At 63.7% G+C, this 385789-nt stretch carries 344 protein-coding genes, 9 tRNA genes and 6 pseudogenes (1 of these 359 running past the window's edge); 143 read left to right on the plus strand and 216 right to left on the minus strand.

The window, feature by feature from the left end; genetic code table 11:
* From RY1_RS04580 to RY1_RS04590, 3 genes are all read right to left on the minus strand, one after another.
* A protein-coding gene (locus RY1_RS04580) for a roadblock/LC7 domain-containing protein (RefSeq protein ID WP_072802371.1) crosses the window boundary here: on the minus strand, positions 1-280 show its 5' portion. Its footprint begins 134 nt before the window's first position; only the first 280 of its 414 coding nucleotides appear in the window; it begins with the start codon at positions 278-280; its stop codon lies beyond the left edge, outside the window.
* On the minus strand, positions 277-2916 hold the full coding sequence (locus RY1_RS04585) for an ATP-binding protein (protein WP_072802372.1): 2640 nt from the start codon (positions 2914-2916) through the stop codon (positions 277-279). Before RY1_RS04585 ends, RY1_RS04580 begins: the two co-directional genes overlap by 4 nt.
* A 250-nt stretch (positions 2917-3166) precedes the next feature.
* Positions 3167-4045 carry a LysR family transcriptional regulator ArgP gene (locus RY1_RS04590; protein ID WP_072802373.1) on the minus strand — a complete coding sequence of 293 codons (879 nt, stop codon included), beginning with the start codon at positions 4043-4045 and terminating at the stop codon, positions 3167-3169.
* 68 nt (positions 4046-4113) lie between these two features.
* On the opposite strand from RY1_RS04590, the gene RY1_RS04595 reads away from it, so the two are divergent.
* Complete coding sequence (locus RY1_RS04595) at positions 4114-4737, plus strand: LysE/ArgO family amino acid transporter (RefSeq protein WP_072802374.1); 624 nt, start codon at positions 4114-4116, stop codon at positions 4735-4737.
* Positions 4738-4798: 61 nt separating this feature from the next.
* Here the strand turns inward: RY1_RS04595 and RY1_RS04600 are convergent, their stop codons facing one another.
* Positions 4799-5440 carry a TetR/AcrR family transcriptional regulator gene (locus RY1_RS04600; RefSeq protein WP_072802375.1) on the minus strand — a complete coding sequence of 214 codons (642 nt, stop codon included), beginning with the start codon at positions 5438-5440 and terminating at the stop codon, positions 4799-4801.
* A 65-nt stretch (positions 5441-5505) separates the two neighbouring features.
* Here RY1_RS04600 and RY1_RS04605 point away from each other — a divergent pair, with 65 nt between their 5' ends.
* A complete protein-coding gene (locus RY1_RS04605) occupies positions 5506-6117 on the plus strand; it encodes a TetR/AcrR family transcriptional regulator (protein ID WP_072802376.1) in 612 nt (203 codons plus the stop codon).
* Positions 6118-6165: 48 nt separating this feature from the next.
* Here RY1_RS04605 and RY1_RS04610 read toward each other — a convergent pair.
* The 3 genes from RY1_RS04610 to RY1_RS04620 form a co-directional block, all read right to left on the minus strand.
* Positions 6166-6240: transfer RNA gene (locus tag RY1_RS04610), tRNA-Val, on the minus strand.
* A 75-nt stretch (positions 6241-6315) separates the two neighbouring features.
* On the minus strand, positions 6316-6774 hold the full coding sequence (locus RY1_RS04615) for a peroxiredoxin (RefSeq protein WP_072802377.1): 459 nt from the start codon (positions 6772-6774) through the stop codon (positions 6316-6318).
* 28 nt (positions 6775-6802) lie between these two features.
* The gene (locus tag RY1_RS04620; protein ID WP_072802378.1) at positions 6803-7225 is read right to left on the minus strand and encodes a DUF3052 domain-containing protein; all 423 of its coding nucleotides are present in this window, start codon (positions 7223-7225) and stop codon (positions 6803-6805) included.
* Between the two features lie 266 nt (positions 7226-7491).
* Here RY1_RS04620 and aceE point away from each other — a divergent pair, with 266 nt between their 5' ends.
* The 6 genes from aceE (at position 7492) to RY1_RS04650 (ending at position 16062) form a co-directional block, all read left to right on the plus strand.
* Positions 7492-10314 carry a pyruvate dehydrogenase (acetyl-transferring), homodimeric type gene (aceE, locus tag RY1_RS04625; RefSeq protein ID WP_245819512.1) on the plus strand — a complete coding sequence of 941 codons (2823 nt, stop codon included), beginning with the start codon at positions 7492-7494 and terminating at the stop codon, positions 10312-10314.
* A 75-nt stretch (positions 10315-10389) separates the two neighbouring features.
* On the plus strand, positions 10390-11754 hold the full coding sequence (locus RY1_RS04630; RefSeq protein ID WP_371829448.1) for a PucR family transcriptional regulator: 1365 nt from the start codon (positions 10390-10392) through the stop codon (positions 11752-11754).
* Between the two features lie 128 nt (positions 11755-11882).
* Positions 11883-12791, plus strand: a complete 909-nt coding sequence (locus RY1_RS04635; RefSeq protein ID WP_072802380.1) for an ACP S-malonyltransferase — start codon at positions 11883-11885, stop codon at positions 12789-12791.
* A gap of 162 nt (positions 12792-12953) precedes the next feature.
* Positions 12954-13256, plus strand: coding sequence for a meromycolate extension acyl carrier protein AcpM (gene acpM / locus RY1_RS04640; RefSeq protein WP_072802666.1), 303 nt, complete (start codon positions 12954-12956; stop codon positions 13254-13256).
* Between the two features lie 8 nt (positions 13257-13264).
* A complete protein-coding gene (locus tag RY1_RS04645) occupies positions 13265-14515 on the plus strand; it encodes a KasA/KasB family beta-ketoacyl-ACP synthase (protein ID WP_072802667.1) in 1251 nt (416 codons plus the stop codon).
* A gap of 113 nt (positions 14516-14628) precedes the next feature.
* A complete protein-coding gene (locus tag RY1_RS04650) occupies positions 14629-16062 on the plus strand; it encodes an acyl-CoA carboxylase subunit beta (protein ID WP_072802381.1) in 1434 nt (477 codons plus the stop codon).
* Between the two features lie 106 nt (positions 16063-16168).
* Here RY1_RS04650 and RY1_RS04655 read toward each other — a convergent pair whose 3' ends face one another.
* The 4 genes from RY1_RS04655 to RY1_RS04670 all read right to left on the minus strand — a co-directional run bounded on the left by RY1_RS04655 (position 16169) and on the right by RY1_RS04670 (position 19420).
* Positions 16169-16594 (minus strand): cold shock domain-containing protein, encoded by a 426-nt coding sequence (locus RY1_RS04655; RefSeq protein WP_072802382.1) that lies wholly within the window; start codon positions 16592-16594, stop codon positions 16169-16171.
* Between the two features lie 88 nt (positions 16595-16682).
* Complete coding sequence (locus tag RY1_RS04660) at positions 16683-17195, minus strand: DUF3145 domain-containing protein (protein WP_072802383.1); 513 nt, start codon at positions 17193-17195, stop codon at positions 16683-16685.
* A gap of 145 nt (positions 17196-17340) precedes the next feature.
* Positions 17341-18153 (minus strand): serine hydrolase domain-containing protein, encoded by an 813-nt coding sequence (locus tag RY1_RS04665; RefSeq protein ID WP_072802384.1) that lies wholly within the window; start codon positions 18151-18153, stop codon positions 17341-17343.
* A 139-nt stretch (positions 18154-18292) separates the two neighbouring features.
* Positions 18293-19420 carry an NDMA-dependent alcohol dehydrogenase gene (locus tag RY1_RS04670; protein WP_072802385.1) on the minus strand — a complete coding sequence of 376 codons (1128 nt, stop codon included), beginning with the start codon at positions 19418-19420 and terminating at the stop codon, positions 18293-18295.
* Between the two features lie 187 nt (positions 19421-19607).
* Here RY1_RS04670 and RY1_RS04675 point away from each other — a divergent pair, with 187 nt between their 5' ends.
* Together RY1_RS04675 and RY1_RS04680 are read left to right on the plus strand one after the other, a co-directional pair.
* Positions 19608-21743 carry a molybdopterin-dependent oxidoreductase gene (locus RY1_RS04675; protein ID WP_072802386.1) on the plus strand — a complete coding sequence of 712 codons (2136 nt, stop codon included), beginning with the start codon at positions 19608-19610 and terminating at the stop codon, positions 21741-21743.
* Between the two features lie 66 nt (positions 21744-21809).
* Positions 21810-21883 (plus strand) — tRNA-Ile (locus tag RY1_RS04680).
* 13 nt (positions 21884-21896) lie between these two features.
* Here the strand turns inward: RY1_RS04680 and RY1_RS04685 are convergent.
* Complete coding sequence (locus tag RY1_RS04685; RefSeq protein ID WP_072802387.1) at positions 21897-22370, minus strand: universal stress protein; 474 nt, start codon at positions 22368-22370, stop codon at positions 21897-21899.
* 106 nt (positions 22371-22476) lie between these two features.
* Here RY1_RS04685 and RY1_RS04690 point away from each other — a divergent pair, with 106 nt between their 5' ends.
* Both RY1_RS04690 and RY1_RS04695 read left to right on the plus strand, forming a co-directional pair.
* On the plus strand, positions 22477-22929 hold the full coding sequence (locus tag RY1_RS04690) for a cupin domain-containing protein (RefSeq protein ID WP_072802388.1): 453 nt from the start codon (positions 22477-22479) through the stop codon (positions 22927-22929).
* A gap of 131 nt (positions 22930-23060) precedes the next feature.
* The gene (locus RY1_RS04695) at positions 23061-23783 is read left to right on the plus strand and encodes a GAF and ANTAR domain-containing protein (RefSeq protein WP_174565336.1); all 723 of its coding nucleotides are present in this window, start codon (positions 23061-23063) and stop codon (positions 23781-23783) included.
* Between the two features lie 4 nt (positions 23784-23787).
* On the opposite strand, the gene RY1_RS04700 is transcribed toward RY1_RS04695, so the two are convergent.
* Together RY1_RS04700 and RY1_RS04705 are read right to left on the minus strand one after the other, a co-directional pair.
* Entirely contained in the window at positions 23788-25272 is a 1485-nt protein-coding gene (locus RY1_RS04700; RefSeq protein WP_072802390.1) for an MFS transporter, read from the minus strand.
* On the minus strand, positions 25269-25868 hold the full coding sequence (locus RY1_RS04705) for a PadR family transcriptional regulator (RefSeq protein WP_245819491.1): 600 nt from the start codon (positions 25866-25868) through the stop codon (positions 25269-25271). Before RY1_RS04705 ends, RY1_RS04700 begins: the two co-directional genes overlap by 4 nt.
* A 404-nt stretch (positions 25869-26272) precedes the next feature.
* Between RY1_RS04705 and RY1_RS04710 the strand changes: the two genes are divergently transcribed.
* The 8 genes from RY1_RS04710 (at position 26273) to RY1_RS04745 (ending at position 34552) form a co-directional block, all read left to right on the plus strand.
* Positions 26273-30406 (plus strand): bifunctional nitrate reductase/sulfite reductase flavoprotein subunit alpha, encoded by a 4134-nt coding sequence (locus tag RY1_RS04710; protein WP_245819513.1) that lies wholly within the window; start codon positions 26273-26275, stop codon positions 30404-30406.
* 59 nt (positions 30407-30465) lie between these two features.
* Complete coding sequence (locus RY1_RS04715; RefSeq protein WP_072802392.1) at positions 30466-31302, plus strand: alpha/beta fold hydrolase; 837 nt, start codon at positions 30466-30468, stop codon at positions 31300-31302.
* A gap of 15 nt (positions 31303-31317) precedes the next feature.
* Entirely contained in the window at positions 31318-31890 is a 573-nt protein-coding gene (locus RY1_RS04720; protein ID WP_072802393.1) for a cysteine hydrolase family protein, read from the plus strand.
* A 79-nt stretch (positions 31891-31969) separates the two neighbouring features.
* Positions 31970-32926: a TIGR03619 family F420-dependent LLM class oxidoreductase gene (locus RY1_RS04725; protein WP_072802394.1), complete on the plus strand. Its 957-nt coding sequence runs from the start codon at positions 31970-31972 to the stop codon at positions 32924-32926.
* The gene (locus RY1_RS04730) at positions 32917-33309 is read left to right on the plus strand and encodes a VOC family protein (protein WP_072802395.1); all 393 of its coding nucleotides are present in this window, start codon (positions 32917-32919) and stop codon (positions 33307-33309) included. Before RY1_RS04725 ends, RY1_RS04730 begins: the two co-directional genes overlap by 10 nt.
* Positions 33310-33352: 43 nt before the next feature.
* Entirely contained in the window at positions 33353-33631 is a 279-nt protein-coding gene (locus RY1_RS04735; protein WP_072802396.1) for a hypothetical protein, read from the plus strand.
* 63 nt (positions 33632-33694) lie between these two features.
* Entirely contained in the window at positions 33695-34114 is a 420-nt protein-coding gene (locus RY1_RS04740) for a DoxX family protein (protein ID WP_072802397.1), read from the plus strand.
* A gap of 72 nt (positions 34115-34186) precedes the next feature.
* A complete protein-coding gene (locus RY1_RS04745) occupies positions 34187-34552 on the plus strand; it encodes a RidA family protein (RefSeq protein ID WP_072802398.1) in 366 nt (121 codons plus the stop codon).
* A 60-nt stretch (positions 34553-34612) separates the two neighbouring features.
* Here the strand turns inward: RY1_RS04745 and RY1_RS04750 are convergent, their stop codons facing one another.
* Complete coding sequence (locus tag RY1_RS04750; protein WP_072802399.1) at positions 34613-35227, minus strand: dihydrofolate reductase family protein; 615 nt, start codon at positions 35225-35227, stop codon at positions 34613-34615.
* Positions 35228-35418: 191 nt separating this feature from the next.
* Here RY1_RS04750 and RY1_RS04755 point away from each other — a divergent pair, with 191 nt between their 5' ends.
* The gene (locus RY1_RS04755) at positions 35419-36603 is read left to right on the plus strand and encodes a methyltransferase (protein WP_072802400.1); all 1185 of its coding nucleotides are present in this window, start codon (positions 35419-35421) and stop codon (positions 36601-36603) included.
* Positions 36604-36618: 15 nt separating this feature from the next.
* Here the strand turns inward: RY1_RS04755 and RY1_RS04760 are convergent, their stop codons facing one another.
* On the minus strand, positions 36619-37671 hold the full coding sequence (locus tag RY1_RS04760) for an NAD(P)-dependent alcohol dehydrogenase (RefSeq protein WP_072802401.1): 1053 nt from the start codon (positions 37669-37671) through the stop codon (positions 36619-36621).
* A gap of 139 nt (positions 37672-37810) precedes the next feature.
* Between RY1_RS04760 and RY1_RS04765 the strand changes: the two genes are divergently transcribed.
* The gene (locus tag RY1_RS04765; RefSeq protein ID WP_072802402.1) at positions 37811-38710 is read left to right on the plus strand and encodes a helix-turn-helix transcriptional regulator; all 900 of its coding nucleotides are present in this window, start codon (positions 37811-37813) and stop codon (positions 38708-38710) included.
* A 41-nt stretch (positions 38711-38751) separates the two neighbouring features.
* Here the strand turns inward: RY1_RS04765 and RY1_RS04770 are convergent, their stop codons facing one another.
* Positions 38752-39639 (minus strand): helix-turn-helix transcriptional regulator, encoded by an 888-nt coding sequence (locus RY1_RS04770; protein WP_072802403.1) that lies wholly within the window; start codon positions 39637-39639, stop codon positions 38752-38754.
* A gap of 146 nt (positions 39640-39785) precedes the next feature.
* Between RY1_RS04770 and RY1_RS04775 the strand changes: the two genes are divergently transcribed.
* Positions 39786-40481 carry an SDR family NAD(P)-dependent oxidoreductase gene (locus RY1_RS04775; RefSeq protein ID WP_072802404.1) on the plus strand — a complete coding sequence of 232 codons (696 nt, stop codon included), beginning with the start codon at positions 39786-39788 and terminating at the stop codon, positions 40479-40481.
* A 67-nt stretch (positions 40482-40548) separates the two neighbouring features.
* On the opposite strand, the gene RY1_RS04780 is transcribed toward RY1_RS04775, so the two are convergent.
* A complete protein-coding gene (locus tag RY1_RS04780) occupies positions 40549-41997 on the minus strand; it encodes a glyceraldehyde-3-phosphate dehydrogenase (protein ID WP_072802405.1) in 1449 nt (482 codons plus the stop codon).
* Between the two features lie 87 nt (positions 41998-42084).
* Between RY1_RS04780 and RY1_RS04785 the strand changes: the two genes are divergently transcribed.
* A complete protein-coding gene (locus RY1_RS04785) occupies positions 42085-42387 on the plus strand; it encodes an MmyB family transcriptional regulator (RefSeq protein WP_169914569.1) in 303 nt (100 codons plus the stop codon).
* Here RY1_RS04785 and RY1_RS04790 read toward each other — a convergent pair.
* Complete coding sequence (locus RY1_RS04790) at positions 42374-42964, minus strand: hypothetical protein (RefSeq protein WP_072802407.1); 591 nt, start codon at positions 42962-42964, stop codon at positions 42374-42376. The two genes, RY1_RS04785 and RY1_RS04790, sit on opposite strands and share 14 nt — an antisense overlap.
* Before the next feature lie 6 nt (positions 42965-42970).
* On the opposite strand from RY1_RS04790, the gene RY1_RS04795 reads away from it, so the two are divergent.
* From RY1_RS04795 to RY1_RS04805, 3 genes are all read left to right on the plus strand, one after another.
* Positions 42971-43219, plus strand: a complete 249-nt coding sequence (locus RY1_RS04795) for a hypothetical protein (protein WP_072802408.1) — start codon at positions 42971-42973, stop codon at positions 43217-43219.
* A gap of 135 nt (positions 43220-43354) precedes the next feature.
* Positions 43355-43906: a hypothetical protein gene (locus RY1_RS04800; RefSeq protein ID WP_072802409.1), complete on the plus strand. Its 552-nt coding sequence runs from the start codon at positions 43355-43357 to the stop codon at positions 43904-43906.
* Positions 43907-43975: 69 nt separating this feature from the next.
* Positions 43976-45670, plus strand: coding sequence for an alpha-keto acid decarboxylase family protein (locus RY1_RS04805; protein WP_072802410.1), 1695 nt, complete (start codon positions 43976-43978; stop codon positions 45668-45670).
* Positions 45671-46442: 772 nt separating this feature from the next.
* Here RY1_RS04805 and RY1_RS04810 read toward each other — a convergent pair.
* The gene (locus RY1_RS04810; protein WP_072802411.1) at positions 46443-47813 is read right to left on the minus strand and encodes a hypothetical protein; all 1371 of its coding nucleotides are present in this window, start codon (positions 47811-47813) and stop codon (positions 46443-46445) included.
* A gap of 83 nt (positions 47814-47896) precedes the next feature.
* Here RY1_RS04810 and RY1_RS30930 point away from each other — a divergent pair, with 83 nt between their 5' ends.
* Positions 47897-48379: a PIN domain-containing protein gene (locus tag RY1_RS30930; protein ID WP_072802412.1), complete on the plus strand. Its 483-nt coding sequence runs from the start codon at positions 47897-47899 to the stop codon at positions 48377-48379.
* 18 nt (positions 48380-48397) lie between these two features.
* Here RY1_RS30930 and RY1_RS04820 read toward each other — a convergent pair.
* The 5 genes and pseudogenes from RY1_RS04820 to RY1_RS04840 form a co-directional block, all read right to left on the minus strand.
* Positions 48398-48544, minus strand: a pseudogene (locus RY1_RS04820) (integrase core domain-containing protein); the annotation flags it as partial.
* Positions 48545-48609: 65 nt separating this feature from the next.
* Complete coding sequence (locus RY1_RS04825) at positions 48610-49560, minus strand: toll/interleukin-1 receptor domain-containing protein (protein ID WP_072802413.1); 951 nt, start codon at positions 49558-49560, stop codon at positions 48610-48612.
* 428 nt (positions 49561-49988) lie between these two features.
* On the minus strand, positions 49989-50969 hold the full coding sequence (locus RY1_RS04830; RefSeq protein WP_072802414.1) for a DUF6414 family protein: 981 nt from the start codon (positions 50967-50969) through the stop codon (positions 49989-49991).
* Positions 50970-51351: 382 nt separating this feature from the next.
* Complete coding sequence (locus RY1_RS04835; protein WP_072802415.1) at positions 51352-51867, minus strand: helix-turn-helix transcriptional regulator; 516 nt, start codon at positions 51865-51867, stop codon at positions 51352-51354.
* 285 nt (positions 51868-52152) lie between these two features.
* Positions 52153-52225, minus strand: a tRNA-Asn gene (locus RY1_RS04840).
* A gap of 170 nt (positions 52226-52395) precedes the next feature.
* Here RY1_RS04840 and RY1_RS04845 point away from each other — a divergent pair.
* Positions 52396-52644, plus strand: a complete 249-nt coding sequence (locus tag RY1_RS04845; protein ID WP_072802669.1) for a hypothetical protein — start codon at positions 52396-52398, stop codon at positions 52642-52644.
* Here RY1_RS04845 and dnaG read toward each other — a convergent pair.
* The 7 genes from dnaG to RY1_RS04880 form a co-directional block, all read right to left on the minus strand.
* The gene (gene dnaG / locus RY1_RS04850; protein ID WP_072802416.1) at positions 52641-54572 is read right to left on the minus strand and encodes a DNA primase; all 1932 of its coding nucleotides are present in this window, start codon (positions 54570-54572) and stop codon (positions 52641-52643) included. The genes RY1_RS04845 and dnaG overlap by 4 nt on opposite strands.
* A 41-nt stretch (positions 54573-54613) precedes the next feature.
* Positions 54614-55894, minus strand: a complete 1281-nt coding sequence (locus RY1_RS04855) for a deoxyguanosinetriphosphate triphosphohydrolase (RefSeq protein WP_072802417.1) — start codon at positions 55892-55894, stop codon at positions 54614-54616.
* Entirely contained in the window at positions 55891-56610 is a 720-nt protein-coding gene (locus RY1_RS04860; protein WP_072802418.1) for a YdcF family protein, read from the minus strand. Before RY1_RS04860 ends, RY1_RS04855 begins: the two co-directional genes overlap by 4 nt.
* 67 nt (positions 56611-56677) lie before the next feature.
* A complete protein-coding gene (locus RY1_RS04865) occupies positions 56678-57286 on the minus strand; it encodes a response regulator transcription factor (protein ID WP_072802419.1) in 609 nt (202 codons plus the stop codon).
* Positions 57283-58401 carry a sensor histidine kinase gene (locus RY1_RS04870; protein WP_072802670.1) on the minus strand — a complete coding sequence of 373 codons (1119 nt, stop codon included), beginning with the start codon at positions 58399-58401 and terminating at the stop codon, positions 57283-57285. The genes RY1_RS04865 and RY1_RS04870 overlap by 4 nt, the downstream gene beginning before the upstream one ends.
* A 23-nt stretch (positions 58402-58424) precedes the next feature.
* Positions 58425-59207 carry an ABC transporter permease gene (locus RY1_RS04875; protein ID WP_072802420.1) on the minus strand — a complete coding sequence of 261 codons (783 nt, stop codon included), beginning with the start codon at positions 59205-59207 and terminating at the stop codon, positions 58425-58427.
* Positions 59204-60115: an ABC transporter ATP-binding protein gene (locus RY1_RS04880; protein ID WP_072802421.1), complete on the minus strand. Its 912-nt coding sequence runs from the start codon at positions 60113-60115 to the stop codon at positions 59204-59206. The genes RY1_RS04875 and RY1_RS04880 overlap by 4 nt, the downstream gene beginning before the upstream one ends.
* A 113-nt stretch (positions 60116-60228) precedes the next feature.
* Between RY1_RS04880 and RY1_RS04885 the strand changes: the two genes are divergently transcribed.
* Positions 60229-62244: a TPM domain-containing protein gene (locus RY1_RS04885; protein WP_072802422.1), complete on the plus strand. Its 2016-nt coding sequence runs from the start codon at positions 60229-60231 to the stop codon at positions 62242-62244.
* A 259-nt stretch (positions 62245-62503) separates the two neighbouring features.
* Here the strand turns inward: RY1_RS04885 and RY1_RS04890 are convergent, their stop codons facing one another.
* The gene (locus RY1_RS04890) at positions 62504-63889 is read right to left on the minus strand and encodes a glycine--tRNA ligase (protein ID WP_072802423.1); all 1386 of its coding nucleotides are present in this window, start codon (positions 63887-63889) and stop codon (positions 62504-62506) included.
* Between the two features lie 249 nt (positions 63890-64138).
* Here RY1_RS04890 and RY1_RS04895 point away from each other — a divergent pair, with 249 nt between their 5' ends.
* Together RY1_RS04895 and RY1_RS04900 are read left to right on the plus strand one after the other, a co-directional pair.
* Positions 64139-64486 (plus strand): ArsR/SmtB family transcription factor, encoded by a 348-nt coding sequence (locus RY1_RS04895; RefSeq protein WP_084727209.1) that lies wholly within the window; start codon positions 64139-64141, stop codon positions 64484-64486.
* Positions 64487-64491: 5 nt separating this feature from the next.
* The gene (locus RY1_RS04900; RefSeq protein WP_072802424.1) at positions 64492-64929 is read left to right on the plus strand and encodes a Fur family transcriptional regulator; all 438 of its coding nucleotides are present in this window, start codon (positions 64492-64494) and stop codon (positions 64927-64929) included.
* A 3-nt stretch (positions 64930-64932) separates the two neighbouring features.
* Here RY1_RS04900 and RY1_RS04905 read toward each other — a convergent pair whose 3' ends face one another.
* From RY1_RS04905 to recO, 3 genes are read right to left on the minus strand one after another with little or no spacing between them, the layout of a single operon-like run.
* Positions 64933-65328 (minus strand): hypothetical protein, encoded by a 396-nt coding sequence (locus tag RY1_RS04905; protein WP_072802425.1) that lies wholly within the window; start codon positions 65326-65328, stop codon positions 64933-64935.
* Complete coding sequence (locus RY1_RS04910; protein ID WP_245819492.1) at positions 65321-66130, minus strand: isoprenyl transferase; 810 nt, start codon at positions 66128-66130, stop codon at positions 65321-65323. Before RY1_RS04910 ends, RY1_RS04905 begins: the two co-directional genes overlap by 8 nt.
* Positions 66096-66920 carry a DNA repair protein RecO gene (recO, locus tag RY1_RS04915; RefSeq protein WP_072802427.1) on the minus strand — a complete coding sequence of 275 codons (825 nt, stop codon included), beginning with the start codon at positions 66918-66920 and terminating at the stop codon, positions 66096-66098. Before recO ends, RY1_RS04910 begins: the two co-directional genes overlap by 35 nt.
* A gap of 276 nt (positions 66921-67196) precedes the next feature.
* On the opposite strand from recO, the gene RY1_RS30820 reads away from it, so the two are divergent.
* The 3 genes from RY1_RS30820 to RY1_RS04930 all read left to right on the plus strand — a co-directional run bounded on the left by RY1_RS30820 (position 67197) and on the right by RY1_RS04930 (position 72803).
* Complete coding sequence (locus RY1_RS30820; protein ID WP_169914571.1) at positions 67197-69788, plus strand: helix-turn-helix transcriptional regulator; 2592 nt, start codon at positions 67197-67199, stop codon at positions 69786-69788.
* A gap of 212 nt (positions 69789-70000) precedes the next feature.
* The gene (locus RY1_RS04925; protein WP_072802429.1) at positions 70001-72367 is read left to right on the plus strand and encodes an arylsulfatase; all 2367 of its coding nucleotides are present in this window, start codon (positions 70001-70003) and stop codon (positions 72365-72367) included.
* Between the two features lie 205 nt (positions 72368-72572).
* Positions 72573-72803: a DUF8691 family protein gene (locus tag RY1_RS04930; RefSeq protein ID WP_072802430.1), complete on the plus strand. Its 231-nt coding sequence runs from the start codon at positions 72573-72575 to the stop codon at positions 72801-72803.
* A 325-nt stretch (positions 72804-73128) separates the two neighbouring features.
* On the opposite strand, the gene RY1_RS04935 is transcribed toward RY1_RS04930, so the two are convergent.
* From RY1_RS04935 to hrcA, 24 genes are all read right to left on the minus strand, one after another.
* Complete coding sequence (locus RY1_RS04935; RefSeq protein WP_072802431.1) at positions 73129-73926, minus strand: urease accessory protein UreD; 798 nt, start codon at positions 73924-73926, stop codon at positions 73129-73131.
* Positions 73923-74537, minus strand: coding sequence for an urease accessory protein UreG (gene ureG, locus RY1_RS04940; RefSeq protein WP_072802432.1), 615 nt, complete (start codon positions 74535-74537; stop codon positions 73923-73925). The genes RY1_RS04935 and ureG overlap by 4 nt, the downstream gene beginning before the upstream one ends.
* A complete protein-coding gene (gene ureC, locus RY1_RS04945) occupies positions 74534-76237 on the minus strand; it encodes an urease subunit alpha (RefSeq protein WP_072802433.1) in 1704 nt (567 codons plus the stop codon). Before ureC ends, ureG begins: the two co-directional genes overlap by 4 nt.
* The gene (gene ureB, locus RY1_RS04950) at positions 76237-76875 is read right to left on the minus strand and encodes an urease subunit beta (RefSeq protein ID WP_072802434.1); all 639 of its coding nucleotides are present in this window, start codon (positions 76873-76875) and stop codon (positions 76237-76239) included. The genes ureC and ureB overlap by 1 nt, the downstream gene beginning before the upstream one ends.
* 25 nt (positions 76876-76900) lie before the next feature.
* On the minus strand, positions 76901-77551 hold the full coding sequence (locus tag RY1_RS04955; protein WP_072802435.1) for an urease accessory protein UreF: 651 nt from the start codon (positions 77549-77551) through the stop codon (positions 76901-76903).
* Complete coding sequence (locus tag RY1_RS04960) at positions 77548-78012, minus strand: urease accessory protein UreE (protein ID WP_072802436.1); 465 nt, start codon at positions 78010-78012, stop codon at positions 77548-77550. The genes RY1_RS04955 and RY1_RS04960 overlap by 4 nt, the downstream gene beginning before the upstream one ends.
* Positions 78009-79421 carry an Asp-tRNA(Asn)/Glu-tRNA(Gln) amidotransferase GatCAB subunit A gene (locus RY1_RS04965; RefSeq protein WP_072802437.1) on the minus strand — a complete coding sequence of 471 codons (1413 nt, stop codon included), beginning with the start codon at positions 79419-79421 and terminating at the stop codon, positions 78009-78011. Before RY1_RS04965 ends, RY1_RS04960 begins: the two co-directional genes overlap by 4 nt.
* 32 nt (positions 79422-79453) lie before the next feature.
* Positions 79454-79666: a hypothetical protein gene (locus RY1_RS04970; RefSeq protein WP_072802438.1), complete on the minus strand. Its 213-nt coding sequence runs from the start codon at positions 79664-79666 to the stop codon at positions 79454-79456.
* A complete protein-coding gene (locus tag RY1_RS04975) occupies positions 79663-81081 on the minus strand; it encodes an amidase (protein WP_072802439.1) in 1419 nt (472 codons plus the stop codon). Before RY1_RS04975 ends, RY1_RS04970 begins: the two co-directional genes overlap by 4 nt.
* The gene (locus tag RY1_RS04980; protein ID WP_072802440.1) at positions 81078-81257 is read right to left on the minus strand and encodes a hypothetical protein; all 180 of its coding nucleotides are present in this window, start codon (positions 81255-81257) and stop codon (positions 81078-81080) included. The genes RY1_RS04975 and RY1_RS04980 overlap by 4 nt, the downstream gene beginning before the upstream one ends.
* Positions 81254-82069, minus strand: a complete 816-nt coding sequence (locus RY1_RS04985; RefSeq protein ID WP_072802441.1) for an ATP-binding cassette domain-containing protein — start codon at positions 82067-82069, stop codon at positions 81254-81256. Before RY1_RS04985 ends, RY1_RS04980 begins: the two co-directional genes overlap by 4 nt.
* Before the next feature lie 3 nt (positions 82070-82072).
* Entirely contained in the window at positions 82073-82948 is an 876-nt protein-coding gene (locus tag RY1_RS04990; protein WP_072802442.1) for an ABC transporter ATP-binding protein, read from the minus strand.
* Complete coding sequence (locus RY1_RS04995; RefSeq protein ID WP_084727184.1) at positions 82945-83868, minus strand: ABC transporter permease; 924 nt, start codon at positions 83866-83868, stop codon at positions 82945-82947. Before RY1_RS04995 ends, RY1_RS04990 begins: the two co-directional genes overlap by 4 nt.
* Positions 83865-84824 carry an ABC transporter permease gene (locus RY1_RS05000; RefSeq protein ID WP_072802443.1) on the minus strand — a complete coding sequence of 320 codons (960 nt, stop codon included), beginning with the start codon at positions 84822-84824 and terminating at the stop codon, positions 83865-83867. The genes RY1_RS04995 and RY1_RS05000 overlap by 4 nt, the downstream gene beginning before the upstream one ends.
* A complete protein-coding gene (locus RY1_RS05005) occupies positions 84821-86425 on the minus strand; it encodes an ABC transporter substrate-binding protein (RefSeq protein WP_072802444.1) in 1605 nt (534 codons plus the stop codon). The genes RY1_RS05000 and RY1_RS05005 overlap by 4 nt, the downstream gene beginning before the upstream one ends.
* 270 nt (positions 86426-86695) lie before the next feature.
* The gene (locus tag RY1_RS05010; RefSeq protein WP_072802445.1) at positions 86696-87424 is read right to left on the minus strand and encodes a response regulator transcription factor; all 729 of its coding nucleotides are present in this window, start codon (positions 87422-87424) and stop codon (positions 86696-86698) included.
* A gap of 272 nt (positions 87425-87696) precedes the next feature.
* Positions 87697-88611, minus strand: a complete 915-nt coding sequence (gene era / locus RY1_RS05015; RefSeq protein WP_072802446.1) for a GTPase Era — start codon at positions 88609-88611, stop codon at positions 87697-87699.
* 65 nt (positions 88612-88676) lie between these two features.
* Entirely contained in the window at positions 88677-89999 is a 1323-nt protein-coding gene (locus RY1_RS05020; RefSeq protein WP_072802447.1) for a hemolysin family protein, read from the minus strand.
* Positions 89996-90538, minus strand: a complete 543-nt coding sequence (gene ybeY / locus RY1_RS05025; protein WP_072802448.1) for an rRNA maturation RNase YbeY — start codon at positions 90536-90538, stop codon at positions 89996-89998. Before ybeY ends, RY1_RS05020 begins: the two co-directional genes overlap by 4 nt.
* A gap of 57 nt (positions 90539-90595) precedes the next feature.
* Positions 90596-91597: a PhoH family protein gene (locus RY1_RS05030; RefSeq protein ID WP_245819514.1), complete on the minus strand. Its 1002-nt coding sequence runs from the start codon at positions 91595-91597 to the stop codon at positions 90596-90598.
* Positions 91598-91711: 114 nt separating this feature from the next.
* Positions 91712-92491 (minus strand): alpha/beta hydrolase, encoded by a 780-nt coding sequence (locus RY1_RS05035; RefSeq protein WP_072802450.1) that lies wholly within the window; start codon positions 92489-92491, stop codon positions 91712-91714.
* Positions 92488-93264: a 16S rRNA (uracil(1498)-N(3))-methyltransferase gene (locus RY1_RS05040; RefSeq protein WP_072802451.1), complete on the minus strand. Its 777-nt coding sequence runs from the start codon at positions 93262-93264 to the stop codon at positions 92488-92490. Before RY1_RS05040 ends, RY1_RS05035 begins: the two co-directional genes overlap by 4 nt.
* Before the next feature lie 2 nt (positions 93265-93266).
* Positions 93267-94421: a molecular chaperone DnaJ gene (gene dnaJ / locus RY1_RS05045; protein WP_072802452.1), complete on the minus strand. Its 1155-nt coding sequence runs from the start codon at positions 94419-94421 to the stop codon at positions 93267-93269.
* A gap of 86 nt (positions 94422-94507) precedes the next feature.
* Entirely contained in the window at positions 94508-95551 is a 1044-nt protein-coding gene (gene hrcA / locus RY1_RS05050; protein ID WP_072802673.1) for a heat-inducible transcriptional repressor HrcA, read from the minus strand.
* 136 nt (positions 95552-95687) lie between these two features.
* Here hrcA and RY1_RS05055 point away from each other — a divergent pair, with 136 nt between their 5' ends.
* The gene (locus RY1_RS05055) at positions 95688-95993 is read left to right on the plus strand and encodes a type II toxin-antitoxin system VapB family antitoxin (protein WP_068378754.1); all 306 of its coding nucleotides are present in this window, start codon (positions 95688-95690) and stop codon (positions 95991-95993) included.
* A gap of 8 nt (positions 95994-96001) precedes the next feature.
* Here RY1_RS05055 and hemW read toward each other — a convergent pair whose 3' ends face one another.
* Entirely contained in the window at positions 96002-97210 is a 1209-nt protein-coding gene (gene hemW, locus RY1_RS05060; RefSeq protein ID WP_245819493.1) for a radical SAM family heme chaperone HemW, read from the minus strand.
* Between the two features lie 378 nt (positions 97211-97588).
* On the opposite strand from hemW, the gene RY1_RS05065 reads away from it, so the two are divergent.
* Genes RY1_RS05065 through RY1_RS05085 form a run of 5 tightly spaced genes read left to right on the plus strand, consistent with a single transcriptional unit; the run spans position 97589 to position 103041 of the window.
* On the plus strand, positions 97589-99322 hold the full coding sequence (locus RY1_RS05065) for a nitrite/sulfite reductase (RefSeq protein WP_072802674.1): 1734 nt from the start codon (positions 97589-97591) through the stop codon (positions 99320-99322).
* Positions 99319-100029 carry a phosphoadenylyl-sulfate reductase gene (locus RY1_RS05070; protein WP_084727185.1) on the plus strand — a complete coding sequence of 237 codons (711 nt, stop codon included), beginning with the start codon at positions 99319-99321 and terminating at the stop codon, positions 100027-100029. The genes RY1_RS05065 and RY1_RS05070 overlap by 4 nt, the downstream gene beginning before the upstream one ends.
* On the plus strand, positions 100026-100973 hold the full coding sequence (cysD, locus tag RY1_RS05075) for a sulfate adenylyltransferase subunit CysD (RefSeq protein ID WP_072802455.1): 948 nt from the start codon (positions 100026-100028) through the stop codon (positions 100971-100973). The genes RY1_RS05070 and cysD overlap by 4 nt, the downstream gene beginning before the upstream one ends.
* Positions 100973-102295 (plus strand): sulfate adenylyltransferase subunit 1, encoded by a 1323-nt coding sequence (locus RY1_RS05080; RefSeq protein WP_072802456.1) that lies wholly within the window; start codon positions 100973-100975, stop codon positions 102293-102295. Before cysD ends, RY1_RS05080 begins: the two co-directional genes overlap by 1 nt.
* Positions 102292-103041 carry a sirohydrochlorin chelatase gene (locus RY1_RS05085; protein ID WP_072802457.1) on the plus strand — a complete coding sequence of 250 codons (750 nt, stop codon included), beginning with the start codon at positions 102292-102294 and terminating at the stop codon, positions 103039-103041. The genes RY1_RS05080 and RY1_RS05085 overlap by 4 nt, the downstream gene beginning before the upstream one ends.
* 4 nt (positions 103042-103045) lie before the next feature.
* On the opposite strand, the gene RY1_RS05090 is transcribed toward RY1_RS05085, so the two are convergent.
* The 7 genes from RY1_RS05090 to RY1_RS05115 form a co-directional block, all read right to left on the minus strand.
* Positions 103046-103726: a YoaK family protein gene (locus tag RY1_RS05090; RefSeq protein ID WP_072802675.1), complete on the minus strand. Its 681-nt coding sequence runs from the start codon at positions 103724-103726 to the stop codon at positions 103046-103048.
* Between the two features lie 74 nt (positions 103727-103800).
* Positions 103801-104871, minus strand: a complete 1071-nt coding sequence (locus RY1_RS05095; RefSeq protein WP_072802458.1) for a sulfate/molybdate ABC transporter ATP-binding protein — start codon at positions 104869-104871, stop codon at positions 103801-103803.
* Positions 104871-105671, minus strand: coding sequence for a sulfate ABC transporter permease subunit CysW (gene cysW / locus RY1_RS05100; RefSeq protein WP_072802459.1), 801 nt, complete (start codon positions 105669-105671; stop codon positions 104871-104873). Before cysW ends, RY1_RS05095 begins: the two co-directional genes overlap by 1 nt.
* A complete protein-coding gene (gene cysT / locus RY1_RS05105; RefSeq protein ID WP_072802460.1) occupies positions 105668-106531 on the minus strand; it encodes a sulfate ABC transporter permease subunit CysT in 864 nt (287 codons plus the stop codon). The genes cysW and cysT overlap by 4 nt, the downstream gene beginning before the upstream one ends.
* Before the next feature lie 5 nt (positions 106532-106536).
* A complete protein-coding gene (locus RY1_RS05110; RefSeq protein WP_072802461.1) occupies positions 106537-107559 on the minus strand; it encodes a sulfate ABC transporter substrate-binding protein in 1023 nt (340 codons plus the stop codon).
* A gap of 242 nt (positions 107560-107801) precedes the next feature.
* On the minus strand, positions 107802-107903 hold the full coding sequence (locus tag RY1_RS30935; protein WP_371829449.1) for an Ms4533A family Cys-rich leader peptide: 102 nt from the start codon (positions 107901-107903) through the stop codon (positions 107802-107804).
* Positions 107904-108047: 144 nt separating this feature from the next.
* Positions 108048-108278 carry a hypothetical protein gene (locus tag RY1_RS05115; RefSeq protein WP_072802676.1) on the minus strand — a complete coding sequence of 77 codons (231 nt, stop codon included), beginning with the start codon at positions 108276-108278 and terminating at the stop codon, positions 108048-108050.
* 180 nt (positions 108279-108458) lie between these two features.
* Here RY1_RS05115 and RY1_RS05120 point away from each other — a divergent pair, with 180 nt between their 5' ends.
* Positions 108459-110501 (plus strand): glycoside hydrolase family 15 protein, encoded by a 2043-nt coding sequence (locus RY1_RS05120; RefSeq protein ID WP_072802462.1) that lies wholly within the window; start codon positions 108459-108461, stop codon positions 110499-110501.
* Positions 110502-110574: 73 nt separating this feature from the next.
* Here RY1_RS05120 and RY1_RS05125 read toward each other — a convergent pair whose 3' ends face one another.
* Both RY1_RS05125 and lepA read right to left on the minus strand, forming a co-directional pair.
* Positions 110575-111582 (minus strand): nitronate monooxygenase, encoded by a 1008-nt coding sequence (locus RY1_RS05125; RefSeq protein ID WP_072802463.1) that lies wholly within the window; start codon positions 111580-111582, stop codon positions 110575-110577.
* A gap of 55 nt (positions 111583-111637) precedes the next feature.
* Complete coding sequence (gene lepA, locus RY1_RS05130; RefSeq protein ID WP_072802464.1) at positions 111638-113479, minus strand: translation elongation factor 4; 1842 nt, start codon at positions 113477-113479, stop codon at positions 111638-111640.
* A gap of 111 nt (positions 113480-113590) precedes the next feature.
* Between lepA and RY1_RS05135 the strand changes: the two genes are divergently transcribed.
* Entirely contained in the window at positions 113591-114175 is a 585-nt protein-coding gene (locus RY1_RS05135) for a type II toxin-antitoxin system PemK/MazF family toxin (protein WP_072802465.1), read from the plus strand.
* 16 nt (positions 114176-114191) lie between these two features.
* On the opposite strand, the gene RY1_RS05140 is transcribed toward RY1_RS05135, so the two are convergent.
* Genes RY1_RS05140 through RY1_RS05155 form a run of 4 tightly spaced genes read right to left on the minus strand, consistent with a single transcriptional unit; the run spans position 114192 to position 118366 of the window.
* Positions 114192-114962, minus strand: coding sequence for an aquaporin (locus RY1_RS05140; protein ID WP_072802466.1), 771 nt, complete (start codon positions 114960-114962; stop codon positions 114192-114194).
* A 54-nt stretch (positions 114963-115016) separates the two neighbouring features.
* Entirely contained in the window at positions 115017-115847 is an 831-nt protein-coding gene (locus tag RY1_RS05145) for a transglutaminase family protein (RefSeq protein ID WP_072802467.1), read from the minus strand.
* Between the two features lie 8 nt (positions 115848-115855).
* The gene (locus tag RY1_RS05150; RefSeq protein WP_072802468.1) at positions 115856-116830 is read right to left on the minus strand and encodes an alpha-E domain-containing protein; all 975 of its coding nucleotides are present in this window, start codon (positions 116828-116830) and stop codon (positions 115856-115858) included.
* Positions 116831-118366, minus strand: a complete 1536-nt coding sequence (locus RY1_RS05155; RefSeq protein ID WP_245819515.1) for a circularly permuted type 2 ATP-grasp protein — start codon at positions 118364-118366, stop codon at positions 116831-116833. It lies immediately after the preceding gene.
* A 400-nt stretch (positions 118367-118766) separates the two neighbouring features.
* On the opposite strand from RY1_RS05155, the gene rpsT reads away from it, so the two are divergent.
* Positions 118767-119027 carry a 30S ribosomal protein S20 gene (gene rpsT / locus RY1_RS05160; RefSeq protein ID WP_072802470.1) on the plus strand — a complete coding sequence of 87 codons (261 nt, stop codon included), beginning with the start codon at positions 118767-118769 and terminating at the stop codon, positions 119025-119027.
* 73 nt (positions 119028-119100) lie between these two features.
* Here the strand turns inward: rpsT and holA are convergent, their stop codons facing one another.
* From holA to RY1_RS05215, 11 genes are all read right to left on the minus strand, one after another.
* A complete protein-coding gene (holA, locus tag RY1_RS05165) occupies positions 119101-120072 on the minus strand; it encodes a DNA polymerase III subunit delta (protein ID WP_072802471.1) in 972 nt (323 codons plus the stop codon).
* 62 nt (positions 120073-120134) lie between these two features.
* Positions 120135-121679: a ComEC/Rec2 family competence protein gene (locus tag RY1_RS05170; protein WP_072802472.1), complete on the minus strand. Its 1545-nt coding sequence runs from the start codon at positions 121677-121679 to the stop codon at positions 120135-120137.
* Positions 121676-122485 carry a ComEA family DNA-binding protein gene (locus RY1_RS05175; protein ID WP_072802473.1) on the minus strand — a complete coding sequence of 270 codons (810 nt, stop codon included), beginning with the start codon at positions 122483-122485 and terminating at the stop codon, positions 121676-121678. Before RY1_RS05175 ends, RY1_RS05170 begins: the two co-directional genes overlap by 4 nt.
* A 113-nt stretch (positions 122486-122598) precedes the next feature.
* Positions 122599-123432: a DegV family protein gene (locus RY1_RS05180; RefSeq protein WP_072802474.1), complete on the minus strand. Its 834-nt coding sequence runs from the start codon at positions 123430-123432 to the stop codon at positions 122599-122601.
* The gene (gene octT / locus RY1_RS05185; RefSeq protein WP_072802475.1) at positions 123429-124193 is read right to left on the minus strand and encodes a diglucosylglycerate octanoyltransferase; all 765 of its coding nucleotides are present in this window, start codon (positions 124191-124193) and stop codon (positions 123429-123431) included. Before octT ends, RY1_RS05180 begins: the two co-directional genes overlap by 4 nt.
* A complete protein-coding gene (locus RY1_RS05190; protein ID WP_072802476.1) occupies positions 124180-124851 on the minus strand; it encodes a histidine phosphatase family protein in 672 nt (223 codons plus the stop codon). Before RY1_RS05190 ends, octT begins: the two co-directional genes overlap by 14 nt.
* Positions 124848-125237, minus strand: a complete 390-nt coding sequence (gene rsfS, locus RY1_RS05195; RefSeq protein ID WP_072802477.1) for a ribosome silencing factor — start codon at positions 125235-125237, stop codon at positions 124848-124850. Before rsfS ends, RY1_RS05190 begins: the two co-directional genes overlap by 4 nt.
* A complete protein-coding gene (gene nadD / locus RY1_RS05200) occupies positions 125234-126010 on the minus strand; it encodes a nicotinate-nucleotide adenylyltransferase (protein WP_281249950.1) in 777 nt (258 codons plus the stop codon). Before nadD ends, rsfS begins: the two co-directional genes overlap by 4 nt.
* A gap of 23 nt (positions 126011-126033) precedes the next feature.
* Positions 126034-127449 carry a vWA domain-containing protein gene (locus RY1_RS05205; protein ID WP_072802478.1) on the minus strand — a complete coding sequence of 472 codons (1416 nt, stop codon included), beginning with the start codon at positions 127447-127449 and terminating at the stop codon, positions 126034-126036.
* A 1-nt stretch (position 127450) separates the two neighbouring features.
* Positions 127451-128338 (minus strand): AAA family ATPase, encoded by an 888-nt coding sequence (locus RY1_RS05210; RefSeq protein ID WP_072802479.1) that lies wholly within the window; start codon positions 128336-128338, stop codon positions 127451-127453.
* A 23-nt stretch (positions 128339-128361) separates the two neighbouring features.
* Entirely contained in the window at positions 128362-129645 is a 1284-nt protein-coding gene (locus tag RY1_RS05215; RefSeq protein ID WP_072802480.1) for a glutamate-5-semialdehyde dehydrogenase, read from the minus strand.
* Between the two features lie 112 nt (positions 129646-129757).
* Between RY1_RS05215 and RY1_RS05220 the strand changes: the two genes are divergently transcribed.
* On the plus strand, positions 129758-130861 hold the full coding sequence (locus RY1_RS05220; protein WP_072802481.1) for an NADH:flavin oxidoreductase/NADH oxidase: 1104 nt from the start codon (positions 129758-129760) through the stop codon (positions 130859-130861).
* 229 nt (positions 130862-131090) lie between these two features.
* Here RY1_RS05220 and RY1_RS05225 read toward each other — a convergent pair whose 3' ends face one another.
* From RY1_RS05225 to RY1_RS05265, 9 genes are all read right to left on the minus strand, one after another.
* The gene (locus tag RY1_RS05225; RefSeq protein ID WP_072802482.1) at positions 131091-132056 is read right to left on the minus strand and encodes a D-2-hydroxyacid dehydrogenase; all 966 of its coding nucleotides are present in this window, start codon (positions 132054-132056) and stop codon (positions 131091-131093) included.
* Positions 132056-133516 (minus strand): MFS transporter, encoded by a 1461-nt coding sequence (locus tag RY1_RS30450; protein WP_245819494.1) that lies wholly within the window; start codon positions 133514-133516, stop codon positions 132056-132058. Before RY1_RS30450 ends, RY1_RS05225 begins: the two co-directional genes overlap by 1 nt.
* A 101-nt stretch (positions 133517-133617) precedes the next feature.
* A complete protein-coding gene (locus RY1_RS05235; protein ID WP_072802483.1) occupies positions 133618-134820 on the minus strand; it encodes a M20 family metallopeptidase in 1203 nt (400 codons plus the stop codon).
* Positions 134817-136142 carry an aminotransferase-like domain-containing protein gene (locus tag RY1_RS05240; RefSeq protein WP_084727189.1) on the minus strand — a complete coding sequence of 442 codons (1326 nt, stop codon included), beginning with the start codon at positions 136140-136142 and terminating at the stop codon, positions 134817-134819. The genes RY1_RS05235 and RY1_RS05240 overlap by 4 nt, the downstream gene beginning before the upstream one ends.
* Before the next feature lie 3 nt (positions 136143-136145).
* Positions 136146-137342, minus strand: coding sequence for a M24 family metallopeptidase (locus RY1_RS05245; protein WP_281249955.1), 1197 nt, complete (start codon positions 137340-137342; stop codon positions 136146-136148).
* A gap of 243 nt (positions 137343-137585) precedes the next feature.
* Complete coding sequence (locus RY1_RS05250) at positions 137586-138296, minus strand: GntR family transcriptional regulator (protein ID WP_245819495.1); 711 nt, start codon at positions 138294-138296, stop codon at positions 137586-137588.
* Positions 138297-138328: 32 nt separating this feature from the next.
* A complete protein-coding gene (locus tag RY1_RS05255) occupies positions 138329-139792 on the minus strand; it encodes an NAD-dependent succinate-semialdehyde dehydrogenase (RefSeq protein ID WP_072802484.1) in 1464 nt (487 codons plus the stop codon).
* Positions 139789-142692, minus strand: a complete 2904-nt coding sequence (locus tag RY1_RS05260) for an FAD-binding and (Fe-S)-binding domain-containing protein (RefSeq protein ID WP_072802485.1) — start codon at positions 142690-142692, stop codon at positions 139789-139791. Before RY1_RS05260 ends, RY1_RS05255 begins: the two co-directional genes overlap by 4 nt.
* Positions 142689-143954, minus strand: a complete 1266-nt coding sequence (locus tag RY1_RS05265; protein WP_072802682.1) for an aspartate aminotransferase family protein — start codon at positions 143952-143954, stop codon at positions 142689-142691. The genes RY1_RS05260 and RY1_RS05265 overlap by 4 nt, the downstream gene beginning before the upstream one ends.
* Positions 143955-144027: 73 nt before the next feature.
* Here RY1_RS05265 and RY1_RS05270 point away from each other — a divergent pair, with 73 nt between their 5' ends.
* Positions 144028-144888, plus strand: a complete 861-nt coding sequence (locus RY1_RS05270; RefSeq protein ID WP_072802486.1) for a ribokinase — start codon at positions 144028-144030, stop codon at positions 144886-144888.
* Positions 144885-145775, plus strand: coding sequence for a LysR family transcriptional regulator (locus RY1_RS05275; protein WP_072802487.1), 891 nt, complete (start codon positions 144885-144887; stop codon positions 145773-145775). Before RY1_RS05270 ends, RY1_RS05275 begins: the two co-directional genes overlap by 4 nt.
* Positions 145776-145802: 27 nt before the next feature.
* On the opposite strand, the gene crcB (RY1_RS05280) is transcribed toward RY1_RS05275, so the two are convergent.
* Together crcB (RY1_RS05280) and crcB (RY1_RS05285) are read right to left on the minus strand one after the other, a co-directional pair.
* A complete protein-coding gene (crcB, locus tag RY1_RS05280) occupies positions 145803-146174 on the minus strand; it encodes a fluoride efflux transporter CrcB (RefSeq protein ID WP_072802488.1) in 372 nt (123 codons plus the stop codon).
* The gene (gene crcB, locus RY1_RS05285; RefSeq protein WP_084727191.1) at positions 146171-146713 is read right to left on the minus strand and encodes a fluoride efflux transporter CrcB; all 543 of its coding nucleotides are present in this window, start codon (positions 146711-146713) and stop codon (positions 146171-146173) included. Before crcB (RY1_RS05285) ends, crcB (RY1_RS05280) begins: the two co-directional genes overlap by 4 nt.
* Positions 146714-146790: 77 nt before the next feature.
* Here crcB (RY1_RS05285) and RY1_RS05290 point away from each other — a divergent pair, with 77 nt between their 5' ends.
* The 4 genes from RY1_RS05290 to RY1_RS05305 all read left to right on the plus strand — a co-directional run bounded on the left by RY1_RS05290 (position 146791) and on the right by RY1_RS05305 (position 152541).
* Positions 146791-148899, plus strand: coding sequence for a RecQ family ATP-dependent DNA helicase (locus RY1_RS05290; protein ID WP_072802684.1), 2109 nt, complete (start codon positions 146791-146793; stop codon positions 148897-148899).
* A gap of 236 nt (positions 148900-149135) precedes the next feature.
* Complete coding sequence (ectB, locus tag RY1_RS05295) at positions 149136-150959, plus strand: diaminobutyrate--2-oxoglutarate transaminase (RefSeq protein WP_072802489.1); 1824 nt, start codon at positions 149136-149138, stop codon at positions 150957-150959.
* An 81-nt stretch (positions 150960-151040) separates the two neighbouring features.
* Positions 151041-151439: an ectoine synthase gene (locus tag RY1_RS05300; protein WP_072802490.1), complete on the plus strand. Its 399-nt coding sequence runs from the start codon at positions 151041-151043 to the stop codon at positions 151437-151439.
* A gap of 265 nt (positions 151440-151704) precedes the next feature.
* Positions 151705-152541: a Sir2 family NAD-dependent protein deacetylase gene (locus RY1_RS05305; protein WP_072802491.1), complete on the plus strand. Its 837-nt coding sequence runs from the start codon at positions 151705-151707 to the stop codon at positions 152539-152541.
* 60 nt (positions 152542-152601) lie between these two features.
* On the opposite strand, the gene RY1_RS05310 is transcribed toward RY1_RS05305, so the two are convergent.
* From RY1_RS05310 to RY1_RS29900, 14 genes are all read right to left on the minus strand, one after another.
* Entirely contained in the window at positions 152602-154338 is a 1737-nt protein-coding gene (locus tag RY1_RS05310) for an MFS transporter (protein ID WP_072802492.1), read from the minus strand.
* 111 nt (positions 154339-154449) lie between these two features.
* Entirely contained in the window at positions 154450-155592 is a 1143-nt protein-coding gene (gene proB / locus RY1_RS05315) for a glutamate 5-kinase (protein ID WP_072802493.1), read from the minus strand.
* The gene (obgE, locus tag RY1_RS05320; RefSeq protein WP_072802494.1) at positions 155589-157037 is read right to left on the minus strand and encodes a GTPase ObgE; all 1449 of its coding nucleotides are present in this window, start codon (positions 157035-157037) and stop codon (positions 155589-155591) included. The genes proB and obgE overlap by 4 nt, the downstream gene beginning before the upstream one ends.
* Before the next feature lie 165 nt (positions 157038-157202).
* The gene (rpmA, locus tag RY1_RS05325) at positions 157203-157466 is read right to left on the minus strand and encodes a 50S ribosomal protein L27 (protein WP_072802495.1); all 264 of its coding nucleotides are present in this window, start codon (positions 157464-157466) and stop codon (positions 157203-157205) included.
* Between the two features lie 67 nt (positions 157467-157533).
* Positions 157534-157845, minus strand: coding sequence for a 50S ribosomal protein L21 (gene rplU, locus RY1_RS05330; protein ID WP_032394581.1), 312 nt, complete (start codon positions 157843-157845; stop codon positions 157534-157536).
* 219 nt (positions 157846-158064) lie between these two features.
* Positions 158065-161631: a translation initiation factor IF-2 N-terminal domain-containing protein gene (locus RY1_RS05335; protein ID WP_072802496.1), complete on the minus strand. Its 3567-nt coding sequence runs from the start codon at positions 161629-161631 to the stop codon at positions 158065-158067.
* 525 nt (positions 161632-162156) lie between these two features.
* Entirely contained in the window at positions 162157-162570 is a 414-nt protein-coding gene (gene ndk / locus RY1_RS05345; RefSeq protein ID WP_072802685.1) for a nucleoside-diphosphate kinase, read from the minus strand.
* 39 nt (positions 162571-162609) lie between these two features.
* A complete protein-coding gene (locus tag RY1_RS05350) occupies positions 162610-163014 on the minus strand; it encodes a DUF4233 domain-containing protein (RefSeq protein WP_072802498.1) in 405 nt (134 codons plus the stop codon).
* The gene (folC, locus tag RY1_RS05355; RefSeq protein ID WP_139279740.1) at positions 163011-164390 is read right to left on the minus strand and encodes a bifunctional tetrahydrofolate synthase/dihydrofolate synthase; all 1380 of its coding nucleotides are present in this window, start codon (positions 164388-164390) and stop codon (positions 163011-163013) included. The genes RY1_RS05350 and folC overlap by 4 nt, the downstream gene beginning before the upstream one ends.
* Positions 164391-164440: 50 nt before the next feature.
* Entirely contained in the window at positions 164441-167146 is a 2706-nt protein-coding gene (locus RY1_RS05360; protein WP_371829450.1) for a valine--tRNA ligase, read from the minus strand.
* Between the two features lie 55 nt (positions 167147-167201).
* The gene (locus tag RY1_RS05365; protein WP_072802687.1) at positions 167202-169175 is read right to left on the minus strand and encodes a S9 family peptidase; all 1974 of its coding nucleotides are present in this window, start codon (positions 169173-169175) and stop codon (positions 167202-167204) included.
* 89 nt (positions 169176-169264) lie between these two features.
* Positions 169265-170050 (minus strand): SigB/SigF/SigG family RNA polymerase sigma factor, encoded by a 786-nt coding sequence (locus RY1_RS05370; protein ID WP_072802500.1) that lies wholly within the window; start codon positions 170048-170050, stop codon positions 169265-169267.
* On the minus strand, positions 170050-170472 hold the full coding sequence (locus RY1_RS05375) for an anti-sigma factor (RefSeq protein WP_072802501.1): 423 nt from the start codon (positions 170470-170472) through the stop codon (positions 170050-170052). The genes RY1_RS05370 and RY1_RS05375 overlap by 1 nt, the downstream gene beginning before the upstream one ends.
* A gap of 31 nt (positions 170473-170503) precedes the next feature.
* Positions 170504-170656: a hypothetical protein gene (locus RY1_RS29900; protein WP_156376378.1), complete on the minus strand. Its 153-nt coding sequence runs from the start codon at positions 170654-170656 to the stop codon at positions 170504-170506.
* 4 nt (positions 170657-170660) lie between these two features.
* Here RY1_RS29900 and malQ point away from each other — a divergent pair, with 4 nt between their 5' ends.
* Both malQ and fdhD read left to right on the plus strand, forming a co-directional pair.
* Entirely contained in the window at positions 170661-172805 is a 2145-nt protein-coding gene (malQ, locus tag RY1_RS05380; RefSeq protein WP_072802688.1) for a 4-alpha-glucanotransferase, read from the plus strand.
* Between the two features lie 15 nt (positions 172806-172820).
* The gene (fdhD, locus tag RY1_RS05385; RefSeq protein WP_072802502.1) at positions 172821-173645 is read left to right on the plus strand and encodes a formate dehydrogenase accessory sulfurtransferase FdhD; all 825 of its coding nucleotides are present in this window, start codon (positions 172821-172823) and stop codon (positions 173643-173645) included.
* Positions 173646-173675: 30 nt separating this feature from the next.
* Here fdhD and RY1_RS05390 read toward each other — a convergent pair whose 3' ends face one another.
* Positions 173676-174317 (minus strand): CoA transferase subunit B, encoded by a 642-nt coding sequence (locus RY1_RS05390; RefSeq protein ID WP_072802503.1) that lies wholly within the window; start codon positions 174315-174317, stop codon positions 173676-173678.
* The gene (locus RY1_RS05395) at positions 174314-175060 is read right to left on the minus strand and encodes a CoA transferase subunit A (protein WP_072802689.1); all 747 of its coding nucleotides are present in this window, start codon (positions 175058-175060) and stop codon (positions 174314-174316) included. The genes RY1_RS05390 and RY1_RS05395 overlap by 4 nt, the downstream gene beginning before the upstream one ends.
* A gap of 179 nt (positions 175061-175239) precedes the next feature.
* On the opposite strand from RY1_RS05395, the gene RY1_RS05400 reads away from it, so the two are divergent.
* Both RY1_RS05400 and RY1_RS05405 read left to right on the plus strand, forming a co-directional pair.
* Complete coding sequence (locus tag RY1_RS05400; RefSeq protein ID WP_072802504.1) at positions 175240-176055, plus strand: IclR family transcriptional regulator domain-containing protein; 816 nt, start codon at positions 175240-175242, stop codon at positions 176053-176055.
* Positions 176048-177259 carry an acetyl-CoA C-acetyltransferase gene (locus RY1_RS05405; RefSeq protein ID WP_072802505.1) on the plus strand — a complete coding sequence of 404 codons (1212 nt, stop codon included), beginning with the start codon at positions 176048-176050 and terminating at the stop codon, positions 177257-177259. Before RY1_RS05400 ends, RY1_RS05405 begins: the two co-directional genes overlap by 8 nt.
* Here RY1_RS05405 and RY1_RS05410 read toward each other — a convergent pair.
* From RY1_RS05410 to RY1_RS05435, 6 genes are all read right to left on the minus strand, one after another.
* A complete protein-coding gene (locus tag RY1_RS05410; RefSeq protein ID WP_072802506.1) occupies positions 177256-177543 on the minus strand; it encodes an Rdx family protein in 288 nt (95 codons plus the stop codon). The two genes, RY1_RS05405 and RY1_RS05410, sit on opposite strands and share 4 nt — an antisense overlap.
* Positions 177544-177695: 152 nt before the next feature.
* Positions 177696-178976, minus strand: coding sequence for an ATP-dependent Clp protease ATP-binding subunit ClpX (clpX, locus tag RY1_RS05415; RefSeq protein WP_072802507.1), 1281 nt, complete (start codon positions 178974-178976; stop codon positions 177696-177698).
* Positions 178977-179300: 324 nt separating this feature from the next.
* Positions 179301-179942 carry an ATP-dependent Clp protease proteolytic subunit gene (locus tag RY1_RS05420; protein ID WP_072802508.1) on the minus strand — a complete coding sequence of 214 codons (642 nt, stop codon included), beginning with the start codon at positions 179940-179942 and terminating at the stop codon, positions 179301-179303.
* Between the two features lie 48 nt (positions 179943-179990).
* Positions 179991-180641 (minus strand): ATP-dependent Clp protease proteolytic subunit, encoded by a 651-nt coding sequence (locus RY1_RS05425; protein ID WP_072802509.1) that lies wholly within the window; start codon positions 180639-180641, stop codon positions 179991-179993.
* An 81-nt stretch (positions 180642-180722) separates the two neighbouring features.
* Entirely contained in the window at positions 180723-182099 is a 1377-nt protein-coding gene (tig, locus tag RY1_RS05430) for a trigger factor (protein ID WP_072802510.1), read from the minus strand.
* Positions 182100-182213: 114 nt separating this feature from the next.
* A tRNA-Pro gene (locus tag RY1_RS05435) sits at positions 182214-182287 on the minus strand.
* A 212-nt stretch (positions 182288-182499) separates the two neighbouring features.
* On the opposite strand from RY1_RS05435, the gene RY1_RS05440 reads away from it, so the two are divergent.
* A tRNA-Gly gene (locus RY1_RS05440) sits at positions 182500-182570 on the plus strand.
* Positions 182571-182654: 84 nt separating this feature from the next.
* On the opposite strand, the gene RY1_RS05445 is transcribed toward RY1_RS05440, so the two are convergent.
* The gene (locus RY1_RS05445; protein WP_072802511.1) at positions 182655-183407 is read right to left on the minus strand and encodes a maleylpyruvate isomerase family mycothiol-dependent enzyme; all 753 of its coding nucleotides are present in this window, start codon (positions 183405-183407) and stop codon (positions 182655-182657) included.
* 148 nt (positions 183408-183555) lie between these two features.
* On the opposite strand from RY1_RS05445, the gene RY1_RS05450 reads away from it, so the two are divergent.
* Positions 183556-184362, plus strand: a complete 807-nt coding sequence (locus RY1_RS05450; protein WP_072802690.1) for a hypothetical protein — start codon at positions 183556-183558, stop codon at positions 184360-184362.
* A 17-nt stretch (positions 184363-184379) separates the two neighbouring features.
* Here RY1_RS05450 and RY1_RS05455 read toward each other — a convergent pair whose 3' ends face one another.
* Positions 184380-185177, minus strand: coding sequence for an Fpg/Nei family DNA glycosylase (locus RY1_RS05455; protein ID WP_072802512.1), 798 nt, complete (start codon positions 185175-185177; stop codon positions 184380-184382).
* 2 nt (positions 185178-185179) lie between these two features.
* Complete coding sequence (locus RY1_RS05460; RefSeq protein WP_032379225.1) at positions 185180-185659, minus strand: ribose-5-phosphate isomerase; 480 nt, start codon at positions 185657-185659, stop codon at positions 185180-185182.
* Positions 185660-185675: 16 nt separating this feature from the next.
* Between RY1_RS05460 and RY1_RS05465 the strand changes: the two genes are divergently transcribed.
* Complete coding sequence (locus tag RY1_RS05465) at positions 185676-186353, plus strand: DUF429 domain-containing protein (RefSeq protein WP_245819497.1); 678 nt, start codon at positions 185676-185678, stop codon at positions 186351-186353.
* Between the two features lie 30 nt (positions 186354-186383).
* On the opposite strand, the gene RY1_RS05470 is transcribed toward RY1_RS05465, so the two are convergent.
* Entirely contained in the window at positions 186384-187001 is a 618-nt protein-coding gene (locus tag RY1_RS05470) for a mycothiol-dependent nitroreductase Rv2466c family protein (protein ID WP_072802514.1), read from the minus strand.
* A gap of 154 nt (positions 187002-187155) precedes the next feature.
* Here RY1_RS05470 and pepN point away from each other — a divergent pair, with 154 nt between their 5' ends.
* Positions 187156-189729 (plus strand): aminopeptidase N, encoded by a 2574-nt coding sequence (gene pepN, locus RY1_RS05475; protein ID WP_139279730.1) that lies wholly within the window; start codon positions 187156-187158, stop codon positions 189727-189729.
* A gap of 61 nt (positions 189730-189790) precedes the next feature.
* Here the strand turns inward: pepN and RY1_RS05480 are convergent, their stop codons facing one another.
* The 3 genes from RY1_RS05480 to RY1_RS05490 are packed head-to-tail and all read right to left on the minus strand — an operon-like array spanning position 189791 to position 191217.
* Positions 189791-190267: a DUF5130 family protein gene (locus RY1_RS05480; RefSeq protein WP_072802516.1), complete on the minus strand. Its 477-nt coding sequence runs from the start codon at positions 190265-190267 to the stop codon at positions 189791-189793.
* Positions 190254-190502: an aa3-type cytochrome oxidase subunit CtaJ gene (ctaJ, locus tag RY1_RS05485; protein ID WP_072802517.1), complete on the minus strand. Its 249-nt coding sequence runs from the start codon at positions 190500-190502 to the stop codon at positions 190254-190256. Before ctaJ ends, RY1_RS05480 begins: the two co-directional genes overlap by 14 nt.
* Positions 190503-190554: 52 nt before the next feature.
* Positions 190555-191217 carry an HNH endonuclease gene (locus RY1_RS05490; protein ID WP_174565332.1) on the minus strand — a complete coding sequence of 221 codons (663 nt, stop codon included), beginning with the start codon at positions 191215-191217 and terminating at the stop codon, positions 190555-190557.
* A 235-nt stretch (positions 191218-191452) separates the two neighbouring features.
* On the opposite strand from RY1_RS05490, the gene RY1_RS05495 reads away from it, so the two are divergent.
* The 4 genes from RY1_RS05495 (at position 191453) to RY1_RS05510 (ending at position 195469) form a co-directional block, all read left to right on the plus strand.
* On the plus strand, positions 191453-192385 hold the full coding sequence (locus RY1_RS05495) for a mechanosensitive ion channel family protein (RefSeq protein WP_371829453.1): 933 nt from the start codon (positions 191453-191455) through the stop codon (positions 192383-192385).
* Between the two features lie 54 nt (positions 192386-192439).
* Positions 192440-192835: a globin gene (locus tag RY1_RS05500; RefSeq protein WP_072802520.1), complete on the plus strand. Its 396-nt coding sequence runs from the start codon at positions 192440-192442 to the stop codon at positions 192833-192835.
* Positions 192836-192980: 145 nt separating this feature from the next.
* Complete coding sequence (locus tag RY1_RS05505) at positions 192981-194555, plus strand: glycoside hydrolase family 13 protein (protein ID WP_072802691.1); 1575 nt, start codon at positions 192981-192983, stop codon at positions 194553-194555.
* Entirely contained in the window at positions 194543-195469 is a 927-nt protein-coding gene (locus RY1_RS05510; protein WP_072802521.1) for an EamA family transporter, read from the plus strand. The genes RY1_RS05505 and RY1_RS05510 overlap by 13 nt, the downstream gene beginning before the upstream one ends.
* Here the strand turns inward: RY1_RS05510 and RY1_RS05515 are convergent.
* The 6 genes from RY1_RS05515 to RY1_RS05540 form a co-directional block, all read right to left on the minus strand.
* Entirely contained in the window at positions 195442-196128 is a 687-nt protein-coding gene (locus RY1_RS05515) for a DUF8010 domain-containing protein (protein ID WP_072802522.1), read from the minus strand. The genes RY1_RS05510 and RY1_RS05515 overlap by 28 nt on opposite strands.
* Positions 196121-196585, minus strand: a complete 465-nt coding sequence (locus tag RY1_RS05520) for an acyl-CoA thioesterase (RefSeq protein WP_072802523.1) — start codon at positions 196583-196585, stop codon at positions 196121-196123. Before RY1_RS05520 ends, RY1_RS05515 begins: the two co-directional genes overlap by 8 nt.
* Before the next feature lie 49 nt (positions 196586-196634).
* The gene (locus tag RY1_RS05525; RefSeq protein ID WP_072802524.1) at positions 196635-201476 is read right to left on the minus strand and encodes an NAD-glutamate dehydrogenase; all 4842 of its coding nucleotides are present in this window, start codon (positions 201474-201476) and stop codon (positions 196635-196637) included.
* A 360-nt stretch (positions 201477-201836) separates the two neighbouring features.
* Positions 201837-203516, minus strand: coding sequence for an energy-dependent translational throttle protein EttA (ettA, locus tag RY1_RS05530; RefSeq protein WP_072802692.1), 1680 nt, complete (start codon positions 203514-203516; stop codon positions 201837-201839).
* Positions 203517-203693: 177 nt separating this feature from the next.
* Positions 203694-204209 carry a single-stranded DNA-binding protein gene (ssb, locus tag RY1_RS05535; protein WP_072802693.1) on the minus strand — a complete coding sequence of 172 codons (516 nt, stop codon included), beginning with the start codon at positions 204207-204209 and terminating at the stop codon, positions 203694-203696.
* Positions 204210-204401: 192 nt separating this feature from the next.
* The gene (locus tag RY1_RS05540) at positions 204402-206231 is read right to left on the minus strand and encodes an ABC transporter ATP-binding protein (protein ID WP_084727193.1); all 1830 of its coding nucleotides are present in this window, start codon (positions 206229-206231) and stop codon (positions 204402-204404) included.
* Positions 206232-206314: 83 nt separating this feature from the next.
* Between RY1_RS05540 and RY1_RS05545 the strand changes: the two genes are divergently transcribed.
* Positions 206315-206740, plus strand: a complete 426-nt coding sequence (locus RY1_RS05545) for a MarR family winged helix-turn-helix transcriptional regulator (RefSeq protein ID WP_072802695.1) — start codon at positions 206315-206317, stop codon at positions 206738-206740.
* A gap of 11 nt (positions 206741-206751) precedes the next feature.
* Here the strand turns inward: RY1_RS05545 and RY1_RS05550 are convergent, their stop codons facing one another.
* The 3 genes from RY1_RS05550 to RY1_RS05560 all read right to left on the minus strand — a co-directional run bounded on the left by RY1_RS05550 (position 206752) and on the right by RY1_RS05560 (position 210185).
* The gene (locus RY1_RS05550; protein WP_072802525.1) at positions 206752-208782 is read right to left on the minus strand and encodes a bifunctional copper resistance protein CopD/cytochrome c oxidase assembly protein; all 2031 of its coding nucleotides are present in this window, start codon (positions 208780-208782) and stop codon (positions 206752-206754) included.
* 71 nt (positions 208783-208853) lie between these two features.
* Positions 208854-209993, minus strand: coding sequence for an XdhC family protein (locus RY1_RS05555; protein WP_072802526.1), 1140 nt, complete (start codon positions 209991-209993; stop codon positions 208854-208856).
* A gap of 119 nt (positions 209994-210112) precedes the next feature.
* Positions 210113-210185, minus strand: a tRNA-Arg gene (locus RY1_RS05560).
* A 132-nt stretch (positions 210186-210317) separates the two neighbouring features.
* Between RY1_RS05560 and RY1_RS30940 the strand changes: the two are divergent.
* A pseudogene (locus RY1_RS30940) lies at positions 210318-210787 on the plus strand (hypothetical protein); the annotation flags it as partial.
* Positions 210788-210973: 186 nt separating this feature from the next.
* Positions 210974-211627 (plus strand): YdcF family protein, encoded by a 654-nt coding sequence (locus RY1_RS05565; RefSeq protein WP_072802527.1) that lies wholly within the window; start codon positions 210974-210976, stop codon positions 211625-211627.
* Positions 211628-211649: 22 nt separating this feature from the next.
* On the opposite strand, the gene RY1_RS05570 is transcribed toward RY1_RS05565, so the two are convergent.
* From RY1_RS05570 to RY1_RS05585, 4 genes are all read right to left on the minus strand, one after another.
* A complete protein-coding gene (locus tag RY1_RS05570) occupies positions 211650-212783 on the minus strand; it encodes a PucR family transcriptional regulator (protein ID WP_072802528.1) in 1134 nt (377 codons plus the stop codon).
* 177 nt (positions 212784-212960) lie between these two features.
* Complete coding sequence (locus RY1_RS05575; protein ID WP_072802696.1) at positions 212961-213188, minus strand: hypothetical protein; 228 nt, start codon at positions 213186-213188, stop codon at positions 212961-212963.
* Between the two features lie 47 nt (positions 213189-213235).
* The gene (locus tag RY1_RS05580) at positions 213236-214417 is read right to left on the minus strand and encodes a fatty acid desaturase family protein (RefSeq protein ID WP_072802697.1); all 1182 of its coding nucleotides are present in this window, start codon (positions 214415-214417) and stop codon (positions 213236-213238) included.
* 35 nt (positions 214418-214452) lie between these two features.
* On the minus strand, positions 214453-215565 hold the full coding sequence (locus RY1_RS05585; protein ID WP_072802529.1) for a ferredoxin reductase: 1113 nt from the start codon (positions 215563-215565) through the stop codon (positions 214453-214455).
* Between the two features lie 209 nt (positions 215566-215774).
* Between RY1_RS05585 and RY1_RS05590 the strand changes: the two genes are divergently transcribed.
* Entirely contained in the window at positions 215775-216401 is a 627-nt protein-coding gene (locus RY1_RS05590; protein ID WP_072802530.1) for a TetR family transcriptional regulator, read from the plus strand.
* A 10-nt stretch (positions 216402-216411) separates the two neighbouring features.
* Positions 216412-217242, plus strand: coding sequence for an alpha/beta fold hydrolase (locus tag RY1_RS05595; RefSeq protein WP_072802531.1), 831 nt, complete (start codon positions 216412-216414; stop codon positions 217240-217242).
* Here the strand turns inward: RY1_RS05595 and RY1_RS05600 are convergent.
* Entirely contained in the window at positions 217239-218558 is a 1320-nt protein-coding gene (locus RY1_RS05600) for an MFS transporter (protein WP_072802532.1), read from the minus strand. The genes RY1_RS05595 and RY1_RS05600 overlap by 4 nt on opposite strands.
* Positions 218559-218927: 369 nt before the next feature.
* Here RY1_RS05600 and RY1_RS05605 point away from each other — a divergent pair, with 369 nt between their 5' ends.
* Genes RY1_RS05605 through cmrA form a run of 3 tightly spaced genes read left to right on the plus strand, consistent with a single transcriptional unit; the run spans position 218928 to position 222316 of the window.
* Entirely contained in the window at positions 218928-219455 is a 528-nt protein-coding gene (locus RY1_RS05605) for a PadR family transcriptional regulator (protein WP_072802533.1), read from the plus strand.
* A complete protein-coding gene (locus RY1_RS05610; protein ID WP_072802534.1) occupies positions 219425-221488 on the plus strand; it encodes an FAD-dependent oxidoreductase in 2064 nt (687 codons plus the stop codon). Before RY1_RS05605 ends, RY1_RS05610 begins: the two co-directional genes overlap by 31 nt.
* A 24-nt stretch (positions 221489-221512) precedes the next feature.
* Entirely contained in the window at positions 221513-222316 is an 804-nt protein-coding gene (cmrA, locus tag RY1_RS05615; protein WP_072802535.1) for a mycolate reductase, read from the plus strand.
* On the opposite strand, the gene RY1_RS05620 is transcribed toward cmrA, so the two are convergent.
* On the minus strand, positions 222313-224052 hold the full coding sequence (locus RY1_RS05620; RefSeq protein WP_072802536.1) for a helicase HerA-like domain-containing protein: 1740 nt from the start codon (positions 224050-224052) through the stop codon (positions 222313-222315). The two genes, cmrA and RY1_RS05620, sit on opposite strands and share 4 nt — an antisense overlap.
* A 99-nt stretch (positions 224053-224151) precedes the next feature.
* On the opposite strand from RY1_RS05620, the gene orn reads away from it, so the two are divergent.
* From orn to RY1_RS05635, 3 genes are all read left to right on the plus strand, one after another.
* Entirely contained in the window at positions 224152-224754 is a 603-nt protein-coding gene (gene orn, locus RY1_RS05625; protein WP_072802537.1) for an oligoribonuclease, read from the plus strand.
* Positions 224755-224843: 89 nt separating this feature from the next.
* Positions 224844-224919, plus strand: a tRNA-His gene (locus RY1_RS05630).
* A gap of 332 nt (positions 224920-225251) precedes the next feature.
* Positions 225252-225983 (plus strand): M23 family metallopeptidase, encoded by a 732-nt coding sequence (locus RY1_RS05635; protein ID WP_245819498.1) that lies wholly within the window; start codon positions 225252-225254, stop codon positions 225981-225983.
* 6 nt (positions 225984-225989) lie between these two features.
* Here RY1_RS05635 and RY1_RS05640 read toward each other — a convergent pair whose 3' ends face one another.
* The 4 genes from RY1_RS05640 to RY1_RS05655 form a co-directional block, all read right to left on the minus strand.
* Positions 225990-227183, minus strand: coding sequence for a L,D-transpeptidase (locus RY1_RS05640; protein ID WP_072802698.1), 1194 nt, complete (start codon positions 227181-227183; stop codon positions 225990-225992).
* Positions 227184-227375: 192 nt separating this feature from the next.
* Positions 227376-228866 carry a flavin-containing monooxygenase gene (locus RY1_RS05645; RefSeq protein ID WP_072802539.1) on the minus strand — a complete coding sequence of 497 codons (1491 nt, stop codon included), beginning with the start codon at positions 228864-228866 and terminating at the stop codon, positions 227376-227378.
* Positions 228867-228894: 28 nt separating this feature from the next.
* Positions 228895-229764, minus strand: coding sequence for an SDR family oxidoreductase (locus RY1_RS05650; protein WP_072802540.1), 870 nt, complete (start codon positions 229762-229764; stop codon positions 228895-228897).
* A 152-nt stretch (positions 229765-229916) separates the two neighbouring features.
* Complete coding sequence (locus RY1_RS05655; RefSeq protein WP_072802541.1) at positions 229917-230357, minus strand: winged helix-turn-helix transcriptional regulator; 441 nt, start codon at positions 230355-230357, stop codon at positions 229917-229919.
* Positions 230358-230436: 79 nt separating this feature from the next.
* Between RY1_RS05655 and RY1_RS05660 the strand changes: the two genes are divergently transcribed.
* The gene (locus tag RY1_RS05660) at positions 230437-231666 is read left to right on the plus strand and encodes an MFS transporter (RefSeq protein ID WP_139279731.1); all 1230 of its coding nucleotides are present in this window, start codon (positions 230437-230439) and stop codon (positions 231664-231666) included.
* Positions 231667-231696: 30 nt separating this feature from the next.
* A complete protein-coding gene (locus tag RY1_RS05665; RefSeq protein ID WP_072802542.1) occupies positions 231697-232344 on the plus strand; it encodes a TetR/AcrR family transcriptional regulator in 648 nt (215 codons plus the stop codon).
* A gap of 59 nt (positions 232345-232403) precedes the next feature.
* On the opposite strand, the gene RY1_RS05670 is transcribed toward RY1_RS05665, so the two are convergent.
* On the minus strand, positions 232404-233042 hold the full coding sequence (locus RY1_RS05670) for an MSMEG_1061 family FMN-dependent PPOX-type flavoprotein (RefSeq protein WP_072802543.1): 639 nt from the start codon (positions 233040-233042) through the stop codon (positions 232404-232406).
* A 120-nt stretch (positions 233043-233162) separates the two neighbouring features.
* Positions 233163-233822 carry a TetR/AcrR family transcriptional regulator gene (locus tag RY1_RS05675; protein WP_072802544.1) on the minus strand — a complete coding sequence of 220 codons (660 nt, stop codon included), beginning with the start codon at positions 233820-233822 and terminating at the stop codon, positions 233163-233165.
* A 182-nt stretch (positions 233823-234004) separates the two neighbouring features.
* Between RY1_RS05675 and RY1_RS05680 the strand changes: the two genes are divergently transcribed.
* Positions 234005-235486 carry an MFS transporter gene (locus RY1_RS05680; RefSeq protein ID WP_072802545.1) on the plus strand — a complete coding sequence of 494 codons (1482 nt, stop codon included), beginning with the start codon at positions 234005-234007 and terminating at the stop codon, positions 235484-235486.
* A 57-nt stretch (positions 235487-235543) separates the two neighbouring features.
* Here RY1_RS05680 and RY1_RS05685 read toward each other — a convergent pair whose 3' ends face one another.
* Complete coding sequence (locus tag RY1_RS05685; protein ID WP_072802700.1) at positions 235544-236653, minus strand: endo-1,4-beta-xylanase; 1110 nt, start codon at positions 236651-236653, stop codon at positions 235544-235546.
* A gap of 123 nt (positions 236654-236776) precedes the next feature.
* Between RY1_RS05685 and RY1_RS05690 the strand changes: the two genes are divergently transcribed.
* The 10 genes from RY1_RS05690 to RY1_RS05735 all read left to right on the plus strand — a co-directional run bounded on the left by RY1_RS05690 (position 236777) and on the right by RY1_RS05735 (position 249220).
* Complete coding sequence (locus tag RY1_RS05690) at positions 236777-237487, plus strand: GAF domain-containing protein (protein ID WP_072802546.1); 711 nt, start codon at positions 236777-236779, stop codon at positions 237485-237487.
* 166 nt (positions 237488-237653) lie between these two features.
* Positions 237654-239135 carry a sugar transferase gene (locus tag RY1_RS05695; RefSeq protein WP_072802547.1) on the plus strand — a complete coding sequence of 494 codons (1482 nt, stop codon included), beginning with the start codon at positions 237654-237656 and terminating at the stop codon, positions 239133-239135.
* A 50-nt stretch (positions 239136-239185) separates the two neighbouring features.
* Positions 239186-240562 (plus strand): O-antigen ligase family protein, encoded by a 1377-nt coding sequence (locus tag RY1_RS05700; protein ID WP_072802548.1) that lies wholly within the window; start codon positions 239186-239188, stop codon positions 240560-240562.
* Positions 240472-241527: a glycosyltransferase family 4 protein gene (locus tag RY1_RS05705; protein ID WP_072802549.1), complete on the plus strand. Its 1056-nt coding sequence runs from the start codon at positions 240472-240474 to the stop codon at positions 241525-241527. The genes RY1_RS05700 and RY1_RS05705 overlap by 91 nt, the downstream gene beginning before the upstream one ends.
* Positions 241524-243032, plus strand: a complete 1509-nt coding sequence (locus RY1_RS05710) for a flippase (protein ID WP_072802550.1) — start codon at positions 241524-241526, stop codon at positions 243030-243032. Before RY1_RS05705 ends, RY1_RS05710 begins: the two co-directional genes overlap by 4 nt.
* A gap of 145 nt (positions 243033-243177) precedes the next feature.
* A complete protein-coding gene (locus RY1_RS05715; protein ID WP_139279732.1) occupies positions 243178-244443 on the plus strand; it encodes a GumC domain-containing protein in 1266 nt (421 codons plus the stop codon).
* Complete coding sequence (locus RY1_RS05720) at positions 244433-245542, plus strand: glycosyltransferase (RefSeq protein ID WP_072802552.1); 1110 nt, start codon at positions 244433-244435, stop codon at positions 245540-245542. Before RY1_RS05715 ends, RY1_RS05720 begins: the two co-directional genes overlap by 11 nt.
* Positions 245529-246863, plus strand: coding sequence for a hypothetical protein (locus RY1_RS05725; protein WP_245819500.1), 1335 nt, complete (start codon positions 245529-245531; stop codon positions 246861-246863). The genes RY1_RS05720 and RY1_RS05725 overlap by 14 nt, the downstream gene beginning before the upstream one ends.
* A 70-nt stretch (positions 246864-246933) precedes the next feature.
* Positions 246934-248085, plus strand: coding sequence for a lipase family protein (locus tag RY1_RS05730; protein ID WP_072802702.1), 1152 nt, complete (start codon positions 246934-246936; stop codon positions 248083-248085).
* Between the two features lie 49 nt (positions 248086-248134).
* Positions 248135-249220, plus strand: coding sequence for a glycosyltransferase family 4 protein (locus tag RY1_RS05735; protein WP_072802703.1), 1086 nt, complete (start codon positions 248135-248137; stop codon positions 249218-249220).
* Here the strand turns inward: RY1_RS05735 and RY1_RS05740 are convergent.
* Positions 249210-250400, minus strand: a complete 1191-nt coding sequence (locus RY1_RS05740) for a SpoIIE family protein phosphatase (RefSeq protein ID WP_072802553.1) — start codon at positions 250398-250400, stop codon at positions 249210-249212. The two genes, RY1_RS05735 and RY1_RS05740, sit on opposite strands and share 11 nt — an antisense overlap.
* On the minus strand, positions 250397-251197 hold the full coding sequence (locus RY1_RS05745; RefSeq protein ID WP_072802554.1) for an alpha/beta fold hydrolase: 801 nt from the start codon (positions 251195-251197) through the stop codon (positions 250397-250399). The genes RY1_RS05740 and RY1_RS05745 overlap by 4 nt, the downstream gene beginning before the upstream one ends.
* A gap of 135 nt (positions 251198-251332) precedes the next feature.
* Here RY1_RS05745 and RY1_RS05750 point away from each other — a divergent pair, with 135 nt between their 5' ends.
* Positions 251333-252352, plus strand: a complete 1020-nt coding sequence (locus tag RY1_RS05750; RefSeq protein ID WP_072802555.1) for an LLM class flavin-dependent oxidoreductase — start codon at positions 251333-251335, stop codon at positions 252350-252352.
* Between the two features lie 81 nt (positions 252353-252433).
* Here the strand turns inward: RY1_RS05750 and RY1_RS05755 are convergent, their stop codons facing one another.
* Positions 252434-253504, minus strand: a complete 1071-nt coding sequence (locus RY1_RS05755) for a Glu/Leu/Phe/Val dehydrogenase family protein (protein ID WP_072802704.1) — start codon at positions 253502-253504, stop codon at positions 252434-252436.
* 252 nt (positions 253505-253756) lie between these two features.
* A complete protein-coding gene (locus tag RY1_RS05760; protein WP_245819501.1) occupies positions 253757-254278 on the minus strand; it encodes a GbsR/MarR family transcriptional regulator in 522 nt (173 codons plus the stop codon).
* 92 nt (positions 254279-254370) lie between these two features.
* Here RY1_RS05760 and RY1_RS05765 point away from each other — a divergent pair, with 92 nt between their 5' ends.
* From RY1_RS05765 to RY1_RS05785, 5 genes are all read left to right on the plus strand, one after another.
* A complete protein-coding gene (locus tag RY1_RS05765) occupies positions 254371-255936 on the plus strand; it encodes a GMC family oxidoreductase (RefSeq protein ID WP_072802557.1) in 1566 nt (521 codons plus the stop codon).
* Between the two features lie 29 nt (positions 255937-255965).
* Positions 255966-257393: an aldehyde dehydrogenase family protein gene (locus tag RY1_RS05770; RefSeq protein ID WP_072802558.1), complete on the plus strand. Its 1428-nt coding sequence runs from the start codon at positions 255966-255968 to the stop codon at positions 257391-257393.
* Positions 257390-258547, plus strand: coding sequence for a M20 family metallopeptidase (locus tag RY1_RS05775; RefSeq protein ID WP_084727196.1), 1158 nt, complete (start codon positions 257390-257392; stop codon positions 258545-258547). Before RY1_RS05770 ends, RY1_RS05775 begins: the two co-directional genes overlap by 4 nt.
* Positions 258548-258618: 71 nt before the next feature.
* A complete protein-coding gene (locus tag RY1_RS05780) occupies positions 258619-259059 on the plus strand; it encodes a VOC family protein (protein ID WP_072802559.1) in 441 nt (146 codons plus the stop codon).
* Positions 259060-259125: 66 nt separating this feature from the next.
* Positions 259126-259413 (plus strand): DUF1905 domain-containing protein, encoded by a 288-nt coding sequence (locus tag RY1_RS05785; RefSeq protein ID WP_072802560.1) that lies wholly within the window; start codon positions 259126-259128, stop codon positions 259411-259413.
* A gap of 7 nt (positions 259414-259420) precedes the next feature.
* Here the strand turns inward: RY1_RS05785 and RY1_RS05790 are convergent, their stop codons facing one another.
* The 4 genes from RY1_RS05790 to RY1_RS05805 all read right to left on the minus strand — a co-directional run bounded on the left by RY1_RS05790 (position 259421) and on the right by RY1_RS05805 (position 264613).
* Positions 259421-261151: an L-aspartate oxidase gene (locus RY1_RS05790; protein ID WP_072802706.1), complete on the minus strand. Its 1731-nt coding sequence runs from the start codon at positions 261149-261151 to the stop codon at positions 259421-259423.
* A gap of 108 nt (positions 261152-261259) precedes the next feature.
* A complete protein-coding gene (locus RY1_RS05795) occupies positions 261260-262288 on the minus strand; it encodes a ferritin-like domain-containing protein (protein ID WP_218019775.1) in 1029 nt (342 codons plus the stop codon).
* 205 nt (positions 262289-262493) lie between these two features.
* On the minus strand, positions 262494-263258 hold the full coding sequence (locus RY1_RS05800) for an SDR family oxidoreductase (RefSeq protein WP_072802562.1): 765 nt from the start codon (positions 263256-263258) through the stop codon (positions 262494-262496).
* A 119-nt stretch (positions 263259-263377) separates the two neighbouring features.
* Positions 263378-264613 (minus strand): TetR/AcrR family transcriptional regulator, encoded by a 1236-nt coding sequence (locus tag RY1_RS05805; RefSeq protein WP_072802563.1) that lies wholly within the window; start codon positions 264611-264613, stop codon positions 263378-263380.
* A gap of 397 nt (positions 264614-265010) precedes the next feature.
* Here RY1_RS05805 and RY1_RS30945 point away from each other — a divergent pair, with 397 nt between their 5' ends.
* The gene (locus tag RY1_RS30945) at positions 265011-265361 is read left to right on the plus strand and encodes a LuxR C-terminal-related transcriptional regulator (protein ID WP_084727197.1); all 351 of its coding nucleotides are present in this window, start codon (positions 265011-265013) and stop codon (positions 265359-265361) included.
* Between the two features lie 21 nt (positions 265362-265382).
* On the opposite strand, the gene RY1_RS05815 is transcribed toward RY1_RS30945, so the two are convergent.
* Positions 265383-266315 (minus strand): AraC family transcriptional regulator, encoded by a 933-nt coding sequence (locus RY1_RS05815; protein WP_169914574.1) that lies wholly within the window; start codon positions 266313-266315, stop codon positions 265383-265385.
* A gap of 139 nt (positions 266316-266454) precedes the next feature.
* Here RY1_RS05815 and RY1_RS05820 point away from each other — a divergent pair, with 139 nt between their 5' ends.
* Positions 266455-267288 carry an alpha/beta fold hydrolase gene (locus tag RY1_RS05820; protein ID WP_139279734.1) on the plus strand — a complete coding sequence of 278 codons (834 nt, stop codon included), beginning with the start codon at positions 266455-266457 and terminating at the stop codon, positions 267286-267288.
* A 34-nt stretch (positions 267289-267322) separates the two neighbouring features.
* On the opposite strand, the gene RY1_RS05825 is transcribed toward RY1_RS05820, so the two are convergent.
* The 8 genes from RY1_RS05825 to RY1_RS05860 form a co-directional block, all read right to left on the minus strand.
* On the minus strand, positions 267323-267889 hold the full coding sequence (locus RY1_RS05825; RefSeq protein WP_072802710.1) for a dihydrofolate reductase family protein: 567 nt from the start codon (positions 267887-267889) through the stop codon (positions 267323-267325).
* A gap of 125 nt (positions 267890-268014) precedes the next feature.
* Positions 268015-268887 carry an amidohydrolase family protein gene (locus tag RY1_RS05830; protein WP_072802564.1) on the minus strand — a complete coding sequence of 291 codons (873 nt, stop codon included), beginning with the start codon at positions 268885-268887 and terminating at the stop codon, positions 268015-268017.
* Positions 268888-268918: 31 nt separating this feature from the next.
* Positions 268919-269899, minus strand: coding sequence for a substrate-binding domain-containing protein (locus RY1_RS05835; RefSeq protein WP_072802565.1), 981 nt, complete (start codon positions 269897-269899; stop codon positions 268919-268921).
* A 32-nt stretch (positions 269900-269931) separates the two neighbouring features.
* Entirely contained in the window at positions 269932-270813 is an 882-nt protein-coding gene (locus RY1_RS05840; RefSeq protein WP_072802566.1) for a substrate-binding domain-containing protein, read from the minus strand.
* 40 nt (positions 270814-270853) lie between these two features.
* A complete protein-coding gene (locus tag RY1_RS05845) occupies positions 270854-272506 on the minus strand; it encodes a thiamine pyrophosphate-binding protein (protein ID WP_072802567.1) in 1653 nt (550 codons plus the stop codon).
* The gene (locus RY1_RS05850; protein ID WP_072802568.1) at positions 272503-273561 is read right to left on the minus strand and encodes an amidohydrolase family protein; all 1059 of its coding nucleotides are present in this window, start codon (positions 273559-273561) and stop codon (positions 272503-272505) included. The genes RY1_RS05845 and RY1_RS05850 overlap by 4 nt, the downstream gene beginning before the upstream one ends.
* A gap of 25 nt (positions 273562-273586) precedes the next feature.
* Positions 273587-274441, minus strand: a complete 855-nt coding sequence (locus RY1_RS05855; RefSeq protein WP_072802569.1) for an HpcH/HpaI aldolase family protein — start codon at positions 274439-274441, stop codon at positions 273587-273589.
* A 3-nt stretch (positions 274442-274444) separates the two neighbouring features.
* Positions 274445-275068 (minus strand): SRPBCC family protein, encoded by a 624-nt coding sequence (locus tag RY1_RS05860; protein WP_072802711.1) that lies wholly within the window; start codon positions 275066-275068, stop codon positions 274445-274447.
* A gap of 559 nt (positions 275069-275627) precedes the next feature.
* On the opposite strand from RY1_RS05860, the gene RY1_RS05870 reads away from it, so the two are divergent.
* From RY1_RS05870 to RY1_RS30465, 6 genes are all read left to right on the plus strand, one after another.
* Positions 275628-276533 (plus strand): substrate-binding domain-containing protein, encoded by a 906-nt coding sequence (locus RY1_RS05870; RefSeq protein WP_072802571.1) that lies wholly within the window; start codon positions 275628-275630, stop codon positions 276531-276533.
* Between the two features lie 56 nt (positions 276534-276589).
* Positions 276590-277474 carry an amidohydrolase family protein gene (locus RY1_RS05875; protein WP_072802572.1) on the plus strand — a complete coding sequence of 295 codons (885 nt, stop codon included), beginning with the start codon at positions 276590-276592 and terminating at the stop codon, positions 277472-277474.
* 92 nt (positions 277475-277566) lie between these two features.
* Positions 277567-278544, plus strand: a complete 978-nt coding sequence (locus RY1_RS05880) for an ABC transporter substrate-binding protein (RefSeq protein ID WP_245819502.1) — start codon at positions 277567-277569, stop codon at positions 278542-278544.
* A 71-nt stretch (positions 278545-278615) separates the two neighbouring features.
* Positions 278616-280382, plus strand: a complete 1767-nt coding sequence (locus tag RY1_RS05885; protein ID WP_072802573.1) for an ABC transporter permease — start codon at positions 278616-278618, stop codon at positions 280380-280382.
* Between the two features lie 11 nt (positions 280383-280393).
* Complete coding sequence (locus RY1_RS30460; RefSeq protein ID WP_245819503.1) at positions 280394-281041, plus strand: ABC transporter ATP-binding protein; 648 nt, start codon at positions 280394-280396, stop codon at positions 281039-281041.
* A 12-nt stretch (positions 281042-281053) separates the two neighbouring features.
* Complete coding sequence (locus tag RY1_RS30465) at positions 281054-281536, plus strand: TOBE domain-containing protein (protein ID WP_245819504.1); 483 nt, start codon at positions 281054-281056, stop codon at positions 281534-281536.
* Positions 281537-281653: 117 nt separating this feature from the next.
* Here RY1_RS30465 and RY1_RS05895 read toward each other — a convergent pair whose 3' ends face one another.
* From RY1_RS05895 to RY1_RS05905, 3 genes are all read right to left on the minus strand, one after another.
* Complete coding sequence (locus RY1_RS05895) at positions 281654-282349, minus strand: GntR family transcriptional regulator (RefSeq protein ID WP_072802574.1); 696 nt, start codon at positions 282347-282349, stop codon at positions 281654-281656.
* Between the two features lie 345 nt (positions 282350-282694).
* Positions 282695-283456 (minus strand): maleylpyruvate isomerase family mycothiol-dependent enzyme, encoded by a 762-nt coding sequence (locus RY1_RS05900; RefSeq protein ID WP_072802575.1) that lies wholly within the window; start codon positions 283454-283456, stop codon positions 282695-282697.
* Positions 283457-283500: 44 nt separating this feature from the next.
* Positions 283501-284091: a TetR/AcrR family transcriptional regulator gene (locus RY1_RS05905; protein WP_072802576.1), complete on the minus strand. Its 591-nt coding sequence runs from the start codon at positions 284089-284091 to the stop codon at positions 283501-283503.
* 176 nt (positions 284092-284267) lie between these two features.
* On the opposite strand from RY1_RS05905, the gene RY1_RS05910 reads away from it, so the two are divergent.
* Positions 284268-284903, plus strand: a complete 636-nt coding sequence (locus RY1_RS05910) for a TetR/AcrR family transcriptional regulator (protein WP_072802577.1) — start codon at positions 284268-284270, stop codon at positions 284901-284903.
* A gap of 5 nt (positions 284904-284908) precedes the next feature.
* Positions 284909-285715 (plus strand): MBL fold metallo-hydrolase, encoded by an 807-nt coding sequence (locus RY1_RS05915; RefSeq protein ID WP_072802578.1) that lies wholly within the window; start codon positions 284909-284911, stop codon positions 285713-285715.
* Between the two features lie 439 nt (positions 285716-286154).
* Here RY1_RS05915 and RY1_RS05920 read toward each other — a convergent pair whose 3' ends face one another.
* The gene (locus RY1_RS05920) at positions 286155-287033 is read right to left on the minus strand and encodes a universal stress protein (RefSeq protein WP_072802579.1); all 879 of its coding nucleotides are present in this window, start codon (positions 287031-287033) and stop codon (positions 286155-286157) included.
* A 414-nt stretch (positions 287034-287447) separates the two neighbouring features.
* Here RY1_RS05920 and RY1_RS05925 point away from each other — a divergent pair, with 414 nt between their 5' ends.
* On the plus strand, positions 287448-287981 hold the full coding sequence (locus tag RY1_RS05925) for a flavodoxin family protein (RefSeq protein ID WP_072802580.1): 534 nt from the start codon (positions 287448-287450) through the stop codon (positions 287979-287981).
* 96 nt (positions 287982-288077) lie between these two features.
* Here the strand turns inward: RY1_RS05925 and RY1_RS05930 are convergent, their stop codons facing one another.
* The 3 genes from RY1_RS05930 to RY1_RS05940 all read right to left on the minus strand — a co-directional run bounded on the left by RY1_RS05930 (position 288078) and on the right by RY1_RS05940 (position 289752).
* Entirely contained in the window at positions 288078-288683 is a 606-nt protein-coding gene (locus tag RY1_RS05930) for an Rv1733c family protein (protein WP_139279736.1), read from the minus strand.
* Positions 288684-288835: 152 nt separating this feature from the next.
* Positions 288836-289345, minus strand: coding sequence for a pyridoxamine 5'-phosphate oxidase family protein (locus RY1_RS05935; protein ID WP_072802582.1), 510 nt, complete (start codon positions 289343-289345; stop codon positions 288836-288838).
* Positions 289346-289536: 191 nt separating this feature from the next.
* The gene (locus tag RY1_RS05940; protein ID WP_072802583.1) at positions 289537-289752 is read right to left on the minus strand and encodes a hypothetical protein; all 216 of its coding nucleotides are present in this window, start codon (positions 289750-289752) and stop codon (positions 289537-289539) included.
* Between the two features lie 230 nt (positions 289753-289982).
* Between RY1_RS05940 and RY1_RS05945 the strand changes: the two genes are divergently transcribed.
* Positions 289983-291128 carry a pyridoxal phosphate-dependent aminotransferase gene (locus RY1_RS05945; protein WP_072802584.1) on the plus strand — a complete coding sequence of 382 codons (1146 nt, stop codon included), beginning with the start codon at positions 289983-289985 and terminating at the stop codon, positions 291126-291128.
* 10 nt (positions 291129-291138) lie between these two features.
* Here RY1_RS05945 and RY1_RS05950 read toward each other — a convergent pair whose 3' ends face one another.
* Positions 291139-291861, minus strand: coding sequence for a GntR family transcriptional regulator (locus tag RY1_RS05950; RefSeq protein ID WP_072802585.1), 723 nt, complete (start codon positions 291859-291861; stop codon positions 291139-291141).
* Between the two features lie 230 nt (positions 291862-292091).
* Here RY1_RS05950 and RY1_RS05955 point away from each other — a divergent pair, with 230 nt between their 5' ends.
* The 4 genes from RY1_RS05955 to RY1_RS05970 are packed head-to-tail and all read left to right on the plus strand — an operon-like array spanning position 292092 to position 297919.
* Positions 292092-294194 (plus strand): hydantoinase/oxoprolinase family protein, encoded by a 2103-nt coding sequence (locus RY1_RS05955; protein ID WP_072802586.1) that lies wholly within the window; start codon positions 292092-292094, stop codon positions 294192-294194.
* The gene (locus RY1_RS05960; protein WP_072802587.1) at positions 294191-295927 is read left to right on the plus strand and encodes a hydantoinase B/oxoprolinase family protein; all 1737 of its coding nucleotides are present in this window, start codon (positions 294191-294193) and stop codon (positions 295925-295927) included. The genes RY1_RS05955 and RY1_RS05960 overlap by 4 nt, the downstream gene beginning before the upstream one ends.
* A 40-nt stretch (positions 295928-295967) precedes the next feature.
* The gene (locus RY1_RS05965; RefSeq protein ID WP_072802588.1) at positions 295968-297329 is read left to right on the plus strand and encodes an MFS transporter; all 1362 of its coding nucleotides are present in this window, start codon (positions 295968-295970) and stop codon (positions 297327-297329) included.
* On the plus strand, positions 297326-297919 hold the full coding sequence (locus RY1_RS05970; protein WP_072802589.1) for a cysteine hydrolase family protein: 594 nt from the start codon (positions 297326-297328) through the stop codon (positions 297917-297919). The genes RY1_RS05965 and RY1_RS05970 overlap by 4 nt, the downstream gene beginning before the upstream one ends.
* Before the next feature lie 71 nt (positions 297920-297990).
* Here RY1_RS05970 and RY1_RS05975 read toward each other — a convergent pair whose 3' ends face one another.
* Both RY1_RS05975 and RY1_RS05980 read right to left on the minus strand, forming a co-directional pair.
* Entirely contained in the window at positions 297991-299088 is a 1098-nt protein-coding gene (locus RY1_RS05975; protein WP_072802590.1) for a Glu/Leu/Phe/Val family dehydrogenase, read from the minus strand.
* A 138-nt stretch (positions 299089-299226) separates the two neighbouring features.
* The gene (locus RY1_RS05980) at positions 299227-302703 is read right to left on the minus strand and encodes an indolepyruvate ferredoxin oxidoreductase family protein (protein WP_072802591.1); all 3477 of its coding nucleotides are present in this window, start codon (positions 302701-302703) and stop codon (positions 299227-299229) included.
* Positions 302704-302854: 151 nt separating this feature from the next.
* Here RY1_RS05980 and RY1_RS05985 point away from each other — a divergent pair, with 151 nt between their 5' ends.
* The 5 genes from RY1_RS05985 to RY1_RS06005 all read left to right on the plus strand — a co-directional run bounded on the left by RY1_RS05985 (position 302855) and on the right by RY1_RS06005 (position 307787).
* On the plus strand, positions 302855-303358 hold the full coding sequence (locus RY1_RS05985; protein ID WP_072802713.1) for an Lrp/AsnC family transcriptional regulator: 504 nt from the start codon (positions 302855-302857) through the stop codon (positions 303356-303358).
* 172 nt (positions 303359-303530) lie between these two features.
* Entirely contained in the window at positions 303531-305021 is a 1491-nt protein-coding gene (locus RY1_RS05990; RefSeq protein ID WP_245819505.1) for a ferredoxin reductase family protein, read from the plus strand.
* A gap of 11 nt (positions 305022-305032) precedes the next feature.
* Entirely contained in the window at positions 305033-305533 is a 501-nt protein-coding gene (locus RY1_RS30825; RefSeq protein ID WP_072802592.1) for an FMN-binding protein, read from the plus strand.
* The gene (locus RY1_RS06000) at positions 305533-306351 is read left to right on the plus strand and encodes an FAD:protein FMN transferase (protein ID WP_072802593.1); all 819 of its coding nucleotides are present in this window, start codon (positions 305533-305535) and stop codon (positions 306349-306351) included. Before RY1_RS30825 ends, RY1_RS06000 begins: the two co-directional genes overlap by 1 nt.
* Positions 306352-306356: 5 nt before the next feature.
* The gene (locus tag RY1_RS06005) at positions 306357-307787 is read left to right on the plus strand and encodes a HAMP domain-containing sensor histidine kinase (RefSeq protein ID WP_072802715.1); all 1431 of its coding nucleotides are present in this window, start codon (positions 306357-306359) and stop codon (positions 307785-307787) included.
* A gap of 4 nt (positions 307788-307791) precedes the next feature.
* Here RY1_RS06005 and RY1_RS06010 read toward each other — a convergent pair whose 3' ends face one another.
* From RY1_RS06010 to RY1_RS06020, 3 genes are all read right to left on the minus strand, one after another.
* Positions 307792-308463, minus strand: coding sequence for a response regulator transcription factor (locus RY1_RS06010; RefSeq protein ID WP_084727216.1), 672 nt, complete (start codon positions 308461-308463; stop codon positions 307792-307794).
* 246 nt (positions 308464-308709) lie between these two features.
* A complete protein-coding gene (locus tag RY1_RS06015; protein WP_072802594.1) occupies positions 308710-310080 on the minus strand; it encodes a sensor histidine kinase in 1371 nt (456 codons plus the stop codon).
* 187 nt (positions 310081-310267) lie between these two features.
* The gene (locus RY1_RS06020) at positions 310268-310945 is read right to left on the minus strand and encodes a winged helix-turn-helix domain-containing protein (RefSeq protein ID WP_072802595.1); all 678 of its coding nucleotides are present in this window, start codon (positions 310943-310945) and stop codon (positions 310268-310270) included.
* Positions 310946-311051: 106 nt separating this feature from the next.
* Between RY1_RS06020 and RY1_RS06025 the strand changes: the two genes are divergently transcribed.
* On the plus strand, positions 311052-311852 hold the full coding sequence (locus RY1_RS06025) for a phosphatase PAP2 family protein (protein WP_072802596.1): 801 nt from the start codon (positions 311052-311054) through the stop codon (positions 311850-311852).
* Between the two features lie 80 nt (positions 311853-311932).
* Here RY1_RS06025 and RY1_RS06030 read toward each other — a convergent pair whose 3' ends face one another.
* Both RY1_RS06030 and RY1_RS31105 read right to left on the minus strand, forming a co-directional pair.
* Positions 311933-312139, minus strand: a complete 207-nt coding sequence (locus RY1_RS06030; RefSeq protein WP_072802597.1) for a hypothetical protein — start codon at positions 312137-312139, stop codon at positions 311933-311935.
* A gap of 202 nt (positions 312140-312341) precedes the next feature.
* Positions 312342-312485: pseudogene (locus tag RY1_RS31105) on the minus strand (class I SAM-dependent methyltransferase); the annotation flags it as partial.
* A 250-nt stretch (positions 312486-312735) separates the two neighbouring features.
* Between RY1_RS31105 and RY1_RS06040 the strand changes: the two are divergent.
* Positions 312736-314190, plus strand: a complete 1455-nt coding sequence (locus RY1_RS06040; RefSeq protein WP_072802598.1) for an MFS transporter — start codon at positions 312736-312738, stop codon at positions 314188-314190.
* Between the two features lie 7 nt (positions 314191-314197).
* Here the strand turns inward: RY1_RS06040 and RY1_RS06045 are convergent, their stop codons facing one another.
* Entirely contained in the window at positions 314198-314941 is a 744-nt protein-coding gene (locus RY1_RS06045; RefSeq protein WP_169914576.1) for a TetR/AcrR family transcriptional regulator, read from the minus strand.
* A gap of 100 nt (positions 314942-315041) precedes the next feature.
* On the opposite strand from RY1_RS06045, the gene RY1_RS06050 reads away from it, so the two are divergent.
* Together RY1_RS06050 and RY1_RS06055 are read left to right on the plus strand one after the other, a co-directional pair.
* Entirely contained in the window at positions 315042-316409 is a 1368-nt protein-coding gene (locus RY1_RS06050) for an MFS transporter (RefSeq protein ID WP_072802599.1), read from the plus strand.
* A 17-nt stretch (positions 316410-316426) separates the two neighbouring features.
* The gene (locus RY1_RS06055) at positions 316427-317068 is read left to right on the plus strand and encodes an NAD(P)-dependent oxidoreductase (protein ID WP_072802600.1); all 642 of its coding nucleotides are present in this window, start codon (positions 316427-316429) and stop codon (positions 317066-317068) included.
* 22 nt (positions 317069-317090) lie between these two features.
* Here RY1_RS06055 and RY1_RS06060 read toward each other — a convergent pair whose 3' ends face one another.
* The 3 genes from RY1_RS06060 to RY1_RS06070 all read right to left on the minus strand — a co-directional run bounded on the left by RY1_RS06060 (position 317091) and on the right by RY1_RS06070 (position 319210).
* Positions 317091-317468, minus strand: coding sequence for a hypothetical protein (locus RY1_RS06060; protein ID WP_245819506.1), 378 nt, complete (start codon positions 317466-317468; stop codon positions 317091-317093).
* Between the two features lie 68 nt (positions 317469-317536).
* Positions 317537-318343: a maleylpyruvate isomerase N-terminal domain-containing protein gene (locus RY1_RS06065; RefSeq protein WP_072802601.1), complete on the minus strand. Its 807-nt coding sequence runs from the start codon at positions 318341-318343 to the stop codon at positions 317537-317539.
* A gap of 108 nt (positions 318344-318451) precedes the next feature.
* Positions 318452-319210, minus strand: a complete 759-nt coding sequence (locus RY1_RS06070) for an enoyl-CoA hydratase/isomerase family protein (RefSeq protein ID WP_072802602.1) — start codon at positions 319208-319210, stop codon at positions 318452-318454.
* Between the two features lie 115 nt (positions 319211-319325).
* Here RY1_RS06070 and RY1_RS06075 point away from each other — a divergent pair, with 115 nt between their 5' ends.
* Positions 319326-319967 carry a TetR/AcrR family transcriptional regulator gene (locus tag RY1_RS06075; RefSeq protein ID WP_072802603.1) on the plus strand — a complete coding sequence of 214 codons (642 nt, stop codon included), beginning with the start codon at positions 319326-319328 and terminating at the stop codon, positions 319965-319967.
* Between the two features lie 159 nt (positions 319968-320126).
* On the opposite strand, the gene RY1_RS06080 is transcribed toward RY1_RS06075, so the two are convergent.
* Positions 320127-320633 carry a hypothetical protein gene (locus RY1_RS06080; protein WP_072802604.1) on the minus strand — a complete coding sequence of 169 codons (507 nt, stop codon included), beginning with the start codon at positions 320631-320633 and terminating at the stop codon, positions 320127-320129.
* Positions 320634-321027: 394 nt separating this feature from the next.
* On the opposite strand from RY1_RS06080, the gene RY1_RS06085 reads away from it, so the two are divergent.
* The gene (locus RY1_RS06085; protein WP_072802605.1) at positions 321028-323484 is read left to right on the plus strand and encodes a hypothetical protein; all 2457 of its coding nucleotides are present in this window, start codon (positions 321028-321030) and stop codon (positions 323482-323484) included.
* 413 nt (positions 323485-323897) lie between these two features.
* Here the strand turns inward: RY1_RS06085 and RY1_RS06090 are convergent, their stop codons facing one another.
* The 5 genes from RY1_RS06090 to RY1_RS06110 form a co-directional block, all read right to left on the minus strand.
* Complete coding sequence (locus RY1_RS06090; protein ID WP_072802606.1) at positions 323898-324113, minus strand: hypothetical protein; 216 nt, start codon at positions 324111-324113, stop codon at positions 323898-323900.
* A gap of 310 nt (positions 324114-324423) precedes the next feature.
* Positions 324424-324675: a hypothetical protein gene (locus tag RY1_RS06095; RefSeq protein WP_072802607.1), complete on the minus strand. Its 252-nt coding sequence runs from the start codon at positions 324673-324675 to the stop codon at positions 324424-324426.
* 253 nt (positions 324676-324928) lie between these two features.
* Positions 324929-325957 carry an LLM class flavin-dependent oxidoreductase gene (locus RY1_RS06100; protein WP_072802608.1) on the minus strand — a complete coding sequence of 343 codons (1029 nt, stop codon included), beginning with the start codon at positions 325955-325957 and terminating at the stop codon, positions 324929-324931.
* 69 nt (positions 325958-326026) lie between these two features.
* Positions 326027-327163 (minus strand): epoxide hydrolase family protein, encoded by a 1137-nt coding sequence (locus RY1_RS06105; RefSeq protein WP_072802609.1) that lies wholly within the window; start codon positions 327161-327163, stop codon positions 326027-326029.
* A 63-nt stretch (positions 327164-327226) separates the two neighbouring features.
* Complete coding sequence (locus RY1_RS06110; RefSeq protein WP_072802610.1) at positions 327227-328057, minus strand: MerR family transcriptional regulator; 831 nt, start codon at positions 328055-328057, stop codon at positions 327227-327229.
* A gap of 136 nt (positions 328058-328193) precedes the next feature.
* Here RY1_RS06110 and RY1_RS06115 point away from each other — a divergent pair, with 136 nt between their 5' ends.
* From RY1_RS06115 to RY1_RS30490, 5 genes and pseudogenes are all read left to right on the plus strand, one after another.
* On the plus strand, positions 328194-328532 hold the full coding sequence (locus tag RY1_RS06115; RefSeq protein WP_072802611.1) for a hypothetical protein: 339 nt from the start codon (positions 328194-328196) through the stop codon (positions 328530-328532).
* Positions 328529-328645 (plus strand): annotated as a pseudogene (locus tag RY1_RS30485) (short-chain dehydrogenase/reductase); the annotation flags it as partial. The gene RY1_RS06115 and the pseudogene RY1_RS30485, both read left to right, overlap by 4 nt.
* Before the next feature lie 107 nt (positions 328646-328752).
* Positions 328753-329157 carry a VOC family protein gene (locus RY1_RS06125; RefSeq protein WP_072802613.1) on the plus strand — a complete coding sequence of 135 codons (405 nt, stop codon included), beginning with the start codon at positions 328753-328755 and terminating at the stop codon, positions 329155-329157.
* Positions 329154-329432, plus strand: a complete 279-nt coding sequence (locus tag RY1_RS06130) for a winged helix-turn-helix transcriptional regulator (protein ID WP_072802614.1) — start codon at positions 329154-329156, stop codon at positions 329430-329432. Before RY1_RS06125 ends, RY1_RS06130 begins: the two co-directional genes overlap by 4 nt.
* A gap of 1014 nt (positions 329433-330446) precedes the next feature.
* Positions 330447-330788: a hypothetical protein gene (locus RY1_RS30490; RefSeq protein WP_245819507.1), complete on the plus strand. Its 342-nt coding sequence runs from the start codon at positions 330447-330449 to the stop codon at positions 330786-330788.
* 310 nt (positions 330789-331098) lie between these two features.
* Here RY1_RS30490 and RY1_RS30955 read toward each other — a convergent pair whose 3' ends face one another.
* On the minus strand, positions 331099-331452 hold the full coding sequence (locus tag RY1_RS30955) for an antitoxin VbhA family protein (RefSeq protein ID WP_371829452.1): 354 nt from the start codon (positions 331450-331452) through the stop codon (positions 331099-331101).
* Between the two features lie 119 nt (positions 331453-331571).
* Here RY1_RS30955 and RY1_RS30505 point away from each other — a divergent pair, with 119 nt between their 5' ends.
* Complete coding sequence (locus RY1_RS30505) at positions 331572-331805, plus strand: hypothetical protein (protein WP_503629800.1); 234 nt, start codon at positions 331572-331574, stop codon at positions 331803-331805.
* A gap of 1215 nt (positions 331806-333020) precedes the next feature.
* Here the strand turns inward: RY1_RS30505 and RY1_RS06150 are convergent.
* Complete coding sequence (locus RY1_RS06150) at positions 333021-333575, minus strand: hypothetical protein (RefSeq protein ID WP_072802616.1); 555 nt, start codon at positions 333573-333575, stop codon at positions 333021-333023.
* Between the two features lie 350 nt (positions 333576-333925).
* Here RY1_RS06150 and RY1_RS06155 point away from each other — a divergent pair, with 350 nt between their 5' ends.
* Both RY1_RS06155 and RY1_RS06160 read left to right on the plus strand, forming a co-directional pair.
* Positions 333926-334597, plus strand: coding sequence for a hypothetical protein (locus RY1_RS06155; protein WP_072802617.1), 672 nt, complete (start codon positions 333926-333928; stop codon positions 334595-334597).
* A 494-nt stretch (positions 334598-335091) separates the two neighbouring features.
* Entirely contained in the window at positions 335092-336276 is a 1185-nt protein-coding gene (locus tag RY1_RS06160) for a DUF726 domain-containing protein (protein ID WP_245819508.1), read from the plus strand.
* A 266-nt stretch (positions 336277-336542) separates the two neighbouring features.
* On the opposite strand, the pseudogene RY1_RS30510 reads toward RY1_RS06160, so the two are convergent.
* From RY1_RS30510 to RY1_RS06175, 3 genes and pseudogenes are all read right to left on the minus strand, one after another.
* Positions 336543-336734: pseudogene (locus RY1_RS30510) on the minus strand (ATP-binding protein); the annotation flags it as partial.
* On the minus strand, positions 336694-336891 hold the full coding sequence (locus RY1_RS30905; RefSeq protein WP_306305348.1) for a hypothetical protein: 198 nt from the start codon (positions 336889-336891) through the stop codon (positions 336694-336696). The pseudogene RY1_RS30510 and the gene RY1_RS30905, both read right to left, overlap by 41 nt.
* 840 nt (positions 336892-337731) lie before the next feature.
* Positions 337732-338544: an LLM class flavin-dependent oxidoreductase gene (locus RY1_RS06175; RefSeq protein WP_072802621.1), complete on the minus strand. Its 813-nt coding sequence runs from the start codon at positions 338542-338544 to the stop codon at positions 337732-337734.
* Positions 338545-339486: 942 nt separating this feature from the next.
* On the opposite strand from RY1_RS06175, the pseudogene RY1_RS06180 reads away from it, so the two are divergent.
* A pseudogene (locus RY1_RS06180) lies at positions 339487-340879 on the plus strand (IS1380 family transposase).
* 933 nt (positions 340880-341812) lie between these two features.
* Here the strand turns inward: RY1_RS06180 and RY1_RS06195 are convergent.
* Both RY1_RS06195 and RY1_RS06200 read right to left on the minus strand, forming a co-directional pair.
* A tRNA-Lys gene (locus tag RY1_RS06195) sits at positions 341813-341886 on the minus strand.
* A 92-nt stretch (positions 341887-341978) separates the two neighbouring features.
* Complete coding sequence (locus RY1_RS06200) at positions 341979-342200, minus strand: DUF3618 domain-containing protein (protein WP_072802624.1); 222 nt, start codon at positions 342198-342200, stop codon at positions 341979-341981.
* Between the two features lie 77 nt (positions 342201-342277).
* Here RY1_RS06200 and bcp point away from each other — a divergent pair, with 77 nt between their 5' ends.
* A complete protein-coding gene (gene bcp, locus RY1_RS06205; RefSeq protein ID WP_072802625.1) occupies positions 342278-342751 on the plus strand; it encodes a thioredoxin-dependent thiol peroxidase in 474 nt (157 codons plus the stop codon).
* Here the strand turns inward: bcp and RY1_RS06210 are convergent.
* The gene (locus tag RY1_RS06210) at positions 342740-344086 is read right to left on the minus strand and encodes a dipeptidase (RefSeq protein WP_072802626.1); all 1347 of its coding nucleotides are present in this window, start codon (positions 344084-344086) and stop codon (positions 342740-342742) included. The genes bcp and RY1_RS06210 overlap by 12 nt on opposite strands.
* A gap of 63 nt (positions 344087-344149) precedes the next feature.
* Positions 344150-345445: a DUF7159 family protein gene (locus RY1_RS06215; protein ID WP_245819509.1), complete on the minus strand. Its 1296-nt coding sequence runs from the start codon at positions 345443-345445 to the stop codon at positions 344150-344152.
* Positions 345446-345794: 349 nt separating this feature from the next.
* Between RY1_RS06215 and RY1_RS06220 the strand changes: the two genes are divergently transcribed.
* Positions 345795-346421 (plus strand): TetR/AcrR family transcriptional regulator, encoded by a 627-nt coding sequence (locus RY1_RS06220; RefSeq protein WP_084727219.1) that lies wholly within the window; start codon positions 345795-345797, stop codon positions 346419-346421.
* A 67-nt stretch (positions 346422-346488) separates the two neighbouring features.
* Here the strand turns inward: RY1_RS06220 and acpS are convergent, their stop codons facing one another.
* Both acpS and RY1_RS06230 read right to left on the minus strand, forming a co-directional pair.
* The gene (gene acpS / locus RY1_RS06225; protein WP_068421023.1) at positions 346489-346881 is read right to left on the minus strand and encodes a holo-ACP synthase AcpS; all 393 of its coding nucleotides are present in this window, start codon (positions 346879-346881) and stop codon (positions 346489-346491) included.
* A 2-nt stretch (positions 346882-346883) separates the two neighbouring features.
* Positions 346884-356168: a type I polyketide synthase gene (locus tag RY1_RS06230; protein ID WP_072802629.1), complete on the minus strand. Its 9285-nt coding sequence runs from the start codon at positions 356166-356168 to the stop codon at positions 346884-346886.
* A 411-nt stretch (positions 356169-356579) separates the two neighbouring features.
* Here RY1_RS06230 and RY1_RS06235 point away from each other — a divergent pair, with 411 nt between their 5' ends.
* A complete protein-coding gene (locus tag RY1_RS06235; RefSeq protein ID WP_072802630.1) occupies positions 356580-357278 on the plus strand; it encodes a DUF8548 family protein in 699 nt (232 codons plus the stop codon).
* A gap of 144 nt (positions 357279-357422) precedes the next feature.
* Here the strand turns inward: RY1_RS06235 and RY1_RS06240 are convergent, their stop codons facing one another.
* Entirely contained in the window at positions 357423-358184 is a 762-nt protein-coding gene (locus RY1_RS06240; RefSeq protein ID WP_072802631.1) for a TetR/AcrR family transcriptional regulator, read from the minus strand.
* Positions 358185-358397: 213 nt separating this feature from the next.
* Here RY1_RS06240 and RY1_RS06245 point away from each other — a divergent pair.
* From RY1_RS06245 to RY1_RS06255, 3 genes are all read left to right on the plus strand, one after another.
* Positions 358398-358479: transfer RNA gene (locus RY1_RS06245), tRNA-Leu, on the plus strand.
* A gap of 59 nt (positions 358480-358538) precedes the next feature.
* Complete coding sequence (locus RY1_RS06250) at positions 358539-358943, plus strand: transcriptional regulator (RefSeq protein WP_072802632.1); 405 nt, start codon at positions 358539-358541, stop codon at positions 358941-358943.
* Positions 358940-359290 carry a DUF3817 domain-containing protein gene (locus tag RY1_RS06255; protein WP_072802633.1) on the plus strand — a complete coding sequence of 117 codons (351 nt, stop codon included), beginning with the start codon at positions 358940-358942 and terminating at the stop codon, positions 359288-359290. Before RY1_RS06250 ends, RY1_RS06255 begins: the two co-directional genes overlap by 4 nt.
* 1 nt (position 359291) lies before the next feature.
* On the opposite strand, the gene RY1_RS06260 is transcribed toward RY1_RS06255, so the two are convergent.
* From RY1_RS06260 to clpS, 8 genes are all read right to left on the minus strand, one after another.
* Entirely contained in the window at positions 359292-360080 is a 789-nt protein-coding gene (locus RY1_RS06260) for an esterase/lipase family protein (RefSeq protein ID WP_245819510.1), read from the minus strand.
* A gap of 13 nt (positions 360081-360093) precedes the next feature.
* Entirely contained in the window at positions 360094-360705 is a 612-nt protein-coding gene (rdgB, locus tag RY1_RS06265) for an RdgB/HAM1 family non-canonical purine NTP pyrophosphatase (RefSeq protein WP_072802635.1), read from the minus strand.
* The gene (gene rph / locus RY1_RS06270; RefSeq protein WP_072802720.1) at positions 360698-361483 is read right to left on the minus strand and encodes a ribonuclease PH; all 786 of its coding nucleotides are present in this window, start codon (positions 361481-361483) and stop codon (positions 360698-360700) included. Before rph ends, rdgB begins: the two co-directional genes overlap by 8 nt.
* 21 nt (positions 361484-361504) lie before the next feature.
* On the minus strand, positions 361505-362263 hold the full coding sequence (locus RY1_RS06275; RefSeq protein ID WP_174565333.1) for a cyclic nucleotide-degrading phosphodiesterase: 759 nt from the start codon (positions 362261-362263) through the stop codon (positions 361505-361507).
* A gap of 126 nt (positions 362264-362389) precedes the next feature.
* Entirely contained in the window at positions 362390-363007 is a 618-nt protein-coding gene (locus RY1_RS06280) for a rhomboid family intramembrane serine protease (protein ID WP_072802636.1), read from the minus strand.
* A 57-nt stretch (positions 363008-363064) separates the two neighbouring features.
* Positions 363065-364126, minus strand: a complete 1062-nt coding sequence (locus RY1_RS06285) for a P1 family peptidase (protein WP_072802637.1) — start codon at positions 364124-364126, stop codon at positions 363065-363067.
* 9 nt (positions 364127-364135) lie between these two features.
* A complete protein-coding gene (gene aosR, locus RY1_RS06290; RefSeq protein ID WP_072802638.1) occupies positions 364136-364699 on the minus strand; it encodes an oxidative stress transcriptional regulator AosR in 564 nt (187 codons plus the stop codon).
* A gap of 52 nt (positions 364700-364751) precedes the next feature.
* Complete coding sequence (gene clpS / locus RY1_RS06295; protein WP_072802639.1) at positions 364752-365102, minus strand: ATP-dependent Clp protease adapter ClpS; 351 nt, start codon at positions 365100-365102, stop codon at positions 364752-364754.
* Between the two features lie 67 nt (positions 365103-365169).
* Between clpS and RY1_RS06300 the strand changes: the two genes are divergently transcribed.
* Together RY1_RS06300 and RY1_RS06305 are read left to right on the plus strand one after the other, a co-directional pair.
* Positions 365170-366510 carry a nicotinate phosphoribosyltransferase gene (locus RY1_RS06300; RefSeq protein WP_281249954.1) on the plus strand — a complete coding sequence of 447 codons (1341 nt, stop codon included), beginning with the start codon at positions 365170-365172 and terminating at the stop codon, positions 366508-366510.
* Positions 366511-366568: 58 nt separating this feature from the next.
* Complete coding sequence (locus RY1_RS06305; protein WP_072802641.1) at positions 366569-368626, plus strand: ATP-dependent DNA helicase; 2058 nt, start codon at positions 366569-366571, stop codon at positions 368624-368626.
* 1 nt (position 368627) lies between these two features.
* Here RY1_RS06305 and glgP read toward each other — a convergent pair whose 3' ends face one another.
* Positions 368628-371210, minus strand: a complete 2583-nt coding sequence (gene glgP, locus RY1_RS06310) for an alpha-glucan family phosphorylase (RefSeq protein ID WP_072802642.1) — start codon at positions 371208-371210, stop codon at positions 368628-368630.
* A 174-nt stretch (positions 371211-371384) separates the two neighbouring features.
* On the opposite strand from glgP, the gene RY1_RS06315 reads away from it, so the two are divergent.
* Genes RY1_RS06315 through RY1_RS06325 form a run of 3 tightly spaced genes read left to right on the plus strand, consistent with a single transcriptional unit; the run spans position 371385 to position 377070 of the window.
* Positions 371385-373394 (plus strand): maltotransferase domain-containing protein, encoded by a 2010-nt coding sequence (locus RY1_RS06315; protein WP_072802643.1) that lies wholly within the window; start codon positions 371385-371387, stop codon positions 373392-373394.
* Positions 373395-373407: 13 nt separating this feature from the next.
* Complete coding sequence (glgB, locus tag RY1_RS06320) at positions 373408-375612, plus strand: 1,4-alpha-glucan branching protein GlgB (RefSeq protein WP_072802644.1); 2205 nt, start codon at positions 373408-373410, stop codon at positions 375610-375612.
* Positions 375613-377070, plus strand: a complete 1458-nt coding sequence (locus RY1_RS06325) for a neutral zinc metallopeptidase (protein ID WP_072802645.1) — start codon at positions 375613-375615, stop codon at positions 377068-377070.
* A gap of 123 nt (positions 377071-377193) precedes the next feature.
* Here RY1_RS06325 and RY1_RS06330 read toward each other — a convergent pair whose 3' ends face one another.
* The 3 genes from RY1_RS06330 to RY1_RS06340 form a co-directional block, all read right to left on the minus strand.
* Positions 377194-378081: a tetratricopeptide repeat protein gene (locus RY1_RS06330; RefSeq protein ID WP_072802722.1), complete on the minus strand. Its 888-nt coding sequence runs from the start codon at positions 378079-378081 to the stop codon at positions 377194-377196.
* 106 nt (positions 378082-378187) lie between these two features.
* Positions 378188-378562, minus strand: coding sequence for a DUF3817 domain-containing protein (locus RY1_RS06335; RefSeq protein ID WP_174565345.1), 375 nt, complete (start codon positions 378560-378562; stop codon positions 378188-378190).
* A 76-nt stretch (positions 378563-378638) separates the two neighbouring features.
* On the minus strand, positions 378639-379829 hold the full coding sequence (locus RY1_RS06340; RefSeq protein ID WP_072802647.1) for an acetyl-CoA C-acetyltransferase: 1191 nt from the start codon (positions 379827-379829) through the stop codon (positions 378639-378641).
* A 95-nt stretch (positions 379830-379924) separates the two neighbouring features.
* Here RY1_RS06340 and mce point away from each other — a divergent pair, with 95 nt between their 5' ends.
* On the plus strand, positions 379925-380404 hold the full coding sequence (gene mce / locus RY1_RS06345) for a methylmalonyl-CoA epimerase (protein WP_072802648.1): 480 nt from the start codon (positions 379925-379927) through the stop codon (positions 380402-380404).
* A 45-nt stretch (positions 380405-380449) separates the two neighbouring features.
* Complete coding sequence (locus RY1_RS06350; protein ID WP_072802649.1) at positions 380450-381394, plus strand: coiled-coil domain-containing protein; 945 nt, start codon at positions 380450-380452, stop codon at positions 381392-381394.
* A gap of 95 nt (positions 381395-381489) precedes the next feature.
* On the opposite strand, the gene RY1_RS06355 is transcribed toward RY1_RS06350, so the two are convergent.
* Together RY1_RS06355 and nucS are read right to left on the minus strand one after the other, a co-directional pair.
* Positions 381490-381816, minus strand: coding sequence for an Rv1322 family protein (locus RY1_RS06355; protein WP_072802650.1), 327 nt, complete (start codon positions 381814-381816; stop codon positions 381490-381492).
* Positions 381817-381838: 22 nt separating this feature from the next.
* Positions 381839-382510 (minus strand): endonuclease NucS, encoded by a 672-nt coding sequence (nucS, locus tag RY1_RS06360; protein ID WP_072802651.1) that lies wholly within the window; start codon positions 382508-382510, stop codon positions 381839-381841.
* A gap of 42 nt (positions 382511-382552) precedes the next feature.
* On the opposite strand from nucS, the gene RY1_RS06365 reads away from it, so the two are divergent.
* Positions 382553-384106 (plus strand): adenylate/guanylate cyclase domain-containing protein, encoded by a 1554-nt coding sequence (locus tag RY1_RS06365; RefSeq protein ID WP_072802723.1) that lies wholly within the window; start codon positions 382553-382555, stop codon positions 384104-384106.
* A 13-nt stretch (positions 384107-384119) separates the two neighbouring features.
* Here the strand turns inward: RY1_RS06365 and RY1_RS30515 are convergent, their stop codons facing one another.
* The gene (locus tag RY1_RS30515) at positions 384120-384977 is read right to left on the minus strand and encodes a glycoside hydrolase family 19 protein (RefSeq protein WP_072802652.1); all 858 of its coding nucleotides are present in this window, start codon (positions 384975-384977) and stop codon (positions 384120-384122) included.
* Positions 384978-385789 lie beyond the last annotated feature (812 nt).

Consider the following 385789-nt stretch of genomic DNA (forward strand, 5'->3'; position numbering starts at 1 on the left):
CACTCATCAGCAAGAGGTAGCCGTTCTCCATCTCCACGATGGACTGCAGTACCGGCCCACCGTCGAACAGTCGCGCGGCTCCCGACGACAGACTCGCCAAACCCGATGTCACCGCTGCCAACTGCTCGGCGCGTTCACGAGGTAGTTGCTCACTGGTGGCCATCAGCAATCCGTCTGCCGAGACCAGTACCGCGTGTGCAACACCGACGATGTCCCGTGCGAAGTTGGTGACCAGCCAGTCGAGGGACCGGTCAGGGGTCGACGCGATGGGGTGGTTCATTCGTCCTCTTCCGTTCGGTGGCGGCCGGTGACGTCCTCGGCGCGACCGGTGCGTACACCGGTGAAATGACTGGTGAGCTTCTCTCGTACTGCCTCTGGATTCCGCGTGGACACCGCCGCAGGCCTGTCGTCACGACGATGAGCCGCGTCCCGCGAGATATCCGCTGCACCTGGAACGAGCCGTGCACCCGGCTTCCGCACCGGCAGACCGGATTCGGTCCTGGTGCGGACCGGAGCATCGGTAGCACTCTCGGCAGCAGCCCACCCTACATCCGCGGGCGAGGACCATGGCCGCGAGTGCCCCTGGCCTGTCGCGGGGTCGACCAGCCACTCCGACACCATTCGCTGGTAGATCGGCATTGCCTGAGGTGGCGGCGCGAGCGGATCGGGCGGCGGCGGTGGCACCTCGGGCGAGGATGCCGCCTTCGACGCCTGAACGGCGGGGCGCGCACCGAAGAACGAGGAGGTATCGGACGGAGATCCGTTGGTACGTCGGCCGGGCGGAGGACTGTCGGGCTTGGGCGTGTCGCCGTTGCGGCCCGTGGACGACGCGATGTGATCGTCGACGCCGCTTGCTCCTGGCCGACGACGGGGCAAGCGCGCCGAGGTCAGATCGTGGTGTTCCCCCCCGGCAAGGCCATTGAGCGCGATGAGCGACACCGGACCTGTCCGTTCTGTTGCCGTCTCCGCCGACGGCACCTCGATCGCCGCAATCGAGCCGTTGCGAGGCGGCTGGGGAGCCTTGGGCACCGGCGGGATGTCCCGGCGATTCGCCCTGACGCTCTCGGCCGTCGGGAAGGATGTGACGACGAGACCGACCGGGATGTGAACGCTGACGGTAACTCCCGACGCTCCACCGTGCACCTGGGTCGCACGAAGCCTGACCGTCACGCCGTGCCGCTGAGCAAGGCGACCGACGACGAAAAGACCCATTCGGCGCGCTGTTTCGGGAGTGACTTCGCCACCGACCGACAGTCGTTCGTTCGTTTCGTCGATGTCGGCGGCAGGCATTCCGAGACCACGGTCGGCGACCTCGAGCAGCACACCGCCTTCGACCGCTCGTGCTGCGGTGACGGCGACGGCACTGTCGGGAGGTGAGTATCGGAGCGCATTGTCGATCAGTTCTGCGACGAGGTGGACGATGTCCGCGGCCGAGGACGAGGACAGGGCTGCGTCGGGCACGTCGAGCATCAGCACGCGGCGGTAGTCTTCCACTTCCGATACCGCGGCACTCATGACCGCATCGAGCGCGACGGGTTGATCGCCCTGCACACGACGCGAGGGAGTGCCGGCGAGAACCATCAGGTTGGCGCCGTTTCTGCGCATTCTCGTGGCCAGGTGATCCAGCCGGAACAGGCTGTCGAGTCTCCGCGGATCGTCTTCGTCGCGTTCGAGCTCCTCGATCAGGGCGAGCTGTTGATCGACGAGCGAACGACTTCTCCGAGACAGGGTTTCGAACATGTTCCCGACCTGCACGCGCAGTCGCGCCTGTTCTCCGGCGAGCTGGAGAGCCTCTTCGTGAATGGCGTCGACGGCCCTGGCCAATTGCCCGATCTCTTCGTTCGTGTGGACAGAGATCGGCACGATTTCAGGCGTGTGTCCCCCGGACCTGATCCGCTCGATCTCCGCAGGGAGCGCATGCTGTGCGACGTCGAGCGCACCGAGCCTGAGCCTTCTGATCGGCTGGACCAGTGAACGAGCGACGATCAGCGCGAGCACGAGGGCTGCGAGTACGGAGCCGAGCACGAATGCCGTGTCTCGAAGCGCGACCGATCGGGCATCGAGTGCCTGGGAGTTCAAGGCGTCGGCCAGCTCGCCTGCGTACCGGTCAGCCAGGTCGTTGTACAGCTCTGCCGATTTTGCCGCGGACAGAAATACGTTGGTCGGACCGCCTCTGGCGGTCGAGGCATACATTCCCAGCCTGGTGTCGAGCTCGGCGAGCAGAGGGTCGAGTTCTGTCGAATCCGCCGAAATGTCCGTGCCGAGGACGGAGAGGATGGATCTCTCACTACCTGCGACACCATTGACCTGATCGGTCACCTCCGCACCCGGCAGTGCCCCGAGGAGTTGCTGACTCTGAGCGGCTCGGGCCCCGGCAAGCGCCCACACGACGATGTTGGTGAAGGAGCGCAGTTGCGAGTCCTCGACATCGACCTTCTCGGCGAAGACCGCCTCGAGCGACTGGGTCACCGCGCCCGCGATTCCCGCTCGCTCGAACGGTGCGACGGTGCCGGTCTCGAGGCGTTCGTGGAGGGTTTCGGCTCCCGATATGGCCTGGTCGAAGATCGCGACGGCCTCACTTGGCTGCCGCGAACCGTCAGTACCCAGCCCCTCGCGCAAGGTTTCGACGATCTCGTCGAAGTCGTCGTTTTCTGGGATCACACCGGTGACTGCGAGGTCGCCGACGGCACGGTCGAACGCGACGATCGGAGCGATGATCCGGGAGTTGTCGGCAGCAGCGGACAACTCGGCGGCAAGGGAGAGCTCGCTCTGTACGCGCAGCGCCCCGAAGGCGACAGCAAGGATCAGCGGCATGACGACGACCGCAGCCACCTTGGCGCGAACGGGCCACGCGGACAACGACCACGTTCGCGCGGTGCGCGACGTGCTGGGTGGATCGGTTCCAATTTCGACCACTAGCCGGACTCACTTCGACTCTGCCCGGTGAGGGCGGGGACAGGGGGGCGGGCCTGAAACTCCCGGCGGAGCGTAGGTGTACTAGGTCTGTGACGAACAACAAACCGCGAGGACTTATTCTGTCTTTTTGGAACATATACCAAGAACTTGTTTATGGAAAGGTTTAAGACTCTATGAATGTTTGATCTCTATATGAGGCACGTTTCACCCCTTTCTTCGGCGCGGAGTGACAGACTCTTTTCTTTTGCACTCAGTCCAGCTCCTTCGCGGCCGCCGCAACCACCGCAGCGGACAATTCGGTCAGCGCCGGGGTTCGGAGTGTCCATTGCTGCCAGAACAACGTGACGTCGATGCCTGTCCCCGGCGCGATGTCGACCAGATCGACACCGAAGTTCATCCGATCGCACTGCTGCCTCGGGAGCACAGCCCACCCGATTCCCAGACGCACGGCCTCGGCGAAGTCGGACGACGACGGCACGTAGTGCCTGCGCCCGGACGACGTAGCACCGCCCCACGCGCCGAGATACCGATCCTGCAGATCGTCCGAGCGGTCGAACACCAACATCGGGGCGTGCGCCAACGCGTACGGCGAGGAGCCGTCGGGAAGCCATCGGCGACTGAAGGCCGGCGAGCAGACGGGCACGTATCTCATGATTCCGAGCCTTGTGACCGAACAACCTTGCACGGGTTGATTCGACGTGGTGACCGCCGCCATCACGACACCCTGTCGCAGCATCTCGGCCGAGTGATCCTGGTCCTCGCGGCGAATGTCGAAGTTCATCCGATCCGACAGTGTGGCGAGTGCAGGCAACACCCACGTGTTGAGTGAGTCGCCGTTCACTGCGATCGGGACAGTGATGGGCTGACTACGGCCGTCATCCACGCCGGACACGTCCGCAACCAGTGATGCGATCTGCTGTGCAAGCCGAAGATACTTGGTGCCCGCCTCGGTGACGGCTACCGGTTTCGACCGGCGAACGAGCACGGTTCCCACTGCAGTCTCCAGGGACTTCACGCGCTGACTGATCGCCGACGGCGTGACATGCAGGCGACGGGCGGCGCCGTCGAACGATCCCTCTGCCACCACCGCCGCCAGCGCCTCGAGCTGAGGCAGATCCAGATCTGACATGAGAAATACTAACGCGGCATCAGAAACATTCGCTGTACTTCATCTATTGCCACTTTTATCGTCGACTGATGAACTTCTCACCGGCGACTGCCGTGGCCGGCTTTGCATTCGGACTGTCCCTGATCGTCGCGATCGGCGCGCAGAACGCATTCGTCCTTCGACAGGGCATCGCGCGACAGCACGTACTCGCAGTAGTGCTCGTCTGCGCAGTGTCGGACGTCCTCTTGATCGCCGCGGGAATCGGCGGCGCAGGATTGATCGTCGACCGAGCACCACACATGCTTCGATTCGCCTACTGGTTGGGCGCTGGCTTCTTGCTGATCTACGGGGTGCTCTCGATACGACGCGCCTACTCACCCGCTGCCGTGGAGGCCGAATCCGGCGCAGCATCGGTACGCATAGGCCCGGTCGTACTGACCGCACTGGCGTTGACGTGGCTCAATCCCCATGTGTACCTGGACACGGTCGTGTTGCTCGGTTCGGTGGCCGCCACCTACGACACCGCCCGGATCTGGTTCGGCGCCGGCGCCTCCGTGGCCAGCATCGTGTGGTTCTCCGCACTCGGATTCGGCGCACGATTCCTGCGACCTGCGTTCTCGAAACCGTCGGCATGGAGGTGGCTCGACGGCGCGATCGCGGCGTTCATGCTCACGCTGGGCACAACACTCGCGATTCAGGCAGCGAGCAGTTGATACAGCAGACAACTATCTACGGGACGGCGGGAGTTCTTGCGAAACAACGTGTTCGGTGCCGTCAGCCGACGATGATGCGTTCGCCGACCGCAACGACAGCTCGGCTCAAACTCTTGGACGCATGTTTGCTGAGGGGGCCTTCGCTCAATCGCAGCGCATGAATAGTCATCAGAAGTTCGATGAGCGTTCTCGTGGACAGGGTGTGCGATGCATGCTCGAGCGCGGCCGCACGCTTGGTGGACGGCACCGGGCCAGGGGGCAAATAGTCGAAAGCGCGCTGGACGTGCGTTTCCTCGAACTCTCGGCGCAACACCGAGGTTTCGGCTGTGGCGCCGGGCAGGTGGTAGTGCAGCAGGCGCGCCTCGTTCGGGTGCGCCTCCACCCACACCCACACCGCGATTATGACGTCCGCCAACGACGGATCCTCGCGGGAATCCTCCTGCGCGCGAACATCGGCCACGACCTTGTCGACCATGTCGAGCACTCGTCGCAACGCCAACTCGAACAGTTCGTCTTTTCCTGCGAAGTGGTAGTAAACGGCAGACGGGACGACGTCGGCTTCCAGCGCGACATCCTGAATACTGGCGTCCGAGAAACTCTTCGCCGCGAATACTCGGATCGCGGCATCGACGATCTCCTGCCGCCGAGACGGCCTGTGCGGTGACTTCTTCTCCATCCGATCGTCCGCCCCCTGATCGCTCACCGCGTAGCCTCACCTCTCGTGTGCCGAAGCACTAGTGTTGCATGACCCTAGACCTAGGAGAGTGAATGACGGCAACAGTCAAGCGCCCAGCGCACCGCCCGTCACGACGGGGTGTCATCGTCGAGACGGCGTTCGAGCTCTTCGCCTCCCGGCCGGTCGACTCCGTCACCGTCGCCGATATCGCGGCGGCCGCGGAGATGACATCGGCGGCAATCTATTACCACTACCCGTCTCGCGAGGAGATCCTTCTCGAAGGCCTCCGTGAGTTCGCCGTGGAATATGTCGGCGCGATCGAGCGGATCGCTGCCGAGGCCGTCGTTCCGTCGCGGCGAATGGGCGCGCTCGTCGAGCCGTTCGTCAAGTGGCTCTCGGAGAACCGAACCAGCTCGATCGTCTACTTCGTTCAGTCACGCGGAGCGAGCCAACAGGTCGAGGCGATCCGCCGTGAAAACGCGCTCGTGCTGATCCCGATTCTGAGCGCTGCAGCCAAGAAGGCACGGGGAAGACTGCCTGCGGCCGAAGCCGCTGTGATTGCGGTTGCCATGATCGCGGAAATCGAAATCTTCGCATCGGCATTCCTGTCCGAAGATCGTGCACTGACCACACTGGGCCGCAAGCGTTTCCTGGCAGCGGGCGTCCGACTCGCCGATCGGATCACCGGAACAGACGTCTCCTGAACCGAGCGCCGCGAGCAGATAGTTTCGGTCGTCGACGACGGTGAATCGTGGTGGGCGCAGAGGGGTTCGAACCCCCGACCGCTGGTGTGTAAAACCAGAGCTCTACCGCTGAGCTATGCGCCCGGGTTCCGGTGGCCTGAGCCACCGGAACGCGTGATGAAATTTATCGTGTCCGCGCCCGATCTACAATTCCGCAGGTCAGACGCGTGCGAGCGCGGTGTCCCACGCGGATTGATCGCGAGCTTCGCCGGGCTGATTCATCTCGGCGAACCGGACGATTCCAGCTTTGTCGATGACGAAGGTGCCACGGTTCGCGTATCCGGCCTTGTCGTTGAAGACGTCGTAGGCCTTGGCCACGGCACCGTGAGGCCAGAAGTCGGACAACAACGGAAACGTGTAGCCCTGCTCCGCCGCCCAGATCTTGTGGGTTGGCGGGGGTCCGACCGAGATGGCGAGGATTGCGGTGTCCTCGTTCTCGAACTTGGGCAACTCGTCCCGAACCTTGCACAGCTCGCCTTGACACGTTCCGGTGAACGCGAGCGGATAGAACACCAGTAGTACGTTCTTGGCGCCGTAGTACGACGACAAGCTCACTTCCTGGTTGTTCTGATCCTTCAGGGTGAAGTCAGGCGCCTTCACGCCTACCTCGAGTGGCATCAGTTGATTCTTCCTGTTCGAGGGATGACTACCGCTTGGCGGCCCGTGTCTTGGGCTGAACCAATCGGCTACCGATCCAGTCCCCCAGGTTGGCCGCAGATGTCTGCGTCAAACCTGCGGTGGGTGCGGATTCGGCGATCTCACTCGGTTCGACGTGTCCTGAAAGTCCTGTCTTGGGACTGAGAACCCAGACGAAACCGTCGTCCGAGAGAGGTCCGATCGCGTCCATGAGTGCGTCCACGAGGTCACCGTCACCATCGCGCCACCACAGCAGCACGACGTCGATCACCTCGTCCGAGTCCTCGTCGAGAGTTTCACCGCCGATGGTGTCCTCTACGTCCGCACGCAGATCGTCGTCTGTGTCCTCGTCCCAGCCCAGTTCCTGAACGACCAAGTCGCGAGTGATACCAAGTTTCTGAGCGTAGTTCTGAGCGTCCGCCGCGGCGACCACGGTGGTGACCTCCTTGCATAGTGGGTGAAGTAGTGCAAGCGAACAGTGTTTCGGCCGTATCCGCAAGCTGACCGCGCCGAAATTGCGTACATAAATTTCTACTGACGGGTATTGGGACTCCGTACTACCTCCCGGAAACTTATGTAGCAGGATTGGGGAGAATCACCGGAATGAGGAACGTATCTCGCCGCCACAGAGTGCGAGAGACATGGAACGGCCGCCGCACCGAGCGTCCGCCACATTGAGGAGTACACACGTTGTCCGAGTTGAACCAGGACGATCGGCAGACCACACACGCTGCCGGCAAGACCAGCGGGCCCACCGGCTCCGACGGCAGGGTCCGTGTCATCCGTGAGGGTGTCGCGTCGTATCTTCCCGACATCGACAATGACGAGACCAACGAATGGATCGAATCCTTCGACGGCTTGTTGGAACGCTCGGGCCCTGCGCGTGCCCGCTACCTGATGTTGCGACTGCTCGAGCGCGCAGGCGAAAGAAACGTTGCGCTTCCGTCGCTGACCTCGACGGACTACGTCAACACCATCCCCACCGAGAACGAGCCCTGGTTCCCCGGTGACGAAGCGATGGAGCGCCGCTACCGCGCCTGGATGCGTTGGAACGCCGCGATCATGGTCCACCGAGCGCAGCGCCCGGGCGTCGGCGTCGGCGGCCACATCTCCACCTATGCGTCCTCGGCCGCGCTCTACGAGGTCGGCTTCAACCACTTCTTCCGCGGCAAGGATCACCCGGGCGGCGGCGACCACATCTTCATCCAGGGCCACGCCTCCCCCGGCATCTACGCCCGCGCATTCCTCGAAGGCCGCATCCCGGCCGAGCGCATGGACGGCTTCCGGCAGGAGTACAGCCACAAGGACGAGGGCGGCGCTCTGCCGTCGTACCCCCACCCGCGGCTCATGCAGGACTTCTGGGAATTCCCGACCGTCTCCATGGGTCTGGGACCCATGAACGCCATCTACCAGGCGCGCTTCAACCACTACTTGAACGACCGCGGCATCAAGGACACCACCGATCAGCACGTGTGGGCGTTTCTCGGCGACGGCGAGATGGACGAACCTGAATCGCGCGGCTTGGCACACGTCGCCGCTACCGAAGGCCTCGACAACCTCACCTTCGTCGTCAACTGCAACCTCCAGCGTCTCGACGGACCGGTTCGCGGCAACGGCAAGATCATCCAGGAGCTGGAGTCCTTCTTCCGCGGCGCGGGCTGGAACGTCATCAAGGTCGTCTGGGGCCGCGAGTGGGACGCCCTGCTGCACGCCGACCGCGACGGCGCCCTGGTCAACCTCATGAACAGCACGCCGGACGGCGACTTCCAGACGTACAAGGCCAACGACGGTGGCTACGTTCGTGACCACTTCTTCGGCCGCGATCCGCGCACCAAGGAATTGGTCAAGGATCTCTCCGACGCCGACATCTGGAACCTCAAGCGCGGTGGCCACGACTACCGCAAGGTCCACGCTGCGTATGCCGCGGCAATGGCGCACAAGGGCCAGCCGACGGTCATCCTGGCGCACACCATCAAGGGCTACACTCTCGGCAAGCACTTCGAGGGCCGCAATGCCACGCATCAGATGAAGAAGCTGACTCTCGACGACCTCAAGACGTTCCGCGATCTGCAGCACATCCCGATCTCGGACGAGGAACTCGAGAAGGATCCGTACCTGCCCCCGTACTACCACCCAGGCGCGGACGCTCCAGAAATCCAGTACATGCTCGACCGACGCAACAAGCTCGGTGGATTCGTCCCCGAACGCCGCGTCTCCCCGAAACCGCTGCCGCAGCCGTCGGACGACACGTACAAGACGCTGCTCAAGGGTTCCGGCAAGCAGGAAGTCGCCACCACGATGGCACTCGTGCGAGTCATGAAGGAGCTGCTGCGCGACAAGGAGATCGGGCACCGCATCGTGCCGATCATCCCCGACGAGGCCCGCACGTTCGGTATGGACTCCTGGTTCCCGTCGCTGAAGATCTACAACCGCAACGGCCAGCTCTACACCTCGGTGGACTCGGAGTTGATGCTCGCCTACAAGGAGAGCCCCGTCGGGCAGATCCTGCACGAGGGCATCAACGAAGCCGGCTCGACGTCGTCGTTCACCGCTGTGGGCACGTCCTATGCCACACACGGCGAGGTCATGATCCCGCTGTACATCTTCTACTCGATGTTCGGCTTCCAGCGCACCGGTGACGGCCTGTGGGCCGCAGCAGACCAGATGGCACGCGGCTTCGTTCTCGGTGCCACCGCAGGACGCACCACGCTCACCGGTGAAGGTCTTCAGCACGCCGACGGCCACTCGCTGCTGCTCGCCTCGACCAACCCAGCCGCCGTCGCCTACGACCCCGCGTTCTCCTACGAGATCGCGCACATCGTCAAGGACGGTCTGCGTCGGATGTACGGCGGAACGGAGGGTGTGGACGGGTTCGGCGGCGAGAACATCTTCTACTACATCACCCTCTACAACGAGCCGTACCAGCAGCCGGCTCAGCCGGAGAACCTCGACATCGACGGACTGCTCAAGGGCATCTACCGGTTCGAAGCTCCTCAGGACGGCGACGGTCCGCAGGCACAGTTGCTTGCCTCCGGCGTCGGTCTGGTCTCGGCCCGCAAAGCCCGCGAACTGCTCCTGGACGAGTGGGGTGTGCGCTCGGCGGTGTGGTCGGTCACCTCGTGGGGCGAACTGCGCCGCGACGGCGTCGAAGCGGAGAAGGAAGCACTCCGCAACCCCGGTGCCGAGAAGCGGATCCCCTTCGTGACATCGGCTCTCGCCGACGCACAGGGCCCGGTCGTCGCCGCATCGGATTGGATGCGTGCGGTACCCGATCAGATTCGTCAGTGGGTACCCGGCGACTACGTCACCCTCGGCACGGACGGGTTCGGCTTCTCCGACACCCGCTCCGCCGCGCGACGGGTGTTCAACGTCGACGCCGAATCCATCGTCGTCGCCACGCTGTCGGCTCTTGCCGCGTCCGGTGAGATCGACCCGTCCAAGGCCGTCGAGGCCGCGAACAAGTACAAGATCGACGACGTCACCGCAGCGCCCACATCGTTCGCCGATACCGGTTCTGCGTAAGCGCCCATGATTACCTGCGCCCGTCCGCTGCGGTCCGTGTCACTGGACCCGAGTGGGCGGGCGTAGGTTTTTCCCATGGTCGACAGCGAGGAACCAGCAGGTGGGGTAGATCACACGGACGACAGCGGCCACATCAGCGATCGGGACGGGTTCATCACGGACAACGAGGTACACCTGTCGGTCAAGGCGTTGACGCCCTCGCGCCAGAAGCGTGATCCGCTTCCTGACGCTCTTCTTCGCAGAGTCAAGCAGTTCTCCGGACGCCTCTCCACCGAGGCCGTGACGACCATGCAGGATCAGCTCCCGTTCTTCGGCGGCCTCGACGCAGCCCAGCGCGCGAGCGTCCAACTGCTGATCCAGACAGCTGTCGACAACTTCTTGGAGTGGCTGAAGAACCCGCAGAGCGATATCAGGTTCAGCCTCGACGCGTTCCAGGTCATCCCGCAGGACCTGGCTCGGCGGCTCACGTTGCGCCAGACCGTCGACATGGTTCGCGTGGCGATGGAGTTCTTCGAGCAATGGTTGCCTGCACTCGCACGCAACGATCAGCAATTGGTGGCATTGACCGAGGCAGTTCTCCGATACGGCCGCGAACTCGGGTTCGCCGCCGCATCCGTCTATGCGAGCGCGGCAGAGTCGAGGGGAGCATGGGACACCCGTCTCGAGGCTCTCGTCGTCGATGCCGTCGTACGGGGTGACACCGGCTCGGACATGCTCTCGCGTGCGGCGACCCTGAACTGGGATGCCACCGCGCCCGCCACGGTTCTCGTCGGAACTCCGCCGGAGAACCAGGGCGTCTCGGTGGTGGGCACCGTCCACTCGGTCGCGCAGAAACACAACCGGGCCGCACTTGCCGTCGTCCAAGGCACTCGTCTGGTGATGGTCGTCAGTGGGCAGTTGATCGACTCGCCTGCCAACACGGCTTTTCTGACCGACATGCTCGACAATTTCTCCGACGGCCCCGTTGTCATCGGGCCGACCACTCGAACCCTCGGCGCCGCTCACACGAGTGCCGTCGAGGCGTTCGCCGGCATGCAGGCCGTCGCCGGGTGGCGCGGCGCACCCCGACCGGTCCACGCGGGCGAGCTTCTGCCCGAACGCGCTCTGTTGGGTGACGGCGCCGCTATAGCGGCTCTCAACGAGCATTTGGTGCTGCCGTTGTCCGCAGCCGGATCAGGTCTCGCGGACACTCTCGACGCGTATCTCGACTGTGGTGGAGCGGTCGAGACTTGTGCCCGTCAGCTGTTTGTTCATCCAAATACTGTCCGGTATCGGTTGAAGCGTATTGCGGAAGTCACAGGACGAGATCCGACACAATCGCGTGATGCGTACGTGTTGCGGGTTGCAGCAACGGTCGGTCGACTGGCACAAACGCATCACGAACCGCAGTATCCAGTACCACAGATCACACACGTAACATTCGGTGAAGTAGTCACGTAACGCAGACGCGAGTAGTGGCGATGGGAACTCCCCACATGGCGATTTGTTGGGACCCCACAAATTGCATGTCGAGAGTTCATCGAGAGCGACATCGGCCAAACACCCGGGCACAGTGTTCCCTTAACGATGTGATTGCGTTGCTTGCGCCCGGCCAGGGCTCCCAGACACCCGGCATGCTCCTGCCATGGCTCGAACTCCCAGGAGCTGCCGACCGCGTCGCGCTGTGGTCGAAGGCTTCCGGTCTCGATCTGGCTCGCCTCGGTACAACAGCGACCGCCGAGGAGATCACCGACACCTCCGTCACCCAGCCACTCGTGGTCGCTGCCGCACTCCTCGCCTTCGAGGAGATCGCGGGACGCGGCATACTCGGCGACGACGCCATCATCGCCGGGCATTCGGTCGGTGAGCTCGCCGCCGCTGCCGTTGCGGGTGTGATCTCCTCCGACGAGGCCGTGACCCTCGCTGCCGTTCGCGGCGCCGAGATGGCCAAGGCATGTGCACTGGAGCCGACAGGAATGTCGGCCGTGCTCGGGGGTGACGAGGCCGAGGTTCTGGCCCGTCTCGACGAGCTCGGCCTCGAACCTGCGAACGTCAACGCGGCCGGTCAGATCGTCGCTGCCGGATTGCTCACCGCTCTGGCCGAGTTGGCCGAGACCCCGCCGGCGAAGGCACGCGTGCGTGCACTGCCGGTGGCGGGCGCTTTCCACACCCGCTTCATGGCTCCCGCACAGGACGCAGTGGCAGCGGCCGCCGCGGCAATCACACCATCCGACCCGTCGCGAGTGCTGCTGTCGAACTCCGACGGACGAGCGGTGACGTCGGGAGCAGACGCACTCGCCAAGCTCGCGGCGCAGGTCACCAAGCCGGTTCGATGGGACCTGTGCACCGCGACGCTGCGCGAGAGCGCGGTGTCGGCCGTGGTCGAGCTTCCGCCTGCCGGAACCCTCATCGGTATCGCGAAAAGAGAACTGCGCGGCACTCCGACCCTGGGCTTGAAGAAACCCGAGGACATCGCCGCGCTGGCCGAGCTCACCTAGAGCTCCATACACCTCCCGCGGCGTTGTCGCCGCGGGCGTAGGGCACATCTCGTAGGAGATGTGCGCGTCGTCGAAACACAGGACGACGCAACACAGAGCACAACGAGTTCTTCGGTGCGGCGACTCACGACGCACCGATACGAGAAGAAGGGAGCCACTCAAGTGGCCAGCCAGGAAGACCTCATCGCCGGACTTGCAGAGATCATCGAGGAGGTCACGGGTATCGAGCCCTCCGAGGTGACCATCGACAAGTCCTTCGTGGACGACCTCGACATCGACTCGCTGTCCATGGTCGAGATCGCAGTGCAGACCGAGGACAAGTACGGCGTGAAGATCCCCGACGAAGACCTCGCAAGCCTGCGCACCGTCGGCGACGCAGTGTCGTACATCCAGAAGCTCGAAGCGGAGAACCCCGAAGCCGCTGAGGCAATCAAGGCCAAGCTCGACGACTCCGCGAGCGAGTGAGTCGAACCGTGACCAACCCATCCACAGCCAACGGACGCTTCCCGAGTGTCGTCGTCACCAGCCTTGCTGCGACCACGTCCATCGCCGGTGATGTGGACGCGACGTGGAAGGGTCTGCTGAACGGCGAGAGCGGCATCGGTGTACTCGAGGACGATTTCGTCGCCGAGTACGACCTCCCCGTTCGAATCGGCGGCCACCTCGCGGTCAATCCGGCGAGTCTTCTCACTCGAGTGGAGATTCGTCGTCTGAGTTACGTGGAGCAGTTGTCCACGGTGCTCGGCCGTGAGGTGTGGAAGAACGCCGGTAGTCCCGAGGTGGATCCGCTCCGTCTCGCTGTCTCCATCGGAACCGGCCTCGGCGGCGGCGATTCTTTGATCGACGCCGTCGACAAGCTCAAGACCGGTGGCTACCGCAAAGTGTCCCCCCTCGCGGTTCAGATGGTCATGCCGAACGGCCCCGCTGCGGTCGTCGGGCTCGAACTCAAAGCACAAGCCGGAGTCATCACTCCGGTGTCGGCATGTTCGTCGGGATCGGAAGCCATCGCTCACGCATGGCGCATGATCGTGATGGGTGACGCCGACATGGTCGTCACCGGTGGCGTCGAAGGCTTCATCGACGCGGTGCCGATCGCGAGCTTCTCGATGATGCGCGCGATGAGCACCAACAACGACGACCCCAAGGGTGCGTCGAAGCCGTTCGACTCAGCTCGTGACGGTTTCGTCTTCGGCGAGGCAGGCGCGCTCATGGTCATCGAGACCGAGGAGCACGCCAAAGCACGCGGAGCGACGATTCACGCACGGTTGCTCGGTGCAGGCATCACCTCGGACGGATTCCACCTCGTGGCGCCCGACCCCGAGGGCACCGGGGCGGCTCGGGCGATGACCCGCGCCATCGAGACCGCAGGACTGCAGAAATCCGACATCACCCATGTGAACGCGCACGCCACGGCAACACCGATCGGTGACACCGCCGAGGCACTCGCGATCAACAAGGCCGTCGGAAATCACGCAGCCGTGTACGCACCGAAGTCCGCACTCGGCCACTCGATCGGCGCTGTCGGCGCCCTCGAATCGGTGCTGACGGTTCTCGCAGTGCGAGAGGGAATCATCCCTCCCACACTGAATTTGGAGAACCAGGATCCGCAGATCGATCTGGATGTCGTCAAGGGCGAAGCCCGCACCGGACAGATCGACTACGCGATCAACAACTCGTTCGGATTCGGTGGGCACAACGTAGCGCTCGCCTTCGGTCGGGCCTGATACCCGAGCAACCCGCTCGGTCTACCAGGCTCAGCAGCACTCGAACTCGGGTGGGAGCCATCTCGCTCCCACCCGAGGATCGCCCCTAACGGGGCACGCAGAAGGAGAACTCGATGACCATTCTGTCCCCCGTCACGCGATCCGGTAGCTCGACCGATCCCCGAGATCCCGTCGCCCGCCTCGAGAAGTTGTTCGACGCCGGAACCATGGTTCCGCTCCACGACCGTGACAAGTCCGGTCTCCTTGCCGCATCCGGCGACATCGACGGTGTCCGCACCATCGCGTACTGCTCCGACGCCACCGTCATGGGCGGCGCGATGGGTGTCGACGGCTGTAAGCACATCGTCACCGCGATCGACACCGCGATCGACCGCGGTGCACCGATCGTCGGCATCTGGCACTCGGGCGGTGCCCGCCTCGCCGAGGGCGTAGAGGCGCTTCACGCCGTCGGCCTCGTCTTCGAGGCCATGGTTCGCGCATCCGGCCTCGTCCCACAGATTTCCGTCGTGCTCGGTTTCGCCGCAGGCGGCGCCGCGTATGGCCCGGCACTCACCGACGTCGTCATCATGGCCCCGGAAGGCCGCGTGTTCGTCACCGGTCCCGACGTGGTCAGAAGTGTCACCGGCGAACAGGTCGACATGGAGTCCCTCGGCGGCCCCGACACTCATCACAAGAAGTCGGGCGTTTGCCATATCGTCGCCGACGACGAACTCGACGCGTTGACCCGCGCTCGCCGCCTCGTGTCGATGTTCAGCGAGCAGGGCACCTTCGACATCGCTGCCGCCGAGCACGGCGACACCGATCTGCGTGCGCTGCTCCCCGAGTCCAACCGTCGCGCATACGACGTCCACCCGATCATCGACGAACTGCTCGACAACGTCGAAGGTGAGTCGACGTTCGAGGAATTCCAGGGTGGTTGGGCCCGCAGTATCGTGATCGGACTCGGGCGCCTGTCCGGTCGCACGGTCGGTGTCATCGCCAACAACCCGATTCGGCTCGGTGGGTGCCTCAATTCCGAAAGCGCCGAGAAGGCAGCACGATTCGTGCGTCTGTGCGACGCGTTCGGCATACCGCTCGTGGTCGTCGTCGACGTGCCAGGGTACCTGCCGGGCGTCAGCATGGAATGGGAAGGAGTCGTGCGGCGTGGAGCGAAGCTGCTGCACGCATTCGCCGAGGCCAAGGTGCCGCGCGTCACTCTCGTCACGCGCAAGATCTACGGCGGCGCCTACATCGCGATGAACGCACGCGCACTCGGAGCCACCGCGGTGTACGCATGGCCGGGATCCGAGGTTGCCGTCATGGGAGCCAAAGCTGCCGTGGGCATTCTGCACAAGAAGGCTCTCGCCGCCGCACCGGAGACAGAACGTGAAGCGCTGCACGACCGTCTGACCCTCGAACACGAGTCGATCGCAGGCGGTGTCGATCGCGCGGTGGCCATCGGCGTCGTCGACGAAGTGATCGAACCCGGCAAGACCAGGTCGATCATCGCCAAGGCACTTGCTGCGGCCCCCGCCTTGCGCGGCAACCACAAGAACATTCCGCTCTGATCGAGCGGCCGGAAGCTCCGCGAAAAAGACTGTGCCCCGGTGATCACACCGGGGCACAGTCGTTTCCGCGTCAGTCGATTTTCTGGCTCAGTCGATTGTTTCTGCGTCAGTCCTCGACCCACTTGTGATCTCGCGCGATCCGCGTGACGACTTCCCGGACGTCGAGAATCTGCTCGGCGGTGAGCCCCCGATTCGCTCGCAGCAGCCCCTCTGTCAGTTCAGCGGTGAAATGCTGAAGGGAGAGCACATCGCATACGACGTCGTCGACGTGCGTGTCTGCGTCGGGAATCACTGCGGGAACCGATGCCCGAGTGACCGGCTTCGGTGAGTCGATGATTTGAACCTGCCCCGCCTTGAGGCCGCGGTCGCCTTGCTCTGCGACGTACTCCACGCGAACCCCTGGAGCCAACAGACGCTTGTCGAACTCGAGGTCGTTGACGTGGATGAACACGTCCTCACCGCCCTCGTCCGGCGCCACGAAACCGTATCCCTTGAATTCGTCGAAACGAATAATTTTACCGGTCGACAACATACAACCACCCACTTCACAGATCCAGCCCGCATGCCTACCCTGGCACCGTGACGATCCTACCGATGAGTTGTGCGCGATCGACAGCGGCTCAGCCCGCGGTGCGACTGAGCCACGTCACCTCGGCACCTGCTCCCCCGGTTCGATAGGGCTCGAGCGCGTCGTCCCATGCACGCCCCAGCGCATGTTCGATCTCGGCGGCGAGATTGCCCGAGTTGCCGTCGATCATCGCCTTCAAGCGCATCTCGCCCAGAATGACGTCGCCGTTGGCGCTCGTCGATCCCCGCCAGAGACCCAGTCCCGGCACATGAGCGAACCGCTCACCGTCGACGCCGTCGCTTGCGTCCTCGGTCACTTCGAACCGCAGCATCTGCCACGCGCGCAGCACACCCGCCAGAGTCGCGCCTGTCCCGACGGGTCCGACCCAGTTGCTGGTGGCGCGCAGCTGGCCGTCCGATGTGGGCTGGGCCGACCACTTGAGGTTCGCACGGCACTTCAACGCGTCGGACAGAGCCCATTCCACGTGAGGGCACAGCGCGGCAGGCGACGCGTGGATGTACACCACACCTGACGTCGCTTCCGCGAATTGGTTCAATGCGCGCATTTCAACAACACCTCCAGCTTCGACGAGGGACGTCTTCCCCAACGACCTCGACACGAGCTTTTCGGTGATGTCTTCTGACACGTACGTGTACTAGTGTGCCCCGAGTTGCCCCTGTTGCGCCAGTGCACAGAGATAATCGGTCGGGCTACCTGGGATTGTTGGCAAGAATTTCGTCCGACAACTCGGGCCAGAGCGGCTTCGCCCACTCACCGAAGGCCATGTCCGTCAGCACGACGGCAGCGAGCTCGGCCTCCGGGTCCACCCACAGAAACGTCCCGGACTGACCGAAGTGACCGAAAGTGGTTCTCGAATTTCGGGCACCGGTCCAGTGCGGGGACTTGTCGTCGCGAAGCTCGAAACCGAGGCCCCAATCGTTGGGCTTCTGCGACCCGTATCCGGGTAGTACGCCGGCGAGCCCTTCGAACTGCACCGCCGTGGCGTCGGCCAACAAGGACGTCGACACCAACCGCGGAGTCAGCAACTCGGCAGCGAATGCCGACAGATCGGCAACCGAGGACCTAGCGCCGTGTCCTGCGGAACCGGCCAACTCCGAACTCGTCATACCGAGCGGCTGGAAGACTGCCTCGTCGAGATAGCGGTCGAACGGAATGCCGGATTCGGTCGCGATCGTGTCGGCGAGCACCTCGAAACCTGCACTCGAATAGATGCGACGCTTCCCCGGCTCGGCCTGCACCTTCATGTCGCCGAACGCCAAGCCCGACGTGTGCGCCAGAAGGTGCCGCACCGTCGATCCTTCCGGTCCTGCCGACTGATCGAGGGCAATCGCCTCCTCCTCGATCGCGATCAACGCGGCGTACGCAACCAGAAGCTTGGTGACCGACGCGAGTTCGTACACGCGATCGGCGTCGCCGTACTCGTCGGTCACGCCGCCAGTGGTCACCACTTTCGCGGAGGCGTTGTCGACGGGCCAACCGGCAATCAAATCCAGACTGTGCACGCGGACAACCCTAGTGTGCGGGCCCCCGACTGCTCTCTCCGCGCCTGCGCCGATTCGCCGGCTGACGCGGCCAGGGACCGCTTGAATGGCCCCTTCAGGTCATCTGATCGTATGAATGTCCCGTTCACGCGATCGAAGGCTATCGGTCCGAGTCCGAATACTTGATGACGCCGCGAATGTTCTTGCCGTCGAGCATGTCCTGATATCCGGAATTGATGTCGTCGAGCGTGTAGGTGTTGGTGATCATGTCGTCGAGGTTGAGCTGCCCGCTCTTGTACATCGTCAACAGCAGCGGAATGTCGTGGCGAGGGTTGCCGCCGCCGAAGATCGCGCCCTGCAGATCCTTCTGGAGCATCGTGAAGAGGAACAGGTTCAGTTTGACGTCCATGTCCTCCATGCGGCCCATCCCGGTCACGACGCATCGGCCGGCCTTGGCGGTCAGCAGCAGCGCTGCCTCGATGTCCTCGCCCTTGATCTCGCCGACGGTGATGATGGTCTTCTCTGCCATCCTTCCCTCGGTGAGCTCCATCAGCGGCATCAATGCCTCTGCAGCGCTGGCGAATACGTGGGTTGCACCGAACTTCAGCGCTTGATCTCGTTTGAAGGGAACAGGATCGATGGCAACGACCTTCGTCGCGCCGGATCGAACGGCCCCCTGCAGCGCACTCAGTCCGACGCCGCCGACACCGATGATCGCGACGGTATCACCAGGGGTCACCTTCGCAACGTTGACCGCAGATCCCCAGCCGGTCGGTACCCCACAGCCGACGAGCGAAGCGACGTCGAACGGGATGTCGTCGTCGATCTTGATCGCCGATGTCTCGTGCACCGTCATGTACGGAGAGAACGTCCCGAGCAGGCACATCGGGATGACGTTCTGCCCACGTGCCTGTATGCGAAATGTGCCGTCGCTGATGGCCATTCCGCTGAGAAGTCCCATTCCGAGGTCGCACAGGTTCTGATGGCCGTTCGAGCACGCCGGACAGTGCCCACACGAAGGAATGAACGACAACACCACATGATCACCCTCCTTCAGCGTCTTCACTTCGGGGCCGACCTTGGTGATGACACCCGATCCCTCGTGGCCACCCATCACGGGGTACGACGGCATCGGCGTCGCTCCCGTGACGATGTGATGGTCGGAGTGGCACATGCCGGCAGCTTCCATCCGGATCTGCACTTCTCCTGCGACGGGATCGCCCACCTCGATTTCCTCGACCGACCACGGCTCGTGGAGACCCCACAACACAGCGCCCTTGGTTTTCATTTCCTACTCGCCTTTCGCACGCCGATCGACCCGCCCACCGGGCCAGCTACCAGTTCCGACGATAGCCACAGAACCACAGAATTGGAACACGTTCTAGATTTTTGGGTGAGAGGTTCTCCCCCGAATCGACCGATCCCCGACAACGAGGGCAGGCAGCATTAGGCTCGAACCCGACGAAGGGGAACGGATGACCGTGAAGTACGGATCGTGCAACCTGTGCGAGGCGATGTGCGGCCTCGAGTTCACAGTCGAGAACAACGCCGTCACCTCGGTGCGCGGCGACAAGAAGGATCCTCTCTCGCGCGGACACATATGCCCGAAGGCACTGTCGCTGATCGATCTCCACGAGGACCCCGACCGCCTCGTCAAGCCTGTGCGGCGCAAGGGCACCGAATGGGAGCAGATCGAATGGAGCGAGGCGTACGACCTGGTGGTCGACGGACTGGTCTCGACGCGCAAGAAGTACGGATCGAATGCCGTCGGCATCTATCAGGGCAACCCGAACGTCCACAGCCTCGGCGCGATGACCCACGGCATCCCCTTCACCTCGATGCTGCGGACGCGCAACAGATATTCGGCGACGTCACTCGATCAACTCCCCCATCAACTCACCAATCACCTGCTCTACGGGCATCAACTGGCGCTGCCGATACCGGACATCGACCGAACCGACTTCTTCCTCGTTCTCGGCGGCAACCCGATGGCGTCGAACGGGTCGATGATGACGGTGCCTGACTTCGCGCATCGCGTCCGAGACCTGAAGGCACGCGGCGGAACCCTCGTCGTCGTCGATCCTCGCAAGACCGAGACGGCCGACGTCGCAGATCTTCACCACTTCATCCGTCCCGGCACCGATGCCCTGCTGCTGATGGCGTTGATCAACGTCGTCACCGACACCGGCAACACTCGCGTCGCCGCGTACGTCGACGGGGTCGAGGAAGTCGCCCGGCTGGCACGTGACTTCACTCCCGAGTCGGTGGCACCCGTCGTCGGCATCTCGGCCGACGACATCACCTCGCTTGCACTGCGTTTCTCGACGGCGGAGGCCGCGGTCGCCTACGGGCGGATGGGGGTCTCGACGCAGCAGTTCGGCAGCGTGTGCCAGTGGGCGATCCAGGTCCTCAACATTCTCACCGGGAATCTCGACCGTGTGGGTGGTGCGCTGTTGACCGACCCGGCGATCGATCTGGTCGAGAAGAAGATCGTCGGTCGCGGCCACTTCGACAAGTGGCGCAGCCGCGTCCGGAATCTTCCCGAGTTCGCGGGTGAGTTCCCCTCCTCGACCCTCGTCGACGAGATGACGACGCCGGGCGACGGCCAGATCCGTGCGATGGCCGTGCTCTCGGGCAATCCGGTGTTGTCCATGCCCGGCGGCGCGAAGCTGAATCGAGCATTCGCCGATCTGGATTTCATGGTGTCGTTCGACTTCTACATCAACGAGACTTCGCGGCATGCCGACGTCATCCTGCCTCCCACCATGGCGCTGGAACGCGATCACTACGACCTGATCTTCCAGACCTTCGCCGTGCGCAACACCGCCAAGTTCATGCCTGCCGTCGTGACCGAAAAGAAGGGGGCGAAAGCGGATTGGGAGATATTTCGCGATCTGGCGATCCGATATCAGGCAGCGCTCGCGGACTCCGCGATCGATCGACTTCGCACCCGGCTTTCGCCCCGATCGTTGATGACCGAAGCACGATTGCGGGTCTCACCCCGACGCACCGTCGACCTCCTCCTGCGAAGTCATCGCAAGGGACTGTCCGTCTCGACGTTGTCGAAGTCGCCGCACGGCACCGATCTCGGCCCGCTGCGTCCCGGGCTTCCCGGCAAACTGCGCACACGCAACAAGCGGATTCAGCTGATACAGGAAGTGATAGTCGCAGATCTCCCCGCACTGCACGACGTGATGCACGGCGCCGCGGTTGCCACGGGCGACGAACTGCTGATGATCGGCCGACGTCACCTGCGCAGTAACAACTCCTGGATGCACAACGCGCCACGCCTGACGAAGGGCAAGCCGCGACACCAGCTTCTGGCGCACCCGGACGACCTGTACGCGCGCGGCATCGAGGACGGTTCGGTGGTCTCTGTCTCGTCCGCCGCGGGAACCGTGCGAATCGAAGTCCAAGCCAGCGATCGCATGATGCCCGGCGTGGTCAGCATGCCGCACGGATTCGGCCACCAACGGCAAGGCGTCGAACTGTCCGTGGCGAGGACGGTGGCGGGTGCGAGCGCCAACGACGTGACCGATCCGCAGCGGGTGGACGCCGTGACCGCGAACGCGATTCTCAACGGTGTACCGGTCACCATCTCACCGGCGTGAGCCACCCTCCGCACAGCCGGGATCGAGCGATCGGTTAGCATTCTGACCGCTCGCTTTGCGCGAGATGGGGCGGTAGCTCAGTCGGTTAGAGCCGTGGACTCATAATCCATTGGTCGCGGGTTCGAGCCCCGCCCGCCCCACATCCAGCGGCCGTCAGGGAACGACGGTCACCGGCCAGCGACCGGCCTTGACGAGCCGCACCGCCACGGACCCGAACATTCGGTGGCCCGCATGCTCGGAGGCCCCGACCACGATGGCGTCGGCGCGCAGTTCCTCTGCCACGCCGACCAATCCGTTGAACGGATCCCCGTGCGAAGTGCGGAATTCCCAACGGAGCGACTCGGTTCGATGCGTCGACTTCTCGATGTAGGCGAGCAGTTCGTCGGCGATCTCCTTGCCCGTTTCCACGAGCGAGATGCCCGCTTGCCCGAATGCCGCCGTTGCGATCGGTTGCACGTAGACCAGAACCAGCAGTGATCCTTGGCGTCGGGCAAGTCCTGCTGCGTATGCGGCCGCACGCCACGCAGAATCGGATCCGTCGATTCCGGTGAGGATGACCTTCGGGCCGTCGACGCCGTATTCGAACACGTAGGAATCGAACCCTCTAGATTCTGTTGACTCATCCACGTCTGAAGGCTACTGCGCGGCAATCGGGTGTCGCCGTTACCCACCCCGATATGCACCGTTGGCCCTACTCTGAGTGAGCTGTTCCCCCTCGACGAGAGTTGATGCCATGCCGAAGTGCCTCCGTCCGATGGTTGTGGCTGTCTGCTCTGTCGCAGCGGTGTCGTTGTTCCCTGCCGTTGCGAGTGCGACGCCCTCATCAGGGGTCACGGCCGAGACTCTGGCCCACGTGTCGTTCCCGCTGCTACCGGGAAGTTCCGAGATCGCCGGAACCGACTTCACCGCCAGGAAGATCACGATCGCGCCGGGCGGGACAACCGGGTGGCACTTCCACGACGGACCCGTGTACGCCTACGTCGAGTCCGGTGTACTGACACGAACGTTGCAGGACTGCTCCACCGTGGCGACCCCTGCCGGCCAGGTCGTCGCCGAGGATGTCGGGGGTGACCACGTTCACGAGGGCACCAACGTAGGCAGTGTCCCCGTCGTGTTGTATGCCGCGTACATCGAGCCACCGGGTAAGCCGTTCGCCGAGGATGCACCTGCCCCGCCGTGCGCCTGAGTCGCCGGGTGAGTCGTCTCCGACGCCGCATCGGTATCCTGTTCGGATAGGGGATGTCGCTTCTCGAGTCAAGGGCGGCAAACAAGGCATCCCAGATGCAGGGAACTGCATCGATCTGGATCGGAGTGTTCATGGGTGACGAAGTGTTGAATGACTCGTCGTCGGCGGATCCCGCCACTGTTTTCGCCGCGCTCGCCGACATCGTCTACCGAGGCACGAGCCCCAGCGAGGTCTACTCGGCGATCTGCGTGGCGGCCACGCTCCTGATCCCCGGCTGTGATCACGCCAGCCTGATGCTCGTACAACGCGGCCATCCGGTGACCGTCGCCGCATCGGATCAGGTCGCTCGCACCGTCGACGACATCGAGCGAGCGACAGGTCAGGGGCCGTGCCTCGACGCCATCGTCAGCGAGGCTGCGCAGATCGAGCCCGATTTTCTCACCCCGTCTCAGTGGCCCGCTCTTGCCCAAGGCGTGGTCACTCGCACTCCCGTTCGCGGCGCGATGGGTTTCCGTTTGATGCTCGACGGGGCGAAGGTCGGCGCCATCAATCTCTTCAGTGACACCCCCGGTCGGTTCGACGCGACCACCGCGGACCACGCGATCGTCCTGACTGCCTTCGCCGCGGTGACCGTCTCGGCGATACTCAACGGTGAAGAGGCGGACACACTCCGCCGTGGGCTCGAGAGCAACCGGGAGATCGGCAAAGCCATCGGCTTGCTGATGGCCATGCACAAAGTGACCGACGGCCAGGCATTCGACATGCTACGCAAGACATCTCAGGATCTGAACGTGAAGATCGCGGCTCTCGCGCAGTCCGTCGTCGAGTCGCACACGCGCAGTTTGGACGCCTGAGCTCCTATCGGGATCGTGCAGGCGCTCCCGGGGTGTCTACGTGCTTGGGCAGCGCGAATACCAGGAGCAGTGCCACTACACCGAAACCTGCACTGACCGACATCGCGACCGACGCCGCGTGCATGAAACCGCTGGCGACGGTGTCCGGCCCGGTGATGTTCAGCGACCCGAACAGAACACTGCCGATCACTGCGATGCCGACTGCACTGCCGATGCGCTGCATCGTCGAGATGACGCCGCTGGCCGCGCCTGCGTCCTGACGATCGACTGTCGCGACGATGAACTGAGCATTGGGCGCGATGAACGCACCGTTGCCCAATCCGCCGATGAGCAAGGGCACCAACAGCTTCCAGTGGGTCAGGTCGGACGGATCGGTGGTGGACAACAGAATCCACATCCAGATCAGGCTGACGGCGACGAAGGTCGTTCCGAGGAGCAGTACGGTCCGTCCGAGTTTTTGGGTGAGTGTGTTGCTCTGCGAGGACGCGATGATGCTGCCGATCGCGAACGGCAACATGACTGCACCGGAGGAGAGCGCGGAGTTACCCAGGCCGCTCTGCCACAGCAGCGACAAGGTGAAGAAGATGCTCGTGAACGACGCGAAATAGACGAGCGCAAGGATGGTTCCACCGGTGAATGCGGGGTGGGTGAACAGCTTCGGCGGCACCAGAGGGTTGTTTCCGCGCTTGGTGTAGAACACTTCCCACGCACCGAATGCCGCGATGAGCAGCACTCCGGCGGCGAGCGTGAGGTAGGTCCACAGCGGCCATCCCTGTTCCTGGCCCTCGATGAGCGGCACGAGCAGAGCTACGAGACCGGCGGTGACGAGCAGTAGACCGATCCAGTCGATCCCCGTCTGCGCGGGCTCCTGGGATTCGGATCGCTTCGGCAGCAGGAACGCGGCCGCGACGAGTCCGACGACACCGATCGGCAGGTTGACCCAGAACACTCCGCGCCAGCCGTTCTCGTTGCCGAACGCTTCGATGATGAGTCCGCCGGCAATCGGACCCAGTGCGGTCGACACGCCGATGACGGCGCCCATGATCGCGAAAGCTTTGCCGCGCACCGGACCTGGGAAGAGCAACTGAATGAACGCAGTCACGGCAGGGACGAATATCCCTCCTGCGAGCCCCTGGACGATGCGCGCGGCGACCAGTTGAATGTCGTTCTGCGCCAACCCACAGGCGAAGCTCGCAACGGTGAACAGAGCGAGACCGGCGAAGAAGACCCACTTGTGTCCAACCCTGTCACCGACCTTGCCTGCCGGAATCAGTGCAAGACCGAACGCAAGCGCGTATCCCGAGATGATCCACGACAGAGTCGCTTCCGACGCGTCCAAGCTGGTCTCGATCGTCGGCAGGGCGACATTGACGATCGTCGTGTCCAGCAACGCCATGAACATTCCGAGCAGCAACACGACGAGTGCCTGCCACGCCCGGCGTGGAACTTCGGCCGCGGGAGCCGAGGCCCGTGAATTGGTTTCGGTCATGATGCGCGGCCGTCCTTGCTGTCGTGCGGTAATGGCTGGTGTGTTCTCGTGCGTTCGTCGGCGACGATGTCCGGCAGGACCGCAATCAGGCTCTCGTGCCATTCGATCTCTGCCCGTAGTCTCTTTTCGCGATGTTCGAGCGCGTAGGCCTCGGCGAGCGACAGATGCGGGCGGGCCCGAGTATTCGTCTCGATCGTGTTGCGCAGTATTCGCGCCAGCTTCTCGACCCGTGCAGTGATCGTACCGGGCAGAGCGTCGAGCCTTTCGGGATCGAGTCTGGTCAAGGCGAGGTCGAACGGATCGGGCCGCAGTACGAAGTCACTCAGCCCGTCGTCACGTAGCTTTCCGAGCGCATCCGTGCCGAGATCGGTGATGGCGTACACCTGACGGGCCGGGAAGTTTCCTTCCTGCTCGATCCGCACGCCCGAGATGAGCCCTTCGGCGTGCAATCGCTTGAGTGCGCCGTAGAGACTTCCGACCGAGATGTCGGTCCACAGCTGCACCCGCTCCTCTTCCGCCAGGAGTTTGAGCTGATGCCCGTGCATCTCGCCTCTCTGGGCAAGTGAGCCGAGTATGAACAGCCGAATCGAAGACACGTGACTACTCTCGCACGAGTAGTCACGTGCGTCAAAGTGGTCACCCCAACGCCCACGCCCACCCCCCACGCAAACGCACGTGCATTTGCGCGATCGGGGCGGATATCCCCAGCCCAACCCCACCACCCCACGCAAACGCACGTGCATTTGCGTGACCGGGGCGAACACCCCCAGCCCAACCCCACCACCCCACGCAAACGCACGTGCATTTGCGTGACCGGGGTGAACATCACGGCGCCCCGGTACCGACGGTGAGGACAACGTCACCTCCGGCTAACTGACGCGTCATCGATGCGAATCGTCGACTGAGCATCGTGGAGCATGTGTTGCCGACGACGCTGGACATCTCCCCGGTCACGGACACCGTCAAGACGGTGTGCGCGTACTGCGGCGTCGGCTGCGGCATGAAGCTGCAGATCGAACGCACCAGTGAAACCGCAGCCGCGACGGTGAAGAAGTCCGTCGGAGACACATCCCATCCGGCCAACTTCGGGCGCCTGTGCACAAAGGGGTCGACCACGGCCGACATGCTGGCCGCCCCGGGCAGGCTGGAGACAGCCCGTGTTCGAACCCGCCGGGGCGACGATCCGGTCGACGCCGACATGGCCGCGACGATCAAGCAGACAGCGCAGAAGTTGCGCGCACTGATCGACGAGCACGGACCGGACACGTTTGCTCTCTACGTCTCGGGACAGATGTCGATCGAGGCCCAGTACCTGTCCAACAAGCTCGCCAAGGGCTTCATCGGAACCAATCAGATCGAATCCAACTCACGCCTGTGTATGGCCAGCGCAGGCACCGGTTACAAACAATCGCTGGGATCCGACGGTCCTCCCGGGTCGTACGAGGACTTCGAGCACGCAGACGTCTTCCTCGTCACGGGTGCCAACATGGCCGACTGCCATCCCATCCTGTTCCTGCGCATGATGGATCGGGTCAAGCAGGGCGCCAAGCTGATCGTCGTCGATCCTCGCCGCAACGCCACCGCCGACAAGGCCGATCTTCACCTGCCGGTCGCGCCGGGCACCGACCTCGACCTGCTCAACGGTCTTCTGCACCTGCTCGTGATGAACGGCCATACCGACCCCGAGTTCATCGCCGAGTTCACCGACGGCTGGGACGTCATGGAGGATTTCCTGGCCGAGTACACACCGTCGGCAGTGAGCGCCAGAACCGGAATCGCCGAGGAAGATCTCCGAACAGCGGCTCGGTGGATCGGTGAGGCGGAGAACTGGATGAGCTGCTGGACGATGGGCCTCAACCAGTCCACGCACGGCACATGGAACACCAACTCGTTGATCAATCTGCATCTGGCGACCGGCGCGATCTGCCGTACCGGAAGCGGGCCCTTTTCCCTTACCGGACAACCGAATGCAATGGGCGGCCGGGAGATGGGATACATGGGCCCTGGGCTCCCGGGTCAGCGAGCGGTGACGTTCGACGACGATCGCGCGTTCGTCGAACGCGAGTGGGGAATCGCCGAAGGCACACTGCGCACCGATGTCGGCGGCGGAACCATCGACATGTTCTCTCGCATGGCCGACGGCGAGATCAAGGCATGCTGGATCATCTGCACCAATCCGGTCGCCTCGGTCGCCAACCGTAGGACCGTGATCGACGGGCTCGAAAAGGCCGAACTCGTCATCACGCAGGACACGTTTGCCGATACCGAAACGAACGGCTACGCCGACGTCGTTCTGCCCGCGACATTGTGGACCGAGTCCGACGGCGTCATGATCAACTCCGAACGCAACCTGACTCTGTTCCGCAAGGCGATGGACGCACCGGGTCAGGCGATGCCGGATTGGCAGATCATTGCGACGATGGCCTGTGAACTCGGGTACGCCGACGCCTTCACCTACGGCAGTGCCGAGGAAGTGTTCGAGGAGATCAAGCGTTTCTCCAACCCCAAGACCGGCTACGACCTGCGCGGGGCCACCTACGCTCGGCTTCGCGACACACCACTGCAGTGGCCGTGCCCACCCGACGACGACAACGATCGTCACCCCATCCGGTACCTCAACGACGGCATCAGCCAGACACTGCGCACGCTCGACGACGGCTCGATCCCCCGCCTGTCCTTCCCGACGCCGTCCGGGCGGGCCCAGTTCTTCGCTCGCCCATCGATGGCTCCCGCCGAAATGCCCGACGACGACTACCCGTTCCTCCTCAACACCGGTCGGCTGCAACACCAGTGGCACACCATGACCAAGACCGGCAAGGTCGCCAAACTGAACAAGCTCAACCCAGGTCCGTTCGTCGAAATCCACCCACGTGATGCCGAGCGCCTCGACTGCGCATCGGGAGACCGACTCGAGGTCGCCTCGCGCCGCGGGCGGGCAGTGCTTCCGGTCGTCGTGAGCGATCGTGTGCGTCCTGGGGACTGTTTCGCGCCGTTTCACTGGAACGATTCGTTCGGCGAATATCTTTCCATCAACGCTGTCACCAACGACGCTGTCGACCCGTATTCACAGCAACCGGAATTCAAGGTGTGCGCCGTGACGCTGACGACAATTGCAGTGGCGCAAGCGGAGTCGATTCCGACACAAGCGTCCGACCCCCAGTTCTCATCCCAGACGCCAGGGGCAGCCATGTCACCGATCGATGCCCTCGCACAACTTGTCGGCGACCATTCCGGGCCGACGTTGCCGCTACCTGCCGTCGAACAGCGTTATGTCGCAGGCCTGCTCGCCGGCTTGCGCACCGATGCCGGGCGCAATGCTCCCGGCATCCCGACGTTGCCGCCGACCTCTCCCCTCTCGCCCGAAACCCACGCGTGGCTCGACGGCATGCTCGCAGGGTTGTTCTCACGCACGGCCACCAGAGCTTTCGATGGCACTGGACCTTTCGATGACACCGCCTCCGCCGATGGACAGACCGCAGCCGAGACGTCCGAGACCGAATCGGTCCTGGTGTTGTGGGCGTCGCAGACAGGCAACGCAGAAGAGTTCGCCTTCGCCTGCGTCGAGAGACTGCGATCCTCAGGGATGGCAGTTCGTGAGCACGTCATGGACGATTTCTCGCCGACTGCGCTCACCGAATACGACGACGTACTACTGATCAGCAGTACCACCGGAGACGGCGACGCACCGGACAACGGAACGACATTCCTCGATGGACTCTCGGGAGATTCAGCGCCTGACCTGGCGGGCGTCCGATTCGCTGTGCTTGCGTTCGGTGATTCGAACTACGACGACTTCTGCGGCAACGGCCGAAGGCTCGAGAGCCGGTTCGTCGATCTCGGGGCCGAGCGTCTGGTCGGCCGCGTCGACTGCGAACCCGATTTCGAGGAAGCAGCTGCGGTGTGGCTCGACCGCGTCACGGCCAAGCTCGCCTCGACGAGTTCAGACGAGCCTGCCCCGACGTCGACCTCCCCCGTCCCCACCACGCCGTCCCCCGCCACCACCACCACAGTGGCTACATACGGGAAGAAGAGCCCGTTGCCGACCGCTCTGGTACGCAACACTCAACTCAGCGCGATCGGATCGAACAAGGACGTCCGTCAGTTCGGGTTCCACCTCCCTGCGGGCACGCTGAGCTACGAGGCCGGTGATGCACTCGGGGTGTGGCCGCGCAACAGCGAGGTACTCGTCGACGAATGGCTCGAATTGACCAAGCTGGACGGGAACTCGGTCGTCGACCTGGCCGGTCACGAATCGATGCCGCTCAGATCGGCTCTGCGGGAACGGCTGGAGATCGCCAAGGCGACGCCCGATCTGCTGAGGTTCGTGCATTCCAGGACCAACGACAGCGACCTCGAGCGAATGTTGCTGCCCGAGAACAAGAGTGCATTGTCCGATTGGATGTGGGGACGACAGTCGGTCGACGTACTGTCGCACATCCCGGTACACGCCGAACTCGACGAATGGCTCGGCGTGCTCAAACCCCTTCAGCCCCGGCTGTATTCGATTTCGTCGAGCCCCAAGGTGAGTCCGGACGAGGTGCAACTGACGGTGTCGACCGTGCGCTACAACGTGCACGGTGTGCCGCGAAGCGGTGTGTGCTCGACATACCTGGCCGACCATGCCGAGGGCCAGGACATCGGCATCTTCGTGCAGAAATCTGCGCACTTCAAACCACCGGAGGACCCGACGGCCCCGATGATCATGGTCGGACCGGGGACCGGCGTTGCACCGTTCCGCGCGTTCCTCCACGAACGCCGCGCGCTGGGGCATACCGGCCCGAACTGGTTGTTCTTCGGTGAGCAGCATGCAGCCACCGACTTCTACTACCGCGAAGAACTGACCGGCATGGTCGACGACGGTTCCCTCACGCGCCTGGATGTGGCGTTCTCGCGTGATCAGAGCACCAAGGTGTACGTCCAGGATCGGATGACCGAGCACGGAGCACTGCTGTGGCAATGGTTGCAACAGGGCGCGCATTTCTACGTGTGCGGTGACGCATCGCGGATGGCCAAGGATGTCGATTCGGCACTCGAGGGCGTCGTCGCGCAGCATGGGCGGTTGGCTCCTGCCAGCGCCAAGGCATACGTCAAAGCACTCGCGGCAGAAAAGCGGTACGTGCGCGACGTGTACTGAGCGGCCCGCGCGCTATTGTCGTGACAGGACGAAAGACCGTTCCCTTCACTGGAGGCGTGATGCCCGAAGTCGAGCTCGATGCAGGCGTGATCGAGTACCAGGACACGGGCGGCGCAGGCCCGGTGCTGGTGTTCGTACACGGGCTGACGATGGACGGCAGTGTCTTCGACCGGGTTGTCGACTCGTTGACGCCTCACTATCGATGTATCAGGCCGACGTGGCCGCTGGGTAGCCATCGGATACCGATGAACGACGACGCCGACCTCTCGCTGCTCGGTCTCGGACTGCTGATCGGAGAATTTCTGGAGCGCCTCGATCTTCACGATGTGACGCTCGTCCAGAACGACTGGGGCGGAGTTCAGGTCCTCATTGCCAACGGATCCGCCGAGCGGATCGGACGTCTGGTTCTGACCTCGTGCGAGGCGTACGAGAACTATCCACCCGGTGTTCCCGGCGCCGCCATCAAGGCCGCGGCACGAATTCCGGGTGGTCTGCGGACCCTGCTGTTCGGGCTTCGGTTCACCGTGGCCCGGCGAGCTCCTGGCTCGTGGGGGTGGATGAGCATGCGGCCGGTGCCCAAGAAGGTCATGGACGCGTGGTTCGCCCCGGCCACGCACGATCGACGCATTCGCCGCGACCTGAGAAAATATTGCCTGTCCATTCCCGACGACGCCACGCTGCTGCGGTGGACCGAGGCCTGTGGCACTTTCGAGCGGCCGGTTCTCGTCGTCTGGGGCCGAGAGGACAAGATCATGCCGATCGAGCACGGCCGCAGGCTCTCTCGGCTCTTCCCGAATGCGGCGCTCATCGAGTTGGACGACACTTACACTCTCGTACCCATCGATCGACCCGAGAGATTGGCCGCTGAGATCAGTGCCTTCGTCCCACTGGATTGACTACTCTTTTCGGGTATGACAACGCTGACCGATCGTCCGTACACCGCGCTCCTCGTCGTCGATGTCCAGAACGACGTAATGGCGGGCAGTGTCGATTCCGAGGCAGTCGTGGCGAGCGTCGCCTCCTTGGTGGAGAAGGCCCGGGCGTCGAATGTTCCTGTCGTGTGGGTGCAGCATTCGTCCGAGGAGTTGGCCTTCGGCAGTGCCGGGTGGGAATACGTCCCCCAGCTCGTTCGGCACGAGTCCGAGCCGCTGATTCACAAGAAGTACGGAGATTCCTTCGAGGACACCGAGCTGGAGGGAACGCTGGCCGATCTTGCCGTCGGGCATCTGGTTGTCGCGGGTGCGCAGACGGACTTCTGCATCAGAAGCACACTGCACGGCGCTCTCGCCCGCGGCTACGACGCCACCCTGGTGGGCGATGCGCATACGACCGAGGACCTGAGCGAGTGGGGAGCACCCTCGCCCGCTTCGGTGATCGCACACACCAATCTCTACTGGGACAACCAGAGGGCGCCGGGCCGAACAGCAGGAACCGTCAGCGCCGACGCTGTCGACTTCGGCGTGTCGAGTTCTGCGCCCGATTAAGCCGACTCCAACCGGGCGGTAAGCGGTACCGGGCACTGTCTTCGCGAGAGAGAACACATCACACGAAGAGAGGCCAACCATGGACGTCGGAATCTGCCTGCCCCAACTCGGCTCGCACTGCGAGGGCAGCGAAGTCGCCGAATTCGCCCGTACCGCGGAACAACTCGGTTACCGGTCACTGTGGGTGGGAGATCGGGTCCTCACTCCCGTGCACCCGTCCGATCTGTACCCGGTCGGTGGAACACCCGAGAATCCGTATCCGCCCGAGTTCACCGCCGCGCTCGATCCTCTGCTCACACTGACCGCGGCCGCTGTCGCCACGACCGATGTTCGGCTCGGCACGAGCACCGTGAACGCCACATGGCACAACCCACTTCTTCTCGCGCGGGCCGTCAGCAGCCTGGATTCGATCGCGAACGGTCGACTGACGCTCGGATTGGGGCTGGGATGGATGCGCGACGAGTATCAGGCTCTCGGGGTTCCGTGGAGCGGCAAATCCGAGCGACTCGACGAGACGCTCGATGTACTGCACACCGTCTGGACCACCAATCCCGTCGAACATCACGGGGCATTGTTCGACATCCCTCTGTCGGTGGTCGACCTGCGTCCCACCCAGGCCGGTGGACCGCCGATCATGCTCGCAGGCTTCGGCGACGCGTCGATGCGTCGTATCGGTCGGCGTGCGCACGGTTGGATCAACCTCTGGGACATGCCACCGGAGTACGTCGGCTATCTGTGGTCGATCGCTCGCTCGGCAGCGGCGGACGCGGGACGTGATCCGGACACGCTTCGCAGGGAGACGCGTATCAATGTGGTCCCGGGTCAGAGCGTGGACACTCTCGTGTCGATCATCGCGACGTTGACCGAGCATGGAGTCGACGGCGCATTCTTCGATCTGCACTACTCGACTCGCTCTGTCGACGAGGCGGTGCAGACCGCAGCGCGCATTGCCGATCGACTGGGGCTCGTAGGTGATTACAGTGAGACCGCACGATCGAACCGCATTCGTACTCAGGGAGAATCACGATGGACATGAAGCTCGAGCTCATCCCGCTCGCAGTGACCGACGTCGACCGTGCCAAAGCGTTCTACACCGACACCGTCGGGTTCGTCGCCGACGTCGATGTGCAACCGGCAGAGGGTGTGCGGGTGGTGCAGTTGACGCCGCCAGGCTCGGCGTGCTCCATCTGTATCGGCACCGGCCTCGGCGCGTTCGACATGCCTCCGGGATCCACCAAGGGGCTACATCTGGTGGTCGCCGACATCGCGAAGTCCAGAGCCGAACTGGTCGAGCGCGGCATCGAGATGGGGCCGATTCAGGACGTCGGCGGTGGGGTGAGTTACTCGGCGTTCGAGGACCCGGACGGCAACACTTGGACGTTGCAGGAAATGGCGTGGCGGACAGGCGAGAACTTCTGACGAAGGCGGTTTGCCGGGCCGCATCGGGTGGCATTCGTGATCCATGACGGCTGAGCACACCGACGACGGTCGATACATCGTGGTCAACGGACGCAAGTGGCGTGCAACCGATCCTGATATCCCCGAGGAGCGCAGTGCCGAGCTCAGATCGATTCTGATGGCATGGCGTCGTGATGTTCGTCGCACCGCGGGCGCCGACGAATCGCGCGCAGGGGTGCAGGCAGCGAAGGTGGCGCTCGGCGAGCGGGGGACGCCGTGGTGGGATCAATCCGACGACGAGCGTCGCCGACGCTGGGAAACCGATGTGCCTCGGCCGGGTTGAGCCAGTGACGTGGACGGACGTACGGGTGTTGGCTTTCGGATTCGCCGAGTATGTTGTCTCTCCATGACACGGATTCCTCAACCCCCAGAAACGACCTCGGCCCGCACGGCCGCACGCTATGCCCTTTCGGGCGCACTGATTTTCGCCGGTCTGAGCCATCTCTTCTGGGGCCGAGAGACCTTCCGGGCGCAGGTCCCCGAATCGATCCCGCTGGATGCAGACGGTGTGGTCATGGCATCCGGCGGCGTCGAGATCGTGCTCGGTGCCGGACTCGCTCTGCTTCAGCGTGATCGAGTGCTCGTCGGTCGCCTGATCGCCGCCTTCTTCGTCGCCGTGTTTCCCGGCAACATCGCGCAGTACCTCAACAAGCGAGACGGTTTCGGGCTCGACAGCGATGGCAAACGATTCGTGCGCCTGCTCTTCCAACCTGCCCTCGTACTGTTGACGCTCTGGTCGACGGGCCTCCCCCGTAAGTCTCGCTGACATCCGCCGGTCCAGTTCTGCGACAACACCTGCGAGCGGGACGGCCCGACCTTCGGGGCATAATTCGCATCCATGAGCAACAGAACGAACGTCTCCTCCGGGTCCGAGTGGGAACCGAAGATCGGATACAGCCGAGCAGTCCGCATCGGGAACCACATCGCGGTCTCCGGAACCACGGGGCAGGGCGTTACCGTCGCAGAGCAGGCTAGATCGGCCCTCGCCACCATCGAGCAGGCCGTCATCGAGGCCGGCGGATCGTTACAGGACGTCATTCGCACACGCATCTACCTCCGCGATGTGTCGCAGTGGCAAGAAGTAGCTGCCGTCCACGGAGAGATCTTCGGATCCGTCCGTCCCGCCGCCACGCTTCTCGGCGTCAACGCGCTCATCGACGACGCATTGCTGGTCGAGATCGAAGCCGACGCCATCGTTTCCTGACCCACCCAGCACGGCAAGAGCGGGTGCCACGCACGCGGCACCCGCTCTTGCCATTCCAGTTCAGCCGGCCGAGTCGGTCATGTCCCCGGTCTGTGGTGTTCCGTCGGCGAGCCCGTACTTCAGGTACACGGTGCCCTTTGGTCCGGCCGACGGTGGCTCGAGGAGTGTGAGGTTGGTGGGCACTGCGCCACCGGCGAATATCTTCTTGCCTTCGCCGAGCACGATGGGGTGAATCCACAGGTCGAGGCGGTCGAAGAGTCTCTCTCGCAACAGGGTCTGCACCAGATTCAGACTGCCGACGACTGTGATGTGCTCGTGCCGGTCGCGGATCTCGCGCACCGAGCCCGGAAGGTCGTCACCGAGCCGGCTCGACCCAGCCCACGACAGGTCAGGTGCGCTGCGCGATGCCACGTATTTCGGAATCGCGTTGAACAGGTCCGCGAACTCGCCGTCCTGGTGCGGCCAGTAGGCGGCGAAGATGTCGTAGGTCCGTCGACCGAGCAGGAGCGCGTCCGTCCCCTCGTACGCGGCAGCTACCTGTGCACCGGTGATCTCGTTCAGCAGCGGCGCCTGCCAGCCTCCGAACGTGAAGCCGTCGGGATCCTCGTCGGGACCGCCGGGCGATTGCCCGACGAGGTCGAGGGTGGAGAACAGTTCGATCTGAATGATGCCCATGGTCGACTCCAGTGCAGTTGATTGCTCGTCACGTTGTGTGTGTCAGCAGTGAGGCAGACCTGCGAACGACGCCACAATCATCGGCCGAATCGGAGGCGGATTCGTTGTGGTTGACTGGATGGGAACCGAAAGGGCCACGTGCACCAGTTACACCTCGACCGTATCGACGCCGGCGAACCGTTCGTGATCACATGATTGTCGAATGGATCGAGAACGGGCAGGAACGCTCGGCGACGTGGCGGTCGGAGAACAGCGCCCCTGCACCGAGGACCATCGAGGTCATCGGCGACGACATCACCGCCGACGCCGCCTACCGACGCGCATCGGACGGCGCATCTCTGCTGTGGCGAGGCGATTTCAACAACGCTCGCCAGTTGCTGAACGCGATCACCCGACGCGCGGAGCCGCGAGCGCGACGCCCGTCGTCCTCCCCCGCTCAGGATTTTCACCTGCACCGCCAGGACACGGCGCGGCGGGCGCGCACCCTCGGAAAGCTGCTCGTCGAGCTCGATCCGGACTACGTGTTGAATTACGGCCGAGCCCCTGACGTCGCGCGGGCCGCCGCCGAGGTCTACGGCGAGACGTCCGTTCCCTCGCTACTGTCGCTGCGGGAGCTACTCAGTCTCATCGGTGCCCACGAGTGGCGACGCAAAGGCGTCCACATTCCGGCGTTGGACGCCAGCATCGAACCGCATTTCGGCGTCTTCTCGCCGTTGCGCGGCGAGTACGTGCAACTCGTGGCCGACACTCCCCTACCGGCCGCGACGACCACCGCGTTCGACATCGGTACCGGCACCGGCGTTCTGGCTGCGGTACTGGCCAAGCGCGGTGTCGCGCGCGTCGTTGCGACGGACAAGGACCCTCGGGCGATCGCGTGCGCCACCACCAATCTCGACAGACTCGGATTCGCCGAACAGACCGAAGTGCTCCTCGCGGACGTCTTTCCGGCCGGACGCGCCCGGCTCGTGGTGTGCAATCCGCCGTGGATTCCCACCAAGCCGACGTCGGGAATCGAGCATGCCATCTACGATCCTGGCAGCCGCATGCTTCGGGCTTTCCTGGACCGACTCGGCAAGCATCTGGAGCCGGGAGGCGAAGGGTGGTTGGTGATCTCCGATCTGGCAGAGCTGCTGGGGCTGGCGACTCGCGAGGATCTGATCTCCGCGATCGAGCGCGCAGGGCTGGAGGTTCTTGGGAGAACGGACATATCGCCGACGCATCCTCGTACGCGCGATACCGCCGATCTCCTCCACGCGGCTCGATCACGTGAGACGACGTCGTTGTGGCGACTCGCTCCACGCGCACACAACGGGAGTGAATCAACCGGTGCGGGCTCCGACCGCGGCGCTCGAGCCGAAGATCACTCTTCGGCCTGAGCGCCCCGGTTCACGTCAGTTGTTCGCGAGAGTGGAAGTGTCGATGACGAACCGGTACCGAATGTCCGACGCCAGCACCCGTTCCCACGCTTCGTTGATCTGCTCGGCACCGATGACCTCGATCTCCGCACCGAGCCCGTGCTCGGCACAGAAATCGAGCATTTCCTGTGTTTCCGCGATCGACCCGATGGCCGAGCCGGCGAACGAGCGGCGGAACGGGATCAGGGAGAAGATCTGTACCGGCAACGGCTGCGGGGGCGCACCGACGTTGACCATCGTGCCGTCGATCGCGAGCAGCGACAGGTACGCGTTGAGATCGATTGCGGCACTGACGGTATTGACGATCAGGTCGAACGAGCTCGCGAGATCGGTGAAGGTCTCCGGATCACTCGTCGCGAAGTAGTGGTCGGCGCCCAACCGTACGCCGTCCTCCTGCTTCTTCAGCGACTGAGACAGCACCGTCACCTCGGCGCCCATCGCATGTGCCAGTTTCACTGCCATGTGCCCGAGACCGCCCATCCCGACGACGGCAACCTTCTTCCCCGGCCCTGCACCCCAGTGCCGCAACGGCGAGTACGTGGTGATTCCCGCGCACAACAACGGCGCTGCAGCATCGAGCTCGATGCCGTCCGGAATACGAACGACGAACGTCTCGGTGACGACGACCTGCTGCGAGTACCCTCCCTGGGTGGTGGAACCGTCACGGTCGACGCCCCCGTAGGTCTGAATGTTGCCTTCCAGGCAGTACTGCTCGAGGCCCTTCAGGCATTGCACGCACTTCCCGCACGAGTTGACCATGCACCCGACGCCTACCCTGTCGCCGACGGCGTACCGGGTGACCTCCGACCCGACCTCGGCGACGACACCCGCGATTTCGTGGCCGACGACCAGCGGGTACGCCACGTCGCCCCATTCACCTCGGGCGGTGTGGATGTCGGAATGACACACACCGGCGAACTTGATGTCGATCCGCACATCACGGGGTCCGACGTCGCGGCGTTCTATCGTGCTCGGCGCCAACGGCCGATCTGCGGCAGTGGCTGCGTATGCGTTCACAGTGGTGGGCATGATGCTCCTGAAAATCGAGGTGAAACATAAGTGGAACCGATGGCCAGTCAACGCGCTACCCGAGCATCGAAGAAGTCCCTGACGAGAGGTGTACCGACAGGGCACCCCACATCCGGTGGCAGCGCCTACCATTTCGGTCATGGACAACAGAGCGGATGTCCGCGAGTTTCTGATGACCCGGCGTGCGAAGATTTCGCCCGAACAAGCCGGTCTTGCTGCCGGTACCAACCGACGCGTGGACGGCCTGCGCAGGTCCGAGGTCGCCGGACTGGCAGGGGTGAGTGTCGAGTACTACGCCAAACTCGAACGCGGAGCCATCGGCGGTGCGTCTGCAGCGGTGCTCGACGCCGTGGCCAAGGCTCTCCAACTCGGCGATACCGAACGTGGTCACCTGTTCGACCTCGCACGCGCCGCCGACGGCATTCCTGCCTCCGGTCGTCCGCGTCGCCGCTCGTCGAAGGCCGCCGCGACGCGCCCCAGCTTGCACTGGGCGCTCTCGGCGATCACCGATGGCATTGCGTTCGTTCGAAATTCGCAGCAGGACATCGTGGCGGTCAACGAACTCGGACGCGCGTTCTACTCCCCCATCATCGGCGACGGCGGACGCACACCGAACCTGGCGCGGTTCCAGTTTCTCGACCCTGCCGCCCACGACTTCTATCCCGAATGGGAACTGTTCGCCGAGATGTGCGTCGGCATCATGCGCTCGGAAGCAGGCCGCGACCCACACGATCGCGGACTGCAGGATCTCGTCGGCGAACTGTCCACCCGAAGTGAACTCTTCCGAACACTGTGGGCTGCACACGATGTCCGCACCCACGGCACCGGCACCAAGCACTTCCACCACCCCGTCGTCGGTGATGTCTCCCTCGCCTACGAGGAACTGCTCGTCACCGCCGAACCCGGACACGTGATGATGGTCTACACCGCCGAACCCGGATCGCCCTCCGCCGAACGTCTACGGCTCCTGGCATCGTGGGCGCGCACCGAACACGAAGCGCCACAAAACATCAGAGCCGACATCTCGGAGCCCGGTTGACCGGCCGACGCTCCTCCCGGTCGGGCCCCACCGGGTTCCGGTCACTGCTGCGGATTCTCCGAGCGTGTGTGCGCCGCTGACGTCCGGTCGGCAGTAGCACTCTCTTCGCGCGCCGAGGTGGCAGCGAGGGTACCCAGCAAGCTCAATGTCCGAGCCGATTCCGTGCCGGGCGCAGCGTGGTGAATCACCAACTGCATCCCGCTGGCCGGGGCGATATCCAGTTTTTCGTGCAGCAGGTGCATCTCACCGACCTCGGGATGCACGAAGTGGCTGATCCCGTTGCGGCCGTGGCCGACCTCGGCCCGCGCCCACAGGTTCCGGAATCGTTCACTGTGAATCGACAGCTCGCCCACCAGTTCCGCCAATCTCGGATCGTCCGGGTCGGCAGTCGTCTTCGAGCGAAGCCCTCCGACGATCTCCGCGGTGATGTGGCTCCAATCCACGTACAACTCTCGATCCGAAGGATCCAGAAACAACTGCCGCAGAACATTGTTCCCCGGTGTGAAACTCGGCGAGAGCGCCCGGGCCATCCTGTTCGCAGCCAACACGTCGAAGTACGTCCCCACCACGTACGCAGGCATGGGCAGTTCGTCGACGAGCTGCCCGATCCCGGTGGGCACCTTCTCGTTACGGCGCCGCATTTTTCGATCCGACGAGGGTGCCGCGAGCCCGCGCACGTGGAGGGTGGTTACCTCGTCGAACTGCAACACCGCAGCGATGGCGTCGACTACTTGGTACGACGGATGCCGATCACGTCCCTGTTCGAGGCGAAGATAATAGTCCGGGCTGATGCCAGCCAGCATGGCCAACTCTTCGCGCCGCAGTCCGGGTACGCGTCTGCGCGAACCAGGGGCTATCCCGACGTCCTCCGGCGTCACCATCGCTCGGCGCGCACGCAAGAACTCTCCGAGTGCGTTGCTCTTGTCCATCCCTCGACGATAGGCCTCTCGCCCCGGCCGTGACTGTCCCTGCCACACCCAGGACAAGCACGGCGTACCCACCTCTCGCCCTGGACGCCCAGACTCGATTTCAGTCGACATCGACCGAGCGCACATCGAACCTTTTGGAGAATCGCATGACCATCACCCTCATCACCGGCGGAAACAAGGGCCTCGGCTTCGAGACCGCACGCCGCTTGCTGGCCCACGGCCACACCGTCTACATCGGCGCACGCAACGAAGCACTCGGCCGTGACGCTGCTGATCGACTCGGCGCGAAGCTGCTCGTCGTGGACGTCACCGACAACGAATCGGTCAGCGCAGCGGCGAAGGAACTCGCCACCAAGGAGGGCCGACTCGACGTCTTGATCAACAACGCCGGGGTCTCCGATTCCATGGTCACGGCCGAGGATGCGACATCCGACGACATGCAGCGTGTCTACGATGTCAACGTCTTCGGCGTCGTACGAGTCGTCAACGCTTTCCTACCATTGCTCCGCGCGTCCGATGATCCCGCAATCGTCAACGTCGGCAGCGGACTCGGCTCCTTCGGTATCGTCACCGACCCCGAACGCTTCGAATCCCAATGGGCAGTACCGGTGTACGCCTCGTCGAAGGCTGCTGTGCACATGCTGACGGTGCAGTACGCGAAAGCGCTTCCCGACATTCGCATCAATGTTGCCGACCCCGGCCCGACCGCCACCGACCTGACGAACAACCAAGCGGCCCAGACGGTTACCGAAGGAACGGACGCAATCGTTCACCTGGCGACGCTGGGTGCCGACGGACCGAGGGCGACATTCACCGACCGTCGTGGCAGCGCCCTGTGGTGACCCAACAGTCGTAGAAGTGCAGGTCCGGCGGTGGCCACGTACCCAGTGTCCACCGCCGTACGGCCGCTTACTGCGCGGGCGCGACTGCGGGATAGGTCGGATACTCGATGCCGGACAGGTATTGCACTGTCCGCACTACCTGGCACGAGTACCCGAATTCGTTGTCGTACCAGACGTAGACGATTGCCGTGTCACCGTCGACGATCGCCGCATTCGCATCGACGATGCACGCCGCCCTCGATCCGATGAAATCGCTCGAAACCGCGTCCGTCGCTGCCGTGTAATCCAGATTTCGACTCAGCGGCCCTGTCAGCGACGCCAGACGCAGGGAATCCAGCACCTCCTCTTTGGTGCTCTCTTGGCGCAGTTGCAGATTGAGGATGGCGACCGAGACATCCGGGGTGGGCACACGGATCGAGTTACCGGTGATCTTGGCCTTCAGATCCGGCAACGCCTTCGCGACAGCCGACGCCGCACCGGTCTCGGTCAGGACGAGGTTGAACGGTGCCGAACGACCCCGACGATCCGCGCTGTGGAAGTTGTCCAGCAAATTCTGATCGTTGGTGAACGAGTGCACGGTTTCCACGTGCCCGCGCACGATGCCGAACCGATCGTCCAACGCCTTGAGCGGCGGAACGATCGCGTTGGTGGTGCACGATGCGCACGAGAAGATGGTCTCCTGCGGATCGAGGGTGCGGTGATTGACACCGTGTACGACGTTCGGCACATCGCCCTTACCCGGCGCCGTGAGCAGAACCTTGGCGATACCCGGACGCAGATGCGCGCTCAGACCTTCGCGGTCACGCCATTTACCCGTGTTGTCGATCAAAATCGCGTCGGCGATGCCGTACTCGGTGTAATCCACACCGGACGGCTCGTCGCTGTAGATGAACTTGATGACGTTGCCGTTCGCGATCAGCGTGTTGCTCTCCGCGTCGACCTTGATCGTGCCGTTGAACTGGCCGTGCACCGAATCCCGACGCAGCAACGATGCACGCTTGGCCAGATCCCCTTCCCCGCCCTTGCGTACGACGACGGCACGCAGATTCAATCCGCCACCCGAGCCGGATTTCTCGATGAGCAACCGGGCCACGAGGCGCCCGATCCGACCGAAGCCGTACAACACGACATCGCGTGGCCCCTGAACTGCATCGCTCCCAGCGGAGCCTGTCACCTCGCTGAGCAGATCCGCAGTGAACTCAGCAACCGACAGACCGCGATCATCGGCACGATAGGTCATCACCAAAAGCCCGAGGTCGATCTTCGACGCTCCGAGATCCAGATCGGCCAACGCTTCGAGGAACGGGAAAGTCTCGTCGACGGACAGCTCGTTGCCGGTGATCTGCCGCGCGAAGCGGTGGGTGCGAAGAATGCTGATGACCGACTTGTTCACAAGCGACCTGCTGTGAAGGAGGATCGTCACGTTCTTGCTGCGATGCAGGCGGCCGATGATCGGAATCATCGACTCCGCGATTGCTTCCTGGACGTTCCAACGGGTGAGTTCTTCAGTGGTCACAACTGACATCTTATGATTCTGTGAATTCGCACCGACGCATGCCACGCCCCCTGACGTAGCGCAGCAGTACGAAGTAGCGTTCGGCTCGTGCGCACAGGGCGGCTTCAGCCGGGCCCGCTGGCGCACACGCACTACGACGGTGCGACCGGTCTTGCGGCAAGTACTCGACGCCATCGACGACGCCCCGGCCTGGATCCGCAACGGCCGACACGACAAGGCACTCGTCGGCGAGCTCTCCACGCAGGCGAACTCTTCCGCACACGCTGGGCGTCGCAGGATGTCCGCGTGCGCTGCAGTGGGCGAAAGCGGTTGCAGCATCCCATCGTCGGACGACTCGATGACGACTCCCTGACGACCAGGTCGCCCCGGAGAGCCGTCAGGCCACCGTGAAACGCACGGTATTTCCGGCTGGGTCGAGCAACGTGGTGTTGAGCGGAGAGTCCGTCGTCACGGTGAGCCCGGCATTCCCGGATCCGATGTCGATCGCGATCTGCTTGGTCCACTCGCCGCCCTCCGGCGCTGCTGCGTTGATCGCAGCGGAGTTCAGGTGGACCATCCAGGTGCCGCCCGTCGGCCGTGTGCCGCTGTACGGGTCGACCCACGGTGCATCGAAGTTGTTCATGTTCACGAACACCGTCAACGGGCAGTCGGTGGTGAAGAACGTGCGCCAGGTCAGCGTGACCACCGCGATGCCCGGCCGATCGTGCGGGGTGTATACGTCGCCGCCGACCTCGCCTGCGCACGGTAGCGACAACTCTCGTCCCAGGGAGATGTTGTACGGGAAGGGCGTGAACTCCTGATGATGAGCTGAAGCCACCCCCGGTGTGCCGAGGAGAACCGCAGCCGCAGCGACGCCCTTAACGACGTCGGCGAGCAAGGCCAATGCCGACAAAGCCGAGTTCTTCGTTGCACGCATGGCATCCCACGGCCTGACCACATCGCCGAATACTTCCGGGAACTCAAGCACTTCACGATGCTCGACTCGGCACAGAAGATCGTCTGCCCCACACTCGTTCTCGAATCGGAAGGGGACCCGGTCGGCGGCGGAGGCCGAATCCTGTTCGACGCCCTCGGATCCACCGTCACGGTCTACCTCGACCCACCGGCATCGAGCGGGCTCGCCGGTCACTGCGGCGGGCTCGGTCAGCAGGTCTGGGAGCGACTGGTGTTCGACTGGCTCGACACAGTCCTGACACCCACCCGAACGGCTGCCGACAGATAGCCGCGAACGCGGCAGGCTCGGGAGGCTCGGCAGAAAAGCCTACGTTCAATCGCCGATGTTTCTGCAGACTATTTCCACCAAGATCACCTACGAACAGCCCGCAATCTCACGCCCCACTCTACGAACGGAAACCTCATGTACAAGACCGATTCCCTGACCGGAAACAGAGAGAAAGCAACGACCATGAATATCGATCGTCGACGCCGCCGAGGTGCCATTTTGGCAGCAGTCACCGCCAGCCTGATCGCCGCCGGTGCCGCTCCCGCCGCAGCCGCACCCTCATTCGGCTCCTCCGACCACCCTCCCCTTCTCGGTTCGAGTGTCGGAATTCATCTGTCCAACAACACCGACACCACGTTCGTACTGACCTCGGTCAGCGGCGACAACGAAGGCGTCCCACCGATCGGAAGCCAACTGCCGGCCAATTCCCCCGCCACCTACCTCGATTTCGAAGTCACCTGGCGGGCAGCGAAGAAGACCACGGTGACCGCCGAATTCGATGTCTACGGCCTCGACGACACCATGCACACCGTGCAATACGGCACCGCGAGAGTGGAACTGTCGGTCGATGCAATCCGCGACGTCTCCGCCCACGCCACCTTCACCGACGCAGGAAACTGGCCACTGCAACTGTGTACCGCGTTGGCAGACGAAGACGACCCCTGGTTCTACAACACCTGCACCTGACGCAGGAAAGAACACAACCCGAGGTACCCCGACCCACTCCGATCACACATCGAATCGAACGAGGAACAGATGACACCCGACCGCGTCTACACCGTCGCCGACTACCTGCTCGACCGCCTCGTCGAGCTGAGCGTCGACATCGTCTTCGGAGTACCAGGCGACTTCACTCTCGGATTTCTCGATCATATCGACGCGCACCCAGCACTGACGTGGGTCGGCACCGCCAACGAACTGGGCGCCGGTTATGCCGCAGACGGCTATGCCCGGGTGCGGGGCCTCGGCGTGGTGTGCACGACGTTCGGCGTCGGCGAACTCAGCGCAATCAACGCAGTGGCGGGCGCCTACGCCGAACACGTCCCCCTGCTACACCTCGTCGGATCACCCACCGAAGCCGTCCAAACAGCCGGCCGCCCCACACATCACTCCCTCGGCGACGGAGACTTCCTCCACACGCTGCGCATGACCACCGAAATCACTGTCGCGCAGGCCATGCTGACCGCGGACACCGCTGCTGCAGAAATCGATCGCGTGCTTCTGCACATCATCGCCCGCAGTCAGCCCGGATACCTGTCCTTGCCCGCCGACGTCGCCGAGGCACCCACGACTCCACCCACATCGCACCTGACACCCGCACCGGCACCGAGCGATCCGGTCGCTGTCCGCGAATTCCGCGCAGCCGCGGCACATTTGCTCGCAGGCCACACGCCGGTCGTGCTGGCCGACATCTTCGTCCACCGCGCCGGCGCCCAGGCCGAACTCGACACCCTCATCGACCGCGGAGGATTGAAATACGCCTCCTTGATGTGGGGCAGACGCGTCGTCGACGAAAGTGGGCCCGGCTACCTCGGACTGTATCTGGGCGCTGCAAGCAATTCGGCCGTGCGCGATGCGGTCGAGAACGCACCCACTTTGATCACCGTCGGTGTGTACTTCACCGACCTCATCTCCGGATTCTTCAGCCAGCACCTCGACCCCGCCAGCCGCATCGACGTACAACCGCATACAGCAGTAGTGGCAGGACGTGTCTTCGTCGACATCGAAATGCGCGACGCGCTAGCCATTCTCACCGAGATGACACCAGTAACTTCCGGTGCTCCCCTCTCGCCCACCGAAAGCAAACCGCTGCCCACCCCGACGCCCAGTGCAGGGCACAAACTTACACAAACCGAACTGTGGTCTGCGGTGTCCTCAGCGCTCACGTCGAGGGACCTGGTTCTCGCAGATCAGGGCACCTCCTACTACGGCATGGCCGGACATGCGCTACCGCACGCAGCGCTGTTCATCGGACAACCGTTGTGGGCCTCGATCGGGTACACCCTTCCCGCGCTCCTCGGTGCATCGTTGGCAGCGCCGCATCGTCGACCTGTCCTGCTCATCGGTGACGGCGCCGCACAGTTGACCTTCGCCGAACTGGGCACCATCATCAGGCTCGGCCTGAGCGCGATCATCGTCGTGGTCAACAACAACGGTTACACCGTCGAACGTGCGATCCACGGCGCCGACAAGACCTACAACGACATCGCGTCCTGGCGGTGGACGCTGCTCCCCGAAGCGCTTGGTGCCGAGCATGGGCGGTTTCACGCCGTGTGCGTGGACACGACCGAGGACCTCGAGACCGAGCTGCGTGATGCGGCGGTCCACGGTGACCGCCTCACGCTCATCGAAGCACGCACCGCGGAAACAGATGTTCCGCCGGTGCTGCAGGCAGTGGCGGCCGCCGCTGCGTCCGCAAACGACCCGACTCCGAGGTCCAACAGAACCTGAAAACGCCGCTTCTGCTTGCAGTTTCGCCCCCGACGCTTAACCGCACAATGCGGTCGACCTTGGCAGCGGAGTCGAATTGCGCGGCACACACTCGATCAGGTCACCTTCTGGCCGCTCCACGGGCCGCTTGGGCACTCGACCTACCAACAACATCGAGCCGGGCTCCACCCGGCACCACTGATCGGGCAACCACAGGAGCCCCGCGCCCACGAGCTGGCGCTGGTACAGCGATAGTTAGGGGTGAGTTGTGACTACCCGTGACACGCCGGCAAGCACGGACCACAGTGCCCCAGGTCCAGCTGCTGACCGAACCCACGTGGACCTCTGACCGTCCGACTTCGCCAACACGTCTTTCGATACGAAAAAGGCCTCCTGTCCCGCACATTCGTGCAGGTCAGGAGGCCTATCGCGCTCCCCCGGCTGGACTCGAACCAGCAACCGTCCGATTAACAGCCACATGAGAGCCATTCCAATTGATCCAGGTGGACACTCCTTGCATGCCCTGACCAGCTGTTACGGTCCGATGCCGTCCACAGGCATCCGCGGGGTTAGGACGGCACTTGTGACAACCGCGTGACAAGCATTCGGGACCGTCGACCGGTACTCGGCCCGGTAAAGCGCCAATTCCGCACCGCAAAGAAACCCGGGCAAGTCCCTTTCGTGTTCCTCCGCTCGCTGTAAATCGCGATCGTCATTGGGGCCTCGCCCGGCGCCTTCGGCCCGTGACCTATTAATCGTCGTCGCGTGGACGACGGCTGAGCCGTCGCCTTACCTACTCCGGGTCGTCCTCCCAGCCCTGGAAGCTATCCGCGAAGGAAAGCACTCGGGGCGCAAGCGGGCTCAAAGGCGGGCACATGTTCCGGCGGGTGAAGCCCGGGCCGTTTTGCAAGGCGCGCTGTCCCTGCACACCCTCGGGATACCGCGCCAGGAACTCCCGTACCGTCGCAGCGTCTTCGCCCGCGTCGGGGTACAAGATTCGATCTAGCTTCTCCTGCAGCGACCCCATCAGCGGCTGAAGCGTCTTGATCATGTCCAAGACACTGGGGTCAGAGGACATGGATTCCAACTCGTTCCGCTTCAGCCAGGGCTTTCCTCGTTCCTCTTTGGTAAAACCAAACATGTAGGTGCGATCCATGTACACGTTTATGGCGTTCTCGCCGTGCAGGCGTAAGTCGAAGTCGTACTTGAAGGCGTTGATGTCGCCGTGCAGCAGGGCATCGCGCATTTTGAGCAGCCAGCGGTACTCGAACGACGTCGTCTTCAAGTCAGTGAACAGAGCCAGCACGGCCTGTTCCTGCGGCGTTTTGCGGGCGAAGGTCTCGCGTACGGCGCGGACGCTCTGATCCTCATGGCTCTGTAGTGCACTGGTGAAGCTAATCAGCGCCGAACGAACCTTGCGCCTGCGCTCGTCCCACGCGTCCTCATCGAAGATTCCGATCTTGTTGTCTCGCAGGTCCAGAAGAATCGACGCCAACGCATCCAGGAATCTGTCGCTTTCGTCCTGGATATGCCCCAACAGTTCGCTGTCCAGCATCTTTCGAAGCCGTTCGTACGCATCGCGGTAGCGCTTGTCTTCTGCTTCAGTCAACGAGCACACCTTTGTGAAAATCGGAGCATCCGACTTGCTTGGGTCCAGGTAGACCAGGATTGCACCGTACGGATCCGCTTCGGCCTCAGCGTCCTGGGCTTCCATCTCGGCGTTGCGCTTCCCAATCAGTTCCATCGCTTCTTGCATCTGCTTAGCTGCAGTCGAAATGCGCTGCTCGGTTTGATCCCTCGGTGGCAATCCTTCTGAAAGCGAACGCGTGCAGGCGGACAGCACATCATCCATTGCAGCCTTCAAATGCGCCTGCGCCGTCTCGCGTGTGTAACGATCCCGGACGTCAGGTGTGTCCGCCCAATCCATGATTACGTCTGTCGTCGCCACGGTCAGTGCAGCAACGGCTTCCAACGCCAACAGCATCGCGGGCGTCCGGGCCGGAACCATGTTCGGCATTACCACGGCCTGCAGCGCCTCAAGCACATTGTTGGCGAAATCGGTGGCACTGCCGCCCTCGATGTCATCAAAGGCTGCGGCAAAGGCTTCCAGCCGGCCGATCCACTCACGTACCTGCACTGCGTCGTTCTGTTCGCTGTCATCCATTTTCGTTCCTTTGTCGTACTGTCACAAAGTGTGTGGCTCCCTTCTGGTGGGCAGCCATATAGAAAAGCACAGCGGGCTGATGAATGCACGACCTTTCTCTCGGCGTGTCCGGTTACGAGATTGCGCTTCGGAACCGGATATCAGAGCTAGAGGCGGAGGTCGTTTCGTTGCCGGACACTATCGACCATACGGACATTGCCCGGAGGGCGTCCGAACGCCGGGCGCCGTACGGCGTTGCCGGTAACCGCGACGACGGACAGGCTAAAGATGGGTATAGGGACACCCTGATTTGGCTCACAGTCCTCGATGTCGCCAAACAGGAGCCCGGGTGTGATGTCTGGTTTGTCAGCAATAACTACTCGGATTTCGGAGCAAAACTCGAGAACTCCGATTCTCGCGATACTTTCGAGTACCCACTTGACTGGCATTCTGAACTGTCGCCTGAGCTGGACCAGCAGGGATTACTGAGTCGAGTGTTCTACGCGCGCAGTTTGAGCCGGCTTGAACAGCATCTTCTCTCGAAGTTCGCTTGGCAGGTCCCCGATAGTCGGACCACCGCGTTTTAGAGTCGCGGTTGTGTGAGTTCAGTCGATCTCGCACCTGTCCACCGGTTGGTGGGAGTGGGTGCATTGTGCAGCGTACTCGGCAGGCGTGAGGTAGCCCAGTGACGAGTGTCGGTGCCGATGGTTGTGGTCGTCCTTGAAGTCCTCGATCACCACGCGGGCCTCTGCAGAAGAGTTTGAGGCAAGGGGGTTTAATGATCAATAGGAATTGTGGGCAAAGTTATCCCCAGATTTTAACTTGCCTCACCGACTGCAAGTCCATCATTCTCTCGTGCTTGGACTCTCTCCAACTCCAGTCGAATGTTCTGTTCGAATCTTTCTCTTGTAAAGAAGATGCCTTCCGGCTGAGAAATTTCCGTATAATCGACGTGTCTGATGAGCGTTACCTTGGACTCTGCAATTATTCCGAGATCTCCCTCGATGATATCTAGGGATTCAGCAGTGAGTGTGTGAGCATTGTCCAAGACGAAAATATGACGTGAGGTGTCGCTTTTTTCCGATACTAGATAAATGCCGAGATAAGGTACGGCATGGTATGCGCAATACTTCATGACCGCCTGGCTAATGGTACGTGTACGCATCTTTGCTACCTGGTCGGATTCGCTACTTTTTAGTTCTCTGACGGAGTCCAGTATCTCGTCTATTTTCTGATCTGGTGTACGATGCGCGCTACTGCTAGCAGTTGTTTTAGCTTTTTCTAAGAGTGCGCTTTGAGTGTTCCACTGAGAATCAAAGCGCGCAACGATCCATTGTTCTTCCTTGCCTAGTACTGTGGCAATAGATTTTACGACACCAAGCATTCCTGGTCTATCGAGTTCTACAGACTGGTACTGGCTAAGGGTGTTCGGCATTTCTCTTGGTGAGCTAAAATCGACCATTATCGGCGCAACCCGATTGTAATTATCGTTGCCGCTGAAGGTCGCGCCAATCGCGCCCGCTTCGAAGTTCAGCCAGGGTGCTTCTTTGTTTTCGAGAGTCACGATGACAATTCCAAAAACCGAACTTTGAATATGTCCGTTGATCTCGTATAGCCACTTGTTTCCGGGATCAATGGCACCTGATGAAGTCCATGGCTTGATGTCGTCGAACAACAGAGGGAGCCACTCCTCTAAAACAGTCGCTACAGCCTTCGCGCGGTCTCCTGACCAGCTAATGAAGATTGTTTTCTTGCCGTCCGCAGTCATGGTAAGAGGCTATCAGCGCCGTTCAATAAAGATCATCGAAGGGGTCTAGATCCAGGGGACATCCCAGAGCCATCGGCGCCGTTGCGGGTGCCCTGGGTGACGAAATCACCGCGGAGTGAGTGTCCACGAGCGCGAGAGCGGTGGGGTCGGAACCGGCGCGACCACGAGCTCTTTTTCCTTCGCATACAGTCAGCCCGACCCAGCGTCTCCCAACTAGGCCGGTTCCGTAGCATTCCAGCGGCTACAGGAGGCGTCCGCCAGAAGTGGGTGACTGAGTGTCAATGGATTACTGGCTCGCTGACCTAGCGACAGTCGAAACTTGCCTGCATTCGTCGTGCGTTTTACTATCGGAGTGTGAGACCACCGGCAAAACGCCGAGCTTGTTATGCAATTTCTAGGACTCAGCGACGGATTAAACAGCGTCGGTATCAGATAAAGATCGATAAAGGGATTATTTGCATGCACGGTCCATGGACAATCGAATCTGGTCGCTCAACCTGTACGAACTCCGACATCGCCGTCGCCATTTCCTGGATACTGTCGACCATCGGACCCATACCCGCGACTGCTCCGCGACGTACGATGTCCGTTTTGGCATCGTATTCGAGGTTTACACCGGTGACCTTCCCGATAAGGTTGAAAGTCCCACCAATAAGCGTGGCTTTTGCTGCTTCTGAAAAAAATTCTCGGCTCGCTGTCATTACAGCAGTGCTTTCTTCCGACACAAAGAGCAGGTCAACCACGGGCGATTCTTGCAAGTCCTCCCTAAGGAGCTTCATGATCTCACGACCGCCCCTCATCTCGTCGGTCTGCTTGCGAGCTGCTTCGGCTTGAGCTTTGGCCGCCTCTTGCTGGGCCTTAGGCATCGACCTGAGTGCGGCCCTGTTCAGGGGCGGCGCGGTATCACCGACATCTGTGAATTGCTCAACGAACGGCCAAATTCGATCGACGGTGTCGAGAATGATTTCAATAGGGCTCTCCTCGACCACGCCCGAAATTTCGACCAAATCTCCAGCTTTGAGTCCAGCAAGGTCTGATACGAGATCCACACGCTTGAGGGCCTGGTGGTAGTCCAGCGCAGCGTACAGGCGGTTAAAAAGCGATGCCGCAGTATGCTCGCGGACAAACCTCTGTTCTGCTGAATTTTCATGGCTGGACGTCCGACCGTACTTCCCCGAGGCACCTAGGTTCAGACCGAGCATGCTAACAAGAGATGGCAGTCCGACTTCGCCTTCGCCGCCGAATTCGTTCGCCTGACCAGATCCCTGACTCTGAGAGATCTCGGTGGTGAAGCTCACGCCGTTCTCAAGCGTCGCGAGAAAACTTAGAAGCATTGGCGTATCAAGGTACACCGGATGCATCAGTCTGATTCCGACAGGCTCTTGCTTCCTAGATTCATTCTCAGCCATTGCCTCAGCCTAACAAATAGAACCTAGCGGTACGGTTACAGCCAGCGTAACACCTATTTCATCGCGGCCAGGTAGATGACCCAACTGCCCCTACCAGCCGCTACCCTCCGGCACCGCTCGCCACCGGACCCCGATCCTCTCCATGCGTCCACTCGCCAGATCCGCTCGGCAACTACAGCCCTGAACGCGTCGCGGGCCGTGCGAACAGACCCGCCCGCCGAACTCGTGAAGAAGTCGAGATCCTGCGTCGGACGCGCAGTCAGGCTCTACGCCACCAACGCCGCCCCACCCGCGAGAAGAAACCCCTCACTGGCAGACAACGAGAAGAACAACCTGGCCACTCGAACCTGGAATCCCTTGAGCACTCCGTCCCCGACGTCGTTCACGTTGCGCTCGACAACGCATCAACCACGGACTCCCACGCCGCCCGAACATCACGCGGCAGAACCAACTCCGGCCACACATCGACCAGAAGCACACCATCGATATACCTCAGCACCTCCTCCGACCGACCCTCGCGCAGCACGATCTCGTACAACCTCGCCCGCTCCACACGGTCCGCCAACCTGAACTCCTGGCCCGGCGAAGACCAATTCAGATCCAGCGGCAACACCACAGTCGCCAACGCATCGGTAACCGCCAACCGGGGCAACGACGTCGGCACCCGATACACCCGACCACGAGCACCCTGCACATCCACGAACTCCACACGAGGCACAGCCTCGACATCGAAGCCCGCCTCCCCCAGCACACGCTCCAGAGTCTCCAAAGACGGTGACTTGCGGCCGTTCTCGTACGCCGACAACGTCGGACGCGACGTATTCGCCCGACGCGCAAGCTCACCCTGCGTCAGACCAGCAGCACGACGCGCACGCTCGACGAGCCCGTGTCCAGCCATGACCGCTACCCCCTCGAGGCTATGTATCCAATCGGATACCTTACACCGCGAAGACGAGCACCGCCCAGCAGTCGACGCCACTGGAATCCGACTACTGCCTGGACCCCTCCACAGGACGAGTTACGAACGAGTTGTGACAACCCGTGACAAGCCGCCGAACACAGACCACAGACCCCCAGGTCCAACAGCTGACCGAACCCACGTGAACCTCTGACCGTCCGACTTCTCCGACACGAAAAAGACCCCCTGTCCTGCAAGTACATACAGAACAGAGGGCCTATCGCGCTCCCCCGGCTGGACTCGAACCAGCAACCGTCCGATTAACAGTCGGAAGCTCTGCCAATTGAGCTACAGGGGATTACTTCGTGGCTTCGCACTGTCGTGCGGGCCGAGAGAAACAATAGCGCACACCCCCATAGGAGTACCAAATCGCCCTGTCGGAGCCGCGTCAGGCAGGATGGTGGGACGCGCGGGAACGGCCGGAGTGGAGCCTGCGGAAAGACCGACCAACACTGCGGGAGGACAATGATGATCCGATTGGTTCTGGCTGCAGGGGCAGCGTACGTACTCGGAGCCAAGGCAGGTCGTGGTCGCTACGAGCAGATACGCAAGACCGCTGCGGCTGTGGCGGGCAGCCCTGCAACGAGGAAGGTCATCGAGGTCAGCAGGCAGAAGCTGTCCGATTCGCTGAACACTCAGCCGAAGCTCGAGCCGATGAAACCGATCGACGAAGACACCCAGCTCTACATCCCGCAGGACCAGCTCCGGAAACGCTAGACGACTTCTTGGACGTTGCCGACCGCCTGCTCGAGCAGGCTGCGTCGGTACTGTTCGAGTGCGATGACGTCCCCGAGCAGCGCGTAGTACTCGTCCTGATTGTCGGCCGGTGACATGCGCTGCATCTTGGATTTGAGTTCGGCGACCTGCTCCCCCACCCACACTTCCTGTAGCCGCGCCAGCACACCCCCGATGTAGCGGGTGAGAGCTGCGTCGGCGACGCGGATGTCCTCGACCGCGAGCTCCATGACCAGAGACTGCACAACGCGGTCCTTGGTCTGCTTGGCTACCGTGTCGACCCACTGCGCCCCGCCCAGACCGGCGGCAGTGCCTCCAGCCGCTGTGACGGCGGCGCTGACAGCCGCGTACGAGGGATGGGTGAACGATTCCGGGGGCAGCGAGTCGAAGACCGATCCCGCGATCGAGGGGTGTTGCAGGACCGATTTGAGGGCGTCTCGTTGAGGCCACAGTTTGGTATCTGCTGGATTCGGGCGCACGAATTTCGAGGCGACCGCCTCCTGCGCCGTCGATTGTGATTTTTTTCGCTGCTGAGTCTTCAGCTCGCGCCTGCCCGAACTTTCTTGTCGCTTGACTTCCTCGTTGACCATAGACCTGATGCGGGCAGAGTCGTCCAGCCCGGACAAACCAGCCCTCCTGGTGATCAGGTGGATGCCCTCTTCTCGCTGGGTCGGATCCTTGATCGACGCGACGACCGGTACCACCAGCTTCGCCGCCTCGAAACGCTCCGCGGGCGAGTCGAGGTCACTCTGATCCAGCAGCGAACGAACGACGAACGAGTAGAGCGGAACGCGTCTGGCAACGAGATCGCGCACGGCGCCGTCGCCGGACTTCTGCCGCAGCTCGCACGGGTCCATGCCGTCGGGCGCGATGGCGACGAACGTCTGGCCTGCGATCTTCTGGTCGCCTTCGAACGCCTTCATCGCCGCAGCCTGACCGGCAGCATCTCCGTCGAAGGTGTAGATGACCTCGCCGCGAAAGTAGCTGTCGTCCATCATGAGTCGGCGCAACATGGCGAGGTGATCCTCACCGAACGCGGTGCCGCACGCCGCCACCGCTGTTTTGACGCCCGCGAGGTGCATCGCCATGACGTCGGTGTATCCCTCGACGATGACGGCCTGGTGGGATTTCGCGATTTCCTTGCGGGCCATGTCGAGTCCGAAGAGCACCTGGGACTTCTTGTACAGCATGGTTTCCGGTGTGTTGATGTATTTGCCGGGCATGGTGTCGTCGTCGAACAGTTTGCGCGCACCGAAGCCGATGACGTCTCCGCTCTGGCTGCGGATCGGCCACACGAGTCGTCTACGGAATCGGTCGATCGGCGTCCCGCGCTTGCCTGGCGTCGCAAGTCCGGCGTCGATGATCTCCTTGGCTTCGAATCCTCGGCCCAGCAGATGCTTGGTCAGCGTGTCCCAGCCGTCGGGCGCGTACCCACAGCCGTAGGCGAGTGCGGCCTGGCCGTCGAAGTTGCGTTCGGTGAGGTAGTCGCGTGCGGTCTGCGCGTCGGGCTCGCTCAACCGTGCAGCGTAGAACTCCTGCGCTGCAGAGTTCGCCGCGATCAACCGAGCGCGCGTCCCGCGGTCTCGCTGAACCGAGGGTCCGCCGCCCTCGTAGGTGATCGAGTAGTTGAGCCGATCGGCGAGCTGCTCGACGGCCTCGACGAAGGAGATGTGCTCGATCTTCTGCAGGAACGAGTACGCGTCGCCGCCTTCACCGCAGCCGAAGCAGTGGTAGTGCCCATGGTTGGGCCGCACGTGGAACGACGGCGACTTCTCGTCGTGAAAGGGACACAGCCCCTTCATCGAATCGCCGCCCGCGCGCTTGAGCGAGACGTAGTCACCGACGACGTCTTCGATTCGTGTGCGTTCGCGAATGGCGGCAATGTCACGTTCAGGAATTCGGCCGGCCACACGGGCAGTGTAGTCCCGCCTCCCGACCGATCGGGAACGGATCAGCCCCAGCTGGCCTGAGCGCCGAGGCTGCGCTTGTCGATCAGTTCGAGCCTGCTCTCGGTGTACGACGCGATCTGGTCGACGACCACACGAGTGCGCTCGGCATCGGTCTCCGCGCGGTTCCAGGCGGGCACCAGAATGGGGTCCAACTCACCGGGCGCAGAGCGCAGCAACCACTCCGCCACGCGGTGGATGCGATCGCGCTGCCGCCCCTGACGGACCTTGTGACTCGCGTCGGACATCACGTACCGCAGGGCCATCGTCTTCAGCAGTGCCACCTCGGAGCCGACGATCGCCGGAATCACCAGATCGGCGTCGTAGCGCGTCAGTGGATCGGTGCCCCACTTCTCGTGGGTGCCGTTGATCGCGGCGGTCGCGAACCGGCCGACCAGCTCACTGGTGAGGTGCTTGAGCGCAACCGACGCCGCGAGCGTCCCGTCGTACTGCCCCACCGCGACGACCACGGGCATCCGCGAGAGCCGCTCTGCCGCCTCGATCAGCTCGTTGGCGTCGAGTCCGCGGAATTCCGCGACGCCCAACTCGGCGAGTTCGCGCTGCTCGGCGCGGTCGCCGAGAGACCGCAACGCGATGCGCCCGTCGATGACCCCGTCTTCGACGTCGTGCACGGAATAGGCGACGTCGTCGGCCCAGTCCATCGACTGCGCCTCCAAGCATTTACGACGGTTCGGCGCGCCGTCACGTACCCAGTCGAGGATCTTCTCGTCGTCGTCGTATGCCCCGAATTTGGCGCCGGGCTGCGGGCGCAACCACGGATACTTGATCGCCGCGTCGAGGGACGCGCGCGTCAGATTCAGACCGACGCTGCGGCCGTCGGCGTCGAGGATCTTGGGTTCGAGACCGGTCAGGATGCGGAGGTTCTGCGCGTTTCCTTCGAAGCCGCCGCAGTCGGCGGCGACCTCGTCGAGTGCTTTCTCACCGTTGTGGCCGTACGGCGGGTGGCCGATGTCGTGTGCGAGTCCGGCGAGATCGACGAGGTCGGGGTCGGCGCCGATGCCCTCGGCGATGCTGCGTCCGATCTGTGCGACCTCGAGTGAATGTGTCAACCGGGTGCGCGGGGTGTCACCGTCACGCGGGCCGGTGACCTGGGTCTTGTCGGCGAGGCGTCGGAGTGCCGCGCAGTGCAGAACTCGGGCGCGATCACGTGCGAATGCGCTTCGATGCGACGCGTTCTCCCGCGCACTGTCCAACCCGGCCGTCTTGGGTGCCTCGGCGACGAAGCGCGCATAGTCGTGTTCGCTGTATGTGCTGCTCACTGTCATTGACCTGCCGTGTAGGAGAAATCCGCGTTGAAATGCGTCAATTGGTACCAGAGCAACGCGCCTGTCTCTCGCGCAATTCCGTGGGCCTGCGACTCCCGTGTGTAGACGGCCGGTCCGGTGCGAGTCGGCGAGGTCCAGGCATCGAGTCCTGCATCGCGCGCCATCGTGCGGGTGCGTAAGGAATGCCACGGATCACTGACCAGGACGACAGAGGACTTGTCCTGCTCCCTCAGCGTCTCACTGACCGCCTCGATGCTCTCCAACGTGTCCGAACCCTGCTCGACGGCGATGATCTTGTCCGCGGGGACACCCTGGTCGATCAGATAGTTCCGGCCCGAGGCCGCCTCGGTGTAGAGGTCTCCCTCCTGCTTCCCGCCGACGGTGACGATCTCCGGCGCAATGCCCTGCTCGAACAGCTTGGCTGCCTGGGACAGGCGTGCCTCGAACACAGTGGATGGAGTACCCGAGTACTGCGCTGCACCGAGAACCACGATGGCGTCCGCCGGAGAATGATCGTCGATGCGCGCAACCTGCCACACCCGTATCGCCGTCCCGCCGACGACGAGAAGCCCCATCAGAACGACGCCGATCACAAGCCTCGTCGTCCAGCGCCCGAGCGTGCCGAAGAAGCCGAGCCGCGCAGGCTTGGCGTCGGGTGGACCGTAGGGATCCCCATAGGAATCGCCGTACGAATCACGGTCGAGAGTCGAGTTCACCCCACGAGTTTGCCAGCCGCGCGGACCGGCCGTCGGCGCGGCGCGCTGATACGTACCGGGCGATGCCTCACAACCAGCCGCGCGCCTCGGCCACACGGATGGCCTCGGCACGCGTCGTCGTACCCGTTTTCCCGATCGCGGCAGACAGATGATTGCGGACGGTCCCCTCCGACAGGTGCAGAGTCTCGGCCACGCGTGCGGCCGTTCCTCCGGCGGAGGCAACGCGAAGAACATCCTGCTCACGGGCGGTCAGGGGCGATATCCCCTCGGTCAACGTCTCACTCGCCAGGGCGGGGTCGACGACGCGTAGACCCATGTGGACTCGTCTGACGGCGTCGGCGAGCTGGCGGGCCGGGGTGTCCTTGACGACGAATCCGTCCGCACCTGCATCGAGCGCGCGTCGCAGATATCCGGGCCTGCCGAAGGTGGTGACGATGAGAACGCGGCACGAGGGCAACCGAGCTCGCAGTTGTGCGGTGGCCTCGATGCCGTCGAGTCCTGGCATCTCGACATCGAGCAGGGCGACGTCGGGTGCATGCAGGACGGCGGCGTCGAGAACCTCGTCGCCGCGTCCGACCTCGGCGACGACCTCCAAATCGGATTCCAGGTCGAGCAGAGCGGCCAGCGCTCCTCGGACGAGGGCTTGGTCGTCGGCGAGCAAGAGCTTGATGGTCATGGTGCTGTCACTTCCACTCTGAAGCCGCCGCCGTCACCGCGGCCGATGGCCAGCGTGCCGTGCGAGGACTTCACCCGTTCGGCCAAGCCTCGCAGACCGTGTCCGTCGCCGGAGGATTCCCCGGTGATTCCTGATCCGTCGTCGTGAATTTCGATACGTGAGGCGCTGAGTTCGACGGAGCACCGCCGGGCGCCGCTGTGCCGGATCACGTTGGTGACGGCCTCGCGCAGAGTCCATCCGAACAGTTCACGGTTGCGTAGCGGCACCATGTCACCGTCGGGCGGCAGTTGCGCCTCGATGCCGGCTGCGGTGAGCGCCGAACGCGCGCTGTGCAATTCGACTGCGACGTCGACTTTTCGGAGACCACCGACCGTTGCGCGTACGTCACCGAGTGCTTCGCGCGCAAGTGCTTCCACCTGTCCGATCTCGACCGCCGCCCGAGCGGAGTCGATGTCGATCAGTCGACCGGCGAGTTCGGCCTTCACGGTGATGACGGTCAGCGAGTGCCCGAGGATATCGTGTACGTCGCGGCTCACACGTTCCCTCTCGGCCACGATGGCGAGATCGGCGAGTTGTTGCCGGGCGACGGCAAGTTCGTGGTTTCGCTTGAACACCTGGGTGATTCCCCACGCGGCCACGGCACTGATCACGAGTTGAAAGGCGAAGAAGGTTCCCGGGTCCCAATCCGGGACGACTCGCGGCACGACTTCGACGACGACGACCAGTGCGATCACCACTGCCCATGCCTGACGGTTCGGCAGGGTCATCACCGCGAGCACCGCCATGTAGATCGTTGCCCCGAATGCTTGGCTCCCGACCATCACCGCGAGCACCGCTATGAGCACCGCCATGACTGCCAGACCCGCCCATGCCCAACGTAGATCGATTTTTCGTCCCGCTCTGTTGGCGTTCCGGAATCCCCAGAAGGTCGCCACGAAGGTTGCACCGAACACGACAACAGCCGCGGTCCCGGTGATTTTCTGCCACACCGCCGGAAGTGCGAACACTTCGCCGAGCGGATAGGCCAAATAGAACAACCAGATCAGGCCGAAGACCCAGCCGAACCGGAACATCCGAGTCTCGCTGCCCAGTGCATCCGGTTCGGCTGGAATCATGATGCTCACGCTAGTACGCCTCCTCAGACGCGCTTGGTATCGCGGCGGAACAGGATCGCCGCGCCGACGACGAACACACCTGCCCAGAGCACGAGGTTGAGTACGGCCACAGCCAGGGTGCCGAGCGAAGGGTCGGTGAACGGGGCCCGCGACACGGTCGCCAGGCCGTACAGCGGGGTGAACTTCGCGACCGCGGTGAACCATCCACCGTCTGCCAGCGGAACGAACAGTCCACCGGCGAACGCGAGGACTGCCAGTACCGGTCCCAGGACCTGCATCACGTTCTCCGACGGGAGTAGGTACCCCATGAACAGGCCCAATGCCGCGAACACCGAGCTACCGAGCCAGGCGATGACACCGGTGGCGACCCAGACCCAGATCGGCATGTCCGCCCCGAAGGCGGCCGCGACGATGAACACCACGATCACCGACGCCAGTCCCATCGTCATGGCAACGAGCATCTTGGTGACGATGTAGGCCACGGGATGCAACGGCGTCAGGCGCAGTTGCCGGCTCCATCCCTGCGCACGCTCCACCGACACCATCGCACCGCCACTCGTCGCGGCGAGCATGGCGCCGTACACCGCCATGCTGATCGCGATGAACGCGGTCACATTGCCATGCGCGAACGCATAGTTCACTCGGAAATCCGACTGCGTTCCGAAGATGACGAAGAACACCGGCGGCATGACCAACGTGAAGACGACGGTGCGACGGTTGCGAATCAGCCTCTTTATCTCGAGGCCGAGGAACGTCGGGCTGAATCCGCCCAGTGGCAGTACTTTTCGCGGCGCGAGTGTGGTCATTTCGAGCTCCCTACGAGGTCGGCGGAACGGTCGGTGGTCAGAGCGAGGAACGCGTCCTCGAGGTTCTTGGAGACGATTTCGAGATCGACGGCGCCTGCGGCGAACAGGTGACGAGCAACGGTGTCGGAATCGCGACCGTGCACGATGACTCGCTCTCCTCTGGTCTCGACGCGATCGACACCAGGAATGCGCAGCAGCGCCGACGTCTCGATCCCCGGTGCCGTCGCAGTGACTGTGCGGCCGGACGCGAGGTTCTTCACCTCTGCGGCGCTGCCGTCCGCGACGATCCGGCCCTGCCGCAGTAGCACGATCCGATCGGCGTACGCGTCGGCCTCGTCGAGGTAGTGCGTCGCGAACAGAACCGTTCGGCCACCGCGAGCATCGCGGCGGATCGCATTCCAGAAATCGCGCCGTCCTTCGACGTCCATCCCCGTCGTCGGCTCGTCGAGGACCAGAAGGTCCGGCTCCGGCAGCAGCGCAAGCGCGAACTTCAGCCGCTGCTGCTGGCCGCCCGAGCATTTCCCGACGCTACGATCGGCGATCGACGAGATGCCCGCTCGCGCCAGCACGTCGTCGATGGGTTGCGTGTGCGAGAACAGCGCCGCGGTGAGGCGGACGGTCTCGCGGACGGTCAGGTCTCGTATCAGTCCACCGGACTGCATCACCGCCGAGATCCGGCCTGCCTTGATCGCGGCTTCGGGCGCGGCACCGAACACTCTGGCCGTGCCGGAGTCGGGTTTCGCGAGCCCGAGCAGCATATCGATCGTCGTGGTCTTGCCCGCGCCGTTCGGGCCGAGAAGCGCCACGACCTCGCCCGGTTCGATCCGCAGGCTCACATCGGCCACGGCCTGCACCGACCCATAGGACTTGCTCAGGTGTTCCAGATGCACTGCTGGTGTCGTTGTCATGAGAAGAACTCTGCTCGCGACGACGCCCGAGGCCCTCGTCCGTGCGTCATGATCCCGCCATGACGACTGTCATGGTCACCTCCCGTCGACCCGTGCCGGTAGATTCGTTTTCCATGGCAGTCGATCAGGCGAAGCACGGAACGGTTCTCTCTGCATTCCGGCGCTTCTTCGCATTCAGCGCGCTCACCACACTCCTCGGACTCGTCGCTCTCGTCGGTGCGGCCGGGCCTGCTGCGGCAGAACCACCCGCACGGTTGGCAGGCCAGATCACCGACAACATCCAGGCGCTCGACGAGGGTCAACTGAGCGACGTACAGGCTGCGATCGACGATCTGTACGACTCCGACAAGCTGCGTCTGTGGATCGTCTACGTCGCCGACTTCGACGGCGTCGACCCGTCGACCTGGGCAGATCGGACCGCGACAGCGAGCAGCTTCGGCGACCGAGACGTACTGCTCGCCGTGGCGACGGTCGACCGTTCCTACGGGATGTGGGTGGCTACGGGCCTGACTCAGATCACCGACGACGAGATCACCGAGATGCAGACCGACAACATCGAACCGGCACTGCGCGAGGAAGATTGGGCGGGCGCGGCAATCGCCGCCGCAGGATCGCTGAGCGAGGCCTACACGTCCTCGGGCGCCGGCGGCTCGGGTACCCCGTGGCTGATAGGAGCGGGCGTCCTCGTCGTTGCAGGCGGAGGAGCCGTCGTCTACTCGTCGCGGCGAAAGAAGGCACAGCAGCGAGCCGGAATCGACGCTGCGCACAGCATCGACCCGACCGACACCGTTGCGTTGTCCGCTCTACCCCTCGACATTCTCGATGCACGTGCGCACTCGATGCTCGTCGAGACCGACAACGCTGTCCGGGCAAGCGAAGAGGAACTGGCCATCGCGCGATCGGAGTTCGGCGACACCGCATCCGCGCCGTTCATCACCGCATTCGATGAGGCGAGGAAAGCGTTGGGCGCAGCATTCGAGGTCCGCCAACGCCTCGACGACGCCATCCCGGAGACTCCTGACGAGCGCCGCGCCATGTTGATCCGCATCGTCTCGTCCTGCGGCCGCGCCGATCACGAACTCGACTCGCGTGTCGCCGAATTCGAGGCGATGCGCGACTTGCTGATCAACGCAGGATCGAAGCTCGATTCGCTGACGCAAGCCGTCGTCGAACTGACCGTTCGAGTACCCGAGTCCGAGAAGACCCTGGCTCGGCTGCAGACCGAATTCGCGGCCCCCGCGCTCGCGTCGATATCGCACAACATCGTGATGGCCCGCGAGGACATCGAACTGGCCCAGCGCAACATCGAGGTAGGACGCGACGCGGCCGCCAAGCCTGCGGGTAAGCAGGGCGAGGTGGTCTCGGCCGTTCGGACTGCAGAGAAGGCCGTCGACCAGGCGCGATCCCTCCTGGACGGAGTCGACCACGCGCAGAACGACATTCGCAACGCCATCGCAACACTGCCGGCGGCGATCGAGGACGTCCGACGCGACATCACCAACGCGGCCGCACTGACTCAGCACGGCGGACCGGAACTGCAGAGCGCCCGCGCCGCAGCCGAACAAGCATTGCGCACCGCCGAGCAGTCCCAGTCGACGGACCCACTCGGAAGCTTCAACCAGCTGGTCGAGGCGGATCGACACCTCGACGACATGATCGACGACGCCACCGAAGCCAAGACCCAGGACGATCTACTCCGCTCTCGGCTGCAACGCGATCTCGGCGGTGCACAGTCCCAGATCACCGCAGCGAAGGACTACATCTCGACCAGGCGCGGTGGCGTCAGCGCAGCCCCGCGGACCCACCTCGCCGAAGCCGAGCGGCACTTCGCTGCAGCCCGGCAGCTCGAAGCATCCGATCCGGCCAAGGCCCTGCAGCACGCCCAGGCCGCAGCACAATTGGCTGCACGGGCATCGCAGACCGCACAGGCCGACGTCAGAGACTGGGAAGACAGCCGACGACCGCGCGGAGGTTCGGGCGGCGGCACGGCAGGCGCCGTCCTCGGCGGAATCCTCATCGACAGCGTCCTGCGCGGCAGCCGAGGCGGGGGCTTCGGCGGTGGTGGCTTCGGGGGTGGTGGTGGCTTCGGCGGCGGTGGTGGTGGCCGGTCGAGTGGTGGCCGTTTCTAGTCACGCGCCGGCCGGGGGCCCTCAGGGCTGACCGAATGTCGCCCTCACTCACTCAGAGTGACCGAATGTCGCCCTCACTCACTCAGAGTGACCGAATGTCGCCCTCGCACACTCCAAGTGACCGAATGTCGCCCTCGCACACTCCAAGTGACCGAATGTCGCCCTCGCACACTCCAAGTGACCGAATGTCGCCCTCGCTCACCCCGTGGTGACCAAATGTGACATTCGCTCACCATCAGAGGTGACCGAACAACCCGAATCAGGCGCCGAGCAGACGCTGCGCGAGATACCCCTCGACCTGGTCGAGTGCGACGCGCTCCTGAGCCATGCTGTCGCGCTCGCGGATGGTGACGGCGTGGTCGTCGAGGGTGTCGAAGTCGACGGTGATGCAGAAGGGGGTTCCGATTTCGTCCTGGCGACGGTAGCGACGACCGATGGCGCCGGCGTCGTCGAATTCGACGTTCCAGTACTGACGCAGCTGCTGGGCGAGATCTTTTGCTTTGGGCGTCAGATCAGCGTTACGCGAGAGCGGCAGCACGGCAACCTTGACCGGCGCGAGACGGCGATCGAGCTTGAGTACGACGCGCTTGTCGACGCCGCCCTTGGCGTTGGGTGCCTCGTCCTCGGTGTACGCGTCGACCAGGAAGGCCATCAGCGAACGAGTGAGACCTGCCGCGGGCTCGATGACGTACGGCGTGTACCTGGTGTCGGTGGCCTGCTCGTAGTAGCTGAGGTCCTGGCCCGACGCCTTGGAGTGCACCGACAGGTCGTAGTCGGTGCGGTTGGCGACGCCTTCCAGCTCGCCCCATTCACTGCCCTGGAAGCGGAAACGGTACTCGATGTCGACCGTTCGCTTGGAGTAGTGGGACAGCTTTTCCTTGGCGTGCTCGTAGAGCCGCAGATTCTCCGGGTCGATACCGAGGTCGGTGTACCACTTCATGCGGTAGTCGATCCAGTACTGGTGCCACTCGTCGTCCTCGCCGGGCTTGACGAAGAATTCCATCTCCATCTGCTCGAACTCACGGGTGCGGAAGATGAAGTTGCCGGGCGTGATCTCGTTGCGGAAGCTCTTGCCGATCTGGCCGATACCGAACGGCGGCTTCTTGCGTGAGGTGGTGAGCACGTTGGCGAAGTTGACGAAGATGCCCTGGGCGGTCTCGGGACGCAGGTAGTGCAGGCCCTCTTCGTTGTCGACCGGTCCGAGGAAGGTCTTGAGCAAACCGGAGAATTCGCGCGGCTCGGTCCACTGGCCCGGGTCGCCGGTTTCGGGATCTCGAATGTCGGCGAGGCCGTTCTCCGGCGGGTGTCCGTGCTTCTCCTCGTACGCTTCGAGCAGGTGATCGGCGCGGTAGCGCTTGTGCGTCAGCAGCGATTCGACGAGGGGATCGCTGAAGGTCTCGACGTGGCCCGACGCTTCCCACACCTGGCGCGGCAGAATCACCGAGGAATCGAGGCCTACGGTGTCCTCGCGGCTGGTGACCATGTTGCGCCACCACTGCTTCTTGATGTTGTCCTTGAGCTCGACGCCAAGTGGGCCGTAATCCCAGGCCGACTTGGTACCGCCGTAGATCTCGCCGCAGGGGTAGACGAGCCCTCGACGCTTGGCGAGGTTGGCGACGGTTTCGACTTTGGACTTGGGTGCCACTGGCGGAGCTCTCCATCTTGGGTGTCTGATGAGGGGTACAACTATTGGCTCGAAGCCTATCTGCCGCGGCACCCGCTGCCGAATGCTCCCCACCGACGTTTGACATGCACACTCGTGCATATCAAAATGGAAGTGATTTGCATTAACGCTCGCTGCACTAGTCTGGAGCGGACCCCGAGTCGCGATCGAAGGAGATTTCCGTTGGCAACGTTGGAAACAGACCCTTCGTCCATCGACGACGACGGCCAGGTGAAAGGCCCTCTCGGCGAGCACGCACTCGACCCGTTCGCGTCTGCGCCACCCGCGCCCGTTCCGCCGAAGGAAACGCTCGTCGCGGCAGGTGACATCCTCCGCGCTCTCGCCGCACCGGTTCGGATCGCGATCGTACTTCAGCTCCGCGAGTCCGAGCGGTGTGTGCACGAGCTCGTCGGTGCACTCGGCGTCACGCAGCCCCTCATCAGCCAGCACCTCCGCGTGCTCAAGGCCGCCGGGGTTGTTCGGGGTGAGCGCAACGGGCGCGAAGTTCTGTACCGTCTCGTCGACGACCACCTCGCCCACATCGTCGTCGATGCCGTCGCCCACGCAGAGGAAGGCTGAATCACGTGACCGAGAATCCGTCCACCGATACCGCCACACCCCGCAAGCCCGTCGCGGTCGGAGTCCGCGCAACCAAGCAGCGCAGTGCAATCTCCGATCTCCTCGACAACATCGAGGAGTTTCGTTCAGCGCAGGATCTGCACGACGAGTTACGCAAGCGCGGCGAGGGAATCGGCCTCACCACCGTCTATCGCACACTCCAGACCCTTGCCGACGCCGGCACCGTCGACGTATTGCGCACCGACACAGGTGAATCCGTATACCGGCGCTGCTCGTCGGGTCATCATCACCATCTCGTGTGCAGGCACTGCGGATATACGGTCGAGGTCGAGGGCCCGACCGTGGAGAAGTGGTCGCAGAACGTCGCCGAAACGAACGGGTTCAGCAACGTCAGCCACACGATCGAGATCTTCGGCACCTGCAGTGAGTGCCGCTCGCGCTGAGCGTCAGGGAAGCAATCCCTCGCGTGCCTTCTCGACTCCGGCCAGCACCAGGACGAGCATCGTCATCAACGGCTCGTCACCGAGGCCCGACGCCGGAAATGTGTAACGCAACAACACATCTGCCATCTTGCCGTGCATAGTGACGGAAATGGCTCCGAACTGGGATTCGGCGTTCCGGTCTGCGACCTTCTTGTGCAACGACGCTTTGACCGGCCGATCCCATGCGAGCACCGCGGTCAGGGACAGCACCTCGAGACCGGGAGCGAGCTCCACCGACCGCAGCGAACACAACGCTCCTGCGTAGTCGAACCCGAGCGAGCCCTCCTCCCCCACGTTGACCGTCGCGAACTGCGCCAGTGCGATCTCGGCCCGCGATTGCAGGGACAGTTGCTCACTCATATTTGACTCCACCGAATCTGCGGTCTCTGGAAGCGAATTCGACACATGCTGCCCACAGGTCCCGGCGGTCGAAATCCGGGAACAGCTTCTTCTGGAACACGAACTCCGCATAGGCCGACTGCCAGATCAAGAAGTTCGACGTGCGCTGCTCACCCGAGGGACGCAGGAACAGGTCGACGTCGGGCATATCGGGCTCGTCGAGATACTTCGCGATGGTGGCCTCGGTGATCTTCTCCGGATCGAGCGTGCCCGCCGCGACCTGACGCGCGATTTCCTTTGTCGCATCGGCAATTTCCGCGCGCCCACCGTAATTGACGCACATCGTCAGCGTCATGACGGTGTTCTTCTTGGTCAGTTCCTCCGCGACCTCGAGCTCCTTGATGACGCTGCGCCACAGCCGCGGGCGACGACCGGCCCATCGAACCCGGACGCCCATCTCGTTCATCTCGTCGCGGCGACGGCGGATCACGTCTCGGTTGAAGCCCATCAGGAACTTCACCTCGTCCGGGCTTCGCTTCCAATTCTCGGTCGAGAACGCATATGCCGAGAGCCATTTCACGCCGATGTCGATGCATCCTGACACGGTGTCCATCAGCACGGCTTCACCGCGTTCGTGCCCCGCCGTCCGCGGCAACCCGCGCTCCTGCGCCCACCGACCGTTGCCGTCCATCACCAGGGCCACGTGCCTCGGTATCAACTCCGGCTGCAGAATCGGCGGCTTCGCTCCCGACGGATGTGGATCCGGGGGGCGTACGGCGATGTCTCCGTCAGGCTGAATGCGCGGTTCGCGTCGTCGAATCACGGTCCTCATCCTGCCCGATCACCGATGACCCGACCGAATCAGGCTCGTGCTCGTGCGGACGTGATCGTTCGATCAGCGGCAGCGTCCGAAGCTGACGCTCGAGGTGCCACTGCAGATGCGCCGCGACGAGGCCGCTCGCCTGGTTTCGAACGATCGATGACGTCGTCTCGGTGTACGCCCACTCGCCGCGCTCCAATGCCACCATCAGATCGAGAACGCCGGTCATCGGTGTCGCGGAACCTGGCGGCCTGCAGTGCACACATACCGACCCACCGGCCGCGACGTGGAATGCACGGTGCGGCCCCGGTGCCGCACACCTCGCACATTCGATCAACGACGGCGCCCAACCGGCGAAACCCATCGCGCGGAGCAGGAAGGCGTCGAGAATCAACTCGGGAGGCCGTGCACGCTCGCTCAGCGCTCGGAGCGCACCGACGGTGAGCTGATGCAGGCGGCGCGCCGGCGCGTGCTCTTCGCCTGCGAGGCGCTCTGCGGTCTCGAGCACCGCGCAGGCCGTGGTGTAGCAGCCGTAGTCGGTGACGATGTCGCCGCCGAAGGCGTCGACCGTGTGGACCTGGGTGATGATGTCGAGATTGCGACCCGGATAGAGCATCACGTCGACGTGCGCGAACGGTTCGAGCCGGGCGCCGAACTTCGACTTGGTGCGCCGAACCCCCTTGGCGACGGCCCGGACGATCCCGTTCTCGCGGGTCAAGAGCGTGACGATGCGATCGGCTTCACCCAGCTTGTGCTGGCGCAGCACGACTGCGTTGTCCCGGTAGACCCTCACCCGACCAGTGTCCCACGCTCGCCGCCCACGAAACGAACATGTCGACGCGTGTCCTGCCGCCGCCCACACGGCAGGGCCGCGTCCTGCTCATCCTTTTCGGATGAGTGCTGCGAAGATCCGCGAACACTCCGTGCCGCGTCGGACGAGGATCTAGGCTCGAAGCGACGGATCAGGTGCCGCCGTTTTCGGGTTCTCACAGCGAGAAGCGGGGTCTCGCTCATGATCGAATTGCCGACGTCGATACAAGTTCATCGAGCGCGTTCGAGACCGCCGTCCGTGCTGACACGATCGACCACGGAACGTCGCCGTCTCCTCGACGTTCTCGACCGGCTGTACCTCGAGGGGAGCGAGCAGCGCACGGTTGCAATCACTGCTCCCGCAGGTTCGGGAAAAACAGTTCTGGCCACCGACTGGGTATGTCGCCGCGCCCCCGGGAGCGCCCCGACCGCATGGCTGACGATCATCGACGCCGACAACGACATCCGTGTGCTGCGCGCGGCCATCGCTACAGCGGTGGCGCGGGCGTGTGGTGAAGCCGTCGCCACTGCCGTGCAGCGCATTCCCGCAGCGGGTAGCAGGGAGTACCACAATGCGGCCGTCCGCATGTCCGAACTCCTCGACGCAGCGCCGCGCGGATTCTGCCTGATAGTCGACGACGCCCACCTTCTGCGCGACGCCGCTGCGCTGGAGGAATTCGCCGAGCTGCTTCGGTGGGCACCCGAGACGATGCGGGTGGTCGTCATCGGTCGATTCGACCCGCCGCTACTGCTGACGCGAAGCCGGATGACCGGGACCGTCGCCGACATCACCGCCGACGAGTTGGCGTTCACCCCAGGCGAGGCGCAGGAGCTGATGAAGCGCCACCATCTCGACCTCGACGCCTCTGTTCTGGCCTCGGTGATGGCGACGACGGAAGGCTGGGCAGGTGGCCTGCAACTGGCAGCGTTGACAGCCACCAGGAGCCCCGATCCTGTTGCGGTGCTGACCGGCTACGGAGTCGACAACCGCGCATTGTCCGACTATCTCGTCGACGAGTTCATCACGTCGTTGCGTCCCGAAACGAAGCGAATATTGATCGCCACAGCAGTTCCCGAGGTCGTCTCCGCCACCTTGGCGAATCGGCTCGCGGGCACATCTAAAGCGGTCGTCGTGCTCGAAGCACTGGTTCGAAGCAACTTTCTGATATCGCGGGAAGTCACGACCGACGGCGCCGTCTACCGCTACCACCCGTTGATGCGCGCCTACCTGCAGGCAGAGGCGTGCAGCCTGGAGCCGTCGGCGATCGGAGTCCTCGAGCGTCGCGCAGCGGAGTGGTACCTCGAACACGACCACCCGCTCGATGCGCTCTCGCACGCCATGAACACGGCCGACACGGACGCCGTGACCGATATCGTCGAGCGTTCCGCCACTCGGCTGCTCATCGGCGAACTCCCACCCACCGATGTGCTGGCACTGCTCGATCGTGCCACCGACGACATGGTCGCCGATCCGAGTGTCCGCTTGGTGACCGCGATGCTTCGACTCGAGGTCGGGGACGTGGCGCCCGCGGCAGCTGCGTTGTCGAATGTCGAGAATTCGGCACGCAACACCACGACAGGCACGGCGGCAGTTCTGCGCGCGATCCTTCGTGCTCGGCTCTCACTTCTCGACTCCCGATCGGGAGCGGACGAGGCGACCGCGGCGCTGACACGATTCGCCGATTTGGGTGAACATGCAAGCAACAGAGCCGATTTGAATGCTGCAGCGATATACCATCGCGGTCTGATCGAGTTGATGCTCGGGCGCCTCGACGAGGCCGATGGTCACCTGACCGACGCGTACGCCCACGCGCGCGCCTCGCATTCGCCCGCGCTGGAGGTGCACTGTCTCGGCGCGCAGGCCGAGTCGGCGGCATTGCGCGGACGTTTCGGAGCGCTGGCCGAACTCACCGATCACGCCGAGACTCTGGCAGCCGCAGGCGACCTCGCCGACATCGAACCGGTTCATCTCTGCCGAATGTACGCCGCATACGCAGCGCACCTTCGAACCGACGTCGACGGCACCGATATCGGCCCGAGCTGGGCCGCCCTCGCGACCTCGACTGCACCTGCAACCGTCGAGATGGCCCGTCTTGCACGTGGATTGACCGATGCGCACACCACCGCCGAGGAGAGGGCGGCGATCGTGCGCCCGCACCTGCCGACCGACCTCGATCCGCTGACACCGTCGATGACGGCGTTGCTCGCCGGTGACGTTCAGCACGCACTGATCTCGGCCAGGCACAGCTCGGATGCGGCCACCTATCTTGCACATGTTCGAGCACGACTCGGAGACAGTGCCGAATGTGCGCTGCTCGATGCGATGCTCGAGCGATCTCGCGGTCGCCGGATGTCTGCTGCCTCGGCACTGTCACTCGTCCTCGAACGAGAATTGCCTGCACGGCATCCCATGACGATGATCTGGTCGAGACTGGAAATGGCCGCGCTCAGTCTGTCCCGAGACGACGATTCGTCCGCCTACCAGCATCTGGCCTGCGCACTGGAACTGTGCGACGACGATCGAATTCTGTTTCCTTTCACAAGGTATCGCGCACAGGTGCGGCAGATTCTGGACCGAAATCTCGGCCGCTTCGGCCGAACGGAACACTGCGCCGAGGCCGTGCGACGCGTCGTGGAAGCCGGTTCCGACTCCCCCGCCGTCCATCTGAGCCCACGAGAGTTCGGACTGCTACAGGAACTGCCCACCTTTCGCACCGCCGACGCAATGGCTGCGGACCTGTTCATTTCCGTCAACACCGTCAAGACGCATCTTCGCGCGATCTATCGAAAGTTGGGTGTGGGCAACAGAAGAGATGCCATTGCTGCGGCCAGGCGCATCGGATTGCTGTGAGCGAGTGAGCCCTGCGAGCGAAGTCGACATCATCACTTTCGGGTGATCACGGCGGCCTCGATCAACCGACGAGGACCCCGGCAACGACGACGTCGACTCGAATCTCACTCGTGCCGGATGACATCGGCCGAGTCGTTCGCATTCTATGCTGGCCTCGAACACGAGTGACGCGAGATCATTGTAAACAGTTGTCTCACAGTGGAGATGATTACATGACAGGTACCACGGGCACACGACGCGACATCCTCCCGATTCCGGATCGACAGCACCTCGGGCTGGTCACTTACGACGCCAAGGATCCGGACACGTCGTTCCCTCCCATCGAACCGCTGCTACCACCGCCGGGCGCACCCAATGTGGTGATCATCCTGCTCGACGACGTCGGCTACGGTGCAAGCAGCGCATTCGGCGGACCCGTCGACACTCCTGTTGCGGAACGACTACAGCGAACAGGTTTGACATACAACCGATTTCACACCACTGCGTTGTGCGCGCCGACACGGGCAGCGCTACTGAGCGGCCGCAATCACCATTCGGTAGGCATGGGGCTGATCACCGAGACCGCGACGTCGGCGCCGGGTTCATGCGGGATACGCCCGAATACCAAGGCAGCACTGCCGATGACGTTGAAACTCAACGGCTATTCCACGGCGCAATTCGGCAAATGTCACGAGGTACCGCCGTGGCAAACTTCCCCGGTGGGGCCGTTCGACGCCTGGCCCTCGGGAGGAGGCGGATTCGAGCACTTCTACGGCTTCATCGGCGGCGAGAACAATCAGTACTATCCGGCGCTCTACGATGGAATCACCCCGGTCGAACCGGACAGATCGCCGGAAGAGGGCTACCACCTCACCGAGGATCTCGCCGATCACGCGATCGAGTGGGTACGAACCCAGAAGGCGCTTGCGTCGGACAAGCCCTTTTTTCTCTACTTCGCACCCGGTGCGACCCATGCGCCTCATCACGTGCCGCACGAATGGTCGGACAAGTACGCGGGCAGGTTCGCCGAGGGATGGGATGTGCAGCGCGAGTCCATCATCGAGCGTCAGAAGGAACGCGGCGTCGTACCACGTGATGCAGTGTTGACGCCGCGGCCGAGTGTGATTCCGGCGTGGAACGAGATGGACGAGGTGATCAGGCCGGTACTCGAACGGCAGATGGAGGTGTACGCAGGATTCCTCGAACACACCGATCATCACGTCGGCCGTCTGATCGATGCGATCGAGGATATCGGGGCACTCGACAACACGCTCGTCTACTACATCATCGGGGACAACGGCGCGTCCGCCGAGGGAACGGTCAACGGGGCGTTCAACGAGATGGCCAACTTCAACGGATTGGCCGCGATCGAGACGCCGGAGTTCATGGCCGACGTCAAGGACAAACTCGGCACACCGGACGCCTACAACCACTATTCCGTCGGGTGGGCGTGGGCGATGTGCACGCCGTTCCAATGGACCAAACAGGTTGCCTCGCACTGGGGTGGCACTCGCAACGGCGCAATCGTGCACTGGCCCCGCGGAATCACCGCCGCAGGCGAGACCCGGTCGCAGTTCACCCACGTCATCGACGTTGCGGCAACGGTACTCGAAGTGGCCGGACTACCCGAGCCGACCTTCGTCAACGGTGTGCAGCAATCACCGATCGAGGGCACCAGCATGGTGTACAGCTTCGACGACGCGGACGCCGACGAGCGCCACGACCTGCAGTACTTCGAGATGGCAGGCAACCGCGGCATCTACTTCCGAGGGTGGAGCGCCGTCACCCGGCACAGCACCCCGTGGCTACCGAACGAAGCCCTGCCCGCGCTGGACGAGGACGTGTGGGAACTCTACGACGGCGCCAGCGACTGGACCCAAGCCCACGATGTGTCGGCAGAGCTACCCGAGAAGCTCGCGAAACTGCAGCGGCTGTGGTTGATCGAGGCCGTCAAGTACAACGTACTGCCGATCGACGACCGACGATTCGAGCGGCTCAACGCCACCATCGCCGGACGGCCGCAGCTGATCTCCGGCAACACTCAGGTGTTGTTTCCCGGGATGAAGCGGCTCAGCGAGAACAGCGTGATCGATGTCAAGAACAGGTCGTTCTCCGTCACATCGGCGATCGAGACCCCGAGCGATCGTAGTACCGACGGCGTGATCGTGGCACAGGGTGGCCGATTCGGCGGATGGGCGCTCCACGTCAAAGCGAACCGGGCCGCATTCGTCTACAACCTTCTCGGGATGAAGGAGTTCGTCATCGAGGCCACCGAGGACGTCCCTGCCGGTCGCCACCAGATTCGCGCCGAATTCGACTACGACGGAGGCGGTCTCGCGAAGGGAGGCGATGTGACGCTGTACTACGACGGGCGCACAGTGGGCACAGGACGCGTCGAGCAGACACAGCCGCTGATCTTCTCGGCCGACGAGACGACGGACATCGGCGACGATTACGGCCTGCCGGTCAGCGTCGGCTACAGCAAGAACACCAAGTTCAACGGGCGCATCGACGTAGTCAGAATTCACGTCGGAGACGACGACCACTCGCACCTGATCGACCCCGCCGAAGTGTCGAGAGTGGCCTTCTCCCGTCAATGACGGGTGAGCATGAGGAGGGATCACGATGTCACCGACCGTTCTGGAAGTTCACCACGCCGTGCAACGACTGCACGGTGCGCGGCGCAAGCACCACCGAACATGTCGTGCACGTCGACGCGCCCAGGTGCACTCCCTCCTGGAACACACGTCGAGCTGACCCATGCGCTGCCGATCCACGATTTCGTCGATCGCGAGGAGGTGACACATGGATTCCTCCCATCGGCCCGTGCGGTACGAGTTCCTGATCAGTGGTGAGCTGAGCATTCGAGCGCTGTCGGCATTCCCCGAGTTGACCGTCGCGCCGAGCCAACACGCGTTCACGGCGCTGCGCGGACCCATCGACAACGACACACAGCTGCGCGGCATGCTGGCCCGCTTCGACACGATGGGACTGACGGTCGTCGAGATGCGCCGGTCCACCGACTGGGTGGACTGACTGGGCCGACACCAGTTCCCACGCACCCACCAACCCCGCAAACGCACGTGCATTTGCGTAGGTGGACGCACGACACCCAAGAAAAACCACCCACCACGCAAACGCACGTGCATTTGCGTAGGTGGACGCACGACACCCAAGAAAAACCCACCCACCACGCAAACGCACGTGCATTTGCGTAGGTAGACGGACGACACCCACGAAAAACCCACCCACCACGCAAACGCACGTGCATTTGCGTAGCTGGACGCACGACACCCAAGCACACCCCACCCACCACGCAAACGCACGTGCGTTTGCGGGATAGGGCGGACGGGCGGGCGCATCAGGCCGCCCGCGCACCCCTAGCGAAGCACCGGACCTCCCCCACGACGGACGCGACGCAGTCCCGGAGGACGTCTCCCCCCGTTGCTGCCACGCGGACTGCATGACCCATTCCGTTCGGGAGGACCGACGATGCCGCGTACGCACCGGATCGACCGTCGAAACGATGCACGAGGGCATCGAGCGCACCTGCCTCGTCGACAACATCTGTGCACAACAGGTAGACCGTCGCGAACGCCCGCAGCCCCGACCCGGGACACGGCATCGACGACGCGTACTGCACGTCGAACACGCCGGGATGCCCACCCGAGGCGACCGTCACGCGAGAGCGGAAACTCCCGAAGGATTCGGTCGTCACGTCCGGATGTACGACGACTGCATCGGTGAGGACGACCGCCGCGTCACCCCGCAGCTCCACGTGCGTGTGCTGTTCGACGCGTGCGAATGCCCGCAGTATCCGCGGCTCGGGCCGATAGACGAGGGTGCTCGACGCGTCCGCCTCCAGCTCGGTGCGTTCCACGGCGGGCTCGGCACCGGGGACACCGTTGACCTGCATCGCCCCTTGCCCGACGACGTCGACGCGACCACCGTCCCGAACGACGACACGCTGCCGTACGTGGTCACGCGGATGCAACGACGCCCCCGCGTTCTGCACGATCACCCGCCCCCATCCGGGGTCCGACGTATCGAGGTGGAACAAACGGCCGACCGTCTGCGGCCAGCGGTATCGCCTGCGGTCGAACACGGTTCGTCCACCGAGGGTCGTGAACGAGAGATCGAGCGCCCTGGTGTCGGTCACACGAACAGAATCTCGCGGTCGAGGATGTCGATCACCGCATCGATCCCGGTTCCGGTCCGGGCGTTGGTGCAGACGATCGGCCGCCCACCGCGTACGTCGTCGGCCTCTTTCAGCATCGTCTCCAGATCGGCTCCGACATAGGGAGCGAGATCGATCTTGTTGACCACCAACAGATCGCACCGTACGACGCCGGGCCCTCGTTTTCGGGGAATGTCGTCGCCGCCTGCCACGTCGATCACGAACATCCAGTAGTCGACGAGATCGCGGGAGAACGTCGACGCCAGGTTGTCTCCGCCGCTTTCGAGCAGAAGCACTTCGGTATCGGGGAACTCTGCCTCGAGCAAATCCGCCATCGCGATGTTGAGCGAGGGATCTTCGCGTATCACCGTGTGCGGGCAGCCCCCGGCTTCCACGGCTCGTACTCGGGCGGGATCGATCAGCCCCGATCGTCGCACACGTTCGGCGTCCTCCTCGGTGACCAGGTCGTTGGTGATGACCGAGACCGAGCGGCCCCTGTCTGCGAACGCTGCTATCAGTTGCTCGACGAGAGCGGTCTTACCGGAGCCGACCGGGCCTCCGATGCCGATTCGTGCTGCGCGTAGAGATGTCATCGAAGCATGTACCTCCGGGAGAAGGGAACGGTGGCAGCGGGTTCGCCGGTCAGCAGTGTGCCGTCGACACGCACGTCGAACGTGCGCGGATCGACCTCGATGTGCGGCAACGTCGAGTTGCGGATCATGTCGCTCTTGCGGAGACCACGAACCGAATCGATCGTCAGGACATTCTTCTTCAGCCCGAGCGACTCTGGCAGGCCTGCGTCGGTGGCGAGTGCCGACATGAACACGAATCCGAGCTGCTCGGGCGCCGAGCCCAGTGATCCCCAATTGGCACGTTGCACAACCGGTTCCGACCTCGAGATGCTCCCGGCAGCGTCACCGAGCGCAGCCCACGCGACGAAACCGTTCTTCATGACGAAGTTCGGTTTCACTCCGAAGAACGCAGGCGACCACAGCACGAGATCGGCGATCTTACCCACTTCGACGGACCCGATGTGTCTGCCCGCGCCGATCGAGATCGCGGGATTGACCGTCAATTTCGCAATGTAGCGTTTGACTCGTTCGTTGTCGGCCGACGCGGTGGTCTCCTCCGGAAGCCGCCCGACGCGCTGCTTCATCACATCGGCCAGTTGCCAGCAGTTGGCAATATTTTCGGCCACCCTGCCCATGCCTTGTGTGTCGCTGCCGAAGATCGAGATCGCTCCCATGTCGTGCAGAAAGTCCTCGGCGATCATCGTCTGCGGACGAATACGCGCCTCGGCGAACGCGACGTCCTCCGGTGCATCCCAGTTCATGTTGTGCGCTTCCATCGTCATCGGCACACCTTCGTCCAGCGCATAGGCGGTGAACGGATTCGTCGGGTTGGTCGACGCCGGAATGACATTGTCGAACCCGACACACCGAATCAGGTCGGGTGCGTGCCCTCCCCCAGCCCCTTCGACGTGGTACATGTGAATCGTTCGATCGCCGATCGCGGCCATCGTGGTTTCGGCGAATCCGAATTCGTTGATCGAATCGGTGTGAAGATGGACCGCAAAATCTGCCGCGTCGGCCGCGCGTAGGGTCGCGTCGATCACCGCGGGTGATGCACCGAAGTCCTCGTGAATCTTCACCGCACCCGCACCTGCGGCCACCGACTCGCGCACTGCCGCAGCATCGGAGGAGCCGCGACCGAACGCCACGAAATTCATCGCCGAACCCTCACCACCACGGAGGAACAACCCCAGGTTGCGTGTGCTCCCGGATCCGACCTCGAATGCGGGTCCCGGAGATCCTCCGATGAGCGTCGTCGTACCGGTGGACAACGCGTGCTCACTCTGCTGCGGTGAGATCAAATGCGCGTGCGTCTCGATCGCACCCGCCGTCACGATCAGGCCCTCGGACGGAATCGGAGTCGTCATGTGTCCGACGATCATTCCCGGTGTCACGCCCGGCATGACGTCAGGATTTCCCGCCTTGCCGATTCCGACGATCAACCCGTCGCGGATTCCGATGTCGGCCTTGATGATTCCCGCCACTGCATCGATGATCGTGGCATTGGTGAAGACATAGTCGAGCGCTCCGGTCGACGACGTCGAATTCGGGCGATAGCCCTCACCATCGCGCACATTCTTTCCTGCTCCGGCAAGAAGTTCGTATCCCGGTGTCGTGAGGTCCTTTTCGATCTCGACGAACAGTGTCGAATCGGCCAATCGAATTCGGTCTCCCGTCGTCGGACCGAACATTCGAACGTACGCAGCGCGGTCTATGCGCATCAACTTCCCTCGCTGTCGTCGAGTGGTCCGTCGACCAGGCCGCGAAATCCATGTACGACGCGATCTCCGGCGATCGGTACCAGATCGACCGTCACCGGCATGCCCGGTTCGAATCGGACGCCTGCTCCTGCGGCGACCGCAAGCTTGCGGCCCCACGCGGCTCGACGATCGAAGTCGAGAGCATCGTTCGCTTCGAAGAAATGAGTCTGGCTGCGGACCTGTACGTCTCGATCACCGGTGTTGATAACGCGCAACTCGATGGATTCGAGGTCTTCGAACAGTTCGATCGGGGTATCGGCCGTGACTATCTCTCCGGGGACCAGGGCGTCACCCGACCACGGAATCGGATCGACCACCGTCAGGAGTTTCGTTCCTTCGGCGAACGGCGCGTCGACCAGCAGAATCGAGACCATCTGCGGTACGCCCGTCATCACCTGATCGGCGGTCAGCAGATGGCACGCATGATCGATCACCGCGTCGAACGACGAGTCTTTTCGCGCGGCCAGCATGATCTCGTCGGTCAGGTAGGCAACCGCCTCGGGGTGACTGAGAAGTACCCCTTCGGCCAGGTTGCGCCGGGCGATCTGTGCGGCAGTGAACACCGTCAGCCGCTCCATCTCGGTCGGGGTGAGAAACACCGATGTCTCCTGTTCTTCGTGGGCGTCAACTTGCGAACAACCTGATGCCGTCGCCGCGGCGCTGCGCAGCGATGTCGGCGAATGCGGTGAACGACGACGGTTCGATGTCGGGGACGAGTTCGAGCGTCGATGCCAGCACGGGTCCTGTACCGTCCATGACGCGCTGGGATCCCAGGTGGCCGATCACACCGAGACGCAACGCAGCGCTGGCGATTCCGGACAGGACCTGCCACCCAGACATCGCGTCGACCGAGTCGAGGTCGAGACCTTGCCCTCGATAGCAGACGGCCTGTGCAACGGGAAGGTGCCCGGGGTTGCGCCCGCTCAGCACGTCGGCTCGATAAGCGACCGCGTCCGCGCTACCGAGCGAGGCGAACGTCGACAACAGCGCTGCTCCCGATCTCCGAGAGGCCTCCCGGAGAGTCGACATGATGTTCGACGCCTCCGCGAGACGATCCGCGTGGACTGGATCGGTCCACGCTGCGCGAAGCAGCACGCGGTCCATCGTGTGCCAACGATTGACGACCGCCTCGGCCGCGAACGCGAGAACGTCGTGTTCGCGAGTGACGAATCCGTCCCGTACGGCGCCTTCCAACCCGGACGAGAACGCAAATCCGCCCGACGGAAAAGCGCTGTCGCCGAACCGCAGAACTGCGATCAACTCGGAGCGATTCACTCATCGATCTGTTCGATCGCCCCGGTGTCCACGAGCTCGGCGATGCGTGCGCGATAGTCCGACTCGGGCCCCTCGAGCACGACCGTCATGGTCGATCCCGTCATCGCCGCCTTCCAATGCAGATGTCCTGCGAGGAATCCGAGCTGCATCGCCGAGGATGCATCGCTCGCGCGCAGCGTCAGCGTTCTCGCAGCCCCCGCCCTGACCACCACCGCACGTGACTCGTCGAGCACGAGTACCGCGCCGTCGACGAGCCTCTTGTCTCTGTCGAGGGCCACGGCGTAGTCGTGACCGGCATCCGACCTGACCCGCAATCGACTCCGTTCGAGATCCGCGGCATCGAGATGGACGTACTCGACGCTGCGGAGGTGCCGAAGCGCGTGGAGTTGCTCGGCAACGACGGCTTCGAGCTCGTGCCCCACGATCTCGTCGACGACCGTGATCGATGGGGTGGCCGTCATGCCGAAACCGAGGCTGCAGTCAGTGGTGCGATGCGGCCCACGACGTCGGATGCTTGTTCCAGCGCGTAGCCGACCTGCAGGATCTCGGCCTCGCAGAACGGCTTTCCGATGATCTGGACTCCGATCGGCAGGCCGGTCGACGAGAAGGCTGCAGGAACTTGCAGCGCAGGTAGACCGGTGACGTTGGCGGGAGCCGACATTCGCGAGTATGCACCGGTGGCGCTCTCGACGACTCCGTCGTCCCAGCGGAAGTACGGATCCTCCCGCAGCGCTGCGACGCCGGGGACCGTCGGCGCCAGCAGCACGTCGATGCCGGTGTACATCTCGCGCCACGCTTCCTGAACCCTGGTGCGCAACCGAACCGCGTTGATGTAGTCCGTAGCGAGTACCGCCTCACCCGCTTCGACCAGGGTGCGGACCTCCTCGGTGAACTTCTCCGGCGAGGTGCGGAGCGCATCCATGTGATAGGCGCTCGCTTCTGCGGTCAGAATTCCCCACTCGACCGGCAGAATGTACTCCGCGAGAGGAATTTCCACCTCGACGAGTTCCGCGCCGAGGCTTTCGAGCAGCTCGGCTGTCCGTCGAGCGACATCCAGGGTCTCCGGCTCGACGTGGTAGGTGTAGAAGTTGGTGGGGATACCGATCCGCTTCCCTTTCACGCCGCCGGCGATGCCGGTCACGAAGTCGGGTACCTCGCGGTTCACCGACGCCGGATCTCGGCGGTCGTAACCGGACATCGCCGCCATGACGAGTCCCGCGTCGAGGACGTCACGGGTCAGAGGTCCGACGTGATCGAGCGACCACGACAGCGACGCGACGCCTGCGCGCGACGCCCGCCCGAACGTCGGCTTCAGTCCGACGGTTCCGCACAGACCGGCCGGGATGCGAATCGATCCGCCGGTGTCGCTGCCGAGCGCAACGTGGACCACCCCGGCGCCGACGGCTGCTCCCGAACCACCCGAGGAACCTCCAGGAGTACGCGTGACGTCCCATGGATTTCCGGATGTGGGTGTGGTTGCACCGTAGGCCAATTCGTGTGTATGGGTCTTGCCGACCATGACCATGCCCGCGTCGTACAGTTTCGCCACCGACGCACTGTTCGCGGTCGGCACGTTGTCGGCGCGCTGGGCGGAACTCGATGTCGTCAGGATGCCCTCGGTGTCGTACAGGTCTTTGACTCCCAGCGGAATACCGTGCAGCACTCCTCGATAGTTGCCTGCTGCGATCTCCGTTTCGGCATGGGCTGCCTGGGCGAGTGCATGCTCGGCCGTCACGGTCACGAATGCCGTGATGGCGGGTTCGACTTCGGCGAGCCGATCGAGCGACGCCTGGGCCACCTCGACCGGCGAAACTTCCCTGCTTTCGATCTTCTGGGCGACCTCGGACAGCGAGAGTTCGTGGATTTCCATGTGCAGACCTTTCGAGACGTGAGTGTGGGTGCCTATTCCCAGGACGCGTTGAATGCCGCAGCCGGTACGGTCTCACCGATCCCGGTGATACTCGCCTTACGGATGAGTGCGAGAGTGGAACTGTAGGTGTCGAATTCGGATTCGAGACGCTCTGCACTCACGGTCAGACCCGCGTACTCGAACACCGTCGCGAGCTGCTGCTTGCTCGGCAAGAAATTCTGCGTCGGCTCAGTACTGTCGGTCACAATAGTTCTCCTGTCAGGGTGTATGCGGTATCGGGAACCGCTGTTGCGAAGTCCGTACGGGACTGAAAAGCCTGGCCGACGGCGAATGCCAGTGCTTCCTGGAACGGTGGGGTCATGATCTGCAGGCCCACCGGCAGGCCCGCGTCGTCGAACCCGGCGGGAACCGTCAGGGCTGGCATTCCGGTGACGTTGGCCGGGACCGTCAGAGCATTGAGACTGTTGAGTACTCCGATCTCATTGTCTCCCAATACTGTACGTGTAGAGTCGAGAAGCGGCGCAGTGCCTGCGATCGTGGGCGACAGAAGTACGTCGACCGTACCGAACATCGCGTTCATTCCCGCGGTGACGACCGATCGAGCGCGTTGCGCATCGACGTACGCAACGCCGGAGTGCAGGTTTCCCGCGCGGAGAGCATCGACGACGTCGGGTCCGAACAGATCCGGCCGCTCGGTAGCGCGTGACCGGTGGAACGATGCCGCTTCGACACTGGCGACGACATCGACGATGTCCGGGCAGAGCTCGACACCGGTGAACGCCACCGGGACGATGATCGCGCCTGCCCGCTCGAGTTCTCGCACGGCGTTCTCGAACGCTGCAGCGACGCCCGGTTCGAGCCGATCACAGAAGTACGTGTCGCTGATTCCGAGCCGCAACCCGTCGACGCCTCTGTCCAGCATGGCCCCGAAATCGGGAACCGCGACCGCAGCGCTGTACGGATCACTCGAGTCGTGACCTGCGAGCACGCCCAGCGTCCGCGCGGCGTCGGCCACCGTCGTCGTCAACGGTCCTGCGTGGTCGAGCGTCCAGCTCAACACTGTGACGCCGCGTTTGCTCACTCGGCCGTACGTCGCCTTGATGCCGGTGACCCCGCACAGCGCCGCCGGAATTCGAATCGATCCGCCGGTGTCGGTCCCCATCGCAATGGGCGCCAACCGTGCTGCGACGGCTGCTCCCGACCCTCCGCTGGAGCCGCCCGGAACCCGGTCGAGTTGCCATGGGTTCTTCGTCGGTGGGGTCGTGACGCCGTAGGCATACTCGTGCGTCGTCGTTTTGCCGATCAGGATCGCGCCTGCATCTCGCAATGCCGAGACCGTCGGTGCATCCTCTGTCGCCGGAACTTCGCTCGATGCGAGCGATCCCGATCGAGTCGGATGCCCCGCAGCGTCGTACAGGTCCTTGATCGCGAACGGGACACCGCGCAGCGGACCGCCGGGAACTCCCGATCGCACCGCCTCACGGTGCACGACGGCTTCGGCACGCGCCTCGTCCGCCGTGACGATCACGAACGATTCCAACGACGGATCCACGGCCGTGATGCGGTCGAGGTAGGCGTCGACGATCTCGACGGGGTCGTATTCCCCTGTTTCGACGCCGCGGTTGATCTCCGCCGCGGTCATGGCCGTCGGGTCGATCATTCCGAACCTCCTCTCGTGCCGAGAATCAGCGGTAGCGGATCGCTCGGTGTCAGCGCCGCGGCCAGACGGCTCGCCGCCCGCAGGGAGGCGAGCGCTGCCGCGTCGACGTCTCCGATGATCATGTCCGGAACTCCGCGTGCATGCAGTGCTGCTGCCGCCCAATCGAATTGGCTCATCGACTCGCCGCCGTTGCAGGCTCGAGCACCGCGTCGACGAGCGAGCGGGTGATCGCGGTTCTCGGTGCTGTCAGCAGATCGTCCACCGAACCCGACTCGACGAGCGAGCCGTGGTCGAGCACACCGGCGTTGTCGCACATGTGCTCGACGAGAGCGAGGTTGTGCGAGATGAGCAGCATCGTCAGCTCGCGTTCGGATTGAAGGTCCTTGAGCAGGTTCAGGATCTGCGCCTGCACGGACACATCCAGCGCCGCCGTCGGTTCGTCGAGCACCAGGAAGTCCGGGTTCGTGATCAGCGCGCGGGCGATCCCGAGCCGTTGCCGCTGACCGCCGGAGAACTCGTGGATGTAGCGGTCGTAATGCGAAGCCTCCATGCCCACCCGGCCGAGCATGTCGAGAACCAGATCGCGAATGCCGTCCTTCGGAGCCATCCCGAAACGCTGCAGCGCGAATCCGATCTGCGCGCCGACACTGCGTCGTGGGTTGAACGCAGAGCCCGAGTCCTGGAACACGATCTGCATTCGCTTCCGATAGCGACGCATGTCGAGTTCGTTCATCGCCGTGATGTCGTTGCCCTCGAACAGAACCGAGCCCGACGACGCCTTCTCGAGCGCCAGCACCATCCGACCGGTCGTCGTCTTGCCTGAGCCGGACTCTCCGATCAGCCCGAACGTCTCGCCCTTGTCGATATCGAAGCTGATCGAATCGACCGCAACGAAGTCGGCTGTCTTTCGCTTCTCACCTCGGACCTGGTAGATCTTGCGCAGATCGCGCACCGCCAACAGCGGAACAGCGAAGTCGTCGATTGTCATCTTTCACTCCCCCTGAACGGACACGAGTTGTTTGAATTCGAACAGCCGGCGACTGCGCCGAGGCACAGCACGCTCGGCGTCGCCGAGATGCAACTTCGGGACCGCGCTCATCAACCCCTGTGTGTACGGGTGCTTCGGACGCTCGAGCACCTCCGCCGTCGCACCTGCCTCCATCACCTCACCGTGCCGCATGACGGTCACCTCGGAGCAGACGTGCGCGACGACACCGAAATCGTGCGTGACGATCAGAATCGCCGTTCCCAGTTCGCGATTGATCTCCAGCAGTAGATCGAGAATCTGCTTCTGCACCGTTGCATCCAGCGCCGTGGTCGGCTCGTCGGCGAGAAGCAGTTCCGGTCGGCACGCCAACGCGATCGCGATGACGACGCGTTGACGCTGGCCACCGGAGAGCTCGTGCGGATACGCCTTCATCCGCCGAGCCGGATCGGGCAGTGCCACGAGTTCGAGCGATTCCAGTGCCTTCTTACGTGCGGTCTCCTTGTCCACCTTCTGGTGGAGGCGGATGACCTCGATCAGTTGCGCGCCGATCGTGAACGAGGGGTCGAGTGCACTCAACGCGTTCTGCGACACCAGACCGATGTGGCTGCCGCGAATTCCGCGCATCTCCTTTTCGGTCTTGTCCAGCAAATTCTCACCCCGGAACATGATCTTCCCGCCCTCGATCCGGGCACGCGAAGTCCCGAGCAGACCGAGCACGCTCAGGGACGTCACGCTCTTGCCCGAACCGGATTCACCTACCAGACCGCGGATCTCGCCTCGCCCGAGAGTGATGGACACATTCTTGACCGCATGAACCACGCCGCCGTCGGTGTGGAAATCGACGCGCAGATTCTGCACGTCCAGGAGAGGAGTTGTCATCGTGTCTGCTTTCTGGGGTCGAGGGCGTCACGGATACCGTCGCCGACGAGATTGAAGGCGAGTGCGACGAACAGAATGACGAGACCGGGAATGGTGGCGATGTGATAGATACCCTCGAGGAGCACGCTCGATCCGTCGGACGTCATGATTCCCCAATCGGGCGTGGGCGGAACGACGCCGACACCGAGGAAGCTCAATCCAGCCGCGACGACGATCATCAAGCCGCACAACGTGGTTGCGTAGACGATGAGCTGCGCGATCACATTGGGTGCGAGTTCGCGGAACATCAGGTGGCCGGCGTGCGCTCCGTAGGCACGGGCGGCTTCGATGTACTCCTTGCCTGCCTCCTGGACCGTCGCGGTGTACGCCACGCGGGCCATGTACGGAATCAACGTGACACCGATGGACAACATCACGTTGCCCAGGCCTGCCCCGAGTACGGCGGACAGCGCGATCGCCAGCAGCACCAGCGGGAAGGCGAACAACACGTCCAGCACACGCATCAGCAGTTCGCCTGCGCGACTGCGCTTGTAACCGGCGAACAGCCCGATCAGCAGCGACAGCGGAAACACGACGAGCACCGGGACCACGGCGACGAGCAACGAGTTCCGGCCACCGTAGAGCAGGCGGGACAGAATGTCGCGGCCTTGCCCGTCCAACCCGAGAATGTGACCGTCGGTGCCGATTCCCGCCAGGCGATTCACCGGATCACCGGCAATCGGACTGTACGAGGTCAGCAGCGGCGCGAAGATCGCAGCCGCCGTGACGAGTACGAGGAAGATCGCCGAAACGAGTGCGACCTTGTCGCGGCAGAAGGTGCGCAGCCCGAGTTTCCACTGCGAGACGGAGGTTTTCGGGGCCGCACTCCCCTGTGTTGCCGCCGCGGGCATGCGGACGTCGATATCGACTGCTGCGTTCATGCGTTCACCGTCTTTCGGGTACGCGGATCGAGGAGACCGACAGCGATGTCGGCGATGAGGTTGACGACCACGAAGGCCAACGCGATGAACAGCACACCGGCCTGCACGACCGGAATATCACGCTGAGTGATCGAGGTGTAGAGCTGCTGCCCGAGGCCCGGCCATCCGAACACGACCTCGACGAACACCACACCGCCGAGCAGATATCCGACCTGCAAGCCGATGACTCCGACGATCGGTGGCAACGCGTTGCGAAGGCCGTGCCGCCACAGCACCGACTGCTCCGACAATCCCGACGCTCGCAGCGTCCGAATGTAGTCCTGCTGCAACACATCGACCATCACGCTGCGAGTCATGCGAGCGATCACCGCCAACGGCACCAGCGCCGCGGCGACGGCGGGGAGAACGAGGTGCGTCAGAACGTCGCCGAGCCCACCTGGATGGCGACTGTTGTACATTCCCGACGTCGGGAACACACCGAGTTTGATGGAGAAGAAACCGATCAGCACGAGACCGAACCAGTAGACCGGAACGCTCGCACCGGCAAGAGCTGCGAACATCGCAATCCGATCGAACAGGCCGTTCTGCTTGCGTGCGGCCGCGATTCCGAGCGGAACGCCGATGACGACACACAGCACCAGCGCGGCGACGGTCAGGATGATCGTGTTCCAGAACCTCGGCATCATGATCTCGGTGACCGGCTTGTTCACCGTCAGCGAGCGGCCGAGATCACCCTGCAACAACCCTCCCATGTAGTCGAGGTACTGAATGGGAAGCGATCGGTCGAGCCCGAGCTCACTGCGCACCGCTGCAACGGATTCCTGAGTGGCACCCGAACCCAGGATCGTCAGTGCCGGGTCACCCGGAACGAGCTGCAGCAGCAGAAAGACGATGAGACTGACACCGAGCAGAACCGCGACGGTGGAGAGCACACGTGAACGAACTGTGCCTGTCATTGTTCGAGCCTCACTTCTTTCAGGTCGTACCACTCCTCGCTCGCGGAGACGAAACCGGAGACGTAGGGGGCCAGTACGTACGGGGCTTTGTCGTTGACGACGGGAGCGAGCGCGGCGTCCGCGGTGACGATGTCGTTCGCCTGACGCCAGTAGTCGTTGGCGACGTCCTCGTCGGTCGACTGAATCGCTTTGTCCATCACCGAATCCAGCTCGGGACTCGAGTAGTAGCCGACATTGACGCCGTTCGGCGCCTGCAACTTCGACGACGTGACGATGTAGAGCCAGTACGGGGTAGTCATGCCCCAGGACATCTGAGCCATGCCGACACCGGGTTGCATACCCTGCGCCCACGTTCCGAGATACGAAATCCATTCCTGTGTCTGGATATTCATCGTGATGCCTATCTCCGCGAGATTCTGCTGCAGATACTCGGCCATCTGCGTCGGAATGATCTGGCCCGAACCGTCGACCGAGGTGATCAGTGTGGTCTCGAAACCGTCCTGCAGACCGACGGACGCCAGAAGCTCCTTCGCCTTCTCGACGTCACGGGTGTACGCATCCGTGCGCTCGACATAAGCGCCATTGGCTGGAGCCTGCACGCCGTACGCCGGGTTGACCGTTCCGCGAAGAAGATCGGTGGCCATTCCCTCACGATTGATCGCAAGATTGATTGCCTGGCGCACTTCCTTGATCGCCATGTTCGGATCCTGCATGTTGAACGAGAGGTACCACACGTGCGGCGGGGTTCCCTCGGACAACTGATAACCCTCGTCAACGAGGTTGTCCACGCTGTCCGGGCTCGGTACCGCGATCATGTCCACGTCGCCACTACGCAGGGCGGCGACGCGGGCCGACGCGTCGGGAAGGGGCCGGAAGACCACGCCCTGAATCGACGGTTCCGTACCCCAGTAATTGTCGTTGCGCGTCAAGCTGATTCGCTCGCCGCGAATGCGCTCGTCGAACACGAAAGGCCCGGTACCCACCGGATGGTCCCCGATACTCTCGCCGTACTGCTCGATGGCTGTCGGGCTCATGATCGCCGTCGAACCGTTGCCGCCCTGAGCGAGCATGCGCAGGAACGGCGAGAACGGGGTCTCCTGCTTCACGACGAGGGTGTACTGGTCGACGGTCTCGATCGATTCCGTGTTCTGCCAGATGAAGTTCGTCTGGCCCGCCGCTTTCGCCGAGTACTGCGGTGCGTCCTTGTCCCACATACGGCGGAAGTTGTACTCCACCGCGGCCGCATCGAGCGGAGTCCCGTCGTGGAACTTCACACCCTGCCGGATGTGGAAGGTGTAGGTCAGGCCGTCGGGTGAGATCTCCCAGGATTCGGCGAGTCCGGGTTCGAGAGCGGGAACAGGGGCTTCGCTCGATGGCGTCCGAAGATCCTCGGTCACCAACGGTTCGAAGATCTGCTGGTTGATTCGCCAGCTGACCCACCCGCCTGCGACCTGCGGGTCGAGCACGTCTGCCTCGGACTCGATCGCGATGACGAACGTGTTGTCGGTGACGACGGCGCCTGCGGTGCTGCACGCGGTCAGCGACGATATCGCCAACACTGCCGCTGCGGCGAAGCCGGCGAGCCTCCGACCGCGCGTCACGCGCGGCCCCTTCGAGAAGCGATGATCATGTCAGTGTGGTCCTTCGGTCTACTTCAGTGATGGAGACCTGAGGTCTCCGTTAGCCGCGGGTGCACCGTCGAACCGAGCGGGATACTGAAAACCGTAGAGAAGGGAATCACTCAGGAGAATACGTCGAAATACGTATCTGGAATGTCCTGGATCACACGGCATCTCGAATACGTGCCCAGGTGAGAGCGCATGTTTCAACCACGTGACAGCGGTGTTGAGAGTGAACGCGCAGAACGGAACTCAGGACGCGAGTGCAGACATCGCATCGACCGTGCGGCGATCCGAGCCGAGGCCGAGTTCTGCCGCATACACCGCAGCCATGACTCGATTGGGCACGCCCAACTTGCGGAGGATCTTCTCGACGTGAGTCGTGACGGTACGTGGCGAGAGCACGAGCTCCTCACCGATCTCCGCATTCGACATGCCTCGGCGGATCAGACCGAGTATCTCGACCTCCCGCACGGTCAGCTTGAACCGAGACTTCGCACGGAGATCACTCGCGTATCTGGTGAATGCGGGACGCATACGCTCGAGGATGGTCTTGGCGGGCGTCGGGAACTGCTCCTTCTCGACGTTACCGTGGCACATGCCGATGATCTTGCCGCCGTCGTCGTGCAGAAGCATCAGCACACCGTTGGAGAACCCGCCGGGGCGCAACACCGACATCGCCGTCGGCGAGGTTCCGAATCCGGGGACCTGGGTCCAGTCGAACACCTCGTCGAGATGACTGAACTGCTGTGCGAACTCCGGCAGACGGTCGATGTCGCCGGTGAGGAAGCTCGCCACGCCCTGGTCGTATCCCCGCTGCTCCACCGTGACATAGCGGTCCGTCGTCTCGTCGCGGTATGCAAGAAGGAACCCGTCGCATCGGCCCTCGTATCGGAGGTAGTCGATGGCTCCGTTCATCCGTTGCGTCACCGCGGGCGAGGACATTTCCGCAACGATGGACGCGATGTCGTGCTGAGCCATGGTGTGCGTCCTTCGGTTCGACGGGCAATCGAACCGAGTTAACAGCAGCCGCCTTTCGACCGTGTTAACTGAGCGTTTCAGTGCTGTACGGACGCACGGTCACTCGACACCCGTGTACGCAAACGCACGTGCGTTTGCGTCCGAGGGCGAGAGTGCCCAGGCGACACCCCACCGACCTCGCAAACGCACGTGCGTTTGCGTAGGTGGACGGACGACACCCCACCAAGGACGCAAACGCACGTGCGTTTGCGTCCGAGGTAGGGAGGGCTTACTCAGAAGCCGAGTTTGCCCATCTGTTTGGGGTCGGTCTGCCAGTCCTTGGCGATCTTGACGTGCAGGTCGAGGTAGATCCTCGTACCGAGCAACTTCTCGATCTGCAGGCGCGACGCGGTGCCGACTTCCTTGAGCCGCGAGCCGCCTTTGCCGATGATGATGGCCTTCTGGCTCGAGCGCTCGACGTAGAGGATCGCGTGCACGTCGAGCATGTTGTCGTGTCCTTCGCGCGGAGTGATCTCCTCGATGACGACGGCCAGTGAGTGTGGCAACTCGTCTCGCACACCTTCGAGCGCCGCTTCGCGAATCAGCTCGGCCATCAGAATTTCTTCCGGCTCGTCGGTGAGCTCGCCGTCCGGGTAGAACGCCGGTCCCGGTGGCAGTTCCGACGCCAACAGCTCCACCAGCTTCTCCACCTGTTCGCCGGATGCAGCCGAAACGGGGATGACGTGACTGTTCTCGCCGAGGAGTTTCGACAGCGCCATCAACTGCTGTACGACGCGTTCCTTCTTGACCTTGTCGATCTTGGTGACGATTCCGATCAGGGTGGTTTTCGGTGCGATGTGGCGAACCTGCTCGAGGATCCACCGGTCACCCGGCCCGATCTTCTCGTCTGCCGGAATGCAGAGTCCGATGACGTCGACCTCGGAGTAGGTGTCCTGCACCAGATCGTTCAGCCGTTGCCCCAGTAGGGTTCTCGGCCGGTGTAGTCCTGGTGTGTCGACGAGAATCAGTTGCGCGTTCTCGCGGTGCACGATGCCGCGAATGGTGTGCCTCGTCGTCTGCGGACGGGACGAGGTGATGGCGATCTTCGAACCGACCAGCGCGTTGGTCAGCGTCGACTTTCCGGTGTTGGGTCGCCCCACGAAACAGACGAATCCGGATCGAAAGTCTTCATTGCTCGCGTCGGACATCGAGCACCTCCCAGCTCTTCCCGCCGCGTCGCGCCGGGATGGTCGTGTTGTCGGCATCGACGCGTTCACGCATCGGTGTCTTCTGTCTTTTCGGTGTCGCCGTCTCGCGTTTCGTCCGGCGTCGGGACTTTCTCGACGAGGACGGTCGTGACGCGCACGCGGCCCTTCTGATCGGCGCCGCCCTCACCGACCAGGACCAAACCGTGCGATTCGACCCGTGAGCCGGGCAGCGGGACACGTCCCAGCTCGTACCCGAGCAACCCTCCGACAGTATCGACGTCCTCCGATTCGATCTCGATTCCGAAGAGTTCACCGACGTCCTCGAGCGGCACTCGCGACGAGACACGGAACCGTCCGTCACCGAGATCGTCGATCGGGGCCACCTCGTCGGAGTCGTATTCGTCGGCGATCTCGCCCACTATCTCCTCGAGCACGTCCTCGATGGTCACCAGTCCCGCTGTGCCGCCGTACTCGTCGACCAGCACGGCCATATGATTGCGATCACGCTGCATCTCGGCGAGCAGACTGTCCAGTGCCTTCGAATCGGGGACGAAGACGGCCGGACGCATGATTTGATCCACCCGCACGCCGCGGCCGCCGTCGGTGGAGTAATAAGTTTGCTGGACAAGGTCTTTCAGATAGACGACGCCGACGATGTCATCGACGTTCTCACCGATCACCGGGATCCGGGAATGCCCGCTTCGTACCGCGAGCGATGTCGCTTGCCCGGCGGATTTACCGGATTCGATCCACACCATCTCGGGACGCGGAACCATGACCTCTCTGGCCGAAGTGTCCCCCAGCTCGAAGACGGACTGGATCATCTTTCGCTCACCATCGGCCACGACGCCGCGTTCACGTGCCATGTCGACGAGTTCACGCAATTCGATCTCCGACGCGAACGGACCGTTTCGGAAGCCGCGGCCGGGCGTGATCGCGTTACCCGTCGAAATGAGTAGCCTGCTGATCGGCCCGAGTATCCAGCCGAGGCCTCGCAGTGGCAGCGCGGCGGACAGCGCGATCGAGTATGCGTGCTGACGCCCGAGCGTTCGGGGTCCGACACCGACCGCGATGTAACTGACGAGAACCATGACCACGCCTGTCACCACGAGCGCGAGGGTTTCGTCGAGAAGGTCGATCAACCCGCCCGCGAGTAGAACGGTCGCGCTGATCTCGCACAGAATACGAAGCAGGACGGTCAGATTCACGTACCGCGGCCTGTCGGCCACGACGGTCAGCAAGCCGACGGCGCCGGGGCGCTCGTCCTTGACCATGTCCTCCACACGCGCACGCGAGACGGTATTGAGTGCGGAATCGACTGCGGCGAACAGCCCCGCGACCGGCACCAGCACTACTGCAGCGACGATGAGTGCAGGAGCACTGCTCACAGGCCGTCGCCCCGGGCAAATCCGGTCTTGCCGAGCAGACGACGGTCACGCGCGGCCTGCAGCTCGGCCTCCTCGGCACGGCGCAGATCGTCGTACCATTCGCCGAGAATTCGGTTCTGTAGGGCGAACATCTCCTTCTCCTCGTCCGGCTCGGCGTGGTCGTAGCCCAACAGGTGCAGAACACCGTGGACGGTCAACAATGCGAGCTCGTGCTCGAGCGGATGGCCCGCGGCGGCGGCCTGGTCGGCAGCGAACGAAGGGCACAACACGATGTCACCCAGCATCGACGGTCCCGGCTCGGGCGCGTCCGGTCGACCACCCGGCTCCAGTTCGTCCATCGGAAACGACATCACATCCGTCGGGCCGGGCAGATCCATCCACCTCATGTGGAGGTCGGCCATGGTCGCCGAATCGACGAGCACCATCGACAGTTCCGCTGCCGGGTGCACGTCCATGGCGGCGATGGCGAACCTGGCGACGCTCACGAGTTCCGGTTCGGAGATGTCCATCCCCGATTCGTTGGAGACCTCGATACTCATTACTTCTCACAACTCTTTCGACGGAAAGCTTTCACGAACAACGGGACAGGCATGACTCTATCGGCGCGCCGAGCGGGGCCCGCCGGAGCGTCGCTGGGCACGATTCCCCATCCCGAGTTCGCTGTTTCCCGAGGACTCGAATCGCTCGTACGCGTCGACGATCTCGGAAACCAGACGGTGCCGAACCACATCGCTGCTGGTCAACTGCGCGAAGTGGATGTCGTCGACATCGCCGAGGATCTCCGAGGCCGCGCGCAGGCCGGATCGGGCACCTCCTGGCAGGTCGACCTGGGTGATGTCTCCGGTCACCACGATCTTCGATCCGAACCCGAGCCTGGTGAGGAACATCTTCATCTGCTCGGCCGTGGTGTTCTGGGCCTCGTCAAGAATGATGAACGCGTCGTTCAAGGTCCTGCCGCGCATGTACGCGAGTGGCGCGACCTCGATGACACCTGCCTGCATCAACTTCGGGATGGCTTCGACGTCCATCATGTCGTGCAGCGCGTCGTGCAGGGGACGCAGATACGGATCGATCTTGTCGTGCAACGTGCCGGGTAGGAATCCGAGACGCTCCCCGGCTTCGACGGCAGGCCTGGTCAAGATGATTCGGCTGACCTGCTTGGCCTGCAGAGCCTGTACGGCCTTGGCCATCGCGAGGTAGGTCTTTCCGGTACCTGCCGGACCCACTCCGAACACGATCGTGTTGGTGTCGATGGCGTCGACGTACCGCTTCTGGTTCAGAGTCTTCGGCCTGATCGTCTTGCCTCGCCGCGACAGAATGTCCAGGCTGAGCACCTCGGCAGGCGACTCGGAGACGCCCTCGGTGAGCATCCCGACGGTCCGGCGGACTGCGTCGGGGGTGAGCGGCTGCGCACGCTTGACCACTGCGGCGAGTTCGGAGACGACACGCTCTGCGAGAGCGACGTCGGCGACCTTTCCGCTCAGCGTGACGGAATTTCCGCGAACGTGGATGTCTGCGGTCAAAACCTGCTCGAGGGTCCTGAGGTTCTCGTCCGCCGCACCGAGAAGCGGGAGCACCGCGTCGGGGGCCAGTTCCATGCTCGACCGAACGAGGCGTTCGGCGGGAAGATCGCTGTGTTCACTCACGTGGTGTGTATGGCCTGCTTTCGTGTGTCGCTGACGGCTCGAGATGCTGATGCGAGTTTAACGCGCTCAGCGTCGCTCGCATTCCAATTGATGTGCGGCTCGGTCCGTCGCTGCAGTCACCGACCGGTTCCAACACGAGGACCCCGGCTGGAGAAATGCGAAGTGGTCCTCCCCGTCGATCACCGACAGCACCGCTTCGTCGCCGGCGTCCGTCGCCGCGGCCACGTAGCGCTCGCTCTGCGACACCGGCACCTGGACATCGAGCGATCCGTGGATGCAGTGCACCGGAACGCCCGTCGGGAGTAGGTGCGCAGGGGAAGCCGACCGATACAGATCCGGGTCGTCCTCGAAACTGGCCCCGAGAAACGCGTGCACCGCCGGGTTGACCGAACCGTGCGCCGGACCGAACGCGAGATCGAGAACCGCTGCCTGCAGCACCACCCGCGACGGTCGAATCGACGATTCACGCCGGCTTGCCAGCCACCCGGCCAGATGCCCGCCCGCCGAGTGCCCGAGAACTCGGACGTCGCCGAGGTCGAGGGGAATGGGCGAATGCCCCTGTACGACGCCGCCGACCGCATCCAGTGCCTGCGCCACATCGGCGCTGGTTTCCGGCCACAGACCACCGGCGCCGACGCGTCGGTACTCGATGTTCCAGGCCGCGAAACCCGCATCGGCGAACTCGGTGGCGTACTGCGTTCCGAGATTGAGAGCGTACTGTCCGCTCCAGAACCCGCCGTGGATGATCATGATGACCGGAAGAGGTTCGGCCACAGGGCTTTCCGGAAGATACAGGTGCCCGAACTGCTCGTCCTGCTCGCCGTATGCGATCTTGACGCGGTTCATCGGGCGTCCTGGAAATCCAGTGGCGCCTCGGCCCATCGCCGCGTCAGCACACCGATAGCACCGAGTGCGACGGCAGCGGCCGTGGACGTACGAAGAACGTTGGGCCCCAACATGACCGGCGTCGCCCCCACCACGGTGAGCTTTGCGACCTCGGAATCGTCGAGGCCGCCTTCGGGTCCGACGACCAACAGGATTTCCGGCACGTCCCGCAGAGGCAGCGACGCGAACTCGACCGACGCGGATTCATGAAGTACCGCAACGACTCCCCCGCGTTCCACGACACCGCGAACGAGATCGACGACGGCAGCAGTGGAGTGCAGGTCGGCGACCCGCGGGACGAACGGACGACGCGACTGCTTGGCTGCGGCAGTGGCGACGGCTTGCCATCGCGCGACGCCCTTGTTCGCTTTCGCGCCTTCCCAACGCGCCACACATCGCGCCGACTGCCAGGGCACGACGGTGTCGATTCCCGCCTCGGTTGCCAGTTCCACTGCCAGTTCGGAACGATCGGCCTTGGGCAGCGCCTGTACCAATCCCACCGACGGGCTCGCGGGCGGGACGTCCGATCGGGTGTTGACCGCCATCTCGAGCCGATTCTTCTCCGCCGACGTCACCACGGTGTCCGCGATACCGCCGCGCCCGTCGGACAGCAGAATCCGTTCGCCGACACGAATTCTGCGCACCGTCGCTGCGTGGTGTCCTTCCTTACCGTCGAGCACGGCCGTGCCACCGACGTCGGGTAGCGGATCGAGATAGAAGACCGTGGCCGCCATCGTCAGCGACCGCTGAATGCTTCCCGAAGCCGCGAGAACAATCCGCCGCTGTGCTGCGATCCGGTGGTGACCACCTCGGCGGCGTCGCGATCACGCAGCGACTTCAAATCCTGGAGCAACTGGGTCTGCTTTCCGTCCAGTCGCGACGGGACGACGACCTCGAGGTGCGCGTGGAGATCGCCGCGGATGCCCGAGCGAAGCTTCGGCATGCCGTGACCTCGCAGAACCGCAATCGAGCCCGGCTGGGTCCCTTGATCGACGACGATGTCGGTCGGTCCGTCGATGATGGCGTCGACGGACACTGTGGTGCCGAGTGCAGCGTCGACCATCGGGACACGGACAGTGCAGTGCAGGTCGTCTCCGTCACGCACGAAAACCTCGTGCTGTTGTTCGACGATCTCGACGTACAGATCACCCGCCGGGCCGCCGCCAGGGCCGACCTCGCCCTGTGACGCCAACCGGATGCGCATCCCGTTGCTGACCCCGACGGGGACCTTCACCGAGATGTCACGACGGGATCGCACGCGACCGTCGCCGCCGCACTTGTGGCACGGGTCGGGGATGGTCTCGCCTGCACCGCGGCAGGTGGGGCACGGCCGCGACGTCATGACCTGGCCCAGGAAGGATCGCTGCACCGACTGGACTTCGCCTGCGCCGCCGCAGGTTTCACAGCGAACGGGCTTGGAGTCGCCGTTGGTGCCCGACCCGGTGCACAGGTCGCACAGGATCGCGGTGTCGACGGTGATGTGCTTGGTCACGCCCGTCGCGCATTCGTCGAGCGTGAGCTTGGTGCGCAGCAGTGAGTCGGCACCGGGCTGGACGCGGCCACGCGGCCCACGGCTGCCGCCGCCTCCCCCACCGCCGAAGAATGCCTCGAACACGTCGCCGAGGCCGCCTCCGAAGCCAGCGCCGCCGAAGCCGCCTCCGCCGCCACCACCCTGCTGCAGGGGATCTCCGCCGAGATCGACCACGCGTCGCTTCTCCGGGTCTGAGAGCACCTCGTACGCAGTCGAGATGTCCTTGAACCGGGCCTGCGCAGCCTCGTCCGGGTTGACGTCGGGGTGAAGTTCACGCGCGAGCTTGCGATACGCACGCTTGATCTCTTGATCGGTCGCCTTCTGGCTGACCCCGAGCGTCCCGTAATAGTCCCGTGCCACGTAAGTCTCTTTCGTCCTCGTCGATTCCAGTGTTCGCTACCGGCGCGCCATCGCGCCGGCAACCTCGGTGTTCGTCAGGTGAGCTCTCAGCGTTCTGCGAGAACCTCACCGATGTATCTCGCAACGGCGGCGACCGATGCAATTGTTCCTGGATAGTCCATGCGCGTCGGCCCGAGCACACCCATGCCTCCCAGCACCATGCCAGCCGAACCGTATCCAGTGGAAATCACCGAGGTGCCTCGCATCTCCTCCACCTGCGTCTCCTCGCCGATCCGGACCGTCACCGTGCGCGTGTCCTGTGTCACAGCCAGCAGCTTCAGTACGATCACTTGCTCTTCGAGAGCTTCGAGGACCGCACGAAGAGATCCGGGAAAGCCTGCGTCGCCTGCGAAGTCCGCGGCATTGCGCGTGAGATTGGCCGTTCCGCCGAGGACCAGGCGCTCTTCGGGGTGCTCGACGAGGGATTCGACCAGGACTGTCGCGGATCGGATCATCGCATCACGGAGGCCGGACGGAGCATTCGCGGCGAGTTCGGCGACGGCGGCGGACGCTGCGGCCAGACGCTTCCCCTCGAGCGCACCGCCGAGCAGTCTGCGGAGCTGCGCCAGATCCTCGTCCTCGATGACATCGCCCAACTCGACGATGCGCTGGTCCACTCGACCCGAATCGGTGATCAGGACCAGCAACAGACGGGCAGGCGTCAACGCGACGACCTCGAGGTGACGAACCGACGACACCGACAGGGTCGGGTACTGAACCACGGCTACCTGGCGGGTGAGCTGCGCCAGCAATCGCACGCCGCGACGAAGGACGTCGTCGAGGTCGACGCCGTTTTCGAGAAACTCGAGAATTGCGCGACGCTCCGCGGGTGAGAGCGGTTTGACGTCGGCGATGCGGTCGACGAACTGCCGGTAGCCCTTGTCCGTCGGCACTCGACCCGAGCTGGTGTGCGGCTGGGCGATGTACCCCTCCGCCTCGAGGACGGCCATGTCGTTGCGGACGGTAGCGCTGGAGACTCCCAGATTGTGTCGCTCGACCAATGCGCGGGAACCGACGGGCTCCTGGGTGGATACATAGTCGGCGACGATTGCGCGGAGAACCTCGAACCGCCTGTCTTCGGTGCTCGACATCGGTGTCCACCTCCATTCCACTTCTCACGCCCCTGCGGCCACGTCGAGAGTTCGAGTCTAGTAGCCATGCGACCATCGGTGCCCCCAGGCCTTACTGTGGTCGGGTGGCCAACTCGACGACGACGACGGATACCGCATGATCTTCAAGGGCGTTCGCGACGGCAAGCCGTATCCCGAGCATGGACTCTCGCTCCGTGACTGGTCGAAGATTCCGCCCCGGCAACTGCGATTGGACGAGATCGTCACGACGACGAAAGTCCTCGAACTCGACCGCCTGCTGTCGGAGGACTCGACGTTCTACGGTGACCTCTTCCCACACGCCGTGCACTACCGGGGTGTGGTGTACCTGGAGGACGGTCTGCACCGAGCCGTCCGCGCTGCGCTGCGCAACAGAACGGTCCTGCACGCCAGAGTCTTCGACTACGACCTCCTGGGTGCCTGACCCGCTTGCTAGGCCGCAATCGTTCGAACGACGGCGTCCGCGAGCAGACGCCCACGCTCGGTGAGGACGTACCGATCTCCGTCGACCACCATGAGCCCGTCGGAGACCACCTGATCCGCCGAACGACGCTCCGCCGCAGTCAACGCCCGAGCGGGCAGTCCGGTGCGCAGTCGAACTTTGAGCATCAGCTCTTCCAAGTGACGGTCGTCGCTGCTGAGCAGTTCACTGCCCGCCACCGGTAGGGATCCCGACGCCAGCTGATCCGCGTAGCGGGCGGGGTGTTTGACGTTCCAGAATCGAGTTCCCCCGATGTGACTGTGCGCCCCGGGCCCGGCTCCCCACCAATCACCGCCGTCCCAGTAGCCGATGTTGTGCTTGCATTCGGCGGACGGCTCGGTGGCCCAGTTCGACACCTCGTACCAGTGCAGTCCTGCGCCGGAGAGTACGGAGTCGATGCGCTCGTACCGGGTGGCCAGCACGTCGTCGTCGGGCGCAGGGAGGTCCCCTCGTCTGACCTTGCGCGCCATGGCAGTTCCGTCCTCGACGATGAGCGCGTAGGCGGACACGTGGTCGACCCCCGCGTCGAGCACGGCCGCGAGTGAGGCGTCCAGATCCTCGGCTCGCTCACCGGGAGTGCCGTAGATCAGATCGAGATTGACGTGGTCGAAGCCGGCGGCGCGCGCCTCGAGCGCCGCGGCGACGGCCCGCCCAGGAGTATGCGTGCGATCCAACACCGCCAGCACGTGCGGGGCCGCGGACTGCATGCCGAGCGAGATCCGCGTGAAACCGGCGGCGGACAGTTCCTCGAAGAACTGGGGCGACGTCGACTCGGGATTCGACTCGGTGGTCACTTCGGCCCCGACACTGAGACCGAAACTGCCCCGCACGGCGTCGAGAACCTCGGTGAGACCGGCGCCGCCGAGAAGCGACGGCGTCCCACCACCGACGAACACCGTGTCGGCCGTCGGAATCAGACCTGCCCGACCGTCCAGCAATGACGCCGCGGCGTCCAGTTCACGACGCAGGCCCTCCATCCACGACTGCGGCGACGCCGATGTGCCCAGCTCGCCGGCCGTGTATGTGTTGAAGTCGCAGTAGCCGCAGCGGGTCGCGCAGAACGGAACGTGTACGTAGATGCCGAAGGGTCGATCTCCGACGCCGTCGAACGCCGCGTCGGGCAGCTCGAAGGGGGCAGGCGGAGCGGCAACGATGTTCACGCGGTCCAGTCTCCCAGACATCTCCGATGCCACTTCGCCACGCGCACCGCGAATTCATTGCAGCCGCTCTGCCAGCCTATTTACCCAGAATCTCGGGTAAATAGGTCTCCGGGGTCGGACCTGGTCCGATGACGTGGCACAATGGGGCGCGTGACTGACACCGGGGTTCGACTCGTGGCGCGACGCCATGTCGATCTCAAGCGTGTCTGCAGTTCCTCGTGTCGATGCTGTCGAGCTTGTAGCTGAGCCCTGCGCCGGCTCGCTCGACCGAACAACCCGATTCAGAACACACCCCGATCCGTCCGGACGCGTGTGCAAGCGGTGAGTTTCAGCCCCTCCCCTTGGCCGCCCGGTAGAGAAAAGATGCAGGAGCACCAGATGTCGTCGACGACCGACGCCCCCACCGAAGCGGACTCGTCCAGGACTGCGCGTGTGGCGCCGAGGGAGCGCACCGCCCGGCCGACGAAGCGACGCGCCGAGGGCCAGTGGGCACTCGGGTACCGCGAGCCGCTGAACCCGAACGAGCAGGCCAAGAAGGACGACAACCCCCTCAACGTGCGGGCCCGCATCGAGAACATCTACTCCAAGCAGGGTTTCGACAGCATCGACAAGGGCGACCTGCGCGGCCGCTTCCGGTGGTGGGGCCTCTACACCCAGCGTGAACAGGGTTTCGACGGCACCTTCACGCACGACGACAACATCGACATGCTCGAGGCCAAACACTTCATGATGCGGATCCGGTGCGACGCCGGAGCGCTCGATCTGCAGCAGGTTCGCACCCTGGCGGGCATCTCGCAGGAGTTCGCCCGTGACACCGCGGATCTGTCGGACCGCGAGAACATCCAGTACCACTGGATCGACGTCGAGAACGTCCCCGAGATCTGGCGTCGTATCGAGTCTGTCGGGCTGAAGACCACCGAGGCATGCGGCGACTGCCCTCGCGTCGTGCTCGGTTCACCGCTCGCAGGCGAGGCCGTCGACGAGATCCTCGATCCGACACCTGCCATCGACGAGATCGTCGAGCGCTACATCGGCAAGCCGGAGTACTCCAACCTGCCGCGCAAGTTCAAGACGGCGATCTCCGGACTTCAGGACGTCGTCCACGAGATCAACGACTGCGCATTCATCGGCGTGAACCACCCGGAGCACGGCCCAGGTCTCGACCTGTGGGTCGGCGGCGGGCTGTCGACCAATCCGATGCTCGCCCAGCGCGTCGGAGTCTGGGTCCCGCTGGAGGACGTGCCGGACGTCTGGGAAGGTGTCGTATCGATCTTCCGTGACTACGGTTACCGGCGCCTGCGCACGAAGGCACGCCTGAAGTTCCTCATCAAGGACTGGGGTATCGAGAAGTTCCGTCAGGTCCTCGAGGACGAGTACCTGCACCGCAAGCTCATCGACGGGCCTGCCCCCGAGAAGCCCACGCGCCCGCGCGACCACGTCGGCATCCAGAAGCTCAAGAACGGACTCAACGCCGTCGGCGTCGCGCCGATCGCGGGACGCATCTCCGGCACCATCCTGGCGAGGATCGCCGACGCCGCAGAGAAGGCAGGCTCGGATCGAGTTCGCTTCACGCCCTACCAGAAACTGATCGTTCTCGACGTTCCCGACGACAAGCTGGAGGCGCTCGTCTCCGACCTCGACGCACTCGGACTTCCGGCGCGGCCGTCGCACTGGCGCAAGAATCTGATGGCATGCAGTGGAATCGAATTCTGCAAGCTCTCGTTCGCCGAGACACGCAAGCGCTCACAGGTTCTGGTACCCGAGCTCGAGCAGCGCCTGGACGACATCAACGCCCAGCTCGACGTCCCGATCACCATCAACATCAACGGGTGCCCCAACTCCTGCGCGCGCTCGCAGATCGCCGATATCGGCTTCAAGGGACAGCTCGTCGACGACGGTGACGGGAATCAGGTGGAAGGATTCCAGGTTCACCTCGGTGGCAGCCTCGGTCTGGACAGCGCGTTCGGCCGAAAGCTGCGCCAACACAAGGTCAACAGCACCGATCTGGGTGACTACATCGAACGAGTTGTGCGCAATTTCATCAAGCACAAGAGCGAAGGCGAACGGTTCGCACAGTGGGCCGTGCGAGCAGACGAGGCGGATTTGCGATGAGCACCAGAATGGATCTTTCGATCGACCAGTTGAAGGCAATCGCCGATCGCGGTGCTCGCGAACTCGACGGAGCCGACGCGTCGGAACTGTTGCAGTGGACCGAACGCGAGTTCGGCACCGACTACATCGTCGCGTCCAACATGCAGGATGCGGTACTGGTTCACCTTGCCGCACAGGTACATCCCGGTGTGGACGTCCTGTTCCTCGACACCGGCTACCACTTCGCCGAGACCATCGGCACGCGTGATGCGGTCGAAGCCGTCTACGGCGTGAACATCATCAACGCCCGTGCAGAGCAGACCGTCGCTCAACAGGATTCGATCGAGGGCAAGGATCTGTTCGCGCGGGAACCGAACCGATGCTGCGCCATGCGCAAGGTTGCGCCGTTGAAGAAGGAATTGGCCAACTACAGCGCGTGGGTCACGGGTATCCGACGCGTCGAGGCTCCGACGCGCGCGAACGCACCCCTCATCTCCTTCGACGACGCTTTCGGACTCGTCAAGATCAACCCGATCGCAGCATGGTCGGACGACGACATGCAGCGTTACATCGACGAGCACTCCATCCTCGTCAATCCGCTCGTCGACGAGGGTTATCCATCGATCGGGTGCAGGCCGTGCACCGTCAAGCCCGCCCCCGGCGCCGATCCGCGTAGCGGCCGGTGGGCCGGCAAGGCCAAAACGGAATGTGGGTTGCACGCATCATGACAACGAACTCGACATCGATCACCGCCGAACGCCGACCGTCGGTGGACTCCGATCGCTTCGATACCCTCGACGCGCTCGAGTCCGAGGCGATTCACATCTTCCGCGAGGTCGCGGGCGAGTTCGAGCGCCCGGTCATCCTCTTCTCGGGCGGCAAGGACTCCACGGTTCTCCTGCATCTCGCGATCAAGGCGTTCTGGCCTGCGCCGCTGCCGTTCTCACTTCTGCACGTGGACACCGGGCACAATTTGCAGGAAGTTCTCGACTTCCGCGACCATGTCGTCGCGAAGTACAACCTCCGGCTGCATATCGCCAAGGTCGAGGATTACCTCGCCGACGGCAGGCTGACCGAGCGACCCGACGGAATCCGTAACCCGCTGCAGACGGTTCCGCTGCTCGACTCCATCTCCGAGAATCGGTTCGACGCGGTCTTCGGCGGTGCCCGACGTGACGAGGAACGTGCCCGCGCCAAGGAGCGCATCTTCTCGCTGCGCAACGCCTTCGGCCAATGGGATCCGAAGAAGCAGCGCCCCGAGCTGTGGAATCTGTACAACGGCAAGCACTCCCCCGGCGAACAGGTCCGTGTCTTTCCGCTCAGCAACTTCACCGAACTCGACATCTGGCGATACATCGCACGAGAGAACGTCGAATTGGCCAGCATCTACTACGCGCACCAGCGCCCCGTGTATCAGCGCGACGGCATGTGGATGACTCCAGGAGTGTGGGGCGGACCCACCGAAGCCGAGGAGCTGCAGACACTCTCGGTGCGGTACCGCACCGTCGGTGACGGATCCACCACCGGGGCCGTGCTGTCCGACGCGGCCGACAACGAGGCGATTCTCGACGAGGTCGCCGCATCCCGACTCACCGAACGCGGCGCCACCCGCGGAGACGACCGCGTCTCCGAGGCCGCCATGGAAGACCGCAAGCGCGAAGGATATTTCTGATGAGCAACTCGGCTTCCGGCCATTCGCCGAGCGCGCAGCTTCTGCGTCTTGCCACCGCGGGCAGCGTCGACGACGGTAAGTCCACGCTCGTCGGACGCCTGTTGTACGACACGAAATCCGTTCTGGCAGATCAGATCGACGCCGTCACCCGCGCCTCCGTCGACCGCGGGCTGAGCACCCCGGATCTGTCGCTTCTCGTCGACGGTCTGCGCGCCGAGCGCGAACAAGGCATCACTATCGATGTGGCCTACCGCTACTTCGCGACGCCCGCCCGCTCGTTCGTTCTCGCCGACACACCGGGGCACGTGCAGTACACCCGCAACACTGTCTCCGGAGCGTCGACGGCCCAGCTGGTGATTCTGCTCGTCGACGCCCGCAAAGGCGTCATCACGCAGACGCGTAGACATGCTGCGGTGCTCGCGCTGCTCGGTGTGCCCAAACTCGTTCTCGCCGTGAACAAGATCGACCTCGTCGAAAATCCCGCCCAGGTGTTCGCGGATATCTCCGCCGAATTCAACTCGTTGACCACCTCGCTCGGGTGGGCAGCCGAGGATGTCGTCGAGATTCCGGTGTCGGCATTGCACGGAGACAACGTCGCGGTCCGATCGACGACAACTCCGTACTACGACGGCCCAACCCTCATCGAACACCTCGAATCGGTTCCGGTGGACGCTGAACCGCACCGCGTCGGCCTGCGCTTTCCGGTGCAGTACGTGATTCGTCCGCGCACCGCGGAGTTCCCCGACTACCGCGGGTACGCCGGTCAGGTCGCTGCAGGCACGGTCTCCCCCGGCGACGAGGTTCTCGTACTGCCGTCGGGCACCCGCACCACTGTCGAGCGCATCGACACGGCCGACGGTGAACTCGCGGTGGCAGGCGCCGGGCGAAGCGTGACGCTCATTCTTGCCGACGACGTCGACGTCTCGCGGGGCGACACGATCGTCTCTCCGCAGGATGCGCCTGCGCCGATCGGCGAATTCGACGCGACTGTCTGCTGGCTGTCCGAGAAGCCCCTGCGCCCCGGTGCTCGTCTGCTGCTCAAGCACGGAACTCGCACCACGCAGGCCATCGTCGGCACTCTGGTCGAGCGATTCGACGAACAGAATCTGACGGCCCAACCGTCACCGGAATCGTTGGAACTCAACGATATCGGCCGCATCTCGGTACGCGTCGCCGAGCCGATCGTCGCCGACGACTACGCCGTGAACCGCCACACCGGTAGCTTTCTGCTCATCGATCCTGCCGGTGGCAACACGCTCGCCGCAGGTCTCGTCGGTGATGCGCTCTCGGCTGTCGAGCTCGGGACGTCAGTACCGGCGTGACCGCTCTCGTCGCTGTCGCACACGGCAGCCGCGATCCGCGATCTGCGGACACCGTGGCTGCTGTGGTCGAGCGAATTCGCCTCAGGCGTCCTGATCTGGATGTCCGGACGGCGTATCTCGATCTGACCGAACCGAATGTCAGCGACGTTCTCGACGAACTGGCCGCAGAGGGCGCCGCATCGGCAGCAGTGGTGCCGTTGTTGCTGGGCAGCGCATTTCACGCCCGCGTGGACCTCCCCGCGCTGCTCGACGCCTCCCGCCTTCGCCATCCCGATCTCGCGCTCACCCAGGCAGGCGTGCTCGGCGACGACCGCCGACTGGTCGATGCCGTGCGTTCGAGAATTTTCGAAGCGGGCGTGGACGTCGACGACCCGGAGGTGGGTGTCGTCGTCGCTGCGGTCGGATCCTCGCATGCCCCCGCCAATCAGCGCACACGAGCAATTGCCGAGCGGATACTCACCGGCACATCGTGGGCAGCAGCCGTCACCTGTTTCGCGACTGCGCACAGTCCCGATCCCGCGGAGGCGCTGGCGCGTGTCGCCGCGGCCGGTGCACGACGCGTTGTCGTCGCGCCGTGGTTCATCGCTCCGGGCTTGTTGACCGACAGAGTGTTCGCCTCGGTCCACGAACATCGACCCGGCGCAGTATTTGCCGAGGTCATCGGCGATCACAGGGCCGTTGCCGACGTCGTGTCGGCTCGGTTCGACGACGCCGTGGCGGCGACGACGAGCCAACGCTCCGCCTGAGCACTCACCCGAGAATTGTGGAGTCCTCCACCGTTCGGCGGTAGGTGTAGAGCGTTGTGATCGCGCACACGACCGTGGCCGCGACGAGCACCTGTGGTCCGGTGATGAACAGGCTCATCACGCCGCCGATCACTGCACCTGCGGTGAAAGCTGCGTACAGCAGGAAGTATTCGAGCCAGTCCTTCGCAGAGCCGCCGCTGATGTGACGCTCGATACCCTGACCCATCTTGACCAGTGTGCCGGTGACGTAGCTCAGTGGAATGGAGACTTCACCGTTCTTGACGAACGAGGTGTTCAGAGCGCCCATCGCGAACGAGATGAACAAGATCGGCACGAACTGCACCTGCGGGGCACTCCACCCGCTCATCAACACGTCGACTGCGGAGGCGATCGCCAACGCAGCAGTCGTCAATACGGTTGCTCCGTGCGGATGGTCGCTCCACAGATGGCGTCGGCACAGGGACGCGACGACCACTCCGACGACGAACGTCAGCACGAGCAGAATCGCGGCACCTGCCATCGCATTCTCACCGCGGAAGAAACCCACCGCCCCTCGCTCGGTATTACCCGTCATGAACGTGACGAAGTACCCCGCGGTCTTGGTGAAGGCGGCAGCGCCGACCAGACCAGCAAGTCCGGCGAGCACCCAGGACAGTCGGGCATGGGAGTTGAACACTTCACGCATGTACCCCAAGGGTAGGTAAAGGCAACGTGATCGTCCTCGTGTGATCGATCACGTTGCCTTCGCGCTCGACGGGACTAGGTCGAGGTGGCCTTGACGAGCGGGTCCGTCTCCACGACGGTGCCGGAGCCACCGGGAATTTTCGGAATCCGCGTCGCTCGGGCGTAGACGGTTTCGCCGGCCTGCAACTGCAGTGCCTCGCTGTCACCCCGAGTGATCTGTGCGGTGAAGAGTTCGCCGGTCGCGGAGTTCTTCAGTTCGACCTTGACCTCGAACCCGAGATGAACGACGCGTTCGACCTCGGCACGCGTGACACCTGCCGATTCGGCTGTGCCGTTGGCCTGAGCCAATGACAGGCTCGGATCGCGGCCCACGCGGATATCGTGCGGGCGGACGAGCAGGCCGTTGAGCTTGGCCACCTGACCGAGGAAGGACATGACGAAGTCGTTCGCCGGACGATCGTAGAGATCCTCCGGAGACCCGATCTGTTCGATTCGACCCTTGTTCAACACAGCGATCCGGTCGGCGACGTCGAGTGCTTCTTCCTGATCGTGGGTGACCAGAACCGTCGTCACGTGCACCTCGTCGTGCAACCGCCGGAGCCAGGTTCGCAGGTCTTCACGGACCTTGGCATCGAGCGCACCGAACGGCTCGTCGAGCAGCAACACCTGCGGATCGACGGCAAGCGCACGAGCGAGAGCCATACGCTGACGCTGTCCACCGGACAGCTGCGCCGGAAACCGCGTCTGGAATCCCGCGAGACCGACGATCTCGAGCAGCTCGTCGACCTTGCGCTTGATCTCGTCCTTCGGGCGCTTGCGGATCTTCAGCCCGAACGCGACATTGTCACGGACGCTGAGATGCTTGAACGCCGCGTAGTGCTGAAACACGAAACCGATCTCGCGTTGCTGCGGGCTCACCCACGTGACGTCCTGGCCTGCCAACACGACCTGTCCGGAATCGAGCTGTTCGAGGCCGGCAATCGACCTCAGCAGAGTCGACTTGCCCGATCCACTGGGTCCGAGCAGCGCCGTCAACGATCCCTTCGGAATATCGATGCTGACGTTGTCGAGCGCGGCGAAGTCACCGTAGTTCTTGTTGGCGCCGACGACCGAGATCTCTATGTCGTTGCTCTTCTGTACGGTCATTACTTCGTCCTCTTTTTGTCGAGGGCAGTCATCAGCAGCAATACGATGACAGCGATTGCCATGAGCAAGGTCGATGCGGCGTACGCACCGGGTTGATTGAAGTCCTCGTAGCGTGAATTGACCAGCAGAGTCAACGTCTGCGAAATGCCGGGCAGATTGGTCGACACCATGATCACGGCACCGAATTCACCCAGCGACCGAGCAACGGTCAACACGATTCCGTACGTCAGTCCCCACCTGATCGCCGGCAGGGTGATACGCCAGAACGTCTGCAGTGCGGAGGCACCCAGCGTGGAGGCTGCCTCCTCCTGCTCCTCGCCGATCTCGTACAGAACGGGTTCGACCTCCCGAACCACGAAGGGAAGCGTCACGAAGATCGTTGCGATCACCATGCCCGGCAACGCGAAGATGATCTTGAAGCCCAAGGATTCGATTCCACCGAACCAGCCGTTGGCGCCCCACAGCAGAATCAGTGCCACACCGGTGACGATGGGCGAGACCGCGAACGGCAGGTCGACGATGGCTTCGAGTACGCCCTTTCCTCGGAATCGACCGCGTACCAACGCCAGAGCGGTGATGACACCGAAGACCACGTTGATCGGTACGACGATCGCGACGATGAGCAGCGACAACTGCAGCGCGGACTGCGCGGCCGGCGTCGTGATCAGTCCCCAGAACTCCATGAAACCGTTCTCGAAGGTCCGATAGAGGATCGCGCCGAGAGGGAACAGCACGAGCGCTGCAAGATAGATGAGAGCCACCGCGCGAAGCGACAGCTTGATCGGAAGCCCGAGCTTCATCGACTCTGCTCCTCTCGTCGGGCCAATCGATTGCCGACGACGCGAAGCACGAACAGAACGACGAAGGCGAACGCGAGCAACACGACCGAGATCGCGGCCGCGTCGATCGGCTGGTCGTATTCGATCAACTCGCGGATGTACTGCGATGCGATCTGTGTGTCACCGGGAATGTTGCCACCGATCAGGACGACCGAACCGAACTCACCGATGGCTCGTGCGAAGGCCAGGCCACCGCCGCTGAGAACCGCAGGCATGAGAACCGGCAGAACGATGCGCCGGAAGATGGTCCAGTTGTTCGCGCCGAGTGACGCCGCTGCCTCTTCCACTTCCTTGTCGACCTCGATGAGCACGGGTTGCACCGCACGAACCACGAAAGGCAGCGTCACAAACAGCAGGGCGACGATGACTGCAGGCTTCGTCGCGTTGAAGACCAGACCGATCGGACTCGCCGGACCGTACAGCGACAGCAAAACCAAACTCGCCACGATGGTCGGCAATGCGAACGGCAGGTCGATCAGAGCGTTGACGAACCGCTTGCCCGGAAACTCGTCGCGAACCAACACCCACGCGATGAGCGTGCCGAACACCAGATTGATCGCTGCGGCCGCGACCGACACTTCCAACGTCACCCTGAACGTCGCGATCGCCCGCGGCTGGGTGACCGCGTCCCAGAAACCGGCCAACCCGTCGTCGAAGGATTTGACCAGCAGCGCGGCGAGAGGCAGCAGCACGATGATGCTCAACCACAGAACTGCGACGCCGAGGCCAAGCGGACCCACCGAGCCGGGGCCACGGAACTTACGCCCCTTTCGGGGTGCAGACCGCCGCGGCCGCGACTCGGATTCGATACTCGTCGACATGATTGCTACTTGGTGTTCTCTTTGTAGATCGTGGTGATCGCGCCGTTGTCACCGAACAGATCGGCGTCGACCTGGGTCCAGCCGCCGAGGTCGTCGATGGTGCGCAGCGTGGCAGGGGTGAAGAACTTGTCGGAGTACTCGGCTGCGATCTCCGGGTTGGTCGGGCGGAACCCGGCCTCGGCCCAGATCTTCTGCCCCTCGTCGGTGTACACGAAATCGTTCAAGGCGTTCGCCTTGTCGAGCTGGGTACTGGTGTTCACCACGGCAACCGGGTTGTCGATGCGGAACGTGTCGGCGACGTCGATGTGCTGGACCTTCTCACCCTGCGACTCGATCAGCAGAGCCTCGTTCTCGTAGCTGATCAGAACGTCACCCTGGCCCTGCAGAAATGCCTCGGTGGCCGCACGACCCGATTCGGGCTGAACCGGGAAATGGCCGGAGACGAGCTGCTGGACGTAATCGAGCCCGGCCTGCTTGTCCTGGCCGCCGTTGCTCTTGGCCGCGTACGGGGCAAGCAAGTTCCACTTGGCCGATCCCGAACTCAAGGGGCTGGGGCTGATGACCTGGACGTCGGGCTTCAGCAAGTCGTCCCACGTCTGAATGTTCTTCGGATTGCCGTCGCGTACAACCAGAGTCACGACCGACCCGAACGGAACTCCGCCATATGCGTTCTGGTTCCAGTCCTCGTCGACCTTGCCTGCCTTGACCAGACGCGCCACATCGGGCTCGACCGAGAAGTTGACGATGTCCGCCGGTGCACCGTCGGCAACCTTGCGCGACTGATTACCCGAAGCGCCGTAATCGGCGTTGATGGATGCACCGTCACCCTCGTCTGTCTCGGCGAATGCAGGCGCGATCGCGTCCCAGCCGTTCTTCGGCACCGCATAACCGACCAAAGTCAGCGCGGCGCCGCCTCCCGATCCGCCGGAGTCGCCGACGTTGTCGCTGGAGCCGCCGCCGCACGCAGCCAGAACGAGAGTTCCGACGGCCGCGAACGTGGTCAGCAGGTAACGAGAACTGTGCCTCATCGAGAAGTGCCTTTCATCGAGTGTGAATCACCGAAAACATGCGGGACGAGATTGACGCGATTCGGGTACCGCAGAGCGACGAGGCAAAGCCTCCAGTCGATCACGGGGTTCGGCCGGGCCGTACTGTTCGAACCTCGGGTGTTCACGCCTCGGGTGTTCGAACCTCGGAGTGTCCTGACCGCAACGACGCGCATCACAACATGCGCTCACGAGGGCTACGGCCGAACATCACCGACTACGGCTTACGACGCCTGTCGACAACAGTAGATATCGGCGACTGCAAGCATTCCGACCGCAATCAACGCCAGCTCATGGCGGACTCGGTACTCGGCGGCGGCAGACACGGACAGAAATCTAGCAGGGAACCCCAGCGGACTCCAATTGTGGATCCGCTGCTCGCAACCAGCCCGTCTACCTGGTCAGAAACCAGGCCAACACAACGAGAACGAGCAGCGCGATCAGTGCGAGCGTGATCCTCGACTTCGGCATCAATTACCTTCCGTGAATGCGGAGTCCGACGACACCGAACGGCCGTCACGCTCCGAGCGAGCATCGCGACCGAGCAGACGAAGAACCTCGGCGAGAACCCGATCGAACAGGCGCGCCACCCCGAACGCAGCAGGAACCAGAACAAGCAGCACGACGACCGACTGCGGAACGAACGGCAGCCCCGTGATCCACAGTTCTATCCCGTCCCACCACGTAGCAAGTGCATGCACACCCACACCCTATCCGGGCCGTTCCCGCAGGCTCCACTCCCGCCTGCCCGGGTCATTCCGCAGGCTCCACTCCCGCCTATCTGGGTCATTCCGCAGGCTCCACTCCTGCCCCTCGCTGGTGCGCCACGCCCACAACGCCCAGCAGTGGACGCTGGACGCCCTGACGTCGATGATTGCCCTATGACGGCATTCGATGAGCAGTCGACGGTAGTGCCCGTGCGGGACGACGAGATTCCGAAACCCGGTGCACCCAACACCGATGGTCACGACGTACAAGGAGTCCTCGGCAGCACCGATGCGCCCGTGACCACCCTGACCTCGTATCGCAGCTCGTTCCCACCCATCGACGACTACGCATTTCTCTCCGACTGCGAGACGACGTGCCTGATTGCGCGCAACGGTTCGGTCGAGTGGATGTGCGTACCGCGACCCGACTCCCCCAGCGTCTTCGGAGCTGTCCTCGACCGCAGCGCTGGACACTTCCGGGTCGGCCCGTACGGCCAGTCGGTGCCTGCGGCGCGTCGATACCTCCCCGGCGGTCTCATCGTCGAGACGACGTGGCAGACCGAGACCGGCTGGCTGATCGTCCGCGACGCACTCGTGATGGGGCCGTGGCACAACACAGACCAGCGGTCGCGAACTCACAAACGTGCACCCACCGACTGGGACGCCGAGCACATCCTGCTCAGAACGGTCAAATGTGTCAGCGGCACCGTCGAGCTGGAGATGAGCTGCGAGCCCGCATTCGACTACCACCGGGCGCCTGCACGGTGGGAATACACCGGCAAGGTCTACGAGGAAGCCACCGCTACTTGTGAGGCGAGCTCGATCGGCGACCAACCGACCCTCAAACTCACCAGCAATCTCCGGATCGGCATCGAGGGCAGGGAAGCACGTGCGCGTACTCGCTTGAAGGAGGGCGACAACGTCTTCGTCGCGTTGTCATGGTCGGATCTTCCTGCGCCGCAGACATTCGACGACGCCGCCGAGAAGATGTGGCGCACGTCCGAGTGTTGGCGGCAGTGGATCACCATCGGACGGTTCCCGGATCACCCGTGGCGCGGATACTTGCAACGCAGCGCATTGGCATTGAAGGGGCTCACGTACGCACCGACGGGCGCCCTGCTGGCCGCGTCGACGACATCGTTGCCGGAAACGCCTGGCGGAGGCCGCAACTGGGACTACCGATACGCCTGGGTGCGCGATTCCACGTTCGCACTGTGGGGGCTGTACACCCTGGGTCTCGACCGCGAGGCCAACGACTTCTTCTCGTTCATGTCCGACGTCTCGATGTCGGACGACGGGCAGGCCAACCCATTGCAGGTGATGTACGGGATCGGCGGCGAGAAAACACTGGAGGAGAGCGAGCTGTCGCACCTGTCCGGCTACGACGGCGCCAAACCGGTACGCATCGGCAACGGTGCGTACAACCAGGAGCAGCACGACATCTGGGGCACGATGCTCGACTCCGTCTACCTGCACGTCAAGTCACGTGAGCACGTACCGGAATCGCTGTGGCCCCTGCTCAAGCGCCAGGTGGAAGAGGCCATCGCGAACTGGAGGAAGCCGGATCGCGGCATCTGGGAGGTACGCGGCGAGCCGCAGCACTTCACGTCCTCGAAGGTGATGTGTTGGGTCGCACTCGACCGCGGCGCCAAGCTCGCCGCGATACACGGCGAGTACGAATACGCCGACCAGTGGAACGCCATCGCGGACGAGATCAAGGAGGACATTCTCGCGCACGGTGTCGACGACCGCGGCGTGCTCACGCAGCGCTACGGCCACGAATCGTTGGACGCCTCACTGCTTCTGGTTCCACTTCTTCGATTCCTTCCCGCCGATGATCCACGCGTCCGAGCTACGGTGCTGGCAATTGCCGACGAGCTGACCGTCGACGGTCTCGTGTTGCGATACAAAGTCGACACCACCGACGACGGCCTCGAAGGCGAGGAAGGTACGTTCACGATCTGTTCGTTCTGGCTCGTGTCCGCGCTCGTGGAGATCGACGAGCTTCCGCGTGCGAAGCACCTGTGCGAGCGGCTGCTCGGATACGCGAGTCCCCTCAAGCTGTACGCCGAAGAGATAGACGCGCGCACGGGACGACACCTCGGCAACTTCCCGCAGGCGTTCACCCATCTGGCGCTGATCAATGCCGTCGTGCATGTCATCCGCGCAGAGGAGGCTCAGGCGGCCGGGCACTTCCAGCCTGCACACACCAACTGAGCGTGAGTGCAGCCTGCGGAATGAACATAGAACGGCGTGAGTGCAGCCTGCGGAATGAACCCGACCTGAGGTTTCAGCGGCCGAGCTGCGTTGCCCATTCGGCGACCAGCTCGGCTGCCGGCCTGTTTTGTACACGGGCGAAGCCGGTTCCGGCCCACATAGACAACGCCGACGGGTCGTTCGCCGCTGCCGATTTCGCGCGCATCGGCGCGGTCAGGTAGTGCACATCCGGATATGCCAGCGGGGCAACCTCTGAGTTCTCTCGCATGAAATCGTTCTCCAGGCCGCGAGCAGGTCGCCCGGAGAATGCGCGTGTCACCGCTGTCCGCGTTGCGACGGCGAGCTGCGCGCGGTGCACTGCTCTGGTACCGGCTTCGGGGGTGTCGAGGAAGGCAGTGCCGAGTTGCGCAGCATGCGCTGCGCCCGAATTCAGCAGCGGTGCAATGTCGTATCCGTCCATCAGCCCGCCCGCCGCGATGCGGGGCAGACTCGACACGGCCGCCACCGCGGCAAGCACGTCGGCCAGCGGAGCCTCGGGGGCAGAACCGTCGAACGTTCCCCGGTGCCCTCCTGCCTCCGGGCCCTGGACGACGAGGGCGTCGACGCCGTGTGCCGTCGCCACCGACGCGTCGTCGGCAGTGGCAACCGTGGCCCACACCTCGGTTCCGACGCTGTGTAGCCGGGCGACTTCGTCTGCGGTGAAGGTGCCGAACGTACTCGACACCAGTGGCACCGGGTTCGAGATCAGCCAGTCGAACTTCTCGGTGTAGTAGTCGTCGCGCCTGGGCAGTGCGCCCGGTTCGACGTCGAACTTGTCGAACCACGGCCTCAGCTGCGCAGCGTATGCGTCGACGTCGGCTCCGGTGGATTCCTCGGGCAGAAAGAGGTTGACGCCGAACAGGTGGTCGCGCACCGAATCGACCTGCGCGGCAAGCGCATCCGGGGTCAGCAGAGCGCCTGCGATCATGCCCAGCCCGCCTGCCCGGGACACCGCCGCTGCCAGCTCCGGCGTGGAGGGCCCACCTGCCATCGGTGCACCGATGATCGGAATGTTCAGCTCACTCAGTATCCGTGTCGTCACATCGACCGAACTTACTCCGTTGCGCTCGCCTGCCCACGTGTGCGGCGATGCTGCACTACTTCTTGGGCTTGTCCGTCGACGACTCGGACGAGAGAGCAGCGACGAAAGCCTCCTGCGGTACATCGACGCGGCCGATGGTCTTCATGCGCTTCTTGCCTTCTTTCTGCTTCTCGAGCAGCTTGCGCTTACGACTGATGTCGCCGCCGTAGCACTTGGCGAGGACGTCCTTGCGGATGGCGCGGATGTTCTCGCGGGCGATGATGCGCGAACCGATCGCGGCCTGAATCGGCACCTCGAACTGTTGCCGCGGAATGAGCTCCTTGAGTTTGGTCGTCATCTTGTTGCCGTACGCGGCCGCGGCGTCCTTGTGGACGATTGCGGAGAACGCATCGACGGCCTCGCCCTGGAGCAGGATGTCCACCTTGACGAGAGCGGCACTCTGCTCACCGATCTCCTCGTAGTCGAGACTCGCGTATCCCCTGGTGCGGGATTTGAGAATGTCGAAGAAGTCGAAGATGATCTCGGCCATCGGGATGGTGTAGCGCAACTCGACGCGTGTCTCGGACAGGTAGTCCATGCCGCCGAGTTCGCCGCGGCGCCCCTGACAGAGTTCCATGATCGTTCCGATGAACTCGCTCGGAGAGATGATGGTGCACTTGACCATCGGTTCGAACACGTCGCGTACCTTGCCCTCGGGCCAGTACGACGGGTTGGTGACGATGTGCTCGGCACTGTCCTCCATCTCGACGCGGTAGACCACGTTGGGCGAGGTGGAGATCAGGTCGAGGTTGAACTCGCGCTCGAGCCGCTCGCGGGTGATCTCCATGTGCAGCAGACCGAGGAAGCCGCAACGGAAGCCGAATCCGAGGGCAACGGAGGTCTCCGGCTCGTACGTCAGCGCCGCGTCGTTGAGCTGGAGCTTCTCGAGCGCGTCGCGCAGGTCGGGGTAGTCCGAACCATCGAGCGGATAGAGGCCGGAGTAGACCATCGGCCGCGGCTCTCGGTAACCCGTCAGCGCCTCGGTGGCACCCTTGCGGAACGTGGTGACCGTATCGCCCACCTTGGACTGACGCACGTCCTTCACGCCGGTGATGAGGTACCCGACCTCGCCGACGCCCAGGCCCTTGGTTGCCTTCGGGTCGGGCGAGACGATGCCGACTTCGAGAAGCTCGTGTGTCGACCCCGTCGACATCATCGTCACTTTTTCGCGGGGGTTCAACGCTCCGTCGACCACGCGGACGTAGGTGACGACGCCGCGATAGGTGTCGTACACGGAGTCGAAAATCATTGCGCGAGCGGGACCGTCCGGGTTGCCGACCGGAGCCGGGACCAGCTTGACGACCTCGTTGAGCAGCTCCTCCACGCCGACACCGGTTTTGCCGGACACACGGAGAACATCATCCGGCTCGCATCCGATGATGTGCGCGATCTCGGCGGCGTAGCGATCCGGATCGGCAGCAGGCAGATCGATCTTGTTCAGTACCGGGATGATCGTCAGTTCTTTGTCCAACGCGAGATAGAGGTTCGCCAGCGTCTGCGCCTCGATACCCTGCGCGGCGTCGACCAGCAGCACGGCACCCTCGCACGCTTCGAGGGCACGCGACACCTCGTAGGTGAAGTCGACGTGTCCCGGCGTGTCGATGAGGTGAAGGACGAACTCCTGGTCGTCCACCACCCACGGCAGTCGCACGTTCTGCGCCTTGATGGTGATACCGCGTTCGCGTTCGATATCCATGCGATCGAGGTACTGCGCTCGCATCGACCGATCGTCGACGACGCCCGTGAGCTGCAGCATCCGGTCTGCCAGCGTCGACTTTCCGTGGTCGATGTGGGCGATGATGCAGAAGTTCCTGATCCGGGCGGGATCGGTGAACGTCGTGTCGGCGAAGCTGGGCACTTACGATCCTTTGAACGGCTGAGGAGCGAACGGACAGACCCAATAGTCCCACGTGTCCTACGCAGCAACGTCGTCGGCGTGCCGGATCCGGGATGACTACACTTTCGTCGCATGGCTGGGAACTGGAGCAGATTCAGCAAGGAACTGGGCAGGATCGCACTTCGAGAGGGACCGAAGCTCTTCCGGCAGCTTCAGAACTCCGGTGCCCTCCAGAAGGGCAAGGATGCGATCTCGGGTTCGACCACCCCCGGAACCGCCGCGAAACCCGGTCGGCCCGCCGCGAAACCCGGTCGCCCTGTCGCGTCCAGGACGGTCCCGACGGCACACCGCGCACGACGCGTCGAGTACTCCCCCGATCTCGACGGCAAGGCAGATCCCGGTGAAATCGTCTGGACGTGGGTCACCTACGAAGAGGACGCGACTCAGGGCAAGGACCGACCGGTACTGGTGGTCGGTCGCGACAGCGACACACTGCTGGGATTGATGTTGTCCAGCCAGAGCAAGCGCGACGGTGACCCCGATTGGGTGTCGATCGGGTCCGGCTCGTGGGACAGCGAGGGACGGCCGAGTTGGATACGCCTCGACCGTGTCCTCGACGTCCCCGAGTCCGGTATCCGCCGCGAGGGTGCCGTTCTCGCCAAGGGCAAGTTCGACGCCGTGGCTTCCCGGTTGCGTTCGGACTACAGCTGGTCGTGACGCAGCCGGGCCGCCCTCAGGACTTCAGTCGATCGAATCGACCGAACACACCTCGATAGACGAGGGCTCCGAGCGCCCCGCCGACGAGTGGGAACACGATGAACAACCACACCTGCCCCAGTGCGCCCGGCTGCCACGGTGCGACGGCGAGACTCCTCGCCGGATTGACCGAGGTGTTGTCGATCGGGATCGACACCAGATGGATCACGGCCAGCGTGAAACCGATGGACACGCCGGCCAGTGGCACGTCGGAGATCTGATCCGTCGACGCCAACACCACGAACACCAGAAGCGCGGTCAACAGGATCTCGATGACGATGGCCGCGGTGATTCCGTAGCCGTTCTCCAGTACCCCGCCCAGCGGACCCTTGATCGCGGACGGGCTGTGCGCGCCCCAACCGTTCGCGCCGAGACCGTCGACCTCACGGTCGTATGCCGGGAGACTGTTGGCGATCGCGAACAGTACGGCTCCGGCGATGAGTCCACCGATGACCTGGGCGACGATGAACAGGATTGCCTGCACCGCGGACATCTTGCCGAGCAGTGCTTGGCCGACAGTGACGGCCGGATTGACGTGACAGCCCGAGATCGGCCCGATCGCATACACGAGAAACAACAGTGTGAGGCCGAAAGCCAGTGCCACACCGAGATTTCCGACTTTGTCCCCGGCGAACACGGCCGTTCCGACCGCCGTGAACACGAGAACGAACGTGCCGATGGCCTCGGCGATGTACTTCTTGGTGTCCGAGATGACTTCCGGTTCCACATACTCCTGTGCCGTCGACATATGCCCACCTCTGCTCGATAGGTAATTCCCAGAAGAAACCTGCCGAGCAGTACGTTACGCCAGACGTGTGATCTCTACTACAACATCGAGAGCAGTCGAACCTCCGCCCGAGAAGATGCCCTTCAGCGGCGGCACATCGGCGTAGTCACGGCCGAGACCCACCGAAACATGCTGCTCGTTCACCGGAATCGCGTTGGTGGGGTCGTAACCCCACCACGAGCCTGTCCATGCCTCGATCCATGCGTGCGATTGTCCCTCGACCGACACTCCGATCACCGCTTCGTTTTTCGGGTGCAGGTAGCCCGAGCAGTACCGGCTCGGAATGCCGACGCTGCGCAACAACAGGAGCGTCAGGTGCGCGTAGTCCTGGCACACGCCCTTCTTCTCCGACCATGCCTCGACAGCGGAGGTGTGCACGCCCGTCGTGCCGGGCACGTAGGACATCTCCTGGTGCACCCAATTGGAGATCTCGACGACCGATTCCTGAGGTGGCAGACCCTTGGACAGCTTCTTCGCGATGGCAGCGAGTTGACGGTTCTTGGGCACGTACACCGTGTTGTCGAGCACCTCGTTGTACCGGTCGATCACCGACTCGCTCGCCAGTTCCTCCCAGGACGCCGTCTCCTCGGGCGGCGTGAACGGATCCGTCTCGACGACGGACGACCCGGTGACCTCCAGTTCGGTGTGTGGCGCATGCAGGTCGAAAGCTGTGACGGCGGTGCCCCAGTAGTCGGTGTAGCGGTACGACCTCGTGACCGGGTTGGTCTCGACGCGATTGAGGATGACGTTCTGCCGGTGGTCGCTGCGCGGTGTCAACCGAGCCTCGTTGTACGACGACGTCACCGGCGCGTTGTACTGATAGCCCGTGGTGTGTACAACTCGCATACGCCAGCTCACAGTTCACCTTCCAGTTGGTCTTCGTAGTTTCCGGCACCCGCGTCGGTCCACGCCACCCACGGAGCGGCATGGAAATACTGCTTGGAAATGGCCTCGCCGAGATCGCGGCACGTCTCCTGAAGTGACAGAAGTCGCTCCTGCAGATCGTCCAACAGCGCTCCGGGACGGAGGAACTCGAGTTCGCTTCGCGCACGGCCGAGCAGTCGCTGCGCCTCGGCGCGGGCCCCGACACGACTGTTGGGCTGATGGTCGAGCTGATCGAGCGACCGCTCCGCTTCACTGAGCGCATAGAACACCGATCGCGGAAACAGCCTGTCCAACAACATGAATTCGAGCACCCGCTGGGCGTCGAGCGCCCCGCGGTAGGTGCGCAGGTAGGTGTCGTGCGCGCCTGCGGATCGCAGCACGGTCACCCATGCAGGCGACGACGGCCGGTCACCCGCACGCGAGAGCAGAAGCCGCACCGTCATGTCGATTCGCTCGACGGACCGGCCGAGAATGAGGAATCGATACCCGTCGTCGTGACTGAGGGTCGAATCGGCCAACCCGGCGAACATCGCGGCCCGCTCTTCGATGTAGCTGAAGAACTCGTGCGGTCCGGTCCGCTTCGACGCGCGAATCCTGTCGTTCAATCCGTTGTAGGTGGTGTTCAAGCACTCCCACATCTCACTGGATGTGACTTCTCGTGCACCACGGGCATTTTCACGCGCACTCGACAACGAGTCCACGATCGAGCCGCTTCCACTGCGACTGAACGCGACGAGTTCGGTGAGTGACCACACGTCGAGTGAGACATCGGGTTCGTGCTTGAAACCGAGCACCCGAAGCAGAACTCGCGATATGTGGTCGGGATCGACCGTCGCGTCCTCGAGAAGTTGATGCACCGTGACGTCGAGGATGCGGGCAGTGTCGTCCGCCCGCTCGACGTACCGCCCGATCCAGTAGAGCGATTCCGCGTTCCGAGCGAGCATCTAGTGTCCCCCACCGTTCGAGCTTTGCTGCTGTTGCTGTTGCTGTTGCTGTTGCTGATCCATCGTCAGCTCGGGTCCCTGTTCGGTCATCGGAGCCTCCGGCGGCTCGCTGACGATCTCTTCACCCGCGAGTTCCTGCTCCTCCTGTGACGTTCGCGTCGCGAGTACCCAGGTGTCCTTGCTGCCGCCGCCCTGACTCGAGTTGACCACGAGCGAGCCTTCGGGCAGCGCGACACGCGTGAGCCCGCCCGGCAGCACCCACACGTCGTCGCCGTCGTTGACCGCGAACGGCCGAAGATCGACGTGGCGCGGTACCAGTCGGTCACCGATCTTGGTGGGAACCGTCGAGAGCTGTACGACGGGCTGCGCGATCCAGCCGCGCGGGTCCGCCCTGATCTTCTTGCTGATCGTCGCGAGTTCCTTGGGCGACGCGTCCGGACCGAAGACGATGCCGTAGCCGCCCGAACCTTCGACCGGCTTGATCACGAGCTCGTCGACACGATCGAGGACCTCCTCGCACTCGTCGTCCAACCAGCATCGGAACGTGTCGACGTTCGCCAGGAGCGGCTTCTCGCCCAGGTAGTAGTCGATGATCGTCGGCACGTACGTGTAGACGAGCTTGTCGTCGCCGACGCCGTTGCCCACGGCACTGGAAATGACCACATTGCCGGCGCGTGCAGCATTGACCAAACCCGCGACTCCGAGAACCGAATCGGGGCGGAACTGCATCGGGTCGAGATAGTCGTCGTCGATGCGTCGATAGATGACGTCGACCTGACGCTCACCCTCGGTGGTGCGCATGTAGACGATGTTGTCGCGGCAGAACAGGTCGCGTCCCTCGACGAGTTCGACGCCCATCAACCGAGCGAGCAACGAGTGCTCGAAGTAGGCGGAGTTCGCCACACCGGGGGTCAGGACGACAACGGTGGGGTCGGCTTCGTTGAGCGCCGCTGCAGCGCGGAGCGCGCGCAACAGATGCGAGGCATAGTCACCGACGGCACGTACTCGGTGAGTGGCGAAGAGGTCGGGGAACACCCGCGCCATCGTGCGACGGTTCTCCATCACGTAGGACACCCCGGACGGCGACCTGAGGTTGTCCTCGAGGACGCGGAAGGTTCCCTGTGCGTCGCGAATCAGGTCGATGCCCGCGACGTGGATACGGACGCCGTTGGGCGGCACGATGCCGATCGCCTCGCGGTGAAAATGCTCACACGAGGTGACGAGCCGCTTGGGCACCACTCCGTCGCGCAGAATCTCCTGGTCTCCGTAGATGTCCGCGAGGAACATCTCCAATGCCTTGACGCGCTGTTTGATCCCACGCTCGAGCCGCGACCACTCACCGGCGGCGATGACGCGCGGCACCTGGTCGAGTGGAAACGGACGCTCCTGGCCGGACAGCGAGAACGTGATTCCCTGGTCGATGAATGCTCGCCCGAGCGCATCCGACCGAGCACCGAGATCGGCTGAGCTCGACGGCTCGAGCGCGGTGTGAATCCCCTTGTACGGCGTGCGAGTCTTGCCTTCGGAGTCGAACATCTCGTCGAACGCGAGACCGTACTTGCCGTTGTTGGCATAGCCGTCGAAGACGCCGTCGACCTCGGGCTTCCCGCGAGCCACCGAGGATGATGTGGTGGTTTTACTCTTGGCCAATGGTGTGGCTCCGGATCGCGGACTCATTCTCGCCATGTTGCTACAGAGACAGGAGATAAGCGCGCCGGACGCGTTAATTTCTGGAAACGGTGCACGCCCCGTCCGGCGGCAGCCTCGTCGTGCCACACGTTTCGGCAGGTGATGAGACAGGCGGAATTGGGTTCTGCTTCGGGTGCTGGTATTCTCGATCTTCGGCGCTGGGCTTCACGGCTCGGCAGCAGACTTCGGGCATTCCAGCATGGATGGCCCTGACCGGAATACCGACGAAGACAGAAGGATTTTACGCGTGGCCAACATCAAGTCCCAGAAGAAGCGCATCCTCACCAACGAGCGCAGCCGTCTGCGCAACCAGTCGGTGAAGTCCTCGCTGCGGACGATCATTCGCTCCTTCCGCACCGCTGAGGCTGCAGGAGACAAGGAAGCGGCTTCGACCCTCGCGTCCACCGCAGGCCGCCAGCTGGACAAGGCAGTCAGCAAGGGTGTCATCCACAAGAACCAGGCAGCCAACAAGAAGTCGGCACTGGCTCTGGCTGTCAACAAGCTCTGATTCACGGTTTCACCACAAAGCCCGCTCGAACCGTCGAGCGGGCTTTGTGCTGTCCGGAGGAACGCTGTCCCAGTCAGCTACTCAGGCCGGCGACCACCGATACCGCATTCTCGACGGCGTAATCCGCGTCGGCGGCTTGGCCTTTGACGTCCGCGTTGAGCTGAGACACGATCTGCAAAGCCTGCGCGATCGACTGTCCGTTCCAGCCACGTGCCTGCGCCTGAGCTTTCTTGATCTTCCACGGCGGCATGCCGAGTTCACCGGCCATCCGAAACGGATCTCCGCGTCCGGCGGAACCGACGAGCGCTATGGTGCGCACGGCATCGGCGAGCGCGTCGGCCAGTAGAACGTGCGGGACGCCCCTGTGCATTGCCCATCGCAGCGCTTCCAGGGCTCCTGGACGGTCCCCGGCAACGGCTTTCTCGGCGACGTCGAAGCCCGACACCTCTGCCTTGCCGGAGTAATAGCGTCGAACCGCAGCGACGTCCACCTTGCCGCCGGTGTCCGCGACGAGTTGTGAGCAGGCGGCAGCGAGCTCGCGAAGTTCCGACCCCACGGACTCGACGACGGCTTCGACCACGTCGCCACTGACCCGTACCCCGGCCCGGGTGAACTCGCTCTTGACGAAATCTACGCGTTCGGACGCTTTGGTCAGTTTGGCGCACTCGTGAGTGACGGCACCGGACTTCTGCAGCGCGCCGACCATCGCCTTGGCCCGGCCACCGCCGGTGTGCATGATGACGAGCACGGCGCCCTCGGGAGGGTCGGCTGCCGCGTCGAGGACAAGGGCCACAGCGTCCTTACCCGCCTCCGCGGCGGACTCCAGCACGACGACGCGGTCCTCGGCGAACAACGAGGGGCTCAGTAGTTCGGCGAGTTCCGGCGCGCTGGCGTCGCCTGCCCGCAACTTGGTGACCGGTAGGTCCTCGCCGGGAGATCGACGTGCTCGTACCCGACCGACGATCGACGCGACAGCGCGGTCCATGAGCAGTTCCTCGTCGCCGAGAACGAGGTGGAGCGCCTCCACCGGGCTGTTCGCATTCACGACGTCGATCGTGCCATGCCGCCCCGACACCTTTCACACATGCCACCGGCCCCACCCCTCGGCTACTGCGTGAGCAACGAACCGACCCACAGTAGGAACGCAGCGGCAGCGGTTCCGCCCAGGATCCACCGCATGATTCGGCTACGCAGCGCCCACACGGCCATCGCCGTCGCCGCCAGCACGACGGCAACACCTGCGGCGCCGCTCGGGGTCGCCAGCGAGGCTCCTGGCACTGCGGCGGACCGATGCGCGACCCAGATCAGCCACCACAGTGGGGCCGACGCGAGCTCGAGCACGAGCGAGGCAAGGGAAGTCGCCCACGGGGCAAGGGCCGCAGCGATCGCACCGACGACCGTGATCGGCGCGACCACCGGTGCCACCGCGATATTGGCCAGCACTCCGAAGGCGGAGAAGGTGCCCGCCATGCCTGCAACGATCGGTGCCGTGACGGCGTGAGCAGCGGCCGCCACCGCGACGATCTCGGCCGGCGCGCGGCCCCACCCGTGACGGCGCAGCCAATCGACCCACACCGGTGACAACACCACGAGACCTGCGGTAGCGGCGACCGACAGCGCGAACCCACGATCGACTGCCAGTTCTGGCCACCACGCGATCAACCCCAACACCGCAGTGCACAGCGCGGGCACGGCCTGGCGGCGCCGACCGGTGATCAATGCAAGCAATCCGATCCCGCCCATCACGGCGGCGCGCAGGACGCTCGGCGACGGTCGGGCGACAACTACGAACGCGAGAAGCACGATCGCACACACCGACGCGGTGGTACGGGGACCGATTCCGACGGCGCGTGTCAGAAGCAGAAAAGCGCCCAACAGAATCGAGAAGTTCGCACCGGACACGGCAGTGAGATGCGTCAGACCTGCAGCGCGAAAGTCGGATTCGACGTCCTCCGGCAGAGCCGACACGTCGCCGACGACCAGACCGGGGAGCACTCCCGCCCGATCGGGAGGCAGTGCATCCGAGGCCGCTTCCGCCAGCGAGGTGCGCACAGTCGACGCCGCTCGCGCGATCGGACCCGGCGCATCGACACGGAGAGGTGGCCCGTCCACGCGAACGACCGCGACGGTCAGATCCGTCCGATCGGGCGGTGCGAGTCGGCCGCGCAGTGCCACCGCCTGGCCCGGCACGAGGCCATCCCACCCCTGCGCCGGTGCGAGAACGGTCACCGAGCCTCTCATCGAACGCGGAATGCCCGCGACGTCCATCTGCGTCAACTCGGCTTCGATCGAGACTGTCTCCGGCCCCGCGAAGCGAATGCGCCGCGGATCCTCGGTGACCACCACAGCCGCACTGACCCACGCCCGTTGATGTGCTGCTTCGACGGCAGGGCTGGTCTCGAACACCCACATGTGCACGGCTGCCGCGCCCGAGTAGCAGCAGCCGACCGCGGTCACCGCGACCAGGCCGAGTCCGCGGTCCCCCAGTCTTTTCCGTACACCGAGAAGTACGATCGTGCACCCCGCCAGAACGAGCACACACGCGATGACGACACCCGACCCGAACACGATTCCCACACATGTTGCAGCCCATCCCACGATCGCAGCCGGAACCAGTCGGATGTCGTGCGGCCGGATCGGCGCCTCGTTCACACCGTCACCTGATCGCGCATCTTCTCCAGTCGCACGGGGCCGATGCCGTCGACCTCGGCCAGTTGACCGACGTCGGTGAACGGTCCGTTCACCTCCCGCCACGAGATGATGTTCGCCGCGGTCACGGGTCCGACGCCGGACAACGCGTCCAACTCCGCGGCCGTCGCGGTGTTCAGGTCGACCGGTCCGCCGCCCGCGTCGGAAGATGCACTCGTCGAGCCGGATTCACCGCCGCTCATCGTTCCGCTCACGACCGTCTTGCCCTCCGGCGGCATCGCGCCCACCAGTATCTGATCGCCGTCGGCGACGAGCGCAGCGAGGTTGAGTCCCAGCACGTCGGCACCATCGCGTGTGCCACCCGCCGCGGCCAACGCGTCGGCGACGCGCGAACCCGGCGGAAGATGCACGAGCCCTGACGACACGACCAGGCCCACCACGCTGACAACGAGATCCACCGGCGGTGCGGCTGCGGCGGACGCGGACGTCGTCGTCGATTCGGCTGAAACGGGCTGCACCACGGGCAGGGACGGGACAGGGGCGACCGAGGGAGCGTCGCGAACCCATCCGTATACGGCGACGAGAACGACGACGAGACCGACACCTGTCATCGCCAGCATTCCCTTGCGCCCCGGATCCAGTCGAGCTCCTCGCCACCGCTCGGGCAGATACGGCGACAGCGCGGTCTCGCGTCGCTCGTCCGAAGTCAACCAATGCTGTTGTGAGTCAGCGTCTCCGACACTCTCCGACGTCGCTGCTTCCGGATCGGACCTGGTGCGCGAGATCGGTCGGTTCTCGAGAGTTGCCATGGATCGGACGCTAACGAACCACGCACCGGGAGGTGCGCCGTTACCGCAGTTCGCGAATCACCCTGTGGATCAACGCGAAGGCTGTGGATGAACAGGGTGATTCGGGCCGGAAGTCAGGACTGCGGACAGACTGCGACACCGACCGCGCCCGGACCGACATGGGCGCCGAGCACTGCCCCGAACGACGACAACTCGACGCCGGTGACCTGCGGAATTCGGTCGGTGAGCAGCGCCGCGAGTGTGGCCGCTCGCTCGGCGCTCTGCATATGGTGCACCGTCAGCGCAACCCCCGCATCGCCGGACACTGCGGCAACGGCGTCGACGAGCTTGCCCAACGCTTTCGTCGAGGTGCGCGCCTTCTGTTCGAGTACGAGTCTGCCGTCGCTGAGATGAAGTACCGGCTTCATCGCGAGCGCCGTGCCCAGCAGCGCTGCAGCCGCTCCGATACGACCCCCGCGGCGAAGGTGGTCGAGTCGGTCCACCACGATGAAACACTCGACCCTTCTCGATACCGATGCGGCGTCCTCGTAGACGGTGTCGAGGTCGGCGCCGGAGGCCGCGATGCGAGCGGCCGACAACGCGGCATAACCGATACCCATTCCGGCGGAGGCAGAGTCGACCACACGCACACGATCACCGACCTCGCTTGCGGCCTGTCGCGCCGCCTCCCATGTCGACGACAGTCCGCGCGAGATATGAACCGCGACGACGCCGGCCCCGTCACTGCGCTCGAGCGCATCTCGGTACAGCGCCTCGAGCTCCGCGGGCGACGCGCCTGCCGTCGTGACCGGGCCGTCGGCGGCGAAGTCTTCGGGAATCGGATCGACGCCCTCGCGCAGGTCGACGCCGTCGACGAACACGTGCAGTGGAGCGATCGCAATCTTCTCGCGCCGCGCTACATCGGCACCGAGGCATGCCGACGAATCGGTCACGACGGCAACCGTCATACGGCAGGCACCGTCGACGCAGCGCGAATCTCGACGAGCATCGCCTCGGCGACGGCGACGTGCGCATCCCAACCCCAGTGAATACCGTCGGGATTGGCGTTGTCCGAAAAGATGTTCGCCCGAACGGCATCGGCCAGATCGACGAGAGGCACGCCGGTTTCCGAGCTCCACCGACGCAGCGCCCTTTCGGCTGCAGGCCGACCGGAGTGAACTCGGCCGTATGCATCGCTGCGATGGACCGACGGGAGGGTGCCGATGATCGGCAGTTCGGGACGAACGTACGCCAGCGCCGCGCGCGACTGTTCGAGATAGTCGACGCTCAGCTTCGGTGGAAGCGCCACCGGCCAGCCCAGGTGCGCCAATCGTGGTTGCACCCACTGATATCCGGCTCGAACGACGCGCCGCAGTGCAGGCGGGCGAACATAACGGATCTGTTCCCGCAGCGCGGTGGGCAGCGGTGACGGAAGCGAATCCATTCCGCCGACGCCGAACACGACCGCCCCGGCTTTCGGGATGGCTGCCCACACTCTCGGATCCTGGGTGAGAGCCCACCACACGTCACGGCTGGTCCAACCGATACGGGCGACGATCTCGACCGTCCACCCCAGCTCGGCGGCGACGATGTTGGGCCAGATCCTGGGATCGTCGACAGGCAAACCGCCCTTGGGTCCGTAGTAGCAGAGCGAGTCGGCCAACACGAGCAACACCGGTGGTGTGCCTGGCACGGCGTTCGGTGGGGTGTAATCGTCAGAGGACGTCACTGGCCACTCTCGCCGACGCGTTCCACACATCGAGCCGCCACCCGAGCGCAGAGTCGTCACCGTGGCTGCTCAGTTGCACCCAGCTGGTGTTGGACAGGCCACCGAGCACCGGCCATCGATCCACCGGCAGATCGAGGAGCGCCGCCGTCAGTGCCGCGATCAACCCGCCGTGAGCCACGACGACAACGGGTTCGGCCGCTCCGTGTCGGCCCCACTCAGGCACGCCCGCAACGAGCTCGGAGACCACGGGAACACTGCGACGCGCCACGTCGAGACGGCTCTCACCGTCCGGCGGAGCCATCTCGGCGTCGGCTCGCCACGCGAGCCGCGCACCGGGCGAGAGGTCGTCGACGTCGAGATGCGTCAAACCTTGCCACTGCCCGAGGTGCGTCTCACGGAGCCGCTCGTCGAGCAGCACCGGCACACCGGTCGCATCGCTCAGGGCGGCAGCGGTGTCGGACGCACGCCGCAGATCGGAGGACACGATGCGCAACGGCGACCGCGTCGACAGTTCCGCGGCAGCGTTCTTGGCCTGCGTCCGGCCCAGTTCGGTCAGATCGGTGTCGAGCTGGCCCTGCATGCGATCGGTGGCGTTGTATTCGGTCTGACCGTGGCGCAGCAGAATCAACTGCCGCTTGGTCTCTGCAGTGGGGCTCACTGCTCCGGATCCGGGTCCGTACGCTCCCCCAGTCCGGGAACGTCGACAGTTGGGCAGTCCTTCCACAGACGCTCGAGAGCGTAGAAGTTTCGCTCGTCGTTGTGCTGGACATGAACGACGACATCGACGAAGTCGAGCAGAGCCCATCGGCCCTCGCGTGTGCCTTCCTTACGAACCGGTTTGAACCCGGCTTCGCGGAGCTTGTCCTCGATGTTCTCCACGATCGAGCTGACCTGACGCTCGTTGGGAGCGGACGCGATGACGAAGCAGTCCGTGATGACCAACTGCTCCGAGACATCGAGAACGACGACATCTGTCGCCAGTTTGTCGTCGGCTGCGAGCGCCGCGATTCGCGCGACGTTCACGGCCTCGTCTGTTGCAGTCACTTGGTGTTACTCCCACTGTTCGGGCTCGATTCCTCGGTCACTGCGCTGGTGACGGAATCAGCCTTTTTCTTCTGTGGCGCCGGTTCCGACATGGTGACGGAACCGTCGAGGCGCTGCGCGCCTCTGGGTCGATAGAGGTTTCTCTTCGAGATGTACTGCACGACGCCGTCGGGCACGAGATACCAGACGGGGCGATTCTCGCTGGCCCTGAGCCGGCATTCGGTCGACGAGATGGCCAGCGCCGGGATCTCGATCAGCGTCAATGCGTCCTGTGGCAGATCCTGCAGATGGTCTGCGAGATGTTCGACTCCCAGTTCGAAACCGGGGCGCGACACACCGACGAACTTCGCCAGATCGAACAGTTCCTCCCAGTTCTGCCAGGTCAGAATACTCTCCAGCGCGTCAGCCCCGGTAATGAAGTACAACTCCGCGGCAGGATGCTGCGCGGCGAGATCACGCAGTGTGTCCACCGTGTACGTCAACTTCTCACGATCGACGTCGACACGACTGACCGAGAACCGCGGATTGGACGCGGTGGCGATGACCGTCATCAGGTATCTGTCCTCGGCAGGACTGACCGGTCGCCCCTCCTTCTGCCACGGTGTGCCGGTGGGGACGAAGATCACCTCGTCCAGACCGAACGTGTTGGCAACCTCGCTGGCTGCGACAAGGTGGCCGTGGTGGATGGGATCGAAAGTACCGCCCATCACGCCGAGTCTGCGGACATGGGGACGCCGCGCAGACGTGTGATCGGCCTCGGGTGGTTGCTGCACGATTGACGAGCTTACTTCGGCGATCACACCGGCAGCAGACGCGCAACGATTTCGGAGAGCTGACTCGCAGATCGGCACTCGTACATGCTGATGACGTCGCGGTAGACGTTCGCCGCCGAGTCCCCCGAGCCCCACTGCCCTGTCGGCTCCGGATTGAGCCAGTACGCGTGCTTGGCCACCGAGACGGTACGCGCCAAGGCGGCCACCTTGGGATCGCGATAGTTGGTTCGTCCGTCCCCGAGTACCAGGACCGATGTTCGCGACGTCACCGACTGCGCGTATTTGTCGTCGAAGGTCTCGAACGCGTTGCCGTAGTCCGAGTGGCCGTCGTAGGTGATCAGATCCGACTCACGGATGATCCGGGACATCGCAGCACCCAGATCGGCTCCCGAGTCGAAGAATCGGGTCACCTCGTCGGTCGAGTCGATGAACGCGAAGATGCGTACCCGAGAGAACTGTTCGCGGAGTGCATGGACGAGCAGCAACGTGAAGTGGCTGAACCCGGCAACGGATCCTGACACGTCGCACATCACCACCAGTTCGGGACGTGCACGACGCGGCTTCCGCTGCACCAGATCGATCGGTACCCCGCCTGTGGACATCGACTTGCGCAGCGTGCGCCGCAGATCGATGGCGCCCGCTCTGCTTCGACTGCGGCGAGCGGCGAGTCTGCTGGCCAGCAAACGCGCGAGAGGGGTGACGCTGCGTCGCAACGCGACCATCTCGGTGTCGGACGCACGAAGGAAGTCGACGTCCTCGGCAAGCTTCGGCACCCCGTAACTTGCGACGCGTTCGCGTCCCAGCTGTTCGGCCGCGCGGCGCCGCGTCTCGTTCTCGACCATTTTCCTCAGGTCGGCGATGCGCTGCGCCGCGGTCCGTTTGGCCACCTCGTCCTCGTAGCTTCCGGACGACCGTGTCGATGCCGGGTCGGCGTTGCCGAGCAGCCCTTCGAGAATCCGGCTCAGCAACGTGTCCGGTGCGACGTCACGCAGCGCCTGGTACGCGGAGAAGGACGGACCGTTGGTGGACTTGTACTGGCCGAGCTCCTCGACCATCTGCGCCGCGAGCATCTCGGTCAGTTCGACGGCCTCGGGTCCGCCGTCCACCAGCAGCTCGGTGATGAGTTCACGCAGCGCCGTGAAGTCGATCGCCCCGTCCGCGGTGCGTGGCAGCGTGGTGTCGATCTTGCCGGAGTCGCGTTGCCCGGTCGCAGCGGGAAACCACAGGTCGAACAACGCGTCGAACGTCGCCCGATGGGTCGGCCGCCTGAGCAACGAGCAGGCGAGACCTTCACGGAGCGCCTCGCGGTCCATCAGGTCGAGCACCGAGACCACTCTGCCCGCGTCGACGGTTTCCGACGGACCGACCGCGATTCCACGTTTGCGCAACGCCTCGACGAATTCGACGAGGTGACCTTCGAGCCCGTGCCGGCTGTACATGTCAGTTCAGCCGAAGCTCGGCTGCCGCCTTGATCTGATCGGACTGATGCTTGAGAACGACGCCGAGCGTGGCACGGACCGCGTCGTCGTCGAGTGTGTCCATCCCCAACGCCAACAGCGTTCTTCCCCAGTCGATGGTCTCGGCGACCGACGGCACCTTCTTGAGCTGCATCGCACGCAGAACACGGACCGTACGCACCATCTGTTCGGAGATGGCCTCGGGCAGTTCCGGTACGCGGCTGGCGAGGATACGACGCTCGAGGTCGGCGTCGGGGAAGTCGAGATGCAGGAACAGGCACCGTCGTTTGAGGGCCTCGGACAACTCGCGGGTGGCGTTCGACGTCAACACCACGAACGGCTTGCGCGTGGCGGTGATGGTCCCGAGTTCCGGGATCGTGACCGCGAAATCGCTCAACACCTCGAGCAGCAGGCCTTCGATCTCGACGTCGGCCTTGTCGGTCTCGTCGATCAGCAGGACTGTCGGGTCCTCGCGACGAATAGCCTGCAGCAGCGGCCTGGCGAGGAGAAATTCCTCGGAGAACACATCGAGCTTGGTCGCATCCCAATCCGCGGGCGCGCCGGACGCCGACTGGATACGGAGAATTTGCTTGGCGTGATTCCACTCGTAGAGCGCTCGTGCTTCGTCGACACCTTCGTAGCACTGCAGACGGACCAGCTCCGCACCCGTCGTCTCGGCGACAGCGCGAGCCAGCTCGGTCTTTCCCACGCCGGCCGGACCCTCGATCAGAAGTGGCTTGCCGAGTCGATCGGCAAGAAACACCGACGTGGCAGTGGCCTTGTTCGCGAGATACCCGGTCTCGGCGAGCCGGTCGACGACGTCGTCGACGCTGCCGAACAACGGCGGGGATGTCGGAAGTGCTCGGTCCACGTCGGAACTCCTTTGATGGCGGGTCATGCCTGTCGGGTGTGTCCTTCGCCCCAGACGGTCCATTTGGTGGATGTCAGCTCGGGCAACCCCATCGGTCCGCGAGCGTGCAACTTCTGGGTGGAGATGCCGATCTCGGCACCGAAACCGAATTGTTCGCCATCGGTGAATGCAGTCGACGCATTGACCATGACGGCAGCCGCATCGACCCGCGTGGTGAACTCCCGCGCCGCGCGGAGGTCGGAAGTGACGATCGCCTCGGTGTGCCCTGTCCCGAACGCGTCGATGTGCGCAATTGCACCGTCGATTCCGTCGACGACCTTCAGCGCGACGTCGAGGGACAGGTACTCCTCGGACCAGTCCTTGTCGGTGGCAGGTACCAACCCGGGTAGGTCTCCGTGCACGACGACGCTGTGGCTCTGGAACGCCTGCAACAGCTGCGGGACGGCGGTCTCCGCGATCGCGGAATCGACGAGGATGGTCTCCGCTGCGTTGCACACGCTCACCCGTCGGGTCTTCGAGTTGATCACGATCCTCTCGGCCATCTCGAGGTCCGCCGCAGAGTGGATGTACACGTGGCAGTTTCCGACGCCCGTTTCGATGGTCGGCACCGTTGCGTCGCGGACCACCGCCGAGATGAGGCCTGCTCCCCCGCGCGGTATGACGACGTCGACTAGGCCTCTGGCTTGAATGAGATGCGTCACCGACGAACGGTCTGCGCTACCGAGCAGCTGCACCGCATCCACGGGGAGCCCGCTCGCTGCGAGCGAACCGCGGAGCGCGGTCACGAGCGCATCGTTGGACAGTGCGGCCGACGACGATCCACGCAGCAACGCAGCATTTCCGGACTTGAAGGCGAGACCGAACGCATCGACGGTGACGTTGGGCCGTGCCTCGTAAACCATTCCCACGACGCCGAGCGGCACACGCAGCTGACGAATCTCCAGGCCGTTCGGCAGCGTCGAACCGCGCACGACCTCACCGATCGGGTCCGGCAATCCGGCGACCTGACGCAACCCTGCGGCGATACCGTCGATGCGAGCGTCGGTCAGCCGCAACCGATCCAACAGTCCTTCGTCCGTACCCGCAGCGCGCGCGGCGTCGACGTCAGCGGTGTTGGCGGCAATGACCCGAGGTGCTGCGGCCAGAATGGCATCGGCCGCGGCGTGCAGTGCCGCGTCCTTCTCTGCCGTCGTCAGCAATGCAAGCGACCGGGAGGCAACGCGGGCACGCCGCGCCGCCGCGTGAACCTTCTCGCGCTCGTCGACGTCGCCGAGTGCCGCGGACTCCGATACGGATGCTGCAGTCATGGACTACACACTAGCCAGAACCGCCGACAGTCCGGCATTTCGACCGGTCGGGGAATGACCGCCTGCCACGATCGGTTACCGAGATGCGACATTCGACGACGAAGGAGCCCCCTTGAGTGCCTTGTTCACGCCTCTGACCCTCCGGGAAGTCACATTCCCGAACCGGGTCTGGATGGCTCCCATGTGCCAGTACTCCGCGGATTCCGAGGGAGATGGCGTCGGGGCGCCACACGATTGGCACCGGACGCATCTGGTCAGCCGTGCAATCGGCGGCGCAGGCCTGATCCTGACCGAAGCATCAGCGGTCAGTCCGGAAGGTCGAATCAGCCCGGCGGATCTCGGTATCTGGAACGACACCCAGACGGAGGCGTTCGCCGACATCGTCCGCGAGATCAAGTCGCACGGTTCCGTCGCGGGCATTCAGCTCGCGCACGCCGGACGTAAGGCCTCGACCACGGCGCCGTGGGTCGGCGGAACGTCCATACCGGCGGACGAGCCACTCGGGTGGGAGACCGTCGGGCCGAGCGCCATCGCATTCGGTGACCACGCGACACCGCGTGCTGCCACCGTCGAGGACATCGCCGCGATCGTCCGGGATTTCGCCGCCGCAGCCCAACGAGCCCTGCGCGCAGGTTTCGAGGTCGTGGAGATCCATGCCGCACACGGATACCTCGTCCATCAGTTCCTCTCCCCTGCCAGCAATCACCGCACCGACCAGTACGGAGGAGACTTCACCGGTCGTATCCGGATTCTCGTCGAGATCGTCGACGCCGTCCGGGCCGTGTGGCCTGAGGAACTGCCGCTGTTCGTCCGGGTATCGGGCACCGACTGGCTCGACGAGGACACCGCAGGCCTGGAAGCGGACAGTTGGACGTCGGATCAGACCGTCGCGCTGGTGCAGTTGCTCGCCGATCACGGAGTGGACCTGATCGACGTGTCCACCGGCGGCAATGTGCAGACGAGGATTCCCGTCGAACCCGGCTACCAGGTTCCGTTCGCCAAGCGCGTCCAGTCCGAGACCACCGTTCCCGCTGCGGCAGTCGGACTGATCACAGAGCCCAAACAGGCAGAGGACATCGTCTCCTCGGGTGAGGCGGAAGCCGTGCTGCTCGCACGCGAACTGCTGCGCGACCCGTACTGGCCTCGCCGCGCGGCCCGGGAATTGGGAGCCGAGATCACTCCGCCCGTCGCACCCCAGTACGCGCGCGCGTTCTGACCTGTTTCTGCCCCACCTGTCACCCACCCCTCACCTTCTGCGCAAATGCACGTGCGTTTGCGCAGCCGGGTGGGCAATCCCCACCGTCAACCCCCCGCCCCACGCAAATGCACGTGCATTTGCGTGGGGCGTGGGCGGCTCGGCCACGTTGGGCGCAAATGCACGTGCATTTGCGTGAGGTTCAGTGGCGCGGGAGTTCAGTGGCGCGGGAGTTCAGTGGCGCGGGGGTTCAGCTCGGGACGAATCCGAGCTTCTTGTCGACCACGTTGGTCAACTCCTCGTTCTCGGTGTACCGCTGAAGGTTGGTTACGAAGAGGTCGGAGAGCTCGCGGCGCCACCCGGCCGCGTCGCCGCTCATGTGTGGAGTGAGCACGAGGTTGGCCGCCGACCACACCGGGCTGTCCGATGGCACTGGTTCGGTGTCGAACACGTCCAGGGCCGCACCGGCCACATGACCCGACTCCAACCCCGCCAGCAGTGCGTCGGTATCGAGCAATTCGCCTCTGCCCACGTTGATGACTCGGACCCCCGGCTTGGCCGAGGAGAGCACTCGGCCGTCGACCAACCCGCGCGTGGCGTCGGTCAGCGGGGCGACGAGGATCAGATAGTCCGCCTCGTACACCACATCGGCGAGATCCGAACTGGCGTGGATCACTCCGAAATCCGGGTCTCCCGATCGGGCTGTACGGCCGACGCCGGACACCGTCGTTCCAACAGCCCGAAGCAGTCGCGCGATCTCACGACCGATGGCACCCGTCCCCACCACCATGGCATGAGCGCTGTCGATGCGCTCGGTCTCTCGGTGCTTCCACACTCGCTGCCGTTGCAACTCCGCCGATGTCGCGGAGTCCTTCGCGAACGCCAGGATCTGCGCGAGCACGAATTCCGCAATCGGCCGGTCGAAGATCCCGCGCGAGTTCGTCACGACGACATCGGATTCGACCAGGCCCTCGAACATCAGCGAATCGACTCCCGCAGCCGCGATGTGGATCCACTTCAACGAGTCGCACAGATCCCACACTCGCCGCACCGCAGGCGAGAAGAAGTCCCACAGCAGGAGCACGTCTGCGCCCGGTACCGCTTCCGCGAGGGTATCCGCAGTGGCATAACGAAATTCGGCCACGTCAGATAAGTCCTCCAACCCCTCGGGGAGGTGGTCGGCATGCAGAACGAGAACAACCGGGTTGCGTGCCACTAGCCCTTGTACCCCACCAGTTCGACGCCCTGAGCGGCGATTTCGGCATCGTTGTCGCCGGGACACTGCGTGCCTCGAAGCGATCGACCTGCGGTCTCGGGCATCAGCATGATCGGAACGAAAGCGATGGCTGCAGCAAGCATCATGTACCAACCGGGTATCAGGTTGGATCCGGTCTTGTCGATCAAGAAGGTCAGGATCAACGGAGCGGTGCCGCCGAACAACGACGTCGACACGTTGTACCCGATCGCGAACGCCCCGTACCGAACCTGCGTCGGGAACAGCGCCGGCAAAGTGGACGAGACGCACGAGCACATGATCACGAGCAGGATGCCGAGACCCAGCAGTCCGATGGTCTGACCCACGAGGCCGGTATTGATGATCAGGAGAAACAGCGGGACACTGAAGACGAAGTAGCCGACACATGCAGCCAGCAGCAACGGCTTTCGGCCGATTCGGTCCGACAGAGATCCGATGGGATTGATGATGGCCATCATGATGAGCATGATCACCACGAGGGTGAAGTTGGACTGAGTTGTGCTGTGGCCCAACGTATCACTGAGATAGGACGGCAGGAACGTGAGCACCGTGTAGTAGGCGATGTTGAGCAGTAGTACGAAGCCCATGAGAATCAGGATTCGCTGCCAGTAGGTCAACGTCGTCTTCAGCGATGCAACCGCCCCGCCCGATGCGCCTTCCTCGACCGTTTCGCCTTCTGCCTTCGCCTCGGCGAACACCGGCGAGTCCTCCAGCCTGGTCCGCAACCACAGCGCAACGATGCCCAAGGGAAGCGTCAGCAGGAACGGAATCCGCCAGCCCCATGCCTCCATCGTGTCGTCGCCCAGACCGAGATTCAACAGCGTACACAGGGTGGCACCGGCGACAGTTCCTGCCAACGTGCCGAATTCGAGGAACGATCCGAAGAAGCCTCGACGCTTGTCCGGGGCATACTCCGCCATGAAGACCGCTGCGCCGCCGTATTCACCGCCGGTGGAGAATCCCTGCACCAGCCGGCAGACCAGCAACAGAATCGGCGCCATGATGCCGATCGTGTCGAACGTCGGCAGGATTCCGATGGCGGCTGTCGCCAACGACATCATCGTGACGGTGAGTACCAGGACCTTCTGACGACCGATGCGGTCGCCGAGCGGGCCGAGAACGATCCCGCCGATCGGACGGATGATGAACGACGCTGCGAGAACGGCGAATGTCGACAGCAGGCTTGCGCCTCCGTCCTCGGACGGAAAGAAATTGGCAGCGATGTAGACCGCCAGGTAGCCGTACACGGCGTAGTCGAACCACTCGACTGCGTTTCCGAGTGCCGAACCGCCGATCGCGCGATGCAGGATCTTGGTTTCCTGCGCGCTGAGTTCCTTCGTTTCGGGCGCATAACCCGTGGTCGAACTGTCCGAACTACTTCTGGACCCACTTGTGGACCCCGTGCCTGATGACTCTGTCACGGTCCAATACCTCTCGCTTTGTCTACTTGCGTGGAGCGTCGGGTTGGTACTTCGCAGCGTTTCACACTACGGACGCGAGCATCGGAGTTTTCGCTCGACCCCTAACTTTTTGTCATAACTCCAGGTCGCGCAAGGATTCTGGAAGCAAGGAGTGCGTACGCCCTTGCGCTGTCGCACAATTGCTGGACCGACACGGACTCGTCGGGCTGGTGAGCCTCCGTTTCTATTTGTCCCGGTCCCAGCACGACAACGGGTATACCCATGTCTCTGGCGACGAAACCACCGTCGCACGAGGCAGTCCACACATCGGTGCCGCGAAAGCCCGTCGCATCGGTCACCGCCGTCACTGCAGCGTCGACTATCGGCGAATCCATACTGGTCGAGAAGCCGGGCATCTCCATCGCCACGGACACCGACACACCGATTCCCTCCGTGACGATTCCTGCCGAAACGATGTCCTCGTGTAGTCGTTTCGCGATATCACGCGCATTTTCGCCGGGTAGCAACCTCCGGTCCGCGGTGATCGTGCATCGATCCGCCACCATCGATGTTCCGGTGCCGCCGACGATGGTTCCCACGTTCCAGGTCGCAGGACCGAGAATCGGGTGCGCGCCGGACTGCAGGCTCGCGGCCATCGAATCGATGAGAACGACGATGCGTGCCGCAGCCGACACTGCGTTGCGGCCGTTGCGCGGTTGCCCAGCGTGTGCCGATCGACCGGTCACGGCGATCTCGAGATTGGCGGCGCCTCGGCATCCGGTGATGGTCACGAGATCGGTGGGCTCGGCCACTACGCACTGCACGTAGGAGCGCGTGGCGGGTGCCGAAACGAACGCTCTGATGCCGAGACCGGTGTCCTCTTCGTCGACCAGACACGCCAACGAGACCGGCGCGGATCCAACTGCGCCGCAACTCTTCAGCGCTGCCATGGCAACGACGACCGCCGCGAGCCCACCCTTCATGTCGCACGCACCGCGCCCGTAGAGTCTGCCGCCGCTCGTCGTCGCGACGAACGGATCCGTACTCCATCCGCCTCCCGCTGGGACGACGTCCGAGTGACCGATGAACAGAACTCCGGGATCTTCCGCTCCTCCCACGGACACAATGATATTCGGTCTACCGGCCGCGACTTCCTCGATGTCTACCTCGAATCCGAGGACACCGCAGTGCTCGGCGAGCACGGCCACCACGGATTCCTCGGTGCCTCCTGGGTTCTCGCCTCCGGCACCGATGAGACGTGCAGCCAGTTCGACGATCTCATCGGTGTCGATCGCGTCGAGCAACCGCTGTTCGAGATCGATCACCGGCTCGGATCGATCGCGAGCATCGCGGACGCTCGATCCACCGCGGAAGCAAGGCGTTTCACGCCTTCGTCGATCCGCTCGGGCGTCGAGGATGCGAAACACAACCGCAGGGAATCGTGGAACTTTCCGCCGACGGACAATGCGGGCCCCGGGATGTACGCGACGCCCTCGGCGAGCGCCACCTCGAAAAGATCCTGCGTCGACACCGCAGCGGCGGTACCCCGCAATGTCGCCCAGAGAAAGAAGCCGCCCTCGGGATCGGTTGTGGCGATTCGATCTCCGAAGTACTTGTCGAGACTTCGCTGCATCGCGATCTTCCGCGGGCGGTACACCGTGGCCAACGACTGCAGATGCGAGGCGAGGTGGCCACGCCTGATGAACTCGGCGATCATTCGTTGCGCCGGAAGATTGGTACAGGTGTCCATCGCCTGCTTGGCGTTGATCAACAACTGCCGCGCCTCGGGCGCGGCGTCGACCCACCCGACCCGCAGCCCCGGTGCGATCATCTTGGAGAACGTGCGGACCGAGAACACCAGCGGGTCACCGGGACTGAGCGAGGTGAAACTCGGTATGTGTTCACCTTCGAAGCGGAGCAGGCCGTACGGGTCGTCGTCCAGAATTACTGCGCCCCAGCGGTGCGCGAGTTCGAGAAGCAGGGTTCGGCGCGCGAGAGACATCGTCGTGCCGGAGGGATTCTGAAAGTTCGGGATCACATAGATCATCTTGGGCAGGCGCCCGGCCTGCTCGACCAATTCCGGTAGCGCCTCGACGACGAGTCCGTGTTCATCCATCGGAGCCTCGAGTACAACGCCCCCGTAGCTCAGTACGGTCGCGGTTCCGTTGGTGTACGTGGGGCTTTCGACTATGACGAGATCACCTGGATCCACGAACAATTTGCAGGCGAGGTCGAGACCCTGCATTCCGCCGGAAGTGATGACGAGCCGGTCGGCGGAGGTGGGCTCACCGACGCTCTCGAGGTAGCCCTCCAGTGCAGCGAGCAGGCCGGGGTCACCTTCTGTTGCTGCGTAGTCCATCGCGTCGGTCGTCATGACCGCGGATGCGATGTCCGAGAACGCCGCGGCAGGAACGGTTTCCGCGGCCGGCGAACCCATGGCGAACCGGACGATGTCGTGCGTCTGCGCAGCGAGCAGCGATGTCGACGAATCGATCACCGAACCGACCAGCTTGTCGGTGCGCAGTGCCCAAGGAATGACAGGAGGGGAGCCTGCGGAACGACCCAGGGGGTCAGGAGGGGAGCCTGCGGAACGACCCAGGGGGTCAGGAGGGGAGCCTGCGGAACGACCGTGTGTGGTGGCGACCATGTCTCACTCCTTCGTCAGTAGTTGTCGGGGGTAGTCGGTGAATGTCTCCACGCCGCTGTCGGTCACGCGAACGGCCTCGGACACCTCGTATCCGTAGTCGTCCATCCACATTCCGCCGATGATGTGGAAGGTCATGTTCTCGGCCAGCACGGTGTCGTCGTCGGTCCTGATGCTCACCGTCCGTTCGCCCCAGTCCGGGGCGTACGCGATTCCGATCGAGTATCCGATTCGAGAGGGCTTGTGCAAGCCGTGTTTCGCCAGTCCGACGTCGAAGATCTGGGCGAGTTCGGTGGTGGTGACGCCGGGGCGGACCGCGTCGAGCACGCCGTTCAGTGCCTCGGTGGTCGATTGCGCCAGGTAGTCGAGTCGGCGACTCGGTGTCCCGAGCACGATGGTCCGCGCCATGGGGACGTGGTACCGACGGAACACACCCGCCAATTCGACGACGGTGGTCTCCCCCGCGATGAACACCTGATCGGACCAAGTGAGGTGTGGTGTGTCGGCACCTGCGCCGGTCGGCAGCATCGGCACGATCGCGGGGTGGTCGCCGCCGAAATCCTCGGTCCCTCTGACCTGGGCGTTCATGATCGCCGCGGCAGCGTCGCACTGGCGACCACCGACGACGACGGCCTCGAACGCCGCAGCCATGGCCGAGTCGCACACCCGCGCGGCCCCTCGCATCAGATCGATCTCGGCGGGTGACTTGACCACACGCACCCAGTTGATCAGCTCGTACGAGTCGGTGAAATCGTACTCCGGCAGCGACTTGACGAGGGCTTCGAATGCCTTGGGACTGAAGTAGTACGAATCCATCTCGAGCCCCACCTGGCCGTGCGAGAAGTTGTTGACCTCGCCCAGTTCACGAAGCTTCTGCGCAACCCACACGAAGGGATGTGTGTCCTTGCGTTGCACGAATGTCTCGGGATAGCCGAACGTCTGCTCCTGTGGCAGCCAGGAGGTCCTGAATGCTCCGTTGGCATCCATTTCTCGCGCGAAGAAGTACAGGTCGCCCTCGATCGGCACGTACAGCATCTGCGGCGTGTAGAACGACAGGGCGTTGTACCCGAGGAGGTAGTAGAGATTCGACGGGTCGGTCACGATGAGTGCCGTCAGGTTCTGCGCGGCCATTCGTGCCCGTACCGCGGCGAGCCGCGTGGAGTACTCGTTGTCGGTGAACGTGATGGGCGTGCTGTTGGGCAGGTCGACGTATTCGGCAAGACCCGGTGCGTGATTCGGCCCGACCGCGCTGGTGATGTCGGCGGTGAGCGCGACGTTCTCGTTCACTGGTACCCCCTCTCGAGGCATCGCGGGAGGCACCTGACCAGCCCGTGTGCGTTTTGCAGATTGTTGACAATCAGGCTAAACGCAGGAAGGCAGTTGCCGCAAGGAATCTCGTGTTACTTCTTCGTTGCGTATGTGCTTCGCACGGATGCGAAGCAACCCTCACGACGGCGCGGCGAGAACGGCGTCGTCTGCTTCGTTCCGCATCGCCTGCGTCAGATCGTGGACCGCGGTGTCCATGTGCTCGTGGACACCGGCCTCGAGCGCGGACCAATCGGAGCCCAGGAGCAGATCCACCAGCAACCGATGCTCCTCGACCAACGCCTCGGGGCGGTAGTACGCAGTTTCCAGGTTCGCCATGCAGATACGAGCCTCAGCAGCAAGCGTGGCGTACATCCGCGACATCCGGCTGTTCGACGTCGCAGCGACCATGGCGGTATGGAAGGCGAGATCGCGTTCGGCGAGCCCGAGCCAGTCGGCCCGGTCGATGAACGGTTGCATCTGATCGACGATCGCCGACAGCTCCGCCGCAGTCGCGGTCAACACCGCCGAATCACCGTGGACGAGCGTCCATGCCGCGCCGACCTCTATGGCCGCGCGCGACTGGTATATCTCGGCGACGTCGCCGACGCTCAGTTCCACCACGAAGACCCCACGATTGCGGTAACTGACCAGCAATCCCTCCTGGTTGAGCCGCTGCAGTGCCTCGCGAACCGGTCCTCGTGAGATCTCCAGCTCGGCAGCGACATTCGCCTCGTTGATCTGCTCGCCCGGCGCGTAGGAACCGTCGATGATGCGGTCGCGAATCTGATCCGCGATCACCATCGATGTGTTTCTCGCATTGATCGGCGTCAGTCTTCGGGAACCAGCCATTGTTCTTCCTCCTGCTACGACCGGGCGACGTGCTACGACCGGGGAACTGCGAAGTATTTGTATTCGAGGAACTCGTCGATGCCAACTTTTCCGCCCTCACGGCCAAGACCGGACTGCTTGACACCTCCGAACGGCGCAGCCGGGTTGGACACCAGACCGGTGTTGAGCCCGACCATGCCGACCTCCAACCGCTCCCCCATCCGCAGCGCACGATCGATGTCCTGGGTGAACACGTATCCCACCAGACCCCACTCGGTGTCGTTGGCCAGTGCGATCACCTCGTCCTCGGTGTCGAACGGGATCACCGCGGCCACCGGTCCGAAGATCTCGGTGGACATCAGATCGGACGCCGGATCGACGCCGTCGAGTACCGTTGGCGGATAGAAGTATCCGGGCCCCGGCGCCTCGGTACCACCCACCACCGCGCGGGCACCCCTGAGCAGCGCGTCGTCGACGAGTCGCTGCACCTTGGCGCGCCCTTCCCCGTCGATGAGCGGACCTACTTCCACTCCGTCGCCGTCACCGGCACCGACCTTCAGCGATCCCATTCGCGCTGCGAGCCTATCGGCGAACTCATCCGCCACACTGCGATGTACGAAGAATCGGTTGGCCGCCGTGCATGCCTCACCCATGTTGCGCATCTTGGCGACCATCGCACCGTCGACCGCGCGATCGACGTCGGCGTCCTCGGCAACGATGAACGGAGCATTCCCACCCAGTTCCATCGACGTCCGCATGACCGTCGGTGCAGCCTGCGCGAGCAGAATCTTGCCGACCTCGGTCGATCCGGTGAAGCTGATCTTGCGCGCCGAGCCGCTCGCCATCCACGAGCCGACGACCTCGGCGGCGTTCGTGGTGGGAACGACGTTGACGACGCCATCCGGTACTCCTGCTTCGACGAGAATGTCGGCCAGAGCGAGCGCGGTGAGCGGAGTCTGCTCGGCCGGCTTGAAGACGACGGTGCATCCCGCAGCCAACGCCGGCCCGATCTTGCGTGTGCCCATGGCGAGCGGAAAATTCCACGGCGTCACCAGGATGCAGGGGCCGACAGGAGCGCGGGTGACGATGATCCGATTCTTGCCATCGCCGGTGAGGGTGTGATCGCCCGAGATCCGCACGGCCTCTTCGGAGAACCACCGGAAGAACTCGGCACCGTATGCGACTTCACCGCGCGCATCGGCCAGCGGCTTACCCATTTCCGCGGTGATGATCGAGGCGAGCTCCTCGGTGCGCTCGATGATCAACTCGAAAGCGCGTCGCAGGATCACACTGCGCTCACGAGGGGCGGTCTGTGCCCACGAGTCCTGTGCCGACGCCGCTGCGGCCATCGCGGCCCGCGCATCGGCGACGTCGCCGTCCTCGACCGTGGCGATGACCTCGCCGGTGGCCGGATCGAGCACGTCGAACGTCTTCCCACTGTTCGATGCGCGCCACGCGCCGCCGATGAAGAGTCCTGTCGGTGTGTCGAGACCGGTACGAGTCAATGATGTCGTCACGAGTGTTCATCCCTCCTGTGTGGTCGTGGATCGAGAATGTGCGCCAGATGCGTCGACGCACCGGAGCTGTGATCGCCGGTCAGCTGACGCACCTGCATGTGGCAGCTGAAGCCGTCGGTGAGAATCCGGCGATCGGAACCTGCGCGTCGAATCGCCGGAGCGAGTGCCTGTTCCGCGACCTTCATGCTCATCTCGTAATGTTCGGGCTCGAATCCGAAATTACCTGCGACACCGCAACATCCGGTCGCCTCGTCGACAGACGAGATCCCCACCGCGGACAGCGCCTTGCGTTGGGTCGCCTCGCCGAAGACGGCATACTCGTGGCAGTGCGTCTGGACTGTCACCGCATCCGGGACGGTGGCCGACGGCGTCCAGCCGGTAGCAGCCTGATCGACGACGGCTCCTGCGAAGGACTGCACTCTCGCAGCGACCCGCCGCGCCGCATCGGTGTTCACCAACTCCGGCAGATCTTTACGCAGTGCTGCAGCGCAACTCGGCTCGGTGACGACGATCGGCCGGTCGCTACCGTCGTCGAGTGCAGCAGCGGTCCGGGCGAGTTGTTTCCTCGCCGCGGTGAGTTGTCCGGTCGAGATCCACGTGAGTCCACAGCAGAGGTCGGTACGACATTCGGTCGTCCGGTCGGCGTCCTCGAATACCCGAACCGCTGCCCCGACGACCTCGGGCCGGAAGCCCTTGGTGAACGAGTCCACGAACAGCACGACATCACCGCCGGGAACGGATCCCGCTGTCTGAGCGCGCAACTCCTTCCGTGCTGCGAATCTCGGAAGCGCGCGCTCGGTCGTCAGACCACCCAGCTTCGCGGCGAGTTTCCCGGTCCGGGGCGTCAGCATCCGATCGAGCACGGGCGCCAGCAGCGAGGTGACCTTCAGCCAGCGGGGCAACCACCCGAGTGAGTAGTGCGCGAGCGGACGACGCTTCCCGGCGTAGTGATGATCGAGAAACTCGGACTTGTAGGTGGCCATGTCGACCCCGACCGGGCAATCGGACGAACAGGCCTTGCACGACAGACAGAGATCGAGCGATTCCTTCACGTCCTCCGACGCCCATCCCGCTGCCACCGTCGCCGAGCTACGCACCATCTCCTGCAGCACACGAGCGCGGCCACGCGTCGAATCTTTCTCGTCGCCGGTGGCTCGGAAGCTCGGGCACATGACTCCGCCCGACGACGATCGGCAGCGCCCGACTCCGACGCATGCCTGGGTCGCGTGGACGAAAGGATCGAGTGCGGTGGCCGTGCCGATCTGGTGGAGTTCGAACGTCGTCTTCCACTCACGGTCCGGAACACCGTGCAGCGCAAGATCCTTCATCATCGGAGCTGGATCGGTGATGCTTCCCGGATTGAGCAGTCCCGCAGGATCCCAGATTCCTTTGAACCGAGCGAACGCGTCGAGCATCACTGCCGAATACATCACCGGGAGCAGTTCGGATCTCGCCCTACCGTCGCCGTGTTCACCGGACAGCGAGCCGCCGTGCCGGACGACCAGGGCTGCCGCGTCATGCAGGAATGCCTGCATGATCCGGCGGCCGCTCTCGCTCCGCTGATCGAACGTGATGCGTACGTGCATGCACCCGGCACCGAAGTGGCCGTACATGACACCGGTGAGCGCATGCGCAGCGAGTAGATCACGAAACTCGGCCAGATACGCTGCCAGATTCTCGGGTGCAACTGCCGAATCCTCCCACCCCGGCCAGGATTCGCCGCCTCCCGCCAGACGAGCCGACAGCCCGGCTCCGTCCTCGCGGACTCGCCACAGGGACTTCCTCTCGGACGGATCGGCGACGACCCGGCCGTCTTTCAATCGACCCCGTTCCTTCAATCGCGCGAGAAGTCGTTCGGCTCTGACGGCGACCTCTTCGGGATCGTCGCCGTCGAGATCGACATACAGCCACGCATTTCCCGCCGGCAGCCCGCGCACGGAATCCGCGCCGCGGCGGAACTGCATCGTCTCGACGATCTTCTCGTCGATCCCCTCGATCGCGGCGGGCGAGAACTCCAGGATCGTCATGACGTCCTCGGCTGCTTCGACGACGTCGGAATACCCGAGACTCAGCAACAGCGCAGCCGACGGAACCGGAACGAGAGCGACGGTCGCAGCCACCACGACTGCGCAGGTCCCCTCACTGCCGACAAGAGCACGTGCGACGTCGAACCCGTTCTCCGGCAACAACGTCGACAGATGAAAACCCGAGACCTGTCGCGGGATCCGCCCCAGCTCCAGCCGGAACTCCGCAAGATTGTGTGCGACGAGCCGTTCCAGTTCGGCGGTGATCCGTGCCGCAGCAGCTACTGCGTCCGCGTCGGCGGCATTCACCGCGTGCAATCCGGAACGGGTTGCACGCAGCAGCATTCCGTCCGCGGTCACCACATCCAACGCGATCGTGTGATCGGCGGTCCGCCCGTAACGAACCGAGTGATTACCACATGCGTCGTTACCCACCGCTCCGCCGACCGTCGCACGCGATTTGCTCGACGGATCGGGCGCATACGTCAGTGCGCCGTCGGTGGCTGCCGCGACCGCGGACGCGAGTTCCGAGATGACGATGCCCGGTTCGACCACCGCCGATTCGGCATCCCGATCGACGGAGATCACACGGTTCATGTACCGCGAGAAGTCGAGAACGACGCCGTTGCCGATCGCGTTGCCCGCCATGGACGTCCCGCCGCCCCTGCTCACGACCGGGGTGCCGTGAGCAGCGCAGACACGGACGACACGGCACACTTCTTCGGCGCTGCGCGGAAACACCACAGCCACAGGCGGAACACGGTAGTTCGATGCGTCGTAGGAGTATTCCGCGAGCCTCCTGGCCCCGAAATCGACCTCGATTCCGGCACCCCGCAATGCGCCGAGGACGGACTCATCGCTGTCGACGAGCGTCACAGCGCCCGCTTCAATGTCCGCGCGATCGCGTCGAGGCCCTGGGCGACCTCGTCGTCGGTCACCACCAACGCAGGAATGACACGTACGACGTTGCCGAGGGCGCCACAGGTGAGCAACAGCAGCCCCTCGGAAATCGCGGTCTGCTGAACGCGAGTCGCCGCGGCCGCGTCGGGCTTGCCGTTGTAGTCGACGAATTCGAGCGCTTGCATGAGTCCGAGCCCGCGAGCATCACCGATTCCGGAGTACTGCCCCTTCAGCTCCACCAATCCGTCGAGCAGAACTGCACCCTGCTTGGCTGCGTTCTCCACGAGACCCTCGTCGCGGACCACGTCCAGGGTCGCGACGGCTGCTGCTGCCGCCACTGCATTTCCGCCGTATGTTCCGCCCTGGGATCCGGGCCATGCCTTGGACATCATCTCGGTCGACGCCGCGATGGCCGAGATCGGGAATCCCGACGCGAGCCCTTTGGCGGTGATGACGATGTCCGGCTTCGCGGTGGAATGCTCATGGCCCCAGAACTTTCCGGTTCGTCCGACGCCTGCCTGAACTTCGTCGATGATCAGCACGATGTCGTGCTCATCGGCTCGCTGGCGTAGCCCCTCGAGGAATGCCGGCGGTGTCGGCAGGTATCCGCCGTCGCCGAGAACCGGTTCGATGATGAAGGCTGCCGTGTCGGCGGGGCTGGAAATGGTCGCCAGCAGATAATCCAGCTCCTGCAACGCGAATGCCACGGCGGTATCTTCGTCCCAGCCGTATCGGAAGGCGTAGGGGAACGGCGCGATGTGCACACCGCCCATGATGGGCGAGAAGCCGGAGCGGAATTTGGTACCGGCAGTGGTCAGCGATGCCGCCGCGACGGTACGTCCGTGGAATCCACCGTGGAAGGCAATGATGTTCGGACGGCCGGTTGCCATGCGTGCCAGTCGAATCGAGGCCTCGACGGCCTCGGATCCGGAGTTGGCGTAGAACACACTGTCGAGTCCGGCAGGAAGGAAATCGCCGAGTTTGTCGGTCAGTTCGAGGAGCGGTGTGTGCATGACGGTCGTGTACTGGGCGTGGATGATCTTGCCGACCTGCTCGCGGGCCGCCTCGACCACGCGGGGATGGCAATGTCCGGTACTGGTGACACCGATGCCCGTCGTGAAGTCCAGGTAGCGATTCCCATCGGTCCCGTAAATCCAACTGCCGACCGCGTGGTCGACGACAACCGGAGTGGCTTGCTTGAGTGCAGGGCTGAGGTGAGTGCGGGTCGGCGCTGTCATGAGCTCATCGTCGTACAGCGTTTGCAGATTGTCAACAATCTGCAAATACTGAAACTCGCATAGGGTCAGGGTCATGGGATCGACGCGCGTCACTGTTCTGGGCAGCATCAACATGGATCTGACGGCACTGACCGACCGGCTGCCTGTACCCGGCGAGACAGTCGTCGGCTCGTCGTTCGTCACCACGCAGGGCGGCAAGGGCGCGAATCAGGCGATCGCCGCCGTGCGGTCCGGGTCGGTCACCGTGTTCCTCGGTGCAGTGGGTGACGACGCCTTCGCGACCGAACTCGTCGACACCCTGGTCGACGCTTCCGTTGATGTGACGTCGCTGCGTCGAACAGAAGGGCCGAGCGGAGTCGCCGTCATCACCGTCGATGCGCGCGGCGAGAATTCGATCGTCGTCGTGGCAGGCGCGAACGGCGCTGTCACCGATCCAACCGACAAGGAACTCGACGCGATTGCCTGCGCCGATATTCTGCTGTGCCAGTTGGAGATTCCGATCGCGACCGTCGTGACCGGTGCGCAGCACGCCAGAGCCAACGGCACGCTCGTGGTGCTCAACCCGTCTCCAGTGCAGGAACTCCCCGATGCCCTCGTCGAGGCGGTCGACATCCTGGTCGTCAACGAGGCCGAGGCCGCGTCGCTCGGAGCCCAGGTACTGGCACGGATAGAACACGTGATCACAACACGCGGCGCGGACGGTGCACGATATGTCGGTCCCACCTCGAGCTTCGACGCCCCGGCACCGAGTGTGCACGCAATCGACACCACCGGCGCCGGGGACGCGTTCACCGGGGCGCTGGCGGCGGAGTGGCACCGCGGGCCCGAGCATGCCGTCCGATGGGCATGCGCAGCAGGCGCGTTCGCCGCTACTCGGCGCGGCGCGGGTGCGTCGTCGGGTACGCGCGAGCAGATCGATACGGTGAACCGATGACGCTCTCCCCTCGCGTGCCGGATCTGGCTGCACTCGACGTGATGGTGTCGGTCGCCCGCCTGGGGAGCATGAGCGCCGCCGGTCGCGAACACGGACTGAGCCAGCAAGCGGTCAGCGCGCGTATCCGAGCCGCTGAGCGCGACATCGGACTTCGCGTCTTCCATCGCACGAGCAGCGGTGTCGGCCTCACCCCCGAGGGGGTCCCGGTCCTGGAATGGGCGGAGAGCGTGCTGACCGCAGCCGAAACCTTCGCAACCGGTGTCCGCTCCCTGCTGCGGGAAGAGAGCGCGCAACTCACGGTCGCTGCCAGTATGACCGTCGCCGAGCACCTCGTACCGGGCTGGATGGTGCGGATGGCCTCGCGTTTTCCCGGAGTCGCCGCGCAGATGAGACTGATGAACTCGACCGAGGTGACGCAACATGTCCTCGACGGCCGTGCGGACCTCGGCTTCGTGGAGGGACCGAATGTTCCACCGGGACTGGGAGTGCGGGTGGTGGCCACCGACGAACTGCTTGTCGTGGTCGCCCCCGATCATCGGTGGGCACGGAGTGCCTCGGTGACGGTCGACGAGTTGTCCGCGACTCCCCTCGTTCAGCGAGAGCCCGGTTCGGGAACCCGCACCACGTACGAGAACACCGTGCGTCCGACGGCACCGCCGCTGCTCGAACTGAACTCGGTGACCGCCATCAAATCGGCGGTGGCCACGGCCGATGCACCCACTGTTCTGTCCTCACTCGCCGTTGCCGCGGACATCCGCGACGGCAGGCTCGTGCGTATCGACGTCGAGAACCTGACGATGCCGCGCCAACTCCGAGCCGTCTGGAACCCCGAGACCCCGATGCGAGGGCCGCGTCGGGACTTCCTCGACATCGCCGCAGGCGGGTAGCGCGTCAGGCCGCAGGCGGGTAGCGCGTCAGATCGCGCCTGCAAGCGCGAACCCGGCAGCACATGCCCCGATCGAGAGCACCACCGTGCTCACCGCGTTCGACAGGGCTGCGACATGCTTGCCGGTCTGGATCAGTCGCACGGTCTCGAAGCTGGCCGTACTGAACGTCGTGTATCCACCGCAGAGCCCGGTTCCGACGACGGTCTGCAGGTCGGCGGATCCGCCGTCGAACAGCACGAGACCGGCGAGGAATCCGAGAAGCAGCGACCCCGAGATGTTGATTCCCACGGTCGCCCATGGGAACGAGGACGTGCGAAGCTTCGATTTGACGTAGGAATCCACCGCGAACCGCGCAACCGCGCCGAATGCACCGGCGAGAGCAAGCGCGAGCACGATCACTGCTCTCTCCCTCTCGCCGACGCCGAACCCGCTGCGATCCCCGCCCACGCCGCGAGAGCGCCGAGTATCACCGTCGCGACGGCGTACACCGCTGCAATGGAGAGGTGTCCGTCGTGCGCCAGTACGACGGTCTCGAGTGCGAATGTGCTGTACGTGGTGAACGCTCCGCAGAATCCGGTACCGGCCAACAGACGGATGCGTCGACGCGCACCGACGTCGGCACCCCTGCGCGCGAGGTTCGCGAGCAGAAGCCCGAGCACGAATGCGCCGGACAGGTTGATCGCGAACGTAGCGATGGGCCACTGCGGGCTCCGATGCGGAATCGCGGTTTCGATGCCGTACCGAGCGAGTGTGCCGAGGACCCCGCCGACGAAAACCGTCAGAAGCGGCACCGGCTGCAAGTGCAGCGGACGTGCGACGGAGCCGACAGACGCCGCATCGTCGGTGTCGGGATCGTCGGTGTCGGGATCGAGCGGCAGTTCCGCGTGCGAATCACAGTGCGTGGAATCGCCTGGACCATCGGCTTGCCTCGGCGTCATGACACCTCCTCATCGAACAGCAACACTAATCGCCGACGCGCGAGCTTCCTGTCGGACGCGTGCGGCACGATGGTGCGATGACCGCTTCCAGCGACACGTCGACCACCGAACTGCGCACCGACGCCGAGCGGCTGCTCCGCGAGCTCGCCGGTCCGGACGCACGCCTACGCGAGGATCAGTGGATCGCGATCGAAGCGCTGGTGGTGCACCGCCGCCGCGCGCTGGTGGTGCAGCGCACCGGCTGGGGCAAGTCCGCGGTCTACTTCATCGCCGCGAAACTGCTGCGCCAGCAGGGACTGGGTCCTACGGTCATCGTCTCGCCCCTCCTGGCTCTGATGCGCAACCAGGTCGCGTCGGCCGAGCGTGCCGGTGTACGCGCCGCCACGATCAACTCCGGCAACATGACCGAATGGGAGGACGTCCACGCCGACGTCGCCGCGGGCAATCTCGATGTTCTCCTGGTCAGTCCCGAGCGGCTGAACAACCCCGATTTCCGCGACCAGGTGCTGCCGTCGCTCGCGGGTGACGCCGGACTGGTTGTGGTCGACGAAGCCCACTGCGTATCCGATTGGGGCCATGATTTCCGCCCCGACTACCGGCGCATCCGAACGTTGATATCCGAACTGCGCGAGGGCATTCCAGTCCTCGCGACCACCGCGACCGCCAACGACAGGGTGGTCGCCGATGTCGCTGCTCAGCTGGGAGTGGGCGGCGGAGACACGCTGGTACTCCGCGGCGGACTGGAGCGAGAGTCGCTGCACCTGTCGGTGGTACAGATCGAGAACACCACCGAGCGGGCAGCATGGTTGGCCTCTCATCTCGCCGAACTGCCGGGGTCGGGGATCATCTACACACTGACCGTCTCGGCTGCGCGCGACCTCGCGAGCCTGTTGTCCGATCAGGGCCTCGCCGTAGCGGCCTACACCGGCCAGACCGATACGACCGAGCGCGAGGCACTGGAGACGGATCTGCTGAACAACGAGGTCAAGGCCCTCGTGGCCACCTCCGCGCTCGGCATGGGCTTCGACAAACCCGACCTCGGTTTTGTCGTCCACATGGGAGCTCCGTCCTCCCCGATCTCCTACTACCAGCAAGTGGGCCGCGCGGGGCGTGCCACCGAACGTGCCGAGGTGGTCCTACTGCCCGGGCACGAGGACAAGCAGATCTGGAGCTACTTCGCTTCCGTCGCGTTTCCTCGCGAACATGTGGTCAGGCAGGTGATCGACACTCTGGATCGGGTCAAGCCGCAATCCACGCCGGCACTGGAGCCGCTCGTCGACCTCAACCGGAGTCGTCTCGAGATGGTCCTGAAGGTGCTCGACGTCGATGGCGCCGTTCAGCGAGTCCGAGGCGGCTGGATCGCAACCGGGGAGCCCTGGATCTACGACTCGGCGCGCTACGAACGTCTGGAGCAGGCGAGAGACGCGGAACAGCAAGCCATGATCGACTACCAGCGCACCGATGGATGCCGTATGGAGTTCCTCCGTCGTCAACTCGACGACCCCGGTCTCGGTGACACCGCAGACAAGTGCGGACGCTGCGACAATTGCACAGGCAGGACTTACTCATCGGCGGTGTCCGCGGATGCCGTCGAGTCGGCCCGCGCCAGGTTGGACCGGCCAGGTCTCGATCTACCGCCACGCAAGCAGTGGCCGAGTGGAATGAAGAAGCTCGGCGTATCACTGTCCGGCAAGATCACCGATGGGCCGCAACCCGGCCGTGTACTGGGACGACTCACCGACCTCGGCTGGGGAAGCCGGTTGCGCCAGGTCCTCGACGGTCCCGACGGGCCTGCTCCGGCTGCCCTGGTCGAAGGCTGCATCAAGGTACTCGCGTCCTGGGACTGGGCCACCAGACCGACCTCTGTGCTGGCTCTTGATTCGGACAGCCACCCCGAACTGGTCCGATCGGTGGCGGGTGAGCTGGCTCGTATCGGCAAGCTCACCGACCTGGGCGTACTACACCATCGTCCCGAGCATCCACCCGTGTCCGCTGCCAACTCGGCCTTCCGTGTCGCAAGGCTCGTCGACTCGTGGGAAATACCCGATCTGACCGGCACGGACGGTCCAGTTCTGTTGGTCGACCTCGTGACCGACACCGGGTGGACGTTCACCTGCGCATCGGTCGCCCTACGCCGAGCAGGGGCGGATGCCGTTCTGCCCTTCGCCCTGGCTACACCGAAGTAGGTCGAGGCTCTGGCGACACCGAAGTAGGTCGAACCGGGGCGCTGAGTCCGCACTGCGTATCTCCAGAAACTTCGGCCACCGATATCGGCGGAGAACCGGGCTCGCGTTACCTCACAAACACAGTTTGTGACCAGCATCACAATCACCCTGTCACCTGCACGGGAGTGGGTGTTTCGAAGGGCAATTTCCGCAGGTAGGTGAAATGCCAAGGGCACCTTGTTACGTTTGTATTTCCTATGAAGCCAGCACAGCTGAGAACAACCCCAGTCACTGCGCCGGACGCAGTGAAGTTTCGCAGGCCCAAGGTTTCCGACGGAGTCCGGCTCTGGGAGATCGCAAGAGATTCGAAAGTACTCGATCTCAATTCGAGTTACTCGTACGTGCTGTGGTGCAGAGACTTTGCAGCGACGTCGGTTGTCTCCGACGTGGACGGCCGAGCGGTAGGCTTCGTCACAGGCTACATCCGGCAGGACTCCCCCACAACGTTTTTCGTGTGGCAGGTGGCAGTCGATGCCGATCAGCGAGGCAAGGGTCTCGCCGGGCGGATGTTGAACGAACTACTCGAACGCCTGACGCCACAGGGCATCACACACCTCGAGACGACGATCAGCCCCGACAACGAAGCGTCGATAGCGTTGTTCACGGCCCTCGCCCGAACACGAGGGACCGACATTGGAAAATCAGATCTGTTCGCGCCCAACGATTTCCCTGATAGCCACGAGGCAGAAGAGCTCTACACAGTAGGCCCAGCCGCCGTGCGCACAAACGAAAGGAACAAGCAGAACATGACCGAGACGACGAATACCACAGAGAAGCCCGACATCTTCGAGACCGTCGAGTCCGCAGTCCGTAGCTACAGCCGCCAGTGGCCTGCCGTGTTCAAGACCGCGAAGAATTCGACCATCGTCGACGAGAACGGCCGCGAGTACCTCGACTTCTTCGGTGGCGCAGGCGCATTGAACTACGGGCACAACAACCAGATCCTCAAGGACGCACTCGTCGAGTACATCCAGAGCGACGGCATCACGCACGGACTCGATATGTCCACCGTCGCCAAGCGTGAGTTCCTCGAGTCGTTCAAGAAGAACATCCTCGACCCCCGCGGACTCGACTACAAGGTTCAGTTCCCCGGCCCCACAGGTGCCAACACCGTGGAGGCAGCACTGAAGCTGGCCCGCAAGGTCACCGGCCGCGAGTCGATCATCAACTTCACCAATGCATTCCATGGCATGACACTCGGCGCGTTGTCCGTCACCGGCAACTCGATGAAGCGAGCTGGCGCCGGAATTCCCTTGGTGCACACCACCCCGATGCCGTACGACAACTACTTCGGCGGAGTCACCGAGGATTTCCAGTGGTTCGAGCGTGTGCTCGACGACTCGGGCAGTGGCTTCAATCGTCCGGCTGCCGTGATCGTGGAAACGATCCAGGGTGAGGGCGGCATCAACGTCGCACGTCCGGAATGGCTGCGCGCCTTGGCCGAATTGTGCTCGCGCCGTGACATTCTGCTGATCGTCGACGACGTTCAGATGGGCTGCGGCCGCACCGGCCAGTTCTTCTCGTTCGAGGAAGCGGGCATCGTTCCCGATATCGTCACGCTCTCGAAGTCGATCGGCGGCTACGGAATGCCGATGGCGTTGACTTTGTTCAAGCCCGAACTCGACGTGTGGGCACCGGGTGAGCACAATGGGACCTTCCGCGGGTTCAATCCCTCGTTCGTCACGTCGAAGGTCGCCATCGACACCTACTGGTCGGACGACAAATTCGAGAAGGAAGTTCTCGCCAAGGGTGAGCACATCCAGGACAACTTCATCAAGCTGTGCGCCAAGTTCGACGGAATCTCCACACGCGGCCGCGGCATGGTGCAGGCCCTGGCTTTCGACGAGCCGGAGAAGGCGAGCAAGGTTGCCCAGCTCTGCTACGACGAGGGACTGCTCGTCGAGACCGCAGGGCCGTCCGACGAGGTCGTCAAGCTGCTGCCGCCGCTGACCACCACCATGGAAGAACTCGATCGCGGACTGGACATCATTGCGAGCGCAACCGCAAAAGTGTGCTCCTGAGCCACAACGAGTGGAGCCTGCGGAAATGACCGAGGTTCGACTCTCGCGATACTGACCGCCAGCTGAAGGGAGAAACGACACATGATCGTACGTAGCACCCAGGAAATCACCGGTACCGAGCGCGACATCGAGAGCGAAGACGGACAGTGGCGAAGCAAGCGCATCGTCCTCGGCGGAGACAAGGTCGGTTTCTCGTTCCACGAGACCACCATCAAGGCCGGAACCGTCAACAACTTCCACTACGCCAACCACATCGAAGCCGTATGGCTCATCGAGGGTGAAGGCACGCTCACCGACCGTGAGACCGGCGAGACCTACGAACTCGGTGCAGGTTCGATGTACTTGCTCAACGGCAACGAGCGTCACACGGTGGAACCGCGAACCCAGATGCGCATGTTGTGTGTGTTCAATCCCCCGGTCGTCGGTAACGAGACACACGACGAGAACGGCGTCTACCCACTGGTCGAGGTACCTGCGTGACAGCGGTACCTGCATGACAGCGGTGCCTGTATAACAGCGGTGCCTGTATAACAGCGGTACCTGTTCGACAGGTGTCTGCCTCCGGGCAGCTCCGAATGCTTCACGATCGACCTCGAACCCCGTTCGACTGCCTGCAGTCGAACGGGGTTCGAGGTGTCTCGGCACCAGTTTCCGGCACGGTCGTCCCTCGCCGGCGAGCGCTACTCTGGAGACCGTGCCCGGTCCTGGTAACTCCGCAATCGCGACCGAGACACAGCTCGATCGTATGGTCGAGCTGTTGTCCGGAAGGTCTATCGCAGTCGTCACCGGCGCAGGCATGTCCACGGACTCCGGCATCCCCGACTACCGCGGTCCGAATTCGCCGCCGCGCAACCCGATGACGTACCAGCAGTTCGTCGGAGACCGAGACTTTCGGCGGCACTACTGGGCGCGCAACCACGTGGGTTGGCGCCACATGGATGCCGCGCGGCCCAACGACGGCCATCGGGCATTGGCTCAGCTGGAACGTCGCGGCATCGTCTCCGGTGTCATCACGCAGAACGTGGACATGCTGCACACCAAGGCAGGCAGTCGCCGAGTGGTCGATCTACACGGTGTCTACGCACGCGTCCGCTGCTTGAACTGCGAGCGTCTGGTATCCCGATTCACCCTCGCCCAACGTCTCGATCAGCAGAATCCGGGATTTCTCGCGAGTGTCGCTCCGGCGGAGGGCGTCGAGATCGCTCCCGACGCCGATGCCGTCATCGCCAGTACGGCGCACTTTCGGATGGTCGATTGCCAGTACTGCTCCGGTGTCCTGAAACCCGATATCGTCTACTTCGGCGAGAGCGTCCCCAAGCCCAGGGTGGCCGAGGCATTCGATCTCGTCGACCGTAGCGGCGCCCTGCTGGTCCTGGGTTCGTCCTTGACGGTCATGTCGGGTCTTCGGTTCGTTCGACGCGCCGCCAAGGCAGGCATCCCGATCGTCGTAGTCAACCGCGGCCCCACGAGAGGTGACGAGTTCGCGGCCCTCACCAGCCATGCGGGTTGCTCGGAGACACTCACAGCGCTCCTGGACGCACTGCCCGCCCGCACCGCCGGCACCCCCACCCCCACCGCTTGAATGAACCGTTCAACCCATCAGATCGTATGAATGGTTCATTCAAGCGATCGTGTAGCCCGGTCACCGACCCCGCTCAGCGGCACCCTCGGCCTCGGACTCGTCGCCGATCCTCAGTCGCCCGGGCAGCAGTGTGAATGCGGCGATCGCGCCGAGGAACGCACTGCCCGCAGCCGCGACGGACGCAACGTGCATCCCGTGAACGAATGCGGACTTCGATTCGGCCACGAACGAGGTCAGTTCCGTTTCGGCCTTCTGTTGTTGCTGCGCTTTGACGTCGTCCGGCACCTGGGCCGCCTCCGGCAGTGATGCGCGCGTCTGCAACGCCTCCGCCGACCTACCTGCGAATTCCAGTGCGCCTCCGATGGATTCGCTGGCATCGGGGCTGACGAGAGATGTGACCTGTGCGTCGGGCGGCAGCTGGGAGATCACGGCCGCCGGCTGGTCGAGACTCGATGCAAGGGTTGCAGGAGTGTCGGCGCCGAGGTCGCCGCGGAACGCAACGGCCAGCAGCGAACCCAGAACTGCGACACCGAGTGCGCCTGCCACCTGACGGACGGTGTTGTTGACGGCCGATCCAGCACCGGCCTTGTCCCGCGGTACCGCCCCCATGATGGCGTTCGTGGCCGGGGTCATCGTCAGACCCATTCCGGATCCGAGGAAGAACATCTGTACTTCCACGACCCACTGCGGCGTCGTCTCCCCTACGAGCCCGTACGACAGCATCGCGAACGCGAACAACGTCAGACCGAAGCCCGCGACGTAGCGCGCACCGAATCGGTCGGCGAGCCGGGTCGCCTGGCTAGCCGAGATCATGACGCCCGCCGCGACAGCGATGAGCGCAACGCCTGCAGCCAGCGGCGTGTAGCCGCGGATGGCCTGCAGGTAGTACGCCAAGTAGAACGTCGCCCCCATCAGCGAGAAGAACACGAGAGCAATCGAGATCGTGCCCGCCGAGAACTGACGATTCTTGAACAGCGTCACGTCGATCGTGGGATGCGAACTGCGCCGCTCGAGCACCACGAACAGGGTCAACAGGACGACGCCGAGAACGATGGCGCCGAGGGACCGCCACTGCAGCCAGTCGTTGGTGTTGCCGCCTTCGATGATTCCGAACACCAGAACGACGAGCGCAACGATGGACAGAATCACCCCGAACGGGTCGATCTTGCCCGGGTTCGGATCCTTCGACTCGGGCACCAGTACGACGATGAGCACCACCCCGACGATGACGATCGGAACGTTGACGAGGAAAACCGATCCCCACCAGAAGAATTCGAGCAGCGCACCGCCGGTGATGGGCCCGAGCGCAATGGCGATTCCCGACGCGGCCGCCCAGATGCCGATAGCCCTCGATCGTTCTTCTGGCTCGAAGACGTTCTGAATTATCGACAGCGTCTGGGGTTGCACTGCGGCGGCACCGATGCCCATGAGGGCGCGGTAGACGATGAGTTCGGTCGAACTGTCCGCGGTGGAACACAAGGCGGAGGTGACGCCGAAGAGGATCATCCCGATGACGAGTGTGCGTTTGCGCCCGACCCGATCGCCCGTGACACCCCACACGATCAGCAGTCCCGCGAAGACCACCGCATAGCTGTCCACTGCCCACTGCATCGCGCTCTGCGAGGCGTCCAGATCGGCCTGGATCGTCTTGAGAGCGACGTTGAGGATCGTGTTGTCGAGAATGACGACGAGGAGGCAGATGACCATCACCGCCAGAATCCACCACCGCCGTCGGAACACGCTGTCCTCGTGCGTCGATGATCCCGGCACGTGCCGATCAGTCCGTGTGCGATCCATGTGCGTGCTCCCACCGTCGATGCGTGAATCTCATCGAACTGCGCAATCACGCCGACCGCAACACCGTGGTGCCCGAAGCGGACCCCTTTGTCCGGTATGCGCGGAAATCAGTCAGTTGGGGACCAGATCGTCGGCATGAACGACCGGTCGCTGGAACTCCTGGGACAGATCACTGCTCGATCGTCCGAGCATTCCGGTGAGCTCCGAGGCGTCGTACGCCACGACGCCACGTGCGATCACCGCTCCGCCCGGATCGACGAGGGAGACCACGTCGCCGCCGTAGAACCGGCCGGTGACCCCGGTGATACCCGCTGACAGCAACGATCGCCGCTTGGTCACGACGGCCGCCACCGCGCCTGCGTCGAGGTGAAGTTCCCCTGCGACGTCGGCGGCGTGCCGCACCCAGAACTTCCGGGCCGACAATCGACTCGGCCGCGCCCTGAATGCGGTTCCGACGCCTGCGGTCGTGAGTGCACCGCTCGCGTCCGATGCTGCGGCGAGCAGCACCGGCACACCGGCGTCGGCAGCCAGTCGTGCTGCGGACAGCTTGGATGCCATACCACCGGTTCCCAGTGCTCCACCCGAGCCTGCGACGACACCGTCGAGATCTTCGGGACTGTCGACCTCGGGGATCAGTACAGCGTGGCCCTTGCGTGGATCTCCGTCGTACAGTCCTTCGACGTCCGACAGCAGTACCAGTGCATCGGCTCCGACCAGATGGGCGACGAGAGCCGCAAGTCGATCGTTGTCGCCGAAGCGGATCTCCGCCGTGGCCACCGTGTCGTTCTCGTTGACGATCGCCACGGCACCGAGTGACCGCAATCGGTCGAGGGTGCGTTGCGCGTTGCGGTGATTGGTTCGCCTGGCGATGTCCTCTGCCGTCAACAACACCTGCCCGACCGTGCGGTCGTAGCGAGCGAACGATGTACCCCATGCATGCGCAAGCGCAAGTTGCCCGACGCTGGCTGCAGCCTGCTTCGTCGCCAGATCCCTTGGGCGCTTGGTCAATCCCAGCGGAGCTATGCCCGCGCCTATGGCACCGGACGACACGACGACGACGTCGGTACCGGCACGCATACGCGCTTCGACGGCATCTGCGAGGCGATCCAGCCGCTCGATATCAAGGCCGCCGACGAGCGAGGTGAGCGCCGACGATCCGATCTTGACGACGATGCGCTTGGCAGCAGCCACCTGGGATCTGGTGGGAGAGAACACACGTGCGGCCGAATCCGACTCAGCCGCCACGTCGGTCATTCCTCGGTGTCGAGCCCACGCCGGACTCGACGCGCATGCTTACGTTCGTCTGCGCCGATGCGCTCCACCTGATCGAGGCGTGCATCGGTGCCGCGTCCCGTCCTGGTGATCTCCACGCCCGCGGCCGTCTGCGGCTCCCAGTCGAACGAGACGTCGCCGATAGTCACCGATGCGCCGGGTTCAGCGCCCTGCTTGATGAGAGCGTCCTCGACGCCCAGACGAGCCAGGCGATCGGCGAGGTAGCCGACGGCCTCGTCGTTGCTGAACTGCGTCTGCCGCACCCATCGCTCGGGACGAGTGCCGAGAACGACGAACCCACCGGGAACGTCGGGATCCTTGATGACCTGGAAGCCTTCCTCGTTGCGCGCGACGGGACGCAGAACCGGTCGGCGTGGCTCGGCCGGCGGGTGCGCGATGCGGTAGTCGGCGACCATCTTGCCGAGCGCGAAGATCAACGGCTTCAAGCCTTCTCGGCTCACTGCCGAGATCGTGAACACAGGCCAACCACGCGCCTCGAATTCCGGGGTGACCATCTCGGCCAGCTCAGCGGCTTCGGGGATGTCGGCCTTGTTGAGCACGACGATTCGCGGACGGTCGGCGAGGTCGCCCAAGCTCGCATCGCCCAGCAGCGCAGGCTTGTACGCGGCCAGCTCGGCTTCCAGAGCGTCGACGTCGGAGACCGGGTCGCGGCCGGGATCCAGTGTCGCGCAGTCGACCACGTGAGCCAGCACGGCGGTGCGCTCGAGGTGCCGGAGAAAATCGAGGCCGAGACCCTTGCCCTGGCTCGCACCGGGAATCAACCCGGGAACATCGGCCACCGTGTACGTGGTGTCACCGCTCGACACGACGCCGAGATTGGGCACCAATGTGGTGAACGGGTAGTCGGCGATCTTCGGCTTGGCGGCCGACAGCACCGATACCAGTGACGACTTTCCTGCGGACGGGAAGCCGACCAGACCGATGTCGGCCACCGACTTGAGTTCGAGTATCAGATCGCGTTCGATGCCTTCTTCGCCCAGCAGCGCGAACCCGGGCGCTCGGCGGGCCTTCGAGGCCAAGGCCGCGTTTCCTAGCCCGCCACGGCCGCCCGGCGCAGCATCGAATCTGGTGCCCTCGCCGATCATGTCCGCGAGAATGCGGCCGTCCTTGTCGAGAACGACGGTGCCGTCGGGGACTTTGAGGATGAGGTCCTCGCCGTTGGCCCCTTCTCGGTTGCCGCCCATGCCCTGGGTTCCGTTGCTTCCCTTGGCGTGCGAGTGGAAGTGGAAGTCGAGGAGTGTGTGCACACTGCTGTCGACGACGAAGATGACGCCGCCGCCCTGGCCACCGTTTCCACCGTCCGGGCCACCGAGTGGTTTGAACTTCTCGCGATGAACCGAAGAGCAGCCGTTGCCGCCTTTACCGGCGCTGACGTGCAGCACCACGCGGTCTATGAATCGTGACATGGCTGCCTTCGATCCTTCCTCGATCTCTCGACCGAAATGTTCGATGCCCTCGAAATACGATAAGGGCGGACCGGGTTGAATGACCCTGGTCCGCCCTCGTCGTCGAGCTTGGGCGCGTGTACGGCCCCCTTCAGGAGCCGCTCACGCAGATAGTGCAGCTTCGGACTAGGCCTCTACTGCGACCGGAACGATGTTCACGGTCTTGCGTCCACGCTTGGCGCCGAACTCCACTGCGCCTGCGGACAGAGCGAACAGAGTGTCGTCGCCGCCACGGCCGACATTGACACCGGGGTGGAAGTGCGTGCCGCGCTGACGAACCAGGATCTCGCCTGCGCTGACTGTCTGGCCGCCGAAACGCTTGACGCCGAGGCGCTGTGCATTCGAATCGCGACCGTTACGGGAGCTTGATGCACCCTTCTTATGTGCCATGTGCGTACCCTCCTCGGGTAAGAAGAACGCCAGCTCCGTCGAAGAAACCGGCAGTGAAGAAACTTCGTTACTTGATACCGGTGACCTTGAGGACGGTCAGCTTCTGCCTGTGTCCCTGACGCTTGTGGTATCCGGTCTTGTTCTTGAACTTGTGGATGCGGATCTTCGGGCCCTTGGTGTGCTCGACGATCTCGCCGGCGACGGAGATCTTCGCCAACTTGTCTGCATCTGTGGTCAGGTCGGATCCGTCTACGACGAGGACCGGAGCAAGCGAGACAGCAGTGCCGGGCGCTCCCTCGATCTTCTCGACCTTGACGAGGTCACCAACAGCGACCTTGTACTGCTTTCCGCCGGTCTTGACGATCGCGTACGTTGCCATCGGAGGGCTACCCCTTGCTTCTTCGAACTTGCTCGCGCTGCCCAGGGCAACACGACTGGTCTGATCCTGCGTGTGTTTCTGCTTCCGAGTGTGAACGTTTGCTCGGCCTTCACACCGAAACGGCGTGGATACAGGCACGGCAGAACAGTGTCACCGGGAGCGACTTATCAAGGTTACGGCAGACGGGCAGTCGTGGTCAAACTGCCCATCCGCTGACCGTCACGCGTCCACGGGGGGACCTGCCGGCCGGGCCGCTGCCCGACGTCGGCGAGGCTTCGTGACCGGTGGTTCCGCCACCACAGGCGTGGTGTCGACCTGCGGTTGCGTCGTCACCGCAGGCGCGGCAACCGTCGCTGCCGGTTCATCGTGCGGTGTCGCGGGAATCACGAACACGGTCCCCGCGTCGGGAGCCTCCGAGGTGGGCGCTGCGGCCTTGCGAGCCACTCGCCTACCCCGCCGGGCTTTGACAACCGGAACATCAGCAGCCACTGGCTCCGTCGACCCAGCCGGTTCCTCCGCAGCCGGTTCCTCCGCAGCCGGTTCGACAGCGGACGCGCCGTTTCGACCCGGCGCAGACGCAGGCGCATCTTCGGCCGGGTTCGCCGCGGTCGCTGCTGCAGTGTCGCCCTCGGACTCGACCGCGTCCGGCGTTTCAGGCGATTCCGTGCTCTCACCGTGCACCGCAGCCACATCGGCCGCGTCGATGATCCTCGGAGTCGTCTCGACACCCGACGCGTCGTCGACCTTGTCCACCACGTCCGCGGGCGTCACGTCTTCGACCACCTCGTCGTGGTGTGCAGCCATCGCGAGCGCCACCGGATGGGCCCTCTTGACCGACGGATCGACAGCGTGTTCGTGCTGCGGTTCCGCGGCAGTGGTGTTCGGTGTCTGACTCTGAGTGTCGGCCTTGTCGCGGCCGCGACGCTTGCGCTGCGATCCGGACTCGTTGCGAGACGAACCGGACCGCGATTCGGACTCTCCGACCTTCGCCTCGACCGGGAACGGATGCACCACGATGCCACGACCTTGGCAGTGCTCACACGTCGTCGAGAACGCCTCGACCAGACCGGTACCGAGCTTCTTGCGGGTCATCTGGACGAGCCCGAGAGACGTGACCTCGGATACCTGGTGGCGAGTGCGATCACGACCGAGCGCCTCGGTCAGTCTCCGCAGAACGAGATCGCGGTTGGACTCGAGCACCATGTCGATGAAGTCGACGACGATCATTCCGCCGATATCACGCAGACGCATCTGCCGGACTACCTCTTCGGCGGCTTCCAGGTTGTTCCTGGTCACCGTTTCCTCGAGGTTGCCGCCCGCACCGGTGAACTTGCCGGTGTTGACGTCGACGACGGTCATCGCCTCGGTCCTGTCGATCACGAGGGTGCCGCCCGAGGGAAGCCAGACCTTGCGATCGAGCGCCTTGGCGAGCTGTTCGTCGATCCGATGCGCCTCGAACACGTCGGGCCGGCCGGAGTCGGCGACGAAGCGTTCGAGCTTCGGCAGCATGTCCGACGCCACCGTCTCGATGTACGAGGAGGTGGTCTCCCACGCCTTGTCACCTTCGATGACAAGCTTGACGAAGTCCTCGTTGAACAGGTCACGGATGACCTTGACCAGCAGATCGGGCTCTTCGTACAGCGCTTGCGGCTGGCTGCCCTTGCCTGTCTCTGCCTTCGCCGAGTTCTCCTCGATGCTTGCCCACTGAGCCTGCAACCGTTCGACGTCCCGGGCCAGCTCTTCCTCGCTGACACCTTCGGCGGCGGTACGGATGATGACACCGGCCTCGGGCGGAACGATCTCGCGCAGAATTTCCTTCAGTCGCTTCCGCTCGGTGTCGGGAAGCTTGCGGCTGATCCCCGTCGAGCTTCCGCCCGGCACGTAGACCAGGTAGCGACCCGCGAGTGAGAGCTGCGTCGTCAACCGAGCGCCCTTGTGCCCGACCGGATCCTTGCTCACCTGCACGAGCACCTGGTCGCCCGGCTTGAGAGCCTGCTCGATCTTGCGGGAGTTGCCGCCGAGACCGGCCGCATCCCAGTTGACTTCGCCTGCGTACAGAACACCGTTGCGGCCACGCCCGATGTCGACGAACGCTGCTTCCATGCTCGGCAGCACGTTCTGCACGCGACCGAGATAGACGTTTCCGACCATCGACGCCGACGCACTGCTCGTCACGAAGTGCTCGACGAGCACACCGTCCTCGAGAACTGCGACCTGTGTGGTGACCCCGTGATCGGGGAACGACTTCTCCCGAACGACCATGACGCGATCGACCGACTCACGACGAGCCAGGAACTCGGACTCGGTCAGAATCGGCGGACGACGACGACCTGCGTCACGCCCGTCGCGGCGGCGCTGACGCTTGGCCTCCAGCCGCGTCGACCCTGTGATGCCCTGGACTTCGTCCTTGTTGCGCGGCTTGTTGCGCGGCTCGCGCTCGTGCACCACGGTGTTCGGTGGGTCGTCCTCGGAGGACGCTGCGTCACTCGACGCATCGCCGGAGCTGCGACGACGCCGACGACGACGCCTGCGACGGCTCGAGCCGTCCGAGTTCTCGTCGTCATCCTGATCCGACGACCCGTCGGAGGACGCGTCGGAAGCGTCTTCGGCATCCGCATCGGCATCCTGCTCGCCGTCACTGTCGGTCGAGCTGTCGCTGGACCGCGACCGACTGCGCCGACGCGTGCGCCGCTCCCCCGAAGGCTTGTCCGTGCTCTCGGTCTCGGTGGTGCCGGTGGAGTCGTCGCCATCTGCAGGCGAGTCCGCCTCCGAGGATGCCTCGGAGTCCACGGTCGTATCGGTGACCGCGGTCGTGTCGGTGACCGCGGTCGTGTCGGTGTTCACGGTCGTGTCGGTAGCCGAGGACGACTCGTCATCGGTCTGATCCGAGTCGTCTCCGGATTGCTCTCCTCGGCCACGTCCGCGACCACGACGACCGCGGCGACGTCGCCGCGGCTGCGACTGGTCGTCACCGTCGTCGGCGTTGTCGGAACCATCGGCGTCGGCGTCAGTCGCATCGGCTGTGTCGGTCGACTCCGAGGGAGCTTCCACCGACTGCGTCTGCGCTGGAGTCGATTCCTCTGGTGTCGCCTCGGTTTCCGCTTCGGACGTGACAGGGACTTCAGGCGTGGCGGGAGCAGCGTCGGTGACGGAGGCAGTGACGGGGATCGTCGTGGAATCCGACGCCTGCTCGTCGGCCGGCCCTGCGGCCTTGCGGCTGCGGCGACGCTTCGGCGGTGTCTCGGCAGGCGCCTCCGCCTGCAGGAACAGCGGCGTGGCGAACGGCTGGCGAGCGGGAGCCTCGGATTCCGGCTCGGCAATGGACGAGAACAGATCGGCGACCTTCTCGGCCTCTGCAGCCTCGGCCACCTTCTCGGCCTCTGCAGGCTCGGCCACCTTCTCGGCCGCGGGCTCGACGGCGGGAGCCACGGCAGGTTCGGTCACAGCAGGTTCGGTGACAGCAGGTAAGTCTTCGACGACCTCAGGGAGCACCGTCTCCGGCGAAGCCGTGTCATCAGGAGATGTGTCATCGGGAGCGGTGAAGGAGGCGTGCACGGTGTGCGCGACGTCGCGGCCGAGGCTCGACTGCGCGCTGCGGGCCTCGATACCGAGTTCACCGAGTTTGGCGAGCACCTGCTTGCTGGTGACGCCGATGATCTTGGCGAGCGCATGCACGCGAAGACGGTCGGGGAACGTAGGAGTTCGGTCGGCCGACGTCACGTCGTCACCGGCTGAACTTCCCGTGTTCGAATTCTGTACATCTTCGGGCGGGGCTTGATCGGCCACGTAATCTCCTCGGGCCCCCGGGCGCGTTCACCTGCTGAGCTGGTCGGTGTGACGCGGCCACGCGGGGGCAATCCTTGTGGTCTGACACCGGTATGGCGTCAGTTCGTTCGGTTCCGCTCCGCGCCTGATGCTCTGTTCACCGGTGGTGTTCGGTGCGCCGAGCGCGGTGCCTGGCTGGATGGCTGTTATGCCTGCGAATCCGAGCGCCTGATCATCAAGCATGCAATCCACGTGGCACTGACGATCCACGCGTACGGCAGCGATGACGGGCATCGAACTGCAGGGTCATCCGGTTGCTTTCGCGAGAGCGACACTGGGGTGACGTTCCCGAGGTACTGCATCCAGATTGTTTTCGGTCGATCTTGCTTTTCGTTGTCGATCTGTCGTTCGGTGAAGCATGTGTTGTGAAAGCAACCACCACGAGTATCCCACACCGGCCGAACCGAACCCGCCACGCCGCTCCGATCACAGGATCGGCGGCGTGGCGGAGTTGTCGGAACCAGGAGTTCTACATCGGGTGAACGGTCAGGAAAGCCCGGGGAACCACAGCGCGATCTCACGGTCGGCGGACTCGACCGAGTCGGAGCCGTGCACGAGGTTCTGCTGCCCGTCCAACGCGAGGTCCCCGCGGATGGTGCCGGGCACCGCCTTCTCCACCGGATCTGTTCCACCGGCGATCTGCCGGAATGCTGCAATGGCCCGTGGGCCTTCCAACACGGCAGCCACCACAGGACCGGAGGTGATGAAGTCGAGCAGCGTCGGGAAGAAGGGCTTGCCGTCGTGTTCGGCGTAGTGAGCTCGCGCCAGCTCGAGCGAAACGGTCTTGAGCTCGAGTGCGGTGATGCTCAGTCCCTTCTTCTCGATCCGGCCGAGGATCTCTCCTACGTATCGGCGGGCAACTCCATCGGGCTTGATCAGTACAAGGGTGCGCTCAGTCACGCCCACAGACAGTAGTGGAAGGCCGCGGCGAGCCGATCGTCAGTCCCGTTGCCCACGCAACAAACCGCGATCGATGCGTCGCGTGATGTCCTTACGCAGATACAGCAGATACGCCCACACGGCAGCGAAGATGACCGCGACTATGCCGATCGACAGGTGCACGAACACTCCGAGCAGTAGGAGAACCTGAAGACCCAGGTTGATCTGCATGGCCTGAGGCCTGCGTTGCATTCCGGACGCCACGATCATGAGTACGGCGAGTCCGACGATGTAGGTGATCGACAACCAGCTCAGTCCACCACCGACCGTGGACACGACCGGCAGCGCCAACAACACCACGATCACTTCCAGCACGAGTGTGCCCGCGCACACTCCGCGAAAGCCCTTCCACGGGTCGGTGGTCGGGGGTTTGAACTGCGATTGCTCGTGTTCGCCCTCGGTCATACGGGGTCCTTTCCGAACAGGGTCCTGGCAGCTCCGGCCGTCACCACGGATCCGGTGACGACGACGCCTGCACCCGATACTGCCTCGCCGGGATCGGCGACCTCTTCGGCAAGACCTATTGCAGTTTCGAGGGCATCGGGAAGCGTCGGTGACACGACGACGCGTTCGTCGCCGAACTTCGCGACCGCGAGATTCGCCAGTTCCTCCACGTCCATGGCGCGCGGAGAACCGTTGTGGGTGACGACGATTTCGTCGAACACCGGTTCCAACGCGTCCAACATCTGCCGAACGTCCTTGTCGGCCATCACGCTGACGACTCCCACGAGCTTCCGAAAGTCGAACTCGTCGGCGAGAGTGGCTGCCAGAGCGCGTATTCCGTGCGGGTTGTGTGCTGCGTCGAGAAACACCGTCGGTGCATTGCGAACACGTTCGAGCCGTCCAGGGTTGACGATCGACGCGAACGCCGCGCGCACGATGTCCACATCCAATTGCCGATCGGCGCCCGCACCGAAGAATGCTTCGACGGCAGCCAACGCCAGAGACGCGTTGTGCGCCTGATGCTCACCGTGGAGGGGAAGAAAGATATCGGTGTACACACCACCGAGGCCCTGCAATTCCAGCTGCTGACCTCCGACGGCCACGCGGCGAGCCAGGATCCGGAACTCCGACCCTTCGCGCGCCACTGCGGCGTCGGCATCGACCGCCGCACGCAGCAACACGTCCGCGACCTCGGGCTTCTGCTCCGCCAGGATCGCAACCGTGTCACGAGGAACCAGCCGCTCCCGAGCCTTCTTGATGATGCCCGCCTTCTCGGCGGCAATGCCTGCAAGATCACTGCCGAGGAACTCGACGTGATCGATGTCGATCGGGGTCACCACCGCCACTTCACCGTCCACGACGTTGGTCGCGTCCCACCGGCCCCCGAGGCCTACTTCGACGACAGCGACCTCCACCGGCGCCTCGGCGAACGCAGCGAACGCCATCGCCGTCGTGACCTCGAACTTGCTCATCCGTGGACCACCCGCTGCCTCGGACTGCGCATCGATCATCTCGATGAACGGAGCGATCTCGTTGTACGTATCGACGTAGAGCCGCGGCGATATCGGCTTACCGTCGATGCTGATTCGCTCGGTCGCGAGCTGAAGGTGCGGACTCGTGGTTCGACCGGTACGACGGTGAAAATGCGTCAGCAGCGCGTCGATCATCCGTGTCACCGACGTCTTGCCGTTAGTACCTGCGACGTGAATCGACGGGTACGCATTCTGCGGCGATCCGAGCAGATCCATCAGAGCCGAGATGCGCGCGGTGCTCGGCTCGATCTTGGTCTCGGGCCACCGTTTGTCGAGCTCGGCCTCCACGAGGGCGAGCTCGGCCATGTCCACTGGACTCGGTGCGGAAGAACGGGGCGACGGATCGAACTCGGTCACTACTGCCCCATCGTTTCGAGTCGGGCTGCGATCCGCGCGATCTCCTCGGTGGCGATCTGCTGACGACTGCGGATCTTGTCGACGACGGCGTCCGGTGCCTTGGCGAGGAACGCGTCGTTGCCCAGCTTTCCGGTGGTCTGCGCGAGTTCCTTCTCGGCAGCTGCGAGATCCTTCACCAGACGAGCACGCTCGGCGACGAGGTCGACGGTTCCCGACGTGTCGAGTTCGACGGTCACCGTGGCGTTGCTCAGCCGCACCTCGACCGAGGCCGTCGCCGTGAAGTCGGCATCGGGGTCGGTGAGCTTTGCCAGTGCACGCGTTGCAGGCACCTGCCGGGCGAGATCGGCGGCCTCGATCCCGACGAGCTGTGCCGCGACCTTCTGCGACGGCTTGAGCCCCTGATCGCTACGGAAGCGCCTGACCTCGGTGATCAGCTTCTGCATATCGGAAATTCGCTGCGCAGCAACAGGATCTGCCGCATCACCGGATGCATCCGGCCACGCTGCGACGACGACCGACTCACCGCCGGTCAGCACCTTCCACAAGGTCTCGGTCACGAACGGGATCACCGGATGCAGCAGGCGCAGCAGCGCATCGAGGACGTTTCCGAGAACAGCGCGTGTGCTCTCGACGTGCGATTCGTCAGCGAGCTGCACCTTCGCGATCTCGAGGTACCAGTCACACACCTCGTCCCACGCGAAGTGATAGAGCGCCTCGCACGCTTTGCTGAACTCGAAACGCTCGAAGGCCGTATCCACCTCGGCGCGAACATGATCGAGACGATCGAGGATCCAGCGATCGGCGTCGGTGAGCTCGACGCGGGCGGGAAGTTCGGCCGGTGCAGCGCCGTTCATGAGGGCGAATTTCGTCGCGTTGAAGAGCTTGTTGGCGAAGTTACGCGAGGACTGCGCGTGATCCTCGCCCACGGACAGGTCAGCACCGGGGTTGGCCCCCCGAGCAAGGGTGAAACGCAACGCGTCGGCGCCGAATCGGTCGACCCAGTCGAGTGGGTCGATGCCGTTGCCCTTGGACTTGGACATCTTCTTGCCGAACTGATCTCGGACCAGGCCGTGCAGGAACAGATCCTTGAACGGAACTTTCCCCGGGGTCTCCCCTGCATTGAGCGACGCATCCGACGAGACGTAGGTACCGAACATCATCATGCGGGCGACCCAGAAGAACAGGATGTCGTAGCCGGTGACCAGGACGGACGTCGGGTAGAACTTCGCCAGCTCGTCGGTCGCAGCAGGCCAGCCCATCGTCGAGAACGGCCAGAGGCCGGACGAGAACCAGGTGTCGAGGACGTCGGGGTCCTGCTCCCAGCCCTCGGGTGCGGTTTCGCCCGGCCCGAGGCAGACGCTTTCGCCGTCAGGGCCGTACCAGATCGGAATGCGGTGACCCCACCACAATTGACGCGAAATGCACCAGTCGTGCATGTTGTCGACCCACGCGAACCAACGCGGCTCCTGGCTGGCCGGGTGAATTACCGTGTCGCCGTTGCGCACTGCGTCACCGGCTGCCTTGGCGAGTCCGTCGACCTTGACCCACCACTGCAGCGACAGGCGCGGCTCGATGGACTCGCCGCTGCGCTCCGAGTGGCCGACACTGTGCAGGTACGGCCGCTTCTCGGCGACGACGCGTCCCTGTGCAGCGAGGGCCTCGCGCACCTTCACCCGCGCATCGAATCGGTCGAGACCGTCGAATTCGGTTCCGGTGTCGGCGATTGTGCCGGTCTTGTCCATGATCGTGGGCATCGGCAAGTTGTGCCGCAGGCCCATCTCGAAGTCGTTGGGATCGTGCGCAGGGGTGATCTTGACTGCGCCGGTACCGAACTCGGGGTCGACGTAGTCGTCGGCGATGATCGGGATCTGCCGACCCGTGAACGGATGTTCCAGCGTGGTTCCGATCAGATGCTTGTAACGCTCGTCGTCCGGGTGGACAGCCACGGCGGTGTCACCGAGCATGGTCTCGACACGCGTGGTCGCGACGACGACGTGCGGTTCGTCGTCCTTCAGCGAGCCGTACCGCAGCGAGACCAGTTCACCTTCGACATCCTCGAACTTGACCTCGATGTCGGAAATCGCGGTCTGCAGTACCGGGGACCAGTTCACCAGACGCTCGGCCCGGTAGATCAACCCGTCGTCGTACATCCGCTTGAACATGGTCTGCACGGCCTCGGACAGGCCGTCGTCCATCGTGAATCGCTCACGGTTCCAGTCGACGCCGTCGCCGATCCGGCGCATCTGTCCGAGAATCGTTCCGCCGGACTCGCGCTTCCAGTCCCAGACCTTGTCGATGAAGAGTTCACGCCCGAAATCTTCCTTCGTCTTGCCGTCCACTGCGAGTTGCTTCTCGACGACGGACTGCGTCGCGATACCCGCATGATCCATGCCGGGCAACCACAGCACCTCGAAGCCGAGCATCCGCTTACGACGACTCAATGCATCCATCAGAGTGTGATCGAGTGCGTGACCCATGTGCAGGCTGCCCGTGACGTTCGGCGGCGGCAACACGATCGAGTACGGAGGCTTGCCGCTGGACGGGTCGGCCTCGAAGTAACCGGCGTCGACCCAGCCCTGATACAGCTCGGTCTCTACCTCGCCCGGGTTCCAACTCTTGGGGAGCTGGTCAACTGGGTCACTCCGCAGGCTGCTCTCCTGACGGTCGGCAGGGGTCTCGGGGCGCTCTGAAGCTGAACTGGTCACCGGTCGATTCTAGTGGTCCGCCGAGCGCGCCCCGACCCGCCCTTTCCTCGGGCGATCAGCCGAGAATCTCCGGCAGCGCGACGGTCTCACCGAGCACGTGCTCCGCCAGGAATGCGAACACCACCTCGTACCAGATTTTCGCGTGCTGGGGCGTCAGGATCCAGTGGTTCTCGGACGGGAAGTAGAGCAGCCGGTGATCGGTCTTGCCTTCGTCGTCAGCAGGAAGTCCCGACTCGCTGAGCAGCTCGTACCAGAGCCGCAACCCTTCGCCAATCGGTACGCGATAGTCCTTGTCTCCGTGGATGACGAGCATCGGAGTGGTGATGTCCGCGACGTAGAGATGGGGTGAATTCTCCACCGCCATCTCCGGCGTCATCTCGCGCCCCCAGTAGCACGCGACGTCGGTGGTCGGACCGAACTGGTCGAGTGCCCACAGGCTCGCGTGCGTGACGATGGCCTCGAACCTGTCGGTGTGTCCGGCGATCCAGTTGGCCATGTATCCGCCGAACGATCCACCCATGACCGCAGTGCGCGCGGCATCGATCTCGGGACGCTCGGCGGCGGCATCGGTGATCGACATCAGATCGGTGAACGGCTCCGCGCCCCACCTACCCCACCCGCGCTGGACGAAGTCCTGGCCGTATCCGGTCGACAGCGCCGGATCGGGCAGCAGGACGGCGTATCCCTGCGCGACCATCAGCCACGGATTCCATCGCCACGACCACGTGTTCCAGGATCCGAGCGGTCCCCCGTGCACCCACAGCAGCAGAGGCGCCCGATCGGCCTCGGACGCGCCGTGCGGCACTGCCAGCCATGCGCGCACTCGGTGGCCGTCGGCGGCGGTCGTCTCGATGTCGGTCAACGTCCCCGGCAGTTCGGGGAGCGGCCCCGTCAGTCGCAACTGCTGGACGGCACCGCTCACCGGATCGACACGCACCGGATGTGGCGGCTGCAGGTACGACGCCTCCAGCGCGAAGATCGAGCCGTCCGACCCGACCTGGACATGGGTATAGGCGGAATCGGTGTCAGTGAGCCTGGTCCACGATCGGTCACGAACGACGAAGATCGGCGCCCGCCCGTTCTCGTCGGCGACCACGAGAACGCCGCTGCCGTCCGGAAGCCATACCGGATCGACCGGCCACAGGTGAAAGTCCGGCGCTGACTCGGCCACCGAACCGTCGGCGAAAACCAACTGCTGCAGTGTCTTTCGCGGCGCTTGCTCGGGAGTGGTCACCGTTTCGCGGACGAAGACCACGCTCGATCCGTCCGGCGAGATGGCCGGTGAACCGAGATCTGCATCGACGTCGTCGACCAGGACGGTGCGCTCGCCGGACTGCAGGTCGATGCGGACCAATACCGTTCTCGACATGGCAAGGGCTCCGGGCACGGTCCATGTCGACACCGAGAAGGATCCATCGGCGCTGATGTCGTACGACGCTTCCTGCAGCGCACTGGCTGCGCCGGGAGTGACACGTCGAACAGCTGTGCCCGCCGCCCCGGCATACAGATGCGGAGTCGCAGGCCCGAGATCGTGATCCCAGTAGCGGACCGGGTAGCCCGAGTGCAGGATGGCCCCGACCTTGCCGTCCTTTCGTAAGGCGTGGAGTCTGTCGTCCTCGTCGTCCGTCGAGCCGGATGGATGGACGGACGAGGTTGCGATGAACTGCTCGGATCGAGCGGAGGTACGGATCCCCGAGAAGCCTGCGGGCCGACCGGCCACGACGGCGGCTTCCCCGCCCGAGGCCGGCAGCGACCAGATCGCGGCCGAGTCGTCGTCCTTCGGCGATCGACGGAGGAACAACAGATCCCCCGAGGCACCGAACGCCGGTCCGCTCTCCCCCGATGTGCTCCACGTCAACCGACGCGCATCCGAGCTGCCCGACAGATCGACCTCCCACAGCGCTCCGACGTACTTGGCGCCATCGGCGTCGGGTTCGGAGATCGTGACCACCACCCGGGACGAATCCTTGGCGACCGCAAGATCGGACACACGGGGCGCGGCGACGTACCGCGCAAGGTCGTCGAACATTCCGCCGGCGTGATCTGGCACAGGTGCGCACTCCTCGATCGATAACTTTTCGGGCCGAGCCGATGCTACGACGAGGTGGGGCCGAGCACTCAGTTCGGGCCGAGATCCTCCCGCAACTGGGTGAGAGTCCTGGCAAGGATTCGCGACACGTGCATCTGCGAGATGCCCATACGTTCGGCGATCTGCGTCTGCGTCATGGATCCGAAGAATCGGAGCACGACGATCTGACGTTCACGCTCGGGCAACTTCTCGAGCGCCGGGCGGACGGTGAGGTAGCTCTCCATCTTCTCGAGCTCGGGATCGTAGTCGCCGAGGGTGTCCATCAGCGGAAGACGATCCTCGCTGACGACCGAGTCCACCGACACGGTCTGGTAAGCACTGCGCGCGAGCAGAGCCTGCGACGCTTCCTTGACGTCGATGCCCAGCTCGACCGCGATCTCACTTGCAGTGGGAGCGCGCCCCAGCTTCTGCGACAACGTACCGACCGCGCCGGAGATCATGGAGTTGAGCTCCTTCATACGACGCGGTACCCGCACCGACCACCCGGCGTCGCGAAAGTACCGCCGCGCCTCGCCCATGATCGTCGGCACAGCGAAGGACACGAAGTCCGATCCACGTTCGATGTCGAATCGGTCGACGGCGTTGACCAATCCCAGGCGCGCGACCTGCAACAGATCCTCGTGCGCCTCGCCGCGCCCACCGAATCTACGAGCGATGTGCTCGGCGAGCGGCAAGCATCGGGTGATGATGCGGTCGCGTAGCACCGCGCGTTGCGGGGAGTCCTTGTCGAGCGCCTGCATCTCCTGGATGAGGGGTACTACTTCTTTGTAATCGTCCGACTGTCGCCGCGCAGTCTTCTCGTACGGCACTGGCACTAGAGGTTGCTCCTCCGCTTGACCACATCGACTGCCACGATATGACCTGCCTCGACGCCGTGTTCGCTCATCGAGATGGAATCGGTGAGAGTCTGCAGCACGTGCCACCCGAAACTGTCCTGCTTGGGCACCCGGTCGGGCACGAGTGTCGAGGTCGATGCGATTCTCATTCCACCATCGCTGACGATGAACGAGCACGTCAGCTCTGACCCCCGGACCGCTCCCGCGATCAATTCCGAACACACCTCGTCGACGACGAGTTTGATATCCGCAATGTCGTCGAGAGTGAAATCGGCCAGCACTGCCAGCGTTTCGGCAACGGCGCGAACGACGGGCAATTGTGCGGCGTCGGCGATCACCCGCAGCTCGACCGGCGCGCCGGAATTTCGTTCCAGCTCTTCGATCTTGCCGACGCCAGTCATCCGCACTCCCTATCAGTAACTCGAAAATCGATCAGGTCCGATGCCGAGCGAAGCCGACGAGAAAGAGAATACCCAGGCATCGGAAGTTCAATCCCGCTCGTACGCGAGTCGGCCCGGCGGCGGCGCTCACGAGAGCCTCGATCCCGTAGAAGGTGACGACGAACGCCAGCACTGGCACGATCACTTCTGTGGACTACACGGCGCAGCTGCGCGATCTTGCCCGGCGATGCGGAGTCTCCACTTCGTACCGTGGATGGGACCAGGCCGAACACTCGGTGTCCCAGGAGACACTGAGACGAATTCTCGACGCCCGTGGAATCGAGGCGGCAGACCAGGCGCACGTCGCTCGGTCGCTGGCAGACCTGGACGACGCGCCGTGGCGCAGAATGCTTCCCCCGGTGATCGTCACGGTCGCGGGCGTCAGCACCAGCGTCGAAGCCCATGTGCCACACGGTGATCCGATCGAGCTCACCCTGATCACCGAGGACGGCGATCGCGTCGAACTCCCCCAGGCTCAGGTATGGGTGGAGCCGCGGGAGGTCGACGGCGCACTCGTCGGCCGAGCCACGTTCGAGATCGGATCGCATGTTCCGATCGGGTGGCACACCCTGTCGGCTACCACCACAGCGGCGAGCGGCGAGGTCACGAAGTCCCAGTGCCCCGTGGCGGTGACTCCTGCGCGATCCTCCGCCAACGATGCCGTCACCGATCGACAACGTTCCGGCCTGCTGACGCAGCTGTATTCGCTGCGGTCGAACCGGTCGTGGGGTGTCGGCGACTACTCCGACCTCGCCGACCTGGCCTCGATCGCCGGGGAGAAGCACGGCTTCGACTACGTACTGGTCAATCCGTTGCACGCCAACCGTCCGGCACCGCCGGTGGAGGCTTCGCCGTACCTGCCGACAACCAGGCGGTTCTTCGACCCGATGTACATCCGCGTCGAGGACATCGAGGAGACGGCCTACCTTCCGCACGATCAGTACACCAAGGTTCGGCGATCGGCGGCGCACTTCGCCAAGGCAAACAAGCGAACCAAGCGGATCGAGCGAGACGCGTCATTCAGGGCGAAACTCGAGGCATTGAAGCGCGTGCATCGCGTCGAGCGGTCGGCGGCACGAGAAGCGGAGTTCCAGGCCTTCTGCACCCGCGAGGGATCGGGACTCGACGACTTCGCACTGTGGTGTGCGCTGGCCGAGAAGCATGCACCGACGAGCGAAATCTGGCTCGACCTGGCCTCGCATCCCGACACCGATCATGTCACCGCGTTGCGTGCGAAACTGGCCGTGCGCATCCACTTCCACAAGTGGTTGCAGTGGATCTGCGACGAGCAGCTCGCCCGCGCGCAACGAGTGGCGCGGCAGTCCGGAATGGACATAGGGATCATGCACGATCTCGCGGTCGGTGTGCATCGGTCCGGTGCGGATGCCTGGACGCTGGGTGATGCACTGACGTCGGGAGTCACCGTCGGGGCACCGCCGGACAATTTCAATCAGCAGGGCCAGAACTGGAATCAGCCACCGTGGAACCCGGATCGGCTACGCGAGTTGGGATATGCGCCGTACCGGGACATGCTGCGCACTGTCCTGCGGCATGCGGGCGGCGTGCGCGTCGACCACATCCTGGGGTTGTTTCGCCTGTGGTGGATTCCCGAGGGCTCGACATCGGCCGCGGACGGCGCCTACGTGACGTACGACCACGAGGCGCTCATCGGCATTCTCGTACTGGAGGCAGAACGTGCAGGTGCGGTCGTCGTCGGGGAAGACCTGGGGGTGTTCGAGCCGCATGTCCAGGAGTATCTCGGCAGCCGAGGACTGTTCGGTACCTCGATCCTGTGGTTCGAGAACGACGGAGACAGCCCGATCGCTCCGGAGGACTACCGCCGGCTGTGCCTGACATCGGTCACGACACACGATCTGCCGCCGACGGCCGGATATCTCCGCGGTGAACACATCGCGCTTCGTTCGAGATTGGGTCTGCTCGAACGTGATCTCGACGAAGAGATCGCCCGCGATGCCGCGGGCCGCGACGCGGTTCTCGACCTGGCGCGCGCACGCAATCTGCTCGCGGACGACGCGTCGGAGCAACAGACGATCGAGGCGCTGCATCGGTTGATTCAGCGCAGTCCGTCGGTGCTGCTGGGCATCGCGCTGGTCGATGCCGTCGGCGAGAATCGCATCCAGAATCAGCCGGGCACCGACGAAACGCAGTACGAGAACTGGCGTATCCCGCTCGCCGACGACAACAAGAAGGCGGTGTGGGTGGACGATCTCGTCGACCATCCGCGGTTGGTTTCGCTCGTGAAGGCCCTGCGTGCGGCTGCACCTCCCGAGTAGCCGCATAATCGAGAGATGGGACGAATAACGACTAGGCGGCCGGTTGTACGGGTGCGCGGGGTGCACTCGAGCACTCGGCCGGACACTCTTGTCGTCGAGGAGCCGCTGGAGATTCGAGTCGGCGGATCGGCCCTTGCGGTGACGATGCGTACCCCGGGGCACGATGTCGAACTCGCGCACGGGTTTCTGCTCACCGAGGGGGTCATCGACAGTCGTGAGGACATCGCTGTCGCGCGGTACTGCGACGGCGTCGACGACGCCGGGCAGAACACCTACAACGTCCTCGACATCACGTTGGCCGAGGGCGTCGCTCCGCCGCAGCCCGGTGTGGAGCGCAACTTCTACACGACGTCGTCGTGCGGAGTGTGCGGCAAGGGTTCGCTGGACGCGGTTCGGTTGAAGACGCGGCACTCCCCCGCCGGCGACGACGTCCGCATCAAGTCGTCGGTGCTGGTGTCCCTGCCGGACACCCTCCGCGAATCACAGAAGGTGTTCGACTCGACGGGAGGCCTCCATGCCGCCGCGTTGTTCGACCGCGACGGCCGGATGCTGGTTCTCCGCGAGGACATCGGTCGGCACAACGCCGTGGACAAGGTGGTCGGCTGGGCTACGGGTGATGGCCGGGTTCCGCTGCGGGGAACGGTGTTGATGGTCAGCGGACGAGCATCGTTCGAGCTCGCGCAGAAGGCGGTGATGGCCGGCATTCCCGTGCTCGCTGCGGTCTCGGCACCGTCCTCGCTCGCGGTGGATCTCGCGGAGGAATCCGGTCTGACGGTCGTCGGGTTCCTCCGCGGCGAGAACATGAATCTCTACTCGCACACCGATCGAATCGAGCGCTGAGCTGCTTCTTCGCGGACTTGTCGGCGTCGGCTACAGAAGCCGCGCTCCGGTCGCGTCCCTGACCTGCGCTTCGGACACGCCCGGCGCAGTCTCCACCAGCACGAGACCGTCGGCGGTGACGTCGAGAACCGCCATGTCGGTGATGATGCGCTGTACGCATCCCTTGCCGGTGAGAGGCAGGGTGCACTCGGCGAGAATCTTGGGTTCGCCCTTTTTCGAGACGTGTTCCATCATGACGATGACTCGCCTGGCGCCGTGCACGAGATCCATTGCGCCGCCCATACCTTTGACCATGTGTCCGGGGATCATCCAGTTCGCGAGATCGCCATGTTGGCTGACCTGCATCGCACCGAGCACCGCGACGTCCACCTGACCGCCCCTGATCATTCCGAACGACTGTGCGGAGTCGAAGTACGACGCACCGGGAAGGACGGTGATGGTCTCTTTCCCGGCATTGATGATCTCAGGATCGAGTTCTTCCTCGGTCGGGTACGGCCCGACGCCCAGGACTCCGTTCTCGGAGTGAAGGATGACCGTGATGTCGGTCGGTAGGTAGTTGGGGACGAGCGTCGGCATCCCGATTCCGAGATTGACGTATTCGCCGTCGTTCAGTTCCCGGGCTACGCGAGCGGCCATCTGCTCGCGGGTCAGTGTTGCGATCGTCTCGGTCATGCGCGCACCGTCCTCTGTTCGATTCCTACCGTGACCTTGCCGACGTGCACGACGCGCTGCACGTGGATGCCCGGTGTGTGAATGTCGTCGGGACCGATCTCACCCGGTTCGACGAGGTGCTCGACCTGCGCGATGGTGATGCGACCCGACGCCGCAGCGGGCGGGTTGAAGTTGCGCGCGCTGGCGTGGAAGACGAGGTTTCCGTGGCGGTCGCCCTTCCAGGCATGGACAAGCGCGTAGTCCGCAACGATCCCGCGTTCCATCACATAGGTGACGCCGTCGAACAGGCGCGTTTCCTTCGGCGGGCTCGCGACCGCGATGCCCCCTGACCCGTCGTAACGCAACGGCAGCCCGCCGTCGGCAACCTGGGTGCCGACGCCTGCCGGGGTGAAGAACGCCGGTATCCCCGCGCCGCCTGCTCGCAGCCGTTCGGCGAGCGTGCCCTGCGGCGTCAGCTCCACTTCGAGTTCACCGGACAGGTACTGCCGGGCGAACTCCTTGTTGGACCCGACGTACGAGCTGATGGTGCGCCTGATCCGGTGCTGCTCGAGCAGCACGCCGAGGCCGAAACCATCGGTACCGCAGTTGTTGCTGATGATCTCGAGATCCTTGGCACCTTGGTTCAGCACCGCATCGATCAGTACTTCGGGAACGCCGACGAGACCGAAGCCTCCGACAGCGAGGGACACGCCGTCCGGCAGATCGGCCACGGCGTGCGCGGCGCTTGCTACCACTTTGTCCATCATGCACACGACCATACCCAATTTCGTACGTCATGTGAACACTTCGCCGCTGTGCGAACATTCTCCCTCGAATCGTTGCCCCGATCCCCACCTGCGACCTAAGATGGTTCGCATAGCGGCCGATCGTCCACATAACGAACACAGCCCCTGCCGAACAACCGGGAGGAACCGAAGAACCCATGACCGAACCGCACGGCCCATCCCCCGACTACGTCCAGTCCCTCGCCCGAGGACTCGCGGTGATCCGCGTGTTCGACGCGCAACACCCACGCAGAACGCTGTCCGACGTCGCGAAGTCGACCGATCTGACTCGTGCGACCGCCCGCAGATTCCTACTCACTCTCGTCGAGTTGGGGTACGTCCGTAGCGACGGCTCTCTCTTCTGGCTGACGCCCAAGGTTCTCGAACTCGGGTACAGCTATCTGTCGAGCCTGTCGCTCCCCGACGTCGCAGGTCCGCATCTGGAGGCATTGGCCGCACAGATTCACGAGTCGTCGTCGGTGTCGATTCTGGACGGCGACGACGTCGTGTACGTCGCCCGTGTTCCGGTCAGCAGAATCATGACGGTCGCGATCACGATCGGCACCAGATTTCCCGCCTTCGCGACCTCGATGGGCCGAGTCCTGTTGGCAGGATTGCCCTCCGACCAACTCGACGACTACCTGTCGCGGGTTCGCCTCACACCGCTGACCGGCAGAACGATCACCGACGCGTCCGCGCTGCGCGACGAACTCATCGAGGTGAGCGCTCAGGGCTACTGCCTGGTGGATCAGGAACTCGAGGAAGGTCTCCGGTCGATCGCCGCGCCGATTCGCGACAGTGCAGGCGCCGTCGTCGCGGCCGCGAACGTGTCCACCCAAGCCGCACGGCATTCCGCCGACGCGGTACGCGAACATCTCCTGCCCGCACTCCTACACGCCGCTGCTTCCATCGAGACCGACATGTACCGCGTTCACTCACAATCAACCGATCACAGAGGAAATCTTCATGCCTGACGCCGTCATCTGCGAACCGCTTCGCACCCCCGTCGGACGCTTCGGCGGCGTCTTTCGTGACATCACGCCCGAGGCTCTCGCCGCAACCGTCATCCGCGAACTCGTCGCACGCACCGGGATGACCGGCTCCGACATCGACGACGTGATTCTGGGCCAGGCGTCGCCGAACGGTGATGCACCCGCGATCGGTCGGGTGGCCGCACTCGATGCCGGGCTCGGTGTCGAGGTCCCCGGCCAGCAGGTCGACCGCAGGTGCGGATCCGGGCTGCAAGCGGTGCTGCAGGCGGTGCTGCAGGTGCAGTCCGGCGGCAGCGATCTGGTGCTCGCAGGCGGGGTCGAAAGCATGAGCCAGGCCGAGTTCTACGCAACCGGGATGCGGTGGGGCGTCAAAGCCGAGGCCGTCGCACTGTCCGACAGGCTCGCACGCGCGCGAGTCACCGCGGGCGGCAAGAACTTTCCGGTCCCCGGAGGGATGATCGAGACGGCCGAGAACCTGCGGGAGGAGTTCGGGATCAGCCGTGAGGATCAGGACAGCCTGGCCGTGCTGTCGCATCAGCGCGCCGTTGCCGCCCAGAAGAACGGCGTCTTCGCCGAAGAGATCGTCGCGGTCGAAGTACCGCAGCGCAGGTCCGACCCGCTGATCGTCGACACCGACGAGCATCCCCGCGCCGACACCACTGTCGAAACCCTGTCGAAGTTGCGTGCGATCCGCGGCGCGATCGACCCTGACTCGACCGTCACCGCAGGCAACGCGAGTGGGCAGAACGACGGCGCGGCCTTGGCGATCGTCACGACTCCCGAGAAGGCGGCTGCGCTGGGACTGCGTCCGCTGGCGCGGTTGGTGAGCTGGGCCGTCGCAGGTGTGCCGCCGCGAACGATGGGCATCGGACCGGTCCCCGCCAGCGAGAAGGCACTGGGGCGCGCCGGGTTGAGCCTGGCCGACATGGGCGTCATCGAACTCAACGAGGCATTCGCAGCACAGACGTTGGCGGTTCTGCGGACGTGGGGCGTGGAACCGGACGACACGCGCCTGAACCCGAACGGATCGGGCATCTCGCTCGGACACCCCGTCGGTGCGACCGGCGGCCGGATCTTGGCAACGCTTCTCCGCGAGATGCAGCGACGCGAGACGCGCTACGGTCTCGAGACCATGTGCATCGGAGGCGGGCAGGGACTGGCGGCGGTCTTCGAACGACTCGCCTAGCTCTTCGCTCTGTCGACGTGACCGAGGTCGCGCTCCGGCGCGACTCGGTCACGCACCAGCTGCTTCAACGTGGTGATCTCCGGAAATCCGTTGCGCTCCTTACGGTCCCAGACCAGGTTGCCGTCGACTTCGACGCGAAATATTCCGCCGGTCCCGGGAATCAGCGCCACTTCACCGAGTTCGCGCCCGAAGGTGTTCAGTAGCTCCTGCGCCATCCACCCTGCGCGCAGCAACCATTGGCATTGTGTGCAGTACTCGATGGTCACTCTGTTGAGGGCGGTCATAGCCGTTCATCCTGCCCGTGTCCGGGCCGCACCGCGATGTCGATGCCACCGGCGGTGACCTACGCCATAGCGCGCGGCTCGGGGCGAGAGTGAGCACGCACGAAAAGGCCCGGTCATCGAAAGCGATGACCGGGCCTTTTCGTGGTTGTCGACTACGCCGACTTGTCGCGGCGTTCCGGCCGCTCGGGCTTGCGCGGCACGATGGTCGGGAGCACATTGTCGTTGACGGTTTCCGAGGTCACGACGACCTTGGCCACGTCGTCTCGACTCGGAATGTCGAACATCACCGGGTTGAGCACCTCTTCGAGGATCGCGCGCAGACCACGAGCACCGGTTCCCCGCAGAATGGCCTGGTCGGCGATCGCTTCGAGGGCGTCCTTGGTGAACTCGAGCTCGACGTTGTCCATCTCGAACAAGCGGCTGTACTGCTTGACCAGAGCGTTCTTCGGCTCGGACAGGATCGTCACGAGCGATTCCTTGTCCAAATTGGTCACCGAAGCGACGACGGGAAGCCGGCCGATGAACTCGGGGATCAGACCGAACTTGATCAGATCCTCGGGCATGACCTCGGCGAAGTGATCCTGGGTGTCGATCTCGGCCTTCGACCGAACCTCGGCACCGAAACCGAGACCACGCTTGCCGATGCGGTCCGACACGATCTTCTCGAGACCGGCGAAGGCACCGGCGACGATGAAGAGCACGTTGGTCGTGTCGATCTGGATGAATTCCTGATGCGGGTGCTTGCGTCCACCCTGCGGCGGCACACTCGCCTGAGTACCTTCGAGAATCTTCAGCAGTGCCTGCTGAACGCCCTCGCCGGACACATCACGCGTGATCGACGGGTTCTCGCTCTTACGGGCGATCTTGTCGACCTCGTCGATGTAGATGATTCCCGTTTCGGCGCGCTTGACGTCGTAGTCCGCAGCCTGGATCAGCTTCAGCAAGATGTTCTCGACGTCCTCGCCGACGTAACCCGCCTCGGTCAACGCGGTTGCGTCGGCGATGGCGAACGGAACGTTCAGCATCTTCGCGAGCGTCTGCGCCAGATACGTCTTTCCGCACCCGGTCGGGCCGAGCATCAGAATGTTGGACTTGGCCAACTCGACAGTCTCACCGCGAGCATCGCGCGCCTTGTCGCCTGCCTGAATGCGCTTGTAGTGGTTGTAGACGGCAACGGCCAGAGTGCGCTTGGCGGTGTCCTGGCCGATCACGTAGTTCTCGAGGAAGTCTCGAATCTCGGAAGGCTTCGGCAGGTCGTCGAGCTTGACCTCGCTCGACTCCGCGAGCTCCTCCTCGATGATCTCGTTGCACAGGTCGATGCACTCATCGCAGATGTACACACCGGGCCCTGCAATGAGCTTCTTCACCTGCTTCTGGCTCTTACCGCAGAAAGAGCATTTCAGCAGATCGCCACCGTCACCGATGCGTGCCATTGTCGAGGTTCCTACTTCCTTGTCCGCGTCCGACCGACGAACATCCCTGCGGATGTCCCTCTGCCCAGTGCAACTTCTCGGTCCAGAGTCTTCGAGCCCTCATGCGACCGTACCCGCGTTCACCGAACATGGGTGAGTTGTTTCCGGTGATTCGCCGCCCGAATTATTCGATGTTCGAATCCGAGCGGTTTCACATCGACCAAGTGCCATACCGACAATCGATTCGCCACCGCCGAAGCGTTACGAATCGCTCTTCACCGTGTCGGGCGAGCCGTGGGACTCGCCCGACACCGGGAACGGTCCTGCGAAGATACCCGTTGGGGACTACTTCTGTGCCGACAACTTCCGGTACTCGAACACCGTGTCGATGATCCCGTAGTCCTTGGCCTGCTCGGCCGTCAGGATCTTGTCGCGGTCGGTGTCCTTGCGGATGACATCGGGGTCCTTGCCCGTGTGACGCCCGAGCGTGGTCTCCATGAGGCGACGCATGCGCTCGATTTCCGCTGCCTGAATCTCCAGGTCGGAGACCTGCCCTTGGATTCCACCGCTCGCGGGCTGATGAATCAGCACACGGGCGTTGGGGAGGGCGGCACGCTTACCCGGTGTTCCGGCGGCGAGCAGCACAGCAGCGGCAGACGCTGCTTGCCCGAGGCAGACGGTCGCCACATCTGCGCGGACGTACTGCATCGTGTCGTAGATCGCCATCAACGAGGTGAACGATCCACCGGGTGAGTTGATGTACATCGTGATGTCGCGGTCGGGGTCGAGGCCCTCGAGCACGAGCAGCTGCGCCATGACGTCGTTCGCCGACGCGTCGTCGACCTGAACGCCGAGGAAGATGATGCGCTCCTCGAAGAGCTTGTTGTACGGATTCGACTCCTTCACTCCGTAGCTGGAGTGCTCGACGAAGGAAGGCAGGATGTACCGCGAAGACGGCATCTGGTTGGGGTCGAACAGGTTTGTCATCGTTTCTCCAAGATGTGGGTGATCGAGGGTCCTCTGGTACCGGGCGATCTACTCGCCGATCCCACCCGCCTGCGCAGCGCGCGAGACGACGTGATCGACGAAGCCGTATTCCTTCGCAGCGGCCGCGGTGAACCAGCGGTCGCGGTCGGAGTCCTCGGTGATCTGCTCGACGGTCTGACCGGTGTGCAGTGCGATGAGCTCGGCCATCTCACGCTTGGTGTGTGCGAACTGCTCGGCCATGATGGCGATGTCGCTTGCGCTACCGCCGATTCCTGCCGACGGCTGGTGCATCATGATGCGTGCGTGCGGGAGCGCGTAACGCTTGCCCTTGGCTCCTGCCGAGAGCAGGAACTGCCCCATGGACGCGGCAAGCCCCATTCCGTAGGTTGCGACGTCGCACTCGGCAAATTCCATCGTGTCGAAGATGGCCATTCCCGCGGTGACCGAGCCACCGGGCGAGTTGATGTAGAGCGCGATGTCGCGAGTGGGATCTTCGGCGGAAAGAAGAAGAATCTGTGCGCACAACTTGTTGGCGATGTCATCGTCGACCTGAGTACCGAGGAAGATGATTCGCTCGCGAAGCAGACGCTCGTACACGGAGTCGCTGAGATTCAGACCAGAGGAGGCCGAAGTCATGACGGGACTCTGCTGGTGCGAAGCCGCCGGATTCTGAACAGTCACGGTACCTGCCTTTTCCATACGATCGTTGGTTCCTGATACAGACACTAACGAAAGACGGCGGCCCCGGAGTCCCGGAACCGCCGTCGTTCGCTGTCAGCGTTACTTCTCTTGTTCACCCTCGGCAGAATCGCCTGCTGCAGGCTCTTCTGCTTCTGCGGGGCTACCGAAAAGCTCGGAAGTGTCGATGTCCGCGCCTGCGGTGTCGGTGACCTTGACGCGGTCGACTACGGAGGCGAGGGCCTTGCCACGACGCACGTCGGCGAAGACGGCACCGAGCTGGTTGGCCTGCTGAACCTGCTGGATGAACTCCTCCGGCGAGATGCCGTAGCGCTGCGCCTGGAAGATGATCCGCTCGGTCAGTTCGTCCTGGCCGACCTGGGTTCCCTCGGCCTCGGCGATGGCGTCGAGGAGCAGCTGGGTACGCACCGACTTCTCGGCGCCTTCCTTGACGTCCTTGTCGAACTCTTCGCGGCTCGAACCCTGCGACTCGAGCAGCTCGGCGAGCTTGGCTTCGTCGTGATCGAGACCGTGGATGGCCTCGTGGACCTGAGAGTCGACCTCCGCCTTGACGACGGCCTCGGGGGCCGGGATGTCGAGGGTCTCGAGAAGCGTTTCGAGGACCTTGTCGCGAATCTGGCCTGCCTGCTCGACCTTCTTGACTCGCTCGACGCGTGTCTTCAGATCGGCGAGCAGCTCGTCGATGGTGTCGAACTCGCTGGCGAGCTGCGCGAACTCGTCGTCGGCCTCGGGAAGCTCGCGCTCCTTGACCGAGACGACCTTGACGGTGACGACAGCTTCCTTGCCTGCGTGCTCACCTGCAACCAGTGTCGAGGTGAAGTCCTTCGACTCGTCGACGGAGACTCCGACGATCGCGTCGTCGAGTCCCTCGATGAGCTGACCCGATCCGACCTCGTGCGAGAGGCCGGTGGCCGACGCCTCTTCGACGGTCTCGCCGTCGACCGTGGCGGACAGGTCGATGGAGACGAAGTCACCTGTCTGCACCGGACGGTCGGCGCCGGTGAGGGTGCCGAACCGCTGACGCAGCGACTGCAGCTGCTCGTCGACGGCCTCGTCGGTGATCTCCAACGGGTCGACCGTGACGCTGATGGTCGAGTAGTCGGGAAGTGCGATCTCGGGGCGTATGTCGACCTCGGCGGTGAACGTGAGCTCGTCGCCGTCCTCGATCTTGGTGACCTCGATGTCCGGCTGGCCGATGACCTTGATCTGCTCGGTGGTCACAGCCTCGGAGTAGCGAGCCGGAAGTGCGTCGTTGACGACTTGCTCGAGCACGGCGCCGCGGCCGACACGAGCTTCGAGAAGCTTGGCCGGTGCCTTACCCGGACGGAACCCGGGGAGGCGGATCTGCTGCGCGAGTGCCTTGTAGGCGCGGTCGAAATCAGGCTTGAGCTCCTCGAAGGGCACCTCAACGTTGATACGGACTCGCGTCGGGCTGAGCTGCTCGACGGTGCTCTTCACGGGACATGCTCCTTCTGGTGGTCTTGCCTTGCTGTCTTCTCGTAGCTCACCGTTACTCGCAGCGAGCCGGTCGATGCCATACCGCTGGACCCGATTCGGGTCCAGCTCTTCTTGTCGGGGTGACAGGAATTGAACCTGCGACCCTCCGCTCCCAAAGCGGATGCGCTACCAAGCTGCGCCACACCCCGTCGTACACCATTCCGTACCCGTGATCACGCTACAGGCACCCGTTCAACGTACAGGCACCATTGAACAGCAGACACCACCGGCACCCCACACAGGGCCACCGTTTCCGTCTCCGCAGACTCTACATCCAGGCGGTTTGTAATCTCGAAGCGAGGTTATGTAGAGTTTCGAAACGCAAGCGACGAACACGGCGATCCCGTGGAGTCGCTCGCATGCCGATGTAGCTCAATGGTAGAGCCCCTGTCTTCCAAACAGGCTACGCGAGTTCGATTCTCGTCATCGGCTCAGAAGATCAGCCCGGTCCCGCACTGCGGGGCCGGGCTTTTTCGTCGCCGAAGCCGCCCACCCCTTCGTGGCAGTGGGGCTCGGTCAGATACGTATCCCGTCGTACAGAGCCAGGCCGACAGCCTGGTCGCCGACTATGTCGAGGGTCTCCAGCGGTCTCCTGCGCCACACCGTGAGCAGCAGATCCTGCGCGGATCCGCGCAGCGCGACGTCGCCTTTGCGATGTTCGTGCGAGACGACGACGGTGTCTCCGGTGAAATCCAGGAACAATTCCATCCCGGTTCCGTCGTCGGTGTGCAGGTGGACGGTGCGTCCGGCCAGATCGGGCACACGATCGATCGGGACCCGCGTCAGGAACGCCTCTGCCCACTCGGCGATTCCATCAGCGGCGCCACCGGGGTCAGCGGGGTCCGGCTCGGGTCCGCCGCGTGCATGGACCGCGTCCTGTGCGTCGAAGCGGTGCACGGTCACCTCGTGAAGTTGCCGGCGAACCCAGTAGTCCGCGGTCCCGACCCCGGCCCACGTCGCCACCGCACGGTTCATCTCTACGCGGCGGTACGCATCGAGCACGGCTTCGGCTGCCTCCCGGTAGTCATCGAGAACCCGCGGTCCTCGCTCCGGGCGTTCCACTGCAGCAATGACTTTCGCCATTCCGTCGTCCGCGGGCGAATCGAGCGCAGCACGTGCCATGCGATGGACGAACGTGACGTGCCTGACCAATTTCTCCACGGTCCAGTCGGGCATCGAGGGCACCGGAGTACTCGCGTCGTCCAGCGTGAGAGATCCCATACGGCCACACTCGGCTGCCAGTAGTTCCAATTGCTGATCTGCGGTCATAGTGGCCGATCCTGCCCGCACCGGGCCACATTCGCGGGACGATCGACCGCGTATCGTGAAAGTGTCCGTTTTGTCCGTGGGGGTAGGCGGTGTCGTGGACCCCCTGAAAGCACCCCCGCAAGGGGTCGACTCGGAAGGGGCACCCGACGTGGAAGCTCTCCTACTCGTCGTCATCGTCGTGGCCGCCGTCGTGTATCTGGTGGTGCGCAGCCAGAAGAACTCCGCCGCCAGGACGGCGAACACCCTCGACGACGCGAAAGCCGACGCGCGGCAGTCCATCGAACGGCTCGCCGGGCAGATCTACAACCTCACCGGGACCGACACCGCGTCCAGGCAGGCGCTGGCGGACGCGTCGGAACGCAATATCGCGGCAGGATCGCAGATCGACCAGGCGAAGACACCCGAACAGGCCCGGCTCGCCAAACAGACCGCACTCGAAGGCCTCTACTACATTCGCGCGGCACGACTCGCGATGGGAATGGATCCAGGCCCCGAGATCCAAGGCATCGACGGCCAGAAGTCCGCAGGACACGTCACCGAGGATCGCAAGGTCGACTTCGAGGGCCGCCAGGTGGAGGCGTCACCGAATCCGTCGGACCGCACCCCCAACTACTACCCGGGCGGACGCGTCGCCGGTCGCTCGGTGCCGGCCGGCTGGTACTCCGAGCCGTGGTGGCGACCCGCGCTCGTCGCCGGGGCCTGGGGCGTCGGCTCGATGTTTCTGTTCTCGGCCATGTTCTCGGGAATGGCAGGCGTTCCGTACGACCAGCAGGGCTTCGAGCAAGGCACGGGCGATGGCTCAGAAGGCGGCGGTTCAGAAGGCGATGGTTACGGGGCCGACGGTTCCGACGGCGGCGGTGACTCGGGTGATGGAGGCGGCGGTGACGACTGGGGCAGTAACGACTGGGGCGGCGGAGACATCGGCGGAGGCGATATGGGAGGCATGGACTTCTAGGTCGGGGGCACGGCCTACTAGGTCGCCTGACAGACCGGACACCAGAAGAGGTTTCGTGCCTGCATGACCGAGTGCGCGATCTCTGTCCCGCACACGCGGCAAGGACGCCCCGCCCTGCGATAGACGTAGGTGCGGGGGCGTTTCGGTCCGTAGCCGGCTTCGCCGTGGTCGTCCTCGGGACGAATGGTGATGATCTTGCCCCGTCGCACACCGATCTTCATGAGTTCGACGAGATCGAGCCAGAGGGCATCCCACTCGGAATGATCGAGGTCCTTACCCGGTCGCATGGGATTGATCTCGTGCCGGAACAATATCTCGGCTCGGTAGACGTTGCCGACACCTGCCAGGACCTTCTGATCCATCAGCAGCGTACCGATCGGTGTGCGGGACTTGACGATTCGAGTCCATGCACGTTCGGGGTCGGCGTCTCGGCGGAGAGGGTCGGGCCCGAGCCGCCCGAGGAGGTCGTCCACCTGCTGCTCTGTGTAGATCTCGCAGGCAGTCGGGCCCCGAAGGTCCGTTCCGTACTGCTCCCCCACCATCCGGAGCCGGACGGCCCCGACCGGATCGTCGAGCGGCACAGCATGTTCGGTGAATTTGCCGTACAAACCCAGATGGATGTGCACGATCAGGTCGGACTCGTACCGGTGAAGAAGATGCTTCCCCCACGCCTCGGCCCGTGTCAGCACCAGGCCGTCGATCAGCGCGGCACCGGAAGTGAACCGCCCCTGTGGGCTGCTCACCTCGACCGGTGCCCCGCCGAACCGTCGTTGATGCAACCGAGCGAGTCGGTGCAGAGTGTGCCCCTCCGGCACAGTTACGCGGGCTTTCCAGGCACCTCGGGTGCTTCGCCGCTTCGCTCGTACTCGGAGAGGATGTCGATGCGGCGCTGGTGCCGCTCTTCACCCGAGAACGGTGTGCCCAGGAACGCGTCGACGATCGCGAGAGCCTCGGGAAGTGTGTGCATACGGCCGCCGATACCGATCAGCTGCGCATCGTTGTGCTCGCGGGCCAATTTCGCGGTCTCGACGCTCCACGCGAGGGCGCACCGCGCGCCGGGCACCTTGTTCGCGGCGATCTGTTCTCCGTTGCCGGATCCACCGAGAACCAGGCCGCGGCTACCTGGATCAGCGACGACACGGCGTGCAGCGTCGATGCAGAAGGCGGGGTAGTCGTCGACAGGGTCGTAGTCGAATGCACCGCAGTCCACGGGCTCGTGCCCGGTGGCGGTGAGGTGTTCGATGATCTGATTCTTGAACTCGAGACCGGCATGGTCTGCACCCAGGTATACGCGCATGCCTAGAGTCTGACAGGTGGATGCGCGCGCTGAAAACATGGTCGCCGGTGTCGACGGTGCGAAAGGCCGGTGGGTGGTCGCGATCTTCGACGGCGAACGCGTCGCATGGTCGGTTGCCGCAGACGTCGAGTCGGTACTGACAGCAACGGCAGATACCGTCGCGGTCGGCGTGGACATGCCGCTGTCCATGCCCGGATCCGGCTATCGGACAAGCGAATCGGAGGCGAAATCGTTCCTGGGTTCGGCCCGGTCGTCGATCTTCCACACCCCGGTGAGTGCGGTTCTCGATGCCGATACCTACGCGGACGCCTGCAGGATTTCTCGATCGATCACGGGCAAGGCCATCAGCAAGCAGACGTGGCATCTGCTCCCCGCGGTGAGGGCGTGGCGTGAGGCGGAGTTCGACGTCGATCGCGTCGTCGAGGTGCATCCGGAATGTTCGTTCCGGATGATGTCGCCGGAGACAGCGTTCGCGTCGAAGAAATCGGCACGGGGTGTCGGGCAGCGGCTCGCAGCGCTCGGAATGTGGATCGATCCACACAATCTCTTCGAGGGCCTGGCGGGACTGCCGGCTGGACCCGTCGTCGACGACGCACTCGATGCCGCCGCGGCTGCGTGGTCGACGTGGCGATACAGCAGAGGCGAGCACCGCGCCTTCGGCACGCTCACCGCAACCGACCGAATAGTCGCCTGAGTCAGGCGGCCATTCGGTCGGCGAACATGCTCAGTCGAACTGGGGATCCTCGTTGCGGGTGCGCTTGAGCTCGAAGAAGTGCGGGTACGACGCGAAGATCACCGACGCGTCCCACAGCTTGCCCGCCTCTTCCCCGCGCGGGATGCGTGAGATGACAGGGCCGAAGAATGCAACGCCGTTGACATGGATCGTCGGGGTCCCGACGTCGGGACCGACCTTGTCCATGCCTGCGTGGTGGCTGGTACGCAGGGCCTCGTCGAACTCGGTGCTGTCGGCGGCCTTCGCGAGCTCTGCCGGCAGACCAACCTCGGCCAAAGACTGCTCGATGACCTCGGTGAAGTCCTTGTTACCACCGTTGTGGATGCGGGTACCGAGCGCGGTGTAGAGCGGCGACAGAATCTGATCGCCCTCGGACTTGGCCGCGGCGATGGCGACACGAACCGGCCCCCACGCCTTCTTCATCATTTCCTGGTACTGCTCGGGCAGGTCACGACCCTCGTTGAGAACCGCGAGGGACATCACGTGGAAATTGACGTCGATGTCGCGGACCTTCTCGACCTCGAGAATCCACCGGGAGGTGATCCAGCACCACGGGCACAGTGGATCGAACCAGAAATCTGCTGTGTCCTTCTGTGCGCTCTCGCTCACGTGTCACTCCTTCGCTACGGGTTCGGTGTCGTCCGAGTAGGCAACCTCGAAAGGCGCCTGCGCATTCCTCGGCCTCCCTCGTCCAGCATGCACGACCGCACTCGTGATGGGATGGTGCGATCAATCGTTCCTACCCGAGAAGGTGTTTACGTCTGTGGTTGCTCCCAACCTGACCCGCGACCAAGCCGCGACGCGGTCTACCGTGCTCGGCAATCCCACCTATTCGATAGTCCTCGATCTCACCGACGGCTCGGGCAACCCGAGCGAGAAGACGTTCCTGTCGACGACGACCATCGCGTTCACGGCGACCGCTGGTTCGTCCTCGTTCGTCGACATCGTCGCCGAGGGAATCAGGTCCGCCACACTCAACGGAACCGAACTTGCCGTCGACGACTACGACGAAGAGACCGGAATCGTGTTGAGCAATCTCGCCGAGACCAACAGCCTCGTCGTCGTCGCCGACTGTGCCTACTCGCACACAGGTGAAGGACTGCACCGGTTCGTCGATCCCACCGACGAGTCGGTGTACCTGTACTCACAGTTCGAAACCGCCGACGCCAAGCGGATGTTCGCGTGCTTCGACCAGCCCGATCTGAAGGCGACGTTCGATCTGTCGGTCACCGCGCCCGAGAGCTGGACGGTCATCTCCAACTCCGCGCACGCAGCCGAGCCCTCGGCAGGTGAGCACGTCTTCGAGACCACCCCGCTCATGAGCACCTACCTCGTCGCCCTCATCGCAGGCCCCTACGCCGAGTGGACCGACAGCTACAGCGACGATCACGGCACGATCCCACTCGGCATCTACTGCCGTGCATCGCTCGCGGAGCACATGGACGCCGAACGCCTGTTCACCGAGACGAAGCAGGGATTCGGCTTCTACCACGCCAATTTCGGCACTCCCTACGCCTTCGGGAAGTACGACCAGCTGTTCGTCCCGGAGTTCAACGCGGGCGCGATGGAGAACGCCGGAGCGGTCACCTTCCTCGAGGACTACGTCTTCCGCAGCAAGGTCACTCGCGCCTCCTACGAGCGGCGCGCCGAGACGGTCCTGCACGAGATGGCGCACATGTGGTTCGGTGACCTCGTCACGATGACGTGGTGGGACGACCTGTGGCTCAACGAGTCGTTCGCCACGTTCGCGTCGGTGCTCTGTCAGTCCGAGGCAACCGAATACACCAACGCGTGGACCACGTTCGCGAATGTCGAGAAGTCGTGGGCCTACCGTCAGGACCAGCTGCCCTCGACGCACCCCATCGCCGCCGATATACCCGATCTCGCAGCAGTCGAGGTCAACTTCGACGGCATCACCTACGCCAAGGGCGCATCCGTCCTGAAGCAGCTGGTGGCCTACGTCGGCAAGGACGACTTCCTGGCGGGCTTGCGCAGCTACTTCGTCGACCACGCTTTCGGAAACGCGACGTTCTCGGATCTGCTTGCCGCACTGGAGAAGTCCTCGGGACGCGATCTGTCCGATTGGGGCAACCAATGGCTGCGGACCACCGGCCTGAACACGCTCAGCCCGGATTTCGACGTCGACGCCGCCGGCAATTTCACCCGGTTCGCCGTCCTGCAGAGCGGCGCCGAGCCCGGCGCCGGTGAACGACGCGTCCACCGGATCGCCATCGGAATCTACGACGACGAGGATGGCAAGCTCGTCCGCACCACGCGCGTCGAACTCGACCTCGACGCGGCCGAGAGCACCGATGTTGCCGAGCTGGTGGGCGTTTCACGCGGCAAGCTCGTCCTCGTCAACGACGACGATCTGACCTATTGCTCGGTCCGCCTCGACCCGGAGTCTCTCGAGACGTTGGTCGCTCGGATCGGGGATATCGGTGAATCGCTCCCTCGCACTCTCGCATGGTCCGCGGCGTGGGAGATGACGCGGCAGGCCGAGATGAAGGCACGCGATTTCGTCGCGCTCGTCCAGCGCGGCATCGCTGCCGAGACCGAGGTCGGCGTCGTACAGCGCTTGCTGTTGCAGGCTCAGACCGCGATCAGCAGCTACGCCGAGCCCGGCTGGGCCGGCGAGCACGGTCAGCCGGAATTCGCCGACACCGTCCTGCGGCTCGCTCGCGCCGCGGACGCCGGTTCCGATCATCAGCTCGCGTTCGTCAACTCGCTCGCCGGTTCCGTGCTCACCGGCCGCCACGTCGAGGTCCTGCAGGCGTTGCTCGCAGGCGACGTGTCCGGCCAGGACCTGGACGGGCTCGAGATCGACACCGACCTGCGGTGGCGGTTGGTGTCCGCGCTGGCAGCCGCGGGCGCGATCGACAGCGACGGCACGGCATCACCGGTCATCGATGCCGAGGCGGCCAAGGACAACACGGCAGCAGGCGCTCGGTCGGCCGCAGCAGCGCGCGCGGCGCGTCCGGATGCCGCGGTCAAGGAACAGGCATGGGCGACGGTCGTCGACGACGACTCCGTTCCCAACATCACGGCGCGTTCGATCATCGGCGGTTTCGCCGGGCCAGGGCAGGCCGAGCTACTGGAGCCGTACGTGAACCGCTACTTCGAGGCCATCGAGGGCGTGTGGGCGCGCAGGTCGAGCGAGGTCGCGCAGACCGTGGTGGTCGGGCTGTACCCGTCATGGTCGATCGGTGCCGAATCGGTCGCCGCCGCGGATCGGTTCCTCGGGAAGGATCTGCCGCCTGCGTTGCGCCGTCTGGTGATCGAGGGTCGGGCGGGGATCGTCAGATCGCTCGCGGCCCGCGAGTTCGACGCCAGCTGACACCAAGCCCGTGCGCGGACAGTTACGTTCCAACGCAACTGCCCGCGCACGGGTTTCAGGACTACGGGCTGACGATCGCCGCAGCCATGACGCGTACCGAGCTGACCAGTCCGTCGATCAGGTTGCCGTCGCGAAACGGACCGACGGCTGCGGTGACACCCAACTGGGCGACACGGTTGGTTGCACGGTCGGACACGCGACGGCCGGTGCGGATCTCGATCGCCTTGTTGTTCGGATCGACGGCGATGAGCACCGAGCGGACTGCGTCGGGCGTTCCAGGAAACACTGCGTCGGCCCCGGCTGCTACGTCCGCGCCGAGGTCGCCGACGTAGACGTTGAAGCGGATCTGCGTGGCGCGTGTTGCCTCGGCGAGAGCGTCGTCGAGCGCGACGAGGTCCTGGGTCGCGAACGGAAGGTGCGCCGGATTTGGCGTGCCGAACTCGTGGCTTGCCGAGACGCGTCCGCTCGAGGTGAGCGCAGACCCGTAGGGCAGGTCGTCTTCGTCGACGTGGGTATGAACCAATTCACCACTTGCCACTTGCCGAACCTCCGATCGAATCGACCGTGGAGCCGTGCGAGCCGTGGCCACCGTGCGGTGTCACCTCGTCCGTCGCGCTCCACAGCACAGGGCCACGTGTCCACTTGTCGGTCAACCGGTAGGGCGTGATGTCCAATCCCGGCTGCCTGTCGGCAACGTAGGACAGCGCGCCGATGATTCCGACGATCGCGATCGGAATCACCCCGAATATCAGCGAGGTCTCGAGAATGCTCACAGGGTGTGACGTTAGTCGACTTTCGCCTGCGGAGCGACGTCGGGTCGACGACTCAGGCCGCGCCCTCACCCAGATAAGCAAGCCACGACGGGTCGAGTTCCTTGGTGCTGGCGAGCAGGCGCCAGTGCGGGCCCTTGGGAGGCACCAACTGTGCGCGCATGGTCCACCCCAGCTCGGTGAGCAATTTGTCGGCTTTGCGATGGTTGCAGGGTGCACAGCATGCGACGCAGTTCTCCCATGAATGCTCTCCCCCGCGGCTCCGTGGGATGACATGGTCGACGGTCTCGGCCTTCGATCCGCAGTAGGCGCAGCGGAATCGGTCTCGATGCATCAGAGCCGCACGCGTCATCGGAACACGGGCGCGATAGGGAACCCGCACGAACGTCCGCAGGCGAATGACGGACGGAACCTGTACCGAGAAATCGGCCGAGCGGATGTACGGGCCCTCGGGATCGTCGTGGATGACGTCCGCCTTGTTGCACACCAGGAGCACGACGGCTCGGCGCATCGGAAGGGCCGTGAGAGGTTCGAACGTCGCGTTGAGCAGCAATACCCGCCGCTTGACCCACGCGGGCACGCTGTCGTCGACGACGGCGCCAGTGGGGCCGTCGGGAGGGACTACGTGTAAAGCATTCGCCCCTGATGCCCGTCGCCGCTGGTCTGCGGTCGCGTGGGCATCAGTGGGCGGGAGTTGTCGGTGGTGCTTGTTCTTCATGGGTGTTCTCCCAGGAGAGTCGGCGCCCGCGCATGGCTTGCGTGGAACACGAGAGACAGTGGAACACGAATCGGACCTGCGCGCACACCTCTTTTATGTTCAATGACCGTTGCGGATCGGTGAACTTCGAGCCAACGCCGAGGGCGTGCGCTGGGACGGTGGCGAGATTCGACGGTGTCCGTAGACTCTGCGAGTGTCTGTAATCGATCCGAATCCACGTCCCGACATCACCGCATTGGCACTCGACTCGCGAGCATTCGAATTGACCGACACCAGCCGAGACTGGCTGGTGGACAGGCCATTGCAGATTCTGGGTTACCTTCTGCTGGCCATCGTTCTCCGACTTGTCCTGCACAAACTGATCAACAGATTCACCCAGCGCAACGCCAGCGATTCCGCCAAGCCGCCGCTACTACTGCGGCCGTTGCGTGAGCGAGCGCCGACCACGCTGCAGGGCAGCATTCTTTCCGAGCGGCGCAGACAACGAGCCAAGACCATCGGGTCCGTTCTCAAGTCCGGCGTGTCGGTGGTCATCCTCGCGTGGTTCGTGCTGTCCGTACTGGACGTAGTGGGTGTCAACGTCACACCGTTCATCGCATCGGCGGGCATCGTCGGTGTCGCCCTCGGCTTCGGCGCACAGAATCTCGTCCGCGACTTCCTCTCGGGCATCTTCATGCTTCTCGAGGACCAATACGGGGTCGGTGACGTCGTCGATTTGGGTGAAGCCATCGGTACCGTGGAAAGCGTCGGCCTGCGCGTCACCACGGTCCGCGACGTCAACGGCACGGTCTGGTACTGCCGAAACGGCGAGGTTCTCCGCGTCGGCAACATGAGCCAGGGATTCGCTGTGGCTGTTCTCGACCTTCCCGTCGCGCACACCGCCAATCTCGACGAGGCATGCGAGGTCGCCGAGAAGGCAACTCTCGACGTAGTCGCGTCGGGCGACTTCGAAGACGATCTGATGGGTGCGCCGGACATGCTCGGCGTCAACGCGGTGAGCGCGGACACCGTGACCATTCGCATCACCGTCAAAACTCGTCCCGGTCGCCAGTGGGCGGTCCAGCGGCGCCTGCACCGCGAAATCCTGCAAGCGTTCGACGACGCAGGTATCAGGGCTCCTTACCCGGAAGGGCGACGGGGTGGAGTGCTTCCCGATCCCGCCAAGTAGCGATACTGGTACAGGACGGCAGGTTCATCACATCGAAGACGAGAGAAGCAGGCAATGACCGAACCGCAGCAGACGTTCTACGACGCGGTCGGCGGTGCGGACACCTTTCACAAGCTGACCGCCACCTTCTACGAGGAAGTTGCGAAGGACGAGATCGTCCGGCCGCTGTATCCGGAGGAAGACCTCGCCCCCGCCGAACGTCGTATGCGAATGTTTCTCGAGCAGTACTGGGGAGGGCCGCGTACGTACTCCGACGAACGCGGCCACCCGCGCTTGAGAATGCGGCACTCCCCGTTCCGAATCGGACCGATCGAACGCGACGCGTGGCTTCGGTGCATGCACATCGCCATTGCGTCGATCGAGCCTGCCGTGCTGGACGACGAGCGTCGCGCTCAGCTGGTCGACTACATGCAGATGGCCGCGGACTCCATGGTCAACTCGGCCATCTGACAGGCGTTGCATCCGAGATTCCGGCACCGAGACCGTTTCGCGCACCGAACCCGAACATCCGGCCCGTAGGGGGTTCGGGTCATCGTGGTCCCTGCGTCGAGACACCGTGTCCCGTTTGGCAGACTTGCCCCCTGTGACCGATCCGATGGGCCAAGCGTCCGAAGCCACATGGTGGAAAGACGCAATCTTCTACCAGATTTATCCACGGTCCTTCTCCGATTCCAACGGCGACGGCGTCGGCGATCTCGGCGGTGTGCGAGACAGACTGGGGTATCTCGAACTGCTCGGTGTCGACGCCATCTGGCTCAGCCCGGTGATGCGTTCGCCGATGGCAGACCACGGTTACGACGTCTCCGATCCCCGTGCCATCGATCCTCTGTTCGGCGACCTCGACGTCATGGATGCCTTGATCGCCGAAGCACACGGCCGCGACATCAAGGTCACCATGGACCTGGTTCCCAATCACACCAGTGACCAGCACCCGTGGTTCGTGGCCGCGCTGGAATCGACGCCGGGGAGTCCCGAACGTAGCCGCTACATTTTCCGCGACGGAAAGGGCGAGAACGGATCCGAGCCCCCCAACAACTGGCCGTCCATATTCGGCGGTCCTGCATGGACCCGTGTCGACTCCCCTGACGGCACCCCTGGCCAGTGGTACCTGCACATTTTTGCCACCGAACAACCCGATCTCAACTGGGACAACCCCGAGGTGTTCGAGGACCTGGCGAAGACGCTGCGGTTCTGGCTCGACCGCGGTATCGACGGATTTCGTATCGACGTCGCGCACGGGATGGCCAAGCCCGCCGAGTTGCGCGACATGAATCTCGACCTCAACGCATTGATGAAGAACGACGACGACGATCCTCGCTTCAACAACGATGCCGTGCACGAGATCCACCGCGGAATCCGCAAGGTCGTCGACGAGTACCCGAACAAGACCACGATCGGCGAGATCTGGGTTCAGGACAACGTCCGCTTCAGCGAGTACATCCGCCCCGACGAGTTGCACCTCGGCTTCAACTTTCGATTGGCCGAAGCGGATTTCGATGCGACCGCGATCAGGGACGCCGTGACGAACTCACTCGACGCGGTGGCACGAGTCGACGGAACACCGACGTGGACACTGTCCAACCACGATATCGAGCGCGAGGTGACTCGCTACGGCGGCGGAGCCCGCGGCACACAGCGCGCCCGCGCGATGATTCTCCTCGAATTGGCGCTGCCGGGAACGGTGTTCGTCTACAACGGAGCCGAATTGGGGCTTCCCAACGCCGATCTCCCCGACGACGTACTGCAGGACCCGGTGTGGGAGCGGTCCGGCCACGCCGAACGCGGCCGTGACGGATGCCGAGTTCCGCTCCCCTGGGAGGGCACCGAGCCGCCGTTCGGCTTCAGCTCGTCCCCTGCCACATGGCTACCGATTCCCGCGGAGTGGAGGTCGCTGACGGCCGAGGAGCAGCTCGAAGACGTCCATTCCATGCTCAGTCTCTACCGCGCCGCGTTCGAACTACGGGCATTGCGGCCGGAATTCACGGGGTCGGGTATCGACTGGTACGGAAGCCCTCCCGGTTGCCTGGCGTTCCGTCGACGCGGAGGCCTGATCTGCGCCTTGAACGCCACCGACGTGCCCATACCGCTGCCTCCCGGAGAGTTGTTGATGTCGAGCGCCCCGCTCGTCGACGGCATGTTGCCTGCAGATGCGGCAGCGTGGCTCGTCTGACGACGACATCTTCCGGTCTGCTCGCTGTTCTCGCCGCCGCGGCCCTGTTCGGGACGACGGGAACAGCGCAGGCACTCGGGTCGTCATGGGCCGGAGTCGATCTCGACCCGCTCGCGGTCGGAAGCATCCGCGTCGTACTGGCCGCTCTGCTGTTGGTTCCACTGGCTCGGCTCCGAGGCGAACTCGGACCGACATCGCGGGGCGGTGCGACCCGATTGCTCGTCGGCGGGGTCGGGGTCGCTCTCTACCAGGTCGGGTTCTTCACCGGAGTGCACAGCGCAGGTGTAGCTGCAGGCACCATGATCGCGCTCGGCTCTGGTCCTGCGTTCACCGGTGCGCTGCAATGGGCGCTCGATCGCACGCGTCCACGGCCGATCTGGTTTCTGTCGACGGGCCTCGCGGTGGCAGGAATGCTGCTGCTGGTCTCGGGCACAGACGCAGGCGAGGGCGCGAACATCACGGCGGGCGCTGTCGCGGCGCTCTCCGCCGGTTTCGGCTATTCCCTGTACACCGTCGCAGGTTCCAGAAGCATCGCTGCTGGGACACGCCCGGACGCCGCGATGGCGCAGATGTTCGCTGTCGGAGCCGTCATCTTGTTGCCGGTACTACTCGCTCGGTGGCCGGGCGGTCTCGATTCGGCCGCAGGCATCGGCGTCGCCCTCTATCTGGCTGCCGTCCCCACGGTGATCGCGTATCTTCTGTTCGCGATCGGCCTGCAGTCACTGCCACCTGCCACCGTTGCCACCCTGACCCTCGCAGAGCCTGTCGTGGCGGCACTGCTGGGCATCTTCGTACTGGGTGAGTCCCCGACGCTGCTGTCGGCCACCGGGATGGTCGTCGTCGCCGCGGCACTCGTACTGTTGTCGGTCGACATTCGACGTCAGGCTCACCGTTCGACGGTGAGCGACAACTGATTTCCGCGTCGGCCGAACACCGAGCCGAATCGGGCATCGAGCCGTAGCCACACCGCGGTGGCACGGACTCGTACGCGTTCGTCCGCGGAGATGCGCGACAGGTCGACATCCGCGGTCAACGGATCGTTCCCGGTCGATGGAACGAAACCCATTGCGGTGAGCGCGAACACCGTCCGCATGGCGATCGAGACGTCGCCGGTCCGCCCCTCTACGTGCAGCACCTCCTGGTCGAGAAGGGACACGGGAGGCCCGTGACTACTGCTGTGCTGCTTCGCCAACGCCGCACCGCGCTGCGCCAGGTCGATCAGGACCCGCGCAGGCACGTCGTCGACGTGCTCGAAACCGTGGTCCGGGGGCAACGCGCCCCGCCACGCCGAATCCATCGAGAACCCGGGATCGACCACACCACCGGTCGAGGACTCCAGCGCGGACAGCAGCTGATCCGCTGCCTGAGACGTGTCGTCGGGAACGATGCTGCCCTCCACCACTCGTACGGCCAGCGCCTCGAATCCCGTTGCGACCCAGACCGACAGACGTCCGTCGGCACGCATCCGGAGTCGTACGACAGCAGCGTCGTCGAGTCGAACTGCCTTCGCCAGAAACGCCGTCATGTTCTCGCGTTCCACGGCGTCGGAGATGGTCAGAACCCGCTCAAACACGCTTCCAGCTCTCGAGGTACTCGCGCTCGGGGTCGGTCAGCCTTCGGAGGCGCTGGGCGTCGATGTCGAACGCCGCGATCTGGGTGGACGCAACGATCGCAGCGGGCGTGTCCGGCGATTTACCCTTGGCGCGCACCTCGTATCCGACGACGAAGTCCACCGCTCGCACCTTGTCCACCCACATGAAGACGTCGAGTGGACCGTCCTCGTGCCGCAGCTGTCCGCGATACCGCACATGCAGGTCGGCGATCACTGCCCCGTGACGCAGATTCGCGGTAGGTCGCCCGTCCACGAGCAGCCACGGAATCCGAGCCTCTTCCAGCAGCGTCACCATCCTGGCGTGGTTGATGTGCTGGTAGACGTCCATGTCCGACCAGCGCACGTCGACACTCGTATGGAACCCGATCCGCGCGTTCGGCTCTCGTTGCTCGGACAAGTGGTCGTCGGGCACGCTCAATGGAATTCGTCCTTTGCGTTCTCGTGGGCGGATCGGGCAACGAAGTGGGTCACGGCACCATACTGCGTACCTGCCGAGCCGCCACCGACAGAGTCGCGAGATCGAGCGTTCCCGAATCCGCGATCTCGGCCAGTGCAACGCGCGCCCTGGCCAATCTCGACGAGTTGGTCGACTCCCACTCCGCGATCTTCTCGGAGACACTCTCGTGCGGTTCGCCGCCCAGCAGAACCTCCTTGGTGATGGCACGCAGTGACGAATACAGGTCGTCGCGCAATGCAAGACGAGCCAGGGAATGCCAGCGGTCACCCCGCGCGAGCGCGGACACCGAGGTCAGCAGCCAGTCGATCCCGATATGGGCATCGAGAGCGAAGTACAGCTCGGCGACGTCGGCAGGTTCGTGTTCGGTGATGTCCGCGACATCGATGATGTCGAGCAAGCAGAAAACGTCGAGCAGCCGATACACCTTCGCCGTGAGCTCGCGCGGGGCGCCGCGCTGAACCGCCGCATCGATTCGACTCTCCAGCTCCCGCGCTTGATGTCCGTCGATCCATCCGCCGACGAGCCCGTTCAATCGTGCGACCGTGCCTGCATACCTGCTGATCTCCGCTCCGACGGCGAGCGGCTGAGGCCGGTTCGTGAGAAGCCACCTCGCGACGCGGTCCAGCACGCGCCTCGATTCGAGCAACAGCTCGTTCGAGGATGCCGTCGGAATGGGGGCGGACCGGATCTCCTCCCACAGGTCGTCGAGACCGAAGATCGCCGATGCTGCGGCGAATGCCCGGACGGCGTCGGTACCCGTCGCGCCCGCGTCCTCGGCGAGCCGGTAGACGAAGGTGATTCCTCCTTGATCGACCGTCTCGTTCGTCAACGTCGTCGCAACGAGCTGACGACGAAGCGGATGCGAGGTGATGGCGCCGCGGTACGGCTCGCGCAGCGGTGCCGGGAAGTACTTCGGAAGCCTCGATGCGAACACATCGCTGTCGGGCAGTTCACTCGCCAACAGATCGCTCTCCAAGCCGAGCTTGACGTGTGCCATCAACGTGGCCAACTCCGGTGAGCTCAGACCGCGACCGTCCTGCTTACGGCGACGGATCTCCGCCTCGGTCGGCAGCGCCTCCAGCTCTCGATCGAGCCCGCGCCGAACGTGCAGGTCCTCGATCACCCGATGATGGACGGTGACGAGCGAGGGAGCGTCGAATCGCGACGTGCCCAGCAACTCGTTCTGCATGATGTTGTCCCACAACACGAGTCGGCCGACCTCATCGGTCATGGAGGCGAGCAGATCGTCACGATCGGCGCGGTCGAGCAGATCGTCCGCGATGGCCGATTCGAGCAGGATCTTGATGTTGACCTCGTGATCGGAGCAGTCGACCCCGGCCGAGTTGTCCACGGCGTCGGTGTTGATCCGCCCACCCGCCAGGTCGTACTCGATCCGGCCGAGTGCGGTGGCACCGAGGTTGCCGCCTTCGCCGACGACAGTCGCACGTAGTTCGTTGCCGTCGACCCGGACGGCATCGTTGGATTTGTCACCGACGTCGGAGTTCGACTCGGTCGACGCCTTGATGTAGGTACCGATTCCGCCGTTCCACAGCAGATCCGCCGGAGCGCGCAGTATCGCTCGCACCAGTTCCGGCGGAGACAACGCCGTCACCGAATCCTGAAGTCCGAGTGCCACTCGCGCGGGAGCGCTGATGGGGATCGACTTGACCGTCCGCTCCCATACGCCGCCGCCGTCGGAGATGATCGCCGACTCGTAGTCCGCCCAGGACGATCTCGGCATCGCGAACAGGCGCTCGCGCTCTGCATACGCCTTCGCCCGGTCGGGGTTCGGATCCAGGAACACATGCCGGTGATCGAATGCGGCCAGGAGCCCGATGTGCTTGCTCAGCAGCATGCCGTTGCCGAATACGTCCCCGCTCATGTCACCGACACCGATGACGGTGAAATCCTCTGCCTGAGTATCGATTCCGATCTCACGGAAGTGCCGCTTGACACTCTCCCATGCACCTTTGGCGGTGATACCCATCGCCTTGTGGTCGTATCCGGCCGAGCCGCCGGACGCGAAGGCGTCGCCGAGCCAGAAGCCGTACTCCCCGGCAACCTCGTTGGCAAGATCGGAGAACGTCGCCGTTCCCTTGTCTGCCGCGACGACGAGATAGGTATCGTCGCCGTCGCGCCTCACGACACGGGCAGGCGGAACTACGGACCCGCTGGCTCGGTCCAGGTTGTCCGTCACATCGAGCAGTCCGGCGATGAACGTGCGGTAGCAGGCCTGCCCCTCCTTCGCGGCCGCTGTGCGATCGACCACCGGATCGCCGGAGGAGGCAGGTGGCCGTTTGACCACGAATCCGCCTTTGGCCCCGACCGGCACGATGACCGCATTCTTGACCATCTGCGCCTTGGCAAGGCCGAGAATCTCGGTACGGAAGTCCTCGCGACGGTCGGACCACCGCAGTCCGCCTCTGGCCACCGCACCGAAACGCAGATGCACACCTTCGACCCGAGGTGAGTACACGAAGATCTCGAACTTGGGCTTCGGCTTGGGAAGCTCTGCGATTGCCTGCGGATCGAGCTTGAGCGACAAGAATTCTCGCGATGCACCTGCGGGGTCGACGACGTAGAAGTTTGTCCGAAGAGTGGCACGGATCAGCTCGAAGATCGATCGTAGAATCCGGTCCGCATCGAGGCTGATGACGCTGTCGATCAGCACTCGAAGTTCGGCGTCGTACTCGTCGGATCGATTGTCCGCCGGCCCGTCCGGGTCGAACTGCGATTCGAACAGCGCCACGAGGAGCCGCGCGGTCTTCGGATGCGCCAGCAGCACACCTTCGATGTTGAACTGACTGTACGGAAAGTTCGCTTGCCGCAGGTACTTCGCGTATGCCCGCAGTATCTGCGCTTGCCGCCAGTCCAGACCCGCCCGCATGACGAGTTCGTTGAAACGATCGGCCTCGGCGCGGCCCGCCCACACCGCGGTGAAAGCGTCGGTGAAGCGCAACTGCACGCGGGATTCGCGGTCGGCATCCCCTGCAGCCTGCAATTCCGAGTCGAGATCTCCGTCGATGGCCGCGCGCAGCATCTCACGAGACGCAGAGACACCGAAATCGTATATCCAGCACTGCATTCCGTCCGGCCGAACGACCGGGTACGGCCGCTCGTCGTCGACCTCGACGCCCAAGGACTGCAGAATCGGCAGCACCTGGCTGAGCGAGACCCCGCGACCGCCGATGTAGAGACTGAACCGCCAGCTGCCCACTTCGGAATCGACGTTGCGGTACAGCTGCATGTCGATCGCCCCATCGGTGAGCGCTTCGAAACGGGCTATGTCGGACACCGCACGATCGGGTCCGAAATCCTGCTTGTATGCCTCCGGCAGTGCTTCGGCGTACTTGGCCGTCACCAGCGGATCGGTGCCGTCGGTGCGCGCAACGGCCTCGGCGAGCGCGTCCTCCCACGTTCTGATCGTCTCGGCCAGAAGCGCCTCGATGTGTGCGACGTTGGCCGGGGACACATCGGCACCCGCCGCGGAGTCGTCGGGGTCACGTCGAACCGTGACGTGCAGAAGGGCGAGGTCCGACTCGGTGACACGGGCGGTGTAGTCGATACCGGAACCGTTCAGCTGCTGCAGCAGGCAGTTCTGCACCGCCAGACGCACGCGCGTCGTGTAGCGATCTCGCGGCAGGTACACGAGCGCAGAGACGAATGCACCGTGCGTGTCCTCGCGAAGGAACACTTTGACGCGGCGCCTGCGTCCGATCGCCATGACGGCGGTAGCCGTCTCGAACAGGGCCTCCTCGCTCGTGGCGAACAGCTCCGACCGCGGCATCGACTGAAGAACCTCGAGCATCGCCTGACCGGAGAAGGATCCGGGGTCGTAGCCTGCCCTGGCGATGATCGAACGCACGCGTCGTTCGATGACGGGAATATCGAGCACGTTCTCGTGCAACGCAGTCACCGTGAACACACCGACGAAGCGATGCACGCCGAGCCCCGGAGCCTCACGGTCGAACAATGTCACGAAGTACGGGTACACCGCCCGATGCACCCGGGCAGGGCTCGATCCCTGTGTGAGAGTGAGTACTTCGGCCGGTGCGTCGCCGACCTCCGGTTCGAGCGAAGTGTCGTGGCGCAGTACGCCGAGACCGTGGGTACTGTCGGTGCCCGCAGGTACGGACGTCTCGGTGCCGTACCAGCGATATCCGAGCAGTGTGTAATGGCCGTCGGCGAGCCACCGAAGCAAGTTGCCTGCATCGCGCAGCTCTTCGGCGTTGCCCTCGCCACGCTCGGCTGCCGCGTCGAGAAGAGTGCGTGCGACCGTGCTCTGGACCGCGCGCATCTCCTCGGTGTCCTCGACCACTTCGCGTACGTCGTTCAGCACGCCGGAGATCGAGTCCACGAGCACGTCCAGAGTCGCGGCGTCCACCGACGGCTTCAGCTGCAGGTGCATCCAGGATTCCCGGACGGTTCCGTCGACGACCGTTCCGTTGCCGGGTGCGACGTCGACCAGGTCGCCGTTCGAGTCCCGCGTCACGGACAGGATCGGATGCACGATCTCGGCGACCTCGACACCGAGTCGCGCCAGCTGCGACATCACCGACTCGACCAACAGGGGCATGTCGTCGGTGACGATCTGAAGGGCCAGGCCCGACGCGTGTGCGTCGGCCGATTCCGGGCGGTACAACCGAACTGCGGCGGCACCGGCAGCGCGCCGTGCTGCCAGGTGCAGATGGAGGCGGAACATCGAACGTTCGGGGTCGACCACCGTGCCCGCGAGGTTCTCGGTGTCGACGTGCGCGAAATACGCAGCTCGAGCCGCTGGCAGCGTGGTCACCAACTTCGCAGGCAGTTCGCTTGATCGGTCGATGTACGTTGTGCCAGCCGAGTTCGGCATGTGTGGAACCACTCCCTTGTGAGGATTCTTCAGCGACCTCGTCGTCGCCTCGCACCTACGAGCTTATCGCCGCGGCGGCCACCGCGAGGGGCGGGCGAATTCCTCCGATCCGGAAGATCCGGCATCGGCGAGGTGGTCCCACAAGACAAACTCGACGAGTACACAAGGGCCTGGCTGGAGAGCACGGGCCTGGCTGAGGGGTGAGAGCATGGCCGCGAGCGCGGCGAGGCCGACACGACCATGAGCAACTCCACAGTCGCGCACGACTATGCCGGCCGTCACGCCCAGGAAGCGGTACGACCTACAGGAGACACACCGCGACTGAGCGCGCCGCGCCTCCTGCAGGTCCTGCGCGAGTGATCAGTCCCTGGTCAACTTGCGGTGCGTGACCCGGTGCGGGCGCGCAGCGTCGGGTCCGAGCCGCTCGACCTTGTTGGCCTCGTAGCCTTCGAAGTTGCCCTCGTACCAGTACCAAGCAGCTTCGTTGTCGCCGAAGCCACCTTCCCAGGCCAGGATGTGCGTACATGTCCGGTCGAGGAACCACCGGTCGTGGGAGATCACCACGGCGCAGCCGGGGAACTCTTCGAGCGCGTTCTCGAGCGAACCGAGTGTTTCGACGTCCAAGTCGTTGGTCGGCTCATCGAGCAGGATCAGGTTGCCGCCCTGCTTGAGCGTCATCGCGAGGTTCAACCGGTTGCGCTCTCCACCGGAGAGAACACCTGCAGGCTTCTGCTGATCGTGCCCTTTGAATCCGAACGAGCTGATGTACGCGCGCGACGGGAACTCGGAGGAACCGACAGTGATGAAGTCGAGTCCGTCGGACACCGTCTCCCACACCGTCTTCTTCGGGTCGATGCCCGAACGGTTCTGGTCGACGTAGCTGAGCTTGACCGTCTGACCGATCTTCACCTCGCCGCCGTCCGGGTCCTCCAGGCCGACGATCGTCTTGAACAGCGTGGTCTTACCGACACCGTTGGGGCCGATCACGCCGACGATGCCGTTGCGCGGCAACGTGAACGAGAGATCCTTGATGAGCACTCGGCCGTCGAATCCCTTGTCGAGATTCTTGACCTCGACGACGATGTCGCCGAGACGCGGCGGATTCGGGATCTGGATCTCGTCGAAGTCCAACTTCCTGGTCTTCTCGGCCTCTGCAACCATCTCGTCGTAGCGTGCGAGACGAGACTTGCTCTTGGCCTGGCGTGCTTTGGCGCCGGAACGGACCCAGGCGAGCTCGTCCTTGAGCCGCTTCTGCAGCTTCTGGTCCTTCTTGCCCGAAACCTCGAGACGTTCGGCCTTCTTCTCCAGGTACGTCGAGTAGTTGCCCTCGTACGGGTACAGGTGTCCGCGGTCCACCTCGGCGATCCACTGTGCGACGTGGTCGAGGAAGTACCGGTCGTGAGTGACGGCGAGAATCGCGCCGGAGTACGCCGCGAGGTGCTGCTCGAGCCACAACACCGACTCGGCGTCGAGGTGGTTGGTCGGTTCGTCGAGCAAGAGCAGATCGGGCTTGCTCAGCAGCAGCTTGCAGAGCGCAACACGCCGCTTCTCACCACCGGAGAGGTTGGTGACACCCGACTCGGGCGGCGGGCAACGAAGCGCATCCATCGCCTGTTCGAGTTGGGAATCGATCTCCCAGGCATCGGCGTGGTCGAGCTTCTCCTGAAGCTCGCCCATCTCTTCCATGAGCGCGTCCGAATAATCGGTGGCCATCAACTCGGCGATCTCGTTGTACCGCTTGAGCTGCACCATCGTCTCACCGAGACCGTCCTCGACGTTCTCGCGAACGGTCTTGGCGTCGTCGAGGACCGGTTCCTGCATGAGGATGCCGACCGAAGCGCCGGGTGCAAGGAACGCTTCGCCGTTCCCGGGCTGATCGATCCCGGCCATGATCTTGAGGATGCTGGACTTGCCGGCGCCGTTGGGGCCGACGACGCCGATCTTCGCTCCTGGATAGAAGCTCATCGTGACGTCGTCGAGGATGACCTTGTCGCCGTGCGCCTTGCGCACCTTTTTCATGGTGTAGATGAATTCCGCCATGTGCGCCAGCTTATCGGTGTAAGCCCGTCCGAACACCATCGCCCGTTGGCCACTGCGTTCGAGGCCGGACGTACCGGGCATGCGCGGGTCGATCGACGCCACACGCACACACCCGGTAAGTCCTCAGACCGCTGCCGCGGCCGTACGCCTTCAGACCGCTGCCGCGGCAGTACGCCTTCAGACCGCTGCCGCGGCAGGCACGTCCGGGAACTCGGGCTCCGGTGCGTCCTGGGCACCGATCGCCTCGAACGGGTCGTGCTCGCTACCCTCACCGGTGTCATCGGCCTCGATCCCCGAGCTATCCGACTCGGCGGCCTGAGTGGCCGGCACGGCGCGTCTGCGATCGATGCTGACTACGCATCGCGAGAGATCAGGACCGACCGCACTTGCGGTCATCTCTAGGTCGGCACGCTCGACACCGTCGCGCGTGGTGTACTCGTTGGTCCTGAGCTGCCCGTACGCGACAACGGGATCACCTTTCATGAGGGAGCCGCCGACGCCGGTGACCAACCGCCGCCAGCACGTCACGGTCAGGAACAGAGTGCCCCCGTCCGTCCACTCCCCCGTGTTGCGATCCTGACGGCGGGCGTTGCTCGCCATCCTGAAGTTCAACACCTGTTCGCCCGTGGGCGTCTGCCTCTTGATCGGGTTGGTGATGACGGTCCCCACCACCGCACATTGCGCCTCGTACATCGTCTGGCCCCCTTCTCGGATTCGCTGCTCGGACGGCGACGCCGACCCGATACGACTGTGCCTCGAAACGAACGCCACTGGTGGGCCGAAACGGAATCTGTGGATGAACACCTCGCCTGTGGACAAGTCCGCCGCACACTCGATGTTCGGCGAAGAACTGTCGTTGCAGTGTGCTAGCGGCCTGGCCGGCTCCTATGCCGCGAACTGCGGTACGGCCGCGGCGATGTCGACGTCTTCCGAGGCGCGCAGCAATTCGGCGTAGGAGCCGTCGGCGGCCATCAATTCCTCGTGCGTGCCGGATTCGAGAACGCGGCCGTGGCCCAGCACTGCGATCCGATCGGCCGAACGAACCGTCGACAACCGATGGGCGATGAGAATGGTGGTGCGCCCCGCCATCAACTCGTCCAGCGCATCCTGCAGTGCCCGTTCGGTGCGGTTGTCCAGCGCGCTCGTCGCCTCGTCGAGAATCAGGATCGGCGGATTCCGCAGAACGGTACGAGCGATGGACAGGCGCTGCTTCTCGCCGCCGGAGAATCGATATCCGCGTTCGCCGACCAGGGTGTCGTAGCCGTCGTCCAGGCCGACGATGAAGTCGTGAATCTGCGCTATGCGAGCGGCCTGTTCGATCTCGGCATCGGTCGCATCCGGTCTCGCGAAGCGGAGGTTCTCGCGAATCGTCGCATGGAAGAGGTAGGTCTCCTGGGAGACGACGCCGACGAGGTCGGCAACGGCTGATGTCTCGAGATCCCGAATGTCCGTGCCGTCGATGGTGATTCGTCCGGTGCTCGGGTCGTGTAGGCGTGCCGCCAGATATCCGAGCGTGGTCTTGCCCGAGCCCGTCGCGCCGACCAGGGCGAGCGTGGTGCCGGCGGGTATGTCGATGTCGATGTCGGTGAGCGTCGGCCGAGTTGCGCCGGTGTAGGTGAACCCGACATGCCGGAACGCGACATCGCCGCGGACGTCGCCGCGGACCAACTTCGTCGGAACCTCGGGTTCTTCGATGTCGATCGGCAGATCGAGGTACTCGAAAACGCGCCCGAACAGCGCAAGAGAGCTCTGCACTTCCACACCGGTGCTCAGCAATTGCATCGTGGGGCGGAACAATTGCGTCTGCAACGTGGTGAAGGCGACGAGTGTGCCGACGGTCAGCGCGCTTCCGTGTCCGATCGTCACACCGGCGAACCAGTAGACCAGCGCAGGCATGATCGCGAAACTGATCTGCATGCTGGCCATCCGCCACTTTCCCGCCATCATCGCCTTCAGTTCGACGTCGGCCACCTCGTCGGATCTCGATGCGAACTGCTCGGTGAGTACGTGGCCGGATCCGGTGGTCTTGCCCAGCAGAATCCCGCTGACGGACAGAGATTCCTCGATCTGAACGGACAACTCGCTCAACAGTTTCTGGCGGGTCGTGGAGATCTTGCGTCGTTCGTTTCCTATCCTTCGGGCGATCCGAACGAACACCGGGAGGATCATCAGCGAGAACAGAGCCAGCCGCCAGTCCAGCAGGAACAGGGCGACGACGGTGGCCGCGACGGTGGTGGCGTTCTGCGCGATGGATGTTGCCGTGTTCGTGACGACCGATTGCATTCCGCCGATGTCGTTGGCGATGCGGGACTGCACCTCACCGGTACGGGTTCGAGCGAAGAACCCGAGTGATTGTTTCTGCAGATGCCCGTAGACGGCGACGCGAAGGCCGTGCATGAGTTTCTGGCCGACGCCGTTGGACATCCAGGTCTGTACGACGCCGAGAGTGTTGGTGATGATCGCGACCGCGATCATGCCCACTGCGATCAGCGTGACGAGTGTGACGTCGCGATCGGGGATGGCGTGATCGAGCAGTTCGCGGAGCAGAAGCGGTGATGCGAGCGCGATGACCGCGCTGAAGACGATGATCGCGGTGACGACTGCGATACGGAAGCGGTAGGGACGGAAGAGAGCGAGTACGCGGCCGGCAGGGGCTGCGTCAGATGGGGTGGATTTCGATGGGCCGAATGTCGGGCCGGTGGGTGGGCGTACCAAGTAGACCTCCAGGATCGATGAACAACATATTGCAGAGGTTACCTCATTATGAGGTTGCAAGCAAGACGGCTATGCTGTCCGTCATGCACTCCGGAGACACACCGAATCTCGCGGACGCGTTCATGACCGTCGCCAGGCGTATTCGCCACACCCACATGAATGCGTTGGAGCCGTTCGGCCTCAATCCATCGCAGAGTCGAGCGCTGCACGTACTCGCCCGAGCGGGACAACCCGTTCGGCTCCGAGTCCTCGCCGACCACCTACGCATCGTTGCGCGATCCGCCACCGACATCGTCGACTCGCTCGAGGACGCAGGTCTCGTCGAGCGGGAGCCCGATCCAGCCGATCGCCGTGCTGTACTCGTCTCACTGACCGACGTCGGACGCACTCGCCTTCAGGCCATCGATGCGGCACGCCGAGATGTCGCCGTCGAACTGTTCGATCGACTCGATCCGGCAGAGCGCGACGAACTCGCGCGCATCGTGAACAAGATCACCGAATCCTGGTGATCGACGCTCGGTCAGAGACCTGCTTCGCGGTCCCGTCGGGCGAGTTCGGCGAACATCGCATTGTGTGCGGCGAGATCCGCGTCGTGATCACGGTCCGCCGCACGGTCGGAGCGCTTGGCGTTGCGGTCGTCGCTGCGTGACCACTGGATCAGAAGCGCAAGCATGACGAGCACCAGCGGAATCTCCCCCGTTGCCCAGGCGATTCCTCCGCCGAGCTTCTGATCTCCCAGTAGGTCGCCGTTCCAGTCGAGACCGAGGGTGCGGTAGTACCAACCGCCCATCACGGTGTTCATGCTCATCAGCGCGACGCCGAAGAACGCGTGGAAGGGCAGCGATCCGAAGACCATCGCAAGTTTCGTGATGGGCTCGATGTGACGCGGTGACGGATCGACCCCGATCACGACCCAGTAGAAGAGATAGCCGCTGAGGATGAAGTGCGCGTTCATGAGTAGGTGAGCAGCGTGATTGTCCAGGATTGCGCCGAAGATTCCCCCGATGTACAGCGCGTAGAAGCCGCCGACGAACAGCACCGCAGCCACGATGGGATGCGTCAGGAATCGCGAGACGGGGCTGTGCAGTGCCTGCAACAACCACTCGCGAGGCCCCGGAACGCCGTCCTTCCCGGCCGCGGGAAGTGCACGAAGCGCCAGCGTCAGTGCCCCACCTAGCGCAAGCAGTACCGGGGCAAGCATCGACAAGGCCATGTGCGCGCCCATGTGCACGCTGAAGGTCGCGGGCGAATACTTGCCGACGCCGGAGGACGTGCCGATCAGCATCGTCGCGCAACCGAGCAGGAACGCGATAGTCCGTCCCATCGGCCATGCGTCCCCACGCTTGCGCAGCCGACGAACCCCGAGCAGATACACAACCGCGAGCACGATCGACGCCGTCCCGAAGATCAGATCGAAGCGCCAGTCGAACGCCAATCGTGCGAACGTCGGCGGGCCGTCCAGGTCGTATCCGAGTGCCGCCTGCGTCAGCGACAGGTTCGGGTCGACATCGGACGGCGGCGGCGTACGCCCGAGCCCGACGGCCAAACCGATGGTCGCCGCGAAGATCAGCACCTCGCCGCCTGCGAATCTGACGAGCGCACCACGTGACTCCGGATCCGCCGCCAGGGCAGGCAAGGATCGACGACGCTGAATCCACCCGAAGAAACCGAGGATCACGAGCGCGAGGATCTTGCCGAGGACGAGCCGCCCGTAGGTGGTGGTGAACAGGTCCGAGACCGATACCCGGACTAGCGCATTGATGACGCCGCTGACGCCCATCACCACGAAGGCTGCGGTCGCAACCGTCGAGAATCTGCGAGTGGCCACATCGGTGTGCGCGCCGTGTCGGCGAGCGTGCGACAACACCGCGAACAATCCGCCCGCCCACAGCGTCGCGGCGATCAGATGCAGGATCAGGCTGTTCGTGGCGATGTCGTGCGATCCGCCCGAGGACGAATGTCCGGTGACCGCGATGGGCATCAACGTGCCGAGTGCGAATACCAGCAACAGTGGCGTCCACGACCACCGCAGCACTGCTCGCGACACGATCGCCAGCACGACGGCGAGTATCGCCGTCCACCGCCATGCACTCGCGATCTCCACCTGATCGAGCGCGACCCACAGGTTGCTCGGTTGGATGGCAACGGTGAACGGCTGACCCGACGTGTCCGACAGTGTCAGTGGCACGAGTACGAGCGCACACGCCGCCCACACGATCGACGCGACCGATCCGGTCCGAACCGCACGGTAGCCACCGACGTCCAACACGCCGCTCTTCTGCGGAGGAACGAGAAACGCCGCAAGCAGGAACGACCCGATCGCGATCGACGCGGCGATCTCTCCCACTGCACGCACGGCAGGAAGCCCGTAGATGGTCGCCGGACCGGGATCCGGGATCCCGAGAAGAACTAGCGCGTCGGACGCAGACAGGCTGACGACGAGAGCCGCCACTATTGCGGCAATGGCACCGGCAGTGACGAACACCGATGTCGACGACGTCGATCCAGGCGACGGTGACGTGTCGGTTCGGTCTACTTCGGGTGCTGCCATGACATCCAGAGTAAGAGGTGTTTGAACTGCACCGATACCCAGCGCCCCAAACTGCTACCGGCCGTCGTAGATCATGTGTCGTGTGCCACGGCGCAATCGTGATGAATCCGGCCCTGCCGTTCGCCGAGCGGCTCCCCGGAGCCGCCCCATCGACGCGCGACGATCTCCGCTGCGATGGACACCGCCGTCTCCTGCGGAGTCCTGGCACCCAGATCGAGTCCGATCGGACTGGACAGTCGTGCCAGTTCGACGTCGGTGAGCCCCTCCTCCTTCAGCCGCGCGACACGGTCCTCGTGAGTGCGACGCGACCCCATCGCGCCGACGAACGCAAGGTCCGGCCGGCGAAGCGCGATCGCCAGCAACGGCACGTCGAACTTGGGGTCGTGGGTGAGCACACACACGATGGTCCGCTGATCGAGCGCTCCGGCAGCCAGCTGCTCTGCCAGATATCGATGTGGCCAGTCGACCACCACTTCCTCGGCGGACGGGAATCGACTCGTGGTCGCGAACACCGGGCGCGCGTCGCACACGGTCACGCGATAGCCGAGGAAGGCGCCCTGCTCGGCGACGGCCGCCGCGAAGTCGATCGCGCCGAACACGAGCATGCGCGGGCGCGGCGCGTAACTCGCCACGAAGACGTCCATGCCTTCCCCGAGCCGCTCGCCGTCGGGACCGTAGGTCAGAACCCGCGACGTGCCTGCGGCGAGCAGTCCACGGGAATCGTCGACGATCGCAGCGTCCGCGCGAGAAGAGCCGACAGAGCCTTCTGCAGTGAACTCCCCGATCACCAGGTGTCTGCCCACACGGCCCGAATCGGGGTGACGCACCACGGTGGCCACCGCGACGGGTCGATCGGCACCGATCGCATCGGCGACGGCACCCAACTCGGGAAAGGTTCGCTGCGACACCGGCTCGACGAATACATCGAGCACTCCCCCACACGTGAGCCCGACGGCGAACGCGTCGTCGTCCGTCACGCCGTAGCGCTCGAACCGCGCCGCATCGGTCGATACCGCGTCCGTCGCCGCGTCGTAGACCGAGCTCTCGACGCATCCCCCCGACACCGAACCGGACACCGAACCGTCGGGAGCGACGACCATCGACGCACCGGCAGGCCTGGGTGCGGAACGGAACGTGCGTACCACTGTGCCCAGTCCAGCGGTGTCGCCGCTGCGCCAGATCCGAACCAACTCGTCGAGGACGTCCCGCATCGGCCATCCTTTCACCGGAACCGAAGGCTGTGACGCGAAGATAGAACAGTTACGCCTGGTCCGCTCGCCTTCCGGGGCTCATTCCCCTCACGCGGCCCGCCGAAACATTCGATTCACGGTGCCCCCGGCAGGATTCGAACCTGCGACCAAGGGATTAGAAGGCCCTTGCTCTATCCCCTGAGCTACGGAGGCGGAACTCGGAGACGACTGTTCGCCACCGTCCGAGCACGGTTGACCAGTGTACCCGCTCCCCGGAACGGCCCTTCGCCCAGGACTCCCGATGCCCGATCTGTGGTTCACTTCGGTACGGGTACGGCGAACCCTTCGGCCGCAGTGATCGGTTTCGGCGCGACGGCTCGTGGAGCCGTGACCGCACTCAACGCACACGGAAATCCACGACGTCGATGTGCTGACCCAACGCGGGGTGACCGCTGTCGGATCGCCCATCCATTCGGCACGCATCGTCGACTTCTATCTAGGGCGGCGCCAATCCGCGCCGCAGTCGAGCGCTCGTCGACGGCGATAGGGGCCCGCTGTCGGAATTTCTCGGCGATCACGACATCATCGTCAATTGCGTTCTCCAGGATACGAACTCACCGCTGACATTCCTGACCAACGAAGACGTGGACACCATCGGATCCGGAACTCTCGTGGTCGATGTGGCGTGGGACTAGAGTATTGGCTTCGAATGGGCTCGCCGGAAAGCCATCGAAATCCGGCACGGCATCATCGCGAATCCGAACTTACTCTCCTTCCAACATCGACGAGACGAGTATCCCCACACCATCGTGTAAGCCGTCACGCAAGTAGAAATCTCTACTACCTCAGCGCTTTTCGCCTCGTGCCAGCATGTCTGCATACGATGACAACAGCGCCCCCCGGATCTTGTGGGTAGTCATAGCGCGTGACGGTTGCTTTGCGTCGAGCCATGCTGCCAAGCTGTTTCGACGTTCGTTTCACAACTGCCGGGGGGCCATTGCATGTCTGTTTCATCGTGTTCGAAATCGAAATCGAAATCGAGAACGATTCGCGCACTGGCCACGGCATCCGTTGCCGCCGCACTGAGCTGCACCCCGGCACTCGCTCACGCCGACATCACCCCGGTCACGTTCGAGAACGGATTGTTGGCCACTCTGGGCGGGTGCCAGAGTGCGGATCTGGACGCGATAATTCGTTGCACGCAAGACGAAGTCCTGACTCGGCAGGCACCCCTGATGCTCGACCTTCATCCCATCGGGACGACGATCGTGGTACTCGGAGCCGGCCTGTACGAGGACGGATCGATGCGCCCCATCCTCGTCGACCGCCTGCACGCAGCCTTGAAACTGGCGAATCAGTACCCACTCACGCCGATCGTGACGAGCGGCGGCGTCCCACAGTCCGGGATCACCGAATCTCGGGCGATGCGTGACTGGTTGGTGGCCAACGGTGTTCCGGCCATTCGCATCACCGAGGAAGATACTTCGACGTCGACTGTCGAGAATGCGCAGAACACTGCGGCCATCCTCACCGACCGACGCGTATCCGGAATTGTGGTGGTGTCCAGCCCGAATCACGTCGAGCGCGCACTCGTCGACTTTCGCAACGCGGTCGGTGGCAAGATTCCCGTCAGCGGCGTCATCTCGGCCGGGTGAAGAATTCCCGAGACAACGCGGTTCAGCAGGCTGCAGCCACCTCGCCCGGGACTCCCGGGCCTTCGGCCGTCGCCACCAAATCCACGATGGTTGCCGCATGAAGGGACATCAATCCGGCAGAGCTGAGCGGATCGACGCCTGTCAGCGTCTCGATTCGCTTCAGGCGGTAGTCGACGGTGTTGGGATGGACATACAACGCTTTTGCGCTCGCTCGCCGGTTCCCCTCACACGAGATGAACGTCTGCAGCGTGTGCAGGAGCTCAGGACTTCCATCGAGAGGACGTAGCAGTGCCTTCAATCTCGATCGACCAGGACCTGGCCTGGTGAACTGATACTCGAGTGCAAGGTCGGCCGTGGTGAAAACGCGTGGCGGCAACCGCAATCCCCATGCCAACGCAACGAGTTCGCGGGCATACGTCGCGGCCGCAGGAACGTCGTCGACCTCTGCGTTCACCGCTGCCGCAACCACCTCGACGCCGAGGGTGGCGCGAATCCTCTGGACGACCGATGTGCCGGACGTCGCCGCGATCTGCGGGACCAGGACCGTCCCGCCGCGCCGGCCGAGCGCCAGCAACATCCCACCGGACTCCGCCGCCAGCGACGTCACGATTGCTTCCACCGCGGCGGAGTCGACGGCACAGCGTCGATGCGGGCCAGGACCGTCGATTTCGGCGGCAACGAACATCATCGACATCACGTCGTACGTCGGGGCCAGGTCCACTCCTGCGATCGCGGCGAGCCGTCGCGACTGCCCGTCCCCGGCCAGGATCGACTCGGTCAACTGCCGCACACGGAATCGGTTGTCCACACCGGGTGCGGTGCGCCCGAGGAAGATGCCCCACACCAGATTTCCCAGCACCTCCATCACGCGGAACATCTGCACAGCCTGGTCGATGACCGCGGGATCGCCTCCCGACGCCTGGGAACGCAGCGCCGAGGCACATGCTCCGCTCACCGCCTGAAGTGCGGTCTGCACCGAAACCCCCTCGCGTGCAGCATGTCCCACCAGAGTTGTGAACTCGCCCAGTTCCGATCCGTTGGGCACCACTCCCGAGGCGAGGCTCGCCGCTGCGATCTCCTTGCACTGCAGGCGAAGTGCCGCGCACCGATCGATGCGATCGCCTTCGATGTGCGGATACCGAACTTCGGTGAGCATGTCGGACCACCTTTCCGTAGATCGCGAACCTCGACAGAATTACCGTAACTCAGCGTACGGTCACCTGGTACGAAAACGGAGGTAAAACATTCCTGAAGATTGTTTGTGTGGTGCGGCTGCCGATCACACAGCAACGCCACGGCCGTGTACATGTCCACACGGCGTCCGAGCTGGGACTCAGCGCTGGTCGAACTCCGCGTTGATGACCGTGCCGACAGGCGAATCGTCACGAGCCTTTCGCGCAGCCTCACGCATTTCGATACCGTCGGAGACCCAATCGCCGATCTCACGGGTGATGTCCCGAACGGCACCCGCAACGATCACCGCGATCTTCCCGACGTGTGTTGCGGCCGATTCCGTCAACTCCTGAATCGTGTCCTTGTTGCGCTCGAATTTACCTACCACCACGATCACCCCTGATTCGCTCGACGATTCGGGCAGCGCCGACCTCATTAGGCCGCAACTTTCTTGCGCTCGACGATAACACCGACGGGAGGTGTCGCACCGGTCAGCGAATCGGGAAGTGCAAGCTTGAAGATCTTGCCCCACACCGTCCCGATCTGCTTGAAGAATCCGCCCGAGTTGTACGGGAGTTCGTACTTCTCGCACAGCGCTTTGACCTCGGGGGCGATCTGCGGGTATCGATGCGCGGGCAGATCGGGGAACAGGTGATGCTCGATCTGGTGCGACAGGTTCCCGGACATGATGTGAAACAGAGGACTGCCTTCGATGTTCGCCGAACCCAGCATCTGCCGCACGTACCACTCGCCACTCGACTCGTCCGCGGTCTCGTCCTCGGTGAACGTCTGAACTCCGGTCGGGAAGTGACCACAGAAGATGATCGAGTAGGTCCATACGTTGCGGATCAGATTGGCTCCGATGTTGCCGATGAGAGTCGAGACGAAGAACGGGCCGGTCAGAGCCGGGAAGATCACGTAGTCCTTGAGAACCTGACGGCCGGCCTTTCGCCACATTCCCTGCACGAGAGGCTTGACGTCGTGCCACTTCCGCTTGCCCTGGATGACGTTCTCCGCTTCCAGGTCGTGCAGCATCACACCCCATTCGAAGAACGTCATCAGCAGGAACGCGTAGACGGGATTTCCGAGGTAGTAGGGGTTCCATTTCTGCCCCTGGTCCATCCGCAGAATCCCGTAACCGATGTCGCGATCCTTGCCGACGATGTTGGTGAACGTGTGGTGCATGTAGTTGTGCGAGTGCTTCCACTGGTCCGCCGGGCAGACGGTGTCCCACTCGAATACCTGCGAATTGAAGCCGGGCTCACGCATCCAGTCGTACTGACCGTGCATGACGTTGTGACCGATCTCCATGTTGTCGAGAATTTTCGAGATGCCGAGTGCGCCGACGCCCGCGAGCCACGCCGGCGGGAAGAACGGCAGATACATCAGTGCACGACCGGCGATCTCGAATCCTCGTTGCGTCTTGACGATGTTGTAGATGTACTCGCGGTCCTCGTCACCGAGCTTGGCGACGGTGCGGGCGCGCAACTCGTCGAGTTCGCGTCCGAGCTCCTGCACTTTCTCGTAGGACAGCACGGTCGGAGCCAGCTCATCGGCACTCTTTCCGGAACCGCCGAAGAGTGGGAAAGACAGTGAGGTGAAAGGAATTCCGAACATTGATTTCTCCATTTCGGATCTCTACGACTTGGGTCTCAGATATCGATGGCGACGTCGCCGAGGGGCACCGTGACGCACAGCTGGATCTTCTTGTCCGGCTCGCTGTCGGTCTCCCCGGTCTTGATGTTCTTCGTGCATCCGGACGTCTTGACGGACGTGCAGGTGAAGCAGATTCCCATCCTGCATCCGTACTTCGGCGACAACCCGGCGTCCTCGGCCTGCTCGAGCAGGGTGCGTCCCGAATTCTCGGCGACAACCGCGCTGTCGGTGAACGAGACGTCACCGTCCACGTCGTCTGCGACCACGACCGTCGGGGCCGCGAACTCCTCGACGTGCAACACCTCCGACAATCCGAGGTCTGCGTACACACCCGTGACCGCACGCATGAGGCCGGGCGGGCCGCACAGGAACGTCTCCGCGTCGGCGAACCACGGTGCCGCGGCGTCGAGATGCTCGGTTCCGAAGTATCCGTGCAGGTCGCCGCCCTCGTCCTGATCGGTGTACGCATACACGATGCGTACGTGATCGAAGGCCTCGGCGATCTCGTCGAGTTCGCGCCGGTAGGGCACGTCCTGTTCGGTGTACGCGTAGTGCACGAAGGTGAGGTCGCCGCTGTACCCCTCGTCCAGCAGCGACCGCAACATCGACAGCACCGGGGTGATTCCACTTCCGCCACTGATCAGGAGGGTTCGAGGCGGGCGGGGAGTCGGAAGGCGGAATGTCCCCTCGGCCTGCGACAGGCTGACGACCAGACCCGGCCGCGCATGACGGTGCAGGTAACCGGAGACCAATCCCTCCGGGTGTGCCTTGACCGTGAGTTCGATACTGCCGTCGGATCGATGATGCGAACACGCAGGCGAATAACACCGTGTGTGTCGTACGCCGTCGATGACTACTCCGACCTGCACGAACTGCCCGGCCTCGAACCCGAGCCACTGCCTGGTCGGCCGAAGCGTCAGCGTGACCGTGTCCTCGGTCGATCGGTGTACGTGAGTGACCTCGGCGCGAAGGTCGCGAACGGTTGTCATCGGGTCCACGAGCTCGAGGTATCTGTCGAGCGCATGCGGCGTCGCCATGGCCTCGAACAGCGACAGCAACGAGAACTTGCCTGGATTCCTCGATTTTCGCGACCCCTGCTGGAGTGTCATCTCGCCTCCCGTATTCGATCGAAACGGAGCAACTATTTCAGTGTACGTCTGTGCACTAGAATCGAGTGTGGCAGATGTATACCGGGAGCTGTCAACGTCTAAGTGACGTCAACAACACTCTCGATTTTCAGTGACGTAGCTCACATGAGCGATGGGGGCCGGGCAAGGCCGGGGACGGGGAACTCGTGAACAGCCATAAACTCGAAACCGTGACGGAACCGGTGACCCGAGCGGAACGAAAAGAGCGCACCCGCCAGGCGCTCATCGACGGCACCCTCGAGCTACTGCGCGATCGATCGTTCGCCAGCGTCAGTCTTCGGGAAGTCACCCGATCGGCGGGCATAGTGCCCACGGCGTTCTACCGCCACTTCGCATCGATGGAAGACCTGGGGGTCGCCCTCGTCGAGGATTCGATGCGAATGCTTCGGCAGATGCTGCGCGACGCCCGCAAGGATCCGTCGGTGAAGAACGCGACCGAATCGTTGCGGATTCTGGTCCGCCAGGTGCGTAGTCACGAAGAGCAATTCCGATTCCTCGCACGCGAGCGCTCCGGCGGCGTCACCGAAGTCCGCCGAGCCTTCGCCACCGAACTGCGAATGTTCGTCAGCGAACTGACCATCGATCTGTCCAGGATGCCCGGGCTCGAGACATGGGACGTCGACGATCTCGAGATGGCGGCGGATCTCATCGTCTCCACCATGCTCACTGCAGCGGTCGCGCTGCTGGAGATCGACAGGCCAGGCAGCCAGAACGAGCAGGACCTGCTCCGCACGACGGAAAAGCAGGTGCGACTCATCGTGCTCGGCATGGGAGCCTGGAGACCCGAACACAGCTGAGAGGACATTCATGACGTCGACCACTACTTCGGTGACCGTCGGTGACTTCGTTTTCGATGTCGCTGTTTCCGGGCCGCCAGACGGGATCCCGACGCTCCTGCTGCACGGATTTCCTCAGACGTCGGGCTGTTGGGATCGTGTGACGCCGTACCTGACCGAGGCCGGGCTTCGCACGTTCGCACCCGACCAGCGCGGCTATTCACCGCGTGCCCGCCCCGAGGGCGTCGACGCCTATGCGTCGGACCGCCTCGTCGACGACGCGCTGGCCCTTCTGCGGGCTTTCGATCTGGATTCCGCACACGTCGTCGGACACGATTGGGGCGCCGCCGTGGCATGGCAGCTGGCGGCACGCCATCCCGAACACGTACGTTCGCTGACTGCGGTCTCGGTCCCCCACACAGCCGCCTTCGGGTGGGCACTCCGCGAGGACGCCGATCAGCAGGAACGGTCGCAGTACATGGGTCTTCTGCGCCAGGAGGGCAAAGCCGAGCGAGTACTGCTCGAGAACGACGCTGCCCGGCTGCGCGCGATGTTCTCCGATGCCAGTCCCGACGACCGCTACGTCGAGCATTTCCTCCAGCCGGGCGCTCTCACCGCTGCGCTCAACTGGTATCGAGCGATGACCAGCGATTTCGGCAGGCTCGAACCCGTCCGGGTACCGACCACGTACGTGTGGAGCAACCAGGACGCCGCGATCGGCCGAGCGGCGGCGACACGATGCGGCGAGTTCGTCGACGCCGACTACTCGTTCGTCGAACTCGACGGAGTCTCACACTGGGTTCCCGAGGAGGCACCCGAGCAGCTCGCCGACGAGATCCTCGCCCGAGTGGGCGTCGTCTAGACCTTGTCGGGAGCTTTCACTGCCAACAGGGCAGCGAGGCCGACTGCCAGGACGACGATCAGACCACCGATGCCCGCGCGGTCCGCGTCGAACATCCAGACGAAGAGCCCGAACAAGCTCGGCGCCAGGAACGACACCGCCCGACCGGTCGTTGCATAGAGGCCGAAGAATTGGCCTTCTCGCCCTGGAGGGGCCAGTCGCGCCATGTACGTCCGAGAGGACGACTGTGCCGGACCGACGAACAGGCACAGGATCAACCCGAACACCCAGAACAGCAGCGGGCCCGAGACGAAGAGCAGAACGATTCCGGCGACGATCATCGACGCGAGCGAGAACACGATCACTGCCTTCGGACCGACTCGGTCGTCGACCCTGCCTGCGCTGATCGCGCCGAGCCCGGCCACGACGTTGGCTGCGACACCGAACAGAAGCACGTCGGCCGTGCCGATACCGTAGACACTCACCGCGAGAACCGCCCCGAAGGTGAACACACCTGCAAGCCCGTCGCGAAACAGTGCGCTGGCAATCAGGAAGTAGACGCTGCGTCGATCTGCGATCCACAGCTCGCGCAGATCGCGGAACAGCACCTTGTAGGACTCGAGAAACCCTGCCTTCGCCGCACCGGGATCGGCTTTGGTCGAGGGAATTTCGGGCACGGCGAGGAACACCGGAATCGCCGAGACTGCGAACCACACGGCCGCGAGCAGCGCCACCAGGCGGATGTTGAGCCCACCGTCGGTCGTCAGACCGAACAGACCACGAGTATCTCCGTCTCCGGTGATGAAACCGAAATAGCAGATGAGCAAAAGCACGATGCCACCGAAATATCCCATCGACCAACCGAATCCGGACACTCGGCCGATGTTCTCCGGTGTCGATACTTGTCGGAGCATCGAGTTGTAGGGCACGCTGGCGAGCTCGAAGAGAATCGATCCTGCCGCGAGGAGCACAAGCCCCAACCACAGGTAGTGATAGTCGTCCTTCACGAAGAACAGCCCTGCCATGCTGACTACCGTCAGCCCGGTCAGCACAGCGAGCGACTGCTTGCGCTTGCCGCGGGCGTCGAATCGCTGCCCCGAGATGGGTGCGAGCACCGCGATCACCACACCTGCGAGCCCGATCGCCCAGCTGAACCACGACGTCGCCGAGACCGAACCGGGCAGGTCGTCGCCGACCGCGTCCGTCAGATAGACCGAGAACACGAAGGTCAGAATCACGGCGTTGAACGCGGCCGAGCCCCAATCCCATATCCCCCAGGCGAATACCTGTTTCCGAGCTGTTGCGACGCCGACGACGGCATCCGCCTGAGTACTCATGCTCAGAAGCCTAGGGCAGTACATCTCCCCCGGCGTCGTACTCGGGTATCAGGCGTCCCGCCCCCGCTCCCGGCTCCCGCTTCCCCCGCAAACGCACGTGCGTTTGCGTCCCGACGTGCACCCAACCCCCCGAACCACGCAAACGCACGTGCATTTGCGTCCCGACGTGCACCCAACCCCCCGAACCACGCAAACGCACGTGCATTTGCGTCCCAACGTGGGCCGAACCCCTCGAACCACGCAAACGCACGTGCGTTTGCGTCCCGACGTGGGCCGAACCCCCCGAACCACGCAAATGCACGTGCATTTGCGTGACCGGAAGGGTGCACCTGGTTGCATAGTCACCTCGTTGCATAGATACTGGGCGGCGTGGCTCTCGAACACGCGATACTGGTCTCCCTCACCGAGCTGTCGGGCTCGGGGTACGAGCTTGCCCGACGGTTCGACAAGTCGATCGGCTTCTTCTGGAGCGCCACCCACCAGCAGATCTACCGGGTCCTGACGCGCATGGACGCGGCGGGATGGGTCGTCGGGACCACGGTCGCTCAGGATGGCCGTCCGGACAAGAAGGTCTATGCAGTTGCCGAGGCGGGACGAGAAGAACTCGACCGCTGGATCGCCGAACCGACCGATCCCAGTGTGCTGAGAGATGAACTGGCGGTGAAGATTCGCGGGGCAGCGAACGGCGATCTCGATGCTCTGAAAACCGAGGTACGACGCCACCGCGCGGTGCATGTCGAGCGCCTGGAGTTGTATCGATTGATCGAGAAGCGAGATTTTCCTTCACCGGAAGCGCTGGTGGGGTCCGCGCTGCATCAGTATCTGGTGCTTCGCGGCGGGATACGTGTCGAGGAGGGATTTGCCGAATGGTGCGACGAGGTACTGGAGAAACTGTGAACCCATCGATCAGGTATCCGAAGTTGCTGTCTCCGTTGGATGTCGGGACGACGACGTTGAAGAACCGTGTGATCATGGGGTCGATTCACACCGGTCTGGAGGATCGTGCGCGTGACACGGGACGTCTGGCGGAGTATTTCGCCGAGCGGGCCCGCGGGGGCGTCGCGCTCATCATCACCGGCGGATATGCACCGAACAGGACGGGATGGTTGCTTCCGTTCGGAGCGAAGCTGACCAATCGGCTCGAGGCGCGTCGGCACCGCCGCATCACCGACGCCGTGCACCGCGAAGGTGGCAAGATCGCGTTGCAGATTCTGCATGCGGGGCGGTATTCGTACCAGCCGTTCAGCGTGTCGGCGTCGTCGATCAAGGCTCCCATCAATCCTTTTCGGCCGCGGCGACTCACCTCGCGCGGAGTGCGGTGGCAGATACGCAACTTCGTTCGCTGCGCACGGCTCGCGCAGTCGGCGGGGTACGACGGTGTCGAGATCATGGGCGGTGAGGGCTATTTCATCAACCAGTTCTTGTCCGAGCGCACCAACCGTCGACGTGACGAATGGGGTGGTAGCCCCGAGAACAGGCGACGCATCGCCGTCGAGATCGCCCGCGAGATACGGGCGGCCGTCGGCAAGGACTTTCTGGTGATCTTCCGGTTGTCGATGGCTGATCTGGTCGAAGGCGGGCAGAGTTGGGGCGATATCGTCGCTCTTGCACAAGATCTCGAAAGCGTCGGCGTCGACGCCATCAACACCGACATCGGGTGGCACGAGTCTCGCGTTCCGACGATCGTGACGTCGGTGCCGCGGGGTGCGTTCGCCGACATCACCGGCAAGCTGGAGAAGCATGTCGGCATCCCTGTGGCTGCCTCGAATCGCATCAACATGCCCGACATGGCCGAGAACATTCTCAGCCGCGGTGACGCACAATTGATCTCGATGGCACGCCCGATGCTCGCCGACCCGTTCTGGGTTCGCAAGGCCGAGGCGGATGCCGCCGACAGCATCAACACCTGCATCGCCTGCAATCAGGCCTGCCTCGATCACGCGTTCGTGCACAAGACGGTCTCGTGCCTGGTCAACCCGAGAGCAGGCCGTGAGGTCGAACTGCAACTGCTACCTGCTCGAAAGACGAAGAAAGTCGCCGTCGTGGGCGGAGGGCCTGCCGGGTTGTCGGCCGCGCTGGAATCGGCGCGGCGGGGACACGCGGTGAGCCTGTTCGAGGCTCGCGATCAGCTGGGTGGGCAATTCGGTATCGCACAACGCATTCCGGGTAAGGAAGAGTTCTCCGAAACGATCCGCTACTTCACCACCGCACTGCGGCAGGCGGACGTCGCGGTTCACCTGGGGCACAAGGTGACCGCGGCGGAACTGCTCGCAGGCGGATTCGACGACGTCGTGCTGGCCACGGGCGTCGTGCCGCGGATGCCGTCGATACCGGGGATCGATCACCCGTCGGTTCTGTCGTACGCCCAACTGGTCGAGGAAGGCAAGCCCGTGGGGGACCGAGTCGCCGTCATCGGAGCAGGCGGCATCGGCATCGACATCTCCGAGTTCCTGACGACCGACGCCTCCCCCACTTTGGATCTGAAGGAGTGGAAGCAGGAGTGGGGCGTCACCGAACCGGAAGCTGCGCCCGGCGCGCTGACGACCCCGGTGCCCGCCCGCTCCCCTCGCGAGGTCTACTTGCTGCAGCGCAAGAAGGGCCGGATCGGCGCTGGCCTCGCGAAGACCACCGGGTGGGTGCACCGAGCAGCTCTGAAGGCGAAGGGCGTGCACGAACTGACCGGGGTGAACTACGAACGCATCGACGACGACGGTCTGCACATCACCTTCGGCGAGCGTCGCGAGAATCCGCGGACACTCGACGTGGACACGATCGTCGTGTGCGCCGGTCAGGAGTCGGTGCGCGACCTCGTCGATCAGCTGACCGAGTCCGGAACGCCGACTCACGTCATCGGCGGTGCGGATGTCGCCGCGGAACTCGATGCGAAGCGGGCGATCGAGCAAGGCACCCGCCTCGCCGCGAGCATCTGAGCCCATCCACTACCCTGACTGACCGTGAGCCTGCCGAGCCCTGCACCCGAAGCCCGTGCCGTCGTCACCGGCGCCTCCTCCGGAATCGGAGAGGCGCTGGCCACCGAACTGGCGGCACGAGGTCATTCGCTGATCGTCGTCGCCCGTCGCGGTGAACTGCTCGAAGCACTCGCGACGACGCTGCGCACCGAACACGGGGTGACCGTCGAGGTTCGTGTTCTCGATCTGTCGGACCGAGACGCACGCACGGCGTTCGCGACCGAGTTGTCCGAACGCGAGATCAGCATCCTGTGCAACAACGCGGGCATCGCGACGTTCGGACCGGTGTCAGGACTCGACCCTGCCTACGAACGTGATCAGGTCGAACTCAATGCCGTCGCCGTCCACGACCTGACGCTCGCCGTCCTGCCCGGCATGATCGCGCGCGGCACCGGCGGCATCCTGATCACGGGCTCGGCTGCGGGCAACATGGCGATTCCGAACAACGCCACCTACGCAGCCACCAAAGCGTTCGTCAACACGTTCTCGGAATCGCTGCGCATCGAACTCAAGGGAAGCGGCGTCCACGTCACCCTCCTCGCCCCCGGCCCGGTGCGCACCGAGACGCCCGACCCGGCGGATGCGTCGATCGTGGACAAGCTCGTCCCCGACTTCCTGTGGATCGACAGCACCTACACCGCCAAGCTCTCTCTGGATGCACTCGCGAAGAACAAGATGCGCGTCGTACCGGGTCTGCTCAGCAAGGGAATGTCGATCGCCGGCCAGTACAGCCCGCGCAGCATCTCCGCGCCGATCGTCGGTTCGTTCTACAAGAAGCTGGGCGGCTAGCGTCGCCGTCTGCGTCCCGTACCGAAGATGGACCGCGAAATCTCCCGTCCGGCAGCCGAAGCCGCGGACCGCAGGAAACTCTTCACGGCAGGATTGTCCATGATCCGCTCGGCCGCCGACGGTCCCTGAGGTTCCAGAGGCGGAAGATCCGGCAGATCCGCCGGGAGCAGCGGAATGTCGAGCTTCGGATCTAGGTCGGGCGCGTCGGCCACCCTGGCTTCGAGCTTCTCGTATGCCGATTCCCTGTCGATCGTCTCGCCGTACTTGCCGCGCAAGGGACTTGCGCCGGCGGCTGCGGCGATCGCGTCGTTGCCGATGGTGTCCATCAACGACCGCGGTGGCCGAATCTTGGTCCATGCCACCGGCGTCGGCGCGCCCTTCTCCGACAGCACCGTCACGATCGCCTCGCCCGTCCCGAGCGAGGTGAGTGCCGTCTCGAGATCGTAGGCGTCGGTCCTGGGGTACGTGCGCACCGTCTTGTTCAGCGCCTTCTGATCGTCCGGGGTGAACGCGCGCAACGCGTGCTGTACCCGCGCACCCAGTTGCGACAGAACCTCGTTGGGAACATCGGTCGGCAGCTGCGTGCAGAAGAAGACGCCGACGCCCTTGGACCTGATGAGTTTGACGGTCTGCTCGACCTGTTCGAGAAAAGCCTTCGACGCATCGGCGAACAGCAGGTGTGCCTCGTCGAAGATGAAGACCAGCTTGGGCTTGTCGATGTCTCCTACCTCGGGAAGGGTCTGGAACAGATCCGCGAGCACCCACATCAGGAACGTGGAGAACATGACCGGACGTGACGCCTGCGCCCCCAGCTCGAACAGCGTGACGACGCCTTTGCCGTCGGCGCCGACGCGCAGCAGATCCTCGGTCTCGAGCTCGGGTTCACCGAAGAAGGTGTCGCCGCCGTCGGCTTCGAGATTGACGAGCGCTCGCAGGATGACGCCCGCCGTCGCGGCCGAGACCCCACCGATTCCCTTCAGATCCGCTTTGCCCTCGTCCGATGTCAGATGTGTGATGACCGCGCGGAGATCCTTGAGATCGAGCAGCGCCAGACCTTGTTTGTCTGCCCAGTGGAATATCAGCCCCAGGGTCGATTCCTGAGTCTTGTTCAGCTGCAACACCTTGCTGAGAAGGATGGGACCGAACGCGGTGATGGTCGCGCGCACCGGGACACCGATTCCGCCGGTTCCCAGCGACAGGAATTCCGTTGGGTACCCGGACGGCGCCCAGTCCGGTTCACCGCATTCGGCGGCTCGGGCACGGATCTTGTCGCTGTCCGCTCCCGCAGCGGACAACCCGGAGAGGTCACCCTTGACGTCTGCCATGACGACGGGAACACCTGCCGCGGACAATTGTTCGGCGATGCCCTGCAACGTTTTCGTCTTGCCGGTCCCGGTCGCACCCGCGACGAGTCCGTGACGGTTGAGCGTCGCGAGTGGGATCCTGATTCGCGCCTCGGGATCTGCGACGCCGTCGATCATCACGGTTCCGAGCTCGAGTGCGGCTCCCTGTGAGCTGTAACCGGCTGCGATGGCGGCCGCCGCGCCTGTCGACTCGACAGGTGTCGCAGACGTGGTCTGTTCGGCTGCCAACGCCTCTCTCTCGGCTTCGTCGGCAGCCGCCGCGGCCTCCTGTGCGATCCGCGCGGCTTCGACGGCGGCGGCCTTGGCTGCCTTCGCCTTCTCGGCAGGGGTGAGGGGCGGTGCGCCACCCGACTGATTCGGATCGACCGTCATCTTCCGTTTCCTCCTTGCCCAAGGCGTTGATCTCGGCGGTGGAGCTTGTTCACCACCGCAAACCTTAGCTGTGACTGCGTGCGCACTAGTGTGTCTGGAGTGCAGGACAAACTTGTGTGGATCGATTGCGAAATGACCGGCTTGGATTTGTCGAAGGACAAACTCATCGAGATCGCGGCGCTCGTCACCGACAGCGAGCTCGAAATTCTCGGTGAGGGCGTCGACATCGTCATTCACGCCGACGACGACGCGCTGGCAGGGATGCCGGACGTCGTGAAGAAGATGCATGCCAAATCGGGACTGACCGAGGAAGTGCGTGCGTCGACGGTGACGCTGGAGGAAGCCGAAAAGCAGGTGCTCGAGTACATCCGCCAACATGTACCCGTCGCAGGCACGGTGCCTCTTGCAGGCAATTCCATCGCCACCGATCGAGGCTTCATCTCCCGAGACATGGTCGACCTCGACACGTATCTCCACTACCGGATGATCGACGTCAGCTCGATCAAGGAGCTCTCGCGTCGGTGGTACCCACGGATCTACTTCGGACAGCCTGCGAAGGGGCTCGCGCACCGCGCACTGGCCGATATCAAGGAGTCCATCAAGGAGTTGAAGTACTACCGGCAGACGGTGTTCGTCGCCCCTCCAGGGCCTTCGACCAGCGATATTGCCGCTGTCGTGGAAGGTTTGGACGCGCCGACCTGAGGGCGATTCGCAACTAGAGAATCGACCCGCTAGTATTGTCGACGCTGCTGAAACGCAAGCCAAGAATTGGCCGAGTGGACGTAGTTATGGTGGGCGTAGTTCAGCTGGTAGAGCACCAGGTTGTGATCCTGGATGTCGCGGGTTCGAGTCCCGTCGCTCACCCCATAGAAGCAGAAAAGCCGGTCTCCGCAAGGGGGCCGGCTTTTTTGTGTTCGCGGCCTCGCCGCCCGTGCGTGCCAGGTGACTGCCCGACGTAGTTGTGCGCAACCGGACGAATTACGTTGTTGTAATTCAACATTCGAGTTTCGCATGTGGTTGATGTGACGTACGGTTACCAATGGCACTTTTGGGGAAGAAAAGTACCAACGTGAAAACTGTGAACATGCAGTGTTGATTCGACGTGCCCCGAAACTAGCCACCAACAGTTCGAAGCCCCCTGCTACATCGAGTGGGGCAGAGACCAGGAGGCAATCGACGTGGGTCGAAGAGTTCACAGAGTGATCGCGGGTTCGGTGTTGTCGGCGGCGTTGTGCGTCGGTGCCACGGGTCTAATCAACCCCACTGTCGCCGCAGCGCAGCCGACCATCGAACTTCCCGAGATCCCGATCCCCCAGCCGGACGCCCAGCAGCGGGCTGCGATTCTCGCCGCCGTGCTCGATGCGACGGGCGTGCTCATCAACGAGGTCGCCGCGGTGATCCTCGACTCGGACTTCGGGCCTGCTCCCGAGGGCGACATCAGCGCCGACGAGTCGGAACCCGAAGTCGAAGCCGCACCCCCAGCGGTCGGTCTCGGCGGATCGATTCTGCCGCTGCCTGCCCGCAGTTACGAGATCAGTTCGGGATACGGCGGACGGAACAACCCGACCGGCAACGGTGCCCAGTACCACCAGGGCGTCGACCTGGCTGCTCCGTCGGGGACCCCGATCTACGCGGTGACGGGCGGAACCGTCGAACAGGCAGGAGACGCAGGCGACGGTTATGGAAACCTCGTGCGCATCAAGAACGGCAACACGGTGACCTACTACGGCCACCAGTCGAGCGTGAACGTCGACGTCGGCGACACGGTCGCACCGGGCGATCAGATCGGGTCGGTCGGAAGCACCGGCAACTCGACGGGGCCGCATCTACATTTCGAGGTCAGGAACAACGGTTCGAGCATCGAACCGATCGCGTACCTGAAAACGTTGGGCATCGATCCGGCGAAGTACCAGAAGGCCGACGCCGGCTAGAGCCGGTTACACCGAGCTCGCGTTGCCTGCCTTCCAGGTCTCCCAGGGGATGTTCCAGTCGCCCAGGCCGTCGGTGCCCGACAACGTGCCGCCGAGGGTGTTCTTCACGACGACGATGTCGCCGCGCTTGGTGTTGTCGTAGACCCACTTGGCATTGGCAGGGCTGAGGTTGAGGCATCCGTGGCTGGTGTTGGAGTAACCCTGCTGACCGACCGACCACGGCGCCGAGTGGAAGAAGATGCCGCTGTAGGACATCCGCGTCGCCCAGTCGACCGGGGTGCGATATCCGGCCGACGAGTTGACCGGCACGCCGTAGGTCGAGGAGTCCATGACGAGGTGGTCGAATCGATCGCCGATGATGTAGACGCCGTTGTCGGTGGGCGTGCTGTCCTTGCCCATCGACGTCGGCATCGTCATGACGTCCTGACCGTTGACCGCGAAGGTGACCTGCTTGGTGTTGTCGTCCGCGGTCGCGACGACGGCATCGCCGATGTCGAACGACGACGACACGTTCTCCTGGCCGAAGATCCCGTCACCGAGATCACGTCCGTACACGTTCACCTTCACATCCACGTGCGTGCCCGACGCCCAGTAGTTCTGCGGGCGCCAACGCACCTCTCGGTCGTTGACCCAGTAGAACGCGCCTTCGACGACGGGAGTCGTGGTGATCTGAATGGCGTTCTGCGCGGCGATCTTGTCCGTGATGGTCTCGTCGAACTGCACGGCAACCGGCTGACCGATTCCGACGACAGCTCCCTCGCCCGGTAGCACGTAGGGCTTGGTGAAGTTGCCGGGCTGGCTGGTGGTGAAGCTGCTCACCGTGCTCGTGGCTCCCCCGAGCCCGTAGGCGTCGGCTTGAATCCGGTACTCCCGGTCGTAGCCGAGTGGCTCGGTATTGGTCCAGGACAACCCGTCGGGTGACATCGCACCCGTCACCGGCACTCCCTCGGGATTGAGCATGGTGACCTCGGCCAATTTTCCGTCGGCAACCGAGACGGTCACCGGATCGGCGGGTGAGAACCCGATGGCCCCGTCCGCGACGCTCGATGTGAGTTTGGGCTTCATCAGTTCCGCGATCGGGTTCGAATCGATCGGGGCGGCCGCCTCGGTCGAGCTCGTTGTCGTTCCGCATCCGGAGAGAAAAACAGTCGCAGCCAGAGCCGCGACAGCGCTCGACACGATCCCGCGAGAGAACCTCATGAATGCTCCACTTCCACACCAACCGATTCGGTACGTCCCGATCGGACAATCGAATGTGAATGTTTCCAGGCCAGAGCCTGCGCATCCAATCGAAATGCCGTCCATCGAGTAACGTTCGAATACCAATCGGCATGTTCCACCGTGGTGTTACGTCACCGAAGTCGTCGGACTTCGTCGTGAGTGGTCACTACGTCAGCGGAAACTCATGTTGTCGTCGACCAGTTTGCCGAAGCGCAGTGCCGGTAAGTCACGGAAGTAGTTCATCCGAAGCCGCCAGGGAGCCTTCGACCCCTGCTTGGGGAACGAGTCGACAGCACGCAACACATAGCCGGCCGCGAAATCGAGGAACGGCTCCTCCCCCACCGACGGGTCCCGATCGAGCCTGACTTCGCGGTAGCCACCCGAGTCCATGTGCTCGAGCAACCTGCACACGTAGTCGCAGACGAGGTCCGCCTTCAGCGTCCACGAGGCGTTGGTGTAACCCACGACGAATGCAAAGTTCGGCACGTCGGTCAGCATCATGCCCTTGTAGGCCATCGTCTCGGTGAGGTCCACGGAACGACCGTCGACAGTCATCTCCACGTTGCCGAAGGCGACGAGGTTCAGGCCGGTGGCGGTGACGATGATGTCGGCGTCGAGATGGCCTCCCGACGTCAGGGCGATTCCCTCCGCGGTGAACCTGTCGATGTGATCGGTGACGAGCTCGACCTCGTTCTTTCTGATGGATCGGAAGAGATCGTTGTCGGGGACCAGACACAGCCGCTGATCCCATGGGTCGTACTTCGGCGTGAAGTGTGTATCGAGGTCGTAGCCCTCTGGGAGCCAGCCCTCTTGCAGCTTCCGTATCTGCTTCCGCATGAATGTCGGATAGCGCTGACACAAGACGTACAAACCGATTGCCGTGACCGCATTCTTGATACGAGTGACACCGTATGCGACCTTCGACGGCAGGTACTTACGCAGCGCCAACGCTATGGGGTCCTTGGACGGCAGCGACATGATGTAGCTCGGCGAACGCTGCAACAGAGTGACGTGCGCCGCGTCGCGGGCGAGAGTGGGCGCCAGCGTGATCGCTGTTGCGCCGCTTCCGATCACGACGATCTTCTTGCCTGTGTAGTCGAGATCGGAAGGCCACAACTGCGGATGCACGACGGTTCCGCGGTAGTCCTCGACCCCCTCGAACTCCGGGGTGAATCCCTTGGCGTAGTCGTAATAGCCACTGCAACACATCAGAAACGATGCGTGCACGACGACGCTCTCGCCGGTGTCGGATCGCACTGCGACCACGGTCCAGTGCGACGTCGCCGTCGACCATTCGGCGGAGACGACCCGGTGATGGAACCTGATGTGCTCGTCGATTCCGCCGTCCTTGGCGGTATCGGCGATATATTCGCGGATCGATGCACCGTCGGCGATCGATTTGTCCCCGGTCCAGGGACGGAAGTTGTACCCGAGGGTGTACATGTCCGAGTCGGACCGAATTCCCGGGTACCGGAACAGGTCCCACGTTCCACCGATCGCACCCCTACTCTCGAGAATCGCATAACTCTTGCCCGGCAGTTTCGACTGCAGGTGATGGGCGGCGCCGATTCCCGAAAGCCCCGCACCGACGATGAGGACGTCGACGAAGTCGACTTTCGCGTCTGCAGCCGAGGAAGATTCCGGTGTGGAAGTGGTTGTCATGGAGCAGCTTTCGTGTGGAGGAGCGAATTCACGGACCGACGTTGCGATCGCTGGTCGAGCGACCGAGAGCGTCGACTTCGGCATCCATCTTCGTCAGGATCCGGGGTATGTGCTTTCCGAGGGCGCGGTCTCCGACCGCGGACTGCAGGGCACTGCGGAACCAACCGACCTGCCCTACCCAGCGGGGCACATAGACCTTGCGCTTGCGCTTGTCGAGACCCGATACGAAGGCGTCGACGCAGTGGTCGACGGTCAAGGTGCGCCCGAACGGTCCCGGCAGGACATCGAGCATCTCACGGAACGCGCTCAGATCGGCCTTCGCATCACGGACGAGTGGGGTGTCGATCCACGCCATGTGGGCCGAGCCGACGTCGACGCCTCGGTAGCCGACCTCCAACCGAACCGCGTTGGCGAACTGCTCGACCCCCGCCTTGGTGGCGTTGTACGCAGCAAGCCCAGGGCAGGGAGCGAACGCGGCGAGCGAGGACACGAACAGGATGTACCCGTTGCGTTCGATCAACGACGGCAACGTCGCACGGGCGGTGTTGAACACCCCGAGCAGATTGACGTCGAGCACCCTGCGGAACGTCGCCGGATCCACTTTCAGGACGGATCCATAGCTGGAAATGCCCGCGTTGGCCAACACCAGGTCGATGCCGCCGAACTTCGTCGCCCCCGCCTCGGCAGCGCCGTTCATCGCGTCCAGGTCGCGGACGTCGGCGACGACGGCCAACGCCACGTCCGATCCAAGCTCGGCTACCAACGCCTCCAGTGGTTCGGCGTCGACGTCGACGAGCACCACCTTGCTCCCTCGCGCGACGAGCGCGCGGGCAGTTTCCGCGCCGATACCCCGAGCTCCGCCGGTGATGAATACCACCTTGTTCGACAGTGTGGCCACGCCCCGTCCACCTCCACTCTTTCGTTCCCCCCGGTGCGGGAACCGCTAGGTGTCACTTTTCATCTGATACGGATCGGTGTCAAGATTGCCCGTGCGATCGAGCGTGGCGATCACACGAAGTACCGCGACACGAAATACCGCCCGGCGGAGACTCAGCGCACCACATGGGCATCGAATCCCTCCACGTCCACACCAGCCGCGCTCATCACACGAAGCCGCGGAATTTGTCGGCCCGCAGAGTCGGTCAGAATCGAATGGGACTCACCGGCGCCGAATGCGTGCCGCTCGCCCCATTGCCGAAGCCCGACGACGACGGTGAACAGGTCGCACCCCTGTTCGGTCAGCTCGTATTCGGCTCTGGTGCCTTTCGCGTTCGGCACCGACTCGAGAATGCCGTTCTCGACGAGCATGCGCAGGCGGTCGGTGAGGATGTTCTTCGCGATTCCGAGGTTGCGTTGAAACTGCGTGAACCGCCGCGCTCCGTCGAACGCATCCCGCACGATCAGCAGCGACCACTTGTCGCCGACGATGTCCAGCGTCCGCGCAACCGGACAGTGAGTGTCCGTCCATGCCGTCGATTCGCCCACGAGCATTCCCTTCGGTTGCACTTCGAAACCATTGTGTCGTAGTTTCCATTCGGTTGCTTTTTGCAACCATACCTTGGAGGCGCCCGTGAGCACAGTTCGAAACAGTCGAACCACTACCGCACTGATCGCTGCAGTGGCCGGCCTGTCGGTCGCGAACATCTACTACGCACAACCCCTCATCGAGGCGATCGGCACGTCGATGTCGATGGAACCGTCACAACTGGGCCTCATCGTCGGCACCTCCCAGCTCGGATACCTCCTCGGTCTCGTCGTTGTCGTGCCGTTGAGCGATCTCGTCGAGCGTCGACGCTTCATCGCGGTCCTGATCCTCGGCGCCGCCACCGGGACCGTGATCGTCGCATCCTCGGCCGACACGGCGATGCTGCTCGTAGGGCTGGCCGTGACGGGATTGTTCTCCGTCGTCGTACAAGTGCTCGTCGCCTACGCGTCGGCTCTGAGCGAGCCCGGTAATCGCGGCCGGACCATCGGCACAGTGACCAGCGGTGTTGTCGTCGGAATCATCCTTGCCCGCACGGTGTCGGGTTCGATCGCCGACACCGCGGGCTGGCGCGCCGTGTACGCAGGCTCGGCTGTCGTGACGACGGTGACGGCATGCCTGCTGTTGCCGCGCCTTCCCGCCACCGCCGTAATGCGGGGCAGTCGAACATACCGGCAGGCACTGGGATCGGTGGTCGGGTTGACCCGCAGCAATCGCGTCTTCCGCACCCGAGCCCTCATCACACTGTTCATGTTCGCTTCCTTCGGAACACTGTGGAGCGGGATGGCATTGCCGCTGAGCGAGGATCCGTGGAACCTGTCGGTGACGTCGATCGGCGCGTTCGGCGTCGCCGGCCTGATCGGCGCACTGGGCGCGAAGCGGGCCGGGCTGTGGGCGGACGAGGGCCTCGGCGAACGGGTGACCGTCGCCGCGTTGATCGTCCTCGTCTCGGCGTGGGCGGCGATCTCGGCGACTGCCGAATCGCTGGTCCTACTCGCCGTCGGCGTCGTTCTGCTCGACTTCGCGGTGCAAGCAGTGCACGTGACGAGCCAGAACCTGCTCGTGCGCGACGACCCGGAATCGAGCGGCAGCATCATCGGAAGCTACATGGTGTTCTATTCGCTCGGAAGCGCACTCGGCGCGTTCGGCGCAAGCGCACTGTTCGAGATGTTCGGCTGGCCCGGCGTGTGCATCAGCGGTGCCGCGTATGCGATTGCCGCCCTTGCAGTCTGGAGTGCCGACCGGGAAGCGACGCGACGATCGGCTCGGCTCGGTTCATGCGAGCCGACCAGCCGGCCCGACTCGCGTGACCTTTGATCCGATACGGATCGGTGTCAAGATCTCGGGGTGAGCAGTTTCGATACGACAGGAGTCCAGGGGCGCCCGTACCGTGGTTCGACGTCCGATCAACGACGGGAGGACAGGCGAGAAAGAATCCTCGCTGCCGCCGTCGAGATCTTCGGCACCAGCGGATACCGCACGGCGTCGATCGATCGTGTCTGCGCGAGCGCAGGACTGACGAAGAGGTACTTCTACGAATCGTTCGACAGCAGTGAGGATCTACTGAAGCAAGTGTATCGACGAGCGACCGCCACGATGCTGACCAGCATTCGTGTGCCCGCTGGTCGTGAGCAGCAGACGGCCGAAGAGATACTGCAGGCGGCACTGTCGAACTTCTTCGAAACCGTCGCCCACGACCCTCGTTCGGCTCGGATCGTGCTGATCGAAGTGCTCGGAGTTTCGGCGGAGGTGGATGCGCTCTACCGGGAGACCACGTCGATGTTCGTCGATGCGGTCCTCGCACTCGCGTCCTCGGTCGGTACCGCCAAGGGCCTCGCCGGGCCGAACCGTCGAACATTGGCTCTCGGGTTGGTCGGTGCAGTGCTCATGATGACGCAGCAGTGGGTTCTCGCTCCCGACATCGAGTCGCTCGACGGCGTCATCGCCGGTGCGCACGCCATCCTGGGGGCTGTCGCTTTCGGCAGACTCGAGTAGCTCACCGCCGTCCCCACACCCCGCGACGGCGAAACGGGTTGCAGTGCAACCCGTTCCCGTCACGGAGTCTGGCGCTGATAGAGCTGATCGGCGTAGGAAGGTCCGTAGTAGCGTTCGAGTTCGGCGATCGACTCCGGCGTGTCCGGCATGACGGCCTTCGTGATCGCGGCGACGGTCGGCATGACCGCGGGATTCCATGTCTCGGGTTCCCAGAGCCTCGATCGCATGAACGCCTTGGCGCAGTGGAAGAAGATCTGTTCGATGTCGACGACCAGGCACAGTATCGGACGATGCCCCTTGACCGTCATCTCGTCGAAGAACGGCGCCTGTCGGATCAGCCTCGCCCGACCGTTGATCCGTAGCGTGTCCCCGCGTCCGGGAATGAAGAAGTTGATTCCGACGAAGGGATTGGCCAGGACGTTGCGATATCCGTCCATCCGCTTGTTGCCGGGTCGCTCGGCGATCGCGATGGTAGTGGAATCGAGTACCTGCACCAGTTGTCCCGCAGGATCGCCTTTCGGCGAGACGTCACATCGACCGTCGGCGTCGGCGGTCCCGATGAGACAGAACGGCGATTCGGAGAGCCATCGGACGTCGAGGGGATGCAGGGAAGTTCGGTCCTTGTTGGCCGCCCGATAGCTCGGCGTACCGAACATTGCCGTGAGTTCGTCCGCGTCTCGAATCTCGTCCCATGCCACCGCGCGAGCTTAACAATCCGCCGCCCGTGCGGCATCCGACTTTCTCGGCGGCACTATCGCGGGTCGATCGACCACCTCACTACTGCGACCGCGTGACGTACTGGCGGACAGTGAATTCCGTCAGTGACGCGACACTGCGGCCTGCCAGATGCCGACCGTCGCATCGATGAGATCGGTCCCGAAGTCGGTCCAGTTCGCCGGACATTCGGGATGGCTCTGCGAGAACTCCAATTCCTTCTCGGCGCACATGTGCATCATCATGTTGCGCGCCATGTCGCTGCGCGCCTTACGCACGTCCAGCGGGAGACCGGGAAGGCAACCGTACAACCCGGCGAGAGTCGTCTTCAACGACGGTGATCCTCCCGCTTGCGCATACATGACGTTGCGCAGGGTGGGATCGGCAATGACCTGTACCGCGAACCGTCCGTACCAACTGGGCGATCCGAGGCTGGCCAGGTGGTCGGTGAACGGTCTGATGAGGCACGAGACCCACCCCTCGATACTCCCCGGCCCGTCGACACGAGACACCATCTCCACGCGGGCATCCTCGATGGGACCGGAATGCTTCTCGACGATGGCACTGATCAGATCGACCTTCGATCCGAAGTGATACGCGACCGCGGCATTGTTGCCCTGCCCGGCCGCCTCACTGACATTCCGGTTGGATACCGCATGAAGACCGACTTCTGCGTACAACCGCTCGGCCACGGCGAGGAGCGCATCTCGCGTCTCGACGGTGCGTGCGGATCTCCCGCCCGATCTCAGGCCACCGCGTGTCATTCAACCCAGCCTTCCACAATTTCCCGGCAGCGCCCGCGTCGCACAGCATCGAAACGGACATTCCAGTCACAGTGAACAATCCCACTTTGCAGAAGTCAAGCAGGTGCTTTAAATTACTTCAGTCAGTTGATTTAAAACGAAGTCTTGGACTATTGAAACGAAGCCTTGGAGGGCTCACCCGCATGTCGACATCCGTCACCGAACCCGACCGCACTGCCCCGGCTGCCGCCGGCGCAGTCGTCGCCGTGCTCGCCTTCACCGGAATCGTCGTCTCGCTGATGCAGACGCTGATCATTCCGCTGATCCCGCAACTCCCTACGCTGCTCGACGCCAAGCCCGCCGACACCGCATGGGCAGTGACCGCCACCCTCCTGGCAGGTTCCGTGGCCGTACCCGTCATGGGTCGCCTGGGAGACATGTTCGGCAAGCGTCGCCTACTGCTCATCAGCCTCGCTCTGATGATCGTCGGTTCCGTCGTCGGTGCCCTCAGTGATTCGGTCGTACCCCTCATCGTCGGCCGCGCGCTCCAGGGAGCGGCCGCAGGCGTCATCCCCCTCGGTATCAGCATCATGCGTGACGTGCTCCCCCGCGAGAAGCTTGCCGGGGCAACCGCCACCATGAGTGCGTCCTTGGGAGTCGGCGGAGCACTCGGACTCCCCGCTGCAGCATTGACCGCCGAGTACGCCGACTGGCACATGCTGTTCTGGGGGGCCGCCGCCTTCGGCGTACTGGTCACCGGCCTCGTGTTGGCCGTCGTTCCCGAGTCTCGGATGCGCACCGGGGGCAAGTTCGACGCTGTGGGCGCAGCTGGTTTGTCCATTGCCCTCGTCTCGCTTCTCCTTGCCGTCTCGAAGGGGTCGAGTTGGGGCTGGACCAGTCCGACCACTCTCATTCTGTTCGTCGTGTCCATTCTCGTACTCGCATTCTGGGGATGGTGGGAACTGCGCACCTCCCAGCCGCTCGTCGACCTGCGAGTCTCGGCACGCCGCCAGGTTCTGCTGACCAACCTCGCCTCCGTCATGTTCGGCTTCGCGATGTTCGCCCTGACGCTCGTGTTCCCGCAGGTTCTGCAGCTACCGACGGAAACGGGATTCGGACTCGGCCGCTCGATGCTCGTCACCGGCCTGGTCATGGCACCGTCGGGAATCGTCATGATGCTGGTGGCGCCTCTCTCGTCACGCATCACCACCACCAGGGGGCCGAGGGTGACTCTGATGATCGGTGCTGCGATCGTCGCCATCGGCTACCTGTTCGGTGTCGTCGCCATGAGCGCCCTATGGCATCTGGTAGTCATCTCCAGCATCATCGGTATCGGTGTCGGATTGGCGTACGGAGCGATGCCCGCGCTCATCATGGGCGCCGTTCCGCCGTCGGAGACTGCAGCCGCCAACAGCCTGAACACACTGATGCGTTCGCTGGGAACGTCCATCGCGAGTGCGGGTATCGGTGTGATTCTCGCGCAGATGACCATCACGGTGGGATCCACGGAAATACCGTCGGAGCGCGGCTTCCATGTCACCATGGCAATCGCTGCAGGGGCAGCTCTCGTCGCCATCGCCCTGTCCGCGTTCCTGCCCAAGTTCGTGCCCGGGAAGTCGGTCGCCACCAAGGTCGACACCGAACCCAAGGTCGACACCGAGCCGGAAGCCTTGACACGCAACTGAACCGATACTTGCTACTCCGCTTCGGGCCGCCTCGTTTCGAGGTGGCCCGAAGTTGCGTCACGACGCCGGATGACCGGTGGTGAAGTCCAGAACCCGCCCATATGCGAGCTTGGGTGAGAAGTCCCGACGAAGCAATCCGAAATTCTGCTCCGGGTCAGCAGCGTTGGTACCTGCGTCTCGAACGCTGTACACGAAGGCCGGTCCGATCCACGAATTTCCGAGAACAGCGTCCATGATGATTCCGATCGTCTCGGACTGCGTCTGCTCGGACACCGCGTTGGCAGCGGTTCCTGTCGGCGCACCGAACTCGGTCAGCCAGATCTGCTTGGCGCTGTCACCACCCGCAATCATGATGTCGCGCATGGGCCACAGTTTCATCGCTGTGTTCCACCCCGCGGTACTCGGATCGTTGGGTAGCGCCGGGTAAGTGTAGGGATGGAGATTGAAAGCGTCGAAGTAGGCGTTCGCGCCGAGCCGATACAGCTCCGACAGGTACGTGGTCGGATCGATGTTGACGCCGTTGTCCGCCGCTGGAGCCAGTCCACCCGAGAGGACAGTCGAGCCGGGCTGCAGCTGCTTGATCTTCGGGTAGGCAGCGCGCAGCAGTGCCGAGTATGCGGCGACGTCGGGCGACGGCTTGAAGAAGCCGACGATATTCGGCTCGTTCCATACTTCCCAGAGGTTCATGTGGTCGCGGTACCGCGTGACGACCGTTGCGACGAACGCCGCGTACGTGTCGGGATTCGACGGCCGCGAGTGGGAATCCATTGCTGCCGCCGGCACCCGCGCCCACGCAGGTGTGTATCCGATGATTCCGAGCGGGCACATACCGTGGGAGACGATCGCGGTCAGAATCCTGTCCGTGTTCGTCCAATTGAACCGTCCTCGTACCGATTCGATGGACGACCAGTCGATATCGACTCGGATCGCGAACATCCCGGCGTTTCGTGCCAGCGTCAGTTCGCGGTCGAGATCGCCAGCGGAGAGCGCGCCGAGCGTTGCCCCGGGCGACCCACCGATCCGCGGCGATGCCGACATACCGGAGCACCGCCCGTCCAACGTCGCAGGCGCCGCCTGCGCAATTGCCGTCGTCGACATACTCGAAATCAAGAAAATAGTGAGCGTGACCAGCATCAGCCGCACGCTCAGCGGGCTGCGCCGAATCATCGGTGGAATATAGCAGCAGTCCACCCCGTTACCACATTTCTCGAAAAAGATTCCGGATCGAATACACGCATTCTCTACCGAATGAAACGGCCATGACCCCTTTACTGCATTACCATCGGGCAAATGACTGATGTTGTTCCCGGTTTCGATGCCCGTCTCGACGAGATACTCGAGCAGCAAGCCTCGAAGGCCGGTGAGACCGTCGACGCCTACGTGCGCCGCGCCGTCGTCACACGGCTCGTGCAGGAGCTGACGGACGGCGACGACTCGCAACTGGGGCAGCTTCTACGCCACCTGAGGGATACCCAGATAGCACCGGTGCCGACCCACGACGAATCGGCGACGGACACCACACGTGCGCTCTACGACCCCGAACGGCTCGCCGCGGTCGAACAGACAGGGCTGTTGGACTCTCCACGGGAGGACAGCTACGACCGGTTGGTCGCCATGGTTGCCGATGCACTGCAGGTCCCCTCGGCTGCGGTATCTCTCATCGATCGGAACCGCCAGTTCTACAAGAGTGCGGTCGGGCTTCCCATCGAGCTCGAAGAAGTACGTCAAATCCCTGTCGATCAGTCGATCTGTCAGTACACGATCGACAGCGGCGAACCCCTGATCGTCGAGGACGCCCGGTTGCACGAGTTGTTGAAGAACCATCCGGCAGTCCTCAACGAGGTCGCCCTGTCGTACATGGGCATTCCGTTGAAGGACGACAACGGTCATGCCGTCGGGACTCTGTGCGTGTGGGATGAGCAGCCACGAGAATGGACTATCGGCCATCAACAAATCTTTCAGGACCTTGCATGGATCGTTCGCGAGCGAATCTTCGAGTGAGCCTCCGCAGACAAATCGGTTCTCCCGAATTCAATGGTAATAACCGGAATTCGGCCTCTTTTCCGTAACACGATCGATAAGGCAAATGCGTTTCCGGAATAATGGTCTGGGTTAGCCTTCAACAGTGTTTGGAACTCGAACCCGGTCCCGTGCGGAAGTCTGATCCGTGTCGAATACTCTCGAATCACCGGCAACCACGCCCACAGACGAGCGTCGAACCGCGCAGAGCAGACCACGAGCTCTGATCGACAAACTTCGCGTCGACCCGCTCCACACCGTCATCACCGTGGCCGTGGACGTGCTGAACGCAACCCTCGCCGTGGCCGTGGGAGTACTGTGGCGCACCGGCAGCCTGACCGAACTCGGGTGGTTGCCATGGGCTTTCGTCCCTCTGGTGGTCGCGATACTGGGTGCGCAGTCGCTGTATCGCCGCAGCCTTCGGCGAAATTTCCTCGACGAGATCGGCCCGGTCGAGACCTCGATCGCGTTTGCCGTGTTGGCCTTGCTGACGATCATGCTCGTAGCCGACACCGACTACAGGCCGAGCGCCATCATGATCAGAATATGGATCTGCGCTGCGATTCTGCTGGCACTGGGCAGGCTTGGTCGGGTGCTCGTTCAACGACGCTTGCGCAGCAAATATCATTCCGCGGCGCCGACGTTGATCGTCGGCGGCGGCCCGATCGGTCACCAGCTTGTAGCGAGAATGCGTCAGTTCCCCGAGTACGGCCTGGAACCGATCGGCCTCGTCGATGTTCCTCCGGTCTCCCCTGTCGACGTGACTGCCCCGGGCCACATCGACATTCCGTATCTGGGGACACCGCGCGAGTTCGAGATGATCGCCCGCACCACAGGCGCCGAAGAGGTCATCATCGCGTTCTCGGCCGTACAACACGAACAGCTCGTTGCCGCAACTCGGAGCGCACAGAAGCTCGGTATGCGCGTGTGGGTGGTTCCTCGCCTGTTCGACTTGGTCGGCAACAAGACACGAGTCGAACACATCGGCGGTCTCCCGCTGATGGTGATGCCGCACATCGACCCCAAGGGCTGGCAGTTCCACCTCAAGGGCGCGATGGACCGCACGCTCACCGCAGTCGGGTTGCTGCTGCTGTCTCCGGTCTTCCTCCTGCTGATGCTGCTGGTGCGGCTGAGTTCACCTGGCCCCATCTTCTTCGCCCAGGAACGCATCGGACGCGACGGAATCCCGTTCGACTGCCTGAAATTTCGCTCGATGCGCCCACCGCGGGCGTCCGATGCAGAATTCGTGCGCACCGAGGGTGACGCGCCCGGTGGCGTGGAAGGCGTCGATCGCCGGACGAAAATCGGCAAGATCATGCGCCAGACGTCGCTCGACGAGCTTCCTCAGCTCCTCAATGTCCTCAAAGGCGACATGAGCTTGGTGGGACCGCGACCGGAACGACCCGAGTACGTCGACCTGTTCGCGATGCAGATCCGTCGCTACGGTGAGCGCCACCGCGTGAAGGCGGGCGTCACCGGGTGGGCGCAGGCCCACGGCCTACGCGGTCAGACCTCGATCGCCGACCGCGCCGAGTGGGACAACTACTACATCGAGAACTGGTCACTCTGGCTCGATGTCAGGATTCTGTTCCTCACCGTCCTCGCCGTACTCAAGCGAGCCGAGGACTGAGCGATGCTCCACCGCCCAGCTCTGGAACCACCGCCTCCGCAAGGCAGTTCGTGATCGCCTTCGTCGGGATTGCTTTCGCGACACTACTTGTCTCGACCGCCGCCTGCCTGGTCGTTGCCGCCATCTTCAGACGACCGCAGCGCGGGGTCCTTTTGTTGGCTGCCGTCGTGCCTCTCAACGGACTCCTCTTCCTACTTCCTGTCCCCGGATTCGTCTCCGGCTGGAAGGAAGGACTCGTACTGCTCACGCTCGTCTGCGCGTGGATTCGGCGCAGCCGCAGAAGGTCCCCTGCCGATCCGCCGTTGCTGATGCCATGGTGGCCCGCGGCCGCGGTGTTCGTCGTCTTCGGATGCGTGTCCGCGCTGGCCACATTCGGTTTCGTGGGTGTGTTCGCGATCAAGGTGACGTTCTTCTACATCCTTCTCGTGGCCGTCATGTGGCTGGCGCCGTTCGACGCGAAAGACCGCGACGACCTGGTCTCCATCCTCATGGGAATGGGAGTGTTCACCTCCGTCGTCGGAGTGGTGCAACTGATCGCAGGCCCCGCAGCCCTAGTCTCCCTCGGCTACGAGTACGGCACACAGGTGCGAACCTCCGGCGGTCTGCTCCGAACCTTCAGTACCTTCAATCTTCCGTTTCCCTTCGGCCTCTACGTCATGCTGTCCCTGCTGGTCGGCGGCGCCATCGCTCTCGCAGATCCGCGCCGCCGTCGCAACATGGCGTTCCTCCTCGCGTCGCCGATGATGGTGGTCGCGATGTCGAGCTCGATCGTCCGAGGGGCCATCCTCGGACTGGTCGTCGGCTTGATCTATCTGATCGCCGTCAGGTTCCGCTACCTCGCAGGGCCACTCGCGGTCGCGGCCGTGGCGGTGGCCGTCGTCGTACCGTTCGTACCGAAGATCACCGCGGTCTTCTTCTCCTCCAGCAGCCTCGGGCAACGCGGTGACGGCTGGAACAACATCATCGCCAGCATCCTCGTGCACCCCCTCGGCACCGGACTCGGATCGAGCGGCTCTGCTGCCGACCGGATCTCGACTGCGTCGGGTGCTGCCTTCACGACGGACGGCGGTTTGTCGACCAACTACCAACCGGACAACTACTACGTCAAAGCCGCTCTCGAACTCGGACCGATCGGGCTGTGGGCGGTCGTCGCGCTCCTGGTCGCGGCGTTGCTCTGGTGCACACGGCTGTCGCGATCGCTTCCCGGAGCCGACGGCGCTCTCGCACTCGGTGTCGGCGCCTCGATCGTCGCTGCCATGTTCGCAAGCCTCGTATCGACCTATTTCGAGATCTTCCCGATCGACGTTTATTTCTGGCTACTGTTAGGGGTGGTGGGATGCGCAGCAGCGCAACACAGTTCATCTACGGAGCACTCGCGCTCCGACCCGGCGGAAGCGGAGTACAGACCTACATCCGTGAGCTACTGAACGAACTGCCCGGGCATCTGCCGGACGCGGACCTCGCCGCAGTGGTGCAGCGCGACGCCGTCGGCGAGCTACCGACCGACGTGCGAGCCATCACTCGACCGGTGTCCGGCGGCGCAGTACGCGCCGTTCTCGGCGCGCTACCCGTCGGATCCTGCGACGTGGTCCACGGACTCGACGTGGACCTTCCACTGGTGACCGGAGCGTTCAAGGTTGCTACCGTCCATGACCTGTCGGTGATCGACATGCCGTCCGCATCCAGTCGATTCCGCGCTGCAGGCGAACAGCGCCTCGTGCGCCACACGCTGCGCCGAGCCGATCTGCTGATCGCCGTATCGCAGTTCACCGCCGACCGAATCAAGGCGGTGAGCGGTCGAGACTCCGTCGTGGTGGAACTTGCGCCCGCCGCCTGGGCCACACCCCCGAGCCCAGACCAGGTCGACGCAGTCCGGTCGAAATACTCGCTACCGGAGAAGTTCGTCCTGCAGGTCGGTACCGTCGAGCCTCGAAAGAACGTCCAACTCGTCGCCGATGCCTCCGAAAGGCTCGGCATTGCATCGGTACTGGCCGGCGCCGGATCCACCGGACCCAATGCTCCGACGTCGTCGATCGGACTGGGCTACATCGATGTCGAGGATCTCCCCGGTCTGTATTCGGCAGCGACCGTCACCGCCTACGCATCGCGATACGAGGGCTACGGTCTGCCCCCGGTCGAGGCAATGGCGTGCGGCGGCGCCGTCGTGGCCTCCGCCGTCGGCGCGCTTCCCGACGTCGTCGGAGACGGGGCGGTACTGCTGAAATCGGAACGCGTGGAGAACTGGGCGGACGCGATACGCCCCCTCGTGTTCGACGACGAAGCCCGCGACAGCCTGGTCGCGCAGGCATTGAACGCTGCCGAGAAGTTGAGTTGGCGTCGCACCGCCGAACTCACTGCGCGGGCCTATCGTGACGCAGGAGTAGGCGGATGACCGAAAGTTCCACTCCTGACGGCATGGAGACTCCCCCCGACTACCGGGCCATCGCCGCCGATCCGAAAGCAGCAGCTCGTGCAACCGCTGCGGTACTGGCGAGCCGCGTCGTGGTCGCCGCCCTCGGATGGATCGGCAGCGTCGTCGTCGCGCGGTCACTCAGTCCAGACGGCTGGGGCCAGTTCAGTTTCGTCTTCGCACTCCTCGGCTTGATGTCGGTGGTGACCGATCTCGGTGTCGGACGCGTCGTTCTTGCTCGTCTGATGGACAACGATCCCGAGGAGATCGGGCGCACAGCCTCGTCCTTCCTGGCGCTACGCACTGCGCTCGGTCTCGTGGGTTACGCACTTGCCGTCGGATACGTTGCACTTCTTCGCTATCCGAGCGAGGTCGTACTCGCCACTGCCGTCGGTGGTCTCGTCGTGGTGTTCGCCACCCCGAGTCATGCACTGTCCGTGCTGTATCAGAGTCGTCATCGACTGTTGGGTGTCGCGATCGCCGAGAGTCTCGGTCAAGTGGTGCAGCTCGGGTTGACAGTGCTGGCCGCCGTGTACGCGCCGACACTACTGTGGTTCGTTCTGCCCGCAGTGGCGAACGAAATATTCAAACTCGTCACCAAGGGTTTCGGTATCCGCAGCCGAACGTTGGGGCTGCGCCCGTCGAGACATATCGAATTCCGCAGGTGGGGGCCGTATCTGAGAGAGGCGATTCCGCTCGCCATCGGATTTGCGCTCACGGTGGCCATGCTCAAGATCGACGTACTGATGCTGAGCCTGCTGGATTCGTTCGACGCAGTCGGACTGTATTCCATCGGTTACAAGTTCTCGGACATGATGGACACGTTCGCACTTGCTGCCGTCGCACCGGTGAGCACGTTGTTGATCGCCTCCTGGCCGCACGACCTCGCTACTTTCCGGACCAGATCACGTTCGGCAGCCGCGCTGTTCGCTCTCTTCGGTGCCATGGCTGTCGCCGCGTTCTGGCCGTCGGCAGAACCTCTCATCCGACTCCTCTACGGTGATCGCTTCGAGGAGGGCTCCAACGCGGCGCGGCTTCTGGTTCTCGGCGCGGCGCTGATGTCGCTGGTGCTGCTCGGCATCTTCATGCTTGCTTCTGCAGGAATGCAGCGGCATTACCCCATGGTGGCGGTGTTCGGGCTTGCGCTCAACGTCGGGCTCAATCTGATTCTCATACCGCGCTTGTCGTACAACGGCGCTGCCATATCGACAGTCGCCACGATCGGCACGACGGTGGTACTGCTGTGGGTCGTCATCGCGCGCAGTATGCCGATCGAGGGTCTACTCCCGGTACGGTCGATCCTCGCACTCTCGGTGATCACGGCACTCGTCACCGGTGCTGGATACGCTGCAGTCCAGTCGTTTCCGGCACTGTGGTTCCCGATTTCGGTCGTCGCGGCAGGCCTGGTCGCCGGATTGCTGATTCTGCTGGTTGCCCTCGGCGCCGTCGAATCACCCTTGCCACGTGGAGAAAAGGAGAAATCATGACTCTGCGATCGCACTGTCGTCATCCCACCCGCAATCCCGTGGCAGGCGGACTCCATGTCCCCGCGGTTATGCTCGACGCAACCCCCTCGTCGAGCTACCCCTCTGCCGGACAGGCCAACAGCAACGATGCAAGGAGATTCCGTTGGTGCACGTAGACAATGCCACGCACCGCAGCGACGTGCCTCCTTCGATAGATCTCGCAGGGCACATGCGCGAGCTCGGTCGCGCCCTCCTGCCCGCCGCGATCATCGCAATCCTCGTCGGAGCAGCAGTGTTCTACGTGCGTAGCGAACTCACCGACAAGCAGTACGCGGCATCGATCGTCACCGAGGTCAAGCCGAGTCAGACCTTGATACCGGGCGATGCATTCATCGAACAGATGCGTGCTCCGTTCATTCAGCTCGCCGAGGACACCGACGTGCTGAACCAAGTTCTCGGTCAAGTCGATACCGACATGGACGCGGCAGCTCTCGGAAGCAGCGTCTCGCTCACTCCCGGAACATCGCCAGCGCTACTGACTTTCAGTGTGGAGGCCGACTCGCCCGAACTTGCCCTCGAACTGGCCGAGTCGATGGTCGCCACCGTGGCGCAGGCATCGCAGGCGAACTACGCCCGCGACACCCAGGATCAGGTCGAGCAGGCCCAGGCGACCATCGCAGCCGAGCAGGCGAAGATCACCGCCCTCCCTGCGGGCTCCGGCGAACGAACCACTGCCGAAGCAGGATTGACGCAGCTGCAGGACCAGCTCACCGCAGTGCAGAGCGGTGGAGGCGACCAGTTGGTCGTCCTGTCGAGCCCAGCGCAGAGCGACACCCCGGTATCACCTAAGCCTTTGTCCGAAGCCCTCGTCGCGGCATTGGCCGCACTCATCGTCGCTGCGGAACTGATCGCGCTGCTTCGTGGCCGCTTCGGATCGAAACCGAGTCGGTCGTGGGCCAGGCGCGCGGCCAAGAAGAACGGTGCCCGGTTCGACGCGAGCCATGCCGACACACTGCCCCCTGTTCTCGTCGCGAGAATCGACACCCTCCAACGAGAGGGCGGTGACACCGCCGTCAAATCCAGGCACTCGGTGGCCAATTCGGACGCGGTGGTCGTCGTGCTGGTGGGAGACGATGCGGCATACGTCCCGCCGCCGACCTACTCGTCAGCGATGTCGCCACAACGGTCCGCCGTCGTCACGATGGGTTTGACCGACGAGTGGTGGCGTGCGGTCGACGTCGCGAACGTCGACACCGTGGTCGTACTGCTGTCGAGGGGCGGACGCGATCGAAAGGCGGCCGAGCGCACGCTGAAACGAATCGCAGAGTTCGGCCGTCCGGCCTACCTCCTGTTGCAACCCAAAGGCGGTAACCGCGCAGTGGCACAGGCGAGAACACCACAGGACACGGAGGTCGACAGCAATGCCGGATGACAGACTTGCGCTCGTCCACGAGCGGTTCACCGAAATCGCCGGTTCCGAGCACGTGATGGAACAGTTGGCGATTCACTGGCCCAGTGCCGAGGTCTTCGCACCCATCGCCAGACCCGAAGGTGTACCGGCGGGTCTGTCGCGGCCTCCACACACCACGTGGCTGAACGGGGTGTACAACGCTATCGGGCAACGCTCGTACGCGCCGGTGCTCCCGATGGTTCCGCTCGCCTTCCGCAGGATGAGATTGCAGAACTACGACGCCGTGGTGGTGAGCCACCACGCCTTTGCGACCCAGGCCGTATTCGCCACCGACGCGCCGGTCATCGCATACGTGCACAGTCCGGCCCGCTGGGCCTGGGATCCGGAGCTTCGCGCCGGCGAGGGTGGAGGAAAGGCCGGTGCCGCTGTTCTGACGGCCTTGTCCGCCGTCGCGCGTCGCTGCGAGGTGTCGGCAGCGCCGAAGCTGACCACCGTGGTGGCCAATTCATCGGCGGTGGCGCAACGCATTGCAGACTGGTGGGGCCGCGACGACGCACTGGTCGTTCATCCCCCCGTCGATACCGACGGTTTCACGCCCGACACATCGGTCGAACGGGAGGACTTCTTCCTGCTGGCCGGCCGGTTGGTGCCGTACAAGCGACCCGACATCGCGGTGCGAGCCGCGGCGGCAGCGGACGTCCCACTGGTCGTGGCAGGTGACGGCCGTGCGATGGACGCATGCCGCGCGCTCGCCGGGCCCAAGACGACGTTCCTGGGTCGGGTCTCGCACGAGGAACTGCTGGCACTGCATCGCAGAGCCCGCGCGCTTCTGATGCCGGGGATCGAGGATTTCGGCATCGTTCCCGTCGAGTCGATGGCAACGGGAACACCGGTCATCGCACTCGGTGCCGGTGGAGCCATCGACACGGTGGTGCCCGGCAAGACCGGACTTCTCGTAGCGACGGGTTCGGACGACGCTGTCGTGGATTCGTTCGCCACTGCCATGCGCACCTTCTCCCCAGCCGAGTACGACAGGTCCGAAATCCGCAGCTGGGCAGAAGGTTTCTCGCGTGACCACTTTCGCTCGCGTATGCAGGAGGTAGTCGATGCCGTTCTCTAGAAAGGCCGAGTCCGCACGTGCGGGCACGAGCCGATACCGCCCGACCGCGATGGACCGTGTCTTCGCCGACGCCCGAGTCGTCGCGCTCACCGGACCGACGCTCGGTCTGGACGCAGGCGATGCACGGGCCACGCTCGCCGCCGCCGAGAAGTCCTCTGCCACACCGAGGCTTTCGCTGCAGCCACGACAAGATTCGCGTTCGTGGGAGTACCGCGGGTCTCTCGGCGACACCTCCATCGAGCACTCGCCGAATGTCGACACCGCGGACCTCGGAAAGCTGTTGACCGATATCAGGAACCGGCCAGGCGAACGCACCGCACTGGATGTGCTCATCGAGGGTGACTACGTGGCCATCGATTACTCACATGGCGTCGGCGACGGCCAGATGGGTGTGCAGGCGTTGGCAGCGTTGTCGGGCGATCCCGACGGCACGCGGGCGCCGGGACTCGCTGTCGGACTGCCACCGCGGGCGACGTGGACCGCTCTGCGGCGCCACTATTGGGCTCATCCGTCGGCGCTGCGTGATTTCTGGACCATGCGCGGCACCCACAAACGCAGGCCCGAGCACTCCTCCGGCGCTACGAGACGGATCGAGAACTGGGAGTCGCACAAGATCAGCAGGTCCGGCTACATGGCACCGGCGCAGGTGGCCGAGCTGAAGAAGTGGGGAAAGCAGAATTTCGACGGGTCCACCTCGGCCTCGATTTCGGTGGCGTTGTGGGCGGCCGCTCTTCGTGCCGAAGATGTCGTCATCGACGACCACATCATGGTCCTGTTCAATTCCCGTCGCTATCTCGACCCCGAATACGCTGGTGCACATGGTAATTTCGCCGTCGGAATTCCCCTCCATCTCCCGTCGTCTTCCACTCCTTCCGACATTGCGACGACGATGCGGCAGGTCATCGACTCGGGTTGGCCGATAGCGATTCTCGCGATGTCCGAGGTCAAGGATGCGCTCGCTGCCGTCCGCCCGCGCCGCAGTTCCCCCTCACAGATCACGAACACCACAGAGACCACCGAGACCACCGAGACCACCGAGACCACGGTGCCGGACCGACTTCGCGTCGCCGTGAGCGATCTCGGAAGACTCCCGATGTTCGAGCACCTGAAGTGGGCCGAGGACGGTCGACCGCCGCAGCTTGCTGCCTCTCTCGAACCGGACGGCCCGGATGGCGTCACGATGCTCATCTCCGAGCTTGCCGGAGGCCGCACGTACACGGCGTCGTTCTGCAGTGCGTTCGTCGAGGAGTCCGTCGTCGAATCTGCGCTGGCGCGTCTGTGTTCCGACCCAGTGGGGCTGTTAGAGGATGCGCGGACCTGATCGCGGGGTCGGTTCCCCGCCGCCCCGAGGCAGCGCGCGCCGCGGGGCGACGTCGGCTGCGGCGGCGGTCATGACTGCGCTCCTCGCCGCCGTGACGGTGTCGTGTTCGACTGCCGACGACGGTGCGGTGCGCGCACCGGGATTGGCGAACCTCTCGCCGGGTGAGCTGATCGGTACCCCGTCTGCGTTCCAGGGTTACGCATCGTTCGAGGACCTCACGCAGCAGTCGGACACCATTCGGTACCGGTCCACATCCGGGATCGACGGGTCGCCGACCGAGGTGTCGGGAGTGGTGTTCGTGCCCAAGGGCGATCCCCCATCCGCGGGCTGGCCCATTGCATCGATCGGTCATTCGACGTCGGGGTCGGCAAGCCGGTGCGCGCCGTCGGCCAACATCGGGCTTCTCGGAAACCTACCGTCCGTGGTCCCGTTTCTGGCCAACGGTTACGTCGTGGTCATGACCGACTACCAGGGCCTGGGCACACCAGGACCCCACCCGTACCTCGAGCCGATCACTGCGGGGTACAACATCATCGACGCAGTTCGTGCTGCGCGCGCCGCAGTGCCGGACACGTCCGACACCTGGCTCGGGTACGGCGTGTCCCAGGGTGGGCAAGCGGTGTGGGCGGCCAACGAACTGTCCGACACGTACGGCGACGGTCTGCGGCTGCTCGGGTCCGTCAGTGTCTCTCCTGCAGCCGATCTCACACTGTTCGCCGATGCGATGGAGAACGGAACGTTGACGGCCGAGCAGATCACCGTACTTCCCGCGCTGCTGCAGGGCCTTCAGGTTGGGCACCCGGAACTCGAGACCGCCGACTATCTTCACGGAATATTGAGGGAGAGGGCGGATGTCTTCATCACGTGCGTAGGCGACAAGGCCGGTCTGCAGGCAAAGATCGCCGAATCTGTCACCCCGGACGACTATCGTCCGACCGATGACGCAGCCGCACAACGCTTTCGCGATGCTCTCGCGAACTACTCCGTTCCCGGCTCGCACGCATCGCAACCGATGTTGGTCGCCTACGGAGACCAGGACAAGCTGGTGCTGCCCTCCTGGACGCAGGCTGCTGTGCGCGAAGGCTGCGACCTCGGCGATGTCATCGATCTGATCGTCGCGCCGGGCCAAGGTCACGGGATTCTCGACATCGGTTCGGCGACTGCAGATTGGGTCGACGGCCGCGTCGCCGGCACCCCAGCCCCTGATGCGTGCGGCCGGTGAACGTCGCCCGCACGCCCCACTTACTTGCCGAACAGAAGGAATGCAGCCGATGACCGATGTATCGAGAATTCTTTTCCTCGCGCACACAGGTCAGGTGTCCGGCGCCGAGAAGGTGTTGCTCGATCTCATCGAACACGCTCAGCGCGGTGGCCACGATGTCGTCGTCGCCTGCCCGACCGGGCGCCTCGCCGAGTCGCTTCCGGCCGGTGTACAGCACATCCGCATCGAGCAACTCGGCCTCGGTGGAGAACGCGGACTCGCCCGTGTATTCGCTGCCGCGCAGTTGCTGCGAAGATGGGTTGCCGCAGGGCGCGCGCTCCGCAGCGTCGCACGCGAGGACGGCACCAGCACCGTCGTCAACTCCTTGTTCGCGCTTCCGGTAGCCCGGTTGGCGGGGCCGCGCACAGGTGCATCGTGGCTCGTACACGACACCATGACCAGCACCAAGCAACGCGCGGTCGTGGCGATGAGTCGGCCCGCGATTCGGGTCGCAGTCGCGGTGTCGGAGGCCACGGCTACCCCACTACGCGCCGCGAAGGTACCGGTCGTCGTGTCACACAACGGTGTTCGCTGGCCGGTGGAGGATTTCTCGGGCGGCGCGCACGAGCCGCCCGTCGTCGGAATGCTCGCACTGCTCACGCCATGGAAAGGGCATCGCATACTTCTCGACGCCGTGAGCGAACTTCCCGACGTTCGAGTGGAGTTGGCAGGAGGCAGCTTTCCAGGAGACGCGGAGTACGTCGACGAGCTGAAGACACGCGCCGAGCAGCCCGATCTCGCAGGCAGAGTCACATTTTTGGGCCACTTCGACCCTGAGTCCGCACTTCGACGTTGGGATGTCTTCGTCTCCGCCAGTACGTCCCCCGAAGCCGGCCCCTTGTCCGTGCTCGAGGCGATGTCGCATGGGCTGCCGGTCATCGGCACCGACCATGGCGGTACGAGCGAATTTCTCTCCGACGGTGCCGGAGTGCTGGTCACGCCGGGCGATGCCGCAGAACTGGCCGACGCGATCCGAGCGGTGCTCAGCGACGCGCGCCTACGCCGTTCGCTCGGTGACCGCGCTCGCGAGCGCGTGCGGTCCGATCATGATCTCGCTGTGACGCTGCCGCAGCTGCTGAAGGCTCTCACGGGCTGATCGTCGACCCGGCGGGTACCCCGAAGGCCATGACTGCCGCGTCGTCCTCCAGTCCCTCACCGAAACTCTCCAACAACTCCCGTAATTCGGCCACTATGCCGGCAGCAGTGGACGGTGCAGCCCGATGCGCGAATCGGAGCAAGGCACCGTCGTCGTCGTACCGCTCCCGATCGACTCCCGTTCTGGCCTCGGTCAGGCCGTCGGTGTAGAGAACGAAGGTATCGCCTGGTGCGAGTCGAACGCTCGTCGAGACGAAGCGAGCATTCGGAAGGATGCCGACCAGCTGGCCCCCTGGCGTTTCGACGTAGTCCGCGGTCCCGTCGCCGCGCAGAAGAAGCGCGGGAGGATGTCCGCCACTGGCCAATTCGACGTCGAACCCGTCGTCGCGGCGACTCAGGGTACCGAAGACGACCGTGCAGAATCGTGAATCCTCGTGACCGAATTCTTGGTTGAGTACGGCATCGAGGTTGTGCAGCACCGCAACCGGGTCATGGTCGTACACCGCTGCTGCTCGCAGCGTGTACCTCGTCAGCGACGTGACGACAGCTGCGACGGCGCCCTTCCCACACACATCACCGAGAAAGAAGCCCCAACTGCTGTCCGACAGTGGGAACATGTCGTAGAAATCGCCACCCACGTCGTCCGTGGATGCAGTGTGATAGTAGGCAGAGGCGTCGAGACCGGGCGGCGGAAACAACGAGGGCGGTAGCAGCGAGCGCTGAAGTGTGGACGCGAGAAGTTGCACACGTTCACGCTCACGCTCCGCACGGCGACGCTCCTCGAGCAGTTCCCGTTCGTATGCCCGTCGGTCTCGCGCATCGGTCGCGGTGATCCGTACCAGCATCGGATTGCCGTCCTCGTCGAGCCTGACATTGGCTGTGACGAACATCGGCAGCCTGTCACCGTCGGATGTCACGAAATCGAGAGCGACGCTGTCGATTTCGCCCCTCGAATACAGCAGCGGGGCAAAGTGGGTCTCGTGGTGGATCCGGCCCCCACCGGTCAGCAGGTCGGTGAACTGCGTGTTCAGCAGATCGTCACGGGAGAAGTTCAGCCATTTCAGAAGTGTGCCATTGACTTTCGCGATCCTGCCGTCGGGCCACGTCGACAGATAACCACAGGGCGCGTTCTCGTACAGGTCCTCGGCCGTGTCCAGCAGAATGGGGTCGAACTCGCTCATCGGGCGCCGATGAAGGACAGGATCGCCGACGCCGTCGCCTCCGGTTCGCTCAGATGCGGGCAATGCCCGTTCGCATCGAGCGTCACCAAGGTGCTTCCGCGCACGTGCTCGTGTACGAAACGACCCACTTCGCGTGGCGCCAGAGCGTCTCGTTCGCATTCGATCACCAGGGTCGGCGTCACCACCCTGTCGAGATCGGCTCGGTTGTCGGAGAGGAAGGTCGCCCGCGCAAAGGCACGCGCGCACGCCGGATCGGTCCGACAGAAACTCTCCGTCAGCTCCTCCCCCAGTTCCGGGCGATCCGGAGTGCCCATGATCGTCGGCGCCATCGCCCTGGACCACCCCAGGTAGTTGCTGTCCAGCGAATCCAGCAACTCGTCGACGTCCACACGACTGAAGCCGCCGCGGTAGTCGCCGTCGTCGATGTAGCGGGGCGAGGGAGTGAGAAGAACCAGCTTCTCGAACAGTTCAGGGTGCGCCGCTGCCGCCAGAACGCCGATCATCGACGCCACGGAATGACCGACGTACACGACATTGTTCAGGTCGAGTTCTCGAACGAGGTCCACGACGTCCTGCGCATACGTTTCCAGCGAGGAATACCGCGCTTCGGTCCACGCGGAGGTATCCGATCCACCTGCCCCGACGTGGTCGAACAGCACTACTCGGCACGACGGCGCCAACAGGTCGGTCACCGGTCGCCAGAGCTGTTGATCGCAACCGAAACCATGAGCCAAGACAACGGTCGGGCCGCCCTCGGCGCCCACCGTCGTCACATTGTTCTTGACTCGTACATCCACCGAGGCATTGTGTCACCTCGCCGGAATCGGTGCGCCGGTCACCTGGCGACTCGTGCCGCCGGCTGCCGGCGTGGCCGGTACTGCGTCCCGACTTCTGCGTGGAATAGAGCCCGGTCAATCTTCGTTGAAGCGTCAATGAAGAAGATCGGGTTCTTGTCTTTCGGCCACTGGACACCATCCCCGCAGTCCCGGACGCGCTCGGCATCGGACGTGTTGCTGCAGTCGATCGATCTCGCGGTCGCAGCAGAGGAGCTCGGCGCCGATGGCGCCTATTATCGAGTTCACCATTTCGCGAACCAGTTGTCGTCGCCATTTCCGTTGCTCGCCGCAGTGGGTGCCAGGACGAGCAAAATCGAAATCGGCACCGGCGTCATCGACATGCGGTACGAGAATCCGTATTACATGACCGAGGACGCCGGTTCGGCCGATCTGATCTCCGGAGGCCGATTGCAGCTCGGAATCAGCCGAGGATCGCCCGAACAGGTCATCGAGGGATACCGGTACTTCGGCCACAACCCGGCCGACGGCACCGATCACGCCGACATGGCTCGCGATCACACCAAGACCTTCCTCGACCTTCTCGGCGGTAAGGGCTTCGCCGAGCCGAATCCGAGCCCCATGTTTCCCAACCCTCCTGGCCTCCTGCGCCTGGAGCCACAGTCCCCCGGACTGCGCGAGCGAATCTGGTGGGGAGCCGGGACAAGGCAGACCGCAGAGTGGGCCGCAGAGCAGGGGATGAACCTGATGAGCTCGACACTGCTGAGCGAGGACACCGGAGTTCCGTTCCACCAGTTGCAGGCCGAGCAGATCGAACGCTTCCGAAAGACCTGGACCGATTCTCAGCACGCGTTCGAACCGCGCGTGTCGGTCAGTCGTAGCATCTTCCCGATCGTCGACGACACCGACCGTGCGTACTTCGGGCGAGCGGGAGGCGACGGCGATCAGGTCGGCTACATCGACGGCGGGAAGGCGCGATTCGGCAAAACCTATGCCGGAGAGCCGGATCGATTGATCGAGGAGTTGGCCGAGGACGAGGCCATCGCTGCTGCCGATACGCTGCTGTTGACCATTCCCAATCAACTGGGCGTCGACTACTGCGCGCACGTTCTCGAGTCGATACTGCGGGACGTGGCTCCTGCATTGGGCTGGCGTTGATTCAGGCCCCTTGACTGCGGCATCCCTGGATATCCTTATCGAGCCAGGTCTCGCAACGGAATGCGATTGGACGCAGCAGGCTCAGGCGCCGACCGAAGCGCTCGACACCTGCTGCGCCCTCCCCGCCGCAAGCTTCTTCGCGGCCGCCTCTGGTGTCGAGGACTCGGCGTCGGAGATCGCAAATACTCGCCCGAGCGATTCTCCGATGCCCACAGCCCGTTCGTGCACAGTCGATTCCGACCATCCCAGGACTTCGCGGCCGACGAGGTGAATCGCCCCACCTGCGTTGGCAACGAAGTCAGGCGCGTACAGAATTCCGCGCTTGTTCAAGATCTCGCCCGCGTATTCGTCGGCCAGCACGTTGTTCGCTGCGCCTGCGACGACAGCACAGTCGAGATTTGAGGCGACGTTCGCGGTGATGACCCCGCCCATCGCGCACGGCGCGAATACATCACACCGGGTCGTCAGTACATCGTCGGGCTCGATCACCGTGTGCCCCAGTGCCCTGGCATGGCCGAGTCGCTCCCGGTCCGTATCCGCTACCAGTAGCCGCGCTCCCGCGTCCGCGGCCAGAGCGGCGACCGAGCCACCGACGGCTCCGAGCCCCTGAACGAGCACCGTCAGCCCATCGAGCGTCCCCAATCCGCGATGGTGAGCCGAGGCCTTGATCGCCTCGAAAACGCCGATGGCCGTGGTAAGAGCGCTCGAACCTGCGCCGCCCCGCTCGATGGATCGGCCGAACACGAAACGGGTCGTGTCGTTCAAGACATCCATGTCCGCGGAGTTGGTGTTGACGTCGGGGCCGGTCCAATAACTTCCGTTGAGCTTGTTCAGATTCTCGGCGTGAATTTCGAGAATGCGGGTCCACGACTTCGGATCGATGTCCTTACGTGGCGCGGGCAGTGCGATGACTGATTTACCGCCGCCCATCGGGAGGTTGCTGACTGCCATCTTGAGAGTCATCGCGCCTGCCAACTTCCCTGCGTCGGCAAGCGCAGCGTCGAGCGTCGGGTACTGCGCGGCTCTTGTCCCTCCTGCCGCGGGTCCAAGGACAGTGGAGTCGAGGCGGATCACGAACCACGCGCCGGTCTCACGATCGAACCGGGTCACTGTCAGTTCGCCATCCCATTCCAAGGTTTCTTCGATGCTCACGACCTGGTTTCCCTTCGACATGCGGCGATCAGAGGCTGGACGAACGATTGCGGCGCGCAGAGCAAGCAGCACAGAGAGCCGCGGAGTCGCGCCGGTCTTCAGTCTCACAGTCGAAGTCGCCAAACATCCAGCCAGCGAACACATTGACTACATTCAGGGCAAGAAGTAACCCATCGCTGGACAATTGGTTCGAGGTCGACGCACAAGCGAAGCCCGAGCAGACAATCGGCCGCCCTGCTCGGGGGTGCGCGATCATGACGAGTTCGCGACGTGCTCCGAGTATTCGCTGAGCAACAGCGCAAGCCGCTCGACCATGAAGCTGTAATAGCCGTGCATCGCTCGCAACCTGCCCTGCTGCGCGGGAGGCAGTCCTGCTCCCTGCCTTTGTGCAGTCTCGGCCAGCGCGAGAAGGTCTTGAGTCTGTTCCAGCTGATGCTGAAGGCATCCGATCCATGCATCCTCACGCCACCGATACACGAACTGCCGACTTCCCTGCTCCTTGAATCTCTCGACGGTCCCCGTCGACACCAGCAATCGGGTCGTCTCGGACACCGATCCCTTGCTTGCATCGAGAGCCAGTTGCAGGTGCTGCATCGTCATCGGCGTTTCGCTGAGTATCAGCACGCCTGCGGCTCGGCCCGCCATGGGCGGCCACCCCATGGCGGCGCCGATGCGGACTCCGAAATCTTCCACCAGGGTGTCCGTGAGAGCGCTGTTGTCGAGCGGCAACGACGCCACCACCTTCCATCCGATCAGTAAAAACTGAATATTCACTCTTGACTGAACTAAGCTCGTGGAGAATCATACTCGGCAGAGCCCGGGCACCTCCGGATGCCTCATTCGAGCATTTCATCAATGGAGGTCCAATGGTGACCGAGACAGGCTGGGATCTGATCGTAGTCGGAGCGGGTTCGGCGGGCGCAGCGCTCGCGGTTCGGTCCGCAGAGAAGGGCAAGCGCGTCCTCCTCGTGGAAGCCGGGCCGAACTACCGCTCCGCCCAGATGCACGAAGCATGGCGATCACCCAATCCGATACGCGCCCTGCTGGATCCGACAGCTACGGAGCAGCTGGTCTGGGCTGGACTCGATGCCGCACGTACCGAGAAACAGTCGCACACGCCGTACTGGCGTGGGCGTGGAGTGGGTGGCAGTTCTTCCATCAATGGGCAGATCGCGATCCGCCCACCCATGGCGGATTTCGACGACTGGGTGGCCTCCGGCTGTACAGGGTGGGCGCCGACCGATGTGTTGCCCTATTTCGCCAAGCTCGAGGACGACGAGGAATACGGCGACGAGCCCTACCACGGCAGAGGCGGTCCGACTCCTGTCTATCGGACACCGCAGGAACACTGGGGCTCGGTGGATACTGCGCTCAGCCGAGCAGCGCAGGCCGCCGGACACGCATGGGCGCCGGATGTGAATGCACCCGGAGCATTCGGCGTCTCGCCGTACCCGATCAACTCACGGCATCAGCGGCGTGTTTCGGTCAACGACGGTTACCTGGAGGGGGCACGTGATTGCTCGAACCTCACGATCCGCGGTGATGCCACAGTGGACAAACTGACCTTCTCCGGAAACCGAGTCAACGGCGTTCAGGTGATCGTCGACGGCGTGGCCAGCATCGAGCAAGCGGACGAGGTTGTGCTGAGCGCCGGGGCAATCCACTCCCCTGCAATCCTCATGCGCTCCGGAATAGGACCGGCAAGCGACCTCCGCGCCCTGGATATCGGCGTTCGCCAGAACCTACCCGTTGGCCGCGGGTTTCAGGATCACCCGATGGCAGTCGTATCGATACCGCTGATCGAGGAGGCGGGAATTCAGAGCTCGGACGACCGTCATACCAACGTATGTGTCCGATACCGAAGCGGTGCCCATGCACCGGAGGGCGACATGATGTTCGTCTCCCAGAATCAGAACGTGGTCGCAATGGCCAACCCGGACATGCGTTCGCTCGCAGGCGCTTTCGGCGTCTGGGTCAACCAGGCGCACTCACGCGGCGAGCTGACCTTGACGTCGGCCGACTTCGCGGTTCAACCCCAGATTCACTCCAGGATGCTGTCCGACGAGCGGGATCTGAGTCGTCTACGCGACGGAATACGCGCACTCGTCGAGCTTGCCCGGGATCCGGCCGTCGGCTCGATCACCCACGGTGCACTCGAAAGCGAAAACGGCGCTTTGTTCGCAGTGCTCGACAACGACAGCGAGCTGGACGACTACCTATTGTCCACGGCAAGTGATGTTCAGCATGCGACGAGCACATGCCGAATGGGCGCAATCGATGACGCCGACACGGTCGTCGACCCGTCGTGCCGAGTTCTCGGCATCGATCGACTTCGAGTCGTCGACGCGTCGATTTTTCCGACGGTGCCACGCGCAAACACCAATCTGACCGCGATCATGGTCGGCGAAGTCATGGCCGACAGGCTCGACTGACCCTGTACCACAACAGAAACGAGTTCAGCATGAAGATCTTGCAGAATCTGATCGGCGGCGTCTGGGAAGACCCGCTGTACGCGGTGCAGCTCGACCTGATCAACCCCGCGACCGAGGAGCTCATCGCACGGTACCCAGCCGGGTCGGCCGACGACGTCGACCGCGCCGTCGACGCGGCTGACGACGCTCATGCCGAATGGGCCGCGCTGCCGGTCACCGAGAGAGTGGAGCATCTCGCTCGGTGGGCGAGCGCGATCGACGAGCATGCAGACGAACTCGCCGAGCTGGAATGCCAGGAGATGGGAAAGCCGATCGCTCTCGGTCGATCGTTCATCGATGGGGCCGTCCAAGGATTCCGATTCGCCGCCGAGGAAGCAGTGCAGTATCCGTTCGTCGAAACGATCCCAGCTGCAGACGGCTCGAGCTCTACGATCGTGCGCCACCCCCTCGGTGCCACTGCCGTCATCACCCCGTGGAACTTTCCGGTCCCGATGGTGCTCGGCGCTCTCGGACCGCTTCTCGCTGCCGGGAACACGGTTGTCGTGAAGCCGTCCGAACGTTCACCGCTCTCGACTGCCAGGTTGTTCGAACTGTGCACCCTTCCACCAGGGGTTGCCAACCTCGTGCTGGGAGATTCTCGTGCCGGTGCGCCGTTGACGGCCCATCGCAAGATCAGATTGGTGCACTTCACCGGATCCGTACAAGCAGGCCGTCGGATCGGAGCCGAAACCGGAAGTCGCCTGTGTAGGTCGGTCCTCGAACTCGGCGGCAAGGATCCCGTCGTCGTGGACGCAGGGGTCGATCCGGTTGCAACCGCACAGGCAGTGGCGTTCGGTGCCTTCGTCAACACTGGTCAGATCTGCACGTCGATGGAACGAATCTACGTACACCGAGACATAGCCGACGCGTTCATCGATGCACTCACCGACGCCGCATCCACCTTCACATTCGGCGACGGTCACGACGCCGAGACCGTCATGGGCCCGATGGTCGACGACCGCCAGAGAACCATCGTCCATCAGCACGTCACCGACGCTCTCGCACGAGGCGCGCACGTGCGATGCGGTGGTCAGGTTCCCCAGGGCCGTGGATTCTTCTATCCAGCAACAGTTCTCACCGACGTGGACGACAGCATGCTGGTCATGACCGAAGAGACATTCGGCCCGATCGCGCCGGTGGTCGTCGTCGACTCGTTCGAGGAAGGCATCGAGCGCGCAGGGGGGTCCAGATTCGCACTGGGGGCCACCGTCTACACGAGAGACCCCGCACACGCAGCTGCGGCGAGCGCCATACCGGCTGGCGTCACATGGATCAATCAGTGGCAGGGTGGCGGCCCGGAAAGACTGTACGAACCGGCAGGAGACAGCGGCATGGGCGCCACCGGTGCCAGAGCCGCATACGACGCCGCCACTCGCCCCGCGACGATTCACACGGCAGCAGGGCTCGGTTCTTCGTGACCACCGTCGATGAGGCGAAACACATTGTAGCGCAGCGTATCGACGAGATCGGTGGCCAGCTCGTGGAGCTGTCCCACCGTATCCACTCGAACCCGGAACTGGGGTTCGACGAGCACAACGCGAGCAGGTGGGTCGCAGATGCACTCGGTGATGCAGGGTTTCGAGTACAGCACGGTTGCTACGGTTTGCCCACCGCGGTGCGGGCCACGATCGGTTCGGGGCCGGTGCACATCGGCATCTGCGCCGAGTACGACGCCCTACCCGACATCGGACATGCCTGCGGGCACAACGTAATCGCGGCAGCCGGTGTGGGCGCAGCCATCGGCCTTGTCGACGTTGTCGACGTGTTGGGTCTCACGGTCACCTTGCTGGGCACGCCTGCGGAGGAAGGCGGCGGCGGCAAGATCCACATGCTCGACCGTGGAGCCTTCGACGGGATGGACGCCGCCATGATGGTCCATCCAGCGGCCGTCGAGATGGACGCGATGCCCGGGACAGCGGTGTCCCAGTTCGAGGTTCGCTACACCGGCCGACCCGCTCACGCAGGCGCGTATCCCGAACTGGGCGTCAACGCCGCGGATGCGATGATCATCGCGCAAGTCGCTATCGGCCAGCTGAGGCAGCAAACACGCAACAGCGACCGGATCCACGGGATAGTGACCAGTGCGGGCAGTGCCGTGAACGTGATTTCAGATTCTTCGGCCGGACGGTGGATCGTCCGTTCGGACACGGCCGACGCGCTCGCCACGCTCACCGAACGGGTCAAGCGCTGCTTCGAAGCAGGAGCGTTGGCCAGCGGGTGCACGCTGGCGATCACCCCGTCCGGCCCCGATTACGCCGACCTTCGGCCTGACGCTCACCTGCTGGCCCTGTACCGCGCCAACGCCGAGGCTCTGGGCCGAGTATTTCCTGTCCTGCCCGACGGCGTGACAGGCGCCGCCACCGACATGGGCAACGTATCCCACCTCGTTCCGACTATTCACCCCATGCTCGGTCTCGATTGCCTGCCCGCGGCCAACCATCAACCTGAATTCACCGCTGCGTGCATCACCCCTACCGCGGACAGAGCCGTGCTCGACGGTGCAACGGCCATGGCGTGGACAGCCGCCGACTTCGCCAGGAGCAGGTTGCCGAAGATGAACTCCCACGCTTGATGGACCAGTGACAACGCTGCCGAGTCGCCCAGCGTCGACGCGTCGGCGATCGAACTGCAAGGATCGGTCTCATGGCACACATACAGCGTTTCGACCACGTCGGCATCACCGTCGCGGACCTGAAGTCGGCAACGGAATTCTTCGTTGCGCTGGGTCTCGAAGTCGAAGGCACCGGATCGGTGGAGGGTGAGTTCGTGGAGACCGTGTGCGGTATTCCCGGCGCTCAGTGCCAGATCGCGATGCTGAAGGCACCGGATGGAGGGGCTCGGCTGGAACTGTCGAGCTTCGTCACGCCCGACAACGTCGTCGGGTCGCCGGCGGCGATGGCCAATGAACTCGGCCTTCGCAATGTGTCCTTCGAGGTCGGCGATCTGGCTGCAGCCGTCGGTGCAGTCGCCGTGGACGGATACGGTCTCGTCGGCGGCATCGGTGAGTTCGAAGGCAGCGTGCGAATGGCCTACGTCCGTGGGCCCGACGGGATCATCGTGTCCCTGTTCGAGCAGACCGGGTAACACGCAGCACCGCGCGACGGCGTCCATAACTCCGCCGGCCCGAGTTCCTGGCCTTAGGGTGTAGCCGTGAATTGGGAGTTCGAGGGCGAGGTGTTCCAGTGGCGTGGGCCTGCGCCGTACTTCTTCGTCGCCACACCCGCCCATGTCGACGACTTTCTGCACGCCCACCTCGGCGAGCTGACGTACGGCTGGGGCGTCATTCCCGCGCGGGTACGCGTCGGCGATACCGAGGTGACGACATCGCTGATACCAAGGGACGGCGTATATCTGGTGCCGCTGAAGGTGGCACTACGCCGTCCCGAAGGCATCGACGACGGTGACGCGGTGCGGATTTCTCTGCGCGTCGGCTCGTGAGTCCGCCCTATTCGACGAGTTTCCCGGCGGTGTCGACAGTCCGCATCAACGCGCGGATTTCACTGGGTATCGGCGGGATCGATTCGTGCTCTATCTTTCCCGGACCGGACCAGACGAGGTTCACCTGCAGCGATGCGTCGATGTCGGGATAATCGGACCTGTTGTGGCAGCCTCTGCTCTCGCGGCGTTCGAGCGCTGCTTCCATTGTTGCCCGCGCGGCGAGGGCCGAAGACTTCAGATCGAACGCGTGCGCGAGATCGGCAAACCCTGCAATGTCGGGATGCACCCCGATATCCGACATCCGAGCCTCGATGGCATCGAGCTCGGACAATCCCGCACGAAGCCCCTCTTCGTCACGCACGACCCCGGCATGGTCGGTCATGGTGTTTCGTATGGCGCGTTGCAGTGCACGCACATTCTCACGTCCGTCGGCAGCGAGGAGCGCATCGACTTCTTCTCGCGCATCCGTGATCGCCTCGTGCGAACGTATCTGAGCGTCGAGCCCCTCGGAGTATGCAGCCGCGGCCTGTCCGACGATGCGACCGAATACCAACAGCTCGATGAGCGAATTACCACCCAGCCGGTTCGCCCCGTGGAGTCCGCTCGACGCCTCGCCGATCGCGTAGAGCCCAGCAACATCGGTACTGTGATCCTCCGGCCGCACCCATACTCCACCCATCGAATAATGCGCAGTGGGAGCGATCTCGATCGGATCGGTTGTGATGTCGAGCATCTGAAGCTCGAGAAGCGTCTGATAGACACGAGGCAGTCGGCGCATGATGACCTCACGGTCGAGGTGTGAGACATCTAGCCACACACCGCCGTTGGCGGTACCGCGCCCCTCCTTGATCTCGGTATACGCAGCAAGGGCCACCCTGTCGCGTGTCGACAGTTCCATTCGCTGAGGGTCGTAGCGATCCATGAATCGCTCACCCCGTGCATTGCGCAGAATTCCGCCCTCACCTCGCGCCGCCTCGGAAACCAGTGTGCCGGCGGCATTTTCCGGCTCGATGAGACCGGAAGGGTGAAATTGGACGAGCTCGGGATCTCGGATACGGCCACCGGCCTCGACCGCGAGGCGGAACGAGTCGCCGGTGTTCTCGTCGCGCCGAGACGATGATCGTCGCCAGATCCGGTTGTGGCCTCCCGCAGCGAGAATCACGGCATCGGCGTGAATGACGTACCGGCTACCGGTCACCATGTCGAACCCGTACGCACCGAAGATGACGTTGTCACGGACGAGGAGCTTCGTGATGTAGACGGTGTCGAGGATCGGTATGTCGAGGGACTCGGTGCGCGCAATGAGGGTGCGTTGGATCTCGAGGCCGGTGTAGTCACCGGCGAAGGCGGTTCGTCGGAAGGTGTGAGCGCCGAAGAAGCGTTGGGAGATACGGCCATCGCCCTCTCGGGCGAACGGCATTCCGTACCGGGTCAGGTCCGCGATTCCTCGTTCGGCACCCTCCGTCACGATCTGGACGGTCTGTGGATTGGCCAGAAGGTAGCTTTCCTTCAAAGTGTCGGCAGCGTGCTGTTGCCACGAGTCCTCGGGATCCATCGTCGCCAGCGCGGCGTTGATGCCGCCCGCCGCGAGAGAGGTATGCGCATCCATTTTCGGACGCTTGCCCACCACCAGGACGGAAGTGCCGTGCTCGGACAATTCGATTGCAGCGCGCAGACCGGACCCACCCGATCCGATCACCAGCACTGAAGTCGTCAGTCGCCGTTCAGTCGAATTCATGACTCCCATACTCCTTTCAGCGGCAGAGTGCCGCACTATCTCTTTGGACACACGTCCGTGGGTCATGCGAATTCACTTCGGAGCCGAAGCAATGCACCCCACCGCGTGTCAGCTACGGGCGTCGATCGGCACGTATTCGAATGTCGGCCCGGCAAGGGTGACTCCGTCACCCGACGGCAATGACATCAGATCTTGCGCTTGCCCTTTCAACGTGAACATTGCTTCGATCGCCGTGTTCATGCCCGAGGGATTGCCGTTGAATGTGTCCTCCAACAAGTAGAGAAGGAGGCAGTACGTGTTGTTGAACCGATCCTGAGCAGTACGCACAGCGCTTCCCTCGGGCGCGTCGGCCACCTTCGGATTGCTCCGCATGGGCCGCACTCCGTCGAAGTCCACCGCGATCTCCTCCCCTGTCGGTCCCGATCGGGGCGTATCTCCGGTTCTGAATCGTCGACCGCACTTCAGCTCGACGAACCGATAGTAGTGTGCCACTTCGTCGAACTCCGGATGGAAGACGTTCTTGTTTCCGTCCCAGGCATCGGTTCTCGCGGCCCCTTCGCCCTGTTCGACTATCTCCTTCAGTGCAGCCGAAGCCGAAGCAAGATCGTGCACGGGAACGATGTTTCCAGCGGTGCTGCTGAAATGGATTTCATGAAGCTGACGCTCAGGGGCACCACTGAACACAGCATCCTCCCCCAGGGTTTCACAGAGCATTCGGAGGCCGGTTTCGACTGCTGCGTAGAACTGGCCGATGCTGTGATATCGATCGGCTTCCGGCGGCGCCTCGGCCGATGCAGGCTTCTCGATGGCCAGGAACAATTCCAGAGCGGCCGGACCGAACGGCGCCAAGTCGATCCGAACGGATCCGTCACTGTGCGGCAACGTGTGTGGGTAGGAAGGAAGGATCTCGGGACTGTCGAGCACGGGTTTCCCACCGACCGCGTTGAGCAGATTGGCAGCAAGTGCCAGATGCAGCATCTCCTCGACGAACACACTGCTGATGACTTGCGCTGCTTCGGAATTGCGACTGAGATCGAGTGAGTACAACGCGTACATGTACGGCGGAATCGTGCTGTGTTCCAGCTCGATAGCCCACTGCAAGTGGGTTCGTAGATCGTCCAACGTTTCTATGGTCACGATACTTGTGGTCATTGTGCAGGCCTGATTTCAGGGGATTCGGCGTGGCAGTGAGCTGATGTCGATGCTGTTGCCCGGCGGCGGGTGGGACCAGTCGCGTTCTGCTTGACGCATACCTCCGATGAAGAGGCCGTCTGAAACCCGGTGCTCCCGCTCCTACGTCGCGACATCGTCCGGACAACGCATGAGGATCAGTGGCGTTCGATCACGGCTTGGGGCCGCTGACGACGTCCACCGCGAGCCATGCGTCGAACGTGGTCTCGGCGCGCTGCGCATCGTCGCTCGGCACGAGCTCACGGCCGGACAGGATGGCACCGAAGTACGGAGCGCCGTCGTCGACGACGACTGCACGTGGATCCTGGTGCGCTTTCAGTCCGCGGGCGATGAAGTCCGCGAGTGTGAACACCTCGGGCCCACCGATCTCGACCGTTCCGTTCAACGGAGCACCGACGCTGACTCGACCGACTGCGCTCGCAACCTCGTCGGCGGCCATCGGCTGAACCGACGCGGACGAGAGCCGGACCTCGTCGCCGACAGTTGCCCCACGTGCGATGGACTTGAAGAACTCGAAGAACTGCGTGGCATGGACAATGGAGTACGGGATTTTCGACTTCTTGATCAGGTTCTCCTGCACGACCTTTGCTCGCATGTACCCGCTGTCGGTGAGGCGTTCTGTACCTACCACCGACAACGCGACGTGGTGACCGACGCCCGCTTTGGCCTCTGCCGCGAGGATGTTCGTCGTTGCACGCGTGAAGAAGTCGAGTACGGCCGCATCTTCGAATGACGGTGAGTTGGAGACGTCGATCACCACGTCGGCTCCGACCAACACCTCGTCCAACCCTTCACCTGTCAGCGTGTCCACACCCGAGTTGGGCGACGCCGCAACCGCTTCGTGTCCGTGTTCCCCGAGCTTGGTGACGACCTTGGAGCCGATGAGACCTGTTCCGCCGATGACAACGATCTTCATGAGATTTCCTTCCGCTGTTCGCCGGAGGCCTTGGTGGTCACCCGGTCATACTCTTCGACCGGACGGCACACGAGTTTGTGACAGCGGATTTCTGATCGCTTACTGTCGGCACGACTCCATCACCGGTCACGCACCGAGATACCGGGTAGAAGTACGCGCACTACGCTGTCGACAACGTCGGCGGATGTCTCGTTCGGGCGGGTGAGGCAGCGAAAGAGCACGTTGTTGGTGAGCATGATGGCTACCTCCATCACCGGTGCGTCGTCTCCGAACACCCCCGCTTCTCGGCCGCGTTCGAGGATCGGCACGACCGCAGAGGGTAGATGCAGATTCTCCATCACAGTGGTCACCGTGTTCGGTTGTTGAAACTGCTCGAACGTAAGCGCAAGCAACATCCCCGAGCTCATCGCTCGGTTCCCGATCACGAAGTCTCCCAACGCGATGAGCGTGCGATGCAGCGCGGCACGCGGCTCGACTCCGAGCTTTTCGTCGGCGCGGCGGAGACGGTGAACCCGCTCGAATTCCGGTTTCAGGGCAGCGACGATGATGTCGATCTTGCTCGGAAACAGCCGTCTCACGTCATCGACCCGGATCCGAGCGGCCGTGGCGATATCGGCGAGCGTGACCAGAAAGTAGCCGTTGTTCGCGAACAGCGTCTCGGCGGCGTCGATGATGTCGGCTTCGAGGTCGAAGCGCAGTGGGTCCGAACCCGTGTCCGGCTGTATCGGATCGGACGGAAGGACGACTCGATCGGAATGTATCGGGTCGATTGCCCCACGCAGGATCGAGTCGGTTGCGGCCTCCACATCCCGGTCGGAGATGGAGCCGGGCGTGAGCATCTCGCGCAGCGCAAGACCGTCGACGAGTGCGCCGAGCACCGTGGACAAGGTCGTCAGTGTCGATGGCTGGCGTACCGACCCGCCGCGGGACCGAACTGCCTCACCCACCATCGCTCGAAAGTCGCCGTCCAGGCGTTCGAACTCGGGGGCGACGGCTTTGCGCGCCCCATCGTGGTCACTGGCAAGGAGAGCCGCGATGAGTCGGCCGCGCATCGACCCTGACGCCAGGTCGTCGAACACTGCTGATGCCATCGACTCCCCCTCTGCTGCAGCGAGTCCGGTGTAGTTCATCGTGAGGTTGGCGAGCAAGTCTTCGACGAATGCTTCCTTCCCGCCCGTGCCGCCGGCGCGAGAGGTACCCGGGTAGGTGTTGTGGAACGTCTGATGCGAAAGTCCGGCTTCCTCGACAACGGCAGAAATGGACAGCGAGCGCACGATTTCGGTTGTGTCGATCTGACCCAACAGACGTGAACCGGCGTGCAGCAGCTGCTCTCGCGGCGTCGACCTGGAACTCACAGGAAATCCACCTCTACAAAGTCCGAAAACCAGAATAGACGCTGAACTATACCGAGCGGACTGTTCCGCTCGCAGCATGTAGTTCCAACTACATGCCAGTAGAGATGAAACTAGATTTTTGACAATCCAGTCAGAATCGATTGTGTTGCAGCTGTTTCGAGGCCGTGATCAGATTGGGCAAACTACAAGCATCCTCGTCCAACGGCCCTGCACAACAGCTGCCTGTGACGAAAATCCGGAGGGAACGCCTCGACGCACATCGGCGGCCATCGCGAACCCCTCTCCATCGGGCAGGCCGGCCCCACGGTCTCCAGCGCCCCAGCCCTCGCCCAGAAACCAACCGGCACCAGAAACCAACCGGCACCAGAAACCAACCGGATGTTCAGGAGAAACAACCGTGCTCACCTCACCACGCACCCATGTGCATCGGTCGTCTGTCGGCAATCGCGTCGTGCCGTCAGGACGTGCGACAGGCCTACGCCCTCCCGCATCACCCGCTCGAATCCCAGCGCCGACCTACGCCAGAGCGGGATTGAGCGAGCGCGAAGTCACGGTGCTCAAAGCGTGGCTCGACTGCGATTCCAAGCTGGACGTCGCAGCACACCTACATATCGCTTTGGGGACGGTCAACACCCACCTGTCCCGTATTCGCGACAAGTACGCGAAGGTGGACCGGCCCGCTCCGACCAAGGCGGCGCTCGTCGCGCGAGCGCTTCAGGACGGTTTCGTCACCCTCGATGAACTGTGACGACAGCGCCGAGTTGCGATGTCATCCTCGGGACTCTCCTGGTGACGTGCCGTAGGCATCGCGAAATGCCGCGTAGAAGCTGCTGACCGACCCGAATCCCGACGCCAGCGCCACGCGGGCGACGCCCTGGTCGGCCCACGCCGGATCCCGCAGTCGCTCAGCTGCGCGCTCGAGTCTGGCATGGCGAATCATCCGCGACGGCGTTGTTCCTGCGGCCGCCAGCGCAGTCTGGACGTGGCGCGGAGACCATCCCAGTTGCGACGCGAGTGTCCTCGGGGTGAGGTCCGGGTCGTCGCTGCGGCGACGCACGATCTCCGCTGCCTCGGTCGGCAGGGATGACGCGTGCTGCTCCCGGTCCTTCCGGCGGCCCATCAGTGACGCGAGCGACTCTGCAACTGCGACGAAGTCCGCCGTGTCCAGCGACTCACGCTCACGCGAGATCTGCCTCATCATCGCCAGGCCGACTGCCCCTGCGCCGGACGTCACATCGATCGACCGCGGCACCCTGGGATCGAAGTCTCGCTGCAGTCGATCCAGCGGTGTGCTGAACACCCATGCCCGCGCACCCCGGCCGTGAGCGATGGTGAACGCACTGGCCATCGAGATCGCGACAGCGGTACCCGGGTCGAGGTCGAGCTGCCGCCCGTCGGCCTCGACCACGAACCTTCCGCTGCGGGGCACGAGGATCCTGACCGTCTCGTCACCGTCGCGTCGCACATCGCGGTCGCGGCGGCGGTAGATCACGGCGTCCGAACAGAACTCGACCAGCTGCATGTCGCCGGCGCGCTGCACCACGGTGATGCCGTCGAAGGTAGCGGGCTGTGACGGACTCAACGCGAGCATGCCGTGATTGCGCCGCACTTCCTCGGTCCAGACCTCGAGCTGATCTGCATCGGCGAACGCGTCGGTGTCGATGCCCGTCACCGCATAGGGCGCTGGAGATGCCGGTGTCATGGACAGCACCCTCCTCGGCATCGTGCGCAGATCCGGAAGAACGGTGCGCGCGGCCGGAAGCCGCGCCCATCGATCCCGCATAACGTCGTAAGCCTAACGTGTCGCCCATCACACGAGCGGCCTGAACGGAAGGACGACGATGACCTCCACCTCGACACCAGACCTGCTGTACGCCGAGATCCGCGATGGGAGCATCGCGTATGTCGACTCCGGCGCGGCAGACGGGACGATCTTCGTGCTGAGTCACTCGCTGTTCTTCGATCACACCATGTTCACACCGCTGACAGCACTCCTCGTCGACGCCGGCCACCGGGTCGTCGCGTACGACCACCGCGGTCAGGGCGCCAGCTCCCCCGCCAACCTCGCCCGACTGTCGATGGACGAGCTGACCGAGGATGCCGCCGCCTTCATCGAGCACCTCGACCTCGGCCCAGTTCACTTCCTGGGCAACTCGATGGGCGGCTTCATCGCTCTCCGCCTCGCCACCCGGCGGCCCGAGCTGCTGCTCTCCGCAATCGCCGCCAGTTCGTCGGCCGAGGAGGAACACCAACTCGAAGCCTTCGCACCGCTCGTCGACGCGCTGCACGAGGCGGGAGCCGAACCGGTCGTCGACACACTCATGCACATCATGTTCGGCGATACGAGCTTGGCGACCGGAGGCCCAGTCGTGCAGCACTGGCGTGGAAAGATGGCTGCGCTGCCGAACACCATCGCCGACAGCGCCGATCGCGTGATCCACCGCGACGGACTCGTCGAAGAACTGGCGGAATGCGGCGTTCCAGTTCTCGCCATCTCCGGGAGCGAAGACCATGCCTATCCGCCGCCCCTTTCGGACGAGCACATCGCAGCAGCCACCGACGGCACATTCCGGCGTGTGCCCGCCGCTGGGCATTCGGTGAGTCTCGAGCAACCGCAGACGGTGTTCACACACCTGATCGAGCACCTCGCGGCCGTGTTGACCGCGCATACCTGACCCGGCAGCGGCCGCGATCACGTCGGCGACTCGATCAGTCTCGTTTCGCCTCGTACCGCAGCAACACCGTGCCGCCGGGAAAGGTGCGGTTCTCCAACAGCCGCAGCGAGATCCATGACGGCAGTGTCGGGAAGAACGGTGTGCCGCCTCCCAGGGCGGTGGGTGTGAGCACGATCCGGTACTCGTCGACCAGTCCGGCCTGCACGATCGGTGCAGCCAGCGTGGCGCCTGCCACCTCCAACTGACCTTCGGTTTCGGCCTTGAGCTTCGTGACCACCTCCACCGGATCGCCGCGTTCGAGGCGCGAATTCCAGTCGACGGAGTCCAAGGTGCGCGAGAACACGACCTTGGGCATGTGGCACCAAACATTCGCGAAATCGACGATCAGCGGGGTGGCGTCCGGTGCCTTGTCGGCGGTAGGCCAATACGAGGACATCAGCTCGTAGAGGCGACGCCCGTAGAGCGCAAGCGCCGTCTCCCGCTCGAAGTCGTTCCAGTACTGATGCAGTTCTTCGCTCGGATCGGAGAAGTCGATGCTGCCTTGTGCGTCTGCGATGTATCCGTCCACCGACACGTTGAAGCCATAGATGAGTTTTCCCATGCCGATCAGACCGTGAGAGAAGGCAGAACTCATCGCGGAGGCAAAGGCGCCGCCAACCGCTCGGATTCGGCGGCACCATCCGAACGTGCCATCACCGTGCGAGAGCGCCGGTTCGCCTCCTGACGTCAGAGTCCGTTGCCCACTCCTGTGACACGTGCAGCACCGTACAAGCTCTGCGCTGTGCCTGCGAAGATCTGCTGCCGGTCGTCGTCGGACACACCTGCCAGCACACCTTCGGCGAGCACCACGAGTTCGGGAAGCGACTGTTCGGCCGCGGGGAGGTTGGATCCCCACGCGATCCGGTTCGATCCGAATGCACCGAGCACCGGGTCGAGGAATTCGGCAGCCTTCTCGCCGACGTCGTGGAGTCGTTCGAGGTTGCGATGGGTAAGTTTGAGATGCAGCGCCTGGTGCACAGCGAGCTCTGCGACCAGTTCGCCTGCAGCGTGCGGGGAGGATTCGATGTCGGGGTAACCCATGTGGTCCAGCAGGATCCGAACGTTCGGGTACCTGCGAAGAAGGACGTGCAGCTGCTCTGTTGCGGGTCCGAGCCGCATCTGCAGGCACACTGGGACGTCGAGTTCGGTTGCTTTCTCCCAGAACGGGTTCGTTTCAGGAGCAGCGAACCATTCACCTTGCACGGGGACGGTGCTTCCGCTGGTGAACAGCCGTACGCCGTCCAGACCACCGTCACCGACTGCCCGTTCCAGGTTGTCGGCGGCGTCGGGACGCAGCGGGTCCACGGTCCCGACAGCGAGGAACCTGTCGGGATGCTGGGCTTTGCTGTCGAGAACGTACGAGTTGTCGTATCCGTAGGCAGTTGTGGCCTGAACCAGCACGGACCGATCGATGCCGGATGCGTCCATGCGCTCGATCATCTGATCTGTCGTGACAGGTCTGGAACTGGCCCAACTCGACTGGGTCCCGCCGATGGGGGCACGGGGGTAGCGGGTCTCGTCGTCGGAAATGATGTGGCAGTGGGTGTCGATGATGGTCATCGTGGGAGCCTTCCTCCTCTGTGGGTACAGCTCACGCGTTCGGGTAGTCGCCCTTGGCGAACCATTGAGTGATGTCGTCCGGAAAATCTGCGTCCAGTAGTCCTTGATCTCGCGAGAACTTCACCAGCGCCCGTATGCTGGCGTCGTTGGAGCCGAAGCCGTATGGGATCGGATCGCTACCGATTTGCTTGGCCTGCTTACCCAGTCGCTCCAGCATCGTCCACTCGGGATCGTCTTCGACCTGGCGGCGTTTGCTCTCGGAGAATGCTTCGTAGAGAGCCGTGGGGAGCTGCGGGTCACGTTCGACGAGTTCACTTTTGATTGCTATGACCGAATGCAACGGGTAGATACCCGTGCGCAGATACCAATCGGTCTCGAGGACTTCGTGATCTGGAAACAGCGGGTACGGTCCGTCGCCAGAGGCGGGTTCTTCTGTTGCGGCCGCCCATCCTGCCCGCGGGGCTCCTGCTCGTCCGGTGCCGGCGTTGCCGCTGAACGCGGCATCGATGTCGCCCGCGCGCAGTAGTTCACCGAGTGATCGACCGTCGGTGACTCGTGTGACGTTCGATGGGGCCCTGCCTTCGATGTGGTCGTCGTCGTCGATGACCCATTCGACGCGGCCGGCGTCCAGGCCGTACTCGTCGTGCAGAATCCCCCGCATCCACACGCCCGTGGTGACGGTGTACGCCCGGACGCCGATTTTCTTTCCCTGCAGGTCTGAAGGGAAACGAATTCCCGACGTCGTGCTGCATTGCACGTCCGAGTGATGGAAGCGGCGATTGAGAAAGACCGGAATGCCGGTCAGTTGCACGCCCGCCTGCAGCGCCATCAGATACGAGGTTGGAGCAAGTTCGCATACATCGAATTCGAGGTCCCTGATCATTCGCCGGTATGCACCGATGATCGGTTTGACCTCGACTGGTTCGATTGCGTAGCCGGGGATCTGGATCTTCCCGGATAGAAGTGCTTTCACGTGCGGGTAGTCGCCGAGTGCAACCGAGAGGGTGGTCATGTTCGAACCTTTCACTGTTGGTGGGGTCGCGGTCAGGCCGTCAGCCGCGAAGCGGCGACTCCCAGGGCCGCGGATGTCCGCTCGACCAGTTCGTCGAAGTCGACCGGTCGAGGCAGCAGACCCTGCTCGTAGGCGTAGCGAGACGCGTCGGTGATGGGGCCTCGCAGCCCGTCGAAGCCCACCGGATTCAACGCCACGGCATTCGAGTTGGTGTCGCGGGCAGCGACCGACTCTGCGAGCGCGTCGTACACCGCCAGAACGGCCTTCGGATTCTGCTCAGCGAAAGCGACATTGACTCCGACGACGTGATTGACCGGTGCGAAGCCCTTCTTTTCGGCCCACCTCTCGGCCACATCCAGCGCGTTCGGAATTGCGGTACGAATTCGGTCGTCGGCTGGCAGTTCGTTGCCCATGATCGCGAAATCGAGTCGACCTTCGAGGAAGTCGTCCTTGAGTTTCGCACCGTCAGGCGCACGATGAACCCAGGCAGGGTCGGTGGCGCCGTCGACATGGCCGCCTTCGTAAGTGCGCCACTGCACATCTCGAAGATCGATACCGTACTGGTCGCCGAGGAATCCGCGAAGCCACACCCCGGTGGTCTGGCTCCACGCGCGAACTCCGATGCTCCGTCCCCGAACGTCCTCGACTCCGAGCTCGGACATCGTGACAAGAGTCTGATGCTGGTGGCGGCCGAGCATGGTCACCGGCAGTAGCGCCACCGGCTTGTCGTGTGCGACCGCTTGAAGCAGGGTGACCACCGCGAGTTCACACAGATCTGCTGCCGAGTCGTTCACGAAACCGCGTGAGGCCTTGTGTATAGGCCGGACATCGAGCCTTTCGGGTTCTGCGCCGACTGCCGCTGCAGCCTCGAACGCAACGGCAGCAACGTCGTCTTTGCCTAATGTGATCTTCATGGACGGATCCTGTTCTGCTCGAGTTGTCGTAGCGCACGGGTCATACGTCTGCGCCGTACTGGATACGTTGATAGGGCACGCTCAAGATCTCGCGGGTGATACGCACGTCGATGATCGTCGGGCCCGGCGCGCGAACGTATTCGGCCAGCGCTGAACGCAATTCGGCTACCGTCCGAACAGTGGCACCGCTCCCGCCGAGGGTCTTGCCGACCTCACCCAGTTCAGGCGTGGAGATGACGGCGAGTTCGGGATCGAGGCCTTTGGCTTTGGCTTTGTGGTATTCGGCTCCGAGGCCTTCGTCGTTCATCACGACCACCAATATGGGGAGGTCGTAGCGGCAGGCGGTCTCGAACTCCGACAGGTGCATCAGAAAGCTTGCATCACCTTCGACGACGAAGGTGGGCTTGCCTCCATGTGCGACCACGGTGCCGATGGTCAGCAAGGGAGCTTGCCCGATCGCTCCGAACATGCCGTAGTTGGAGGTGATGTCGCGTGATCTCTGGAACAGCATTGTGCCGAAGTCGGTTTGATGGCCACTTCCGAGAACCAAACCAATGTTTCCGGGCAGTTCGGCATCGATGGTAGCGATCGCTTCACGAGGATCGAGGAGGTTCGGCTCGCTGCGATAGTCGGCCGGGTCGAGCAGTGGGGCTGTGAGCCGGCCGCGCACGTCCGGGGTGTGAAATCCCTCGAGCTGAACGGATTTGCGTTCGAGTGCGCGCGTCAGAGCATCGAGTGCGGTGATCGCGTCGGCCTGCATGTAGCAGTCGGCGACTCGACCGTTACCCATCACCAGATGAGGTGCGGTGTCGAGTTGGATGAATTTCGCCTCCGGGAAGAGGTACCCGCTTTCGATCGTGTAATGGTTCAGGCTGGCTCCGACTGCGATGACGCAGTCCGCTTCCTGCAGCAGTTCCATCGCGAGTCTGCTACCGAACAATCCTGCAATTCCGACGTGGTAATCGCTGTCCGCACACAACCAGTTCTTGGCCTGCAGAGTGGTGGCCAACAGGGCCCCGGTACGACGCTGAAGGGCCAGGATCTCCTCACCCGCGTCGGCGCTGCGGGCACCGCGACCGGCGACGATGACGACCTTCTTGCTTTCCTCGATGATGGAGCACGCCTGCTCGACGAGGCTCGGATGCGGAAGAAGTTTGGCAGTCCGAAGCAGTTCGGTCGAGGGTATGTAGGGAGAGACGTCGTCGAATTCTTGTAGTTGCACATCGAACGGGGCGCTGATCATCACCGGTTTCTTCTCCGTGCGAGCCAGATAGAAAGCTCGCTGCACCACCTCCCGAGCGCTGTCGGCCTTGGTGACTTGGAGGTATTCGCACTCGATGGCGGCGGCGAATCGTCGTTGGTCGAGGTATTGCACGGCATGCTCGTCGCCCAGCGGGGTCTCTCCGCAGAACGCGACGAGCGGGATACGGGCCCTGCTCGCGACAACCATGGAGGTCGCCAGTTGTGCGACTCCGGGTCCGCTCGTCGTCGTGACGACGCCGGGCCTACCGGATGCACGGGCAAACCCGTGCGCCATGCTCAGTCCTGCACCTTCGTGGCGTACCTCGTAGAGCGCTGTGCCGTGGTTCGCCAGCGCATTCATCCAGTGCATGTTCGCGTCGCCCATCATGCCGAACACGTCCGTGGTGCCTTCGGCGATGAACGCTTCGGCCAACGCTTCGTATACCTTCATCGCACGACTCCTTCGTACTGCCCGGTGTTCGAGAGGTGTTGCGCCAGAAGAGGGAACACGGTCATCGCGTTTCCGCCGTAGATTGCTCGTCTGTCATCGTCGGGGATCGATTCGATGGCGTCCAGCAACGCCTTCGTGTCGTCGAAACGGTGTCCGGTTTCGGGGTCGACAGAGCGAACCGCGCCGATCATCTCCGAGGCGAACAGGATGTTCTTCGCTGGAATGATGTCGGTGAGGAGTTCGAGTCCCCGCTTGTGATAGACGCACGTATCGAAGAAGACGTTGTCGAGCAGGGCTTCTTCGAGCGGCCGTCGACGTTGGTCTTGCATCATGCCGCGGTATCGACCCCAATGATAGGGGACGGCTCCGCCGCCGTGCGGCAGGATCAATCGCAGCGTGGGAAAGTCGTCGAACAGATCCGATTGGCACAACTGCATGAAGGCTGCGGTGTCACCGTTGAGGTAGTGCGCGCAGGTTCCCTGGATAGCCGGATTTCGGGACATTGCGACATGAACCATTGCAGGAACGTCGAGTTCGACCAGCTTTTCGTAGAGCGGGTAGTAAACCTTGTCCGTCAAGGGCGGCGCCTGCCAGTACCCGTCCGATGGATCCGGGTTGAGCAAGCAGCCGACAAATCCTAGTTCCTCGACGCATCTTTCGAGTTCCTCCGCGGACCGTTGTATCGATTCCGCAAGAGCATCGCCTGGCGACTGCGGTAGCTGACACACCCCGACGAAGCGGCCGGGGAACAATCTGCATACTCGCGCAATGAGGTCGTTGCTGATCTGCGACCAGGTCAAGCTGGTCTGCGCGTCTCCGTAGTGGTGTGCCATCTTTCCCGCGCCGGGCGAGAACAAGGTCAGGTCGGTGCCCCGCTCTTGTTGCAGCTTCAGCTGCCCGTTTTCTATCGCCGCCCGGATGTCGTCGTCGTCTATCTCCAACGAGTCGGACGAGACACGGGCTCCCGTTGCTTCGAACGCCGAGATCTGGCGTTCGCGCCATTCTCCGAGAGCCTTTGGGGCGGTGGTGAAGTGGCCGTGACAGTCGATGATCATGAAGTGTTCTCCAATAGTGTGGGTGTCAGGCGCGGCCGGTGAGTGTGCGTCCGAGATCGAGGCCCGGGTAGCTACGCACCGGTGCCGACATGAGGAAGCGGTAACCGTCGGCGAGTACCTGTTCGACGTTCCTGGACGTCACGTGCGGATGACCGACCACGACGTCGTGTTCGTGGCAGATATCGACGATTCGGCGCCGGGCATCGTCGAGCAACGGGTGCTCGAGTTGGCGCGGTATGCCCAGCTCCTGGCTGAGATCTCCTTCGCCGATGAGCACGAGTCCGATACCAGGAACCTGGGTGAGGATATCGGGCAGGTTCTCGATGCCGAGTTGGTCTTCGATCTGGATGACCACGAGAATTTCTCCGTCCGATGCCAGCGGCCACACGTCGGCCTTGGCGTAGTACTCGTCGTTCGACAAGCCCCAATAGCGTGCCGCGGCAGCGGGTGCGTCGCCGCGAATTCCTGGCGGGTCGTAGCGATCGACATCCGGCAGTCTCGGGTATCGGCATGCCGACACGGCATTACGAGCTTCTTCGACTCGGCTGATGTGTGGCCAGACAATTCCGTACGCACCGAGGTCGAGTGCTTGCTTGGCATGCCACTGCCCCTGCTCGCCGCCGTTGACCGGCACTCGAACGAGAGGAGTGGGCGCCGGGGCGAGTGTGTCGGATTCGAAGACACGGCGGCGATTCAGCAGATACTGGAGGCTGTCGCGCAATGTCGTTGCATCCCAGGGCTTGTGCTCGGACTCGAAAACCAAACCGTCGTAGTCCGATTGCGCGAAGTCCAACGCTGCGGCGGGTTCGGGTGCGGCGAACGCGGCGAACGCGTGCTGGGCGGTTTCGAGCGCACCGATGACGGTGTTCAATCGTGCCATTTCTTACTTCACTCCACTTCGGTTGGCCTGTCGTCGGCGCGCTGTCTCCCGCCACCACGCGCGCACCCGTTGCCATACGGTTGTGCGGGCGACAACGGTGTTGCCGCCGGGCACCGAAAGACGTTGCGCTTCAAGCGCCGAATGGGCGTCAGCGGTATCGGTGGCGGTGTCGGCGGTGGCAGTGCAGCGGCGGACGAGTTCATCGGAGAAGTCCTTCATCATGCGCGAGACGACGACACCTGCCCCTGCTTCGATGAGCGCGGCAAGTTTGCCAGCGAGGTCGACCTCGCCCGACACTCGCAGCCGAGTGCCGGACATCTCCTCGTCCTTCTCGATCGAAAAGATCGCATGTGCACTGAAGCGGGTGGCGCCCTGTCCATCTCGTCCGCGGGCAGAAAGGCGCCCCTGCTGCTCGGGTTCGTCCAGATCCAGGTTCATGCGAGCCCCGAATCGCACCCGAAGGGCACTGAATTTCACCACCAGCGTGCCGTCGAAGGAACCGTCGTCGTGGAACTCGCCCAGTTCGGCGCCGTTGATGCACGTCACCACTTCTGTTGGATCCGAGATCACTGCCCACACGCGTTCCGGTGACGCAGGTACAAAGATCTCTTCGTCGATGGATATCACTGGTACGTCCTTGCCTTGCCGATCGTGAAACAGCCTCTGCAGAGTGCTGCGGTTCCCAGGAAGTCGCGGGTTGTGGTGAGAGCGGGCTACGACTCCATGGGCGACGCCGATCGAGATCGACCGGTTGCACGCGCTCGCCGATTCAACATCCACTCGACTGCAACACAGATTGTTTAACAACTTTGCTCGACGCAGCGTAACAGCGGATCATCGTAGGCGGCAAGAGGCTGGCTGAACGAGTGCATCGCGTCGACAGTTCGGAACCGCGTCCCAGTTGTTCAACAACTTTGGTTGGGTCACTGATCGACGGCGTACTTGTACCGAGCCGAGGCGGCGACCAGCGCTTTGCTGCGATGAACGAAGCAAAAGAAGACCGATTGTTGGACGATCTGGCTTTCAAAGCGGAAGTAAATCGTGATTTGCGCCCTATTTCGACTCAGAACGTTGTACAGTTCTGTTGTTCGCATCGTCACATCCACCCGCTGATGGGTCGCACGCCACAGTGCATCGCACAGGCGCCCGCTCCCCCGGGTTCGGACGCACAGAGGAGTCCATCTTTATGAGCACCCCGTTGTCTATCGCCGCAAAGTCCTACCCCCACACGGCATTTCTGACCGATCCGGATTTCACCGCCGAAGGTCGCCGCGTCGAACTCGCGGCATCGGATCCGATCTACAAAGCCTTCGCGCCCATGGTGCGTGAGCTCGCGTACGACGTCAGCGAGCTTGCAATCGCGACGTTCCTCCAAGCACACGAGGCCGGCGCACCGATCACGCTGCTTCCCATCGTGCTCAGCGGCGACTTCCACCATCACTCGCTGACACGGTGGCCGGGGTCGACCGAAATCGATCCGGCAGACCTGGCAGGTAAGCGAGTGGGAGTCCGCGCCTACAGTCAGACGACTGGGCTGTGGGTTCGCGGCATCCTGCACGAGGAATTCGGCGTCGATGCCAAGGACGTCACGTGGGTCACCACCGAAGAACCCCACGTCCAGAGCTACGTCGAACCCGACAACGTCGAACGCACAACCGGCAAGGTCCTCGAAGTGCTCGAACGCGGCGACGTCGCCGCCGCAGTGCTCGGCCCACCGGCGCTGGACGGTGCGCAGGGGCCTCTTGTCCCTATCATCCCGAATTGGCGCGAGGCAGAGGAAGCCTGGGGCCGCAGGCACAACACGGTGCCGATCAACCACATGCTCACCGTGCGCCGAGACCTACTCGACCGCGAACCCGAAACCGTCGCCGCGCTGTACGCCGCCTTCGGCGCCGAGATCGACAAGCGCCGTGCATCCGAAACCGACCCAGGGCCTCGCGTACGCGCCCTACGCTTCGGAATTTCCGACGAACTCGTTGCAGGTCTGCAGGTGGCAATCGATTATGCGTTGCAGCAGAAAATCATTCGCACGCCCGTGACTGTGCCTGAACTGCTCGCCGACTTCACCGAAGCACTAGGCGACAACGGCTGACGAACTGCCGTCGATGCCACTCCCCCACCCCGCCACCGATCAGCCGTAAGGTACCTATGTTCACCGTCGACACGCACACTCACATCATTTCTCCCGACACCGACACCTACCCCGCGTCACCCCTCGGGGGGCATCGGTCGAACTGGTCTCAGGAGCGCCCCAACGACATCGATGGCCTCCTACGCGAAGCCGATGCAGCCGAGATAGATCATCTCGTCGTCGTACAGGCCTCCACCGTCTACGGATTCGACAACAGTTATGTGGCCGACGAACTCGCGCGGCACCCCGATCGCCTCAGCGGAGTGTGCTCAGTGGACTTCCTGTCGCCCACGGTGGTCGATGACCTGAACTACTGGGTCGGCGAACGCGGATTCTCCGGAGTGAGAATCCGCGCCGCCGACGGCACGACCACGGTGCCGACCCCCGGCCGCGGACTCTACGACGAGCGGATGGCACCGGTATGGCAGTTCCTGTCCGATCAGCGCGTGCCGGTCTGCATCCAGATGCACGCTCAACACGCTCCGATCCTTGCCCACCTGTTGCAGCAGTACACAGGACTCACTGCAATTCTCGATCACGCCGGACGGCCACAGCTGGGCGAGGAGGAGACGCCATACCCCAGCGCTCCTGGCCTCCCCGACTTGGCCGCCACCGATCGGGTCTATGTCAAGCTCACTCCGCCTGCGATTCTCCGTGCTCAGCGTGAAACCGGCTCGGCGGCAGTGATCGTAAAGAAGCTCGTCGATCAGTTCGGCCCTGCGCACGTGATGTGGGGTTCGAACTTTCCTGCATCGGACGGTTCACTGTCCGACCTCGAAGCGCTGATCCGGACGCAGCTGCCGGAGCTGGATTCGACGGAACACGAGCAGATTGCCGGCGGCACGGCCCGATGGCTCTACAACCTCGTCGGCAGCGACGCCACAGCGTCGAGGGAGCACTGATCATCATGCGATGTCCATGGCGCACAACACTGGCCCTGTGCGTCAGCGCAGCAGCCGCCGTAGCCCTCACCGCGTGCAGCGGTCCTCCACCCGTGCCGAACGCCACGAACGTCGACGAACTCTACGAAGCGGCGAAGACAGAAGGCCAGGTGATCTGGTACGCACCGAAACCCGAGGCCCAGATGCGGCCTGCCATCGAGGCGTTCGAGCAGAAGTACCCCGGCATCGAGGTGCGATACACCAACAAGAAGGCTCCCGATCTCGTCACCCAGCTCAACGTGGAGCAGGCAGCGAACCGTGTATCGTTCGACGTTTCGAATGCCGGTGGCCTCACCGTCGTACCGTCGGAATCGTTGGCTGCACCGGTGGATTGGGCCGCCTACGGCGTTCCGGAGGACCAGATCTTCGACGACAATTTCGTCTACATCTGGGCAACACCGAAAGTGTGGGCATACAACACCGCCACCGTCGCACCGGAGGACGTGCCGACGAGTTGGGACGACCTCCTCGATCCGCGCTGGGGTGGAGGCAAACTGGCAGTCGAGTCACGTGGCTCGTTCATGACCGTGTGGGCACAGGCACCGGAGTACAGCACCGAAGCCGGCCTCGAGTTCACCTCCGAACTGGCCGAACTCAACCCTCACTACACGGAGAACACCACCCAGTCTCATACGCTGATTGCTTCCGGCCAAACCCCTGTCGGCACCGATCTCGCGAATCTCGTTCTGCAAGAGCAGGACAAGGGCGCACCTATCGCCGTCGCCCCGGTCGGACCCACCAACGCCAACAAGTTCTATGTCTTCGCTGCCAACGGTGCCCCGCATCCCGCGGCCGGACGGCTGCTCACCGCCTTCCTCGCCTCGGAAGACGGACAAGCCGCCTTGGTCGATACCTACAACTCGATCATTCCCACCGACACCGACTGCTCCCAAGCGGCCAGCAATCGCGTGATCGGCACCCTGTGCGACGCCGGAATCGAATGGTACAGCGAGACCGATATCAGTCAATACCAGAAGTTTTCGGACTTCTATCCCCAAGTCGAAGAGTCCCTGGGCACCGACGTCAACTGACGGCTACGGCCCTCCTTCCCCTGCCTCGCTCGGACAGTGGACCCATCAACTCACCCCTGGAGACTTCAGCGATGTCGTCTGATACTCACCTCTCTGAAGGCGTACGGCCTCCGTCCGCCGCCCACCACCCTCCCCCTACCGACCAACCCAAGCGGCGAGACCGCGTTCTGATCGCCATCAACATCGCGATCGGTGTCATCATTGCGTACTTGCTGCTCTTCCCCTTGGGAATGCTGCTGTTCAGCAGCTTGAAAGACAGCCAAACCAAGCTCCCGTTCCAGGTTCCGGGATTCACACTCGACAACTTCGTCGACGTCTTCACCTCCAAACGCGTCGTCGACGTTGCCCTCAACTCACTGATGTTCGTGGTCGGCACCGTCGCCGTCGCCCTCGTCATCAGCGTCGCACTCGCCTACCTATTCGAACGAACCGATATTCCGGGGCGTCGTTTCCTGGCACCCAGCACCCTGGCACCGATGGCCGTACCGGCCACCGTCATGGCCGTGGCATGGGTACTTGCCGCCAACCCGACGAACGGCCCGATCGCGATCGCCATCGAGAAGGCCTTCGGGCTGACGATCAACATCTACTCCCTGCCAGGCATGGTTCTCGTCGCCGCCATCTTCGGCGTACCGGGCATGTACATCATGCTCGCACCGACGTTCGCCCGATTGAACCTCGAGTTCGAAGAAGCTGCCGCTACGTCAGGCGCCACATGGTGGACACGCACCCGCAAAGTCGTTCTACCCCTGACGATGCCCGGCATCTCCGCTGCCAGCATGCTTCTGGTCGTCATCGCCCTCGAAGAGTTCGCAATCCCGGCCATTCTCGGCACACCCGGCCAGATCTATGTCTTCAGTAGCCTGATCCAAGCGTCGCTACAACCGCCGTCAGGTCTGGCCAATTACGGCCAGGCAAGCGCGTACGGCGTCATGCTGGTCTTGCTGTCGCTCATCATGATCGCCGTCTACCGTCGGCAGACGCGCGAAGCACACCGCTTCCAAGTCGTCGGTGGAAAAGGCTACCGCTCCACCCCTGTTCGGATGGGACCCTGGCGATACCCGGTCTTCGCGCTGGTGACGCTGTACGTCCTGATCGCCATCATCATTCCAATTCTGACCTTGGTATGGACGAGCCTGACGCCATACCTCCAACCGATCAGCCTGGCCCACATCGGCGACTTGAGCTTCGCGAACTATTCGTCGATCTTCACCAATCCCCAACTGACACACGCCGTGATCAACACACTCGTGATCAGCGTCGTCACCGCGACGCTGACCGCACTCGCCGCGCTGTGGCTCGCCCTCGCCTCCACTCGAGCAGGCCGCCTCGGCAGCGCACTTTTCGACGCGTCCTTTCTTGTATTCGCAATCCCCAGCGTCGTGCTCGGCATGGCTGTACTTTTCCTCTACCTGTATCTACCCATTCCCATCTACGGTTCGATCTGGATCATCATCATCGCACTCACCACGCGATACATCCCACGCGGTTCGCGCATGATCCAGACAGCACTGCTGCAACTCGACACCGGACTCGAAGAAGTCGGCAAGGTATCCGGTGCTTCGCCCGCTGTCGTGTTGCGCCGAGTGATCTTCCCCCTCGTCGCCCCCGCGGTGTCGAGCACATGGCTGTGGGTGTTCGCCAACTCCCTCGGCGAACTACCTATCGCACTACTGCTTTCCGGGGCGGACAACCGCACCGTGGTCGTGCTGCTATGGGACATGATCGGAGAGAGCGCCGACTACCCCGAAGCCAGCGCACTCGCTGTCCTCCTCCTCGCTGTCTCCTCCGTTGCCGTGTGGTGGATCAACCGCCGTGGCTTCCAACAACACACCTGAGGTGCCTGACCATGAACAATGGAAGATCGTCCCAGCATTCCGTCGAGATCGCCGGACTCGAGAAAAGTTTCGTCCGGTCCGGAAGCACCGAAAAGAGTCGCGGCATCGACGACGTCAGTTTCGTCGTCCCGAAGAATCACTTCTTCACCCTGCTCGGCCCCAGCGGATGCGGCAAGACGACCACCCTGCGATGCCTCGCAGGCCTGGAGACCGCGGACCGCGGCGAGATTCGCATGAACGGTGAAGCGGTGTTCTCCGCTGCCGAGAAACGCGACGTCGCCCCACACAACCGACCTATTGCCATGGTGCCTCAGTCCTACGGCATCTGGCCGCACATGAAGGTGTTCGACAACGCCGCCTTCCCGCTGCGGTACGGGCGCAAGACCTACCCGCGCAACGAACAGCTACGCCGTGTGAACACCATGCTCGAACAAGTTGGGCTCTCGGAATACTCCGATCGATGGGCGACCCAACTCAGTGGCGGTCAACAACAGCGCCTGGCCCTCGCACGCGCTCTCCTCTGTGAGCCAGAAGTTCTTCTCCTCGACGAACCGCTGTCCAACCTCGACGCCAAACTGCGTTCTCAACTCCGCGCGGAGTTGCGCTCCTTCCAGCAAAAGTTCGGCGTCACAACCGTGTACGTAACACATGATCAATGAGAGGCGCTCGCGATGTCCGACACCATCGTCGTGATGAACCGCGGACGTATCGAACAGATCGGCTCACCCGGAGAAATCTACGACTCGCCTGCCTCCCGATTCGTAGCCGACTTCGTGGGCAGCGCAAATCTGATACCCGGGCGGATCGACAGCCACGAAGGCGACCGAGCGGTCGATGCGAAAACAAGTATCGGAATGATCCGATGCGAGCGGTTCAATCCTTCCCCCACCCCGATGAGCGCGGGTCAGGAGATGTTCGTATGTATCAGGCCGGAAAATCTCCGCATCGACACCTCGGGTGACCGGCAGGACCGCGTCAACTGCTTCACCGCACGTGTCGCGTCGACCGAATATCTCGGCGACCGGCAAGAAGCAGTTGTCACCATCGGTGACGTGTCGATGCGTGTGCACGCCGATGCACACCTCACTGCACGCCCCGGCGATGACGTCACCGTCATCCTGGACCCCGCCAGAACCATCGCGTTGTGGTCCTGAACTGCGGTTGCTGTTGACAACGACCGATACGGAGTGAACCCGTCGACACACAGATGCGCCAGGGTGCAGAACTCGATACGGTTCTGCACCCTGGCCGATCCCTATTGTGCGACAGTGCTATTGAGCGTCGAAGTTCAACTGAAGCGCACGGCGGGCGGACGAAAGATGATGCCGCATCGTGGCGGCCGCGGCCTCCGGATTGTGAGTCACGATGGCAGCAAGGATCGCTTCGTGCTCACGGACCGAATCCACCCGCGGTAGCTCGAGTTCTTCGTTGCGATACTGTCTCAACACCAGCGGGTGAAGCAGGCTGTCGACGAACCGAGCAAGTGTGACCTGACGTGCCGCATGCTTCACCTGGGCATGAAATTCGCGATTCAATTTCCAGTACTCTTGCCGCCCACCCGGCACCTGCCAGTCCCACATCTGCCGACACGTTTTCGTCATTGCCGCGATGTCTTCGTCCGTCGCGCGCTCGGCGGCTTTCGCCGCCAACGCCGACTCCAACACGGCGCGGGTCTCCAGAATCTCGATAGCCTCGTCCACCGTGAACGAACGCGTCCGGGCACTCCTGTTGGCCTCGGTCGAGACGTACCCCTCCTGCGCCAGACGGGCAAGCACCGAACGTATTGTGCCGCGAGAGACCCCCAACTGAGTAGTGAGCTCCGATTCGGTCAAACGCGAACCCGGTTCGTAATGACCGGAAAGGATGATCGCCCGTAGATCCGTGTAGGCCTGTTCGGTCCGGGTCGCGCCGGCATCCGCAACCCCATCGACCGACGTACCGCTGCTCGTCGATTCGACGGATGTCATGAAGATGTCCCGCGGATTGCCCTGATCCCTGACCTACCGTCACTCTGCCCAGGCACTCCCCATCGGTCGAACCCGCGCCCGATATGCCGGATCGTAGGGCGTCGTCTGATCATGATCCCCTCGCGCTTGTTGTCCTACGAAAACCGAAGTAGGTACCGGTTCGGGCCGTGAGCCGGGGCGAATGAGCACTGCGTACGGGGTATATGTGACGGCGCAGCCCCAACTCAGACATCGAATTGTCCCACAATCTTACATCACGACGGGTGGGTTCGCCTCCGATTGTGGACTGCGTGAAACCGCGCGGTGGGGCAAGAGCGGCGCAATCGGCCGCGCTGCGGACGATTGTCAGAGCGGCAGCGGGTGACCGAGAAGGCCGGTGGCTTCGCCGCGGCCGGAAAGGACCGAGCAGAACTCGACGGCGTCGATCTCGATGGTCTCGCCGCCCTCGCCTGCGCGGTACGAGCCGCCGGCCGGGCCGGTCAGGGTGAGACTGAACGGCTTGCCGTGCGTGCCTGCCCATTCAGCGACAATATCGGCGATGAGACGGCCGTCGTGCGCGGCGTCGACGTCGAGGCCGGTGCCGGCGGCACGCACGATATCGATCCGGTGCATCCAGACGTCGCGGGTAAATCCGACATCGAACAAGTACGCAACCGGCTGCCGCCCCACCGGGGCAGGCAGGTTGAGCAGGGGCAACTTGGCGATCGGGCGGGGCAGCTTCGTGCGAGCATCGATTGCCTTCGGGGCGATCTTGTCCCACTCCGCCATCAGCTGCTCGGGCGAGCTGGCCGTCCGCTCACGGACCTGCAGCTCGTTCATCCCGTCCCACCAGTACTGTCCGCCGATCTCTGCGATCAGCGGCTTGCCCCTGCGCACTTGCCGGACGAACTCGGGCACCGACGCCTGGCCGGCGGCCGATCCGACGATGTGGGCAGCGACGGCATGCACATCCCACAGCGCACACGCGGTGGGCTTGCCCCAGTCTCCCGAGTGGAGGTCGCGCAGCGCGGCAGCGAACTTGTCGCTTTCGACTGCAGCAATCCGCATCGCCTCCTTGTGCTCGATCCGGGGGATCGTGGTGATGTCTGCGTACGTGGGACTAGTCATGGTCTGCCTCTCGAATCAACGTGCGGGTGAGGGAAAGTGGTGAATCAGGTCAACGGCTGAATTGCGCCGCGCAGGAACATGGCGACGACACGGGGCACGTGCTCTACCCACCGATCACCGCCTGGATCGTTTGCTATCTGCTGATCGCACAGGCCGGCGACCAGCGAGCTGAAGATGTCGACGTCGTCCTGGTGCTCGATTCCGGTGCGGCCGAGCACCGCTCGGGCCCGGCCGTAGAACTCGAGAGCGGCATCCCAGGACGCGGGCGACGGTGCGAAGCCCGGGATCGTGCGTTGGAAGAGAAGTTGGTGCACAACCGGGTCGCCGCTCGCGAAGCGCACGAGCAGCGCGACGAAATGCTCGACTGCGGAGCGTGGTTCGGCGGGCAGCGGTCGATCGTCCAGGTACGCAACGAGGCGGCGGTACCCGTCGGCGAACATCGCATCGTAAAGGTCGAACTTGGAGGCGAAATAGACGTACAGCGACGGCTGACGCAGATCGACACGGGCGGCCAGATCGCGCAACGAGATCAATGCCAGTCCGTCGCGTTCGGCCAACAGCCAAGCCTCACTCAAGATCGCGGTGATCTTCGCGTCCCGCCTGGCTTGGCGGGGGTCGATCTGCGTGTTCGACATCAGCCTCTCCTATCGTCGATAGGAAAACTATCAGCGATAGGACCTGGGTTGTCAAGGCCACCTTCATTCATTGCACCGCGGCGCGCCCGTTGCGGACCAGCCCGATCGAGGCATCGTCCGATCTCGAATGCAGACCCGAGGTATTAACTGGACGATCGTTCGTATATATTTACCGAATGGTGTCATCGGATGGACGACGGGTTCGCGGCGATCGAGCTCGCACTGCAATCCTCGAACGCGCAGCCGACATCGCGTCGGCAGAAGGCCTGGAGGGATTGTCGCTCGGACGACTCGCCACCGAGTGCGCCGTCAGCAAGAGCAACGTCGCCGCACTCTTCGGCGGAAAGCAACAGCTGCAACTCGCCGCCGTGGCCTACGCCAGTGAGGTATTTCAAGAACACGTCGTCGTGCCCACGCTCGACGGCGATAGCGGTCTACCACGTCTGCATGCCCTGTACCGCAACTGGATCGACTACTCACGGCGCCGCATCTTCTCTGGCGGGTGCTTCTTCGCCGCGGTAGGCGCCGAGTTCGACGCACGACCGGGACAGGTGCGCGATGCGCTCCAACAGGGGCGCCGCACATGGCTTGCCCTGCAAGAGAACTTGGTCACCGAGGCACAGACCCAAGGCGCACTCGATGACAACCTCGATCCCGGCCAGCTGGTGTTCGAACTCGACGCCTGCATGGTGGCCGCCAACAGCCACTCGCTGCTCTTCGACGACGATTCGGCGTACGACCGAGCGTGGTCGGCCATCACTTCCCGCATCGGCACATCTCACACTGACCGTCAACATGACGAAAGGACTTGAACAGCATGCACATTCGTCGTCTCGGCTGGGCCGGAATCGAGGTACTGGCCCAAGGCCAGTCCGTGGTCGTCGACTACGTGAGGAAATCTGCTCCCCTACTCACCAGGGCACTGCCCGCGGGCAGTCTGGTTCCAACGCTGCACACCCCGGCGCTGGCCGCTCTCGTGACCCACTTACACGCTGACCACACCGACGTCGGCGCAATCGAATCCGCAGTGGGCGCCGGCGGCGTGGTGTTACGCCCTGCCCCGTTCGAAGGTACTCCCGCAGAAGCCGTGTGGACCGCGCAACAGGAGCAGGCCCTCGACGCCAGTAGCCTCGAGGTCCGCATCGTCTCCGAATGGGATCGCATGCAGCTCGGCCCCTACACCATCACTGCAGTACCAGCCGTCGACGGCTTGGGCGACCCACAAGTCAACTGGGTGATCGAGGCCGAGGGCGTCCGAGTCTTCCATGGCGGGGACACGATGTTCCACGGTTACTGGTGGCTCATCGCCGGGCGGCTGGGCCCGATCGACGTGGCCGCACTACCTATCAACGGAGCCGTGGTGGACTTTCCCCACCAGCAGCCGCCCAGCACGTTGCCCGCAGCGATGACGCCGGATCAAGCCGTCCGGGCCGCTACGATCCTGAAGGCAAAGATGTTGCTGCCCATACACTTCGGCGTCGACGAGCCCCCGATGTACGCCGAAGACGGCGAACCACTGGTTCGGTTGCGCGTCGCCGCGGACCTGGCTGCGCAGCGAGTCGTCGACCTGGATCCGGGCCGAGCACTCGACGTCTCAGCAGCAGCCAACTCGCTGATGCATTGATGCGTTGATGCGTTGATGCGTTGATGCGTTGATCCAATTTTCACATCGGCATCATCATCATCATCATGTGCATACACATCATCATCATGTGCATCATGTCCATGTTCGCCATTCCCACTGCACTCATTCCCACTGCACTCATCTCCACTGCATCCAGCTCCAGGCAACTGCATCCAGCTCCCGGCAACGTACAACGCAGCGCAGCCTGATCATCGAGCAGAACAGACGGACCTGGCCGATTCGACGCAGACGATGCCTGAGCGTGCGATACCCCAGCGTCGCATGAAGTCCTCTGCACACGCGATGGCCATTGGTCGTGAATCGCCGAGCCTGATCCGACACCACCGATGGCTTAGTGCTCTACACGCTCTATGCATGCTGTACCCGCACGGATCGGCACTGGATCTTCGAAATGAAGCTGTCTTGTGCACCTGCGCGATCATCGAACGATCAGAACAGCGCATTCGGAGTGATGCACGAGATTCTGACTCACCGAGCCCAGAGCAACACTTCGCAGGGCGCCACGGCCTCGGGACCCTACCGCTACGATCCATGCGCTCGAAGACAGCGCACGCAGCCCTCGCGAGGGTGTGGATTCCGCGCTCACCGTGGACAGGATCACATCGGGGTACTTCTCACGCATGGGTGCAACGTATGTGCGCAGCCAGCGTTCCTCGTCGGCTCGAACCTTGACCCAGTCGATGTAGCCGGCTCCGATTGCGGAGACGGCCTCGGCCGCAAGTCCCCAGTAGTTCGCGGCAATCAGGCGCCTACCCAATGTCTGTGCCATTTCCATTCCGAGCTCGAAGGCCCGGTTCGACTGCTCACTACCGTCGACACCGACGACTACCGGACGTCTGTCGTTTCCTGGATCGGCACCTTCTCTCCACACCAACACAGGACCCTGTGCGTGATTGACGACGCGAATGATGCTGCTGCCCAGCACGACGTCGCGTGTGTAACCGGACTTCTTCGCACCCAGAACCACAAGCTCCGCCGGAGTCGTCGACGCGAAGGAAGCGAACGTTCCGTCTACGCTGAACGACTCGACACACAGGTCCAGCGAAACAGCTCGTGCGGTTACCTCGGCGCGAGCGAGATATTGCTGGCCAAGTCGGTGAAGTTCGTTCTCCAGTGCGCCGCCGTCGACGAACGCCGCCGATCCGTACCAATCGCCGCCGGGAACTGTATGCACGAGCCACAGGGGCGCGTGGACAAGGGCGGCGTACGACGCAGCCCACCGCACGGCGGCGACAGCCTCGTCGGAGCCGTCGATACCGACCACAACGGGTCGCTCTCGTACAGTCGAACCGTTCATGAGCCAGCTTTCCGTGCGCCCCGATCGGCCGTATGTCGCTGTAGTGCAACGGCTGCCGATCCACTCTCCAGCCACCAGCGCGGCCGACGCGCGCCCCGCCGTCCCGATGCTGCCCGGCCATACGCGACTGTCGTCGGCCCCTCGACGACCCTTCACCATCGTCACCCAGGCCCACAGAGTGGCGCTAGGGGCGAAGGTCCGGTCTTTGGTCCTTACCGCGCTCGCTCTCGTCGCTCGCGTACATCGGGCACGGTCTCCCCGTCAGTCGGACAGGGACGGCCGCCCACTTCCGGTAACCGATGACTTTCTGCTCTGTTCGCGAACCTCGTTGGCAGGCAATGTCGCATGTGTCAGCTTCGACCGAACACGAAAGCGCGATCGCCCCCGAGGTCGGTCTTCCGAGATGGAGACAACATGCACGCCCTTGTGATCTACGAGTCCTTGTACGGCAACACCCGACGAATTGCGCAGGCCGTGGCACGTGGCCTCCAAGAATCGGCCGAAGTCGACATCGTTCCGTGCACCTGTGCCGAAGAAGCGGCGGTGTCTTCCTACGATCTCCTGGTCGTCGGTGGCCCCACGCATGTGCATGGGATGAGCAGGCAGACGACCCGCGATGCCGCGGTCGATACCGCTCAGCGCCCGGACAGCACCCTGATCGTCGAATCCGGCGTGCGGGGCATCGGGGTTCGCGAATGGTTGGAGCAACTCCCTCCATCGTCCGGCCCTGCCGCTACCTTCGACACCCGAGTCGACAAACCAGCGCTGTTGACCGGTCGCGCATCCAAACAGATCGCCAAACGCCTCGGTCGCGTCGGATTCGACATCATCGCGCCTCCGGAGAGCTTCCTCGTGGACACGGACACCACACTGCTGGCAGGCGAAGAAGGACGCGCCGAATCATGGGGGCGGGCCTTGGCGAAGAAGTGCCACGTCACCGCGGTCTGAATCAGCAGCGGTCTGAATCAGCAGCGGTCTGAATTATCGCTGCATTACCCCGTCAGTATCGGCTCCGGCCGCCAGGACTCCCGGCCACGAAAACCCTCATGAGGGTCCCCCGAGGTGCCGGCCACGCCGTGACTCGAGGTCGCGCCATTCGAGGTCCCATTGACGCATTCGCGCTCGTCGACCGATTCCGCACATCGTCGCCACCGCGATCGCCAGTAGGAGTGTGCTCCCCACCCAGGTTCCTATCGCGGCGGCGACGCCCAGGACGGCACTTTCGAGCCCGGTTTTCGGAGTGTCGACACGGTTGCCTGCATCGTCGACCCAGATCTCGACAGTCTGGCCTGTGTCGGTGCGTGCAGGGACCTTTATTTGCTCGTCATGTTGCAGCCCGGTGTCGGACTTCCATTCCACCGTCGCGTAATAGTCTGCGACCGAAGCATATTCGGCCGGTGCTGCGTGAGGCGCTGGAATCTCGACTACGACTGCCTCGATTCGATGGTGGGTCTCGGCATCCATGGTCGATTGCGCTTCGATTCTCGTGTACGTGAGCGCCCCGAGCAGGGCGCACACCGGCACGAGCGCAAGTACCACCGCTACCGCTGTAGCGACGGCAACGAATGCAGTCCGGTTGCTGCGTCGCATCAGCGGACTGGCGTTCCATGGCCCGAGTCTCCACAATCTGCGTATTCGACTGTTGTCCATGAGTCCCCCTGCACGCAGGCCCTGCTCTCAACAGTATTCGCCTGCAATCCACACAGGGTCAGGGCCGAAGGTCATGAGATCGGTCGTCGGTCCGAACACTCGCTGCCTCATCGGGCAGGGCGGTCGTGCGGGGCGCTACTGTCGCCTCCGAGTCACGATGTCCGCCACAGTTCACTGCCTCTGCCTTCCTGCGCCGTGTCGTTGCGCGCGCACGGTGTGTCCTGAGATCGAGGACAGAGGCGGCTACCGGTGATCGAGGTGGCGGTGACCTCGATGAGACGGCACAAAGGTAGACCTCGAACGATGGGCTCGGGCAATCGGTCGACGAGTGGATGGGTGACTCTGTCACCGAGCGGATGAGCCCGACCCCTCACGACAACCATCCACCCCTCATCCTCGGTGAGCCCGATGTTGTCCACCTCCAACATGATCGAGGTGTCCACGGATGTCTCCGCGAAGAGCGACCTGCCGTCAGCGTAGAAGTAGATCCGCGGACCAACCATCACGAACCGAACGAGCTCGATGGTAGGCCCGGTGTGATCGTGTCCGACAACCCGAGCAACGGTCGCAGTAGGCAACAGTTCGTCGATGTTCATCGGCGAAAGCGGCTTCCACATTCCGTCGCATCGTGCGCACTGCCGCGTCGGGCCGGTGGTCGTCACGGCCTTTCCCTCCCCGATCCGAATTCGACGGCTGGGTCCAGGGGTGCCCGGAGTGCAGCTGATATGGCCGCAGACGAACCATGCACTCCTACAACTGTTCTCAGACTATCAGCCGAGACCATAGCGGTGTCCCCCTTCCCCCTGTGCCCGAGTAGCCGAAGTGACCGGCAACGGTGCCGAGATCCGAGCGATCAGACGAGACGTTGCCTGTCCTCACCGGATGAGTACGCTGCCGCCTGTTCACTCACAAGGCCGGATTCGGTTGCGGTGGACAGCACGTTCACAGCCTGGATGAGAGAGAGAAGTCCGAGCAAGGCAACGATCCAGATCGAGACACCTGCCGTCGAGGCCACTACGGCCGACCCGATCAGTGTCGCCAACAGCACGTGCGCCAGTCGCTCCGACATGAAAACCCCTTCGTTTCTTTCGCCTGTTCTCGCCGTTCGAGCACGCTTACGATTTCACCGCCACCGTCCGTTACCTAGAGTCCGAAGTCACTCGATGTCCCAGCACCGGCACTACGTCGGAGCGAAGGGAAACGCGGCCGCAAGAATTCAGGCGATTCGGTCGCATCCATTGCCTTGGTTCAGGATTTGAGATACTAATTGGACTTGTTAATATCTCAAGGGAGTTGAAGATGCCGAACCGCCTACCCGCCCTTGCTTTTGCCGAGCACGTAGCGCTGTCCGTCTCCACGGGATCCGCAGTGATCCCTGTTCGTGGCGTTCCTGTTGTGCCTATGCCGCAGCACGTGGTGGAGGCGGCGACCGACGCCGCAGGCCGAGTCTTCGCCCGTCGCACCCGAGGCGCCTTGGATCTGCGTGAAGCCATCTCCGCGACCCTGACGCGCCAGCACGACATAGCCGTGGACCCCGACACCGACCTTCTGATCACCCATGGCGCACAGCACGGGATGAGCATCGCCTTGCGGGCGCTGCTCCAGGCCGGGGACGAGGTGATCATCCCCTCCCCCACATACTTCTTCGACGGAATGATTCGTATGGCCGGTGCGATCCCGCGATACGTGTGCTCAACAGCACGGATGGGCTGGAGACTCGACCTCGAACGCATCGCCGCCGACATCACGGATCGAACTGCCGCCATTGTTCTGTGCAACCCGAACAACCCGACAGGCAACGTGCCGACGGAGCAGGAGCTCCGCGAAGTTCTCGCCCTGGCCGACAAGCACGGGTTGATCGTATTCGCCGATGAATCGTACGAACGGTATGTCCACGACGGCCCCGGATACATCCCCGTGCAGGCACTGGGAGGTGAACACGACCGCCTGGTGACGGTCACCAGCTTGAGCAAGAACTATGCGTTCTCGAGCTGGCGGATCGGCTACGTGCATTCGTCCTCAGCGACGATCGACAAGATACATGCAGCGTTGGAGTGGGACGTGATCAACATCGGAGACGTCCCCCAGGCTGCGGCCACCGCCGTACTGACAGGCCCCCAGCAGTGGTTGGACGTCGAGTTCGCAACGATGAAAGGCCGCCGCGACGAACTCCACGGCGCACTCACTGCGGCCGGTGTTCCCACGGTTCTACCGCATGCCGGGATCTTCCTGTTCGCCGATCTGAGCGCGACGGGGCGGCGCGGTGAGGACTTGGAGGATTTCCTACTCGACTCCGGGGTGGTCGCTCTGTCCGGCGGGGGCTTCTTCGGACCGGACACTCACGTCAGGTTGCTCTACGGCGCATCGCTGTCCGATGTGCGAGCCTTGGGTGAGCGAGTTGCCGAACTAGTGTCGACTTCCAGACCGGCGGCACCGACGCGATAAGAATCTCTCGTTATCCCGGCAGCAGTATCGGAGCGCTTGTCACCGCATCACTACTGGTCAGCGCGTCGATGATCTCGCGGCGCGCTGACTTCGTCCGGTGCCGCATCGCTGCGCGAGCGGCCTCCGCATCTCGGGCAACGATTGCGTCGACGATGGCTGCGCGCTCACCGATACGCCCCTCGGGCATCGAGGGTGACAGCGTGACGGCCAACCGAACAACTCGCTCGATCTCGTCCAACACCTCGACAACGCTCCGAGTCAGGCGGGCGTTTCCGGATCCGTTGGCGATGATCGCTTCGAACTCGTAGTTCTCGCGCAACCGCGCATCCAGGTGTGGGCCCCCGAGCTGGCCGTAGTTGTCATCTGCGCACAGGTCGACGAGGCGATTCGATTGAGCCGCAGCCAATCCCAGAGTTGCGGTCAGGGCCGCGGCTTCGCCCTGAAGAAGCGTGCGCATGTCACACAGGTTCGCGACGTCACCCAACGTCACCGACGAGACCACGTAGCCGGCGCGAGGCAATGGCTGAACCAGACCGTCACGATGCAGTCGTGCGAGCGCTTCGCGAACCGGAGTCTTGCTCAATCCCATCGAAGCAGCCACATCGGGTTCGGTGAAGTGCTGTCCGGGCGGCCTCTCGAGCTCGATGATGTCGCGCTTGAGGGTGAGATACGCGCGGTCCATCATCGACCCGGTGGCGTCGTGCTCGAGCAGCAACGCTGGTTTGTACTTCATAGCCCTCACCTGACTTTCGATTACACACACTTTAACTCACGACAGGATATGTGACGTCAGCGTAAAAGATCTCAATTAGTACTTGTTGATATCTCTACAGCACGCTACCGTCAGGTGACGCGGACCACATGCCTGTCGACACCGCCTCTCGCGGCACGACGACCGCCACGCCACTCGCTCTGCTTTCGGAATCGGTCCGCGGTGAGAACTTGTCTTCAGAAAGGCCTTCAATGACCCTGTCCAACCCCGTGGATTCGAAAGCCGACGCGCCGTGGCGTGTGGCAGCTGACATCGGTGGCACATTCACCGACGTCATTGCACTCGGTCCCGACGCCCGCATCGTCCCGATGAAAGTTCTCTCGACACCTCCCGACTTCGGCACGGGTGTCATCGACGGCGTGACGGCCTCGATGACAGCCGCGGGCATCGCAGCCGGCGACATCTCTGCGGTGCTGCACGCGACCACCGTCGCAACGAACGCCATCCTCGAGATGGAAGGCGCTCGAACGGCCCTGGTGACGACGAAAGGGTTCCGCGACGTCCTCGAACTCGGCCGACTGCGGCGCCCACTGCTCTACGACCTGTCGTGGAAGAAGCCCACGCCTCTGGCGCGACGCCGCCATCGTTACGAGATCGATCAACGCATTCACGCCGACGGTCACATCGACACCGCGATCGACTTCGACGAGCTGGATGCACTCGCCCGCCGACTCGACGCCGACGGCATCGAGGCTCTGGCGGTGTGCCTGATCAACGCACACGTTCAGCCCGAGGAAGAGCGCGCCGTCGCCCGCCGACTCGAAGAGCTACTACCTCATGTCTACGTGACCACGTCGGTCGACATCTCTCCTGAGCCCGGTGAATACGAGCGAAGCAGCACTGCGGTCGTCAACTCCTACATCGGAACCGTCGTGCACAGTTACGTCACCGAACTCGGCCGCACTCTCCGCGAACGGGGAATCGACGCGCCGTTTTCGATCATGCAATCTTCCGGCGGGCTACTCGACGCGGCATCGGTGGTCGAGCGCCCCGTGCAGATCATCGAATCGGGGCCTGCCGCCGGTGTCATCGCTGTACAGAAGCTCGCTCAGCTCCTCGATCTGAACAATGTCGTTGCCTTCGACATGGGCGGAACCACCGCGAAGGCTTCACTCATCGAGAACGGGCAGCCGTTCTTGGCCAACGACTACGAGGTCGGCGGCGGCATGAACATCACCCGAAGTATGGGCAAAGGGGCGGGCTACACCGTTCGTGTGCCCTCGATCGACATCGCCGAAGTCGGAGCCGGCGGCGGCAGTATCATCGGAGTGGACTCGGCCGGAGCACTCCACGTCGGTCCCGGTAGCGCCGGTTCGCGGCCTGGTCCTGCCTGCTACGGCCAGGGCGGCGAAAGACCGACACTCACCGACGCGAATGTCGTTCTCGGATACCTCAATCCAGAATCCATTGCCGGTGGCCGCGTGGCGATCCAGCCGGAGCTTGCTGCGAAAGTCCTCAGCGCGGTGAGCGATCGCGTCGAAACCGACCCCGGTGTGATCGCACGAGGAGCCTACGAAGTCGCCATCTCCAACATGACCAAGGCCGTCAAGGCGGTCACCAGCGAACGCGGCCGTGATCCGCGGGAGGCCACCATGGTCGCATTCGGCGGCGCCGGACCGCTCTACGGTGCAGCGCTGGCACGCGAACTCGGTATCAAGACGGTCATCGTGCCGGTGCACACCGGCCTGTTCAGCAGCCTCGGACTCCTCGTCGCCGACAGCGAGTACCAGACCGTGACCCCGTTCCGTGCCGAACACCTGACGTTGGAACGCTTCGCGAACGAGTTCGAAGAATTGGCGGCCTCCGTCACCGAGCACCTCGGATCGGAGGGTGTGAGCATCGATCGAATCCTGGACATGCGCTACCACGGGCAGCGTTTCGATCTTCGAATCCCGTTGCCAGCGGGAGATATCGACGACGCACTGCTGCACGAGGTGAGACAACGCTTCCACGCCGAGCATCTGAAGACCTATGGGCGATCCGGAACCGACGACCTGGTGGAGATCGTCAACATCCGTGTCCGTGGATTCGTGCCGAACAAGATCACGATCGATCAGGCTCTGGCGCTTGCCGACACCGACCCTGGACGGCGCCGGGAGCGCATCTGCCGCTTCGACACTCCGGTCAGCACACCGGTGATCTCGCGAGCACATCTGACACGTACTCCGGAGGCGGGCCCTTTGGTGATCGAGGACATGGACTCCACCACTCTGGTTCCACCGGGCACGACGGCCCATCTCGACGAGTACAACAACATCATCATCAGCTGGACGGACATCGAGGTCACCGCATGAGCAACAACATCATTCGAGACGCCGCCACCTTCGAGGTCTTCCGGAACGCCGTGTCCGGTCTCGCCGACGAGATGGCCATCACCATCCTGCGCACCGCTCACTCGCAGATCGTGGCATCGAGCATGGACTTCTCCACGGCCCTGTGCGACCCACAGGGACGAATTATCGCGCAAGCGAACACGTGCCCGGTGCACCTCGGTTCGATTCCCGCCGCCATCGACGCCATGCTCGACCAGTTCGGGGACTCCATCGCGGACGGGGATGTCTACATCCTCAACGACCCGGACAAGGGCGGAATGCATCTGCCCGACATCTTCTCCGTGGCACCGAGTTTCGCTGGTGAACAGCTGATCGGGTTCACGGTCACGGTCGTCAACCATACCGATGTCGGCGGCTGGGCAGCGGGTTCGATGGCGGTGCAGTCGACCTCCATCTTCGGTGAAGGTATTCAGATTCCTCCGTCACGACTCGTGGCAGGTGGAGAGCTGAACAGTACGTTCCTGGAGGTGATCCTGAGAAATGTTCGCGAGCCTGATCTGTTGCGCGGAGACCTCGAATCGCAATTGGCCGCCAGCCATGCAGGCGGTCTCGGGCTTCGCGGTCTCGTCGCCAAATACGGTATCGACGAATACGATCGTCTGATCGACGAACTACTCGACTATTCCGAAACGCTCGTCCGGACCGAATTGAGCAACGCCCCCGACGGCTGTTACCGATTCGAGGATCAGCTCGACGACGACGGGCTCGGCTCGGGGGCAATTCCGTTCACAGTCGCCGTCACCATTGCCGACAGTGAAATCACCTTCGACTTCACCGGTTCCTCACCCCAGGTCGCATCTGCCCTGAACGCGACCGCGTCGTTCACCCAGTCCGCCTGTTACGCAGCACTTCAAGGCGCACTCGGCTCGGACATCCCCGCCAACAGCGGCTTCTATCGACCGTTCACCTTCGTCATTCCCGAAGGATCCATTCTGGACGGAAAGCGACCGTCCGCTCGTGGAGCACGTGGATTGGTGGCGTATCGCATCATCGATACCGTGCTCGGAGCCCTGGCACCTGCATTTCCCGACAGGGTACCGGCCGCCGGTGACGGTGGACCCAACTCGGTCGCGGTGGGCATCGTCGAAGCAGATGGCAGCTCGGTGATCCTGTGGGACATCCTGTGCGGATCGTGGGGTGCGACGCCCACCGGCGATGGAAACGACGGCATCAGTCCGTTGGGCGCCAACCTCGCCAACACCCCGATCGAGGAACTCGAGAAGTCCGGCCATATCCGTATCGACGGATACGGCTACCTTCCCGACACCGGAGGTGCGGGCACCTTCCGCGGAGGGGTATCCACCTTCCGAGATATGACGGTTCTGCACGAGACCGCCAGTGTCCAGATCCGATCCGACAGAAGGACGTCGTTCCCGTACGGACTCGCAGGCGGCGGCGCCGGCGCCCCTTCGGCGAACATCCTCGACCACGGCACCGACGGCGAACAGCTCATCCCGTCGAAACCGCACCTGACGGTCAAGGCCGGCAGCCGCCACCGCCAGGTCACTGCAGGAGGCGGTGGCCACGGCGATCCTCTGCGTCGCGATCCACAGAACGTGCTCGACGACGTCCTCGATGGAAAGGTCACCGTCGATGGAGCCCTCCGAGACTACGCAGTCGTCATCGATCTCGATGCGGGGCGAGTGCTCGTCGAAGAAACCGACGCCGCACGTGCCGCGCACGCCGGCCGTTGACCACCCCTACCCCTGAAAAACATCTCCGGAAGGCCCCGCAATGAACGACGGCAGCAGCACAGCGCTCGACGAGGACGCCGAACGCAGACTGTGGCGCAAGATCGGGTTCCGCATCATCCCCCTCGTGGGAATCGCGTACATAATCAGCTACATCGACCGAGCAAACCTCGGCTACATCGCCAAACCCATGACCAGCGACTTGGGCATGACCACAGCACAACTCGGGCTCGCCGCAGGACTGTTCTTCGTCGGCTACATCCTGGTCGAGGTCCCCAGCAACATGATGCTGCGACGCTTCGGTGCACGTATCTGGATCAGCCGCATCGTCATCTCGTGGGGCATCGTCACTGCCCTCACAGGAGCAGTGCACTCCGCGACCCAGTTGTACATCGCACGTGTGATCCTCGGTTTCGCCGAAGCCGGCCTCGCGGCAGGAATCCTGCTCTTCCTGACCTTTTGGTTTCCGAAGAAGCAACGCGCCTGGGCGATGTCTGCATTCTTCTTGTGCATCCCGCTCTCGAGCATCCTCGGAGCCCCGATAGCCGCTGCACTGCTGCAGTGGGGTGAAGCTCTGTTGGGGATCGCGGGATGGCGCTCGCTGTTCGTCGTCGAAGGCATTCTCACGGTCATCATTGGATTCGTGATCTTGATCTTTCTGCCCGACCGCCCGTCCAAGGCTAAATGGCTCACCCCGGAGGAGAAGTCGTACCTCGGCGAAATTTTGGAGGCCGAAGCGGCCAACCAGGTGAATCATGGTGCAATGACCGGAATGCGGGAGGCTCTGACCAACGGCCGCACGTGGGCGCTCGCCGTTGCCTTCTTCGCCATCGTGTTCGGTCTGTATCCGCTGGCCTTCTTCTTGCCGACCATGATCGAAAACCTCTCCTCCACCATCGGTTCCGCCGCGAATGTCTCGAGTGTTCTCCTCGCGGCCATACCATCGGCCGTGGCGATCGTGGTGATGGTGCTGTGGTCTCGTGTCGCGGTGCGGCGTTCGGCGGTGTTCTCCACCACCATCCCCATGGCGTTCGGTGCGGTGGGCTTGGTGGCAGCTACGTTCACCCAGAACGGCGCACTGTTCATCATCGCCGTATGTGTCAGTATCTCCGGCATCTACACCGCGATGCCGCAGTTCTGGCGCATCCCGGCTCTGTCCATGACCGGGGCCGCTGCCGCCGCCGGTATCGCACTGATCAACTCGGTCAGCAACCTCAGCGGCTTCGTCGGCCCTTACGTCACCGGTACCATCGAAACAGCCACCGGGAGCTACACCTACGCGCTGCTCACTATCGCCGCGGTGATAGTGGTCGGTATCGCCATTCTCCTGACGGTGGGACGTCGCGCCGAGGCTCTTGGCACACTCCAGGAGGACTCGGCTCTCCACGATGCGGACAGGCCATGACGAACAACGATCACAGTCCGCGAACAGCTCTGATCGTCGGCGATGTTCAAGCAGGGATCGTCAGAGAATTTCCTTTCGCTCGGCCAGTTGTTCCGATTCTCGCCGACGCGATTCCGCGAGCTCGGCGCGCAGGGATGCACATCGTGTACCTGCGTGCCGGGCTCCGCCCCAACGGCACCGACATTCACCCCAACAACACGGTGATGGGGCATTTCCACTCGATGGGAGAGGTCTTTCACGACACGTCCGACGACACCTGGATCGACAGCGCCCTCACCGTCGAACCGGGTGACTCGGTGGTTCTCAAGCGCCGAGCGAGTGGGTTCGCGGCAACGGATCTCGACCTGGTGCTGCGCAGTCAACACATCGACCGGGTCGTCGTCTGTGGGGTGGCGAGTTCGGCTGTGGTGGCCGCAACCATCTATGCAGCCGCCGATCTCGACTACCGTGTCACGGTTCTGTCCGATGCATGTGCGGACCCGGACGCAGCTGTGCATCGATTCCTGATGGAGGCGTTGTTTCCCGCACGCGGAGTGGCCGTCCTCACCGCCGAAGAGTGGCTCGGTTCGATCGACTCACCTGCTCTCTGATCAGCTGGCACACGCAATCGGTGGCCGTAGCGCGTTCCTGCGAAGCGCTACGGCCACCGATTCAGGTTGTGTCAGGGTTGTGCAACTGCACCCAGTCGTTCACGAACGATGGCATGTGCTGCCTGCCCGGCCAGAACTCCTTGTTCGTGTTGGCGCTCGAGGATTCGACTGACGGTGACCCCTACCTGCTCGACCTGCGCGCGCACCTCGTCGCGGGACTTGTTCTCGATTTCACCGGCGACCTGAATCAAGCCGCCACTGTTGGACACGAAGTCCGGAACCCAGACGATGCCGCGTTCTCGTAGCAGTTCCTCCACTGCCGGTTGTGCGAGTTGGTTGTTCGCTGCTCCGCAGATCACCGCTGCGTCCATTGTGCGCACGGTTGCGTCGGTGAGAGTGGCGCCCATCGCGCAGGGCGCATAGATGTCGATATCCGTGTCGATGACGGTGTCGGCGACCGCAACATGGGGGAAGGCAGTGCTCACCCGCTGCAGTGCGGCGGCGTTGACATCCGTCGCTGTGACAGTTGCCCCGGCCTCGGTGAGCAACGCGATGAGGTTGTACCCGACCTTGCCGGTTCCTTCGACTCCGACTCGGCGGCCGGTGAGGTCATTCGACCCCCAGACCGATTCTGCAGCAGCAACAATGGAGTAGAACACGCCCTGCGCGGTCAGGGGTGCGCTGTCTCCCGAGCCTCCAGCAGCGGGTGTACGGGCGACTACGTGCCTGGTCGTACGTCCGATGATGTCCATGTCGTCGGAGGTTGTTCCGACGTCGCCGGCGGTGATGTAGCGGCCTCCCAGCGTGTCGACGAACCGCCCGTACGCTTCCAACAACGCCGGCGTCTTGACCTGATCCGGGTCGCCGATGAGTACCGCTTTCCCTCCCCCGAGATGCAGACCTGCCGCAGCTGCCTTGTAGGTCATGCCCCGAGACAGGCGCAGCACGTCGGTCACGGCGGCCTGCTCGTCGCGATAGGGGTAGAAGCGCGTGCCGCCGAGGGCAGGACCGAGTGTCGTCGAATGAAGGGCGATGATTGCCTTGAGCCCAGTCTTCGGATCTCGGCAGAACACGACCTGCTCGTGGGGTACGTCATCGGCGAAGTCCGGTCTGTCGAAAACCCCTGGGGAAGTGTCGATGGCGGTCAGTTCTGCGGTGTCGGTTGTCATCCAGGTTCTCCCGATTTTGCGTCGAATGGGTTGTTGGTGGTGCTGGGTGGAGTCGAGGTGTTCTCGTCGCACACGCGGTCGGCGTCGTCGACATGGCAGCGAGGGGGAACAGACGTTCGGACGTCGCCGTCTGCCCTGCTAATCGAGGTCGAGTGCCGGGCCGTCTATTCCCAGCCGCTTCACTGTTGCGAGGTAGGTGGAGACGTTGCGTAGCTTGACGTCTTCGTACCCGCGGACTACTTCGGCCGCTTCAGCGAATTCGACTGCTGAAGAGTAGGTCTCGGGCGAGAGCGTTGCAGCGAATGCGAGGGCGGTTGCCTCGTAGTGCGTGCTGAGGGTCCGTTCGATTCTGCGAACTTTCGCGTAGCCGAACGGATCGAAGGGTGTGCCGCGCAGGAACCGTCCTCGCGCCAGAACTTTCAGCGCGATGTGGCTTTTCGGTCCCATCCCGATCTTCTTCTCACGGCCCAACGCTTTCAGTGCTGGTGGGTGCAGCTTGTAGGTCAACTTCTCCCCTCCCGGCACCTCGGCCGCGACGGAGGTGACGAACGCGGGGTCGGTCAGCATGCGTGCGACCTCGTACTCGTCTTTGTAGGCCATCAGCTTGTGGAGCCCGCGTGCCACGGCGTCGGTGAAGTCCGTACCGGCGCCCACTCTGCGATCGGCATCCCACACCGTCTGCATGGCGGACAGATATCGGCGCGTGACAGGCACTCCCTGGTAGGACATCAGTTGTGCTGCACGTCGTGCGACAAGATCGAGACTGGGTCCTTCGATCGTCAGATCCGCTAGCAGATGCTCGGGAACCTCGGTGTCGCTCCGCGGGTGTGCTGTCTTCGCCGTTGTCGCCTCTGCGAACAGAGCCGGTTCGGCCACGTGCGCGCGCCCCCACCGGAACGCGGCGATGTTCGCCGATACCGCGACCCCGTTGATCGTGATCGCCTCCTCGATCGACGCAGCCGGAATGGGCAGGGCGCCCGCCTGATACGCGGCACCGACCAGGAGGAAGTTGGCCGCGGCGGTGTTGCCGAACAGTGTGTCCGCTGCGGCGAGGGCGTCGAACGAGTACATCAGCGCGCACCGAGCCGCGAGCCTTCCCGTCAAGTCGCTGTCGGCGGGGTACTGCGCGGAGTGGTCGTAGACCATGTCGCCAGTGGCGGTCCTGCTCGTCGACGCGATCGTGACCGTCCGGTCGGCACTGCCGAAGCCGACGTTCTTCGAATCCGCCGCGGTGAGCAAGTCGAAGGCAAGTACACAATCGGCCGATGCCGGACTGATTCGGTTCGAGGATTCGCTGTGCGCGGATGCCAACCGCAGATGTGAGGTGACCGGTCCCGCCTTCTGACTGAGACCGGTCTGATCCAGACCTTCCACATGCAGTCCTGCACGAAGCCCGGCCATGCCGAGTACCTGGTTGACCGTCACGATCCCGGTGCCGCCGATGCCGGCGAGGAAAACGTTGTGCGTCGAGGTCAGCTCGCCCAGAATCGGCTCCGGCACGACCGGCGGCTCGGCCACAGTCTTTCGTACCGGAGTTGCGTCCTCGGGCAGTTCCACTGTGACGAACGACGGGCAATCGCCGTCCAGGCAGGAGTAGTCGGTGTTGCAGGACGTTTGATCGATCGTCGTCTTGCGCCCGAACTCGGTGTCCACCGGCTGTACCGACAGACAATTGCTCTTCACACCGCAGTCACCGCAACCCTCACACACAGCCTCGTTGATGACGACGCGAGTACGCCTGACGGGCAGGTCACCACGCTTGCGTTTGCGGCGGGCCTCTGCCGCGCATTGCTGGTCGTAGATCAACACCGTCACGCCCGGTGTGTCGCGTAACAGGCGTTGGGCGTCGTCGAGCCGATCGCGATTCCACAAGGTCACCCCGGCCGCGAGCGACGCATTCTTGTGCCGCTCCGGTTCGTCGGCGCAGATGATGATCTTCCGCACGCCCTCCGATACCAACTTGTGCGTCAACTCGGGAACCGTGAGGCCGGCCTCCGCGTCCTGCGCTCCGGTCATCGCAACAGCCGAGTTGTACAGGATCTTGTAGGTGATGTTCACACCGGCGGCGATGCATGCCTGTACCGCCAATTGACCTGAGTGGAAATAGGTTCCGTCACCGACGTTCTGAAAGATGTGATCGACGTCGGTGAACGCGGATTGACCGATCCATTGCGCACCCTCACCACCCATCTGGGTCAGGCCGGTCACCTGAGAATCCGTGCGCGAGGACATCGTCACCAGCGTGTGGCACCCGATCCCGCCTCCTGCCAGCGATCCTTCCGGCACCGCGGTCGACCGGTTGTGCGGGCATCCCGAGCAGAAGTACGGTGCCCGCTTGGCCGGGAGAACCGTCAGATCGAGAACGGGCGGAGGCGGTTTCGGAAGATCGATACGGCCGCCCAGGATTCGACGTAGCGGCCGTAGGAGTCGTGCCGCCGTGAGCTCACCGTCGGACGGGACAAGCGGGCTTCTGTCGTGGCCACGCTTGCCGACCACGTGTGGTGCGTCGGGAATTCCGTAGAGCGCCTCCTTGACCTGCGTCTCGACGAACGCGGTCTTGTCCTCGACGACCAGAACCGTCTCGACCCCTGTCGCGAGTTCGCGAATCTTACGTTCGCCCAATGGGAAAGGCATTCCGATGCGCATCACACGAATGCCCGCGGCATCGAGTGCGTCGGCGCCCAGACCGAGCTCCTCCAATGCTTGACGGACACTGTCGTACGCGGTCCCCACCGCCACGATGCCCAACCACGCCGATTCGGGCGCGACCTCGATAGTGTCGATATCGTTGGCATCGTTGAACTTTCGTACCATCTCCCACCGCGGGCCGTACATGTCGGCCTCGGCGAGAAGACTGTCCGGCGGTGAGGCGAGAATGCGCTGACGATACGTCCACGGCCGCCCTTCCCATTCCAACTCGGGAACCTCGATCGCGAAATCATGGAAATCTCGGCTCATCGTCCAGATACCGTCGGCGACGTCGGCAACGAGCTTCATCGACGACCAACATCCCGATACCCTCGACAGCGCCGCGCCGAGAAGCCCGAACGCGATCACTTCCTCTGCGTTTCTCGGGAAGAAGATCGGCATACCGAGTGCCGCCAACGACTTCTCGCTCGCAGCAGGCACACTCGACGACTTCGCCGCAGGATCGTCACCCACCAGTACCAGCGCCCCGCCGTCGGGATGCGCGCCGTACATCGTCCCGTGCCGGAGTGAATCACTCGCTCGATCCAGACCTGGGCCCTTGCCGTACCAGACACCGACGATGCCGTCGTGGGTACGCTGCCCCTTCGGCAATTCCATCTGGCTACCCCATACCGAGGTGGCAGCGAGTTCCTCGTTCATGCCCGGGACCAACCGAACCTCGTGGTGTGAACGCAGTTCCGGAATCCCTGCCAGCAGACGGTCCAACCCTGCAAGCGGACTCCCCTGGTACCCGGACACGAACGTTGCGACGTTCTTGCCTGCACGCTCGTCCCTCTCGTGCTGCTCCGCCATGTACCGGGCGATCGCCTGTACCCCGGTCATCAACACCGGTCCCGAATCCGTTCGATAGCGATCGAACAAGTCGACGACTGTCGACTGTCCGGGTGTCTGACTGACCAAAGTCATTGCAAGTCTCCATCGGTGTCGCAGCGGGTGGATCGGGTGATCGGATTGCTGCCATAACGCTGCACCTATATGATTTTCGGATCAACACAACAAGCTGCAACTGACCATTCAGTTCAGTCGGTAACCTTGATCACGTTTGGAGTTGACTGCTTTGCTCAGCATCGACCGCCTCGACATCGAGCTACTCGGTGTCCTTTCACGCAACGCGCGGACCGGAATAGTCGAATTGGCATCGACTCTGGGCGTTGCCCGCAACACGGTTCAAGCCCGCCTGAGTCGCATGATCGACGACCGCGTGCTGTCGGGATTTCGACCCGAACTCGACCTCGCCCAAGTCGGCATCGCCGTCCAAGCCTTCATGGCATTGGAACTGCAACAGGGTCGATTGCAAGCAGTCGTCGACGCTCTCACCTCCATGCCCGAGGTGTTGGAAATCCATGCCACGACAGGCCGCGAGGACCTACTCGTCAGAGTCGCCACTGCCACACAAGCAGACCTGCAGAACCTCATCCAGAACGTGGTCTCGATACCAGGAGTCTCTCACTCGAGCACCACCCTGGCTCTGACAACTCCCCTCCGATACCGAATACAACCGCTACTCGAACACCTCGGACATCAACAGGGCTGGGGACGCGCGACACCACCACCCCGCTGAGTACCACTCGTTCGCGACCGGCCACCGCACGCCGCAGGCAGACGAAGGCCGTGGTCACAGCGGGGAAAATACTTCTCAGCGGGGTCACAGCTCGCACACGGCACAGTACGTTCCATGAGGACAGTTCGTTTCGAGAATGCAGCGGCGCAGCCGGAGTCCGCGAGTAGACCCGGTGATCGAACCCAACCCGGAATACGGGCCGGTCGAGCTACTTCGAGCGATGGAACGCGCTATGAACCGCGGTGACATGTACGGGGCAGCGCCATTCCCCAGTCCCCCGGCGTCACAAGTAGCAACCTCGCCGCCCGCCGCGGTCCCGCGGTGGTGGCGCGACGCATCGGCAGCAACGTTCTGGCTGGTTCTGCTGTTCGTCACGGCGCTGTGGGTCGCCGGCGGGGGTGTCGACCAACTGTTCGGTGACGCCAGCAGCTCCCTGACATCGGCGGGCAGGTTGACCGGATTGATCGCCTCGGCACTCCTGCTCGTCCAAGTATTCTTGATGGCGCGGGTGCCGATCATCGAATCTGCGTGGGGACAGGGCGAATTGACGCGCCTGCACCGGTGGGTCGGGTTCACCTCGTTCACGCTGATGCTCGGCCACATCGGGCTGATCACGTCGGGATACGCCGCTGCCGACCTCGGCGCGGTCTGGGGCACGATCGTCGACCTCACCCTGAACTCGCCCGGCGTACTGCTCGCCATCACTGGCACCGCTGCACTGGTGTTGGTAGTGGTCACGTCCGTCCGGGCCGCCCGTCGGCGACTGCGCTACGAATCGTGGCACCTGATCCATCTCTACGGATACCTCGGCGCAGGCCTGGCTCTGCCGCACCAACTGTGGGCAGGAGAAGACTTCGTCGAATCCGCTGCAGCCACTTGGTTCTGGTGGACTCTCTACATTGCGTGCGCTGGTTCGGTTCTTCTGTGGCGCATCATGATTCCCCTGTGGCAGTCGCTGCGAAGCGGCATACGCGTCATCGACGTGCGGTACGAGCGCGCCGATACGGTCACCGTCACCGTGGGAGGTTCAGCGCTGAAACATCTGAAGGTCCGCGGTGGCCAATACTTTCAGTGGCGATTCATGGATGGCCCCGGATGGACACGAGCACAGCCGTATTCACTGTCGGCTGCACCTGACAGTGCCACCTTGCGGTTCACCGCAGCAATCGTCGGCGACGGATCCGCCCGTCTGCCGTCGTTGCGACCCGGCACCAGAGTTCTCCTCGAAGGCCCCTATGGTCGCTTGCATTCGGGCACGCGAACGGCCGACAAGACACTGTTGGTGAGCGCCGGAATCGGTGTCACACCGCTGCGCGCCCTGCTCGAATCATTGCCCCGTTCACCGGGCGACATCACCATGATTCACCGCGTCCGAACGATCGACGACGCCGTGCTGCGCGGAGAAATCGAACATCTCGCCTATCAGCGCGGAGCCGATTACCACCTCGTCGACGGCCACCGCATCCGCGACCGGGCCAGCTGGCTTCCGGAACAAGCACGCGATTGGGACGACACCAGGGCCTTGCTGTCCTATTGCCCCCACGTGGCCGAGTGCGACGTCTTCATCTGCGGACCGAAGGCCTGGGCCGAGGCCGTACGTCGAGCGGCACGGCGCGCAGGAACCCCGTCGACACGAATTCACATCGAATCCTTCGAGCTCTGAAAGACACTTCCATGCGCCGAATCACGCTGTGGCTCCTTGCCTCCCTCTCCACTCTGGTCCTTCTGTTCAGCTATCACACCTCCACTGACGGCCCCATGGCCACCAACGCCGCCGTGACCGCCGTCCAGCCTGTCGACACCGCGTCCGCAGGTCCCGGAATCGGCACCGGTGCCGATTCCGGGACCACCGCGTCGGCGGGCGCGGGAATGCCGCCGACCGCGAGCACAGACGCCACCTCTCGAACCTTCACCGGCACCGCTGCGAGCACCCGGTACGGGCCCGTCCAGGTCCAGATCACTGTCGCGAGCGGCGCGATCACCGACGCCTCTGCAGTGGACTACCCGACCAGTAACGGTCGGGATCAGCAGATCAACGCCCGCGCGGTGCCGACCCTCGAATCAGAGACCGTGGCCGCGCAGGATGCGAGCATCGACATGGTCTCGGGTGCGACCTACACCTCCGAGGGCTATGTCCAGAGCTTGCAGTCCGCTATCGACCAGGCCAACCTGTGATGCCCGACGACGCCGGTATCGGCGTGCGGGCGTTCGTCGAACAGATCATGGGGATCCCTGTATCGGTGCACATTCGCGCGCATCGGCCGGGTCGAGACGTCATAGCCACCGCAGTCGCCGCAGTGTTCGCCCGACTCTCCCGGGCCGAGGCGATTTTCAGCACGTGGCAACCCACCAGTGAGCTGATGCGCTTGCGCCGAGGCGATCTCGCCCTCGCTGACGCGGATCCGTCGATGAGGGTGGTCATGGATCTGTGCGAACGTGCAGCGTCGGTGACGGGTGGTCTGTTCACCACCGACCTCGTCGCACCGGACGGTACGCGCGGATGGGACCCGACCGGTCTGGTCAAAGGATGGGCCGTCGACGACGCCGCTGCCGTGTTGCGTACGGTCGATCGGATCGCGTTCTCGATCAATGCAGGAGGCGACATAGTCTGCGGACTGGGGCGCCTTTCGGATGCCCTGGCCAACACCTGGAACATCGGGATCGAAGACCCCGCGGACCGCAGCCGCATCTCACGAGTCCTGCCGATCACCGTCGGCGCAATCGCAACGTCGAGTGCTGCTGCCCGCGGCGCACACATCATCGATCCGAGAACCGGGGCCGGTCTCACGCACCCCGGCTCTGCCACGGTCACCGGGCCCGAACTGGTGTGGGCGGACGTGTGGGCGACCACGACATTCATCGATCCCACTGCGCTGGGTCGCAGTGATGGATTCGCCGACTACCGGTTGTGGACCATAGATCTCCCCCGGCCCGCATCGGACACTCGGCGCAGTCTCAGGTGTCGAGGATCCGCACCGAGCAGCGCATCATGAACCGCATGCCCTCGTTCCACCTGCCCCGCGTGCCTACCCCCCGATGGATCAGGTCGAGGTGGACCATTCGTCTACGGTCCGCGGTCGTCTCTACCGTCACGGTGGCACTGGCCTTGCTGGTCGGCGGTGCCGCGCTGGTCTGGTACGTCTCGACCTCCGCCTCGGCCACCGTCGACTCGGCGACACAGACCCGGCTGCAGGACATCACCGCCGCGCTTGCGCAGAGTCCGCCCGATCGAATCGATCCACTGCTCCTGGCCACCGACCAGAACATTGTCGTCGTACAGATCCTGGACGAATCCGGAGCTGTCGTCCGCGGATCGACCGGCGCACCCGACACCGCACTCACCGCTGGTCCACAGAGCAATTCCGGGCCGACCGGCACGGGCGGACCAGCTCGCGGCGGGGACCGTCGGCCCGACCGACTCGAACACGTCTCGCTGACCTCGGCCACCGTGCCCACCGGCACCGGCACCGGCACCGGCACTGTCACGATCGTGATCGGCGCGAGCGACGGTAACACCGGCGACACCATCACAACGGTGACCGTGCTCCTTGCGATTCTGGCACCGATCATCGCCGCCATCGCGGGAGCAGCCACGTATTACCTGGTTGGACGATCATTGCGTTCGATGGAGCGACTGCGACGCCGAGTGTCCGAGATCAGCGCGGCCGATCTCACCGAGCGTCTCCCCGTATCGGAGAACCGAGACGAGATAGCCGCTCTGGCCGAGACCATGAACGCGATGCTCGAACGCATCGAGACCGGACAATCAACGCAGCGTCGATTCGTCTCCGACGCATCCCACGAACTGCGCAGCCCGCTGGCCACCATCGCCGGGGTGTTGGAGCTGGGCCGGGAATCATTGGGATCGATCGATGCCGATCTGCTCGATCACACTCTGCTCCCCGAGGTGACCCGGGTCCAGAGCCTTGTCGAAGACCTGCTGGTCCTCGCACGCGCCGACGAGAACGGGATGCCGATCCGACTCGAAGACGTCGACCTCGACGACATCGCCCGAGGTGAAGCCGCGCTGGTCAGATCACAGGTACCGCACACAGTCGTCGTCCACCTTTCCCCGACCCGCGTCCACGGTGATCCAAGCGCACTGACCCGGGTACTGCGCAACCTCACCGTCAACGCCGGCCGGCATGCCAGCACCCGAATGGAGATCGAGGTCAGACACGACGCCGATACCGCCTACCTCGAGGTAGGCGACGACGGACCGGGCATTCCGGAGCACGACCGCGTCCGAGTCTTCGACCGATTCGTCCGGCTCGAGGAACACCGCAGCAGAGCACAGGGCGGTGCAGGTCTCGGCCTGTCCATCGTCGCCGAGATCGTGCAGGCTCACGGCGGGGACGTGGTCATCACCGCACGTAAGGGCGGTGGCACGCTGGTGTCGGTACGGTTACCGTTCGTCTCTACCGACTGACTGTTCAGAGCGCGACAATTCGATACCCCGCCCCGCGCACCGTCTCCACCGAGGCAACTCCGAAGGGCAGGTCGATCTTCTTCCGCAGATACCGGATATAGACCTCGACGACATTGTCGTCGCCCTCGTAGTGGGCGTCCCACACGTTCTGCAGGATCTGCATCTTGGTCAGGACCACCCCGACATTGCGGACGAGGTACTCGAGCAGTGCGAATTCCTTTGCCGTCAATCGTATTTCATCTCCACCGCGTTCGACTCTGCGCAAAGCCGGGTCCAGAGTCAATGAACCTGCGGCCAGGACTGCGGGTCGCTCGGGTGCCCCGCGGCGCACCAGGGCACGAAGCCTGGCGCGCAAGATGCGGAAGGAGAACGGCTTGGTCAGGTAGTCGTCGGCTCCGAGATCGAACGCATCGGTCTGATCGAATTCTCCGTCCTTGGCAGTCAGCATCATCACCGGCGTCCACACCTGTTTGTCCCGCATCCGGCGAAGCACCTCGTAACCGCTGTGGCCAGGCATCATGATGTCGAGGACGACAACGTCGTAGGTCTCCTCGGTCGCGCGCCACAAACCATCGACGCCATCGGTCGCAACGACCACCACGTGCCCATCTGCCTCCAAGCCACGCCGAATGGTCGCCGCAAGCAACTCCTCGTCCTCCACTACCAGAATGCGCACGAGAATCATTGTGGACCACACCAGCTGAGAGCGAGCTTGCAGACGAGCCGACGAGGGGCACACTCAGCGGGCTCTCAGCTCCCCTCGGCCGCAGTATCGACCGACAACGATGTGACAGCTCGACGAGGAGATCCTGATGAGCACCACCACCGGCCTTGCCGCTACATCTACCACGCCGTGTATCGGACCGCGATGGCGCTCACTGTGTCAGACGCAGCGCCCATCGTTCGGCGCAACTCGAGCTCCTCACTGTAGCGGCAGGCGGATCACCAAACGCGCTCCACCCAAGGGTGACTCGACGACCTGTACCGTACCCGAGTGCGCTGCAACGGTTCCCGCGACGATGGCCAGGCCGAGACCCGTGCCGCCGTCGTCGCGAGTTCTCGAGGAATCGAGCCTGACAAATCGATCGAACACGCGGCCGCGCTCGGATTCCGGAACCCCAGGACCGTCGTCATCGACCGAGATCGTGGCGTAGCCATCCGCCTGCGCCGTCGCCAAGCGAACGCGCGTCGAGGCGTACCTGATGGCATTGTCGACGATGTTGCGGACCACCCGCGCCAAAGCCTGCTGATCGCCCTTCACCCGGACAGGTTCGATCGCAGATTCCACTTCGAGGCTCGAGAGCGCCGCAACTCGTTTGGTCTCCTCGTACATGATGTCGTCCAGGTCGACGTCGACCGCGCCCTCGACCGTCCCTGTCTCGTCCGAACGAGCAAGCAGCAGAAGGTCTTCGATCAGTCTCCGCATTCGCCGCGCCTCCGGCAGCAGAGAGTCGTCGATCAACGCTTCGTCGAGCAGATCCGGCCTCGACGCTGCGAGTTCGAGTGCGGTGGTGATCGTCGAAAGGGGACTTCGAAGTTCGTGCGACGCGTCGCTGACAAATCGTTGCTGCGCGCGTTGTCCCGCTTCCACACGGCCCAGCATCTCGTTCATCGTCACTGCAAGCCGCGCGATCTCGTCCCGAGTCTCGGGGACCGGAAGTCGTTCGTCCAACTGACTGTTGGAGATGGACGCCACGCGCGAGCGGATGCGTTCGACCGGGCTCAGAGCCGCGCCCACGAGCTTGTACGTGGCGAACGCAACGAGAGCGATGACGATGGGGCCGACGATCGCGAGCAACACCGCAACTGTCGACACGACGTTCTCGACGGGCTCCCGGTCGGCACCGACCACTACGGTGACCGGGCCGCTCGGTGAGTTCGCGCCCATCCCCGTCACCCAGAAATCGCCAGCTTCCAGTTCGACGCGTCCCAGGTCGGCTGTCGTCGACGGCTCCAGCTGTCTCGTCGACAACGGCACCTTCGGATCGCCCTGAGAAGTGGCCACGACGCCACCCGAGGAATCGATCACCTGAACCGATCCGATCTGCCCGTCGGTCGAGAGCAGCGATTCATCGATCTGCGACGGTGACTTCGATTCGAGCTGTTCTGCGACCTGCGTTGCGCGGGCGGCCGCCGCAGTACGTGCGGACGTTTCCAGCGAGTTGTACAGGACCCCGAGCAGTGCCCCACCCGCGGCGATCAAGCACACCGCCACGACCAGGGTCGACGCAACAGCCGACCGGACTCGCACGGTCCACGTATGCGGCCTGAGGCGATCGAAGTTCACACGCATCGCCCCAGTCTGATGCGTCCGGTCTCCTGCCGCCGATGATCTTCAGCGCTTCTTCAGGAACGCTCTGCAGCAGTCCGCGGTCATGCCCGCTTCACGCACGCTCGCGAGCACGGTGCCGGAAGTCACGCTCTGCCTCTGGATCATCGACAGTCTCGGCACCTCGATCGGCGAAACGGCTGCCACTGCGCTACGACAGTGTCGATGCCAAGCGATAGCCGACGCCGCGCACTGTCTCGATGCTTCTGAGGCCGAACGGCTGATCGACCTTCTTTCTCAGGTAGCCGATGTAGACCTCGACGATGTTCTCGTCGCCGTCGTAGTTGGCATCCCACACCGAGCGCACGATCTCGGACTTGGTCACCACCACACCGCTTTTGCGCATGAGGAATTCGAGGACGCTGTACTCGCGCGGAGTGAGCGCCAACTCCGATCCCTGACGCGTGACCCGGTGTCGCGCCGGGTCGAGTTCCAGATCGCCGACGCTCAGGACCGTCGGCCGCTCGGGAGCCCCTCGTCGCACCAACGCGCGTATCCGCGCCACCAGTACTACGAAGGAGAAGGGTTTGACCAAATAGTCGTCGGCACCCAGGTCGAACGCGTCGGCGAGGTCGTACTCTCCGTCTTTGGCGGACAGCATCAGAATCGGTGTCCACACGCCCTGCGCCCGAAGATCGCGGACGATGCTGTAGCCGTGTTTTCCCGGCAGCATGATGTCGAGGACTACGACGTCGAAATCTCCGGTGACGGCTGCGTGGAAGCCGTCGTCACCGTCGTGCGCGATCTCGACGACGAAGCCCTCGGCCACCAACCCGCGGCGGACCATCTCCGCGAGGCGTACTTCGTCCTCGACCACCAAGACCCGCATTGCGAACTCCGATCGTTCGTCCTGTCGACCGAGTAGATCAGAACCTCGGTGTGCGGGCGACCCGCTCTCAGGGGTTCTTCAGGAGACGACCTCCACACTGAAGCTCGTGATCAACTCCTCATCGTTTACCACCGCGCACTCCCTCGCCACCGAGGTCGTGACGGAGGCCGCTAGCGCCGAGATCGAGGCGACCGCGCTCGTTCTCGCGCTGGGACTCGTCGTCTACGGGCTGCTGGCCGCGCGCCGTAATCCGTATTCGCCGGTCGTGGCCGCGCTGGGATACTTCCTTGCGCTTCTGACCCTCGCCGTCGCCGTACGCACCGATGGATGGTCGACGAGCGCCGACGGTTCGATCACGGGCTGGGTCGTCGACCATCGAAGTGCGTTGCTCGACCGAGTCGCAATGGCCGTCACCACCGCGGGCGGACCGCCCGAAACTGCGGCGTACGGATTGGTGATCGCAGCAGTACTCATCCGGCGAACCAAACGCTACGTTCCTGCACTGATCCTGCTGGCCACAGTCGCGGTATCGGCGGTCACGTGCACACTTCTCAAGCTCGTCATCGGCCGTGAGCGCCCACCGCTGAGCACTCAGCTGATACTCGAGACGGATCACTCGTTCCCGTCGGGCCACGTCACCGGAACCGCGACGCTGCTGATGATGACTGCACTCGTGCTCGGGCACCGATCGAGAAGACTTCGGTCGGTGCTGATGACCGCCGCCCTCGCCGTCACTGCACTCGTTGCCGCAAGCCGCCTCTACCTCGGTGTCCACTGGTTCACCGACGTCTGCGCGGGCCTGTTGCTCGCCTGCTTCATGGTCGCCCTCGGCTCGGTCGCGCTCCGCGTCGGCTCCGGCCGCACACTCCCGTCCCACTCGCATCTCGACGAAGAAGCCGCCGTATGACATCGGCATTCGCCGGAGGAATCCTCGACCCCAGCACCCTCGTCGCCACGTTCGGGTTGCTCGGGCTCTGCGATTCGGCGTTATTCGGCGAGCTTCGCGATGGACTGCGCCCACAGGAAATACTTGTTGCGACCGAGGTCGCCGATCGACTTGATGTTGAACGCGGCCTTCAGGTGTTCAGCGTCGCCCGGACTGACGCCCTGCAACGCTTCGACGGGTGCGTCGACGAGTTCGGCGAGTGGCTTGTCTTCGTATGCTTTATCGAGCTTGTCAGCGATTCCAGACATGAAACTTCCCTCCTGAGTCTCGTGAACCAGGCGCCGGACATGGCACCTTGCTTGAAGGCTACGACGAGTGCGAGTGCTACGGAGCGGATTCACCGTCGTATCGCAACGAACGTAATCAGCCAGTCTTCCCCGCCGTCACGTAGGTGTCGGCGCGATGCAGATCAGCCACGTCGTCCGGCAGTTCCGGCACCGTAACCCCATACCGCTCGGTGAGCGTCCCCGGAAGATACGCCAGAAGTCCTTCCGCCGACCACGCGGTGGCCACGCTCCGATCGAATCCCGCACGCTCGAGATCCACAGGCCAGTCCGTACGCAGATCGACAGCACGTCGTGCCCGCTGGATCGCTTCGACTACGAATTTCGAGCATTGTCAAACGGTGACCTCCATCGCTGCCGTCGACACCATTGATCACGAAAATGCAAGTTGTGCAGCATATTTCGATCACCCGATGTTCCACTTGGCTATCGAATCGAATCTTGCTAGGTTGTTTTTCTGCCCAGCTACCTGGCTTGGGGCGGTCGGGCGCATCAGCGCGTAGATCCGAGGCTCGAAACCTCCAGCGACACCGCTTGCGAAGCCAGGAGGCTTTCTCCGCATGCCCGCACTCATCACAGGACGCACCACCAAATGGTGTGCGCTGCTCGTCCTTTCGCTCACCGAACTGATGGTCGTACTCGACGTCACCATCGTCACCATCGCACTCCCCCAAGCCCAACAAGAACTCGGACTCTCCGACGGCCAACGCCAGTGGGTCGTCACCGCATACGCGCTCGCCTTCGGCGCGCTGCTCCTCCTCGGTGGCCGCATAGCCGACTACTGGGGCCGCAAACGCACCTTCATGGTCGGCATGATCGGATTCGGTGTTGCGTCCGCATGGGGCGGAATGGCCGACAGCGGCGTCGAACTCGTCATCGCACGCGGCGTCCAAGGCGCCTTCGCCGCACTCCTCGCACCCGCAGCCCTGGCCATGCTCACCGTCTTGTTCACACACGGAAGAGAACGCAACACCGCATTCGCCATCTTCGGAACCGTCGCCGGGTGCGGCGCCGCAGTCGGTCTCGTCCTCGGCGGCGTGCTCACCGAATTCGCCAGTTGGCGCTGGTGCCTGCTCGTCAACGTCCTCTTCGTCATCGCCAGCATCATCGGCGGAGTCCTCCTCCTCGACGAAAGCAAAACCGACGGCGACAACCGATACGACATCTGGGGCACCATCACCGTCACCACCGGTCTCGGCGCCCTCGTCTACGGCTTCACCCTCGCCGAGCACGGGTGGGCATCGGCCGACACCATCTCCTCTCTTGCCGCCGGACTCGTTCTCCTCACCGTGTTCGTGTGGATCGAAAAGACCGTCGCACAGCCACTTCTCCCGCTCCGGGTCATCCTTCACGGCGTCCGCGGCGGCGCCTTCATCGTCCAGGGCATCGTTGGAGCCATCATGATCGGCTCGATGCTCTACTTGACCTTCCACTTCCAGATCGTCATGGGTATGAGCCCCTTGAGATCGGGACTCGCCAACGTCGCCATGACCGCAGTGATCCTCGCCCTCGTCCCACTCGCCACCAAGGCACTCAACACCTACGGGCCACGACCGATGATGATCGCCGGGCCTCTGTTCGTCGCCGCTGGACTGTTCTACCTGAGCGGCATCAGCTCCGACGGCAGCTACGTCACCGAGATCTTGCCCGCACTGGTGCTTCTCGGAATCGGCCTGGCGATGCTGTTCGTACCACTGCAGAACCTCGCGCTCATCGGCGTCGCACCACGCGATGCAGGAGTCGCCTCCGCAACGGTCAACTCCACCTTCCACATCGGCGGCTCCATCGGACTCGCCGTCTTCACCGTCATCTACGCCGGCAGCGTCGAACGAGCTCTCGACAACGGAACACCCCAGCTCGACGCGTTCACCGACGGATACTCCGCCGCCTTCATCGCATCGGGCATCGTCATGCTCCTCGCTGCAGTGGTCTCGTTCACACTGATCCGCGGCACCAGAGAGGACCTCATGCCCAGCTGGGAGAGCGACGGCAGCGAAACACTCCAGACGCACTGACCGCAGTTCACGATTCGGGTGCTACAGACCTCAACGCAGCAGTGACGCCGTCGAGGACGGCGTCGAGCTTCCACGCGCGTCGATCAGCCGGATCGGTGTGCGCCAAGTGCGGTTCGATAGCAGTGATGGCCGGAAATTCATCGGCACTCAAAGCGTCGTACGCAGCCTTGATCCGTCCCGCCGCCGAGGAGACCATCGCCTCCCCGCTTGCACTCACCGGATCTTCGGCACCTGCACTCAGCGCATCTCGAGCCCACGCGGCCTGCTCGATCGCGCTCGAGGTGACGAACTGATCGAGGAGGTCCGCAGCGGCTATGCAGGTCTCGTCCGGTACGCCCCCGGATCGAAGCAACGAAAGAATCCGTTCGGTGATGCGTAGCGAATTCGAACCAATTTGCGCATCCGCAAGTGCAACGAGAGCGATGTCGCCATGCGAGGCGAGGACATCGATCTGATCGACCACAACGTGTCGGAGTTGGTCTCGCCACGATCCTTCGACAGCAGTCGGGGTGCGCACGCCGGCCAGAGCGAGATCGTATGCCGCCTCGACCAGGTCCTTTCGATCGTCGACGTAGACGTACAGAGAAGCGGCGGCTGTGTCGAGCCGCGTCGCAACCTTGCGCATCGACACAGTGGCGAGGCCGTTCTCATCGATGAGTGCAAGCGCGGCCTCGACGATCGCTGAACGGCTGAGCGCGGGTTTTGCCGGTTGTGTGCGAGCCGAACTACGCCCGCTACCAGTTGTGATCACCGACTCAGCGTACTTGACGAACACCGTCTGCGACGTACAGTGTTAGTCACGAACACTGTTAGTTCCGACACCGTTAGTCAGCGACCGAGTGAGGACATCGATGAAAACTCTCGAAGACCGCAGATGGGTCGCCCTATGGGCGGTGCTCTGCGCTGCGGCCATGGACCTGCTGGATGCGACCGTGATGATCGTGGCAGGACCGTCGGTTCAGGAGGCGTTCGGCTCGAGTGACGCCGTCTTGCTGTGGCTCACCGCCGCGTACACGCTTCCGTTCGGAGTACTCCTGATCTTGGGTGGGCGCTTCGGTGACCGGTGGGGCCGCCGGAAGATCTTTCTGATCGGAGCTACAGGATTCGTAGTGGCATCGGTATCGTGCGCCCTCGCGCCCTCGATCGAAGTGCTCCTTGCAGCGCGTGCGCTGCAAGGAGCATTCGGCGCACTTCTCATCCCGCAGGGCTATGGCCTTGTCGGAGCACTGTTCTCGCGCGAAAAGGAACGCGGGCGGGCCTTCTCGCTGTTCGGACCGGTGAGCGCGATCGCAGGTGTCGGCGGACCGATTCTCGCCGGAGCACTTATCGGGTGGGACGTCGCGGGAATCGGATGGCGTGCGATCTTCCTCATCAACGTGCCGATCGGCGTGTTCGTGATCGTCGCAGCCGCCGCATGCCTGCCACGGGAAGACGCTCTCCATAGAGTTCGGATCGATCCGGTCGGTGCTGTCTTGGTTGCCGCTACCGCCGGACTCATCGTGTTCCCGCTGATAGACGGCCCCCAATCCGGCTGGCCGTGGTGGAGTTTCGCACTTCTGGCTGGTTCAGCGGTCGCAGGATGGGCCCTGACACGGCAGATGCGCAGTAGCCGCGCCCCTATCCTCGAACCGACATTGCTCGGTAAGCCCGCCTTCGTTGCCGGTCTCGCACTCGCGATCGCGCTTTTCGCCGGCACCGGCGGACTGACTCTTCTCCTCTCGCTCTACCTCCAACTCAGCAGTGGTGACAGTGCCCTCGACACCGGGCTCGCGCTTGCCCCACTCGCCATCGGCATAGCAATCGGCTCACCGATTGCCGCACAACTCCGCCTTCGATTCGGCCGACGAGGCCTGCACCTCGGCCTCGTCGTCGAGATCATCGGACTAGCACTACTTGCTTGGGCAGTCGGAGCGGATTCCGGTGCGATCGCGTTCGAACTGTCCGTGTTCGTCATCGGAATCGGGCAAGGTCTGTTGTTCGGTCCGGTCATCCAGACAATCCTCGGTACCGCCGATACACACGAAATCGGAAGCGCTGCAGGCGCCATGACGTCGTTGCAACAGATCGCCACCGCACTCGGCATCGCAGTACTCGGCACCATATTCTTCACCGAAACCAACGCGACCACCATGATCGCCGGCATCGTAGCGGTCATGGCTCTCATGGTCACGGCCGCAATTCTCGTCCTGAGACTTCCTCGCACCACGCCCTCCTTCTGAAAGGCACAGCCACCATCATGTCGAACCAAACGAACCGCATCGTCGTCCTCGGAGCCGGAGGACGCACCGGACGCCTCATCGTCGAGGCGTCACTGCGTGCCGGCCACGACACACTCGCGGTGGTCCGATCACCCGAACGGGCCGGCCTGGCTCCTCATGACAAGCTCGCGGTAGGTACAGGAGATGCCTCGGACGCGAGGTCACTCGAACGCCTGCTCAGGACAGGGGACGTCATCATCTCGGCAATCGGTCCCTCCGGCCGAAAGTCGAACGGCCTGTACACAAATGCCGCCAACGCGGTCGTCGATGCCACCGCCGGAACGGGTGCCGAGAGGTTCATCGCAATCACCTCGAGTGGCGTCCGTTCCGACGATCCGGGCCACCCGTGGTGGTACCGAAAGCTCCTGCTGCCGTTCATGCGTAACACCTACTCCGACATGGCAAATATGGAATCGGTTGTGGGTGCCTGCACACTGGATTGGACGTTCGTCCGACCAGGACGGCTCGTGGACCAACCGGCGACCGGCCACTACCGTGTCGAGAACGGAAGTAATCCGGTCGGCGGCGTGAGCGTTCCTCGGCAAGACGTGGCCGACTTCGTCATCGCCTGCACCGAGGACGCCACCTGGAACCGTAAGCATCCCACCATCACTCGATGAAACAGCAGCGCGCGTCCGAGGCTCACTGGACGTAGGTCTCCACGTGAGCACCGGTGACCACACCGACATTGGGCACGATCGTTCCCCACCCCGAGCTGCACGTACCCGATGCCTGACCTGTTGGCCCGAACGAGCTGGTCGACGCGTTGTACGGCCCGACCGCGTAGAACGGGAAGGCATTGGGGATGCCGTGAAGACCCCAGCACTCGATACTGAGGTAGTACTCTCGCCTGGGCGGAGCGCCGGTGTCGTGGCAGGTAACCGACGCGCTGAAAGAATCGTGCGCGACGGCGCAGTCCTGAGGACCGGCAGAGGCAACACCGGAACCGACGATCGACGCGGCGGCCAGACCGGATACGACCGCGCTAACTCGTGCTGCAGCAATAAGTTTGCTTCCCATAGACACTCATTCGCTGGCGCACGTCAGGACGTTACGACCGACTTGCCGGACATTTACATACTCGTCTGTCAGAATCCGGGGAACAGCTGTGTGAGCTCGTCGCGAGTCGTCGGTCCGGTGATGTCGAGGAAGTCGCCGGGACGCACACGGCCGTAGACCAGCCGCGTCAGGATGTCCGTCGTGGCCGTGACGGCAGTGTGCGCAGCGCGGTCGTCGTTGACCCCGATGTGGACCTCGTCGGCGATATCGAGACAATCGTGCTGACCGTCGTGATGGAGAGAAACGCGACGCGGGGCGAGCTGCTCCCTTGTGGCGTGGTCATGAAAACGGTTGGCAATCATGTCGATTCGCTGCCACACCAGGTCCAGCTGGCCCACGGTTGCGGACGAATCGTAAGCCACGGCCACATCCCAGCCGTGCAGCGAGTGCTCGGAGAGTCGGTAGCCCAGGTACGTCGTCAGGTCCATCGGTCCGGCGAAATACGGAATCCGAAGAGACTGCTCCTGATCGGCGGAGATGCTCGTGAGGAGATCGAGGTGGACACTGTCGGCTCGACTCCACTCGTCCCGCTGCTCACTCGGGCTCAGCGCGTTCCAGCGGTCCCAGATCGGAACGAGCTCGATTCGCTGCGGGCCTCTCTCGTCGCCGGCGAGGCCGCGACGGACCAGATCGGTGCAGATTTCTGCACCACTGCCGAGGTGGGACAGCACCTGAGCCACAGTCCATGCGCCGACGAACGATGGCTGCAGCAGGTCCTCGTCGCTCAGTTCGCCCGCGAGGCTGCGCAGATCGGTCGAGGCAGCCTGGAGGGCGACCAGCCAGTACCGCGAGGTGCGCTGGGTGTTGTCGGTAGTCGACTTGTCGGCGTATGACATTTTTCTCCTCTGATGAATGGTGTTGCGGTGTCTGCTTACCGATGCCGTCCAGGTTCCGGGTCCGATCTGTCGCCGAATGCACGTGTCGACGACGCACGTGCGGACCCGTCAGCTCTGGTACGGCATGTCGGCGGCGGTGAGGCCTTCGAGTGCCATACCGAACGGGACGTCCTGCACGATCCTCTTGCGGAGGTTCCGGTTCAGGGTTTGCTTCTGCAGGCTCCGGTAGAGCGCCGGCTTGCCGGCAAGGCCGCGCGCGATCTCGAGGCCACGTTCGACTGCACGGTCGTGAGCCACCACCTCGCTGACCACGCCCCACTGCAGAGCAGTGTCGGCGTCGATCGACTCGCCGGTCCACAGCAGCCACTTGGCGCGGGCGGTCCCGGCAATCTCCTCCCAGACGACCTGGACGCCGTCGCCGCCGGTGATGCCGAAGGCGGGGTGCGGGAAGTCACCGTAGGTGGCCTGCTCGGAGGCGATGTGGATGTCGGACAACAGCAAGTACTCGGAGTGGATGATCGCCGGGCCGTTCGCGACGCCGATGACAGGAAGGGGCAATTCGACCAGTCGCTGGAGCACCTTGGCACCCTCCACGCGGGTCTTCTCCCAGGCCGCAGGCTTGAAGATCTCTCCGAGGCTCGGTCCGTCGATGTCCTTCATGAAGTAGTCGCCGGTACCGGTCAGCACCATGGCCTTGTTGTCGCGGTCCAGCGCGATCTGTTCGAGCAGCACCGGGAAGTCCTCGTGGGTCTGGCCGGTGAAAGTGAGCGGTCCACCGTCGGTATGGAAGCGCACCAGAAGGACGCCGTCCTCATCGCGGGTGATAGCGAAATTCTTGTACTCGGTGAAGTATCCGGGGGTGGTCATGATTTGCCCTCTCGTCGTAACTGAACAGGTCTGTTCATGCCCTTGAGTGAACAGGTCTGTTCAGTCTTTGTCAACTCGGGTGCACAGACCTGTTCAATTCGCGTAGGGTGGAACCATGACCACCGCGAAGGCTCGTCGTAAGCCGGGGCTCGAGCGGGTTCTGGCAACGGCCGACCGGCTGTTCTACACACGTGGCCTGCATGCGACCGGAGTCGATTTGATCGCCGCGGAAGCCGACGTCTCGAAGACCACGCTGTACACCTACTTCCGGACCAAGGACGACCTGGTCGCGGCATATCTTCAGGGTCGCAGCAATGCCTGGCAGAGCCATGTCGCCGACCAACTCGAAGCACGAGGAGGGAATCCGGACGAGAAAGCACTGCTCGTCTTCGACCTGCTCGGCGAGTGGTTCGAGAGCGACGACTTTCGTGGCTGCCCGTTCATCAATGCCGAGGCCGAGTCGTCCCCGAACTCGCCGGGCCACATCGTCAACCTCGGGCACCGCGCCTGGGTACGTGAGCTCTTCGGCAAACTCCTGCGTCCGACAGGTGTCACAAGCCCGAACGACACGCTGGTCTTACAACTCGCAGCTCTCTATGACGGCACCATGACCAGCGCTCACGCCGAACCTGGACCGCCCTGGGCCCAGGCGGCGCGCGAAGCGGCACGCACTCTCATCAACTCGTTCAGCCCTGACGGGAGTGTGGTGAATCCGGTGCGTTCACACGATGACCTGAGCCGCGACGGACATCTCTGACCGCGGCGCGCTGTTTCGCGTACGCAGACGCGTGTCCAGTATTACCGGTTGCATACGGTTGAATTGCCGTGCTTGAACTGCGGTTAACTTTCATTACGCACCGGGCGTTCATTCCTCCGTTTGCCGGCGCGCACGTGGACTTGTGCAATCGGCAGAGATCTAGTCCGATGCTGACCCACTGCTCAAAAGCCTCGAAAGACCGCCGAACAGGTCATCGAGGAGTCCTGCCGTGCCGTTTCCTGTCGCCGGGACGGCGACGTCGAGGTTCCCGCTGAGGTAGAAATCCTGCCAGGCATCACCGGTCAGACCGAAACCCTCCGAGGTGACGTTGAGGTGTAGCTTCTGGCTGGGACGCGCGAGTGTACCGAATTCCGGCACCCTGAATTCGGTGATGGTGAAGTCACCCGATGCGCGGGAAGGAATTGTGCCCCGCAGTACGGAACCGGCTGCGGTGGTGAAGGCCAACTCGGTCCCGTTTGGTGTGCCGCCGTAGTAGACGTGGCCGTTGACTGCGTTGAACCCCGCGGTATGCCCGGCGTCGAAGTAGCCGTTTCTCTCGCACCGTGTGCCTTCTCGGCTGAAGAGTTGGTATCGATAACAGTTCCCGGCCGAGTGGTCGCCGTAGCCGTCGTTCAGGCGGATATGAGTGTTGAAGTACTTCGACACGGCGGTCGACTGTATTGGTTCCGCAACCGCTGTCGCGGCGGGTGCTACCAGGGAGTTGGCTATCGCGGCAACGATGATGGTAGCGGCAGCAATAAAGCGGAATCGACCATTCACGGGAGTCTCCTAGGCGAAATTGTGTTCGGGGAAGTATTCGTCGATGCCGTTCGACATGGCCATTTTGCTTACAACTGCATATTTTTTGCATACTCCCCGCTCGATTACTGGTGCCGGATGCACGCGCCCCCACAAGCAACTTCCCTGGCCATCGGGCGCATCTTTGCAAAATGTTTGCACTCGCGGTTTAGATTCGGCGTCGGCTCGACCACCGTCGCCGCCTACACTCGTTCGAGGAGATACCGCGTTGCCGCGTCACCTTGTCAGGCCCCGCCTTCTGATGCCTCTGTTCGCGGCCTCGACCGCGCTGACCGTTGTGGCCGCAGGAATCGCTGCGGCGCAGCCACTTCCTCTGCCCTTGCCTGATACCGGCTCGTTCAGCACCGGGTCGTCGGGCAGCGCAGGATGGCCCGATCCGACGGAACCCGGCGATCCCGGCTCCCCGAACCCGACGGGGCCAGGCTCGAGCCTGAATCTGCTGTCGCCCAACGCCGGTGAACCCGTACTCGGAGTCCCGATCGAGACGCTAGCCGACAATCCGGCCGGCTTCATCACTCTCGATGGCGTTGCGGTGCCCGACGTCACCGATACCCAGAACTTGCTGATCGCCGTGGTCGACGCGAAAACGCGCGCACTACGGCAGTACGGCACTCAACCGAACAATTCAGGCGGACTGTCGTCGTTCAACGACATCGTCGCCGGGTACGTGAACACCGCGGACACGATCGTCGTCATCAGTGGCATGAACGGCGTCCGCAACGCCAGCACGAATTCGCTCGTCACCCGGTTGGCCAACTCGATCGGCGCGTCGCTGTCGCGCAGCGACCTCGACAGGATGGAGGTCGGCGCCCCGTTCTCGATGATCGGAAAAGCGGGTGCTCCAACCGGAGTCGCGTACACCCGGGTCGGTACGGCTGTCGGTGACCGAGCGGGCGGCGACATAACGGGCCTGCTTCGATGGAATCCCCGGCTCGCACGGTACGACTTCACTCCTCCTCCGCCGTTGACCTACTCCACGCGGACCGAGGGCGATACGGTGGGCGGCTCGGTGACGACGACGATCGGCGCCGCGACGTACACCTCTCACCCATCGGGTCCGGACGGTTTCGTCATTCGAGGCTTCGAGCCCCAAACATTGGTTCCCGCATACGAAGCCACGGTGGTCACGTCGAATCCCACTGGGAACAGGGAACTCAGCACCAAGTTGACCGAGGTCGCCGGCAGAGTCGACAACGCCGGCCGTCCATATCTTGTCATCGTGCAGAGCTTCGGCCGACCCAGACCCGTTCGCGACTGGCAGGACGGTGCCGACGCCTTGGTTCGAATCGGTGGATCGCGGCTCAATCTGTTGAGCCTCAACGGCACAAGCGACTATTCGTTGGTGGGCGGTAGAGCCGTGGGGTCAGCGGCGGTCGAGATGGGAACCCTGCTGAGCCGCCCCGGTCCCGCCACTGGATATCTGGGCCGGAGCCACGACTTCACGTACCTGCCGCAGATCTCTGGGCCGACTGGAACGGTGGATTCCCGTCAGATCGCGATCATGTATCAACCGTCGTACTCCGGTGGGACCGGGCCGGAATCGACGTTCCCGACGATCAACAGCGCCGCGGAGTCCTACATCGGATCACAGGTGCGAATTCCCGGATGCACGTCGACGAGTATTGCTTGCACTATTCGGGAGAAGTTCCGGACGAACTACAACGCAGATTGGGCCACACTCGCCCGCACCCTCGCCGCCCCTATTGTCAGGCCGACGGACGCAGCATTTACGCAGGCGGAATTCGACGCAGCGTTGGCGCAGCTCCGGAAGGAGGTCGACTACTTCAATACGGTCAAGACCTACTACGACAGCACGCAGCGAGCAATGGGCCTGGTTCGCGGCGACGCGGCGCTCAGCGCAAAGAGCATTGGGGACGCCGTTGCCCGCGACGTCGCCCCTTCTCCTACCAATACGGTCCTGCAAGACGGATTCAAAGTGCTCAGCAGCGTGATGGGTGTGGTGACTCTGGTCGAACCGGCACTGAAAGACTTCTGGGGGCCGATCAATGCGATCTACAGTCTCACCGCGTCTATCGGCGGCTTGACCAACGGAACAGCGTTGGCCAACCCGACGCAGGTACGAATCGATCAACTCTCGCAACAAATACAGGACAATCTGGCCGCTGCTACCTACGGCTTCACCTCCGTCGCCCTGGTCATGGTCTCCGATTACGGCAAACTCGAAGCCGCCTACAACGAAATTTCCAGCGAACGGTGGAAAGCGCCGGTCGAACCCGAGGCGTTGCTGCAAAGCCTGGAACAGGGCATCAGAACCTGGTTCGCCACCAAACTGACGCCGGTGGCGTTTCCTTGGCTGGTTCGCGGGACCCCGCCTGGGCTCGGCCCCAACAATGCGAACGGGCTGATCTGCGGTACCGACTACGATCGATTCGGCAGAATATTGGATTACTACCCGTGGAGCGATATGCCGGCCAATGCGCAAATGGCCGCCACGTGGAGTTTCGGCGATGAAGGCAGACCAGCACCCTGGAGCATGTTCATCACCAGACAAAGACCGGAGATGGGTCTCGCTAGTCAGCGGGAAAACTCGATGTCGCAGTCGCTCGCGAATACTCTCTTCGGAGGAGGACCCGCGCAACTCGAAATCAATCTGTACGACTTCTTCAGTCCACGGTACTTCGGCCCCGAAATGCACCAGGCCAACCACAATTCGCCACCGCGATGTGACCTGTTCTGACACTGAAGCACTACGGGTTCCGTGCCGCCGCACGACGTGGGGCGGCACGGGTGTCATCCCGGGCACACCGAACTTACTCCCGCGCAGGCTCGGTCAACGGGCTGAACTCCGAAACGTGCACGCCGATCCGACTTCGAACACGGCAGCCCCAGCTCGGAGTGACCATTGCCGCGCTACCACCATCGACTACCAACCGAACCAGATGTGGGCGGCAGCGCGAGCAGAAGGTGTCGATGAGTAAGAGATAGCCGTTTCACATCCACCCCGGGGTCGAGACCAGCCACCCAAACCTCTTCCACCCAGGTGTCCACTCGAACCCACCAGAGTCGAAAAGATGACCAACCGCGCGCTACCACCGATATTCGAGCCGCCGGAACCGCCTACACAAGAACAACCCTCCCCTCCCCTCACTCTCAAACTATGACTGCGGTCAATGTCGGGCATTCGAACGCACCTACGGCGATAGCGACGCCGAAGCCCAACTCGGATGGCTCCGCGATGACTTGGACGATGTCGGAGTCGCTGCGTGTGGCCGGCTCCACGTCGACATCCACCGACGCCGGGAGTACCAAGAGCACCGATTGTCCGTGCGAGGAGACACTGTGACTGGGCACCGAGTCTGCCTTCATCAGTTTCGCCCACCTTCGACACCAGCCGCGACCCCGCGGAGTAAGTGCGGCGTTCCCAGTCCTCGGTCTGTCTCGCGGCCAGACGAAGTCGGCAATCTCTACCATCGGCACGTCACGGTGTCGGTTGAATGCCAAGTAGGCCAGCGTTTCCGCATACCGAGGGCACGTGGATCGACGCGTCGGCGACCGCACCATACGGACACCTCGTGCGCAGCAGTCGTAGAGGTGAGTCGAACATATTTGTCCGGCTGTGACGAACGACAATCAATCACACCGAACGAATGACAACTTGATGCCGGCAATCTCCCAATCAGATCAGCACGGCGGCGAGAATCAGATTGAGTGCAGTCGACGACACTCCGAAGGCGATCCCTGCTACGCGGAATCGGTACGCGAGAGCGGCAGCAAGCAACAGTGTCGTGATCAGCGAAGCGCAGAACACACCCACAGCCGTCGCGAAGGGGAGGATCTGCCAGAGCACCCACACCGCTGCTACGCCGACACCCAGACCGCCTACGACTTGAAACGTCCCGCCGACGACGCGTCGTCCAACATCGGTCATTCAACCACCTCCAGCATTGGCATCTTGTCATGGTCTTCGTGAGGCACGATTGTGGAAGTGCATCACGAAACGACCGTTGAAGTCCTCGACGATGCCGGATGGTCGACGCCTGCAGAGGTTACGCAGAGCTCGTGCTCACCAACCGACAGTCATCGACAACGCGGAAATCATCACGGCAGACAGCAGACGGACCGCGCGACCCTTCCTGCCTGCACAATACGAGCGGAGTGCAAACAAAGTGCAAAGACGGACGTCACTCCGTGGCGACCAGCGGGGCGACCTCGGTTCCGAGTAACTCGATCCCCCGGAGCAAATCGCTGTGCGCCAGTCTTGGGTTGGTCATCTGCAGTGACAGTCTGTCGACGCCGCCCACCTGATCACTGATTCGCTTGATCTTCTCGGCGACGGTCGCCGGATCGCCCATGAAGAACGCACCATTGGGACCCGACGTCGCGTCGAACTGTGCGCGGGTCGGCTGGGCAAAGCCGCGTTCGCGCGAGACCTTGGTGAACATCTCGTGCCATCCGGGGTAAATAGTGTCTGCAGCCTTTTGGGTGGACTCGGCGACGAATCCGAACACGTGCAGGCCCACCTGTAACTTCTCTGGCGCGTGACCTGCTTCGGCTCCCGCGCGCCGATACAGGTCGATCAGTGCAGCGAACTGACGGGGTTCGCCGCCGATGATCGCCACCATCAGCGGTAGGCCCAGAAGGCCTGCACGAACGAAGGATTCGGGCGACCCACCGACTCCGACCCAAACTGGCAGCGGATCCTGCATCGGCCGCGGGTAGATGCTCTGACGATCGAGAGCGGGCCGGTGGCGGCCCTGCCACGTGACCTCGACGTTGTCACGAATCTGCAGAAGTAGATCGAGTTTTTCCGCGAAGAGCGAGTCGTAATCGTGCAGGTCCAAGCCGAACAGCGGGAAGGACTCGGTGAACGAGCCACGTCCGACGACCAGGTCGACTCGCCCCTTGGAGATCAGATCGAGCGTCGCGAACTCCTGGAACACGCGCACCGGGTCGTCGGCGCTGAGCACCTTGACGGCGCTACCGAGCCGGATCCGTTCCGTGCGAGCAGCAGCCGCAGCCAGAATGATCGACGGTGCCGAGTCATAGTACTCACTTCGATGGTGTTCGCCGATGCCGAACGAATAGAGGCCCACCTGATCCGCCAGCGCGATCTCCTCGAGCAAGTGCTCCATCCGCTCGGCCGGACTGATCACCCGGCCGTCGGTCGGATCGGTCACGGAGGATACGAAACTGTCCACGCCCACGTGCATGATTGGACCTTCCGGTAGCGATCGACAGTTAGGCCGATCTGGTGGAAGGTTCAACCATACGGCTGGGTTTTAATTCCGTCTCAGTCCGGCGAAGAACCGCCGCATGTCGTCGACGAGAACCGCCGGCTCCTCCATCGCCGCGAAGTGGCCGCCGCGATCGACGTCGGTCCAGTGTCGAACATCGTTCTGCTGCTCCTCGAACCGACGTATTCCGACATCGTGCGCAAACTGCACGAATGCTGTCGGAACATTGGACGGCGTCGGCGCGGGCCCCCACGACTCGGTCGCATAGCCGGTATACGCACTGGTGCCTGCTGTGCGCGTGAACCAATACAAAGAAGCGTGATCGAGAAGTCGATCCACACCCAGTACATCCTCGGGGAGAGCGTCGAACGGCCAGGTCCATGCCTTGAACTTGTCGACCATCCACGCCAATTGACCGACGGGTGAATCAGTGAGGCCGTATGCCAAGGTCTGGGGCCGGGTCGACTGCACGGCGATGTAGCCGAACTCCTTCTCCATGAACTCAGCGATGCGACGTAGCCGGTCACGTTCAAGCTCGGACAGTGAGTTCTTCGTGTCCTCGTCGACGTCGTCCGGCGGCACGAACACTTGCGAGCCGTTCAGATGCACGCCCACCACTCGGTCAGGGGCGATTCGCGCGACCGCGGGAGATACCGCCGCGCCGATGTCTCCGCCCTGGACTCCGAACTCGCGATAACCGAGCCCGTCCATCAAGGTCACCCATGCTTCTGCAATCCGGTCGGTATACCAAGGCTCAGACGTCGGACCGGACAGCGTGAAACCCGGTAGCGAAGGAATCACGACGTGGAAGGCATGGGCGGAGCCGGGCGGGTCGGTCAAGGAATCGATGATGTCGAGGAACTCGAAGATCGAGCCCGGCCAACCGTGGGTCAGAACCAACGGCAAGGCGTCGTCGTGCGGTGATCGAACGTGGACGAAATGGATTCGGGTGCCATCGATCCGGGTGACGAACTGGGGGTATGCGTTGAGCCGTGCTTCTCTGGCCTGCCAGTCGTACTCGGTAGTCCACGCCTCGGCCAGCCGTCGCAGATAGCCCGTCGGGACGCCGGTGTCCCAGCTGTCGCCGGGTAGCGGTTCCGGCCAGCGCGTTTCGGCAAGTCGACGACGGAGGTCATCGAGTTCGGTTGTCGGAATGTGCAATTCGACAGGTTCGATTTCCACGACGCAAGACTTGCAGCAATTGCGGACACCTGCGGTCCGGAGAATTCTATTGGTCGGCCGCACTCACTCGAGTATCGAAGTGGTGTTGAAAATCGGCCAACAAATTTCCGTGGCGCTGAATGTCGTCGGATCCGACGGCGTCGCCCCGATGTAGTGTTCGCGAATCGGACCCTGGTCGCTGATCAGATGTTCGTTTGCGAACACGCCAAGGGCCCCGTAACTGCGGTCGATACTTTCGTTGTGACCACCTGGGTGCGTGAGCACTGCAAAGTCAGCCTGAGGTAACACCTCGGCACGGATACCATCCGGCGGGATCTCGGACTGTGGCGCAGACACGAACAGTGTTGCTGGTCCCCGTAATTCGAGAAAGAGCTCTCGGTCGTAGAGACCACCCATGACGGCGACCGGCGGTCCGCCTGCACTCGCGGCAACCGCGTCTCGCAGTGTCTTCAGCGTCGTCACAAACCAGCCGTCCAGCTCCGCTACCTCGATGGTGGCGCCGATCGACCACACGGCGAGCGCCGGTTCACGCCGCACCCCTATCTGGGCGGGGATCGACACAGGAGACAGCAACTCACGCAACGCACCAACGGTGTCACGGGTCTGCTGCAGCTGCACCTCCATCTGCTCGAGGTGCGTTGTGATGATCTCGTTGCGAGCCGCGGCGTCGCTCGCGCTCAGCAGTGCCTTGATGTCGGGGATGGGCATGCCCAGAGAACGGAACCGGCGGATGATGTGCGCGTGGTCGACCTGGCCGGTGTCGTAGAACCGATATCGGGTGTAGGGGTCGATGTGGGCTGGTTCGAGAATGCCGATGTCGTGGTAGTGCCGGAGCGCCTTCCTGCTGAGGCTGCTCATCACGGCGAAGTCACCGATAGGAACCTGTGCGCCCATGGAGTCCTCCTCTCCGTTCCGCCTGCGTCGAGCTGGTGAGGTCATTGTGCAGGTTCCCCCTACGGAAAGGTCTACCGGTCTGACGGCAGCCGATCCGGGTTGACTGTCCCCTAAGGGGAAGCCTCACCGTGGGGTCATGACCACAGAATGGGATGCACTCCCGGACACCATCAAGACGTACATGACCACTCTCAGCACACCGGAGGACGGCCGAGCGGCCGCTACGTTCACCGCCGAAGCCGTAGTGACCGATGAGGGTCGCGACTACACCGGCCGTGACGAGATCTCGACGTGGCTGAAGGCATCGGTCGGCGAATACACCTATACCTCCGAGTTCACTGGCGCCACCACTACCGGCACGACAATCGACGTCGAGCAGCACCTGGAGGGCAACTTCCCCGGCGGGGTCGTCGACCTGCACTTCCGCTTCACGCTCGACGGTGCACTGATCAGCCAGTTGGTGATCGAACCATGAGCAGACGATGGTTCATCACTGGAGGCACGCCCGGCGGCTTCGGCGTGGCATTCGCTGAGATGGCGCTGGAGACCGGAGACCGCGTAACGCTCACCTCCCGACGCCCAGACGAATCTCCCGCAGCGCGGATTTCCCCACCTGACCGACTGACGAACAGCCACACCCGACCAGGCCGGCCTGAGCCTTGACATCGCACTTGCATTTTGCAAGTGTTCACTGCATGAGCCTGTTCATCACCTGCCCAGTCGACGACGTCGAGCGCGCGACCACCTTCTACACCGCTCTCGGCTGGACCCTCAACGCGGAGATGTCCGATCACAACGTGTCGTGCTTCGCGATCGCCTCGGAGCAGTACGTCATGCTCGGCAGCCATGAGATGTATGCGAGTGTCGGCGGCGTCGAAGAACTCGTCGGCGGACCCCGCACACCCTCGAAGGTCACTGTCTCGTTCGATCTCGGCAGCCGCGAGGCGGTCGACGAACTCGTCGATCGCGCCGGTGCCGCGGGCGGACGTATCGGTGACACGGACGACTACCCGTTCATGTACCAGCGCCAGTTCGATGACCCCGACGGGTATCACTACTCACCGTTCTGGATGAAGACGGACGTAGAACCGTCTGTGTGAGCAACCTTTCCGACGCCCTCGACGTCGTGGGAGCACGGTGGGCGCTGCTGATCGTCGAGCGCCTGCTCGACGGGCCGCAGCGCTACGGCGATCTACAGCGCGATCTCGGCGTGCCGACGAACATCCTCGCAACCCGTCTGCGTGAGCTCGAAACCGCCGGTGTGCTGGCCCGTCTACCCCTCAAGCACAACACGCGGGCCTACGCGCTCACCGATCGTGGACAAGCCTTGCGCGCGGCCATAACCGAGCTGGGCCGTTGGGCGACCGAGACATAGAGCTGTCCGAGACTTGCGCATCACGCGAGGATTTTCCGCAGTCGGGTTACAGGACGCAAAGCGCAGTTTCGTGCCCACCATTCGGAGCTCGAAGTGCGTCCGAATTCGATGGCCATCAGCGACCGAGATCATGTCTACAGACTGACCCGCCACGCGTGAAGGGTCACCGAATTTGACCGGGGAACGGGGTTTACCGCGAACGTGCATCTGCGGCCGTGACGTTGCCTACCTACTGCTCGAATCGGCCGAGTAACTCGGCCGCAGTGGCCGAGGACCAACGTACAGAGTCGAATTCACCGTCTCGACCGGTCCAACTGAACGCGCTGCGAACCACCGAGGTCCGCATGGGAGCAAAACGTCAGAAAGATGAGTGAATGATGTCATGTAGTCCACGTGCGTCCGGTCGCAACTTTCGATCGAGTAGCAGAACGGCCAAACTCCTTCTCAGAGGCCACAACTCGATCCTGCACGAGGATCTGACCCCACGATTGCCAGTTCTGGAATTCATATGTCCACGACACCGAAAAGGGGCTCGAACCCCGGACCCGCTGTACAAGAGATCACAATTCAAGTGGATGCACTCGTGCCCATCATCGGCCCGTTGAGCTGGGTGTTCGGGGAATCGAGTGGTCACCGGCATCCGCGTGAATCCACCCGCATTCGCCCCAAAGTTATGAGTAAACGATGACCACCGAAGGCTGCATCTCGGTCCACCGGCGTCATGCATGGTCCCACATCGGCTAAACGGACCGTCGTGGCCACTCGACTCCACCCCGTTTCAAAGTGATGAGTTCGAATCCCCTGAAACCACGCTTTTCGGAACCGCCATTCCACGCCGCTCGGACCGGCAACTCGGACCTTGCGACATGGCAGCCTATCGAAAGCAAGGAACCCGGGTCAGCTGCTCGAGCTGAATACCGGGTTCTTCGAACTTCTTCAACCGGGTCACGTCCAACGACGTAGCACCGGCCTGTGCACTACGCACGATAGCTCCGTCTGGTAGGGCTGCCAACCGTGACAACACAAGCGCCCGGACCCTGGGTCGAACAGTGGCTGAGTCCCAAACGTTTCGGTACCTATCTGCGACTCGCCGGCGGCAGCAGAGTCCGGGCGCTCGCACTGCGCGAGTGGAACACCTGCGTCAACGCGGCACTCCTCCACGACTTCGCGCACGTCGAAGTGGGCCTGCGCAACATGTACAACCGCGCACTCCTCGGCGCTCATGCCCACGGTGACAACCACTGGACCGACACGCGATCCGCCACCCTGCTGTTTCCAAACGCCACACGCACCCACGCAGATCTGGAAAAAGCCCGCAGGGCCGCTGGGGCCCCAGCGCACCACCCGGAAAAGTAATGGCAGAGCTGACATTCGGATTCCGGGTCTTGATGACCAGCTCACGAAACGCACCGCTCATTTGGCAACCGCACCTACAACAGGTTGTTCCCTACCGGCTCCAACCGGCAACAGATCCACTCCGGGCTCGATGACCTTCGCAAACTCCGCAACGGCGTAGCCCACCACGAATCCGTCAACCGAGCCGAACTCAACGGTTCACTGAGACGAATAGGGCGCTTCACCAACTACATATCACCGGAACTGACCCCATACCTCGCAACGACAAGTCAGGTCCCCATCCTCCTAGCGGCACGCCCCTGACACCCCGTCAAGCCTCACCGGAAAACGTTGTACCGACCACGCCCCGGGATCCGAGCCCGGCGATGTCGATCTCACCCCGGACATCCGCTTCCTGATCCACGCGGGTGGCATCGGTACTGCGACCACCCTCCAGTGCACTACTGGTTCGAGCAGCATCTATCGCCCGCGCACGATCACCCGTTCGCCGTCGAAGCGCCAACCCAACATCTCCTGAACCCCACAGGAACCGGACGACACCACCCACTCGGTCGCAGTCCCCCAGTATGAGCACACGCTGGCAGAACCACGGGAAGTTCCTGATACCTTCGGCCAATGAACCCAGCTCCCCCACCAGGGTGGTACCCAGACCCGACTGATCCATCCAAGAATATCTACTGGAACGGGCAGTCCTGGTCGGGTCCGCCGGCGCCGACAGCGTCCCCGCAGACCGGAAAGGGCCGCAAAACAGCGGTCAGCTTTGGAGCCTTCGTTCTCATCGCCATAGGGCTCATCATGTCGATGCAGTCAGTCAGCCTCCTCACCGGCAGCGGACCGATCTGGACCGGAGTTGCGGTAATTGCAGGGGGTACTGCACTGGCGTTCTTCCTCGGAGCGCCGGTTATCATCCGTGTGTTGGCTGTGCTGGCACTAGTCCTGGGTGTCGCGAATGCCGTATCCATCGAGAACCAGATGTCTACCAAACGCGACGAGATGACCCGAATATTCGATCAGTAGTCAAATGCTGGGCGGCGAACGACGCATATGGACAGCCGGTTTCGGAGCTGCTGACACCTCCGCACCGACAGTGCGCCGTCCAGAACGATCGCGGCGATTCTTCGGGACTGTCGGTTCCGCTATTTCTTTCCGGCGAACAGCGTCACCGTCGCCGTCGGTTTACTATACGTGCTGGGGGCTGGCTGGGACTTCTTCTGGGTACCCAGTTTTACTTGCGAGACGGTAATGAACGTGGCGTTCACAGTCGAATTCGGATCAATAAGCGCGAACGCTCTTCTGAATTTTGGCCTCGCTGTGGCTACTCCGGAAGGCGCGCTGCATGCCTTAGGAACGAACAATGTTGAAATCCCGTCGACTTCTTGGTTGAACAACGCAACAGGCCAGTCGGCGTCGATCCCTCTCACCTATAGCGAACCAGGCATTCACACAGTTTGTATCCGATCCGGCGACATCGAATTCGCCGCTATGAATTCGAAGTCAGACTTCGCCGCGAAACCGACTAGATCAAGTACTAAGATTGCCCCGAACTCGACCCGAGCCGTCGGCAACAATATCGATCGGTATTCACTGAGTCAGCCCGCATCGGTGGTTGCGCTCTACTCGATAGGCCTCGGCAAGTCATGCGGGTGATTGCAGGTGCGCCTCGGTTGTCGTCTCGGGTGCGTCACTCGAACGCGCTTCGACCGGACCGACCAACGCGGCAATCAATTTCGGGTACGTGCCATGACACCCGTTTCGCAGCGACGTGCCGGTCATTCGGGTGGCCACCTACAAAAGTCGAACCAGTGTCGACATACAGAACAGGACGGCTGCGTGCGTCACTATCTCACGCCTGCAATCGGTTCAGCGTCATCCACCCGTCCAGCCTCTCGGCGATGTGCAATCGCTTGAGTGATCGCCGTGTCGGGCTCACCACGGGTAACCGGTGACCGGGTTGATGCCGTTGCGCAGCGAGTACCCGATGCCCCACAGAATTACGTACGCTGGCCACAACCATTCGGCAGCCACATGGGGTGGCAGGACATGTCCCCGGCGAAGCGTTGGCTACACCCGAGCTCACTAGGAGGGCGACCCCGACCGCGGTCGAGAGAGCGGCAATCCGAAGAACCTTCACACCCGGAATGTCGCCGAGTTCTGAGCGACATTACTAACGCAAGCCTTCGACGCGCACCGTGCCCAGAGAGGCCGTGAATACTTTCCCATATCAGCCCATTGCTATTTCCGGCCTCGGTATCCCGTGATGTCGAGGATCAGCCACAGAATCCACAGCACCGGGATGGCTACCGCCACCGCGACGACCACGAGAAGCACCGTCCCGGCGGTCTCCAGGTGTGTGAGCACCCACCCCAACACTACGAACGCGAGTAACACCCCGACCGAGTAGACGGCGATACGGTCCAACGTGCGGCCCGCGATCACTGGGCCACGACCTAGGCGCCGCAACTCACCCTTCGACGTGAGCGTGTAAAGACGAATACCGTTCTCACGCGCGAACTGTCGAGCCTCGGTACTGTACCCGCCGTGCGCGGTGTGGAGTCTGACTTTGTTCTTCATCCGGCCGAGTAGATAGACGTCCCGGTAAAGAGTGCGCAGTGTGTCGACCCCGACGGGTTCCGATGAGACTGTTCCGCGTCCGATCACCCTTTTACCGTCGATGTGAAAGGTCTGATCCGCAGCGCCCTTGCGGGTGCTCGCGTCGGAGAATCCCAACTTCTGCACACTGCGCCGAACAGGCTCGCGAACATCGCGGCGGGTCAGCGGAACATTCATCTCGGGGCACACTTCCTGGACGACGATCGTTGTTCGATCCCAAGATCCTAATGGGGCCGACCGACGGGAACGTGGCGCGGGAGACTTGCGGTGTCAGTCGAAGGTGACGAGTTCGCAATGGTCCTTGTCGAACTCGCGCGCTCCCAGCGCCGGGTCCGAGGAGTCCCACCAGGCCGCAAGTTCTCGATCGGGTGTAACGGGGCGGACTTCCCGAGCGGTACAGCCTCCGCGATGGCTGAGCGCAGCCTCGAACGGGTCCGGGTCGTTCCACGAGGGCGGGTGGGGAACACGGATGCTTCGACAACCTGCCGGTTTCGAACCGGCCGCATCATAGATCGGAGATCGTGAACATGGGCCTGCGACTGGGCGGAAGTATCGGACCTCTGTTCGGGTCGGTGCGACTGGGCGTTCCGCGCGAAGCGAAGTCACTCGGCCGAGGGCACGTAGGCTTGATGGGTACGACGGGCTTCGCAGTGCTGGTCGTGTTCGCGCTGTTCTCGTCCTTGATCAGCTGGGTTACAGGCATCCCGGTTGAACTCGTGATGAGCATCCTGGCGTGCATCATAGGTATCGCGGTAGCGGTAGCCCTCGTCACGGGCGCAGTTCTGTTCGCCTCGTACCTTCGACGGCAGATTCGCACTCTCCCCCGTGGGCGCGCCCGTAGAGAAGCGCAGGCACAGGCGTGGTTCGCAGGGACGTTTGTCTACGGCTTCGCCGTGTGGGGCGTATCCGCTGCCTGCGCCGGACTGTTCGACGTCGGGGCATCCACCGTCGCGCTCGTGATCGTTCGCGTGACGTTGATCGGATTGATCGGATACTGCGTGGGTCTCGTCGGGCGGTGGGTCAAACGCCGAAACAACCGGCTCTCGCCATTATCACGGGATACCGGCCGGGTACCCGAACCCTTTTCCGCTGCGACCAGAACGCCATCGCTGAGATCTCGTCATGCCGGCGTGAACCCAAACGAGGCCGACGTTGCTTTACGAGAGGGCAACCTGCAGCGAGCCGAACACACGCTATAGATTCGCTTCGAAGCTGGTCGAAGAATTCAGGAAGGCAAATGGTGGGAAAGTCCGCTGAAGTCGTATTTCGCTCACTCGGCAACGCCGAATTCGAATGCGAGGTCCGCAGCCCGGCAGGGTTGACGATGCGCTGCAACGGCGCACTCGGCGATCTCGAGCCCCGCGTTCTGGGTGACGACGCGTTGGGCACCAACCCAGCCCTGGTTCACAACGCATGGGCATACGCTAAACACGATCATCTAGACCGCACCCTGCCGGAGGGCGTCGAGCGGACAAGTCACCGTGAGCAGGCGAAGGCACACAGGAAGACTGCAGCCGGCATCGCAGAACTGGTCGACAAGTTAGGTACCGCGTCGAAAAATTCTTGGTGTTCAGCATGCTTCACCCGAAGCGACCATCGACGCTTGACGCAAGGATTCGGCACGATCCCGGCATACCTGTGCGAATCGTGCGGATCGCCGACGCTGGGATGCGCAGGTCCAGGATGCGCGAACATGGCCACCCGAGGTTTCGCAGCCGTGCTCGTGCCGCGGTACTGCGCCGAGCACAAACATGAGATCCCCGGATTCGAAACAGCGTCGGAGAGCTTTGGGGCGCTGGAGGACTACCACGAATTCCTTAATTTCGAGCGTCGCAACCTTGCACTAGGGTCACGGGTAGCTGTGATCTCCGTACTTTCCGCGGGCGCGCTCGCGACCGGCGCCTTTCTTGCAGCGCCCGCGATCGGCGGAGCAATCGGCAGTCTGAGCATCGCTGGCGGTGGCTACACGGGCGCTGCGGCGACCAGTTACGGATTGGCTCTGCTCGGTGGTGGCTCGATCGCTGCGGGTGGACTGGGCATGGCAGGCGGGACAGCAGTCGTCGCAGCCGTCGGTGGAGCCCTCGGAGGTGCACTGGGCAGTTCTGTGACAACTGCGTACATCGGTGCCGACAAGTCGTTCAACATCGAACTGATCAAACCAGGATCCGGGGTAGCCGTGATCGTCGCGAATGGACTGTTCAGCGAGGGGACGGACACACGCGCAGACTGGAAGAAGCTTGTCACACGACGCTACCCGGGTTCACCGATCTATCGAGTCCACTGGGGAAGCAATGACCTCGGCGACTTGGCATCGATGGCCAAAGCGCTGGGTGGACAACCGGCAGCGGCGCTCGGAATCAAGGGGCTGGCTGCCAAAGCAGGAAAGGCGGGCGCGAACAAGCTCGGACCGCTGGCACCCGCGCTCGCGGTAGCAGCCGTTGCCAAAAACCCCTGGCACACCGCGAAAGTAAAGGCAGACCGAACGGGTGTGGCACTTGCAGGACTTTTGGCGAGAACCGATGCAAAAAGCTACGTGCTTGTCGGACACAGCCTTGGTGCCCGCGTCGTAGCCACAGCGGCCGAAACCCTTGCGACGTCGAAGAACAAGCCGAAAATCGACACAGTCCACCTACTAGGCGCCGCAATCGGGGCGAAGGGTGACTGGCGACTTCTCAGCAAAGCAGTCACCGGCGCGGTGCACAACTACCACTCATCGAACGACGGTGTCCTCAAATACGCCTATAAGACCGCCCAAGCAGGGCAATCGGCGGTCGGATTCCTTGGCTTCCGCACCGAGTTCGCCCGCATCCACGACCACAACGTCTCCGCTATTGTCGCTGGTCATTCGCAGTATCTTCACAGCGTGCAGCTCAACTGATCAAACCTTTGCGGCCAACTTAGGCTCCCTTGTCGGAGTTTCGGTCCAAATCGGGCGGTCGACGTAGACGTGCGTAGTCGCGGAATACTCAGTTACCGCACCGTCAAAGCCGGGTTGACAGTGTGTCCTGTTTCGGTGCGAGGCCGCCGGTACTACGACGAGTTCGAAGATGCTGCGGTATCAGCACTCCGTGCAGCCGAGTCATGACGGTGCTCATCGAAAATGTTCAACTTCGCTCTCCGAAAGTGCACATCCGATAGCGGTGGTCACTGTAGCGGTTGACGGGTCCCAGTAGTGGCTGTGCGTAGTTTCTCCGAGCGTGCGTTGTGGTCGCGGAGCCGGTGGGAATCGCCCGACACATCAAGCACCACCGATCGATGCAGGAGCAGGTCGAGCATCGCTGCTGCGACGGTGTCATCACCGAGGACTGTTCCCCACGAGCCGACCCCTCGATTGCTCTCGCGCATCCTCGGGGTCGGTGAGCATCCCCAGGTATCCGAAGTCGACCTGGCATTCGATCCCCGGGTCGCCGTCGACGACGCGGACAGTCAGGTTCTTGCGGCCGAAACCGCACCGCTCAGTGGCGAGACGGTGCAACGTTCGATATGGCGCCACGCAGCCCCTACGGGCAAGCAGGACTTCGATTTTGGCGATGGTGAGCGGCTACTGTTCACCATCGCCTTCCACCCACTTGCTGATCTGCTCTTGATGGGGCACGAGCTGCTCCCGCGCCGTGTCCGTGCGGGCGGTCAGGGCGGACAGTCTTACGGTCCATCTCAGCGTGCTCGGCGATCTTCTGCAGCCCAGAAGCCGGTAGTACCGCCATCCCGAGTCACAATCGCAGTACTTGTCTGATTTCGTTCACCCCGATCTCCCGAAAAGCCATGCTCACCGACCTCCGTGACGTGCTTCGTGCTGTCACAGACGATCGATCGAGCAAACGACGAAACCACCGGCAAAGCGCGCCGGTGGTCCCACAACTGGCAATCCAGGCGGTCCCATCACCCTGGCAAAATCAGATCGAAATGGTTCCATGCTGATGGCAGACGACACAGGGGATCAGTGGACCTGCTCGCTTTTCGGGGGTCGTACGGTGGTCATAGGGTCGGCTGATCACCCGATTCCCTTCCGCTGAAAACCGCACCGACGCGTGCCTTCGAATGCCCCACATACCGTTTCAGCAACCCCTGTGTCATCCGAGCGCCACCGGTAGAATTGTCTCTACGACACGGGCGCGCCAGTCTGCGACGAGTGCGGGCGGGCACCTACGCCAGGGCCCATGAGTTGAAAGCGGCGTACGCCCATGTCATACAATTGCCCTAGGCGCTCCAGGCAGTAGTCCGCGGGTCCTGCGATCGAGAAGGCGTCGAGAACCTCGGTGGTCGCGGCTTGCCCCTGCGGGGATCCGTGTTTGAAGTGCGACCGCATGTCGTAGTTCTTCCTGACGGCAGCAAGCTACGCCGACTGGGATTGGGCTACAGGGCCGCCGCTACCTTTCTGCATGACGGAAAATCGTGCATACGAGCCGACATGCCCTCGCAGTGCCTCCCGTGCTGCGTCGCGGTCATCGTCGACCATCAGCGGAACGTACGCCCCTATAAGCAACTTGCTCGGATCCGATCCTGCCGCTTCTCGCGTTCGTCGAGCCAAGTCGATTGCCCACGCCACACGATCTCGATCGACGCCTACGCCCAAGGTGATAGCGTCGGCGAGGCGTGCAGCAATGCCGATCATTTTCGGTCCGGTCGCAGCGACGTCGACTGGAACCTTGGGCTGCGGAGGGACCACGCCTAACCATCGCAGTCGACTTACTTCGGGGGCGCCTGTCATCCCAAGCGATTCGACGGAGCGCAGACCGCCGACCATATCGGTGTCCAGATCGAAGGGAACGTCGTCGCCCGCGAGGTACATCTGCAGGCGTTCGAGGAATCGTTCGAACTGCGCGAGAGGCGCTGGTGCCAGTCCGATATGGGCGAGTGCTGAGTCTCCACGGCCGATTCCAAGGACAAATCGTCCCCCAGACTCGGCCTGAAGTGCAGCCGCTGCTGAGGCAAGCACGGCTGGGTGCCGCGTCACCGAGTTCGTTACGGACGTACCGATACGCAGGCGGGACGTTGCAACAGTCGCGAGAGTCGCGGCAACAACAGTGTCACCGGATGTACATTGCGAGTCGACGATTCCCGTCCCGGACCAGCCCTCCGCCTCCAGTGTGGCGGCGTAGCCGGCGGCGAACCCCGGAGTCGCGTAGCTACTGGTCCAATACTCCACGTCGCCCGGCGACGGTGGGACGTCGGTTGAGTCGCCGAGACTTGACGACTCTTGGCCAGGAATTTCCGAATTTAATTTGGACGCAGGCAATTTCATCGTCGTCTGTTGAATTCGCAACGGTCTCGCCGAATCGTCTCGATGATGTCGGCGCCGAGTTTCGCTCCGCGAGATGAATCGATTTCCACCGGACGGGCGAGGCACAAACTCCATGCTCGTGTCGACATCCCGTGAGCCTGCAAGCACACCAACGTTCACCTACTCCCCTGCGTAGTACGTGAACTCCGGTTCGACCAGACTCAGCGTAGTCGAACTGGCAGGTGAGAGGGAATGACGGAAAGCCTGCTGCTCACAAGATCTGTGGGCTCAGCGCCGCAACGAAGGCATACCGAATGCATTCGCTGCACAGGCTGATCCGGATGTATCCCGCGACGTGGCCAAGCGCCTCGGACCGACCGCAAGGGCACATGCCTCGCTGATCGAACGCAATGTCGGGCGGGTGCCTTGCGGATTGAAGTCGCACCTAAAAACACACGCAGCAACATAACCGACGACCATGTCCGGGACCTCGTTCCCCCACGCGCGCATGATCTCTCTGCCGAGGTGCACGGTTTTGAGCTTGGTGGGCTCCCCGACGCCGACATCGTCGGTTGTGCTGCTCGGCGCCGCGACCGCACCCCGACGCACCCCCCATGCAGAGCGCACGAAGAACGCCGAAACTCGCCGCGAAAGCAGGTCATTACCCAATGTCTGCGAAATCGGCTGTCAAAAATTGCACTGAGCCCGAGTTGGCAGGTCCCCGATAGTCGGACCACCGTGTTCTAGCCTCGGGCTTTCACCACGGTAGGTAGGCGTGGCGTGCCAGAACAGAAGAACAGTGCTCTGAACTGGGGTAATTGGAGTTACCACAGTTGAAACCCACCCACCACGAGGAGCACCATTCTGGTGAGCAAGTCCACTTCGCCGTACCCCGCCCTGTCCGTCGATGCCACCGGAACCGGTGTCGTGTCGCACGCCGGAGCGGTGACGCTGCTCCGCACCGCCGAAGTCACCGGACTGTCAACAGCCGCTCTCGCAGAAACTGTCACCGTGACGTAAACCTTTGGCGCACTTCGATCTCGGCAAGATCATCACCGACCTCGCGGTGTCATTGACTCTCGATGGGGACTGCCTCGCCGACATCGCGACTCTGCGTGAGCACACCGCCGTGTTCGGCAAGGCGCCCTCCGATCCGACCGTGTCGCGGCTGTTGGCCGTGTTGGCCGCTGATGCACCGCCGTGCTTCCCGCCATCGACACCGCCCGAGCATCCGCCCGCGCTGCGGCGTGGGGACATGCCGGTGAACGCGCGCCCGATCACGACATCACCGCACAGAACCCGATCGTCATCGACCTCGACGCCGCCCTCGTCACAACCCACTCCGAGAAGGAATCTGCGGCTCCGACCTACAAACGCGGATTCGGATTTCCCCCCCGTTGGCGTTCGTCGACCACGGAATCGACGGGACCGGTGAACCCGCCGCAGCGTTGCTGAGACCTGGTAACGCGGGATCCAACACTGCAGACGATCACATCGCTGTCACTCGGAAAGCATTGGCGCAGTTACCGAACGTCCACACTGCCCGGCCAGGAAAGATAGTCCTCGTCCGTACCGACGGCGCCGGAGCAGCCACAAGTACCTGACCTGGCTGCACAACAGCGGAGTGTCGTATTCGATCGGGTTCGGTCTCACCCACGCGATGGTCACCGCCCTCGCCGGCGTCCCCGACAGTGCCTGCTCAGTCGCCGTCGACCACGCCGAGAAGGTCCGGGACGGCGCATCGGTCATCGACGCCACCGGTGTCCTCGACCTCACGACATGGCCGACCGGCATGCGCGTCATCATCAGGAAAGAGCGCCCACACCCCGGCGCTCAGTTGCGGTTCAACGATTCCGACGGTCTTCGATTGACGGCGTTCGCCACCAACACAGTGCGCGGCCAGGTGCAGGATCTCGAACTGCAGCACCGTCGCCGCGCCCGCTGCGAGGACCGTATCCGCTCCGCGAAGGACAGCGGGCCGACCAATTTTCCGTTGCACGGATTCGACCAGAACCGGATCTGGTTGACGATCGTGCAGCTCGCCCTGGACTCGATGGCGTGGACTCAGATGCTCGGCTTCACCGACCACGAAGCACGCAGGTCGGAACCGAAACGTGTTCGCCTGCGGCTGTTCTCGATCGCGGCACGCTTCACGAAACATGCGCGACGCGTCTTTCTGAAGTTGTCGAAGACGGCGACATGGTCGGTCCTCGTCGTCATCGCATTGACCCGGCTGGCAGCGCTACCCGCGCCCGCCTGACCACACTTCACCTGACCCGACGACCCCGAAAGAACACCTACCTCAGACTGTGGACCCGAGCGCCGCCGATCGACATCGGCCGCGCCATCGTGCGCCGATGAGCTCCAAGCACACCAACGACCCGCTCAGGCCAGCACATCACCAGGAAGAAAGATCGAGGCTTGTGGCAGAAGACTCCTAGAGACAGTTTTCCGACTCTGGTTATGACGGCGGCGCTCGGCGTGACGGTTCCGTCGGTCATTGTCGTCGTGTTCACTCGCGTTGACGCTCGCAGCGATCCTCGGCCGCAGCGCCCGCGCGCTAGCCGATTCCCAACCGCCGACGCATACGCCAGCTACACCGGCACCGCACCCATACAGATTGCGAGCGCGGACGTTCACATCGCCGATTGTCTCGCTACGGAGATCCAACTCAACTCCGCCATGCATACGATCGGAATGATCCATGTTCCCCTGCCATCGACTCCTGGCAGCGCGTCCTACGACAAGAAAATCGCCGACGGTAAGCCACCACGATCGGCTACGCGTCACTCAACGACACCTCGCAGCACACCTCTGGCGAGTCATGCTCGCAGACATCTAGCGGTAGACACCGACGGCCAGCTTGCCCCCGCAGATCCGTGACGAACCACCAGCGTTCAGGTGGGCCACGGTTTCAAAAAGATGAGGAAGTGATGAGTTGAGCGTCCACAGGCGTCCGTCGGCGAGCCGATCGTGGATTCGAGCGCGCGATTGCGCAGTTCAGCAGCAGGCTGCTCGAACTTGTCTCCCCGAATAATGCGATTGGGATTCAAGTCTCCGTAACGCCCTATGCGGCATAAGAACCCGCAGGTCAGAGCGTCGACCATTTTCGCGAACTTCGCAGACTCCCAGGCGATCTCAAACAACAAAAAGCGCCCCTGAACAGCGAAACACTGTTCAGGGGCACTCGTTGTGCGCCATCAGGGACTCGAACCCCGGACCCGCTGATTAAGAGTCAGCTGCTCTAACCAACTGAGCTAATGGCGCCGATCCGCACCGCGTGTTCACTGCGGTGCGGGAGAAACATTAACAGGAGAAACCGTCGGATGGGAAATCGCCTGGTCAGAGGGCTCAGACGGTCAGCGGAAGATCCTGCGAACGACCAGAACTGCGACGACAGCGCCGACGCCGATGAGAGTGAACTTGACCGGGGGCTCGTTCAGCTTGGCGACAAGAGTCTGTTTGGTGCTCTCCACGATCCGCTTGGGGCTGGCTCGGACGCTCAGCTCGTCGAGGGTGCTGGCGAGCTGGTTGCGAGCGGCCTCGATCTCGCGCTCGATCTTGTCGGTATCCCTGGCCACATGTCCTCCAACGTGTCGCAAATCTTGTGTGTCACCGTCGAGCGTAGAGCACTGGCGGATTTCGATAGTCTCGTCAGGTGACCGACAACAAGAAGCTAGAGGCCGGCGACATCGCTCCGGCGTTCACATTGCCCGACGCCGACGGGAACGACGTCTCGCTCGCCGACTACGCGGGCAAGAAAGTGATCGTCTACTTCTATCCCGCGGCCAGCACTCCCGGCTGCACGAAGCAGGCGTGCGATTTCCGAGACAGCTTGGCCGAGCTGAACGGTGAGGGCCTGGGGGTCATCGGCATTTCCCCGGACAAGCCTGCGAAGCTCGCCAAGTTCCGGGACGCCGAGGGGTTGAACTTCCCGTTGCTCTCGGATGTCGAGAAGACGACGCTGCAGGCGTGGGGCGCCTTCGGTGAGAAGAAGAACTACGGCAAGGTCTACGAAGGTGTCATTCGTTCGACGTTCCTCGTCGACGAAGCAGGCAAGATCGAGGTGGCTCAGTACAACGTGCGCGCCACCGGGCACGTGGCGAAGCTCCGCCGCGATCTATCGGTCTGACGACCCCAGCTTCTGCAGGAACAAGGCTTCGGCGACGGCGAGGTTCTCGATTTCCGTCGGGTCGACGCTCTCGTTCGGGGCGTGGATCCGGCACAGCGGTTCTTCGACGCCCATCAGCACGATCTCGGCTTTCGGGAACGTCTGGGCGAGAACGTTGCACAGCGGAATCGAGCCTCCCTGTCCGGCCGATGCGACAGGGGCGCCGAATGCCTCGGTCAACGACTCCGAGAGCGCCGCGTATCCGGGCCCATCGGTGCGCGCTCGAAACGGCGAACCGATGGCCTCGGGTTCGACCGTCACGCGAGCCCTCCACGGCGCGTGTGACTCCAGATGAGCCGTCAATGCATCCTGAGCCTGCTGCGCGTCGATACCGGGCGGCACACGCAGATTGAGCCGTGCGGATGCCGTCGGCGAGATCGCCGCCGCGGATCCGACGACAGGTGGGCAGTCGATGCCGAGAATCGTCAGCGCCGGACGTGCCCACACCGCGTCGGCCACCGACGCCGATCCGGCCAGCTCCACACCGTCCAGAACGCCCGCATCGGCACGGAACCGATCGGCCGGGTAATCGATGCCATCCCACGATTGATCGGCCTCCAGGCCGTCGACGACGGTGTTGCCGTGCTCGTCTCGCAGCGAAGCGAGCAATTGGACCAAAGCTGCGAGGGCGTCGGGCGCGGGTCCTCCGTACATTCCGGAATGCACTTCGCCCTCGAGCGTGTCGACTCGGACGACGACGTTGGCGATCCCGCGTAGCGTCGTCGTCACCGTCGGCCGACCGACTGCGGCATTGCCGGTGTCGGCGATGATGATGATGTCCGACGCGAACAACTCGGGCCGTTGCTCGACGAGCGCCTCCAGCCCGCCGGTCCCCATTTCCTCGGACCCTTCGGACACGATCGTGATTCCGATCCCCGGATCAGCGCCGAGTGCGCGCAGCGCGAGCAGGTGCATGATGACGTTGCCCTTGCAGTCCGCTGATCCCCGCCCGTACCAACGGCCGTCGCGTTCGGTCAGTTGGAACGGCTCGCTGTCCCACAGCGCGCGTTCACCCGGGGGCTGCACGTCGTAGTGCGAGTAGAGCAACACCGTCGGCGCGCCGGGCGGTGCAGGCGTATGCCCGACGACGGCCAGCGAGCGATCCGTCGTCTCGATCAGTTCGACCGCGCCGATACCCGCGTCGAGGAAAGCAGTCCGAACCCAGTTGGCCGCTGCGACACACTCTTCACGCGGAAACTGACGCTCGTCGTGCACGGATCGGAACGCGACGAGCTCCTCGAGCTCGCGGCGGGCACGGGGCATATCGGCGGAAATCGTGGACCGAACATCCGGCATCGGTACTCCTGACACACACTCGGGCAAGAACCATCGAGCGTCATTGTGTCATCGATCGAAATGTCAGTTTCCGGAGATCTCCTGCGCCAGCCACTCGGCGGTGTGCTGCCAATGGCGGTCCCACGCCTCCTGTTCCAGCTGCTCCTGCGACTTGCCCGGTTCGGGGATGATCGCCGGAACGGCGAATTCGGGCGCCTCGACGGTCGGGTGCGGCACGACCGCCGCGTTCGGCGGGATCGATTGCGTGGGAATAGGCGTAGGGGTCTCCACGGTCCCCTGCGCGACGACCGGTGCCTGCGTCCGAATGGGCGCGAGGGTCTCGGGATCGATCGCCGCCGGGGCGATCGGCTCGGGTTCGACGACCGGAACCACTGGAACCGGCGCGGGAGCCGGCGCAGGTTGTGTCACCTGGACGCTCGAAGTCGATCCGACGAGATTGGTGTCGATGCCGGTCGGGTCGGAAGATTCGGCGGCGGCGGGAACCGTGGCGGTGTCGCTGTCACTGGGAAGCGTCGACGCGAGGGCCACACCTCCCGAGAGCACACCGGCAAGGAGGGCGGCAGTGAGCACCAGTTTCTTGCGCGGAACGGGTCGACGCGAGACGGGAGCAGGCGGTATCACCGCGAGCACCGGCGCCGGAGCGACCGACGGCGCAGCGTTGACCGGTGCAGGCGCCGTCATCGCTGCCGTGGGCATCGTCTGCGACGGCACACTGTCGGCAGCGAGCAATGCCGCACCGCGCGCAGCGACCTGATCCGCATCACGGACGCGCACGACGGGTACACCGAGGCCGAGTTCGAGAATGTCAACCAGGTCCCTGTTGCTCGAACGGTCACCGAACAGCGCCACCGAGTCGGCTTTCACCGATGCCTCGTCGAGAATCTCCCAGGCGAGCGGCACGGTACTGCCGATCCGCTCGGGACTCATCGAATCCAGCGTTGCGGTCTTCGCGGCCGACAGCTGCCCACCCTTCACATCGGCGAGCGAAATCGACACGCTCGACTCGCCCATGTAATAAAGAAGGACGCGACTCGACTCGTCGAACCCGGGTGACCTGGCGAGCCAGCCGAGGAAGGCAGACGACGCGGAGTACATCGACACATCGGCCGATCCGCACTCACCCACCACGGTCGTGAGTCGATCTCGCTCTGCCTCGGAGGAGTACACGACGCCCACGGCATCGACATCGATGCTGCGTCGTCGTGCGGCGGCCCGCATGCCGTCGAGGGCAATGGGCAGCGCCTTCGCCACGCCTTCCGACAGCGACGTCACCCGATTCGCGACGACAGCGTCTGCCTTCGTGTCGAACAAGACGGCGTACACCGAACCGGACTCTAGGGAAAGTCCAATGGTTGCCACGCGTTTCTCCTGTACCTGAGGGGAAGGCTCTCGACATGAGCCCCGCCGATGCGGAATCCGCGTCGTACACCCTGCTTGAAAACGTAACCAATCCTGTGAACCATACCTAAAGACTGGTTTCTTGACCAGAAAACGACCTATGACTTTTCATGAACCCTCGAACGAGCGGGCGCGTCGGGCTTGACACCCGATCTTCGATCTCCCGATGCCGTCTGCGATCCGTTTCCGCGCGTTGTGGAACGAACACTCCCCCGGCCGCTAGCCTGAGCAGGTGGATTCCTCTGCTAGCGCCCAGTCTGCGAGACGCCTCGACGCCGCGCTCGAATCGACGGTCGAGACGCAGGAGCTCATGCCCCGCAGGCGCCCGACGCAGGAACGAAGCCAGAGAAAGTTCGACGCCCTGCTCGCAGCGTCGAGAGATCTGCTCAGTGACGTCGGATTCGAATCCTTCACCTGCGAGGAAGTCGCGGCCCGTGCCGAGCTCCCGATCGGGACGCTCTACCAGTTCTTCGCGAACAAATACGTCATCGTGTGTGAGCTGAACCGGCAGGATCTGGTCGGTGTGCAGCAGGAACTCGCCGAATTCAACGGTGAGGTGCCCTCGCTCGACTGGCTCCGATTCCTCAACAACTTCGTCGATCACATGGCGGGCATGTGGATGTCGGACCCGTCTCGCCGCGAAGTGTGGCTCGCGATGCAGTCCACACCGTCGACTCGGGCAACGGGCGTCATCCACGAACGCGAATTCTCCGACCAGGTCGCACGCATGCTCGGCCCGCTGACACCCCGAACGCCCAGGGCCCGGCGCAATCTGATGGCACAGGTCCTCGTCCACGTCGTGTACTCGATGCTCAACTTCTCCATCCAGGACGGCCAGAGCCACGAGGACGCCGTCGCCGAGCTCAAACGAATCATGACGGCCTACCTGCTCGTCGCCGAGAAAGAGAGCAGGCGTTCGGGCTCGTCCGTCGACTAGTCGCTCGGTCCATACGAACAACGCCGGCCCACTTAGTCAGTGGACCGGCGTTGTTCGTTACGCGAACCTATTCCTCCAGGATCGCCACTGCTGCAGCGATGTCGCCGTCGTGAGTGAGCGAGAGGTGGATCTTCACCGTCGGCAGGAACTCCAAGGCCATGCCGTGCAGCTTGATCGACGGTCGACCCCACGCATCGTTGACGACCTCGATCAGGGGGTACGGGTTGTCACCGATCTGCGGTGGCCGGGCGAACCGTGACGTCGCCCAGGCCTTCAACACCGCTTCCTTCGCGGCCCACCGTGCTGCGTAGTGGCGGGCCGGGTCGGAACTCTTCGTCGCCGCGTGCCGACGCTCACCCGCGGTGAAACTGTCGCGGATCATCGTCGTGCCGACCTTCTCCATTTGCTCGGCGAAGTCGGACACGGTCACCAGGTCGAAACCTACTCCCAGGATCGCCATATCTACTTGCACCCCGGCAGACCGGAGCGGTATACGTCGTCGTCACCGAGGCGTGCTGAATCGTTGAGCAGAACGTCCGCCTCGAGCTCGCGCGACGCCTTGGCGGGCGTCCCGTCGTGTCCGAGCCTGCGGTCGTCGGGACGCTCGTACAGCGCGTCACCTCCCACCATCGCGGAGATCAGCCTGCGCTGACCGGCGATACGGCGTCCGTTCGCCCGCGCCACGTAGTCTGCGCGACGCTCCGCAGGTATCGCTTCCACGAACGCCTGCGGGTGCACGACGGCGATGAGACCGGAGACGTGTCCGAAGCCGAGCGAGGTCAGCAGACCTGCCTTGAGCGGCACGGAGTTGCCGAAGCGCAGCGGCTCGCGGGCCCACACGAGGTGTTCGAACTCGGTCATCTTGTCGTCGACGCAGTCGAGGCTGCGGTTCGGCGGAATGACTCCGTTTGCCAGCACCTGGCAGAGCCCGATCAGCTGGAATGCTGCGGCGCCACCCTTCGAGTGCCCGGTGAGGCTCTTCTGCGAGACGACGAACAGCGGTGCGCCGTCGGAGCGGCCGATCGCCTTCGCGAGGCGTGTGTGGAGCTCTGCCTCGTTCGGGTCGTTGGCTGCGGTCGAGGTGTCGTGCTTGGAGATCACGGCGATCTCGTCGGCGCTGACTCCGAGCGCGTTCAGCGAGAGCGCGAACGTCGAATCCTTGCCACCGCGACCGGCACTGAGCGCACCGAGTCCCGGAGCCGGGATGGAGGTGTGCACACCGTCGCCGAAGGACTGTGCGTACGCCACCACACCGAGGACCGGTAGGCCCATCTCGAGTGCGAGGTCACCACGAGCCAGCAGGATGGTGCCACCGCCCTGCGACTCGACGAATCCGCCGCGCCTGCGATCGTTGGCCCGCGAGAAACGGCGATCGCTGATTCCCTTGGCGGACATCGCAGCCGAGTCCGCGGTGGCCGACATGTCGCCGAAGCCGATGATGCCTTCGGTGCTCAGGTCGTCGAAACCGCCGGCGACGACGAGCTGCGCCTTGCCCAGCTTGATCTTGTCTACGCCTTCTTCGACGGAGACAGCCGCGGTGGCGCAGGCGGCCACGGGGTGAACCATCGCGCCGTAGCTACCGATGTAGGACTGAACCACATGCGCGGCAACGACGTTCGGCAGAGCTTCCTGCAAGATGTCGTTCGCACGAGCGTCGCCGAGCAGTGTGTCGATGTACAGCGAGCGCATCGACTCCATGCCGCCCATGCCGGTGCCCTGAGTGTTCGCGACCAGCGTCGGGTGGACCCAGCGCATCAGTTCCGACGGGTTGAAGCCCGAGGAGATGAACGCGTCGACCGTGGTGACGATGTTCCACAGTGCAACCCGGTCGATCGAGCTGGCCATGTCGGGCGAGATGCCCCACTTGGTCGGGTCGAATCCGGTCGGAATCTGTCCACCCACGGTGCGGGTGAGCTTCATCTTCCGCGGAACGCGAATCTCGGTGCCCGCCTTGCGAGTGACCTGCCAGTCGCTCGAATCCGGGACCGGAGTGATCAGCGTGTGCTCGGGATCGGCTGCTGCGAACGAGCGTGCGTCGATCTCGGTTCCGACGACGAACGTGAGGTCGTTGTCGAGGAAGATCGAGGTCATGAGCGGCGCAGCGTTGCCGACCATGGCGCCGTCGTCGCCGTAGGTGCGAATGCCGCACTTCTCGACCACGGTGTCGTGGTACGTGTCGGCGATGTCTTCCTCGGCCACGAAGTCGCCCGACGCGATGTCGTACCAGCCCGGCTTGGGATCGTTCTCCCAGGCGATGAGGCCGGTGTTCCAGGCGAGTTCGAGAACGCCTGCGGCAGAAAGCTGCTCGTCGACCTCCATCTCGAAGCGGGTACGCGCGGAACCGTACGGTCCGAGCTCACCTGCACCGACGATGACGATGAGGTCCTTCGGATCGACATCGAGCGTCGGCCATGCCGGAGCAGTCGTCGCAGCGAGCCGCGGCGGTGCGGGCAGTGCGGCGATGACCGAGCTGTCGGCTTCTTCCGCACCCTTGTCCGCAGCTGCTGCTGCGGCGTCACGAGCGAGTTCGACGAGGTTGAGCTTGGTGTTCGCCAAACCGCCCGTCAGATCGGCCAGCAGCGGAGCCTGTGCGGCCTTGCGCTGCGCCGACGCGTCGGACAGCTTCAGCAGTTCGGTCGCCATCTCGTCCGTGGACCAGGTGCGTACCCCTTCTGCTTCGACGGCTTCGACGATCGGATCGTTGCCGCCCATGAGGCCGGTTCCGCGAACCCACCCGATGTGAGCGTGGGCGATGGTGACGCGCTCGGCCCAGTTCTTCTCCGAACCCCACTTCGCCGCGATGGCGTCGAGCGCAGCCTTGGACTCGCCGTAGGCTCCGTCGCCACCGAACATTCCGCGGTTCGGCGAACCGGGTAGAACGACGTGCAGGTGGGTGTCGATGTCGCTGTCGTAGCCGATCTTCGACAGTCCGCCGATCAGTCGCTCGACCGACCACAGCAGCACGCGCATTTCCATCTCGGCGCGGCCACCGGCGTCGGTGAGTTCACCGACCACGCGAGGTGCGGCGAACGGGAACAGTAGCGTCGGTGTGATAGCGGCCTTCACCAGAGTCTTTGCGCCACCGGCGTTGTCGACCTGGTCGCTGCCGATCCACTCGATGAGTGCATCGACATCGGAGTACGACGCGATGTTGGCGGGCATGACCCACAGCGACGCTCCGGCGCGAGCGTTGTCGCGGTAGAGGGTGCGGTAGAAGCCGAGCCGCTCGTCGTCCAGACGCGAGGTCGTGACGAAGACGGTCGCTCCCCCGCCGAGCAGCTTGGCTGCGACCGATGCTGCGATCGACCCCTTGCTGCCTCCGGTGATGACGGCGACCTCGTCGGACCACACGCCCTTCTCGTCGGTAGCCACTGCGATCTCGGCGATTCGGCCGTAGACCTCGGAGAGCGTGACCTTGCGTTCGTAGTCGGCCTTGACCTTCCACCATGTGGCCTGCGCGGCAACTGCCTTGCCTGCTCCGGCGAAGCTCTCGACGGCCAGATCCTGTGCGGTGCCGAGCCACAGACGGGCCAGGTCCTCACGGGCGGTGGCCCAGCGATCGTCGATCAGCACGGCCCTGCGGGCATCGAATGCCGGTGCGACGAGTCGAGGCCAGTCCGAACCAAGCTCTGCCGCAACGAGATCGACGAGCGCAGCGTCCGGGTTCTCCACCGCAAGCGCGTTCGGAGCCTCGGTGAGACCCAGCTGCTCGAGCACGAGGCGTGCTGCCGAGGCGAGCACTCCGTCGCGACCGGTGATGTGTTCGGTGAACTCACCGAGCGCAGCTGCGTCGACGGTTCCGCCGCCGCCTCCGCCGGTCTGCGGCAGCGAGACTGCGACTCCGCGGCGGGCAGCGACCGCGGCAACTGCTGAGTCGATGACCGCGTCGACTGCTCCGCCGTCGGCGAGAGGGCCGTCGGCGAGTCCGCCGAGCGCACCACCGCGCACCGAGGATCCGTCACGAGTACCGAGGGCGACCTCGGCCGTGACGTGGTTGGCCCAGCCGTCGCCGAGTTCCCACGTCTTCTTGACCCGGTCCGCGATGGAGGCGGGGCGACGTCCCGAGGGTCCGAAGACCTTGCGCAGGTGGTCGTTGATCGAGTCGCTCAGCACGGGGCCGAACGGCTTGTAGGTACGAGCCAACTTGTTGACGGTGCCGGACAGCGCACCCATATCGGCGTCGGCGGCACCGTCGATGGCGCCGAGCGAGAGCTCGGAACCGAGGTCGACGAGCAGCTGGTTACGACGCGAGGAGACGCCGTCGCACAATGCCTCGATGGTGTCGGCGGGTCCGATCTGATCGAGCTGCAGCTTGGTCCACAAGCCGATCAGGATCTTCGTCGCGTCCGATGCACTGAAGGAGATGTCGTCGGGACGCGGGCCACCGGACGGCGCTGCCGCAGGAGCGGGTGCGGCCGCAGGGGCAGCAGCCGCTGCCGGAGCAGCAGTGTCGGCGACCGGAGTGTCCTCGTCGTCTTCGACCGGAGCAGGATCGGTGTCGGTGCCGTAGACGATGGCGGCTTCACGCTCGACGTTGAGAACCTCGACCGGGAAACCGAAGCGGCCCGGCAGCTTCAGCGTCTGTGACGCCAGGTTCGCGACGGTCGGTGTTGCCGACAGACCGATTTCGACGAAACGCTCGACACCGAGACCGCCGTCGGACTCGTCGGCGAACAGCAGGTCCTGTGTCTCGATCCACCGAACCGGGCTGGCGAACTGCCATGCCAGCAGCTCGGTCAGGACAACGCGGCACAGATCGTGCGGACGTGCGGCCCAGGAGTCGAAGTCTGCCAGCACGGCGTCGAGCGGCTCCGACGGAACAAGATCGGCGATCTCCTGAATGAAGCTGCGCTCCAGGGAGAACGGCTTCGGAACCAGGTTCGGGACGTAACGGCCGAGCAGGATCTCCGGGTCGAGATCGGCAGGCAGCAGCGCCTGGAGGCGGGTACGGAAGTCGTCGACTCCCCCGCGCAGCACCGTCGAGTGGAACGGCACGTCGATGCCGGGGACCATGATGTAGGCGGCCTTGCCACCGAACTCGGCGCGGCGGATCGCGATCTTCTTCTCCAGCTCACCGAGTCCGTCGACCGTGCCGGCGATGGCGTACTGGCTGCCACGCAGGTTGAGGTTGACGATCTCGAGGAACTCACCGGACTCCTCGGCGACACCGGCCACGAAGCCTTGAACGTCGTCGTCGGCGAGACCGATCTGCGACGGCCGGATCGCGGCCATGCGGTAGTTGCTTCGGCCTGCGGCGTCACGCGGGACGAGTGCGTGCATGGCCGATCCGCGCTGGAAAACGACCTCGAGGACGGCTTCGAGCGGCAGCACGCCTGCAACAGCGGCGAGTGCGTTGTATTCACCGACGGAGTGGCCTGCGAGGATCGAGTTCTCCACGAAGACACCGGATTCACGAAGCTCGGCGACCTGAGCAACACCGAGGACCGCCATGGCGACCTGGGTGAACTGCGTCAGGTGGATGACACCGTCCGGGTGCTTGTGGGTGACGCCGCGCGCCTTGAGCGAGGTCGGGTTGTCGCGCACCACAGCGAGAATCGAGAATCCGAGAGCAGCGCGGGTGTGCTTGTCTGCGCGCTCCCAGACCTCACGAGCTGCCTTCGACCGCGCACGTGCGTCGAGGCCCATGCCCTGACGCTGGATGCCCTGACCGGGGAATGCGTAGACAGTCTTCGGAGCTGCGGTGCGTGCGGTGGCGACCATGACGAGTTCGCCTGCGACGCGGCAGGAAACCTCGACGAGCTCGGCGCCCTGGTCGAATCCGGTGCGGTCGACGCGTACGTCGATCTCGGCGCCGGGACGAACCATGCCCAGGAACCGTGCGGTCCATGCCGTCAGTCGACGCGGCGGTGTCTTGGTGTCGGTGTAGTCGACAGCGGTGACGACCTGCTGAGCTGCGGCCGAGAGCCACATACCGTGCACGATCGGGCTTCCGAGACCCGCCAGAAGCGCAGCAGGAACGGAGGTGTGGATCGGGTTGTGATCTCCCGAGACCTGGGCGAACGCCGCCATGTTGCGCGGCGCGGAGATGGTGCTCTGGCGACGGCGACGACGCGGTGTGTCCTTGGCCTCTGCCGTGACCGAGCCACCGGCGCGAGCCGGATCTGCCAACTCACCCTTGCCGGTGCGTCCGCGAATCGCGAAGCGCTCCACCAGCGTTGCGACGGTCGGGGCTTCGACGCCCTCACCGAGCGCGGCGCCGATCTCGACGGTGACCTCGACGACACGGCCGAGGTCGGTGTCGAGAACCTCTCCCGCTTCGGCTTTGACCACGAGGATGGACGGGTCGGTCGGCAGTTGGCCGACGAGGTCGACGCTGTGGTCGAGGTGCACCAGGTCGAGCATGCCTTCGATGACGTCGATATTGTTCGAGGTCTTGGTCGCACCGAGGACTGCGAACACTGCAGGCCAGCATGCACCGACCAGCACGTCGGGAACTGCATTGCCGCTCACGGTCAGCGACTCGGGCAGACCCGATCCTGTGACGCCTGCGTGGTCGGCCACCAGATCGGGAATCCACGCCAGGCTGATGCGAGCCGCGCCGTTCTTGACCTTCGGAAGTTCCTGCCCTGCAGCGACTCCGAGGAGCGAGGACATGCCCTTCTGTGCGTCGTCCGCGGTGACGATGGGTGCACCGCCGTCGATCGTGGACGCCGGAACGGTGAAGCGAATGCGAACCTCTTTGCCGGGCGCGAGCGGAACCGTCAGCTCGACGTGCTCCGAATCCTCCACCACCAGAGTCGATCCGGTCTGCGGATGCGATGCGGCAGTCTCGGAGTCGACGACCCATTCCGCGACGTCACCGAGGCGTGCGACGGGGTTCTGCGAGATGCGCGAAGCCCAGTTCACATCCGGAGCGGACAGCACGATGCCGAGTAGTCCCGGTGCGAGATCGGCGTGACGACGACTCGCCACCGAGACAGCCTGTGCTCCGTCGGCGATGAGCTCGTCGGAGGTGGCCTTCTCGAAGCGGTCGAGCAACTCGCCGACGGGCTCGTCGACGCGGGTGATACCGGCAACGGCAACGGTGCCGGGGATGACGCAGACCTGATCGGCGGAGTATCGCGGATCGTGCGCCTGCCACAGCGAGTCACTGCGCCACCAGCGTCGGACGTCGCCGTCGACGACGGGAACGAAGTTGACGGGCTTGCCCGGCAGACGGCACAGCGAGGTGAAGAAGGTGATGTCGGCGGGGTGCAGGACCACGTCGCCCGCATCGGGGAACTGTGCGAGCAGCGAACGCAGTGCGGCACGGGGACGCTCGAGCGTGTCGACATCGGCGAACAGAGTCGGAATTGGTCCGCGATCGACCGGGTGCAGACGCGCCTCGGCGCGTTGCATCATCTCGAGGAAGCGGGTGCGCCACGTGACGTCGAGCCACACCGATTCCGTTGCTTCGGAGAGTGCGTCGGCGAACTCGCCGCCGGTGTCGAACTCGCGGTGGACATCCGAGCCGACAGCAAGATCGAGGTACCGTTCGAGCCACTGCGCGTAGGTCATCTCGGCGACGTCACCGAAGAACGGCTTGGCGGTGCCGTCGAGCGCTGCGATGATCTCGTCGCGACGCTTCGCGACGGCCTCGGCGTCACCGGCGACCTCGTCGAGCAGGCGGCCGCAGCGCGATGCCGCGTTGTCGATCTCGTGGATGTCCGCGCCGAGCTGGCTGCGACCGGAGGCCATTCCGCCTCCGGCGGTGCCGGCGCCGACCCAGTCGGGCGTTCCGGGTGTGTCGACGAGAAGCTGCTTGACCTCGGCGGACGTCGTGGCTTCCAGGGCTGCCATTGCGGCGGTTCCGACGAGGATGCCGTCGAGGGGCATCTTCGGGTAGCCGGCGCTCAGCGACCAACGGCCGGTCAGGTATTCGGCTGCACGCTCGGGCGTGCCGATGCCGCCACCGACGCAGATGACGAGGTTGGGGCGTGCACGCAGCTCGGCGTATGTGCTGATGAGGAGGTCGTCGAGGTCTTCCCACGAGTGGTGTCCGCCTGCGCGGCCGCCCTCGATGTGGGCGATGACCGGGAACGACGGCACCTCGCTGGCGATGCGGATGACTGCGCGGATCTGCGCGACGGTTCCCGGCTTGAAGGCGACGTAGCTGAAGCCGGCCTCACGCAGGTCGTCGATGATCGTGACGGCTTCTTCGAGCTCGGGGATACCCGCGGTGACCACGACGCCGTCGAACGGAGCGCCAGCAGCGCGAGCCCGCGGAACGAGGCGCTTGCCGCCCACGTGGAGCTTCCACAGATACGGGTCGAGGAACATGGAGTTGAACTGCACTGCGCGGCCCGGCTCCAGCAGACCTTCCAGCTTCTCGACGTGGTCGGCGAAGATCTGCTCGGTGACCTGGCCGCCACCGGCGAGCTCGGCCCAGTGGCCGGCGTTGGCCGCGGCAGCGACGATCGCGGGATCCACCGTCGTCGGCGTCATACCGGCGAGCAGCATCGGCGAGCGTCCGGTCAGCTTGGTGAAGGAGGTCTCGACGACGACGCGGCCGTCCGGCAACGTCACCGGCTTCGGCGCGAACTCGGACCACGACGGCTGCACCTCGGGCGCTGCGCCGGGAGTGAGGAGGTTGCGGTGTCCGCCGCGGGTGGACGCGGCGACGATGCCGACGCCCTGGCCACGAAGAGCGGGCACGGTCATACGGGTCAGGATGTCGCCGGGGCCGAGATCGAGGATCCAATCGGCACCCGCGTCGACGACTCCGTCGACCTCGGCGACCCAGTCGACCGGATCGACGAGGATGCGCTGCGCAAGGCTGCGTGCGACGTCGACGTCCAGGCCGGTGCGCTGCGCCCATGCGGCGACGAGTTCGACGGCGTCGGCCAATGCGGGGTGGTGGAAGCCGACCTCGACCGAAAGCAGCTCGAAGACGGGGGCGAATGTGGCGCCGCCGCGCTTCTTGGAATCGCGCTCACGCTCTTCCTGCGCGGCGATCTGCTCGGCACGTTCCTGAACGCGGGCGAGCTGCGCAGGCGGTCCGGCGAGTACGACGCGGCGACGGCCGTTGCGAATGGCGAGAACTGCCGAGCGCTCGGGTGCACCGTCGATGGCGAGCTCGTCGACGATGGCCTGCAGCCGCTCGGGCTCGACATTGGACACCGAGACCATCGGCGCACGATCGGCTGCGCCGATGATGCCGCGGCGGCGGGCAACGAGGCCTGCTGCGGCACCGATCAACTGAGCGACAGCGAGGAGACGAGCATCCTCGGCACCGTTGCTCGCGACCGACTCGGCTGCGATGAGGCCCTGCGAGTGGCCGATGACGGCAACGGGAGGAGTAGCGATCGGGTCGAGACCCTGCAGCTTCAGTGCGCGCAGTGCGGCGACCTGGGTGAGGAAGACACCGGGAAGTGAGACTGCCGCGGACGTCAGCGCCGCCTCGGAGGGGCCGAAGGCGGCTGCGCCCTCTTCGTCGTCGGCGAGGTCCTGCTCCAGCATCCAACCGATGGGGTCGAATCCGACCGAGCGGACAACGAGGAGGTCGTCGGCGACCGGGGCGAGTAGTGCTGCAGATTCGTTGACCAGATCGGTCAGCTCGGGCTCGATGGCCGAGTCACGCGCGAGTTCTTCGAGCGAGCTGAGCCACGGGGAACCCTGTCCACCGAATGCGAGCGCGTAAGGCTCGCCCGCTGCGAAGCGATCCGCGAGCGTCCGAGAACCGCCACCGCTCTTCGGGGTTCTCCTCGCGCCCTGTCCGTGTGATGGTGTGCTCTCGTTGATCGTCAAGGTGCAAGATTCCTCTCGTGAGCATCTCGTTCGAGATGTTCTTCGGTGGCGCCTTTTACCGGCGTTGTCTGCGAAATCGTGGAGCACGAGCGCCATCGGCAGCGACGTGTCTCTATCCGCGCTTCACCAGGTTGACACACAATCATGAGGAAATCCTCACGTTTGATTTGACGTCCAACTGCTACCAGCGAGTACGGATCCGAAAGCGTCTTTACCGGCGGTTGGGACAACTCGTCGGTAACAAACATCGGTGCAGGCACAGCGCAGATTCGAACTGAGAGAACATGAGGAAACCCTCGGATTTATCGTTACCATTCCGTTATGTGAGTCTCGCCACATGTTCGACTCTCGCAAACCTGTCGGTGGCCGGCAGTACCTTCGGCCGCACACATCGACTCCAGGGGGGAATTCATGTATTCATCAGTCACACATATCTTTTCACAGCGCGATCGCGACGCCGTCGCGGCACACGTGGAAGCCACTGCGGCACGGACCATGTCGACGTTCTCGTCGAACAGATGGCGCGACGAGATCGAGGCGGCGCTTCTCGACGCGGTCTTCTCGGCACGAGCGTCCTACGGCGGACCCGAAACCGGCGTCCGACGCGTGATCGCGACATGGCGTGAGTACCGCGGCGTCGATCGTCTCGACGACCTCACGGCGTTCTCCGCATTCGCGGACCGCCCGGACGAGCTCGTGTCGATACTCGGCAACCGACAGCGGGTCGCGGGCAACAAGATCACCAAGGCCGAGGCGGTCGTCGATATCGCAGCCGCATTGATCGGACTCGGCGTTCGGCACTGCAACGACCTGGACGACGCCGACGACCAACGGGCGGCGGTGACAGCCGTTGCCGGCGTCGGTCCGAAAACGTGGGAATGCGTGCTCTTCACTGCGGGAGCTCACACGACAGACGCATCCGAACTCATTTCAGGCTTCGTCGCCGACGCTCTCGGTCGCGATATCGACCGGGATACCGCCGACGTTCTACTCGCCGCGACGGCCGAGTCGATGGGCGTCGACGTCCGCGCACTGGAGCATTCCGTGTGGCGATATCAACGACGCCTCGTACCCGTCACCAAGCGGCCGCCGCTGAGCGAGGTGGGCTGATCACACGCACTAATCGATTCCAAGTTGACATGCGACGTCGTCTCTGAAAAGCACAGCGACACAGAATGTTCGACGACCGAGGGCCTGAATGACTTTCGCAGTTCCGAGTGCGACCGGCACGCGTGCCGGTCGCACTCGGCTGGGCTACCTACGCTCGATGAGCGCAGCCACACCGTCGAGGATGCGCTCCACACCGAATTCGTACTCGTGCACCGGGTCGGTTGCCGCGTCGTAGGACATCGAGGCTGCGGTGCCCACCCGAGACGACACCGGATAGCGGTCACGGTCCATGACCTTCTCCAGCACGGGCGCGGTGGCCTCCCACCACTGCGCGTCGCTCATTCCCGATTCCTCACGCACCCGATCGAAGCGAGCGAGCGCACGCGCCGCTCCTGCGACGTGAGTCAGTACGAGCGTCAGCACCGAGTCCATCTCGACGTCGGACAGTCCCGAGTTCTCGAGCACTCGTAACTCGGCTTCGTACTTGTCGTTGGTGTTCGGGCCGAGAACCGCCCGAGGCCCCTGGGCGTCGAGCAACCACGAATGACGTTGGTAGAGAATCCAATTACGTTCGGCAACAAAACGCAGGCCCGCACGCCACCCGTCGGTCGCGGCCGACGGTTCCTCGATGCCGGAGTACAGCGAGCCCAGCGCGGCGTCGATCATCAGGTCGGCAAGTTCCTCACGTCCGGGCACATGGGTGTAGAGCGACATGGCACCGACGCCGAGACGGTCAGCTACGCGTCGCATCGACACGGCGTCAAGCCCCTCGGCATCGGCGATCGCGATGGCGGCGTCCACGATCGCGTCGACACTCAACCCCGTACGACTGGGCTTGTTGCCGACCCGCCACAGCAAGCCCAACGTGCGCGCCGGGTCGAATCCCGTGTCCTTCTTTACTGCCATGAATCGCACAGTACGCCGTACTGCGGCTGAAACCTCCGCGCGAGCCCTGCCCCCCTCCGCAAACGCACGTGCATTTGCGCACCACCAGCCGCCCACCCCCAGCACCCACGCAAACGCACGTGCATTTGCGCACCACCAGCCGCCCACCCCCACGACCCACACAAACGCATGTGCGTTTGCGCGCGGGCGGCGTTGTAGACTTGCCCAGCACTCGCGCGAGTGGCGGAATTGGCAGACGCGCTGGATTTAGGTTCCAGTGTCTCAGGACGTGGGGGTTCAAGTCCCCCCTCGCGCACTCTGTTGCCCACGACACCGAACTACCAGATGTAGTAGCCCCTCGGGTACCTTCGAGGTGTGGCAACATCCCGCACTCGTCGTCGACCCGCGCTCATCGCGCTGGTCATCGTTTCGGCCTTGGGGTGTCTCGCGCTCGGATGGTGGCAGTGGGAACGTTTCGAGTCCGTCGGCGGTGACGGCCAGAACCTGGGCTACGCATTCCAGTGGCCACTGTTCGCGGCATTCGTCGTCTACGCCTACCGCAAGTTCGTTCAGCTCGAGGACGAAGCCGACGCACCCGAGGACGCGGAGGTGCCCGCAGAGTCCATCGTGCGTGAGATTCCCGCCGATCTGCTCCCCCAGCGTCCTAGCCAGCCCGTCGAGGACGATCTCGACGATCCGGAATCCCGGCAACTTCTCGAATACAACAGCTATCTCGCGGAGCTCGACCGCTCCCGAGGTTCCGACAGGAGCACCACGTGAGCACGGCACCGGAGAAGTCCGCATCGACCGAGAAGACCAAGAAGATCGCCTCGGCGCTGTTGCGTTACCGGGTGCTCGCCTACGTCACCGGAATCTGGCTTCTCGTGCTGACCGGCGAGATGGTCGCCAAGTACATCTTCAAGGTCGAGAACGTGCCCAGCTGGATCGCTGTCGTGCACGGGTGGGTCTACCTCGTCTACTTGATCCTGACGATCGACCTTGCCATCAAGGTGCGGTGGCCCGCGCCGCGGACCATCGGCACTCTGCTTGCCGGAACGGTTCCGTTCCTGTCGTTCTTCGTCGAGCATTGGCGCAGCGCACAGGTCAAACGCGACTTCGGCGTCTAGCTCAGCACGTCACGCCGACCGGACCGGTCCCTGCCAGCGCGCCAAGCACCACGTGCTGCGCAACGGGATCGTAAGAAATTCCGGTGTGCTCGGTCCGGTCTCCGGGGCACAGATCCTGAAGGATCACATTCGTGGCGCCCACGCCTGTCAGCAACGACGCCGCGAACGGCACGACCTGGTCGTACCGAGTCACCACTACCGTGTACTCGACGCCGGGGACGGTGTCTACCGGGGAATTCAGTCGTGTGAGTGCGTCGTCGGGCGGCGGTCCCGGCGTCGGATAGTTCGGCGGCGACAACGCCACGATTTTCGACACTCGTTCGGCCCCGCCGAGGAACCGCACGTAATACCGCGGCACCGTTCCGCCCTTGGAATGCCCGACGATCGATACTGTCTGCGCTCCCGTCGCCTGCAGGACCGTCTCGACGAATCCCGCCAACTCGGCGGCGCTGTCCGCGATGGACCCCAGTCCGCCGAATGGAACCCCTTCCGGTGCACCGTAATCGAGAGCGAAGACGCAGTAGCCCTCGGCAACGAGCCTCGGCCCCAGTGATGCCCAGTTGTCGTACGAATTCTCGAGGAAACCGTGCACCAACACCACCGGTTCCGGATGCTCGTCGCTCGGCGTGCACGAATAATCGTTCACACCGGGCAACGCCGCATCCGGATGCAGGACCGAGTACACGGCGGCATCGACGAACGAATTCTGCGACGGCGACGCAGCCGCCGTGCCTCCGAAGCCCAGAAACAATGCGGCGACGAGCCCTGCGACACCAACCGATCGATTCACGGCCACCAGTGTCCTACGACGACAGTGCCTGCAGCGCCGGAATCAGCAATCTCAATGCACGCCCGCGATGCGACGCCGCATCCTTCTCCTCTGCGCTGAGCTCGGCTGCCGACCGCCCGTCCCCCTCGGGAACGAACACTGGATCGTAGCCGAAGCCGTTCTCCCCGAGCGGAGTACGCGCAATGACCCCGCGCCACTCCCCGCGCACGACACTGTCCGAGCCGCCTGGAATCGCGAGGGCGCAGGCGGACACGAAGCCCGCTCCCCTCCGCTCGTCCGGTACATCACCGATCTGTGCGAGCAACAACGCCGTGTTCGCATCGTCGTCACCGTGCGTTCCTGACCATCGAGCGGACAGAACGCCCGGCATCCCGTTCAATGCGTCGACTTCGAGTCCGGAATCATCTGCAACACAGGGCAAGCCGGTAGCCGCAGCTCCGTCACGAGCCTTGGCGAGTGCGTTCTCCTCGAAGGTCGCGCCCGTCTCGGGGGCCTCCGGGAATTCCGGTACCTCGTTCAGGCCCACCAGCTCGATGCCCGAGATCCCGGCGGCGTCGAGAACGCGTCGCAGCTCTTTCAGCTTCTTCGCATTCCGACTCGCAACGAGGAGCTTGGTGTCAGCCACCGAACTTCTTCTTCGGTGCGTCGCCGGCGGGTTCGGGAAGCACACCGGGGTACGGCTCGGCGAGCGCTGCCTTCTGCACCTCGAACAAGCTCTCGATGCCCGCGAGTGCGGAATCGAGTAGTTTGTCCAGCGTGGAGCGCGGGAACGTCGCCCCTTCCCCGGTTCCCTGAACTTCGACGAGGGTTCCGGTGTCGGTGGCGACGACGTTCATGTCGACCTCGGCGCGCGAATCCTCCTCGTAGGGCAGATCCAGCCGGACCCGGCCGTCGACGACACCGACGCTCACAGCTGCGATCGCACAAGAGATCGGCTGTGGATCGGCAAGCCGACCGGCCGCACGAAGATAGGTCACCGCGTCGGACAGTGCGACGAATGCGCCCGTGATGGCAGCGGTGCGAGTCCCCCCGTCGGCCTGCAGGACGTCGCAGTCGATGGCGATGGTGTTCTCGCCGATCGCGGCGAGATCGATGCACGCGCGAAGCGAACGACCGACGAGCCTCGATATTTCCTGAGTGCGCCCGCCGACCTTGCCCTTGACCGACTCACGTCCGCTGCGGGTGTGGGTTGCCGCGGGCAGCATGGCGTACTCCGCGGTGAGCCAGCCCAATCCGGAACCCTTGCGCCACCGAGGAACACCCTCCTCGACACTGGCGGTGCACATCACCCTGGTGTTGCCGAACTCGACCAGCACCGAACCGGCCGGGTTGCTGGTGAATCCACGGGTGATCTTGATGGCGCGGAGTTCGTCGTCCGCTCTTCCGTCTTCTCGTCTCGACACGAGTGCCAGACTACTGTCCACCTAGACGGTGAACACATCCCCCGGCAGTACGGCGTGGACCGGGCCGCTGAATTCGGCCTTGGCCTCGGCGATGACATCCTCACGCGAAGTCCATGGCGGAATATGCGTCAACAGCAGTTCCCCGACCCCGGCGTCGCGGGCCAGCTGACCGGCCTCGGTGCCCGAGAGATGCACCCCGACCGGACGATCGGGGCTGTGTGTCCACGACGCCTCGGACAGCAGCACGTCGGCGCCCTTGGCGAGGTCCTGCACGGCCTGGCACATCCCGGTGTCGCCGGTGTAGGCGAAGATCTTCCCTTCGCCGGTCGTGATGCGCATCCCGTAGGACTCGGGTGGGTGATAGACCTGCCTGGTGTGCACGGTGAGCCTGCCGTGTTCGATGGTCCGCCCGTCGGCCCATCTGCGCAGATCGAGGGTGTCCGACATGTCGTCGATCTGCCCACCGCATTCGGCGGACGCGACGCCGAGTCGAAACGCCGTGTCCTTCGGACCGTAGACGAGCGCGCGGCCCTCGGGTGGGTTCGGATGATAGCGGCGCCACACCAGAAGTCCCGGCACGTCCAGGCAATGGTCGGCATGGAGATGCGACAGGAAGACACTGACGTCGCCGGGATCTGCATACCGCTGCAGAGCCCCGAGGATGCCCGGCCCGAAGTCGAGCACCACCGGCGACGTTCCCGGTTCTTCGAGCAGGTAGCCGGACGCGGGGGAATCTGGCCCCGACACACTCCCCGAACATCCCAGGACGGTAATTCGCATGAAGTTCATGCTGCCACGTCGATGCTCGACGCCGAAACGATCGGCGCGTTTTCTTCGCACTTCGACGCGTGTGCGCGCTCGGTCACCGCCGAACGTCACTCCTCGGGCGCGGGCGGCGACGCCGCATCAAGAAAGCGACTTCTGCCTGCGTGCCTCACGTGCGTCCGAGGACAACGACCATGCTGCGACCACTCCGCCCACGGCCCCGAACAGGTGGCCTTGCCACGACGTGTGCGGATCGCTCGGTAACACACCCCACAGTGCGCCGCCGTAGATGACGAAAACCACGACACCGACGGCAAGTTGACCCAGGTTACGGGCGAAGATTCCGCGCGTGAGCAAGTAGGTGATCCAACCGAAGATCAGAATCGACGCGCCGATGTGGTTGGAGCCACTGCCTGCGACGAGCCAGGTCCCGACCCCTCCGATGACCCAGATGATGCCTGTCGCGGTGAGACCTCGTCCGATGCCGGACAAGAGCACCAGAAACCCGAGTACGAGAACCGGAACGGTGTTGGCGATCAGATGCGCCCAGTCGTCGTGCAGCACGGGAGCGAACAGGATCCCCCACAACCCGTCGATGGTTCGGGGTGTGATGCCCGCGTCCTCGACCCGACTGCCGGATGCGACGTCGACGATCTCGATCACCCACAGCAGTACGACGAAACCACCCATGTACATCGCGGCCTGCTGCCACAGCGGACGTTTCGGCGTCGGGGTGGGCAAGAGCGGGTTCGCGGTCATCCTGCACGCCTTTCGTGAGCGCTCGGGCGAAGTGCTTTCGCTCCAGAGTAACGTCCGTCAGGAGTCGAATGCCGTCGGAAAGATCTGCCGATATGTCGGGATTCCGGCGATGGACGTCGCATCGAGCAGAGCGCGCACGATCGCACGTTCGACGACTGTGGCCGCCACCGCCGAGATCGCGTCGAGCACCGGCAGGTCCTTCATGAACGCCTTCGGCATCGATGTCTCGGTGACGACGGACTTCGTCCCTGTCGACAGCGCGAAGATCGTGTCGCCGTCGAGCGGCGAATGCGCGGGTCGGATTGCTCGGGCGAGGCCGTCGTGCCCGGCGACCGCGATGCGCTTGCACGACGACGCGGTCAGATCCACGTCGGTCGCGACGACTCCGATCGTCGTGTTCAGTGCTGTGCCCTTGGGCGCGAGCGAGTTGGCGTTCCACAGCTCGTGCACATCCGGCTTGCGCATGCCGAACGCCTGCGGGCCATCGGATCCGGTCCCCCACGGCAGACCGGTTCGCGGGTCGAACACCGATCCGACGGGGTTGGTGACGATCAGCGCCGCAACGGTGACGCCGTCCGCCGGCCCGCCTTCGATGACGACGCTCGCCGTGCCCACTCCCCCCTTGAGAACTCCGGCGCGAGCACCGACACCTGCACCGACCGAACCCGTCGCGAACTCGGTGGCTGCAGCGGCGGCCGCGCGGTACCCGAAATCTGCGGTGGGTCGAATGTTCCAGTCTCCGACGGGAAGATCGAAGATGACCGCGGCAGGAACGATCGGCACGACTTGGTCCGGGCTCCCCATTGCGATGCCGTGGCCGTGCTCCTCCAACCACGCCATGACGCCGTCCGCCGCGGCGAGCCCGTAGGCACTGCCACCGGTCAGGAGAATGGAGTTGATCTGCTGCACCGAATGACTCGGGTCGAGAAGATCGGTTTCACGGGTACCGGGCCCGCCGCCTCTGACGTCCACGGCCGCAACGGCGCCGCCCAGTGCCCGGACGACCGTGCACCCGGTGGCCGCACCCGACCCCAACTGCGCATCCGGGTCGATCTCGTGGTGATGACCGACGAGCAGACCGGCGACATCGGTCAGTGAATCCCTCGGACCTGACCCCAATGGGTGCTCCTACGGAGTGAGGACCTGCACGAGGGAATCCTGCATCCAGGTCAGCCAGTGGTAGACATCGAGGTGCGGAGCCCGCGGATCCCCCTCGTCGAGAACCTCGGGGGTATCGGCGTCGATGCCCAGGGTGGTTCCGAGTGCCAATCGTACGTCGTTCAGACCCATCAGCCAGGCATCGGCCTGCTCGGGTGTCAGCACGATCTTGCCGCCGTCGGTCGGGAGCGTTCGAAGTATGACGGCACCCGCGGCGAGTTTTTCGTCGATGATCTCGGGTTCGTGCAGTCCGCGTAGCGCCCCGTTGAGATCGGCGGTGTCGTCCGAGCCGTCGTCCGCGCGGTGGAAATCCGGCAGCAGACGCGCGAGCGCGGCGTCCTCGGGAGCGGTGCTGTGGCCGGTGCGCAGCCCGGTGAGCTGAGTCAGCTCGTCGGTCGGCGCGTCCTTCGCACGCTCGCTCAGCAGACTGACGACCGATCCGACGAGCGATCTCAGTACGGTCGCCTCACGCGCATCCATGTCGGACCGAATCTTGACCCCGCTGAGGGAGTTCTTTCTACTCCACGTGCGCACAGCTGATACGACCCCGTTCTTTGTGCAGTCGAGAATCCGAAGAGTTACGTGGCTACTTGTCCTGCTGCATGGTCGCCCACAGGCCTGCTGAATGAAGTCGACGAACGTCGTTCTCCATTTTGTCTCGCTCACCGCTGGACACGACGGCCTTGCCCTCCGAATGCACCTGCATCATCAACTCGGTCGCCTTGGCTTTGCTGTAGCCGAAGAGTTTCTGGAAGATGAAGGTCACGTAGTGCATGAGGTTGACCGGGTCGTCCCAGACGATGGTCACCCAGGGCACATCCTGCGCCTCGTCCGTCGCCACGACCTCGGTTTCGGCGGGAACCGCTTGCGGTGAGGCAGCCAGTGTCGGCGACTGCCCTGCGCTGCCCACGGTCACTCGTACCGTCGATGAAGCCATAGGAACAGGGTACGACGGGACGGGCGAACTACACACTCTCGCCCCCGCGCCTCGTACTGTTGTGCGTGTGCCTCACGCCTCGACGACGGATACCGACATAACGGACACTCGACAGAGCACTGCGCTCTTCACCGACCAATACGAGTTGACGATGCTGTCGGCAGCGCTCGCCGACGGCTCGGCCCACACACCGTGCAGCTTCGAGGTGTTCGCGCGGCGGCTCCCGAACGGTCGCCGCTACGGCGTCGTCGCTGGAACCGCTCGTTTCCTGAGCGCGCTGGCCCGATTTCGCTTCGGCGAGGACGAACTGGAGACGGTGTCGAGGTTCCTCGATCGAACCACCGTCGAGTGGCTGTCGAACTATCGATTCACCGGTGACGTCGACGGATATCGCGAGGGCGAGCTGTATTTCCCCGGCTCTCCCCTTCTCTCGATACGGGGAACCTTCGCCGAGTGCGTGATTCTCGAGACGCTCGCGTTGTCGATCCTCAATCACGACAGCGCGATCGCGTCCGCGGCGGCGCGGATGGTCGGTTCGGCGGGTACGCGACCGCTCATCGAGATGGGGTCACGGCGCACCCACGAGGAAGCGGCCGTCGCGTCGTCGCGGGCGGCGTACCTCGCAGGCTTCTCGGCCACCTCCAACCTCGAAGCCGTTCGGCGACACGGCGTCCCGGGAGCCGGCACCTCCGCGCACGCGTTCACGTTGCTGTACACCGATGCCGACGGCCCGAACGAGAAAGCTGCGTTCGCCGCCCAGATTCGCACTCTCGGAGTCGGCACGACGCTGCTCGTCGACACGTACGACATCACCCGCGGCGTCGCCAATGCCATCGAGGTCGCCGGAACCGATCTCGGCGGCGTTCGTATCGACTCGGGAGACCTCGGGGTTCTCGCCCGTCAGGTGCGACAGCAGCTCGACGACCTCGGCGCCACACGGACCAAGATCGTCGTCTCCGGTGATCTGGACGAGTACGCCATCGCGGCCCTGCGCGCCGAACCGGTGGATTCGTACGGCGTCGGAACCTCGCTCGTCACCGGCTCGGGTGCCCCGACCGCAGGTATGGTCTACAAACTCGTCGCCGTCGACGACCGTCCCGTCGCCAAACGCAGCAGCCACAAGGAGTCGCGCGGCGGCGCCAAGGCCGCCGTCCGGGTGACCAGAAGCTCGGGGACGGCCGTCGAGGAGATCGTTCATCCACTCGGCGCGGCGCCGACCGTCGACCCCGGTCTGGTCTCGACCGAGCTGAGCGTGCCACTGGTTCGGGCGGGCGAACCCGTACCCGACCTTCCCACCCTGAAGCAGTCACGCGAGCACCTGGCCGCACGTCTGGTCAGCCTTCCGTGGGAGGGACTCAAGCTGTCCCAGGGAGAACCTGCGATCCCGACCCGATTCATCGATGCCTGAACCGGAGGTACCGGTGTCGCTGGCAGCTCGGGTCGGTCGCTGGCAGTAGTCTTCTTCGGTGCCGTCGAAGTCCGAACTCCCCACCGTGCCCGCATTGCTGAAGACTGCCGTGCACGCGTTGGGCGGGAAGGAACGAAGCAACCAGCTGACCATGGCGTCGGCAGTGGCGCACTCGATCGACACCGGCGAACATCTGGCGGTACAGGCGGGCACCGGTACCGGCAAATCGCTCGCCTACCTGGTTCCGAGCATCAGGCACGCGGTCGAATCCGGCCGCACGGTCGTTGTGTCCACCGCCACCATCGCATTGCAACGCCAGCTCGTCGATCGTGACCTGCCGCGGCTCGCGGATGCGTTGAAAGATGCCGTCGGACGTCGACCGAAGTTCGCGATCCTCAAGGGCCGCAACAACTATCTGTGCATGAACAAGATTCACACCGGCGCATCCGAGGAGGCACCGGAAGCAGAACTGTTCGACGCGTTCGCCGTCTCGCGTCTCGGGCGCGAGGTGGTCCGGTTGACCGAGTGGTCATCGGACACCGATACCGGCGACCGCGACGACCTGACCCCCGGAGTGAGCGATCAGGCGTGGCGACAGGTCAGCGTCAGCGCCCGCGAATGCCTCGGGAAGTCTCGGTGCCCGGTCGGTGAGGACTGCTTCGCCGAACGAGCACGCACCGAAGCATCCCAGGTCGACGTCGTCGTCACCAACCACGCATTGCTCGCCATCGATGCGATCACCGGAATCCAGATCCTCCCCGAGCACGATGTCGTCGTCATCGACGAGGCCCATGAGCTCGTCGATCGGGTCACCGGAGTCGCCACCTCCGAGCTGTCCGCCGCGACCGTCTCTGCTGCCGCGCGGCGCTGCACCAAGATCATCGAGGAGGAAACGGTCGACGAGATGGAGGGCGCCGCCGAGAACTGGGCGGCCGTTCTCGACGACATGCCGCCCGGACGGTGGGCATCGCTGCCGGACGGCGTCGACGCCGCGCTCGCCTCGATCCGCGATTCGGCGTGGGCGGCACGCACTGCCATCGGGCCCGCCCGATCCGGGCAGGCGACGCTCGACCCCGAAGCCGCTGCTGCTCGAAACGCTGCGCTCGTGGCCGTCGACGAGGTGCACGACAGCGCCGTCCGGGTGCTCACCGCGTTCGACGAACCCGATCCGGCGAAGCGCAAGGACGTCGTCTGGCATGCCGTCGACGATTTTCGCGGGTCGGTCAAGCGGACGGTACGGATGGCGCCGCTGTCGGTCGGCGGGCTGTTGCAGTCTCGTTTGTTCGCCGAGTCCACCGTTGTGCTGACGTCGGCGACACTCACGGTCGGCGGCTCGTTCGACGGCCTCGCCGTCAACTGGGGGCTGCCTGCGGAGAACTCCGCGCGCAGCGACACGGCCATGGCGTCGGGAGCGGAGGCGCCGTCGGACACCGCGTCGATCCACTGGAACTCACTCGACGTCGGCTCCCCGTTCGACCACGCGAAAGCCGGCATACTCTATGTTGCCAAACATCTTCCGCCGCCGGGACGCGACGGATTGTCGGCGCAGTACATGGACGAGATCGAAAGTCTCGTCACCGCTGCCGGCGGCCGAACCCTCGGCCTGTTCTCGTCGATGCGTGCGGCGAAGGCCGCCGCGGAGGAGATGCGCGAACGCCTGAGCACACCCGTGCTGTGCCAGGGCGACGACTCCACGGGCGCGCTGGTGAAGAAGTTCGCCGACGACGAGGCCACCTCGCTGTTCGGAACGCTGTCGCTCTGGCAGGGCGTCGACGTTCCCGGGCCGTCGTTGAGTTTGGTCATTCTCGATCGAATTCCGTTCCCGAGGCCCGACGACCCGCTCCTGGTCGCCAGGCAGCAGGCTGTCCAATCGCGCGGTGGCAACGGATTTCTCGCAGTAGCAGCAAACCACGCAGCATTGCTGCTCGCCCAGGGAGTCGGGCGCCTGCTGCGCAGCGTCGACGACCGAGGCGTCGTCGCGATGCTCGATTCGCGTCTTGCCACTGCGCGTTACGGCGGTTACCTGCGAGCCTCGTTGCCCCCGTTCTGGGAAACGTCCGATCCCGAGGTGGTGCGCAAGGCACTCACTCGATTGGCGGACACTCAGCAACGATGAGCTACGGGTTCGGCGACGCCACCAGGCCGAGTTCCGAATCGCCGGCGAACAATTCGTGATGCGGAAGTACCCGAACGGTGTAGCCGACCGCCCCGCTGACCGGTAGCGCGGTGTCGGTGGCGAACACCTCGCCGAGCGAATCGGTGCCGGTGTGCGTCATCGGCTCGTACCGGATGTCGGTCAAATCGTCGGTCTCGGTGACCCTGCCGATCGCGGCTTGAACCACGACGTCCGACGGCGCGAGCCCACCGAGCCGGACGTACGCTCGCAGAGTCAGTTTCGCGCCGATGACGGGTGTGTCCGGCAGCCCCTCGCTGTCCACCTGCACCACCTCGACGGAATTCCAGGACTCCTCGACGCGCCGTCGATAGATCGCCAGATCCCGTGCGCCGGCGTGGCCGTCGGCATCGACGGTGCGCGCCGCCCGCGCGGCCGGAACGTAGTAACCGAGCGTGTAGTCACGAACCATTCTCGACGCCAACACCTGTGGCCCGAGTTGCTCGAGAGTGTGCCGAACCATCTCGATCCACCGCGTCGGAATCCCGTCGGTGCGGTCGTAGAACTTCGGCAGTACCGATTGCTCCAGCAATTCGTACAGCGCGGCTGCTTCCAGGTCGTCGCGTCTGTTCTCGTCCGTGACGCCGTCGGCTGTCGGTATGGCCCAACCGTTCTCGCCGTCGTACATCTCGTCCCACCAACCGTCACGGATGGACAGATTCAGCCCGCCGTTCAGTGCCGACTTCATACCCGACGTACCGCACGCCTCCAACGGCCGAAGCGGATTGTTGAGCCAGACGTCGCAACCCCAGTACAGGAACTTGGCCATCGACATGTCGTAGTCGGGCAGGAACACGATCCGGTGGCGCACATCGGCCTGATCGGCGAATCGAACGATCTGTTGGATCAACGCCTTTCCGCCGTCGTCGGCGGGATGCGACTTGCCTGCGACGACCAACTGCACCGGCCGATCCGGGTCGAGAAGTAGCCGACGCAGCCGCTCGGGCTCACGCAGCATCAGGGTCAATCTCTTGTACGTCGGAACCCGTCTGGCGAAGCCGACGGTCAGCACGTTCGGATCGAACACTCCTGCTGTCCAACCGATTTCGGCCTGGGTCGATCCTCGCTCGAGTGACGATCGCCGGACGCGGCGGCGGACCTCCTGGACGAGTTGGCCACGCAGTTCGTTCCGGGTGGACCACAGCGTCGCCGAGGGCACACCTTCGAGCTGCTCCCAGCCGCGTGCCTCCTGCATCGCCTGCTCGCCGACAGTCTCGTGTGCCAGTGCCAGCCACTCACGGGCTGCCCACGTCGGCGCGTGGACGCCGTTGGTGACCGAACCGATCGGTACCTCGGCGGCGTCGAAGCCACGCCACAGGTCACTGAACATCTCACGGCTGACGATTCCGTGCAGCTTGGATACCCCGTTGGCACGCTGTCCGAGCCGAAGACCCATGTGCGCCATGTTGAAAACGGAACGATCGGCCTCCGCGCCGAGAGCGAGAATTCGCTCCATCGGAAGACCTGGCAACAACGCCGACTCTGCACTCCCATCGCTGCTGCCGAAGTAATGCCGCACGAGGTCGGCGGGAAATCTGTCGATGCCTGCAGGGACCGGGGTGTGCGTGGTGAAGACGGTACCTGCGCGTACCGACGCAAGGGCCGAATCGAAATCGAGCCCCCCGCCGGTGACGAGTTCTCGGATGCGTTCGGCACCGAGGAAGCCCGCATGACCCTCGTTCATGTGGAACACCTCGGGCGACGGCAGCCCGTGTGCACGGGTGTAGGCGCGCACGGCGCGAACGCCGCCGATACCGGCCAGGATCTCCTGCTTGATGCGATGATCCTGATCGCCTCCGTACAGGCGGTCGGTCACCCCGCGCAGCTCCGGATCGTTGTCGGGGATGTCGGAGTCCAGCAACAACAACGGCACCCGGCCGACCTGTGCGATCCATACCCGCGCGCGCAGCACCCGCGAACCCGGCATGGAGACATGTATGAGGACGGGCGCGTCGGACGAGTCCGTCAACAGACGCAGCGGCAAACCTTGCGGATCCAACGACGGATACCGTTCTGCCTGCCACCCGTCGGCCGTCAACGACTGACGGAAGTATCCCGATCGATAGAGCAGGCCGACGCCGATGAGCGGCAATCCCAGGTCCGATGCCGCCTTGAGATGATCGCCGGCCAGAATTCCGAGTCCGCCCGAGTAGTTGGGCAGCACCTCACTGACGCCGAACTCCATCGAGAAGTAGCCGATTCCCGTCGGCAGAGTCGCATCGTGATCCTGCTGCTTCTGGTACCACAGCGGCCGCGCGAGGTAGCTCTGCAGATCCTCGGCGAGCCGGTCCAACCGATCGACGAAACCCGTGTCCGAGGTCAACTCCTCGAGTCTGGCAGGCGCGACGGCACCCAACAGACCGATGGGGTCGCGGTCGAGTTCGGACCACAGGAGCGGGTCGATCTCCTCGAACAATTGCTGGGTCGGCGGGTGCCATGACCAGCGAAGGTTTGTCGAGAGCTCGGCTAGGGCATTCAGGCGCTCGGGCAGGTGGGCTCGGACAGTGAACCGACGCAAAGCTTTCACGGATCGAACCCTACCCACCCGAAGCACCCGATGTACCGACTTGCCGATCTCGTCCGACAGAAGCGGAGCCCCGGTTACTGCACTACGGTTGGCATGGACAGCACGCCGATCAACAGTTACTCGAACGGTCGCATCGAATGCGGCCGAAGTCTCTAGCGAAGAACGGAGCGTGAAGTGACAGGTCGACTCGGTATCGACAATGTCCTTCCAGACACGACTACCGGAAAGTACCCCGCCAAAGCAGTGGTGGGGGAAGCATTTCCGGTTTCGGCGGACGTATGGAGAGAAGGACACGACGCAGTCGCTGCAACTCTTGCGGTGCGCGGCCCCGGTATCCGTACTCCCTTGCGCATCACCATGACACCGGGCCGTGAACCCGACACGTTCGACGCCGTGTTCACCCCGACGACTCCCGGGTACTGGATCTGTCGCATCGAAGCATGGAGCGACCCGATTGCCACGTGGCGCCACGCGATCGAGGCCAAGCTGGGGGTCGGCCAGAATGCATCCGAACTTGCGAACGATCTGGAGATCGGTGCGCGCCTGTTCGAGCGTGCAGCGAAGAACGTGCCGCGCGGGGACCGATCCCTGTTGACCGATATCGCCGCCGCACTGCGCGACACCGACCGGCAACTGCCCGCTCGCGTCGCGCCTGCGTTCACTCCCGCGGTCGCCGAGCTGCTGTTCCTGCACCCGTTGCGTGAACTCGTGACACGGTCGTCGGCGATCAACATCTGGGTCGATCGCGCACGAGCACTGAACGGCGCGTGGTACGAGTTCTTTCCTCGCTCGACCGGCGGCTGGAACGACGACGGCACACCGCGTCACGGTACGTTCGCCACGTCCATCGAGCAGCTCCCCAGGGTCGCACGCATGGGATTCGACGTCGTCTACCTGCCTCCCGTTCACCCCATCGGGGTCATCAATCGAAAAGGGCCGAACAACACCCTGACTCCTGGTCCCGAGGACGTCGGCTCACCGTGGGCGATCGGCTCGAAGGACGGCGGGCACGACGCACTGCATCCCGAGTTGGGTAGCGAGGCCGACTTCCGCGCGTTCGTCGACGCGGCCCGCGCGCTCGACCTGGAAGTTGCTTTGGATCTGGCGCTGCAAGCTGCACCCGATCATCCGTGGGCAGCCGCGCATCCCGAGTGGTTCACGGTTTTGCCGGACGGGACCATCGCGTACGCCGAGAATCCGCCGAAAAAGTATCAGGACATCTATCCGGTCAATTTCGACAACGACCGCCGCGGCATCTACGCGGAAGTTCTCCGCGTGGTTCGCCACTGGATTGCGCTGGGTGTCAAGATATTTCGGGTGGACAACCCGCACACCAAGCCACCGGACTTCTGGGAATGGCTGATCGCCGAGGTCAAGAAGAGCGATCCGGACGTCTTGTTCCTCGCCGAGGCGTTCACCCGGCCGGCGCGCATGTACGGACTCGCGAAGCGTGGCTTCACGCAGTCGTACACCTACTTCACCTGGCGTGTCGCCAAATGGGAGCTCACCGAGTTCGCCGAGGAACACGCCAGACGCAGTGACGACGCACGCCCCAACCTGTTCGTCAACACACCGGACATCCTGCACGAGAGTCTGCAGCACGGCGGTCCGGGGATGTTCGCACTGCGGGCCGCGCTGGCCGCGACCCTGTCTCCGACGTGGGGCGTGTACTCCGGTTACGAACTCTACGAGCATCAGGCGGTACGGGAAGGCAGCGAGGAGTACTTGGATTCGGAGAAGTATCAACTCCGCCCTCGTGACTTCGAAGGTGCACTTGCCCGCGGCGAGTCGCTCGAGCCGTGGTTGACGGCACTGAACGCGATCCGGCGTGCCCATCCGGCGCTACAACAGTTGCGCAACATCCACTTTCACTCCGTCGACAACGACGCTCTGATCGCGTACTCGAAGTTCGACCCGGCGACCGGCGACTCGGTACTGGTGGTGATCAATCTGAATCCGTTCGGACCGGAAGAAGGCACCATCCGGCTGGACATGCCACAGCTCGGACACGACTGGCACGATAGTTTGACGGTCACCGACGAGGTCAGTGGTCAGCAATTCAATTGGGGACAAACCAATTTCGTGAGACTCGAGCCGTGGAAGTCGGTGGCGCACATTCTGTCGCTACCGCCTGTCCCCTACCCGGCACGACTCGAACTGGCATATCGCGGCAACCGGAAGTGAGTGGGAACCCGAAGTGACCGACAACCCGACGAAACCCGACATCGCACCTCCGAGCACTGGCGACCTCGATCTGATCGCCGGAGGACGACACTACGATCCGCACTCGGTGCTCGGCGCACACCCGGTTCCAGGCGGGACCGCGATCCGCGCGCTCAAGCCGAACGCCGAGTCCGTCGTCGCCCGCATCGGCGGCGTCGACCATCCGTTGACACACGTCGCACACGGTGTCTTCAGCGTCCTCGTGCCGATCGAGGATCTGATGGACTACCGACTCGTCGTGACGTGGCCCGGCGGGCACACAGCGGAGTCGGCCGATGGATATCGGTTCCTTCCCACACTCGGCGAACTGGATCTGCACCTGTTCGGCGAAGGTCGGCACGAGCGCCTGTGGGACATCCTGGGTGCGCACCAGCAGAATTACACCACTCCCGACGGCGACGTCAGCGGTACATCCTTCGCTGTATGGGCTCCTGCCGCAGCCGGAGTCACCGTGATCGGCGGCTTCGACGGATGGACCGGGCAGAGTTGGCCCATGCGCGCGCTCGGATCGACGGGCGTGTGGGAGCTTTTCGTGCCGGACATCGGCCCCGGCACCATCTACAAGTACCGAATCCTCGGCTCGGACGGCATCGCACGCGACAAGGCCGACCCGATGGCGTTCGCCACCGAGATTCCACCCGCTACCGCGTCGGTGGTGACGAGCTCGACGTTCGAGTGGTCCGACGACGAGTGGCTTGCCACCCGCGCCGGCATCGAGCCGACGCAGGCACCGATGAGCGTTTACGAGATTCACCTCGCGTCCTGGCGCCCCGGGCTCGGATATCGAGAGCTCGCGGCGCAGTTGGCCGAGTACATTCTCGAGACCGGGTTCACCCATGTCGAGCTGTTGCCGGTGGCCGAGCACCCGTTCGGCGGCTCGTGGGGTTACCAGGTCACCTCCTACTACGCACCGACGTCGAGGTTCGGTAGCCCCGACGACTTCCGATTCTTCGTCGATCATCTCCACGACGCCGGTATCGGCGTCATCGTGGACTGGGTTCCCGCGCACTTCCCCAAGGACGAATGGGCGTTGGCTCGCTTCGACGGCGGCCCGCTGTACGAGCACGGCGACCCGCAGCGCGGCGAGCAACTCGACTGGGGCACATTGGTTTTCGACTTCGGACGACGCGAGGTGCGCAACTTCCTCGTCGCCAACGCGTTGTACTGGCTCGACGAGTTCCACATCGACGGCCTCCGGGTCGACGCGGTGGCCTCGATGCTGTACCTGGACTACTCACGCCCCGAGGGCGGCTGGACCCCGAACATCTACGGCGGCCGCGAGAACCTCGAAGCGGTGTCTTTCCTCCAGGAGATGAACGCAACGGTCCACAAGAAGTTCACCGGCGTCGTGACCGTCGCCGAGGAGTCGACCGCGTGGCCGGGCGTCACGCGCCCGACCAACGTCGGTGGGCTCGGCTTCAACATGAAGTGGAACATGGGCTGGATGCACGACACGCTCGGTTTCCTCGGGCGCGATCCGATCCATCGCACGTACCACCATCACGAGATCACGTTCTCGCTGGTGTACGCGTGGAGTGAGAACTATCTCCTTCCGATCAGCCACGACGAGGTCGTGCACGGCAAGGGCACTCTGTGGACGCGTATGCCCGGTGACGACTACGCGAAGGCGGCCGGCATGCGCGGTCTGCTCGCGTACATGTGGGCGCACCCCGGCAAACAGCTGCTGTTCATGGGCCAGGAGTTCGGGCAGACCCGCGAATGGTCCGAGGAACGCGGGCTCGATTGGTACCAACTGGACGAGAACAACGACGGCGGGCTGCACCGAGGGGTACTGACGCTGGTCAGCGACCTCAATGCGGTCTACCGCGAGCACTCGGCCCTGTGGACCCTCGACACCTCTCCCAGTGGCTACTCGTGGATCGACGCCAACGACACCGAGAACAATGTTCTCAGCTTCCTGCGGTACGGATCCGACGGGTCCGTGGTCGCGTGTATCTTCAATTTCTCGGGTGTCACACGAGGCGACTATCGTGTCGGACTACCGGAGCCTGGGCGCTGGACCGAGATCCTCAACACGGATGCAACCTCGTACGGCGGTTCGGGGATCGGCAATCTCGGCGAGGTAACGGCTACATCGCACTCGTGGCACGGCCGACCGGCTTCTGCTCAGGTCGCGCTCCCGGCCAACGGCGCGATCTGGATCAAACTGGAGCGTTAGATGAGTGGCGGTCGTACCCGACACACACTGTGGATGACCGCCCTGATCACAATGGCAGTTCTGGCCGGTTGCAGCCAGACGGTGAACGGGCTCGCGGTGTCGATCTACGAGAATCCGTTCACCGTGGCCGGCTTACCGGTCACCGATGGGCCCAGTGGGCCGCGGCCGGGTGCACTGGATTCGACACTCGAAGTCAGGGGCGCCGAAGGCACCGACTCCGACATCATCGCCACGAACGCCATCGACGACATCCAGCGGTACTGGTCCGAAACCTACCCGGAGCTGTTCCAGGGTCAACGCTTCACACCCGTGTCCGAGTTGATCTCGTGGGACGCCAGCGAGGACGAGGGCAGCGGACCGCGATTCTGTGGAACGCGCACCGGCGGCGTTCCCAACGCGGCGTACTGCACGCGGGATCAGACCATCGGGTGGGACCGCACCATTCTGCTTCCGGCCCTGATCGACGCGTTCGGTCCGATGTCGGTCGTCATGGTCATCGCGCACGAGTACGGCCACGCCGTGCAGTACCAGTCCGCTCTCGCCGGCGACGACACTCCGACGATCGTCGCCGAGCAGCAAGCCGACTGTTTCGCCGGCGCATTCATACGGCATGTGGCCGAAGGCGATTCACCGCATTTCACCATCAACACCTCCGACGGACTCAACGGTGTGCTCGCCGCGACCGTCGCCGTCCGTGACGTCGATCCTAACGACCCCGAGTCGGTTCACGGATCCGCGTTCGAACGAGTCACCGCAGTTCAGATCGGATTCACCGACGGAGCCGCGGCATGCACCGGCATCGACGAGGCAGAAATCGAGTCCCGTCGAGCGGACCTGCCGCAGAAATTCAGCAGTACCGACGACGACGGCGAACTACCGGTCACAGTGGAAACGCTCGAGGCATTCGTCCGGTCCTTCGAAAGTCTCCTCGCACTGCAGAATCCGCCGACAGTCACCTACGACGGCACCGACACCGGCTGCCCCGAGGACACCTCGACCGAACCGGTGTCCTACTGTGCGTCGACCAACACCATCGGCGTCGACGTCGATGCACTCGCCCAACTGGGCACAGCAGAACGACCACGCCGGGGCGACGTGATACCGCTCAACGTATCGGGCGACTACAGTGCATACGTTCTGTTCGCGTCCAGATACACCCTTGCCGTGCAACACGAAGCGGGTCAGGCACTCGACAATCCACAGACAGCGCTGCGATCGGCGTGCCTGTCCGGGGTCATCACAGCCGGGTTGAGTGCCGAAAGACTCGATGCGGCACCGGAACTAGAGGTATGGCTCTCCCCCGGCGACCTCGACGAGGCCGTGTCCGGCCTGCTGAGCGACGGCCTGACCGCCAGCGACATAAACGGCGTCACCCTGCCGAGCGGGTTCTCCCGAGTCGACGCTTTTCGATCGGGAGTACTCGGCGGACGCGAAGCCTGCAACGTTCGATACCGCTGAGCGACGCCGTGTCAATAGAGCGCCCGGTCAGTAAAGCGCATCTCCAGTAGAGCGCCCCGTCAGTAGAGCGCCCCGTCAGTAGAGCGCCCCGTCAGTAGAGCGCCCCGTCAGTAGAGCGCCCCGTCAGTAGAGCGCCGAGGCCAACTTTCGGCGAGCCGCCACCACGGCCGGGTCTGCGGCGTCGAACAACTCGAACAACTCGAGCAGGCGCGTCCGTAGCAGGTTGCGCTCGTCACCCGCAGTTCTCTTGATACCTGCGATGAGCCGCGCAAACGCCGCCTCGGGATCCTGTTGCGACAGTTCGACATCCGCTGCCTCGATCTGGGCGGCGACATCGGACGGCGTGGCATCCGCGCGCTCGACCGCATCCGCGTCGACGTTCTGCACTCGCGCCAAGAACTTGACCTGACGCAAAGCTGCCTGCGCTTCGGTATTGGCAGGTTCGGCGTCGACGATCGCCTGGTATGCCGCGATGGCCGTGTCGAAGTCGCCGTCTTCCAGCGCTTCCTCGGCTGCGACGAGACGGGGATCCTCGACCTCGGGCTCGTCCTCGGCACCTGCCGCTCCGGGAGGTCCAGTGAGCTTGCCCGCCGTAGCCTGCGCGATGGCTTCGAGCCAGTTCCGCAGCTGGTCGTCGGGCTGCGATCCCTGGAAGTCCGCGAGTGGCTGCCCGGCTGCGACTGCGACGACGGTCGGGATTGCCTGGACGCCGAACGCTTGTGCGATCTGCGGGTTGGTGTCGACGTCGACGCGGGCATGAATCCACGCCCCGTTCGCCTCGACGGCCAACTGCCCGAGCTGCCGCGTCAGGGCGACCGACTGCGGCGACCGAGCCGAACCCAGATCGACGACGACGGGCACCTGTGTGGACCGTTGCAGAACTTCCGCCTCGAACGTCGCCGCCGTCACATCGACGATGGGCGCGAGGCCACCTTCTCCTGCAGCTCCATCCGCAGACGGCGGAGGCGCGGGACGATCTTTCAGCCCCGAGAGATCGACAGCGCCGGCGATGGAGGCCGGAACTGCTGCTGGCGGACGGGCTGACGAGCGAGAACCGGGACGAGTCACGTCGTACAGTTTGTCACTAACCCGGTTCTGTCACTACCGCCGGACTCCGTTATGCGAGTTCGGCGGTCTTGGCCGGAGTGGGCTGCGAGGTGCTCAGCTCACCGAGCTTGCCCGTACGCGCGGCCCAGACCTCGAACACCACCGTTCCGAACGGCGGAATGCTCGCAGCGAGCGCGATCAGGGTGGTGACCACGTTCCACTTGAGCTTCATGGCCGTGACCACCGTGACGAGCAGGTAGATCATGAAGACCGCACCGTGCACCATCCCCGGGATTCGGACGGCGCCGTCGTTCTGTGGGTCCGGCAGCCATTTGAATCCCATCGCTACGATGAGGCCGAGCCACGTGAGGGCTTCGAGAACTGCGATGAATCGGAAGCGTGTGGCCGTCGTGCTCAGGTCGAAGAAGTTCCGCATGTCAACTATTGTGCCCGAGATCTACGACGCGATGTAGTGGCTCTGGTCTCACCGTGATCGTGCTGAACCAGAGCCACCACGTCCGTTACTTCTTGGGTACGCGGATGATGAGGGCGTCGCCTTGTCCGCCGCCGCCGCAGAGTGCGGCTGCGCCGATTCCGCCGCCGCGGCGCTCCAGTTCGAGTGCGAGGTGCAGTGCGATACGTGCCCCGGACATTCCGAGTGGGTGCCCGATCGCGATGGCGCCGCCGTTGACGTTGACCTTCGACTCGTCGATACCGAGCTCGCGTGCCGAGGCGATCCCGACGGCCGCGAACGCTTCGTTGATTTCGATGAGATCGAGATCGGCCGGGTCGATGCCTTCCTTGGTGCAGGCTGCGACGATGGCCCGTGCCGGTTGGGACTGCAGCGACGAGTCCGGTCCGGCGACGACGCCGTGGGCTCCGATTTCGGCGATCCAGTCCAGCCCGAGTGCTTCGGCTTTGGTTTTGCTCATCACGATCACCGCGGCGGCGCCGTCGTTGATGGTCGAGGCGTTGCCTGCGGTGATGGTGCCGGTCTTGGAGAACGCTGGGCGCAGTCCTGCCAGGGTGTCGGTGGTGGTGTCGGCGCGGATTCCTTCGTCGCGGGCGAAGACGATCGGCTCGCCTTTGCGTTGCGGGATCGTGACGGGGACCACTTCGTTGTCGAAGATGCCGTTCTTCCATGCCGCGGCGGCGCGTTGATGGGAGGCGGCGGCGAAGGCGTCTTGTTCTTCGCGGGTGGAGGCGAGGTCGCCGTTGTTGCGTGATTCGGTCAGTCCGCCCATGGCTTGGTCGGTGAAGATGTCGTAAAGGCCGTCGTAGGCGAGGTGGTCTTTGAGGGTGACGTCGCCGTATTTGAATCCGGCGCGCGATTTTTCGAGCATGTGAGGTGCCTGGGTCATCGATTCCTGTCCGCCGGCGACGACGATGTCGAATTCGCCTGCGCGGATCAGTTGGTCGGCCATGGCGATGGCGGTGACTCCGGACAGGCAGACCTTGTTGATGGTCAGTGCGGGGACGTCCATCGGGATTCCTGCTGCGACGGCGGCTTGGCGGGCGGGGATCTGGCCTGCGCCTGCGGTGAGGACCTGTCCCATGATGACGTATTCGACGGATTCGGGTGCTATCCCGGATCTGTCGAGGGCGCCTTTGATGGCGATACCGCCGAGTTCCGAACCCGACAGATCCTTCAACGAACCCATCAGGCGTCCGACAGGGGTCCGAGCCCCGGCAACGATGACAGAAGTGACCACGAAGTTCCTCCAAACGATTTACATGACAAGTTGATCAGCAGTCGCACAACGGCCCCGGTGAGCAGTGAGATGCGACTGGCGCTAACGTCGACTCTATGACCTCCACCACCCAGTCCCCGACGGGGCTCCCACTTCGATCCGACCTTGTGACGGCAATAGATCATGTCGGAATCGCCGTACCCGATCTCGATGTAGCCATCGCGTGGTACTCCGAACACCTCGGCATGATCTCGACCCACGAAGAAGTCAACGAGGACCAGGGCGTCCGTGAAGCGATGCTCTCGTTCCCGGGTGCAGGCTCGGATTCCGCTGCACTGCAGTTGCTTGCGCCGCTGAACGAGGACTCGACCATCGCGAAGTTCATCGGGCGAAACGGGCCGGGTCTGCAGCAGCTCGCGTACCGGGTCACCGACATCGAGGAGATCTCCACCGAACTGCGCTCCAGGGGCGTTCGGTTGTTGTACGACGCTCCCCGACGCGGAACCGCCGACTCACGCATCAATTTCATTCACCCGAAAGACGCAGGTGGCGTACTCGTCGAGCTCGTCGAACCGGCAAAAAACCCGGTTCATTGACCGACCGTATGGCTCTCGAACCTACGCACCGGTAAATTGACCGCCATGGCCAACGAGCAAGAGCGCACCGGGGTGCAACTTCCTTTTTCCCTCGTCCGAAAAGGGTTCGACCGCGACGAAGTCACGAACTATTTCGAACGCTTCGACGCGGAGCTGCGGCTGACCACCGCCGATCGAGACGCAGCCGCCGCACAAGCTCGTGACCTGGCGAAACAACTGGACGACGCCCGCGACGAGATCGACGAGCTGCGCAAGGACATCGACCGACTGTCCGTGCCGCCCACCACGGCGGAGGGCATGAGCGACCGGATCTCGCGGATGCTGCGGCTCGCATCGGACGAAGCGTCCGAAGTACGGGCCAAGGCACACGCGGAGTCCGAGGAAATGGTGTCGGTCGCCGAGCAGGAGAGCGCCCGATTGCGCGGGCGTCACGAATCGCTCGTCGCCGAACTCGAAGAACGCCGGTCCGCGCTCGAAACCGAGCACGAGCAGACAATGGCCCAGGCCCGCACCGAAGCAGCACGCGTGGTCGAAGCTGCTCAGTCCGAGCGTGATCAGCTCGCGGCCGAGTCCGAGGCCAAGCGCGGAAAAGTCCAGGAAGACTTCGAAATCACCATGGCCGAGCGTCGCACCAAGATCTTGGCTGCACTCGAGGACCTGGAAGCGTCGAGCAAAGCCGACGCCGCGCACCGTATCGAGGAGGCGACGACGGAGTCGACTCGACGCCTGCAGGCTGCCACCGAACAAGCAGAGCGCCGCATCGCCCACTCGAAGGAACTGGCCGAGGAACTGCGCGTCCTTCGCAGTCGAGTTCTTGCCCAGCTGCTCGGGATACGCGGCCAGCTCGATTCGGTACCGGCGATGCTCGCGTCGGTCAATCGCGAGAGTGAACTGTTGGACACTCCTGATTCCAACGGTGCAGGCAGAGAAGAGAAGTCGGCGAACGACTCGGTCGATCTGAACAAGGAGAAGGCCGACTCCTCGTCCTGACATGGAGGCCGAGGCGTTGGTCGACGGCCAGCGCCTCATAGGTCTGCCGATAGCTCGTCAGCGGATGGCTCGTCACTCGCAGCCGCGACGCGGGTTCAGGACCAGCGTCGTGTCAGCCCGCGGGTAGCCCGGCCCGACCAGCATCCGGTGTGCCAGTGGCGACGATTCTCCGGCCCGCCGAGATCGGCTGCAGGCCAGGCGACGATATGTGACACCCCAGGCCTCACTTCATGGTCACAGCCCGGGCAGCGATACGTCTTGGTGGCTCGGTTTCCCGGCACCATCCGCGTCGTGAACTCCTCGTCCGACAGGCCTGCCGGACCGTCCTCGATGCGCGCGCCACCCATCAACGAGTCAGGGCGCGACTCTCGCGAACCGGAGTTCTTCCGATTCGACTTGCGGTCGTGGTTCCGTCGAGGCACAGGTCAAGTGTAAAAGAACGATTCAGAACAGCCGGAACTCGGTGCTGTCGGTGCCACGGAGGACGTCGTAATCCAGCGTGAGGCATCGAATACCCCGATCGTTGGCGAGAGTCTTGGCTTGCGGCTTGATGCTCTGCGCCGCGAACACTCCGCTGACCGGCGCGAGAATCGGGTCGCGGTTCAGCAATTCGAGATACCGCGTCAGCTGTTCGACGCCGTCGATCTCGCCGCGCCGCTTGATCTCCACTGCCACGGTCGCCCCATCGGCGTTGCGGCACAGGAGGTCCACGGGCCCGATTGCCGTCATGTACTCCCGTCGGACGAGTGTGTAACCCGCACCGAGTGTCTCGACGTGCTCGGCCAGCAGCTCCTGCAGATGCGCCTCGACTCCGTCCTTCACCAGGCCTGGATCGATCCCGAGCTCATGACTCGAATCGAGTTCGATGTCGTCGAGGGTGATGCGAAGTTCCTCGCCCGCCTTGTTCGTCACGACCCACCTCGTGGTGCCGTCCTCCGTCGTCTCCGCCATCCAGCACGGTGGGCTCATCCAGTTCAGCGGCTTGTAGGCGCGGTCGTCCGCATGCACGCTGACCGAGCCGTCGGACTTGACCAGGAGCAGTCTTCGGGCGGGTGGAAGGTGAGCGGTGAGACGGCCGACGTAGTCCACTTGACACCGAGCAATTACGAGACGCACTCGACCACCCTAAGGCAGGCCGACCGCTAGTCTGTGACGACCATGCCGCAACCGAGACGATCCGTCGCCCCTCTAGGATCACGCCTTCTCGGCGACACCTCAGAATCTCCCCGTCGACGCCGTGTGCGGGTCCAATTGCTCCTCACCACATTTCTGCTCGGTGCCAATCTGATCGGTGCCGTCATCGTCGGGTCCCTGGTGAGTGTGGTCGTGCCGGGTCCCGACGTGCTCGACCTGACCAAGTTCTGGTGGGTCAACTTCATCGTCATCCCGATATATGTCGTTCTCGCATTCGCCGTCGGAGTGCTGTGGGGAACAACTCGCGCATTGCGGGCGCTCCGCTGGGCTATCGAGGACCGCAAGCCGACTCGCAAGGAACAGGTCAGCACCCTGTCCATGCCCTGGCAGCTGACCCGCGTCCAGATCGTCCTGTGGACGGTCGGTCTGATCCTGATCACGACGATCGACGGAATCATCGACCCGCAATCGATTCCCAAGGTGGCATTCACGATCGGCGCGGGCGGAACCGTCGTCTGTGCGTTCAGTTATCTTCTGAGCGAGTTCGCGCTCAGGCCGGCAGCCGCCAGAGCGCTGGAAGCCGGCGATCCGCGACGCATACGAATTGCCGGCGTCATGGGTCGATCGATCCTGTCGTGGATTCTCGGCACCGGGGTGCCGGTCACCGGGCTGATGATCATCGCGATCTTCAGTTTCATCCGGCCCTACGCCTCCGATGCCACTCAACTGGCCGTCGCAATCCTGTCGCTGGGCGGCATCACACTCGTCTTCGGTCTGTTGCTCACCCTCCTCGGCGGATTCGCAACGACCGCACCCATCCGGAACGTCAGGTCCGGCATGGCCGAGGTGGAGCGGGGAAACCTGAACGTGCACCTCGCGGTCTACGACGGCACCGAACTCGGTGAACTTCAGAGCGGATTCAACCGCATGGCCGACGGCGTCCGCGAACGCGAGAAGATTCGCGACCTGTTCGGACGCCATGTGGGGCACGAAGTCGCCGAGGCCGCACTGAACAAGAACCCAGAGCTGGGCGGTGAGGAACGAGACATCGCAGTGTTCTTCATCGACCTCGTCGGATCCACCGAGCTTGCTGCAACGCGACCACCGACCGAAGTCGTCGAACTGCTCAATCGTTTCTTCGCGGTAGTTGTCGACGAGGTCGACGACCACGGAGGATTCATCAACAAATTCGAGGGTGATGCGGCGCTCGCCATCTTCGGCGCGCCCGGGGACTTGGAGGACCACTGTGGCTCGGCACTAGCCGCGGCACGCAGAATCAGTGCACGACTTCGCGAGGAAGTTCCAGAATGCAGCGCTGCCGTCGGCGTCGCCTCGGGGCGTGCCGTCGCCGGAAACGTGGGCGCGAAGTCCCGCTTCGAATACACCGTCATCGGAGACCCGGTCAACGAAGCAGCTCGACTGTCCGATCTGGCCAAGAACGCGCCCGGCGCAATCCTGGCCTCGAAGGTCACCGTCGAACGCGCGACCTCCGCCGAGGCGGAGTGCTGGGAGTTCGGAGACAGCATCACCCTCCGCGGACGTTCGGCCGAGACAGTGTTGGCAAGTCCCGCTACCTGACTGCTCTTCAAGCTCACAAACGGGTGAAGGCATCGAGACCGCGCTGGAAGGCCGCAAGACGCTCTGCGAGTCCAGTGTGGCCACCGTTGACAAGCTCGGACACTCTAACGATTCCTGCGATGTCGGCTGCCTGGTTGAGGTGCCGCGAGGTCCAGTACCAGACGGCGGTGGTGAAGGCATATTCCGGCGCCGACACCAGCCAGGGGTTCGAGACGAAGTCGACGCCTGTGGCTTGGCTCATGCTTTCGTAGTTGTGGCGGCCGGTCACCTGGATGGCCCCGCGTCCCTTGTAGCGCTCCCCGTCACCGGGCTGATTGTTGCCCAGATCGGCGCGTCCTTCGTAGGCGCGCCCGGAGGCATACTCCTCGAACGTGCGAAATCCGTCGGACTCGACCAGCAGCTGCGCTACGAACGCAGCCTTCCGGATAGGGTTGTCGATTCCACCGCTGACCATCGCAGCATTCAGAGGGGCGACATAGGTCGCGAGCTTGTCCGCCGGGACCTGCGGCACGATCGCGCCGAGCTGCGCAGCCGTGATGAACGTCGGGGGCGGCGGTGGTGGCGGCGGCGCTTGCACCTCGGCGGCGTTGTCGTCGGCCGCCACAGCTTGAGAAGCGGCGTCCGCGGACTGCGACTGCTCACTGGCCTCTGCCGGCTGCCCCGAGTTGTCGGCGGTGGCAGCAGGAGCTTCAACCTGCTGCACGGTTGCCGCGGGAGAGCCTGCGGCCACCGTCTCGGTGATCACCGCCGCCGATGCGACGGGGATTGTGGCACCGATACCGGTGTGTTTGACACCGATGACGCTCGTGGCGAGGACGGTGGTCGCCGCGGCGGCAAAGCCGATTCGACGTGCATAGGTAGAAACGTACAAGGTCTTGCTCCAAGATTTCGGCCGAGTTCATCGGCCTGCTGTGACTGAGATACGGGTGCAGTCGGGAAGCTCGTGCCTCCGTATTGGTCACCAACGCGTCGCAAATGGGTCACAACCAGGTAACGGTCAATCGATCGAAGTTTCAAGGAATTGAGATGCAGAACACATTGACTAATTCCTCAGGCTGAGCATCACCCTCACCTGCGAAAGAACCCCACTGCCGCCACCACACTGCTACGTCGCACCAAGATCGACTCCCATCGCAGGGACACAGTCGACCGGCGGATGGAACGCGCTGGTCAGCTCCCGAAACCTCTGTGACTCAATGCCGTTCACCCATCCCAGAGCCAGAGCGATCCCACAGTGCGATCGGCACAGCGATACCTCCGCTCCGGCTCCGCACACCGGACGTGACTGCGCTCTGCCGACGATCGGTACATCGCATATCGTTCACAGTTCAAGCGCACGCGATGACCTAGATCACATTTCGATCACGCCGACTTCGCGAGCGAAATTGAGTATGTGACGACCGAATCTCGACGTATTGCGTGCGCATCTCGGCGCGCAAGCGCGCCTCAGCCGCCCGCGCGAGGAGTCGCCCCAGCGATCTTTGTTCCGCAGGAGGCTGTCGGCATCGATGCCGTCTACTAGGGGGTAAACCGATTCGCGGGGCCCTCGCCCGGCCCGCGGCTCCCGGGTGCGGCTGGGCTGCCCGTTCGTGATCAGCTGCCGCCGGCTGTGTGTGTGTGTCTCACGCACGGGGTGTGTGCCTCACGCACGGGTGTTCATGCGCGGACAGGCGCTGTGGGGGG

This window comes from Rhodococcus yunnanensis NBRC 103083 (assembly GCF_001895005.1).
In the GTDB taxonomy this organism is placed as follows: Bacteria; Actinomycetota; Actinomycetes; order Mycobacteriales; family Mycobacteriaceae; genus Rhodococcoides; species Rhodococcoides yunnanense.

What these genes read in the sequence shown, in the direction of transcription:
- RY1_RS04590 (WP_072802373.1), bottom strand. Translation starts at nt 4,045, where the DNA reads ATGTCAGATCTGGATCTGCCTCAGCTCGAGGCGCTGGCGGCGGTGGTG.
- RY1_RS04595 (WP_072802374.1), top strand. Translation starts at nt 4,114, where the DNA reads ATGAACTTCTCACCGGCGACTGCCGTGGCCGGCTTTGCATTCGGACTG.
- RY1_RS04605 (WP_072802376.1), top strand. Translation starts at nt 5,506, where the DNA reads ATGACGGCAACAGTCAAGCGCCCAGCGCACCGCCCGTCACGACGGGGT.
- RY1_RS04615 (WP_072802377.1), bottom strand. Translation starts at nt 6,774, where the DNA reads ATGCCACTCGAGGTAGGCGTGAAGGCGCCTGACTTCACCCTGAAGGAT.
- RY1_RS04630 (WP_371829448.1), top strand. Translation starts at nt 10,390, where the DNA reads ATGGTCGACAGCGAGGAACCAGCAGGTGGGGTAGATCACACGGACGAC.
- RY1_RS04650 (WP_072802381.1), top strand. Translation starts at nt 14,629, where the DNA reads ATGACCATTCTGTCCCCCGTCACGCGATCCGGTAGCTCGACCGATCCC.
- RY1_RS04655 (WP_072802382.1), bottom strand. Translation starts at nt 16,594, where the DNA reads ATGTTGTCGACCGGTAAAATTATTCGTTTCGACGAATTCAAGGGATAC.
- RY1_RS04660 (WP_072802383.1), bottom strand. Translation starts at nt 17,195, where the DNA reads ATGCGCGCATTGAACCAATTCGCGGAAGCGACGTCAGGTGTGGTGTAC.
- RY1_RS04670 (WP_072802385.1), bottom strand. Translation starts at nt 19,420, where the DNA reads ATGAAAACCAAGGGCGCTGTGTTGTGGGGTCTCCACGAGCCGTGGTCG.
- RY1_RS04675 (WP_072802386.1), top strand. Translation starts at nt 19,608, where the DNA reads ATGACCGTGAAGTACGGATCGTGCAACCTGTGCGAGGCGATGTGCGGC.
- RY1_RS04690 (WP_072802388.1), top strand. Translation starts at nt 22,477, where the DNA reads ATGCCGAAGTGCCTCCGTCCGATGGTTGTGGCTGTCTGCTCTGTCGCA.
- RY1_RS04695 (WP_174565336.1), top strand. Translation starts at nt 23,061, where the DNA reads ATGGGTGACGAAGTGTTGAATGACTCGTCGTCGGCGGATCCCGCCACT.
- RY1_RS04700 (WP_072802390.1), bottom strand. Translation starts at nt 25,272, where the DNA reads ATGACCGAAACCAATTCACGGGCCTCGGCTCCCGCGGCCGAAGTTCCA.
- RY1_RS04710 (WP_245819513.1), top strand. Translation starts at nt 26,273, where the DNA reads ATGAAGCTGCAGATCGAACGCACCAGTGAAACCGCAGCCGCGACGGTG.
- RY1_RS04715 (WP_072802392.1), top strand. Translation starts at nt 30,466, where the DNA reads ATGCCCGAAGTCGAGCTCGATGCAGGCGTGATCGAGTACCAGGACACG.
- RY1_RS04720 (WP_072802393.1), top strand. Translation starts at nt 31,318, where the DNA reads ATGACAACGCTGACCGATCGTCCGTACACCGCGCTCCTCGTCGTCGAT.
- RY1_RS04725 (WP_072802394.1), top strand. Translation starts at nt 31,970, where the DNA reads ATGGACGTCGGAATCTGCCTGCCCCAACTCGGCTCGCACTGCGAGGGC.
- RY1_RS04730 (WP_072802395.1), top strand. Translation starts at nt 32,917, where the DNA reads ATGGACATGAAGCTCGAGCTCATCCCGCTCGCAGTGACCGACGTCGAC.
- RY1_RS04735 (WP_072802396.1), top strand. Translation starts at nt 33,353, where the DNA reads ATGACGGCTGAGCACACCGACGACGGTCGATACATCGTGGTCAACGGA.
- RY1_RS04740 (WP_072802397.1), top strand. Translation starts at nt 33,695, where the DNA reads ATGACACGGATTCCTCAACCCCCAGAAACGACCTCGGCCCGCACGGCC.
- RY1_RS04745 (WP_072802398.1), top strand. Translation starts at nt 34,187, where the DNA reads ATGAGCAACAGAACGAACGTCTCCTCCGGGTCCGAGTGGGAACCGAAG.
- RY1_RS04750 (WP_072802399.1), bottom strand. Translation starts at nt 35,227, where the DNA reads ATGGGCATCATTCAGATCGAACTGTTCTCCACCCTCGACCTCGTCGGG.
- RY1_RS04755 (WP_072802400.1), top strand. Translation starts at nt 35,419, where the DNA reads ATGATTGTCGAATGGATCGAGAACGGGCAGGAACGCTCGGCGACGTGG.
- RY1_RS04760 (WP_072802401.1), bottom strand. Translation starts at nt 37,671, where the DNA reads ATGCCCACCACTGTGAACGCATACGCAGCCACTGCCGCAGATCGGCCG.
- RY1_RS04765 (WP_072802402.1), top strand. Translation starts at nt 37,811, where the DNA reads ATGGACAACAGAGCGGATGTCCGCGAGTTTCTGATGACCCGGCGTGCG.
- RY1_RS04770 (WP_072802403.1), bottom strand. Translation starts at nt 39,639, where the DNA reads ATGGACAAGAGCAACGCACTCGGAGAGTTCTTGCGTGCGCGCCGAGCG.
- RY1_RS04775 (WP_072802404.1), top strand. Translation starts at nt 39,786, where the DNA reads ATGACCATCACCCTCATCACCGGCGGAAACAAGGGCCTCGGCTTCGAG.
- RY1_RS04795 (WP_072802408.1), top strand. Translation starts at nt 42,971, where the DNA reads ATGCTCGACTCGGCACAGAAGATCGTCTGCCCCACACTCGTTCTCGAA.
- RY1_RS04800 (WP_072802409.1), top strand. Translation starts at nt 43,355, where the DNA reads ATGTACAAGACCGATTCCCTGACCGGAAACAGAGAGAAAGCAACGACC.
- RY1_RS04805 (WP_072802410.1), top strand. Translation starts at nt 43,976, where the DNA reads ATGACACCCGACCGCGTCTACACCGTCGCCGACTACCTGCTCGACCGC.
- RY1_RS04810 (WP_072802411.1), bottom strand. Translation starts at nt 47,813, where the DNA reads ATGGATGACAGCGAACAGAACGACGCAGTGCAGGTACGTGAGTGGATC.
- RY1_RS30930 (WP_072802412.1), top strand. Translation starts at nt 47,897, where the DNA reads ATGCACGACCTTTCTCTCGGCGTGTCCGGTTACGAGATTGCGCTTCGG.
- RY1_RS04825 (WP_072802413.1), bottom strand. Translation starts at nt 49,560, where the DNA reads ATGACTGCGGACGGCAAGAAAACAATCTTCATTAGCTGGTCAGGAGAC.
- RY1_RS04830 (WP_072802414.1), bottom strand. Translation starts at nt 50,969, where the DNA reads ATGGCTGAGAATGAATCTAGGAAGCAAGAGCCTGTCGGAATCAGACTG.
- RY1_RS04835 (WP_072802415.1), bottom strand. Translation starts at nt 51,867, where the DNA reads ATGGCTGGACACGGGCTCGTCGAGCGTGCGCGTCGTGCTGCTGGTCTG.
- RY1_RS04845 (WP_072802669.1), top strand. Translation starts at nt 52,396, where the DNA reads ATGATCCGATTGGTTCTGGCTGCAGGGGCAGCGTACGTACTCGGAGCC.
- RY1_RS04855 (WP_072802417.1), bottom strand. Translation starts at nt 55,894, where the DNA reads ATGACAGTGAGCAGCACATACAGCGAACACGACTATGCGCGCTTCGTC.
- RY1_RS04865 (WP_072802419.1), bottom strand. Translation starts at nt 57,286, where the DNA reads ATGACCATCAAGCTCTTGCTCGCCGACGACCAAGCCCTCGTCCGAGGA.
- RY1_RS04870 (WP_072802670.1), bottom strand. Translation starts at nt 58,401, where the DNA reads ATGATTCCAGCCGAACCGGATGCACTGGGCAGCGAGACTCGGATGTTC.
- RY1_RS04875 (WP_072802420.1), bottom strand. Translation starts at nt 59,207, where the DNA reads ATGACCACACTCGCGCCGCGAAAAGTACTGCCACTGGGCGGATTCAGC.
- RY1_RS04880 (WP_072802421.1), bottom strand. Translation starts at nt 60,115, where the DNA reads ATGACAACGACACCAGCAGTGCATCTGGAACACCTGAGCAAGTCCTAT.
- RY1_RS04885 (WP_072802422.1), top strand. Translation starts at nt 60,229, where the DNA reads ATGGCAGTCGATCAGGCGAAGCACGGAACGGTTCTCTCTGCATTCCGG.
- RY1_RS04905 (WP_072802425.1), bottom strand. Translation starts at nt 65,328, where the DNA reads ATGAGTGAGCAACTGTCCCTGCAATCGCGGGCCGAGATCGCACTGGCG.
- RY1_RS04925 (WP_072802429.1), top strand. Translation starts at nt 70,001, where the DNA reads ATGACAGGTACCACGGGCACACGACGCGACATCCTCCCGATTCCGGAT.
- RY1_RS04930 (WP_072802430.1), top strand. Translation starts at nt 72,573, where the DNA reads ATGGATTCCTCCCATCGGCCCGTGCGGTACGAGTTCCTGATCAGTGGT.
- ureG (WP_072802432.1), bottom strand. Translation starts at nt 74,537, where the DNA reads ATGACATCTCTACGCGCAGCACGAATCGGCATCGGAGGCCCGGTCGGC.
- ureC (WP_072802433.1), bottom strand. Translation starts at nt 76,237, where the DNA reads ATGCGCATAGACCGCGCTGCGTACGTTCGAATGTTCGGTCCGACGACG.
- RY1_RS04960 (WP_072802436.1), bottom strand. Translation starts at nt 78,012, where the DNA reads ATGACGGCCACCCCATCGATCACGGTCGTCGACGAGATCGTGGGGCAC.
- RY1_RS04965 (WP_072802437.1), bottom strand. Translation starts at nt 79,421, where the DNA reads ATGGAAATCCACGAACTCTCGCTGTCCGAGGTCGCCCAGAAGATCGAA.
- RY1_RS04975 (WP_072802439.1), bottom strand. Translation starts at nt 81,081, where the DNA reads ATGATCGACCCGACGGCCATGACCGCGGCGGAGATCAACCGCGGCGTC.
- RY1_RS04980 (WP_072802440.1), bottom strand. Translation starts at nt 81,257, where the DNA reads ATGAGCCAATTCGATTGGGCGGCAGCAGCACTGCATGCACGCGGAGTT.
- RY1_RS04985 (WP_072802441.1), bottom strand. Translation starts at nt 82,069, where the DNA reads ATGACAATCGACGACTTCGCTGTTCCGCTGTTGGCGGTGCGCGATCTG.
- RY1_RS04990 (WP_072802442.1), bottom strand. Translation starts at nt 82,948, where the DNA reads ATGACAACTCCTCTCCTGGACGTGCAGAATCTGCGCGTCGATTTCCAC.
- RY1_RS04995 (WP_084727184.1), bottom strand. Translation starts at nt 83,868, where the DNA reads ATGAACGCAGCAGTCGATATCGACGTCCGCATGCCCGCGGCGGCAACA.
- RY1_RS05000 (WP_072802443.1), bottom strand. Translation starts at nt 84,824, where the DNA reads ATGACAGGCACAGTTCGTTCACGTGTGCTCTCCACCGTCGCGGTTCTG.
- RY1_RS05010 (WP_072802445.1), bottom strand. Translation starts at nt 87,424, where the DNA reads ATGGCTCAGCACGACATCGCGTCCATCGTTGCGGAAATGTCCTCGCCC.
- era (WP_072802446.1), bottom strand. Translation starts at nt 88,611, where the DNA reads ATGTCCGACGCGAGCAATGAAGACTTTCGATCCGGATTCGTCTGTTTC.
- ybeY (WP_072802448.1), bottom strand. Translation starts at nt 90,538, where the DNA reads ATGAGTATCGAGGTCTCCAACGAATCGGGGATGGACATCTCCGAACCG.
- RY1_RS05030 (WP_245819514.1), bottom strand. Translation starts at nt 91,597, where the DNA reads ATGGAACTGGCCCCCGACGCGGTGCTCCCGCTTCTCGGTGCGGCGGAC.
- RY1_RS05035 (WP_072802450.1), bottom strand. Translation starts at nt 92,491, where the DNA reads ATGAACCGCGTCAAGATCGCATACGGCGAGCAGGACGAGCAGTTCGGG.
- RY1_RS05040 (WP_072802451.1), bottom strand. Translation starts at nt 93,264, where the DNA reads ATGGCGGCCACGGTCTTCTATCTCGATCCGCTACCCGACGTCGGTGGC.
- hrcA (WP_072802673.1), bottom strand. Translation starts at nt 95,551, where the DNA reads ATGTCGAGCACCGAAGACAGGCGGTTCGAGGTTCTCCGCGCAATCGTC.
- RY1_RS05055 (WP_068378754.1), top strand. Translation starts at nt 95,688, where the DNA reads ATGATCTTCAAGGGCGTTCGCGACGGCAAGCCGTATCCCGAGCATGGA.
- RY1_RS05065 (WP_072802674.1), top strand. Translation starts at nt 97,589, where the DNA reads ATGTCGTCGACGACCGACGCCCCCACCGAAGCGGACTCGTCCAGGACT.
- RY1_RS05070 (WP_084727185.1), top strand. Translation starts at nt 99,319, where the DNA reads ATGAGCACCAGAATGGATCTTTCGATCGACCAGTTGAAGGCAATCGCC.
- cysD (WP_072802455.1), top strand. Translation starts at nt 100,026, where the DNA reads ATGACAACGAACTCGACATCGATCACCGCCGAACGCCGACCGTCGGTG.
- RY1_RS05080 (WP_072802456.1), top strand. Translation starts at nt 100,973, where the DNA reads ATGAGCAACTCGGCTTCCGGCCATTCGCCGAGCGCGCAGCTTCTGCGT.
- RY1_RS05090 (WP_072802675.1), bottom strand. Translation starts at nt 103,726, where the DNA reads ATGCGTGAAGTGTTCAACTCCCATGCCCGACTGTCCTGGGTGCTCGCC.
- RY1_RS05095 (WP_072802458.1), bottom strand. Translation starts at nt 104,871, where the DNA reads ATGACCGTACAGAAGAGCAACGACATAGAGATCTCGGTCGTCGGCGCC.
- cysW (WP_072802459.1), bottom strand. Translation starts at nt 105,671, where the DNA reads ATGAAGCTCGGGCTTCCGATCAAGCTGTCGCTTCGCGCGGTGGCTCTC.
- cysT (WP_072802460.1), bottom strand. Translation starts at nt 106,531, where the DNA reads ATGTCGACGAGTATCGAATCCGAGTCGCGGCCGCGGCGGTCTGCACCC.
- RY1_RS05110 (WP_072802461.1), bottom strand. Translation starts at nt 107,559, where the DNA reads ATGAGGCACAGTTCTCGTTACCTGCTGACCACGTTCGCGGCCGTCGGA.
- RY1_RS05120 (WP_072802462.1), top strand. Translation starts at nt 108,459, where the DNA reads ATGACGGCATTCGATGAGCAGTCGACGGTAGTGCCCGTGCGGGACGAC.
- RY1_RS05135 (WP_072802465.1), top strand. Translation starts at nt 113,591, where the DNA reads ATGGCTGGGAACTGGAGCAGATTCAGCAAGGAACTGGGCAGGATCGCA.
- RY1_RS05140 (WP_072802466.1), bottom strand. Translation starts at nt 114,962, where the DNA reads ATGTCGACGGCACAGGAGTATGTGGAACCGGAAGTCATCTCGGACACC.
- RY1_RS05145 (WP_072802467.1), bottom strand. Translation starts at nt 115,847, where the DNA reads ATGCGAGTTGTACACACCACGGGCTATCAGTACAACGCGCCGGTGACG.
- RY1_RS05150 (WP_072802468.1), bottom strand. Translation starts at nt 116,830, where the DNA reads ATGCTCGCTCGGAACGCGGAATCGCTCTACTGGATCGGGCGGTACGTC.
- RY1_RS05155 (WP_245819515.1), bottom strand. Translation starts at nt 118,366, where the DNA reads ATGTTCGACTCCGAAGGCAAGACTCGCACGCCGTACAAGGGGATTCAC.
- RY1_RS05175 (WP_072802473.1), bottom strand. Translation starts at nt 122,485, where the DNA reads ATGGCAACTCTCGAGAACCGACCGATCTCGCGCACCAGGTCCGATCCG.
- RY1_RS05180 (WP_072802474.1), bottom strand. Translation starts at nt 123,432, where the DNA reads ATGACGGTTGCCGTCGTGACCGATTCGTCGGCATGCCTCGGTGCCGAT.
- RY1_RS05205 (WP_072802478.1), bottom strand. Translation starts at nt 127,449, where the DNA reads ATGTACAGCCGGCACGGGCTCGAAGGTCACCTCGTCGAATTCGTCGAG.
- RY1_RS05215 (WP_072802480.1), bottom strand. Translation starts at nt 129,645, where the DNA reads ATGACTGCAGCATCCGTATCGGAGTCCGCGGCACTCGGCGACGTCGAC.
- RY1_RS05240 (WP_084727189.1), bottom strand. Translation starts at nt 136,142, where the DNA reads ATGGTCGCCACCACACACGGTCGTTCCGCAGGCTCCCCTCCTGACCCC.
- RY1_RS05250 (WP_245819495.1), bottom strand. Translation starts at nt 138,296, where the DNA reads ATGGCTGGTTCCCGAAGACTGACGCCGATCAATGCGAGAAACACATCG.
- RY1_RS05265 (WP_072802682.1), bottom strand. Translation starts at nt 143,954, where the DNA reads ATGACAGCGCCGACCCGCACTCACCTCAGCCCTGCACTCAAGCAAGCC.
- RY1_RS05270 (WP_072802486.1), top strand. Translation starts at nt 144,028, where the DNA reads ATGGGATCGACGCGCGTCACTGTTCTGGGCAGCATCAACATGGATCTG.
- RY1_RS05275 (WP_072802487.1), top strand. Translation starts at nt 144,885, where the DNA reads ATGACGCTCTCCCCTCGCGTGCCGGATCTGGCTGCACTCGACGTGATG.
- crcB (WP_084727191.1), bottom strand. Translation starts at nt 146,713, where the DNA reads ATGACGCCGAGGCAAGCCGATGGTCCAGGCGATTCCACGCACTGTGAT.
- RY1_RS05290 (WP_072802684.1), top strand. Translation starts at nt 146,791, where the DNA reads ATGACCGCTTCCAGCGACACGTCGACCACCGAACTGCGCACCGACGCC.
- ectB (WP_072802489.1), top strand. Translation starts at nt 149,136, where the DNA reads ATGAAGCCAGCACAGCTGAGAACAACCCCAGTCACTGCGCCGGACGCA.
- RY1_RS05300 (WP_072802490.1), top strand. Translation starts at nt 151,041, where the DNA reads ATGATCGTACGTAGCACCCAGGAAATCACCGGTACCGAGCGCGACATC.
- RY1_RS05305 (WP_072802491.1), top strand. Translation starts at nt 151,705, where the DNA reads ATGGTCGAGCTGTTGTCCGGAAGGTCTATCGCAGTCGTCACCGGCGCA.
- RY1_RS05310 (WP_072802492.1), bottom strand. Translation starts at nt 154,338, where the DNA reads ATGGATCGCACACGGACTGATCGGCACGTGCCGGGATCATCGACGCAC.
- proB (WP_072802493.1), bottom strand. Translation starts at nt 155,592, where the DNA reads ATGACCGACGTGGCGGCTGAGTCGGATTCGGCCGCACGTGTGTTCTCT.
- obgE (WP_072802494.1), bottom strand. Translation starts at nt 157,037, where the DNA reads ATGTCACGATTCATAGACCGCGTGGTGCTGCACGTCAGCGCCGGTAAA.
- rpmA (WP_072802495.1), bottom strand. Translation starts at nt 157,466, where the DNA reads ATGGCACATAAGAAGGGTGCATCAAGCTCCCGTAACGGTCGCGATTCG.
- rplU (WP_032394581.1), bottom strand. Translation starts at nt 157,845, where the DNA reads ATGGCAACGTACGCGATCGTCAAGACCGGCGGAAAGCAGTACAAGGTC.
- RY1_RS05350 (WP_072802498.1), bottom strand. Translation starts at nt 163,014, where the DNA reads ATGACCGAGGGCGAACACGAGCAATCGCAGTTCAAACCCCCGACCACC.
- folC (WP_139279740.1), bottom strand. Translation starts at nt 164,390, where the DNA reads ATGGCCGAGCTCGCCCTCGTGGAGGCCGAGCTCGACAAACGGTGGCCC.
- RY1_RS05365 (WP_072802687.1), bottom strand. Translation starts at nt 169,175, where the DNA reads ATGTTCGACGACCTTGCGCGGTACGTCGCCGCGCCCCGTGTGTCCGAT.
- RY1_RS05375 (WP_072802501.1), bottom strand. Translation starts at nt 170,472, where the DNA reads ATGACTGGCGTCGGCAAGATCGAAGAGCTGGAACGAAATTCCGGCGCG.
- fdhD (WP_072802502.1), top strand. Translation starts at nt 172,821, where the DNA reads ATGGGACGAATAACGACTAGGCGGCCGGTTGTACGGGTGCGCGGGGTG.
- RY1_RS05390 (WP_072802503.1), bottom strand. Translation starts at nt 174,317, where the DNA reads ATGACCGAGACGATCGCAACACTGACCCGCGAGCAGATGGCCGCTCGC.
- RY1_RS05395 (WP_072802689.1), bottom strand. Translation starts at nt 175,060, where the DNA reads ATGGACAAAGTGGTAGCAAGCGCCGCGCACGCCGTGGCCGATCTGCCG.
- RY1_RS05400 (WP_072802504.1), top strand. Translation starts at nt 175,240, where the DNA reads ATGACCGAACCGCACGGCCCATCCCCCGACTACGTCCAGTCCCTCGCC.
- RY1_RS05405 (WP_072802505.1), top strand. Translation starts at nt 176,048, where the DNA reads ATGCCTGACGCCGTCATCTGCGAACCGCTTCGCACCCCCGTCGGACGC.
- RY1_RS05410 (WP_072802506.1), bottom strand. Translation starts at nt 177,543, where the DNA reads ATGACCGCCCTCAACAGAGTGACCATCGAGTACTGCACACAATGCCAA.
- clpX (WP_072802507.1), bottom strand. Translation starts at nt 178,976, where the DNA reads ATGGCACGCATCGGTGACGGTGGCGATCTGCTGAAATGCTCTTTCTGC.
- RY1_RS05420 (WP_072802508.1), bottom strand. Translation starts at nt 179,942, where the DNA reads ATGACAAACCTGTTCGACCCCAACCAGATGCCGTCTTCGCGGTACATC.
- RY1_RS05425 (WP_072802509.1), bottom strand. Translation starts at nt 180,641, where the DNA reads ATGGAAAAGGCAGGTACCGTGACTGTTCAGAATCCGGCGGCTTCGCAC.
- RY1_RS05445 (WP_072802511.1), bottom strand. Translation starts at nt 183,407, where the DNA reads ATGACCGCAGATCAGCAATTGGAACTACTGGCAGCCGAGTGTGGCCGT.
- RY1_RS05460 (WP_032379225.1), bottom strand. Translation starts at nt 185,659, where the DNA reads ATGCGCGTATACCTGGGTGCAGACCATGCCGGTCTCGAGTTCAAGAAT.
- RY1_RS05490 (WP_174565332.1), bottom strand. Translation starts at nt 191,217, where the DNA reads ATGAAGAACAAGCACCACCGACAACTCCCGCCCACTGATGCCCACGCG.
- RY1_RS05500 (WP_072802520.1), top strand. Translation starts at nt 192,440, where the DNA reads ATGACCGAACCGCAGCAGACGTTCTACGACGCGGTCGGCGGTGCGGAC.
- RY1_RS05505 (WP_072802691.1), top strand. Translation starts at nt 192,981, where the DNA reads ATGGGCCAAGCGTCCGAAGCCACATGGTGGAAAGACGCAATCTTCTAC.
- RY1_RS05525 (WP_072802524.1), bottom strand. Translation starts at nt 201,476, where the DNA reads ATGCCGAACTCGGCTGGCACAACGTACATCGACCGATCAAGCGAACTG.
- ettA (WP_072802692.1), bottom strand. Translation starts at nt 203,516, where the DNA reads ATGGCGGAATTCATCTACACCATGAAAAAGGTGCGCAAGGCGCACGGC.
- ssb (WP_072802693.1), bottom strand. Translation starts at nt 204,209, where the DNA reads ATGTACGAGGCGCAATGTGCGGTGGTGGGGACCGTCATCACCAACCCG.
- RY1_RS05545 (WP_072802695.1), top strand. Translation starts at nt 206,315, where the DNA reads ATGCACTCCGGAGACACACCGAATCTCGCGGACGCGTTCATGACCGTC.
- RY1_RS05550 (WP_072802525.1), bottom strand. Translation starts at nt 208,782, where the DNA reads ATGGCAGCACCCGAAGTAGACCGAACCGACACGTCACCGTCGCCTGGA.
- RY1_RS05555 (WP_072802526.1), bottom strand. Translation starts at nt 209,993, where the DNA reads ATGCGGGACGTCCTCGACGAGTTGGTTCGGATCTGGCGCAGCGGCGAC.
- RY1_RS05565 (WP_072802527.1), top strand. Translation starts at nt 210,974, where the DNA reads ATGTCTGTTTCATCGTGTTCGAAATCGAAATCGAAATCGAGAACGATT.
- RY1_RS05570 (WP_072802528.1), bottom strand. Translation starts at nt 212,783, where the DNA reads ATGCTCACCGAAGTTCGGTATCCGCACATCGAAGGCGATCGCATCGAT.
- RY1_RS05580 (WP_072802697.1), bottom strand. Translation starts at nt 214,417, where the DNA reads ATGTTCGGAATTCCTTTCACCTCACTGTCTTTCCCACTCTTCGGCGGT.
- RY1_RS05585 (WP_072802529.1), bottom strand. Translation starts at nt 215,565, where the DNA reads ATGACACTCCAGCAGGGGTCGCGAAAATCGAGGAATCCAGGCAAGTTC.
- RY1_RS05595 (WP_072802531.1), top strand. Translation starts at nt 216,412, where the DNA reads ATGACGTCGACCACTACTTCGGTGACCGTCGGTGACTTCGTTTTCGAT.
- RY1_RS05600 (WP_072802532.1), bottom strand. Translation starts at nt 218,558, where the DNA reads ATGAGTACTCAGGCGGATGCCGTCGTCGGCGTCGCAACAGCTCGGAAA.
- RY1_RS05610 (WP_072802534.1), top strand. Translation starts at nt 219,425, where the DNA reads ATGGTGCGACGAGGTACTGGAGAAACTGTGAACCCATCGATCAGGTAT.
- RY1_RS05620 (WP_072802536.1), bottom strand. Translation starts at nt 224,052, where the DNA reads ATGACGGTCGATCCGAATCAGTCGGGTGGCGCACCGCCCCTCACCCCT.
- RY1_RS05640 (WP_072802698.1), bottom strand. Translation starts at nt 227,183, where the DNA reads ATGAGGTTCTCTCGCGGGATCGTGTCGAGCGCTGTCGCGGCTCTGGCT.
- RY1_RS05645 (WP_072802539.1), bottom strand. Translation starts at nt 228,866, where the DNA reads ATGACAACCACTTCCACACCGGAATCTTCCTCGGCTGCAGACGCGAAA.
- RY1_RS05655 (WP_072802541.1), bottom strand. Translation starts at nt 230,357, where the DNA reads ATGCTCGTGGGCGAATCGACGGCATGGACGGACACTCACTGTCCGGTT.
- RY1_RS05675 (WP_072802544.1), bottom strand. Translation starts at nt 233,822, where the DNA reads ATGACACGCGGTGGCCTGAGATCGGGCGGGAGATCCGCACGCACCGTC.
- RY1_RS05680 (WP_072802545.1), top strand. Translation starts at nt 234,005, where the DNA reads ATGTCGACATCCGTCACCGAACCCGACCGCACTGCCCCGGCTGCCGCC.
- RY1_RS05685 (WP_072802700.1), bottom strand. Translation starts at nt 236,653, where the DNA reads ATGATTCGGCGCAGCCCGCTGAGCGTGCGGCTGATGCTGGTCACGCTC.
- RY1_RS05690 (WP_072802546.1), top strand. Translation starts at nt 236,777, where the DNA reads ATGACTGATGTTGTTCCCGGTTTCGATGCCCGTCTCGACGAGATACTC.
- RY1_RS05705 (WP_072802549.1), top strand. Translation starts at nt 240,472, where the DNA reads ATGCGCAGCAGCGCAACACAGTTCATCTACGGAGCACTCGCGCTCCGA.
- RY1_RS05710 (WP_072802550.1), top strand. Translation starts at nt 241,524, where the DNA reads ATGACCGAAAGTTCCACTCCTGACGGCATGGAGACTCCCCCCGACTAC.
- RY1_RS05720 (WP_072802552.1), top strand. Translation starts at nt 244,433, where the DNA reads ATGCCGGATGACAGACTTGCGCTCGTCCACGAGCGGTTCACCGAAATC.
- RY1_RS05725 (WP_245819500.1), top strand. Translation starts at nt 245,529, where the DNA reads ATGCCGTTCTCTAGAAAGGCCGAGTCCGCACGTGCGGGCACGAGCCGA.
- RY1_RS05730 (WP_072802702.1), top strand. Translation starts at nt 246,934, where the DNA reads ATGACTGCGCTCCTCGCCGCCGTGACGGTGTCGTGTTCGACTGCCGAC.
- RY1_RS05735 (WP_072802703.1), top strand. Translation starts at nt 248,135, where the DNA reads ATGACCGATGTATCGAGAATTCTTTTCCTCGCGCACACAGGTCAGGTG.
- RY1_RS05740 (WP_072802553.1), bottom strand. Translation starts at nt 250,400, where the DNA reads ATGAGCGAGTTCGACCCCATTCTGCTGGACACGGCCGAGGACCTGTAC.
- RY1_RS05750 (WP_072802555.1), top strand. Translation starts at nt 251,333, where the DNA reads ATGAAGAAGATCGGGTTCTTGTCTTTCGGCCACTGGACACCATCCCCG.
- RY1_RS05765 (WP_072802557.1), top strand. Translation starts at nt 254,371, where the DNA reads ATGGTGACCGAGACAGGCTGGGATCTGATCGTAGTCGGAGCGGGTTCG.
- RY1_RS05770 (WP_072802558.1), top strand. Translation starts at nt 255,966, where the DNA reads ATGAAGATCTTGCAGAATCTGATCGGCGGCGTCTGGGAAGACCCGCTG.
- RY1_RS05780 (WP_072802559.1), top strand. Translation starts at nt 258,619, where the DNA reads ATGGCACACATACAGCGTTTCGACCACGTCGGCATCACCGTCGCGGAC.
- RY1_RS05790 (WP_072802706.1), bottom strand. Translation starts at nt 261,151, where the DNA reads ATGAATTCGACTGAACGGCGACTGACGACTTCAGTGCTGGTGATCGGA.
- RY1_RS05800 (WP_072802562.1), bottom strand. Translation starts at nt 263,258, where the DNA reads ATGAAGATCGTTGTCATCGGCGGAACAGGTCTCATCGGCTCCAAGGTC.
- RY1_RS05815 (WP_169914574.1), bottom strand. Translation starts at nt 266,315, where the DNA reads ATGACACCGGCATCTCCAGCGCCCTATGCGGTGACGGGCATCGACACC.
- RY1_RS05820 (WP_139279734.1), top strand. Translation starts at nt 266,455, where the DNA reads ATGACCTCCACCTCGACACCAGACCTGCTGTACGCCGAGATCCGCGAT.
- RY1_RS05825 (WP_072802710.1), bottom strand. Translation starts at nt 267,889, where the DNA reads ATGGGAAAACTCATCTATGGCTTCAACGTGTCGGTGGACGGATACATC.
- RY1_RS05830 (WP_072802564.1), bottom strand. Translation starts at nt 268,887, where the DNA reads ATGACCATCATCGACACCCACTGCCACATCATTTCCGACGACGAGACC.
- RY1_RS05835 (WP_072802565.1), bottom strand. Translation starts at nt 269,899, where the DNA reads ATGACCACCCTCTCGGTTGCACTCGGCGACTACCCGCACGTGAAAGCA.
- RY1_RS05840 (WP_072802566.1), bottom strand. Translation starts at nt 270,813, where the DNA reads ATGAAGATCACATTAGGCAAAGACGACGTTGCTGCCGTTGCGTTCGAG.
- RY1_RS05845 (WP_072802567.1), bottom strand. Translation starts at nt 272,506, where the DNA reads ATGAAGGTATACGAAGCGTTGGCCGAAGCGTTCATCGCCGAAGGCACC.
- RY1_RS05850 (WP_072802568.1), bottom strand. Translation starts at nt 273,561, where the DNA reads ATGATCATCGACTGTCACGGCCACTTCACCACCGCCCCAAAGGCTCTC.
- RY1_RS05855 (WP_072802569.1), bottom strand. Translation starts at nt 274,441, where the DNA reads ATGGCACGATTGAACACCGTCATCGGTGCGCTCGAAACCGCCCAGCAC.
- RY1_RS05870 (WP_072802571.1), top strand. Translation starts at nt 275,628, where the DNA reads ATGAGCACCCCGTTGTCTATCGCCGCAAAGTCCTACCCCCACACGGCA.
- RY1_RS05875 (WP_072802572.1), top strand. Translation starts at nt 276,590, where the DNA reads ATGTTCACCGTCGACACGCACACTCACATCATTTCTCCCGACACCGAC.
- RY1_RS05885 (WP_072802573.1), top strand. Translation starts at nt 278,616, where the DNA reads ATGTCGTCTGATACTCACCTCTCTGAAGGCGTACGGCCTCCGTCCGCC.
- RY1_RS30460 (WP_245819503.1), top strand. Translation starts at nt 280,394, where the DNA reads ATGAACAATGGAAGATCGTCCCAGCATTCCGTCGAGATCGCCGGACTC.
- RY1_RS30465 (WP_245819504.1), top strand. Translation starts at nt 281,054, where the DNA reads ATGTCCGACACCATCGTCGTGATGAACCGCGGACGTATCGAACAGATC.
- RY1_RS05895 (WP_072802574.1), bottom strand. Translation starts at nt 282,349, where the DNA reads ATGACATCCGTCGAATCGACGAGCAGCGGTACGTCGGTCGATGGGGTT.
- RY1_RS05900 (WP_072802575.1), bottom strand. Translation starts at nt 283,456, where the DNA reads ATGACTAGTCCCACGTACGCAGACATCACCACGATCCCCCGGATCGAG.
- RY1_RS05905 (WP_072802576.1), bottom strand. Translation starts at nt 284,091, where the DNA reads ATGTCGAACACGCAGATCGACCCCCGCCAAGCCAGGCGGGACGCGAAG.
- RY1_RS05910 (WP_072802577.1), top strand. Translation starts at nt 284,268, where the DNA reads ATGGTGTCATCGGATGGACGACGGGTTCGCGGCGATCGAGCTCGCACT.
- RY1_RS05915 (WP_072802578.1), top strand. Translation starts at nt 284,909, where the DNA reads ATGCACATTCGTCGTCTCGGCTGGGCCGGAATCGAGGTACTGGCCCAA.
- RY1_RS05920 (WP_072802579.1), bottom strand. Translation starts at nt 287,033, where the DNA reads ATGAACGGTTCGACTGTACGAGAGCGACCCGTTGTGGTCGGTATCGAC.
- RY1_RS05925 (WP_072802580.1), top strand. Translation starts at nt 287,448, where the DNA reads ATGCACGCCCTTGTGATCTACGAGTCCTTGTACGGCAACACCCGACGA.
- RY1_RS05930 (WP_139279736.1), bottom strand. Translation starts at nt 288,683, where the DNA reads ATGGACAACAGTCGAATACGCAGATTGTGGAGACTCGGGCCATGGAAC.
- RY1_RS05940 (WP_072802583.1), bottom strand. Translation starts at nt 289,752, where the DNA reads ATGTCGGAGCGACTGGCGCACGTGCTGTTGGCGACACTGATCGGGTCG.
- RY1_RS05945 (WP_072802584.1), top strand. Translation starts at nt 289,983, where the DNA reads ATGCCGAACCGCCTACCCGCCCTTGCTTTTGCCGAGCACGTAGCGCTG.
- RY1_RS05950 (WP_072802585.1), bottom strand. Translation starts at nt 291,861, where the DNA reads ATGAAGTACAAACCAGCGTTGCTGCTCGAGCACGACGCCACCGGGTCG.
- RY1_RS05955 (WP_072802586.1), top strand. Translation starts at nt 292,092, where the DNA reads ATGACCCTGTCCAACCCCGTGGATTCGAAAGCCGACGCGCCGTGGCGT.
- RY1_RS05960 (WP_072802587.1), top strand. Translation starts at nt 294,191, where the DNA reads ATGAGCAACAACATCATTCGAGACGCCGCCACCTTCGAGGTCTTCCGG.
- RY1_RS05965 (WP_072802588.1), top strand. Translation starts at nt 295,968, where the DNA reads ATGAACGACGGCAGCAGCACAGCGCTCGACGAGGACGCCGAACGCAGA.
- RY1_RS05970 (WP_072802589.1), top strand. Translation starts at nt 297,326, where the DNA reads ATGACGAACAACGATCACAGTCCGCGAACAGCTCTGATCGTCGGCGAT.
- RY1_RS05975 (WP_072802590.1), bottom strand. Translation starts at nt 299,088, where the DNA reads ATGACAACCGACACCGCAGAACTGACCGCCATCGACACTTCCCCAGGG.
- RY1_RS05980 (WP_072802591.1), bottom strand. Translation starts at nt 302,703, where the DNA reads ATGACTTTGGTCAGTCAGACACCCGGACAGTCGACAGTCGTCGACTTG.
- RY1_RS30825 (WP_072802592.1), top strand. Translation starts at nt 305,033, where the DNA reads ATGCGCCGAATCACGCTGTGGCTCCTTGCCTCCCTCTCCACTCTGGTC.
- RY1_RS06000 (WP_072802593.1), top strand. Translation starts at nt 305,533, where the DNA reads ATGCCCGACGACGCCGGTATCGGCGTGCGGGCGTTCGTCGAACAGATC.
- RY1_RS06005 (WP_072802715.1), top strand. Translation starts at nt 306,357, where the DNA reads ATGCCCTCGTTCCACCTGCCCCGCGTGCCTACCCCCCGATGGATCAGG.
- RY1_RS06015 (WP_072802594.1), bottom strand. Translation starts at nt 310,080, where the DNA reads ATGCGTGTGAACTTCGATCGCCTCAGGCCGCATACGTGGACCGTGCGA.
- RY1_RS06020 (WP_072802595.1), bottom strand. Translation starts at nt 310,945, where the DNA reads ATGCGGGTCTTGGTGGTCGAGGACGAAGTACGCCTCGCGGAGATGGTC.
- RY1_RS06030 (WP_072802597.1), bottom strand. Translation starts at nt 312,139, where the DNA reads ATGTCTGGAATCGCTGACAAGCTCGATAAAGCATACGAAGACAAGCCA.
- RY1_RS06040 (WP_072802598.1), top strand. Translation starts at nt 312,736, where the DNA reads ATGCCCGCACTCATCACAGGACGCACCACCAAATGGTGTGCGCTGCTC.
- RY1_RS06050 (WP_072802599.1), top strand. Translation starts at nt 315,042, where the DNA reads ATGAAAACTCTCGAAGACCGCAGATGGGTCGCCCTATGGGCGGTGCTC.
- RY1_RS06055 (WP_072802600.1), top strand. Translation starts at nt 316,427, where the DNA reads ATGTCGAACCAAACGAACCGCATCGTCGTCCTCGGAGCCGGAGGACGC.
- RY1_RS06060 (WP_245819506.1), bottom strand. Translation starts at nt 317,468, where the DNA reads ATGGGAAGCAAACTTATTGCTGCAGCACGAGTTAGCGCGGTCGTATCC.
- RY1_RS06065 (WP_072802601.1), bottom strand. Translation starts at nt 318,343, where the DNA reads ATGTCATACGCCGACAAGTCGACTACCGACAACACCCAGCGCACCTCG.
- RY1_RS06070 (WP_072802602.1), bottom strand. Translation starts at nt 319,210, where the DNA reads ATGACCACCCCCGGATACTTCACCGAGTACAAGAATTTCGCTATCACC.
- RY1_RS06075 (WP_072802603.1), top strand. Translation starts at nt 319,326, where the DNA reads ATGACCACCGCGAAGGCTCGTCGTAAGCCGGGGCTCGAGCGGGTTCTG.
- RY1_RS06085 (WP_072802605.1), top strand. Translation starts at nt 321,028, where the DNA reads ATGCCTCTGTTCGCGGCCTCGACCGCGCTGACCGTTGTGGCCGCAGGA.
- RY1_RS06090 (WP_072802606.1), bottom strand. Translation starts at nt 324,113, where the DNA reads ATGAAGGCAGACTCGGTGCCCAGTCACAGTGTCTCCTCGCACGGACAA.
- RY1_RS06095 (WP_072802607.1), bottom strand. Translation starts at nt 324,675, where the DNA reads ATGACCGATGTTGGACGACGCGTCGTCGGCGGGACGTTTCAAGTCGTA.
- RY1_RS06100 (WP_072802608.1), bottom strand. Translation starts at nt 325,957, where the DNA reads ATGCACGTGGGCGTGGACAGTTTCGTATCCTCCGTGACCGATCCGACC.
- RY1_RS06110 (WP_072802610.1), bottom strand. Translation starts at nt 328,057, where the DNA reads ATGGGCGCACAGGTTCCTATCGGTGACTTCGCCGTGATGAGCAGCCTC.
- RY1_RS06115 (WP_072802611.1), top strand. Translation starts at nt 328,194, where the DNA reads ATGACCACAGAATGGGATGCACTCCCGGACACCATCAAGACGTACATG.
- RY1_RS06125 (WP_072802613.1), top strand. Translation starts at nt 328,753, where the DNA reads ATGAGCCTGTTCATCACCTGCCCAGTCGACGACGTCGAGCGCGCGACC.
- RY1_RS30955 (WP_371829452.1), bottom strand. Translation starts at nt 331,452, where the DNA reads ATGGATCAGTCGGGTCTGGGTACCACCCTGGTGGGGGAGCTGGGTTCA.
- RY1_RS06150 (WP_072802616.1), bottom strand. Translation starts at nt 333,575, where the DNA reads ATGAATGTTCCGCTGACCCGCCGCGATGTTCGCGAGCCTGTTCGGCGC.
- RY1_RS06155 (WP_072802617.1), top strand. Translation starts at nt 333,926, where the DNA reads ATGGGCCTGCGACTGGGCGGAAGTATCGGACCTCTGTTCGGGTCGGTG.
- RY1_RS06160 (WP_245819508.1), top strand. Translation starts at nt 335,092, where the DNA reads ATGGCCACCCGAGGTTTCGCAGCCGTGCTCGTGCCGCGGTACTGCGCC.
- RY1_RS06210 (WP_072802626.1), bottom strand. Translation starts at nt 344,086, where the DNA reads ATGCCGGATGTTCGGTCCACGATTTCCGCCGATATGCCCCGTGCCCGC.
- RY1_RS06220 (WP_084727219.1), top strand. Translation starts at nt 345,795, where the DNA reads ATGCCCCGCAGGCGCCCGACGCAGGAACGAAGCCAGAGAAAGTTCGAC.
- acpS (WP_068421023.1), bottom strand. Translation starts at nt 346,881, where the DNA reads ATGGCGATCCTGGGAGTAGGTTTCGACCTGGTGACCGTGTCCGACTTC.
- RY1_RS06235 (WP_072802630.1), top strand. Translation starts at nt 356,580, where the DNA reads ATGTATTCATCAGTCACACATATCTTTTCACAGCGCGATCGCGACGCC.
- RY1_RS06240 (WP_072802631.1), bottom strand. Translation starts at nt 358,184, where the DNA reads ATGGCAGTAAAGAAGGACACGGGATTCGACCCGGCGCGCACGTTGGGC.
- RY1_RS06275 (WP_174565333.1), bottom strand. Translation starts at nt 362,263, where the DNA reads ATGCGAATTACCGTCCTGGGATGTTCGGGGAGTGTGTCGGGGCCAGAT.
- RY1_RS06280 (WP_072802636.1), bottom strand. Translation starts at nt 363,007, where the DNA reads ATGACCGCGAACCCGCTCTTGCCCACCCCGACGCCGAAACGTCCGCTG.
- clpS (WP_072802639.1), bottom strand. Translation starts at nt 365,102, where the DNA reads ATGGCTTCATCGACGGTACGAGTGACCGTGGGCAGCGCAGGGCAGTCG.
- RY1_RS06325 (WP_072802645.1), top strand. Translation starts at nt 375,613, where the DNA reads ATGAGTGGCGGTCGTACCCGACACACACTGTGGATGACCGCCCTGATC.
- mce (WP_072802648.1), top strand. Translation starts at nt 379,925, where the DNA reads ATGACCTCCACCACCCAGTCCCCGACGGGGCTCCCACTTCGATCCGAC.
- RY1_RS06350 (WP_072802649.1), top strand. Translation starts at nt 380,450, where the DNA reads ATGGCCAACGAGCAAGAGCGCACCGGGGTGCAACTTCCTTTTTCCCTC.
- RY1_RS06365 (WP_072802723.1), top strand. Translation starts at nt 382,553, where the DNA reads ATGCCGCAACCGAGACGATCCGTCGCCCCTCTAGGATCACGCCTTCTC.